Source organism: Sphingobacterium multivorum, from assembly GCF_039511225.1.
Taxonomy (GTDB): Bacteria; Bacteroidota; Bacteroidia; order Sphingobacteriales; family Sphingobacteriaceae; genus Sphingobacterium.
In genome coordinates this window covers 2,708,119-3,169,491 of record NZ_CP154261.1, presented here as the reverse complement: position 1 = coordinate 3,169,491, position 461,373 = coordinate 2,708,119, and the positions used below count along the sequence as shown (strand labels likewise).

The window sequence follows — 461,373 nt, the reverse complement described above, 5'->3', positions numbered from 1 at the left end:
TCTTATTTAAAGTTTCGTTGATACATATGGGGTATAACAATTGAAGTGCCATTCGGGTTTTAAGCCACACTTCGGAAAAAATGGCAATAATTTTTATTGAATCATGACAAATTTTCAGTTATTAAAAATAATGCGCTTGATTTTTAAATAATTGGCTAAGTGGGGTAGAAAATTCTTGAAATCGACTTGCATTTTTGGTTTAAGCTTTCGATATTTGCAGCATCTTAAAACGGTCAGACGTTATAAGATTGAAAAGAAGTAACGCCTCTTTAGCTCAGCTGGTAGAGCAACTGACTTGTAATCAGTAGGTCATTGGTTCGATTCCGATAAGAGGCTCTTTTAAGCAACATGCATTAAACTTCTTTAAAAAGCCTCTTTAGCTCAGCTGGTAGAGCAACTGACTTGTAATCAGTAGGTCATTGGTTCGATTCCGATAAGAGGCTCTTTGAGCGACACTCATTAAAATTCATTTGAAAGCCTCTTTAGCTCAGCTGGTAGAGCAACTGACTTGTAATCAGTAGGTCATTGGTTCGATTCCGATAAGAGGCTCATAAAAAAAGATCCCCAAGAAATCTTGGGGATCTTTTTTTGTTTAGTCCAAACTAAGTTTTGCTGCTTTAGCAATTTTTTTTGGTATATCTGTGTTATCCATTTTCTGACTGAATTGTTCGGAGCCAACTCCGATGGCGTATACCGGTGCATAAGCGGCCGAATGGTTGTTAGAGGCCCAGCTTATTGATCCCATCCGATTTAAGATTGAAATACTCAATGCAGCTATTTTGTCGTCGCTTGCGTAAAGGCTTTTTGCGGTTTCATTTTGATGATCGACAAAGCTTTTTTGATAGGCAGCTTCTAAAGCACTACTATCAGTTTCATGGATTGTAATTTTGGAAAATAAACCAGTTTGAGCAGCAATGAGATTCTTGAGATCGTCCCATGTTGCATTTGGATTATTCTTACGAAGGTTGCTAATTGCGTTCGAAAGTTCTGCATGCGAGGTTTTTTGGTGGGACAAGAATTTTGTTTTCAGCGAAGAACTTCCATTACCGACACCTAATCCTCCTGTTTCATGGTCCGCTGTAACGACTATAAGTGTTTCATTTGGGAATTTTTTATAAAAATCATAGGCGAGTTGTACGGAGGCATTGAAATCCAATACTTCCTGGATCGTCGTAGCCCCATCATTTGCATGGCATGCCCAATCAATTTTTCCACCTTCAATCATTAAAAAGAAACCATTTGTATTGTTTTTATGCAGTGAAGTGATAGCTGCAGATGTGATATCTGCCAATTTTAAATCATTCGGCTTTTGGTCTATGGCATATTTAAGGGCATCTATGGGACTGCCATCTGAATTCATCAATATGATCTTATCTGATTTATTGGGTAGTTGTGTATAAGCATCTTTTCCTTTAAGCACGTTATAGCCGGCTTTTTCTAATATGGGGAAAAGCGATGGCGCCTTTTTATGATCAAATGTTGTTTCGGGTTTGAGGAAATTGGACCCGCCAAAAAAATCAAAATTGGAAGTGACAATTTCTTTACCGATTTCATAATACATGTCGCGGTCTGCTTGGTGCGCATAAAATGAAGCCGGGGTAGCGTGGTCTATGCTGACGCTAGTAATAATACCGACTTTCTTTCCTTTTTGCTTTGCGGCATAAGCTATGCTCTTATAGGGGACTGTTCCCGTACTGTCCATACCGATAACGCCATTTTTGGTTTTTTTTCCAACGGCTAATGCGGTACCACCAGCGCCTGAGTCCGTTACGCCGTTGGAGAGTGAATGTGTGGAGGCAAATCCAACATGAGGAAATTGGGTAAACACAAGTGGGATTGGGTTATCTTTATGCTGTACTTCAGCTTGATGGATTTCGGTGAGATTAACCTGGTTGAGGCCCATGCCATCGCCAATTAAGTAAAAGATGTATTTTGCTTCTTGACCAAAAGAGGGGAAAATATGTGCAAAAACGAGGAGGAATAGAAATAAAACGTGTTTTTTCATTTGAATGGTTGTTATTTTAAAAAAACACAAATTACAGCCTTAGGATTAGTTTATTGTTAATTCAATATTATGAATTACTATTTAGGCGATTCAACTGGTTTCTGTTGCTAATTTTTGGATATCTTTAACGTTTACGGTGTGGATACCTATTGTGTAGTGATTGATCGCCTGTAAAATTGCGGAAGCAACTTGTGCTACAGACAGTGGCTTATAGGATTTGAATAATCCTATCGTATTAAGGATACGAAGGGCAGTAATGGCTGTCTTTTCACCGAAGCGATCTGTGTTTGGTCGAATTAATCCTCCCGGCTGGAAAATGATAAGCCGATTGAAATTTAGTGCTTTAACATCCTGTTCAAGGGTTCCTTTCATGCGGTTATAAAAAATTTTTGATGCAGGATCCGCAAGAACTGCCGATAATAAGAGAAAGGTAGGAAAACCATTTTTTTTGGCCAATGCCGCAAATTGCAAATTAAGATCATGATCTATTTTCCATTGTGCATCTTTACCGCCTGCATCCTTTAATGTGGTGCCAAGGCAGGAAATAGCGATGTCGCCTTGGATCTCGCGCTCAAAATCCGTTAGATTTTCAAAATCTACGATAACCTGTTTCAATTTAATGTGCTCCTCAAACGACACACGTCTTAAAAGAACAACGATTTCCGTAACTTCCTTAGATTTCAACATCAATTGAATGAGCGCCCTTCCTGTAGCACCAGAACCGCCAATTAAAACTACCTTCATTATTTCCTTACTTATTTTCTTTACTAATTATCTTGAATGAATTGCTTCACGGAGAGTTATCGCCCAGATGATTGAGTATGCAATTAATCTTTATAATTAGGCTTGCCAGGAGTAAAGCGAACAATAGATTGATCCAATCGGAGGGTGTCTGCTACAGTGATTAGATCTTCTTCGACAATAAAATTTTGATCAATAGCGGTTTTTATTGTTGTAAAGTCCTCTTGATCGGCATCTTGGAAATAGAGTAGGGATTGAATTGTAGATACTGCCACCAGTTCGAGTAATTCGTCTTCACCTTCGTATCCAACGTAGAAAAAATCTGCCATAATATTGAAATTTGATGTTATACGAATATACTTTTTTATTTTTAAAATTTGTCAAATAGCGTGAGAACTTCTTGAAGAGTGATAGACACTATGTCAAAAAGTTGTTGAAATTTGACTTTCTTTTATCCAGTTGTGGGCAGCCAGTGTAAAATACATTATATTTGATATAGTCATTTTAAAGATAATTAACAATAAGTTTTAATAACGATGGATAAAGAGCAGATACAAAATTGGTTAGATAATGGGTATGATATACTTCATCATGGACGACCAGTGAAGGTTGAAGGTGATTTGTGGGATTACATCGATGGATTGGGAAGTTATGAAAATGTGTATGTTTTACGAGAATTAATCTATTGGACGGAAGAAGAGTTGGCAAATATTGGTAAATAGCGTTGAGATCCTGAAAATCCGTGTTCAGGATCCCTTCGGTTGTTTCTTGTGCTAGAAAATAATATTACGTTTGAAAGCACAGCCTAATTCGATAAGGGAGTCTGTCTTCGCAATGCCTGGAATGCTATCGATTTTTTCATAAAGTAGTTGTCGCATATGTTCGTGATTTTTAGCAATAATTTTCACATATAATGTGTAGTTGCCCGTAATATAGTAGCATTCTGTAACTTCTGGTATTTTTTTGAGCTCTTCAATAATTCTGCTCGAATCATGATCTTTTTCTAAACTTAGCCCTGTAAAAGCACCCCAATCATAGCCTAGCTTCTTTTCATTCAATACGGGCTTTATACCTGTCAGTATCCCTTGTTCCGTCAAACGGTTGATTCGTTGATGGATCATGGTATTGGATACGCCCATGGCTGTTGCTATTGCAGAGTAGGCCATCCGTCCATCTTCGTCTAAATATTTTAAAATCTGTAGATCAAAGTCATCGATATTATTCATTGTAGAAAGTGGTTTAAAAGTTAATTTTAATATTTATATGCTAATTTAGTGTTAAATTTTATTTTTCAGTCAATAAAAAAGTAAATATTGTATATTTGTTCTTATTAGAAAAAACTGAATTATGAGTACAGTAGTTAAACAAGGTAAGGGCGAGATGTTCATTGCCAAAGAAGAAAAATATGGAGCGCACAATTATCATCCTCTTCCGGTCGTCTTGGAACGAGCTGAAGGAGTTATGGTGTGGGATGTTGATGGAAAGTCTTATTTTGATTTCTTATCTGCATATTCAGCTGTCAATCAAGGACACTGCCATCCACGTATTGTACACGCTTTAAAAGAGCAAGCCGAGAAATTAACATTAACATCCAGGGCATTTTATAATAATAAACTGGGTGATTTTGAAGAAATGCTTTGTCATCTTTTTGGATTTGATAAGGCTTTGGTCATGAATTCGGGCGTTGAAGCTGTGGAAACAGCAATGAAGCTTTGTCGTAAATGGGCCTATCAGGTGAAAGGTGTAGCAGCCAATCAAGCGAAAATTGTCTTTGCCAAGGACAATTTCCATGGTAGGACAATCTCTGTGATATCGGCATCCAATGATCGTACTGCAACACACGAATTTGGGCCCTTTTTAGATGGCATAGTACTCGTTCCCTATAATGATGTTGATGCACTAGAACAGTTATTCAAAGCAGATGAAAATATCGCCGGTTTTATCGTTGAGCCAATTCAGGGCGAAGCGGGTATTGTCGTTCCTGATGAGGATTATCTGATGCGCGTGAGACAATTATGTACAAAATACAATGTATTGTTTATTGCAGACGAAATTCAAACTGGTATTGCTCGGACGGGAAGCATGTTGGCATCCTATGCTATTGATGATGCACAGAGTCAAAGCAAACCAGATGTTCTGATTTTAGGGAAAGCTTTATCGGGAGGTGTATTGCCGGTATCGGCAGTGTTGGCAAATGATTCCATTATGTTGTGTATTAAACCGGGCGAACATGGTTCGACTTATGGTGGTAATCCCTTAGCCTGTGCAGTAGCTATGGAAGCGCTAAATGTTGTGCGGGATGAAAATTTGACGCAACGGGCGCTTGAGATGGGGGCCTTGTTTTTGGATGGATTGCGTCAGATTGCTGCTAAGTGTACGTTAATTACAGAAGTGCGAGGAAAGGGGCTCTTGACTGCCATTGTAATTGATGCAGATGAAGAAAGTGATTTGGCCTGGAATATCTGTCTCAAATTTAAAGAAAATGGACTTTTAGCGAAGCCTACACATGGTAACAAAATTCGATTGGCTCCGCCGCTGGTTATTACAAAAGAGCAAGTCGAGACTTGCTTAGGGATCATTGAGCGATCGTTGACTAATTTGAAATAGTGTATGGAGAAAATGATTGAATTGATCAAAAACAGATCGGATATAGGAGCAGGGACTAGGGGGTCAGATCTGGGTATCGACGCCATCGAGATAGCTGCAATTAATAAAGGAAGTCAATATTTCATTAACTATCCATTTGTTGATGTGCCGACTCGAAATAGCTCCATTTATCAGAATGATAATCATCCTTTTGCGAAACATATTCAGCAGGTTTATGAACAATGCAAACAAGTAGCTTCCACCGTTGAAGATAGCTTATCTTCCGGCAATTTTCCATTGGTGTTTTCAGGGGATCATTCCTCCGCAATGGGGACGATAAGTGGTATAAAGTCCGCTTATCCTGATAAACAACTCGGTGTGATCTGGGTAGATGCGCATGCCGATATTCATTCTCCGCACACAACACCTTCTGGTAATATGCATGGAATGCCTTTAGCGGCGATGTTGAATGAGGATAATATCCCGTGTAAAACCAATGAAATAGACGAATCGACACAAGAATTTTGGAATAAACTAAAACGAATAGCTGGCCCAGTAGGTAAAATACTATCCAATCATTTGATTTATTTTGGTGTAAGGGATACGGAAGAACCGGAAGATCTGGTCATTGAACGACTTGGCATTAAAAACTATCGTGTGGAAGATACGAGACAGCGCGGAATAACCGATTGTGTGGCTGAAGCATTGAAAATCCTAGAAGCATGTGATATGATTTATATCTCTTTTGATGTGGATAGCATGGATAGTGAATTGATCTCGGATGGCACCGGAACACCAGTACCGAAGGGGTTTTTGCCAAGGGAGATTGTGTCGATTTTAGAAGAGATCATCCGATCGGGTAAGGTGATTTGTTTTGAAATTGTTGAAGTTAATCCACTATTGGACAATAAGGGTAACAAAATGGCAGAGGTGGCATTTGATATATTAGAACGGATCACTCCGCTCATTGAATTGAAATCCGCTAACTAACCGGCTTTCAAATTGCCTGTTTTGAAGCCCTTTTATTGCTCGATATTGGCAATGAAAGGGCTTTTTTAATTGCTCATCGTTTTTCTTGTTGGATAAAATAAGTCAGTCTTCCTGATGTTAAAACTTGCGTTGCTTTAGGTGATTTAATATTGTGTTAACATGCTTCATGTACATTTGCAATTCGATTATTTACATGAAATATGAGGATTTCTGAGAGAATTATTTTGTTTCTACTTTTTTTTATACAACTTTTTTCGTGGCATCCAGTTACTGCGCAGGTTAAATCCTTTAAAGATATCAGGGCGTTAAGTCAAAATCATCCGGATTCGGCAATTATGTTGGTCAAAAAACGCTATGCAAAAGCTGTTAGTGATAAGGACCTCGTGTTACAGGGCAATTGTTTGCAGGCAATTGGATGGTTATGTGTTAATCAGGGGCATTATGGACAGGCGCAGGACTACTATTTTCAAGCCGATCGAATCTATACGCAATTAAATTCAAAACAGCTCCTAGCAACTAATTGGAGCGATATTGGAGAGCTCAATATTTTCAACAAACAACATGATGTAGCGAAAGTTTATTTTAACAAGGCGCTACATTCTTTCCGAACAGAGGGGGATAAAAATGGAGAGGCAGGTACATTAGGGAATATAGGTCATTTATTTGAAAAGGAAGCGAACTACGACTCCGCCTTTGTCTACCAGAATCTTGCTTTGTCCATTTATAGCAGTATTGGGAATAAAAATGGAGAAGCTAAGATCCATGAAAATTTAGGCAGTATTTATGAAGACCTTGCAAAGTATGATAGTGCATTTTTTCATTTCGAAAAAGCGAGCGCCCTCTACACAGAAACAAAAGACAATTATGGAAAAATTGTGGTCATAAATAATATGGGCGATATTTTTAGGAAGACCAATAAATATCCAGAAAGTATCAAACTCACGCAATTGGCTTATCAGATGGCGGAAAATTTGGGTGATGTGTATCAAATGGCTGCTACGACAAAAGATTTGAGTAGGACCTACGCCTTGCGTGAGCAGATGGATAGCGCCTATTTTTATGCAGAAAAGAGCCGTAAGTTGGTGCTTGAACTTTATAGTGTGGATGGTGCTCGCCATACTGCTTTTTTTCAGGCACTCTACGATATGAATCAACAAGCCGAAGAGATCGAGAAATTACAAGTAACCAAAAGAATCAACTTAATCATGCTCTGGGGAACAATCGTGGTTTTAATTTTGTTAATTGTATTATCCTATGTATTGCATAGTCGCCAGAAAATTAAGATCAAAAACCAGATCTCCGATTCCCGAAAACAGGAGGCCGAACGCGAGTTGACCGAAATTGCACTTAAAAACCAGTTGCTTGAAGATAAGCAGCTCAAACAGGAACTGTCGCTCAAGCAAAAGGAATTGACATCCCATACCTTAAATTTAATCCGTAACAATCAATTTTTGGAAGAACTTCGTGATGAATTAAAAGGAATGGTTAAGGACGAACGCCGGGATCAAAAACGACAGATGCAGAAGTTGGTGTTGCAGATCAATGAAAATATCACACAGGGTATTCATTGGAAAGAGTTTATGGGAACTTTCGAAAAGGTACATCACAGCTTTTTTGAAAAACTTATTCAACGATTTCCAGATTTGACGGCCGCGGATATGCGGTTAATCGCATTGCTTAAAATAAATTTGAATAATATCGATATTGCCGTCTTATTGGGCATATCACAAGATAGCCTTCGTGTTGCCAGACATCGATTGCGAAAAAAATTAAGACTGGAACAAGGAGAGGACCTCGCGGGCTATCTTGTTGGGATTTCATAATTTTTTAACACAGGAGTAATAGAATGTTAATGGCGCTTAAATTTCGTTTAAACTGCTGTTTATTAGTCGTTTAGTAGTGCTTGTTTCCTCGCTGTATAGCCCACTTTCTACCTTGTTTCCTTGTTGTAACGCTCGATATTTTGTGTGATTAAAATTGGCTGCCATCTTTGCGACAACAATCAAAGATTCATAATAATCTAAGCAAAATGAAAAACTTTTTAACAGTATTACTTGCCTCCAGTATTTCGGTCAGCGCTGCTTATGCGACCAAAATCAAAGGTAAGGTATTGGATGGTCAGACTGGTGAAGCTATTGCTGGTGCAACAGTTTTCTTGGAACAAAGTGGGCTATCGACCAAAACACAATTGGATGGTTCGTTTGAATTCAAAGGATTATCTGCAGGTGTGGATAAGGTCCATATCAAGCATATGGCTTATGCCGAATTAATTAAAGAAATCGAGATTCAAAAAGAAAATACCCCTCATTTTATTTTTCAGCTGACATCGACCGAACAAACATTAATGGAAGTAACTATAAAAGGACGTCGAAACGGTGGGGATGACGATCCTAGCGCGCGGCGTTTAGAAAAGAATGCGTCACAAATTATGAATGTTGTTTCGGCGCGCGCAATAGAGATTTCTCCCGATATCACCGTCGCAAATGTTATACAGCGTGTTTCGGGTGTATCCATAGAAAGAAATTCGAATGGCGAGGGGCAATACGCAATTCTGAGAGGGATGGATAAACGTTACAACACGACTTTGGTGAATGGCGTAAAAGTTCCGAGTCCAGATAATAAATACCGTTATGTGCCTTTGGATTTATTTCCTTCAGATATGTTGGAACGCTTAGAAGTCTACAAGTCGCTAACACCAAATATGGAAGCCGATGCGGTGGGTGGGGTTGTCAATATGGTTATGAAATCGGCGCCGACAAAGCTATTGCTTCAAGCAAATTTGGCAACAGGTTATAGCCAACGTTATTTTAATCGGGATTTTGGAAGCTTTTCAACAAGCGGAACCTCGGCAAAATCTCCCTATGAACAGCATGGGAAGAATTACAATGCAACCGCTGCTGATTTTAATAAGGGTGCATTAGATTATACTTATAAAAAGCCCCTTCCAGACCTTGTCGGCAATTTGACAATAGGCAATCGGTATTTGGATGATAAATTGGGCGTTATTTTGGGTGCGAGTTATCAAAATTTACATCGTGGCAGTCGTTCTATTTTCTACAAATCGGCTGTCGTTGGCGTAAATCCCAATGCGGTAATTACTGAGCAGAGTGATCGTCAATATGATGAACAGCAACAACGCTTAGGTTTGCATAACAAGATCGACTATCGATTTAATCTGAATCATCGGATTAGCTTCTATCAAATGTATGTGAATTTAAATAACATGCAATTGCGTGATGCTGTGAATACGATATATAATGGCCAGTATGATCCCAGTATTGGTAAAGCCGAACTGACCTATGTGACAAGAAGTCGAAAAACACAGCAACAGATCTACAATTGTACCCTACAGGGGGATCATCATTTTTTAAATAATCGGCTGAATGTCCGTTGGTCAGGTGTGCTTTCTTCAGCGCGCAATCAATTGCCACAAAATACGATGATCAGTTTGGATGGCGTAGAAGAAAATTTTGAACGTAAAAGAACTTCTCTCGTCAATAAATCTCCTGTAACCTATCGTTGGGAGCGTAATACGGATAATGATCATGCAGGCTATTGGGATGTAGGTTATAAAGTTCCAATGGAAAACAGTAAGCTGGAGCTATCGACCGGAGGTCTGTATCGTGATAAACAGCGTAGTAGTTTTTACAATAACTACAACTTATCACCAGCTTCTGCAGAAGAGGCAAAGTATAAATACGATGTGGATTTTCAGCGCTATACCGATCTCAATCTGACTGTCACCAATCCTACTGGAGCTGTCGCAAATCCACTAACTTACGACGCTGGTGAGAAGACCACAGCATTGTACGGCATGTTCAATTATGAGAATGACAAATGGCAGATGATCGGTGGAATCCGGATGGAACATAGCAATCAGAATTATAAATTATTGTTTCCTGCAGGAGAAAAAAGACCGGAGGGGTCACAAATTTATACAGAATGGCTGCCAAGTTTGACCATGAAATATCATTTGGACGAAAAACAACAGCTTCATGCGGCCTATTATCGCGCGTTAAACCGACCTGGATTTTATGAAATTGTACCCTCAAGTGTGGTTAATGAAGAGTTTTTAGAAAAAGGAAACCCAGATTTAAAACATGCCATAGCAGATAATTTCGATTTAAGGTATGAGTTATTCCCTGAAGCTTCCTCACAATTTCTTGTCGGTATGTTTTATAAGAAAATCAAAAACCCAATTGAATATACCTTTCAACCGGATGAGGTTCGTAAGCAAGATGTATACTACACTCCAGGTAATTTTGGTAATGCCAACAACTTTGGTGTCGAGGTTGATTACATCAAGTATATCCAGAAATTTGGTGTTAAGGCCAATTATACCTATACACATTCACGTATAACGACCGCTAAGATGTCGCGTCGAATCAATGAAACCACACAGGACCCAGAAGCGATAATCGTGGATCAAACTAGACCATTATATGGGCAAGCTGCACATGTGGCCAATCTATCATTGTTTTACAAAGATGCTAATAATGGCTGGGAAGGACAGTTGGCTGGATCTTATACCGGCTCACGGATCAATACAGTATCGCAATTTTTGAACGATGATTTATGGCAAAAGGGATTTGTTCAGTTAGATGCTTCTATTGAGAAAAAATTTAAAGCAGGTTGGGCCGTTTTTGCCAAAGCCAACAACATCTTGAATACACCCATGGAATTGTATGTGAAAGGAACAAATCCCGAAAATGAGAAGATCGCTGAAAAGCTTATTGAAGGCGGAAATACATTGATTAGAAAGGATTTGTATGGACAGAACTATATCCTTGGTTTACGTTATTCGTTTAGTAAATAATAGACCCGCGTAAAACACAACATGTTTTAATCTGAACATGTACGGTGTGAAATAACAACAGTTTGTTTCGGTGAAGCTTTCCCTTTTTTGGAACGATCAAGTTTTGAACAAGTATGATTCGCTTCATCATTAAAATTAAATATATACAGATGAAAAATAAATGTATTTTATCGTTTCTAGCATTTTTTATCGTGGTGTTAAGCGCCTGTGAAAAAGCAAATATTGATGTTGATACTTCTGATGCCGATGGAAGTGCTATCGGCGAGGTCTCCGGTGTGTGGAGTAAGGGGAGTGTGCAGCATATTAAGGGGGATATTATTATTCCCGAAGGTAAGACACTAACGATTGAGGAAGGTGTAACTGTATTGATGGATTCTGTCAATAAGCCTGAAATTGTTGTTTTGGGTAATTTATATGCGTTAGGTACAGCTGAAAATCCTGTCAAGTTTACGGTTGAAGATGGGTATAAGACGAAGATGAATGAATTTGGCAAATTATGGGGAGGAATTTTAGCCGCTCCAAGCTGTCAGGAACTTGTTTTGGACAATACCATCATAGAGTATGGGGGTGCAATTACATCAGACGCGTCGACTTCTGTAAAGATGGGCTTGTATAAAAAAGTGTCTGGTGAAGCTTTACCAGCGCTATGGTTTTCTAATCCAAATGGAAAACTAGTGGTTCAAAATAGTACGGTAAGTCATTTTCACGAAGACTGCACGTATATTGAAGGAGGAAAAATCATTTTTGCTAACAACCGTTTCTTTTCCAATGGGGTGACAGGTGGAGAAGCGATGAATTTCAAATCCGGATGTCTTGCAGATGTTGCTTATAACCTAGTGTATAGTGTAAATACCAATGCATTAAAACTGTCCAATTCAGGAGACCGTACACCCCAGGCTTATATTATTGTTTACAATAATACCATGCTCAACACTGGATGGCGCAGACCGACAGCCAAAGGAGGTTCGATTTGGTTAGAAGCATCTGTCAGAGCCGAGATTTACAATAATCTTTTTGCTAATACGCGGTTTGGAGTCAAGCGCGATCCGAAAAAGCCAGAAGATAACCGTTCTGTGTCAAGTAATAACTGGTACTATGGTTACAGCCAATTGAATGTAGATCAGTTTCAGGTCGGCAAAAATGATATTGTAGGCGGTAGTAATGATATTAGAGGTAAAGTGGCAGGAGATAATAATCCTAAATTTATAGCCTATCCTTTGGAAACCTCAGTCGACAACTATCTGTTTGACTCCACCTGGGATTTTCATCTCCAAGGGAATTCACCTGCATTAAAGGCTGGTACCCTTGCTTTTAAACCTCATTTTACGAGTGGCCTGGTGATGTCAAACGGTCTAATCTATAGTTCTCCCCAGCCAGCTGCATATGTTGGGGCATTCGGTTCCAAATTCTAATTTACTTCATATAATGACAAATTTAAAAACAATACTAACACTAACTTTGGGAGCATCAACCCTGCTTCAAATGGCATGCGAAAATGCGCAAACAAATAATATAGAATCAGTTAAGCCCGTTATTGTGACTGATGCTGTACGTTATGATTCGGATGATCCCGCAATTTGGATCAATAAGAGCGATCCGAGCAAGAGTTTGATTATAGCAACGGATAAAGATGCCGATGGAGCTTTATTCGTGTACGATTTACAGGGTAAAACGGTCAAAGAAAAAGTGGTTTCCAATTTAAAACGACCAAACAATGTTGATGTAGCCTACGGTTTGGTATTGGGGGGGAAACCTGTCGATATCGCCGTCACAACAGAGCGTATGACCCATAAATTGCGTGTCTTTTCATTACCCGATATGAAACCGATCGATCAAGGGGGACTGGATATGTTTGTTAGCGAAACTGAACCGGAATTTAGGGATCTGATGGGGATTGCCCTATATACTTCCCCAAAAGGAGAGATCTATGCTATTGTTGGACGGAAAAATGGACCAAAAGAAGGCTATTTGGGTCAATATTTATTGGAGGATAATGGTTCTGGTACGGTAAAAGCTACATTAGTTCGCAAATTTGGTTCATTTAGTGGAAAAAAAGAGATCGAGGCGATAGCGGTGGACAATGAGCTTGGGTATATTTACTATTCGGACGAACAAGTTGGCGTAAAACAATACTATGCCGATCCAGCAAAGGGAAACCAACAGTTGGCATTATTTGCTACAACAGGTTTTAAAGAAGATCATGAAGGTATTTCGATTTATAAATTGACCGATAGTACCGGATATATCTTGGTGTCGGACCAGGGTGCAAATCGTTTTCAGGTCTTTAGTCGGGAAGGAACCCAAAGCAATCCTTTCGAACACAAATATCTGAAGACTGTACCGGTTATGGCAACACAAAGTGATGGTTCAGAAACGACCTCCTTTAATTTAAATGAAACCTTTAAACATGGCTTGTTTGTTACTATGAGTGACGATAAAACATTCCATTACTATCGATGGGAAGATATTGCCGGAGCGGATTTGAAAAAGAAATAGGTTATAGAATAAGTGCTAGAGCAACAGTTGTTATTTGATTACAGCTGTTGCTTTTTTTGGCTATTGGTAATATTTGTTTAAAATACCTCGCGTTATGCTTTATGCACTGAGCGGAATTTTAAACCAAAAGGTTGATCCTTGACCAATCTGGCTGTTGACACCAATTTCTCCTTGATGTTTTTGAATAATTTCTTTGCAAATAAACAGCCCAATGCCAAATCCCGACGCGTAACAATCTGCATCGTCATTTACACGATAGAATTTGTTGAATATTTGTTTCTGGTCCTTGTGATTGATGCCTTTTCCTTGGTCTTTGATCTCGACTTCAAAATAACCTGATTGTATTGCCACATGCAGGGTAATTGTTGAATTACTGGGTGAATATTTAATGGCATTGTCCATGAAGTTGATTAGCACTTGTTCGATTTTATCACGATCGGCAATAATCTCCAAATTCGAATCTATTGCTCCTGTATAATGGATGAAGTGCTTTACCGATTTTAAAGAATAGATATTTTGAATATAATCGATTAAAGAGCAAACGTTAAATGTCTTTTTGCGAAGCACTAGCTTACCCTCATTTAATTGAGTAACATTTAAAAAGCCGTCAATTAAACCGCGCATACGCGTTGCTTGCTCATTCGATTGGTAGAGATATTGCATGCGCTTTTCGGTGCTCAGTGTACCTTCTTTGGCCTGAAGTAATTGGATATAGGCAATTAGTGAGGTCAACGGTGTTTTAAGTTCGTGACTTGCGATACTAATAAAGTCTAGTTTTTTCCTTTCTTCTTCCTTGTCATTGGTGCTGTCTATTATAGCGCCGTAGATCATATGTCTTGTTGTATCCGATTCCAATTGACTTCCACCTATTGACCTTAACCATTTTATCTTACCTGTTTTTTTATCTTTTATTTCACATTGACAATCGAAAGGAGATTGTTTATGTGTTACTTCTAGAAAAACATCATGGATGATAGTTCTGTACTGAGGCAGGATTTGGTCAAAAAAGTCAGCTTCTTTGATGTTGTCTTGCTGATCGAAGCCAAATAATTCACGGCAGCGATCATTGAGTTCCATTGTTTTGGTTTCCATGTCAATAGAAAATATACCGATACCGGCGGCTTCTACGATCATTCTAAACTGTTGATCTCTTTTGGCGATAAGTTGATGAATTGCTTCAAGCTTTTCGTGTTCTTGATGCTGGGTGGTAATATCTATAGCGGTACCTGCAAACCATTCGGGTTGTTGGTCTTGGTCAAAGTATACTCTTCCTTTACAGTGCAACCACCGTAACTGAAGATCTTGTGCTCCAATGGTTCTAAACTGTACGTCATAAACACCTTTGTTTTGATAAGTCAGTGATTTTTTGACTTCTTGATCGATTCTATTCCTATCTTCTGGATGAATATATTTAAGGACTTCATTGTATGGAACATACTCACCTTTCGCAAACCCAAAGAGTTCCCGAGTCCGTTCATCCCAATTCACCAAGTAATTTTTACAATTTAAGTTCCATGTTCCCATCTCGGCCGACTGTAAAGCAAAATGATAATGTTCTTCACTCTCAATGATTTTCTTGAGTGCCCCCTTAAGTTTTTCATTGAGATCTTCAGTATGTTTAGATGACAAGGTGTAATTATTCGTTGGGCTCTTATAGTGTTTTCCTGCTATAAGATATTTTTGAGTTAATAAATCTTGTAGCAATTTTCGTTCAATGGTATTTTTTTCCTGCGTTTGTGGGTACTTGTCTTCATTTTCAGGTATCAGTCTAATTTGATTAAATATGCCATAAATTTCACCTTTTTCATTGATGAGCGGATGATATTCAAAAGTGTGCGTATAACCTAGTGAAGACTGATTTTCCGTTTTGAGTTTAATCCTTATCTTTTCAATGACTGCAGTTTTTCCGTTTATCCAGACATTTTTCAGGAGGGGGATATAGGGTGTTAAATCTTCTCGTTGAAGACAATTTTCAAGACACTGCCCAATAATACGCTGATCACAACCCCAAAGTTTTAACATGTTAGTGCTTGCATAAGAAATATGGAGTTCTGCACTATCATAAATTGCGCAGGCATCCAATGAAGAGGTGAGAACGGCTAAAATATCTTTATCTGAACATATCATAACATAGCAAAAATTAAGTATTGATTAAAGCGATATCGCTATAGCTTGATTTAATAGCATACAAATATTGTTCCTTTCTCATGAGTTTTCGCTCTATCCATAAATGACCGGAGTTGTCGTACGGGATGAAATCCACTATTTTATTTGCCAGTTGATCCTGTGGGCTGTTTCATGTGAACTCATCATGTCGACAGTAGACTGTATAGAAAGTTGTATCTTTATTTTGTTTATGCAGTCTGTTTCTTTTTTATTTCAAATAGCGAATATTATAAATTATCGTTGCAGTATAAGTTTGGAATAAAATAGAATTGAAAGTTTTTATTTAAATGCCATAGAAGATGAATACGGTTAAGATACTATTGGTTGAAGATCACATGGTCGTACGGAATGGTATTAAACTACTTTTAGAATCCCAGGGAGAATTTACGGTGATAGGCGAGGCATCTGATGGTGCAGAAGCGCTGTCTATATTGGCGAATGGTTTAGCTCCTGATATTATTTTAACTGATATAAACATGGAGCATATGGACGGGATGGAGCTTTTAAAAATCATCAGTCAAAAATATCCATTGGTCAAAGTTGTGATATTGTCTATGCTAAATCAAATTCATTATGTTGTTGAAGGTTTTGAACATGGTCTTTCAGGCTACCTGTTGAAAAATATAGGTTACAATGAATTACTTTTTGGATTAAAGCATGTCGCTGAAGGCGGACGCTATATGAGCGAAGAAATTAGTATAGCCCTGCTTGAACTAGTTTCTTCCGGTCAAGTTTATAGGGATGCGGGCTCAAATATCATCCTCGATCTGGAAATAAACGATCGCGAGCTAGAAGTATTGGAGTTAATCGCTGACGGTTATACAAATTTAGAAATTGCAGATAAAATCTTTTTGAGTAAGCGTACTGTTGAAGGATATCGGCAGAGCTTGATAGATAAAACAAGGGTAAAAAATACCGCGGAATTAGTAAAATATGCTTTTCAACATGGCTTATTAAAAAAATCATGATAACCATTTCTGTATTTGGTGAGCATGACGTAGCGGGCTATTATTGGAAGTACTACGCCTCCCATTACTTTAATTTGGTATTCTTTTCCTGAAAACGGTTGAAGATAAATACACCAGCTCCAATAAGAATAAAGGGTATACTAAGCAGCTGTCCCATATTGATGAATAAGGAGTCTTCAAAATGCTCTTGATTGATTTTCAAAAACTCATCTAAAAATCTGAACGAAAATAGCAAAACCAACAGCAAGGCGAAATAGTTTCCATTGTTACGTCGAAGATTGTTTTCCTTCCACAAACGATATAACAATACGAATAATAGGAGACAAAATAAGGCTTCATAAAACTGTGCCGGATGCCGGGGGATAGTATCGATATGGGTAAACACAAAGGCCCAAGGTAAGCTACTTGCTGTGCCAATCATTTCAGAGTTCATTAAGTTGCCCAGTCGAATGCAAACACCAGCTAAAGGGACGACCAAAGCAATCCGATCTGCAACCCAGAGAAAAGGAAGTTGCTGTTTTTTTGCAAATAAATAGATAGCGATTAGTATGCCTATACCGCCACCGTGGCTTGCCAGCCCACCTTCCCATATGGCTAATATTTTTAAGGGATTATTGAGGTAATAACCGGGATCGTAAAATAATACATGCCCTAGTCTAGCGCCAATGATAGTACCAAAAATAATATAAATGGTTAGTTGATCTAAAAACTCGGGTGGCCGACCTTCTTTCTTAAATAATGATCCTAATATCTTATAACATAATACAATACCCAATAACCAAAATAGTCCGTACCAGCGAATAGGGTGTTCAATAAGTGGAATAACAAAGATATCACTATCTATAGTCCAGTTTATGTAAGTAAAGATTAGATTATTTACCATATTACGTTTTAGCGTGATGCTTTATGATATAAGTATGTGGTATGGCTATTTCGTTACACGTTTTGATAAAAAACGAAATTCTCTTTATCGATGCAAATATTGAGTCATATATTGCGATTATTAAATAGGAAGTTTTTATTGTTGACCAATTTGTATGTTTGTGGGGAGTAAAAGAAAATTAACTCTATCTGCGATCAATAATTGCACTCGGTATTTTTACTGAGGAAGTATATTAAGATAAGTATCAGTGGGGTTAAATACTTTTGAAAGTATATATTGGTTTTTTTGATAATATTCCGATATTCGACAATAGATAACATGATATGGATAGTAGTGCCTTGCCTATTTTTTATAGCTGTTGATATCTTGTGAAAGCTTATTATAGTTAATGGAGGAGGTAATGGAAAAATATAAAACCTTCATGTAAATTTAAACAGATAGTTATATTCTGATGATACGAAATTTGACAAGATTTACTTTTTGTTTTTTATCTCTCGTGCTAATGGCACAGTTACTCTCTTGTCATCAAAGTGGCCGTCAGACGTCTAGAAATAATGCGCATACTGAAGATAAGGCACTTGATTTAACCTATCAGGACACATTATTAAAATTTCTCGCTCTACAGGATTTTAGGGATCAATCTATTATAGCAAAGAAGACAACGGAGTTTGCACAGGATAGATATTTTAATATTTCTGGCTATAATTGGATTTTTTTGGCGTATAACTACTTGTTGGATGATAAAATTGATTCAATAGAAATTGCGCTGAAAAACCTTGATGGGAAAAAATTGTCTCCGGATTTGCTTGTTCTGAAGGATTACTTTAAAATAAGAGCTAATTTTAGTTTTAATGATGTGACTAATATTGGCATCATGGAACAAATTATCGATGCGAAAGAATATGCATTAGCAAATAAAAGTAGGTTTAGTTTTCTTTTTTTTAATCTATTGGCCAATGCAAATTATCGCCGCGCTGATTATAACCAGGCACTCAAAGATAACGAGTCGTGGTATCATTATCATCCCAACAGATCCGACCCACATGTTGCACAGGCCCATCAGGAGATTAAATTTATACAGTATATTGAATTGCATGATTTTGAGAAATTAAAATTAACATTAGATAGCTGCAGATATTATGCAAATAAAACGGCTGATTCTGCTATTATTATGCGCATGTATAATTTACAGGCGCAGTATTTTTTTAGCATAGGTAATAGTCGAAAAGCAGTAGAGGCATCCCAAAAGTATTTTAATTATTTATCTTCAAGCAAGGCGCTCAATGCCTATGCGTATGCGAATTTGGCAAAAAATTTTTTGAATAATCATCAAGTGGACTCGGCCATCTATTATTTTAATGCGGGATTACAGTTTATCAAAACGCATAAAGGCAAGCAAAATAAATTGTTTTATTATCAAAATCTACAATTAGCACATGCGCTAAAAGGAGATTATGAACGGGCCTATTTTACGTTGGATTCGGCTTTTCAGGATTATAAAAATAGTAAAAAAAATATCGAAAATGAGCGAATAAACGAGATCAATACACGATATGAAACTGAAAAAAAAGATCAGGCTATTCAGCTTTTAAAAACAACAAATGCCTTCAACCATCAGATTATGGTCCAACAGCGTTGGATTTTTGTTATTTTATTTGCGCTGATCTTTAGTATTGCATTCTTCATTTATTATCGGAATAAACAAAAGCTGTTGAAAAATATTAATCAGCGTATAGTTGCCGAAAACAGACAATTAATTTTAGAGCAAAAGACACGACAAAACCAGCTTAATCCCCATTTTATTTATAATGCTATAGCTAATTTGCAAGGTCTGATCAGTAGTGAACAAAAAGCAAAAGCAAATCAATATCTCATCCTGTTGTCCCGTCAAATTCGTGATATACTCGAATTAAATAGGGAGGAGTATATTTCTTTGGATCAAGAAATTAAATCATTAAAGAATTATATACTTTTACAGCAGATGCGCTATCAAGATGTATTTGATTTTGAAATTGAGAGCGGTAATTTGGATGTCGACGATGTCATGATTCCCCCCATGTTGATTCAGCCGTTTGTTGAAAACGCTATTGAACATGCTTTCAAAAATTTAAATTATCGCGGACAGTTACAAATTCTTTTTAATCAGCAAGCAGATCAATTGCATATTGTTATCAGTGATAATGGTTGGGGAATGCGCACAGATAAAAAGGATAATGCGCACAAGACATCTCTTTCACAGGTGATTACCAAAGAGCGTCTTGAACTCTTATTTACTGATCCAAAGCAAAAAGCAAAGATTGAAATAAAACCCAATTATAAAGAGGATAAAAGTGGATATCGTGTAGAAATTTATATCCCACTTGTTTTATATTTTAATTAAATACGTGAAATTATGAAAGTTTATATTCTTGAAGACGAGCATAACATCTATCTGTATATTAAGTCTCTGTTAGATGCGATACCCTATGTTCAGATAGTAGGTTATAGTCCCTCTATTGCCCAGGCAGAACGTGAATTGCTTGAATCTAATCCAGATCTTATTTTAGCCGATATTCAATTGAAAGACGGATCCAGTTTATCCTTCCTTTCAGAACTGAAATTGGACATTAATACCATCTTTATAACAGCATTTAACCAGTATGCCATAGAAGCCCTAAATATAGGTGCCATTGCGTATTTATTAAAGCCATTAGTCCCAGAACAATTTATGGAAGCTATTGAAAAATGTTATAAAAAAAATACGGAATTTAAGTTCAATAGCATGCAATTAAGCATGGCCGAAAGTTATCTGAAATCTCCAAGTAGACCTCGTAAGATAGCGCTTCGTACATTTGAATATACCCAGATCGTGAATATTGATGATATTCTTTATTGTCATGGAGATAAAGGGTATACTACATTTTATATCAAAGACAATAAACCGATGATGGTTTCAAAAGTCCTTAAACATTTTGAAACGATGCTTCCTGAATCTGAATTTATTCGTTGTCATCAATCTTATTTAATCAATGCCAATTATATTAAAAAATATTTCAAGGATGGCCAAATAGAAATGTCTGATGGTAAAATGATTCCTGTTGCGACCAGAAAAAAAGATGTCATCCAACAGTTCTTGAATGATATATAAGAATTGAAATAGTAAAGATTCCGTTTTAGCACTGTGTTTATTTGCTAAAAAATATAGCTTTCGTCTTTAATACTAAAATATTTAGTATTACATTTGTGTGTACTATTAAATAGGAGGGGCTATGATGTTAGATGATAAACAAGCTTTGATTAGCAAACTTAAAAAAGACTTACTGTCGTGGCAGGGAGTAGTTCAAAGTTTGAATGATGAATGCGCTATAGATTTGGGGCCTTTGGAAAAAGCTTTTCCAAATGGAATCTTTCCCAAGGGTGTTATACATGAATTTGTTAGCTTCAGCCGCATGGATAGTGCTGCTTCCTGTGGATTTATTGGTGCTTTGCTTGGAAAACTGATGCAAAATGATGGGATTTGTATTTGGATAGGCTCTATTCAAACGGTATTTCCTGCTGCTATCAAATCATTTGGAGTTGATCCGGCCTCAATTGTTTTTGTCTCCATGAAACGGGAAAGAGATGTTTTATGGGCAATGGAAGAAGCGTTGAAATGCCATGGCATAACAGCCGTATTGGCTGAAATACATCAGCTGGATTTTATTCAGTCAAGGCGCCTTCAACTTGCCGTAGAAAAAAGCCGGGTGACAGGATTTATACTTCAACATAACCCCAAGACCTTGTTGGCGACGAGTTGTGCTGCACGTTGGAAGGTTACTTCTTTACCTAGTCAATCGGATGATGGATTACCTGGTATTGGTTACCCCTGTTGGGAAGTAGAGCTGCTTAAGGTAAGAAATGGTAATCCAGCCAAAGGACAAATTATCTGGTCTCCACAAGGATTTAGAACATTCCTCAAAAAAGATGTGCAGATCACAGATTGGACCTATAATTATCAAAATTTAGGCTAGCCATGAAAAAAAGATTTGCGTCCCTTTGGTTTCGTTACTTAAAAACAGATTGGCTTACTGTCTGTAAGCCACATTTGCAGGATGTTCCTGTTGTTTTGTCTGTCGCTGTGCAAGGAAAATTAATCGTTAGTGCGTGTAACGCATTTGCAGAGCAAGCGGGGATACACGCAGGTATGGCTATAGCAGATGCACGGGCATTTATTCCATCACTTAAAATCATCAAAGAGCAAGCTGGATTGGCTGAAAAATTACTCCATTCCATAGCAGATTGGTGCATAAGGTATACACCATGGGTTTCATTGGATGAGCCCGATGGAATTATGCTCGATATAAGTGGTTGTGCACATCTTTGGGGTGGAGAGGCAACTTACTTAACAAGTATTGTTTCTCAATTTAAACAACATGGTTATACTGTGCGCATGGGCATTGCTGATACCATTGGGGCCGCATGGGCTATCACACATTTTGGTTCTGAAAATACGATTATAAATGAACAGGCGCAGTCAGAGGCACTTTTTCCCTTGCACCCTGCAGCACTACGATTGGAAGAGGTTCAATTGAAAAGGTTGCAATCGCTTGGACTACAGTCAATAGGAAGTTTTGCAAAAATGCCGCGTTCAGTCTTGCGTAGAAGATTTGGTGACAGCCTATTACTTCGACTGGATCAGGCCATGGGGCTGGAAGATGAATTTGTTCTTCCTATAAAAGCTAATTTACCATATGAAGAGCGATTACCTTGTCTCGAACCCATCTGTACAGCACATGGTATTGAACTGGCGCTGGAAGAGTTATTAAACAAGTTGTGTAAACGTTTGTCGGGAGAGGGGAAAGGATTACGTGCAGCTGAATTGAATTGCCACCGCGTGGATGGGAAATTAGAGACAATCAGCATTGAGACTAATCGTGCTACTGCCCAGGTCAAACATATCCTTCAATTATTTGCCATAAAGATTCCACAGATTGAACCGGCATTGGGGATTGAATTATTTACTTTGGAGGTTTCTAAAGTTGAAATCGCAGATCCTATTCAGGAAAATCTTTGGAACAATAGAATTGACCTCAAAAACCCGACAGTTACCGAACTGTTAGATCGCTTGAAAAGTAGGGACGCCAATTGTGAGATTTCACGCTATGTTCCGTCTGCACATTACTGGCCCGAGCGATCCATGAAAATAGCGACTACACTAGATGAGGTTGCAACTGTTGACTGGCAAATGGCAAGACCACGTCCGACACGATTATTGAAGGTTCCGGAACGTATTATTGTTACAGCTCCCATACCCGATTATCCCCCCATCTTGTTCCGTTATAAGGGAGACACCTATACGATCAGAAAAGCAGATGGCCCCGAACGTATTGAGCGCGAATGGTGGATTGATCCAGGCGAACATCGGGATTACTATGCGGTAGAAGATCTGCAAGGCCGGCGTTTTTGGCTGTATCGTTCGGGGCATTATGACGGGCATACGGATCAATGGTTTATACACGGTTTTTTTGCTTAAGCATGGGCTATTGTGAATTACAGATAACAAGTAATTTTAGTTTTCTCGAAGGTGCTTCACACCCTGAGGAACTGATCGAAAGGGCTGCTCAATTGAGGTATCATGCTGTTGCAGTAACCGACCGTAATAGCCTTGCTGGGATCGTTCGTGCGCATATCGAGGCTAAAAAAGTAGGTATACGACTTATTCCTGCCTGTCGTTTAGATTTACAGGATGGCCCAAGTTTATTGGCCTACCCAACAGATAAAGAGGCTTATGGTCGACTCTCAACATTGTTAACCGTTGGAAATTTAAGGACCGAAAAAGGAAAATGCGAGTTATATAAAAACGATGTATTTCAATACGCTGAAGGGATTATATTCATTATTTGTCCACCTGAAAAATTGGTCGTGGGGTTTGAGCTTGAACATTCATTTATTGAGTTTGTTCAGGAATGTCAACAGCATCTCCAGGGCTATCTTAATCTAGGAATAAAAAAACTCTATCGTGGGGATGATGCTAAATTATTGTTTCGGATAAATCAGCTGGGCGAACAATTGGATCTCCCGAGGGTGGTACTTGGTGATGTATATTATCATGTCCCTGAAAGGCGTGAATTGCAGGATATTTTAACCTGCATTCGTGAAAAATGTACGATACATACGGCTGGATTTCATTTACATCCTAATGCGGAGCGTTATCTCAAATCAATACCTGAAGTTGAACGCTTGTTTAGGCTGTATCCTGAGGCCGTAGCACAGAGTGTAAAAATAGCCAATGCTTGTCGTTTTGCCCTAGATGATTTGAAGTACATCTATCCAGATGAATTATCATCCCATGGTCGAACGACGCAGGAGGAATTAACTTATTTAACCTGGGAAGGGGCAAAAAAACGATTTGACGGAGCTATTCCAGCAACAGTTCGTGAAACGATTCAAATGGAACTTGATTTTATCGAACGCAAAAATTATGCTTCTTATTTTTTAACTGTATACGATTATGTCCGGTTTGCAAAGGAAAAAGGAATTTTATGCCAGGGACGTGGATCGGCAGCAAATTCTACGGTCTGTTACTGTTTGGGCATTACTTCTGTTGACCCATCAAAATACAGGCTTTTATTTGCACGATTTATGTCCGATGCACGCGATGAACCGCCGGACATAGACGTCGACTTTGAACATGAGCGTCGAGAAGAAGTGATCCAGTATATTTATGAGAAATATGGTCGAAATCGTGCTGCTATCGTAGCAACTGTCACACAGGTACGCTCCAAAGGCGCAATACGTGATGTTGGCAAGGCGATGGGGCTTTCCATGGATGCTGTAGGGCGTTTAGCAGGGGTAGTGAGTAGCCATTGGGACGATGATATCAATTTGGAACGTTTGGTTGAACAGGGCTTTAATCCCGAAGATCAACATTTGCGAAAAATTCTCGAATTGACGCACCAATATATTGGCTTTCCACGTCAATTGGGGCAGCATACGGGCGGCTTTGTTATTACGCAAGGTAATTTGCATGAGCTTTGTCCCTTAATAAATGCCCGCATGGATAATCGGACAAATCTCGAATGGAATAAAGATGATCTTGAGGCACTGGGTTTTCTAAAGGTTGATGTACTTGCTTTGGGGATGTTGACCTGTATACGCAAAGCTTTTGACCTCGCTAAAAAGCATTATGGAAAAGAGCTTACCCTGGCTGATATTGGGGCAAAAGACGATCCAAAGGTTTACGATATGATCTGTCATGCGGATACCTTAGGTGTATTCCAGATCGAAAGCCGGGCCCAGATGTCGATGTTGCCGCGATTAAAACCGCGCGAATTTTATGATCTGGTTATTGAGGTGGCTATCGTACGGCCTGGACCAATACAAGGCGATATGGTGCATCCTTATTTGCGTCGGCGAAATAAAGAGGAAGCTGTCGATTATCCAAGCACAGAGATCCAAACCATTCTTGAAAAAACCTTGGGCGTCCCCCTTTTTCAGGAGCAGGCCATGGAAATTGCCATTGTTGCTGCGGGATTTACACCTGCAGAGGCCGACGAATTGCGCCGAAGCATGGCTACATTCAAAGCCAAAGGGCAGGTGTCGACTTTTCACAAAAAGATGGTCGATGGTATGGTAAAGAAAAACTATACGGAAGAATTTGCAAATCGAGTTTTTAAGCAATTGGAAGGTTTTGGCAGTTACGGTTTTCCAGAGAGTCACGCAGCGTCTTTTGCATTACTGGTGTATGTGTCCTCATGGCTTAAGTATTACTATCCGGATATTTTTGCGGCATCCTTACTCAATAGTCAGCCCATGGGTTTTTATCAGCCCGCTCAAATTGTTATTGATGCACAGAAACACGGGGTAAAAGTACGTCCTATTGATATCAATCATTCCTTGTGGGACAATACCTTAGAAGGAGAAATTGGAAAACCACATGACCTTCGATTAGGCTTACGTCAGATCAAAGGATTTTCAATGGAAGAGGCTGCTGTGCTGACACAAGGTCGGCAGTCTGCTTATGCATCCATTACTGGTATGATGGATGTTGGACTATCTCTTACTGCGTTGGAGAAGTTAGCTGATGCAGATGCCTTTACATCATTAGGTATTGACCGTCGGCAAGCACTTTGGGAAATTACAGCATTGGCGGATCGTCCGATTGCATTATTTGAAGGTCAACCCTCTGAAAGTATAGTAGAAGGACAGATCGAACTGCCATTGCTCACGAAAAGCCAACATGTAGTGGCCGACTATGCAAGAACCTCGCTATCCATTAAAGCACATCCCGTGAGTTTCTTGCGCGGTAAGCTTGATCTACTCCATGTCGTGCCCACAGCAAAATTAGGTCTGATCAAAAATAATATACTCGTGAAAATATGCGGATTGATTACGGTTAGACAACGACCAGGAACCTCTAAAGGTGTTTTATTTATCACCATTGAAGATGATACCGGTTTTGCAAATATTGTCGTTTGGAGTACTGTATTTGAAAAATATCGAAAAGAAATTCTTCGCGCAAAACTCCTGATGGTCGCGGGTAAAATTCAAGTTGAAGGAGAGGTTATTCATGTAATAGCAGAACGATGCTTTGATATGTCAGGTTTGTTAAAAGATCTGACAACCGATGGCGACAATGCTGCAGGTATTTTTCATAAGGGAAGAAATTTTCATTGATCTTTCATTTATTAATCTGATTTTTGATCTAAAATGATTCAGTGCTAATCGATAGCGAAGCAATCCATAGAAATTAAACGGTATGACTAAAAATATTCTCGTAAATACAATCGAAATTGATAAAGCAACTATTCGTGAATTAATTAAACAGGGCGATGTCAATGCCGCAATTGATCTGGTTGCCACAGCGGCAAATGTAAAGTATAAAGCTGCCCGGGATATAGTGCAAATGTTTCAAGAAGATCATATTGATCTTTTTGATGGTAAAGACTTATTTTTAGGCGATTATGACCGGATTGAACATCGTGACGATGCTGACAGAGCAGATCACAAAAGATCTACATTTTTGGAAGTGGAAACAAATGAGCATAGCCGGACCAGTATTTGGAAGGCACTTTTTATTTTTTCTGTCCTTGCACTATTTGCTTTTGTTATCTTAAATTACGTTGTTGGTTTTAATCAAATAGGACATCATATTTCAGAACTTACGCAGTTATTCGATAAAAATGAAAGCTCAGCTGCTGCAGATGCTGACACATCCAAACAAAATATCGCCTTAAGTGTTGGAGCCACCCAGGTGGACGATGTTGAAGACCTCCATCCCGTTGATACAAATCTCTTACCAATGGATGTGAGGCAGGCCGAAATAGCACGAATATATCAGGCTCAGTTCGACCGATTGAACCCCGCAAAACATTCGCCAACGGATGAAGATGCACAGCTTGCTTTAATTCACCTTACCAAAGGACGGTTGACGGACCTTATTATTCAACAAAAATTAAGTGTAAAAATAGGGAAGTGTTATAAAAACCTGGCCATGAAAGATAAGGGAACTTGCGTGAGTTGCATGATACTACTTTATAATAGAGCGCAGAAAAAATGGCAAGAAGCACCCGATGGGGAAAATTTCCTGCGTAATGCTTATGACTTTTACTTGTCCCCTGATTCAGATTTGTGGGAAGCTGGTCCCTTGAGTATGCGCATACCCTATGATTATGCTTTAGTACACAAATATAAGGCAGCAAATTAGCGGCCTTAACCCTTATATAAAATAGGATAAATCAGCTAAACCCTATACAAATTACCTGCTATTTTACCTTTTGTGAAGGTAAATAAGCTATAAAACCTAGGACAAATAAGAGCAATATGACCGATAGTGCGATCGAGTAGCCATAAGCTGATGAAATATGCTGCCAAATGAAAAATTTATTTTCTTTTTGATGTAGAAATACACCGACGATAAATGTTATTCCCAGGCATATTGATAATTGTTGTATCGTAAGATAGATGGCAGATCCGACGGAAATTAATTTTTCATTGAGGTCTTTTAAGGCAAGAGTCATTAATGCAGGTAGTACACTACCGCAACCAATGCCGTAAAAAAAGAACAGGGTATGTACTTGGTAGCTATTTAAAAGCATCGTATTAAAAATGAAAAGATGTGCAATCAATCCCAAAATCATGATGCCTAATCCATAAAGCACCACAATTTTTCCATGACGCTGTATCAACTTGCTGACCATAATGCTTGCCAATACATAACCTATACCTTGATAAACAAAGGCAATTCCGGTCATTGTTGCTGTATAATTCTTTTGATTTTGAAGGTAATTGGAATTTATGATAAAATAAGCGTCCTGTACCATATAGTAGGCTAATGCGGCCAGCAGACCCAAATTGAAAACCCGATTATTGAATAAGGCGAAATTGAGTACGCTAGGATAGCCCATCTTTTCTAATTTACGCTGTTTTTTTAGAAATAGCAGGACAAAAACAAGCGTTGTTCCCAGGACCAGCAGTGACCATATTGGCCATTTCAAGTCAGGCCCCATGATTAATGGAAAAATTATTCCCATTAAAAGCGTAAATAATGTTACCATTGGTTTAAAAGAAACAGCGGATTTAACGTAGACTTGATCGTTAGCTGTATAACGATAGACAGCAAAGCAGGCGACCACCCCAATGGGAACATTAATTAAAAAGATAAGACGCCAGCTTTCATTTATCCAGGTCTGGTCGGGAAGTATTCCTCCCAATAATTGACCGATGACAGAAGCGATGCCTGCTATACTCCCATAAATACCCAATGCCATTGATCTCTTCTCGGGATTTTCAAAACGTAAGGTGATCAATGCGATACCCTGTGGAACCATCAATCCAGAACTAATCCCTTGGATCAATCTTCCGGCCAATAAAATGTAAAGATTATCGGCTAAGCCACATAAAAGAGAGGCTACTGTAAAACCAGCCATGCCAATTAAATATAATTTCTTCTTTCCATAATGATTTCCGGCATTCCCTGCATTGATTAGAAGACTTGTGTAACCAATGATATATAGTATTATGATCCATTGCGTATCACTATTGCGTAGATGTAGCGCATGTTGAACCGTGGGAAGAGAAACATTAATGATAAAAAGATCGATGACGAAAAGAAATATACCCGTTGAAAGGAGGAAAATATGAAGTAGATCCTTAATTTGAAAGCGCATATAGAAAGTTTTTAATAATTTTACGATTAAAAATAGTTTGGATATTTTTTGCAATCAAGTAGTTATAAATGATGTACTTGGTATGTTTTTATGAACTAATGGTCAGTATGAGGAGATTATGAAGGAAAAAAAAAGTGAAAATTTTGGAGCCTGTTGTGATGTCAACGGAATTTTTAAGATAATTGGCGGAAAATGGAAAGTTTTGCTCATTAAGGCTGTTGCCAAACAATGCCCCAAAAGATTTGGAGAACTACGGCGGGAAATGGAAGATCTGGCGCAAACGACCTTGACCGTTCAACTCCGTGAGCTCGAACGTGATGGTATTTTATGTAGACAGATTTATGCTGAATCTCCACCACGTGTGGAGTATAAACTTAGCGAATTAGGTAAAACTTTACTGCCGGTCATTGAAAGACTTGATGAGTGGTGGTCTGATTACAAACGCGAAAGGGGATAGGCATTTAGTTTATATTCCCTTTCGCTACTCATTTTTGCTGACGCCTAATGAGACAATTGTACCGATGATACAACAGTTTGCATCCATTCTGTTTCTTTAAAAGGTGCATTTAGCCACAACATTGCTAATAGCGGTACCTCAAAATAAATTTGATGGGAAGTCTTGTTAAAGCATGACCTCGGCGTCAGTGATTCCTTTGGTTGATAGGTCTGAGATGCTCCTTAGTGTTCTTTGCGAAATTTCGGTTAATGCTTCTGTGGTGAAAAAAGCTTGGTGTGCCGTCACTAAGACATTCGGATAACTCATCAATAATTGTATTGTTTCATCTTCAATAATTGTTGTCGATAAGTCTTTAAAAAACAACTTTTCCTCCTGTTCATAGACATCAATACCCAGTAAACCAATTTTTCGTTCTTTGAGTGCTTTAATGACATCTTGGGTGTTGATCAGATTGCCTCTGCTTGTATTAATAATAGTAACGCCATCTTTCATTTTCCCCAATGACTCGCTATTGATGAGGTAGTGGTTCTCGGAGGTTAGGGGACAATGAAGTGAAATGATATCTGATTCTTTGAAGAGCTCATCCAATGATTTGTAATTGACACCCTGTGTTGTAAGCTGCTGATCGGGATATAAGTCATAGGCAATTATTTCTGCCCCAAATCCCAATGCAATTTTGATAAAGGCCTTTCCAATTTTCCCCGTTCCAATAACGCCAATTTTTTTCTGATGAAGATTAAATCCTAAAAGGCCATTCAGTGCAAAATTTTGCTCCCTTACGCGGTTATAGGCTTTATGGGTTTTACGATTCAATGTCAATAACATTGCCATTGTATGCTCTGCAACTGCTTCTGGGGAATAAGCCGGGACCCGACATACCTGAATGCCAAACTCCTTTGCCGCCTCCAGGTCAACATTGTTAAAACCAGCACAGCGTAATGCAATCAGTTCGACACCTTTTTGAGCAAGTACTTCAATCACTTGTCGGTTTAGTTTATCATTGACAAATGCGCAGACCACTTTCTCATCTTCAATAGCATTGACAATATGTGGACCTAAATGCGTTTCAAAAAAATTAAACTGAAATCCGTAAGCGCTGTTTTCCTGTTCAAAGAATAATTTGTCGTAGGGTTTAGTCGAAAAGAAGGCAATTTTCATAAAATTGTTTGTTACGTAATAGAATACCATAAATATACAGTATAAATAGCTTATTTGGAACTTCCGTTGTAGGATGTTTCCCAATAGTTATCACATCATTTAACAAAAAATAAGCTAAATTAGACGCATTACATCGATCGTTATACAAATTTTAAGACTATTAAATTGTCCCGATATGCAGTGGTCAAATCAACTCACAAAATCAATAGGTATTGAATATCCGATTATCCAAGCTCCAATGTTTGGTGTTACGACACCAGAAATGGTCATTGCAGCCTCGCGTGCTGGAGCGCTCGGTTCGTTATCTTTGGGTGATCTGCCGCCAGAACGTTGCAGCGAACTTATTCGTTTGACTGCCGAAAATCTAAAGCGGCCTTTCGCGGTCAATATTTTTGTCAATAATATTCCCAAGGTTTCAGTCGATTTAAGGAAACAGTATAGTGAAACAAAAACTTTCGTGGAGCAATTAGCCGCGCAGCACGACTTGAAAGTAACCTTACCCGAGCTTGATAGTATCCATTTGACCGATTACAGGGAACAGATTGACGTAATCATCACCCATCGGTGTAAAGTTGTGAGTTTTACGTTTGGAAATTTGGATACAGAAAGTATAAAACGATTGAAAGACAATGATGTTACTCTTATTGGTACATGCACCTCGGTGGCAGAAGCAATCGCTTTGGAAGAATCTGGCATTGACATCATCTGTGTACAGGGACTAGAAGCAGGAGGACATCGCGGAAGTTTTGACGAGACTCCAATACCGGCGATTGGCGGACTTTCACTTCTACCGCAGGTAAAAGAGCATGTCTATGTTCCCCTTATTTATGCCGGTGGTTTATACAATGCTAGTACGTTGCATGCTGCAAAGCTCTTAGGTGCCAGTGGCTTCCAGGTGGGTAGTTTATTACTCAAATCTAAGGAGAGCGCGCTCCTGGACTTTGAAAAAGCGCGTCTTTCAAGCGTTAAGGAATCAGAGATCGTATTAACGAGGAGCTTTTCAGGGCGCTACGCCAGAGGTATAAAAAATAAATTCATTGAAGCTTTAGACGCCGCTCAAAAGATTTTGCCCTATCCTTATCAAAATAAACTCACAGGCGAATTAAGAAGAGTAGCAAGGATAAATAGAAATGCTGATTTTGTCAACATTTGGACCGGACAATCGATGCATTCTTACAGTGAACTTTCTACTGCAGATATTATACGTTCCTTGATCAAAGAAGTTGAAATTTTACATACTAGTTTAGTTGTTTAACAATAAACACGAAATAAGCTATGTCAATACATTGTCATTTTAAGGGATAACAATCTTTAAAACCTGCGTTTAAATTATTTAAATAGACCTGTAGTTGTTAATCTACAAGACATTTTCTTTTTTTTTCGAAACTTTGTCTCACTGTGAAAAACTAAAAATCTACCGCTATGGAGAACGAAAAAAAGAGAATTCTTGTTATCGAAGATAATGAAATTCTATTGAGCACAATGCAGTTTGTTCTTGTAAGAGAGGGGTATGACCTCTTACTGGCAAAGTCCGGTAAAGAAGCCCTTTCGCTGGTTTCGGATGAAACCATTGATTTGGTCATAACAGACCTGGCATTACCCTTTGCTAATGGCTACGAAATAATCGATCGCATTCGGAAAAGCAGTACGAATAATCAGGTGCCCGTTATTATTATTTCAGGCTATCGAGATGACAACAGCATTGTTGAAGGTTTCGAAGTAGGAGCCAACGATTATATCAAAAAACCTATTTCGCCGTCTGAACTGATATCCCGTGTACGATTAAGAATAGGTCATGCTTAGTAAAATAGAACATACGATTCATAGCATCCGATCCTTTTTTGAGGGTGAGGGTTGGCCTATTTTGGTTACGATAGCGCTTGTGTTGAGCTTTCTATTTTGGGTAAGCTGTCTTGTCGGTATTGCTATCTTTTATTATCGCGACTATCGGTACCGCCTATATCATGCTAAAATATATCCTGTATTGCGAGATTTTATCTATGAACACATTTTGATTGATAATAGGAATAGCCATTATCCGGTGGATAAACTAGCGTTGGATCTTCATAAGCCGATCATTCAGAAAGTGGTCCGTCAAATATTGCATGAATATATTTTTACTATCGGTGGAGAGAAAGGAAAAAATATGCGGAGTTTATTTAATGAATTGGGCTTCGATAGAGAAGCGCAATACGAAATAAGACACGAGAGCCACCATGTGGCAGCCACAGTAAGATCTTTGGCCGATTTAGCATTGATGAAGGTCGAGATCCAGGATGCGGTTTTGACGCAGCTGATGAGTAGCCCACGCATTGAAATTCGGGTAGCGGCCTTTAAATATCTTTTGCAGGTGCGGGGTGAAATATCCTTCGATCAGGTTTTTTCTGGTATTGCAGGAATTACTGACCTGGATGCACTTGATATCTATCAAACAATTGTCTCAACCGACTATGTGGGATCTTACGTGTTCTCTCAATGGCTGGACGGCGCTCAATCTTTTTCAATCAATAGCCTTATGATGGACCTCATGGTCTATTACCAGCAATTAGATGAAGAAAAATTATGGCAGCTCATCGTTTCAGCTCAGGATGCTAAAACGCTACACAAAGCGATCAACTCATTGGGCAAACTCCTGGCGAGAGATAGCGAAAGTCGGTTAGTGGATTTTTACACCATCGAGCAGCCCTTAAATGTCAAGATAGAGATTGTAAAAGCATTGGGGCGTCTTGGTCAAGGAAAATCGATCGAACTTTTAGAGAACATCTTCAACGATAAAAGTACAGTATTGGCACTACGAAAACACGCTTATCGTTCCCTGCTCGCGCAAAAGCCTTACAGTGCATCAAGTTTACGTAAAATTGAAACTGCTGAAAATTTGGACGATTATAAGCTTATACGTTATGTTAGTCACCCTATGGTTCACTATATATAGATTGCTAGGTATTGTTTCCATAACACAAAAGTATTGCATATGAAACATTTTATATTTTCAATAGAATTTGTTTTCGGATTTTATTGTCTCTTGCTGTTGATTGTATACGTCATGTTGTTTCGGATGTCATCCATATCGATCCGGAAGAATCTTCGGAAGAGAAATTCCCGACGTGTGCAGACATTAATGGAGTCTGAAATTGCTCCCGGGGTAAGTATTGTCGCACCAGCATATAATGAATCGGTTACAATCGTGAACAATGTACGTTCGCTGATGACACTGTTTTACTCCAGATACGAGGTCGTTATTGTGAATGATGGCAGTAAAGATGATACATTGGAGAAGCTCATTAAAGAGTTTGATCTGGTCCAGGTAGACTTTTTGGTTGACTATTTGGTGCCATGTAAGGAGATTAAAGCAATCTACAAATCCAGGGACATCTCTCATAAACGACTAACGATCGTTGATAAAATAAACGGGGGCAGTAAGGCCGATGCGGTAAATGCTGGAATTAATGTAGCTTCCTTTCCTTATATTTTAAATACCGATGTGGATTGTGTGCTCGCCAATGACACCCTGGTTCAATTAATCGAAGCTGTACTGGATTCGAAGGAACGTGTAATCGCTGTGGGCGCAACACTACGGATGTCAAACTCCAGTTATGTGGATTCCGGTATGTTGGTGGAAGCTGCATTACCCAAACCCATATTGGCCCGTTTTCAGGAAATGGAATACATTCGATCATACCTGTTGGGTAAAATGGGCTGGAATTACCTTAACTGTATTCCCAATGTTTCTGGGGGATTGGGATTGTTTGATAAAGAGATTCTCATTGCTGCGGGCGGATATGATTCTAATTCCTTGGGCGAGGATATGGAGATGGTAACCAGAATGTGTATGACCATGTGTGACAATAACCAAAAATACGAGGTCAAGTATATTCCGCAGACGCTCTGTTGGACTGAGGGGCCTGACAGCCTCAAGATGTTAACGCGTCAACGTGTACGCTGGGCGCGGGGTTTGATGCAAATTATGCGCACACATCGTAAGGCCTTTTTTAATCCAAAGTACAAAAGGTTTGGACTCATCGTTTTTCCATACAATGCCATTTTCGAATTTTTTGCCCCTATTATGGAGATTTTAGGTATTTTCTTTTATATCTACCTCATCCTAACACATGGCATTAATTGGCCAATGGCTATTCTTTTATTGATCTTCGTCTATATGTTTTCGGTCTTTCTGACAAGTTTTTCCATTTTACTGGACAATTATGTCTATAAATATTACAAACGGCGAAAAGATATTATAAGGTTATGCCTCACCGCATTTATAGAACCATTTGTATATCATCCCATTATCGTTTATAGCTCGATTAAGGGCTATGTCCAAGAACTTTTTGGGAAAAAGCATGCCTGGGGGGAAATGACGCGAAAAGGCACCTTAACTCCTTTGCCCTCTGATCACATTAAAAAGTAGAAAAATGAAAAAATTAATCCTATCTGCGCTAATTTTTTGTTTGCTATTTTTGTCGCAAGTTGTACATGCGCAGGTTAACTGGCAAAATAAAACATACGACGTTGACAGCTTGGTTCCAAAAGCCGCTGGCTACCTGCGAGCAGGAAGAGTGGGGGAATCCATTGCATTGAGCCAAACCGTATTATCAAAATATCCTAAATACACGGATTTTAGGTATATCTTGGGATTGAGCTATCAGAAGATGGGGCGAGCCGACTGGGCGATTCCCTATTTTGAAGCAGTGGTTTCGAGCGAGCCCAGCTACAGAGATGCGTATCTTTCATTAGCTGCACTATATGAGTCTTCTAATCAGCCTGAAAAAGCAACGATTACCTGGCAATCCGCACGTAAACGGTTTCCGATGGACGCTGAAATCATCAGGTTGTATAGCGAATTTGAACATCGGAAGTTAACACGTGACCGTGATGCGTGCATCGATATCTGGTATAAAAGGGGACGGAATTTCGTCGAAAAGGGAGATGTATTTCAAGCATTGGCTTATTCGGACAGTATACAACACGCTGATCCTGCAGACAATCGTTTCTTATACCTGCGATCAAGTGCTTTTATGACGAATAGAGAATATGGGAAAGCGAAGACTGATTTCGAAACTTTATGGAGCAGAGGTGACAGTTCGATTTTTGTTACCGAACAATTAGCAAACATTGCCGCACTAAACAAAGACTATTCAACGGCATTGGGTTATATGAATCAGCTGGTAACGAAGATGCCAGAAAATTTACAATATCAGCATTTGACCAAAGTTTACCGCGAGAATATGCCTTATAAGTTTTATATTGGAGCAAATCATATGCAAAGTTCGCAAGATCGGCCAAATGGACATTTCTTTATTTCAGGTCTGGAATATGGCCAAAGATTAGGGGAGAAAAATACGCTTATCGGACAGTTTAATTACGGGAATAGACGTGGTGAGAAAGGTTATCAGGTCGGTTTGGATGCTTGGCTTAACTACAGTAAAAATATATATGCCTATCATCAGATAGCTTGGGCTGATGGTAGTGTTTTTCCAACATGGCGCGCATCTTATAGCCTATATCGGGAAGCGGGATTGTGGCTCTTCGATTTCGGAGGAAGGTATGTTCGTGCAAATGACAATACAAATAATTACGGGCTTGTCGCTTCTGCAGGCCGATATTTTGGGCCAACTTTTGTCTATTTAAGGGGATTTTTGTTACGTGATGAACAGCGATGGAACCAAGCCTACTCCCTCGCGATCCGACATTATTATAACAGTGAAAAACGGGATTCCTATGTCACACTAATCGGTAATGTAGGGACTTCGCCAGATGATCCATCGCGTTATCAATTCCTAAACAACCGTTTCAATTTTTTATCCCGATCAATTAATGCAGGCTGGCAACATCGCATAGATGCTTGGGGTTTTACGCTCATGGGCGGATGGAGCTATTACAAAGTTGCTGAAAATAGATTTATGAACCAGTATGATCTAAATCTATCATTAAGGAGATATTTTTAATATGATGTGGAAGTTTATGTTAGGTCTATTGTCTTTGGTAACGATAGTTCAGGGTAAGGAAAGATTGGTATTGGTGGAGAACGGGAAAACGGATTATGTCATTCAGGCGGATGCAAATGATCCTGTTGTGCAAAAAGCTGCTACGGTGATAAGCACTTTTACAAAAGAAAGCACAGGTGTAGATTTTGCAATACAATCTAAAGTTGATGGTACACATGCCATTATTTTGGAAAGAAGCCCAATAACGAATGCTTCTCCTGAAGACAGTTATTCGATTGAAGCTGTCGGAAAAAATATTTACATCAAGGGAAGTGGTAAAGGCGTATTATTTGCGGCGTACCGTTATGTCAGGGATGTTATTGGTGGGCGAAAGTGGTATACAGGTAAAGAAAATACCGATGTTCCAAAGTGTACTGCGTTATATGTGGATGCCGATTTAAAAATCTTTTCAAAGCCTAATTTTCAGTTTAGAGAAGTTTATTTCCCTGTGGAATTGGATCAGGAGTACATGGACTGGTATGGCCTACATAATTTGGAAGATAGATGGGGTGACTGGGGCCATACCTTCAGTAAAATATTGCCACCATCGATTTACTTTAAAGATCATCCGGAATATTACGCGCTGTATGATGGGAAGCGTCAACCGATTCAGCTCTGTCTTTCCAATGAAGAAGTTTTTAATCATACAGTCGCTTACTTTAAGAAAAGGATGCTTGAAAATCCAACGGCTATCTATTGGTCCATAGCAGCCAATGACGACATTGGAAGCTGTACTTGCGATCTTTGCCAAGCCATTGATAAGCGCGAAGGAGGAGCACAGGGCTCCTTGATTCACTTTGTGAATAGGGTGGCGGGAAAATTTCCAGACAAGAAATTTACGACACTGGCGTATCTCGAATCGGCTAATGCTCCAGCGCATCTTCGCGTCGCAGATAATGTTTCGGTTATATTAAGTAATATCGATGCTTTTCGGAAAAATGATATCAGTAGTGAATATTCTGCAGCAACTTTCCGTAGACAATTGGGCGCTTGGAAATCGAAAGCGAAGCATGTGTTTGTATGGGATTATTTGACTCAGTTTACCAATTATCTTGCCCCATTCCCCATTCAAGGAACGATGCAGAAAAGCATGCAGTATTTGAAAGGACAAGGGGTAGAAGGGGTATTCTTACAAGGTGGCGGAGCGACCTATAGTGATATGGCGGAGTTAAATGCTTATATTTTGGCTAACCTTGCCTGGGATACAGATGGTCGTTCAGAAGAGCAATTGACAGATGAATTTATTGAGGGATATTATGGTAAGGCAGCGCCATTTATTAAAAAATATCTCGATCTGCGAAGAAATCACTTGCCTGGAGCTTCCTCCGCTTTGTCGATTTATGGAAATCCAATTGATAATAGAAAGGATTTTTTGAGTCCCGAAGTTATGGATCAATACAGTACATTGTTAGAAAAAGCTGAAATTGCAAGTGAAGGAAATCCTTTATTAGAATCGCGTATTAGACGTGTCGGTTTAGGCTTGGATTACACCTACTTGCAACAAGCACGGTTCTATGGTCCTCATCAGCATGGTATCTTTGAGCAAGACGGCGAACATTGGGTTGTGAGGCCTAATGTAAGCCGTAAAGTGACTCAATTTATTAAAGACGCCAAAAGGCTAGGGGTAATAGAACTTGCCGAAGGGGGGGCGTCACCTGATGCTTATGCAAAAGAATGGAGCGAAATATTCAATGCTGGAGTCAGAACGAACAAAGCTTCACAAGCAAGTATAAAACTGAAAAATCCATTCGATCCTTCCTTCCCTGCCAATGGTCTGGAAACCCTCTCCGATAGTGTCCCAGGATACATGGATTATAGCTACAACTGGTTGCTATGGAATGGGGAGCCGATGGATATTACGTTTGATTTTGAACAGGAAAAACACATCGATACGATAGAGCTTAATTTTCTAAAGGATGCCCGACATTGGATATTTTCACCAAAGGAAGTCCGCATTTCGGTATCCCAAAATGGAGAAGATTTTCAAGATGTGCTGCTGAGGAAACTTGAATCCCAGGAGGAAGATTTTACAGTGGAGAAGGTTCGCTATCGAGCTTTGATAAACGACCGTGTTAAGGTCATCCGAGTCTATGCTGAACCCTTAGCAAAATTACCTGAATGGAGGTATCATCCGAAACGGAACGCGCTTATAGCCTGTGATGAAATATGGATAAACTGATGTTGAAGATGTATCTATAGAAGTGATTTTAATGGTGTGTGGATATTGTTCTACAATAAATTTTTTAGTGCTTTAATTTAATACGGAAAATGATTAAATTAGAGTTAACTAAGTTATAAACAGATTCATATGGAAATTAAAACATCTTCAAAATTTGTTGCCGAACTAATTGGAACATTTGGTTTGGTACTTTTTGGTTGTGGAGCTGCCGCTATTGCAGGGGCCAATACCACAGCTGGACTTTCTGGCCTTGGGCTGTTGGGTATTGCAGTCGCCTTCGGCCTTTCGGTCGTGGTTTTTGCTTATGCGATCGGAGGAATCTCAGGTTGTCATATCAATCCTGCCGTTACGGTTGGTGTATTATTGGCGGGTAAAATGTCTGCCAAGGATGCAATTGTGTATATCATTGCTCAATTTATTGGCGCACTTTTGGGAGCATTTGTTCTTCAGCAGATTTTGAGTGGACAGCTGGCCGGCTTTACTGCAGGTGAATGGGCCTATGGCTCCAACGGATGGGGAAAGGGTTATCAAAACGAGTATGGTACTGCTTCTGCCTTTCTGATTGAAGCAGTGTTAACGTTTCTTTTTCTATTTGTGATATTAGCGACAACCTCTAAAGTAGGTAACAGTACAATGGCTGGACTTGCAATCGGTTTTACACTGCTATTAATCCACCTCGTTGCTATCCCTGTAACGGGTACATCCGTTAACCCAGCACGTTCATTTGGTCCTGCCATTTTAGCGGGGGGGCAAGCTTTGTCTCAGCTATGGTTATTTATCGTTGCGCCGCTCGTGGGTGCTGCAGTTGCAGCAGTTGTTTGGAAAGCGTTGGAACCTAAAGACTAATTTTTTTCATTTTATCGGATGCGTCCAATGGGTACAACATACCTATTGGACGCTTTCATTTAGGAGTGATTGATAAGCCTAGAGGCAGGATCACTAAGATTTCAATATGGCCTCCATAAAACTTGCAACCTGTTCCTCGTCGGTGGCCCAGGAGGTAATCAGGCGAATAGCAGCATAATCATTATCTATTTCCTTCCAAATATAAAACTGGTATTTCTGACTCAATGTCTCTATGACAGATTTGGGTAAAATCGGGAAAATTTGATTAGTGGTTGAGTCTGTCAAAAATGAATGGCCTTTTTCTTTGATCACCTGAGCGATCCGCATAGCGTAGGAATTTGCTTTTTGCGCTAGTTCAAAATATAAATCATCTTTAAAGAGCTCGAGAAACTGAATGGATAAAACCCGGCCCTTGGCAAGCAAAGCGCCCTTCTGCTTGATTGCATAGTCAAAATCCAGTGCCAATTCGGGTTTATTAAACACTACGGCTTCACCTAAAAGCGCACCGTTTTTCGTCCCACCAATATAGAATACGTCAGCATAATTTCCAATGTCTTTCAGTGTTAGATCATTGTTTTCAGCCATCAAAGCATGCCCCAACCGAGCTCCATCCAGATAAAGTAAAAGATGATGTTCTTGACAACATACATAAAGTGCTTCCAATTCTGTCAGCGTATAGATCGTGCCAATTTCAGTCGAATTGGAAATATACACTATTCTTGGCTTTACGACATGTGGCGCCAGTGCATGTTCCTTTAACGTTTTTGTAATATCATTCGGCGTTAGTTTTCCATCAAGTGTTTCGACAGTAATGACTTTGTGTCCAGTTGCTTCGATAGCGCCAGTTTCATTGGCCGATATGTGCCCAGTTTTTGCGCTAATTACGGCTTCATGGATACGTAAGAGAAAGGATAGCACAAGTAGATTTGTCTGTGTTCCGCCAGATAAAAAGTAAACAACAGCTTGCTCGTTCGCTATCTTTTTCTTCAAAATGCTTTTTGCTGCTTTAGCATATTCATCTTCGCCATAGCCGGCTTGTTGTATCAGATTTGTTTCGATAAGTTTATCTAAAATGCGGGGGTGCGCCCCTTCGGAATAATCGTTTTTAAAATTATACATAATGCTGTTTTTTACTTCAGATGCTCTTTACTAAGTACGTCAAACGCATTACCAGGATGATAAATGAATCTTGACCGAGTCAAATGTATAAATACAATATCGTTTTTTAACAATCTGAGCAGGAAAAAAATGGGATAAAAGCTATGAATATAACATTCTGAGCGTATAAGAAAAGAATATGTTGTTTTGCACTGTAAATGTTTTTTCAAAACTTATGATTAAATTTGGGAGAGGAGGTAGAAATAAATATTTATCCTTATCAAATTATGAAAAGAGTCGTATTTGTTGCGAGTATTTCGCTGGCATTTGGAATGGGGTACGCCTTTAATACCATGAGCCATTTGAACCGACCTGTCGAGTTAAAAAGAGTAACTGGTATAGGCGGAATTTTCTTCAAGTGCAAAGATCCTAAAAAATTAAGAGCCTGGTATGCCGATCATCTGGGACTGGCAACAAATTCTTACGGCGCTGTGTTTGAGTGGTATCAGGGTGCTGATAGTACGAAAAAAGGATTTACGCAATGGAGCCCTTTTAAAGAGAGTACAAGCTATTTTGGCCCCTCGGAAAAAGACTTTATGATCAATTATCGGGTTGCCGATATTGAACTCCTAATCGATCAATTGAAGAAGGAGGGAGTTACGGTACTTGACAAGATCGAGTCCTTTGACTATGGCAAATTTGTTCATATCATGGATATTGAAGGAAATAAAATAGAGCTTTGGCAGCCGAATGATCTTGCTTATGAAAAGATGGGCATCGATATGGGGGCCAAAACGACAAAGTAGGTCTATTCAGTTCACAACGCAGGGTCTGTTTTTAGCAAATGATCTTTAAGATAATCAAGAAATGCAGCTCCAAGCGCTCCCAAGCAATAAGCCCCTAAATCTGACCAGAGAAATCCTTGTCCAAATACGAGACGCAAAAGTGAATTGCTCCTTATCCATAAAAGTAATGGTAATTGGACAAGTTGTAAAAATTCAATGGTAAAACAGAATAGAATGGTAATGATACAGTAGGAGAACAGTGATTTTTTAATAAATATTAAGCGTGATAACCAATACACCATCATAGCATAAAGCACATCGCCACATATAGGCGGTATGACAGATATTTTACGTGAGATTAAACCCAAGACTACAGTTGTCACCATTAGGACCAAATACTGAATTTTTGCCGCGCTTTTCATTTCGTATACCGATACCAAATTTATTGTCTGGAATAGGAAATTGTTTCAACAGGATTTCCAAAAATCTTTTTGTTTCCTTTTGTCTTCACAAATCTATCCTGTTGTGCTATTGTACTAGCGATAGAGAAAATGACATTTGCGTCGTTTTGGGGGTGTATTGTAGCGAGTAGCTGTCTGTTTTGATCGAACAGCTGAAGCTGGTTGACCAAAGCATGGTTTATTTCCATGATGTGGATCTCTTTCAGTGGAATAATCCTATCCTCTTTTTTCGGCTGCCTGATGGATAAGTTCGTGTTGTCAACTTGTACTTCAATCTTGGGATTGATCAATTGCAAGATGACGACGAGTGGACCAATGATAACAACCGCAACCAATATCCCCAAGCCCTTCGCCGAACCAAAATTATTTGCCGCATCGGCCATCCCATTTATACCACCGAAGATCATATAACATAGTATAAATACAACAACTAAATAAATTAATCCAAAGATTAAGCCCTTTTTAACCTGATGTGATTTAAATTGAAAAGTCTTCATACGATACGCTTTGATTTTTTACATCTATATTAATTAAAGATATTTATATTTATGCAATCAGAGAGATATTATGTTAAACATTTTTTCATTTTGTTCGAGCAGGTAGTGGAAAACAGCATTGAAATTAAGAGAACCAACTTCCAACGGAAATCAGATTATTTTCAACTGCTGATGTATATGCTATGCTCAATGCTGGGTGTTGTCAGTATATTTTGGGATTGGAAAGCAAGTATCCCAGCTTTAATGTGTACAATTTTTGTGTTAATCATACGACGTAAGGTTGACATTTTGTCTAATATGAGCTGGTTTATTTTTGGATTTATTGCTGTTGCATTGCTTTTGTCCTGGATTTTTCATCTGTCTTTTGGTCTGTTTGTGCTTCAGTGTGCATTATTTGCAACCGTTAAACTTGCCATATCAAAATTTAGAGAGATTGGTCAAGATCACACTGATATTATCTTCTCTTTAAATGCCATTGAGTTCTCTTGTCTATGTCCCGAAAACAGCGATTATAAGGGCTATGCAATAAATCCCTTGGGCTATAAAAAGCGATTTCAAATGGCAGATATTCGCTCTATACAACGCGATCGCAAAAATCTACTTATCGTATTAAAAGAACAGATCGTCCGCCCCCGCGAACTTCGACAGGAAGAGATAGAGCTCATTCTTACGTATTTTAGAAAAAATAAGGCCGATCTTATTCATGCGGTAACCACCGAAAGGATCCTCCAGGAAGAGGATCGTGTCTATTGGATCAAGCTGATTGTTTTTGCTTTGCCCTGTCTGTTGGCGGTATGCGCAATCTATATTTTTGCTGATAACGGGCGAAATTCATTAATCAGCGTATGTATCATTATTGGGGCAATACTTCTAGCGGTAATTTTATTAAAGATTACGAATTTGGTTTATCATCATGGTGAGAAAAAGTAATTTTTTTATTTTAAGAAGTCTGCATACCAATGCCCAGAGGATTTGATAATACGTTGTTGATTTTTGAAATCAACATACACCAGTCCAAATCTTGGCCGATATCCTTCAGCCCATTCGAAGTTGTCAAGAAAAGTCCATACAAAATAGCCCTTGACATTTACACCTTCCTGTTTCGCACGATAAACTTGTTGCAATGCTTCCTGTAAATAGGAAACTCTTTTAGGATCATGTACTATACTATTCTCGGCTTTATCGGGAAACGCGGCGCCGTTTTCGGTAACAATTAAAGGCGGCATGTTTTGGTAGGTACTGAATTTTTTGAGCATATGATAGATGGACGCTGGGTAAACCTCCCAATTCATTTCAGTTAAATCAACTTTACGCTCTTTTGCGGATACTATTTTTGCTTGGAGATAAGGAACGAACATGGCGTATCGTATAACCTCCCGCGTATAATTCTGTATCCCAATGAAATCCATATCAAATTTCAGGTCTCTTTCATCATTCAATTTAATATACTTTTCAATTCTATTCAGTATTTTAATCTCCTGAGTAGGATAGCCCATTCCTAAGAGAGGTTCTATAAACAGACGATTGAGTAATACATCTGCTTTTTTTGCTGCTTTAATGTCCTTGTCTCTCGATGTGAATGGTTCGACATGAGAACATGAAAATGTAGTTCCAACCTGACTGTCGGGCTGGATCGATTTGATGATTCGACCTCCCTGTGCTTGTGCCAATGCCGCATGATGCGCGGCGGCCAAAAAATTACCCAGACCTTTTCGTTCCGGTGCATGCACGCCAAAGAAATAACCTGCGGCAGTGAATACGGTAGGCTCATTGAGAACCATCCAGTTTTTAACACGATCACCGTAGGTATGCACACATTTGGAAACAAATTCGCCAAACCAATCTTTTACATCACGGTTCACCCAGCCACCTTTTTTTTCTAATGCATGGGGAAGATCCCAATGGTATAAGGTAACCCAAGGGGTGATCCCTAGTTCGAGCGATAGGTCGATCAATCGATCATAAAAATCCAAACCTGATTGATTTACTTCACCGATTCCACCCGGGAAAATACGGCTCCATGATAAGGAGAATCTATAATTAGGAATATGCATTCCTTTCATTAGATGGAGATCCTGGACGTAGCGATTGTAAAAATCGCAAGCCTCATTACCATGTTGATTTTGAAATATACGGTTCCTTTTTTGTACAAAGATATCCCAAATAGAAGGACCTTTGCCATGTAAATCATGCGCACCCTCGATCTGATAGGCAGCTGTAGACACTCCCCAAATAAAATCTTTGCCAAAAGCATCTTTGGTTAAAAGCATTTATAAAATAAAATTATCGGACCTCAATGCCGTTTAAAAACAATTAGGTCTTGTGGAATCTCAAGGGTGAATAGAATGAACTGAATCGACCTAGAAAGATCCTAAATATAATTCGCTGGAAAAAATAGTTTATCGTTTTCATAATAGATACATTACTCCGTTGATTACATTGAACTATTGTATGATAAAGTAACGAAACGCAAATGAACTGTATATAAACTATATGTTAAATATACGAAAAAACACCGGGATGAATCATGGTATTATGCTTAGCCGTATGCTAATTCTAAGCAAGTTTTATTTGTAAGTACGATCTTACCGGAATGTCTAGGTGGCGTAGATTCTTAATCCCAATTTTTGAGCTATCTAATTTCAAATTCCGTATATATTGTCCTTTTAAATTCTAAAACTTCGGGGGCTACTTTAAATCCTTCGCCGCCGTAACCCTTGTTGAATGTTTCCAACGCCATCCCTGTTCTAAACTGCGTCGATTGGTTGGATGCGCTTCCATCGTTCGACAAAAAAAGCAGTTTGCCAATTTCGACATCAGCCCGAGATGCAAGTTTTTTTGCAGATTTTAATGCATCATCATAAGCAATAAGATCCGCTTCTCTTAAAATACTGTCTGCTTTGGAATGATCGAATGAGATGGAGCCTATTCCGCTTATTTTGGTCTCTAACAACTTGCCTGTTAATTCTGTAAATTTCGATAAATCATGTAAAACAAAATCGATTGTTTGTTGTGCTTGATACCCAATAAATTTATTGGTATTTCCGATGTATTGATAATCCTTATTTGCTGATACGCTGCTTGTTTTAATGTCTTCCTTTTTATTGCCGTATTTTTGGAGCAATGCAATGACCGTATCGACAGTTGCTTGAGTCTCTCTAACCGCGTCTACCATCCTCGGTTTTGTGAATGCCGTATTGATTGTCAACGTGACTTGATCGGGCATTATCCTAATCTTTCCTTCACCACTGACACGAATTCTATTTTCACCTTCTTTTGCTGCCCGATCACAGGACAATACGACCATAATGCCACTCAAGCATATAAAAAATAAAGTGATTAACTGTTTTTTCATACTTTTTGATGTTCAATCTATTAAATCAATAAGTTGTTCCCTAAATATCTAAATATAATGAATAACTAGGATATCCGCTAGGGTAAAATGCAGTTGAAGCATAGGAAGGTCTAAGTAATGGGAAATAAGATAAAAAAGCAGGCTAATTACCTGCTTTTTTATCTTGAAAAGCGACCATTTTTTAATCGATACTTTTTGAATAAATCTTTAGCTGTTTTTGCAGTGCTTTCCTGGCCATATGTATACGTGTTTTGACCGTACCCTCTGGGATTTGCAGATGCTCTGCAATTTCATAATATTTAAATCCTTCCAAAAACATTGCAAAGGCGTTATAGTAATCTTTTGATAAACTATTGAGTGCGTGTTGTATATCAGAGGCTATAAAATTATTTTCACCGCGATTGGTTGTTATTTCATTATGATAACCTATACTTACATATTCATTGCGGTAATTCTCCAATCTTTTATTTCGAGTATATTGGTTAATATATGTATTTTTCATGATGATATAGAGCCAGGACATCAACTTTGGATGTTTCAGGAATTTTTCAATAGATCCCAATGACCTTACCATGGTCTCCTGAACCAGATCCTCTCGTTCATCCGGATCGTTTGTAAATTGCGCTGCCAAATATTTTAATGTAGGTCTTTTTTCCTTAAACAGTTGATCGATTGTTAAATTTTCCATATTATCAAGTTTTAAGTGTCTATCTTGCCTATATCACTACAATTAAGGTGCTAGAAAATAATTAAGAGGAAATGCGTTGACGCTGAATGGATCAAGCTAATTTATTACTTGTTTTATTTTAACAATCAGTTAGTCAATGTTTTATGTAGAATAACTATTCAGCTATCAGGCTGATGCTAAGCGTTATTCTGCATTAATAACAAGTGTTTTCCTGTTTCATTTCCCCCTTTTTTCTTTTTGTCGCACGTATTTATACGTAGTGTTTTAATTGGTACATTTTTAATGGCTAAATAGATGTGAATATTTAAAACTGTTGATACCTTTAAATGGTTATTAGTTATGACATGTAATGAAAAACAATATGGGGGACGAAAACAAAAAACTATATTTTGATCTATCAGAAGAGCCTGTGGGACGGTTGGAGAACCTCAAAGAGCCTTCGGAATTAAAGCAGGTATGGGATGGTAGTCAAGAAGATTTTTATAAATCGATTATTAGGAATCAACAAGATGATATTGGAAAAATAGGACGGTATTTCCGCGATGAATTGGCTCAGGAACTTTACGGAATGCGTATATCTCTTCAGAATTTTACAAATCGCTATGGTGATTTTGAAGAATTACGTTGCTTACGTGATTCATTAAGCACGTTGGTTATGGAGATTCGTAATAAAGCTGTATTGCTCTACAATCCGATACTGAATGATCTTGGCATTTTTCATGCAGTTGATGAGGCTGTGGCGAGTTATAGAAAACGATCGGGTTTTACAATTGACACCTTGCTAGATCCGCATTTAAGAGAATTGCATCATGAGGCACAAGTTCAGCTGTTTAAGTTACTTACTGCTATATTCCAGTATTTAAATGATGAGATTCCTTCACAGGCTATTTCAGTTTCGGTACAGGTGATTGAATTTGAGATTTTAGTTAAAGTGTCACCTTTTTTTAGCCAGGGGAGATCGCTGTCAACAATAAAACATGAACATAGTCCAATGCGTTTGATGAAGATTGCTGAACTCTATAATGCACGGATTATGAATCATACGCCGGATACAGGTATTTTACTTAAATTAACTATTTAAAAAAAGAATAATGATAAAAATCCTATTGGTTGAAGACCACATGGTTGTACGTAACGGAATAAAATTACTATTAGAATCGCAAGATGGATTTGAAGTTGTTGGAGAGGCGTCGAATGGAAAGGAGGCTCTTCAGTTCTTAAATTCTAATCCTGTTCCTGATATCGTCTTAACAGACATCAGCATGGAGGAAATGGACGGTATTGAACTATTACATGAATTAAAAAAACAGTATCCGTCCATTAAAGTAGTAATACTGTCCATGTTGAATCAGATCAATTACGTTGTTGAAGCATTTGAATCTGGTCTTGCCGGATATTTGGTTAAAAACGTTGGCTATAACGAATTGCTTTTTGGATTAAATCATATCGCAAATGGGGGACGATACATGAGCGAGGAAATCGCAATGATACTATTGGACCAAGTTCGCTCTGGACAAAGCTATGCACAGGTATCAGGTGAGCTACAGACAGATTTTGATATCTCCGATAGAGAGCTTGAAGTACTCAAATTAATTGCAGAAGGATACACGAATATTGAAATTGCCGATAAGATATTTTTAAGCAAGCGTACAGTTGAAGGACACCGTCAAAACTTAATCGATAAAGCGGGCGTAAAAAATACAGCTCATTTGGTCAAATTTGCATTTGAAAGAGGTATTTTGAATTAAAAATTTCCTGATGGCCCCATCAGGAAATTTGAAATCTACACCACTATATTTTATGCAGTTAGTTTGTTGCACGCAATTGCGCAAAGTTCACATAATTTAGCACAGTGCTGGCAATGTTCATGGGGATGCATAAAGCACTCCTCTGCACAGAGTGTACATAATTCAGCGCAAGTCTTGATAAGTCGTCGGCTATAGTAACTTTCCATAGCAAGAAGTTCGGCCACTGCTTTACAAACGACTGCGCATTCCATATCCAATGCAATACATTTTGCCATGGCTTGAAGGTCACTTTCTTTTGTGCAAGCATTCGCACAGGTATGGCAAGCAGTAACACATTGCCAACAGGCTTCTATACACGATTGTTCGATTGAATTTATCATAAGTTTGTCGTTTTGTCTCGCTGATTGCGCCTTACATAACTGACTTGGCAGCTTTGATGCTATCTTCTAAATAGCCCATTATACCGTCATGATCAGCTTGGGTAATTTTGCCATTCCTTAAATTTTCCAAAACATCTTTTTTAATTCGAGCGATGGCTTGTTCTTTCTCCATCGCTTCTACTGCTGTCTTTGCATTGATTCGATCGACAATGATTTTGCCGAGTTTGTTGTATATCCTTTCAGCTTCCTTATTGGACAACGCTGGAGCTGGAATCCCAGCAACAGCCTCGTTAGCAGCAGCTATATTTGCATAAATGACTGCTTCGGTATTCTTTGCTGCCGCAGCTTCAGCTCTCGCTATAGCCTGTTCACTGGCTGCCGCTGCTTTATTTTCGGCCTCCTCCATATGACGGGAAGCTTTTTCCTGAGGAGTTTGATGATTACACGATATCAACAGCAGACTGGTTATTAAGGAAAAGAAAAAGATGTTATTACATATCATGACCTACGCTCTTAATTAAGTATTTGATTATTTTAAATAGAACGGGTCTCAGAAGTAAATGGTTTGTCAATTAAATGAAACAGTTGCATTTAACTAAACTTGGTTAGAGAAATGGTTTTATGATACAAAATGATGTTCAATTGATACAATATTACCGGCAATTGAGCGATTAATTATTGAATTTTAGATATCTGTATACCAAATAGCTATTCAATTCAATGAACAAAATATACCTCTTAATTAGTGCCCTTTTTCTGTCTTTTGTTCAGACGACAATCGCACAGCATACCACAGCAGTATCGATAGGAAATGCGAATATTCCAATAGACGGGATTTTTCAGGCTGATCCAACCGTATTCTTTTACGGGGGATATTATTATCTGTATGGTACGAATGGAGATTCTGAACAACAGCAGGGGTTTAAAGTGTATCAATCTACAGATTTGAAACATTGGAAGGTCCCGGCAGGCACAACTTCAGGTTTTGCCCTTTTAAAAGGAGATGCTTTTGGATCGACGGGATTTTGGGCGCCACAGGTATGGTTTGAAAAGGGTAAATTTTATATGGCTTATACAGCAGATGAGCATATAGCAATTGCAGTTAGTGATAGCCCTGTAGGTCCTTTTAAGCAAACTTCCAAAGCACCACTTGAAGTCGGGCAAAAGCAGATAGATCCATTTGTATTCAGCGATCGCAATGGGAGGAAATACCTGTTTCATGTCAGATTAACGCAAGGAAATAGAATTTTTGTCGCCGAATTAAAGTCCGATTATTCGGGAATAAAAGGAGAGACGCTAAAAGAATGTGTCCATGCGGAATTACCCTGGGAAAATACAGCAAATGCAGAGTGGACGGTTACCGAAGGTCCTACTGTTATCCAGCAAGGCCAGTATTATTATATGTTTTATTCGGCAAATGATTTTCGAAATAAAGACTATGCTGTCGGCGTGGCAATCGCGGATAATGTCTATGGGCCTTGGAAAAAACTGGAAGGTCAGCCGGCATTAAGCCGAAAAAATAGCGGTTTTGCCGGAACTGGACATGGCGACGTTTTCAAAAAAGGAAAGCAATGGTATTATGTCTGTCACACACACTTTTCAGATGAAAAAGTGGCACCTCGGAGAACCGCTATCATACCGTTTAATTTTGCATCAACTGGTGACGGTATTCCGGTTCCTCGGTTTGATACCGCAAAGTTTCGCTTCCTGGCTACAGATCAGGGATTGACCCGGAATGGAAAATCCTATCAAACGGATGTAGCCTTTGGCGATCCCTTTATTGTATTTGATCCGCCTACCGATCGATATTATTTATATGGCACAGGTGGAACTGAAAACGGCTTTATTGCTTATAGTTCCAAAGATCTGAAAACATGGACGAAGGAAAGGAAAGTATATGATGCCAACCAGCCTAATGGCTGGGGAGAAAAAGATTTTTGGGCGCCTGAAGTTTACCGGGTCAATAACAAATACTATATGTATTATAGCGCCCATTGGAAAGATAATCCAAAACAAGATATTGAAAACTATCGCATCGGGGTAGCTGTGGCGGATAGTCCCTTAGGGCCATTCAAAGACCTTACTGGAAAACCTATTTTTGATCCGGGATATCCAATTATTGATGCGAACGTTTTTAGAGATACCGACAATAGGAATTATCTGTTTTATTCGCGTTGTTGCTACGAGCATCCGGTGGAGTCGGAGGTTGCGGATTGGGCGAAGCAGAAGTATGGCTATAGCAGGATCGAAGAGAGCTGGGTGTATGGTGTTGAATTGGACAGCAGTATGACTAAAACGATCGGGGACCCAGTCCTTTTAATGCGACCTCCAGTTTCGATGAATGACGCTCAGGCTGAATGGGAGAGTAGGTCAGTCACTTCGGGTGAGATAAATAGACGATGGACAGAAGGTTCTTTTCTAATGAAAAAAAACGGACAATATTATATGATGTATTCCGCCAACTATTTTGCTGGAGCCAATTATGCGGTAGGCTATGGAACGGCAACTGCCCCATTGGGAAGCTATGAAAAGTCACCTGCTAACCCAATCATTGAAAAAAATATCCATAGCGGGGGAGTAATTTCGGGTACCGGACACAATAGCCTATTTAGCGATAGAGAAGGAAAGCTCCGCTGTGTGTATCACGGACGTACTATAAAAACGGGTGATAAACGCATGGTGCTTATCAGCGACGTTTTCTTTAATGAAAATGGCCAATTGCATATCGTTACAGATTGACCCACGGGTCAATCTGTCTTTTTGGGTATTGCCGGATTTTCGACATTTTCATCCCAAGCAGCGGACGAGGCCGCTCTAGCACTTGTTCCGTCGCTTGTTTGTGTCTTTTTATGGGCATAATTGACATTTTCTTCTTCTTCAGGATCGGTTTCATCCACGTCCGGTTCAGGACGCTCAATTGGATCAGTATCATTGGGATCCGGAATAGTATGTTGCCCGAATAATCCTTTACGATACCATATGTTACTAAAGTAATAGGCAATAATCAAACCTCGTTTTACTACTGCATGTTGCAATATCTCTTCCATGTTTTCGATTTCGTTTAAGTGGTACAACCGTCTTTATTCGCGTTGTATTCTCTCGAATAATGAACAATATCAGCAAGGAAATAGTTTGCGAGATTTCAGGATGCTGCATCAGGTTAATTGAGCAACATTTGTTCGGGAAATGGCTTAACAATTGGAAAGTAAAGATGAACTGTTGTACCCAAACCGACTTCCGATTCAATTTTTATATTTCCTCCCAACCGCTCCATAATGCGCTTTACGAGTGAAAGACCAATGCCCGTACCGGGTATGGAGCCCACGTTATCCGCCCTTGTAAACATTTCGTATATGTGCGGTAGGTGTTCACTGGGTATGCCAATTCCATTATCCTTGATTTGATAATGGGTATAATCATCTTCATGCGAACTATCTATGGATACCACAGGACTGTCCGACTGGGCTGAATATTTTATAGCGTTGATAATTAAATTGGAAAAAATTTGATAAGCGGCACTTTTCTCGCCCCAAATAGGCAATAATGTACCAAAAGTGGGCCGACAATTATTGACGTTATATAGAATACTGTTTTCTTGGAATATACGCTGAATGGTGTAGGCCATTGGAAGTGGCTCTTTGTCTAAAATGCTGGATCGGTGTTGACTTAATTGTACCATATTGTTGATAATATCCTCAATGTTGGTGACACTTCGGCTGAAATTCTGATACCATTTATTGATTTTTTTAAAATCGATATTGTCGGGGTGTTGCTGAAGAAATTGTATACCCATTTTTAAGATGGACAGCGGGTTTTTCAAATCGTGGGAAAGCGTATGGGTAAACATTTCCAATTCATTGTTTAAGCTGAGAAGTTCGTCATTGAGGAGCTGGCGTTCTTTCAATTTCGCAAAGATGGATTCTTTGATGATTTGATTTAAGCGAAGCACAAAGTTAATTTCAGCATCATTCCATGGCTTGGCAACATCATAACGCGTATCTTCCCAGATTTTGAGCTGCTTTTTACCATCCTGTTCTTCTTTTAACTCCATTTGCATGACCTGACTGCTATTTTCTCTTCTAAACCAAACGATGTAATAATCGTTCTCCAAGCCTACCTTTAAATACATTAGCCCCGCAAAACCAAGCTTATCTTTAAAGTTTTCTTGATGATTTAGACGAAAGTTGTAGTCTTTAAAGAGGGCTTTGTCGGTATGTTTCTGCAGGAATTGAATGAGTTCATAAAACTGTGCTTTAGGAGGAGACTGCCCATAGTTAAAAACGTCGCCCTGATTGAAAATTGCCAAACCATCTGCATCCACAAGCTGAGTTAGGATGTCCATATGTTGTATCAAGGCACAATTTACCATCTTATTTTCAGAGAGACTTTTCTTTAATTCTTCTTCTGCGAGCTTTAGAAGCTCTGTTCTTTCCAAGAGATTCTGTTTGACATGACTTTCATATTTGCTGGTTGCCGCCTGGATGGCAAACGTGCATAGTTTTCGTTGTTGTAGGTCGACCACACGCTTTTCGTCATGCTGCGCAACCACAAGTCCCCAAAAATCATCATCAATGCAGATTCGAAAAAAAAGGGCACTTTGAACATTTATTTCTTTCAAAAAAAGTTGATGGAGTTCAGGCAGAGGAGATAATAGGCTCGAAAGGGGATCGATGGACTCATCTTTATAATAGAATTCTTGTCCCTGATCGTCCATGTTGGGAGCGTATCGATACGAATAACCGCGATAATAAGACAAGACTTCCTCGGGCATAAAATCTTTGGAGAATTCCTTGCCTTTGAAAAAAGACCGTCCATTGGCCGTATGCTCTGCAATCACCGAACTGTACCCTGTTTCTTGAATCTGCAAAACGAAAACCCGATCATAATTCAATATCTTGTTAATAGCCGAACAAACGCGATTCCAATTATTTGGCTGAATGGTATCCAACAAAAAATTGAGTTCGTTTATTTTTTTAGCGGCAATATATTTTTTATGCTGTTGTTCCCATTCAATGTAAAGATATTCATCATGTCTACGTAGTTTAACATAAACCCGGTCGTTTTTAATTTTAATGGGTAAAATATGGCGCGACTGTCCGTTTTCAAGAAGTTCCATCACAGCATTCCTCACTTTCAACAGGGCTTCGCCGAAGGTATGGCCAAAGCTATGAAAAAAATGGGTTCCTAATAGAGCTTCACTGGTATAATGTTCATTTACAACAGACTCCGTCACTCCGACGATCGTAAAGTGCCGATCTAAAATGACCAGGCTGCCAAAAGATTGAAGCTTAATAACGGTTTGATTACTCGATTGGATTGTATGATTCATAGTACCCCAAAACTCCTAATGTACACATAAATATACGAAAAAAAATTACGACAACATAGATCGAATCTTTAATATTAGAACGTTGGAAAGTAGATAAAATTGCCTTATTGGCTTCTTTTTACTTTGGAATTAAAAATGACACCAATTTCTCACATGCAACATACTATAAACGGGCATTAAATTCTTTGGCAACAGCATTCGCCATTCCTTTGATTAATGATTTCCACTGCGGATAGGAGGCTCCTATTTTCGCCGCCAAACCGACGAGATAGTTCCGAACATTATCGCTAAAATTTTCATTGTCAACGTTTATGATCTCGTTTCTGCCAGCATATTGAAACAATATACTGTTTCTACGCTGTTCGATCAGGAAAGTTGACGATGAAATTCCTTCGAAAAAATGAGCTGTATTTTTATCGCCGGGATGGCTTGGATCGGGACAAGGCTTTAAGGTTAGGGCAAAAACTTTATAATCATCGGTTTTGTCCAGCGTGAGGTTAACGACATGTACCCAGTCATAACCACCGCTACTTGGAAGTCCCGGTCCGGGGATATCCAGTCTGATATAATCATGTAATTCGAGTAAGCGATCTATCGGTGTACCATAACCGCCTGTCAATTGGAATGTGGTAGCGGGTAATTGGGCTAACGTGTACCAATGGTTGACCTTTCTCAGGTTCTCTACGCCCAATTCAAATGCTAAGTTAGCGATATCTTCACTTGCAAATTCAAGTGATTCAAAACAATCAAGTCTTTTCCCTTCTTTCTGTTCCGGTATGATATTTTTCATCGTTTTTCTATTTATGCTTAAAATACTGGATTTCTTATTCCTGCTTTTTAGCTTCCTTGAAGGTAGCTAAGCCCCTAGGTTTTTATGTCGGTGCGTCTTAACCCAAGCTCGCTTTTAGTTTGGCAAGGAGATCGTCTGCTTTTGTATGCTCAACTTTCATTTTTCGGATGGTTGGGCGTTTTCCCTTGTCTTTTTGCTTGATAATTTTTAGGAGCTCGTCCATGTATTCATTTTTATATTTACTAATATCAAAGGACTTACTGTGCTGCTCAATCAGCTGTGTCGCCATGTCCATTTCCACCTTTTGAATTTTTATTGTAGTGGGCAATTTAAGGTCGTCCAAGCCCCTAATCTCCTGCTGATAGCGAATTTTATTCAATACCAATGCATTACGATAGGGTTTTATAAGGGCTAGATGTTCGACATTTCGCATCACAAATGCTCCTAAACCCGCCATTTTTGTTTTTTCTAAAGCTTTGACAAGCAGCTGATAAGCTTTCTCACCGCCCTTCTGTGGCTCTAGGTAATAAGGTGTTTCAAAATAAATACTGTCAACATCCATCAGTTTTACAAATGCATGCAGATTGATAAGTTTTGATTTCTCCGGACTTGCATCTTCAAAATCGGCGTCTTCCAAAACTACATAGTGGTCTTTCATAAAGTATCCTTTAACAATATTGTCCCACTTTACCTCTTTACCAGTCTGTTCATTTACCCGTTTGAATTTAATATTGGATAAATCTTTACGATCAAGCATGTCCAAATCGAGACTTGCATTTTCAGTTGCACTATATAATTTTATGGGAATATTAACTAAGCCAAAACCAATAGCCCCTGTCCAAATTGCACGCATATGTTGTCCATTTATTGCTAATACGATAACCTTCGCTATGGAGGAATGGTTTGAAATTTAATAAAATAGCTGGCAAACTATTCCTAAAGGAATCGGTTATATACTGTAAAGCTGCTATTATTATCATGGATTTAAAGTCAAATGAGCCATTTTGGTTGGTGAAGAATGGTCTCTTAAATACCTATCCTTCCTTACAAAAAGATATAAGCTGTGATGTACTTATTGTAGGAGGGGGGATCACCGGAGCCTTGATTGCGCATCAATGTATGGCTGATGGAAAGAAATGTGTTCTTATAGATAAGCGGGAAATTGTGAATGGGAGTTCGGCGGCAACAACTTCCATGTTACAATATGAGATTGATATTCCCTTATATAGATTAAAGGAATTAATCGGCATTCAGGGGGCAATTGCGAGCTACCGAGCCTGTGGAGAAGCTATTGATAAATTAGGTAGACTTGCCAAGAAAATCCGATCGAAAGCTGGTTTTAGAAGCAAACAGTCACTCTACTATGCGGCAAAGAAAAAGGATATAGCTTGGCTAAAGGTGGAGTTCGAAGCAAGGCAAGAAGCTGGCTTCGACATCAAGTGGCTAACGGAGCGGGATATCAGGGAACGTTATGCAATGAGCGGTGCTTATGGGGGTATACTTTCGGATCTAGGGGCAAGCATTGACGCCTTTTGTTTCACACACGAACTATTGGCATATAATGTTAACCGAGGGTTATCGATTTTTGACAAAACAGCGTTGGAAAAAGTGTTTTATAAGTCTGGTTATAATTCAGCGATTACTTCAACAGGGGCTAAAATCAAAGCGGAAAAGATTATCTATTGTACAGGATACGAAACAACAAATCTCATTTCCGAAAAATTTGTTGACCTGCTAAGCACATTTGCTATTGTATCGGAAGCTGATAAAGAACATAATCAGCTATATCGCGACCTTCTCATCTGGAATACGGCCACGCCCTATTTGTATATGCGAACAACAGACGACGATAGGTTCCTGATTGGAGGAGAAGATGAGACCTTTAGAGATCCCATCAAGCGAGATGAGCTCATTGCAAAGAAGTCACATAAGTTAGCGCAGTCATTTAATAAAATTTTTGTCGATAAAACCTTCCGCACTGATTTTACTTGGGCAGGCACATTTGGGACGACCAAAGATGGATTACCTTATATCGGAGAACATAGAAAGTTTAAAAATTCATATTTTGTATGTGGCTTCGGCGGAAATGGTATAACCTTTTCTGTTGCAGCAATGGATATGGTTGCGAGCTGGCTTCATAAGCTAAACCATCCATTGGAAGAATGGTTTAGATTTGGCCGGTAATTTCCTGCTTAGCCATGCTTACGTAAAAATCGGAATACTCTCTCTTCAAGCTTCGCTAGTGGTAATTTATCTTTTATAAAGGGGAACTTTGCTTCCATAAATACCTGTTGTATGGCCGGATGGATATAATAAGTCTGCGAAACAGACTTCGTATTACCAAGTTGCTCTGCAACCTTCTTGATGACGCTATTTAATTGTCTTTTCCGTGCACTGAGTGATTCCGCCTGTTTTGTTTGCGCAAGCTGATAAAAGGCTTCACGACTGGCTCCCCAAATGCGAATACTCTTGCAGCTGATCTCACCCGTACAATTCTTCCGCAGATACTGATTAAAAGCGGAGCCACAGAAAGTGCTTTCGCAACTTGCACTATCCATTTGGAATATCCTTTTGCCTTTCATTTTTAGTAATTCTTCCAAAAGTTTAGCTTGTTGTTTGTTGGTCCAGGATTTCTGCTGGAAAACCCCCTTTTTACCTTTATAGGCTAGCGATATCCGATTGCCTTCAATGCTGACGTGTCTTTTTTCCAAAGTACTCAGCCCATACGATTTATTTGTCAGTGTATAACGCTTATTGCCAATACGAATCAATGTACTGTCCATTATTTTAAAAGCAACTGCACAAAGTTTATCCATGTCCCAAAATTCGTGTTTGAGGTGTTTGGAACTGATGTTTCTCAACTCTTGTAAGTATTTACCCATATAGAGGATATTACTAAACTTTGCAGCTTGCCGTTGGCCGACAAATTTGGAATGATAGATATATTGTTTGCGTCCTTTTTGGTCGAAGCCAAAAGCCTGTAAATCGCTTTTTGAGGTTTTAGCGATCCAAACATCTGTCCAATTTGGTGGAATAACGAGTTTTGCGATCCGCTCTAAAACCTTTTTATCGGACACTTCCTTTTCCGAAGCGTCGAAATATTTAAAAGACTTACCTACTTTTCTTCTTGTATACCCCGTTCTTGCTTTCATAGTGCATTTTCCCTTGTAAAATATGTTGATAATAGGTTAAGACGTTGTGGCCTTGTCTCGTAACGTTTTAATATATTCGTGAGCTTCGAGCTGTATACCAAGTTGTTTTTCGATGAGCAGGAGCAGATCATGGCTGATTTCCCAGCCTTCATGGTCAACAACATCCTTATAGGTATGTGTAAAGGCATCTTCACCTTGCTCACAGCTGCATAGTAAACTCCTTTCATCATTTCCTGAAATGGCGGATTTTATCTCCATCCAAATTCTGAATAGCTTGCCACTGATCATCGTTCCTCCGATTGAGTCTTCCTCCCGCGGAGCTAGGTAGAGTTTTAATTCTTCAATAAATACCTCGGATTGGTTCATAAACTCAACAAAGGTGTTATTTAAATGTTCAAGATGGAGGCGTGTGGCTATTTCTACAGCTTTTTGATAGCCTGCAATCCGATCGTTGTTGATCTGTATAAGGTCGCTGATTAATGTACGATCATTTACCGTATTGTTTTCCATTTAATGTCGGCTTTGTGAATTTCTATTTTTCACTTAAGAACGCCTCAAGTAGCCCTGCAGTTTTGTGAAAGAACAGGATAGGTATAATTTCATCCATGAAGGCGATTTTATACAGCGTACCATCAGTAGATTGTTGCACGAAAGATAGAGCGAAACGCAAAAAAAACGACCGCTTTAGATTGCTAAAGCAGCCGTTTGACGGTAATTGCTATCTTTATTTTTTATTCAAATAAGAAGTTTTTTTAGCTTTTTCCGTATCGACCTTAATCTGTTTCTTGTCTACTGATTCCGAAACTTCTGGTTGAACAATGGTTTTGCTATTTCCTTTTCCTATCGGACCGCCGCAGATAATTAGCGCAATGACCATAGCTTGCTGATTCTTTATTTTAACTCCTGATTTCATATGTTTACCATTTAACGAATTGTTGTGATGTCGGTTAGCTGCTTCTAGATAGATAACCCTAGAACCACCTTTTTGTTTTTTATTTGAGCCTGTAAATTTTAAGTTGCTTTTGAAGTTTCTTTCTTGTCATGTGGATCCTGGTTTTTATAGTGCCTTCGGGCATATCAAAATAAGAGGCTATCTCATGATATTTATATCCTTCGAGAAATAATTGAAACACTTGATAATTTTCTTCCGACAAACTGCACATCGCTTTTTCAATATCATCCGCGATGAATTTGTTGTCACTTTTATTTGTTTCTATTGTATTGGTACTTTCCAGACCGATGTAGGTTTCGTGGATATCATTCGTACGCTTCGCTTTGCGGTATTGATTGATGTATACATTTTTCATAATAACGTAAAGCCAAGACATTAACTTGGGGTGACGGATAAAATCATCGATCGATTTTAATGCGCGGATAAGTGTTTCTTGAATCAAATCCTCTTTTTCATCAGGATCATTGGTGAATTTTCCCGCGAAATGTTTCAAAAGACTTCTTTTTTCTTCGACTAACAAATTTAAATTGGAATTGTTCATAATACCTTTTGTTAAATTGATTGATGTGTATTCGATAAACAGAGGTACAATTAAAGTGCTAGTTTTGCGATTTAGAGGTCATCCAAACCTTGTTTAAACAGGTATATGGGAAAAATACGTAACGCTGCGTATCGTTGATTTTGTAGTAGAAACACTACAAAAAAGCAGGATTAAACGTGTCGCAATAAAATTTACTGCCATGAATAGTTTTTTTTAATTGGGTATTTGTTCCTAAAAAAAATGTCTTTATTACGGGTATTACCTGTTTTAATGATTTATGCCAGTGTCCATTTTTTCAAGCAAGTTTTAAATTTCTTGTTTTTATCAGCTTTTATTGAACTAATAAGCTTTGAATGTGGTTCTTATCGAAAAAGATTAACGCAAAATAAAATAGACTATGAAAAAGAGCAAAAGATTCACCTTAACTTTAGGAACATTATTATGTTGCGCTGCACTATCCTTTTCGTGCCAAAACTCGACCAAAAATCAAACTGAAGGAAGCGGTCAGTCAGATAACATTGCACCTACTGATGCCGACGAAACCCGCTATAATTTAAGCGAACAGCAAAAAATGACCATGCAGAAAGATACGAGTTTAGCAGACACACTTAGGAAAGACAGTATCAATAATAGTAAATCAAAACCGTAACCATTTCGTCGACCTATCAATATATCTGATAAAAAAACTCCCTTAATTAAGGGAGTTTTTTTGCTCTTTCTTTTGATCCGGATCAGCATCATAAATATTTTCTTCCGAATGGTCCGGTTGCTCTTTATGTTGATCCTCTTCCGTATTAATCTTTTCTTTATTACTACGATCGCGTTGTTCTTCTTCACTTGGATCTGGCCCCTCTGCATTTTCAGGATAGTACAGATCAGGGGTTACATCTTCTTGTGAAGGGACTTGAGGCTGCTGACGTACAGAAGTGCCATCGTCGGTACTTGGATCGTTGTCTAAAGGGTCTATTTCGTTCATGTACATGGAGTTTCTCCAATATGAATGTGAAATAGAATCACCAAATTGAATTGCTGTATTCATCATCTTTTTAATAGAGAACAGTAATTAAAACTGAATGGTTGTTTTTTTTTATTAAAGGTGACACCTATATTTTAATGATAAATTTAAAACTTTTCATTTATCGACCTTGTTATTAAATTATAGTAATTTAGAACATACATATATATGAAAAAATCGACACTTCTTTTATTAATAACAGCAGGTATTGGGTATCAGGCCCATGCGCAGAAAATTGAGACCACGCCACAGATGTCATCGGAGGTAGGCATCGAACCTATAAAGCAAGGAAACTGGATGGTCGGTGGATCGATCGGTAATCTAGGCTACAGCTTTGAAGCAAAATCGTTTAACATTGCACTTCAACCGAGAGCGGGCTATTTTGTTTCGGATGGTTTGGCCATCGGAGCGCAAGCCAACTTAGGCTTGGCCACGGTAAAGGATGCTGATAATGAATGGACATATGGGGTCGCACCTTTTGTACGCTATTACTTCCCAAATGCAGGTTCAACTACAGGGAGATTCTTTGGGCAGGGAGACATCGGGATTTCGGGTAGCTCGAAAGGGAAGGATGTTGCGCTGGCCGTAGGAGCGAATGTGGGTTATGCACACTTTATTACCAGGACAGTGGCTTTGGAAGCCACCTTCGGTTATAACTACAGTAAAGCCAATATCAATACGGGTAGTGGAGCGAGTGGATTGGGGGTAGGTTTGGGTTTTCAGATCTATCTGCCTGGCAAAAGATAGATTAATCTCGTACAGACTTAATAAAAGCATGTTTTCAAACCATAATGGTGGAAACATGCTTTTTTTATATAACGTGTTTATACTTGATACTGTGTATAAAAGACGCATTTTTGCTGGAAATCAGCAAATGATGCAAACATTTAGACAATTAGCGATGTTCCCTTTTTAAGAAAGGAGCAAATTACGATGACTGGAACAAAAAATATTGGGTTGGTACTAAAAGATAAAATGGGGAAGTGGTCTTCTTATGATATACCATTGCTTAAGGAATGTCATCTAAATAATAAACTGGTCAAAAGCAACGAGCAGGAAGGTATTTTTGTGGTGGGAAGCTTGGCAACAGGATTATATATTTTCTCATTGTATAAAAATCGCTTTATAGATTTAATGGGTAAACAAATTGGGGTGGAAGAAATCTGTGAGCATTTTGATCGCTACAAACAGACCTTAATATAAGCGCCTGTAAATATAAGCACCGATAGCGCTTTCGAATGCTCAAACCGAAGGTGTTAACCTTACTTTTTAACACCTTCATGTTTGTTTTATGTTAATGAAAAATTGGTTTATCCAATTTTATCGCTAGGCGGTAAACAGCATTCATCAATCCAACGTGACTATAGGCTTGCGGGAAATTTCCCCATTGGCTGCCGTTATCTTCCGTCACATCTTCGCTGAACAGACCTAAGTGATTGCTATAGGTCAGCAAACGTTCGAGGATCTCTTTCGCTTCTTCCACACGCCCTACGCAGGCTAAGGCTTCTACATACCAAAATGCACAGACCAAGAACGTGGATTTGGGGCGGCCAAAATCATCCTGATGCTTATACCGATAAAAAAGTCCATTTTCGCCTTTTAATTCTTTTTCCAGCATCTCGAGGTGATCACGTGCACGGTCCGACTTTGGGTCAAGATAATCCATAACAATAAGCTGTAAGGTGCTTGCATCTAAATTTCGGCTGTCTAATGCGTTTTGATAAACTTTTCGTTCTTCATCATAACAGGCTTCAATGTAAGCTTCTGCCTTTTTTAGGAGAACATTCGCGCGATCCTCCATATCCTGATAACCATTTTGGCGTGCAATTAATAGGGCAGCTTTGCATCCAACCCATTGGAAAAGATTCGAATAGCAGTGATGGTTGGCAAAGTTCCGGAACTCCCAAATGCCAGCATCTTTTTCCTCGATTGTGGCTTCTATTTTTTCCAGAATAAAATTCACCCAACCTAAGACATTTTTGTTTTCATGGATTTTAAAACGCTGATCAGTGAATAGAGGCAACAATGCAATCATGGCCTGACCATAGACGTCATTTTGGATATGTTCAAACGCCTGGTTCCCGATCCGCACTGGACCACTCTCCTGATATCCTTTTAGATAGGGTAAAATATGTTCCGTAAGTTCGGAATTGCCGAGAATACCGTACAATGGTTGAAGCCTTCCCGGATTACGATGTGTGATGCCGGCAATATAATTTGCAAAGCTTTCCATTTCTTCAAATTGACCGATATGCGTCAGTGCCGTTAATACATAGTAGCTATCCCGTACCCAGCAATAGCGGTAATCCCAATTTCTGCCAGAACCAGGGTACTCAGGCAAGCTTGTTGTTGAAGCTGCAATAATTGCTCCCGTGTCCTCATATTGATGGAGCTTTAGCACCAAAGCGGATCGAATAACTTCTGTTTGATAGATGTTGGGAATACTACATCTTTTAATCCATCGCTGCCAATAGCTAATTGTCTTATGGAGGAAATCTTCGCAGGTACTTGCAATAGCCGATTCGAAAGCAGCATCATAGGTCAATACGAGGTATTTATTCTCACTGATGATGGTCCAGCTCTCCTCTTGAAAGAAATGAGAAATGGGCAGATCCGTAGTAAGGCGAATTCGTTCCCCGATCTGGTCGTTACTATACAGGATATGATTGCTTCCGCGGGTTGGTTTAAGTGCCAATCGGCCATAGTCGCCAGTAGGCTGACACCTAACGTTTACACTGGGGGCCCCATATAAAGGTTCGATCTTCCGGACCAACATCAAAGGTTTAAAATATCGTCCGAATTGTTCAAATCGAGGGGCAAAATCCGTAACACGATAGGCATAGGACGCTGTGTGGATTTCCGTGCAGAGCACGTTGGAGTTTTTGATGTAATATTGCTTGGTTTCGACAATAGGTTCCTCTGAGCTGATCTCGAAGCGCCCGCCTTGCTGTTTGTCGAGCATACTGCCAAATACAAAGCTATCTTCGAAAGAGGGCCAGCACAGCCAAGATATATTGGTATCCATACCGACATGCGCTATATAGGAACAATTGCCAATGATTCCAGATTGATAGGTATGTCTTTTTTCCATTGTATTTTCGTTCATTATTTTATGATAAGTTGATTCAAAAATTGAAGAACATCTTCTTGTTCATCCAGATAATATTTTGCCGCAGATTTATTGCCACCAACTTTGATACTTATCGTCGATTGAGGAAGATAGCGGAATAGGTCTTCATCGGTAATGTCGTCGCCAATGGCCAACATAAAATCTGCTTTTATATGACCTGCGATTTCCAATGCTGCTTTACCTTTGTTAACTTCCGTATTTTTAACCTCAATGACGGCATTTCCGTCAAGTAACTGTAAGCCATAATCATTCAGCATCGGGTTTAAAATCTCTTTTAATTCAGTGGCTTTAAGTTCGCCCAAGCCTAATTCTACTTTTCTATAATGCCAGGCCAACGAATAAGGCTTGACCTCAATAAATGCGCCGGGGGTCTGGTCGGCTAATTTTTCCATCAATTTTTTTACTTCGGGCATCCAGTGAAGTGCCAGTCCTTTTTTATATGACCAGTTGAAATTTGGGAAATTTGACCAAATGCCATGTTCGGCAACCAAATAGTAAGACCGACCGTCAAACCAAGACGATAAGCTTTCTTGCGAGCGCCCGCTTATGATGACCAAGGTATTAAGTGGGTCTGAAATGATATTATCTAAGAGGTTGTACAATAAGGTCGTCGGAGTTGCTTTTTGGGCGTGGTTCTGGAATTTGACCAAAGTGCCGTCATAATCCAGGAAAAAGAGCCTGTTGCTGCTTTTACTGTATCGTTCCGAAATACTACTGAACACTTTATCTGAAATCCGCCTTGCCCATTCATCACGCTGGATGGCTTTGGTTTCAGCCAGGCGATTGGTAAATAGTTGCACCCAATGCTGTACATTAAACTTCTGTATAATCTGAATATTGGCATCGGTACGTTCCTGAATTTCTTCGGGCGGCATTTTAAGCGCTTGGTAAATACTGTCGGCAGTTTCCGTTCGATTATAGGGGTTAATAATCAAGGCGTCAACAAGTTCTTTGGAAGCGCCCGCAAACTCACTTAAAATCAACACACCTTTTGATAACGTTTTACTGGCGATGTATTCTTTACTGACAAGATTCATCCCATCGCGCGTCGATGTAATCATACAGATATCAGATGCAACATATAATCCAACCAGCTCTTCGAATGGAAGTGATTTGTAAAAATATAATACTGGCGTCCAGCTTAAATTTCCATAAATGGAATTGATTTCACTCACCTTTCGGTTAATCTCGTCTTTCAGCTTCTTATATTGCGACACTTTATCCCTGGAGGGCACGATAAGCATATATAAGACAACTTTTGTATGCCATTCGGGGTATTTTTCAAGGAAGGTGAGAAAAGCACGTAATCGCTCTAATATCCCTTTGCTATAATCGAGCCTGTCGACCGATATAATAATCTTCTGGTCGGGAAAGTGGCTTCGAAATTGGCTTGCAATGGATTGAATTTTTGGTTGATGGCTGACTTGGACGAATTTATCAAAATCAATGCCCATCGGAAAGGATTCCACAAAGATATGGCGATCTTTATATTTCAGCTGATTATAACCAGATGATACATGCAGTATTTTTTTGCAGGCGTTTAGAAAGTTCTGGCTATCAGCGAACGTATGAAATCCGATGAGATCCGCACCCAATAAACCTTCGACCAATTCTTTACGTTGCGGAATGTTCATAAAGAGCTCTTCAGAAGGAAAGGGGATATGGTGAAAATATCCGATGTTGAGTGTTTGGTTTGCTGCACGCAGCAGTTGCGGGAGCAGCATAAGCTGATAATCCTGCACCCAGATAAAATCCGAAAGTTGATCGATGGAAAGAGCGGCTTCACAAAATTTTTTATTCACTGTGACATACGTAGACCAATATTCGCGATCAAAATGAATGTAGCTAGGCTGATAGTGACAGATAGGCCAAAGGACCTCATTGGAATAACCTTCGTAGAAATTGCGGATTTCATCTTTTGATAAGAAAACAGGAAGTAAGCTCATCGGTTCGAGAAGCTCAACAATCTTTTCTTTTTCCTCTGCATCTTTCGGAACGATTCCCGGCCAGCCAACCCAGAGTATTTCGTCGCTATCAAAAGCGGAGTTTAACCCAGTTGCAAGTCCACCCGCACTCGGCTTGATGATTAATTTTTCTTTTTTTCGTTCTATTTGTATCGGCAGTCTATTTGAAATTATTATTTTCTTTTTTTTCTTCATAAGAATATTAGATCGATTTATTTGCAGTGTGGAAGAGTTATATTGACTATAACGATGGGCTTGTCATCCACTATCTGAACAACCTCGGCGAAGAATAGTTTCGATAAATTCAAATTAGAAGGACGGTAGGGGCAGCTGTTGAAGAAAGAAAAAGGTAGTTTATTGGAACAGAACTGGGGAATATGGGCAGCGGTACATCCCAAATAGCAACAAAAAAGACCTCTATTTCTACAGGTCTTTTTGTGATCTCATTCGCTTACGATATAGGGACAGCAGCAGCTTTTTCGCGATTCAATTTTTTCATAAATTGATCGAGGATGTCTCCCAATCTCCCCGAAATTTCCCCTAAAATGCTTTCCCAATCTTTAACGGTACCATCACAATTGTCTGAAACAATTTTAATGCTATGAAAGGTGAGATTTTTTTGAAAACAGAAATTCGCTAGGGCATAAGATTCCATATCAAATGCCAGAGGATTAAAATGTTTGATATCCTGATAAAAAGCCGTATTTACATTGATAAAACGATCCGATGTCAAAAGTGCATCTTCGTAACGAAATTCATCGCGTGAAATGGATTCCAAGATCCCTTGTCCTTTAAAAAACAAGGTGTTTTCCAGAAAAAATCCATCTGTATACGCGTCTCCTTGCGCATAGTATGCCGGATAAAGGACATGTCCTATCGGATGTCTTGTACAGCCCACAGTGCCCACATTGAGAAGAACAGGATTGATCCCTAAAGCTTTGATGTCTTCATAAAGCGTAGCAACGGCTAGGAGAGCATTTACTTTACCTACACCAATTTCGTAGACAAAAGTCGATTTACTTGTCGGATTAAAAGACAGCTCATTTTTATTTGCTACCAATATAATCGTTTCAATATCTTTATTCAGGATCATTTAGTTTTCTTCAATATATGGATACTCAAAAGCCAACTCTCCGGCAGTTATTAGATTTAAGAAATTAACACAAGCCTGTTTTGAGGTAGGAAAATCCATGAAAGTATAGTTTCCGCAACTAATCGGATTTTGGAAAGGCACCTCGTATCCTTCTGTAAGAATAGTTTCTAATACTTCTTTCATCAATTCCGCCAAGTTCTGAGGAGTTCTCGCTGTTCCAGCCAATACAACATAAAATCCCGTGCAACAGCCCATTGGTCCAACATAAATAACCTCATCACCTAAGATGGTTCTAATTTCTGTTGCAAAACAATGCTCTAAGGTATGCATGACTTCAGGTGATAGCATACGCTCAGGAGAATTCGGTCTGATCATGCGAATGTCGTAAGTTGTGTAACTTTCAACATTGCTGTTATTGGTGGTAGAAGCTTTAGCGTAGATCCCTTGTTTTAATTTGGTATGATCTACCGTAAAACTATTTACTTTTGCTTTTTCTTTTGTGTACATCTTGTTCTGTTCAAAGCTGTAACGCTTGCGACGCTACAGGGGTTAAAAGTTGAATATCAAAAATTTCTACAAAGATACTAGATTATTATAGAAAAAGGACGATAAAACTACTATTTTAACACTTCATAATGTTCGACTGTTGGAAACGGATCGTAGTAATGATGTAAAAGTTTTTCCCATTCCTTAAATAATGCCGATTCTCTGAAACCGATGGTATGGTCTTCCAAAGTTTCCCATTCGACCAATAGAATGTACTGGTTGTCTTTCTCAATACATTTACGTAGTGAATGCGTTATATAGCCTTTACTCGCACTAATATACTGGCAAGCTGTTTTATAATCTCTTTCAAAATTGGATTGTTGTCCTTCAATAATTTGCAATACAGCTACTTCTAAAATCATAATTTGTTTTTTATCAAGTTTTGTAAATACTTCAAACTTAGAAAATTTGTTTCTGATATGCAATACAGGAACAAGCTTATCCGAACAATTTATTTATCATTCTTTTAACGAGGACTTAGGCCGTATTATATCCGTTTTTAACCTGCGAAGTGATGATCTGGGTGACCAATGGAATACCCGGGTTGCGATTTTGTGCATTCCAAACTAGAGAGAGCGTTGTTCGTTGCGGTAAACCGTTCAATTCAAGGAAGGTGACATCAACATGGTATCCGTTCTTTAAAGACGAAGGAACAATGGCAACACCCAATCCCTGAGCAACCATATTGAAAATGGTCAAAGCATTCACAGTGCGCAAAGTAACTTTGGGGATAAACTTATGATCACTAAAGATACTCATGACGAGATCATAATAAGAGTGGCTATAGTTTTTGGAAAATAAGATAAATGATTCATCTTTTAAGGCGTCAAGACTTGCTTTCGGCGAATTCAATAGGGGATGATCGTTAGGTAAAACGAGACTAAAATGCTCGGTATGTATAGGCAGGCTACATAAGCCAGGTGGCGTTTCCGAAAGACGAACAAAGCCTAAGTCCAATTCTTTTTTCTCCAGCAGATCCAGCTGGGTTTCATTCGCTAGTTCGTGAAGTGCTAACTCAATATCTGGCTGCTGCTGTTTTAAATTGAGCAGTAGTTCCGGCAGGATGGTCTGAACAGCCGACCCAATAAACCCCAGCTTTAAGGTACTTATTTTACCATTGGCAAAGCTTTGAAGTTGAGTTTCAATCTGATCCAAGTGCCTAAAGAGTTCTTTCACCTCCTCAAAGAGATAGATCCCAGCTTCCGTCATTTGAACATTTCGCTTATTACGCTCAAAAAGTGCTACGCCATAGGATTCCTCCAGCTGCTTAATTTGTCTGCTCAAGCCCGGCTGCGCAATAAACAATTTTTCGGCAGCCCTTCTAAAATGCAGCTCTTCTGCCAATACTTTAAAATACAGTAAGTGTCTTAGTTCTATTTGATAATTCATGGTTATCAATTGATGATAAAAATGGTATTTCTAATTATCAAATATAGCAAGTACATTTGAGTAAAGCAGATAGGAAGATGGAAAAATTTTTATACGGCAGTGGGCAGCTAACATGCTCCATAGCCTTAGCCATAGTAAAAGGAACGGTTACGGGGGAAATATCACCCGAAGTCAAGAATAAGATCGAGCAGAGCGCCAGTTATGTCCGTAAAATAGTCGAGCGTGGTGAGATTGTCTATGGGATTAATACCGGTTTTGGTCCCTTGTGTACCACACTTATTGACGCAAATCAAACGCAACTGTTACAGGAAAATATTCTGAAAAGTCATGCCGTCGGTATGGGCGAACCTATCGCCAATGATTTGGCCAAATTGATGCTTATTCTTAAAGTTCACGCGCTTTCTCAAGGATTTTCGGGTGTTCAGTATGCGACAATTGAACGGATTATTTGGCATATCGAAAACCATATCATTCCTGTGGTACCTAAGCAAGGCTCTGTCGGCGCATCGGGTGATTTGGCGCCATTGTCACATTTATTTTTACCCTTGATTGGCTTAGGAAAAGTCAACGTAGAAGGGGAAATTATGGAAACAGCTACCGTTTTGGAAAAATATGGTATGGCTCCGGTACACTTGGGCGCAAAAGAAGGTCTGGCTTTGATCAATGGAACTCAATTTATGGCAGCCCATGCTGTGATGGCTGTTGCTGAGTTAAATCGTGTACTTCAGAATGCTGATATTATTGCGACCTTAATGATTGAAGGTTTAAATGGCTCAATAAAACCATTTTTTACTGAATTACATCAATTACGCCCGCATGCCGGAAACCGTTATGTTGCTGCAAGCATTTTTAACATGCTTCATGGCTCAGCCATTTTGGAAAGCCACAAAGACTGTTCCCGCGTACAAGATCCTTATTCTTTGCGCTGTATCCCTCAAGTCCACGGAGCATCACGCAATGCTTGGCTTCATTTGAAGGAGACCATAGAAATCGAAATAAATGCAGTGACCGATAATCCTGTGATCATTAATGACGAACTAACCATTAGTGGCGGTAGCTTTCACGGACAGTCAATCGCTTTGCCTTTGGATTATGCCACACTTGCTGCATCGGAAATCGGCAATATTTCGGATCGAAGGGTTTACTTGTCTTTAGAAGGTCAAACCAACGGTGTCCCAAAATTGTTAATGAAATCAACCGGTCTCAATTCAGGATTTATGATCTTACAATATAGCACAGCCGCGATTGCAAGTGAGAATAAAGGGCTTTGTTTTCCTGCAAGTGCAGATAGTATTCCTACCTCTTTAGGCCAAGAGGACCATGTCAGTATGGGATCTATTTCCGGCCGAAAATTACTACAGGTCATTGACAATGTTGATAAAATATTAAGCATTGAACTGTTATGTGCGGCACAGGCAAAGGATTATCATCAGCCATTAAAATCGACTGCAGCATTGGAAGCTATTCATGCGAGAATTCGTCAGTCCATTCCGCATATCGAATCCGATCAACCGATGGAAGAGCTGTTGACTGAAGCATTAAAGCTCGTAAAATCGGGCGAACTGATCACATTGCATCGTCAATATGCGACGGGCGAAATTGCTGCGGATTTGAAACAAAGATTTGAAGAGTTTTAGACGAAGAAGGATGGAAAAAGAGCTAAAATTAGTTGGACCTTTTAGGCAGATATTAACCATGTCAAATATGCCCGTTAATGGGGCGCTCCATGATAAACAATTAGTTATTATTAAAGATGGAGGTATTTTAATAGCAGGTAACGATATCATGGAAGTGGCGGACTTTGAGGGATTACAACTGCAATGGGGAAAGCAAGTGGCACTTGTACATGTAGAGGAAGATCAGGTCGCCTTGCCAGGCTTTATTGATTGCCATACGCATATTGCTTTTGCCGGTAATCGAGCGAATGATTTCGCCCTTCGAAATGCAGGCTCAAGCTACCTGGAGATTGCGGCAGCTGGGGGAGGGATTTGGAGCACGGTATCACACACAAGGGATTGTGATGCAGCAGAATTGATTGATCTCACGATCCAGCGTGCAAATTTTCTGTTAAGGCAAGGAATCACAACAATTGAAGTTAAAAGCGGTTACGGTCTTAATGTTGAAGAAGAGCTGAAGATATTACGTGTCATTCAGGAGTCGGATCGTCGTACGGCATCAGACCTTGTTCCAACTTGTTTGGCGGCACATATGCTCCCGCGAGACTTCAGCGGATCGGCAAAGGATTATCTTCATCGAATTACAACAGATCTTTTTCCGCTATTGAAATCAGAAGGGCTGTCAAACCGGGTTGACGCATTTATAGAAAAAACAGCGTTTCAAGGGGAAGACATTGTGGCATATTTACAAAAAGCAAAAGCGATGGGTTTTGACCTGACTATTCATGCCGATCAGTTCACAACTTCGGGAAGTCAGATTGCAGTTGAACTCGGTGCTCAATCTGCGGATCATCTTGAGGCATCAACAGCAATTGAAATTGACCTTATTGCCCATTCAGATACTGTTGCGGTGGCGCTACCTGCGGCTTCCATCGGACTTGGATGTGGTTTTACGCCAGCTAGAAAGCTGTTGGATGCAGGTGCATGTTTGGCCATAGGAAGTGATTGGAATCCGGGTTCTGCACCCATGGGACAATTATTGACGAGTGCGAGTATTTTGGCAACAGCAGAGAAGTTGACGAACGCTGAGTTGCTTGCTGCATTAACCTACCGTGCCGCCAAAGCTTTAAACCTGTCGGATCGCGGCGTGTTAGGCAAGGGCATGAAAGCAGATTTTACTATATTTAAAACAGCTAATTATCAGGATATTTCTTACTACCAAGGAAGCTTGCAACCTACAGCAGTATGGAAAAATGGTCAGGAAGTATTCTCACTATAACAACATGGAAGATACATTTAAGAACGAGGTGGCGGAAGGTATTCCGACCGTATTGCCCCCAAAAGTAGAGCGAGATCATACCATAAGCCATGCCCCCCGACGAAAGGATATTCTCACCAGGTCGGAAGAGAAGCTGGCTTTACGGAATGCATTACGCTATTTCCCCAAACAATGGCATACCGTTTTAGCACCTGAATTTTTAGAGGAGCTCCGTAGTTACGGCCGAATCTACATGTACCGCTTTAGGCCCCAATATGCGATGCACGCTCGACCGATAGCTGACTATCCAGCAGGGAGTAAGCAAGCGGCAGCGATTATGCTGATGATTCAAAATAACCTTGATCCGGCTGTAGCCCAACATCCCCATGAACTGATTACGTATGGTGGGAATGGAGCTGTTTTCCAAAATTGGGCTCAATATCGCCTCACCATGCAGTATCTTTCGCAGATGTCAGATGAACAAACTTTACATCTCTACAGTGGTCATCCCATGGGTCTTTTCCCGTCGTCACAACATGCACCACGTGTCGTTGTAACGAATGGAATGATGATTCCAAACTATTCGAAACCGGATGACTGGGAGCGTTTTAATGCTTTAGGCGTTACGCAATATGGACAGATGACTGCAGGTTCCTATATGTATATTGGTCCGCAGGGTATTGTGCATGGTACTACAATTACGGTCATGAATGCTTTCCGAAAACATTTAACAGCAAATGATACAATTCAAGGTAAAGTATTTTTAACTTCTGGCTTGGGGGGAATGAGTGGCGCACAACCTAAAGCAGGTAATATTGCCGGATGTATCACCGTATGCGCTGAAATAAATCCCGCTGCAGCAAAAAAACGGCATGAACAAGGTTGGGTAGACCGATTGATCGAAAACATCGATGAGCTCGTTGAACAGGTACAGTCGGCGATGGATCAAAAAGAAACGATATCTTTCGCCTATATCGGTAATATTGTCGAAGTGTGGGAGGCTTTTGATCGCGAAAATATCCACGTCACTGTAGGATCTGATCAGACATCTTTACATAATCCTTGGTCTGGAGGCTATTATCCGATGGGGCTGACCTTTGCAGAATCGAATGCTTTATTGGCGAGTGATCCTGATCGATTTAAGCAATGCGTACAAGAAAGCTTGATACGGCATGTCGATGCCATCAATAAGCATGTATCCAAGGGAACCTATTTCTTTGATTACGGTAATGCATTTCTATTGGAAAGCAGTCGCGCTGGTGCAGCGGTATGGAATGACGATAAGGATCAATTCCGCTACCCATCTTATGTACAAGATATTCTTGGCCCAATGTGTTTCGACTATGGTTTTGGACCTTTTCGGTGGGTTTGTACGTCTGGAAAAGCTTCGGATCTTCAAAAATCAGACGAAATAGCCATGACAGTTTTGGAAAATCTCCGAACAGAAGCCCCAATGGAAATTCAGCAGCAGATGCAAGATAATATACAATGGATTAAAGAAGCTGGAAAAAATAGACTTGTGGTAGGCTCTCAGGCGCGTATTCTTTATGCAGACTCCAATGGACGTATTGCGATAGCAAAGGCTTTTAATGAAGCTGTAAAGAGTGGCCTGTTTGAAGCACCCATTGTATTGGGAAGAGACCACCATGATGTTAGCGGTACCGATTCACCTTATCGGGAGACCAGTAATATTTATGATGGAAGTCAATATACCGCCGATATGGCAATTCATAATGTCATCGGAGACAGTTTCCGGGGGGCCACCTGGGTCTCTATCCACAATGGCGGTGGAGTCGGTTGGGGTGAGGTTATCAACGGAGGCTTTGGTCTACTACTCGATGGTTCAGGAGAAGCAGCTGTTAAATTGGAAAAGATGTTGTATTTTGATGTCAATAATGGGATTGCTAGGCGCGCTTGGGCTAGAAATAAGGAGGCCAACCAAGCATTAGATCGTGCATTGGAAAGAAATACGACATTGCAAGTCACGCGTGCTCAACTTGTAGATGATGATATTATTGAACAATTATTTGATCAGAGCGAATGAACTTTTTGTTACATAATCCCGAAATATACAGTAAAGGTGACCAAGCGGTATGGAAGGGACGTACCGATGGCCAGGATCGTGAATGGATGCGTTGGCATCAATTAATGGATTGTGTTGATCTTCTCGAGCAGCCCGATTTAAGACAGTCCGTCGCTTTTCTGGGATTCTGTAGCGATGAGGGTGTTGGACGCAATCAAGGTCGTGTAGGAGCCAAGGACGGCCCCACAGCACTTCGGAATATTTTAACAAACCTTCCTGTACATTTTTCAGATAAACTACAACTTAAAGATTGTGGTGATATATTGATAAAAGACAGTGATTTAGAGTTGTCGCAGCAGGGTTTAGGTTGTGCCTTAAATTGTATTCTTGAACAAGAAGGATTTCCAGTCATCTTGGGTGGCGGCCATGAAATAACCTATGGCCATTATTTGGGTGTTAAAGAATTTCTTAAGAGCCGTAATCAAAGTCTAGGCATTATTAATTTGGATGCCCATTTAGACATCCGCCCATTGCAGGACGGCAAAGGGAACTCGGGAACGGGTTTCTATCAAATCGAGCAGGACCAGTCCAATGCAGGTTTGCCATTTCATTACTTGGCAATTGGTATTCAAGAAATTAGTAATACCAAAGGATTGCTCGACTATGCCAAAGCGAAGAAAGTCCAGATTATAGCGCGAGAGAGTCTGGTCGTTGAGAAACTTGATCTCATTCGCGACAAAATTGTACGTTTTGCCAAATCAGTAGATTATGTGTATTTGACGGTTGATCTTGATGCTTTCGCTGCAGCTTATGCGCCGGGAGTAAGTGCATTGGCATTTAACGGTATAGTCCCCGATCATTTGTTCTTTACGATCTACGATATTCTACTGGATCTGCCCAACTTAAAATCTGTCGATTTTGCTGAATGTAACCCCCATTTTGATATCGATTCTAGAACGGCGAAATTAACAGCTGATCTGATCTTTAAGTTGATAAACAAACTTGCCATTAAATTTGATCAGCAACTGTCCAGCAAGTAAACATGAAAAAAAGATGGTTAGATTGCTGTCGCAATCTAACCATCTTTTTGCATATTGGTCGAGGCCTTAAAAAAGCACATCGGCTAATGTCGGATCCTTATCAAAAACTGATTTTGCAAAAGGACATAAAGGCATAATTTTTAAATTTTCTTGACGTGCATAAGTCACTGCTGCCATCAATAGCTGTTTGCCTAGCCCTTTTCCTGCATATTCAGAACTTACTTCTGTATGGTCTATAATGAATTTTGTGGGGCCAGCCCAGGTATAAGTCATTTGGGCAACCGACTTTTCCTGATCGATAACCTCGAAGCTACCATGTTTATCGTCATTTTTATGTATTACTTCCATGAGCATGATTTAATGAATGAAAAGTACAAAATAAACAAAATCCTGCAATATATAACATGAACAGTAGTTTAGAAAAACAGCTATTTTATCAGTTAGATGGCATAATTGGCCTTTGTGTTTTGTAAAATTGCAGTGATTCTTTTAGATAGCTAATATTTTTAGTATGTTTGCTTTGCGTTATGAGTGTAAATCAAAGCAAAAGACAAGAATTTGCCATTGTGGACATAGAGACTACAGGTGGCCATGCAAAATCGAGCCGGATCACCGAAGTTGCCATTGTTATTCATGATGGTAACCAGGTTTTAGAACGTTGGGAGACCTTGGTTAATCCAGGGAAAGAAATTCCGAATTCAATTTTTGCGCTTACGGGCATAGACAATGACATGGTGAAGGATGCTCCATTATTTGATCAAGTTGCCGAACACATTTATGGAATGCTCAAAGACCGTATTTTTGTTGCGCATAATGTAAACTTTGATTATTCATTCATTCGGTTTCAGCTTCAGGAATCGGGCTTCGAGTGGTCAGCAATAAAATTATGTACAGTACGCTATGCCCGAAAAATCAAGCCCGGATTATTGTCCTATAGTTTGGGACGTCTATGTGATTACTTGGATATCCCGATTGAAAATAGGCACCGTGCGGGTGGCGATGCCGATGCGACAGCCATTCTCTTTGCTTATTTGAAAGTGCTAGATACCGAACAGGTATTTCAGGATATGATTAAACATAAAGCGCTAGATCAACGTTTTCCACCGCATTTAAATCCCTTGGAATATGAACAATTGCCCAATGAGCCCGGGGTCTATTATTTTCACGACAAAGCTGGAAAAGTAATTTATGTCGGTAAGGCCGTAAATATAAAAAAAAGAGTATTGTCCCATTTTACAGGAAATAGTATTCAAGCACAAAGGCAACATTTCTTAAAAGAAATTCATCATATAAGTTATGAGTGCTGCGGAACTGAGCTAATGTCATTGTTATTGGAATGTGCGGAAATTAAAAAGTTCTGGCCAAAATATAATAGGGCACTTAAACGGTATGAGCCTAAATTCGGTTTATTTTCTTATGAGGACCAAAATGGCTATCTCCATCTGGCTATAGGGAAGACGACAAGGGGACAAGCATGTATTCAGCTGTTTCAGCGTGAATATGACGCTATTCAGTTGCTGCAAAGCTTTATTCAGCATGACGCTATTAATCCGCAATTTTGTCAGTTTGGGCACGCCAGTTTGTCTACGAAATCCATCAAGAAGACCGAATTGCCCGATCGAGACCTACACAATACCCGGGTGGAACGTTGTATTGAGGATTGGCTCAAACAGCAACCATCCTTTATATTGATCGATAAAGGACGTAATTCCGATGAAAAAAGTTGCATTGTTATTGAAAATGGTGTTTTTTATGGAATGGGATATATAGATCAATACGGCCAGTACAACGGGTTTGAAGATATAAAAGGACAAGTTAAAAGATATCAGAGTAATCACTACATGATGGAATTGGTCAAAATGGCAGCAGAAAGACATCCCGCTAAAGTACATTTCTTAACAAAATCAAAGATTTTACCTGACGTTGCGGCAGAGCCTACTTTCTCTTACGAGAAAATGGCCCCGAATAGTCTTTTTAATTTCTATTAACAGCATATTTTCAATTTATATTTTGGGAATTTTTTCCGTTTAGTCATTTCAATCTCAGTAATCTGTTAAAGAAATGTGAAATCGCAAATCGCGCGCGATTTTGGTCCAATAGTTGAAATATTCTTTGTGTAGAATATTAAAAAAGACTTTTCATAATTTAGGTTAATAATTGGTTAGTTAAAAACCTGGGGCTCCCAACCTCAGGTTTTCTTTTTTTTATATTTCCGAACAAGAATTTTAGGTGAAGTACTACTTTTATTTTGATTATTCAAAATAAATCAGTGTTTTTTTTATTTGAAGTGTATGTTTCAATTTATTGGTTTTCAATTGATTAATATTTGTCCCCCTTTTGTCCCCCTAAGTTTTTTCTCTCTATAGTTAGTTTAAGTTACTTTAGTGTCAGCGTACTGTAATAGCGGAATTAGTAAAACAAAGATGGGGCGTTTTCTAAAAGTAGCTGCGGTATATCTTATCCATATCTTTATATATAAAAAGGGCCTTTGGCCCTTTTTTTTATTCCTAATTCAGATTCACTTATTTTAACCCAAAGATACCTTGACCTAGATTTTGATATAGATCTTTTTCTTTCGTAAATAATAGGCGATCAACCAATTCAAAGCGACAAATAGCAATGCAAATAACGCGGAGGATAATTGTTGATTTTGCCAACCATCAAACAGGAAATGATAGCTAAAGTTCCAAAGGTTTTGATGTTTATCCCCAATGAGAATAAATGAACAAATCGTAGGGAGTAGCCCGCTAAGACAATAGATAAATAGTGTATTCCTGCCGAAGTCGTCAAAGACAGTATAAAATATCCCTCTGATGTTTTGAAATTCGATGAGATAGATTAATATACCAAGAAAAGAGATGGCAATACCCGTTGTGAATACGCAGTAACTGCTGGTCCAGATTTTCTTATTAATAGGAAAAGCAAATGACCATAGATAGCCCACTAAAATAAAGACCAGGCCTACGACAAATAGGTTCATCAGCTCACTTTTGCCGGTCAGTTTTTGAATAATGTATTTTCCTGTGATATACCCGAATATCGTTTGACTGATGGCCGGAAATACGCTCCAGACATCCTCTGGATCAAATGCTGTTCCTTCGCCGTGATAGAGGTGGGAAGCACCAAAGATTCGGATATCTAGTGTCGTTCCAAACCAACCATCCAGACTATAAGGATCTGCTGGATTACCGTAATAGCAAATTAGCCAATAGAGGAGTAGAAGGAAGATACTAATAACTGCAGCACCTTTATCCCTAAAATAGTATAGTATCATTGCCGTGCTAAAATAGCAGATTGCAATACGCTGCAGCACCCCAAAATACCTGTACTTGGCAAAGGGAATCCACTCGAGCTGGTGAAGACTATTCCATTCCGCAAAGGGGAAAATATTTAAAAACAGACCAAGTAGAAAAAGGATGATTGTTCTCTTGAGAATTTTATTCCAATATCGTGTGGGTGCTAACTGGTCGCTGTTTTTTAAGGAAAATGCCATAGCGTTTCCGACAGCAAATAGGAAAAATGGAAATATAAGATCTGTAAACGTACATCCATGCCAAATGGAATGTTCAAGTGGAGGAAATACATGATGATAGTTGCCAGGATTATTGACGAGAATCATAGCCGCGAGTGTAAACCCACGGAAAATATCCAGTGATTTAAAACGAGTCATAATAAAGTGTATTGGTAAAAAAGGCTGTTCAAGGATACTTCTTTGAACAGCCTATGTTTGGTCTAATTAATAGCCTGGATTTTGAGTTAGGCTAGGGTTTGCCTGCAGTTCCAATAATGGTATTGGAAGGAGCAGGCTATTTTGGTTAAAATTATACTTAATCAACGTGGCATTGCTCTGTTTGCCGTCATCGCATGTAAATTTGATTTCATTTAATTTATTCATCACATCTACTGTGACACCATAACGGTTTAAATCATCCCACCGTTGCCCTTCGAAAGCTAGTTCTAATCGGCGCTCGTTGAGAATGATGGCCTTTAGGGCACTGGAGCTGATACCGGATAAATTGGCGAGCCCTGCGCGATGACGGACGACATTAAGGGTATTTATTGCCCCTGAAGTATTTCCCAGTGCGTTTTGAGCTTCTGCTTTGAGCAGAATGATGTCCGCAAGTCGTAAAAGGTAAAAATGATCGCCACTTTGGAAGCTATTGGCATGTTTTTGCTTTACGTTAAATGGGATTTCTGTCGCAGCATCTCCGCAGGGATTCCAAAATTCATCCGCCCAAGGAACTGAATAGAACCAAATGTTGGCGTTCTTTCGTTCGGTGTCGCCAGCATTGTCATAAGCTTCGACAAGATCTTTCGATGGTGTTCCATATCGGCGCCATTCGTTTTCGTTGATTTTGCCATTTTCATCAAGATCCGGGAAAAAGAACGCGCCACCCCAGCAGCTTAGATTGGGACTGCCGGCGATGTAGGGAATCTCAATGATAGATTCACTATTATAGTTGTGTTTGCCGTCAAAAAGATCCGCATAGTTTTGAAGGAGCTGGTAACCACCTTTTCCAGCGATCACTGCATCGGCGTATTGCAATACCTTATTGTAATCTCGATCAGGGCGTTGTGCCCATATCTTGGTCAGTAAGGCATTTGCAGCCCCTTTTGTTGCTCTGACCTTGTCAATGGAAGGTTGCCCAAATCCATCGGGTAGGTTGTTTGCAGCAACTTGCAGATCCGAATCGATAAAATCATAAACCTCGGCTACAGTTGATCGCTTGATGCGTAATACTTCTGCATCTGTACTGTTGGAGTGTTTTTCCAAGGGCACACCACCATAAAGTTTGACCAATTGATAATAATGGAAGGCCCTTAAAAATGAAGCTTCTCCAAGAATTTGTTTGCGTCTTTCGTCCGAAAAAGTAGGATCTGTGACTTTATCAACGTTGTCAATAACGATATTGCATTTTGAGATTGCTCCATACAGTTCTTCCCAATCCCTGCGTACCATTTCATTGGTATTGGTAATGGTATTATAGTCAATTTGCGCAAAATCTATTTCCCCACCACCGGCAGCATGGGCATTATCAGAGCGAATATCTGTTTGCAGAATCATTTCCCATTGATAATAATTGGCATTGCTTCCTGGACGGGTGCCATTGCCTATGAAAGAATTATAGGCTCCGTTTAATGCTTTCTCAATATTGTCTCCGGTGAGATAGGCATTTTCGCTCGTTACCGTGGAAGTAGGTTGAAGATCTAAAAACTTTTTGCAGGAATTTAGAGTAAGCGATGTCAATAAGGCTATGGCTAATGACGTATATCTAGTTGATTTCATTTTTTGTAAGCTAAAAGGTTAAAAAGTTAGGTTTAAACCAACAATAAAGGTGCGTGCCTGCGGCGAAGTACCAAAATCGATACCCGGCGCCATATTGGCACTCACGGTTTCCTGGTTAGTTCCACCATACATACTTACCTCGGGATCCAAACCCGAGTATTTGGTGAATGTTAACAGATTCTCGCCCGTCACGTAAAAACGGACCTTATTGAGCTTCCATCTTTCAAGCACTTGTTTAGGTAGCGTATAGGCCAAGGTCATCGATTTTACCCTGAGGTAGGAACCTTTCTCTACAAAACGGGAGGAAATTTGTGAATTGTAGTTGTCATCTGTATTGTTTAGATCTGGACGTGGCATAGTACTATTTTTGTTATCAACAGTCCATCTGTTTAACACGGCAACACTTTGGTTTCTCGGTTCCCACATACCTTCTGTATAAATGCGCGTCGCATTAAGGATATCATTTCCCTGTACACCTTGTAAGAAAAAGGAAAAGTTGAAGTTCTTATAGCTGAAATCGTTGGTCATGCCATAAGAGAATTTTGGTGTAGCATGACCAATGATAGCCATATCACTCGTTTGGAGACCTGCTTCCGGATCGGCCATCTGATAGATCATATCTCCGGTCTCTGGATTGACGCCTTTTGCGCCATAGCCCCAGAAGGACCCCAATGCAACGCCTTCTTTTGCAATCGTACTATTACCCCGACCATCGATATTTCCGTCATAATAAGTTCCGCCATCAATATTCAGGACTTTATTGCGATTGAGTCCGAATGTCACTGTTGTATTCCATTTGAAATCGTGAACGAAATTTCGGCTACTCAATTCGAATTCAAAACCTCTATTTTGTAGGTCGCCGAGGTTTTTCAGCGCAGTTCTATAGCCCGAACTGTACGGAACTCTTGAGTTGAGAAGTAGGCCTACAGTCCTTTTTGCATAATAATCTGCACCAAATATCAATCTCGAATTAAAGAAACTGGCATCCACACCAATATCGGTCTGGTTTGTTGTTTCCCATTTTAAATTGGGATTGTCCAGGGTAGCAGGCGTATAACCGGGTACAACTTGGTCGCCGATGTTATATGATCCTGTCACGTCGACTAAACCGAGATAGGAAAAGGCCGGAATTTGGCTATTCCCAACTTTACCCCAGCTCGCACGGATTTTCAAATCGTTTACAGTGCTTTTTAGCGAACTGAAGAAATCCTCATTGGATAAACGCCAGCCAGCAGAGAAAGAAGGGAAGTAACCCCAACGGTTATTTGGCCCAAACACAGATGATGCGTCAGCCCGCAGATTTGCTGTAAATAGGTACTTGTCGTTATAATCATAACCAATTTTTGCGATGCCAGATACAGTGGATACAGCGGCGTCTACTGCCGTAGGCATCGCTGTGATCATCGAACCACCATTGACCGTGTGGATTGCTGGATTAGCAAAATTTTGCGTAGCAATATTTGAGGTTGTTGTTTGTGTTTTCGTTGTAATATAGCCTAATAAGCCTGTAAAGTGGTGTTTATCACTAAAGGTTTTGTCATAGTTTAATGTATTTTCGGACATCCAATACTGATTGTCCTGCTGCTGGAGCGTCGCCATTCCTTTATATTTTCTACCCTCTGTCGTGCGGAACGGATCCACAAAACTGCGGTACTGGTTGTTAAATTTCTCATACCCAAACAGCGATTTGAATTTTAATCCAGGTAGGATATTGGCTTCCACAAAGGCATTTCCTGTAAATCTGTTGTTGATATAGCTGTGCTCGTTACCTGTTGCCAATGCAACGGGGTTGTCAAGATCTGTATAGAATGGATCCACTGTGAAAGCACCTTTATCGCCATATATGCCGATTACTGGAGAGCCTAGATAAGCGTTCATGATGACTCCATTTCGGGAGTTCTCGGTAATGTCCACGTCGTACCAACGGTTGTAAGATAAGCTGGTCCCCACCTTAAAGATTTTATTGATCTGATGATCCAAATTAACCTTGAAATTGACTTTATTAACTGTATTGGTAATTACCGTACCATTATCTTTTTGATAAGATCCCGAGATGTAAAACCCTGTCTTTTCATCTCCACCGCGTACTGAAGCCTGGTATTTTTGGCTGTAACCGGTGCGGAATAGCTGATCTGGCCAGTTTGTATCAGCGGTATATTTCGACCAATCCAAGGCTTCTCCCATCTCAGTCATTAATTCTCTATATTGTGCCGCATTTAGAACACTAGGCTTTTTTCTGATGGCTGAAAATCCTTGATAGGTTTCGAAATTTACCTGTGTCTTACCGTTTGTTCCTCTTTTGGTTGTAATCAATACAACGCCATTTGCGCCAGAAGATCCATAGACAGCGGCTGAAGCAGCATCCTTTAATACAGAAATGCTTTGAATATCGGATGGATTGAGCTCCGATATGTTTTCAGTAGGAACACCATCTACAATGTATAATGGATTACTACCTGCAGTAATTGTTGAAGTTCCGCGAACGCGAATAGAGAAGCCAGCTTGAGGTTGTCCGGAAGATTTTACAATTTCCACCCCCGCCATTTTGCCCTCCATAGCACTCGCTAATTGGGTCACAGGGCGATCTTCAATATCTTTTGTACTCATGGTTGCAATGGCTCCCGTGATGTCTTTTTTCTTCTGTGTTCCAAAACCGACTACAACGATCTGTTCCAGTTGGTTGTTGGCAGTTTTTAGCTGTATATTGAGGTAACTATTGGAACCTACCGTACTACTGATAGTCTCATAACCTATTGAACTAAAGCTGAGCTGATGTGTAGGAGTCGCTTCAATTGAAAACTCACCTTTGCTGTCTGTTTCCGTCTGTTTACCTGTTGTTGTATTGCGGATGGTGACCCCTGTTAATGCTTTACCGTCGCCATCGGTAACGCGCCCTTTGACAAGCTGTTGTATATTGATCGTGTTTCTTAAAGGTATGTCATTTATTTTCTTTTTTAGGACAATGGTGTTGTTGACAATTTTGTATGAATACGACAGCTCTTTCAGGTTGTCATCCAGAATTTCAACAATAGAACCATCTTTATGGTTTATGCGGATTTTTTGGTTATCATTGATCTGTGAGTTATCGTACAGAAACACATAAGAACTCTGACGCTCGATTTCTTTAGCAAACTTTGCCAAAGTGTATTCCTTGTCTTGTAACTTGATTTTAGATTGGTTTACATTCGCCATCGCCAAATTATTTGCATGGGAAACGCATTGGATAGCAAGTAAAGCAGCAAATAGTTTTGCCTTTTTACCAGCCCCTTGGATGGTTTTAAGTTTATACATAATTAGTTGGGTAAGTTTGTTTTATATTAGATAATTTAGAGTTCAACTTCAATTTTATTGTTTTCCAATCGGCATTTTATATCCAGAAAGTTGAGGGTCTCAACCAGTTGCTGGGCAGTTGAATTGCGTTTTATCTTACCTGTCAGTTCACGCTTTTCATTTGTTCCTTTATACACGATATCCACATTATACCAGCGTTTTATGGCGGCAAGCGCATCTTTAATGGGTGTCGATTCGAAATAGAAAAAACCATTTTTCCAGGCCATTGCTTCTTCGATATTGGCTTCTGCTACGATAAGATTCCCGCCAGTGGTAAATGCTGCTTGACCAGGTTTCAGCATTTTTGACTTACCGAATTGCGAGACTTGTACAGAACCGGCTATAAGTGTGGTTTTATTGTTTTCATTTGGATAAGAGCGTACATTAAAATGAGTTCCGAATACACGAATGGTCTGTTCATTGGATCGCACATAGAAGGGGCGCTTGCTATCGTGGCTGACCTCAAAATAGCCCTCCCCAGATAATTTTACTTCCCGGCTATTCGACGCAAAAGATTCAGGAAACGTCAGCACGGATCCAGCATTTAGCCACACCTTACTGCCATCGGCCAAAATGATCGTATACTCTGTTCCAATCGGGGTTTCAATGGTATTGGTACGGCTTGTAGCAGTATTCCTGCTGGCTGTAAATTGATATTGCACGGTTCCGGAAGCAGTGGTAACGACTTTCACCTGTTCATCCTGATGGAGAACGCGCTGTTGCTGGGCAGAAAGGTCAATTTTAGTTCCATCGGCTAAAGTTAATACGGCTGCCTTAATGCCCGGGTGAACCTGTTGTTGCATCTTCACGGCTACCTGCTGGCTATCTCCAGATGTTCTTTTAACAAGGTAAAGGGGTAATATAAACAACAGTGCCAAAGCAGCAGCTATTCCACCCAACTTCACCCGTTGCGGAATTCGCCTGATTTTTGACGCTTGGATTTCCTGCTTAATATTGGAAAATAACAGCTCTTTGAGTTGTTGTTCATCGGTTGCCAGCCCCTCAGGAATAGGGAGAGGTTCGCCATTACTTGTTTCATACCACTCTTGCAATTCGGCTTCCTCTTCAGGGGTACATGTGCCTTGAAGCCATTTGTAAGCCAATTGCTTTATCCGGAATTGATTATGATCAACCATATTTAGGGTTATTTATATATAGAGTCCCTAGATTGGGTTGATACCCTGACAAGAAGAGAAAAAAAAATCACAAAGTAATCAGAAAGCGCTGAATACCAGCGCGTATTTTTTTTAAGGCACGGCCTAATTGGGTTTCGACCGTTTTCACAGAGATGTTCATGTGCTCAGCGATCTGTTTATAAGTAAGTCCTTCTTCGCGGGATAATTTGAAAACAAGCTGGCATTTTTCGGGCAGTTCCGAAACAAGCTGATCCAGCCGAACTCGAAGTTCTTCAAACTGAAGCCAATTTTCCGTCGAGTTATCAAAATCTACCCATTCCGTGTCATACTTAAAAGCTTCCTGCTTGTATTGTTGCGCCAGATATTTAAAGACTTTGTATTTAACGGCCACAGCGAGGTAGGAGGCCAGATTGCTTTCAATTTGGAGTTGATGGCGTCTCAGCCAAAGCGAAGTAAAGATGTTTTGTACGATTTCCTGCGCGTCTTCCAGCGAATTTGTTTTGCGCGCAGCCTGGTAATAAAGCTTTTTCCAATAGCGATCATACAAAGCTTCGAAAGCTAAGCTATCGTCTTGTTGAACCAATACAATCAACTCTTCATCTGAATGGCCTCCAAAATCTTTCATGCAAGACAATAATTTGTTTTTCTACGGTTAACGACGTGTAATGCGAATCGCGCTATAAATGTAGGGACTAAATTAGCAATAATGCAACTTTAATCTGTAAAAGCTGGTTTTGAACAGCTAAATACCTATTTTACAAAGACCAAGGGGAGGGCAAATAGGCAAAAAAAAAGAGTATCTGTTGATTCAGGTACTCTTTTTTTTACAGGTACTTCTTAGAAGTTTGGTTTCAACAAGTATTTGTCGTAGAATCGGAAAATATGATCCGCAGCCTCTTCGGCAGTATCGACAATACGGTATAGTTTCAAATCTTCTTCGCTGATATATTTGTTAGGAATCATTGTATTCTGAACCCAGTCCATCAACCCTTTCCAATATTCAGAGCCAACCAATACGATCGGAAAACGTGCAATTTTGCCGGTTTGAATCAATGTGATTGCTTCAAAAAGCTCATCCATGGTTCCAAAGCCTCCTGGCATAACAATATAACCCTGAGAATACTTCATGAACATCACTTTTCTGACGAAAAAGTACTTGAATTCAAGTAGTTTGTCGCGATCAATATATTTGTTGTGAAACTGCTCAAATGGTAATTCAATATTTAGACCAACAGACTTTCCTCCGGATTCATAAGCACCTTTATTGGCTGCTTCCATAATTCCAGGTCCACCGCCCGAGATAATACCATAACCGCGTTCTGTCAATAAACTGGCAATATCGACCGCCATTTGATAATATTTGTGTTCACGTGGCGTACGTGCCGATCCAAATATCGATACACAGGGACCAATTTTTGCCAATTTCTCAAATCCGTCCACAAACTCTGACATCACTTTAAAAATCTGCCATGAGTCCTTAACTTTAATTTCCTGCCATGTTTTGTTTTCAAATGCGCGGATAATTTTATCTTCTTTTGTAATGTCCATATATAACGTTATACATTTAATTCTAAATTCCAATTTTTCAAAAAGGAATACAATATAGCTATTTTTTTAATAGTAGCTACTTTTTCTGATTATTCTTACATTTGCATTATGAATTTTTCTTCTAAACTTCTTGAGAATGCCGTCGCTGAATTTGGAAAACTACCAGGCGTAGGACAAAAGACAGCATTACGACTGGTTTTGCATCTGCTGAAGCAATCCGATGCGGATGTAGCCCGTTTTACAGCCGCTATTGATCGCTTGAAAGAAGATATTCAGTATTGCCAGGAATGTTTCAATATTTCGGATCACAGTATATGTGAGATATGTGCCTCCTTTAAACGTGATAAAAGCTTGATTTGTGTTGTGGAAGATACACGTGATGTGATGGCCATTGAAAATACAAATTCCTATCAAGGTGTATATCATGTATTGGGTGGGTTAATTTCGCCAATGGACGGTATTGGTCCTGCGGATCTAAAAATTGAGGGATTACTCAATCGAATTCAAAGAGGTGAGGTGGAAGAAGTTATTCTGGCACTTTCAGCAACAATGGAAGGGGATACCACCATTTTTTATTTATATCGCAAATTGCGTGAGTTTGATGTTAAAATTACAACCATTGCCCGCGGTATAGCCTTTGGTGGTGAATTGGAATATGTGGATGAACTGACCTTAGGACGGTCCATTGCGACACGGGTGCCTTACGAGCGCAATGTTGGTTAATTGTATTTCAGATAGATTTGTTTCACACCCTCGTGTATCTTTCTTCCTTTGTCAATCTGTTGTTGTCGCCATAGGCTGTCGGTAATCATATGATTTGCTTTTTTATTTTTTAAGATATTCACATAAGCGATTTTACCGAGTACCGTTTTCCTTAAACCAAGTAATGAACACGAATAGTCTCCCAATAGATAATGATTGTAGTAGAGATGAATTTCACGCATAAGCTTTCGTCCCCATTTGTTTGTAGGGTAGGCTGCTTTAATGGGCTCTTCCATGAGCGCTTTTGCTAAGGCTAAACTATCCTGATCTCCTGATTGTTGGGTCATCGTCCAATAATACAACGCTTCAATAGCTTGCTCCTCGGTGTCGGGTAGCAATTCCGTGGGAATGCCCAGCAATGTCCCGATAAATTTCCAAACATGGAATAAACCATCAACCTCGCTTTTCAATATATTGAATTTCATGCGTTTTAGCCCTGTTAGATAAACAAGAGAGAATCCGAGGTTGGTCGCAAGCATATCCCAAGTGTTTAAAGGGATGCCCCATTTTTCTGTTTGCCACTGACCGTGCTTTAGAATATTTAACCGAGCATACGAATGGATACATCGGGTAAGTAGGATGGCCTCAATGCCGATATTACCCTTTTTCAGTGCATTGTTACCTGTGACGTCAACCCAAAAGGTGACCGTTTCGGTGAGCCTTTTGACAGCACCTTTTTTTAACGCACCTGTAAAAATTAGGGGTTTATTGATGGCACTGGATTCATAGCCCCCCATGAGGACATAGTCCCGTAATACGACAAGTCCTGATAAGCCCGAACGTTGGCTGAGGCCAATGCCTTGCTCTATTTTATCCCAATCTAACCAAGAGGGACTAAGATCCAATGTCTGTAGAAAATTCTGCAATAGGGGTTCGTACGCGGCATCAATAGGCTTTCCTGCAAGTGCATTTTTGAGCAGTTGTTGACCTTGAGGGAAACCAATTTTTAGGTGGAGCTGTTCGACAAGCTGGTCGCAGCTATTGTCAAATTGATCGAGTAAAGGTATACATTGATCGGCAGCCGCGATCGAAGGTTTAGTCGGCAATTTGCGAAGCAATTCCACGCCAAGACCTCTCGACCAATAGAAAGAAAATGAAGTTGTATTAACTTGATAACGCTCGGGTATTCGCCTCTCTTTTATTGAGTTGTCCAAGATATATAACCTCCTGTTAATGTGATTGTATTGTTTGATTTATTGAATTTAAAGTCTATATAATCCGTTTGACAAGATAAAAGATCACTGCAGCAAAATTGACGGTCAATTTTAAAATGAAGTCTAAAAGAGCCGCCTGTCTGATCTGCAAAAAAAGTTAGCCTGCTGACGCTAAAGTCACTTAAATGCGGGCCGCCATCTTTATCTTCCAATTGATCGATAACGTAATCATTGATTTCTTTCTGATGTTTGTCGACGAATGGTAGGAGCTCTTGATCGGTGAACGGTATGATTAAACTGTCTTTTTCTATCGCTATTCTGATGCTAATTTCTGCCATTTTATTATAGTGTGCTAATAAAGATCTCTCCAGTTTGGGATATATAGATTGAAAATTGCTTCTGTTTCCTTTCGGGTCTTATCCGCAAATTTACAGAAAGCCTTTAGAATAATTAGATTGATGTGTTCTTTTTTAAAATCAATGAGTCGATTTGAAAATTGAAATCCACCTTCAACGATTCTAAAATCACTTTTGGGTAGTTTGCGGATGGTTACTGTTGCTACATCATATATATCCAATTGCTCCTCCCAGTAAGCAATTTGCTTGACGACTTCATGGTAGAGTAATTCCTGGCACCATTTGTACAGTAAGTTCAAGGTATTTGTGTTCTTCTTTTGATATACACATATACTCGTTGCTGTCAATTCAACAGTTGGTAGCATTGCGGACGTATAAATCTTGACCAAATAAGGTTTTCCAAATAGGTGGTAGGGATCTTCCAGATAGGAATAGGATGAATCTTCCGATTTACTTTCTGGACGATTTAGCTTTTCTGGAGGATTTAGCTTAATGTACTCTTTGAGGAAAGCAACATCGCAATGCGCTGGAGCGTATACACGATAGGGTGATGAACTACCTAGAATCTGGATGTAATCTTTATTCCAAAGTACTATTTCGTAAAATATACTCCCTATTTCAATTTGCATGTTTCGATCTTAAGTTGGAAATGAGGCATAGGCATTCGACCTAAATCAGACCCTATAAACTATTTCAAAGTAACGTTTTTTTGATATTAATCAATAATGATAATCGTAACAATTTCTGTCAATAATTGCGGGCAAGCTTAAGGGCTTCGTTAGAAAAAATGATAGCCTATTAGTAATCAACTTCGGACTGTAAGCAGTATGTCTGTACGATGAAGCCACGGTAATTGCACATAAAAAAGGTGGACTCAACGTGGACTTACTGTGGACTCACTGTGTTTACAGTACGAAGCTGGTCATAAGTTGGAAGTAATTTTTAGTATTGTTACCAGCTCTCACTAGCTTTTGTTTTTTGTTTTAATATTTAGATACTATCTTTGGAATACTGTTTATGTATCAACCCAACGACCATTTTCCAATACTAGATCTGCAAAAATTCCAGGAAGGGATTATTGCGGATTGTGACCTGCTTTTTCACGAACTTATTGGTCCTCGGGAAATTAATGAACCGCATAAACATGATTTTTTTATTCTCTTATTATTTGAAGAGTCTGTAGGTACGCATACCATAGACTTCGATCACTTTACGCTTGGATGTAATCAATTACATCTCGTTTTTCCAGGTCAGGTACATCAGTGGAAGATGGACGACTCGACCCATGCATTGCAGCTCATGATCAGCAGACGTTGGTTCGAAAGCTTATTACCTGCATTGCGATTTCCTATTTCTTATTATCTAAAGCATTTGGTCATTGATCTTTCAGCGATCCACTTTCAGTCGCTATTGGCAGAATTTAAAGCAATTGCAGCTGATCTAGCGGACGACCATATCCTATGGGAATTGATTTACGCGCGGGTTAAAGTAATTGCCCTTCTGATTAGCAAGATCGTTCAGGATAATTATCATGATTATGAACAACATCAGGATAATCCGATTGTGGCAAAATTTGTTCAGCTTATCGATGAATGGTATAAAAGTGAAAAATCCGTTGCTTTTTATGCCGAGAAGCTAAATATATCCGCAAACTATCTGAATGTGTTAAGTAATCGGGTGTTACACAAGTCAGCTTCATTTTTGATTCAGGAACGCGTGTTATTGGAAGCAAAGCGCTTGCTTAAAATTTCGGATAAAACGATCAAAGCTATTGTCTTTGATCTAGGATTTTACGATAATGCAAGCTTCAGCAAGTTTTTTAAATGCCATACAAATATGACACCAAGTCAGTTTAAAGCGCAGCCATAATTTATACACAAGCTGTGATAATTCGTACAAGGATCATTGTCCCAAATCACTTAGCTTTGGTGAAAATGATTTAAGCATGAATGAAATCAATCAAAATCAAGATACTTATTTGTTGAGGAACGTATTACTAGAAACAGGCTTTCTTTATGAGAAGGAAGAAATTGTTGCTACGAAAACGGCATTATTTGATATTCAAATCGAGGCAAATAAAATAAAAAATATAGAGCCAGCGCAATCGGGTATTGACGGAAAAGGCTTTGACATGAAAGGTAAATTGGCCTTACCGCCATTCCGTGACATGCACATTCATTTAGATAAAACTTTATACGGCCTGCCCTGGAAGGCGGTATTTCCAAAAAACAGGACTGTAAAAGATATGATTGCCAAGGAACAGATCATCATTCCTGAATTATTGAAAACCTCTGTCGAACGTGCCGAAAAATTGATTGCGCTATTGCAGGGCTACGGAACTAATTTTGCGCGTACACATTTTAATGTAGACCCAACATCGGGGACGAAGTCATTGGAACATCTGTTACAGGCACTGGAACATTTAAAGTATTCCTTTGCTGCAGAACTGGTCGCATTCCCCCAACATGGTCTATTCTATACAGAATCCGCTAAGCTAATGGAGGAAGTTGCAAAATGGGAACAGGTGGATTTTATCGGTGGTTTGGATCCCTTTAGTATTGACGGCAGTATCGAGAAACCGATGGACTTGACGGTTCGACTTGCATTGGACAATAACAAGGGAATCGATATCCACTTGCATGAAGGTGGAGAATCAGGTGTTAAGACTATGGAATATTTGATTGATAAAGCATTGGAAAACCCTGCATTACAGGGACGCACATTTATCAGTCATGCTTTCGCCTTAGGCTACCTGCCGAAAAAAGACTTAGAACACATGGCCGAACGACTGGCAGAAGCGAAAGTCGGTATATGCAGTTCGGTTCCTTTCCGCAATATGTTGATGCCATTTCGGGAACTGAAAAAGGCGGGAGTGGAAGTTTTTGTGGGGAACGACAATGTTCAGGATCATTGGGGTACTTTTGGTAGTGGTAATATGCTTCAGAAAGCCAATCTAGCCGCGCAATTATATGGTTATGAAACTGAATTCGAGCTATCTCGTTGCCTTCGTTATGCGACCAATGGCAAAATCCCGCTTGATGACCACGGGAATTCGGTATGGCCGAAAGTAGGAGATGATGCTAGCCTTCTTTTTGTCGACGCGAGTTGTTCAGCAGAAGCAGTTTCTCGGATCTCGACCGTCCATGGGCTTATTCATCAGGGAAATCTCGTCAAATGGAACAATAGTTCACAAGCTTGATTAAAATAGTACATAATAAGAACATTTGACATGCCAATTTATCGTCTGGGGAATTGGCATGCTCATTTGTTAGGAGGGATTACGGTTAATGTAGGAAAGTCGTCTTGCAGTAGTCTATTTTATAAGAACCTTGCTCATGGACCAATTGAACCTCGTTTTTGGTTTGGATATTATCGCCGTAATCAATAAATACGATAAACTTGCTCTCCGTTATTTTGTCGATTTTAACATCCTTGATATCCAATGCGTCGTCATTACCTCTTCCAAATAACCAGGTTTCAGCTGTATATAAGGGATAGATTTTTTCCCATTTAGCTTTGTAAGCTGCTTCAGCTTTGGGCAGTTCTTCATCTGTGAGGTTAGATGGCCCGTAAATTTCATTGGCATCTTTTAAGAACGCCTGAAAGCGTTTGGTACATAAGGCATCTTCTTTGTCCAGATAGTAACAATATTTGCCGGATGCAGAACTTTTACATTTAAAAATCTCTTTTAACCAATCTTCCGCTTGCTGATGCTGAGCAATTGTCGTGTTTTGCTTCGCTGTGCCTGTGCCGTCGTTGATTAAAACCTGCTTTGCAGGATGTTCCACTGTAGTGCTTTTATGGTTTTTCGTTGGATTCATACAGCTCGCTAGCATGTAAAACAGCAGTATTGTTGCATACAAACTTTTCATCTTTTGATATCGTCTTTTATTTGGGTGTAAAATTAGAATATAAATCCCATAACACGATCACGGATTACCGCTATATTTCTACAGCATATTTGCCAAAAAATCCTATTTCCCATTCTTGTTGAAATAAAGCAAAGCTCCGTGCGCCGATCGTGTGGTGTATAAACGCAATACATCTGCGTAGTTAAGAGTCCCTTGTTTATTTCTGATGCTAAACATTTATTTTTAATTGCTGTATAACAGCATTTTATATTTTCTCTAATTTTTTTTTTACTTCTTTTTTTTCTTACGCAAATTCCCTGCGCATTAACCCAACGATATTTGTAATGTCAACATTGACAAACGTTCTTTGATGAAATTATAGCGAATAGCTTTAAGATATATACTTTGTGATGAAGTATTAAAGAAGCCTTTCTTCTTCAGTGGCATCCTGGTCACCTGTTTCAGTATAGCAGGTTAGTATTGTTCTCTATGAGAATCAATATACTGATAAAACGAGAAGTTGAAAGGAAGTGCTCGTGTTAGAGGTTCGAGTCCTCTCCCGTAAAAAGGTAGCTCAAGGGTAGAGCAGAGCAGATAGTTGTGGGTCGTAGGTTCGATTCCTACTCCTGAGCAATCAGGATAGTTCAGTCTGGGTAGAACAACAGCTCAATCGTGTGGGTTCGAATCCCACTTCCATTTTCGGATGGAATAGCATAAGGGTATTGCACCGAACTGTCCATTCGGACATTCAAAGTTAAGACCTTCTTTAAAAAGGTCATTTGGTAGAAGCTTGCTATCTTTTTATCCTGCTTATGCGCTGTTTTCATGCGACTATGCAATTGATTGATGGCCTGAGATTCCTAAGATGTGGTATTTGAATTTATACTAAAAAGTCGTGACCAATAAGATGGGGTATTTGTTCACCGACTTTTGATTTTAAAAGCGGGTACTTGGGCTTTTGAATCCCGCTTGAGGTCAAGGGATAAAAAATAGCAGGTTTTATAATAGCAATAATGAAAATTTAAAAGAATATACAAATGAAAAGAGTACAGATAACTACAGCAGAAATCGGATTGGTTATTAAAAACAATATGGTGGTCCGTGTTTTAAAATCCGGTAACTATTGGTTGGGATTTGGTGAAAAACTGGAGAAATATACAACTACTCATTCATTTCCTTCCGATCGTAATATCGATGTGCTTTTGCAGTTGGCAGGTTTTAGTGAATTGGTTGACATCGTTGAGGTGGGCGATACGGAGATTTGTCTTGTTTTTTTGAATAATAATTTCGAAAAGACGTTAGCCTCCGGCAGACATGTTTTTTGGAAGGAATTGCGTGAACGCAGATTTCAACTGGAAGACATTGCGGATATTGAGGTTCCGGCATCTTTAAATCGTCAGTTGTTGGAGAAACAGAGTTTGAGCTATTATGTACGTCAGTATAAAATTGAACCAAATGAGAAAGCCCTGCTTTTTGTAGACGGTGTGTTTGTGGATATCTTGAAGTCGGGAACGTATTATTGGTGGAAGAATGCAAAAACCATAGCGATTTCAAAAGCTGATATGCGGGTTTTGACCTTGGAGGTGGTAGGACAGGAGATCTTGTCTAAAGATAAGGCACAGATCAGAATCAATTTCACGCTGCAATATCAGATTGTGGATATTGTCAAAGCACTATTGAATAATAAAGACTATGAGAAGCAATTGTATTCGTTGATGCAGTTGACCCTACGGTCCTATATCGGGCAGATGACGTTAGACGAGCTGATGGAGCGGAAGACTGAAATACAAGGCTATATCTTAGAAAATACATTACAACAGGTTGCGAGCTTGGGACTAACAATGTTGACCTGCGGTGTTAAAGATGTTATTTTACCAGGGGATGTGCGGGACATCATGAATCAGGTGTTGATTGCAGAGAAGAGGGCGCAGGCAAATAGCATCATGCGTCGCGAAGAGACCGCTTCGACACGGAGTTTGTTGAATACGGCGAAGCTGATGGAAGAAAACAGTATGTTGTTTAAGTTGAAGGAAATGGAATATGTCGAAAAGATCGCAGAAAAGATCAATACGATTTCGGTTTCCGGAAATGGACAGATTGTTGACCAACTCAAACAATTGTTTGTGAAATAAAAGATTATTAAATTGAAAGAGGTGCAGGTAGCAACGTAAAGAGCTGTTGTTACCTGCTTTGGAGAAGTTGTAAAGCTACTCTATAGCATTAGAAAGTAAGAAAATGGAAAATAAGAGAATAAACGGCAATGACTTAATTGCTTTGGGATATAAAGAAAATCATAGCTTGGGCGTAGCGCTGAAGATCAACAGTAAAAGACACGGTTTTACGCGGGCAGAAATGCTTGAAAAGTTTAAAGCTGTTTTGGAAAATCCGACCAGCTATTCTGATGATGCTGTTTTCGGAATTTTAGCGAGTGCTCTGCTTGGGCAAGAGGCAATTGACAAGTCATTAATTGTCTTGAACGAAAACCCGGCGGATTATACCATTTACGGTTCGTCTGAAATTGAAACAGGGGCGAAAGCACAGATGAATATCGCCATGAAATTACCAGTTTCGGTTGCCGGAGCATTGATGCCAGACGCCCATCAAGGATACGGATTGCCAATCGGAGGAGTTCTGGCGACAAATAATGCCGTGATCCCTTATGGTGTTGGTGTCGATATTGGCTGTCGTATGGCTTTGTCCATCTTTGATCTACCGGGGTCATTTGTGGAGCACAATATAATGACGCTGAAAGATATTATTCTACGCAACAGTAAATTTGGGGCTGGTAATGGATACCTGAAACATGAACGCGTAGATCATGCTGTACTGGAAAACAAATTATTCAATGAAAACAGCTTGCTTTCCTCCTTGAAGGATAAAGCCTGGACCCAATTGGGCTCTTCCGGTGGGGGGAATCATTTTGTGGAATTTGGTATAGTCGAATTTGAGGAAAGAGATGAGGTTTTAAACATTGATAGCGGCAGTTATTTGGGTTTGTTGACACATTCGGGTTCAAGAGGAATGGGCGCTACCCTAGCAGCACATTATACCAAGCTGGCCAAATCCGTATGTAAGTTACCTTATCAAGCGGAAAATCTGGCTTATCTGGACCTGGATAGCCATGAGGGACAGGAGTATTGGCTGGCCATGAATCTCGCTGGCGATTATGCGTCAGCCTGCCACGAAGTGATCCATGACAAGATCACGTTGGCTTTAGGAGCTGAATTGTTGGCGAAAGTTGAAAATCACCACAATTTTGCATGGAAGGAAACTTGGAATGGTCAAGATGTTATTGTACACCGAAAGGGTGCGACGCCCGCTGCAAAAGGGGTAATGGGGATTATTCCAGGCTCCATGGCGACACCAGGTTTTTTGGTTCGCGGAAAAGGGGAGTCGAATGCTATACAATCGGCATCTCATGGGGCAGGTCGACTGATGAGCCGTACACAAGCGATTAAAACCTTATCTTCCCATGACCTTCATGCGATGCTTAAAGATCAAGGTGTTATGCTGCTTGGAGCAGGGATGGATGAAGCGCCGATGGCCTATAAAGACATCCACACTGTCATGGCTTCACAAAAAGATCTTGTTGATGTCGTGGCCAAATTTTCGCCCAAGATTGTCCGTATGGCCGATGATGGGAGCAGAGAAGACTAATGGCAAGAAAAAGCGGCTCAGATTGATGTTTGAGCCGCTTTCGTGTTTAATTTCTTTTGATTACCTGGCCGTCGCCACTTCCTTATAGGTGTATACGTTATAAGGATATAGTTTTTTAGCTAGCGCTTTCGCAATAAAACTGCTGATGAGTAGGGGGGCTAGTAATAAATATCCGGAAGGAACAAGGCTTGCAATAATAAAGATCGCCGTGAAAGGTGCATGTATAGCCGCAGAAAGCATTGCTGCAGCACCAAAAAGAGCAAAATTAATAACCACCAATTGTGTGCCTAGATAATGGTTGCAAAGCTGTGCAAACAAAACGCCTAACAATGCACCTGTAACAATACTGGGAGCAAAAACGCCGCCGTCACCACCAGCACCTAGCGTCAGAGAAGCCACAAAAGGTTTTAAGAGAACAAGCAGGATCAACGGAAGAAAGTAAAGTAAATTGACAGAATCATGCAGACTGCTTTTTAGAATCTCTCCAAGACCATGATAGCTGTCGCCATAGAGTACCGGTAAGAAAAAGATAAACGTTCCAACGGTGATTGCACCCAAGTTGACACGGATAAAATTACTTTTTATGCCTGCAAAATAGGACTTCGCATAAATTACCGTTTTAGTAAAATATAATGCTAAAATCCCGCCAATCAATCCCAAAATAGCGACAAAAGGGATCGCCTGCCATCGCCATGCTTTTACCTCAAATGTAAACAAAGGACTTGCGTCAAGACAATAAACAAATACGGAAGCCACGGCCATTGAAGTTAGTCCGCTAATGAGCAAGGTCTTGTTATATCTGCGTGCAATTACCTCAAAAGCAAAAAGAAAACCACCCAATGCACTTCCAAACAACAGGGTGACTCCAGCGATTACGCCAGCGCAGATCAACTCGGTTTTGTAAGCCCAAGCTGGATGTAATCGCTTATACGCTTGGTTACCCACCGTGGCTGATGCAACAACTGTAGAGACTTCAACACCGGTTGACCCACCAAAAACTACCGTTAGAAAACCATTGATATAATGTGAAGGAATCTTAAAAAAAGGTAAATGGTCTTTTCTTGTTTCCAGTGTCGTATAGATTTCTTTGATCCCTTTGTTTTTTCTGTTTTGAAAAACGTATTTCCGTAAGAAGTAAATCGCTGTAATACCTATGCTGGGTAAAATAATAAAAAGTTTGGCATCCCAGGAAGATACACTCTCAAACAATTCTTCCTGTACATAAGCTGTGCTGTGTTTGAGGCTGTATGCCAATACACAACAAACGATACTGACGAGCGCTGAACTTCCAATTAATTTTAGATAGCTATATCGAACAACTTTTTTTCTGTATGTCGTATTGCCTTGCATCATGTTTTTCTTTAAATCGGCACAAAGGTAAGGGTTATTTAGTTTAAAATAAACGATAAACACCTTAACACATACGTTTTGTTACGATAAAGACCCTAATGAATCCCTATGTATATATCCACCTTTGCATCGTGTGGATTTTGGGCTTTTTCGCCATATATTTCGAGGTCTGCGGCATACGTTCTTGGTAAATCCGAACGCCATATCCTTTGCCAAGTTTCATAAACGATGCCATCTTCCAAATTTCCTTCTGCTGTAAAATGTCGGTAATGGTTTTCAGCGATATGAATACCGTCCAAGTCTTCGGGTAGTTCTTCAAGATTGCTGACTTTACAGCCTAATAAAGTCGTATAAGGCAATGTGTGATCTTTTTCATATTCGGTATAGATACAGTAGAGTTCGCTGGATATCTTGTTGGGAATACGGCTCAACACATCTTCTTTAAAAAAGCGGGCCCAAAGTTCTGGAATGTCTTTCGCCGCCTGCCCATTTTGGTTGCTTGTACGGATGGCAAGACCTATTATACTGAATGAAGGGATTATTTTATTATTCATTTCGCTTAGTTTTCCCCAAAGTTAGATCGGCCAATGACAACCCTATGTCATGACTAAAGAGCTAATGTTGTTTTTTCCAGATTTTATCTACTTGGGACAGATATTCTGCCAAGGCAGCTGAACCATACCAGGGGTAAAACGAAGCTTCTAAGAGGCCGTTTTTTATCGCTGGATCGTTCTCTAAAATATGCTTTGCCGCATCAGTTGAAGCCATGTTATTTAAGATAAAAAGGCCCCGAAAGTTGTCGTCATTTTTTCCAAATGGGCCAGCAACAATCAATTGCCCATTTTTTACGAGACGATTGATATTTTCCATGTGACCTTTGAAACATTCATTAATGAATTGTTTGTCTGTTGTTTTATTCTCGCCAGTTTTGAGGAGGACAAAGATGTAGGATTTCATTCCATAATCATCAGCCCCCAATTTTTTTGCGAGCTCTTGATCGTAATTTGGGTTTCCTTCAGTCGTGGTCGGTGCAATTCTGCTCGCATAAAAAGACCTGGCTCTTCCCGATTTTCCTTCCACTACAATGTGAAGTCGGTTTGTGGCGACTGGTGTGTACCGAATGTAATTGGGGAAATCATGGGCCTCATTGATAAACGAATAGGTACTATCCTGATAACTTAGTTCAAAATTGACTTCTTTTCCATGGTTTTGTCCGATGACCAGTGCTGTGTATACAACTTTATCCTTTATTTTGGTCAATTTTAGGTATTCACTGACGATCTTTTGCCCATTTTTCAACGTATAGGAAAGTCCCTTTAATTCGTGTTCATTTATACGATCCCATTGTTCGTATTGCTCTTTATTGTCCACCTTCCATGTCCCTTCCAAGAACGATGGAAAAGATACTTGTGAAAAAAGCGGTTGGGCAGCTCCCCAGAAAAAGAGCAGGGTGGCTATTACAATTGTTTTCATATAGGTTTTAAATTTTGAAGGTTAGGGACTTTTAAAGAAAAAGTATGCAGCGAAATCCACGTGCGGCATAATAGGAGATTGCGCCATTATGATAGGTAAAGACTTGGTTGTAACGTCGGTCACAGAATAAGGCACCTCCAAGCTTGCGGATGGCATCTGGTGTTTGTATCCAGCTGGAAGTTTTTAAATCAAATTCACCTAATTGTTGAAGTTGGCGATATTGTTCTTCATTCAGTAGCTCAGTTCCCATTTTCTTAGCTTCTTCCACAGCATTCCCAATAGGCTTGTTTTCTTTCCTTTCATCCATGGCTCTTTGGTCAAAACAGAGGCTTCTTCTTCCTTTGGGACTTTCTTCAGCACAATCCACAAAAGCATACTGTTCTTTGTTTGCATCAATCAGAATAAGGTCGGGTTCGCCAGCGCTCTTTTCCATTTGGAACAAGCTCCATAATTTCTTGGGATTTTCAAGTAATTTATGCGCGACATCATCCCAACTGATCTGTGGATGTCTTTTAGGAAATTTCTGAAACCTTTGTTTTAGTGTTTCAAGTAGCATTGACTGTTCCTGCAGTGTAAGTGAATTTTTCATAACGGTTGTCCTTGTGGTATTAAAATTACGTATTTAAATCAAATGTAATGTAGCTTAATATTACAAATGGATTAAATTCTTTAGTTCAAAATTGAATTAAATTTATATTTTTACGTTCAATTTTTATATAAATATGGCTTCAGGAATATTTGCAATACTAGATGATATTGCAGCGTTGATGGATGATGTAGCAGTGGCGAGCAAAATCGCAACAAAAAAAACTGCTGGAATCTTAGGTGACGATTTAGCGGTAAATGCAGAGAAAGCGACTGGTTTTTTGGCTTCACGTGAGCTCCCAGTTTTATGGGCAATTACAAAGGGTTCGCTGCTCAATAAGTTGATCATTGTACCTATTGCTTTATTACTGAACGTCTTTTTTCCAATTGCCATCAAATATATTTTAATTTTGGGTGGTTTCTACCTTGCTTTTGAAGGTGTTGAAAAGATTATTGAATACCTGTTTCACCGCAAACATGCTACAGAAGAAACGAAAGTAGAGACTGTCGTTGCTGAAAACTCAGTTGCTGTTGAAAAAGCGAAGGTAAAATCGGCTATCACGACAGACTTTATTCTTTCCGTGGAGATCGTCATTATCGCTTTAGGGACAGTTCTTGGAAAAAGCTTGTCCTTACAAATTATTACGGTTTCGGTTGTTGCTTTTTTAGCCACAGTTGGAGTCTATGGTATTGTGGCACTTATCGTTCGGATGGACGATGCAGGTTATAAATTGATTAAAACCTCCCGTGAAAAAGGCCCTGTAGCGAGTTTAGGTCGTTTTTTAGTCCGCGCACTGCCTTTTGTTATCAAGTTATTGGCTGTGGTTGGTACATTTGCTTTAATTTTGGTTTCAGGCGGAATATTTGCGCATTATATTGATTTCTTACATCACGCGCTACCCGCTCTGCCAAGCATGCTAAAAGAGCTGTTATTTGGCTTAGGTGGAGGCATAATTGTGGTGATTTTATTTACGATCGGCAAAATGCTGTTTAAAAAGAAAAAATAACCTTATACTGATCATTGATGATCAGCAACCAAAAAAGGCAACAGATCTATCTGTTGCCTTTTTTGGTTTTTGATGTTTAAATTATATCTGTTGCCTCTGCCGCAGCATCTATTTCCACACGTTCGCCTTTTGTATTAATCAAAATTACATCGTCCGAATCCGCTAATGAAACAGAAGCCACGCCATCACTGAACGAGGTAGCTCCACTGTATATAAATGGTATTGCAACTTTTCCCTGACCATCTAAATACCCATACTTTCCACCTTTGCTTGCAAGGAAAAGATTGGGTTCTTCGGTAATTGAAATCAAATCGTAGTCGGGCGCAACGATTTGATTGGTCTTAATATCAGTAAGATTATACTTGTCGTTTTCGATGCTGACGAAATGCGTTGCATTGTTTTCAGAAATAAAGCTATACGTTGCCGGGACAATTATTTTACCCGCTTGATTCAATATGCCATATTTATCTTTCACTTGAAATACAGCATAGCCCCCGTTAATGAATGATATCATATCATAATTTGCTGGGATCAAAATTTTACCAGACTTATCCATGACCCCATATTTTTCGTTTAGTCCAAAAACCAGTTGGCCAAGATGGTCATCGTAACCTAAATAATCGTATCGGAAGGGGAGGATTGGTTTACCGGTGAGATTAATGGCACCATATTTTTCATCTTTATATTGAACTATACTCAGGTCGCCAACAAATGGAGCAATGTAAAGGTATTGTGCTGGCACAATTGTTTTTTCATCGCCGTCTTTTACCCCCAAAAGGTTAGTTGCAGCATCTTCAAATAAATAGAGATTTTCAGCAATCTGGTTGCTATCTTCCGCATCCTCTTCGTCATCATAAATTGATGCTACTTGTTCATAATCCTCAGGTACAATAAAATCCTTTTCGTCCAGTTGGCTATCGGTGATGTTCTGTGCAATCATATTCATGCCAAGCGGTGTTGTTAGCTGCAGCACAGCCCCAGGTATTTTTTTGAACAGATCAAAGCCCTCCCAATAGGCGACTGGCAGTTTATCGCTATACCAAATCGATAGGGTACTGTTTTCCGCGTTATCTTCCGAAATAGGAATTTCTACCTGCGCTAGTTTGCAGGGATAACCAGCGATCATTTTCGTCTGGTTTGGGACGAGTTTGATCGCATGTGAGCTAAGCTCATTTTCTTTCACGACATATTTTGCCAGTCCTGGGTATAATATAACCGATTGCTCTTCATTTTTTTTAACGAGAAATATAGACTCTTCGTCTTCTCCGGAAGCCGATACAACTTTTATTTTATCATTGTTAACATAAGCTTCGTAGACAGAAACTGGAGCTGCTTGCGCTTCTTCGCTGGGATCGACGGAATAGGTAATGGCATAGTTGATCTTGAATGCTTTATTGATTTGTGCAAACGACATGCTGCTGGCCGCCAAGATAGCTGCGAACGATAGGGATATTTTTTTCATCTTCTTAAACTTTGAAAGACAAATATCCTGATTCAATGTAAGGTGTTTTATCCCTGAAATCCGTTATTTAACGATAAATCGAAATCGAGCTGATCTCATGCAACGATCTTCGGCCCTTATCAAACCCCATCTAAGATTTAATCGATGGCCAACTGATATTTAAGCAATAGTCCAGGCAGCTGTTCCCGACCAAATTTACTTTTTTTCATGCGATTGGCCTCGGGATCGAGCTGGATGTTGATGGAGGACCGAAAATCACAGCCTTCGAGATTGCTTTGTATAAAACGGGCATTTAACAAATTTGCTTTTCTAAACACCGCCTGTTGCAGATTGGCTCGTTCAAAATCCACATGTTGCAACGAACAGTGATCAAACTGAAATTTCTTTATATTTCGTTCAAAAAAAGAGGCGTAATCCAATACCGAGTTGCTGAAATTAACATGAAAGGAAAATGAACTACATTCATTAAAGTGTATACCTAGCATTTTGCAGTCATTAAAGACAACATGATCTAGTTGTGTGCCCTTCAGACTGACATTGGAAAGATTACACGATTTAAATTCACAATTTGTGAAAATGAGGTCTAACAGTTCCGCGCTCTGAAAATCACATTGCTCAAAGGTGCATTTGTAAAATTCCTGAACTTGTTTCAGTTCAGGGGTCCATGTTTGTTTCGAGATTGTTTGTTCGATAAGTTCTTCCATTCTGTATGCTGTTGGCATTGATCTTAGCGAAAATAAACAATTCTCCCGAATGATTTTACTTTAAAATGAAGTCAATGCGCTACATCCGCTTGTATGCAAAATACCTGATTTCAGGGATAAAAAGGGTAATTTTTTACAACTATATTTGGCATAGCCATAAAACATAATTCTGGGGGCAAGACTGAAGTATTGTAGAACTCTGGTAGGTTTTAATATAGTTGTTAAAGGGCACCCTATAGAGTGCCCTTTACTTTTTTAGCTATTTCGATTCTTCAATTTGCCGAATATTAGTTGTTTTTTAAATATTGCCGTAGCACATATTGCAGAATACCATCATTCTTAAAATACTCGATTTCAATGGCAGAATCGAGTCTTGCTTTCACTTGAAATGTGGTTGTTTTTCCATTGTCATGCACCGCCTTTACCGAGAGGAGTTTATGGGGTGTTAAATCGTTCGCAAGTCCCGTGATGCTATAGACTTCTGTTCCATCTAGTCCTAATTTCTCTGCATTTTCGTCATTGATAAACACAAGTGGTGCTACCCCCATACCGACAAGATTACTTCGGTGAATACGCTCAAAACTTTCAGCAATAACCGCCCGTACGCCGAGCAGGAATGTTCCCTTTGCAGCCCAATCTCTTGAGGAGCCCGAACCATACTCTTTTCCTGCCAGCACAATGAGTGCAGTGTTGTTTTTTCGATATTCCATTGCGGTTTCATACACCGTCTTCACCTCATTGCTTGGGAAATAGCGGCTAAATCCACCTTCACGATCAGTAATTTTGTTTTTAATACGCACATTGGCAAATGTTCCACGCATCATAACTTCGTGGTTCCCACGTCTAGATCCATACGAATTAAAATCTTCTTTACTTACCTGATGTGCGCTGAGGTATTGCCCAGCCGCAGTTTCTTCTTTGAATGACCCTGCAGGTGAGATATGATCCGTTGTAACCGAATCACCAAGATAAAGTAATACCCTTGCATTTTGGATGTCTTGTATCGGATTTGGTACAGCCTGTAAATTTTCAAAAAAGGGCGATTCTTTAATGTAGGTAGACGTGTTGTCCCACTGGTAATTTTGATCCAGATTCACTTCAAGTTCTTGCCAGTCTGTTGAACCATCGAAGATGACATCATAAACTTCTTGAAAATCCGATTGTTTGACGCAGGCATTGACGGTTTCCATAATATCCTCGCGGCTCGGCCAAATATCTTTCAGATATACGGGCTCACCATTTGGGTCGTAGTCGAGCGGCTCCTCCAAGAGATTAATATCAACTCTTCCGACTAACGCATAGGCAACAACAAGCATCGGCGACATTAAAAAGTTCATTTTTACCTGAGGATGCACACGCGCCTCAAAATTTCGGTTACCAGACAATACCGATGCGACAATGAGTTCACCTTTTTCCACTGCCTCTGCTATTTGTGGTGGAAGAGGACCCGAGTTTCCAATACAGGAGGTACAACCGTAACCCACCGTGTGAAAACGCAGGGCATCGAGATCAGCACTAAGTCCTGATCTTTCAAGGTATTGTGTAACGACTTTTGAACCAGGGGCTAAGGAGGTCTTTACCCAGGATTTGGTCCGCAGTCCACGCTCGATAGCGTTACGGGCCAATAAACCTGCGCCGATCATCACAGTAGGGTTAGAAGTATTGGTACAGCTTGTTATGGCGGCAATGGCAATACTGCCATCACTGACAATATATTCTTTATGATTGTGCTTGATGCGCACAGCATGAATAGACTCTTGGATAACTTCATGCGGTGAATCATGTTCAACAGGTACCTTACCAAAGGTAAACTCCGTACCAGACCCGCCGTCGGCAAGCCAAGCAGATTCCGATCGCTGTAGAACAGGGATATACTGTCGATGGTGTTCGCTATCCAAGAGATGTGAAAATGTAGTTTTTAGATCTTTCACAAGAATTTTATCCTGAGGTCGCTTAGGGCCGGATACAGTTGGCTCCAGACTTGATAAATTGAATTCAACAACCGACGAATATTGAATTTCTTCCTTGCCTGTCCGCCAGAGTAAATTGCTTTTACAATAATCTTCAACAATTTTAATCTGTTCGGCACTTCGATTGGTGCTATGCATGTATTCAAGGGTTCGGTCATCGATCGGAAAATAGGTAACCGTACAGCCGAATTCTGGTGACATATTGGATATTGTCGCACGATCTGTCACCGAAAGGCTGTCTAATCCATCGCCAAATACTTCAACAAATTTGCCCACAACACCTTTATCACGAAGTATTTTTGTGATGGAAAGAACCATGTCCGTCGCGGTGCATGTCGCTGGTATTTTGCCAGTAAGTTTAAGGCCGATAACCTCGGGGCAGGTGAAAAAGATGGGTTGTCCAAGCATGGCTGCCTCGGCCTCAATACCACCAACTCCCCAACCTAATACACCAATACCATTGACCATTGGTGTATGCGAATCAGTCCCTACTAATGTGTCAGGAAAAAGCCAATTGTCACGTTCAATGACTCCTTTGGCAAGATATTCCAAGTTGACCTGATGGCAGATACCCATACCTGGGGGAACAACGGTAAAATTTTTTAATCCTTTCTGTGCCCATTTAAGGAGTTCATAACGCTCACGGTTGCGTTCATATTCCAACTCGACATTCTTGTCATACGAGTACTGTGTACCAAAGTAGTCGACCTGAACGGAATGATCAATGACCAGATCCACCGGGATAGCAGGATTTATTTTTTGTCCATCCTTGCCATGACGGATAAATTCGGCACGTAGTGATGCCATATCGACTACAGCAGGTACTCCGGTGAAATCCTGCATTAAAATTCTGGCCGGTTTGAAGGGGATATCTTTGTCAACAGGTTGTGGAGTCCAATGAATCAGGGTATTGACATGCTCGTCCGTGATACTGAATCCATCATGGTTACGCAATACATTTTCCAGTAGTATCCGGATGCTGAACGGTAGGTGCATAACATTACCTTCAGGGAGATCTTTAATAGAACTATACTGGTAAACTTTTCCGTTAATTTCAATTTCTTGTATTGATTTCTCTTTGCTCATATTCATTTACTTATTTTCATACTATATAATATACATATCCCTAAATTTGTTTGTAATATCTTTTACACTTATCTTTTCGCTTTTGTATTCTAACACCGAATTTAAACCTCCATTGCCGCTGAAAAATCCGTTAATAAAAACGCGTGAAAAAATTCGATTAATTTTCTGTTGTAAAAGCAATCAAATTAGGATACAAACGTTATGGTAATGTTTAGGCTTAGTTAAAGTGTTATATGACAAAAAAAGTAAATTATAGTCTCCTTTTATTGGTTAGTTTGTTGTTTTGCAATCCATTTTTGGTTAAAGCAAGCAAGCATTGTGTGGTCGAGGAGGAGAATAAGAGCAGAACCGAAGGATACAATCTTAGTTTTAGGGACAGTAAAAACAATATATTGAGCTTAAACCAGCTCAAAGGAAAAGTTGTGGTTATTAATTTATGGGCGACATGGTGTCCACCATGTCTTGCTGAGATGCCTTCCTTGGATCAACTCTATAAGGACTTTAAGGGCAACGATGCTATTGTTATTTTGGCTGTCGATATCGATGGAAATCTTAGCGCTTCGCGGAAGTTTATGGCGAAAAGAAAATATAGTCTACCGGTCTATCAATTAAATTCGGCTTTACCCAAAGAATTGAGTACCACAAGCATACCAACAACGATTATTTTGGATAAGGCTGGTAAGCTGGTCATTAAACACGTAGGTGGAATGAACTTTGGGTCACAGAAATTCAGAAAATCCCTATTGGATTTAAGCAAGGAATAGCTTTTGGTCTTGGAGACTATAACAATATAATGGAAGATAATTTATGTTTCATTTAGCATTTATGGCATTTTCTTGCTAATTTTGCATGCTAATTGTATAAGGAGAAATTATCTATGCCGGTCAAACTTCCTAATAACCTTCCTGCCATTGAGCTGTTGAAAAAGGAGAATATATTTGTCATGAGTGATTTAAGAGCAAATGAGCAGGATATCAGACCGCTTCGTGTTTTGGTACTGAACTTAATGCCGCTTAAAATTACGACAGAGACAGATTTTATTCGTTTGCTGTCAAATAATCCTTTGCAGGTGGAAATGGAATTTTTGCGACTTGAAACGCATGTTTCAAAGAATACCCCCGAAGAGCATTTGGAAATGTTTTACAAGAGCTTGACCGAGGTTAAGGAGAATTTCTACGACGGAATGATTATTACGGGGGCTCCAGTTGAAATGGTTGCTTTTGAGGAAGTGACCTACTGGGATGAAATTCAGACCATCTTTGACTGGGCGAGGACCCATGTAACATCAAGTTTGTATATCTGTTGGGCGTCTCAAGCGGCATTGTATCATTTCTATGGTGTAGAGAAGAAGCCATTAACGGAAAAACTTTTTGGTGTATTTAAGCACACTGCGTTAAACAAAAGACATCCTTTATTCCGTGGATTTGACGATGAATTCTTTATACCGCACAGCCGCCATACAACAATTGAGAAGGATGATCTCCGGGTAAAAGAGGGTTTAGAAATTCTTTCAGAATCGCCAGAAGCCGGTATTGCTATTGTTTCTTCACGCGGGGGACGCGAGTTTTATTTGACGGGACATTCGGAATATGCTCCTTTTACACTGGATGAAGAATATAAAAGAGACTTAGAAAAAGGGCAGGAGATTGCTATGCCGGCAAATTATTATGTTGATGACAACCCCGAAAATCGCCCTCTGGTGCGCTGGACAAGTCATGCGAATCTTCTTTTCAATAATTGGTTGAATTACTTTGTGTATCAAGAAACTCCTTTTGATCTAAAAGACGTGGTTTATTTAGGCGAAATCAAACAAGGATAATTTAATTCCTTCAAACAAAAACAGCTAAAAGAGTATTCTATTCATATGAAGTGATTAAATATGAAAAAGACTGCTTTAATAGTTTGTCCTGTTTTTTCAGTTTTTTTATTGAAAGCACAGGTTACCCTGGAAGAGAATCAAAAGCTCAAAGAAGCGAATGGGACGTTATGGTATGCTAATCCGTGGATTTGGATTGCCGGTGTCGCACTGTTTCTACTGATTTTTATCCTTGTACTACGCAAATCAACACGCAATAAAACCAACACTTGATTATTCCCATTAGTTTTAGTTGCGATTAGAATCCCAATTGTTGCATTAACAATAGAAGAACTTTGCTTAAGTTTGTGTATAGCGACAGACAAACTAAATTTTTATATGAAGAAAAATCTACTTTTAGCAGCTTTGTTAACCTGCGGCTCATTGGCGGGCCAAGCGCAAAACAACGCAATCAATGTGAATTACATGGACAAGAGTGTTCGTCCTCAAGATGACTTTTATAATTTTGTGAATGGACAATGGATGAAAACAGTCAAAATACCCTCTGATAAAGCACGTTGGGGTTCTTTCGACGAATTGCGTGAAAATACCGATATTGCTACATTGAAGGTCTTGCAAGAATCGCTAACTGGACAATTCCAAAAGGGTACAGACAATCAGAAGATAGGTGATTTGTATAAATCATTTGTGGATATGAAAACACGTAATAAACTTGGTTTAGAGCCTGTTAAACCTTATCTTGCTAAAATTGCAACGATCAAGAATTTTGATGATTTATACAACTATCTTGTTGAGGTAGCACCGATTGGTGGAAATCCTTTTTTTAGTGGCTATGTATATGCGCATCTTAAAAATTCCGATGTTAATACAGTATACCTCGGCGGAGGAAGTCTGGGGCTTGGACGTTCTTATTATCAAGTAAAAGATAAGAAGAACGAAGAAACATTAACGGATTATTCAAATTATATCTCTGCACTTTATGCTAAATCAGGCCAAATTACGAAGGATTTAAAAGGTCCAAAAATTGTCGCCTTTGAAAAGCAGCTGGCGGCAAACCTTAAAACCGTTGAGCAATCACGCGATGCAAATGGGCGATATAATCCGATCGCTGTAGCCGATCTAAAAAAGATTGTGAAAAACGTCGATATTGCAAAGTACCTAAAGGATGTCGGTTTTAAGGCTGATACTGTTATTGTACCGGAAATAAAGTATTACGAAAATTTGGATCGGGTTTTCAACCCTGAAAATCTACCGGTTATCAAAGAGCTATTGACATTCCATATTTTAAATAATGCTGCGTCATATACTACACAGGAGTTAAATGATCTGTATTTTGATTTCTGGGGTCGTAAGTTAAAAGGACAAAAGGAGCAGCGTGCTTTGGATAAGCGCGGTGTGGAATTTGTCAATTCGATCGCAGGTGAGTTATTAGGGAAATTGTATGTGAAAGAAAACTTCCCTCCAAAGGCCAAAGCTGAAGCGGAAGAGCTTGTAAGCTATCTCGTTAAATCTTTCGGGCAGCATATCAAGGGATTGACTTGGATGTCGGATGAAACGAAAGTAAAGGCATTGGACAAACTGGCTAAGTTTAAAGTTAAAATTGGTTACCCGGATAAATGGAAAGATTTTAGCAAACTTGATGTTGGGACATCGTTGTATGAAAATGTATTGGCTTCGAGTAAATGGGCATTTTACCAGAATTTAGCGAAACAAGATAAGCCAGTGGACAAATCTGAATGGGGGATGACTCCACAGACTGTGAATGCTTATTATAGTCCACTGTTTAATGAGATTGTCTTTCCGGCAGCGATTCTTCAGCCGCCATTCTACGATTATAAAGCTGATGCTGCAGTTAATTTCGGCGGTATTGGTGCGGTAATTGGTCACGAACTTTCACACGGATTTGACGACCAGGGTGCTAAATACGATGGGAATGGAAACCTGAACAACTGGTGGAGCGACAGCGATAAGGCGAAATTTGAAGCAGCGGCTGATGCTTTGGTACGTCAGTTTGAATCCTACGAACCTGTACCAGGTGTTTTTGTGAACGGTCGCTTTACATTAGGGGAGAATATTGGGGATTTAGGTGGCTCATCAGTGGCTTTTGATGCATTGCAACTCTATCTGAACGATAAGGGAAATCCTGGATTAATAGATGGTTTTACACAGGACCAACGCTTTTTCCTTTCCTGGGCAACGATTTGGAGAACGAAAACTACCGATGAGTTTGTGGTCAATCAAGTAAAAACTGATCCACATTCTCCAGCACAGTACCGTGCTTTTGCCCCGATCATTAACCTAGATGCTTTCCATAAAGCTTGGGATACAAAGAACGGCGACAAAATGTTTGTTCCGGTCGATAAACGTATCAAAATTTGGTAGGTTTCAGCCATGTTTAATGAAAAACGGGTGTATCTCATATGAGCATACACCCGTTTTTCATTTATCAAGTGTAGGCTACTTCATCCATCTCAGAACCAAGTAGAACCCGATCGCCGTAGCAGATAAGGTTAATGCGGTTGCCCACCATAAGGTTGTAAAACCGAAGGAATCGACAATGCTAGTCCCTAAAAGCGGCGAAAATATATTTGCAGCTGAAAATGCCAACGAATTGAACCCCATGTATGCTCCTTGTGTTTTAGGTGTCGAACGGTTAACAGAAACCGTTGCCATAAAAGGTAGTGTCAGCATCTCGCCAAGGCCGAAGATAAAGAATGTGAAATATAACCACCCGAGTCCACCTGAAAAATTTAACATGGCATAAGAGCTGGCACATAAAAATGTTCCAAAGACGAGCGTGCTTATAAGCGAGAATCTTTTTTCAGCTATATGGACAATAAACATCTCCAGTAATACGATAACGAATCCACTCCAGCCGAGTAGAAATCCGATTTGGTGGTCATTCAAATGGTGAACTTCTCGGTAGAAAATAGGTAGCGTTGTGATCAACTGAAAGAAACAGAATGAGAAAATGCAACAAAAGATATTGAATAAGACAAAAGGTAGGTCGGTATAGGGATTTCGTGTCTTTTGAGGTAATTCGTTTTCAGCAGTAATCTCTTTTTTAGATTTAATATCGCTTCTTTTTTCTCGTTTATGAAAAAAGACAAAGAAAATCACTGCAGCGCAAAGGACGGCAAAAGAATTTCCATAAAAGATCCAATTGAATGAGATGGTGGCCAAAAATCCAGCCACCGCCGGGCCGATTGAAAACCCCAGATTTATGGCAAGACGATTCAATGAAAAGGCGCGCGTGATATTTTCGGGTTTAGCATAACTTGCCACTGACACGGAGTTTGCAGGTCTGAAGGCATCAAAGATTAAGCTTAACGTAAAAATCATAATGGATAAGGACTGCACCTCTTTGAAATGTGGGATCAGTAAGAATAAAGGGGCCGCCAATACCAGACTTCCGAACTGAACCTTGAAGCTGCCAATCCGGTCAGTCAACCAGCCACCGATATAGGAACCACAAACGGAGCCGAATCCATAACTCATCAATACCACACCGACCTGTTTAATGTCAAAATGTAGAACCTGGGTCATGTAGAGGCCAAGAAAGGGAATCACCATACTTCCCATTCTATTAATGAGCATCACTATGGCAAGTAGCCATGCGGCTTGAGACAGTCCCTTAAAGGAGTCGAGGTAAATCGATAAAATTCTTTTCATTGAATGACGAATCAGCGTGTATAGACCGTATAAGTTTTTACTTCATACGTCTTCTTATAGTATTGGTAAAAAAAATGCCAAATTGATTAGTCAACTTGGCATTTGTTAAAATTAGTTGATATTATGCCAACATGGACTCCGGAATTGTCGGATTGACCTGATAGGTACTCGCGACCATTTGTTTCTTGTCAGACCCTGGTTCCATAATAAAGTCAATACGTCCTAGATTAATTCCAGCAAAACCGACTTGATTCACAACGGTCTTTGTTCCTTTTAAATTTGTAACCAGTGTTGGTTCATTTAAGAAGGTGTGCGTATGTCCACCGATAATGAGATCGATATCTGAGGTTTTGGCGGCAAGGATCAGATCCGACACCTTGTCGTTTTCATATTGATAGCCCAAATGCGATAAACAGATAACCAAATCACATTTGTGTTTTTCTTTCAATGTGCGGACCACCTTGTTGGAAACTTCAATAGGATCCAAATATTTCATTCCCCTGAAGTTATTGGGGTCAACCAATCCCTCAATATCTACCCCTAGTCCAAACACGCCTATTTTTATTCCACCTTTATGGAATATGGTATAATCTTGGGTTCTGCCCTCCAACACGGTTCCTTTGAAGTCGTAATTTGCCGTTAAGAACGGAAATTTAGCGTGATCCAGGTACTTTACAAGACCGTCAAGACCATTGTCAAATTCATGATTTCCAAATGTCCCGGCATCATAACCTAACTTTGTCATGAGGTCAAGCTCAAGTTTTCCTCCAAAAAGATTAAAATAGGGGGTGCCTTGGAACATATCGCCTGCATCGAGTAATAGAAGATGTTCTTCTTCTTTGCGGATTTTATTGATCAGTGTACTTCGGCGTGCAACACCAGCCAATCCCTGATATTTGCCGCCGTCCATTGGAAACGGTTCAATACGGCTATGAACATCGTTGGTATGTAAAATTGTAAGTTTTACCTTTTTGCTCTTCGCGTCGACTTGAAAAGGAAGTGATCCCAAAGCAACTGCAGCAGAAAATCCACCAACTTGCTTGATAAAAGATCTTCGGTTAATTGATTTTAATTCTTCCATCTAATTCTGCATTTACTTTTTTACCTTCTTTCGTTAATTCGCTCACATATTCAATCAAACCTTCACGCATACGTTGCGGATAATTAGCCCGCGATACAGGTTGTGTCAGTAAGGTGAGGTTATCACCACCATTGGCAAGATAATCATAGGTCACTAGTTTATATAACTTATTATCTTCAATAGCTTGACCTTTGATCTTTATGTCCTGAGCTTTGTTGCCTGTAATTGTCAACGTCATTCCGGCTATAGGTTGTCCATGTGTTGTAGCAATATAGTCAGCAAGCTGACGAATCTGACTACCTTTGAGCTCGAGTATAGTCAATGTATTCTCAAAGGGCATAACCTCAAAAATATGTCCTACAGTAATATCGCCTGCTTTAAGATCATTTCGGATCCCACCCTTTGTTGCGAACGCCAAATCCGCAGGGTTATGAGCATTGTGTTCACTCATCCACAACAAGGCTTCACAAAAAAAATTGCCCATTAATGTTTCCGCTGTTTTCTCTTTTGTCAATGCCTTGTCCGCATGTCCAATCACACGATTCATCTCCGCCTCCATTTTGTGTTTGAAGGGTTCGTAGATTGACACGACTGCAGGATCAGCTTGCATATCGCTATTGATATGATATTGTTGGAAATCTTTTTGCGTTGGATGGAGTTGTTTTGTACAACCTGTAACCATCAAAAGCGAAGCGACACCAAGGCTACCAATAAAGGCAATTTGCTTCGAAATATTCATTCTTTTTAATTTAACCAAATACTACGCAAAGTTAGCCAATTATATATGAACAAATCTTATCCAATGTTAGCTAATTTTTAAAAACAACAAAAGCTTAATATTGTTACACATTAAGCTTTGTCCATATAATTAGAAAAATAACAACCTAATGAACTAATTCCGTCTCAGGAACATGTTTGTTGTCCGTTTGGGGATCCGCTGCTATCAAACGCTCTAAACTATTCTCCTGCTGAAGGATCTTTTTCCTTTTGTTGCGCGAGGACAGCTTGGTACGATATGCTTTCCAGTTCATTAATAGGACAGAGAATAGAATAACCGCTAATCCGACAATTTGCAATGAGGTCACCACATGCGAAGTGAAAAAATGACTTAAAATAAGTGCAATAATTGGGTTTACATACGCATATGTACTTACTTCCATTGCTGGACGTACCTGCAATAACCAAATATACGAGCTAAAAGCAAGGATGGAACCAAATGTGATTAGATACCCCAAATTGAACCAGTCAACAGGTGCTACACTGCTCAGTGTAAATGATGCATATTCACCGGTAAAAAGCGCCGTGATATTAAAGAGAACGCCTGCGGTAACCATTTGCCAAGCAGTTTTCACCATAACATGCAGGTCCTCTTTTTCTTCTTTTTCGGATTTTTTAAAATACTTGGAAATCAATGAACCTACAGTCCAAGCGATAGAACCCAATACTAAGATAGACAGGGCAATCACCTTAAGGGTACCGTCTGTGTTATCATTGGTTGCCATGATCTGTTCGGCAAACAGCATCACAACACCACAGAAACCTAATGCTACACCAGCAACCGTGCTAATGCTGCTAAAGTTTTCTTTCCATTTGGGTCTGTCCAATAAAATAAACCAGATTGCCGCGGCTGCAGCAATAATAGCAGCAACACCACCAGATACATACTGCTCCGCCCAGATAACCCCGGCCATATCCACAAAGAGCAATAAAAAACCTACGATTGCGGCCTCTTGAATAGAACGCTTGTTAAATAATTTATATCCCTTTATAGCACAATATGTCATTAGAATTGCACTGGCTGCAACAAATCGAAACGAACCCAAAATAAATGGCGGGAAACTATGCAATGCTTTTTCTATAAAGAAAAAGGTCGAGCCCCATACCACATAAATAATGAAATAAGCAACTACAACCATTAATGGGCTAGCAGCCTTTTTTTGTCCTTGCAACATGATTAAACCTCCTTTCTATTACTCGGGTATAACAACCTGCTGATCTTCCTTGACCGTCTGAAGTACAATTGTTGTACGCGTTGAAATAATACCTTCCACTTTACTTAAGGTATTTCGCATGAGATCCACTAAACCTGTAGAATCCGCAGTTCTTACTTTAATAAGATAACCGTCATCACCTGCAATGTCGTGTACCTCTTGAACTTCAGGGATTTCCGCAAGTGCCAACCCTACACCCTGTTCGCCAATAATATCATTGGCTTTGATAAAAATAAACGATAAAAGTTTCTGATCGACCGCGGCAGGATTGATCTTGGCACTATACTTTAAAATCACATCTTTTTGTTCAAGCTTCTTTACGCGCTCGAGGATTGCCGATGGTGCCATGCCTAATTCTCTTGCGATGTCAGCATTGTTGATCCGTCCATTATCCTGCATTAAGCGCAAGATTTTATAGTCGACCTGGTCTAAATTATATTCTACTTTTGTCATTTCGACTGCAAAGATAGGTAAAAAAGTATAAAATTCAAAATTGCATATAAAATTCTGAATATAATTCTGAGTAAATAGAAATTCGCGTGAATTTTATTCTTATTTATCAGAAAGAAATCTTGACCAGTTGGGCTATGGTACTGAAGGTAAGTGTATTGCCTTTAGAGAGGTTAGGCGTATAACTCAACAATTGTACCTTTTTCTTAATTTCAGAATAATATTACTCGTTGACAGGATGACGCCCAATCCAATCAGACAACCTAAGCACACACAGCCAAAGCGATCCAAAGCGGCGAAGTAGGAGCGACTTTGCTGTTCATGAAGGTAGACGATAATTAACGCAACCATAGAAGTCCGTGCCACAGCCATAATATTGAGTAGCTTGCATGTAATCAATGACGCAACAATACCGATAATCATGGCATAGAGTTGCGAAATGGGAACGAAATATAGACTGAGACCAATTGCTGATCCTATAAAGTTGGATTTAGCCCGGTCGATGGCTATTTTTTTCGACTCATTCTCTTGCGGTGAAATGACCAATATAATGGAAATTAGTGTCCAGGAAACCGAATATTGGGGGAAGGATACGAAAAGGGGATAACCTATAAGGAAGCCAATCAATACCCGGATGGTGTATATAATAAAATCAGAATGCAGCGTATAGCGAAGGAATAGATTACGCATATAAGGATATGAATCGTTAATTTAAATGATGTAGCGCCACAAAAATACATGCATTGTTTGAAGGAACGAAATAAAATTGGCTTTTATGGTAATTTGTTTGATTTTGCGTTTTTATGCGTTTTTTGTTTTTGATTTGGGTGTTTCTTGCAATCTTCTCTTTTTCCGATGCATAAATTTGACTAAATTTGTTTCATACATAAATGTAGATTAAGTGAAAGATCAGAATCAATTAGCCTTATTAGCGTCTCAACTCAAAGGGGAGCTCTATTATACCCATGAAACGAAGGACCAAACGATGTTGCTTGCCTATTCGACAGATGCGTCTGTTTATCAAGAAAAACCCTTGGCCGTAGCCATACCCGTCGATCATGATGATATCAAAAAATTAATTGATTTTGCGCGGCACAACGGTGTCACAATCATACCACGCACCGCCGGCACTTCTTTAGCTGGTCAGGTAGTAGGCAATGGCATTATCATGGATATTTCTCGTCATTTTAACCATATACTTGAACTTAATGTCGACGAGCAGTGGGTTCGGGTACAACCTGGTGTGATCCGTGACGACTTGAATAATTATCTTAAACCGTTCGGACTGATGTTTGGCCCTGAAACTTCGACTGCAAGCCGTGCGATGGTAGGTGGAATGATTGGCAATAACTCTTCGGGTCTGCATTCGATTGTTTGGGGCGATACACGACACAATTTGATTTCGGCCAATGTACTTTTGGACGACTGTTCTGAAGTGACCTTTGAAGCAGTTGATGAAGCAGCCTATTTTAAGAAATTATTATTAGCTGGTCGTGAGGGGGATATCTACCGTAATATGAATGCATTATTGACAGACCCCGAGCATTTAAGCGCCATTGAAGCGGGCTATCCAAAACGATCTATCACGCGCAGAAATACCGGTTATGCTTTGGATATCCTTGCCGATCGCTCGACACCTTTCAATATGTGTAATTTGTTGGCAGGGTCCGAAGGAACGCTGGCTATTGTTACAGAAGCGAAACTCAAACTGATGCCCTTACCACCGCAGGAACTAGGCTTACTTTGTGTTCATTTTGCGGATATGGTGGAGTGTATGTATGGTAATGTAGTAGCCTTAGGGCACAAGCCGGAAGCATCCGAATTGGTAGATAAATACATCATGGATTTTACGGTTGGGCATCCAACTTATAAGTATAACCGTTTTTTTATAGAAGGCGATCCACAAGCGCTGTTGATCGTTGAGTTTAGGGGGCATACAGCTGCCGAAACAGAGGCAAAAGCGATGGCATTGAAAGCAGATCTAATTGCTCGTGGCTTAGGATATGCCTATCCATATATTACCGGTATTGAACAGACGAATTTAGTTTGGGATGTGCGCAAGGCAGGACTGGGGCTAATTCGCAATTTGCCAGGTGACAGTCAACCTGTAAATTTGATTGAAGATTGCGCGGTGTCGCCTGAAGATCTACCTGATTATGTGCGTGATATTCAAAATCTTTTGGTGGAAGAAGGGGTGCATGCATCCTATTATGCGCATGCGGGAGCCGGGGAACTGCATATTGAACCGTTCGTGAATTTGAAAACAGCAGCAGGGAAGCGTACATTTCGTTCAATCCTCGAAAAAACCAGCGATCTTGTGTTAAAATATAACGGTTCACTGAGTGGTGAGCACGGTGATGGTCGTCTGCGTGGCGAATTTATCGGCAAAGTGCTTGGTGAAAAAGTTTACAAATTGCTTGAAGATGTAAAATACATCTTTGATCCACAGGGCGTTTTTAATGCAAATAAAATTGTCAATACGCCGCCAATGGATGCTCATTTACGTTATGACAACGATAGCAACCGAACAGAAATAAAGACCTATTTCGATTTTTCTAAAGATGAGTCTATTCTTCGGTTGGCAGAAAAGTGTTCTGGTTCGGGAGATTGCCGAAAGACTGAAATTACTGGTGGAACAATGTGCCCTTCATTCATGGCTACGCGCGATGAAAAAGATACGACACGGGCGCGGGCAAATATGTTGCGTCAGTTTTTAACGAATTCCACAAAGAAAAATCGTTTCGATCATGAGGAGATCAAGGAAGTTATGGACCTTTGCTTAAGCTGCAAAGGCTGTAAAACGGAATGTCCTTCGAGTGTGGATGTAGCCAAAATGAAAGCAGAATTTTTACAGCACTATTATGATGAGCATGGCGCAGGGTTTCGAACAAAATTAATCGCTAATTTCACCCAGTCTCAGAAACTCGGATCTTGGGTTGCACCAATCTATAATTTTGTGGTCAAAAATGATTTCTTGTCAGGGATAGTCAAAAAAACGGTAGGATTTGCGCCAAAACGTTCCTTACCTACAGTCAATGGAACGACTTTAACCCAATGGGTAAAGAAACAAGCAATGGCAAGTGATAGTAAGCGTCGGGTTTACCTTTTTTCGGATGAGTTTACCGAATATAATGATGCCGAGATAGGCATTACCGCATATAAGTTACTGACTGCCTTGGGGTATGAAGTAGTCATTCCAAAACATGTGCAAAGCGGGCGGACTTATCTTTCTAAAGGCTTTGTGAAAAAAGCAAAGGAGATTGCGAATCAAAATATCCATTTCTTAAAGGGACTAATTACGGATGATACGCCACTTTTAGGCGTCGAACCCTCAGGGATAATTACATTTCGCGATGAGTATTTAAGTTTAGTCGATGATGATTTACGTGTTGACGCGCAAAAAATAGCCAAAAACGCGCTGATGATTGACGAATTTCTGTTGAATGAAATGAAAGCGGGGCGTATTCATTCCGAACAGTTTACCTCGGAAACGAAAAAGATAAAGCTTCATGGCCACTGTTATCAAAAGGCTTTTCATCTCGTTACTGTTACGGAACAGGTCCTATCATTTCCGACGAACTTTAGCGTAGAAACAATTCCTTCGGGTTGTTGTGGTATGGCAGGGTCATTTGGTTATGAGGCTGAGCATTATGATATTTCGATGAAAGTAGCCGAATTGGTTTTATTGCCAACCATACGCGAAACAGAATCTGGTACTTTAATTGCCGCAGCGGGTACCTCCTGTAGGCATCAGATTAAAGATGGTGTGGGCCGAAAATCCTATCATCCCGTGGAAATTTTGTACGATGCTTTATTGAAATAAAATAAAAACATTGCTAATAGTTGTTTGTTATCAGTAATAATGGTAATATTATAAGAGCAATATTCATTAATAACTGATAACAAACAATTCAATATGTACAAGATTCAATCTATAGCATTTCTTGCGACCGCTACGGTGCTGATGGCTAGTTGCGGAAATTCCAATCAAAAGAAAACTGATGGAAGTGATACAACAACGATGAACAAAATTGAAGGTGTAAAAATCGAACAATTTACGAATGGTTCACCGGGCGCAGAAAAGAAGAACTTTTTTCTACGTATTACAGATGAAATTAAAACGGATTCAAGCCGTATTTATATCACAAAATCTCTTTACAAACAGGATACTGTAGGAGCGAAGTTCGAGGTTGTAGATTTTATACCCGCGGGTATAATAGATGGCCAACCGAGTGATGAAGTCGGCTTTACCAAAGGTAAGATTAGAATCTCGTCGTCGGGTCAACAGTCTGACAATTTAATTAAAGCATTAGGTGATTTATTTCAAATAACTACTACAGACTCTTTTACAAAAGATGTAATTCTTCCGAATGTGTTTTCATCCAATAAGGTGAATGCTGATTTGTCCAAAAAAACAGCGTACAGCTTTAAACTATTTTTGGACAATAAAAAAGCTGCTCCAGCGGAGCTCTTCTTTAATGTAGACACCTATAAGCATTCGGTTGAATTTTCGGAGAAAGATCCTTCGTTCCGGGCTGGATTATTGTCAGCGTTGACCGGTAAATAGTGAAGCTGTGACTTGTGCCGCTACTTCGATGCGCCCTAAGTTATATGCTCAGATGTAGTGTATAGATTGATCATAAAATAAAAACGGCTAGAAGCTATCTAGCCGTTTTTATTTTATCTAAAAAAGAGATAGATTTGTGCTAATATATTTAGTTTAAAATGAAACAATCCGGAACCGCAGATCTCCCATTACACTATGGAAAAGTACCAGCGTGGCTTTACGAACGTATGGCTTTGCTAGGTCGCTCCATTGTTGAAGTAATATTAATGGATTATGGTAAAGACGAGGTTTTGAGAAGACTGGCGGATCCCCGCTGGTTTCAAAGCTTTGGTGCTGTTCTCGGCATGGATTGGCATTCTTCAGGGATCACAACGGCTGTTATGGGGGCATTAAAACGCGCTATTAATCCAGATGCAAAGTCGTTGGGACTTTATATCTGTGGGGGTAAAGGCAAGCTCTCCATGCAGACCCCACAGGAACTACTTCGGCTTTCGAACGAAATGGGACTAGATGGCAACGACTTGATTCGCAGCAGTAAGCTTGTTGCTAAAGTGGATAACACCGCTATTCAGGATGGTTACCAATTATATCTCCACAATTTTATCGTGACGGATAATGGCAATTGGTCGGTCGTGCAGCAAGGTATGCATGAAAAGGATGGAACTGCCCGTCGTTACCATTGGCATTCTGAAAAGGTAAAATCGTTTGTTGAAGAACCACATGCGGGTATCAGTGGTCCTTCACAAGGTATAATCCTCAACTTGACAGCTGCAGAAGCGGCGGCCAATAGAACAGGTATTATGACGATAGTAACGGAGGATTCAACTCAAGTGATGCAAGACTTCGCTAAACTTATTATGCCATCCCATCACGATGTCCGTGCTTCGGATGTTGACTTGAAGAGGCTAGGAGCAATGTTGTACGTGGCCCGAGAAAGTCAACCAAGCCATTTTGAAGACTTATTGCTTTTAAAAGGAGTTGGGCCCCGTACGTTACAGTCATTGGCTTTAGTCAGTGAGGTAATCCACGGTGCGCCTTCACGGTTCAATGACCCGGCTCGATTTTCCTTTGCTCATGGCGGGAAAGATGGGCATCCTTTTCCTGTTCCTTTAACCATTTACGATGAAAGTATTCAAATTTTGCAAAAAGGCATTGAAAAATCTAAACTGGGTTACGGTGAAAAATTAAAATCGATTAACAAGTTGCACCAGATTGTCTTGGATAGCGAAAAAGATTTTCAGCCACAATTTGATATTCAACAAATTATAGCAGAAGAACGGCGAGATTCTTGGAAATATGGTGGAAGAACAGTCTTCGGAGACGCACAACCCTTGAGAACAAATGGTCGTGGTTTGCAATTGTCACTTTTCTAGCGGAAATCTACGAATTGTAATTGTTTTGTTAAAATGTGTTAAAGATCGTTAAAATTAGTTGTACGCTAGTATATTTGCTCCGCAATGAAAGCGGTTGTTACCATATTCTTATTCCTATGCTTCTTATTTATCAGAAGCAGTAATAGCCATGCCGTGCTCATTGAATCCGACCGACCAACTGTTAGTTTTATGTATCAGCATAATCATGCTGATGTACAGCAGTATATTGACGCATCAGTTGATCACATCGATCCGCTATTTTACGGTAATATTCACAGTGATAATCCAGTTATCGAGGAATTTGATGCCGAAAATTTTCAACTGACCAAGGATTTGCAGGTGACATCCCAATTTGTTGCGCTGCTACTTTTTGCTATTGTCCTTTTTGTTTTCGTTTTTCGATTTGCAAAGAAGATACCTTTTTGCAATTTCATAGCCTATCTTTTCCCTCAAAGATACGTTCTTCAACAAAACTGGAGAATTTAAAATATACCCTTCGAAATTTCATATGCTTTGGTGGATATCCTAAGGGATGCTCTGCTTAGTCGTAATCGATTTGTACAATCTATGAACAAGTCGGAACGACCATAAACCAAAGTAGAGGTCATTTCACCAACCAAGACAACAAACAATCAAACTTATTTTTTTAATTAGACGCTTACAAATGAAAAGAGTATTTATGCTCGCTATTTTGGCTATTACCTTATGCCAAATCGGGTGTACTTCCAAAAAGGAAGAAAAGGAAGAAAAAGAGAAATTTACAGCGACCTCTCCGGTGCAAATGGACACAACTATCCGTAAGGACTTTGTTTCCCAGATTAGGTCTTTCCGAAATATTGAGCTTCGGGCTCAGGAGAAGGGCTATCTCGAGCAGATTTTCGTAGATGAAGGACAATTTGTCCATAAAGGGCAATTACTTTTTCGGATTATGCCGAAGATGTATGAGGCCGAATACCGTAAATCTTCGGCAGAAGTTAATGTAGCAGAAATTGAAGTTCAAAATACAAAAACGCTTGCCGATAAAAATGTCGTATCGCCCAATGAACTCGCGATGGCTAAAGCAAAACTTGAGCAAGCCAAAGCTGAGGCTGCGATTGCAAAATTACATCTCTCCTTTACAGAAATCAGGGCACCTTTTGACGGAACCATTGATCGGATTCCATTGAAATTGGGAAGTTTGGTGGATGAAGGTGAATTATTGACAAGTCTGTCCGACAACAGTGAGATGCTGGTTTATTTCAATGTCTCCGAACCTGAATATTTAAGTTATCAAACTAACGTGAGTAAACGTGGAGATACTCATGTCGGCTTGTTGCTTGCCAATAATGAGTTGTTCGCTCAAAATGGTCTTGTGGAGACCATAGAAAGTGAGTTCAACAGTGAGACGGGAAATATTGCTTTTAGAGCGAAATTTCCCAATCCAAACCGTCTATTAAAACATGGCGAGAGCGGCAAGGTGGTGATGAACTTTCCGCTGAAACAGGTTTTAATTATTCCACAGAAAGCGACATACGAAATGCAGGACCGTAAATATGTGTATGTAATCGATAAGGAGGGCAAATTAAAAGCCCGTCATATCACCATTGGTAACTCCCTACCAGATCTGTATGTGGTAACGAGCGGACTTCAAAAAGATGATAAATTTTTGTTGGATGGTATTCAGAAAGCAAAAGAGGATGATAAAATCAGCTACAGCTTTGTGCAACCTAAAGACGCCATCTCAAATTTGAAGTTAAAAACAGAATAGATCCCTTACAGTTAAATTACTATGTTTAGTCGTTTTATAAATAGACCAGTACTTTCGATCGTGATATCACTGATCATTGTGTTTTTGGGTGTGCTTTCGATGGTACAGCTTCCTGTAACACAATTTCCGTCAATATCGCCACCGAAGGTGAACATCACTGCCGAGTATCCTGGAGCCAATGGTGAGTTGATGATTAAATCAGTTATCATTCCGCTGGAACGGGCGATCAATGGGGTTCCGGGAATGAAATACATGGCTTCCGATGCCGGTAATGACGGGGAAGCAAGTATTCAGGTCGTATTCAACCTAGGAACGGATCCGAATCAGGCTTCTTTAAATGTACAGAACCGCGTAGCCTCTGTGGTTAACAAGCTTCCGCCAATTGTGGTCCGTGAAGGGGTGAAGATTACACGTGAAGAATCCAATATGTTAATGTACATCAATCTCTACAGTAAAGACAAGGAGCTTGATGGAAATTTTATGTATAACTATGCGGACATGAATATTGTCTCCGAATTACGTCGGGTGGACGGTGTCGGGGTGGCAAATATTCTTGGAACACGCGAATTAGCGATGCGTATTTGGTTGAAACCTGATCGAATGACAGCCTACAAGATTTCTGCAGAAGAGGTGATGAAAGCCTTATCCGAGCAAAGTTTGGAAGCTTCACCAGGTAAAGCCGGGGAGTCGTCTGGTATGACCTCCCAGTCTTTTGAATATGTATTGAAATACCCGGGGCGTTTTACAACTACGGAAGGTTATGGCAATATCGTTTTACGTGCGGGTGAAAATGGTGAAATGTTACGTTTAAAAGATGTTGCGGAAATCAAATTCGGTTCGGCGATGTACGATATCTACTCTACACTGAATGGAAAACCATCTGCAGCGATTGTCTTAAAACAATCTTATGGAAGTAATGCTTCTCAGGTAATTCAAGACGTTAAAAGCAAAATGAAGGAATTGAAAGCTTCCTTTCCGAAAGGGCTGGATTACGAAATTAGCTATGACGTATCAAAATTCTTGGATGCATCCATGGAAAAAGTAGTCCATACTTTATTGGAAGCATTTGTGCTTGTTGCTATTGTGGTTTTTCTATTCTTAGGAGATTGGCGTTCGACATTGATTCCGACCATTGCAGTACCGGTTTCCTTGGTGGGATCGTTTTTGTTCATGCAGTTTTTTGGCATTACCATCAACTTGATCACATTGTTTGCACTGGTGCTTGCCATAGGTGTGGTTGTGGACGATGCGATTGTGGTTATTGAGGCTGTCCATGCTAAAATGGAAGAGCTTCATATTTCGGCCTATAAGGCGACCAAAAAAGCGATGCACGAAATCAGTGGTGCTATTGTTGCGATCACATTCCTTATGGCGGCGGTTTTTATTCCGGTTGCCTTTATGTCTGGCCCCGTAGGGATATTCTATAGACAGTTTTCCATTACCATGGCTACTTCCATCATCTTATCGGGTGTTGTGGCATTAACACTCACTCCGGCTTTATGTGCGATTATGCTGAAGAATAACCATGGAAAGGCAAGAAAGAAATCCATTATCGATAAATTCCTGGATTCTTTCAATAGATTGTTTGATAAGATGTCCAACAAATATGTTTACTTGTTGAAGGGCATAGTGGATAAGCGCATTTTTACATTTTTAGTATTAATTGGTTTTTGTATTGGCGCATATTTTTTGAATAATGCTGTTCCTGCAGGTTTTATCCCCAATGAAGATCAGGGGATGATTTATGCTATTATTCAAACGCCGCCAGGATCGACATTGGAACGGACCAATCTAGCGGCCCAGACATTGCAAAAAGAAGCTGAAGACATTGATGGTGTACAATCGGTATCTTCATTGGCTGGTTATGAAATCCTGACTGAAGGAACCGGGGCAAATACAGGTACTTGTTTGATCAACTTGAAAAGCTGGGAAGAACGTAAAGAATCCTCGCAGGAGATCATAGAGCAACTGGAGGCCGCTGCCAAAAATATCCCAGGAGCGTCTATCGAGTTTTTCCAACCACCGGCCGTACCGGGCTATGGTGCTGCGGGTGGATTTGAGCTTCGTCTTCTGGACAAAGCAGGTTCTGGCGACTACAAGAAAATGGAAACGGTAAGTAAGGATTTTGTGCGTGAATTGAACAAAAGGCCTGAATTATCGTCTGTATTTACCTTCTATAGTGCAAGTTTTCCGCAGTATATGTTGCATATCGACAATGATCTGGCGCAACAGAAGGGTGTTACCATTGATAATGCACTGAATACGCTTTCGACTTTGGTGGGCAGTAATTACGAAACGAATTTCATTAAGTATGACCGCCAATATAAAGTTATGGTTCAGGCTTTGCCGCAATACAGGGCTTTGCCGGAAGATATCTTGAAGCTATATGTAAAGAATGATAAAGACGAAATGGTACCATTTTCAGCATTTATGCATATGGAAAAGGTTTACGGTCTTTCTGAGATCACCCGGCACAATATGTATATGGCATCTGAAATTTCGGGCTCTGCCGCACCAGGTTATAGTAGTGGTGAAGCAATTCAGGTGATTAATGAAGTCGCTGCCAAGACCTTACCACGAGGCTATGGCATTGATTGGGCTGGTATTTCCAAAGATCAGGTAGGTCGTGGAAATCAGGCAATTTATATTTTCTTAATTTGTCTTGGTTTCGTTTACTTGATACTTTCCGCTCAATATGAGAGCTTTATTATGCCTTTTGCGGTGTTGCTTTCTTTACCAATCGGAATCTTTGGGGCATTTCTACTATTGAAGTTATTGGGATTGGAAAACAATATTTACGCGCAGGTCGCTTTGGTCATGCTTATCGGTCTACTTGGTAAAAATGCCGTGTTGATTGTTGAATTTGCTGCTCAACGGCATTCGCAGGGATTGAGTATTATTGAGGCTGCCTTGGACGGTGCTAAAGTTAGGTTTAGACCTATTTTGATGACATCTTTTGCTTTTATCGCCGGGTTGATTCCCTTAGTTATGGCTTCTGGCCCGGGTGCAATTGGAAACCGTACGATCGGTACAGCGGCAGCGGGAGGTATGTTGTTTGGGACGGTTTTTGGTATTGTGGTGATACCGGGCTTATACTTTATCTTCGGGACTATTGCCTCCAAACGCAAGCTTATTAAACACGAAGATGAAAATCCATTAACTGAAGAACTTGATAATAATGACTAATCGCAGAAAAATACAATGGGTCATTGCATTTTCGCTTTCAGCAGCAGTGACGGGATGTAAGGTTCCGAAAGCGACACAAATACAGGAGAATAAATTCGTTCCGAAGCAGTATACAGATGTAGCTCAATCAGATACAACGAATTCAGCGTCGGTTAAGTGGCGTGAATTTTTTACGGATCCAAATTTAGTTGTATTGATCGATACAGCGTTGAAAAACAATCAGGAGCTGAATGTTACTTTGCAGGAGTTGGCGATCGCAAAGAATGATATTCTTTTACGAAAAGGGGCATTGAAACCCACTGTTGGTTTACGTGCCGGAGGTGGTGTTGAAAAAGTTGGACGATACACCAGTCAGGGGGCCGGTGATGCCAGTACAGAAATAGCCCCTGGAAAGGAAATGCCGGATCCACTAGGAGATTTGACCATTGGTGCATATGCCAGTTGGGAAATCGACGTTTGGAAAAAACTGAAGGACTCCGAACAAGCAGCACTGAACCGTTATCTTGCTACGGTAGAAGGGAAAAATTTTGTCTTAAGTAGCCTTATTGCCGAAGTTGCCCGTTCGTATTATGAATTATTGGCATTGGACAATCAGTTGGCTATTATCAAACAAAATATCGAGCTCCAGGACAATGCGCTTGCGGTAATCCGATTGCAGAAACAGGCTGCTCGTGTAACAGAACTGGCGGTTCAAAAGTTTGAAGCGGAAGTGTTGAAGACAAAAGGTATGGAATTTGAGACGCGGCAACAGATCAAAGAAACTGAAAACCGTATTAATTTTCTATTGGGACGTTTCCCACAAGAGATCAAACGTGACAAAAGCAATTTTGTCGATCTGATTCCGGCGAAAGTTCAGACAGGTATACCGAGCCAACTACTAAGCAATAGACCTGATATTCGTGAGGCCGAGTATGAGCTCGCTGCCGCGAAGTTGGACGTACAGATCGCGCGGAAAGAGTTTTATCCTTCTTTGGAGATTTCGGCTGCTCTGGGTTTACAGGCATTCAAGCCTTCTTATCTATTTAAGATGCCTGAATCAGTTTTGTATAATCTAATAGGGGAGCTTGCAGCACCTTTGATCAACAAAAATGGGCTTAAAGCGGAATTTAATACAGCCAACGCGAAACAAATACAGGCGGTATATAATTACGAGAAGACCATTCTGAATGCTTACTTAGAAGTCTCTACACAACTTTCTAATATTGAAAACCTCGGGCGCAGCTACGATTTCAAAACAAAAGAAGTTGAGGTCCTGAATAATTCCGTGTCTGTGTCAAATGATCTCTTTAAATCAGCGAGGGCAGACTATATGGAGGTTTTAATGACACAACGCGATGTACTGGATTCAAAACTTGAATTGATAGAAACAAAGAAGCAGCAGCTTAACGCTGTTGTCAATATCTATAAAGATTTGGGAGGAGGCTGGAAATAAGTTGTTTGTTTGAATGGACCCCGCTAGGCGGGGTTCTTTTTTTATAAGCCTATGCAAACTTCTTTCTTGTGAAAATAGAATAAATGCTTATTTTTAGTCCTTATTTAATCTATTGTATTTGTTTTATGGAATCACAAGAGTATATTCTTATCAATGATGACGCTGAAAGGGGCGTTTTTTATAAAAAAACCTATCTTCATGTTGCGCTTTCGATTTTAGCATTTATCGTTTTGGAAAGTTTGCTGATCAAATTGATCCCTTATGATTTTATCGTTTGGATGGTTAGCGGAAAATTTATTTGGTTGTTCTTATTGGGATGTTTTTGGTTGGGGTCCACCCTTTCATCAAGATGGACACTTTCGCAAAGCCGTCAAACCCAATATTTAGGCCTAGCATTCTATATTGTACTGGAGGCAATCATCTTCCTGCCGATGATTTTTATGGCGGTATTTATGACCGAAGGAATTAGTGTCATTTATCAGGCAAGTATAATGACTTTGGCCTTGTTTACCGGCCTTACTGTCGTTGCATTTGTATCCAATAAAGATTTTTCATTTCTCAGAAATATCCTGGTGATTGGAGGCTTCTTATCTTTGGGAGCAATTGTTGCTGGAGCTATTTTTGGTTTTGAACTTGGATTATGGTTTTCGGTTGCCATGATTGCACTTGCTTCCGGAAGCATACTCTATCAAACTCAAAATCTGAAGTATAGTTACGGCAACGAACAATATGTAGGGGCAGCCTTGCAGCTGTTTTCATCAATCATGTTGCTGTTCTGGTACATTCTACGAATTTTAATGCGCAGAAGATAAATTTTGTTCCTTTTAAAAATGAGAAAAAGTGGTTAAAGTAAAGTTTATTTTAACCACTTTTTTTTGCATTGTATAGTCGCTATTCTAGTCTATTTTTTAAGTTTTTCAGACCCTGATCGAAGTCTTTATTCATATTCATAAATAAGTTCATAAAGTTCCATGGATAGGGCGATTTTCCTGAAATTCCCCAGGTCACCAAAGTTTGATTAGGCGAGATTTCTTTTAAGATGAAATAACCCTTAGCTGGTTCACCCATGCCGAAATCTAGGGCCGTTTCAATTGTTTCGCCCTCGACGATTTTTGTAATGGTCTGTGAACCTTTACCAACTTTCTTACCATCCCAGCTGGATTTATAGCCGACTTGACCATCCACACCCTGTTCAGTTTTTTTCATTTGCGGGTCTGAAAGCTGCCATACACCAAAGTTATCTTGGTTCTTAAGCATTTTCACGTAGTTGAACACTTCCTGCTTTGGCTTATTGATTGTTATCTCACTCTGGGCCGAGAAGTCTTTACTGACGAAGATTGCAGTAATTAAGGGAATAGCGATGATGATCGCCAAAACAATTAGGATTTTTTTTAGGATTTTCATAATCATGCATTCATATTGGTTTTCCTAATAAAGATAAAGGATAATCGGGATTTTTATTGGAAAAAACAGGAATATATTTAGCAAAGAAAAAAAGCCTCTTCCAATATTGAAAGAGGCTTTTTTGTAATCAAAGCGTAGTACTACTTTAATAGTTCTAAATGGGTGCTGATGCCAATTCTATTCCACGCATTTATGGTAATGATCGCCATAATAATCTGTGCAATCTCCTTTTCTTCAAATATTTCTTTTGCTTTTTGAAAAGTGCTTTCTGTCAAACCCTTTTGATGTATCAATGTGATCTCCTCTGTCATCTCCAACAAAATCTGTTCTTCCTTAGTGAATAGATCCGTTTCTCGCCAGGCATTTAATAAAAATATCCGTTGTGGCGTTTCACCATACTTCAGCGCATCCTTCGTGTGCATATCTAAGCAAAAGGCACAGCCATTGATTTGAGAAGCACGTATTTTTATGAGTTCCTTTTGAATTGGATTTAAAAAAATATCATTGAGATAGGTTTCCAATCCCATCATTGCCTTATAGGCCGTTGCATCTACTTTTGCAATATTCAATCGTGTGTTCATTGTTTTAAGTTTTGATAAGACAAAGTTGCGTCAAACATGCAACACAAAAGTTAAACTGGTTTAAGAACGGAGATTTTACCTATGAAAATAATCCTACATGCGATTGACCATCAAAGCAATCAGACTAGGCTGATACAATTAGGTAGTAGTTATCGGGGTCACGCAGGATAAATTGATCCTTCAGCGAGTTCTCGTTGTAATGTATATCTTTCTCTATGACTGCATTTAACAAAGTAGCGTTTTCGAAGATTTGCTGTACATTGTCTACTCTAAAGAATAATATAAATCCATTCCCCGCATGTTTTTGATCTCGCATAGTAGGGTGGTCGTGCTCACCCCATTTGTGTAAACAGAGAATGACAGTTCCGTTATCCGTGAGAATTTCAAATGTTTCGCCGCCATGTTGACTGGTACAGCCCAAAAGCTTTTGGTAGAATAGCGAGCTTTCGGAGACGCTCTTTACAGCAATTATTGGTTCTGTTCGTGTCATATGATTTTGAAAGGTTGAAAATCTAATTAAAGAGGCCCAGCGATTTCTCTTTTACCAAGTCCAATATCATGCGATATGCTGCAACAGAGTTGCCATGTTGATCCAATGCTGGACTGTAGGCCCCTATACCCATTTTATTCGGTACACTTACTGTGATTCCGCCACCAACGCCCGATTTACTTGGAAGTCCGACAGTTCTGGCATATTCGCCACTAAATTCGTACATCCCTGCAATGAGCATTTGTGATTGAACTAGCTGAGATAGATCTGGGTTATAGTATTGCTTATTTCCATCATAGCGCACGCAATGATGGGCAAAAAAGAAACCTATTTTAGCCAGATCCTCCGCAGTTATCTCAATGGAGCACTGCTTAAAATAATTATTGAGTTTGTCTTCACCTTCACCATCAATGAGTCCATTGTTGCGCATCAGGTAGAACATGCCTCTGTTTCGATTTCCAGTCTCCCGTTCCGAATGGTATACAGATCTACTGTAATCGATTTTTTCATTATTCGTTATAAAGCGAATCATATCCCTTATTTTAACAAAAGGTTCCTCACCTGTTCCTTTAATAAGCGATGTCGTTAAAATGGCGCCGGCGTTCATCATCGGATTGAGCGGTTTACCCGATGTTTCCAAATTCGCAAAATGATTGAAGGGTTTATCTGTTCCATAGTATCCCATTTTATTAAAAACAACTTCCTCGCCATTTTCCAATACAGCAAGCATCAAGGAAACAATTTTTGAAATACTCTGAATTGTAAATCTTTGTTGTACATCTCCGATACTAACGATTGTTCCATCACTATTTACCACCGAAAGTGCGACAGATGCTGCATTGGCTTTACTTAATTCCGGGATGTAATCAGCCACTTTACCTTCTTTGAATGATTGCCTATTTTTATCCAATATTTTATCCAATAGCGCTTTATCAATGATCGCGCTCTTAGTACTGTGCTGGTTTTGAATGTTGTTTTGAGCAAACGATACAGTAATTGATCCGGAACATATCAAACCTATAATACAGGCTACCAACCTGACATTTTTTCTCATTTTTTCAGTATTTGTTTGTTCCAAAGATAGGGAACAGTGTATTAAAAGAAAAGAGGTGCCAAATAAGTAACATTTTAGCACCTCCATCTAGTAGGTCATCCTTTAGGATGCATTTGGAGCTGGATCAACATTCCAACCGGAAAGTATACCGCCATAGAAAAAGAAGGTGACGTAAAAATTCTTTTTGCTCACCTGATCAGTAACCAGGTATTTTTGAGTTACATCGTATGCATCTATTTTTTTATATTTTGATAATGCTATCGGGCTGGCAGCAGGATTTTCTGAGCGTACCAAATCTTGTATCTTTTGGTTGATTAATTTCATAATACCTTCTTTTTTGAAAGGATTATTTTCGATTTTCACATGTGCCGAATGGGTTAAAGTTCCATTATTTTGCGCTTTTTTAGCTTTCGCAGCAGCTGTATAGTTTTTAAATTTTTCCCTTATCTGTGGATCTTTTAAGCTATGGATGGTAAAGATAGAAATTCCCTGCGCACCATTATTTAGCGCCTCATCCATATCGGCAAATATTTCTTCATTATTTTTAGCCATCAATCCACAATATAGTGTCGTATTTGCTCCTTTATCGCGCACATTTTCTAATGTACAATCTCTAATAAAGCTTGGATCTTCTGTATAAAAATTGCTGTATACCATCGGAAAAACAACATCCAAATTCCACTTACCCCAATCTTGGCGCACCATACGAGAAGCCATTTTGGGAGTCGGAAATGGGGATGCAGCCATTGTTTTACCATGGGAGTGAACGATGTCTGCAATCATATTGGCGATATCGGTTATCTGATCGCAACGAAATTGGCGCCATTTTAGATCTTTCGATGGATCTTTTTGTGCTCTCGGATCATAACCATACTGTTTCTTGAACTTCGCTATTGCAATTGGATGGTAACCGTAATCCCAAGCTGGGTATTCACGATCTTGAACAATATTGTATTTAGGCCAAAGGGTTGTAGGGAGGACAACATCCACGTAGCGATTATAGTCAATAGAAATCCCCTCCAATCCCTCGACTTCACAATAGGATTCGATTTTTTTACGGATATACTCTTTTACTCCGGGCACAACAGGTGACAAGAATTTATAATAACCAACGTATGCAGTGGTATCTGCCAGACTTTTACCATTTCGATTGACGCTGAACCAATCCGGATGTTCTTGGAGTATTTTATCCCTGTCATGTTCCAAGTTCATCGTCCAAAGCCACGCGATAACTTGGATGCCATATTTTTTTGCAATGGGAATTGCTACTCGATACTCGTCTGGACTGGCGGCATTTAACATTACGCCATCGATTCCTAAATAATTCATCTCACGGCAAATTGAATCAAAGTTTGTTTTGGCGTTGTAATCTAGCCAAGTCCAAAACATGGCGGGTTTTTCTTTGTCAGCAGCGTGGCTTGTGGTTATTGAAAAACCCTGAATGATCAGGAGAAGCAGGCAAATAAAACATGTCTTGATTAATTTTTCTTTCATAATATTTATCGATTCTAAAAATTGCATACCATAATTTACGCGCGAAGTTTTCAGTGAGTTCAATGGCTCCTTAAAAGATCAATCTGCGAATTTGAAAATTAGATTAGTTTAATGTTCGTCCGTGAAATTACACAAAAACATGGAATTTACACGACACCATTTTAGAATCGGACTGGTTTTCTTACAGTTATTAAATTATATTAAAATAACAAAACATTTTCTAATGTTATCTGTTGTTACTACAATACCAAATCGAAGAAGTAACATTATTAACAACGAAAAGTAGGCCGGGCTACTCGCTAAGGCCAAATTGTTTTGATATGAAGAAACATTACATTCCACTCCTTATTGCGTGCTCACTATTGAATAACCTGGCCAAGGGGCAAGAAGTAGGGGCCGAACAACAAAGCAAAGTAGATTCTGTAAAACTAACCAAGGATGATACGATTTATCCCAAGCTTCAGGTAAAAGGTTTATTTCAGGCCAGATACCTTGTGAGTGGCACAAAAGACGTAGACGTTAATGGACTGCATCACAGTGATGGTTCTGGTACGGACAACAATTTTATGGTGAAGTATATGCGTGTTCAGATGCGTGCCCAAATTAGCAAACGCACAGAGGTGGCAGTTTTGGCAAATCTCGCGGATTTTAAAAGCGATCCGAAAACAAAAGTTCTTGAAAATGCTTATTTGAAATATACATTTAGTCCCAAATTGGCGATCACAGTAGGCCAATTCCGTCCCTGGTTTGGTATTGAAGAGACCTATCCGATTGATATTATCAAATCATTGGATTGGTCTAATCAATATCTTGAGTTTGGCAAACTCGGCTGGGCAAGCTTTCAGATCGGCGTGGCAGCGACAGGTGAGACCACGCTTGGGGAAATGCCTTTTAGCTACTCGTTATCCGTGGTAAATGGAAATGGAAAAAATCAGGTAGTCGATAACGACAATGGCAAACAATATGCTACGCGTCTTGTCTTTGGTCTCTCAAAGAAGTATAGTGTTAACTTAGGACTCAACGGGGGTATTGGTGAAGTCATGAAAAAACAGGTGCATGCATTGGGTGTTGATCTAACCGGAAACGTGAACTTTGGCAAGCGCTGGAATCTCGATATGCAGCTGGAAGCAAAACAGGCGATCAATCATAACCTGTATTATTCGTTGGACGAGAGTGCTCGTACCGCCAAATTGAGCGACTACCTTGTACGGGGTATTTATTTTCTTCCAAATTTAAGATACGAAGTAAATTATTTCAATTTGAGCGCTTTCGAGCTATCTTGCCGATATGAATACATTGATCCAAATTATAAACTAAATGCAAATGGACGTCAAACATACACACCGATGTTTGGTCTAGAATTTTTAAAAAATTATGGTGCAAGGATTCAGCTTGGTCTCCAGTTAGACCGGTATAAAAAGCAGACCGAAAATACCAGTGAATTCAATAAGAATTTATTTATTATTCAAGTACAAAGTCGATTCTAATTTATTAAACCTCGCTTATTATGAAAGAAATCAGTATTAAAAATATTGCCATCACTTTTCTTGTGGCACTCATTTTATGGTTTATCCCAATACCGAAAGGAGTCAGCCCAGAAGCTTGGCATCTCTTTGCTATCTTCGCAGCAACTATTCTTGGGATTATTTTAAAAGCAGCGCCGATGGGTACCATGTGTATGATGGCCATAGCATTTACCGCGCTGACACAAGTGTTGGCCCCCGGAGATGCTGGTAAATCCATTACCAAAGCTTTGACCGGTTTTGGCGACAAAGTTATCTGGCTGATTGGTATCTCTTTCTTTATTGCTCGCGGTTTCATAAAAACCGGTCTTGGCAATCGGATTGCATTTCTTTTCATTCGTGTTTTTGGAAAAAGTTCGCTCGGGTTAGCCTATGGATTGGGACTGGCAGACGTCTGTTTAGCTCCAGCAATCCCGAGCAATACGGCTCGAGGCGGTGGAATTATATATCCAATTATGAAATCCATGGCTATTAGTTTTGATTCCGTCCCCGATAAACCAGATACACATCGGAAATTGGGATCCTATCTTACTTTAAATAGCTATTATATGAATCTTATCGCATCTTCGATGTTTTTGACTGGGACGGCCAGTAATCCAATGTGTCAAAAATTTGCTGCGAACCTGGGAATCGACATTACTTGGATGTCCTGGGCCATTGCGGGATTCATACCTGGTATTGTCGCCTTTTTTGTGGTACCGCTTGTTCTTTACAAATTATATCCGCCTGAATTAAAAAAAACAGGCGATGCGCCGAAGATGGCGGCACAGAAACTAAAAGAGATGGGGCCTATTTCGAGGAATGAGTGGTTAATGCTTTTGGCATTCTTTATCTTATTGGCATTATGGATCTTTGGTGGATCCTTTTCAATTGATGCTACAACGACGGCTTTTATAGGTTTAACGCTACTGTTACTAACCTCTGTGTTGACCTGGGAGGATGTTAAAGCAGAAAAAGGAGCATGGGATACGATTGTTTGGTTTGCTGTGTTGGTCATGATGGCCAGTTCATTAAACGAATTGGGATTCATCGGCTGGTTTAGTGATTTGATTAAAGTACAGATTGGTGATTTGAGCTGGCAAATAGCCTTTCCTGTCATTATTCTTGTTTACTTCTTTAGTCACTACATTTTCGCTAGTGCAACTGCCCATGTAGCAGCGATGTATGCCGCTTTGTTGGGTGTCGGTGTTTCTTTAGGCATTCCACCAATGCTGCTTGCGATGATGCTTGGATTTCTAGGCTCCATCTATGGTGTATTAACACATTATGGCCATGGCCCTGCACCGGTATTTTTCGGAAGTGGCTATGTTGATTTAAAATCATGGTGGTTGCGTGGATTGGAAATCGGTATCGTATTATTGGTGATTTACATGGGTGTTGGTGGATTGTGGATGAAGGTTATAGGTTATTATTAAAAATTAGGATCTTATTATGTTATCTACTTTGTCAAAAAAGATGCTCATGTGCCTGACTGGATTGTTTTTAGCGTTCTTTTTGCTGATTCACTTCCTAGGGAACTTACAGCTATTCTTGCCGCAGGAACAAGCACATTTACAATTTAATGCCTACTCACATTTTCTAGCGGGCAATATCTTGATCAAGATTATCTCTTATGTACTTTATACCAGCATTATCCTTCATGCCTTAGATGGCCTTGTTATTACATTAAAAAATAAAAAGGAGGGAGCTGTTTATAAATCGGATCATCGCGGAAGAGCAAGCAAATGGTACTCGCGTAATATGGGAATTTTAGGTACTATAATTCTCATCTTTTTAGTTATCCATTTTCAGAATTTTTGGTATGTATACAAATTTGGTGCAACCCCGCTTGATGAGCGGGGGAACAAGGACTTATATGTTTTGGTCATCGCTGTCTTCCAACAATGGTGGTACGTCCTTATCTATGTATTATCTATGATAGCCTTGTGTTATCATCTTATTCACGGGATTCATAGCGCAATTCGAACCTTAGGATTATTTCATCCAAAATTTGTCAAATGGTTTAAGATCCTTGGCATTGGCTATTCGGTTATCATTAGTTTGGGCTTTGCCATGATGCCTATTTATATATTCTTTACAGTAAACTAAAGCGGATAAATCATGATATTAAATTCAAAAATACCAGAAGGGCCATTGGATGAAAAATGGACACGCTATAAGAAGACTGCCAAATTAGTTAATCCCGCCAATCGCAAAAAATTGGATGTTATCGTGATTGGTACAGGGTTGGCGGGTAGTTCTATTGCAGCCTCCCTTGGCGAGATGGGGTATCAGGTGAAATCATTTTGTTTTCAGGACAGTCCGCGACGGGCGCATTCCGTTGCAGCGCAGGGCGGGGTAAATGCGGCAAAGAACTATAAAAATGATGGAGATAGCGTTTACAGAATGTTTGTTGACACCTTAAAAGGAGGGGATTTCCGTGCACGTGAAGCAAATGTATACCGCATGGCAGAATGCTCACTTAATTTGATCGATCAAGCTGTAGCCCAAGGAGTTCCTTTTGGACGAGAATACGGTGGCTATTTAAATAATCGCTCTTTTGGCGGCGTACAGGTAAGTCGGACGTTCTATGCAAGAGGCCAAACCGGGCAGCAGCTTCTTTTGGGCGCCTACCAGGCACTTATGCGCCAGGTAGGGAAGGGAACCGTGCAACTTTTTACACGACATGAGATGCTTGATGTTGTTGTTATCGATGGAAAGGCACGTGGTGTTATCGTACGTAATCTAGATACGGGCGATATTGAACGCCATGCGGCCCATACAGTTGTATTAGCAACAGGAGGTTATGGTAAAATATATTACCTATCGACCTTGGCCATGGGATGTAACGGTTCGGCAATCTGGCGCGCACATAAAAAGGGCGCATTAATGGCTTCTCCGAGCTGGATTCAGATTCACCCGACGTCCTTACCACAATCGGGCAGTTATCAGTCTAAATTAACCTTAATGTCGGAGTCTTTGCGCAATGACGGAAGAATATGGGTCCCCATGAAGGAAGGTGAGACGCGAGAACCCAACGCTATTCCGGAGGAAGAACGGGATTACTTTTTAGAACGACGGTATCCCGCATTTGGAAATCTTGCCCCACGGGATATTTCCTCTCGGGCGGCAAAGGAACGGATCGATGCCGGCTTTGGGATTGGTCCACTCAAAAATGCTGTTTATCTTGATTTTGCGAAGGCTATCAGCGAACAGGGGAAACAGAAAATACAGGAAAAATATGGTAATCTATTTGACATGTATGAAAAGATTACGGGATATGATGCTTATAGCGTACCGATGATGATCTCACCGTCTGCACACTTTTCCATGGGCGGTTTATGGGTCGATTATGAGTTGATGACGAGTCTGCCAGGTTTATTTGCGCTTGGCGAAGCTAATTTTGCGGACCATGGTGCAAACAGACTTGGGGCAAATTCACTGCTTCAGGCATCTGTCGATGGCTATTTTATCGGTCCCTATACGATTGCCAATTATTTGGCAAACGATATTCATACGGGGAAAATTTCCACAGATCATATTGCGTTTGAACGTGCTGAAGAGGATGTTAGAAAACAAATCGACGTATTTTTGAAAATCAAAGGCAGTAAAACTGTGGATTATTTCCATAAAACACTGGGCAAAATACTCTATGACTATTGTGGGCTGGCGCGTAATGAAAAAGGGCTTCGCTATGCTATTGAAGAAATTAGAAAGCTAAAACAAGAATTTTTCAAGGACGTTATTGTCAGCGGCGAGGCCGATACTTTAAATAGCGAACTGGAGAAAGCCGGACGCGTAGCAGACTATTTTGAGATTGGAGAACTGATGTGTTATGATGCATTGACGCGAAATGAATCCTGTGGAGCGCATTTTCGGGAAGAATATCAAACTGCAGACGGAGAGGCGCTACGTAACGATGCCGAATACCAATTTATTTCCGCTTGGTTATGGAAGGGAGAAAATGAAGAACCTGAGTTGGTCAAAGAACCGTTGACCTTTGAAGAAATACAACCAACTGTTAGGAGCTATAAATAAAATGAATGATTATGGATTTATATCTTAAAATATGGCGACAAAAGGATCGCAATGCTACAGGCAAATTAGTGACGTACACATTAACTGACCTCAATCCGCATATGTCTTTTTTGGAAATGTTGGATACTTTAAATGAACAGTTGATAACAGGAGGAGAAGAGCCCGTCGAGTTCGATCACGACTGTCGTGAGGGAATTTGCGGACAGTGCGGAATGATGATTAACGGCATTGCACATGGGCCCCTTAAGCATACGACGACTTGCCAGTTACATTTACGTTCATTTAAAGACAAGGATACCATTACCATAGAACCTTTTCGTTCAGCCGCATTTCATATAAAAAAAGATCTAAAAGTGGATCGTTCCGCATTCGATCGAATTATTTCTTCCGGTGGATTTGTCTCTATCAATACAGGACAGGCTCCAGATGCAACAGCCATTCCTATTTCTCATGAATTAGCTGAATCGGCCTTTGACTCGGCAGCCTGTATAGGTTGTGGTGCTTGTGTGGCGACGTGCAAAAATGGCAGCGCGGCCCTTTTTACCTCAGCAAAGATCACCCATATGGCACTATTACCACAAGGAAAGGAAGAGCGTAGTCAACGGGTAATAAATATGATCAAACAAATGGATAAGGAGTCCTTCGGTCATTGTTCAAATACAGAAGCGTGCGAGGTAGAGTGTCCACAAGGCATATCAGTACTGAATATCGCACGGATGAATTTTGAGTATAACAAGGCACTATTTTTTAAAAAGAAATAAAGACCAACGGTCGAAAAAAGTGGCACGATAGTTTCTTATATCGGATTTATAATAAAGACTGAAGCCATAAAAAGAGCTATACCGGATTGTTGAAGATGACTCACCTTATCCCTGAAAGTAGGGATTTGTAAGATTTTATGGTTAATAAATAGGTTTTTGTAGTAATTTTGAAAAAAGAAATTCATTAAGTTATAGCGATTGATATGAAGTGTAGTAGGTTGTTTGTGGTACTTTTCATTTGTAGTATAGTGTTTAGTGTAACCGCATGTAAGGATTTTTCAAACAAAGTCTTGGGAAAAGGCGAACTGAAGGACACACTTACGGAGAAATTGGTTGTTAAGGAAAAAATACCACATTTGTTGAATAGGTGGGATTCGCTTCAGAAAAATCAGATACACTTTACAGTAGATAGTCTACACCCTGTTCCGATCAAACAACAAAAACGTGAGCTAAAGGACTCCCTGCGGAAAGCATTTGATAAGCAACCAAAACATATTTATTTGACTTTTGATGATGGCCCATTAATTGGTAGTGCTTTTATTGATTCTATTGCGAAAGAAAAAAACATTAAAGTGAGTGTATTCTTGATTGGTAAACATGCGAATATGAGCAAAGGAAGAAAACGCGATCTTGCCCGTTATGAATCCAATCCACTTATAGCCTGTTATAATCACAGCTATACGCACGCAAACAATCAATATTCAAGATTTTATAGTAACCCCCAAAATGCTTTTGCTGATTTTGAAAAGAATGAAAAAGATCTCCATTTAAAACATAAAATTGTTCGGCTTCCAGGAAGGAATATTTGGATATATGATAATGTTCGTAAGATTGACCTTAAGAATGGATCCAGCACAGCCGATCTATTGCACAAGAACGGATATACAATTTATGGCTGGGACGTTGAGTGGCGGCTTAATAGCGTTACTGGTACGCCCATACAGAGCCAAGAGTCTACCTTGTCTCATATCCGAAATTATATGAACAACAAAAGCTCAATGGTACCTAATAATGTTGTTTTCTTAATGCATGATGATATGTTTCAAACGCGAAAAGGGCAGCAGGAGTTATCCACTTTAATTGATGCATTAAAAAAAGAAGGCTACCAGTTTGAATTGATGCAAGATTATCCAATTAAGTATTAGATAGGTTCGTCAGCTGTCATCTCATCAAAACCCATTTCTTTTGCAATCTGATGAGCACCAAGAATTAACTTACCGCCAATTCCCTGTCCTTGAAACTGAGGTAGCACAGCGACAGGAGCCAAGGCAAGAGAATCGGATGTTTTTTGATTCTCTTTATCGATAATCTTCACCTTTGTCAGGAGTATATAGCCTGCTATTTCTCCTTCAACTTCTGCTACCATTGACAGTTGTGGTATAAATTCTACTCTCCTTCTTAGTTTTTCTACTAAAATGTGCTCTTGATGATCGCTATACTGTTCGTTTTCAAAAGCGAGTCGGATCAGTTCGAATACAATCGTTGTGTCACTTGACTTTTCTGGCCTAATATTTATAGTCATAGTTTTGTTTGTAGATACAACTATTTCTTTGCTATTAATAAAGCCGTTTTTAGCTCCGTTATTTGTAGATACATAGTTGTTTAGAAAAAATCAATTATAGATCTAATTATATAGGATAAATATGCGTATTAATATTTGAAAAATTGATAATATAGTTTCTAAATGATAAAAAGTACTTTTCTTCAGGACTCTCTATTTGAAGTGTTTTACTAGTTCTTTGATCTTGCGTTGAGTAGCAAAAGCGCTGGAAACAATTTTGAGAAAATGAATTTACAATTGATTTGTTCGCGCCCAATCAGCTGGTTGTCAATCGTTTAATAATAGGAGTGTTAAATAGTGTAAAAATAACACTTGCAATGTATATTTATTTTCGTATTTTCATATTAAATAAACAATTATAAATCGCCTCCAGTAGACACCTAAACCGACACGTCTTAGAGGTAAAAAAAAATAACTAATTAAACACAAAATTTAAACAATTAAACAGTTTTTATGATTAACTGCCATTATTTCTCAAATCAATGGAAGAGAGCGTTTTGGACTGGATCATTGTGCTCATTAGTGGCCTTGAGTCCCCAAATCGTCGATGCTACAACCCTCGCAAGCTATGGAATTCTCTTTCAACAGGAGCAAAGTGTTTCTGGAACGGTGCATGATGAATCTGGAATGCCAATTCCTGGAGTAACAGTTTCCGTCAATGGAACAAAGCTAGTAACTAAAACCGACGTTCAAGGTAGATACAAGTTAGACAAGGTCCCCGCAAGTGCGATTATTAATTTCCGGATGGTCGGCAAACAATCTATGGATGAAGCTGTAAAAGGAAGACAGACCATCGATATCACACTTCTTAATTCGGAATCGAATCTCGAAGAAGTCGTTGTTGTTGGTTACGGAAAGCAACGCAAAGAGACTGTCACTGGTGCCGTAGCCACTGTGAAGGGAAGCGATCTAGCACAATCACCGGCATTGAACGTTTCCAATGCATTAACAGGACGCGTCCCGGGCGTTACAGCGACCAACGGAAGCGCCGAGCCTGGCTACGATGGTTCCAATATCAAAATCCGAGGAACGAATACACTGGGTAATAGCAGTCCCTTAGTCGTTATTGATGGAGTTCCTGCGCGTGAAGGAGGAATTGATCGTATTAATCCCCGAGATATAGAAAATATCTCGGTTCTAAAAGATGCTTCTGCTGCTATTTATGGAGCCAGGGCAGCCAATGGGGTTATTCTCGTTACGACAAGAAGAGGAAAAACAGGAAAACCGCAGTTTTCTTATACGTTCAACCAAGGATATTCCCAACCTACCGTTATTCCTAAATTGACAGATGCCTCCCAGTTTGCGGCAATTAGAAATGAACTCGAAATTTATAACCTCCCTGTTGAAGAATGGTCTGCTGCTTATACAGCGATCAACGAGAAAGGCAGTTACAATAAACAAGGTGGAGGAGTTTTGGATGCTCCGTTTAAACCAGAAGATATCCAAAAGTTCAAAGACGGATCAGATCCTTGGGGGCATCCCAATACTGACTGGTATAAAGCTACGCTAAAAAACTGGTCACCTCAACAGCGCCACAACCTCCAAATCAATGGCGGTACTGAGGATGTCAAGTATCTGATGTCTTTGGGGTATCAAAATCAGGATGCCTACTATAAAAATTCGGCTACAGGTTATAAACAGTATGACTTAAGGATCAATCTGGACGCCAATATAAGTCAGTATATCAAAACACAATTTGGTGTTTTAGGAAGACAGGAAAACCGAAATTTCCCCACCAAGAGTGCTGGCACGGTCTTTAGAATGCTGATGCGGGGAAATCCAACACAACCAGCAATATGGCCGAATGGAATGCCTGGACCAGATATCGAAAATGGCGAAAACCCCGTGGTAATTACGACCAATGCGACAGGTTACGATCACGATAAACGCTACTATTTTCAAACAAATGGTCAGGTTGAGATTACAAATCCCTGGATAGATGGTCTTAAATTAACACTTAATGCCTCTGTTGACAAATATGTAAAAAATCAAAAAACATGGGTTACACCCTGGACTTTGTATTCTTGGCAGGGCGCTTATGAGGCCGATGGCAGCACACCACAACTGGTTCCTGGAAGACGTGGGCCTGCCGATCCAAATTTAAACCAAAGCAATGAAGATCAACTGAATATCTTACTTGGTGGAATCTTAAGCTTTGAGCGGAAATTTGGTGACCATCAGGTAAATGCTATAGCCGGTATCAACAGAGAAACAATTGATAATGATAAATTCAGCGCGTATCGTCGCTATTTTCTTTCAAATGCGATCGACTATCTTTTTGCCGGTGGAGAACAGGAAAAAAATAACGATGGATCTGCATGGAAAAGAGCGCGGCTAAATTACTTTGGGCGATTTGGCTATAATTATAAAAGCAAGTATATCGCAGAATTCCTTTGGCGTTATGACGGATCGTATATGTTCCCTGAAAGTGAACGGTTCGGTTTCTTTCCAGGTGCCATGGCGGGATGGGTCGTGTCGGAAGAGAATTTCTGGAAGGAAAATGTCCCTGTGATTAATTATTTCAAGATCCGTGCGTCATATGGCCAGATGGGTAATGACAACATCTACTATGATGATAAGTTACAAGAATATCAATATTTTTCAACCTATTCCTTTGGTACTTATATCGTCAATGATAAGCTAGCCAAAACCCTTTTTGAAAGCCGTGTTCCTAACGAGATGATTACTTGGGAGGTTGCCAATAACTATAATTTAGGGTTTGATTTTCAATTTTTACAAGGAAAGCTGAATTTCGAGTTTGATATTTTTAAAAATCGCCGTAATTCCATTCTGTGGAGAAAAAATGCATCAATACCACAAAGTACAGGGATGACATTACCGGCAGAAAATATTGGTAAAGTGGATAACAAGGGTTGGGAATTTAACTTAGGTTATCGTGGCAAGGTGGGAGATTTGGGGTACACGGTAGGTGTGAATGGTGGTTATGCTAAAAACAAAATTATCTTCTGGGATGAAGCCCCAGGCGCCCCTGCATGGCAGCAAAGTACAGGTAAACCTATCAAAACGGATATCTATTATGTCTATGACGGCGTATTCCGTGACATGGAAGATATTGCCAACAATAAATTGGACTATAGTGCCATTACGAAAACTTTACGCCCTGGAGATATGAAATATAAAGATTTCAATGGTGACGGAAAGATTACCCCGGATGACAAAGTAAGGCGAGACAAGAATAGTGACCCAACATTTCAGGGAGGTTTCAATTTTAGTCTGACCTATAAGGATTTTGACTTATCGGTACTATTTCAAGGAGCTACAGGAGGAGAGATACGTGTAGGAACGGATGAATCTGGATCTATCGGAAATTTTGTGGAAGAATTCTATGATAAACGCTGGAGCATCAGTAACCCAAGTAGCGTTTATCCACGTTTGACAGACCGTGGCAATCAATATTATTCTTATAACAATACCTATTGGATGCGGAGCACCGATTATTTGCGGCTTAAAAATGTGGAAATAGGATATAATCTGGCCTCAAGCATTTGTAGTAAAATTGGCATTGGTTCTTTACGTCTATATGCAAATGGCATGAATTTAATAACGTGGAGTAAGATCAAAATGTATGATCCAGAAGCCGTTAATGCATTAGGGCAATATTATCCGCAGGCAAGATTGATTAATTTTGGCGCATTATTATCGTTCTAACCAACTGTCATATTAAGAACTTAACGAAGAAGAAAAATGAAAAAAATTAAGAATATATCACTTATACTACTTGTACTTTCTGCATCATTACAAGCTTGCAATGATGATTTTGTGAGCACGAAGCCACTCAGTGAAGTTCCACAGGAGATCGTTTGGTCGGATGCTGGTTTGTCTGAGGCTTTCGTGACAGAAATCTATAACGGTTTTGGAGTAGGAGGCTTTTATGAGCAAGAAATGGCATCCATGACCGACGAAGCCTTATTTACACACCCTAATCGGGGCATAAATACCGTGACCGAATCTCGATCAAATCCAGCTGATCAAGGCTATATTATGGATACTTACGAATACGGTCGCATGTATACGCGCATCCGGGCAACTAACATTGCCATCTCCAATTTGAGTGCACCCAAGTTTGACAAAGCAAAAGCCGATAAGCTGTTAGGCGAAGCCTATTTCCTGCGTGGGTATTATTATCAACAGCTCTTACGCTTTTATGGTGGCATCCCCATCGATAATAAGATATATACATTGAACGATAAAGACTATATGGTTCCGAGGAATAGCTATGAGGAGTGTGTCAATGCCATCGTGAAAGATCTAGACAGCGCAGCTCTTTTGTTAAAGGGCAGTTCATCAACAAAGGGACGTGCAAATGAAACTGCAGTATTGGCCTTAAAATCAAGGGTATTACTCTATGCTGCCAGCGATCTCCACGATGCGGGTAAAGCCAAAGCAAAATCAACATTATTGGCAGGGTATAAAAATCCAGAATATCTAATGTACACGAGTGGCAATCAGGTGGAGCGTTGGACAAAAGCAAAAGCCGCAGCAAAAGCCGTACTGGATCATACAGAATTCGCCTATAAGTTAGACCTAACTCAACCCGCCTCGCCTATTGAGGGTACTGCCAACTATATGGCCGTATCGTTAGGAGGGGGGAGCAAGACAGTTGATTTTACAGCAGGAAAAGATATTATTCTGGGAGATTCTTTATTGACGAAAAGGATGAACGTGGTGGCTGGGTAGGGCGAGACAACGGTCCAAATGGCTATCATAACTGGGCCGGAAATACACCGATACAACTCTTGGTAGACGACTACGAGACTATTGATGGCCAAAAATTCAGCTGGTCAAATCCTACTATGGCAGCCAGCCCTTATCAAAATCGTGACCCACGTTTAAAGGCAACAATTTTATACGACGGTGCGGATTGGAAACCTAGGACAGCCGATGTCGCTGAAAGAGATAAGGCGAATCAAATCCAAACAGGTCAATACGAAATAATGAATGCCAAAGGACAAAAGGTTATCCAATTTGGCCTTGACACAAGAAAAAGCCCGATTGAAGATTGGAATGGTTCACGGACAGGATATTATATTCGTAAATTTACAGATCCGGACCCTACAATGCAGGATCAAAACACAAGACAGCGCATTCCCTGGCCAATGTTTCGCTATACAGAGGCGATATTGAACTATGTAGAAGCATGTCTTGAATTAGGAGAAGAGAATGAAGCTAAAACATGGTTAAACAAAATCCGCTTTAGAGCTGGAATGCCTGCAATTCCAACCGCCGAAACCGGAGCGGCTCTAAAAGCACGTTATAGAAACGAGCGCCGTATTGAATTAGCCTACGAGGAGCATCGCTTCTTTGACGCGCGACGCTGGATGATAGCCGCGGAAACTATAGGTCGTAAAGCAAATATTATAAACATCACGGGAACCCTTAAGGCGGGTAAAAATGTAACTCTTTATCAATATAATCCCGATAACTACACCTATACCTATACGGTATCCAATATTGATCCAGGTATCGAAAATAGGAACTGGGATGACAAAATGTACTACACGTCTTTGCATCGCGATGAGGTTAATCGAAATACAAAATTGATCCAAAATCCAGGTTACTAGTATTTAAAGAAGCTGTCCAAATGTGCAGTGCCCCCAGAAAATGTCTAACTTTTTGGGGACACTGCATTTTTTTGGACAGCTTTTTTTACGGCTAATTTTTAATACGTTTTGAATAGGTCCAATTTTAGTAACTATGCTGTATTGATAAGCGACAGGAATAAGTTTCAGTATATGCTGCTAGTGGCGGCAATATGCCTTAGATACCTATTGTGTTCGTACCTGCTTCGGACAAGCTTCGGAGCTCACCGGATAAGGATTAGCTATTGGCCAGTTCCTGACCAGTATTTTCCTGTTCGGAGACTGGTCAATGACTGTTCAGCATCTGTACGGAATCTATTGATGATCCGAAGAAAGTACGAAGTAGGTACGAAGCAAAGGGCTTCCCATTCGCTTATTGTTGCCATTTTTCACCGGATTTCACCATAGCTCTTTGGACAGGTTGAAGCTTTATCTGCTATTCAAAAATAGTTTCCACAAAACAAGTGACAAACTTTTCGGACACACTGATTATATAATTACTTTTTCTGCTGACTTATATTAGGTAATAGCCCTGTAACTACTCCGATTAATGGAAGATAAGCACAGATATTAAATACATATTCGATTGAGGTTTGATCTGCAAGCCAGCCCAGAACTGCTGAACCAATTCCCCCCATACCAAAAGCAAAGCCAAAAAATAAACCAGCAATCATTCCGACCTTTCCTGGGATGAGTTCTGTCGCATAGACCAAGATAGCAGAGAATGCAGACGATATAATAAGACCTATTAAAATAGCGAGGATAATGGTTAGCCCTAGACCGACATGTGGCAATAGTAATGTGAACGGAGCCGCTCCGAGAATCGATACCCAGATAATTAGTTTACGCCCATAGCGATCTCCCAATGGCCCCCCTAATATAGTTCCCGCAGCTACAGAAGCAAGAAATATAAATAAGTATATCTGAGATTCCTGAACCGAAACATGGAATTTATTGATCAAATAGAAGGTGAAATAACTGGTCATTGAAGCCATGTAAAAATATTTGGAAAAAATGAGTACCAATAAAATTACAAGTGCAAATACTACTTTTGATTTTGGCAGGTCGGCTTTTGAAGCACCAACAGTAGTTGTTTGTGTCTTCGGCTTGAGATGTATTTGATACCAATTACCGACATAAGTAAGAATCATAACGGCTACAATGGCCAATACGCCAAATACACCAATGTATTGTTGGCCCAAAGGGATCACAATAAGTGCTACAAGAAGGGGACCTATCGCACCACCAGCATTACCACCGACTTGGAAGATAGACTGGGCGAGCCCCTTTTTGCCTCCGGAAGCTAAATGAGCAACTCGAGAAGCTTCAGGATGAAATATAGACGAACCCATGCCAATAAGACTTACAGAAAGGAGAATGTAGATAAAGTTTGACGCAAAAGAAATGCATATCAATCCTGCTAAAGAGAAAAGCATACCGACAGCGAGTGATCGTGGTGTAGGGTTTTTATCTGTATACAAACCAACGAAGGGTTGCAAAATAGAAGCTGTAAGCTGAAAAACCAACGTTATAATACCAATTTGGGTAAAACTAAGTGCATAATTTGATTTTAACATGGGATATACTGCTGGGATGACCGACTGAATCAAGTCATTGAGCAAGTGTGAAAGACTAATCGCAAATAAAATCGGATAGACGGTTTCGGAGCTTTTCCAAGATCCACTCGGGTTTAATGATTGTGTTTTCATAAAAGAAATATTCATCAGGTCATCTGATGTTTTAATTGATAAAAATAGAGTATATTGAGATTGATAATTTGCATATGCTATAGGAAAATTACAGCTGTTGGATAATTCGGTTAGCAATATCAACAGCTTTTTTCACTTCTTTATCTTTGATTGCCAACATCAGTTCCTCGTGTTGCTGTTGTGAAGTTAAGAAGGGTACTGTATCCTTATAAATAGTCATGAAGAACTTATTGACATGTTCAGATAAAGTTGTATATAAAGCGGTCAAAATACTATTTCCACATGATTCAGCAATTGCACTGTGAAAGGCAATATCGGCATCCACGCACGCCATCAAATTTCCCATTTCGGCATATTTTGCTCTATTTTTGAGCGCTTGAGCCATATCCTTGAGGCCTTTCGAAGTACGATTTAAGGCTGCTTTTTCAATAATTCGCAATTCCAATACGTGTCTAACTTCAAAAATATCGTTAAAATTGGCTTTTTCAATTTTTGAGTCAAGAGCATGATGACCCGTGCTACTTTTAACAAAAGTACCTAGACCTTGTTGTACATTGAGATAGCCTGATTGACTTAAATATTTGACCGCCTCACGAATGCTGGATCTGCCCACAGCAAATTGTTTCATCAATTCTGGTTCCGTAGGAAGTTTAGATTCTACCGGAAATTCACCTAATTTGATTTTTTCTTCTATTGCCGCGGCAACTTCCTCTGCCAAGGATCTTCGTACGATAGCTTCAGTCTTCATATAGTCATATCATCTGATGATTGCAAAGGTAGTAGAATTTTTTGAATTCTTATTTATTTTCAAAAATTTGATCAAACCAACCGAATATTGTTACGACTACATCAGATATTTATTACAGTGTTTACTGTGTTAAATTTATTGGCAGTTTTAGGTTAATTAACAGTGAGGCTGGTCCTCCAATGTATTTATCTAAAACTTAGTAACATGAAAAAATTAATGATGAGCGCCGTAGCCTTGGCTTTAATGTCATCTGCTACTTTTGCGAAAACGGGGCCAAAAGCGGCCGACAACAGCCTTGTTGAAAAATCAACGATTTACAAATCACAAACTGGAAAAGCTAATTTGAATATCGTGAGCGAAGCCAAAGAGATCAAGCTCGGAAAGTCTCGTACGCTATGTAGATTGACGATGAGTATCTATAATACAAGCGGTCAGTTGATCGAAACTCAGGTTCTCACGTACACCAGCTATGGAGCCAATGATATGTATTATAGCAGCTGTGGAGCATGGTTTAGTGCTACCATTCAGAATTATCAAAACTATTATGGTAATCCGAATCATTAAGTATCAATTAATCAAACAATGTAACGGGGCTAGTATGCCCCGTTTTCATTTTTCCACAATTCAACCAAAAGGAAACTTCTATTGGCGATCCTAATACGACAATGAAGATGCTACTGTATGCGAACATGCTATGGGGCTGACAGCTGATGATGTTAGAAAAGCGAGATACCGCTTAGTAAAAATAAATTGATCGTATTCGGACAATAAATGTCCGAATACGATCAATTTATTTTGGAATACTATTGCATAATATTGTTTTACAGTGATTTATGGTTTTGGCAATAAAATTGGCATCTACTGTCAATGAAGAATTACAAAGAAGCGAGCAAGAGATAGGAGAGACGCTTCGTATCACCATTTAAACGATCATAAATAAAATGAAAGCTTTACCAATTACTGGAATTTTTGCGATACTAGTGTCAACCGCATGTGCTCAAACGACCCCTCAAAAAATAAAGGAGATTTCTCATGTCGAATCGAGTCTCATACCGCCTGTTCGTTTTGAGGGTGAGCCGGCCTGGAATATTAAATCGCGCATGGAATTTTATCAGGTTCCAGGTGTAAGCATCGCCGTGATAAAAAACGCTGAAATATTATGGAGCAAAACGTATGGTTTTGCCGATCTCGATTCGAAAACACCAGTTAGGTCAAACACCTTATTTCAGGTGGCGTCCATGAGCAAGCCCGTAAGTGCATACGCTGCATTGAAGGAAGTGGAGCTTGGCAAGTTGGCATCCAATGCCGATGTGAATTTATACCTGAAATCCTGGAAAATACCCGAAAATAATTGGACCAGAGCGAAAACTGTTACACTCAAAAATATCCTTAGCCACACTGCGGGACTTACTGTAAGTGGTTTCCCGGGCTATCGGACAACAGACCCAATTCCTACAGCGGTAGAAGTACTGAGTGGTCTAAAGCCTGCTAATACACCTATGGTGTATGTTGATAAACTTCCTGGCTTAAATTTTCGGTATTCAGGCGGTGGCTATACCGTACTTCAACAGATGCTCGTTGATATTGAAGGGACAGATTATAGTAGCATAATGGAAGAAAAGGTACTCTCACCTTTGGGTATGAAAAATAGCACTTTTGCCCAGCCTCTTCCTGAGTTGAAAAAACAATTTGCGGCGACGGCTTATACTGTAGATGGTAAAAAAGTCGAAGGAAGATATCATGTCTACCCAGAGCAGGCGGCTGCTGGATTGTGGTCAACAGCAGAAGATTACGCTAGATTCGTGATCGATATTCAACGGACCTTAAATGGCAAAAGTAGTACTGTTATTTCCAAGAAGATGGCCGAAGAATTCACAAGCCCCTATATTGAACCTATTATAGGATTAGGTGTCTTTCTGGAAGATTACGACGGTTCATCTTATTTTTGCCATGGTGGATGGAACGAAGGCTTTAGCTCCTATTTTGTTGGAAATAAAACAAGCGGTGATGGCGTAGTTATTCTTACAAATACAAACAAACCTGAATTTATCAACGAACTTGTCCGAGCGGTTGCATTAACCTATCAATGGCCCAATTATCTGGCCCCAATAAATAAAATTTTGCCGCTCAGTTCTCAAGAATTGAATGTCAATAGTGGACGTTATCGATCTGGCAAATACGGTGTTATAAGGGTCTATAGTGAGAGTGGCAAGCTTATGTCAGTCCAAAATCTAGACAAGCCTGTAGAGTTGGTTAAAGTGTCGGCAAATACTTTTGTTATGCGAGATCGAAACGTGAACGTAGTATTTTCAAAGGATACCAAAAGCGGTCAATATGAGCTTGTACAGGTTTTGCGTGATAAAAAGATTTATTCCAAAAATCCGAAAGTCAATGCAAATGACCGGACTCCACTAGAGCTTATTTTAGAAGGAAATTTCGAAGATGGATTAAAAGCTTTTCAAAAAGCAAAAGAACAGGATAGTGACGATGAGTTGCTTTCAGAAGGTTTCCTGAACGGTGCAGGTTATGAATTGCTCAATCAGCATAAAATAAACCAAGCTATTGACATATTTAAGGTGAATACGGTGCTATATCCTAAAAGTGAAAATGTTTATGATAGTTTAGCGGAAGCCTACCTGAAATCTGGACAAATAGATAGTGCCAAGAAGAACTATCAAAAAGTTCGCGAAATTAATCCTAAAAACGAAAGGGTAAGTAAGATTTTAGAAACGTTATAACACAAATATAATGAGCCATATTTTTGTTAATTTGCGACCATGTCAAATCAAGCTAATAATTATCGATTGTTTTCCAAAGAAATTCTCTCACTTTGGAAGAGCCAGGATGTATCATATGTTAAAGTAGAAGAATTATCCATTGTTGAAGGAATCACTTTTTTTGAACTTATACCAGATTCCGAACTTTTGGATGAAGGTGGGGTAGAAACACTCTATGCCATAGATTCTGAAGATGTAGCGGATATGTTGGTGTTTAGCAAGTCTATTCGTTTTGTTGTTCACGACATTTATTTGGATGAAGACTAATATATTAGTTATTTATGATCGACAATTCAATCTGCATTGTCGATCATAAATGTACGGCAGTAGGCTGAGCTAGGGATAAATTAGCTTCTCATATTCAACCTTTCTTCCTGAAGATCTAACAAACGAAGGTGTTTGCGGATGATCTCTTCGTCCAATAAAAGTTCTTCGCGGTTTTTATTGATAAGCCAAATACGCTGTGTTTCAAGGATATCGATATAGATTTTACGGTATTCGGCATAATTAATGATAATCTCGGAGCTCCGCAATTGATTTTCATACTTCTGTAGTTGATCCTTTAAGGTCGGAAAACTTTCAACTTTGTCCGCGTAATCATTACGAATCTTGTCAACGGCGACTTGAGCCAATCTATTCTGAATTTCATAATCGATCTCCTTTTCACTTCTTACAAAATCTCTATCTACTAATTTGATTTTCCTCAAGATAAAAGGGAGGGTCAACCCTTGAACAAGTAAGGTTAACAGAATCACAACAAATGTGATGAAAAGAATGAGATTCCTTTGAGGAAAAGGAGTTCCGTCGGCCAAAGTTAATGGGATAGATAGCGCTGCTGCCAAAGAAACGACGCCACGCATTCCAGTCCAGCCGATAATCATTGGCGTTTGCCAACCGGGCGATTGAGCGTCTGCAACCGTTATAAAATTTCTCATGATCAAGGTCGTAATTACTGCAGCATACCCTGCAAAAATTCGTACAAGAATAAGGACTATTGTAACAGCGATGCCATAGCCAATAGCAGTGGAGATATTGGTATCACCCAATCCAGATACAATTTCCGGTAAATCTAATCCGATAAGCATAAAGACAATGCCATTCAGCAGAAAGCAAAAGCTTTCCCATACGGTTACTGTCCGAATCCGGGATGCACTGCTCAAAAAATCGTGACTACGATACGAGAGAAATAAGCCGCCACTGACAACCGCAAGAACCCCAGAAGCATGAAGTTGTTCTGCGATCAAATACATCGAGAAAGGTGCAATAAAAGTTAACAATATGTCTGTATTGGAATCGGTTGGTAAAAGTTTGTGCATTTTCAGAAAAACAAAGGCAATTGTAAGTCCGATTCCCACTCCGCCAATACACATCCAAATAAAGCTCCCGGCCGCTTGGTACCATACATACTGCCCAGTAGCAGCAGCAATCATTGCAAAGCGAAAAATTATTAGTGAGGAAGCATCATTCAACAAACTTTCACCTTCCAATATGGACGCCAGCCTTTTGGGTACCTTCACGAATTTTAAAATTGCACCGGCACTAACCGCATCAGGGGGGGAAACTATTCCACCCAATAGAAAACCGAGAGCTAAGGAGAATCCCGGGATAAAATAGTTGGCAAAAACGGCAACGGACAATGCTGTAAAAAAGACCACAACAAAGGCAAAGCTGAAGATAATCCGGCGCCATCGCCAGAGTTCTTTCCAGGAAGTTGACCAAGCTGCCTCGTAAAGGAGCGGCGGTAAAAAAATAATGAATATCAATTCGGGTTCTATCTTAATAGGGGGAACTCCCGGGATAAAACTTATTACAAGTCCCGCTAATACGAGTAAAACAGGGTATGCAACCTGAATTTTTCTCGCCAGCATGATCAACATCGTAATTAGTAGGACTAAAAAAAGGTAAAACTCAAAATTCTCTAACATATGTAAATTTTAGGTATATAAATATAGATCAAATTTCTAGAAATATTTAAACTAGCTTGGCGGTATTCATGGTGGTAGATCTTCCTAAATTAGTTAAAGTTTGTCTTTCTCATAACCCACGATCTAAAATATGCGATGGCATTATTATAAAGAAAGGTTCGTCTTTGAGGAGTTTTACTTAAAATATAGTTTCAATAACAGTATAGGACAATACTCTAGAAATAACAACCCGAAGTTGTTCGAATACAACGATAAGTAGCATAATTACAACTAGAGGTATTTCCCTTTTCGCGATAATTACAGATTAGCCTCAATATATTTGTAAAGTTGAACATCATCAATAAACAATAATTATGGATAACAAAACATTAGGTAATAATATTGCCAAAGTGCGGAAAGAGCGAAATATGTCGCAAGCACAGCTTGCTGAACTTTTATTCGTCAGCCCCCAGGCAGTTGGAAAATGGGAGCGGGGAGAGTCTTTACCAGACTTTATAACACTACATAGACTTGCGGAAATATTCGCAGTCGATCTAAACTACTTCGCCGAAAATTCGAAAATAGGAGATAGCGTAGCAAGTCAAAAGGTGGTCATTGGCACTTTAGATGGCACGAAAGGAAATTCTCTGGAAGAGGCAAAATTTTCTGATACGGGACAAAAGCCGCTACTGACAGATTTTAGCGGTAACACGCTAGCCGAAACTGATTTTTCTGGCGTAAATGCGCCAAAGAGAAAATTTCTCGGAAGTGAGCTGCGTGGTACAGACTTCAGTACAGCAGATTTCACGGCAAGCATTTTTAAAGGAAGTGATATCCGCGATGCTAATTTTGATTCGTCGAACCTTACGGACTGCACATTTTCTGCTAGTAATATGACGAACGCAAATTTCAACAAGACCGTTCTCGCACGTACAGAATTTTATGCGTCGGAGTTGAACAATGCTAGATTTAATAGTATAAAGCTGACAGATGTCAAATTTACGGCGTCGGATCTCAGAAAAACCATTTTTGAACACTGTGAGTTCAATGGTGTTTGCTTTAAGTCCTGTGATATGAAAGGCATAAGCTTTGATGGGCAAGTATTTGTCGACGTAAAATTCGATAATGCAGACCTAGCAAACAGTTCATTTAGAGGGGTTATTCTTAGAAATGTTTCCTTTCGGCCCACGTTTGCGCTTACCAATAAATATTATAAGAGTATTAAAACAATCGATTTTGACGGAGCCTCAATGGACAAATTAACCTACGCAGCTCTTAAGGGAGTAGGCGTATCGCTTGAGAATATTGTGCTCTTATAAACAACACGATACAAATAGAAGGCATGGTTCTGCAAGTATGAACCATTGCCTAAGTCTAGGTGCCATACCAATGAAATCCATCAATTCCGGGAAATTAAATTAGGAGAGTCGTCAGCGCAGCATAGTAAAGCCAAAATATGCTAAACTAATTATCAAAGAAAGATTGGGAGACGGGTTGTATTCACGATTTCTTTCATGACAAAATAACTTTCCATATGTCTTATTCCCTTGATTGTTGCCAGTTTATTAAAATTGAATTCATGATAGTGATCAACATCCCTAACCATCACCTTTATTTGATAGTCAAATGCACCCGTTACGTGGAAACACTCGACTACTTCTGGAAATTTTTGTATCTCCTCCATAAATAACAAAGCACTTTCATTGGAATGTTTTTCCATACTGATGGATACAAGCACCATTAGATTAAGATCAAGTTTTCTTCTGTCCAGCAGAAAGACTTTCTGTTTGAGAACGGAGGTTGCTATTAACTTCTTAATACGTTCGTATACGGGAGTCATGGATAAATTAACACGGTCAGCTATTTCCTTGTTACTTATGTTCGCATCCTGTTGCAAAAGGTCCAGAAGCATGAGGTCTTTCTCATCCAATTTCATTATCGTAGTAAATTAAATCTAAAAAAACTATATCTATGACTGTAGTTAGATCGTAAACACTAGTAAATAAAATACAACCATATTATTTTACTAAAATAGCCATAATTACAGATATATAATACTATCATTTAAACTATATGTAGTAAATTTAAATTAATTAATTACTATCAATTTACCAACCTAAATAAAATTATGAGTGAGCCTCAATTAAAAAAAGTCCTTGGTCCGGTTATGTTATGGGGATTGGGTGTAGGCTATGTTATCTCGGGAATGTATTTTGGATGGAATCTCGGTTTGGCAGAAGGCGGCACATTGGGATTGGCCATTGCTACAGTGTTCGTTATTATCATGTACCTTACATTTACCTTCAGCTATACAGAGATGGCGTGTGCGATCCCTAAGGCTGGCGGAGCCTTTGAATATGCCAATCGAGGATTGGGCAAGCATTTGGGATTTGTCGCCGGTATTGCACAAAATATCGAGTTTGTTTTTGCTCCGCCTGCCATTGCTGCTGCTATAGGTGCTTATCTACATTTATTGCATCCTTCGGTTGACTATCTTATTTTTGCCATTGGGGCCTATGTGATTTTCACTTCAATGAATATACTGGGCGTAAAGCTCGCTGCATCATTTGAATTGGTCGTAACTGTTCTTGCGGTTATCGAATTACTGATATTTGCCGGTGTTACATTTCCGGCTTTCGAATTTTCCAACCTTGAGCACAACGCATTGCCCAATGGCTTCTCGGGTATTTTTGCAGCTATTCCGTTTGCCATCTGGTTTTTTCTCGCTATTGAAGGTGTAGCGAATGTTGCTGAGGAAACGATCAATCCACAGAAAAATGTATTAATCGGCTTTGGATCGGCCATCGTAACTTTAGTTGTGCTTTGTATCATTACATTTTTGTCGGCGGTGGGTGTCGGCGGCTGGGAGGCTGTTGTTTATCCTGTCGGAAGCACTGAACCCTCCGATTCACCATTGCCACTTGCCATTGCACATGTCATTGACAATAGCCATATTCTCTATAAACTACTTATAGGCGTTGGTCTTTTGGGTCTTATAGCCTCATTTCATGGTATCATTCTCGCTGGTGGCAGAGCTACCTTCGAATTTGGGAGAGTGGGGTATGCACCGTCGATTCTTGGAAAAGTGCATCAACGATTTAAGACTCCGGCCAATGCACTCTTAATCAATATGGCTATTGGCATCATAGCATTATTGACCGGGAAGACCGCTGGCATTATTACCATCGCATGTTTTGGGGCAATCTGTCTTTATATAATATCCATGTGGTCATTTTTTGCCTTGCGAAAAAAGGAACCCGATTTGGAACGCCCATTCAAAGTTCCTTTGTATCCGCTGTTTCCAGCGATTGCGTTGATTATCGCTGTCGTGTGTCTCATTGCAATGATATATTATAACCCGTTGACAGCTCTATTATTCTTTGGGCTTGTCATCTTATCATACCTCTATTTCCTAATCTTCCTTGACAAGGACAAAACCATCAAATTATGATAACTAAAAATGAAATTATTGCCAAATTAACAGCAAGCACAAGTACGCACGTTAAAGTTGCCGTCGCTGATATAGACGGGGTGCTCCGTGGGAAATTTATGCATCGGGATAAGTTTATCTCTGCACTGGACAATGAATTTGGGTTTTGCTCGGTGGTGTTTGGATGGGATGTTAACGATCAGGTTTATGACAATGTGGAAATTACAGGCTGGCATACAGGATACGGCGATTTCCCGGCGCGTATTGATGGAAATACATTTCGACAGATTCCCTGGCAAGAAGATATTCCCTTTTTTCTAGCTGATTTTGAATCTCCGCTTTCTCGCGACCAAAATGTGTGCCCAAGATCACTGCTTAAAAACATAATTGCACAGGCGGAGACTGCCGGATTTAAACCAATTTTTTCACAGGAATTTGAATGGTTTAATTTCGTGAAAGCCGATAATGCCGCTCCCCAAAATAGTTTTAGAGATATGACACCGATAACATCTGGTATGTTTGGCTATTCCATCTTACGGATGTCTGACAACTACGGATTTTTTCAGGATCTTTTGGCTATGCTCGAAAGATTCGGTGTACCTCTTGAGGGGCTACATACCGAGACCGGGCCAGGTGTTCTGGAAGCTGCGATCCAATGTAGTGATGCTCTTGAAGCTGCGGATAGGGCTACGCTCTTTAAATCTGCGGTTAAGGACATCGGAAAAAAACATAATATCACGGCGAGTTTTATGGCGAAACAGACCAAGGACTTACCAGGCTGCAGTGGCCATGTACATCAAAGTCTTTGGGATCTCAACAAACAGAACAACCTCTTTTATGATAAAGATGATGAACTCGGAATGAGCCAGTTGATGAAGCATTTTCTTGCTGGGCAATTGTATTGTTTACCTGATATTCTACCGTTATTGGCGCCCACTGTTAACAGTTATAAAAGGCTGACTGAAGGAGCATGGGCACCGACAACCCTGACTTGGGGCATAGATAATCGTACCACAGCACTCCGCGTCATCGAAGGTGGCCCCAAAGCCACACGCATTGAACATCGTGTTGTCGGCTCAGATGTGAACCCTTATTTGGCAGTAGCAGCATGTTTGGCTAGCGGGTTGTATGGCATCAAGTATAAATTGCCATTGGATAATCGACATACTAGCGGTAATGGTTATAAAGATCTGCAACACGGCGTGTTACCAAGAAACCTCCACGATGCGACCGCTCGAATGGCGCAATCGCAAATAGCCTCCGAGCTATTTGGCCAAAAGTTTGTCGATCATTTTTGTAAATCACGGTTATGGGAATGGCGACAATTTTCTGAGCAGGTCACAGATTGGGAAACAAAAAGATATTTTGAAATTATTTAACTGAACAATGGATACAGCAAAAATTTACGGTTTTAATTTTCCGACACCGATCCGTTTTGGTGCTGGAGTGATCGACGAGCTACCAGACTATTTATTGACCAATGGACTTAATCGCCCTTTACTGGTAACGGATCCGACTATCGCCCAACTGCCATTTTTTAAGGGAGTTCAACAAAAGCTGACGAACAAAGGGATCGACGTTATTGTCTTTCATGATTTGCATAAAAATCCAGTAAAATCTGATGTCCTCTTGGGAGGAGATGTCTTTAGAGGGCAAAATAGAGATTCAATTATTGGCGTTGGCGGTGGAGCAGCACTCGACGTAGCACGGGCAATTGCCTTGCGCGCAAATCATCATCGTGATTTATTTGATTACGACGATCTGATCGGTGGCGATATCTATGTGACCAACGAGATACCACCATTGATTACTGTACCTACGACCGCCGGGACTGGGAGTGAGGTGGGGCGTAGTGCTATTATTTCAGAAGATGAAACCAAGAAAAAACGAATTCTGTTTAGTCCCAGATTGATGGCAAAAATTGTATTTGCCGATCCTTTGCTTACAATGGATCTGCCACCGTTTATTACGGCAGCAACGGGAATGGACGCACTTACCCACAATATGGAAGCCTATTTGGCCAAAGGGTATCATCCGATGTGTGATGGTATAGCGCTTGAAGGAATGGCCATGGTGGCGACGTCTATTGAGTGTGCTACGAAAGAATCAGACTTGCCATCCCGCTCTAAAATGCTTTTGGCATCATTGATGGGAGCTGTTGCTTTTCAGAAGGGATTAGGAGTCGTTCATAGTTTAGCGCATCCGCTGTCCTCGCTCCTTGATACCCATCATGGACTGGCCAACGCGGTAAATCTTCCCTATGGCATGCAGTTTAATTATGTCGGTTTTGAAGATCGTTTCGATAAAATGGCCATGGCTTTAGGGCTCGGCAGTCATGCTGGAGACAGGGTTGTAGACTATCTGTTTGACCTCAATGTACGTTTGGGACTGCCTACACAATTATCTGCGATAGGCGTGCAAAAGGAACATCTGCAACCGTTATCAGAACTGGCGTTTGCAGATTTCTGTCACCCATCAAACCCCAAGCCCGTTAGCAAAGCAGATTTTCTTGCAATTTATGAAACCGCTTACGAAGGAAAATAATATGTTAAAAATCGGTATTAGTGCGTGTTTTTTTTATCCAGACCCCGAGAGGACGGTCTTTGGACACAAATCACTGAGCTATATAGAAAATGATATGGTTCGATGGATAACTAAAAAAGGCGTTCTTCCTATATTATTGCCGGATCTTGAAGAATCATTATTAGCGGACATCTTACACCAGATGGATGGCATAGTTCTTCAAGGTGGAAGCGATATAGCACCCCAGCATTATGGAGAAGAGCCTATCGGACCCTGGAAAGGAGACCCTTATCGGGATCAATATGAGCTAAAGATATTGGATTATGCCATCAGAAATCATAAGCCAGTCTTAGGTATCTGTCGGGGATTTCAGTTAATGAACGTCTATTTTGGAGGCACAATGTATCAGGATATCGGTAGTCAGCTTCCTCAGTCGGCTGTACATCGTTCAGCAAGTCTATACGACACCATCAATCATCCCGTACATATAGAACCAGGAACACTTTTCGACAGACTATATGGCCATGTTGCCAATCCATTGGTCAACACTGTACATCATCAGGCTATTAAAGATCTTGGCCATGATCTCGAAGTCTTTGCGCGCTCGGAAGACGGATTTATCGAAGCATTTGGTTATACCAAAGAAGCGGCCGGGAAAGTGATGGGTGTACAATGGCATCCCGAATTTTCCCAAACACAGAAGGGAATACTTTTAGATGAAAATTTAATTCTTAATGTTTTTATCGAACATGCAAGACAACATAGAAATTAGAAATCCTGCAACCGGTGCTGTAGTAGCAACGTTGCCTTCAACCACAACAGTTGAATTGGAAAATACACTCTCCTTACTAAAACAGGGACAGCAAAAATGGGCCAACGTTCCTTTGAAGGATCGTTTGGCGTGCATCATACAATTTGGGGAGCTGATCTTGGCGAATAAACAGGAACTTGCGGAGATCCTTACCAAGGAGACGGGCAAACCCATCACACAATCGCTTAATGAAATTAACGGAGCACAAAACCGTATTGAGCATCTTCGAAAAAATGCTGAAAGATGGCTTTCAGAAGAAATTATTGTAAATGAGGGAGCTACACTAGAACATATTCGCTATGAACCACTTGGTGTAATTGCCAATATTTCTGCATGGAATTTCCCTTATAATGTGGGCTTTAATATTTTTCTGTACGCCTTGGTTGCGGGCAATGCCGTGCTCTATAAACCTTCTGAATTTGCTACGCTGACCGGATTGCAGTTTGCAAAATACCTTTATGAAGCCGGTATACCTGATGATGTATTTCACTGTGTTGTTGGAGATGGGAGGATTGGCGAGCATATCTTATCATTGCCATTGGATGGCTATTTCTTTACTGGATCCTATAAAACTGGAGTACATATTGCTAGGGCCGTAGCGCATAAATTAGTTCCAGTCCAGCTTGAGCTAGGCGGAAAGGATCCACTATACGTAACAGAAGATGTGAAAGACATAAAACAGGCGGCGGTGTCGGCAGCCGAAGGCGCTTTCTACAACAATGGGCAGAGCTGTTGTGCGGTTGAACGTATCTATGTTTCAGAACAGATATACGATGAGTTTGTCGAGGCATTTATTGAGGAGGTAGCTTCCTATCAGGTTGGCGATCCATGCGCTGGAGACACATTTATCGGTCCTTTAACGAGGGCTGCTCAGCTGGACGTCCTTGAAGATCAAGTGAAAGATGCCCTTGCAAAGGGAGCAACACTACGGTTGGGCGGACACGCATTAGAAGGTGAGGGATATTATTATGCTCCCACAGTATTTGAGCACTGTAATCACAACATGCTACTTATGCGTGAAGAGACTTTTGGTCCGTTGATAGGTATACAAAAGGTCACTTCAGACGAAGAGGCAATTACGTTGATGCAGGATACGGCCTATGGCCTTACTGCAGCGGTGTTTTCGTCCGATCAGGATAGAGCAATGAATATCCTTAGCAAAATGGATACAGGAACGGTGTATTGGAACTGCTGTGATAGGGTAAGCCCTAATGTGCCTTGGTCCGGAAGACGAAATTCTGGCTTAGGTTCGACCTTATCGGCTCAAGGTATACGAGCATTTGTTCAGCCTAAAGCCTATCATTTAAGACCCGCATAATTTAATGTTTAATTCTATGGATATAGCCCATTATGCCGATCGTTCATTGGATAATGGGCTTTCCCTCAAAAATAAATTTCGGTACCCCATGAGAGTGAGTGCGTAAAGATTATGGGGTCCGCTTCATGGAAAAGTGATCGCCAAGGTGACTTATGCCGATGCAATAGATATGCAAGTCTTTACTGAGGAGAGATAGACTGAATGAATTCGCTAAAATGCTTGAAGACTCTCGCAACATTTTCTATTTTTGTTACAAACAGAAAAGAAATGAGCACTGAAGTGACAGGTTTGAAGCGTGTAGCCACACTATGTATATTAAGAAATAAAGATAAGTTTCTATTGCTAAAGCGCCTTAAAGAACCCAATAAAGATATGTATGTTCCCGTTGGTGGGAAATTAGACCCATTTGAAAACCCGGATGATGCGGTAGTTCGTGAAGTCATGGAAGAAACAGGGATCCATATCACGTCAAAACAATTTTGTGGCATGTTAACCGAAACATCACCGATCAATTACAATTGGATCAGCTATGTATATGTATCCGATATCGAATATGTAGAGGCCCCCTATTGTAATGAGGGTGACCTCGAATGGATCGCTGCAGACGAACTGGAATCTATTCCGACCCCTTTAACCGATCTTTATATTTATGATTATGTGGCTAAGGGAAAACTGTTTGCTTTTAATGCCGTATATGATTCAGACCTAAACTTGACCGGGTTATGGGAACAATATAATGGCATCAAGATCAAGTAAACTACTTAAATTGAATTAAAATTAGAATGATTATCAATAAAACTGCCATTAAAGTCATCGCATTCGATGCAGATGATACATTATGGGTAAACGAACCATATTTTCAAAAAGCAGAACATGATTTTTGTGCACTGTTAGAAAATTATCTTCCACAGCATGCAGTATCAAAAGAATTATTTGAAACAGAAATGAATAACCTGTCCCTCTATGGGTATGGTGTGAAAGGCTTTATTCTTTGTATGATAGAGACTGCCAGCCGTATTTCGGCAGGACAGTTATCGCTGAAGACAATAAACAAAATCATAGCGATTGGACAGGATTTATTAAAGATGCCGATTGAATTATTGGAAGGTGTTGAAGATACGTTGGTAAGGCTGAGTGCACATTATAAGCTAATCGTAGCCACAAAAGGCGATCTTTTGGATCAGGAAAGAAAGCTGAAAAATTCGGGTCTCCAACAGTACTTCCATCATGTGGAAATTATGAGTAACAAGAAAAATGACGATTACTCAAAATTATTAAGAAAAATTGAATGCCCCGCTGAAAATTTTATCATGATCGGAAATTCAATCAACTCCGATGTTCTGCCTGTTCTGGAATTGGGGGGACAGGCAATACATGTCCCTTACCATGTGACTTGGACACATGAGCAAGCTTGTGATGAGGTTAAACCAAGCAATTTCCTGCAGGTAGAAAGTCTAGATCAACTGCTACCGATTCTGCTTTAATCCAAAATGCGCGTCTAGATGCGCATTTCTTCTACCGGCTGTTACCCAGCAAAGAGCTGCGAAACAATTAACTGTTTTCTGTTGTTATTCATCAGTACAGTTAACCTCTCACATGGCAATTATTACAAAATATCTATTTTTCCTTTTACCCTTTTTTATTTTAAGCTGTAAGAGCAGTCAGCAAAAAGGGGATACGTTGTATTATGGTGGAAATATTATTACGATGGAAGATGATTTTCCCCAGGTAGATGCGTTAGTAGTAAAAGGCGGGAAAATTCTTTTCGTCGGTAGCCGGAAAGAAGCGGCCCCCTATGTAGGGGAAAACACGAAACAGATCGATTTAAAGGGAAAAACTTTACTGCCTGGCTTTATCGATGCCCATGGCCATATCACTTCAAGAGCAGGAATGGAACAGGCAATAGATTTATCGCCAAGTCCATATGGTACCGTTAATTCAATACCAGATCTTCAAAAGACTATATTATCAGTTATTAAGCGAACAAAATTAGGCACGTCTGTTCCTGTATTAGGAAATGGTTACGATGATGCTATCATGCGTGAGCATCGCCATCCGACTCGTCAGGAATTGGATGCGATCAGTACGACAAATCCGATTATTGTCATTCATGCTTCTGGTCATGCAAGTGTTGCCAATAGTGCGATGTTGAAGTTATTAGGTATTGCCGAAAATGTAAAAGACCCGGAGGGGGGACATTACGGCCGAAGCCCTGATAATCGACTAAACGGTAAGCTGGAAGAAAATGCCTCTTTTGCCGCACTGGTGAAGTTGACGAATATGATTCCCAGGCCTCAACAGGCCAAAAACGAACTACCCCAAACCCTAAAAGATTTTGTCAAAGCGCAAGACGAATGGCTTAGTTATGGCCAGACAACCATCTGTGACGGACGTTCGATGGGAGTGGGGATTGGCCTGTTGAAGGAAGCAGCTTCGAAAAATCTTTTAAAGGCAGATGTGGTTTATTTTCCGGATTTTGAAGCAAACAAAGCCGAATGGAAATCCTTTAAACCCAATTACATGAAATACGAAAAGCGTTTGAAATTTGGTGGATTTAAATTTTCGGATGATGGTTCGCCTCAGGGGAAGACAGCCTGGTTGACAGAACCATACCTGGTGCCACCAGAAGGTCAATCGGCAGATTACAAAGGCTTTCCAATCTTTTCGGACCAGACCCTCTACAATGATTTAAAGACAGTGTTTTCAAATCATATTACGGCACAACTACATGTTAATGGCGATGCGGCTATTGATCAGGCACTTCGTGTGATCGGCAAATTGAAAGCCGAAGGAATTTATAAGCCCGAGCTTAGGGCAACCTTGATACATGTGCAGAACAGCCGCCCCGATCATATCGCCAAGATAAGAGATATCGGTGTTATTCCTTCTTACTTTTCATCCCATGTTTACTTATGGGGAGATTGGCACTATCAAAGTGTTTTTGGTCCCAAACGTGCGGCGTTTATTAGTCCAGCTCAGTCGGCAAAAAAAGCGGGAATACTGTTTACCATCCATCATGATAGCCCAGTAACACCTCCAGATCTATTGACCGGGGTGTATGCTGCAGTCAATCGGACCACACGTTCGGGAATGTTGTTGGGGCCAGATGAACGTATTGATGTCAGGGACGCGCTCAAAGCAATTACCATCAACGCTGCCTATCAGTATCAGGAAGAAAAAGATAAAGGGTCTCTTAAAAAAGGAAAACTAGCTGATTTGGTTATTTTGGATCAAAATCCATTAACAATTGATCCCCAAAAATTACGGGACATCAAAGTAATTGAAACAATCAAAGAAGGGAATACAGTCTTTAAGCGAAATTGATCAATCTGTCAATCCCATAATAAAACAGCGTTGTAAACACATTTTAATTCGCTATTGTTTGGAAAAACCTACTATCGTACTGTTAGTTGCCACTCTGCTGGACTAGTGACGATGAGTCGAAGTCATCGTTTTCAAGAGGATCAAATGTTGGGATAAAACAGGAGAGTTGTATAGTAATACAACAGCGTCAAGTCTTCATCCTTTAAAGAAATAGCGAATAATAAATCGCCACATGCAAATATTAAATGGTCTTAAACTTTTGCGGCTTGTGGCCTATTTTTACACGATGATCGATTCATGATGTCACTTTTGAACAAACAATAGATCTATTTCATCATGCAACGCAGGGAGGGTTATCTTAGATGGAATCCTGTTTTTACTAAAATCCAGAAATAATTATGAAATCGCTATTGATATTTCTTTTTTCGATAAACCTTGTTTACGGTCAATCTACACCAAATTTGACAGTAGGTTATGGAGATCGCTATGATAGCCTTCCCAAATTAGTAATCAAAGCAGCTACACCAGAAGACTATCATAAAGCATTTAGCTCCAACATTATCAATAAAACTCCTGCTGTTGAACGGAAAAGTTTTGTGATTCCTACAGGCAAAGGCAAGCTAAAGTTCAGGAAATATAGTTTTTCAGCCGGTTATGGCGATGGATTTAAGGGTTGGGCGTATAAAGGCTATCTTCCCAAACTGAAAATGCATATTCTCGTAAGCAATCATGTTGCTGAATCATTAGGTTTTAGCGATTTAGTTTTACTCGATAGCATCAATGGTAGTCAACATACAATTGCTTCAGTCGGCGACGGTGCAGTTGAAATACCAATTCCATCTCCAAACGGAGATTTTCTTGCTTATTATTATAATGAGGTCTATGCTGCGAATAGTTGCTTTATAGGGGTACTTGCTGTCCGCAAAGAAAAGGCTCCTTTCCGGATCAAACTTTCCGAATACAACAGTTTTGAAACGGACAATTGGGCGGTGGAAAACATCAGATGGATCGATAGCATGACGATTATCATAAAAGCTTATACGCTTAAAAAAGTTGCCAATGAAAACATGAAGCAGTTTGCGTACTACACTGCCCGGTTAAGCAAAGAAAATACAAACTAAGGTATAGAGATGAACATACAACAAAATATCATCATGCTAACTGTTGCTGCAATTTGCTCTTGTACCAATCCTAGCGTACCCCTACAAAAACGGGATGTTAAGCAATCAGAACATCCTACTGACGGAGAAGTAGTGATATCCAGGCAGCAGATAGATACGGTCCCCGCCTCACATACCACGAATGAGGTTAAGACTACAACATCCATAAAATTCAATGAATTTGTCGTTTCGATTCAAGGTATGGCCATTTTTGATCCAGAAAGGATGGATCGACTACAACGTGATACCGTAGAAATCGAAGCAGAAGTCGGGGAAAGCATCGAGGGAACTTATATTTCTATTTTAAGTGATCAGGTCCGTGACTTGAAGGTGGAACAACGCTATGAAACCAGCGTAACTATTATGAATGAAGGTCCCCATTGTGATCTTACCGAATGGAAACATTTTAACTCAGACTGGAAGCCTTTAAAACAAAATGGGAATGGCCTTTTTCTAAGTGAAGAATATACTGATCAGGATCATCGGACCTTTCCCAGCGTATCTATGGACGAGTTGAAACAAAAAGTAAAAGAGCAGTGTGGTGAAGAATGGTTTAAACTTTTGGCTAAAGTAAAATCGCCATCTGAATATCCATCAGCAGTCGGTATAAGCCGTTATTTCTTACGGATCGCATGTCGTCTTAAAGATAACGGTAAAAAAGTTACCAAATTAATCATTATCAAAACTCCAATGGGATGTTAACAGCTTAATTGCTGAATCACAACACCAGGATTTTCCAAGTTATAAATCTATACAAAGAGATTACGAAAAAAGTAATGCTTTCAAAAGATTCAGTATTTTAACACCGGTTTTATTATTTTTGCTATGGTTGGACCAATGAAATACCACTTCAAGAACACAACAATGAAATTAAGCCTATTGACTAAAGCAATTTTTACTATAGTATTCTTATTTTTAACAAAGAATAATATTTTCGCCCAAACCAAATACCAAAAGGATTTTTATGAGTTTTGGTCTGACATCAATAAACATTATGCTTATTTAGAAAGTCAAAATATCAACTGGAATAAAGTCAAAGAAATTTATTCTTCACAAGTAGAAAAAGTTACAAATGACAACGAGTTTATTCAGTTGCTTGAAAATACGTTGAATGAGCTGTACAATGGACATTCGTCGTTAAGCACAAATCTTAATACATCAAACAGGATAATTCCATCATGGTCCGACCTACGTGTCGAAAAAAATGGAAACAAATATTTAATAAAAGACTTAAGAAAAGGTTTTGGTGCAGATTTAGCGGGGTTAAAAATTGGTATGCAAGTAACTCTTTTCAACGGAAAAGCAATCGATGAACAGTTAAAAAGTTTCTTACCTCGATTTACAGATCATTACAGTCCAAAGATGTATCAGTATGCTTTAGATATGCTTTTTGCAGGAACTCACGATAAAAAGCGGGTGATTACTGTCGTTGAAAACGGCGAACGTAAAACATTTGAACCGGTAAGCTATGGCAATCGGAATGAATTGTTGTATTATAAAATTATAAATGGGAACACAGCGTATATCAAAATCAATAATTCACTGGGAAATAACAACTTGATCGCTGAATTTGATAAGACGCTTGACAGTTTGATTTCTAATAAAAACCTTATTTTGGATTTGACTGAGACCCCTAGCGGTGGAAATTCAACGGTTGCGAGGGCCATTATGGGGCGGTTTGTCAATAAAGTTCTACCTTATCAGATTCACGAATTTGATGAGAAGGATTATGACACAAAACGACATTGGGTAGAGTATGTAAGTCCACGTAAGAAAACCTACAAGGGTAATGTGTATATCCTCGTGGGACACTGGACAGGAAGTATGGGCGAAGGGATAGCTATAGGTTTTGACGCGCTTGATAGAGCTACAGTTATTGGCACACCTATGGCCGGGCTATTAGGCGCAATTTCAAATTTTCGTCTGACAGAAACAAAAATTGGATTCCAATTCCCAACGGAAAGATTGTATCATATCAACGGAATGCCAAGAGAGGATTTTATTCCCAAGATTTTGTGTGAAAATATCGAAGAAACATTAAAAAAAGCGAAGGAGATAGCTTTTTAGGTTAGATAGGAGATGATGACTCAGTTTGCCTGAAAACTCATGGAGCAATGTTAAGATCAATGTGAACAACTAAAGAGTATATGTTTAGTAAAATTAATAAAACCTTTATCCTTCTTGTGCTTGTACTTGTTTCCAACTACAGCAAAGCACAAACCGGATATAAGAATTTAAATATACCTGCATCAGTTGAAGGATCTACCTTTTTTAATACGGATAAAAGGAATTGTATAACGCCTCCATTTGGGTATTCAAATATTTCAAAACACCTACCTGTCGATTCCGTATTGTCGGCTATGCAAGATCACCGTGGTTTAGGAAATCGCTATGCATTAAAATTTGATCAATCAATCAAAAACAATCTCGTAACGATACCCGAAGCATATGATGTTTCTTTTCCATTTGAGCAAGATATCGGCAAAGAATATAATCAGATTAAACTTGCCTCCAATTTCCTCCGTTATGGGGATTATTCGCTTCATTTTCTGGCCATTTATAACGCTGTCCGCTATAGTGAACCATTCATAGAAAAAATATATTTAATTTCAGTAAAGAATGGGAAACCGGTTGATATAAGAAGAATTTATCTTCATCATGAGGGAGAAATGGGATTCACAGACTATACACTATTCTATATCGATAAAAATTTTATAATCTCATTGCGGGATTATGAATTTAATGAGAATCCCTTTAGGCAAAAACCTGTTTATCAATTTCAGCTCTTAAGCAACGGAACATTTGTCAGATACTATGATCAGAATGGATTATATAAAACAGATGAAGAACAGGGCTCAATTAAAAATCACCATAAAGAAGGAAAATGGATCGAATTTAAAACAAATCGGTTTGTGGACTTACAAGAATATCCATCATTTACAGATTCGTATACGTACGTGGAAGCAACGTATAAAGGAGGTCTTCCTGATGGCGAATGGAAATGTTATAAATTATTGCAGGAATATAATGAAGAAACGGGGGAACCAATAATTAACACAAGAAAAAGAGGACCGTTGATTTATACTGAACTATTCAAAAATGGATTATTGGAAAAACGAGAGTTCCATATTCTTAATAAGTAGCCCGTCCGTTATAAGTGATAAAATATGTAACTTGTAGAAAAGGTGAAAAAGGCTCCTAAGTTCCTTCTTATGAGAACTTAAAATATGAAAATAATACTACAGTTGCTATGCGATTTGTAGTTTGCCAACAATGGATCTAGCCCGAAAGAGGCGGAATAATACACGCAGAATATTAATTATGGAAATAATCATCAGACAAGCAAAAGAAAGCGAAATCAATGTGTTAATTGAGTTTGAACAAGGGATCGTTGAAGCGGAACGACCTTTTGATAACACATTAAAGCCAGGCGAAATTCATTATTATGATCTCCTCGAATTGATCAAGTCTAGGGAGGCTGAAGTCCTTGTCGCAGTTGTTGACGATCAACTTGTCGGATCAGGATATGCGAAATTATTGGATTCAAAACCTTATCAAAAATATGATAAGTATGCTTACCTTGGGTTTATGTACGTTAGGCCTGAATATCGAGGTCAGGGTATCAACAAGATGATTTTACACCGATTGATCGATTGGGCAAAAGAAAGAAATATCTCGGAAGTAAGACTTCAGGTTTATGAAGAAAATACCAGTGCAAAAAAGGCCTATGCAAAGGCAGGATTTAAGCCAAATCTTCTGGAAATGCGTATGGAAATCGATGACAGATAATAGTGAAAATCCAATGAGATAATATCTATAACAAGTAAAAAAGACTTCTTTTAAAACTTTAAAAGAAGTCTTTTTTTTATTGGCAAGGCATTACACACTCATTTTAAACCGATTTATTCGTTGTTATGCTCAATTTCGGCAATGATTTCTTTGGCAGATTTAATCACCTGATCATTCAGCTGAATAATCATATTTGCTTGAGATGCTGCATTGATAAGAATCCCTTTTACTTTTGGCGATGCGTTAATTGCTTTGTACATTAAATCAGGATTGATATTTGCATTGGGAACGGATACCAGCTCATCTGCGAGATTAAAAACCAATGAGTTATAGTAGGTTTGCCAATCGTCTTTTGATGGTACTACGGTTTGATAATATTCCAAAATTCCTGTTTTTAATTTTCGATCCTTAATGAGACCGATTTTTCCACTAGATCGAAATCCTTCATAATTTCCAGTATTTCTGATCTTAAAGATCGGATTAAGGTTCATCTTAATACGGTCATTTGGGTTGACTTTCACCAAGCTATCAATTTTTTGTTGGTTTAATTCCCCGTAAAATTTACATCCTTCCGCTGTGTTCGTTAGGTAGGAATTTTGCTTTTCTAAGTCGTGGACATCTTTTTCGAGATCGACTTTTAGGTCCTCCAAAAATTCTTTTACTTCTTGTTGTTCATGCCTATGCTCACTCCAACCGTGAAGCCATATCGAAAGTGATACTGCAAAAACGATAATGAAGATCTCAATGGATATTTCTTTCAATTTTTCGGTGAGACTATGCTTTGGCTCCTTTGCGGTTTTATAAATTTTCTTCGTGTGCTTAATGATCTCGTCTTGCATTTTACAGCTTTAAGTTAATATAAAGGTGATTTGTTAAATATTGGTGCTAATACGCAAAGATGCAAAAGTTTGGTAAAACACACAAATTAATAACTTATCTATTACCTCTTTTATGGCAGAAAACACCTGTCAAATTGTTTTATCGGGTATATACCATGGATTATACTAAATAGTGACTGGTTTAGAACAGAAAAATTCCGTATATTTAGGTTCGTAAATTAACTGAAAATAGACTTTATATTATGAGAATTCGGGCAGGATTGCTAGTAGTGGCTCTTACGCTTCCTTTCCTCGTTTGTGGGCAAAATCGCTATCAAATTAATGGCACAATACCCCCAGTGCAGGATGGTGCTAAAGTATTTTTGATCTACGAAATAGAAGGTAAGTCTGTCGTGGATTCCACTTTTTCCAGAGGAGGAAATTTTTCATTTTCGGGAACCGTAGAGTATCCTGTTTCATCATCGTTATATCTCAATAAAAATCCATATGTAAATAGACCAGCTCGCAACGAGCAAATGGATTTTTTTCGTTTTTACCTTGAGCCTGTGACTATGGAAATGCGAGCAAGCGACTCCTTGAAGAACATTGTAATTAGCGGGTCTCAAATTAATCTCGACCAAGATGCTTTAAAAAAAATGCGAAGCGTTGTAGATGATAAATTTACAGCACTTAATAAAGAATTTTATGCACTTTCAGCTAATCAACAGAGCGATCCTAAAGTACGGGAAGCTTTTATTGATCGGGAAAAGGGATTAATGGATGACCTGTATAGCGTTCATTTAGCATTTGCTCGCCAACATCCATCGTCTTACCTTAGTTTAATCAGTTTATCCTTTGTTGCTGGACAGGAGAAATTTATAGAAGAGGTTAAAGGGATATACAGCGGTTTAGCGGAGGAGCTCAGAAGCTACCCTTTGGCCAAAGAGATACCCATGCAATTAGAATCGTCGATCAGGACGAAAGTTGGACAGATTGCCCCCGATCTTGAACTACAAACGCAAATGGGTACGAGTCTAAAACTAACTGAATTCCGAGGAAAGTATCTATTAGTAGACTTTTGGGCTAGTTGGTGTGGACCATGCCGTGAGGAAAATCCAAATCTTGTAGCGCTTTACAATAAATACAAAGATTCGGGATTCGAGATCTTAGGAGTATCCCTGGACAAGGCGGCTCAACGCGAACAATGGATGAAAGCAATTGCAGATGATAAGCTCAGTTGGCCACAAGTATCTGATTTAAAAGGTTGGGATAGCCAAGCAGCAAAACGTTATGGCATAAATTCCATACCAGCAAGCTTCTTATTGGATCCCACAGGAAAAATTATATACCGCGACCTCAGGGGAAAAGATTTAGAAGAAAAGTTAAAGGCGATCTTTTCCGATAAAGACGATCATAAATAGTGCGTTTAGTAGTGTGTCCGATAAGCCGTATTAAGACTGGAATATTCTTGTTAGGCCCAAAAACGTAAATGCAAAATGTACTAAGAAGAAAGCTGGTAATGAATAGGCTGATCAAATCACTGATTCATCTAATCTATAAATAAATTCCTCGATTTCGATTTGGCGTGCATTAGCAAAACCTCGGTCTGTACCAACCTTAACAAAACCACAATTTTCCAGTACTTTTTGAGAACCGATATTATCGAAAGCGACACGCCCATAAATCGGACGGCTTGTTTCAAATGAAAGAAGTTCTTTAAGCGCCTTTGTTGCAATTCCACGTCCCCAGAATTTCCGGTCAATCCAATAAGTGATCTCAGCATCACCATCAATAACAAACTTCGCAATACTTCCTACAATTGTCCCATCAACCAGAATCGTTTGATTGTTTATACTTGGCTCATTGAGAAATTTAGCATATTTCTCAAGGTAAGCTTCTTTGTCTGAAGAAGTACTTGAGGTAAATGCGGCGAGATAATTTGATTCTTCATCAAGCTGAAACTGATAATGTGTTTCTAAATCCGTGTATACTGTCGGCCTAAGTGTAAGTTGAAAGTTGAGGGTATCCATGCTTTTTTATGTTCGGTTTATTCTCAAATATAGTAATAAATACACTATTGTTTAAACTCGCCTCAGGTATATGTGGATATGAAACAAAAAACAAATTCTATCGTCTTAGAATTGGGGGTTTCTATCTTTCCAACCTATATTGTCATTGACCGAGATGGCAAGATCATTTTTAGCGATTCATCCGAGGGTCTTGCCCGCATAAAAGATATTGTACTAAAATAATGATAGTAATAATATCTATCGCTTAAAAGGATCAACCATTTGGAACTGCAGTAAGTATGAATATGAAAGTTTTCATCAAAGCCAACTCAAAGTCCAGCTGAGGAAAAGCCGAACAAAGGTAGAAGTTGGTCAGGTCAAGAGCCTTTAAATTTAGACTTCTCCTTTTATCGAAATTTAAGTCGGTATGATGTTCCTTCATTGAGCCCATACGGGGAGAGATGTAGCCTCCTCGATTCCTAAAACATTATCTTGGTATTTAAACACAGTTTCAGGTACTATGTGGTTTTCGCTTATATCGATCCCCTTAACGGAGGAAAAGAGATTTAGATGCCTTTTCACAAGCGGCATGGTATGAATGTATGAACGGGTTATTTTGTCAGGGTCGGAGTCGCAACTACTATTTTTCTTAGCCTTAGACCTCGCTTGGCATATGTACATATTATCGGTGTAAAAAAAGATCATTTCAATCTTATTTTCAGGATACAAGGCTTTAATGTCTTGTAGCATTTGAAGATGCGCCTTATTAACGATATTGACCTCAACAGCAAAATCTTCGTCATGACTCAGCAGCCCCAACAGCTGTTCCTCAAATCTCCGATATCCATCTTTTAAACCTAGTTCAGCATAGCTTTGAACAAAGAGATTTGGGTCAAGTATCTTAATCCCTTCTGGGATGAAATACTGACCACAAGTACTTTTCCCAATGTAAGAGGGACCGGTTATCACATATATTGTCGCCATGATCAAATACTTTGAATCGTGCCATCGCGATGCTCTTCAACCATTTGTCCATCCTTGTTATAAACCAATGGCTGTTCGCGAGAAAATAAATAGGAACGAATGCTCTTTTGCAATTCTTGCCTCCATTGTATCTTTTCATCCGCAGACATAGTGAGCGGATCTTTTTTCATCTTTCCAGTTTTGACAAGTTCTTCTTCTTGAATTATCCTTTTCATTTAAAACTTAATTAACATTAGCTTGTACGATTAATTAAATATAAACATATATTAATATATTATAAAAAAATATTAATATAAAAAACGCCAATAATTTGATGAATTGACTTTTGATTGGTAACAAGATCCATTAATAAAAATTGACTGGTTGTTTATTCTCTTGATCAAGAAAGCCTACGAAAGAATTATACAGTTGATTGTTAAAGTTATATACCTGTTTAAATATCTTAAGGGCTGAAGATGAAATTTAGGCAACTAACAAAATGTAGAGCGATAATGTAAAACTATCGAACTCATAAATCTAGCTGAGAATCTCGTATTCATAACGACTCTCCTGTCACCTGATTTGGCTCTTATTATACGTGGGATTGGGAAGAAGACAGTCCCATTAAACATGAACTTCTTTGCTTTGATCTAAGTGCTGTTTTTGGTGCCGGTATAATACTTAAAACAGAAAAACCGTTTTTAACAGTGTTAAAAACGGTTCGTTTTGCGGAAAGGGAGGGATTCGAACTAACCCTCTCAATTCACAATAAACCTATACTTAAGTACTATTGAAGATGGCTGCCATGATTCTGCCATAAATTATTCATTCAAATAATTGCCAGAAAGGAGCCTCATTTGTGTAACCTTTAAACAATATTAAAAGAGCTATTTAATTCTTATAAATTATTAACAAATATAGCTAATAATATTAGTAGATCAAAGGAGAAAATAGGAGAGGTTTACTTATCGCTGTTTTTTTCGTCATTATTAATTGGAGTTGTCCAAAATTCATTGTAAACCTTTAATTCTTCAATCATTTTCTGCTCAACGTTTTCAAGTTCAGCGGTCATTACGACTCCAATTTCCTTTAAAGCCTCAGTAATACTGTTAGTAAGCTTTGTTATCAAGCAGCCGGTATTTCTATGAAAGTCCCTTTTAAGAAAAGAAAAATTAGTCGTATAGGTACTATCTCTACCGATTAGAATAATATTCTCCTTTAGATTTGCAATGACAATCTCCCAATTAATTTCATCCCCAACTGAGAATCCCGATGAAGTGGGCGGGTTTCCAATAAGTTTTCTCTTGTGTGCTCTTTCAATAATTTCATCAGTTGTATTCAAAATCGCATTTTTCGCTCGGCAAGCACTGACCATATCCGAGAAAAAAGAATAAACGGGATCTTTTTCAGGAGAGTCGATGATGGTATCTATTGAAGAGATAACATCCTTTCGGCGTTTGTCGTAATCTCTCTGAGCTTTTTGGAGCTCTGCAAATTCAGGCAAGTTTTGCAGAAATGCACTTGAAATATATTTTAAGCGCGACTCTGATTCAAAACTTGCTCTTAAAGTTTTTAAAACGACCTCTCTGTTTCTTTCAAATTCCTGAATGATCTGGTCAGTTAATATTATTTTATCAAGATGCTTTGATAACTCACTTAAAAGTTGAATTGAATCTTTGTTGCTACGGTAAAAATCAAGATATATATTCGTGTCAATCAGTAATCTTATACCATTCGCTAGAGCAGGTTGATTCATCGGAACTACTATCATGCTCATAACGTAAAATCATCAATTAAAGCAGTACTGGCGTTTACTTTCACAGATTGTATCCCATTTTCTCTTGCCGATTCAGTCTCGTATAATTCACTAGTTCCGATAATTTGGCCATTAGAAGCTTTCAGATTAAAATAATATTTTCCATTACTTGAAGTTTTTCTATCGAATCGATCATCACTTTTCGAATTTGTCTTTACAGATTCGATACCGTTTAAGCAGTTACCTTTAGTTGTATAGCCTTCGCTAGACAAAATAATCTGACCATTCGAAGCTTTAAGATTAAACTGATATTCTCCATTGAATCTCTTATGAACTACAAATTTTCCCATCTTTTATATTTTGAACTTTTTTATCAAATTTAAAACATGTTGTGCTAATAACAGAACTGTTGCAGTACTTTTTATATAAAAAAAAGGTTTGATTGTATAAATGATTATCAACTTATAATAAAAGTATTAACCCCTATTATATTGCTAAGCAAGCAAGGAAGATTACCTATGATTGTTTGGCAGTGTATAACTTCTATTTTATTTTCGGGAAAATTAACTTAGTTTGAAGTACCAACTTCAAACATAACCACCAAGCATAGAGTCCATACTTATGTACAAGAGTAGTCTCTATCAGGCCATGTAGCAATTCGTTACGAAAATTGACGTTACTGTTATTGACAAGAAAACTATCCAGTTCTTCAATAATATCATCATTAGCCAAGGGGCGAACTTTAGCAATCAAGCCTCCTAATAAATTTTCTAAATGAAATCTCTTCTCATAAGTTGTTACAATGATATCGTTTGAGACAGCTAAGTGCCTAAGACTATTTTCTAACTGAGGAATAAGAAGATGGGCAGCTGTGACAAAATCGTTTTGAAAACCAGCCGTAATTCCTAAGCTATAAATATGCAATCTGTCTTCTGGAACAAATGGACTTTTTGATTCTATTAAAAGATTAGATACCATTGGATAATTCAAATCAATATATCTGTCCAAGTTTCCCTTTACAAAATAAATATAAGCCATTAGCCTCTCTCGCAGGTAGGTTCGAGCATTACTATAGTGGCTTTGGTTAATATCTTCGGATGCGACTTGTGCGCCTTTTTGTGATATTTTGATCTGTTCTGAGAAGAATCGGGATAATCCCATGGCAGATTCTCTATCGGACTTTGCCAATTCCTCAACTGCTGAGTTTGAAATCATCGGTAGTTCTAGCAAAGCTTGATATGCAAGACTTGATGTACTTAGATTCAATTCTAGCACATTTTCATGAATCGAGGCCATATCAATTTCTGGAATAAGACGAACGCCGGCTGCTTGGATTGTACGAAAATCCTCAAGTTGAAATTTGGCAACTTTTCGTTGAAGCCTATTGTGTAATTCCTGACATCCCTTTGCAGAAGCAATCAATCTAAAGCCCTTTAAGTATACTGCCGAAATTGTCGGATAGTAGGTATTGGGCTGCATTTCTGATACATAATGGTCTCCTTCCGCTTCATAATTTTCAGCCATTTTAATATTGCATAGATTTCTGTCTAATGTGCCAATAAGTTGTAATGATCTAATACAAAATCTTGCAGAACGAAAATCTTTAATTGTAATATAATGATGTATTTTTTGATCTATATATTCATTGAATTCTACCCGACATCTGTACTGTCCATAGATAGATAATAATTCAATTATGATGAGCTGTTGGTAATATGCTGAGGGACATTCAATGAACGTAAGCTTTGCCTTCGCAAATATCTCTTCATATTCATCATTAAAATAGCTCTTGGCATATTTTACCAGGGCAAGAGAGCGTATTATGTATTGTATTTTGGAAGTTGCTGCATAGACTTCAATATAGTTTTTATATGCTTTTTTAATGTAGGCTTTAATGTGCTTTTTATTTAGAGTCAACATTACATCAAACCATCTTGCTAACACCTCTTTATTCTTAATTTTTTGGATAGGTTTTGTGTCTTCAAATAACTTTATTTCATTTTCAGTAAAATATGTTTTTAAGTCTTTGGCTTCACAATTTTGGAGATCAATGTTAAGGATTTTAAGTGTTAATGCTATCATTTCTATGTCAGCAGGTTGATGATATTGCAGTTTCCATAGTAACTTTTTTAAGTCATATCCGTAAGAAGTATCATCTATTAACAGCTGAGAATTTGAGCAATTTTCCATGTACTAGTTTTTAAATATTTAAGGGTATCTCAGAGGACTAAACAGTAATTTATCAAGAAGAATGTTCAATATCTTTCTCAATTCTGTTTTATTAATGATTCAAGGTCTGTAGAATTATCAAAAACTTCTCTTTTAAGCCATTTTCCCAACAATTTTTCTCTCTTTTGTATTCCAGAATTGGTAAGAAAAGAGAATTTTGGCGTAATGTTGTTTTGCTTATACCTAAGGTAGGTTATAAAAAAGTCAAATAGAGTATGTTTAATCTCTTTTGAATTTAAACTAAAATCTGAACTATAGCATTTCAATTGTGTAAACACAAGATTCTTTCCAACCTCTTTGATATCATTGTCAACTTCTGTATAAATGGGACTGTCATCTCCATTTATAAAGTTAGTAATCCATTTCTTCAAGAAAGATAAGTATTGATAATAGAAACCTCTATTTGTTGAAATCGCTTCGCCATTTCTTTTAAAAATTTTGAGCGAGTTTAGGTCTATATCTGGCATTTTTAATCAGTAGTTTGAAGTTTAAAGTCAAATATATCATTAATTGAAATAATTTAGTCGAATGCCTCGATTTAAATTAATAATTGTAGATAAATAAAATAGAAAGTTACTTTCTGATGAAAATTGAAATGATAATTATTATTTTTACAAGATATACCATGTACAGATATGAAGCCATTAATATTAGACTATAAAATTGTTCGTTCCGAGCCAGATTTTGCTCCCAATTACAACTATGATTCTTTAGAATCTCTCAATATGCTGGAAGTTAATGGTACAAAGATTCCGTTAATCGATGCATCAACTGATCTTATTGTAACTTTAGCTACTGTCACAAAAGTTAAGTCAGAAAGTGATACTAATGCATTGTCTTTTGACTTAATTACGAGGACTAAGGTAAGTGGTGAAAAAGATGATTGTCATTTAGATTATGTGATGTATACTACTAAAACTCTTGTTAAAATGGAAAATGATGATACGCGTACTCCTTATAACCAATAAAACAGATGTAACAACGGACTTTATCGTAAAAAGGTTAAAAGAGGAAAGAACAGAATTTTATAGACTAAATACAGAAGAGTTAGGAGATAATGTTGAGGTAAAATTGGATTTTTTTAAAGATAATTTTAAAATATTTGATAAAAGAACTGGTATTCAAGTCGATCTGTTGGACATAAAAGGGGTATATTTTAGAAGACCAGAATTAAAGGCCGATAATTCAGAGCTTAGTAGGTCTGAAAATCAATTTATACGAAATGAAATTAGTTATACTCTTGAAGGTATCTATGAAATTCTTAATTCTGCATATTGGTTAAATAATGTTAAGCATATAAGAAATGCAGAAAACAAAATATTTCAGCTACGACTTGCTAAAAAGATAGGTTTTAGAGTCGCGCCCAGCCTGATCACTACCAATGCTGATTCAGCGATGAATTTTTATAGAATGAACGATGAGGACTGTATTATTAAACCGATTCGAACAGGACTAATTTCTGATGAAGGAAATGAAGAAGCGATTATTTTCACGAATAAAGTTAACCTCGATAAAAATAATGCTCAGCGTGTAGGAGGATGTCCAACATTTTTTCAAAAACATATAAAAAAGCGAGGGGATATAAGAGTGACTGTAGTGGGAGATAAGATTTTTGCGGCCTTTATCCACTCGCAAGATTCTGACGACTCAAAAGTTGATTGGAGGGTTAGTCAAAATGGTCTAAAACACAGTATTTATACCTTGCCAGTAGATGTTTCCGCTAATTGCGTTAATCTACTGAAAGAACTAAATTTAAATTTTGGTGCAATTGATTTAATTTTAGATGAAATGGGTAATTATGTATTTCTTGAAATTAACCCCAATGGTCAATGGGCATGGATTGAGAGATTGCTGGGTTTAGATATTTCAGGTGCTATAGTTAATTTGCTAAAAGATAAAATTGATGAACAATAAACTGCATAGGCTTAGAGAATTTATTTGGCCACTGCTTGAAGAGGATGTTAACAGCGACATTTCTGATCAGAATTTATCTGAAGAAAATGATGCAGCTGAAGAAAATCCTGTTTTAAAAATCGAGGATGAAAATCTAGATCTTGCATTGCAATTGCAAAGTAAGATATATCAAGAAGAGGATGATCGTCGAAAAGGTACTGAATCTAAAGCAACCCTATTTATGGGATCTTTAAGTGTAGCTAATACTATTGTAATAGGTGCAAATACATTAATTTGGGGTAAAGGCATCCCAATTGGAGTTATCAAAATTTCAGTATTTATTTCCATCGTTTTAGCAATTTACACCCTAAGAACGGTGTGGTTTTCAGTAAAAGTATTGGAAAGGGGAACCTACCATGTTTTAGGAAATGATGATATAAATATTTCAGGAGATAAAAACTCTTATAAAAGAGACATTATTTCATCATTTTTCAAAATCATAAAGGGTAATGAAGGTGTAATAAATATGAAAGTTTCGCATTTGGTTATGGCACAAGAGTATTACAAAAGGGCGATGTTTGTTATCTGTTTATATGCATTTATGGTTTTTTATTTTTGTTTTTTCCTTTAGTGTATATAAAAGTTCGATGTGTGATGCATCATTTCATTCAAGCCTTAAGTGGTGATATCTAAATTTACTCGAACCATCGTTTTCAAAATGGGATCAAGCATGTAATTTAGTCCTTTTCAGATTACTGCCATATTTCTGATGAAGAGATAAAAATTAGGCTAGTACTAAACATTTTTGTGAAAATATAATTTAAGTTGAGATTGCAACTATCGTAAATGGCTACCGTTTAAGGTAGCCATTTACAAGTTTATATTATATTTTTTCTTCTGTTTCTAGTGAAGGCGGAATTAATTTATACATTACCGGAGTAACAATCCTGGAAAGAATCGTTGAACTGATGAGCCCTCCAATGAGTACGATTGCTAAAGGTGCAATAAGTGGGTTTGGATTTAGCGCAATGGGTAGTAGTCCGCATATCGCCGTGATTGAAGTCAGCACAACGGGTAAGAATCTTGTTTCCCCAGCCATATTTACCGCTTCATCAATACTATGACCTTCTTGTCGGAGCTGATTGGTGAAATCCACCAATAACAGGGAGTTTTTTACTTGAATACCGGAAAGCCCTATAAAACCAATAATGGATACCAGTGACATCGGGTTGCCGGTAATCAGCAAGAAAATTACACCCCCAAGTATACCTAAAGGTATAATAGATAATACAATAATGATCCCTTTGAATGTTTTAAATTGCAGTAGGAGTACTCCCACAAAAAGAAATCCGCTTAATAATATCACCGACAGAAAGTTTCCTCCCAAGGCATCACCCTCTGACTCAGCCTCGCCTGACAATTTGTAATAATAACCCGGTGGCATTTTCAGCTTATTGAGCTGTGGAACAATGTCTTTTAGAATATCGTTGGCATATACGCCATCCTTAGTAAGTGAGGTAACTTTGGCAAAACGGGATTTGTTAAAATGGTTGATTGCAGTGGGAGAGGTCTCAAACCCAATTGTTGCAATCTGATCAACTTGAATAGGAGTTCCTTGGATATTGTTGACATAAAGTCCTTTTAGTGCATCAAGATTTGAAAATTTTTCCCGAGGTAAGGTAATAACAACATTACGCGAGTCACCTCTATCGTCAATATAATCTCCAACATTAAGCCCTGCTACTGCCATTCGGATCACCTTGTCTACATCGCTTGTCAGTACACCCAATGTGCGTGCTTTTTCTTTATTAATCGTTACTTTTATATCCGATTTGTACGCATTCAGTTCATTGTTAACAAAGAATGTTCCTGGATGTTTACGCAAGATCTCTTCAGCTTTGAAGGAGAGCGATCGCAAGGTGTCCTGATTCTCGCCAAAAATTCGGACGACAATATTTGCCTCAATAGGTGGTCCCTGTTCAAAATCTTTAACCTCAATTCTTGCATAGGGAAAATCAGTGAATTTTTTTCTAAGTTCACGGATTAATTCTTTTTTGATTTTTGGATTAGTTTCATCATCCAACTGTACAAATATTTGCGCAAAATCAGGTTTAATGTCCTGTTGGTGTACGTTGTAGTAAATCTGCGGATTACCTTTTCCTACGTTAGAGGTATAATAGACAATTTCTTTGTGATTTTTCAATTCCTTTTCCACAAGTTTAGTCACGCGGTCGCTTTCCGGAATATTTGTCTGTAATGGCAATTTGATATTAATGAGGAACATTGGTTTTTCTGATGTTGGAAACAATTTGAACCCTGCCATTGGAAAAAGAGCAAAAGCCAGAACACTTAGAAGTATAGAAATGCTAACCGTAAATTTAGGCCATTTTAATGCAAGTGGCATTATCCGGCGGTAAGAAAAACTTAAGAACTGTTGTAGCTTTTGAAGGAAAAAGTTACCTCCGCTGTGGGTATGAGGTTTTAATATTCGGCTTCCAAGAAACGGAACCAATGTCAAGGCAACTAACATAGATGCCAATACACTTGTTATTACAGCAACGGGAAGGCTTTGAAGGAACTCTCCTGCGACATCGGGTAAAAATGCAAGAGGAAGAAATGCAATGACCAATGTTGCTGTACAGCCAACCACTGCAATACCGATTTGCTTAGTTCCTTTTAAAATGGCATCCATTTTAGAATGTCCTCCCCTTAACCAACGTTCTATATTTTCTACAACTACGATACTGTCATCTACCAATAGCCCAAGAGCTACCACCAAACCTACTATGCTGAGCTGATTAAGTGAATAGCCCATCAGGTTCATCGCTATCAGTCCTAGAGCCAGAGACAGTGGTATTGAAATCATGACAATTAACGAGGCCCGAAATCCAAGAGGGAGTAGGGTGATGACCACTAACAGGATGGCCAGCGCAAAATCAAATCCCAAATGTCCCAAACGTTTGGAGACCATTTCCGATTGGTCAAAGTTTTTGACCATCTTGATGTTTGCAGGTAGGTCTTTGCTGAACCCGTCCAATACGGGCATATATTCCTCTTCAACTTTACTGATGTTAACATTGTCTTTCATCGCTGCATTGACCAGGATGCAACGCTGTCCGTTGATTCGGGTAATGTGATTAACCGTTCCATCCTTATAGCTAACCTGTGCAACATCTTTTAGGTAGATAATTTTGCCGTTTGCATTGTAAATTACCGTATTTGCAACATCATCTACATTCTTGAATTTTCCACTGGTTTTGACATTGAAAACCTTACTGTCCAGATTGACGCTTCCTCCGGGGATATCGGCAGCTTCGCTCTGCAAGCTTCCAATCACCAGATTAAGGGGTATTTTCAGTTGTGCAAGTTTGTCCAGTTGCATATCGATCCGAATTTCCTGTTCAGGAATACCGGAATATTTTACTTCTTTGAGATCAGTTATCTTTTCGAGTCTGGTTTTGAGTATATCTGCGTTGTCACGTAATACTTTAGCAGATGCGGTATTGGAAACCAACGCTACCTGAATAATTTTTACATCTGAAGAAGCGATCTTCTCCGTTTTGATAAGATAGATATCCTTTGGCAGCTCACTGGTTTTTAATGCATTGATCTCCGTGGAGATTTCCTGGTATTTATTATCTACATCAACTCCGTATTTGAATTTTGGCTGGATAACGGCCACTCCATCTTCAACAGAAGTGAGGATTTTCTCAATGTTCTCCAATCCATATATTTTATTTTCGATAGGCTTTACAACCTGCTCTTCCATATCCTTGGGACTAGTTCCGGGATAGATGACCGTGATCACATATTGGGGTGCATGCGTAGTTGGATCTTCAGATCGGGGCATGGTGAACAGGGTCAATAGCCCTACAACTGCAAAAAGAACGAATATGATCAGGGTAAACTGATAATTCTTTACTGCGAAATTTGTTATTTTCATTGGATGCAGGTTTACTTGATAATTTTAATGATAGACTTTTCGTTTAAGTAGGCACTGTTGGAAATAACAATGTTAGTGATTCCTTCAAGTTTGTCACTCAGGTAAACTTTATCATTCTCGAATTTGGTAATGTTTACAGGCAATTTTTTGACTTTATTGGCACCAATGGCTGTAAATACAAATGCATTTTTTCCGTCTGCCTCGACAACTGCATTATAAGGAATGACTAACGAAGTCTCAGTTTGATCAGTCGTAATTTCTGCCTTACCAAACATACCAACAGCAGGGACGATACCTTCTAGATTTAGTTTCAGTTCAACCTGAAAGGAACCGATTTGCTGGTCTGCCGATTGTAGTTTTCGCAGCACATTTGCCTGGAAAACACGATCGGGATAGCCATCAAGGCTAACTTTTGCGTTTTGGCCAATTTTTATGGTCGCCCATTCAAGATCTGTTACACCAACTTTTAAAATATAATTCGCATTCTTTCGTACCGAATTGGTTAACAGAACCGGCATGCCTCCGCCAACTACCTCACCTTCATTAGCAATTTTGCTGGCAACAAAACCATCAGATGTAGCGTAAATTCTAGCATAACGCTCATTGAAGGCAACAGCTTCCTTGGCTTTCTTCGCAACCTCGAGAGCAGTTCTTGTATTTTGTAACTGTTCCAGGGTAAAGACACTATCCCTGTAGAGGTTGACTGCCCGAGTATAATCCCGCTGTGCTTTTTCCACCCCTAACCCTGATTGCGCGACACCCGCTGCTATTTCGGTGGTGTTCAGTGTAGCCAACAATTGTCCCTTTCTGAAAAACTGACCTTCGTCCACCAAAATACTGCTGATCACTCCACCAATCTTAAAGGAATAATTGGCTTGGTCCTCAGTACTTACCGACCCGGTGGCTTTTACCGTGCTGGAAGTATTTAATGAGGAGATAGGGGAAACTTTAACTGGTATGATGTCCGGCTCTCCGAGCGGGTTGGTGTTTTTGGGCTGATCATTGCACGAGAACAGAAATAACGTGGCTATGAGTAATGTCAATTGAATCTTTTTCATTTTTTATTATTGAAGGTTAAAACTAGCTGTGGCCCGTTCAATGGCCGAATAGGATATCCATGTATCAAATAGCGCAATGTTGGCCTGAAGCTGGGAATCCACCCATTGATTCTGGGCATCCAGCAATTCAATGTAGATTACCATTCCTTCTTTGTACATCAATGCGATATCCTTATAATAGGTCTGGCTGGTATTTAATTGGCTCTGCGCAGCGTGATATTGTGCGATGGCGCTTTGCATATTGGCCTGACGGACCCTGAGTTCGGTAAGTAATTGCTGTTCGACATATCCGGTCTGGGACTCGATGGCATGCTGTTCTGCGACTGTCTGCTTGATGCGGTTGCTATTTCTGCCAAAGGAAAAGAGGTTCCATTCCAGAGAGACCCCAAATAAATAATAACGGCTTTGCTTATTGAATTTCCAGTCAAAAGCTTGCGAACCCATGTCCAAACTGGCCCCGATTTTTGGGATTAAATATGATTTTGCAAGACCCGTAAGATCTTCATTGATACCTTTTGCAATTTTGAGTTTGGAGAGTTCTTCACGACGATCAACATTATCCGCCAGCGAAAGATCCTCCTCGGGTAAAGTCGTTATGTCGTCAACGGCAATGCTATCTGATAATGGACGGTTCAGTAGGAAATTAAAATAAAACTGTGCCGATTCCTTCGTTTTTTTTGCTGTAGTAATAGAAGCATCAATTTTAGAAACTTCATTTTTACTTCTGACTACCGCGGTCCGGTTGATTTTGCCGTTCTCAAAAAGCTTTTTATTGACGCGTTCTCCTTCGAGTACCAGGCTCCGATAAGACTGATAGATTTTTTCAGCATTTGCTGCTTTTAAGTAATTATAATAAGCTGTTTTGATTTCCTTTACAAGTTCACGCTTGTAGAGTTGTACCTCTGTCTTTTGGAGATCGACTTGTTTTGATTTAATCTTTCTGTTATAGTTTAACTCTGCATTCAGAATAGGCTGGGTGACCCGAAATTTGGCGTCATAGAAATTATCGGGATTGAGCTGTTCACTACGGTTTTGAAGCTGGGGGAATGCACCGGTTCCTGTAAGCTGATTGAGGGTGGAATAGACATTATTCAGCATATCGCCCACTGGAATATCTATGGTACGACCGCCATCAGCTTTGGTGTAGGTGGTTAAAAAGCTCACGTTTGGCAAAAACATGCTCTTTGCTTCTCCAAGTGCATAAATGTTTTTCTCCAGCATAAAATTTTGTTGATGTATGCTCTGGTTGGATTCGATAGCCTGGTGGATATAATCTTCCAGCCGGCTTTGCGCTTTCGCGATCTGCGTTGTTAAAATGATGTATGGAAAATAACACCAAAATAGAATTTTTATATATTTACTAATCATTGTAATAAATTTAAACACTGTTCAATTTGTAGATAAAAAAAAGGACTATCCTTTTTCTAATAATGCAACAAAGCATTCATATCCGTTTTCCATAAGCTCATCGTCTGTTTTGTCTACAAAATTGGCCATACGATCCTTACAAAATAGGGCACATATGCCATGCATTGCAGAAATAATCATAAACGTAAAATAGTCCGTGTCCATATCTTTAAATCTTCCTTGTTTCTGGCAGTCAGCGATCACAGAATGTAGATGATTGATGGCTTCCTGCGCTATTTGAAACTTTCCTTCGGTAGGGGCTTCCATGGTTTCATTGACCATAAACATAAGATTATAATAATCTTTGTTCTCCTGTGCAAATTTAATGTATACACGTCCTGTCGCCTTCAGACGTTCAAATGGATCCGCCACACTGGTTAACACTTTTAGTTGGTTTACCAGTAGAGTGAATCCCTCGTTATGAAGTTCCTGAAAAATCTCGCTTTTATCTTTAAAATGAAAATAGATCGTGCCGGGACTATAATTAATCTCATTGGCAATATTCCGCATACTCGCCTTTTCATAGCCTTTTTCAAGAAAGACTTTTCGTGCTCCGTTCAGGATTCGCTGGTGCATTTCCTGTTTTTCTTCTTGTTTTCTTTCTGCTATACTCATGTTTGATCAATATGAATCGTTAAAAATTATTGTTCGGAATCCTGTTATGAATGGGGAATTCCGGGACTTATTTTACCCATAATATTAACTGCGGCTTTCCTGCTGAGTAACCTGAAACCAAAAAGCATCATTCTATTTTTAAATCCCTGAACAATTCTTGGTTTGCTTCGATTGTTTAGTGCATTTATCAGTTCCTCAGCCACTTGTTCTACCGAAGAGACAACGAATTTAGGAAATGCACTGGTTTCACTTCCAGCATTGTGGTGGAAATCCGAATCCGCAGCCCCTGGATTGAAGCCTGCTACAAATATACCCTTATTTTTAAATTCGAACCAGAGTGATTCCGAAAAGTTGGCTACAAAACTTTTTGTTGCGGCATATACAGCACCTCCGGGCAATGAAGAATGGGCAAGGAGTGAACCTATATTGATCAGTGCATCACCGGATCTTGCTTTCTTTAAATGGGCATACGAAAGTGTTACTACAGCTTCCATGTTCAGTGTCATCGTACTTAACTGGTCTTCCAGTGGTATTTCAATAAATTTTCCATACGTTCCGGTGCCAGCATTATTGATCAGGACATCGTACCGATTATCAGTTATATGATTACTGAGTTGTAATATATCCGCTGTTTTTGTCAGATCCAAAGAAAGTACCTGATGGCGGTCTTTACCTAAAGATTCTTGAAGAGAAATCAGTTTCTCTTTATTACGTGCTACCAGGGTCAGGTTATAACCCTGAGCGGCCAGTTTCTTGGCAACCTCAAGACCAATGCCGCCACTGGCTCCTGTAATTAATGCTTTTTTCATTTTATAAATTTTAAATTGAATTTCTGAGTGCAAATATATTGAACACTGTTCAATTGACAAAACTTTTTTTAAATGATTATAAAAATAAAAGAACTTTAAAATCAAAATGTAGTTTTAATATCCTAATTAATAGTAACATATATTATAAAAACTGTTTTTTTAATTTTATTGACAGCTTATTTGAAAATAGAAATTTTTGCGTACATTTGAACAGTGTTTATTTGTGTTTTGGAAATATGGTGGATATTCCATGTAGTAAGTAATCTTATAATACGTGTATGGAAACAAGCAGATCAGAAAATATAAAGGGTATTAAATTGAGGCGCAAAGACAGGCTGATAAAAAAACTGAATTCTTCATATAGTGGCTTCAATTGGACAATTGGAAACTATCAACATTCCGATCACCATATCGAGTGTGCCAAATGGATCAAAAAAATATCAAGAAGAGAATTAATTAAACAAGGGGGCTTGCATTAGCAACTTTGGTCTTACCTTTACCATTAACATCATTTTTAAATTTTAATGAAATGACAGACAATAAAAATTTTGACGTAATCATTATCGGTGGAAGTTATGCAGGGCTTTCCGCTGCAATGGCTTTGGGACGTTCGTTAAGAAATGTTTTAGTTATCGATAGTGGTTTACCCTGTAACCGTCAGACACCTCATTCTCATAACTTCATTACGCAAGATGGGGAAAAACCAAGTGTCATTGCAAAGAAAGCAAAAGAACAGGTCTTGAAATACGACACGGTAAAATTTGTAAATGAACTTGCCATTAGTGGAAAGAAAATAGAGAAAGGTTTTGAGGTTACAACCCAATCAGGAAAAGTTTTCTCAGCTGGAAAGTTGGTTTTTGCAACGGGATTAAAGGATGAAATGTTAAACATAAAAGGGTATTCTGAATGCTGGGGGATTACGGTACTTCATTGTCCTTATTGTCACGGATATGAAGTAAAGAATCAAAAAACCGGAATTTTGGCTAATGGATATGGTGCATTTCACCTGTCCCGACTTATTAATAACTGGACAAAAGATTTAACGATATTCACTAATGGAAAATCGGAACTGACACAGGAGCAAACCGATGAAATAAAAAGACATCATATTTCAATTGTGGAAAAGGAGATTGCCGCATTGAAACATAAAGACGGAGTGGTAGAAGAAATAGTTTTTTCAGACAATTCAACTTTTCAGTTAGAAGCTATCTATTCAAGGCCACCTTTTGAGCAACATTGTAAAATTCCCGAATTATTGGGCTGTGAATTGACAGAGCAGGGACTTATCAAAGTAGATGCATTTCAGAAAACAACAGTAGATAATGTATTCGCTTGTGGGGACAATACAAATCCTTTACGTTCTGTATCATATGCTGTATCAACAGGCAATAATACGGGTGTATTTTTAAATAATGTTCTAGTAGAAGAAGATTTTTCGAAATAACAATAAAAGATAGATCCAGGTTTTCAATAATTTATTGACAGATTATAGCTTAAATCAATTCGGTTTTGCTATAGGATTATCTCATTTTGACCACTTTTGTAAAGTTTCATTTGCCTCATGAATGGCAATTACCTTTTCCTGAGCTGCAATAATAGCTGTTAAGTGTGTAATAGTTTCATTTTTTTGTTCAATCAGTTTTGCTTGGTCGATCATGATTTCATCAAAGATGTCCTTGATCATACTGTGTTCAAAATAATATAGAAAGAGATTAGTCTGAAGTAGCTTTGAAAAATTAATGAGCGTCTCAAAGTCCAAAGACGAACTTTCATAGATATCTTCCAACATTGATTCATTAATCTTCAAAAACTCTAATATTTTATCCTTCTTAATTACTTTTTCAAGGATAAGAGTTTTAATAATTTTTCCAATATGTGGAAGCTCGGTTTTGGTTTCGAAATTTTTCATAACTGTGATCAATGATTTGCCTAAACTATTTATCTTTTGTATCGAAGTCTTTATTTAAAAGATTCTGCATAATGGATTGCTTAATTCTCTCGAAGCTTTCGGGACCTTTACCAAGACGCGATAAAATTGGCATCATGGCCAGAATGTTCAATATTTCAATCGATTTATTGTTCGGGCTTTGCTCGCTCAGAAAATGATTTTCTCTCATTCCCTCATCTAAAACAGAAGCAAGCCATGCAGATAGAAAGTCATAAAACTTTCTCACCTCGACTTTGACATTCGGATCAATATCATTCATGTCGGACGAAATAGAAACGATGGGGCACATTTTGCCTTTATTGGCTAAGTCTATATAAAAATCGATTAGGACGGAAAGCTTTTCTAGGGGTAACTTTTCAGAAATTGATTCAAATAATGCTGTCTGCGTATTTTGAGAATAGCGTATAATTTCAACGATAAGATCTGGTTTGGTCGGAAAATAGTAATGGATGGAAGAGGTTTTAATACCGATATCCTTTGCAATATCATGAAAACTAAAGGCATTAAAGCCATTATTTGATAACATATTGGCAGCAGTATCTATTATTCTTTCTTTTGTATTCATATCTATCTACTAGTAGGTAGATAAAAGTACAATTAATTTTAGAATTATTAGTTTTTTTCTATGATCATTAATCGGTAGCTGTTTATCAGCCCATCGATTGATTTCAACAATAATTGGGACTAAATCAATCCCTTTTGATGAAAGAAAGCAGACAAATCGTTTAAAATTTGTATAATTTTATTGCATCAAATTTGTTAGCTGTTTAAAGATCTTTAAGTTTAACAAACCATTTATTTTACCAGCTTATGAAAAAAAAGATAGTTTCAACAATTGGGAGCATAGGTTTTATTGTATTCCTGTTGATTTTTCCTCACTTTGTGCCTTTACCTTTTTATTCTTATGCTGCTGTTTGTTTGCTAGCAATCTATCTGATGCTGCGAAGGGAGGGCAAGACCTTTCGAGATATAGGGCTGATAAAAGAAAAATTAACCATTAAAGCATTTTTCTTAGGAGCTATTACTGCAATAGCATGGGTCGCCTTCATGCAGTTTGTTTATATTCCAAGTATTAAATACTTTTTTGAAGTTCCAGATTATACTGAATACAATTTTATCAAAAGTAGCTTGGTGAAGCTGGTAATGACAATAATCGCTGCTTTGCTAATTGGTGGGTTTTACGAAGAGATCGTATTTCGAGGCTACATTCAAAATGTGCTGGAGAAGAGAATTTTTAAAGGATACAGTCCTATGCTCAGCATATTTGTAGTAAGTATACTTTTTGGTCTTTACCATTTGCAACAAGACATCTTTGCTGTTATTGCCGCCGTGATGGGAGGATTATATTGGTCTATGTTATATAAAAAATCTGGCAATCTTTGGGTTGCAATAGCTTCCCATGCGTTATTTGATACGATTACGCTTATCCTTATTTATAAGGGGGTATTTGGAGTTTTTTCCTATTGATTCAGTGCTGTAAATATCAATTTATATAGAAAATTAATTACTATTCACAATGAAATGCCTTAATAAGGATACTGTGAGAAACCGTGATTTTTTTTGAATATAGATTCGAATTTGAATTATTAGTAAGACAATAATTTGCATTGGCTTTTGAAAATTGTATTATATTCGTTAGTGATTATATATCAAGTAGATATATTAATGTAATTTGAAGTGGAACTAACTAAAAATAAACCGATGTGGCAATATTATTGGATCCTTGGACTAGGGCTTGTTTTCCTTGTGTTGGGAATCTACAGCTTCCGTAATACAATGGTATTTCTAAAAAATGGAAATAAAGTTACTGCAACTGTTATTGACTTTCATAGGTACGAATCTGACGGCGAAGTTTTTGCCCCAATCTTCACTTTTCAGACAAAAGATAACCAGTTGATTACATACGAACTAGCCGAAGGAACTGATCCACCGGCTTGGGAAATAGGGGAGACAACAACAGTTATCTATGATCCCGCCGATCCGTCGAAAGTAAGTTTATATAGCTATTTCAGAGTGTTTATATGGACATTGGTACTTCTGTCAATAGCTCTTCCATTAATAGTAATTGGTGGAGGTTATTTTATTGCAGCGAGATATATTCTATAATTTTCCGACCAGATCACTAGTGTTCTTCCCGGAATGCTCATGTTTAAAATATGGTCAATGCTCCAAAATGGAAGCAATCAGGAATTTATAGTTGCTTATAAACGAAATGTGGTTAAGCAAAATGTACTTAAACAGTTAAACGAAATTATGAAAATGGGCGATCACCAGCTTATAGTTCTGATATTTTGCTCTTGGACCAGTATCATTAATGCTATTATACTGTTATCATAAAAAACTTGGTTATAATTTCAGATCTCGTGTTATTTCATACATTACTTTTCGATTTAAATTTTATTAAATTTACCCAGAATTTCACAAGTATATCAAGCACATGGAAGACATTAATCTTTGGCTAAACCAACCCAAAAAAGGGTAACACATAGCTATAGAATCTAATTCTATAAAGTTTTATTTTGAGCGCTGTCTTGCTTATTTAACAGGACATAGATTTCTTTGCTCTATCTTCAAATTTTAAATTCATTTCATAAAGAAAACAATAATGAATACACTTGTATTAATAATTCAAGGGTTACTTGCTCTATTTTTTATAATGCCAGGTTATGGCAAAATCAGTGGTAGTAAAGCGAGCCACGTAGCAGATGGACATCTAAAGGCAAACAGTTCAATCATACCCATCAGAATATTGGGAGTTTTGGAATTGCTTGGCTGTATAGGTATTATATTCCCTTGGATATTAGGAATTGTTCCGATCTTAACACCAATAACGGCTGTTTGTTTTTGTATTATTATGCTCGCAGGTATGATTAATCATACTAGTAAAAAAGAATTCAAAATGCTTCCGATATTAGTAGTGGTATTTATGCTGTCAGCGTTAGTAGCTTATTATAGATTCTTAGGCATATAGTTTAGTAATTTTATAATTGCTTCAGCATTAAGAAAAGTTCAATTTCAAACGCCTACATGTTCAAAAGTGCCTCTGTTCAGGTGGCACTTTTTATTGTTTATTGGAGTTTAAAACCTAATTATTGTTTAGTTCAAAACAGGTAAGTCTACCATTCCTTTCCCAATAGCCATTTTCATCAAGAATTTTTAAATAATGATTTATTGTGAATATTATTATATTGGCTCGGACCGAATATTTAAAATTGAATTATTAGTCTTTTATAACAATGAAATTTAGAGAAGCAAAAATTGAAGATATTAAACAGATCCAGATCGTTAGAAATTCTGTTAAAGAAAATACGCTTTCCAATCCAGCTTTAGTGAGTGATAAGGATTGCGAGGAATTTTTATTTGAGCGGGGAAAGGGCTGGGTTTGTGAGATAGGTGACCAAATTGTAGGTTTTGCAATCGCAGATTTAAAAGAAGATAATATCTGGGCACTTTTCTTAGCACCGACATTTGAAGGACAAGGAATAGGACGCAAGCTCCTTCAAATGATGCTTGACTGGTATTTTTCCACAGGAAAACAATTTGTATGGCTGGGCACAGCTCCTAATACGAGAGCAGAAGGGTTTTATCTAAAAGCAGGCTGGGAAAAAAATGGAATGCATGGCAGTAAGGAGGTGAAGTTTGAAATGACAAGAAATAAGTGGGAGAATATTAGGCAAGAGGCTTAGTCAATAGTAAATGTAGGCGGCGGAATTTGTAGTACTTAAATCAGGATCTTTTTTTGGAATAATAGTCCAAAATTTCCGTAAATTTAATAGTATAAAAACTACGCCATGAAAAAACCTATTTTGCACGCATTACGATGCTGTGCGCTCCTTATTTTTCTATTTAGTTTTACCTGTTATGCTCAAAAGTCCAAGTCTTCCGCTTCAAAACAGAATTCAGGGAAGAGTAACAAAACCCAACAACTGGCAGATATCTATGTGGCAGGCGCATGCTACAACCAAACTACAAAACGAGACATTGCAGTATACTGGAAAAACGGGCAGCCGGTAGCGCTTACAGATGGCCAAGTTGATGCCGAAGCAACCTCAATTGCTGTAGTAGGTGATGATATATATGTATTGGGAAGTGCTGGTGGACAGGCTTTATATTGGAAAAACGGACAGGAAACAAGATTTAGATATGATAAAGGCGATTTCAATAGCGCTTCTTCCATTGCGGTTATAAATGGCGATGTATATGTCGCCGGGTGTTATAGAGATTATGATGACAAGCAAATTATTTTCAATGATTTTGCGATGTACTGGAAAAATGGCCAGCCTATAAAACTTCCTGTGCCTTTGTCTTACAGTGAAGCAACCGGTCAAAGTTACATCCCTCATAGTTCAGCAAATTTTATAGTAGCCATAGATGATGATATATATATAATGGGGTATAGTGATTACAAGCCGATATACTGGAAGAACGGCCAACTAGTGGAGACAATCAATGATTTAAAGGAAGTATCTGCGATTACACAAGTGCAAGGTGATACTTATGCTGTCGGCGCAACAGGGACAAGGCAAGCAGCATATTGGAAAAATGGACATACCGAAAGCCTATCTACGACAAAAGGCTTGGCTACATGCATAACTGTATCTGGGAGTGATGTATATGTAGCCGGCGTTGATGATAGCAATGGAAGCGGAGGCAGGGATGATAGTGATGTGGCTAAATGTTGGAAAAACGGACAACTATTTGCAGAGCTCAAAGAAACAGATTCATTTATCTATTTCCCTACTTCCATAGCTGTATCGGGTAATGATGTATATATTATTGGACATGCCAGGTTCGGCTCTTCGAGTTGGGGAGAGAAATTTTTGAAAAATGGTCAACCGATGAAGTTAAGCACTATCGAAGGAAGTGCAGGGTCTAAAGCAAATTTCGTCATATCTATCGGGGGAAGTGAGGGTATGAAACCAAAACAGTCTGCAGTAAATAATAAAAGAAAAAGTAGTGTAGAATCTGAAGTTAATATACAGCCGGAAAAAACACTTACACCAAATACAGCAAAAATACTTACTGACCCAGAAGAGGCTGATCTATTCTTTGAAGAAAATAGAAAAAAACCAGGCGTTATAACTACAGTAAGCGGTTTACAATACGAAATACTAAAGCAAGGAACTGGTCCTAGATTATTGTTGACAGATAAAGTACGGATTGACAGCAAATCTGTAGAAATTACGGGTAAGGTAAGTAAAAAGAATCATTACTTTGGACCAAGTGAAATAGCAGTCAATGCATTTATTTCGGGACTCAAAGAAGGCATTCTCTTAATGAATGAAGGAAGCAAATATAGAATATATGTGCCACCTAAACTTCTTAGTTCCGTTGATTTGCGTCTCGGAAGGTTTTATATTTTTGAAACTGAAATACTTAAAATCATAAAATAATTGACGGTTTTTATTTAGGTAATGTGATCCCAGTTTCAGTTGAAATAATCTTAATCTTTTTTAGAGATTCCCATTCCGTTGAATATTTAATAAGATCATGTTCTTGGGCATAACAAATACCTGTCAAAGCCAGAAATGGCATGATTAATACTTACTGCGCTAATAATCAATATTTTTTTAGCGGTTTATGGCTAACATCTTTGAAAAGAGATGTTTCCATTAAAAATAAGAATTTTTGCTTTAGATTGTACAAAAGCTTCAATTTATATGAAGCTTTTTATTTCTGTTTATGGCGTACCCATTTGTATTTTGCAACAATTGTTAACGATGTAAATTTCAATACAAATGGGCTGGGCTTTGCGCTAGAATCTTTTTGTTTTTGAGTCGCAAAAAGGATTTCCGCTACTATCCCTTACGCAAAGGAAATAGTATTATCTATCGACAATTCTTAGAAATAATCAATTAATAACTCGCCACTGCCCACCATTTTTTGGAGGCGGATCACCATCATGTGTTGTCGTTCCGTCATCGATTCCATCATAAGTAGAAATTTTTTTAATCGTATCCTCTTCTTTGGAAGTGATTGATCTATATGAGGATAAATTTTCCTTTTTCACTTCTTGATATGTCTCGTCATTTTCTTGTCTGCACGAATGGATTATGTACAATGCAATTACAGATAAAATTATTGAGATAGTCTTTTTCATTTTTGATATTTTAAAGATTATCCCGGCCAGGTTTTTATAGAATTCTGATGGCGAAAGTAGCGGACATTTTGGCCCTACGAAACTGATTGTCGTATCTATTCATGAATTAGTACGTACCAGTTCATGAATGGATACTATAGTAAATGATTGAAAAACAAACAGTTGATTTTGATACCACTCAAATTGTCTAAAGGGATGGATTTTAGCCCTGTTTTCTATGGATTTTATTAAATTTATAGTTAAAACTTATCTACCTCATGGGAATTAATTACCGGTTCTGTATCTGTCTTCTGATCATCTTTTACAGTGGAATCGTTTCAGGTCAAAAGCAGCAGTATAGCGAGTATTATCTGATAAGGAAGAATTATGAGAACTTTCCTGAAAACGATTTTAGGGCACTTCCATTTATAAAGAAGTATATTGCAAAAGCTAAGAAAGAAAAGAACTATTTCAAACTCGTTCAGGGATATTGAGATGGGGTTTTATATTCTTCAAATCCCATTGAGAAGCTTAGTTACGCTGATAGCACAATAATAGCAGCGAAGATTACTAAAAAAGATTCTTTAATAAGTGGAGGTTTCGCTTATATTGACCACCTGATTTCGGAATAAAGTGACCACCTGTTCCGGCGGAAAATGACCATGGTATTTCGGACGAAACTGACCAGTTGTCACCGTTAGTTTTAGAGCTGTAGCTGTAACCATATTTTTGGGGAAGAATAACCCTAAGATTATGGCCAACACGACGATCAGCATGAACAAAATAAGACAGATACTGAGACTTCACGATCATGGGCGTAGCAAACAGGCGATTGCCATTCAGGCAGGCGTTTCGCGCAACACGGTAAAGAAGTACATTAAGTTCTTTCAGCAGAGCGGATTCACCTTTGAAGAAGTAAATTCGCTGGGTGACAAAGAGCTGGAAGACCTGTTCGGTAAGAGCAACGAGCGAAAACCCGACAGTCGCCTTCAGGCTCTCCAACGCTGCCTTCCCCATATTGACAAGGAGCTCAAACGTCCCGGAGTTACCCGAAAACTTCTGTGGGAAGCCTACATGAAAGAATTTCCCGAAGGGCTGCAGTATACCCAATTCTGCTTTTATTACAACCAATGGAAAGCTATTGTAAACCCCGTGATGCACCTTGACCACAAAGCTGGGGACAAGGTTTACATTGACTTTGCAGGAAAAAAGTTACAGATAATTGATCCTTCCAGTGGAGAGATTCAGGACGTAGAAGTATTCGTTGCCATTCTTGGCGCAAGTCAGCTTACCTATGTCGAAGCAGTCTTGGATCAGAGCAAAGAAAGCCTGATCTGCGCCTGTGAAAACGCCCTTCATTACTTTGGAGGAGTGCCCTCGGCTATAGTACCGGATATCCTGAAAGCGGCAGTTACCCGTAGCAACCGGTATGAACCCACATTGAACGAGACTTTTTCCGACTTTGCTGACCACTATCAGACCAGCGTACTGCCAGCCAGGGCAAACCGCCCACGGGACAAGGCACTTGTGGAAGGGGCCGTAAAGATCGTATACAATAGGATCTATGCCCCCTTGCGGAAGAATACCTATCATACATTACAGGAACTCAATACCGCAATTCGTTATCAATTGGAACTCCATAACAATTGCCAGCTCAAAGGACGGAGTTATAGCCGCCGGTCACAGTTTGAGGAGGTTGAGCGCCATTCTTTGGGTGGACTTCCCATATCACGTTACGAGTTCAAAAAACTCCACTATGCTACCGTGGCCAAAACCGGCCATATCTGTCTTGGTGAAGACCGCCATTATTATAGCGTGCCGTACCGGTTCATAGGGAAAAAGGTAAAGATGCTCTATTCGCGGACCAGGCTTGAGGTATTCTATCATTATGAACGTGTTGCCATACATATCAGGGATAAGGCTGCTTATGGATATACAACCGACAAGACACATCTTGTCTCTTCCCACCGCTTTGTGAGCGAATGGACGCCGGAACGCTTCCTGGAATGGGCTGAATCCATAGGTGAGGATGTGAAAATGTACATACAGGGAATATTGGAGCGCAAACAGCACCCTGAACAGGCCTACCGGTCCTGTGCGGGGATACTTGGCTTTTCAAAAAAAGTTGGCAACGAACGTTTGGCAAAAGCATGTGGGCGGGCACTGAGTTACGGTATCTATAGTTACAAGACCGTACAGAAGATCCTTGCCAACAGGATGGACTGCCAATGCCGGAGCACGGCAATATCAGAGGAGAGGAATATTATAAACAATAATCGGAATGAATACCAACACACTTGAAAAATTACGGAAACTAAAGTTCCATGGCATGTACCATGCCTTCAAAAACTGTCTGGAAAGCGGACGTTACGACCAGTATACAGCAGATGAGCTTCTGGCCCAGCTTGTCGATGCAGAGTGGGACGACCGACATAACAGACGTATAGCAAGACAGATCTTTTATGCCAAGTTCCGCTACAAGGCGGCTGTTGAGGATGTGAATTATGAAGCTTCGCGCAATATTGACCGAAATCTGATGAACAGGCTCGCCGACTGTACCTTTGTCCAGCGGAACGAAAACCTGCTGATCACAGGAAGCACGGGCATTGGCAAGAGCTATATCGCTACCGCGCTGGGATATCAGGCCTGTATCCAGGGATATCGGGTATTATATGCAAGTACCCCAAAACTCTTTGCCAAACTTAAAATGGCCAAAGTCGATGGAACTTATATCAAGGAGATCGCAAAACTTGAACGGCAGCAGCTGCTTATATTGGATGACTTTGCCATACAGCCTTTCGATGCGCAAAGCAGGGCTGCCTTAATGGAAATTATTGAGGACAGACATGGTAAAACCTCTCTGATCATCACCTCTCAGCTACCAGTTAGCGCCTGGTATGACGTGATAGGTGATAAAACCATCGCTGATGCGATATTAGACCGAATAGTCCACGATGCGCATAGAATGGAAATGAATGGAGAATCCATGCGAAAAAAACGGTCTGTTCAGCTTGAAAATAAAACCAGAATAGATACGTATTAATTATTACTTTTGATGACATTACTCCTACAGCACCAAAGCTAGCTTCGCCAGAAGATCAGGTGGTCAATTTGCCACGGAATCGCATGGTCAGTTTATCCGAAATCTACACATAACTCAATGATTTTAAAGATTAAATATCGAATTAATATGCTCCTTTGTCAAGATGTTAAAGGGGTTTACATGCTGTAATACAGTTAGTTATGTGGATTTTTGTGGCAGTTTTTTTTTGACATATCAAACTGCCACGAAATTGCCATAAAAATAATGAGTATTTTTAAAAATTATGGCAAATCTGCATAAAACACAAAAACCTGTAATTACTTAGAATTACAGGTTTTTTGAGCTTTTTAAGCGAATTTTGAAAGCTTAGCTTTCTTCTCAGCAGAAAGGAAGGGATTCGAACCTTATCGGTTTTTGGCCCATTTCATCGGCTTTTTAGCTTGTCTTAGAATCATATTGCCACGATTCTGCCACTACTTTTATTTACCAACGAAAACTGCTATTTTTTCGCTTTTGCGGAAAGGGAGGGATTCGAACCCTCGATACAGTCATCCCGTATACAGTCTTTCCAGGACTGCTCATTCGACCACTCTGACACCTTTCCGTGTTTCAGTGCACAAATGTAGTAATTTTTTAATTTATTGCAACCTTATTCGTATTATTTACCATCCAATTTATTATATTCTATTGAGTCTAAGCCTATTGTTTTTATTTTTTAATGAATAAAACTTATTCCTTATTTTTCGGAATGACAAATAATTATTTCGACATAAAAGGGGAGGTCCTTGACATAGCGCTAAAACGCACTCGGGAACGTATTACAATGATAGAATCTGCTTTGGAAACCGCACGGGACTCAAGCAATGATGACACGAAAAGTAGTGCTGGAGACAAATATGAGACTTCACGTGAAATGATTCAACAGGACATTAATCGCTACCAGAAACAACTTGCGGAAGCCAATAAAGATCTGCAGCAGCTTGTCAATATAGAATCGATAATAGATGATGCAACGGATGTCGCTAGGGTAGGATCGCTTGTGCAAACGAATGTAGCCTTATATTTAATTGCAACAAGTATTGGCGCCGTAAAAATAGGGGATAGCAATATCTTCGTCATTTCGCCTGCATCTCCAATTGGACAGTTACTTATCGGAAAAAAAATAGGCAATAGTTTTGTTTTTAACAACGTTAATCAAAAAGTTATTGCAATTTACTAGGTGATGAAAATACCAAAAAATTAAACAATATGCCGATGCATCTGTTCTTATTTAGTACAGAAACAAAGAATGACATGAAATTCAATAGTTTACTTTTAATCTTCTCGCTTGGTGCAGCACTATTTATTCACTCTTGTAGATCGCCCGAGTCGGACGAAAAACTAAGATCAAAAATCGAGGTAGCATTGGAAACTACTGCGGGCATCGGAGTCGATGTCGAAGAGGGTAATGTAACCTTGAATGGACAAATAGGTTCAGACTCTCTCAAGCAGGACATCGAAAACAAAACAAAGCTAGCCGGAGGAGAGGATATCAAATCCATTCACAACAATATTGTCGTAAATCTTCCTGAACCAGAAGATGCCCGTGAAAAATATCATGAAATTTTGGGTGGCGCGATAGATTCTACCTTAACACGAGACGTTAACCTTGTTCTGAAAGATTTTCCGACCATTACAGCACAGGTTAAAGAAGGGATTATAATTGCAACGGGTAATCTTGAAAAATCAAAAATAGATACACTCAAGAAACGATTGGAACATATCAAACCCAAAGGTATTGATATAAAAGGGGTCACAAGCCGATAGCCTAAAAAAAAGAAGCTACCCATCAATCGACAGGTAGCTTCCTTCATGTGTCCATATGTTTATTTAGAAACAAAGTTAAGCATTTTCTATTAAATCTCGTATAGCAACAGAAGCTATGGCGCCACCAAAGGCTGCTGGCAAATAGGACATCGTACCATAGGCAGACTTTTTAAAATTACTTCCATCGGTATACAGTAACGAATCCTTGTTTGGAAGTTCAGTTGAAAATGCCACTTTCACTCCGTCACGAATACCATGTTTACGCAACTTCTTACGGATATGCTGGGCCAACTTACAATTATAGGATTTACCGATATCGGCAATTTTTATTTTTGTCGGATCCACTTTGCCACCGGCACCCATTGAACTTACAAATGGTATTTTGGCTTCCAAAGCTCTCCGAATAAAAAATAGTTTCGGTGTAATACTATCAATAGCTTCGACACAATAATCTGGCGCCAAATCTAACAAAGCTGGTATCTTTTCTGGAATGATAAAATCTTGTATTACGGTTAAATCCAACTCAGGATTAATGGCCAACAATCTTTCCCGCATAATTTCAGCTTTTGCTTCACCGTGATTGGTTGCCAAGGCAGGCAATTGTCTATTACGGTTGGATGGATCTACAGTGTCTCCATCGATAATGGTCATTTTCCCAACTCCTGCTCGGCATATAAATTCCGCGGCAAATGATCCAACACCACCTAATCCCAAAACCATCACATGTGAATTTGCCAATTTTTCAACCGCTGATCGACCTATCAATGCTTCGGTACGTGACAGCCAACTTAAATCTTTCATCTATCTAAATTTGTTTTTTTATATTTTCATGAAACCTTATAGCTATCCGACAACGTGAATAAACAAACTATGATGGCCTCACTTATTAAATACTTTCTTATAATTTTGGTATAAAGCCCGCTTTAGCTCCTCCAACTCGATCGATCTGATCCGAGCTACGTATTGATAAAGCGTAGTAATTTCTACGGTCGTATCTGTATCCGTTTCTAGAAACAATTGACTGAGTGAAATATTTTCCAAAAGCTCGTCTTGACTTCCATTTAAACAATGTCCACCTATTGAAAGATAGTACCCCTGATCAATTAATTGCCGAGCTAGTGTCCAATTTTTCCGATAGCCATGAAAAACAACAGCTTCGTTAAAATTCACTTTTTTTAAACAACCGACAATCTCCTGAAAAGCTCGAACACAATGAATAATCAACGGTTTTCGATAAACTTGAGCCAGTTGAACCTGTCGATCAAAGACCTGCTGCTGCTGGATGAGGGGAATGGCAATATTTTTATCCAAACCGCATTCGCCTATCGCCAAAACTTGATCCTGCTTTAATCCTCCTTTCATTAAGGCTAAAGCAAGTTCAGAATTCCCGTCTATATACCATGGATGTAACCCTATGGAGCAATCTGTTTCAGTGATTTCTTCAGCATGATTCAATGCGATATTCTTCACCGAGAGAATCGCGCGCTCTTTGATCGGATAATTCCGATGAGTATGTAGATCGATATAAGGAACTTGTGGTACCAATGGGACAAAGGTCGAAAAAATACTTGAAGCAAAAAATATTCTCTACAAAATTAGTATAGTTTTATTCTTCCAATCTTGCATCTAGGGCTTCAAGGATGGCTGAAGCTTTCAAAAGGCATTCTTGATACTCCTGATCTGCAGCTGCCTGATTGGTGACCGCCCCTCCAGTATGAAAGGAAAGGTACCGTTTTTGTTTATTATACAGCAGTGAGCGGATGACAACATTAAAATCGAACTCATCATGTATAGTGTCAAAGTATCCGATAGACCCTGCATAGACACCTCTCTTTCGAGCTTCAAGCTGATCGCAAATTTGCATAGCTGCAATTTTGGGAGCACCTGTCATCGAACCTGCAGGAAAGGTATTTCTAAACACATCCACATTGGCGACTTCTGGGTCTTGCATGCAGGTAATCGTAGAAATCATTTGATGCACTTGTTCGAAGGATTGAATCTCAAAAAGGCGAGTAGCTTCAACCGTTCCAGGAAGAGCACTTCGTGTCAAGTCATTACGCACCAAGTCAACGATCATCACATTTTCAGCAATCTCCTTTTTTGACCTCAACATATCAGCTATAATCTGTCGGTCCTCTGTTGGATTTGCCCCCCTTTTCGCCGTACCTTTAATCGGCTGAGAAATCAGCTTTCCCTGCCTTTTCGCTAAAAATCGCTCCGGAGAAGCACACATGACAAAGTGATGTCCTACTCTGAAGAACGAACTAAATGGGGTAGGTGATAGGCTATTCAATTGATGATAAACTTCGAGCGGCGAGATGTCGGCGTTCTCGGCAAAAAATTCTTGACAAAGGTTAACTTCATAAATGTCTCCACGTTGAATATGCGCTTGCACATCTTCAAATGCTTTGACGTATTCACTTTTTGTCCAACGCGATTGTACTTGCACCGCAATTGGAGCTGCTAAAGGGATCTTCGTGTCGCAAATAGCTTGATATATGTCAACTGGATCTTCAGCCTCTATATGCACTTGATCTGCCGTCCATCGGAGCGTAATCGCTGGCACGAAGAAATAAGCTTCCGGAAATTCGAGCTGATCTTTACCTGTTGTCTGTAATTCCTCTATCTCATTCTTGAGGTCGTAGGATAGAAATCCAGGGATAAACTGCGATTGATGTAAATTCAAAAATGTATCGAGCTGATCAAATACATTTGCATTTGCACGGAAGGAGAATAATGCCTTGACAGCCAATACTTGCTCATATCTTCCCCATTGATCGGACATCCCATTACTATTAAAGAAAGAAATTTCATCAAATTGCCCCGACCAATGCAGGGCTTTTTGATGAAATTTATCTTTAGAATCGAGAAGATCAAAACTTTCGATCCGCATAGTTTATTTTGATAAAGCTAATGTTTGTTTACGATCAGGACCTACCGATAGGATTGTGATAGGTACTTCAAGAGCTTTCTCTAAATAAGAAATGTAATTTTTTAATGCTTCAGGTATCTCCTGTTCAGACGTTATACCAGTCAAATCTTGTTTCCACCCATCAATTTCTTCCAAGATAGGTTCGGCTTGATGTGTGATGATTTCATAAGGCATATAATCAATCACTTCACCATTATATTTATAATGTGTACATGCATAGATTTTGTCGAAGGTATCCAAAACGTCGGCCTTCATCATAATCAAGTCTGTTACGCCATTAAGCATAATAGCATATTTCAAGGCAGGGATATCAATCCAACCTGTACGGCGAGCACGACCAGTAGTTGCTCCAAATTCATGGCCTAATTGACGTAATTTTTCGCCAGTTTCATCATGAAGTTCAGTAGGGAAGGGACCACCACCTACACGAGTCGCATAAGCTTTAAAGATACCATATACCTTGCCGATTTTATTTGGTGCAATACCTAGACCTGTACAAGCTCCAGCTGTTGTGGTATTCGATGAAGTTACAAATGGATAAGAACCAAAATCAACATCCAAAAGTGTACCTTGAGCACCCTCAGCTAATACTCGTTTGCCTTCTTTCAGGTATTGATTCACCAAATGCTCTGAATCCACATGTGGGATAGATTTAATGAATTCAATTGCATCCAAAAATGCGTTCTCCTTTTCACTGAAATCAGGTATTTCTCCATAGTGCGAAAGAATACTTAGATGTTTTTCTTTCAACTTTTGGTAACGCTCTTGAAAATCTGGAAGTGTTGTATCACCTACGCGTAAACCATTTCTACCGGTTTTATCCATGTAAGTTGGACCGATACCTTTCAGTGTGGATCCAATTTTTCCTGCACCCATTTTTGATTCTGAGGCAGCATCCAATAATTGGTGTGTAGGCAGAATAAGGTGTGCTTTTCGCGCTAAAACCAAATTGCCTTTACCCACCGGATCAAAACCAGCTGTCTTCAGGTTGTCTAACTCTCTTTTTAAGATAATCGGATCGATAACGACACCATTACCAATAAGATTTAGTGTACCTTCATTGAAGATACCAGATGGAATTGTGTTGAGTACGAATTTCTTGTTATCGAATTCCAACGTGTGTCCGGCGTTAGGGCCGCCTTGGAAACGAGCGATTAAATCGTATTTTGGACAAAATACGTCTACGATTTTACCTTTACCCTCGTCACCCCATTGTAAGCCCAAAAGCACATCAACTTGCATAGCTTTTAAAGTATAGTAATTAAAATGTTATTAATAAAAATAGACTCTATTTAAAAATAAAATGTTCAGGAATTTTCCCCTGAACATTCCTGAACAAATGTACTATTATATTTAAGAAAATATAAGATTAATTTGAAATAGCTTCGTGAGCGACGGTCTCTTCTTTTTTGTTCTTAAGTTGACAGTCTTGACATACACCATACAAATTGAGTGAGTGGTGCTTAATATCAAATTTTAAAAGATCTCCCATGAGACTCTGAATTTGGTTGATACGTGGATCACAGAATTCAACAACCTTATTACATTCAATACAGATCACGTGATCGTGTTGTTTGAACCCATATGACTTCTCAAATTGTGCCATGTTCCTTCCAAACTGGTGTTTTGTAACCAAGTCACAAGAGACCAAAAGTTCTAGGGTATTATAAACTGTAGCACGACTGACACGATATTTCTTGTTCTTCATATGGATATACAAAGACTCGACATCAAAGTGATCAGTACGTGAATAAATCTCTTCCAAAATCGCATAGCGCTCTGGTGTTTTTCTTAGATTTTTATTTTCTAAGTAGGCTTCAAAGATTTTTTTTACAGTTGCAAAATTTTCAGCTTGATTCATAGTAAAAATATTCTTGTACAAATTTACCAATTAAGATTGATATTTCCTCTATTAAAAATAGTGGTTAATGGTAGCTGCTGCAATGCAGTTTTCAATCTAATCCTTGGGTATTAACTTTCCGATTCATATCGATTGACACCCGTTATCCCCCTGACTTGCTTTAAATTTTTCATCAGACTTTCCAATTGCGCAGTATCATTTACATACACCATGATATTACCATCAAAAATACCGTCGTTGCTGGAGATTGACAACGATCGAATATTAACAGCAAATTCTTGCGAGATAACAGTTGTAATCTTGTTCACTAATCCTACATCATCTATACCAACAATGTGTAAACCTGTCAAAAATGCAGAATCTTTTGTAGAAGCCCAGCGTGCTTTTAAAATTCTGTAGCCATAATTTGCCATCAGCTTGGAGGCATTTGGACAGCTCGTACGGTGAATTTTTATACCATCATTAACAGTTAAAAAGCCAAAGACATCATCACCTGGAATAGGATTACAACATGGTGCTAACGTATAGTCCACTTTCTGCATGTCATCGCCAATCAAGATCGTATCGAATTCCTTTTTATTGATTTTTTCGACTAGACCACCTATATGAGTATTAAATTGATTTCCAGACGAAGAACTGGTATTAATTTCAACTGCTTTTTCATGGGCGACATACTCTCTTAACTGCCTGATATCAACGATTCCCTTAGCAACATTGTAGAAGAGATCCTGCGAACTGGGATATTTTAAAAAGTTGGCAATTTTGTTAATATTATCCGTATTGTAAGTAACCTTTAGCGATTTCAACTTACGTTCCAAAATTTCTTTCCCATCTTCCGCTACTCTTCTCTTTTCTTCTTTTAAAGAAGATCTGATTTTAGATTTGGCTTTCGCAGTCACAACAAAATTCAACCAATCCTCTTTAGGCGACTGTTTGCTTGAAGTAATAATCTCCACCTGATCTCCATTTTGCAAAATATGGCTCAAAGGAACAAGTTTGTGATTTACTTTAGCGCCAATACAACTCGCCCCAATATCAGAGTGAATCTCAAAGGCAAAATCTAAAGCAGTGGCATTGTTGGGGAGTTGAATCAGTGTTCCTTTGGGGGTGAATATAAAAATCTCATCGGAGAAGAGATTCATCTTAAAATCATCCACAAAATCCATCGCATTCTGATCTGGACTGCTTAAGACGTCACGTACTTTTTTGATCCATTGATCCAAGCCAGAATCTGAATTTGATTCTTTGTACTTCCAATGCGCTGCAAACCCTTTTTCGGCAATCTCATTCATCCGTTTGGTGCGGATCTGAACTTCTACCCATTGCCCTTTAGGTCCCATTACAGTCGTATGTAATGATTCATAACCATTCCCTTTAGGTGAAGAAATCCAATCACGAAGGCGGTCGGGGTTAGGGCGATATAAGTCTGTGACAATAGAATAGACCTTCCAACATTCCGTCTTTTCCTTTTCATCCACAGCATCGATAACGATCCGTATTGCAAACAAGTCATAAACTTCTTCAAAAGGAATCGATTTTTTACGCATCTTATTCCAAATCGAATGAATTGATTTAGGCCGTCCAAATACGGATGCCTTAATACCTTGTTCTTCCAATATATCTTTGATAGGCCCAATAAAGTCGCCTATAAATCTTTCCCGTTCCGCTTTTTTCTCATTCAGTTTTCGGGCGATAAATTTATAGGTATCCGGGTCGGTATATTTCATGGACAGATCTTCCAGTTCGGATTTTATCGCATAAAGTCCAAGACGATGTGCCAATGGTGCATAAAGGTAGCTTGTCTCCGAAGCAATCTTCAGCTGCTTATCCCTGGCCATGAATTCCATGGTACGCATATTGTGCAATCGATCCGCTAGTTTTATGAGAATCACACGGACATCATCAGCAAGTGTGAGCAACATTTTCCGGAAGTTCTCCGCTTGCATCGAGCTGTTTGGATCGAAAATTCCTGAAATTTTGGTAAGCCCATCGATAATTCGGCGAACTTTTTTACCAAACATTTCTTCAATTTCATCCAATGTAACATTGGTATCTTCAACTACATCATGGAGCAACGCGCATACAATAGATGTCGTCCCTAAGCCAATCTCTTCAGCGGCAATCTGGGCAACAGCAATTGGGTGATAGATGTATGGCTCCCCTGATTTACGTCGCATCTCTTTATGACTGTCCAACGCCAAATCAAATGCCTTGCGGATCTCTTGCTTGTCCCCGCGTTGTAAAGTTGGTTTACAGGCGCGTAACAATGCACGGTAACGTTTCCTTATCTCTTTGTTTTCTGCTTCAATATCAATCACATAATCTTTCATAAACGTTGCAGGTAAATGATGTTTTTTGAGTAAATTTGTGTAATTTAGTTAATGAATTCTTGAATACTATTTTCAAGCTAACTTATTTTGTAATAAATCTACCAAAATATTATAGCATTGACAAATTAAAAAGCGTTATATAATTGCCCAGATGAAGACAATATTATTTTGTTTACTTTTTCTAACAGGGACTTTGTCCAGCTGGGCGCAGTCTCAACCTCTCACGCTTCCTTTGTATGGAGAAGGGGCACAGGAAACCGTAAACAGTTATATGACAACAACCTTGGCAAATGGAGAAGTATTGCCTTGGTTTCCTATTCGAGAAGTTGTTGTAGTGGCCAAAAGGACTTGGTCGAGTGAAGAAGCGCGAAGAGAATATCTCCGCTTTAGAAGAAATGTCCTCAAGGTTCTTCCCTATGCGATCTATGCGCAAAAAAGATATGATCAGTTGGACAGAGATCTAGCACTGACTTCGGACAAGAAGGAACATAAAGCTTTGGTCGAAAAATGTGAAAGTGACGTAAAACAGATGTTTGACCGAGAAATCAAAAATATGACTATCTCACAAGGCAAAATACTCATTAAATTGATCGATCGTTATACGGGACATACCGGCTATGAAATGGTAAAGGAAATGAAGGGTGGGATTTCCGCTTTTTTTTATCAGGGAGTCGCGAAAATATTCGGTCACAACCTAAAGTCAACTTATGATCCAAAAGAAGACTTTGCCATTGAAAATATCATTAGAGAATTTGAGAAATCGAGACCCCAACCTGTCATGTGACCAATCAAACTAAAATCAGATGAAAACAGTATACGACTTTGACGCACTTCAGTTTAATGGTAAAAAAAAATCTCTCGCTGATTTTGAAGGTAAAGTTTTACTCATCGTCAATACTGCTAGTCAATGCCTCTTTACCAGACAATTTAAATCGCTCGAAAAACTCTACCAAAAATATAAAGACCAAGGTTTCGAAATCCTGGCATTTCCAGCAAATAATTTTCGTAACCAGGAACCTCTAACAGGCGGTACACTGGAAACATTCTGCCGAATCAATCAACAAGTGAGTTTCCCTATTTTTAAACGTAGCCATGTTATCGGCGAATACACAACACCATTATACCGTTTTCTTTCAAACAAAGAACAAAATGGCTATATCAACAGTAAACCTTCCTGGAATTTCCACAAATACTTGGTAAACAAAAAAGGAGAGGTGATTGATTTTTATTATCCGATTACTTCGCCATTATCAAGTAAAATTTGCCGCAATATCGAGCGTCTTTTACAAGAATAAACCATAAACTACTTACCTTTGCCGCGGCTCTCACAACGTCAATCTAATCGTATATCGACTCTGGACCAATAGTATATTGAAGCTGTCTATAGCATCTCAGTAAAATTGTTCGTTGATTAAATGGAATGATTTGTCATTGAAGAGCCAAATAAAAAGAGAGATATCATATGTTAAAATTAGATCTACTTATCATTGCTGTACATCCTGATGACGCTGAATTAGGCGCAGGTGGAGTAATGGCAAAATATGTTGCTGAAGGAAAAAAGGTTGGAATTGTTGATTTGACTCAAGGCGAGCTTGGCACGCGCGGCACAGCGGAAACCAGGGCTCAGGAAGCAAAAGATGCTGCCGAAATCCTAGGACTGGCCGCTAGGGAGAACCTGGACTTAAGAGATGGTTTTTTTGAAAATGCCGAAAAAGAGAAAATGGCAGTGATAAGAGCTGTCCGCAAATATCAACCCGAAATTGTTATCACAAATGCCATCACAGACCGCCACCCGGATCATGGAAGAGCGGGACAGATGGTCAGTGACGCTTGCTTTCTTGCTGGCTTGAGAAGAGTGGAAACTTTTGATCATGACAATATTCCTCAGGAGGTCCACCGCCCCCGATTGGTCCTGCAATTTGTACAGGATTATTATATAAAACCAGATATTGTTATTGATATAACAGATTATTACCATATTAAAGAAAAATCCGTTTTAGCCTATAAAACTCAATTTTACACAGGAGAAAATGTAAATCCTGACGAACCGCAAACCTACATTTCTAATCCGGATTTCATGGAATCAACTGCTGCCAGAGCCCGAGAATTTGGACGATATATCCAAGTGAAATATGCCGAAGGATTTACTTCCAAGAAGATACTTGGCGTTGATGATTTATTCCACCTGAAGTAGGAAATAGAGTCTATTTGATACCATGATAAAATAAATGCGGGATTATTCATATTTTAAACATGAATGCTCCCGCATAATTTCTTAAACGAAGTTTACCAACTGATTTTATGGAAACAATATCGGTCGTATGCTGATTTTACTAATGTTTATCCCGACAAAGCAATGGTCTTCACTACTATAGGGAACATATCCCGCAGAAGAAATTAAACCTTTGGCTTATTCTTTTTATCAGCCAATCCTTATTTCTTTCTCATAAACTTCATCCAGCGTAGATACTTCTTAACCTTCTAGGAAATAAATCCCTTTACGTACTGTTTTGTGATTTCATTCTGCGGATTCAATAAAACCTGTTCCGTCGGTCCAAACTCAAGAATTTCTCCGCCATAGACAAACAGAATATAGTCAGACACCCGTCTTGCCTGCCGTAAGATATGCGTTACCAATACGATAGTATAATCTTTCTTCAATTCGATTAGTAATTCCTCAATTTTAGCAGTTGAAAGCGGATCTAACGCAGATGTCGATTCATCCCCAAGTATAATCTCAGGTTCTACAGCCAAACCTCTTGCAAGACAAAGCCTTTGTTGCTGACCGATGGACAATCCGCTAGCCGAATGTCCGAGACGGTCCTTGACTTCGTCCCATAACGCCACATTTCGCAATTGCGTTTCCACAATTCTGTCCAACTCCTTTTTGCTTCGAGTACCATGTATGCGAGGACCGTAAGCCACATTATCATAGATCGACATTGGTAAAGGATAAGGTTTTTGGGATAAAAGTCCCATTTTCTTACGGATATGTGTTACTTCAGCATTTCTACCATAAATATCCTCACCATTAACAAGTACAGATCCCGTTATTTCAACCCCCTTGGTATCATCTACTAATCTATTGAGTGTCTTTAAAAGCGTTGTCTTTCCGCAACCTGAAGGACCAATAATCGAAGTTACACTATTGTTAGGAAGGGCGAGATTAATATTTTTAAGTATATGTCGGCCGTCAATATAGACATTAAGATCCTTGATTTCAATGTGGGGATTGCTCAAAGGACTTATTATCGACGATTTTTTTGTTTCGATTGAAGGATATGAGTGCATACTACAATAATTAAAATAATGATTGTTAAAACTAAAGCTGAAGCATAAGCGCGCCCCTGAACTTCGGGAATAGGACTACTTAGCTGAAAAAAAATGGACAATGGCAACGTTGCCGCTGGTTCATCAATATATTTTGGAAGATTGTCACTAAAACCTGTTGTCAATAAAACGCCCGCAACATCACCAATAGCACGCCCAAAAGCCAGCAAAATCGCGGTAAGAAGCCCTGTTCGGATGCTTCTTAGCATGACCTTAGCCAATTCCCAGCGTGTGGTTCCAAGGGAAAGAGTGACATTCTTTAAATCGTCAGGAATTGTTTTTATCAGCTCATCAACCGTACGAACCACAATTGGAATGGTTAGCAGTGTCACTGTAATAATTCCCCCCAATAACGACGCTCGAATACCTAAATAAACCATAATACCAAAACCAACCGCCCCATAAACAATAGAAGGAACACCATACAAGACATCAAACAACAATTTAGAAAGCTGTGTCACTTTTGATTTCGCCCCCAAATAAACGTTAAGGTACAACGAAATCGGAATACCTATAATTGCGGACAAGGCTGTCGCTACACCTGCTAGATAGAGGGAGCCCAAGATCGCATTCAAAATCCCACCTTCCTTTCCAATATAAAATCCACCTTTTGGCAACTGGCTAACCATCTCCCAACTGAGATAAGGAAGCCCTTTATACAAGATAGTTCCTACGATAAAAAACAAGGAAGCAGTCACGGTTATCCCAGAGAGATGCATAAAACCTTTCGCTACTTTTTCACTCAATAGCCGTCTTTTCGTATTATCCATGCTGAGCTCCTTCCAGTCGTCTCAATATAAGACGAGATATTAAATTAAAAACAAATATGATCACAAACAGCAACAACGCAGAGAACATTAACGCAGATTCATAAAGTGGAATTGACATCATTTCCCCGAAATTATTGGCTATTAATGCTGGAATTGGGTATCCGGCATCAAATACCGAAGTAGGGACTTTTGCAACGTTGCCACAGACCATCAACACCGCTATTGTTTCACCAAATGCCCTCGATGTTGACAAAACAATTGCAGCAACAATGCCCGGTCTAGCCTTCTTCAGAATAACATGCTTAATGGTGTCCCATTTTGTTGCACCTAATGAAAGCGAAGCCGCTTTTAGCTCATAAGGTATCGTTTGAAGCACCTCTACCATAATGGAAATCATAATGGGAAAGATCATTACTGCCAATACAATTCCACCGGCAAGCACTGAATATCCCGATGTAACAACCCCAAAGATGGGAGCGATATACAGCTGAATTAAAGGTACAATAAACAATACCCCCCAAACACCATAGAGAACCGGTGGTATCGCTGCTAAAATATTGACCAACGGAAACATCATATTTTTTAAGGCATCCGAAGCATATTCAGTCAAATAAACCGCAGTCAGTATACAAAGCGGAATCGCAATAACAAGAGAAATCAAGGTAACAGCAAGCGTACCTGCAATAAAAGGCAAAAAGCCAAACGATCCTTTCATTGGTGACCAAACCTTGTCGGTTAACAGTTGAAAGATATTACTGTATTCAAATAACGGAATCGATTTTATAGTTAAGCCAACCGCAATAATCACCACAACCGAAAGTGAAATCAGCAGCAGGAGCAAGGTGGATCGCTTGACCAGAGTATCTTTAACGAGACGGGTATTTAGCATGCTATAACTTATTAAGTTCTTCTTTTATCAATGTTTCATCTAGTGGGACATAGCCATTCTCAAGGAGTTGCGATTGGGCCTGTTTTTGAAGCACAAAAGAAATAAATTCCTTCAAGAGAAGGGATTCGGTCTTATTGCGCGTTACAAAGGTTAGCTCTCTTGAGGGTGGAGCTGGGTATTTTCCTGTAGCGACGGCCTCTGTCAAATTAGATAGAGTACCATAAAACTGCTCATCATCCTCAATGTGCCCATTTTTATTGAGATCCAAAGGAACAACCGCAATACGATCAAACACGTTATTGGTTTTCAGACTATAGACGTAGTTAATGTTATTGAATCCAATCCCGTGAGTATCATCTTTAATGGCCTGAGCAATCCCAGGGTCACCAAAAATGCCAATACCTTGCAGATCCTCCTGCTTATGACCAAAAAATTTAGCCCATGTTTCAGCCGCTCCTGCAGCATCCGAACGTACATACACGTTGATAGGATCCGCCGTAAACTGAGGATCAATTTCTTTCCAGGTCTTAAACTTTCTATTTACAAAAATATTCAGCAATTCTTCGCGGCTCAGACCACGCTTCAAAATAGCGGAATAATTAGGGTTACCAGGATTAATCGTACAGATAACAGCGTCTTTAGCAACAATAACTGGAACAGCCCCTTTTTTTATTTCCTGCTCGTGTAGGTCTCTCGATACCATTCCGATATCAACCATACCTGTCAGAACATCGGCGATTCCTTTTCCAGCACCTCCAGCTGAAATATTGAAGCGAACATTTGGATGTATTTTTTTAAAATCTTCGCTCCAAACTACAGCTAAAGGATAAAGGGCAAAGGCACCGGACAAAGAAATATTACCTTCAAAACCATGTTCCTTACTATAACCATTTTTGACTTTTGGCGCACAGGAAGTCATTTTAAATACGATTACATAGCTTAAAATCAAGATTATAAAAAACTTTCTCATCATTACACCTAAAAGTCTACAGGTTTTATATATTAAATTTTATAGGGCAAATATATATTAATTTGGTAGATATTATAGAATATTAAAAAAATATTTTTACATTTGACATCGAGAAAAGAATACTAAATCAATAGATTTTATTTGTTATATGCAAAGCTTCCGCACAGAATTAGAAAATCCTATCGTGGAGAAGGAAATTATAGAACTTGAAAAAAAGATTCGATTGTTCCACGAGGGCAAAATTGCCGACGAGAAATTTAGATCGTTGCGTTTGGCTAGGGGGGTATATGGACAAAGACAACCTGGAGTTCAAATGGTTCGTATAAAACTTCCATTTGGAAAGGTTACGTTTAAGCAATTGAACAAAATTGCAGCAATATCAGACGAATACGCAAGCCGTAATCTGCACCTGACCACACGTCAAGATATACAGATTCATTACGTTAGTCTTGACCGTACACCAGAACTTTGGTCCAAATTGGCTGAAGACGATATTACATTACGCGAAGCTTGTGGAAATACAGTCCGTAATGTCACCGCTTCCCCAAGCTCGGGAATCGATCCAAAGGAACCTTTTGATGTTTCGCCATATGCTCAGGCGACCTTTGAATATTTTTTGCGCAATCCAGTATGTGCGGAAATGGGACGAAAATTCAAAATGTCATTTTCTGCCAGTGATGAAGACACTGCGTTTTCCTATATTCATGACCTTGGTTTTATTCCAAAACTAAAAATTGTTGATGGTGTGGAAATTCGTGGTTTTAAAGTGTTATTGGGTGGGGGATTGGGATCTCAGCCTTTCTTAGCATCAGTGACAAGCGAGTTTTTACCAGAAGATGAATTGATCCCTTATATCGAAGCGACACTTCGTGTCTTTGATCGTTATGGTGAAAGAAATAACCGAAATAAAGCTCGATTCAAATACCTTATTCAGAAACTAGGGTTAGAGGAAGTGCTAAGTTTAATTGAAGCCGAGAAAATCGCCACGAAGGTGAAAAGCTATCCGATCGACCGAACCAAAATCGAACAGCCAATACCACCGGACGACAATCAGCTATCAACGATTAATCTAGATAGTGATCTAAACTATCAAGTTTGGAAGGGCACCAATACATTCGAACAAAAACAAAAAGGATATTACGGTGTCTATGTGCGGGTATCCACCGGTGATATAGGTACAGATAAAGCACGCGCGTTGGTTGCAGGTCTGAAGGATTTGGTCGCGGACGATATCCGTATCACACAAAACCAAAGCCTACTGCTAAAATACGCAACAGAAAAGTCACTGCCACATATTTATCAACTACTTAAATCGTTGGATCTAGCGCAGGTAGGTTTTGATAGTACTGCAGATGTAACAACTTGCCCTGGTACGGATACCTGTAATCTAGGCATCTCAAACAGTACTGAAATGGCGCGGGTTATCGAATCTTATATCGCCGAATTTCATCAGGATTTTGTCTTTAATCGGGATTTAAAAATAAAAATTTCGGGTTGTATGAATTCTTGTGGCCAACATGGTCTGGCACATATCGGCTTTCATGGTAGTTCGGTTAAAGCGGAGGGCAAAGTGGTCCCTGCAGCCCAAGTTATGCTTGGCGGCGGGACAATTGGTAATGGTGAAGGACGTGTTGCCGAGCGTATTATTAAAGTGCCGACAAAAAGAGTCTTGCATGTTGTAGAATGGGTGCTGAATGATTATAAAAAAAATGCTGAAGCAAATGAAAACTTCCATGCTTACTACGACAGACAAAGTAAAAATTACTTTTATAATCTTTTAAAGCCTCTATCGGATTTGACCAATCTTGCTGAGGACGAATTTGTCGACTGGGGACATGAAGGAACTTTCCAAACGGCAATCGGAGTTGGCGAGTGTGCAGGTGTCGTGATTGACTTGGTTGCTACGTTGATCTATGAGGCGGAAGAAAAGTTACAATGGGCAAATGAAACATTTCAGGAATCCAAATTCTCGGATGCGATTTATCACGCTTATAATGCCTTTGTACAAGCAGCAAAAGCCCTACTATTGGATAAAGGGATTAGCGCCAGCACACAAAATATCGTAATCAACGAATTCCAAACACATTTCGTGGAAACAGGTGAATATAATTTTGACCAAACGTTTCCAGAATTAGTTCTACAGATTAGTAAAAATGAACCAACGGAGCATTTTGCAATCAACTACCTTCAGGAAGCAACGAAGTTTATCAATGAAGTCTATCAACGGAAAAATTTAAAACCAGTATTGGTATAGGAGGGAATAGGTATGTCAATAAAAGCAAAAGTAACATTGGTAGGAGCAGGCCCCGGTGATCCGGATCTGATCAGCCTAAAGGGCATCAAAGCAATAGAAAAAGCAGATGTCATTTTATACGACGCCTTGGTGAATGATGAACTACTGGATTATGCACAGGCTGAATGCATCAAGATATATGTTGGAAAACGAGCCGAACAAATCTCTACTTCACAGGATGAAATCAATCGCCTTTTGGTGGATTATGCCTTAAACTATGGACATGTTGTACGTCTAAAAGGTGGTGATCCATTTGTTTTTGGCCGTGGTGGCGAAGAAATTGACTACGTACAGCAATATGGTATTGAAACTACCGTTGTGCCAGGTATTTCCTCCGCAATTGGACTTACCGGACTACAACAACTTCCATTAACTTACCGGGGAATCAGTGAGAGCTTTTGGGTCATCACAGGCTCCAAATCGGACGGTTCACTTTCAACAGATCTTTATCTGGCAGCAGAATCCAAGGCCACTGTCGTTGTCTTGATGGGCTACGGAAAATTGGCAGAGATCGTGGAAATCTACCGCCAAAGAAATCTTCATAATTTACCAATAGCCTTGATTCAAAATGGTTCATTGCCTAATGAAAAAGTTGTACTAGGCACTATCGATAATATTCTTGATGAATCAACAGAGAAAAGGGTCGGTGTCCCAGCGATTATTGTAATCGGCGAGGTCGTTGCCAAGCATCGTTCATTCCAACACATTAAAGAAAAAGCTTTAGCTTTATAGATATGAACCAGCTATTTCCAATATTCGTCAAATTGAATCAAATTGACACCTTACTTGTTGGGGGCGGGAAAGTTGCATTGGAAAAATTTCAAGCTTTAATTTCCAATGATGAGGGATTAAAACTGACTATTGTGACTCGGGAAATCATCCCGGAATTTAAGGAGCTATTACAAAATTACACACAAATTCAGCTCCACATTCGTCCGTTTAGACCAGACGACCTTACGGACAAACAACTTGTCATTGTAGCAACCAATAACATGGAGCTCAACGAACAGCTGCGTAATTTAACCAGGCAAAATAACATACTGTTTAATGCCGCGGACAAACCCGAATTATGCGACTTCTACCTGGGGTCCATCGTAAAGAAAGGCGACTTGAAAATAGCTATTTCTACCAATGGCAAATCACCGACGATTGCCAAAAGGGTGAAGGAACTACTGAATGACTTGTTACCGGAGGAAATTGACGAAACACTTTCACTCATGAGTGCTTATCGAGAGCAGCTTCGAGGAGATTTTGAATACAAAGTAAAGCAGTTGAACGAGCATACAAAAAATATATTACGTTATGAACGTTAAGGAAATTAAAGAAATTATTGGCGAAAAAAAAGGAGTGGAGCTCTTACAAACAATAGCCTCACTATTTCCTAATGAGGTAGTTTTTTCAACCTCTTTCGGTATTGAGGATCAAGTAATCACTGAATGGATCGGTAAGAATAATATTAATATCGAAATATTTACACTGGATACTGGAAGACTGTTCAAAGAAACCTATTCCCTGTGGAGCCGCACCTTAGAGCGTTATCAGTTGCGTATTAAAACATATACTGCGGATGCAACATTGTTGGAAGATTTTATCAGCAGAAAAGGTCCAAACTCCTTTTATGAGTCGGTTGAGAATCGGAAGGAATGTTGTAGGATAAGGAAAATTGAACCTTTACAACGCGCGATTAAAGGGAAAAAAATTTGGGTAACGGGCATCCGATCAGATCAATCCATCAATCGCCACGACATGGACTTTATCGAATACGATGAAACAAACCAAATCATCAAAATCCATCCTTTATTTGACTGGACTTTTGAGGAAGTTAAAAATTATTGTAAAGAGCAATATATTCCGTACAATGTGCTACACGACAAGGGTTTCCCAAGTATCGGTTGTCAACCTTGTACAAGAGCAATACAAGAAGGAGAGGACTTCCGCGCTGGTAGATGGTGGTGGGAAGATCAAAGTAAAAAAGAATGTGGTTTGCACGCCGTTAAATCATAAAATAGCGAGGTAGAAACCCAAATTCATTAAAATCAAATTTTATTATTTCAGAGAATGGACTATTTAGATCATTTAGAAGCGGAAGCAATATATATTTTAAGGGAGGTAGCCGGACAATTTGAAAAACCAGCGCTATTATTCTCTGGTGGTAAGGACTCCATTACACTTGTTCACTTGGCAAAAAAAGCATTTAGGCCTGGTAAATTTCCTTTTCCATTAGTTCATATTGACACTGGTCACAATTTTCCTGAGACAATCACTTTCAGGGATTCATTGATTGAAGACATAGGAGAAAAACTTATCGTTGGTTATGTTCAAGACAGCATTGATCAAGGAAAAGTCGTTGAGCAAAAAGGAAAAAATGCAAGTCGGAACGCCTTGCAAACAGTTACCTTACTCGATACAATCGCTAAACATGGTTTTGATGCCTGTATCGGTGGCGCACGTCGGGACGAAGAAAAAGCGCGTGCTAAGGAAAGAATCTTCTCCGTGCGTGATGAATTTGGACAATGGGATCCGAAACGCCAAAGACCTGAGCTGTGGAGCATCTTTAATGGCAAAATAAACAAAGGCGAAAATGTACGGGTGTTTCCTATTTCAAACTGGACTGAGCTCGATGTTTGGAACTATATTAAACGTGAACAGATTGCATTGCCATCGATTTATTTCAGCCATGAGCGGGATGTTATTACCCGCAATGGGCAACTGATGGCTGCTGCCTCATTCTTAAATATCGATGCTGATGATATCATAGAACGCAAATCTGTACGTTTCAGAACTGTAGGCGACATGACTTGTACAGCAGCCGTAGATTCAACAGCAACGGAGCTAGATGATATTATCGCCGAAATCAAGGCTTCAACAGTAAGTGAACGTGGCGCTAGAATGGACGATAAGGTATCGGAAGCAGCCATGGAAGAGCGTAAAAAACAAGGATACTTTTAATTCAAATCACATACCTGATATTGACAACAATGAATATATTGAAATTTATAACGGCCGGTTCTGTAGATGATGGTAAAAGTACCTTGATTGGCCGATTACTATATGATACAAACTCCATTTTGGACGACCAATTGGAAGCTATACAGCGTGCCAACCGGAAAAATGACGATGGGACTGTAGACTTGGCCATATTGACTGATGGACTTAAAGCTGAACGTGAACAAGGCATAACAATTGATGTAGCCTATAAATATTTCCAGACTGAACACCGAAAATATATTATAGCCGATGCTCCAGGACATATCCAATACACCAGAAACATGGTAACTGGAGCTTCCAATTCAGATCTCATAATCATTCTGGTTGATGCACGCAAAGGCGTAATAGAGCAAACAAAACGTCATTCTTTCATAGCCAAATTATTGGCCATGAAACAAGTTTTGGTCTGCATAAACAAGATGGATATGGTCGATTATAGCGCTTCTGTTTTCGAACAGATCAAGGCTGATTATATAACTTTAGCTAACAATCTCGGACTTAAGGATATTGATTTCATACCTGTTTCAGCCTTAAAAGGAGACAATATTGTACATAAGTCCGAAAGAATGAGCTGGTATGCAGGCGAATCTTTATTGGATTACCTGGAAAATGTAGAAATTCACGAACAGGAAGCAGCCAGTTGGAGGTTTCCCGTCCAATGGGTTGTAAGACCACAAACCGATGATTTACACGACTATAGAGGTTATGCAGGTCGAGTACTAGGAGAGGGGCTCACGGTTGGTGACCAGGTTATTGTTTATCCAGCAGAAACATATAGCACAATTCAAGCGATTGAATTAAACGGGCAACAACTTCAACGGGCTGAAAACGGACAATCTGTCATTGTACACCTCAGTGACGATGTCGACATTAGTCGCGGCGATACCATTGCAAGTGTAGAACAGCCGCCAAAGTTTGAGCGCAATATTCAAGCAAACTTATGTTGGTTCGACAATAAACCTTTGGATACTGCGCAAGTTTATCTTGTCCAAAGCCACGGTAAATTAACCAAGGTTAAGATTTTAGATGTGTTATACAAATTTGATATCAATACACAGGAAAAAATATATAATGATCCAATCAAACTAAATGATATTGGTCGAATAGCCATTAAGTCCGCTGAGAATCTAGTATTTGATCTGCAGCAGGAAAATCCGGCAAATTCTCAAGCGATTGTTATTGATCCACGGACAAATCTAACCGTTGGTGCTTTAATGATTCAGGCAGTCGATTAATATTTTTTTTAAACGTAAATATTCAACCTAAATATTTTTCAAGGAACTCAAGCAATATCTGGGTTCCTTTTTTTATGAAGTTTAGCTTATAATACCAAAGAACCAGGTTGATATAGATCAACTGTAAAATAGGGTACGTCCGGCAATTCATTATTTAACATAATATAAATTATAAATGCTATATAAGAGAAAGATAGGGGTTTGGTATATTTATCAAATAATCAGAAAAAACTATCAGCTATTAAATATTCATCAATGATCATCAGTATTTACAGTTATTTTGTCAAAAACGAAAATGATTCTATTTTTTTAATAATAACTCGAATAAAATACTGTCATGTGTTCATTTTTCCTTCATTTCTCTCTTAATTAATCGGTTTTGAATAATTATAATAAAATATGAAATTTCATCAAAACACATTAATAATTGTAAATAATTAACAAATATTGGTTTTTCGTTAAAAATTATATAAATTAGTGCCAGCCAAAGGGAAATTTTACTAATTAAAACATGTCAAAAAACTTTAACGAGTTCATTTCAATCGTTGAGAAACGTAATCCAAATGAACCAGAATTCTTACAAGCTGTAAAGGAAGTTACTGAGGATTTATTTCCTTATATCACTGAAAATCATCCCGATTTTTTCGACCAAAAAATTCTTGAGAGACTTACTGAACCTGAGCGTATTATATCTTTTCGCGTAACATGGTTGGATGATAACCACCAAGTACAGGTAAATCGTGGCTATCGTGTTCAAATGAACAGTTCAATCGGCCCATATAAAGGTGGTCTCCGCTTCGCTCCATCTGTTAACCAAAGTATTTTAAAATTCCTCGCTTTTGAGCAAGTATTTAAAAATAGCTTAACAGGACTACCAATTGGTGGTGGTAAAGGGGGGGCTGATTTTGACCCTAAAGGTAAATCAGACAATGAAATTATGCGTTTTTGTCAAAGCTTTATGACCGAACTTTATCGTCATATTGGCGCGGATACAGACGTTCCTGCGGGCGACATTGGCGTTGGCGGACGCGAAATAGGCTTCTTATTTGGTCAATTTAAACGACTTCAAAACAATTTTACAGGTGTTCTAACAGGTAAAGGTGAATTATGGGGTGGATCATATATTCGTCCTGAAGCGACCGGTTATGGGCTCCTATATTTTGTTGACTGTATCTTCAAATATCAGGGAAAATCTTTACAAGGTAAAGTAGCTACAGTATCTGGTGCTGGCAACGTAGCCTTTTACGCTGTTGAAAAAGCCGTTCAACTTGGAGCCAAAGTAATTACGGTATCAAATAGCCTGGGTACACTTTATGACCCCGATGGTTTTGACGCTGAAAAAATGGCATTTGGGGCTACTTTGGGAAGAAACCTCGATCAGTACCCAGCGCGCTATCCGAACGCCCAATTCTTACCTGGTCAAAAGCCATGGCAGTTTAAGTGTGATATCGCATTGCCGTGTGCAACACAAAATGAATTAGAAGAATCGGATGCTAAAGCGCTTGTTGCAAATGGTTGTACGTGCGTAGCTGAAGGCGCCAATATGCCTTCTACTGCTGAAGCTATTAAAGTTTTTCTAGACGCAAAAATTAGTTTTGCGCCTGGTAAAGCTGCGAATGCTGGTGGTGTTGCTGTCAGCGGTTTGGAAATGTCTCAAAACTCAATCCGTACACAATGGTGTACAGAAGAAGTTGACAATCGCTTAAAAACCATTATGGAAAGCATTCACGAAACTTGTTTGAAATATGGTCAAGACAGTGGATTTGTTAATTATTTGAAAGGTGCCAATATTGGTGGTTTTATAAAAGTCGCTAACGCGATGAAAGCACAAGGTATCGTATAACACGCCTTTTTCTAATCATATCATAATCCTGAGCGCTCAAATGCATTGCATTTGGGCGTTTTTTTATACTTTTATGCTAATTTTAAAAAACACGAAATTTACATGAGATTAATAGCTGAACTCCCCCATCCCGATTGCAAGATTTCAATCTTTGGTATGAATCAAAAATTCATTATTAAATTTGAACAAGGAAACTTAGAACAATCCTATAAAATCGCAGAAATGGATATAATTGGCGGTGTAAATGGTGTCTTTGATTTACTTGACGAAGAATTTCTGAAAAGTGTGATCGACCAATTCGCATTGATGCGCCAATCTTTTAATAGTGCTTACAGTAGATACGAATAAGAAAGCCATGCTGAACTATATATATTTTGTGGCATTTTGGGCCTGTCAAATTATTTCATCTATCCTGTTTAAACTTGGCGGGATACATCCAAAATATAAATGGACTACTTTAATTATTGGAAACATTATTCTTTTATCAGCAAGTTGGTTTCTTGTGCAGTTATTTAAGAATGTCTCTCAACCTATCGTAATTGCCCTATGTTCAGGCGGTACATTCTTGACAGTCCAATTGGCGATGGCGCTATATTTTAAAAGTTCATTGAGCTGGCAGCAGGTACTGGGTATGTTTGTCATTATTTCAGGCATGGTTTTGATAACTTTCGGGGGTAAAGAAACGACCTAAGCTACCATGTGGTTAGTTATAGATGTGTTTATTTGTTATAGTAAAACTCATCTATAACTAATGAGCCTGCCAATTGTTGGTTAAAACGATCTAAATCAGTCATTTTACCAGAAATATCATACATAACTTCCAACTTTCCATTGATCTTTTCAATAACACGCCTGGTAGCTTTAATCTTAAAATCCAATGCCAATTGTTCAAACTCATGTAAGTGATAAAACTCATTGGAACTAAATTTTACATGTAGAGAACGAACTAGGTAATAACGAGCCAGAAGAATTTCGATCCGCTGAAAAAGCGCGAGTATCACCACCATAAAAACAGCAAAGGAAATCGCATAAACCAGTTGCCCCAATCCGGCAAACATGCCAATACCAGCTGTCGCCCAAATAACGGCCGCTGTTGTGAGACCACTAACCGATAGTTTGCCCTTAAAGATCACACCAGCACCAATAAAGCCTATACCAGTCACAATATTTGCAGCAACGCGATCAGTACTATTGCCAATAAACAAACAGGAAATAATCGTAAACATTGCCGAACCGAAACAAATAAGCACTACCGTCCGAAATCCAGCAGATTTATTCCTATACTCACGTTCAAAACCAATTAAACTGCCACACAGAATTGAAGTGAGAGCGTTTAACAAAGGCTCACTAGTCAAAAAGTTAATGATATTCTCCATGCCGAACTTTACAGAAAGATTAAACACGGAGCTTCGAACATGTCAGCTCCATGCAATTTAGACTATAGATAAGCGTAAGTTATACCATCGCCCCCACGATCTTGGTGTTCATCCTCAAAACGACTTACATGGCTATATTTACGAAGGTAGTCGCGAATAAATTTGCGCAAAATACCATCGCCTTTACCATGAATAATTTTTAAGGACGGGTAACCTATCATGACGGCCCGATCCAGAACACGTTCTAATTCATGCAGTGCGTCTTCTGTGCGCATGCCTCTTAAATCAAGTTCTGGCTTGAAATCAGCTACACTACTGGAAGATAATGATTTTGATAGACTTTTTGCAGACTTCTTCCCTTCCCGTCCCTCGAGTTTAATCACATTCTTTCGCTTTTGAACAGTACGCAGTTCACCCATGGCAAGAATAAGGTTGTTCTTTGCAATTTCGACAATCTGCGCTTCAGCTCCATTATCAATAATTTGCACCCAATCCCCAATATTTAATACAGTGGATTCCGGTGTTTTCTCGTTGACGATTTGTTTTACTGGTTTTTGCTCTTTGGGAAGAACAGCTTGAAGTGCCTTATCCAAATTGCTGCGCAACTCACGAGTTTTCTCCTTATCTGCTTTTGCAGATTTGATCTGCGCTACCGTATTTTCGATTAGCTTGTTCGAACTTTTAATAATTTGCTGCGCTTCCTCTTTCGCCTTCTTCAAAATTACACGTTTATTTTCTTCTAAATAACTTTGTAATTCCAAATAATCCGATTTAATTGACTCCAGTTCCTTTTCACGCTTATTAATAGCAACTTTTGTATCAAACACCTCCTTCTTTTCTCGCTCAAGATCGATCAATAATGTATCTACCTTCTTCTGCTGAACACCAATTTTACTTTTAGCAGACTCCAAAATATCCTTACCTAATCCTATTTTCTGTGCGATTTCAAAAGCATAAGAGCTTCCTGGCTTACCAATTTGTAGGATATACATCGGTTTCATTTCGCGATTATCAAATAACATTGAAGCATTTTCCAGACCTGTCGTATTGCTGGCAAAAACTTTGAGATTTGAATAGTGGGTGGTCACAACTCCCCTGATTTGTTTTTTGTTAAGGGATTCCAATACAGCCTCAGCAATAGGTCCACCAAACAAAGGGTCGGTACCGGTTCCAAACTCATCGATCAGTACCAAAGTACGTCCATTTGCAAACTCTGTAAAATATTTCATTTTGGATAGATGCGCACTGTAGGTACTTAAGTCACTTTCAATGGATTGATCATCCCCTATATCTGCAAATATCTGCTTAAAAACACCGACTTTACTTGTTGGTTCCGCTGGTATTAATAAGCCCGATTGCACCATGATTTGCAAAAGACCAACCGTTTTCATACACACAGATTTCCCACCAGCATTCGGCCCCGATACAACAATAATACGCTGAATATGATCGATTTGAATGTTCAATGGAACAACAATATGATGCTGATTCAGCAATAGAAGCGGGTGTCGACCATTGACCAAATTAATCTCAGCCTCCTTCGATAACTCGGGCATCTCCGCCTCAATATCCAAGGCAAAAAGTGCTTTCGCTCGCACAAAATCTACTTTGGTTAATAGGCTGTGATAGGAAAGCAAGAGCGGAATATGTGGCCGGACCTTGTCCGTTAGTTCGACTAAAATACGGATGACCTCACGCCTACGTTCAAACTCTAGATCCCTAATTTTATTATTTAACTGAAATACTTCTTCAGGCTCTATATAAGCCGTTTGTCCCGTAGCGGACTCATCATGAATCAAACCTTTGAGCTTTCTTTTATTTTCCGCAAGAATAGGAATACAGAGCCTTCCATCCCGTATGGTCAAATTCCCATCCGCTGTCCAGCCACTGTCCTGTGCGCTCTTAAAGATACTATTGATACGTTTAAGCGCCTCCTGTTCTGCCCGTTGAATCTGTTGGGTTATTTCCAATAGTAATCGGGAAGCATTATTTTTAAGCTTTCCACGCTCGTCAATGACCATTTCGATATCGCGAATAATCCCCTTCTCAATCGGTAAATGCTCAAACAAGACCTCTAGATTAGGATAGAGTCCTTCCCGTTCATTAAAATAGCGGATAATAGCGTAAACAGTCTTGAGGGATAACAATACCCGAAAGAATTCATCTTCAAATAAGAACGCGCCCTCCACCCGAGCTTTCTCAATAATGGATTTAAGCGGAAAGAAATTTTCAACTGGAAATGCGCCATCATTCATCAGAAGATCCTTAAACTCGCTGGTCTGTCTTAGAAATCGGTCGATTTGGTCAAACCGGGTTTGAGGTTGAATTTTTTCAACTAATTCACGCCCAGACTCGCTTAGGCATTTTTGTTTTATTTTATCTTTTATCTCGGAAAACCCGAGTTTAGCAATTGCATTTATTGGATATACCATAGAAATTATATTCTTTGATGGTTAAAGTTCCGTCGGTGGCTTGATGTGCCGCGGCGGCGTAAGAATTGGTCTTTTTTCCAATTCATTTGTTGGTAATTGTGGCTCCACATGGTTTTGTGTCACAACAGTATCCTTGACTGAAGTACCAGGTGTTTTCAGTTGGGAAGTCGTGTCTTTCTGTAAAGAAGGCGATTCAATTGGTAAATTTGAATTACCGACCGACAATTGATTCATGAGATAACTGTTCATGCTCATACCGGTCTTCGTTTGAAAGTCGGTATTAAACAAGGAAGAAGCTTCTCTAAAGTTGAATTTCGCCTTATTTGGCAGATAATGGACAAGTGCTGCAATTCGTTCCTGATACGCCTGCTGTGCACGCATAACGCGATTGGTGCTATCTTGAATACGCATATTCTGGATTGAATCGCGCGTTCGAATTGAATCTTGTTTTTTCCGTTCTATATCGGCGTAAATCTTATTTTCCTTCGTTAAATTATCCTCCACTTTTTTATATATCGCAGACATCACTTCAGCATCCTTACCATAATAGTCTAAGTTCTTTCGAAAGGAAACCGAATCCAATCCATATTTATCAAAGGTCACTTGATACAAAGGCAACATCACTTTACGTGCGCTATCAATGGGTAAAATATTAAGATAGGAGTCTGTCAGTTGAATTTCGGTCAATGCATCCACAAACTTACCTTGGGAGATAATATCTTTCTCCCCAGTTCCGATACAAGAACCAAATAAAAAAATCACTGCAAGTAGATTCAGTATTAATCGTAGCATTTTGTAGTTTTGTACAAATTTACAAAAAGCACCGACATTTGGCACTTTTTACATCATCAAAACTATATCGGAAATGAGTATTGCTAGTAATTTAGAAGCGTTAAGATTGGAAACCGAGGCTGTTGGCGTACAACTTGTAGCAGTTTCAAAAACAAAATCCAATTCGGACATTATGGAAGCCTACGAGGCGGGACAGCGTATATTTGGTGAAAATCATGTTCAAGAATTAGTCGAAAAAGCCGCTCTTTTACCTAATGATATTCAGTGGCATATGATTGGTCACCTTCAAACAAATAAGGTCAAATATATTGCACCATTCGTGAGCTTAATTGCGTCAGTTGATTCTTTAAAATTATTAAAGGAAATTAACAAACATGCGCAGAAAGCGAACCGCACAATCGACTGTTTGCTGCAAGTATATATTGCAGAAGAAGAAACAAAATTCGGTTTCGACCATGCTGAACTAATCGAACTTCTTCGCGACGACGAGTTTCTTGAATTAAAAAATATTCGGATCTGTGGCTTAATGGGCATAGCATCCAATACAGATAATGAAAAGGTAATTAAAGCCGAATTTTATGAGTTAAAAATGTTATTCGATGGAATTAAGGTAAGTTTCTACCGGAAGGAAGAGTATTTCAATATCCTATCCATGGGAATGTCTTCAGACTATAAGCTAGCGATTGAAGAAGGTTCGACAATGGTACGGATTGGAAGCACAATATTTGGCAAAAGAGTAATCAAACACTTCAAAAACAATGATTAAAACAACGATACGAGAGGCAATTGAAAGTGATTGCACCCAAATGCTTGAGCTAATTAAAGAATTAGCTATTTTTGAAAAAGCACCGGACGAGGTCACCGTGTCGCTTGAAGAATTTAAAGATGCAGGATTTGGAAAGAATCCCGTTTGGGGTGCATTTGTTGCCGAAGTGGATGGCGAAATTGTCGGAATTTCATTATATTATGTCCGATATTCAACCTGGAAAGGTAGAAGACTCTATTTGGAAGATTTGATTGTTACCGAAAGAATGCGAGGTTTAGGGATAGGCAAGCTGCTTTTTGATAAAACTTTAGCTTACGGCAAACAGTGTGGATTTCATGGCATGGTGTGGCAGGTCCTCGATTGGAATGAGCCAGCTATAAAGTTTTATGAAAAATATAAAGCAAACTTCGATGCCGAATGGATTAATGTGTCAATCACGTATTAAATAACGAGAATCATCAATTCAATGCGATTTTACTTTTTTTTAATAGTATTATTTATTAGCTGCGTTCTGTCCGCTTGCAGTGACCACAAAAAGGCCGCTATAGCGAAACAGCCCACAGACACACTTTCCTATAGTCAAAAAATCATCGATGAGCATAGCAATTATTTTCTAAAAGAAGATGATCGCTTGGACACAACTTATTTTCGCGCAAAATACCCGATTTTCCAAGAAAATAAAATCAATACCCTCATATCAAGTATCGTTCATCTTGAAGGCGACACAAGCATGGCAGATGCAGCACATCGTTTTATAAATTCATACAACGAATATGTGGAAGACAATAATGGCAAATCTACATCAACCTGGAATCGGGATCTACAGATTGATGTGATCGTCAATACGCCTGTTTTCTTGGGTATAAGAACCAAACAAGAGGAATATACTGGTGGAGCGCATGGGGACCATTTCACGCTGTACTCCAATTTTGATCGTCAATCTAACAGTGCAATTACAATCAATGATATCATTCAGGAAGAGAACAAAAATAAATTCGTTCAAATCGCCGAGCAATACTTCCGTAAGCAAGAAGGATTAAGTGCTGATGATTCCCTAAATGGAAAGTACTTTTTTGAAGACGGTAAATTTTCTTTGGCCGATAACTTCACTTTTGAAAAAAACGACATCCTGTTTTACTACAACGTATACGAAATCAAATCTTATGCTGAAGGAAATACTGAATTACGTATTCCTTATACAACATTTAAACATCTGATTTCAGAAAAAGGATTACACTATATTAATAGTATCAACTAGCAATCAACTAAACTAATAAATAAATGCAGGTTTTTAAATTTGGGGGTGCATCAGTAAAAGATGCTGAAAGTGTCAGAAATTCGGCGCGGATTATTTCTAAATACAAAGGCGACGCCTTGTTAGTCGTCATATCCGCCATGGGAAAGACAACGAACCTTCTAGAGAAATTGACCAAAGAATATTTTAACAACACGGGGAACCAATTTCAGACACTCGAAGAGGCGAAAGCATTTCACTTTCAAATCCTTCAAGAATTATTCCCTGAAGCTAAACATCCTATATTTGATGAGATTTCCAACTGCTTTGTGGAGATCGAGTGGATTTTAGAGGAAGAACCTCAAGATTCATATGATTATCTTTTCGATCAAATTGTTTCGATGGGTGAACTTATCTCCACCAAGATTGTTGCAGCTTACGTTGCATTCATTGGTGAAAAGGTAAAATGGCTAGATGCACGAGATTATATATTTACGGACAACACCTATCGCGAAGCTGTCGTAGACTGGAACAAAACGGAAGAAAAAATCCGTGCCGAACTGCCAGCCATCCTAGACGAGTATATTGTAATTACGCAGGGATTTTTAGGTTCTACCTCTGAAAATTTCACAACTACTTTGGGCCGTGAAGGTTCCGATTACTCTGCGGCAATTTTTGCTTCTTGTCTAAATGCCGAAAATGTAACTATATGGAAGGACGTTCCAGGTGTACTTAATGCGGATCCGAAGTGGTTTGAGAAAACCGAGTTGATTCCTGAGCTATCTTATACCGATGCTATCGAGCTTACCTATTATGGGGCTACGGTTATTCACCCGAAAACAATCAAGCCGCTTCAGAATAAAAAGATCGCATTAAATGTGCGATCCTTTGTAGACCCTGACTCACCTGGAACAATGATAAAGAGTACAAACCAAACTTTACCTGTGCCCTCCTTCATCTTTAAGGTGAACCAGATTTTTATTTCCATCTCCCCGAGGGATTTCTCATTTATCGTTGAAGACAATCTGAGAGACATCTTCAACCTATTTCATGAGCATCGTATTAAAATTAATATGATGCATAATACGGCGATCAACTTTACGGTCTCCGTCGATGATACTGGAAAAAATCTAGTCGACTTAATTAACGAACTGGAGCAAAAATTCAAAGTCAGGTATGAATCTGGGCTAGAACTCATTACAATCCGTTATTATAATCAAGAAACCATTGATCGCGTTTTGGTTGATAAAGAAGTTATTAGCGAACTAAAGGATACCTATACTTGCCAACTTCTCGTTAAGAAAATATAAATGAACACATTAATCCTTCAAGAGGAGGCTCAACAGTTTTTAGAACGAAACAAACTGGAGTCTCCGACTAAAATCGCTTTAAAAAAATCTCCTTTTGAAGGAATATCATCTTCCGAGCTCGCAGCACAACTCGATGGTAGACAACGGGCGAGCGGCAAAATTCCACTATGGGCCGAAACAGCAGGGATTTACTTCCCCACCAAACTCAATCTCGAACAATGTTCTTCCGAGAAAACCGGATTATTTAAAAGTTCACTCATCGAAAACAACAGCCATTTAATTGATGCTACCAGTGGCTTCGGTGTTGATAGCTTTTACTTCTCTAAGCGGGCAAAGCAAGTAACATCCTGCGAACTCAATCCCGAACTCGCTGCAATCACCCAACATAATGCAAAGATATTGAAAGCAGAAAATCTTCAGATCATTGCGGCAAATGGAGTTGAATATATACTAAACGATCCAAAGAGAAGATTTGATTATATCTATTTGGATCCTTCAAGAAGAGTTCAAAACAAAAAAGTGTTTCTACTTGATGAATGTGAACCTAATTTGGTTGCCTTGCAGGATGAGTTTTTCAAACATGCCAACAAGATAATAAGTAAGCTAGCCCCACTATTAGATATTTCTGCAGCGATACACATGCTGCAACATGTTAAGGACGTCTATGTCGTCTCTTTGCAAAACGACTGCAAAGAACTTATCTTTGTTCAGGAGAAAGGATACGAAGCTGAACCTTGCATCCACGCAGTCAGGTTATATCAAGAACAACAGCAGATTATATCTTTCACTTACGAAAATGAACGTGCAATTTCAAATGACTACAGTAGGCCGCTATCCTATTTATACGAACCAGATGTAGCTCTTTCCAAAGCCGGAGCATTTAAGACTATTGCCGAAGTATTCAAGGTAAAAAAACTCCATAAAAACACCCATCTCTACACCTCCGATCAAAAGATCGAAAATTTTCCCGGTAAAACATTCATCATCAAACAGGTGGAATCATTTACAGATTTTAAGAAAAATAAAAGAGCATTGAATTCCGATATCATCGCCAAAAATTTTCCCTTGAAGACCGAAGAGATCAAAAAGAAATTTAAAATCAAAAACGCTGGTGACTCGTTCACATTTTTTACGACAACCGTGAATGATCAACTTAGTGTCATACATACCCAACGGATTTTAGATTAGACATTTTCATTACAATTGTCGAATAACTTCTCCGTAATTTTAATGCATGGATAAAATAGCGTTATCAGCATTGGACTTGGCTCCGATCAAAAAAGGAGAGAATACAGCAAGCGCATTGGCTCGCACCGTAAAAATAGCCCAACATGTAGAAAAATTAGATTTTGAAAGAATATGGGTTGCCGAACATCATAATATGGAATATATTGCCAGTTCAGCAACCTCACTCCTCATACAACATATTGCATCAAATACCAGTTCTATTCGCGTGGGTTCTGGTGGGATTATGTTACCAAATCACGCTCCTTTAGTTATTGCAGAGCAATTTGGAACATTAGAAACCTTGTTCCCCGGGCGTATCGACCTTGGCTTAGGACGAGCACCGGGCACTGATCAATTGACCGCAATGGCTTTACGCAGAAACAACTTGAATACAGCCTTTCAGTTTCCACAAGAGGTAAAAGACTTACAGCGCTACTTCAGTGGAGACAACTACGACGCAAAAGTACGTGCATTTCCAGGAGAAGGATTGGACATCCCACTCTATATACTCGGGTCAAGTACCGATAGTGCCTATTTAGCTGCTAGCTTAGGTCTTCCCTATGCTTTTGCAACGCATTTTGCTCCGGCACAGTTTGCCTCAGCAAGCATGATCTATCATCGAAATTTTGTTCCTTCCAATGCATTGGAGAAACCATATTTCATTTCCTGTGTCAATGTTATCGCCGCCGATAGTACGGAAGAAGCCAATTTCTTAGCAACAAGCTTCTATAATCTATTCGCTGGTATTGTGACAAATACCAGAAGACCACTTTCAGAACCTACTCAAGAAGTTATCTACAAAGGCATTCCCGCGATAGAGCAAGCTGTGCAAAGTATGGCTTCCTGTGCATTTATTGGGGATGGCCCTAAAATCCTTCCGGAAATAGAAAAATTCGTTAACGATCACAAAGTGGACGAGATCATGACGACTTCCTATATCTTTGATGATGAAAAGTGTCTCCATTCATTATCATTGTTGAAAGAAATACTTGCTTAAGAATCCAAACTACTTTATATACGGTGAATTTTATATATTTAAGCAAAATTCACCGTATATGAATATTTTTTTTTCCTTCAGCCTGATATTGGGTTTGCTCTCCCTGCAGGCATGTTCAAACCAGACAACAAAACAACAGCAAGATCGACCTGATAAAAAAATAGTATCAGACAGTTTAGCGGTATCGACTGTGGATGACACAACATCTTCTATTTACCAAAAAGCAGACCCTGCTAAAGGTCAGATTTTCCTTGTTCGTAGTTACCGTATCTGGGAAAAGGAAGATCCAACGGTTATCTTAAATAAAGAATGGTATGATCTTTACGAAGAAAGTGGACAATATTACTTGGCAAAGGCGGATTATGTGATTAAAGATGGTTTTGACGAGTGTGCTCAGGTACCGTCTAAGAGTGTCGAATCACGCAGAAATTCATTGTTATTCTTGAAGTTAAGCGGACTTAAGCCTGGTCTTATTGAACATGTCAAAATAAATCAGGCCGAAATCTGGCCAAAAGAATCTGTACAGTATACTTTTAAAAACCAAAAAGTTAACCTCAAAGCAGTGGGTGATATTAGATCGACTGAAGTGCAAACCGACGAAAACGGTCACGAGAAAGTATTTCATGAGGTTGCCAATTATAAACTCAACTATTGCCCAACTAACGGAGATAAAGAAAAGACAATTTTTCAGGTAGATCAATATGACCATGTATTTATGAGGACATTATTTGTTGGAGATATTGACCGGGATGGCGCGCTGGATTTTATTTTTTCCAATCCAAGGAATTATGAGGAAGAGGCGCTATTACTGCTGCTTTCCAATCATGGCAATCCATTGATTTTTGATGCAGAAGAACAGTTTGATTGTTAATACAACGTGAAATGGAAAAAATAAACTATTACCTACATCGAATGCAATCCATTCATAGGGCAATGATTTCGGTCTGTATTTTTTTATTGATCTACTTCATCTCTCCCATTAAAACCATCCCCCTGCTCAATTTGATGTTGTGCTGGTTTGGTTTTTGTCTTTCCTACGTTTCTATATCTTGGTATACATTCTACATCACACCTATTTCTACCATTGCGCACAAAGCACAGCAAGAAGATGGTAGCCGTCTCTTTGTGTCCCTTTTGATCATTTTGGTAACCATTGGCTGTTTTATTTCCGTATTAATGATTATTATATCAAGTAAGGATAAACAGCTCAATGATGCCTATATTATTATTATTTGTATGCTGGCCATGTTGGCTTCATGGATATTGGTTCACACCATATACACCTTTCATTATGCGCGATTATACTACGAACATCACGCAAATGGAGCTGGACTGGAGTTTCCAGGAGATGACCATCCAGATTATTTAGATTTTGCTTATTTTTCATTTGTGATGGGCTGTACCTTTCAAGTATCTGATGTGGAAATATCGTCAAAAAAAATAAGAAGAGTAGCATTATTTCATGGCCTCCTCTCCTTTGCCTTAAATACGTTTGTCGTTGCATTGACCATTAACATCATTTCTGGCTTAATCAATTGAGATTTTGGGCAAAAAAGCTTATTTTAGCACAAAAAATTACACACATGAAGTTGTTTAAGTCTTTGATCTTGTCCGTTTTATTCGTTATCTTATTTATCGCGTGTAAAAAAAATGAAAATACTGGCGGGGCTGCGGACGCTTCGGGCAGCTTTATCGGTCGTGTTAAATACCAAGGGAATTCCATTGAAGTGGACCGGGATAATCGCCTGATACGCGTGCTGCGCGATGGTACCGATACCTATAAAATTGAGTTTTTCACAGGCATCCCAAATATCACAGGCGTTCGATTTGATAAAACCAATGATAGTACTTGGACCTCCACCGATACAACAGAATTAAAAATAGTAACTATTACCGGAAAATTATTAACGATTAACTACCAGTCCAATAGTCAGAGCTGGAATGTTACGGATGCAGTACGTAAATAATAATCAATCTAAATTGTCATATTAACTTCATTTTCTGTTTGAAAATTATCGCTTTCTCCCTATATTTAGCTAAGCTATAAAGGAAAAGAGAAATGAAAACAATAAATAAACTTGGTGCAATTGTATCTGTCTTTACTATCGCCCTTGCTTTGAGTGCATTTGGCTTCCAACAGGAAAAGCCGAAAGAAGAACCAAAACCGACCAATCTCAAAGTTCTTCCCAAAAATATCTCCCACGACGAATTGATTTCCACTATGAAGGAATTTAATGTCGCCTTGGGCGTAAAATGTGGTTTCTGTCATGCACCGTCGAAGGAAGACCCCAAAAAAATGGATTTTGCGAGTGATGATAACCACAAAAAAGAAATTGGACGAGCGATGATTAAGATGACCCAAAAGATAAACAAAAAGTATTTTAATCGTAGCTGGGATAGCTCACCCGCCAAAGCTATTTCCTGTAAAACCTGTCATGGTGGAAAAGAAGAACCAGAAATGGTCTTAGCAAAAAACTAATCAAACCACATATTCATGTAACACCATAATACACCGTATTGTGGTGTTTTTTATTTCTACTACATTTTAATTTTAATGGAAAAAGCCGAAAACCAAAAGAATGAGTCCATTAATTCTGGAAGTGAAATTGGAAATGAATACGTAACCTCTTAAGAGTGCCTTAATCTAACTATAAAAGCCCCCAGTAAATAAAAAAAGCTTCTCTATTGAGAAGCTTTAGTACCCGGAGCCGAAATACTATTGATCTTGATATATAGACAGTTACAGCGTTTGTCTACGAATTGTCTACAAATTTTTAGACAATTACCAATTTTCAGTTTCTGATTTTGTTTTTAAAGGAATTGATTCGATGTCTTCACTAAGGTGCGACAAAAATATCTTGCTCCGATCTAACACTCGATCAATAGCATCTGCGCCAGACTCCATTGCTTTCCTAGAATTACCTTTATATTTCAAAGCAGCGGTACGATTCTCATCGTTTGCTAATTTCAAAGATTCTGGAGTAAAAGAGACTAACGGTGTTTTTAGAATAAGATCTTTTACAAGATATCGAAACTTAGAGTCTTTAATTTGAAAATCAATTGTAAAGTTCAAAGTGTAATCAACAGGTATTGATCCATATTTTGTTTCAGAAACTTCATAAATACCATTATTCCCTTTTATTATAATTCTATCAAGTTCGTCAAGCTGGATTACATTTTTTGCACTTTTAAAATAATCGGCTACCCACACCTTAAGGGCCGATCTAATCTCACCCTGAGATTTGCCATCCCATTCTACAACTTTCCATTCTTGAGCAAATAACCGACAACCAATCAGCATAAAGGTTAATAATAATATTCTTTTCATAATAAAAAATTTAAGGTTTCGCCACTTTTTCAAGTAGTGTCATATATTTCTTAGTTAATATATCCTTTTCATCGAGAATTTCGAAGTACATCGATTTCCAATCTTTATCTACTGAATTGGTTTTAATTTCGAGTCTGCCCAAATCTTTCTTAAATGGCTCTCCCTCTCCTATCATAAACCAATTAGCATCAACTTCAGGAAAATTTTGAAGAATGCTTGTCAGCATATTTAACGATGGTGAAGGATACTTATTTGAAGACAGATCTGGATGGAATAAACGATTAACCAATTGTCTAGTTAATCCTATTCTATCAGCGAATGAGGACACATTTCCTTGTGTATAATGATTTATTAAAAAATTAATCCGCTCACTTATAGGGTGTTGCATTTGAAAAATAAAAATATGTAATATATTATTTGACAATTGTCATAATATATGATACATTTGTTGTGTAATAAAATTTATAATACATAGCGAGAACTAGAATTGGACCTCTCATTCTCGCTATTATTTACTCACTCTCTTTGTCATACATTTTTTGTACCACTTAAAAAGTATGACAAAGGTATAATAAAATTTATCAATGTCAAATAAAACAACACAATCCCAAATCAAATTAGAGCCAGAAGAAGTGCTCTTTCTGTACAAGAACTGTAATGCAGGTATCAAATCAGTAGTATTTGAACGTCTAAAAAAACTGGGCCACAATTACTCTAAAGTATTGATAACAAAGGAGGTTTCAACGCTTAAACGAGAATACAACCCTGTAGTCATTACAGAGATTCGCGCAGTCCTAAAGGAAAATTTGGATCTAGAATTCAACCCAAAAAATAATTAATTTTTTTTGCGATGTTGTCTCATATCTACTACGAAAAGGATCAGATCCTGGTCGTACAGTATCCAGCCCACTTAAGGATGCCATCGAAAAGATTGACAAATGTTCCCGCATTATCAGTCCAAACTGTTCTGCAGATCCAAACTCTGAAATACATGCAGGACAAATTGACAAAGTTTGTCAACCAAAGGGAGAAAGCTTTCGCGATTAGGAAATGCTATGGTCAAAAAGAGATGTTCGCCATACAGATCATCCGATCAATGCTGAAGGCTAATCACGAATGTCGATTGCCAAAGTTTGTGAAAGCGGTTACGGACAAGCAAAACACGTTTTTTTTCCTTCAGCCGTCAAAACAATCGACCTGTTACGAATACTTTATAGGAACTATTTATCCAATTATTCTCTGGTGTGCGGAAGCATCAAGCCAGTATTATCAAACGCCATTTCATAGGAAACCCGTGTCAAGGTAAGGCAGGCTAAAGCACCTCGTTCTTTTCGCCTCTATTCCTCCCATTTAGCCGGGAGGGTTCTGAACTATTGACTAAAAAAAATTAAAACAATGGAAAAACCAATCGTATATATCGCAGGCCCTGTAAGTGGTCAACCTGATCTGAATAAACAAGCATTTTATGCTGCACAAGAAGAACTCAACGCCATAGGCTTTGACGCACGCAATCCTCATGACTTCTGTATCGGCATTAAATCTTCGGATCCGTCCGATCCAAAGTTCTACAAAAAAGGATTTCAAGTATTAACGGAGTGCACCGATATCCTCTTGCTGGATGGCTGGGCTTATTCTAATGGCGCCCAAGTAGAACGGGACGCGGCAGTCCTTTTTAAGCTCGGAATTTTCGAGTCAATTGATGATCTGAAGTTGAAATATACAAACGAACTGTAGACATGGCCACACTACTTATCATCGCATCATTGGCGCTAAACATCGCTTTAATTACCATTATTAGGATAATCCGTAAAGGTCATCAGAGAAAACAAGGTTATTTAACCTGTAAGGATTATAAGAGAAATATCCAAGGTCGATTAATGGTTCCTTACAATGAGATCAGCAAGAAATCTCTTACCCTTATATCTCATGCTGAGTTGTCTAAAGGCATTGGCTTTATGCCTAAAATAATTACTGATCAGGTAGTAGGTTGTGTCGCCGAAGCTATTAAGGAAGAATTAGAATCAAAACCTCAATTTATTAATATACAAGTTGCTAGAGATAGCAATTTCAAAAGAGTTGTTATTGATTTTGATTTTGACCTGATCTTAAAAGGCTGCACAAGTATCCAGACGGATATCGATAAACCCCGAATCATTAACACTCACTATTAATAACCTCTCATTATGAATAATCTATCAACAATAATCGAGATGCAAGAACAGCAGATCGAAGCGCAACAGGCGCAGATATCATATATGAGCACGATCATTATGATCATGTTCATCGCGGGTTGCGGACTTATACTCGTAATCCTATGCCTAATACTATTCCGTAAGGATCAATTAAAAGAGGAAGAGTCATGAAAAAATCGATATATCATGATGAAGAATCGATTATGAAGGCCACAAACGGAGGTTTAGATATTATCCGTCATTATGTACCTGAAATTGATGAATGCGTCAAGCGAAAAAAAAAGTTTAGCGTCGGCAGTTTAACTCCCATATCAACCATCAAGAAAAGAGAAAACGGATTTTATCAGATTTCAGTATTCGACAATGAAAACTACTGGATGACGGCAATTAATCTAGTTCAATTCATAGAGAACGAGCCCTTTTACAATGCTATAGATATCATCATCACACGCCATAACATCAAATTATAATGAAGAACTACAAAATCACCAAAGACGATCTCTTCCAAAAAACCGAAGGAGGACTCGATATTATCCGGTATTATGTTCCGGAGATCGACGAATGCTTGCGGACTAAGAAGAAATTCAAATTGCACGAAGAAGAAACACCTTCCTCGTCGATCAAGAAAATGAGCGATGGCAATTATGTCGTTGCAGATTTTGGTGACGGTGGTAGATGGATGAACGGTATTGCTCTTGTCCAGGACAAAGAGAAGGTTGAGTACGGTGAAGCGATCAGAATTATAGCTGAGCGACATGGTATCGGTTCTTCAGAGGAAATCAAGTCGATGTATGAAGCTCAGGTCAGTACCAAGGATGCAGATCCTGATCAAGCTGATGGAACTTGGATATTTAATCCGATCGAGGAAATTTCCGAGAATCACCTCCGCATTATTTTTAGCGATAAAACGATTGCATATATCGAACATCAGTACCGGGATGTAACTGACAAAGGAGAGCGCAAAGAAAAGGTTTTGTCACACCTGAGAAAGATCATGCTTGAACAGCATTGGCACGGACTGGAAAGCTATACGATAATAAAAAAACGTAAGGCGATCACTTTTACAGCTTCTGAGTTCTATCCTATTTTCAGGATTGAGGAACAACCATCAGAGGGCAAAACTTTCTCGAAGTTGTATCAGCCAAAGTCGAAAGACAAAAGCAAAAGGTTCTTCTATCACGGTGATTTCGACGCACAATTTCTGCACGGATTAAAGCAGGTAAAAAGAGCTTATCAGGAATATATCGACGAGCACGGAGAAGATGAGGACGAGAACAAGGAAAAAGGAAAAGTCGTCAAACTGCCCGAGATATTTTTCTGTACCGGTGGTTCTGATGCATTGAACTTGAAAGCTCTTGGTTATCACGTCGTGTATCCGTCATCGGAGCATTTTAAACTTTCAAAAGATCAACTCTTCAATCTATTCCTGATGGCTGACTCGGTGATGACCTGCCCAGATCTTGATGCTACAGGGCAAATGCAGAATCATAGACTTTGCCTCACTCCTACTTCCGACCTATTCCTGGATATCCGTACAGTTGAACTTCCGGAATACCTGAAGAAACACCGTGATCAATATGGCCGACCGTGCAAAGATGTTCGCGATTACCTAAAATACTATCGCGCAACTGACTTCCGTAACCTAGTTAAGATCGCACGTATGTACCGCTTCTGGGATTATCATCTGGCACTTGACAGAAATGGCAAGGAGAAAATCCGATATGGCCGTAAGCTTTATGAATACAAAATATCGATGGAACGGGTGCTGAACTTCCTGATTAAAGTTGGATTTGGAAGGCTTAAGAACCAAATGGAGGCTATGGAATTCGTACAGGTCGAGGGCAACCAGGTGCGCAAGGTTAACATAATAGACATCAAAAGCTACCTGCTTAATTTTTTGCGATCGCGTTTCATGCCTGAGGATCTGATCAACATCATCCACCGTCCACAGATCATATCGTCATCGTCTTTTGATTCGTTGCCATTGCTGGAGCCAGACTTCAAGGACTACGATCACCTATCGCAATATATGTTCTTCCAAAATATCAGTTGGAAGATCAGCGCAAATGGTATCGAGGAATTTGCCAACGACAAGGTCGACAAGATGGTATGGGAACACCGGATACTTCCACGTAAAGTCAAGTTGCTGCCTCCTATGTTCAACATCAGCCTTACAGAAGAGGGAAAATATGACTTGCAGGTATTCGACGATAGGGATATGTTTTTCCGCTTCCTGATGCAAGGATCACGTGTGCACTGGCGCAAAGAGCTGGAGACAAATCTTGAAGGTTTGAGTGAGAAAGAAAAGGAAAAATACAGGCAGCAAAATAAGTTCACCGTTTTTGGCCCAAACCTTACTCCTGAAGAGCGTCAGGATCAGGTTCACCACTTGTGCAATAAGATGTACCTATTCGGCTATATGATGCACCGCTTTAAGAACGATTCGCGAGCTTGGGTTCCATATCCAATGGATGACACGCCGAACCATGAAAACGATGACTCAAATGGTAGATCTGGGAAATCATTATTTGTAAAAGCACTTGGTACAGTAAAAAACCTATTGATATTGGACGGTAAAGACGAAAATCTATTTAAGGATAATCACGTGTTCGAGGAAGTGACAATCGATACAGATATGATTTTAGTCGATGATGCAACGAAAGATTTTCCAATTAAACGTACGTTCTCGCTGACTACCGGTGACCTTAAAATGAACCCTAAAGGAACCAAGCGTGTAACCATACCTTTTGATCTTGCGCCAAAACTAAGTATTACGACAAATTTTGCGCTCGATGATGACAGCGCATCAGCGAAGGCACGGGTATTTTTTGCGGGCTTTTCCAACTACTATCATTTTGATGCTGAAAAAAAGACCTTCAACGAAACCCGCCAGCCTATAGATGATTTTGGCAAGCAGATGTTCAAGGATGATTACACCGAAGAAGAATGGAACCTGTCAATGAACTTTATGGCCCAATGCTGCCAACTATATCTGTCATGGCCACACGAACCTATAAAAGCCCCAATGGCGAATATCATTGACAGGACGATGGTCAACCTACTTGGATTAAATTTCCTTGGTTGGGCTGAAGTATTCTTTGCGGAAGAGTCAGGACGTATGGATTGTTTTATGCCACTTCAATATGCGCTTGAAGATTACATCTCAGAGTCCGGAGTGAAAACTTTGAAGGCACATGGTTTTGGTCAAAAGATGAAACAGTTTGCCCAGTTGAAGGGATACGAGTTTAATCCTAAATCAGAGCAAAATAAGGATGGCCGCTTAACCAAAAATTTCAATGAGTTCAGGTATGATTCCCGAGAAAGACGATGGATCAATACAGGAAGAAAGAAAACTCAGACTATGATCTACCTGAGATCAGATATGTCAACAATCAATAACAGGATATATGATCCGTCCGCTGAAGGGGTTGAAGCTCCACAGCCTGACGATAAGAAATCATTACCATTTTAACACCCCGAAAAAATGAAAAGTACAAACGAAAGAAATGCGCTGCAACAATTTGCAGAAAAGATACAAGGTTCATTTGAGCCACGGAATTACGAAGGAGGACTGGAGTTCCGGGCTATTGGAGGACTTGATCCATTACGACAGGAAGCTGAAAAACTGATCAGGGAAAATAACTGGCCACTTCAAATATTCAAAGTCGATATCCGGGTCAGATCAATTTCCGTCAGACAACTCGATGAGCCATGACTCTGAGCAAAAAATCGATCCGGTGGCCGCTTGGTTGCCGGTTCATCGACTACAAAAACAGAAAGTTCACGATTCGCAAAATAGTCTTCGGAAATGCTATTGAGGGAAAGTGTAATGAGATACACATCGATGAGGGGCTGATCCTATTTACCTCAGGATATGAACCTCAGACTGAAGTAGGGTTTGTCCAGGATGGATCCGAGGAAATGAAGACGATATCGGTCGATGAACTTGAAGAACTGTACCGAACAAGGAATATTGATTACCTGCCTTATGGCACTTAAAAATTTTAACATGAACAATTTAGAAAACAACTTCCCTGAAAGACTGAGAGACGGACGCTTTACCGATATCATGATTGATCTGGAAACATTGGACACCAAAGATTCCACAGCCATCCTTACGATTGCCGCACAGGCTTTCAATATTGAGACCGGCGAAGTATGTCCAATCAACTACTATGCCCGGCTGAATTACGAAAGGCAGATCCAGGAAGGCCGGACGATATCTGTTGACACAGCACTTTGGTGGGGACATCAATCTGAAGAAGCAATAGACGAAGCGTTTGGGGGGCACATGACATTGTGGGAAGCCTTGGTAAACCTTCGGAAGTATTTCGACAAACACTGCTACACAGATCGGCAAGTCTGGGCTAAGGCTCCAATATTTGATCTCGCAACGCTCAAGCATGCTTATGCAAAAAATGACCAGGAAGTATACTGGGACTACTCCAACGAACGAGATGTCCGGACATACCTATGGGCCGTGGAGAATTTTACTCAGCATCTCAATTGGGAAGCAACGCATGTATCGAGGGAAGATGTGTCCAATCAGATTAACGCTGTCTGTCAGGTATATCAAATCATCAATTCGAAATAACCATGACATGGCTAACTGATAGAGAGAAAAAGAAAGTTTACCAGGATTGGCTGGCGGAAGGACTTACTCTTTATCAGTTGGGCCAACGGTATAATATTTCGCAGGCAACAGCTAGTAATATCATTTCAAAATTTCTAAACCATAAAGATGAACAAGAAAATAAACAGGAATCTTCCACCATATCAATTAAATGGCAAGGGAAACCCGATAGATCTGGATGATCCAGAAGATTGCGAGCTGGTGATCAAGCGGAATAAGTTCCTCCAGGAATCTATTGACAGCGGAGTTCAATTGTATGATGTAGAAGTCAAGGCATCGATAAATATTGAATTTCCCTGCTTCAAATGCGGATCTCCTATCGAGATATCAAACAGGCCCTATCTGGACAATGGATACTACGTCATTGAACTCGAGGAGCTCTTTGTCAAAGTAAAGTGCAGCTGCTGCGGATCAAAATTCCGCATCGACGACGACAACAATATTTTTCTCATTCAACAAAAATCAACAAACAAAAAATGAAAGCAACAATTCAATTCAACGGAAAGTCAGCTGTTATCGAACTAACATCTGATCAATTGGCACAAGCTAAAAAGCAAACGTCTCATTTCACCAACATCAAAACATTGCAAGATGCACTGGATTACGTTGGAGAAACTATCGATCATTTCAATCACCGTACCCAGTTCGATGACGATGGGCAAAAGGCAGGGAAAGAACTTGAGGTTATCGTATTGGCTGTTCGTCAAGGCAATACTTTAGGCCGTAATCTGGGCGACAAATGGTACTTCCCTTATTTCAATTCGAAACGTTCGGCCTCCGGGTTCTCGTTTGGCGACTACCTCTGCGATTACTCGTATTCGGGCGTCGGCTCCCGCCTCTGTGTTGAGAGTGCTGAGAAAGCAGAATATCTGGGTAAACAGTTTACTGATATCTATGACAGATATATTAACGCAGATGATCTGGCCATTGAAAATCAAATACCGTCGAGCATTGAACCGAAAATATTCAACTCTTGTAAAGACATCAAAACGATTGAAGATGCTTGCGCTGCTTTAGGCATTGAGCCTATTAGTTTCCTTGATGGAATAAAGAATCTTACTCCAGACACAAATGCTTATGAGCAATTGAAAGTTGTCGTGCGGGCTCTTAATGGCGGTGAGCACATGGATTATAAGGATGAAGATGAAAACAAATACTTCCCTTATTTCAATGCGGTCGGGTCGGCCTCCGGGTTCTCGTTTAACGTCTACTGCTTCTTCGTTCGCTCGAGTTCGTTCGTCGGCTCCCGCCTCGCTTACAAATCAAGGGAGATAGCAGAATATGCCGGTAAACAGTTTATCGGCCTGTACGATCAACACATCAATGGTTAAATCTTAAAATATAAAAATAGCATGAAACATTTAGCAACATTCGAGGCAGCAGCCAAAACAATCGGACTGGATCCGGCACAACTTCCAATCGTATCACACTTACCTGAGCAAATGCAAAAGGCTCCTGTAGCACTTTTCAAATTATCAGTGATTAGCGCAGCAGCATGGCAAAAAGAAGGTGTTCAAATCAACTGGAACGACTGGTCACAAAAGAAATATTTCGCATGGTGGGACATGCGCTCAAAGGATGAATCAGTCGGTTCGGCCTCCGGGTTCTCGTTTAACGACTACGGCTACGATCGCTCGTATTCGGACGTCGGCTCCCGCCTCGTATTTCCAACAAGAAAAGCCCTGGAATACGTAGCTGAAACGCACTATGATCTCTACAGAGATATTTACGTGATCGACTAAAAAACAAGGTGGCCCATCTTTGCTGCTGAGTCGGTTCGGCCTCCAGGTTCTCGTTTAACGACTACAACTACGATAACTCGAATTCGAACGTCAGCTCCCGAAACTGTAAGGAAAGATATTGAGATGGGCACCCTGCCATCATGGCAAAAAATAAAGGTTTAAACGGTCATTGGTAACCGATATCGGTGAAGATGACCAACTAAAACAGAGGCATGAAAAGAATAAATAATTTATACGAGCAGATTTATAGCATTTTTAACCTGGAATTGGCAGACCAATTGGCCGGCAAAGGTAAAACGAAAACTTACGGTGTAATTACGCATCGGGCAGATCAGCAAATGAACCTCCTGAAGCTTCAACGAATGCTGATGGACAAAACATATCGTACATCAAAGTACCAGGTGTTTAAAGTCTATGAGCCAAAGGAAAGAGAGGTGTATAGACTCCCCTATTTTCCGGATAGAATTGCCCATCATGCTATCATGAATGTATTGGAGCCAATATTCGTTCGGTCATTCACGACAGACTCATATAGCTGCATCAAAGGCATGGGGCTACACAAAGCTTCTAGAAGGTTGAAAAAGGCATTAAAAGATACTTCTTACAGCAAATACTGCCTGAAACTTGATGTCACTAAGTTTTATCCAAGCGTTGATCACGATATCCTTAAGTCGCTGCTTAGGCGAAAATTTAAAGACGAGGATCTTTTGTGGCTGCTGGATGAGATCATAGACAGCGCTGAAGGTTTGCCCATAGGAAACTATTTGAGCCAGTATCTGGCGAATTTTTATCTGACTGGACTAGATCACTGGCTGAAGGAAGTCAAAGGCGTACGCCATTACTTTAGATACGCTGACGACATTGTGATATTGGCCCCAGATAAACCGACTCTGCATCAATTGCGCGCGGATATCGCCGAGTATCTGGAGACCAATTTGAAGCTGCACGTCAAAGGCAACTATCAAGTTTTCCCGGTCAGTTCACGCGGGATCGATTTTCTAGGTTATGTTCATTTTCCAGAATACATCCTGATCCGAAAAAATATAAAGAAGAATTTCGTTAAAGCAGTCAAATCGGGTAAACCCCGATCAAGCATCGCAAGTTACCTGGGCTGGACAAAGCATGCCAATTGCCGGAATCTAGAACGAAAAATTTTAAATGAAAAAATTCAGCGACTTCAATATAACCGTGAATGTGGAAAGCTTCATCGGGGAGAAAATAAAAGTTACCAAGATTTTAAACAGGCCAATAATCGTACATGCGTTCAAACTTGATCCGTCAATTTACTATGAAGGCGAGCGTATCGCAGTACAGATCGAAGTGGACGGCCAAAAAAGGGTTATATTCTCCGGATCAAAGAGACTAAAAGAACAGATACTACAAGTTCCAAAGAGCGGATTCCCTTTTCACACAACGATAATTGAAGAAAATGACATGCACTTATTTAGTTAAAATCAAAAAAAAATGAACCAAATAGAAATTGAAAATAAGATCCAGGAACTACGGATCAGAAAAAGTAGCCTTGAATCGAACATAACCGACATCGATAAAAAAATACAACACCTTCGGCAATTGGAGCGAGAACTAGAGGATCCACACGCCCTAATCCCAAAGCAGTATAATACTATTGACGAATGGTTGGACGGTCATCCATTTCCCAATGCAGTAAATGCGATGAGGTGTAAAAATAAAGCTGAAGCTTATAGGGTACAGTTAACTTGCAACACTTATCAGGAGAGCTACCATATTGTGAAACTATAATGGGAAATTGGAGAACTATTGTTGCTCATAATACGGAATCCCTTATAAAAAAGACTATTTAAACCTGTAACTAGCAACACTTAAAAAAGAATAAAATGACAAGAAAAGAATTAGAATCAGCTTGCCGGTTCATGATGGCATTTGAATCGGACTTGAGCATCGAAGATATTAACAGAACATTTGGCGTTCAACTGGAAGAGTCTTCTAGCCATGAGCAGGCGTTATCCGCTTATCTAGAAAACGCTTCCATAAAATTAGATGAATACCCAAATAATAAGCTTAAAATTGCAAAAGAAACTATTACAGATATGAAACAGTATAAACACTTTGGTAAAAATTCGGCTGTAATAATTGTAATAGCCAAAGATCTTGATACGGCAAAGGTTATAATCAAAGATAAGCTAGAATATGAAGTCGAAAATTTCTATGGAGATACAGAGGATCATTTCAATTTTGAAGCATATCCCATATACGAATCCCCAATCGTCGAAGGTTTAGTCTTCCATCAACGAGATAATTCTTGGGATTAATGATATTGGATCAATAGAAAGAGAGGTTGAAAATGATAATATCAGAAATTCATGAAGAGGCAAGCCTGGATTAAATCCAGGCTTTTCTTTTTTACGTATTTCCAACATATGTAAAAACTAATATTATTAGCAATTTTACTTCATGGAAATATTGAATATAGAATACAGATCAAAAACCTTAGAAATATATTACGAGATTGACTGTCCGGAAGTCAAAACTATTAGTCTAGACTATTTTGTTTACGGAAAGTCTGGCCAAAAATATACATTCCGCCAATACTATGGGCGTTGGGAGCATATAGGCAGTAATCTCCCCAGATCATTGGCCGATGCCATTATTGACGCCCTGATATACAAGCATGAAAAAAACTTACTGGCACTTTGTTACTATAATGGGACACGCCAAATAATATCCATACATAATTTGGAGCATACAGGTCAAGATTACGCATACAGTTTGATGGTCAATAATATTGATTTAGGCGAAATGAAATGGTCTAGATCATACGGATGGGAACATGATCTGCGCGTAAAGTTGACAGCTCAATGGTTTGGAATTACAGAAATCGATATCATTACAGACATGATCGAAAGAGGCGAAATACCGTGGGTTAAGAGGATTCCCAAAACAATTATCGCTAAAAACAGTTAAAATTTTTCTGACCTTGCGGCTAATACTAATATTTTTAGTATAATTACGGTAACTAAAGAATTATGCTATGGAAGAAACTAACATTTTAAAAGATGAGCTGAACTATTTGCCGAAGGAATCGATAATTCAATTGCTTAATCATTCCCACGATAAACATATGGCCATACGTGATAAGGTCGAGGAAATATTCCTTTCCATGACTCATGGGCGCATCGAGAGATCCACCCTTTCGACTGCCGAGATGCTGACCATCATTAGCACACTTCTCGGGCGCCTTTAACCTCCACTCTCCGCCTTTCATTGGTTGAATTTCCAGCGCTCGCGTAGCAGCGCAAAATAGCAGCTGGCCCCAAAGGCCGGCTGCACCTTTTTATATCCCGCTGCCGTCCCGGCCTTTTCCCTTTAACCCTTTAATTCTTTTAACCTTAAAATTTTTGTAATTCTGTAAACAAATAAAAAACAATAAGATAAAGGAATGATTTACAGAATATTAAGTGATTACAAAAAAATGTAACATAAAATAAGAAGATTACAAAAAAATGTAATAGTTACAACCCTATTTTAAAGATTACAAAATCAAAAAAAAATTGTAACCTAAAAATCAGACAAATATTACAACATAAACAACTGAATATCAATGTGAAATTACAGGTTTACAGAATTACAGAAAAATTGCTTATTTTTTAGGTACACGTTGCAAACAGTGTCGAAGCAAATTGGTTTTTTTAGTTCCAAAATTTATTACACGAATTTCCGATTTGAGAGGAAAAACATGTGTGCCATGATCTTAAAAAAACGGAATAATCTGTTTAAATAAAACAGGTTAATTACACTAAATATCAACACATTAAATTCCGATTAAAGCGGAGAAATAAGTATCTTTGATTGTACCAATTTCGAAGTATTTATGAATGTTTTTTGCCATATAAAAAAAGATATCCTGCGTGACTATCTGCACTACCTTTTTGCCTATGAAAATGATGCGTTCAGCATCTTTCGAGATACCAAGGTCGGGAAGTTTATATGCTCAATGGTGAAGTATTCAGACTTCCCTGTTGAGCAAAAATTTGATCCCGATAAATCCGTCAGTTTTAAGCTGCCAAAAACATCGGCCATGCCCGGGTTATTCCAACGGTTCTGCTATATCTCTATAGACGATCAGCAAAAGATCGAAGATTACATCACAGCTACGTTTGAAAACGATTGGATCCAGTTTTATTACAACGGAATGGCCTTAAAGATGAAGCAAAAGGATGTAATCCAAACTTACATTCTATCCAGAAAGCTGACCTCAAAAATCGGAGATCCCGAGCAACTGAAAAAAAGACAATACCGATCAGAGGAAAAGCAGATCAAGCAGCTTTATGAAAGACTGGCCAAACGTGTCCGCATCCAAAATGCAGCTATCAAAAAAGTAATTAACGAATATCAAGATGCCCTATGAAATTGATCGAATCGATTCAGTACGCTCCAGCAGATCAGATCGTACGCTGGATACCCGCTGGCCACAGCATTACAGTACAGCCGTTGAACGGATGGACAGAGCTGCCTATGCATGTAGCTTCCGGAGAATATACACACTCCAGTAAGCTAGATAAATCTGGAAGATTGCATACCATAACGATCAGTGCCAGATTAAAAGACAATGTCGAAGCTCCTGAGCTTGTCATTGTCAAGGTTAATTTTTGCGATGGAACCAATGTAATTGTCGGATCTCCCGATGTTCCAGTTGATATCAGCGACAATAACACACTATTTATTAACACAATAAGTATATCGCACAATTCCATAACCCCACCGCTGAATGAAAAAAAGACAGTATAAAAAGGGCTATTCAAGAAATATGGTGGCCTATTACCATCTATCGAACTTTGTGTTAATTAGTGAACGGTATGGGCTTTACGGTCATAGGGTGCTTTATAAACATAAACACACAGGCGAAATAATACCAAATCATATAATTCAATCTCTCAAACAAATAGAGCAGCAAAAATTCTGGAATTTTATCAAAAAAATCTTCCCTACGGAGTAAAAAATGCCCCTCAAAACGTCCTTTCCTAGCCTAGCCTGCTTCAACACCTTTGCATCAAATCATAAGAATTATGCAAAGGAAACTAGCGGGCAATTGGCAATTCCATTTATTATCCACCATCCTCAAAGGTCATTTCATGATATCGCCGAAAGAGGCACAAGGTTTCTTGTCCCAGGCTAAAGGTATCATTGCCAGCAATGGTGTTTTCTCCAATCAGATCCAGGAGCTCAAACAAATAGACATCCGTGCTTTCTCCGCCGGATCAGATGAAGAAGTAAGTGCGGAAGTTGATACCGAGCAAAAGCGTGTTGTAGTGCTTCCTATAAAAGGTGTAATGCTGAAATATGGAACCATGTGTACATACGGCATGGATGAGATCGCTCATTACATCAGACATTTTGCAGCCAAAGAAAATGTATCTGGTATCGTCTTGGATATCGATACTGGAGGAGGTGCCTGTAACGCTGTGCCCCCGTTATTAGATGCGATAAAGTATACGCAATCGCTCGGCAAGCCTATTGTATCTTCTATTGATTCAGCCTACTCTGCCGGATATTGGACAGCTGCTGCAACTGATCGTATTTTCCTCGACAATGACACAGTATCTGGTACAGGATCTATCGGTGTAATGATATCTTATCTGGATCCAATTCCATATTACGAAAAAGAGGGCGCAAAATACCATGAGGTATACGCAGATCAGTCTGCAGACAAGAACAAACCATTCCAGGAATTTTTAAAGGGAGAATATGATCTTATCCGCAAGGAGATGCTCAATCCCCTGGCTGATAAATTCCATGCAGCAGTAAAAGCTGGCCGGCCTAACCTTAAGTATGAAACACAGGGTGTGCTTACCGGCGCAACCTTCGATTCCGAGAAATCTATTGACCTGGGGCTGGCTGATCAGCTAGGTGGTCTCAAAGCAGCGATTGATTACGTCAATGTCCAATACTGGACCAATCACAAATAATTTTTTCATCCTAAATCACTTAACTATGAATTTTAAAAAAATCAAAGCTATTTTCTTAAAGGCGATTGGGGTAACAACTTTGGCAGATAACAAATTATCTGATGAACAAGAAGCTACCTTAAAAACAGTATTCGGAGAAAGTGCGCTTGCAGCTTTCAAAGAGGGCTTGTCTGCCGAAGATCCGGAGACCAAATCACAATCTATCCATGCTGCCATGAAAGAGTTTTTTACTGCTGAAGCTAATCAGGCTACTGCTGACATTTCGGCCCAGTTACAGGCTCTTAAAGCTGAAAACGATCGTCTTAAATCAGAAAACAATAACAATCGACAAACTATCGCGACATTATTGGATACTCCGGAAGATCTACCGAATGCTGAAAACTTGGATGATTTAGGTCAACAAGCATCTAAACCATTGAAGGTAAACACAACAGCGTCACATTATTCACGTGCTATCGCATATACGCGTACAGGTGTGGCTCCAACCGGTAAAGGTTCTATTGAGGTGGCGGATTTACGCAGAGAGTTCGGCACCTACCTTTCGCAGGGTGTAAACAACCTTGATATCATTAAACAGATCTTCAACGGTTTTACCTCTCAAAAGTATTTCAAATCCGTTCCTGCTACTACTGAATACCGTGCTGTACAATCGATGATCAATTCAGTAGTTCAACAGTTCAAACCGAAATGGACGCCAAAAGGCAATGCTAAATTCACGCCTTTAAGAATTCCAAATTTCCGTCACAAGATCAACGTTCCAATCTACCCGTCAGATGTGGTAGATAGCTACATGTTCCATCTGTATGATGAATCGTTGACACCTAGTCAGATGCCAATTTCTAAATACATCATCAATCAGTTGATTTTGCCCAGAATCTTGGATGATATCGAACTTCGAATGATCTTCAAAGGTAAATATGTAGAATCAACAGATGACGAGGCAACCCCTGCCGAAGATTCAATGGATGGGATCGAAACTCTCCTGATCAAGGAGAAAGCCAAAGCTGGTACACGTATTAATTTCTTTGCAAAAACAATAAACTGGGTAACAGCTACCGATGCTGAGGTGGTAAAATTTGTAGAAGAATTCGCGGACTTCGTTGATGATAAGCTTAAGATCAGAATGATCATGGCTTCAAAATTTGTTAAAAAGCGTTATCAACGAGCGTATGAAAAAGTTTACGGCGGAGGCACAAAGCAAGTTGGTGGAATGAATCCAAATGCGGAAGTCGATTACGTAGAAATGGAAATTGTTCACCTTGACGGTATGGGAAATTCTCCAATCCTGATCGCTACAGTTCCGGACAATATGGTGAAGCTCCGCCACATTAATGAAGCTCCAAACATTATCAACAAAGTAGTTGAAGGTCACTACAACCTTGATATTGTTGGGGAATTCTGGTTATCGGCAGGATTTGCAATTGCAGAAGCTGTGTTTGCATACGTACCTGATGGATATGATCCACAAGCAGGATTAAAACCAGATGCAGAGTTTCCTGACGGTACCTTACCGGTAACTGGTTCTGAGGGATCAGGATCCGCTGGCGGTGGCGTATAACAATCAACCAAAATCACAATAGGGGCTTCGGCCCCTTTTACCCATTCACAATCAACTAACGAAAATATTATGGCAATTAAAGTTTCACTGCGAAAAAAATCAGCAGCTCCAAAAGCCAAAGAAGGTGTTATCCAGCTTGTTCATTATGATGACATCGCCACATTTCCTGCTCGTACAGAAGATGATATCGTGGTCACCGGAAATATTACCTTGAAGCCAAACGCAAAAGCCATTGCGATTGAAGTAACAGCTCAGTCCATCGATATCGCTAATGATCCTGACGGGGATCCAGATGCTGAGGGTGTAGTTCAAAAATTGGTTTTTGAACATCCTGGTGTTCAGGTAGACTCGGAATTATTTTTCCAAAAATACCTCGGCAAACCTTTTATCGCACTTTCGAACGACTGCTCCGGAGAAGGTACCCGAGTTATCGGCTGGAAGTGTAATCCTATTTACTTGTCTCCTGCCGGTCAGGATAATAATGATGCTGCTAAGACTACGGTTACAATGGCACAACAGGTACGATCAAGGCTTCGTGCTGGATTCTATAGAGGTACGGCTATTCCAAACGAAGATTGGAATGATGTCTCAGGATCTACCGGATCTGGCGGTGCTGGAGTATAAAACAAATTAGTAAACCAAGTGCCGGTAACCTACCGGCACTCAATATAATAAGCCAATGAACTTATCAGAAAAAGAAAGCAAAATTTTAGCCCTGGTCATCGCGGGGGTATCCGTTGCCAGCGCCATTGCTGAGCAATCAGAACTATCTGTAGGATCAGTAAATGCGGTATTAAATTCACTGATCAATAAAGAACTTATCCTACGTAACGAAGATAAATCGGTATCGCTTACAGCAAAAGGTATCGAATATAAAGCTAGTATCAATGAAAGCAATCAAGCTTCCAAAGAGCCTAAAGTAGAAGAAAACAGCTCGGTTGATGCTATCCAAACCGAGCGGCAGCAACCTATCGCAGTCGTAATTCCCTATCTTAAATCAGAAGCAGCTGGAGAAGAGCTCCGTTACACACTGCGCTCCTGGGCAGATCACTTCCTTGCTGATCATCGCATCATTATTGTCGGTGATAAAGAAGATTGGTTTTCTCCGGATATCACCCACATCCCATTGGATCCAGTGTTGATTTTGGAAGACTGCAACTGTGCAGCCCCGGCTGAAATCAGAAACCCACAAGCTGATGTAACAAATAAGATCCTGACGCTTATCGCCTCGGGAGAAGTAACTGGAGATTTCATTTTGACAAATGATGACATCTATCTGGCTGGCCCTACAGCGTTGATCGATATCCAGGTGCTCAAAGCATTTGGAGACCTCGAAGATCACGCCAAAGGGACATCGCTGTTTTGTCAAAACTCCCTCCGTACCAAACAGGCATTGGCAAAAGAAGGGTTATCCACATATCATTACGGCACACATACGCCAATGTTTGTGAACGCAGAGATCCTTGCGGAAGTGATTGAGAAATTCAATGCCACTGAAAAAGGGTATCTGCTTACATCGTTGTATTTCAATTACCGGTTCCCTGACGCGCGGCCAATCCAGATTACCGGGAACATTCAAGATGGTTTACTCGCATCGGTATACCGTGATAATGTTGAACCCCTAATGATGTTTGATCTATTCTACAAGCGGAAATTTATCAACTGCAATACCAGAGGTTGGCTCTCAGTCAAAAATGTTATTGCAAAAGTATTCCCCCAACCTTCGAAATATGAGCAATAAAAAGATATTGGTTACCGGCATTCTAGCGCTTGCCCTAACCTGCGGAATTAAAACAGACGGCGATTATCTTGAATTCAATAAGAATACGCCAGACGTTCAGATCACCACAAACTTTCGTTTGCATGAGTTCCTGACAAAAAATCAAAAGAACTCATTTACCCGGATCAACGCTAACATCATTGCGGAGGTTCAGGATCTGCGGGATATATTCGGTTCTGCCATCGGTATTTCCAGCAGCTACCGATCTGCTGAATATAATCGGTCTGTCAACGGAGCGACTTCAAGTCAGCACATTTTAGGCAATGCCCTGGACACTTATCCGATAAATGGCAATATCGCTGCTTGGAAGAAAGTCGTCAAAGACAATAAGAAGTCCGGCGGTACCGGTTATTACAGAACATTTGTTCACATCGACACAGGTCGTACTAGATTCTGGAACGGATAATGCTTTCATCTTTAGTTTATAATTGGTTATTAGGCGGAGCTGACCCAACGGTCGGCCTTCGCTTATTTATGGACTACACGGATCCGAATAAGTCCATCGCTAACATTGTATCAAAGAATCCTGAAAAGCACGTACAGCTCCTAAAAACAGCTTTATTTAAAAAAGCAGATATACCGCTTGACTTTCAGGTAAACAAGTCTCATATTGAATCCAAAGCGGCTGTCATAAAAAAGAGTCAGGAGTCCAATAGAAAGGAACAATATAAACTGCGCACACAATGGCCATTCCTGGCTGATCCGGATTGCCCACTTGAATTAAAGCTGCTTATTTCAGATAAGATCACCATCTATTCCAATTGTGTAAAAGCATACGAATCATTATCGGACGTTCAAGAAAATCAGCTATGTGACCAATTGCGGATCCTGGTCACAAACTTTGTAGACAATCATAAAATATACAGGGAGCTGCAACATTACAAGACAACCAAAACAACATTGGGCGATCATCCGATATTCGCCCAGATCAAGCGAATAAAGGATCTTCGGAATTTAAACACAATGGATCTCTTCAAAAAGAAGAAAAATATTGAAAATAACCTTTGGCGAAACAAATCCAAACTAAAAAAAGAAAACCGACCAGATCTAGTCAGGCAACGGAACGAAAAAATAAAAGAGCTCCAGATGCAATTGGCAGAAGTGAACAGATTATTAGAATAAAAACAGTATAATTGATAAAAATTATTTTAAATGGAAAATGGAAAATTATTACTATTCGCAAACGGAGAATCTTATTATTTATCTCATTCTTTAGATTTAAAATTTGAATATTTAAGGAAGGTGTATAGGAAACTCAATGATGATAGTGAACTCTACGACTTTTTTAATTTTATGACTTTAGCTTCATCCATACTAGAGCTAAGTCTAAATTATATAACATTATATAAATGTGTGGAAATTTATGGGGTTGATAAGTATAAGTCAATGGTTGACATATATTCTAAACTATCATTCGCAGATAAAATAAAACTATTTCCTTCGATTTATTCTTTCGGAAAGTATCATACAAATTTAGAAAGCAGGTCAATAAAAGAAATTCTTCAATTTATAACAAAAAGAAATAAGTTAATGCACCCAAAACCTGAATTTTTAGAAGTAAAAAATAATATACCACAAGATCGTGCAGCTGACTTTGAAAATTTAATTAAAGTACTTAATGAAAAAGTTATAGATACTTTACATTTCCAATTCGAAATACCAGAATCGAGTTTTCTAAAGTTGGATTATCTAAGTTGTAAAAAGTTGGCTGAAGCTCTAGGTGACTATAAAAATAATTATTTCTACATTCTTATATCCAAAGAAATTAGCCAGACCGACATGATCGTATAAAAAATATTTCCGTCCTTTCCCTGCCGCTATGTTAGTGGCATTTTTGTTTTATGGAGGAAAACAGACCCATAAAACACGCTAATCTCAACCTATCGGATGAAGAGTGGGACAAGTTGGAAACCCTCTCCGCTCTGGGGTATTCCAATGATAAGATCGCCTTATATTTCGGTATCAACAAAACCGTCTTCAGACAGATAGCTGAAGACGGCAACACCTTTCTAGCAGAACGCCTGGAAGCCGGTAAGCTCAAACAGGATATGGACGAAAGGCTTGCCTTGTACAATGTTGCTTTATCTGGAGACGTACCAGCGCAAAAGCAGATCCATGAGATCAAGCGCAGCCGTGCATTCAAAATCTCCAAGATGGATATCTTCGGAACCTTTGAACATCGCCATATCCTTGAAAAATTAAACGATTATATCCAGGCAGGCAAAGCTATCGCTGATATCAGCGTCGAAGAGCAGCTCTATATCGATGCGTTGATCTTTATCCGTGACATGGACAGCATTTACGGCCGTCGGGCTACTGTCGATTTCTTTGTCAAAAACTTTGGATTGAAGCATCAGCGTGCCTCCCAGATGTATGATGAAGCTGTAAACCTATTCTATGGTGATCGTAACATCAACAAAAAAGCCCTACGCCACAAGTTTGCCGAACGCTTGGAGATGGCAGCAAACGTTGTGGCTCAAAATGCAGAATCCTCACGGGATTATGAGGTGTACGGAAACCTGACCAAACAGGCTGCAACACTTCTGGAACTGGACAAGCCAGATGTCAACAAACTTCCGAAAGAAATCTATCAGCCTTCTGTAAAACTATTCACGCTCAGTACCGAATTGGCTGGACTTCCACTGATCAATAGAAATGAACTAGCCGCAGAAATTGACGCGCTTGATCAACCTGAATCTGTCAAATCTAACTTACGTCAGGATGCTATGCTGGAGCAAATTAAGCTGCTTGACAAGTTTGATATCATCGAAGAAGAATTCAAAAAATAATAAACCTATCCCATGGCTTGGAGACCCAAAATAAAAAAGACTGCTGATATCGCTATAGCTTACATGAACTGGCTTGCCCAGATGGCGCTGATGATCCTGCCAAAATTTCTATACATGGTATTGGGACGTGGATCTGCTAAAACAACAGAGATTCTTGTGGAGCGTCTGATCGCCATAGCCGAAGATATGCCGGGGGCTCCGATTGTGTGGGTTTCGGATACCTATTCCAATTTACAGAAAAACGTTCTGCCGTCGGTATTGGAGGGCCTCGAACGCAAAGGCTATAGAGAAGGTATCCACTACGTTATTGGGAAACAGCCCCCCGAATTTTCTGAAGCGGAGAAAGAAGATCTGCCACCGGAATTAAAGGAACATTTTTGGAAACCATACAACCGCCTTGTCACCTATAAGCATACCATGATCTGGTATACCGGATTGAACGTGACGTTTGGATCACTGGATCGTCCAGCTAGTCTGGCGGGTAGATCTTACGTGCACGTGATCGGTGATGAGGTAAAGTATTTCCCAGAGCACAAGATCGCAAACCTGATGAAAGCCTTGAGGGGATATATAATAAAGTATGGTAAATCACCTTTCTATCTTGGCCATACATTCACCACCGATATGCCCAACACGGCCAATATTGGGGAATATGACTGGATCTTAAAACAGGTCAACAAGATGCGCAAGTGGGGAATTTTGCGTGTACTCAAAGCAGCATTCGTCCTTAATGAAGCTATCCAAGAGAGGATCTATTATCAGCAAAAAAATGATCTGGAAGAGACAGCCAAAAAGCTTCGTACAGAAGAGCGATGGAGAGAACGTTGGCGGATGGCCCGAATGCATAAGGATGGCAGCACCTTATTTTTCATAGCCTCTTCCTTGGTCAATGTGGATATCCTTACTCCAAATTGGTTTGCTGATGCAGTAGCCAGTGATCTGGGTGATGTGGATACAGCTATTTTATCGCTTAAGCCTTCCCTGGAATCCGGTGACCGTTTCTACGCGAACATTGCCGATATTCATTTTTACAAAGATGGCCTTGATCCAAAGTGGCATGATCGGTTTGGAATAGCTGATGTTGCCGATTGTAGGGAATTAAAGTGTCTGAATCGAAAAAGAGCGATCGAGGGTGGTTTGGACTTCGGAAATATGATGTCATTGACAATCGGCCAGCCAAAGCCAAACAATGAATATCGGGTTTTAAAATTCATGCATGTACTATCGCCAAAGCATATCGTTCATCTGGCTGCTGAATTCCGGGAATATTTCGATACACAGGAAGAGAAAGTGCTAAACCTGTATTATGACCGTGCTGGTAATAATCAAAAAGATGCTGGAGTCGATCAGGCCACGGCTTTTAAAAATGCGGTTGAATGGGTGACCAATGAAAAGACCAAGACAAGAACCCGTACAAAGTGGAAAGTAAACCTGCTTTCCAGGAATCAGGGCATCATCCCGCAACAGGAAGAATATATTTTCATGCAAACTATTTTTGGTGGATTTAACAAAAAACTGCCAAAGATATTTATTGATATGTACCAGTGCAAACCATTAAAAGCATCCCTAGAACTGGCACGTACAAAAATAAAACCTACCAAAACTGGCGGTAAGATGATTACCAAAAATAAAACATCGGAGTCACTGCCGATACATCGTCTTCCAATGGAGTCTACCAATCCGTCAGATAGTTTTAAATACCTCGTGATGCGCCGGGAGTGGCGTGCCCTGGTTAAGTCAAAAGCGACCAATATCGAAGATACTTCATCGGTATAGATCGTCTGATATGTCCTTTATCACCTTACCTAGAAAGAGCACCTTTGAATAAAATAAAAGGTGCTTTATATGACTATTTACGAAGCGATAGCGGAAATGCGGAGACTGTCCAAATTGAACAGATCCTTTTCTTTTAGCTTTTATAGCTATTCGCTTACCCGTAACCATACATCAGGAATCGTGACAGTTTACAATGCTAGACTGAGAAAGCGGGGCCGTGTGGAAGATAACCGGTACGCAGAGCTTCAGGAAGAATACATCAACCTGGACACAATGGAACCACGTCACTTTTGGCACTGCTGCCTGCAATCATTCAACGGACAATCACTCACATTTACAACTTCAGAAGATGGACAATAAACCTCAAATAAAATCAATATCAAAAGATGCTGTTGCTATCCATCTTGCGGATGGAGACGTATACACCATATCATCTAGTTATAAAACAGACGATAACTTTTCCACAAGGCTATCGTCATTTACCAATAGCTGGGAATCCGATCCCGCTATCGTGATGGGCAAAGAGATCGTACCCTATGGTCACAACAATGATCTTCCGACGATCATCAAACGGATCATGGACAAGTCAAATATCGGCCCGGGTATATTGAAGCGGAAAATTGGACTCCAATATGGCGATGGCCCAAAGCTGTATACCGAAAAAATCAATGACGATAATCAGGAAGTCCGGATACCGATCCGCGATGCAGAGATTGAAGCCTGGCTGGAGTCATGGGATTTTGACCGTTATCACGATATGATCTTGACCGAATTCACTTATGGTGAGGGCTTCTTTTCGCGTTGGTACCGTAACCGTACAAACAAGCTTTCTGACGATCAGCTGGAAGATATTGAAGCAATGGGAATCAAGACAAAAAATAAGATCCTCAAACTTGAATGTGTCCCTGCTTCCTGGGCTCGCTTAGGTTGGCCAAAACATCCGGAAAAAAGGCTAGAGAATGTCGATACAATTTATGTGGGTGATTTCGAAAATAACTGCATGCGATCAGGTATTGCTACCTATCCAGTGCTTGATAAGAAAAAGCCTTTTAAAAATCGTGTTTCAATGACCTATCATAACTTGTACAGTTATGCACGGGCATTTTATTCCATTCCCTCCTATTACGGAACGCTGCCCTGGCTAGAGACAGCTTCCGATATCCCCGATGTAATCAATTATCTGACTGAAAATGGAATTACAGCAGCCTACCATATCCACAGCCCGCAGGCTTACTGGGACGATAAGCGCCAAAAGTTTGAAGATCGATATCCAGAGGAAACCGATGCTCAGATAAGTAAGCGTGTTGAAGATCTCAAAGCGGAACTTTTTCAACGTATAGCGAATACTCTTGCGGGGAAAGCAAACACGGGCAAATTTATCCAAACAGTAGATTTCTACGATGCCGATAATAACCTATGTAAATGGACTGTTGAGCCTATCGAACAATCCATCAAAGATTTTATCGAAGCTCAGGTCAAGATCTCTGAAAAAGCCGATTCAGCAGCAACCTCCGGAATGGGATTGCACCCTACCCTTGCGAATCTGGTCACGACAAATGGTCTGAGCGGCGGCAGCCAGCAGCTATACGCTATGAAATTCCATGTACTGACCGATGTGAATAAGCCCGAAAAGGTAATTTTTCAGGCGTTAAATGATGCTATTGCGATCAATTGGCCGGATAAAAAACATATCAAAATGGGTTTTGCGCGCAAAATCATCATGAAGGAAGATGAGGTATCCCCCAAGAACCGAGTAACAAACAACGTATAACCTAGATACATACATTATGTTGATATCAACTACTGAAGAACTAAAAGAATTGACCGGATCTTGGTATGCTTCCAACGAATTTGATCCGATCATGCAGGATATCGAAGATGAAACCGACGATCTGGCATTGATTGTGGGTGATGATATCATTGACAAGGCAAGGGAGATTCAGGATAAGACCGATCCGAGTGAAAATGAACAGAAACTTTTGAAACTGGTCAAAAGGCCGATCGCCATCATGGCCGTGTTGCGCTTCTACCAGTCAAATCTTGTATCTCATGATCAGTCCACCCGAAAGATCAAGATCGATAAGGAAAACGAATCTGTTCCTTGGGAATGGATGCTGGATAAGGACGATGAAGCGCACCTCAATAAGGCACAGCGGGCGATAGACAGATTGATCTCGTTTCTGGACAAATCAGATTTCACCGAATGGAAAGAAAGCGATGCTAAAAAAGAAGCAAAATCATTGTTTGTCAATTCAACAAAGGTTTTTGGAGAATATTATCCGATAGATAATTCGGCACGATTCTATTACATGGCCATACCATTGTTGCGTGAAGTGCAAACATTGCATCTAAAGGAGGTGTTGGGATCTGATTACAAAATTTTGCTTGATGCTTTTCAGGAAAATGAAGTATTATCGGAATATGAGGCGACGCTATTGGATTATGCACGCCGTGCTCAGGCTCTGGCAACAGTTGCCCTGGCTGTACGCCGGCTCAACGCCAAGGTACTACCGGAAGGAATTGTCAAAAGCTTAAAATCATCGTCTCAGACAGTCAACGCTTCACGTGCAGCAATCACAAAAGAGATCGATTATTTCAGCAAGCGCATGGAAGCCGATGCATTTACCTCGATCGATAAGATCAAGCGATATCGATTCCGCAACAGTCCGGAGTATCTCAATTATCAGATGTTGCCAAATCATGACCCAAAAGATAAATTTCTAAGTACGTAGCTAATGAATACGATCGAGATCCCAGACAAAAATATTGTGATGGAGATTCCTTCCAGCTGGGATGAATGTTCGCGTGAGCAGACTTATTTTCTCTTGGAAAAGGCTTTTAAGGTGATATCGGGCAAGCTGTCCATTGGCATGTTCCGTATAATCGCTTTTCAGCATTTCACCGGTTTAAAATTTGGCATGTCTTACCGGATCAAACAGCGATTAGGACTCAATCAGAAAGTCAATTCGGAAATTGCCCGCCTTTCAAAAATCTATTGTGACTGGATATTTGAGGAAGATGAGGACCAATATCATTTGACATTTGATTCAGTTATCAATTATTTTCCACAGCTAAACGGCTACTATGGGCCTGCAGATCTGCTGGCTGATCTGACCTTTGGAGAATTTCAGCAGGCACTGGTATTGATGAATGAGTATACCGAAAGCCAAGACAGTGAATACCCTACTGATCACTCGCTGTACGAATTTATAAAACTGCTCTACCGGCCAAAAGTCAAAGGGCTGCGTGTGTCATTAACAGGATATCGGGATAATAAAACATTTAAATACGTTCCGGACTGGAAGCTTAAAGTTACACTGATGTGGTTCACAAACTGCATACAGGCAATCAAAGAAGAAGATCTCCACATAAGTGGTGTTGAAGTCAATTTCAGTCCATTATTCCCCGCTGAAGAAAAACCGAAATCAAAAAGGAAAGGGCTCAACCTTGGGTGGAATGGAATTTTACTAGATGTGGCCGAGTCCGGTGTTTTTGGAAAAGCAGCTGAAGTCAATGAAACACCGCTCTACGAAATTTTATTCTATCTCCTCAAAAAACAGGATGATCATAAACAACAGATGGACGCAATAAATAAAAACAGATGATAAACGTAAATCAATTTAGACAGCTCTGCGTGGATATCGTTCCGGCTATTGGAATAAACGGCTATGTGATGGCCAGTACATACGAGCAGGGTACAAAAAAGCTAAAAGATAAGGCAGGATTAATCTTGGTCGGTGTATATCCCGCTTATCATTTTGATGGAAATGTGGATGCCAGCAGAACAATAAATGAAATGCTGCTATACATCGTGACCAGACAGATCGAAGGCGGCAGCGATGAGCAGGAAATAAAGCAATATGCCGATACGCTTGAAGCAATGATAAAGCTAAAAGATTACCTTTTCGGTACAAAAGAAAACAGCTATTGCCAAAGATTTCCGCATATTGATGCTGAATCATTACAGATCGATCCTGAATACAATATATTTGGTGGTTATATTGGTTATTCAATTAAATTTACTTGCTAACTTTACATCATGGGAATCCTTAAAAAATTGAAGAAAAAACCTGCGAGCATTACCATCGGTAGCGCGGCAAATCTGTTTTTATTGATCGATAAAATGAAACAGAACGGAATATTGAAAACAACTGATACTGGTGTTTTTTATACTTTCCCTGAGGTGCTACAGACGGGACACAATCCAAAGGCACTGCTGCGAAACCTATATATCTATGGCCGTAATACAGGTTTGCTCAAAATGGGCGATATCCTGACCGTTAGGGATATGGATGATCCTCATCCAGCTCTGGCAACAGTACTGGCAGATGAAGTTTCGATACTTTAAATACAAAAGCATTCAAATGAATGCTTTTTTGCTATATTAGGCATTCAAAAATTTAGCCATATGATTGATTTGTTATTCCTTGATACTTACCATGTATCAAGCGCCGAAGATTTGAGAGATTGGTATATAGTTTCCAAAGATTTTGTATTGCCTACTTTAGCAATATTTTTTTCTATTAAAGCTGTTTACTGGGGTATTAAAAGGCAAAACGATATCCAATTTAAAAATAAAGAGAAAGAACAAGTTGAAGAGAGAGAAATTTTGAAAGATATTATTTTGGAGAATAATCCTTTACTGATTGACGCTATCGACAATTCTATAAATGCTTTGCATAAGAATGTTAACGCTCTTGATCTCGCAAATGTTTCGAACTTCACCATAACGACAATTAGTAATGTGCACTTCAAGATAGTACGAGGCTTTGGTTATTTGAGGATATTTGAAACAATTAACAGGCATGACGATGACCAGTCGAAAGCATTTTCAAAATACTGGGTGGCAGTAGACTCTTTTGAGAAAAATTATGACAGACTTACATCATATCTTGAGATGGCGCATGAAAAATTTTACAAACACAACAGTAACTTAAATGATTTGACCCATTTAATTGCTATAGAGACATCAGATAATATTCACACTATACTACCTCCTTTTACAACAACACAGTTTCCAGAAGAATCATTAGAAACGGATCCAGCTTTGAGGTTTGCTATACGTTCACATGAAATTACCAATGAATTTAATATATCGCATGCCCCCCAGCTTGTTAAATTAAAATGGTTTTTACAGCAATTGTTTGATTTGAAAAACGACAAAAGTATATCAAAAATTCTAAAATCAGATTATGTTCAAAAATTAGAGCGAGGACTTGCAATATTAAATAGCATGGAAAGCATACTTAAGTCAGCAAAGGCATCTGTTGAACATTACATTTCAATATTCGAGAAAAACAAAACTGCTATCGAAAACTTTCATAACATACTTGGTACAAAAATGAAATACTCCCTACCTGCAAAGAAGACCTTGTGGGAAAAAATAAGGAATTGGCTTATGTATTAGTTTATAATACCGAATTCTAATTAAAAACTACCGAGATATCAGGGCTAGAATATCTAAAAACACCCCAAGAACCTGTTAATCAATCGATTTTACCTACCCGGCGAAAACATCTTTTTTGCTCACTCACGTTCGACAGCAGCCCGCCCTGAGGGTGGAATGCACTTGCACTGGAAGAAAAAAAGGGTGATATATGACAACACCCCTTATAAAACGGCCTTTAAATAGCATTAAAGGCCGTTTTTGATTCAACATCATTTCCTTTCAGTCATTAAAATCGATGCAAAAGGCAGCTACATACCATACTACCAACTTGTAACCCTCACCCCCTGTCCTTTCCCTGCCCTCGGCTGGTATCTACCTTCGGATATCAACACGAACAGCATGTCACTTGAATCTACATTTATCCGAAACGTACTGAAGGAAGAGGGCCAGCGTTTGAAGCGTAACGCAGGCAAGGCGATATCCAGGGAGGTTAAGTTTCATACCAAACGCTTACTCGATGACCGAACTATCGAAGTACTGGACACACCTGCCAGCGGTGGTACGCTTGTCTATACTGTACCTGCCTATAATCGCCTACTGGATATCAAACAGGAGCGCAAGAAGAAGTCAGGAATAGGTACGTCCCTTCGATCCCTTCGTATTTATAATCGCTTTGTTTACGGTGCATACTACTCTATTGCCTTTAGGGTAGCCAATGACTTTACCGATGAGGTGAAAGCACAGATCAGGCAGATCGGAGGTGCTAATGGCTAAGAAGCTTTCAACAGAAGATCTGGTATTGAATATTATCGTAAACGGTAATAAGGCACAGAGTGAGATCGGTAAGCTAGCTAGATCCCTACGTGATACCAAAGCAGATCTAAAGGGTGCCACCGACGAAATGAAGCAACTGGAAAAGCAGGGTAAAACCAATAGCTCCAGGTACCAGACCTTACGTGCTGAGGTGGAGAAATACAACGCTGCCATCGCTGAGGCAAAACGTAAACTCAATGAACTGAATCAGTCATTAAAGCTGGAGGATCAGAATGAGAAACAGCTGGAGCAAACCCTTAAAAGGTTGATATCACTCCGTAAACAATCGATACCCGATTCAGAAGACTATCAGTCCTATCTAGCGCAGATCGAATTGGTACGCAATAGGCTGAATGAATTACGTCAGGGAGCCGAAGGTGCTGGTCAGGGTATCATGAATGCCGGCGATAAACTGACCCGATATATCGGTGCCCTTGTTGCCGGTGGCGCTTCCCTCGTTTCGGTATGGACAGGCATTAAAGCTGTTTCAGAAGAATACCTCAAGTTTGATGATATCCTTGCTGATGTCATGAAAACAACCAACTTGACAAGGGGCGGTGTTGAGCAATTGAATGGTGAGCTTGAAAAGATCCAGACCCGAACCAGTCAGGATGACCTGCTCGGGATTAGCCGTATAGCCGGTAAATTGGGCTATACAGATATCAGCGAGATTACGGAGTTCGTCGAAGCGAATAACAAGATCATCGTATCCCTTAATGAAGATTTGGGTGGAAACGTAGAAGAGACGATCAATAAAATAGGTAAGCTGGTCGATATCTTTAAGCTAAAAGACCTATATACGACTGAAGATGCATTCTTAAAAGTCGGATCCGCTATCAATGCACTTGGTATGGCCAGTACTGCCAACGAGGGCTATATGGTCGAGTTCTCCCGTCGTATGGCCGGTGTTGCTCCTTTGGCAGGTGTCACCATTGAGCAGATCCTCGGACTCGGTGCAACGCTCGATCAGCTCGGACAAACAGAAGAGGTGTCCTCAACAGCACTTTCGAAGCTATTCATCAAGATGGCCAGCGATGCCAAGACGTATAGCAAATACGCTGGGATGAGCATCACGGATTTCAAAAAGCTGCTGGAAGAAGACTTCATGGGTGCTTTCGTCAAAGTGATGAAAGGCGTTAAAACTAACTCTAACGGCATTAACGAACTTGCCAGCACCTTAGGTGATCTGGGTGAAGATTCCGGACGTGTGGTAGGTGTGTTGGGAACATTGGCCAACAATGCCGGCATATTAGAAAAACAGATTGAAATGTCCAATCAAGCTTTCTCGGACGGTACTTCGATCACTGATGAATATAACATCAAAAACCAAACAGCAGCTGCACGTTTGGAAATGGCCCAAAAAGAAGCGTTGAAATATCGACGCGAATTAGGAGAAAAGCTTTGGCCCATATTGATTGAGGGAAATAGCATTCAAACGACTTTCCTCAGGATCCTTTCCTCTACTGTCGGATTTTTGATTGAGAACTATAAAGCGATCGGTATCCTTACTGTTGCTATCGCAGGATGGACGATTGCGGCCAACTGGAATGCAATTGCCCAATATGCACAGGCCAAAGCGACAACTGTTGCCACTGTTGCCACACGTTTGTGGAACGCAGCACTATCGGCCAATCCCATCGGATTAGTGGTGACTGCTATTGCGACACTGACGGCAGCGCTATACCTAAAAGGCCAGCGCATCAGTGCTGCTACCCTCTTTCAGGAAAAATATAATGATGCACTTAAACAGGGTGAAAATGCTGTAGAAGCAGAACGGGGAGCACTTGAACGAAATTTGGCCGTCGCTACCGACAAAAATCGATCGGACAAAGAAAGGATAACTGCCGTCAATCAGCTGCGGAAATTGATGCCAGATCATCTAAAATCCTACGATGATGAAGCAATCAAAGCTGGCAAAGCAACAAAAGCTGTTAAAGATTACGTGCAGGAGTTGATTAAACGCGCTACTCTAACCGCCATGCAGTCGAAGCTTGAATCACTCGCTGCTGAAAAACGGGATCTACTCGATGCAAAACAACGCGGTTTTAATAAGGCATCCTTGAAGGAAAGATGGGAAGCCTTAAATGGTGATACGTTTTTCTCTGGTGACTGGGAAAAAGCTTATAAGGATGACGTAGACAAGCGTATCAAAGCTGTCGAAGTACAGGAGCTCCGATTCGGTCAGGAGACTTTAAAAATACAGACAGATCTTGAAAAAAACCTTTCGGTGATCCCTGGATCAGAGGATGATGGAAATAAAGTCACCAAAGGAGATAAAGAAGCGGAGAAGGCTGCTAAAAAAGCGGCTAGAGAAGCTGCAAAAGCAGCAAAGGCAGCAGAACGGGAAAGGAAAGCGCAAGAACGACAGGATAATAAAATCGAAAAAGAGCAAGATTATTGGAATTCATTAGATGAAGTACAGAACGAGGGTATGGATAAGCAGCTTGCCGATCTGGAAAAAAAATACAAGGAATACCTGCGTACCACAAAAGACAACCTGGAAGGCCGTCAAAAGGTAGCTGAAACTTATGCAGCTCTTCGATTGAAGCGTGAACATGAAATTGACCAGGAATCGGCAAAGGCGGATCTGGATAGGCAAAAGCAAGCAGCTGAACAAAAGGCTCAGCAGACAGTTACTGATCTTGATAGGGAATATTTGTTGAAAATTCAGGAAATAAGTGATTCTACAACTACTGAAGAAGAAAAAAACAATAAATTAAAAGCATTAGAAGAAGAAAATAGAGTAGCAAAGGAAAATGCACAGCAGCAAGACTTAACAGCTAGATACATCATGTTGGAGGCAGCTATCGCTGTTGGAGATCTCGAAATTGAAGAAGCTAAACGTGTTGCGGAGGAAAAAGCGAAAATACAGTCACAAATGGTAAACTTATCAATTGCTCAAGCCCAACGAGAGCGTGATAAGAGATTACAGATTGAGAAACAATTAAGAGATGCTACCTATGATATTAAAGTTGAGACGGCGAAAGCATACGAAGCTGGATTTCAGATTGTAGGACAGTTTTTCGAAGAAAACACAGCTGCTGCAAAAATATTTTTGGTTTTAGAAAAAGCAGCAGCGGCAGCGTCTTTAATTATTAATCTTCAAAAAGAGATATCGTCTTACCATCTGGCTGCTGCTGCAATGACTGCGATAAATCCATATTTAGGAGCTGCATACAAAGCGCTGGCGCTTAAACAAATAATTGCGGCAAAAATACGTACTGGTGTTTCCTTGGCAACCATAGCAGCTACAACAATAAAAGGTATAACAGCATCTAGCTCGAATTCCTCATCCAGCAGTAGTTCTTCCAGCCCAACTTCATCAAGCAATAATCAAAGAGTATCGGGCCGTGAAGATGGAGGGTATTTTGATGTCACAAGGGAACAGGATAAAAAAGAGTTCCGGGCAAAGAGCAGTCCTAAACAGCGCGGCTACATTGGCAAACCGACCGTACTTGTTGGCGAGTCCGGTCGCGAATGGGTTGCCAATGATAAGCTTGTTACCAATCCAACGACAGGCCCTTTAATAGCCTGGCTAGACAGTGTGCAGCGCAATGGAGCCATCAATCCGTCAATGCTATCGAACGTGATCAGATCGACAATGATGCCTGGCCGTGCCTCCGGTGGATCGTTCTCCAATAACGATAACAGCCCCTCGATGCCTTTCTACGATCCCCGCATGATCGAGGTCCTCGACATGCTTTCAACACGGGTCAATGAGCTTGGCGATAAGATGCAGAATATCCGGGCAGATGTATCCCTGCTTGGTAAAAATGGTTTTATCGAACAGATGCGACAGCTGGAGTCGGATCAGGACGCTGGCAGCCTCTAATGTCCTTTAATAGAGCATAGCACGGATTTACCTTCGTGCTATGCTTGAAATCAAGGTTAACAATATCACTATTGATCTTCCGGAAGATATTTCGGTCGCTATCACCGTCGAAAATCCGATGTTTACAACGGAAAAATTGCCGTTGCCTTTTTCTCTCTCGTTTGACCTCCCCCCGACCCCAAAAAACTTAAAGGTATTCAAACATATCAATCGACTGGGAGCACATAAAGGCGATAGCCTATTCCAGCCCTATTCTTCGAAAATCTACTTCCAGTCGATATTGATACAGGACGGGGTAATGAATGCTACCAATGCCGAAAAATCGATCAAAGTACAGTTCACCGGTGTTGACTTCAATGAGAACCTAAAAAAGGCACTCTTTGTAAAAGAACTTGGAACAGCGAATTTCGCGGGAGATTCTACGGCAGGATATAACAATACAAGTTCGTACTACTATAGCTATCGTCAATGGGCAACGGCGCATGCTTACAATACGTCAAACGACTATATATTCGCCCCGATCGCTGTCAAAACAAATGAAGATGAATTTGGATATTATTCGGCGAAAGTACGTGGCTTTGCCGATCCACGTGATGGTGTGATGTATTATTCCAATGTGGTCAATCAGCCGTACTTTATGATAAGAGATATTTACCTAAACTGCTTCAATGGGACAAACCAGAGCTTTTATTATCCGGGCGGGACAGTAGGTTATCACTCCTTAATGTACCCTCAATTCAGGTTGGGGTACATCATTAACCGGCTGATCGGCTCAGCGTTGACGACATCGCCTTTTGATTCCGGAATATTGCGAGATGTGCTGCTGCCAACTTTTTATCTTCCAAATGTTGGCAATTGGTCGATGTATGGCCCTTGGGTATCTTCTGATTATGGAGCTGTTCCAGCCTACCTAAAATTGCAGGATGTGATGCCAGATCTCGATGCGAATAAATTCCTTCAGATGATTTTCAATGTATTCTGCATGACCTTGCTTGCGGAAAAAGGTAAATTCCAGATCGTCCATAACAAAGATATCCTCACCCGGACGATTCGCCATAATTGGTCGGACAAATTGATGTATCAGGCCGATATATCGTCGGACTCAGGCAAATACTATGATTATGGTTTCAATGACCAGAAATCGTTTACGGATAATGTCTCATACCGAACAGTAGATACACTGGAGGAAATGCATGAAGATCATTTCGAACTTATCAACCACGAAGATGTATACGAAAAGCTATTCTATATCACCAGTACCCAGCAATACATCATGAAAAAAGGATATTGGAGAAGAGTGCTGACCAATAACGTCGAATCCTGGGAATTAATTGCTGCTTATGAATTCAAAGGTTTTGAACCGATCAAGAAGCCGGACGTTGGCGATCGGGATAAGTACAATGCACGCACCGATATCACCCAGCTATACCTCATCCCTTCGATCTATTTCCCAGATACGGACTTGCATCCGGATGAAAAGAAATACTGGATCGTTCCGAAATGGGATCCTGATCAGGGTGATGGCAATACCATTCTGTCACGAAATGTCAGATCCTCTGCCCTATCGCTTTTACTTTATGCTGGCACCAAACAGGTTGATGGAAAAAATTATCCGTTTTTATCGCCCTATGAAAACGCGAACCTCAGTCTCAACTGGGAAGGGACAAAAGGTCTATTAAACAAGTTCCACAAAGAGTTCAAGGAATGGAACGAAAAGGCCAAAGTCCGGGTTAATGGTACATTCCTGCTTTCACCACTAGAACTTAACAGATTATCGATCATTGATAAGGTACACTTTCAGGGCCGTAATTTCTATATCGAAAAATTGCAGTACACCATACGACGGGATCGCATTGATCCGGTGGTCGCTGACCTGATCGAGGTATGATCCGTTGTCCTTTACTATTAAGCCATATAAGAGCACTTTTGAACATGATTAAGATATTCCAAACCATTTTAGCCGGACTGCGAAAAGATGTAAAGCTCACGCTTATGGCTCTTACATTGGCCGTCCTGATATCTTGGGGAATATCGGGCGAAGTACGGGTCAAGAATAGCCGTGATAATTGCGATGAAGACCGGAAAAATGACCTCAAGGAAAAAGAAGAATTACAGGCTGAGATACGGGCTGTAAATAAAAAGTTCCAGGATGCATTTTTCGAACGTGAACAAATGCAGCGCAAGGCATCAGAGAACGATTCGGCAATCAGGGAAACAGCACAACGAGACATTAATAAAGTATTACCATGAAAAAGACAACAATCATCCTAATAGTAGCTTTGGTCGCATGCCTTGTTGCTATTTTTATTTTATCCAGGAATTGGATCCGTTCCGAAAAGGAATATAAGAATTTAAACAGTGCCTACCAGCAAGCTCTGTTATCCGGTAATGTCGCACCACTTCATATCCGGGATACAATCTACGATACTGTTGCCGGCACAGTGACCTATCTATTCAATCCCATACAGACCGAGAAGCCGGTAACCAATTACGTATCGAAAGGATTGGCGGATACTTTGGCACGCGCCCTAGGTGTGGCCACTGAAAAGATTGACCGGTTACAGTCGGAACTTGTGAGCATAAAAGGCAAAGGCAAAGGCGAACGCTATACGGATACCCTCACTAAAATGAAGTGGCTGGCGATGAAAGATCCCGTATTTGACATAAAGGTTAATCTTGAGAATGATTCGATATATACAGGTGCTAACATTGCTCTTGATCGAGCATATGCCCCCTATAAAAAGAACATCTTTAGCCGTTACGAATATCGCAGTGTCATTCGAGCCAGGGATCCCCGCGTCACCATTTCGAATCTATACGATGTGAATAAGGTTCCCAAATCTCCTCGCTGGGGCATCAGTTTTATTGGTGGCCCTGTAGTAACCCCAAAAGGTTTATCGTACGGTGTGGGCGTTGGATTAACCTATGACTTAATTTCATTTTAATATGATCACGATCAAGTCCAAACCAGATCCCTTAAATTATTCGATCAGCCTGCCCCCGATCAAAGTTACTTCCGATAAACCCGAAGTCACTGTCAAGCTATTGGATGGCACCACGGAAGTTATCGAGGAAACATACAATCCATTCGATGCTGTAACGGAATTGGTACTGAAATTCGCTTTGCTTATCGATGATCTACTTACGATCGATAAACCGGGGCCTGATCTGGTAACAGTCCATGAGCAGGGATATCGGTCTTATACCGTCCAGATCACCGACACTGAGGGCACGGAAGAAATCACGTTTAAAGTGATCAAAGGTTTTTGGGTGCGCCAGCCTGTCGATATCGAATTCAAGATTGCGAACTTCTGGCTGAATATCGCGAGCCTTCCGCAATCGGTTAAAACACATCAACCGGTCTACCTTACTGCCCTCCCCGCCTCCGCTATCACAGTCAAAGTTGATTGCGTTTACGACGATGGCAGCACAGCAACCTATACACACGGATCCCTTGTAGATTCGAAGCTTCAGACGATCGATGTCGCAGCTTACCTGATGCAACAAAAATCAACAAAGAAGCTTGTTCAGTATACAGTTTATGGACTGAAGGGAACAGTTTTACAATTAGCAAAACAGGTTTTCATAGTCGAGCATTACAATCACCTGATACACGACTTTTTCGTCTGGCGGAACCGGCTTGGAGGATTCGATTCCCTGGTCATGTCCGGAGAAGAAAAGTCGACTTTTAAAAATGAAACCTCAGTAGCATTGATGGACGAATACAATATCGAATATGCCGGTACCAGGACACGAACAGTAAAGAAGAATTCAGGCTATATCCAAAGCCGTCAGCACCGAATGATTTTGATCGATTTCGCCTTCTCAAAACAGCGGTACCATTATTTGGATGGCGCAATGCGAGCAATTACGGTAAAGGATCCAGCTGTCGATATCACAAAGAACTCGGTCAACGAGGTTGACTTTGAATTCACCTATTCGGATACGCTACTGGCCTATCCATACCTAGATCAAGCACCGAACTATTTACAACTATAATTTTACGATAATGAGCAACAATATTTTAGAACCTTCTATTAATGGACTTCCACCAATAACTGACTGGCAAAAGGTATTTTTGGTACTTCAGCAGGCCAACGAGGCATTTTTGAGGGGTGCTACTTTAAAAGAACTCGGAAAGCAAATCATTGGCGATGTGGAAATTCAAGGATCAGACTTTTATGACTTGCCAATCGCCAATTCTTCAACACCAGTTGCACTTCCTATTCCTACCGTTCCTAATAAATTCGGTTTTTTGGCAAATGGTAAATATAGCCAGCCCTCTGGAGGTACTTTGGAATATGCCGCTACACAATGGGGGCTAACTTTATTTGATGGGACTAAGTGGGTAAAGAAGTTTACTCTTGAATTACCTGAACCTGAAGGCACAGATGAAGTCGTTGAAGGAGGAACAGAGGTCGTAAATCAAAACGGGGTATATCTAGCCGCTGTTAAGCCATTAAGTCAAATTGTGAGCGAAACTCCTAATGGTGTTATTGTGGTAAACGATACATATACTGCACCATTGTATTTTTCTAATACCAACGTTTTTTCTGGATTTCAGTTCATATATGGAAAATATAAAAATTTCAATCAGGCAATAATTAAGATTGGGCAAATAACTGGAACTTCAAACCCAATAACTGAAGCCAACTTGAGAATTTGTGAGGATAGTTACCTTGGAACTGAATTAGCAAGGGTAACTAAAGCTTTAACAATTCCAGAAGGAACTATTCAGGACGTAGTTTTCGATTTTACAGAAATTGTAAATTCAGCTAATAAGAATTTAAGTTTTGAATTTTGGACCAACGGAAAGACTGGATTATTTAGGGGTAGTTTGGCAGCTATAGAATACCGATATAAAACAACTGCCCAGTCGTATACTGATTTTAAAACCCAGTCAAATCCCTCTCAAGGGGGAGCGCTAACGGCAGCACCTTTTTATTTGGTACTTAAGAAGATAACCTCGTCATATAATTTAAAGCCGTCTCTAGTTTCTCAAAAGGTTGATAAATTAGACGATAAGCCGGTTGCGTCTAAAGCTGTCGCAAATAGTTTTGAAGAGCTATCTCCTGTGATTGGCAATGTATATACGCTGATTGCTGAGACTGTAATTGGAGCAGCTAATGTTTTAATTAATACTTCGACATTTGCTGGTTTTGGTCAACTGTTTGGGAAACTAAAAAATTTCAACAGAGTAGTAACTTTAATTCAAGCTTACGATAGTATTAATATGCCTACATATATTGAACTTGTTATTCGTAAGTCTGGTTATCAAGGAGAAATATTATTCCAGATAAAGAAAAATGTGACGGCGGTTTTAAGCACTTCTGTTGAAATATTCTTTGATCTACCCCAGGTATTTACCAACACTGATGATTCAAATATATTTATGTCTTTTTTGGGCGACGGTTATTTTGCATTAATCGGAAAAAGCGGCCTGCCATTACCAAACGGAGAGAGGGTCAGGTACTCATCTGTCAAAGGTTTGACAAGCGTAAATAATCCTATAACATCTGATTCGACTCTATATTTTAAGCTTCAAAATGGAACTATTTCAAAAGGTTTGACAGCAGGAGAAATTGAAAGAGTTAAAGCGGAAATAGATGGTTTTGGTACTCCTAGTTTACTTATTCCTTCTGTATCCTATGTATATCCTGGAGCACCTCTAGATATTTTCGATGATAATGTTTGTGTGCCCGAATATGGGGATAACTTGGAAAATTATCGATTGGATTGGAATGGCTTTGTTGGTAAACAATATAAACGTGGATTTAGGCTCTACCCAGCAACTGAGTCTCTAAATTCAACCATTTCTGTGAAATTAAAGAAAGGAAGGAAAGATCTAACTACAAAATATCACAAACTACTTTCTGCTGCATTTAATGCAGGCCAAAATACCCAGACAGACCTTATTTTATTTAGCGATTCAACAGGAGCTGGAGATGGGCTTATTACTATCCCTTTACAGCAGATTTTTAGCGGATCTGAGCCTATGAGGATAAATTGTAAAGGTACACAGGGTGCCGAAGGCAGTAAGCACGAGTCTTATCCGGGATGGAGAGTGGAGTATACCTACGGACCTGGACCTACATGGCAAAGGATAACTGTTAATGGTGTAAGTACCAGTCCTACTAAAGGGGCAAGATATACTCAGGCGGGAAGTGTGTATAACGTAGAGGAATTTAATATTACAGCGGGATCTGGGCACGTTACATTAAGTATAGTTAGTGGCACTGCCCCCTCCGCTAACGGGTCATTAACAAAAGTTTCAGGTATAGGAGACGCAGTCATAAACTATTCTTCAAAAATTTCAGTTGACGGGAATAAGGCATATGACCCAGTGTTAGGAAAGTTTAGCTTCTCTTATTTCCTATCAAACACAGGTATAACTTTTTCAAATTCTGGATGGATAGTATTTGGATATGGCATCAATGATGTTTTTAGTATAACAGATCCATCGGAGGCAAAAGCTAAAGTAACGACTATGATTTCCCAACTAAACGAAATAATATCCAGTATACATTCTTATTCATCCACAATTCGAATTGGTGTATTAATTACTTTCCCCCCAGCTGGCCAAGACGGTTTCGGTGAAAATTATTCTTTAGATCAGACTGCTGAAATGTATAAGAAAACTGGTTTGGTTGCTTGGCAAAAGCAGCTTATTGAAACATTTGATAATGATGAAAGTAGAAATAATAAAATTTATCTTATCCCAACTCATTTCTACCTGGATACTGTCAATAATTACCCAACTTGGTTAAGACCAGTGAATGGTACGAATCCAAACACAATAGTTATGCAAAACAATGGAGTTCACCCTGACGCTTCAGGTAATAAACAAATAGCTTACTCTATTGCTGGCGCGATTAAATACTTGACATAACATGTGGTCAGAGCAACAAATAGAGTTTTAAAGACTGAGATTTAAGTAATCTCAGTCTTTAACATTTGTAACACTTTTAATTATTTCATTCAAACAAATAATTTTATAGCTGATAGAATAAATAAATATTTTTAAAAATAGTATATTAGAAAATGACAATTTCAAAAGACCAAATTAGCCAATTGAGATCTTTAGGATTTAAGTTTAGAAATAGGAAAAGATATTCATATCTGACTTCTTACAATCAATTTTTATCTATAAATATTGTTAATAATGGATTTCAATTAGAAATTGATGGCAGTAGAATTTACACCAGAGAATTGTCTTTTAAAGATTTAATTAACGTCATTAATATCCTGTTTCCTAATGAAAAACAACGGCAAAGATTATGAGAATTTAATAGCAACATTATATAAACACCTTGCTCCCAATGCGATTTTAACTCCTAATGATTCTATTATTGGAAGAAATAGTGAGGTTAAAAGACAGATTGATTTATCAATCAGATACAACTATGCAAACGTCGAGCATCTTATAATTATTGAGGTAAAAGATTACAATAAGCCCGTTAATGTCAAAACGATAGAGGGCTTTGCCAGTGTTATTAAAGATGTTGGAGCGAATAAAGGTATATTAATTAGTGCAAGAGGTTTTTCCAAAGCCGCACAGAACTTTGGAAAAAATCTTGGAATCGAATGTCTGACCGTCCATAGTGCTGAAAATAAAAATTGGGAAAAAGAGATTCAAATTTTGGTAGTTAGAGAAGAAGATTTATTTGATTTTAGTTATAAATTAGGTTTTAATGCTAAATTAAAAGGCTCTAGCGTAAAGATGCCATTAATACCAATTTTTAGTTTCGATCAAGGAAAAACAGTTAAAAGAATAGGAGAACTAATCCAGGAATTTTTGATATCGAAAAGAGCAAAGAAAGAGGTCTATTCAGGTAAACAAATTGTTTTAAATATTCCTGGAGATATTTGGTTTTACCACTTTGGAAACTGGATCAAATTAGCAAATCTTGAAATAATAACTGCCCATGTAGGTAGTGCAAAATTCTATAGATTCTATACCCCTGAAAAATATACCTATACCGTAGATCATATCAAAAAGCAAATGTCATTACATGGCTCTAAATTTCAGGATCTAGAATATGATATAGATGAAACTCAGTGGCAAAGATTTTCAAAAACAGAAGATCTTCCGATTGTTATTGAAAATCAGACTCATATATGGCAATTTCTAAAATTTACTGACGGTATGTTCCATGTAAGATTTGGTGTTGATAATTTGGATTCGAGAAATGAAATCTCCGTTGATCTGGGGTTGAATAAATACAATGAACAAATCATGGAAGAATATTTGAAAAAAGACGGCGGATTACAAATTTAAAGAAATCAAGAAATATTTCTTAAAACAAAGATATCCTTAAACTCATCATTAACCTTCAGCGCGAAATCGAAGTTGTCATCATCATCCAAATGGGCATATGTCATCGTTGTTTCGATTTTAGTATGCCCTAAAATTTTATTTAGTGCTAGTATGTTCCCTCCAAATTTCATAAACAAATGACCAAAAGTGTGACGTGCGGTATGGCTGGTCACCTTTTTATTGATACCACATTCCTTCATAAATACTTTTAATGTCCGGTTATACTCCTGCTCTGTCGGCAAGTCGAAGAACTTACCTCTATTATTCGAAATAAATCTTTTGGCGATCGGTATCAAAGGGATGGTAATAGTCTTAGGTTTATTCTCCGAGTTTTTAACCATTAAGAACTGAAGGAAATTATCCGATACCATCCATTGATAAGTAGATTCGTATAGATCCGAAATCCGGAATGCTGTAAAGCAGCAAAAAAGGAACGCAGAAAGTACCTGGTAGTCTTGAGCGCCCAGAACATCTTCATCCAATTTGTTGATCAATTTGATCACCTCTTCTTTACGGAGATATACAGCTTCCTTTTTGTGGTATGAATTCTTTATTTCTTTAGGGCCAAACTCCGGAACATAAATTCCATGATGTTCGCTTGCGATTGCTAAATATGCTTTAACATCTTTGATCCGTGTCCAAATCGTATTGTCCTGGATAGCCTTCTTAACAATCCGGCCGTTTTCTCTGACCTCCGACTTTAGATAATTTCGATAATCCGCAAACCATTTCTTGTCGATCTCCGGAAATACAGTTAGTGGTCTAAAATCTATGATCGAATTGATTGTACTAAGGTGATTCATATAAGTGCGCTTGACAATCTCTTTTGAAGCGTAGCGCTCTCTCCTGGATAGTTGCATAAATGCGACCAACGATCGGGAAGCATCAAAATATAAAAGTTCACGCTCCACCATTTCATTTGACAAGATCCTGTTCTGGAGACGGAACCTTTTCGCAATCTCATTTATCTTCGATATATGATCACGGATGATCAAATTATAATCATTTACATCAGGATCATTTTTGAAACGCTGGCGAAGCTCATTCTTTCCAAAATCGATTTTGTCCGATGGCCACTCCAAGTTTAGATTAAACTGTTTGCGATCGGCCTTGGGCCCAATCCCTGAAATATAAGATTCAACATACAGAGCCGACATACCATTTTGCTGGATGCGTGTTTTCCACGTAAATAGTTTTAAAGAAATTTTGAACATTACTACGGGTGATGATAAAGATTAATACAAGCCTCAATCTTGTCTACATCATGTCTACAAAATTTCGGCATTAAAACTAAACCACCCGTGTCAAGGAGTTGATTCTATGTTCCCAAAAGGGCATTTTACTTAAAAAGGGCCTTATCATGTGTAATGTTAAGACCCTTTAAGTACCCGGAGCCGGAGTCGAACCGGCACGGTTTCCCACTGGTGTTTGAGACCAGCGCGTCTACCAATTCCGCCATCCGGGCATATCCGTTTGGGATGATGCAAAAGTAAGTAAAGTTTTTATTATTCCAAATCACTATACTGATCATTTTTAAAACTCACTGAAAATGAATGAGAAAATTTAAAAAAAACTTTTCATTGCTCTATCAATGGATTGAAAACGGCCTTTTTTACGTAATTTTAATCAGGAAACAATCAAATGATCATGGAAAAAGTAAAACTCGGAAACAGTGAAATTGAATTCAAACCGCTGGTCTTCGGTGGAAATGTATTTGGCTGGACCGTCGATGAGAAACAGTCTTTCGCCCTGTTAGATGCTTTTATCGATATGGGATTCAGTCTTATTGATACATCCAACAACTATTCGCATTGGGTGCTGGGACACAGTGGGTCAGAATCAGAAACAATCATTGGCAAATGGATCAGCAAAAGAGATATTCGCGATAAAATTCAGATTGCAACAAAAGTCGGCGGACGTCGAATAGACAATAGTAAACCTAATCTTAAAAAAGAGTATATTATTAAATCTGTGGAAGATTCACTCCTGCGATTGAATGTAGACACAATCGATCTTTATCAATCTCATCACGATGATCTGACAACTGGAATCGATGAAACACTGGAGGCTTATCATCACCTGATACAGAATGGAAAAATAAAATGGATCGGTGCTTCCAACCTAAGTCCAGAACGGATTTCAGAATCCCTTCGTATAGCCGAAGACCACAATTTACCGTATTATATCGCTATTCAGCCCGAATATAACCTTTACGACCGGATGAAATACGAAGAGCAGTATGAACAATTTGCCCTCGATAATCATCTTGGCGTCATCAGCTATTATTCACTTGCGAGTGGTTTCCTGTCGGGTAAATACCGCTCTATTGATGACATCAAAGGTGTCAAGCGTTATGACGCACTAAAAGACAAGTTTAACACCCGCGGCCTGCGCATTTTAGATGTGTTGGCTGAGATAGCACATACACAACAAGCTAGCATGTCAGCTATTGCATTAGCCTGGAATTTACACAGGCCTTCAGTTACAGCGCCTATAGTGAGTGCAACTAGTATCCAGCAGCTCGAAGAACTTAGCAGAGCTGTAGAAATAAAGCTGACACCTGAAGAGTATTACCTCCTAAACAAAGCAAGCGATTACTAGACCAAAAAGCACAAAAAAATAATTTAATTTATTGAAAATAAGAATGTTAAAAATACACCAATCACATTGCCAAATAATATTTGGCTATATCGTATAGAAGAAAGTGAACTGTTCTAAAATTAAGAAAATAAATAATTTAGATAACGATTATAAACACCTGTTTTTCAATAACAAAAAATGGCTAACAAAATAATATTCTGTTGGCCATTTTTTGTTAATATCGCTTTTCCCCACCCGAGGTAACTTATCTTATTTTTTCATTCAGCATGGATAAAATGGAAACAGGCACCATTGCACTGATATCTCCCCCATTAAACCACACGTCTCTTACAATGGAAGAAGAAATATGAGCTTTTCCAGATCTACTCATTAAAAAATAGCTTTCAACATCATTATTGAGCAGCAGATTATTTTGAGCAACAGCGTTTTCAAATTCAAAATCATTGGTATTTCGGAGCCCACGCAATATAAAACGCGCTTTAACCTGCTTACAGAAATCTACTGTAAGGCCTTTATATTTATGCACCTCAACACTATTAACATCCTTAAAAACACGGCTAATTGAATCTACCCGCTCATCGTGGTCTAACATTCCTTTTTTATTGGCGTTATAGCCAACTGCAATAATAATTTTATCAAATAGCGGCATTGCTCTTTCAACAAGATCTTGATGAGCTAACGTAAAGGGATCAAAAGAGCCCGGAAAAACAGCAATTTTCATATCAAATAGTCTTAGCGTAAAAGGAAAATGATGAATACCCGTATTTTCTAGTTTCTATAAAATTTGGATGATCTTCCATCTGTCTTGTTGACGGATGCTCAACAACGAGGAGCCCTTGATCATGCAGCAATTCTTGTTCGAAAATTAATTTTGGTAATTGTGGCAATTTAGGAATATCATAAGGCGGATCTGCAAAAATAAAATCATACGTATTTTTACAACTGGCAATGAATTTAAATACATCGGCTTTCCTCGCTTTAATTTGCTCCAGTTTCATCTTTCTGGCGGTATCATTGATATATTGTACACATTTGAAATGAAGATCTATTGCATCTATGGATTCGACGTCCCGCGATGCGAGCTCGAAACTAATATTGCCTGTTCCAGCAAAAAGATCCAGACACTTTAAGTGATCAAACTCCAGTCGGTTCTGTAAAATATTAAACAACGCTTCCTTGGCGATATCCGTGGTTGGTCTCACAGGTAAATTAGTGGGTGGATTCAGCCTTAAACCACCTAAACGCCCTCCTATTATTCGCATAGTATAGAATCAAACAATACATTATACGGTGCCAAATTTGACTCGATTTCGCTATCCGCCAATACGACTTTTGTCTTCAAATCCAATATCTCGATTTCTCCCGCATAAGCAGAGATACGTTTATAATAAGATTCATTGGGAATCTCCCCGGAAAGAAGCACCTTATTGATGGAGCTCCCTAGATTAAATTGTGTTAAAATATTAAGCACGTAGTAGCTGATATCATCTAAATTATGGATTTCAAAACTATTGTAAAGCTGGAACACTCCGTTTTTAAACAGATAAAAATCAACTGTATTTTCAGCTACGAAATGAAGCCCGAGCACACTGCCTCTAATGGATACACGCTCCTGCGCACGGTCAAGCACAACCGCAAATTCGGGAAGTATAACTGCATCGGGAAACAACCTTTTCCATCTATTCAACAAAAGACCATCAAACTGATATACAGCAACTAAATTAAGATTATCTAAAGAATAGCTAAATGTATTTTCAAGATCAGTAGTCCCTAAAAAGGGTAAGTAATTGCTGATATTTTCGTGTAAAAAAAATTCTTTTGGAATAAACGTAAAAGTTTGATGTGGTATCACAACCCGAACAAATCGAAACGGAAGGCTCATAATCCGCGTAGCATCCAAAATCGGTTCCTCTGACGGATACTCGATCAAAATCGGTGCGATCGACTTTTTATCGACCACCGCCAAGACATCCTTCTGAAAGCCAGCCTTGACCAAAAGATTGTACTCCGGTAAATAATGAATATTAAATTGTTTTGAAATATAATTCATTCGCTGAATTGTAAAAATTAAAACTTCTTAGAGCAAAAATAGCTTTTTCTAGAGGATAAGACAAACCTTTTAAATAACTTTGAGGGTGTTCATCAAAAATCTGTTAATACAGCAATTCCCATGGCAAGCCACCGAACAGCAGTTGGAGGCTTTCGAATTACTGCAAGAATTCCTACTCGCTTTTGACAAGCAATCCTGTTTTGTACTTAGAGGATACGCCGGTACGGGAAAGACAACGTTAATTTCGGCGCTGGTTAAAGTGCTGCCGGCTTTGCGAAAAAAAGCTGTTCTACTGGCGCCAACGGGCAGGGCGGCAAAAGTGATCACCTATTATTCTGGTCGCAAAGCACTGACAATACACAAGAAAATATACCGAAAGAAATCTGCCGTATCATATCAGCTGGATTTTACCTTGGCGGAGAACCTGCACGAAGACACTTTATTTATCATCGATGAAGCTTCAATGATATCCAACGCGCCTGTGAATGCATTTTCGGCAAGCCTATTGGACGATTTGATCCGTTATGTACAATCGGGGAAGAACTGTACCTTATTATTTGTTGGAGATACGGCTCAACTACCTCCTGTAGGACTCTTGGATAGTCCTGCCTTAAATCCGAGCTATCTCGAAAGTGAATTTCATCTTTGCGTTTATCCTTTTGAGCTGACCACGGTTGTCCGTCAGTCCAAAGACTCTGGCATACTGTATAATGCAACTAAAATACGTGAGGAGATAACCTCGGCAGAGGAAGGTCAAGATGATTTTCCCTTCCCAAAATTCATAACAAAAGGATTTAAAGACCTTTACAGAATGACAGGTGAACGGTTAATAGAGGGAATAAACTATGCATATGATAAATATGGACTCGAAAATACAATGATTATCTGCCGTTCAAATCGATCGGCAAATTTATACAATCAGAATATAAGGAACCGGATTTTGTTCCGGGACGAGGAACTGACGGGCGGAGATTATATTATGGTTGTAAAGAACAACTACTTCTGGCTACAGGAAAACAACATGGGCGATGGATTTATTGCAAACGGCGATATGGCCAAAGTACGAAAAGTAAGTAACATCCACGATCAGCATGGATTTCGATTTGCAGATGTGACACTTGAATTTGTAGACATCGACGAAATAGAACCCATCACTTGCCGCGTTATCTTAGACAGCCTTTATACAGACAGCCCCAATCTGCCTTACGAAACCCAAAAAACACTATACGAAGAGATTGCTTTGGACTATGCCGATATCATGGACAAGAAGGACAGGCTCGAAGCAATCAAAAAAGATCCCTATTATAATGCGCTTCAGATTAAATTTGCATTTGCAATTACCTGCCATAAAGCACAGGGCGGCCAATGGCCAATCGTCTTTGTCGACCAAGGCTATATAAACGATGATATGTTGGATCTTGAATTTTTAAGATGGTTGTACACCGGGGTTACCCGGGCAACAAAGGAACTTTTCCTGGTTAATTTCAATGAAAACTTCTATCCATCATAGGATTATTACACGAATCATTCGCAAAAGAAGCTAATAATAGATATTTTTACGTTCAGAACCATTATTATACAATTATCTATATTATTAATGCATAAGTACTACTTTATCTTAGCGGCGAGCTTATTGCCCTATGTGAGCACTGCACAACAGGCAAAGGAAGCGCCTATCAAGTCCAATTATCAGTTGGCTGCAAAATTCTCCCCTGAAAAATTAAAGAAAATGATTTTTTCGACGAGCATCAAACCAAATTGGATCAATTTTTCCGATCGCTTTTGGTATGATTACGCAAGTCCGCAGGGAAGAAACTGGTACATTGTAAACCCTGCGCTGAAAAAGAAAGATCTTCTTTTCAACAATGACAACCTCGCCGCTCAAATTACTAAAATCGTTAAAAATCCTGTCGATGCCCAACATTTGGAATTACAGGGCCTTCGATTTACCAAAGATGAGAAAAAATTGAGGTTCCAAGTGCAGAGTACCAAAGATACGGTGAAATCCAAAGATGAAATACAAAAGCTCAAGAATAAGTCCGATACCACCAAAAAGAAACTATTTTATCTGGAATATGACTTAGCAGCACAGTCTGTGGTAGAAATCAGCGACTCGACAAAGGTAAAACCGCCATTGGGTTGGGCCACATTCTCCCCTGACACCAATACAGTCTATTTTGCAAAAGATTACAACTTGTATTGGATGGACAAATCCAACTATCTTAAAGCGGTAAAGAATGAAAAAGACAGTACCATTGTTGAACACCAGATAACAAAAGATGGTGTACAATATTATGCTTGGGGCGGTGATGAATATAGCACAACTACGGGTGAGGAAAAAGATAAAGACAACGATACTAAACGCAAGCGGGTATGGATCAGCTGGTCTCCAGATGGACGTTATTTTACCTTAACCAGAAAGGACAACCGTCCCCTAAAGCCCTTATGGGTAATCAATAATGTTGGCTCATCCCGGCCGACACTTGAAACTTATAAATACCAAATGCCTGGCGAAGTCGATTCAACAGAAACTGAACTATATATCTTCGACGCAGCAGCAAGAACTCCACGCCGCATCAATATAGCTGCGTTTAAAAATCAGACCGTATCTACCTGGACAAAAACCCCGGATAAAAATTCTTATAAAGAGGATTATTTTATCAACTACTGGCTGGGCAATAACGAAGAGTTTTACATTTCGCGCTCTAGCCGTGACCTGAAACGAATTGATCTCCTAAAGGTCAATATAAATGGTACGGTAAACAATATTATCCAGGAGCGTTCCAATGTATATTTGGATGTTCAGAAACCATTCTTGATCGAAAACAAAAAGCAATTAGTTCATTGGTCGGAAAGAGATGGCTGGGGCCACTACTACCTCTACGACACAAATGGAAAATTGATTAATCAAATTACAAAAGGCGCTTTTCATACGGAGGAAATTACCGGTTTAGACCCTGCTTCCGGAACATTATACTTTACAGCATCGGGACGTGAGAAAAACGAAGACCCCTATTATCTACACCAGTACAGTATAAATACAAATGGCACCGGAATTAAATTATTAAATCCAGGAAACTTTGACCACCAAGTGGAAATGAGCGAATCTTCCCGATATTTTGTCAATAATTCCTCCAGAGTAAACACGACTCCTGAATCCGTCTTATATAATAGCAATGGACAGAAAATAATGACACTGGAAAAAGCTGACCTATCCTTGCTATTTGCTGCAGGTTACAAATTTCCAGAACCTTTTAAAGTGAAAGCTGGGGATGGCACCACGGATCTCTATGGGGTCATGTACAAACCATTTGACTTTGACAGTACTAGAACTTATCCCATTGTGGAATATGTATACCCTGGGCCTCAAACCGAAGCTGTCAATAAATCCTTTGGAAGAAGCATGGACAGAATTGACAGGCTAGCGCAGTTTGGTTTTATCGTCATCACAGTTGGTAACCGTGGCGGACACCCTTCACGTTCGCAATGGTATCATACCTATGGATACGGCAATCTGCGTGACTATGGTTTGGAAGATAAAAAAGTAGCGGCAGAACAGCTCGCAGATCGTTATAAATACATCGACATTAACCGCGTTGGCATAACTGGTCACTCCGGCGGTGGTTTTATGTCTACAGCAGCGATGCTTGTTTACCCTGACTTCTTTAAAGTTGCGGTGTCTGGCGCCGGAAACCATGAAAATCAGATTTACAACCGCTGGTGGAGTGAGCGTCATCATGGGGTGACAGAAAAAGTATCTGCTAAAGGTGATACAACATTCTCCTACCAAATCAATAAAAATACAGAGCTTGCAAAAAACCTAAAAGGCAGGCTGCTTATCGCTACCGGAGATATTGACAACAATGTACACCCGGCAAATTCCATTCGAATGGTGGACGCATTGATAAAGGCAAACAAAAGATTTGATTTCTTGCTATTACCAGGACAAAGACATGGTTTTGGCGATATGACGGAGTATTTCTTCTGGAAAATGGGCGATTACTTCAGCCAATATCTGTTGGGTGATTCCAAGATGAACGAAGTTGACATGACTGAAATGAATCGAGAAAAACCACAAAAATAACGGTTGCGTGACCTACGATGAAAAATTAGCATTTTTATCCATTACCTTGAGATCTTTCGAGGTAACGGATTTTTCTTTGGATATCCTTCAAGGGATAACCCTGGCCGAGCTGTTGAACATCTCCTTAGAGAAGGATAAAAAGGTTGCCTTTCGCGCCGCCTGGGTATTTGAAACCATCGTTTTAAAGAATACAGCATTACTAAGATCTGTTCTCCCGCAATTCTTGAACAATTTAAAAAAACAAAAAAACTGGAGTTGTCTTAGAAGCTATACCAAAATTCTATTATTTTTAACGTCTAAAAAAAATAAAGAATATACACTTCAAAATGAGATAGAAGAAGAAATTATCGAGCACTCCTTCCAATGGATGATCGAACCGTCATGTCCCGTCGCCGTATTGGTCAACTGTCTGGACATCTTAAATAACCTACGAAAAAAGTACCCTTGGATACATGAGGAGTTACAGGCTCAGATAAGCTATTTTCAACGAACAAAACCGAGTCCAGCCTTAATGAGCCGGACCAATAAAATTATTCAGCAGAAAAGTTAAAGTATCGTTTCCATTCGCGATTAAAACAATGTATTTCCTTTCGAGTGATTGACACGGCCCAAATGCTTATACGCAGCCTCGGTACATTCGCGACCCCGCGAGGTCCGCATAATGTATCCTTCTTGAATCAGAAAGGGTTCGTAGACTTCCTCAATCGTACCTTCATCCTCCCCAACTGCTGTGGCTACAGTTTTTAAACCGACAGGTCCACCTTTAAATTTGTCTATAATGGTCGTTAAGATTTTGTTGTCCATCTCGTCTAAACCATTTTCATCCACATTAAGCGCGTGCAAAGCATATTTCGCTATTTCTTTATCGATGCTTCCGTTACCCTTTATCTGTGCAAAATCCCGTGTACGGCGCAGTAAAGCATTGGCTATCCGGGGTGTACCTCTGCTCCTTCGTGCAATCTCATAGGCACCTTCATCAGAAATCGGTGTGTTTAAGATATGTGCCGAGCGTAACACGATAGTTGTCAGGAGTTTTGCATCATAATATTGTAGGCGTGAATTAATTCCAAAGCGCGCACGCAAAGGAGCAGTCAAAAGCCCCGAGCGTGTTGTTGCCCCTATCAAGGTAAACGGATTCAGGGAGATCTGCACAGACCGTGCATTCGGCCCTGTTTCCAGCATAATGTCGATTTTAAAATCTTCCATTGCCGAATAGAGATATTCTTCTACTAAAGGGCTTAGACGGTGGATCTCATCGATAAACAAGACATCCCCTTCTTCGAGATTTGTCAATAATCCTGCAAGATCACCCGGTTTATCCAATACAGGTCCCGAAGTAATTTTAATGCCAACCCCCATCTCATTAGCAATGATATGGGATAAGGTAGTCTTTCCTAAGCCTGGGGGGCCATGTAGCAAAACGTGATCCAGCGCCTCGCCTCTCAGCCTGGCTGCCTTCACAAAAATATTGAGGTTTTCTAATATTTTAGCCTGACCTGTGAAATCTTCAAAAGCCTGAGGTCGCAAAGCCCGTTCAATATCACGATCTGTGTTGCTCAGACGTTCTGGATTTGGATCTAAATTCTCGTTCATTGTGGGCTATTTTTAATTTCTCTTGTAGCGCTTTCCGATACTTCCTAATTTCAATTGGATAACGCCAAAAAATGCTTCCTTAAAGATACTTGTGCTCATCTTTGATGTGCCTTCGGTTCGGTCTGTGAATATAATGGGTACTTCAACCACATTAAAGCCATATTTTACGGCTGTGAATTTCATTTCAATCTGAAAAGCATAGCCTACAAACTTAATCTTTTCGAGAGGGATCGTCCGGAGGACCTCCCTAGTGAAACAGACAAATCCCGCGGTAGCATCCTGGATATTTATTCCGGTTATAAAACGAACATATACCGAAGCAAAATAGGACATCAACACACGGCTCATCGGCCAATTGACAACATTCACTCCTTTAATATAACGCGAACCTATGCTCATATCAGCACCATCCAAACAAGCCTGCCGTAAGCGGAGCAGATCCTCTGGATTGTGGCTGAAGTCCGCATCCATTTCGAAAATATACTGGTAATGTTCGCGGGATAGCGCCCATTTAAATCCATGGATATACGCTGTTCCCAAACCCAGCTTTCCGGTTCGCTCTTCGATAAACAAACGGCCAGTAAATTCATTAACCTGTAAATTCTTGATGATTGTAGCCGTCCCATCGGGCGAACCGTCGTCTACAATTAAAATATCAAATGCGTGTGATAAGGAAAAAACTTTGCGAATGATTTTTTCAATATTTTCCTTTTCATTGTATGTTGGAATGATAACTAAACTATCCGTCACTTTTATATATTTAAGACCAGTAAAGGTAATCATTTACGTTAAATTCTAGTACAGGAATTCGATGAAATCTACAAGATAATCAACAATACTCGCGCGAAAAGACAGTAAACCCTTCAAGCTCAAACCAACGCACCGGCATCATAAATACACAGCATCAATAGAATGCATGCCATAAAAAAGAGAAGCCCGTTACTTTGGGAGTAACGAGCTTTCATTAACCAATTATAAACTTAAATTATGAGACTGCAAATATGATGAAAATTGCTTTCATTTACAAATTTATTTGCGTTTTTATGCAACATTTTCAATACAATCCCTATTTTATTTTGCTAAATCGTTTATAAAACATGCACACTACCGCAATCTAACGGTCCACCTCCCCCAAAACGATATCAATCGATCCAAGGATCGCAATTAGATCAGCAATCAGCACCCCTTTTCCAAGTTCTGAAATCACCGAAAGGTTATTAAAGCTTGGGCCCCTTGACTTGACCCGCAACGGGATATCTGATTTATCTTTTGTGACAAAATAAAACCCTAATTCTCCTTTCGGATTTTCAGCACGGACATAGTAGTCCTGAGCTTTCAGATTCACTTTCTTCGGAACCAAAGCGCGCGGATCAAATTCGGCCGTACGTTTAAAGTCTTTCTTTAATCGTTCAAGACATTGCTCAACAATGCGAACCGATTCCTTGACCTCGTCTACCCTAACTTTATAACGATCCCAGCAATCACCGATTTTCCCCATTTCACCTTTTCCCACAGGTATCTCAAAATCAATTTCCGGGTAAACAGAATAACCATCTATGCGCCTCAAATCCCATTTTATTCCCGATGCACGCAGCATAGGTCCCGATACGCCATAATTTATGGCAACATCAGCAGGAAGGACACCTATTGTAGCTGTACGGGAAATAAATATTTGGTTCTGTGTCAATATCTCATCCAGTTCGACCAATTTAGGTTTGAAATACGTGATAAATTCTGTACAGCGCTCTTCAAAGCCAACGGGCAAATCATAAAATAAGCCGCCTACCCAGATATAGTTGTACAGCATCCTGGAACCTGAGGCCCATTCCAACATATTCATGATATGTTCACGATCCCGAAAACACCACAAAAATGGCGTTGTGGCACCGATATCAATACCATATGTTCCAATAGCAATCAGGTGGGATGCTATTCGGTTGAGTTCACAGACCAAAACCCGAATGTACTCTATTCTTTTAGGTATTTTGCTGTCAAGGCCAAGCATACGTTCAACCCCCATAACGAAAGCATGGCTATTGTTCATCGAAGCCAAATAGTCCAAGCGATCAGTAAAAGGAATTGTTTTTGCATAATTCAACGATTCAGCATGCTTATCGAAACAACGATGCAGATAACCCAAATGTGGAACAACCTCTTTCACGATCTCTCCGTCTGTAATCAGTTGTAACCGAAGCACACCATGTGTCGAAGGGTGCTGAGGTCCCATATTCAACACCATTTCCTGACTTGAGATCTCTGTAAGGTGTTTTTCATAGCGCAGTAATGCCTCTTTATATTTTGGATTCGCCATTTCTATCAATTAATATGAATGCCATGATATTTCTCCGCTTCCTCATAATCCTTCCGTAAAGGATAGCCCTCCCAATCGTCAGGCAGCAAAATCCTTCTAAGGTCCGGATGTCCCTCAAAATAAATCCCCATCAGGTCAAATGCTTCGCGCTCATGCCAGTCTGCCGTGCGCCACACCGAAGTAAGCGAAGGAATCTCCGGTAGTTCATCCAGCGAACGATGACCAGACAACTCAACTTTTAAGACCAAACTGTGTTGATACGGTAAGGAATTTAAATGGTAGACAATGGTAAAATGCGTTTGATAATCCACTGCAGTAAGGTTGCTTAAAAAATCAAAATATAAGCCTTCTGTATCCCGGAGGAATAAACAAACGGCTACAATATCTGCTTTATCCATAAATAGTGCAGGCTGCAGCCCATTGCGATCTTCTTTAAGAATAAGTTGAGTTCCAAATTTGGAAACAAGCATCGATTTAATTTCGTCAAATGTCATATTTATGGAGCTATACGCGTAATCTTCCAGGAATCTGACACTTTTTTATAGACTATGCGATCATGTAACCGGCTTGCACGTCCTTGCCAGAACTCGAAATAAACCGGTTTCAATAGATAACCACCCCAATGCCATGGTCTAGGTACAGAATCGTTCCCATCATACTGATGCTCGAGTTCTTTCACCCTGCCTTCCAGAAAACTGCGGTTGGGGATTTCGTGGCTCTGCGGGGATGCTAGTGCACCAATACGGCTTGCTTTTGGCCGCGATTGGAAATATTCATCCGAATCGGCCTCACTCACAAAATCAATAACACCTTCAATTCGGACCTGCCTTTGTAATTCGGGCCAAAAAAACAACAAGGCCACATGCGGATTAGCTTTCATATCCTCACCTTTACGGCTTTCATAGTTTGTAAAAAAGACCAGTCCGTCGGCTACAATGTCCTTCAATAAAACGACTCTCGAGGACGGCAATTGCTGCGAGGACACCGTTGAAAGCACCATGGCATTTGGCTCAATTACCTCGCTACGAATCGCCTCGTCAAACCATTTTTTAAACTGCTGGACCGGATCACGATCCACGTCCGATTCAGATAGGCTACCTAATACGTAATCCTGTCTGATTGCTGCAATATCTTTATGTTGAATGGACATAGAAACCTGTTTTTATATCCTACAAACTTACTAAAATCATTGCTTTTTCTCTATAAAGTTAGTAGAAATTGACAAAATCCTAATTTTGGCACAAATCTCGCATAGATTAAATAAAAAAGATTAAATTCAATAAATAATTAAAACTCGCGCTATATGTTTACCGAACTAGACCCACAAAAAGGAAGTCTGTTGATTTCCGAACCATTTATGCTAGACCCTAGATTCCTCAGATCCGTGATATTGTTATGCGAATACAATACAGAAGGTTCCCTCGGATTTGTCTTAAATAATCAAACCAATGTTCGTATAGGCCAATTATTGGAAGCTATACCGCATTGCAATTTCCCCATCTACGTCGGTGGTCCCGTGGCTCAGGAAAGCCTTTTTTTTGTACATAGCCGTTTTGATTTGCTGCTGAGTGGCGAAGAAGTAGCCCCTGGAATCTATTTTGGCGGCGATGAAGATAGACTTATTGAAGCCATACAAACGGACAGCATAAAACAAGATGAATTAAAATTCTTTATCGGATATTCTGGATGGTCCGCCGGTCAGTTAGACGGCGAAATAAAAGAAAATAGCTGGGCTGTACAAAACAAATACCACCATCAGCTCATTTTTGAAGGCAACGGTGAATTGCTATGGAAGGATGCGATTATTGGACTTGGCCCCAAATATGCACATGTCGCCAATTTTCCGCATAGCCCAGGTCTAAACTAGTATAAAGACCACCTCGCGCTGACAGAGTACGTTGGGATTCTATAAATCCAGCAAACGCCTCCATGACAAAATAGACCGTTTCCTGCCATCATGTCCTGTAGGGACGATTTGGAACACAGATTGTATGTTTTAAACAAATCTTAAAATTAAAAATAGCGACATACAAATTATGAATCCAGAAAAAGGTAGTATTTCAATTCACACGGAGAATATATTTCCCGTAATCAAAAAGTTCTTATACTCTGATAATGAAATTTTCTTGCGTGAACTGGTATCTAATGCCGTTGATGCTTCTCAAAAAATCAAACGTCTGGCTTCTTTGGGTCAATACCAAGGGGAAACAGGAGAATTGATTGTAGACGTAAAATTTGATGAAGCTGCCAAGACCATCACTATTTCCGACAATGGTATTGGTATGACAGCAGATGAAATAAAAAAATACATCAACCAGATCGCTTTCTCAGGCGCAACAGAGTTCATGGAAAAATTCAAAGAGGCAAATGATGCAAATGAAATCATTGGCCGCTTTGGTTTAGGCTTCTATTCCGCATTTATGGTGGCCGATACAGTAGAAATCCAATCCTTATCTTATCAGGATGGAGCAGAACCCGCTCATTGGACTTGCGATGGTAGTACATCTTACGAAATTTCTACAGGTACAAGAACCACCCGTGGAACAGATGTCATCTTACATATTAACGAAGAATCAACTGAATTTTTAAGCCAGGCACGCTTACAGGACATTTTAGATAAGTATGCTAAATTTCTTCCTGTTTCAATTCGTTTTGGTACCAAAACGAATTCTGAACCGGATGGCGAAGACGAAGAAGGAAAACCAAAATACAAATCTGTAGCGGTAGATAATATCATCAACAATACCAATCCGGCTTGGACAAAATCACCGTCTGAATTAAAAGACGAAGATTATCTAGCCTTCTACCGCGAACTCTATCCCTACTCAATGGATGAGCCGTTGTTTTGGATTCATCTCAATGTAGATTACCCATTCAACCTAACAGGTATCCTTTACTTCCCTAAAGTTAAAAATGAACTGGAGATCCAACGCAATAAAATCAAACTCTATTCTAGACAAGTGTTCATCACCGACGAGGTAAAAGATATTGTTCCTGAATTCTTGATGTTACTTCATGGGGTCATCGATTCACCGGATATTCCATTAAACGTATCCCGTTCATTTTTACAGGCAGACAGTAACGTTAAAAAAATCAACAGTTATATCACCAAAAAGGTGGCCGACAAATTGAACGAAATATTTAAGACCGACCGTAAGGGGTTTGAAGAGAAATGGACGGATATCGGTTTATTCATCAAATACGGTATGCTAAGCGATGAGAAATTTGCTGAAAAAGCAAATGACTTCTGTTTAGTAAAAAACACAGGGAACCAAAGCTTCACCATTAAAGAGTATTACGAAAAGGTCAAAGATATCCAGGTAGATAAAGATGGTAACATTGTCTACTTATATACACATGATGCCGCTCAACAAGATGGCTTTATCCAAACAGCATTAAACAAAGGTTATGATGTTTTGATGCTTGATGGGCCACTGGATACGCACTTTGCTGCTTATTTGGAGCAAAAGGGCGGTGAAAAGGTTCAATTGAAACGTGTGGATGCTGACGTTATCGATAAATTGATCCAAAAAGACGAAAAGGTCGAACTTGCCCTTTCGGAAGAAGAATCCAAAAAAGCGCTTGAGGTTTTCGAAAAAGCAATTTCACGGCAAGATATGAAAGTTGAAGTTGACGCGTTAAATGAAGGTGACCTGCCTGTATCGGTAACAATTGATGAATTTATGCGCCGAATGAAAGATATGGCCAAGACAGGTGGAGGTATGAATTTCTATGGTTCATTGCCCGACAATTATAAGGTAACTGTCAATGGCAACCATCCGCTGATCAAAAGAATTTTATCAGCATCGGACGAAGAGGGTTCAAAACTAGCAAAACAGGCTTTTGATTTAGCGCTCCTATCCAGAGGTTTATTGTCTGGAGCCGATCTAACATCTTTTGTGAAGAGAAGTGTAGAAATGATCTAACAACATTTCTTCTACTAAAAAAGGTGGTTTCTTTGATAGGAACCGCCTTTTTTAGTAGAAATTGGAAGCAAATGGTAGCTTTGGGAGTAGCGAAATGCATATCCGCACCGATATGGACGCGTTTCGATGTTTTTTATTAAAATTTAATAAACTAATCTTCACCTAGTTGGCTTTAAACGCTGTTTTTTTTCAGTCAAATATTTGGAGGGAATAGGGTTTAATCGTACTTTTGTATCATCAAAATCACGGTAGGTATAGCTCAGTTGGTTAGAGCACTAGATTGTGGTTCTAGGGGTCGTCGGTTCGAGCCCGATTACTTACCCAAAAAGGCAGATCAAATGATCTGCCTTTTTTAATTTTGTGAATTCAATTAATACAGCCTCCGATCAACCGCTCCATAACCCCTTAACAATAGCGCATTCAGACTCACTATAGCCTTTACGCTATGAAAACAACTTCACACCGATTAGGGCAAGGGGTCCATGACGGAAGGATTTTCGGGATCATAAATGGCCACAGCAACCTTAGAGTCCGCACAACCATAATATAAAAACCATTTTTGTTTAAAAAAGACCAACCCTTCAATAAAAACCGTTCCATCAATGTATTGCCCACTTTTCTCGAAGGCTTCCATGGGACGCAAAAACGGAGTATCCATTCGAGCCAGTACCCTTGTTGGATCTTGTGGATCAAATAACACCTGCCCCGCCGAATAGGTATTTTTATTAAAACGCTTATCTCCTTTCTCAGCATGATTCTTACCATTGTATAGCAATACAATTCCATTATCAGTCAAAACTGCTGGGGGACCACACTCGGTCAAGGAGCTATCAAAATAACCGTCCCTTGGGGAAATAAAGGCTGTCAGTATACCTTTACCAGCTGTTACGGGTTCCCAGTCAATCAAATTATCGGATGTGGCACCATAAACACCATGTTCTCCCCAGTACAACCAATATTTACCATTGATTTTAGCTATCACCTGCTTGTTACCGTTCATTACTGTCACAATTGAAGCTGATTTATGCGGTTCATCAATGAGAGTGGGCCTGTTTTTCGATTTTTTAAAAATGGGACCATACTTAACCCAGTGTCTCAGATCAGTGGATATTGCTACACCAAGCCGCGGCACCTTTCGGTTCCATTGGGTATAAAATAGCACGAAACGCCCATCCTCAGTCTGTGCTATCCGAGGATCTTCTGTCCCGCCAGGCCACTCGTTATCCTGCTGTTCATCAGGCCCCGGATAGAATACCGGTGTTTTGAGCCGTTCAAAATGAATACCATCCGCACTAGCCGCTAACCCCAGACGGGAGGTCCGGTGGCCAATAGCCTTCCCCGTCCGGTCTTCCGCACGATATATGACAAAGACACTATCTCCCTTCACCACTGCCGCAGGATTAAAAGTGTCGTTGTCCTCCCATCGGATCTCCTTCTTTAGCATTGGATCATAAAACAGCGAACTTGTATCAGGCTCAATAATTGGATTTACTCCTTTGGGGCGCTCAAAGCCCCCCAATACCCATTGTCCTTTCTTAAGCTGTACGCCATGCTGTATCTTACAACCACTCAAAAAGACGAACAGCATAGAACCTGCAATTTTTACGATAATATTCATATTTTAATTGATTTCTATGGTTTTAAACGCAACATTAACCAACAGCCTGTAAAAGTGAAAATTATAAATTGGTTACAACTGAAGAACGAACGAAACTATCACCGATCATTCACAAATATAATGCTAATAAAAAATAAGTGCGGCAAACAAGTTCATTAAAAATGGGATTGAATTCGATCTTCCAGCACCAAAAAGTTAATTTTACAGTAAATAGCAGACTAAACTGCAATAAATTGCAGATTTTTACCAAACAAAGCTCCCATCATTGCAACATTTAGCATAAATACATATATTTATAGCATGATCTCAAAAGAAGAACGTCACGATTTTATATTAATTAAAATCCAAAAGGAAAGAAAATTAGCGATGGCGGACTTGGCCACCGAGCTTGGTGTTTCCGAACATACCGTGCGACGTGATCTTAAAGAGTTAGCTGATGCCGGCTTACTTCGGGCTATTCGTGGCGGTGCTACACTACGGTCAAACATTCCATTCGATATATACGACCGAAATAACCTTGATGTTATGGAGAAACAATTCATAGCAGAAAAATCAATCACACTATTGAAAGATCATCAGGTCATCTTTTTCGATGGAGGCACAACAACACAGGCAATTGCTGGAAATATTCCAGATAGCCTAAACCTCACTGTTGTCACACATAGTCTCCCGATAGCCAATATACTTGCAAACCTCCCAAACATCAGCTTGATTTTCGCGGGTGGTGCTTTCTGCAAATCATCTCTTACGATGCAGGGACAGCAAACTATTTCCGCCTATGGAGAAATATACGCAGATATCAGCTTTATAGGGGTATGCGGCCTGGATCTCTACCGCGGACTTACGGCAAGGACGCTCGAGGAAACAGCTATCAAAAGGGTACTTTGTAAAAATTCAATGAACATTGTTGCTGCAACAACAAGCAATAAGCTCGATACCCTCGCACCTTTCCTAACATGTCCCGCGTCTGATATCAGTTATTTAATTACAGAAAAAGATCCTCTTGATCGCATTTTACAGCCTTATGCCACACAAGGTATTACCATTTTATAAGTTTACCATTTATGAATAATCTCAAACAGGAAGCTGCCAAAGCTGCTCTTCAACTTTTAAAACCCGATCAGCTCATTGGACTAGGTGTGGGATCAACAATAGCTTATTTCATCGAATTAATCGCCGGCAGTATCAGCTTTAAATCCAGCTTAAAATTTACTTCGCCTTCTTTTGAAACCAGAATACTACTCCAAGAGAATGATCTTACTTGTATGGATAACAGTACTCTAGCAATGTTGGACTATTATTTTGACAGCTGCGATCAGGTGGACATGCATTTAAATGCATTTAAAAGTGGCGGCGGCGTGCACACAGGTGAAAAGATTATGGCGAATATGGCACAGCAGTTTATTCTATTGGTCGATGGCTCAAAGATGGTCGATAAACTGACCACAAAACATCCACTATGTGTTGAAATTATACCCGAAGCCTGGTTATCGGTACTGAAAGAACTAAAGTCAAGCTATTCTACAGCAATAGCCGACGTAGTATTACGAAAATCCGAACAAAAATCAGGTCCTCTCCTGTCTGAGAGAGGTAATTTCCTGGCAGATATTTATTTTTATACACTACCCGATATTTTTGATTTAAATAAACAAATCAAACTCATTACAGGTGTCGTAGAACATTCACTTTTTTATCGACTGTGTTCGCAGTGTCTTCTAGCAACAGAAGACGGCATAACGCATTTATCTGCAAACCACCTTGGAGAGTCAAACCCGGATAAGAACGTCACGCAATAGCATTAAAGTTTATATTGAAGGCTAACAACTAACAAGACAACGCTAAAGTAATTTAAATCAACATGAAACACACTCAAATTAACACAGGAATACTGAGTTTTGGCATGTCAGGACGTGTTTTTCACGCACCATTTATACATACCAATCCACATTTCAATCTCAGTGCTGTTGTAGAACGGTCGAAAAAAGCAGCACATGAATTTTATCCGGCAATAAAAAGCTATAATAGCATTGCTGAATTACTAGTGGACGAAAGCATCGAATTGGTCATTGTGAATACACCAAACTATACCCATTTCCAATATGCGAAAGAGGCCCTAGAAGCAGGAAAACATGTATTGATAGAAAAACCTGCCGTAGATGACTCTACACAATTCGATACGCTTCTTGCCATCAGCAAAAAACAAGGAAAACACTTATTTTTCTATCAAAACAGACGGTATGACGGTCACTTTTTAGACATTAAAAAAGTGATCGACAGTGGAGAATTAGGAAAGCTGATTGAAGTACATTTCAGATTTGATCGCTATAAAATGGAATTGGGACAAAAATACTTTAAGGAAGATACGCAGTATATTTCCAATGGTATTACTTATGACCTAGGCCCGCACCTTATCGATCAAGCAATCTCACTTTTTGGAAAACCGGTTAAATTTACCAAGACAACATCCATTAACAGGCCGGATTCTAAAGTCGCAGATTATTTTCACTACCATCTCTATTATCCAGCTGGACTGAACGTATATTTAACGGGTAGTCTACTTGTTGCCTCTCCGCAGCCCGCCTTTGTCTTACATGGTACAAAAGGGAGTTTTATCAAGAATATGACGGATGTGCAAGAACAGCAATTGCTAGATGGTATGCTACCTGACAATCCATCTTATGGCCTTGAGCCAGCCGGCCTCGAGGGGAAACTTGTTACGATAGACGCTTCAAATCAAAAACATGAGTCTTTAGTAACACCACATAAAGGAGATTACAATCAGCTGTTTGAAGCCATTTATGAAAGCTTAAGAAATAATATCGATTACCCTATTAAAGCGGATCAGATTAAATGGCAGATCGAATTGCTTGAAGCTGAAAACACCTAAGCTTCTAAACAATCAATGGTGGCACGGTTTAAGAAAACTAACATGTGTCGCCATTTCAATTTGCTTCCCAAAGACATTCGTTCGGTTCAATATGGATCATCACATGACCGAGATCAGGAATATGCGTAACCAAATGGTCTTTGAGTTTATGCGCCAGCTCATGTCCTTCCCTCACCGTAATTTCACTATCAACAATAGCGTGCAGATCGACGTGATATTTAGCTCCCGATTTGCGAACAAAACATTTTTCTGTGGCTTTTATCCCATCTACTTTTAATGCTTCTTCCCGGATATTATCAATGACCTCATCGTATACATTTTCATCCATGATCTCGCCAAGTGCCGGTCTGAAAATATGATAACAGTTATACAGAATAAATCCAGCAGCAAATAATGCCGCGTAGTCATCCGCATTTTCATATCCCTTTCCGAGCAACAATGCAATAGATATCCCAATGAAGGCTGCAACTGATGTTATCGCATCGCTTCGATGATGCCAAGCGTCTGCACGAAGTGAAGAACTATTTGTTTCTTTACTTTTCTTCATAACGATCCTATAAGAAATTTCTTTCCATACAATGATCCCGCCCAGAACAAATAAGGTCCAAGGTTTTGGCAGGTCATGTGGCGTTCCTATATTCTCAATACTTTCATAAGCGATTATGGTTGCAGAAACAATGAGAAAACCAACGACAATAAATGTAATGAGGGGTTCTACCCGACCATGACCATAAGGATGATTGTCGTCGGCAGGCCGTTGCGCATATTTCAAACCCAGAAGCACTAGAAATGAAGAGAAAATGTCCGCTGTTGACTCAATTGCATCCGCAATCAGGGCATAGGAGTTTCCAAAGAAACCGGCTAACCATTTTAATAATGCCAGTAATGCATTACCTACAATACTAAAATAAGTCGTTCTGACTGCAGTCTGCTCTTGAAGTTCGGACATAGCTATAAATTAACTTGACACCGCGAAAATACTGTTTTTTCTCTTCAAATTCTATTCTCCAGCTATAGAAAATAGCGATTACAATAATCGATCGTTAACTGCCGCTCGCGATATCCTGCAATGCTTTTTTTATCTCAGGAGTTCCATAGTCACGGCTTCCTTCCAGACGCTCTACGATCTTTCCAGCCTTATCCAAGATGACCGTCGTCGGGATGGACTGCCCTAAGAATTCTGCAGGAATTTCACCCGCTGCAATATAAAGGGGCAGATCATACTTATTTTCCGCCATGAATGCTGAAGACTTCTCCATGTCACCATCAACGTCCACCATGAGGAAAACGATATCCTTATTATCTTTAAGCGATTGCCTAAGCTGGTCAATAGAAGGTAGTTCATGAATACAGGGAGGACACCAGGTCGCCCAGAAATTAATAAATACGACCTTACCTTTTAAAGCACTTAATTGAAGAACCTTGCCCTCTTTATCCTTAAAAGATAACTCCTGCGTTGTGGGTGCAGTAACTTCAGTAGCTTCCTCTACCTTTTCGACCTTGGTCTCACTTTTATTTCCAGCGTTTCCACAGCTAAAAAATAAACTGGTCGATAAAGCCGCAAGACCAAAAAAAATAACTCCTCCATTAAACCTAATATTCATCGTCTTTTGTTTCATTAAATTATTCTATTAAAAATAAATCCCTGTTCACTAATCGTTCTCTTAAAGTAAGGGGTAAAAGATTAAATCCGAATTCGGAGATCTCGTCAATCCAATCCTCCTAGGAGAAATTTCTCAAAACATTAGCTAATTTAACCTTAATTATTCAAGACCACAAGTATTGCACACAACTCCACAACATAAACCTTTGATCAATAGCAAAATAAGCAACAATAAAATTAAAAAAATAACAAGAACTTTTCCGACATTTAAGAGCGTGAACATATCGTTGATCAAAAGACAATTAATTGAATACATCATGAATCTCCCAGCAAATCATTTCAAAAAATGCTTATCAATATGTTTCCTGTTATTTATCACCATCCAGCTTAATTTCGGACAATCCACCTCAACTAAATTCAACATGCTATATCAGCTAATAGCATCAAAAGATTTCTTCACCGCCCGCGACCTGTTTAAGGCAAATAAAACTTTCTTAAACGCCAACGAGCAAGTTTTTATTTTGGCAATACTCGATAACGCCTTTAATAAACCCATCGCTTCAAACAAAAAAATAGCACTATTGAGCGCAGCAACAGAAGAATTACCCGACACACTGCGACTAAAGATACGACGCGTTCAGGAAGATAATTTCGTTAAACTGAAAGATTACGTTGGGGCAAAACAGACAACGCAAAAAATACTACTCGAATTTGATCCCTTGCTATCACCAGATACAAGAGCGGACCTCCGAAATAATCTAAAAATCTGGTCTGCACTTGATCATGTAAAGCCACAGCTTGTAGAAATCAACGACGATACCCGTCTTAAAATGACGAAAGATAAAGCCGGGTTGAAGAATCTTAAAGTAAAGGTCAACGGCGATACAGCAAGTTTCATATTTGACACCGGAGCAAATCTATCGACAGTTTCGGAGTCTGTGGCCAAACGACTTCATATGGATATTATCCGTGCAGATATTGATGTAGACGCCATTACAGGTATTGCTATCAAAGCCAATTTAGCAGTCTGTAAACAATTAAAACTTGGTAGCATCAACATATCGAATGCTGTATTCCTGGTTTTCCCAGATAGTGCACTTTATATCCCACAAATCGCCTATCAGATCAATGGCATAATAGGCTTCCCCGTTATTGAAGCACTGCAAGAAGTACAGCTTACACAGGATGATTTTTTTATTGTACCAAAAAAACCTACGGTTGCATGGAAAGCTTCAAATCTTGCAATAGATGGGTTATCACCGCTTATTGCTATTGATGGAAAGCACTATACCTTTGATACAGGAGCTGAAAAAACAATCCTTTATGCGCCGTTTTACGAAACCTACAAACAACATATAGAAAAACAGGGTATACCGACCAAAGTCGCCATGGGGGGCGCAGGTGGTAACGTTGAATATGATGGCTTTATCATTCACCATACCTTCCATATTAGCGATAAACCGATCGCGCTTAAAAAGATAAACCTATTAAAATCGAAGATCAAGAATGAAACCGTATTTGGAAATATAGGACAAGATATTATCCGCCAGTTTTCTAAAATGACACTTAATTTTCAAAATATGTTTATCCATTTTAATTAACAGAAAGCTAAAACTAAAATGGATAAAAAGGAAACCTCAAATTTAAAACGAATAACACTGAGCTCAGTTTCGTCTCATCAATATACATCATAAAAACACCCTAAAAGTTTTATCCAACATTTAGGGTGTGATGCTTCTATAAATTTATGGAACAATTATGCGGAGTAGGCCGTGGCATTAAAGCCCTTTTTTTTGATAATTTCAATGATTTCTTCCTCCGAAACACCTTCAGATTTTACAGTCAAAATTTTGTCTGCATTTGTGGTGTCAACATTCCATTCACAGATACCGTCCACGCTATCCAGATCAGCACTTACTTTGGATACACATCCTCCACAAGTAAGGTTTGTTTTAAATTGAAGTTCTTTGCTTTCCATGTTATTTCATTTTAATATTATTAATCTATTTAATTATCTATACAAATATCCCTTTAATTCAACGGGTTGTACTTACATTTTTTCTATTTTTTTTTACAATATTTACCGTTTAAAATGCTGTCTATAGCTCAAATAGTTCACTATTTTTTCCAGCGAAGTCGCAAGCTATTACTGACAACACTTACACTGCTCAATGCCATTGCAGCTCCAGCTATCATCGGGTTTAAAAGGAAACCATTGAATGGATACAGAATACCTGCGGCGAGGGGAATCCCAATTAAATTATAAATAAACGCCCAGAACAAATTTTGTTTAATTGTCGCGACCGTTTGTTTGGAAAGTCGAATAGCCTGCGGTATCTTCGTCAAATCAGAAGAAATAATTGTCATTTTCGCCACATCCATGGCAATATCACTTCCTTTACCCATTGCAATACTGACATCGGCCGTTGCTAAGGCTGTACTGTCATTAATACCGTCCCCAACCATAGCGACCACATGCCCCCTTTGCTGTAATTCTTTAACAAAATCAGCTTTGTGTTCTGGCAACACCTCAGCCTTGTAATGCTGAAGACCTGTTTCCGCGGCAATGGCCCTGGCTGTAGCCTCGTTGTCGCCTGTCAGCATATATAGCTCAATTCCTAGTGCTTGCATTTCCTTGATGGCACGTACAGAAGTTTCCTTAATTCGGTCCGCAATGGCTATTACCGCTAACGCAGTATGACTGTTGGCAAACCAGATCACTGTTTTGGATTGATGTTCCCATTGAGTGGCATGTTCCATCAAATCCGTCGGAATTGTAATCCCATTCTCATCCAACAACCTGCGATTACCTACAGAGTACGTTTCGATTCCATCACTGCCTTTAACACCTTTCCCCGTAATACTTTCGATAAAGGATATTGGAGTAGCTTTTACATCTTTAAAATACCCGACTACAGCTTCTGCCAATGGATGCTCTGACTGTTTCTCCAGGCTCAACAAGATACCTTTCAAATTATCCTCATTTCCTTTCCAATACACGTCTGTGACAACAGGTTTACCTTCTGTAATGGTTCCGGTTTTATCCAAAACAACTGCATTTACCCTTTTGGCCAGCTCCAGACTTTCTGCATCTTTAATTAAAATACCCTGCTCAGCTCCCTTACCCACTCCAACCATGATTGCTGTGGGAGTTGCTAAACCTAGTGCGCAAGGACAAGCAATAACTAAAACCGTTACCGCTGCCAATAAACCCTGTACCAGATGGTTATCTCCGCCTAAAATAAACCACAGCAGAAAAGTTAAAATAGCAATCCCAATGACAAGGGGAACAAATACAGCAGCAATTCGATCGACCAGTTTTTGTACAGGAGCCTTACTCCCCTGTGCATCCTGTACCATTTTAATGATCTGTGCAAGCATTGTTTCGCGTCCAACTTTTGTAGCTTTGAACTGAAAACTGCCCTTCTGGTTGATCGTCCCTGCAAATACCTGCTCATTTCCCATTTTTAAAACCGGGACCGGCTCTCCGCTTAACATACTTTCGTCAACATAGGAATTTCCGCTGATAACGACCCCATCAACGGCGATCTTCTCCCCTGGTTTCACCAGAATAATATCGCCGGTATTAACGGCTTCTATAGCGACCTGACGCTCTGTTCCATCCAATTGAATGACCATCACCGTCTTAGGCTGCAGCCCCATTAGCTTTTTAATGGCGGATGAGGTGTTACCTTTGGCCTTCTCTTCCAGTAGTTTACCCAATAAAATAAAAGCAATGACGACTGAGGCGGCCTCAAAATACACATGTGCATGCAAGCCGCGCTGATGCCAAAATTCAGCAAAAAGCATATTAAACACACTAAAGATGTAGGCTATTCCCGTGCTTAACGCAACAAGCGTATCCATATTGGCCGAACGATGTTTGGCCTGTTTCCACGCGTTGACAAAAAAGTCCTTACCCAGCCAAAGAACTACTGGCGTGGAAAACAGCCACATAATAGGATTTGCGTACGGCATATCCATAAAGAACATACCTATCACGACTACCGGAAGCGATAGTATTACTGCCCATCGTGTTTTGATTTTAAGCTTACGGAATTTCTCGACGTGAATAGCCTCCAACGTTTCCTGCTGAGTAGATTCATCTTCGATTAATAAATCATAGCCACCAGCCTGAACCGCTTTCTGGATTTTTAAATGATCCGTAATATTAGGCAAATACTCAACCGTAAGGTTTCCTGTTGCAAAATTTACAGACGCATTGACAACCCCTTGTTCATATTTCGCCATACTTTCGGCGCTACTGGCACAGGAGGCACAAGTCATCCCAAGAACGGGGAATGTTTTGGTCAATGTGGAAACACCATAACCAAGATCTTTGATCGTCTTTACACTACTAACGACGGCCTCACTATCCTTCGGTACGATAGCAGCTCTATGATTATTCAGTTCCACCCGATAGCTCGCCAAGCCCTTGACATGCGCTAGTCCTTTTTCGATAATCGATGCACAATGTTCGCTGTCAACATCTTCTAAAGGTAGATAAACTGTATCGTTATAAATATCTGTCGCCATAACTGATTGTTTTATTTTACACAACAAATTTGGCCACAAATAAGATCGAAATCATTACACAATTAAGGAATTGATTTGTAATATTTATTCGATAAAAATACGAAAGGTCAAGCGCAACGGAAAAAGTATATGGAGAACGTTTCTTTAGCGTTCAATTTCTTCGACAAAACCGTAGATAATATAATCACCACGTTCTTCGAGTTTAATGGTTTTTATTCCATTCCAGCTGGATGCACTGGTCTCTCCAGCGATAAAATTTTGAATTCTGTCAAATGCGACACCAATCTTTGTTTTCTCATCCGCATAGATCTGATATTTCGCAGCGGTCTGCCAGCTTATTTTTTTTCGAAATAACCGTAAACCTTCTCTTTTCAAAAAACCGTACATTTCCTTAGATAAATTCATAATCTCATTTGTTTTACGCGCACACACAACTCACTTATTGATTCGGCAGATGCTTTTTTGGCTTAGAGACTTACCTCAAGCCATCTCATTCTTTACCTATTTAGCAGCATAACTTTAATGGCTAAAGAAATGGTTTTTCAATGCTAAAATAGATAGGTCTAAAATAATGATGCGGATAGAATCCTACAACAAAGCAGCCGCTATTTCATCGTACTCAAAGACTGTTTCGTCGAATTTTAGAACAGCCCACGATAGCACTTGTTTCAATATCCATGATGATCTGCAGCCTATTGGACAAAGCACGACAAACAGAAATAGGAACAAGCGGCATTTTTTCGTCGAATAGATTCCTTAGTTCGTCTGATTCATTTTCAATTCTGTCGATATTTTTCGTTGTTCTTTTCCGTAGAAAGCACATTTGTCTACGATTTAAACGTATCAACTATGGAAAACACTGAAAATTTTTTAGCGGAAGATTTTGCACTGGATGTACAAACGGTCTGCGTGGTCGAACCGATCTCATTCTTTGATTTTGATGATGTGGAATTTATAACAACGAAGACAGTTTCGTCTTCACAAATAATATAAAAGAGGATAAAGCTGTGAAGGCGTTCTGGTAGGCGCCTTTACAGCAATCGTCTTTAAAACCGCTCCCCCTAATAAAAGAACCTAGTATATGACTTCACCTAAGCTTAAATGTATTCTCATTGAGGATGAACCCCTGGCGACAAAAAAAATAGTTGAATACATTCATATGTTCCCAGATCTTCAATTGATAAGAATGGTTGAAGACATTGAAAATCCAGCATTATTTAGTCATGACTTAAAATCTGCAGACATCTTATTCCTCGATCTGATTGTTAGCGGCGGCAATATTAATACACTTGCCGAATTGATCGCCGATATTCCTATCCTGATCATTACCTCCGCTGTGTCACGCTGGCAATATCCGGAATTTATCAAAAACAGGAAGCATTTTGCACTACAAAAACCAATTTCACCCCAAATGTTTCAGTCCTGTATAAAACAAGTCATGCAATACTAGTCCAACTAATTCATGTCATTATTCCACTTATCCGATTATTTTCTTCTGCGCACACCGCTACTTCCAGCTGCATTTGCCGTTGATCTTTTAGCGATGAAAGAGAGGCATGAAATAGAAGAGAAACTTCGTCGTCTGTTTCAAGACGAGCAATTAAAAGGAGCCTTATTTCTGGCAAGCCCTGCCTTCTCGGTGGAAGTTCAAAAATGGCTTGAATACAAAAAAGAGAGCAACTCAAAAATGATCGCTTCACTACTCAAATATGCGATTAGGATGAGCACAAGAAGTACGCCCTTCGGTTTATTCGCTGGGGTATCATTTGGCAACATTAGCGCATCCGATAAAAAGGTATCGATAATCAGGTCAAATGCAAATCAAGCTGTTTTAAAACTGGATACCACCATTTTGACAAAAATTATTGAACAGATATCAAAAGACAAAAGAATTTACAGTCAACTCTATTATCGTCTCAACCCCACCTTATACTTAGATGGTAAATATTACAAATATTATCAAAAAGTAACAAATGGAAAGAAAGGACAGCATGTCCTGAAACGCATAAGGCTAACCCCTGTTTTGGATCGGGTCATCCAATACTTCGAAAGCAATAAAAAAATCGCTCACTATCAATCATTAATCGATCTGCTACAAGATCTTGGAACATCAACAACGCATGCTAGCCTATTCGTAAATAATCTTACCAGCATAGGAATCACCTCTTCTGAATTACAGCCCAATGTAATTGGTCGGGGTTATATGGATAGCCTAATAGCGACCTTAGAAAGAATAGATAAGGAGAGGAATTATTTAAATCCTTTATTAAAAATAAAGGCATGGCTTCATAGTTCTCAATCTGTCATTACAATCCGAGACGCCATCGTTAGATTATTGCAGCCTCTGGCTCCCGACCTCGATATGACCAGTTTGTTGCAAGGAGACCTGCTCATGGGTATGGAAGAAAATAATTTATCAGATACTGCATTAAATCACATAAGAGACCAATTTCAGGATTTACTACCGCTTTGTAGCCCATTTAAGTTAACAGATTTCGACCGGTTTAGAGCGGCGTTCTCTGTTAAATATGAAGATAGAATGATCCCACTAACGACAGCCTTAGACCCAGATATTGGGATTGGTTATGGCCGCCAAGAAGGTGTCTACAATATAACGGATGAAATACTCGGGGAAGTTAAAAACATCACTCCAACAGGCGAAAAAAAATATGGTGACCACCATTATCAAGATCTGGCCATTGAAAAATTTGTAGAAAGTGTAAAAAATCAATTCACCGAAATTCGGCTGACCAACAACGATCTAGATCATATCGCTAAACAACGTAAACAAACTGTCAATACTATCCCTTCTTCATTCTATGTCATCGGCAATCTCCTTAGAACTTCATGTCAGGAAAATTTATGCTTCAATATGGGTACAATCGGAGGTTCGTCATCAGGTAACTTAATTTCCAGATTCGGACATTTGGATGAAAAATTGCATAACAAGTTGAAAGAATCTGCCGACAGAGAACAACAGCAGTTTCCTAACGCAATACTCGCCGAGATTTGTCATTATCCAGATAACAATGCTGGAAATATAATTTATAGACCTGCACTAAGAAGGGCATCAATTAGTATAAGCCCAACAATCGACGAAGAACAAGAGCAAATTGATGTGAATGACTTATACCTGTTCCTCAAAGACCAGCGTCTAATCTTGTGGTCCAAGAAATTCAATAAAATGGTTATACCCCGTCTAACCACAGCCCACAATTTTGAACAGGGAATGAATATATACAAGTTTCTTGCAGATTTTCAGTTCCAAAATAATAGGTTGGATCTTTCCTGGAATTGGGGGATTATGAAAGAGCAGCCGAGGCTCCCAAGAATAAGCTACAAAAATATTATCTTGTCTAGAGCCCAGTGGCGAATTCAAAAAATAGCGAAATATCCCGTTGAACCTCAAGCTTTCATAAAAAACATACGAACGGAGTTAGATATCCCCGCGATGGTTATCATCAGCAATGGGGACAATGAATTATTGATAAATTTAGACAATCCTTTTTGCATAGACATATTATTGGATCATATATGCAAAAGAGACACCATATTAACCGAATATATCCTGAATGACTATTCATCAGTAAGCAGAGATAAAGACGGACATATTTTTGCCAACGAAATCATTATTCCAATAGAAGCACGAAATGAGACTTGCATTCATGAGTCAGCCCCTCAAGAAAGTAACCTAAAAAGATGCTTCCCTTTGGGCAGTGAATGGCTTTACGCTAAAATCTACTGCGGCTTACATGTTGCAGACACCTTGTTAAAGGAAATTTTCCCGATAATTATAGCGGCCATTAATCAACAAGATGTCCTAAAAAAATGGTTTTTTATACGCTACAACGATCCGGCTCCCCACATTAGATTTAGAGTTGAGCTCACAGATCCAAGTCGGTATTCTTCCATTATATCTACATTGAATGCCCTATTGGAACAGTTCATTCAAGCTGGTCAGATTTCAACGATATCCTTCGATACTTATACGCGGGAAATTGAACGGTATACACCTTTTTGTATGGAGCTTAGTGAGGAGTTATTCTTTCGACAAAGCGAAACGATACTGGAGGTTATTCAACAAAGTACTTCAACCAACGATCGATGGCGCTTAGCTTTCGAAAATATGGAGTCGCTATTTGAAACTGCAGAATTTACATTAATCGAAAAAAGAGATTTTTGCCTACAGATGAATACCATCTATCAGCAAGAATTTGATAATAATAAAAAGCTTTGGATTCATCTCAACAATAAGTTCAAAGAAAAAAAAGACTGGTTCAACAAACCTTTTGACAATCTGGGAGGCTCCGGAAAAAGACTCAATGCACTTCAATGTAAGATATTTTCCACCTTACGGAGACATACCGACCAACATAGATTCCAGTCGGTCCGAGCATCGCTCCTGTCAAGCTACATTCATATGTTTATTAATCGATTGTTCATTTCCGATCAACGCTTACATGAACTTGCTATTTATCACTTTATGGCCGGCTATTATAAGATGCAAATTGGGAAACAGAAAGAACATAGGAATCCGGTAAATTATAGCAGTCCCATCTTCGCGAAAAGCTGATTGCGATATTGTAAACCAATACCGAGTTCTGTCCCGTTTTTCAGAATGACTTTACTTGCCTCAACACCCTTTATCTGTTTGATATTGACAATATAAGACCGATGCATACGCGCAAACATGTCCCAAGGCAATTCTGCTTCCATATCTTTCATGGTGGACAGCAAAGTCTGCATACCTTCTAACGTATAAATTTGAATGTAATCCCCCCAGGCTTTTAGATAGAAAATATCTGTAGGATCGATAAAAATAGTTTTGTTCCGATCCTTTATCTTAATTGCTTTTCTTTCACCCTGTGGCCCACTTCTAGAAAACAAAATTGCCTTCTGAACCTTTTCAATTGCCTTAATCAGCCGCTCTTCTGTCAGGAGTGGCTTTAAAATATAGTCGATTACATCCAGCTCAAATCCATCGACCGCATACTCATAATGCCCTGTTATGAAAACAACAAATGGTGGATGAGCAAGTCCTTTGAGAAAGGTAATGCCATCCATTTCAGGCATGTCTATATCCGACAAAATGAGATCTACCTCCTGCTGCCTTAAAACGTTAATTGCTTGCAATGGGTTTTCGAATACACCCAATATTTCAATCAGGCCTAACTTGGACACTAATTTCTCCAGGCGACCTCTCGCAATAGGCTCATCTTCAATAAGGATAGTTTTAATTCTGTTCATAAGTACTTCGTAACCCGCTGCTTTGGTGCTAGGGTTCTGTTTCCGAATGTAAAGTTACAACAAGATTAACACTAAATACACCCTCTTGCGACTTTATTTCCAAATCGTGATGATGAGGATAATGAAGCTCCAGTCGTTTTTTTACATTTTCTATCCCCAATCCACCAATATAATTTTCTGGTTTTGAAAGTTCCCTATATGCATTAGCCACGTGCATATAGACCTTCTCATCCTTAACCTTAATGTCTATGGATATCCATCCTGCCGAAGAACTTAGCCGGGGTCCGTGTTTGAATGCATTTTCTACAAACGGAAAAAAGATCAAAGGAACCACCATGCAGTTTTCGTCTTCTGTTTCCAAATTTAGATTGATCTGAACCGTCTCACTATAGCGCAGTTTCTCCAATTCAACATAATCCTTTAGCAATTGAAATTCACGACTTATATCTATCCTGGGCTGATTACTTTCATGCAGTAAATACACCATCATGCTACTTAAACGCATCATACTTTCGCCTCCCCTTTCATCATGATCGGATACGAGTACATAGATGCTATAAAGTGTGTTAAGTAAAAAATGTGGATTAATCTGGTATTTTAGGAAAGCAAGTTCCAACTGTACATTGTTCAATTCCAGTGCTGAATTTTTCAATTCGAGTTTCATTTTTGAATTTCTGACAGACATAAATGCCTGTACAATTTTTACGGTCAAAGGCAGCGCCACCAAAAAAATAAAATCCAATAAATAATCGCTAATGGAAGAAGGACGAAAAGCACCAAAGATTCCTTGACTTAGTATTATTTCAAGATAACTTGACAGGCGAACATCTGGTGTTAAATAGTTCAGCGTTAATAGGGCAGCAAAGTAACTTAAAAACGACCACCAGGCATAAATAAACAACAACCATACTATACACAATACAAACTTCCCTGGAATAAACCAACGCGGAATGATGACATATCCCGTAACATAAAAAATTGTCAGCAAAGAAAATACGTCTTTTAAAAATAAAATCCAGGAATTATCCATGTCTATCCGCTGATAGGTAACGAATTGCATTCCCAAAATCACAAACCAAAAACACAAATGAAGAATAATACGTTTCCCCGTATTGTAATTTTGGAAAAACCTGTTCATAGATAGCATACTTTTCAATAATATCAGCCTAATATAATGATATCATTTAGTCTGTGGTAGTCTGGCCTGTCAAGTGATAGCGCAAAAAGACATTTCTGCGACAAAAAACAACAAACTATCACCCTAACAATTTGAATATATTCCAATTAAGACCTGAGCGAATCCAAAAAATAGAATTACGCACAAAATAATTAAATTGTAACAAATATATCGCTTTAAATTTTCAACCATAAATTGTCCATAAAATGAACGATTGATGGGGTTTGCAAAAAATTTATTGCGATCTTCCGTATATTTAATTTTACAGAACCCACATAAACAACAATTAGATGTCAACTACTTTTATGCAGCTTTGGTTATATAATAACTGGGCCAATACAGCACTCCTGGATAAACTGAAAAGTGAAGGCGAAAATGTACCTCATTCTTGCATACGGCTCTTTAGCCATATTGTCAATGCTCAGATTATTTGGTTAAGTCGATTAACTGGTGAAAAACCACCTGTTGGTGTTTGGGATGAGCACAGTATCATCGATTGCCAAAGGTATCACGATTTAGCTTCTGAAGGATTTGGGCAGCAAATTCGGCGCATAAATGATACGGAGGATGAAATTGTCAATTATACAAACACACAGCATCAGGCTTTTCATAACAAGGCCAACGACATTCTGTTACACGTCTTTAATCATGGCACCTATCACAGGGCGCAAATAGCAAGCGAAATGCGAAAAAATGGCATTGAACCTGTCAACACAGATTATATCACTTTTGTTCGCACATAACAGTACTGTCATCAGACGCCGCCGTGGTCTGATGACAAACGAAGTAGTTGCAATTGGCGGACTAGACGTTCTATAACATCGGATAATACCTTAAATTTGAAACAAAATGAGTTACAAACATATCTTTAAAGCGTCCTTAACTTGGAACCATCCTGAACAGCCTAGTGCTGTAGGTTCAAAAATTTATACAAAAAGCCATCACATCGCGATCGAAGGGAAAGCTGACCTGCACGTTTCCGCAGCAAAAGCATTCAAGGGGGACCCCGCATTGTACAATCCGGAAGATTTGCTGCTTAGCAGCCTGATTTCTTGCCACATGATGTCCTATTTATACGTCTGCTCGAAAAATAGCATTGAGATATTATCTTATACGGACAATGCTATCGCTACACTCGAAACGAATGCAGATGGAAGTGGTCGCTTTACAGAAGTTATATTACATCCCGAGGTTGTCATCACAGATGAGTACCAGATAGCACTTGCTTTATCCTTACATGCCCAAGCAAATAAATTGTGTTTTATTGCGAATTCATGTAATTTCCCGGTGCTGCACCATCCCAAATGTCGAGCGATCTAATCGGGCCTGGGCGTTCTATCGAAAGAAAAAAACCTCTTGTTTTCGGTTTGTTAACACTACCGAAAATATAACACTTACCACAAATTAGTAATTAAATAACAGACAAGTTTTTAAGGATTTCATTACTTTTGAATCATGATGGAAAATTCCAAGAAAAAAGCAGCAATCGGATTCATATTTATTACACTACTAATCGATATTACGGGTTGGGGAATCATTATTCCTGTCGTCCCTAAACTTATTGAGGAATTGATTCATAGCGATGTCAGTGAAGCGGCAAAATATGGCGGCTGGCTCGGCTTTGCCTACGCTTTCACGCAATTCATCTGTTCTCCCGTCGTCGGCAATCTCAGCGATAAATATGGCAGAAGGCCAATTATATTGATCTCACTTTTTGGCTTTGCGGTAGACTACATCTTTCTTGCCCTCGCGCCAACTATAGGTTGGTTATTCTTAGGACGCGTTATCGCTGGATTGACAGGCGCTAGTTTCACAACGGCAAGTGCTTATATCGCTGATATATCCACCGATGAAGATCGGGCAAAGAACTTTGGTTTGATAGGCGCTGCATTTGGTCTAGGCTTTATTATCGGCCCGGTTATCGGTGGTCTACTCGGTCACTATGGCGCCAGGATTCCCTTTTATGCGGCCGCAGGACTGTGTATGCTAAACTTCCTGTATGGCTATTTTATCTTACCTGAGAGCTTAGATAAAGAAAAACGTAGAGCTTTTGAATGGAAACGCGCAAATCCAATTGGATCCTTTAAGTTTCTTGGAAAACACCCGGAAATATCCGGATTAATCGTTGCCTTAATTTTAATATATATCGCAGGTCATGCGGTTCAAAGTAACTGGAACTTCTTCACCATGTATAAATTCGACTGGACCGAAAGAATGGTGGGTATCTCATTGGGTGTTATTGGATTATTGATTGGATTGGTTCAGGGTGTTTTAATTCGCTGGACAACACCCAAACTTGGTGAACAAAAAAGCATTTTCTATGGATTGACCTTGTATGCCATTGGACTACTGTTATTCTCATTTGCAAGCGAAGGATGGATGATGTTCGTATTCCTTATCCCATATTGCTTAGGCGGTATTTGTGGACCGGCTCTTCAATCGGTTATTACAAAAAATGTTCCTTCAAACGAACAGGGTGAACTTCAAGGTGCATTAACAAGCTTGATGAGTGCAACATCGATTATTGGTCCACCGATGATGACAAACCTATTTTATTATTTCACCCATGACCAAGCACCATTTAAATTTTCGGGCGCGCCGTTTTTCTTAGCATTTATCCTGATGACGATTAGTGTGATCATTGTCTATAATGCTTCTCGCAAAAAGAGAAATCAGCAAATAAATCTTTAAACCTGATTAATCAGTACATAATAGTTTCGCCTATCTTCATTTAAAACTCAACAGGCCTATGCAGTTCTTAGATGTATAGGCCTGTTGAGTTTTACACTATTGATGTTAATCAAACTTCAATTCTTCAATTCATGGATCGAATTCTTCATTTCTGCCAACAATTCTCTCTTTAAATTTGCGGCCAAGGAAATACAATTCGAGATGATACATACAGCAAACATAGCAGATCAAAACATAGAACTTCACGTAAACTCAAAACCGGATAGACCTGTACTCACGAAGCCTCTTTTATGGCTTATTACTTTGACAACGGGAATAGTCGTCGGCAACAACTACTATAATCAACCGCTTTTGGGACTAATGGCAAAAGACTTTCAGGTCGATGAAGCTGCAATCAGTATGATTGCTATGCTCACACAGATCGGTTTTGCAACTGGGCTACTGTTTATCGTCCCTTTGGGAGATATGATAAAAAGAAAGAAATTAATATTAACCATATTTCTGCTCATCTTAGTCTCCTTATTGGCTATGGTCTTAGCTCCCACCCTCGAGTTGCTCTATATCGCAAGCTTTATGGTTGGATTCAGCTCTGTTGTTCCTCAAATGCTGGTCCCCCTCACAGCCGAACTTGCTGCTCCGGAAAAACGCAATTCATCAATCGGAATGGTCATGAGTGGCTTACTATTGGGTATTCTGCTTTCCCGTGTCGCAGCAGGATTTATTGGCGATATCTGGGGATGGCAAGCAATCTATTATATAGCTATAGCATTAATGGTTTTATTTATGTTATTATTAGCTTTCGCACTACCTGATGTAAAACCGACATTTCAAGGTACTTATCTACAATTAATGCACTCATTGGTCCATCTGACAAAAACTCAACGGGTATTACGGCTATCTGCACTCAGAGGGGCTTTAGGCTTTGCTGGATTCAGTGCTTTTTGGATTACATTAGTATTTCATTTACAGGAAGCGCCTTTCCACGCAGGCACTGCCGTAGCGGGATCCTTCGGATTAATTGGGGCTGTTGGCGCGCTGGCAGCATCAGTGGTCGGCCGGATTGCAACCCTTGTTTCTACCTATACCATTATTCTTGGTTCCATATTTATTCTGCTATTGAGCTGGATTGTATTCTATATTGGTGGACATAGCTATATCGGATTAATAAGCGGTGTAATCTTAATCGACCTAGGTTTACAATCCATGCATATCAGTAACCAATCTGCTTTTTTTGCCTTAAATCTAGGGGCAACCAACCGACTAAATACAGTCTATATGTTTAGTTACTTTGCAGGCGGATCATTGGGTAGTTACTTGGCCTCCCTGGCTTGGAAATACTTTCAATGGAATGGCGTGGTATTGACCGGCTTTTGTTGTACACTACTGGTCCTCATCGTGCATGTTGGCTTTGATAGACGACCAAAAAACTTTTCTTAGTCGTTGGGCACGACAATCCCAAGAAATGCAAGTTAACGGACAATCTTTTCTATTTTGATTTCCATACATGGCCTACATATTAAGGATATAAGCCATGTATGGAAATTTATTTCATTTATTCAAGTACGCCAAACTTGCCAGCTTGAAAATCTTCAAAGGCTTGGTAAATCTCCGCCTGTGTATTCATTACAAATGGGCCATAACTCACGATAGGTTCATCAATGGGTTCACCACTTAACACAAGTAAAACTGCATTCTTATTTGCCCTTATCGAAATCTCTTCACCATCATGACCAAATAAGACAAAGCTATGCTCCTTAGCAAGTTCACCGTTGACTACAACCTCGCCATTCACAACCAACATCGCCGTATTATGATTTTGTGAAACCAAAAAGTTCGTTTCATGTTGCTCTTCCAATTTGATGTCAAATAGATTGACGGGTGTATAGGTGCTCGCTGGTCCAACCATATCCTGAAATTTCCCCGCGATGACATTGACTACCCCTGCCGCATCGGGCAACACGACTTTCCCCATCTGATCGGCAGTAATTGCCTGATAGTGCGCCGCTGTTGATTTATCTTTCGCTGGTAAATTAACCCAGAGCTGAACCATTTCAAATAATCCGCCTTTCTTTGAAAATTCCTCTTCATGGTACTCTTTATGCAATATGCCAGCGCCGGCAGTCATCCATTGTACATCACCCGGACGAATAACACCGCTATTCCCCGAACTGTCATGATGGGCTACACTACCTTTGTAGGCGATAGTCACGGTTTCAAATCCTTTATGCGGATGTACATCCACGCCTCTAATATGATCCGAAGGTCCAAAATCAAATGCTGCATTGAAATCCAGTAAAAGAAATGGACTCATCCTCTTTTGGGAAATCCCATTCCCTGGTATCATATTAAATACACGAAATCCATCTCCTACCATGCCAGGTTGAGCTGGACGTTGGAAAATTCTTTCAATTGATTTTTTCATGTTATGATCTCCTTTTTTATCGTTCTTGATGAATTAAGTTGAAGCCTAAATGATCACTTCATTTTAAATTGCTATCTCAAAGGTACGACAAGAAGAAGCCTGCTTCCAACAACCTAGATTAAGGCATAAACTTAACCTAGATTAAGTTTATAAGAAAGATACCGCTAAAACTAGGAATTCCCACATTTTCTGGATGCCATAGAAATGTGTAACTTAATAAAAATCATAGACCAAGTATCTTTATGCACGCAAACAATACCGTCACATTAACAAAATTCTACCGTCTCCTTTGGTTACGTCCGATACTATTACTCTTGCTATTCATTTTTTTATACCCCGTGGTATATGCTCAATCCAACAGTAAATCTAAAGTGAAACCAAACTGGAATGAGATCCTTGAAGAACAACTGTTTCCAGGTAAAAAGCTCCAGGATTCCACGTTCCACTTTCAGGGCAAATTTGAAGAACAATTTATCACAACAGCAGATCATGTTAAACTCCATGGGATCTTGTTTAAGGCAGACAAGAGCAAAGGACTAATTTTCTATTTGCATGGAAGTAATGGAGCGGTAGACACTTGGGGTAAAATTGCGAATATCTATACTGATAACGGCTATGATCTTTTTATGTTAGACTACCGAGGTTACGGAAAAAGTGAAGGTAAAGTAACCAATGAAGAACTACTTTATAGTGATCTGCAAATGGCCTATGATAACCTGACACAACATTATCCGGAAGATCATATTGTCATAATTGGTCAATCGATGGGTACAGCACTGGCTTCAACTATTGCTTCCCATAACGCCCCAAAAATGCTTATTCTTCAAGCACCTTACTATAGTTTTGAAGATTGGACGCAACATATCGCTCCTGAGCTCGATACAAGCGGGCTCCCCTTTCATTTCGACAATGCTTCGGCATTACAAAAAGTAAAATGTAGAACGATCATCTTCCACGGAGACCAGGATAAAGCCGTCTATTTTGACTCTTCCATTAAACTGAGTAGATTCTTTAAAAAACAGGATAAATTGATTCGGTTGGCAAAGGAGGGACATAATGATTTTTCTAAAAATAAAGACTATCTGCATGCAATTGCCGATCTATTGCGATAGTGTTATTTTATCCCTAAAATACATCATGCCCCTGCAGCAATTTTATACATTAAATTCAGGATAAGGAAAACCCTTTCCTTTTTCACAGAAAAATTTTAAACTCCTGAAAAATAGCGCCCAATCAAAACTACAGGAAGCAAATTCCGCACTATAATTTGCCCAGCCATCGTGGTGGAACAGCAGCATACATCCCTTTTGCTGAGGTTCAAGTTCAAAGGTCAGTGTCGTTCCAATCCATTCCTCAAATGCCTTGATACAGCGCCACTCGACCCTGGAATAAGGTTTCAGCGCAATAACTTCCATATTTTTAAAGTAGCTGGGACCAAACCCAAACCGCAATACAGCGCCAATCTCTGGCTTTGCAACAGTATCTGGCGTCCACCAGCCGGCTAACCCTTCCGCTGTTGTAAGCGCCTTGTAAACAGTCTCTACTGGCGTTTCTATCAACAGTCTATGGTAGATGCTTTTAGTCCCAGGATCATGTGCTACCCGATTCTCTTCAGTAACCCCAGCCGTTACTTCTTCTTTCGGAGTAGGTTGTCCCTGCCCCGTTAGAATCAACTGTCTTAGGCTGTCAGCTATATAATACGTCCAGGCATCATGACATACCTTGTAACATTCCATATCGGAATTAAGCCCCTGGTGGGTAAAATGTAATGTAGTTGTACCTGCGTCTTCTACAATATCGAATATAATGGAACTATTCGTCCATTCTCGTTCATCCTGGGTAAATTTAAAATAGTTTTCGAGCACCCGCCAGACTACTTTACGATCCGTTTCCATCGTTTCTATATTTATTCGACAACGATGTACATCCTGATAATGATATATAAACTCGTCATGCAAAGCGGTAGTTGGCCCGTCAATATTTTGAGACCACCATCCGCGGACATTATTGATTGCTTCAAATACGCGTTGAGCTCCTGCTTCAACGGTAATGCTTATTTTAAAATCGTCCTTTTTCATATTTCATCGTATTTTATAATGTTAACTCATACTTCTGATCTTCCTATACTTCCATCGAATCAAATATGTAAATCTGGACATCATGAGTTTGAGGCGCCAAGTTTCTTCAGTCAACTTATATATTGCGATCATTTGTACCATCTTGTTGTATTAACTTTAATGTATAGATCAAATATAACGGACTTTAAAACACAAAAAGGGGTGTAAAATAGACATTCTCAGCGGTTGATTTAGACAAATCGTTTAGGTATATTTGAATAGTATCAAATAGGCATGTTATTGTTTATTCGATCTTATGAACTTTGAACATGAAACATCTAACGATCTTAGTTCCAGACAGTCAGACAGGCCCTAATACGCTATCGTGCATTATTGGAACATACCATGTATTCACCGAAGCGAACCGCTATTACGATCAACTGAACAGGGAGCCTATATTTATTATAGAATTAGCAGGAGTTTCCAAACAGAGTAACTTTGTCAATGGATTAATAATGGCCATGCCGCAGAAAGATATCACTGCAATTCAAAAAACAGACCTCATTATTGTACCCGCTGTCATTTCCAATTTTACTGCATTAGAAGCTGGGAATAGCGTTCTTTCAGAATGGATATTACACCATCATGCCAAAGGAGCAAATGTTGCAAGCATGTGTACCGGTGCATATCTGCTCGCATCCACGGGACTTTTAGATAACAAAAGCTGCTCTATCCATTGGAAATCAGCAGCAAACTTCCATAAGCTCTTCCCCAAAGTCAACTTAAAAACTGAACAAATTATTACCGATGAGCAGGGAATCTATACCAATGGTGGCGGTTATTCCTTCCTCAACCTCCTCCTTTACCTGGTTGAAAAGTTTTACGACAGACAGACAGCGATTTATTGCTCCAAAATATTTCAAATTGATATTGCCAGACAAACGCAATCCGATTTTATGATCTTTAATGGTCAAAAGTCACATGGCGATGAAATGGTCATGCGTGCACAGGACTATCTCGAGAATAACTTCTCAGAAAAAATCTCCATGGAGAAGTTATCTGAAAAATTCACCGTCGGACGCCGGAATTTCGACCGTAGATTTATTAAAGCGACAGGTAATACACCTGTGGAATATCTTCAACGGATAAAAGTGGAATCGGCAAAAAAGGAATTGGAAAGCTCGCGGAAAACGGTAAATGAGGTAATGTACGCTATTGGGTATACTGACGTAAAGGCTTTTCGTGAAATATTCCGTCGGTTTACGGGACTATCCCCCCTTGAATATAAAAACAAGTACAATAAAACCGCAATAAAATAGAGGCTACATGAATTTTGATCCTATTCAGTTTTCCGATCTTCCCATAATTACAACGCTAAGTCCGGAAGGATGGGGCAATATCACGATCAAAATACAACACTATATAGAAAGCCCTTTTTGTTTTCCCATAAAACTCCTGGTCGATCAGAAAATTGTCGCCATAGGTACGACCATTATCCATAGTAACGTAGCCTGGTTGGGACATATTATCGTTTCTGCCGATGAAAGAGGAAAAGGCTATGGGAAACACATCACCCAAGAACTTATTCGTATAGCAAATAGCAAAAAATGCAAGAGCATCCAACTCATTGCAACGGATATGGGCGCACCAGTTTACACAAAACTCGGCTTTAAGGAATCTTCTTCCTATCTTTTCTTTGATAATATACAGATCACTCAGCTTGAAGAACCAGACCACAGCATACAGCACTATCAATCCCATTATAGCGAGCAACTTTTGGCACTCGACCAGAAAACTGCTGCCGAAAATAGGCGGTTCGAAATAGAACCACATTTCACGGCTGGCTTTGTCTATGTGGAGAACAAAACTGTCCGCGGCTATTATCTTCCCACTTTGGGAGAAGGTCTTATTGTCGCCAATAAACAATCCGCCGGAATGGCTTTGTTAAAACTCTATTTAAGGCAAAATTCCAAAATTGTACTACCTCAAGAGAATACAACCACAGTTTCCTTCCTATTGAACCAAGGAAACCCTATAAAACGCCGGGCCAAGCGCATGTACCTGGGTGAAAATATCGATGTTCAATTTAAGTCTATCTTCAATAGAATTGGTGGAAATATTGGTTAACATCAATTCTATTCGCTATTTTTTTAGGACCGACAACAAATTTCAAGACGACATGAAGGACTATGAAAGTTGACCAACGGCATCCTCAAGAACTTCTTTGTTATCCATAGTCGGCTGCCTTTTGCTTCGTCGAATGTAACATAAAGAAATTACTATTCCTAAAGCGGCCATTACCGCACCAACTAAAGCCGGAGAAGTGTAACCATAGCCTTGATTAATAGGCACACCACCTAAAAAAGCACCCAATGCATTCGCAATATTAAAACATGCAGGCCCCAGAGAAGCAACCAACATTTCAGCATCACTCTTTACCGAATTAAGCAATAATAGGGTTAACGAAGGTACAAGCGCAAAAGTAGTGACTCCGGTTAAAAAAGTCATTACCAAGGATATCCCAACGTTGTCGGACAGGCCATAAATAATCAACATACACAAAATCTGAACCACCAATACGGCTACGACCACCTTTGTTGGCGAAAAAGCATCCGTCAACTTCCCGCCGATCAAATTCCCTACAAACATACCCAATCCAGCCAACACCATAATATACGGCAGGTATTTATCGGCAATCCCAGACACTTCAGTCATCAGCGGAGCAATATAACTTATCCAGGCAAACAACGCCCCTGGGGCCACTGAAAATAATAAAACCATAAACCAGACATTCACATTGCGAAAAATGCCAAAGTCCTTCCAGGGATTATTTTTAGGTGCTGCTTTCATTTTAGGCATCCACAACTTTAAGGCTAACATGGTCAAAATACCGACGACAACAATCAATAAGAAAGTATAACGCCATGAAAAATGATGCCCAATATAGGTACCCAATGGAACCCCAAATAAATTGGCAACGGTCAATCCCGAATACATCGTCGCTACCGCCTGCGCTTCTTTCCCAGGATCGGCCAATCGACTGGCAATGACAGACCCTACACCGAAGAAAGCACCATGCGGCAATCCTGAAATAAAACGCGACACCAGCAAAAGACCGTAGTCTGGAGCAATCACAGATAATCCATTAAACAGGGTAAATAATCCCATGAGCGTAATCAGGGTTTTAAGGGGCGAGAACCGATTCATAGCAACTACCAATAGTGGAGCACCAATAACAACACCCAAAGCATAAGCGGTAATGAGATAACCAGCTTCCGGAATTGAAACTTGCAGACTTTGGGCAACGTCCGGTAACATCCCCATCATACTAAATTCGGTAATACCTATTCCTAATCCCCCTAGTGCAAGTGCTAATAAACTCTTCTTCATATATAAGTAAAATTATCAATACTGCAAATTTCTATCAGAATAATAAAATAAACAAATCATTTAAATAGTAAAAGGTATCATTAAACTAATAGCACCATCTTTGTCTCAATGAAAACAGCTATATTAGCTTGTGGTAAAAACGATCGTCGCAACACATACAAACCTTAACCATGAAACTGCATCATTATATTCTTACGTTCACCTTGTACGCATGTGTACCTTTTTGGGCATTGGCACAAAAAGAGCAGACAAAAAAGCATCCAAATATTGTATATATCATGAGTGATGACCATGGTTATCAAGCGATCAGCGCTTATGGTTACGGATTAAATGAAACACCCAATATTGACAGATTAGCACAGGAAGGGGCCATTTTCACACGGGCAACTGTGACAAATTCATTATGTGCTCCAAGTCGGGCTGTGCTTTTAACGGGAAAGCACAGTTATATAAATGGGAAAATTGATAATGAGGCAAAATTCGATTGGAATCAGGACAACTTTGCTAAGATTCTTCAAAAAAATGGTTACCAAACAGCATTAATCGGTAAAATCCACATGGATGGCTTGCCACAGGGTTTCAACCACTCCGCGGTCCTTATCGACCAGGGCGAATATTATAATCCAAACTTCATTATCAATGGTGTGAAACAACAAATACCAGGCTATGTATCGGATCTCACCACCGATATGGCCTTAGATTGGATCGCTAAAAGAGATACTAGTAAACCATTCTGTGTGCTTTATCATCAAAAAGCGCCACACCGAGAATGGCTACCTGCTTTACGACATCTCCGACAGTATACGTCAAAAACCTATATAGAACCGAGCAATTTATTCGACACCTACGAAGGAAGAGGAACCGCCGCAAAAACCGCGGAAATGAATATCCTTAAACACATGAACTGGGCTGGTGACAACAAAATACCGCCTACGCTAATGGATGAATTGGGACTAAAAGAATATCTATCTTGGGATAAAGCTGCCTTTAATGGAAACTTAGGAAGAATGACCGCAGCACAACGTGCAACATGGGATTCAATATACAACCCAATTATGGCAGATTTTAAGATAAAATATCCCAGCATGTCCAAAGAAGACCTGATGCGCTGGCGATATCAACGCTATATGCAGGATTACCTTGGTACCGTTGCAGCGGTAGACGATGGCGTTGGACGTCTATTGGAATTTCTCAAAGACAACGGACTCGACGAAAATACCATTGTCATTTATACTTCGGACCAAGGGTTCTATCTAGGAGAACATGGCTGGTTTGACAAACGCTTTATGTATGAGGAATCGCTTCGAACTCCCTTATTGATCCGCTATCCAGCAGAGATTAAAGCTGGCCAATCCTCAAAAGCACTTGTCCAGAATCTCGATTTTGCCCCCACAATCCTAGATTATGCAGGACTTGCAATCCCGAAAGATATGCAGGGAAAATCTTTTCGTGGCCTACTCAATGGAAAAGAAAAGCAATGGCGCGATGCCGTATATTACACCTATTATGAGTATCCTTCCATTCACATGGTAAAACGACATTATGGAATTCGTACCGAAAGGTACAAACTGATCCATTTCTATTATGACAAAGATGAGTGGGAATTATACGATCTAGAAAAAGATCCACAGGAAATGCAGAATGTATACCAAGTACAAGGATACCACAACGTACGTGAAGAAATGCATCATAAACTGGACGAAGCGCGAGCCTACTATAAAGATTCCGATGAGAACGACAAAAAGTTTTTACCAAAGGTGAAACACTGATTTACTGGTGTATCAAGCCAGTAAATCAGTGTTGATAAAAATTTAAACAGGGTTGAGTTTGAAATAGCGTCTCAAAATACGTCTGATATCCCTGTTGTCAGCCTTGGAGATAATGGCTTCCCGTTTTTTCTTTTCACTATATACACGCTTATTACAGTAACCAAATCCTTTATACCGACCATCCGACAAGTAAACAAGGCCCTTTTCATTGGGATTACGCCCTAAAAACTCCAAAAATATTTCGCCCATCGGCAGCTCCGACGAGCCTACAAATTCCTGTACTCTTCGATTATAGTCTTCTGGAACCTCCTGCGCAATACAGGCCCCCTTACAGGTCTTCAACATATACTGAAAACAATGTTTCGTATACGTCTGTAATTTGTTTATTTTTTGACATAGCTGATAAGCTTCCACAATATGGAATAATTGCTCCCGCCCCTCCTGATAACTTGAAAAAGTCATTAACTCTTCACGTTCGGGATCAAGCACCTCAACCTGAAGCACTTGATAACCTGACGAATTTATGGTCAGATAAAGACCAAATCCATAGTAAGTTCGACGCTGCGCCCGATTGTAATAGGGTTGGTATTTTTTGATCAGGTCAGATTCATGCAATAACGCTAGTAGTTCATGCCCCGTCAGTTCAAATCCAACTCTGCTAGCTGCCTCTTGGATTTTACGTTCCTTAAAATCTGTGCTTCTAAAATGCTGTAATAACCTATTTCTAATATCGATACTCTTGCCGACATAAATTAGCGCATCATGCTTATCATAAATATAATATACGCCGATTGCAGAGGGTACTCCTTCAAGCAATCCGGTAATTTGCTCTTTCGTCATCACTTTAACACCAGGTAAGTTCTTACAAAGGTAATTTAAAAAACAGGCTATTCACTTCGCGGATCAGATTTTAAAGGCATCTTGGCACATCGTATTACTTCAAGTGAGGGGCAGCCATAGTCAACTACAATTTTTCCTTCGATCAAATAAATACCGTTTCCCCGCAGTGGATATTCGATAAGTGTCTGCGGGAAATGGACAGTATCAAAAAAATGTCCTTCTGCATCCAAGAAGGTTCCAAATTTCATTTGCCCTCCATTGCGCATCTTGACTATTTTTTCACAGACGAAATCGCCTACCATCCGAATTGTTTTACCTTCATGCGCCCTCATGTCTTCTGCAAAAAGATCGCCTCTGTAACTGCTTTTTGCCAAATCAAACAATGTTCCCGTAACACAGAAACCAATCAACTCCAGTTCGTCATAATAGTCTTCCAAGCGGTTTTCTTCAAACAAAGGAAGCAACGGTTTTTTAGTCTCAATTTCAAAGAGAACATTTCCGCCACGGCGAGGTTTATATTTACTCATCATCAAATGGCCTTCCCACAATAATTGCTTTTTTCCTATAGCCGTAAAACGCAAGGCGCCCACACGGATTAAAATGATCAATTGCTCCAGGCCAATTTCCGTCCGGCCAATAAAATTTTCCAAACTGAGATAGGGTCCATTCAATTCCCGTTCATTCACTATCCGTAAAGCCAATTTTTCCTCCAGACGCTGAAGGCAATCAAAGCCCAGATAGATATCTTTTCCAAAAATACGTGCATTTAAATGAGACTGGTTGACACATGGTAAACAAATCGTAGCGCCCGCAACCCGCGCTTCATTTACGTAAACCTTACGATTATAAAAACCACCGTAATTATTGAGTACCGCAACCATAAACTCCAATGGAAAATAGGTTTTTAAGTATAAACTCTGGTAACTCTCAACAGCATAGGAAGCTGAATGTGCCTTATTAAATGAATAGCCGGCAAAGCTCTCCATCTGTCTCCAGATTTCTAAACTTCCCTGCTGCTCGTACCCCCGTGTCTTGCAATTGGCAAAAAAACGTCCTTTAATGGCCGCAAGATGCTCTTTATCACGATACTTGCCCGACATCATTCGCCGCAGCACATCCGCATCTGCCATATCCAGACCACCATAGGCATTCGCAATTTTCATTACGTCTTCCTGATAAACCATCACACCATAAGTTTCAGCCAGCTGTTCTTTGAATACTGGATGCGGATAATTCGCAACAGCTGGGTCGTGGTGACGCCGAATATACTCGTTCATCATTCCTGAACTCGCCACACCGGGACGAATAATGGACGATGCTGCCACTAATGTGTTATAGGTATTACAGGACAGTTTGGTCAATAGTTGCCGCATCGCCGGACTTTCAATATAAAAACACCCAATAGTATGGGCCGACTGCAGTTGTGCTGCTATTAGCGGATCATCAAAGAAACGCTTGGGGTTGTCGGTATCAATCAGCTCGCCCAGATTCTCCCGTACGATCGCCTTACAGTCTTTTATATGCCCTATTCCCCGTTGTGATAGGATATCAAATTTTTCAAAACCAATATCTTCGGCAACATACATGTCAAATTGCATCGTGGGCAGTCCTTTAGGCGGGTAGTCCATCGCTCCATAACATACCAAAGGAGCTTCTGAAATGAGTAGCCCACTTGCGTGAATTGAACGTTGATTAGGGAAATCCGCCATCCGGTTATATACATTCAAAATGGTATTCGTTACCTCATTTTTGTTCAGCATATGTTCGGGTTCCTTGATTAACCGATCTATTTCTCCCTTAGGAAGCCCATATACCTTTCCAAGCTCACGCAAAATACTTCGCGACCGAAACGTACTCATAGCGCCCATCAACGCAACATGTCCACGTTTATATTTATTAAAAATATAACGATACATAGCGTCACGTTCATTCCAGCTAAAGTCAATATCAAAATCGGGGGCACTCTTCCGTTTTGGATTTAGAAAACGCTCAAATGGCAGATGCAGCGCGATGGGATCGACATCGGTAATTCCCAAACAATAAGCAACGGCGGAGTTTGCTCCGGAGCCACGCCCCACGTAATGAAAATCGCTATGCCGAGCATAGTTACAGATATCATTCGTGATCAGAAAATAACTTGAAAACTTAAGTTGTTCTATAATTTCCAATTCCCGTTGGACTCGTTCCATTGCAATGGTATCATTTTTTCCATAACGTCTTTCCAGCCCCGCTAATGCCTCACTAAAAAGCAATTGCTTATCCCCATAATGACTGTCTGTAAATGTGGTTTTATTTTTAACGGTCTCAAAGTCGAAGTAGAAAGAGCACTGGGCAAGCAGCTGCTCTGTATTATTCACAAGCTCCGGCAGATCCGAAAACATTTCCGTTAAGGTCAGTCTTGACAACAGCATTTCATCCGGATGGGCCACCTGATCCCTCTCCAATTGTGATATTAACAGATTATTATCAATGGCCCGCAATTGCCTATGCAGCACATAATCATCTCGTTTGAAACTAACCGTTGCTAAAATGACACAATGCGCTAAATATTTTCGATCATACAACCGTACTTTGGTCCGTTCTGAAGGCCTTATGCCAATATATTCATAGTCGCGCAAGCCATCGTGGTTGATCCCCGAAAAAGGATAAACAACAAATACCTGTTCAAAATCAGGAGCGCGTTGCGGTACAGATCGTTGTTCCCTACTGAGTTTGGTACGATAGGCATTAATCTCTTGAAAACCACGTTCGCTCTTCGCTATAGCGACAAAACAAAGCTTATCACCGTCTCGAAACTCCATTCCTGCAAGTAAATTCAGCCCCTTTTTCCGACCCAACCGAATAAAATCCAATGATCCGGAAGTATTGTTAATATCGGTTAGTACGGCGGTATCGTAACCACCGGACTGCATGCCTTCAATAAGATCTTCCAGACTCAATGTGCCATAACGCAAACTATAAAAACTATGAAGATTTAAAAGCATCCCTCCCTCCTTTCTCCCCAGGCATGGGCACGCAGATTCCCTTCATCAAAAACGCTGTACCGTAACGATTTTTAATACGATCCATAGCCTGCATCAAATTTACTTCTTCGGCATTATCCGCAAATAGATCAGTTTGGTAAGCCCCATAGATCAAACCGGAGAACTTAATCCCCACCAGCCGAATTAACATGCGGCGACTATACAACTTTTTAAATAGCGATAGCACAACTTCAATCAATCTCCGATCGGAATTGGTATACCCGATCTGCAATTGTTGGGTATGGGTATCAAAATTACTATAGCGTATCTTTAAGGTGACACAGCTGGTAAGCCGCTGTTCTTTACGCAATTCAAATGCGAGATTATCGACCATACCGATGAGTGTGCGCCGCAATACATCCATATCAATTGTATCCTGTTGATAGGTTGTTTCTTTGGACATGGACTTCTGCTCACGAAAAGGGACCACAAGCGTATCATCCAAACCATTGGCCTTTCGCCAGATATTGACACCATTTTCCCCTAAGACCTGTTGTAAGGTGAAAATCTCCATTTGTTGCAACGTTCCAATTTTCGAAATCCCCATATTACGCAACAGGGTATACGATTTATCACCTACCATCGGTATTTTCCGAATAGAAAGTGGTGCCAAAAATTGCTTCTCTGTACCCCCATTTACTTGTAGCTCACCACATGGTTTCGCCTGTCCGGTCGCTATTTTCGACACCGTCTTATTAACAGAAAGGCCGAAACTGATCGGAAGCCCCGTTTCCCGAATAATGCGCTGCCGCAATTCCTGTGTCCATTTCCAACATCCAAAGAAACGGTCCATTCCGGAAACATCAAGATAATGTTCATCGATGCTTGCTTTCTCAACAACTGGTGTCTCAAGAGAAATAATTTCGGTCACCATATTGGAGTAATAACTGTAGAGATCATGATCGCCTTTAACGACAACTGCATCCGGACACATTCTTAGTGCCAAGCGCATCGGCATCGCGGCATGCACCCCTGATTTTCTGGCTTCATAGGAACACGAAGCCACCACGCCCCGGTCACTGCTACCACCGATAAGTACCGGTACACCATTAAGTTTACTGTTTATCAGCCGCTCAACAGATACAAAAAATGTATCAAGATCACAATGTACGATGCTCCTTTCCATATCATTCATGTATTGACGTCTTATTATCGCTTCGAAGCAATGATAATCACGCTCAAATATACTAACATATTTAGTAATAATAAATGATAGCTAATAAAAATAGGCATACACCCACCCTTCATTTCATCCAATGAAAAGGGCGGGTGCAACTTGATGCTAAATGTCAAAATTTCATTTTCTGAATTCTTATGGCATTCAATATCGCAATTAACGATACGCCAACATCGGCAAAGACTGCCTCCCACATGGTTGCCAAACCTCCAGCGCCAAGAATCAACACGACCCCTTTGACTATGAAGGCAAGGCCTATATTCTGATAAACAACTTTTTTCGTCTCTTTTCCAATGCGAATGGCCATTGGAATTTTCGAAGGTTTGTCATCTTGTATCACGACATCTGCTGTCTCGATCGTCGCATCACTGCCCAGTCCCCCCATCGCTATTCCAACATCACTCAGTGCGACAACCGGAGCATCATTAACGCCATCCCCCACAAAAGCAACAGATTCGTTTAGTCCCTTTATTTCCCTGACCTTATTCACTTTATCTTCCGGCAGTAGATCGCCATAGGCCTGATCTATTCCAAGTTCCTTGGCAACATAGACGACTACAGTCGTCTTGTCCCCGCTCAGCATTGTGGCTTTTACACCGAGTTTATGTAGCAGTTGAATCGTAAGCGCAGCATCCGCTTTAATACTGTCGGCTATGGTTATGAACCCGACAAATTTACCGTCCAAAGCGATCGCGATGGTCGTATATACGATACTATTGGGATCGATATCATAGACTACATTAAATTTGTCCAGCAATTTAAAGTTGCCCACCAGCAACACTTTGCCATCAGCAATAGCTTTTAGTCCATGTCCGGGGATTTCTTCTATGTTATTGAGATCGACAGACTCATCGATCGGACCGACATATTCTCTAATCGCTGTTGCAACTGGATGGCTACTGTGGCTCTCTATTTTATTGACGAGCTTTAAAATCCTTGCTTCGTCGTAACCGGCCTGTAGCTTAATTTCCTGCACTTTAAAAACGCCGGCAGTCATTGTTCCGGTTTTATCCATCACGACATGGCGGATAGCTGCCATTGCATCCAAAAAATTACTTCCTTTAAAAAGTATACCGTTCCTACTAGCAGCACCAATTCCACCAAAATATCCCAAAGGAATTGAAATAACAAGTGCACAGGGACAGGAGATCACTAAAAACACGAGAGCCCTATACAACCATTCGCTAAATACATATTGATCCACAAACAAGTAAGGCAGGAGACAAATTCCAATCGCCAAAAACACGACAATTGGGGTATATATCTTAGCAAATTTGCGAATAAACAGCTCTGTAGGTGCTTTTTGAGCCGTTGCGTTCTGTACGAGTTCGAGGATTTTGCTCAACTTGCTGTCCTGATATGCTGTTGTCACTTGAACTAGGCTCACGGTGTTCATATTAATCATTCCAGCCAGTACAACATCACCCTTCATCTTTGTATCTGGCTTGCTCTCGCCAGTCAGCGCAGCTGTATTAAATGCACCTTGCTCAGACAACAATTCACCATCAAGCCCAAGCTTTTCACCGGGTTTCAGCTGAACTATTGCTCCTATACCTGCATCGGCAGCTTTGATCACTTTGCTCTTTCCATTCTCCAAAATGGTCACCTCATCCGGACGCTGATCCAGTAGAGCCTTAATATTGCTTTTAGCCCGACTTACCGCCAAGGTCTGAAACACCTCTCCTACGGCGTAAAACAACATTACCGCTACAGCCTCGGGGTATTCTTTGATCCCAAAAGCGCCTATGGTAGCAATACTCATTAACAAAAACTCCGAAAAGATTTCCCCTTTGGCTATACTCTTTAAAGCATCCCTGATAACAGGAAACCCAACCGGTAGATAAGCTAATATGTACCAGCCTGTACGGACCCAATCCTTAAACCAGGATTGTGCAATCCAATTATCCATGGCTATAGCAGCAATGAGTAAGATAAAAGAAATTAGCGCGGGTAGAAATAACTGCATCTGACTGGCCCCTGCCGTCGAGTGATCGTGACCGTCCTCATCATGGCTATGGTCATGACCATGGCTGGAAGCCGGAGCTTTCCCAATAAGATCCTCAGCTCCAGCCTGATTATATATTTTTTCTGTCTGTGTACAACAAAGCTGTCTGCCTTGTGCATCATAACGATGTTTATGTTCCATCACTTGCTTTGATTATGTTAACAAATACGGTCAATTAATGTTCGTGCCCACCAGTATTGCTCATTTTGGCATTGATAAAAAAAGCACCCTTCACAACAATTTTTGTTCCAGCAGGCACTTCTGTAACCGGGGTAATCGCCGTATATCCCAAAGCAGATACGCCTTTTTGAATCTCAATTTTTTCAAAATTGATGTTTTTAGCCTGTTCTTCTCCATGCTGCCCGGCTTCTTGCTCATTTTTATGTGCATGTTTTGCTTCACCTTCATCGTGCGCATGCCCGTGATCGTCATGCCCCTCCTCATGCTCTTCCGGTTTCTTGTTGGTCTCCACAAAAATATAATACTTGCCGTCAGCCTCCACGATTGCGTCATTCGGAACAGCAGGAGTCCGCACATTTTTGACACCGATCATACCCGTAATGTTCATCCCATCAATCAACCCCACTTTGCTGCCTACAACCGTACTGTGTACAGCGATGGTCTTGCTGTCATTTTCAAATGAAGATCCAATTGTAAAAACTTTGGCGGTATACGTCTTATCCGGATTATTGGTCAGCTGAAAGTTGATGAGCTGTCCAACTTTAACCAAAGGTAGATCCTTTTCAAATACCTGCAGATCCAAATGCAACAGACTATTGTCAACAATCTCGATCACTGGAGAAGAGACATCCACATAACTCCCTATTTTCGCAAAAACATTACTAACTGTTCCGTTGATAGGGCTTGTTACGGCCAGTGAAGTTCGCATATTGGACAGATTCACGCTATTGGGGTTAATACCCATCAATTGGATCTGTTGTTGCAAAGAAGCCTTTCGGGCCCTTAAACTGTTGAAGTCTGCTGTTGCGGCCTGCAGATTTTTCCGTGCGCCTGCATTGCCTTCATTGAGTTCCTGTTGCCTTACCATTTCTTGTTCGGCCAAGGTAATCTTACTTGCCAGGGATACATATTCCTCCTGCAATTGTACAAACTGCGGGTTGGTAATCGTGGCGATCACCTGTCCCTTACGCACATTGTCTCCCAACTGTACGTTCAATGTCTTTACGACACCACCATAAAGCGCCGTCGCATTCGCTTTATTGTTATTGGGCACACTCAAAAGTCCATTGGCCTTAATGGTAGCTGTGAGTTCCTTCGCTTCAATCCCTCCAAAAACGATGCCCACAGCCTTTATTTGTGCAGCACTCAGTGCCGCCACCGTAACCGGCCCTTCCTCATGCTCTGCTTCGGCTTTGGGTACTTCCTTTCCCTCCGGTTGACCTTTACGCTCCGACTCATTAGAACCGCAACCGTAAAAAACAGTAACGGCTACACATACGATAAATATCTTTATGAAAACTTTCATTGTTGCCTTATTTGTTATTGAAGTAATTATATTGAATTGCTGATTGATTATACTGATTGAGAACTTCTAAATAATTCTGGCGAATGCCAATGGCCTGACTTAAAAATTGGCTTAATTCAGCAAAATTGATCTCCCCCGTTCTATAACCCAAACTAGCTGCTTTAATAATTGCATCAGCTTGTTTTAACCCCGAAGACTCATAAAATTGCAGCAATGCACTATTCTTGTCAATTTCAGCAAGTGCATTCCCTTTATTTGTCTGGAATACCTGCGTATCATATTCCAACTTACGCTGTTGAACTTCCATTTCAGCGTTGGCAGCCTTCACTTTACTTTTATAGGCGCCTAAGCTAAAGACCGGAAAAGATGCGGAAACCGAGAATCCCGATAATGGATCTTTGGCTCCCCAAACACGTTGGGAGAAAAATCGACCCGAGAACTCAGGCTTATTGGTATTTTTCTGAACACTGACGTTCGATGAAGCGATATTTACATTTTGCTGCTGTAAAACCAGTAAAGGATGTGCCGTTTCATCTGATGGACTGGCGTCCACGACAATCTTCTCCAAGGGCTGATCCAAAGGGAGCATCCACTCATTACGATCTAACAACATCATCAATTGCTGTTGCTGAATAATGATATCCTTTTTGTTTTGAACAAGTTGTGCCTGCAGCTCCTTCAGCTTTGCTTCAGCCGCGATCTTATCCAGCGCAGCTACGTCACCCGTTCTAAAGCGAAGTTCAGTTGCTTTGAACATGGCGGTATAGATACTATCCAACTCCATATACAGTTTTTGTCGATCCTGAAGATACCAGAGCTGAAAATAGGCTGTCCTCACGTCTTTGGTAATCGCAGTTTTCAATACATCTGTATTTAGGTTCGCATATTTTAGTTGTTCTTTAAAATACGCCTTACGCGCAGTGTAAAGTCCAGGCCAGGCAATACTTTGCGTTATACCAATTTTCAATAAGCCGGCCTTATCCGTAGGACGGTAATCTTCATTTTCTGCAAAAATCCCGGTCTTGGGGATTTCAGTCGCCGTCTTAACATTGAAACCAGCGCCCACGATTTCAGCCTGGTTGATCTGAACCTGACGGTTGTTCTTCAATGCAGTTTCCACGGCTTTTGTCACAGCAATACGTTCTTGGCCAAACACCTCAGAACCCAAGGCCATAAATGAGAAGACAAGTACTGTAACAAAGGTCTTAGCACCTCTACTTCGTTTCATATTCAATTTAGAATTAAAAATTATATACAATAAGGGTAGCACAAACAAGGTCAGGAAAGTTGCCGTTACCAATCCGCCAATAACAACCGTTGCCAAAGGTTTCTGAACTTCAGCGCCGGCACTTGTACTTATTGCCATCGGTAAAAAGCCCAGTGAAGCCACGGTCGCAGTCATAAGTACAGGACGTAAACGGGTCAACGTACCCTCTTTAACACGTTGAAAAATATCATCGACACCCTCTTTTTTCAACTGATTGAATGTCCCAATTAAAACGATACCATTGAGTACGGCTACGCCAAACAAGGCAATAAAACCGATACCGGCACTAATACTGAAAGGCATGCCGCGCAACATCAACGCAAATACACCCCCGATAGCACTCATTGGTATTGCAGTAAAAATGAGCGTCGCCTGCTTAAAGGAATGAAACGTGAAATACAACAGCATAAAAATAAGCAATAAGGAAACTGGCACAGCAATCAACAAGCGTGAGCTCGCCTTCTGTAAATTCTCAAACTGCCCCCCATAGGTGAAATAATACCCTGCAGGAAGTTTTACATTTGCAGCCAATTGTTGTTGGATATCTTTTACGACGGTTTGAACATCACGCCCGGCCACATTAAATCCAATCACAATTCTTCTTTTACCCGCTTCGCGGCTGATCTGGGCCGGCCCCAATTTATAATCAATGGCAGCGACCTGAGAAAGCGGAATCTGCGTACCCGTATCTGTAGGAATCATCAGATTACGCACATCATCAATGCTGTTTCGATGCGTTGTATCTAACCGGACGACCAAATCAAAGCGACGTTCATTTTCATAGATCTGTCCCGTGCTTCGACCGGCAAAAGCAGTACTCACCACGTCATTGACGTCCTGAATTGTCAAGCCATAATTTGCAATACGGGTGCGGTCATAAACGATATTGATTTGTGGGAGACCGGATACGCGCTCCACTTGTGGCGAAGTCGCCCCTTGAACCGATTGAATCTGCGCGGCAACCACATTGGCGTAAGCGGCCAGCGAATCGATGTTTTCACCGAAGATCTTTACAGCAACATCCTGACGGATACCCGTCATCAGTTCATTAAAACGCATTTGAATAGGTTGGTTTTTTTCGAAGAAGACACCCGGAATTACTTCTAGCTTCTCCAGAATAGCGCTCCCCAGTTCTTCATAAGAACGGCCCGACTTCCACTCTTTTTGAGGCTTCAATACCACCATAATATCTGTCGCTTCCGGTGGCATAGGGTCTGTTGGTACCTCAGCAGCTCCTGTTTTACCGACAACCATCTTCACTTCATCGAACTCTTTGATAATCCGGGATGCCTGCATCGAGGTTTCGATACTTTGTGAAAGTGAGCTCCCTTGGGGAAGTATGCAATGGAATGCATAATCACCTTCCTGCAATTGTGGAATAAATTCGCCTCCCATATTCTTAAAAAAGAGGGCCGACAAAGCAAAAATGGCAACGGTTAAACTCACGATCAGGTATTTAAGCCGAATGGCTTTCTGTAATAAAGGCTCATAAATACGTTGCAGTCCCGCAATCATCCGGTCGCTCAACGTTTTCTTGTCGCTGTGTTTTTTCGGCAGGAACAAAGCACACATCATGGGGATATAGGTTAACGAGAGAATCAATGCCCCGAAAATAGCAAACCCAACTGTTTGCGCCATTGGACGAAACATTTTCCCTTCAACACCCACCAATGTTAAAATTGGAATATAGACAATAAGAATAATAATCTCACCAAAGGCTGCACTGGTACGAATCTTTGAAGCAGACTCAAATACCTCATGGTCCATTTCGGCCTGGGTCAATTTCTCGGTAGACTTTCGTAAGCCTAAATGGTGTAGTGTAGCTTCCACCACAATGACGGCTCCGTCCACAATCAAACCGAAATCTATCGCGCCCAAACTCATTAAATTGGCGCTTACGCCGAAGACGTTCATCAGTCCAAGTGCAAACAGCAGCGCCAGTGGAATTGCCGAAGCAACGATAAGACCTGCCCGCAAGTTCCCAAGAAATAAGACCAGGACAAAAATGACGATCAGGGCACCTTCAATCAGATTTTTTTCAACGGTACTTATCGCACGCCCAACGAGGTCTGTCCGGTCCAAATAGGGCTCTATAACCACATCATCAGGTAGCGACTTTTGAATAGTCGGTAGTTTTTCTTTCACGCGGTTGACCACCTCATTGCTGTTTTCACCCTTCAGCATCATGACGACGCCTCCCACAGCATCGACCTCACCATTGTATGTCAAGGCACCATAGCGCACAGCATGACCAAAACGTACATCCGCAACATCTTTTACGTAAATCGGTATTGCCCCTGATTTTCGGATGGCAATATTTCTGACATCTTCCAAGGAGGTCGCCAGCCCAATTCCCCGGATAAAGTAGGCATTCGGTTTTTTATCAATATAGGCACCACCTGTATTTTGATTGTTTTTCTCCAGGGCAGTAAATAGCTCTGGAATAGTGATATTCATTGCCTTAAGTCTATTCGGATCAACAGCTACTTCATATTGTTTGAGCTCACCACCGAAGCTATTGACCTCGGCAATCCCAGGTGTTCCATAGAGCTGACGGGCAACAATCCAATCTTGCATGGTGCGCAAATCTTTTGCGTTGTATTTCTTTTCGCTTCCCTTTTTGGGATGGATAATATATTGATATACTTCTCCCAGTCCAGTACTCACTGGAGCCAGCTCAGGTTTACCAATACCTTGTGGAATCTGATCCACCGCTTCTTTTAAACGCTCACCAATCAGCTGACGGGCAAAATAGATATCTACATCATCGTCAAAAACAACGGTAATGACAGAAAGTCCAAAGCGCGAAATACTCCTGATCTCCTCAATTTTGGGTACAGTTGCAATACTTTGTTCAATTGGAAAAGTAACCAATTGTTCCACTTCCTGCCCGGCAAGCGTTGGACAAGAGGTAAAGATCTGGACTTGATTATTGGTAATATCGGGAACGGCATCGATTGGCAGTTTCGTTGCACTCCATGCCCCCCAAATGATAAGCAACAAGGTCATTAAACCGATAATGATCTTGTTCTTAATGCTAAATTTTATAATATGATCTAACACAATTATACGTGGTTAATGCTTAAATAATAGCTCGTTAGAATAGCTCATCTTTTGTCGTAATACCATACAATAAGCGTATTCCGAGCACAAAGCTGAATAAAGAACAGCATAGCATGCTCTATCAGATTTGTTTCTAGAATTTTTACGAAAAATTAAGCATTAACCTTTGGCGGCTGCCAGATGCTCCCAAAATAACTGGAAACAATCGCTGTATTGAGGACAGGATTGCGATTATCAAAATAAATTGAAACCGGGACACCATCTATTTGCGGAAATTGATACACATAAGCCGTTATATTTCCACTACAACAATTGCAATAGCAGAAAATCGAACAAGCATCGGACGCGTCATCATTATGGTTATGAGTTTGATTTAATTGTCTTTCCATAGCAGTCTGCTCGCAGCGATTGTTAGAATCACTGCAGGGAACAAAAGAAAGTCCCATAATATATGCTATCAATATGAAAACAATTAACCTCATGAATACACAAATTTAAAAAAATAAATTAAAATCTCCGCTTATCCGACAAATCTATTCTTCAGCAGGAACTCCTATACTTCCTAAAAAGCAAAGCAGTTTTACGCACAACGGATCACTTTTTTCAACCTTCAACTCATAAAAACCGCACAATCCAACATAGCACATTTAGTAAATCTAAACATTAACTATTATTATAATATTATTCAAATAAAACGAATTGTAATTAACAGAAAAACAGCACAAAACATGTTTAAACAGCTTTAAAGCAGCAAACAACTGCATTGTAGATATTTCTCTACAAGAAAAATAAGATAATACAAATAGGTCATATTAAGTAAAATGCTATTTATATAATTGCATCGATAAAAAATAATAGCAACAAAAAAAGCAATCGTATACCGCATTTTAACCAGAAACAGGCATATACCTGCAAAGATGGTACGACAAATAAATTAACAACGAAATCAACAAATCAATAACAAAACAAAATGTCAATTAACATGAATCTAATCCCCCATCGCCGACTGACTAACCTGTTCATGCTGGGGTGCAGTGCTTTCGCACTTAGTCTCTACTCCTGTAACAAAAGTGGAGAAAACACCGCATTAACAGGAGAAACTATCGTTAAAATCAATCTTTCAGGTGTAGAAGCTTACACTGAAGCGGACAACAATGCTGTTCAAAAGCAAGCATCTGCAAACGCTTCGCGCACATCAATCGATGCATCTGATGTACAGGAAATGACTGTACCGCTTGAAAACGGTGGATCTGTCGACGTGATCCTAACAAACAATTCAGCGGTTACAAAAAGCCTCGTCGCTTCGTCCAACCCCAAACTAGCGGCTGTTCAGACACAGGAGAAGCCATTGGACAAAAACGTTAAATATAAAGTTGTTGTCTATGACAACCAAGGCGCTTACGTAACGGAAAAGATTTATAGCTATGGTGAGGAAGCTACTGCTGCAGGTATCATTCTTGACGCTGGAAAATCTTACACGTTCATTGCCTATTCGATCAATAGTACCACAGCATTACCGGGTGTCAACAATCAAAACACACTGTCCACAGCCAGCCTAGACAATATAAGTGGTGATTTGATGTATTACACTGGCACATTAACGTTAAAAAGTGGTGTAAATAACTTAAATGTTGTATTAAAACACCGGTTTAGTCAAATCACCACAACATTGACCATGGATCCAAGTATGACCGGAGCTATTACTCAAATCGGGACTGCCGTATTAAAACCTAGTCATGGTAGTGCAAATTTGAAATTCTCAGACCAAACACTAACCTACAATGGCTTGAACAACGCAGGCGTGACCACGCAATTCCCGGCTTTAGGAAATGGCCTACGTACTGTGATCAGTAACCCCTCTTTATTGATCCACCCGGCAACCAGCAATGGAACACTGATGCTCGGTAGTCTAACACTGGATGATGAGACTAAAACAAACATCACCATTCCAAATGTTAAGATCAATCCTGGACAGAAATACGATCTGAAACTTAACTTCAGAACCTGCACACAAAATGTAACCAGCAATGGCTTGGACTGGAGTTATCCGGCAACAACATCGGGAGGTAAAACGGGTATTATGAAAGATGGAAAATTCTATGCCAATGGAACGACAATCGATAGAAATTTCACTGCTCCAGCGGCAGACTATGGCTTTGTTTTCGACATTACCGAACTGGACAATGCATTCAACATGGAAGTAAATGGTGTCAAATTGGCGAAACAGGAAATTCAATTTGAAGTGGGTGCCTCTTCTGCTCAAAACATCCAGTTTGTTGATGGAAGCAAATACGCAGGTAACAATATTGAAACTGGTAAAAGAATCGATCAGGTCTACAACATGAAAGGTACAAGTGCAGCCCCATTGATCAAGCTTGTCATCAGCAGAACTGGCCAGGTTACCATGTTTGGTAGCAAAACATCCGGCGGTCCTCTATATGAACTTAAACTCGTTAATGGCAACAGCTTCAACACATTCCCGTGGAGCGCAACACAAAGCAACACCGTAAAAGTGACCCAACTTGTTGATGGACGTACAATTATCAAAGGTGTAGGCGCTGGAAAGAAGAAAATCCCTTGTCAGTAGTCACCAATAGTCAATAAATAGATCAATAAATAGATCAATAATCTTAAAAGTTAAATACACGCTGAGCATAACAATAGAGATTCAGCAAGGATAAAAAAGATATTATGGAAAAGAAATTAGCATACATCGCCCCTCAAATTAGCGTAGCCACGATCGAACTTGAACAAGGTATCGCCGCTGGTTCGGCATACGCCAGACCAGAAGATGCCAACAGCGGTAAAGTGAGCGAACAATGGGAAGTAGGTTCAACAGACAATAGAAATATCGACTGGTAGACCAGTAACAATAGCGCACAAAAAAAAGGGGCTATCCAAATATGGACTGCCCCTTTTTACGCTATTTTATAATACACGATCGTGTCAGCACTATGTATACTCAAATCGTTATCGTCCCCAAGTGCAGACTGTCTGTATTACCTCCACCGTAACTCTCGATAAAAAAGATATACACCTCATACTTCACTTCCCTCCCATGTTTTGGTACTTCAACATGTTGTTTACCAAACATTAAGCTGTTTTTCACATCGTTCATCACAAGTGAATATCCGTTCCCGTTATCCGCTGCATTATACAGGACTAGGAACGAATCGTAAGTTCCTGTGTTGAACTTTGCTTCCAGATAGGCATCATATTCCCAGGTAACCTGAAGCACTTGGTTTTCTTGATCGAAATCCAGCGTGTAGGAAGTGATGGGATTGGGAATTCCTTTGGCAATCATAAATTTCTGCCAATCAACCACAAAACCGTCTCCTTCCCGGATTAGTGCGTCGTTCAAATTATAGGACATCGCGACATCGTAAGCCCGTTTAGGATAGCTGTACGCTTTATAACCCATATTGATGATCGGTTTTAATTGGCTAATATGCGACCTCATCATTTTGAAGCGTTTTCTACTGAGCAGTTGCTCAGGAGTGGGCTCCCGTCTCCTAACGCGGGGGAGAGATCGTACATAATTTCCCGTTTTAGTCGATACAAACACAACAGAACCTGCTTTACCGGAAACAGTTCCATTAACACCATTTTTAACGATTGCCATAATTACCTGATTATGTTATAGATATTAAAGATAAGCATTATCAAGGAAAAATACTCATGCCAAATTAGATGAAACGACAATTTTTAATCAATATTTGGACAGTAATTAGTCATTGTTTATTCAGTCTTCACTGAGCAAGCACTGAACGAGCACTGAACAAGCACTGAACAAGCACTGTTCAAATAGCGAATTTGGTCACCGACTGATTTCCGTTTGCTGTATATAGAACTTAAAGGAGAAAAAGCGAAATCATGCCAATGATCTAATCCGAGAATTTCATATTACGTGAAAGCTAACGGCCTTTTATGTCAAACTATAAAATAAAAAGCATGTCTCCTACATTTGCTTCATACAAACATAAGAGACATGCTCTCTTTCTATGGAAGGCTTGATTCCCCCTCAACGCTGGATCGAAAACTCGACCTGCTACAACGGTTACAGGACAGCCTGTAGTCGTTGCGGCAAATCTTCAATCTTTGAAAGACTCAATTGCTTCATAACCTGATACAAATGTGTCTTGAACATATTGATTGTATGTTCCCCACCTTCATTGCCCAATGCGCCAACGCCATACATAAATGGTCTTCCCATAAAATTGAAATCCGATCCAACCGCATGGGCGCGGGCTAGGTCAACTCCCGATCGAATACCACCATCTAACATGATTTTTATCTTATTTTTATATTCTGGGTTGCTCGCCAAATGGATCAATGAATTGATCGAAGATTCACTTGCGTCGAGCTGTCGTCCACCATGATTTGAGACAATGACTCCATCCACGCCCAATGCGATAGAAGCCTGCATATCTTCGTCGGTGGCAATCCCTTTAAGCACCAATGGCCCTTTCCAAAGATCCCGAATAGCTTTAATTTTCTCAACATCTACCTTACCGGTAAATGTTCTATTCATAAACTGTCCCAGCTGAGCTAAATCAAGACCTTTTTCCATATAAGGCTTCAATGTTGCAAAAGAAGGAATTCCATGTCTTAATGTTTCTATCCCCCAAGTCGGGCAGGCAAAAGTTTGCAAGATATTGGCGATACTCATTTTAGGCGGCATAGACAATCCGCTTTTTATTTCGCGATAACGAAGTCCAAAAGCAGGAACATCGACCAAAACTACCAATACGGGACATTCAACAGCCTGTAGACGTTGAATAATATCATCGCGCAACCTGTTTTCTGTCGGATGATAGAGCTGGAACCACGCTTTCCCACCAGATACCTCGGCAATACGTTCAATACTACTTGTTGATACAGTACTCAAAATATAAGGAACATCATTTTTTGCAGCCGCTTTCGCAAGAATCTCTGGCGCATTCGGCCACATCAATCCCTGAAGTCCAATAGGCGAAACCCCAAAAGGCGCACTGTAACGGCGACCGAATAGTTCGACCGAAAGGTCTATTTCTTCACTCGCAAGCAGATATTGAGGCTTCAACAGAATATTATCAAAATCGTTTTCATTTCTGGCAAGGTTCAATTCTTCATTGGCTCCTCCGGTCAAATAATCAAATGCAAATTTGGGAATCCTTTTCTTCGCTTTAATCTTTAGATCTTCAACAGAAGGATAACGGGTATTATATATAAATTTCTGGCTCATGATTGATGTATTATTTATAAGCAGTCTACAACTGCGCGCCAAACTTAGATAAATTGCTTTTCAAATGCAAGCTAATTATAGTTAATATAAAAAAATCTATCACACATTTCTGCGGTAGCCCAACTCAGCACCTCCACTTACAGGTAGATTTACCCCTGTAATAAAGCGCGCTTGGTTTGACAGCAGAAACACACAGGCATCAGCAATGACATCACCTTCAGGACAGTATCCAAGCAAATGAATATCCTTCAAAAAGTCAAAAACCTGTGTCGGATGGGGTTGCTCCAGTGTCCATTTGTTGAGCATCGGTGTCATAACAGCTGCAGGCATAACCGAATTGACACGTATGCCGACAGACGCATAGTCTATGGCCATCGATTTTGTCAACGCATTGATAGCCCCTTTTGTGGCAGCATATGCCGCATGGTTCTCCTGGCCTATTTCCCCTACCAAGCTACTCGTATTTAGAATACAACCGACAGATTCCTTTAAATGGGGGTAGCCATACCGTGTAGTCAAAAGAACACTTTTCATGTTGGTATCCAGTAACCTTATCCATTCATCGTCCGTCGTTTCATGCAAAGGTTTTGATGGACTTGCCAAGCCAGCATTGTTATGGATTGCATCAAGCCGCCCAAAAACAGCAACGGTTTTTTGGATAGCTAATTCAACTTCCCTGGCCTGCGTGACATCCGCACAGATGCCCATATGTGGTGCCCCGATCAGTTCAGCTGTTTCATCCACGGATGTTTGATCGAGACCAATAAAGGCAACCTTTGCCCCCGCTTTGACATAGGCTTTTACACATTCCAAACCGATACCAGCGCTTCCTCCGGTAACCAATATAATTTTATCTTCTAAGCTTTTCACGTTTTATTATTCTTGTATTTAGCATCAAGTTCCAAAGCATCGGAACAAATTAAAAAATCAGTTGAAAATTACATATAATATCACCACAATAGCGAGTAGCAATGTCGACAAAATGCGGTAACTCCCGATACCCGACCAGGCTTTACCCCGAAGTGGGTCCATGGGATTCTTCCAGTACAAATTCCGACTTTGCGCAGTGTGCTGCACGGGATACTTATACGATAATAATACCTGAAGTACCATACAGATCAAAAACAGATAAAAAGCCATCATCATAAATGGAGTCTGACCTATCCACGAGTCAGGCAGCAGCTTGTTCAGTAAAAATACGGCAACCCCCAAAACAGAACCTATCCACAAGGTAAGTTTTGCAGCTATTGCCGATGCCCCTTTCCAAAACACACCTAAAAGAAATACGCAGGTTATTGGTGGCGCAATATGTGCTATCACATCATTTATGCCGTAGAAAATACTCTCATAGCGATCCAATAGTGGTAAAAGAGCCAAGGAAAATCCCATGGCAATAACTGCAGCAATTTTCCCAATACGAATCAACTGACCATCGGAAGCGGCAGGTTTACGCTGTCTAAAGATATCGTAACTCACCATGGTCGATATCGAATTTAGCGCACCCGATATCTGACTCATCAGACCCGACAGGAGCGCTGCGACCAAAACACCGATCAATCCGGAAGGCAAAAGTTGAGTAATCATAAGTGTATAGATACCTTTTGAATTGACCTGCCCTTGATGGTCCACGCCCAGACTGCTTAAATCCAATTGACCTGTTCTAAACAAGGTATATGCAAATAGGCCTGGAAGCACAAAAATAAAAACAGGCAAGATTTTTAGAAAACCACAAAAAAGAGCGCCCACACGTCCATGGTTTTCATCTTTCGCCCCTAAAACACGCTGAACAATGGTCTGATCGGCACACCAGTACCAAATACCCAAAATCGGATAGCCAAACAAAACGGCATACCAAGGCATTCCACTTCCATCGTTACTCCCACGAAGCATGGAAAGACGATCAAGGGCATTGTCCTGTTCCAGTACAGCTTTCATTGGCGTCCAACCGCCCATCTTGTCAAAAGCCGCAAAACTGATAATGAAAGCCCCCGCAAGCAACACAATTGTCTGTATAGATTCCGTCACCACAACAGCACGCAATCCGCCCAAAATCGTATATATTCCAGTTATCACACAGATTACTGTAATACTTAAATACATATTAAATCCAAAAAGTGTGCGCAGCACAATCCCTCCGGCCAACATCGAAAAAGCGATATGAATAACAATTGCCGATAGTATAGAGATAAACGTAAGCCAATCTCTGCTGGCACGATCATAGCGTCGTTCCAGAAAGTCGGGCAAGGTGGCAACACCCGACTTGAGGTAAAATGGCACAAAAAAAAGCGCCAGTAAGATTAAAGTAAAGGCCGCCATCCATTCAAAGTTACCATTAAGCAAACCGGTATCGAATCCGCTCTGTGCCAAACTGACCAGATGGACTGTTGAAATATTGGTTGCAAAAAGCGCTAGTCCAATGGCTGGCCAACGAAGTGTCTTTCCAGCCAAAAAATACCCCTCTGCACTTGTTTCCTTGACTTTCTTAAATCGCGCCGATCCTGCCAATACGCCGACAACTAAAATCAACAGTATATAAAAGATGGTGATACCTAAATCTAAATTTCCTAACATAATGTCAACTTATAACAAATCACAACTGCTTCCCACATCCATTGGGGTACGATAAACGCCATTCTCTATAGCCACTGGATGTACAAAATGAGACTTTAGATGCGGAATATGCTCCAAAAACAAAGCCTCATGCCCCAAGCTTATGTGGTTAAATAAAACCAGGTGCTGATGGAGCTGCCCCATATCCCCAACATGTGGTACAACAGGGATATTATATTTTCGACAAAGTAGACTCACGGATATAAACTCGCTTACGCCGCCAACGCGAACAGCATCGACCTGTACAAATCCCGTCGCACCCATTTGAAGATAATTTTTAAACAAAATGCGGTTCGGCACATGCTCACCCATGGCAACTTTTATCGGCGCAATGTGTTCGGCCAAGCGTTTATGACCAACAATGTCGTCCGGGTGTGTCGGCTCCTCTACCCAAAACGGGTTCATCTCTTTAAGCTCTTGACAGATGGATAGCGCCTGCGGCAGCGTCCATTGCTGATTCGCGTCGAGCATTACTTTAGCTTCATCGCCAGCGACCTCACGCACGATATGGGCACGACGAATATCCCGCAAGGGATCTTCACTGCCCACTTTGAGCTTCATTGCGGAGAAGCCGTTTTCTAAAGCACGTTTACAATTCTCCCGTACCTTTTCATCAGAATAGTTAAACCAGCCTACTGACGTATCATAACCCACATAGCCCTTTTCAATAATCCCCATTCTTTTATGACCTGTAGCCATATTTGACTCCAGTAAGCTGATGGCCTCCGCCTTTGTCAACTCATCTTCCAAATAGGAAAGATCCAGCGTATTGACAATCTCTTCGGCGCTGAGGTCCGTTAACAGTTTCCAAAGCGGAACTCCTCTTGTTTTAGCCCAAAGATCAAAACAGGCATTTGTTACCGAAGCTAAGGCCAAATGAACAACCCCTTTATGGGGACCCAACCAACGATATTGCTGTTCATTGCTCAACCTATTAAACAATTGACCAAAATCTGCCATAAGATCCTCAATTGGAATCCCTTTCAGTCGTTCGGCATAAAAAGCTGCGGCACGACAGACCAGCTCGTTCCCTGCACCCAGTGTAAAAGCCAGACCTGTCCCAACGCGCCCTTTATCATCGGCCAATCGGGTCACTGCATAGGAATAGATCGGATCTTTGTGTATCGCATCACTGCCTGCACCTGTAGCCAAAGGAAATCTTCGATCCTGAATATCAAACGTCTTTATCATAAAATCGTAACGTGCTTATTTTTAGTAGTTAGGTTAATTTATTTTGAATTATAACTTTAATCTCTCTTTTAATTTGCGTAAAATGTCAACATCCGAATCCTTTATGCGTCCCATTCGATTGGGACCAACGTTTAAGATCAAGATATTGTCTTGCGCAGTTGCCGTCTGATAAATCCCCGCAAGCTCTTCCAAAGACTTATACTTCTTGTCTGTGGTATTATAGAACCAGCGTTCTCCAAGTACCACTGTTGTCTCAAAAGGCATATAATAGGTATTCCCCTGTGCCATAAAAAGCTTAGGGTCAGGATCGACCGGAAGATAAGGGTCGCCTAGCCTAAAGTCACTTGGAAAATAACGTATTGGGTAATAATTCTGCTGGTCTTTCGGCAAAACAATGTGTTTGTCCGTATTCTCAGGCGATCCGATGCTCCAGTTTATACCAATTTGACATCCAGGAACCTTTTTCTTGATTAAATTATAGATCTCCTGCGTGGGCCATCGATAATTCTCTTTTTCCCAGCCTCCATCCAGCCAAAGCTCAACGATATCCGTATACTTTTTTGTCATATCCACCAGCTCACTGAGCTGGTTCAACATATATTGATTATAGGCTGCATCTGCAGACCTGTCTTTAACATTGGGGTTCTGCTTTCGGTCCCATAAAGAATAATACAAGCCAAGGCGCATTCCCTGTTTGGCGCATTCTTTAGCCAGCTCCAGTACAACATTTGTTGCGTTCGAAGAGTTCGCTACATCATAATCCGTATACTTGCTATCCCATAAACAAAAACCCTCATGGTGTTTCGTTACCAAAATCATGTACTTCATCCCGGCTTCCTTTGCTGTCGAAACCCATTGTTTAACCTCAATTGCTGATGGAGCATATGTGCTGGCGGGTTTAGATCCGTCTGTCCACTCCTGATCATGAAATGTATTCATGCCAAAATGAACGAACATGCCATATTTTCGGTCAATCTGCGCCCGCTGATATGCATTGGGCCGTACCGATGGAACAGGTACAATAGCCTTTGTTTGAGCACCGACATGTATACCTAAAACAGCGAGTGCCAAACTAAATATTATTTTTTTTCTCATGGTTACATTCTTTTGGTTATTACAGCGTTTATTAATTTTCTTTCTTTAGTCCGTATGGAATACTTCCGCCATACCAGACCAAATCTCCCCTTTCTCCTGTGCATCGGACAAGGGTTGCTGACAAGGATCCGTTTCCTTCCACCAGCGCTGTGTCTCTGGATCGGACGCCATCTTTTGCATATCAACCTTGAAATTTTGTCCTGTATATTCAAAATAGCTGAAAAGAAAAAATTGACCATCTATCTCCTTCAAAAAAATAGAATAATTGCGGATATGACATGCCTTGATCTTTCGAAGTACTGCGGGCCAAACTTTGGCATGAAGCTTCTTATAATACGCTACTTTCTCGGCTTTCAATCCTGTTATGGATGCATAGCGAGTCACGGAGCGACTGCTCTCTGTAGACCGGAAGGCTGTTGTACAGAGTACGACCAAGACGATCACAAGGATGTAAGGATACAATTTAGGGTACATAAGTTCTGCGTTATTGTGTCGTTATACATTATTGTATAGCGATACTAAATTACACGCTTAGGAGTACTGTGGCTACTGCTAGATTGCTTGTTTCTCCCACTATATTAACAATTTTACACATGTTTACTTATTTTTAAGGCAAAATAGGCTATATTGCTTGTTCTTAATTTAAAAATAACCAAACGCATGAAACCTGTTTTCGCCAAAATTTTGGAAGGTGCAGCTATCACCACTTTTGCAACCAAAGATGTGCAGCGCCCTCTCTTCTCAACTGAATTTCACTTTCATAGCGCCTGCCAGATGACCTATATTGTGGAAAGTGAGGGAAAGCGGATTATTGGCGACAATGTGAGTAACTTTGTTTCCGATGAACTTACTTTTGTAGGACCTGATCTGCCACATGTCTGGCACAATAACACTATAAATTGCGCAGGCTCTACCATTGCGGAGACAAGAACTTCCCGTTCTTTAGCCTTGTATATAGAACCTAAATTAATGATCCAACTTTTAGGGTATTTCTTTCAAACACACAAAGTCGAAGCCTTCTTTTCGGCCTCTAAACGTGGTCTTCTCTTCCGTGGCGCAACAAAGGAACAATTGAAGGTAAAGCTGAAAAAGATCGTCCAGCTCGATTATGGCTTTGAGAAAACTATTTTGTTATTAGAGATTATGGAGCTAATGCTGTCCACTGATGAATTTGATTACCTCTCCAGCGCTGGATACACCCACAACTATAGCCCTGTCGATAATAGTAAAATTGACAGCATCTTTAAATTCGTATTCAACAACTATAGAGGAGAAATTCAGTTAGAACAGGTTGCGCAGCTCGCTAATATGTCAAAACATTCCTTTTGCCGTTACTTCAAATCCCGTACGCAGAAAACCTTCGTCCAATTTGTCAATGAGGTTCGCATTAGTGAATCCTGTAGATTGATTGTCGAAAACAAGCATCAAATCACGCACATTGCTTATGCCTGTGGCTTCAACAGCCTTTCAAACTTCAATAAAATTTTCAAGTCAATTAAAGGGATCACACCAAGCCAATATAAGTCCCAGATATGTTAGGAAAGCGTCTAAACAAGGTTGCATTAATCAAAATTGACACGACCAAGATCTACACTAGCAGGACCATTCAAAAGCTTTCCATTCATTCCGAACCGCGAACCATGACAAGGACAGTCCCAGGACATTTCGGATGGGTTCCAGCTTACCGTACACCCCATATGTGGACAGACTGAGTTTACAGCATGCAACTCCCCTCCCATATCTCGACAAATAGCCAGTTTTCCGTCCTTATAGTGAACAATTTTACCTTCCGCTGGCTGTAAGTCTTCTATTTGCTTAAGCGTTTCAGCCGAAAATTTGTCCATGATAAAATGTTTTGCAGCATTGACACCTTCCGATAATACCTGCTGTGCGCTCGCAACAGGTTTGATGCGGCTTGGTGACAGCAGTTCAGCCAGCGGATTCTCCTTTCCTTCCAATAAGTCAGGGATCACAAGTGACGCCATTGATCCAAATGTCATTCCATTACCGCCATAACCGGTGGCTATATACACATTATTTTCATTTGGCATACTGCCGATAAAGGGTAAGCCATCGGCTGAATCATAATATTGCGACGACCAACTTGCAGTAATTTCATCATAGTCGAAATGCTGATCAACCCAAAGTTTTAGGTCGACAAAATGTTTCTCTGTTTGTTGGTCGTCGCCAGTTTTATGATCAAAACCACCCACGATGAGGTAATGTTCTCCTTTATCAGACCGATGATACCTAAAATAATGGTAGGGATCATACAGATCCGCAGCTTGTCCCAATGCTTCAGGTTCTCCATGAAGCTTTAACGTCAGGACGTAACTTCGATAAGGTGCCAGTAAAAAATTGAATCTGTTTTTGCCTGGTGGCACATGGGTAGCCCAAATGATATTCTTTGCTGTATAAACCTCTTTTCCACTCAGCTTCAATTTGACCCTTCCATCTTCATTGCTATAGGCTTCAATTCCTCGACCCGTCAGTATTTCGCCGCCCTCACGACGATAGGCTTCGATCATGCCCGAAATATATCTCATGGGATGAAATTGTCCTTGTCCCTCAATGCATATTGCTTTTTCGAAAGGTATATCAAAAGGTATGGTTTCGACATAATGGGTAGGCAATCCCAATTGCTGATGGGCCGCGTAAATTTGCTCAAGCTGCTCGTTCTGTCCAGATTCTGCGCTAAAGAGAAAAAAGTCACATGTCGAATACGCACACTGTATGGAATATTTGGAAATGTTATCTTTTATATAATCTAAGACCTCAAGCGTCGCATTCAGAAGCAGTTGAGCGGGATCCTTTCCAAAATTTTCAATAATCTCATTGTAAGAAGCGTCATAAAAGTTATTGATATGGGCGGTGGTTCCTCCGGTTGTGCCAAACCCTGGATTCTCCTTGTCCAACAGTAGGCATTTTATGCCTCTATTCTGAAGTTCCTTGGCCAATGTTACACCAGTTATACCTGCCCCCACAATAATGGTATGGAAATCTAAAATGGCAGGGGCAGTCGAAAAATTTTCAATGTCAACATCTTGCCAAAAGCTCTTGTTCGTTCCGTCACGCTTCATAATCATTATATTAAATTCAAAGAATCAGTCTCTGCTTTATTGCAAATACAACACATCCAAGATAAGAACCATGCTATTTCACTTTCGTTTTAGCGGTTAAATACGTAAAAAAAAGAAGAAGTACGTCTTCCTTTGCGCACCCAAACCAATGTATAAAATAGGCTGTTCCTTCATGAAATAACGAAGTGCTTCATTGCACATTTAACACGATATACATTATGAAGATAAATGCGAAGGATTACGTCAACTCTATTTTACCGAGTTGGGTAAAAAATAAGAAAATAATTATTACTGGCGGCACCACCGGGATCGGCCGGGCGACCGCCCTACTTTTAGCCGCGATGGGTAACGATATTTTAATTTGCGGCCATCATCAAAACCAATTGGACGATACGCTCCGTGATTTTAATCAATTGGATTGCGCAGGTAAGTTGGAAGGGATTGTAGTAGACCTAGCGACGGAAGATGGCATACACACGCTCTTCAGGACATTTGACGAACAATATGATCGTTTGGATATTCTCATCAATAATGCGGCTATAGCCTTTCAATCGGTTAAGGACGGAAGTTATTCGGATCAAGCGTACCTCCTTCACACCAATGTATTGGCTTATTTGGCCTGTACTCAAGCCGCACTATTACGGATGGAACCACGCGGCTCAGGCCATATTCTTAATGTCGGATCAATGAGTGCGGATGTACGCGAAGCGCAGAGTTCTGTCTATGTCTGCTCGAAAGGAGGTATTCAAGCATTTACAGAATCGTTACGGAAGGAAGCGAATCCCAAGGGTATCCAGGTGTCGCTTGTTGAACCCGGATCAGTTGGAACAAATATGCAACCTTTTTCACCGGAAGAGCAGCAGGAAAAAATTGATCATTTAGAAATGCTGTATGCCGAAGATATCGCGCGTACCATAGCTTATATCCTATCTCAACCACTACGTACTTCCATCGTGCATACACAGGTTAAACCTTTGAGACAAATCATATAAGTCATCTGCGATTTTATCAACAAGAAAACAAATCCACTTAGCTGAACGTCCTTATAAAAATTTGTGTCATGAGAAAAAAGAAAAACTTGTTTGAACGATTCTCAAACTGGGCAACGCATGCCACCGGTAGTTCAGCCGCATTTATTATCGCAACTTCGACGGTGATTATCTGGGCCATCAGCGGCCCCATATTCAATTATTCTGAAACCTGGCAACTGGTCATCAATACAGGTACGACCATTGTTACTTTTCTAATGGTATTTCTCATTCAAAAATCCCAAAATAAGGATTCCAAGGCAATCCACCTGAAACTCAATGAACTGATAGCGTCCCATGAAGGCACCAGCAACCGAATGGTCAATCTGGAAGACTTAAGTGAAGAGGAATTGGATCAGCTCGCTAAGTTTTATGCGCACGTGGCGAAGCTCGCTCTGGAAGAAAGGGATCTCACTTGCACACACTCCATAGATGCCGCAAAGGAAAACCATGATTATAAAGTAAAGGTTCAAAAAGAAAAACACAACCGTTCAGCAGATAAAAAACCGAACACGACGGACTAGTATTCAGCTTACAGCATGATGAAAAAAATCCCCTTGAAGGGGATTTTTTTCATCATGCTGTAAGCGCTAATTTTTAGGGCTGTCCACCGCCGCCCGCGGCCCCATAAATTTGTCCGTTCGCATAACTTGCGTCTGCCGCAGCCAATTGCACATAGATTGAAGCAAGTTCGGCGGGTTGCCCCGGACGTCCCATGGGGGTATCACCTCCGAAATTCACCAGCTTTTCCTGCGTAGCACCACCACTCACTTGTAGTGCAGTCCAAATGGGACCGGGTGCCACGCCATTGACCCGTATGCCCTTTGGACCGAGCTGCTTGGCCAATGACCGAATATAGTTGGTGGTCGCAGCTTTTGTCTGTGCGTAGTCGTACAAATCTTCCGAGGGGTCTGCGGCCTGTACCGATGTTGTACCGATAATTACAGATCCAGGTTTAAGATGAGGCAAGGCTGCCTTAATAAGCCAGAAGGGCGCATAAATATTGGTTTTCATCGTGGCATCAAATTCCGCAGTGCTGATATCCAATATCGATGGTTTTGTCTGCTGCCGTGCCGCGTTACTGACCAAAATATCCAGGCCGCCGAGTTGAAGTACGGCGTCCTCAATCAGCCGAATACAAAACTCCTCTTTACGGAGATCTCCCGGAATAGCGACTGCCTTCCGGCCCGCTGCTTTTATCAAAGCGATGACTTCCTTCGCATCTTTCTCCTCCTCGGGCAAATAATTAATGGCAACGTCGGCCCCCTCGCGGGCGTAGGCGATGGCTGCTGCACGCCCCATTCCCGAATCGCCCCCGGTGATCAATGCTTTGCGCCCTTGGAGCCGTCCTGAACCTTTATAGCTATCCTCGCCATGATCCGGCCGAGGGTCCATTTCACTGCAGAGTCCAGGCCAAGGTTGAGACTGGCTCTTGAACGGCGGTTTTGGGTATTCTTTAACCGGATTGACCGGTCTGTCTTGGGTTTGGCCCGCTGAGCGATCGGGACTTCCAATGATACTCAATGCCAAGATTCCAGAACCTATTTTACCGATAGCAGCTCTTCTTCCCATATTATCTGAATACTTCATAGCTTTTTTCGTTTTTGGAAAAGGCCCAATGAAATTGAGCCTTTTATATTTATTCTACATATATGTTTTACAAAAAATGCACGTTAATCATGTCCTTCAGTTTTCACAATCTTGTTATAGATGCCAAATAGAAGGAACGGTGCAGCCCATTGGCCTACAAATAGGGCGTTTTTATCGTTCGACATGCATTTTAATGCGGCAGATACACCCATCGCCAGCAATGCAGCGCCTAAAAATACGGTGGATGGTAGTTTAGAAGTTTGATCTTCTATCTTTTTGGTGATTTCACCTTCGTTTCCTGTATTTAATGCCATAACTTAAATTTTTGATTTTTAATAGTTTTCACGCTAGTCTATACTATTGCACACTTATTCGGCTTTTGAATTGAGGTTTGTATCGGCCAGCGCGCTAAGGTCTTCATCACATTTCTTTTCTTCACCCAGTGTTTCAAGTAGTAATTTTAAGGCGTCCTTATGTGTTAACACTTTCGCAAAAGCTGCCAATGTGCCATACGTGGCAATTTCGTAATGCTCCACCTTTTGGGCGGCAGCAATAATTGCTGCATCTCGGACAGATCCAGCTTCTGTTTCTTTCATAAGGCTTTCCGCCTCTTCAAGCAGCCCCGCCATAGCTTCGCATTTTTCGGCTTTTGCTTTCACTCCGATAAGCTCAAAACATTGCTCTAGGCGATCCACATGTGTTTCCGTTTCTGCCAGATGTTTAGAAATAGCAGATTTTAATTGTTCTGAACTTGCATTTTTCTCCATCTTAGGAAGTGCTTTCGTCAGCGCTTTTTCTGCCCAATAAATATCCTTTAATCCATCCTCAAATAATTCGGCTAGATCCTTCGCTGCCCCCGCTTCGGCAGGTACTTTTTTTCCATCCGAATTAGCATTTGAAGTTGCTGTGTTACCTGATTTTGTGCTTGTTTTACTTTTTTCTGCTGTTGCTGTTGATGTTGCCATAATACTAAGTTTTTATGCTCAAACGAGCGGTTCGTCAAATAAACAGATCTCAAACTTTTTTCGTTCGCCAGAACTTTGTAAATCCTGCAAATCACGCATATACCACATTTTATAAGTAAAAACACGTTTTTCCAACATGTGAATGATAGCGAACAACAACGCTATAATTAACGTACAAATCATACGACAATGCGTACTAACACAGTTAACGATCTGGCAACAACAGTGGTTCATCAACAAACGATTATGAATTAAACGCAGTATGAATAAAAAATGTACAGTTCAGGATGTCCATCCAGGTATGGCCATCCTCGCTTTAGCGATTGTAGCACAATCAGGCCCCCAAAATCTACCGAACGATATTCCGGAAGAGCATGAAGAAGAATTACCGGAAAATACGCCGGATCAGAATCCGGAAATTGATCAGGAAGATTTGGAAACGGATGAAGAATTAGACTTCGGAGTTGATGCAGAAGAACCTGAAATACCCCGCCAGGATGATTTCGGTTTCGATGAGGAAATTGGTTCAGCGGATGAAGATGAATTTCCAGAAGAAGAAGATAATGAAAACGAAGGTGCCAACGATGCAGAAGGACTGCCCACGCAACCGGTGACAACACCTTCTGATTTAGATGAAACAACCCTATAACGTGGACAAAAAAAGAAGAACCCCGCTCTTTTTCCAGTGTCGGGGTTCATTGAGCCCTATCCTATCTCAATAACTTTTTCTGAAAACCAAAACGGACAAGTCCCGCCGTATTCTTCGAACCGGTTTTCTCAATTAATTGCTGCCGATGGCCCTCCACGGTCCTTTTGCTCAAAAAAATTTGATCAGCTATTTCCGCATTTGTATGTCCTTCCGCAATCAATTCCAATACAGACAGTTCGCGTTCAGAGATGTCGTATCGTGCCATTATTGCTGTACGATCAATATCCAACTGCGCATACTTTGATAAGTTTCGGATCAAATCAATACTTAATGCTGCACTGATATACTGTTGCCCACGTTTTACCTGCTGAATTCCGAATAAAATCTCTTCTACATTGGAATCTTTCGATAAATAGCCATCAGCGCCAAGATTTAAAACCTCCTGAACAATCTGGATATTGTCTTCCATAGATAAAACAATGATTTTTATGGCTGGATAATGTTTTTTTACTTCTTGTATAAACTGAATGCCATCCATCACCTCCATATGGATATCAGTCAGGATGATGTCCGGTTTGGCTCCCTTAAGAAATTCCAGGGCTTTTTGACCATTCTCCATCCCCGCAATTACAGTTATATCTTCTTGAGCCTCTAATATTAATTGGAAACCGGATCGTACCAACGTATGGTCATCTACCAAAAGCAACTGTGTCATAGCTATCTGTTTTTCTTTCTTTTTAGTTTAGCGATTGATTTTTGAACGAAACAGCTTTCAAGCCAAAAATGTTTTAAAAAATAGATTTTGGCAAAATGAAGCCCGCCAAGAAGAGTTCGAATTTCAAAAGAGTGCGCGCTATTCTTTTATGAACGAATTAGTACGATATGTTTGCGTAAGCACCACAATTTTCGCTTTAAATACGCAAAATAGGCTCTTTTCAAACGCTACCTTCCTCGCCACTGTTCACTTCAAAACACAACGAAAGAAAAGCATATGTTTACATCCATCATTATCGGCATCGTCTTTATTTTCTTAGCATCCTATATCGTCATCAATTATAGAAGAAAAGGAAGTAATACACGAAACAGAAAAAATCGTTAACATTTAAATAAAAGTATTATGAAAATCATTTTAAAAACCCTCGGGATATTACTAGCCACCCTCGCCTGTATAGTTGTCGTTCAGGCGCAAGACAGTAATCCCGCTCAGCCACAGTCTGGAGATCTGGACTTTGCCAGCAAAGCTACGGCCAGCAACAATTTCGAACTGCAGGCGGCAAGCATTGCTCTTGCTAAATCACAAAACCCAACGATCAAACAATATGCACAGATGATCACTGATGACCATACCGCTGCAGGAAATGAACTATCGACCATTGTAAAAAATAAAAATTGGCAGCTGCGTACGAGTGACGATCAAAATTATAAAGCCATGATCGACCAACTCAATAAGGCCGACACAGCCAATTTTGACCGCGTTTACACAGATCTGATGGTTAAGAGCCATCAAGATGCAATTTCACTTTTCAAAGATGCAAGCACAGGCACAGCAATTACAGATGCTGACCTGAAGAAATTTGCCACCGATAAAATTCCGGCATTCGAAAAGCACCTTGATCAGCTTAAAAATTGGCAACCTTCAGATCCTTCGATAAGTGATATGCCCATTACACCAAATGCGCCATCTCCAGCGATCAAGAATAAGGTACCAAAACCGACATTAAAATAACAACGTATTTTTTCCAATCATTCACTCCGGAGGACAAAGCCATTACGGCTCTGTCCTTCGCTATTTCATACATCACATGGAACAGACATTCGACTACATACACGAACTTCTTAATAGGCAAATGGCGCTGCGTGCCAAAATTGAAGAAAGCCCCATTGCAGGCGAAATAAAAATGAGCTATGGTCGCGATTTTTATCAGGAAGAGGTGCGCTCCATGGGGTTAGCGATGATTCGCGACGGCTGGGATATGGAGGGCGAACAACTGATCCTCGATTTTGTGCATGAACACTACCCGATGCGGGTTAAAGATGAACTTATCTGGATTAATAAAATGATGCATTACCTAGCTGCTGTTACCGACACCTTTATCGATAATCTACACGCCGAGGGTTACCGTTTTTTACAGGGAAATGTGGACATGCCCAATGAACACGCGATATTCTACCCTGTCCATGAACTAGATGCATTCGGAAAATTATCCCAAGAACTCGGAATGAATACCCTCGTAGATCTGAAAATACCAAATCAATTAGAACAATTGCAAGGCTGGATCTATTACCGTTCGGAGAGTACATAATTTTGTTTAGGCCGAAGTCACTTTTGAATCATGAAGTGCGGCTTCGGCTTTAACTTGCTCAAGAAACTTACTCCTAAAACGTTCGATGTGCTGCACGTTTTGTATACCCACCTGAATTGATACGATATAGGCATCGGCTGTAATATCCTTTGTTAAAATTTTCATGGGCAGGCTTCTGTCGATCTCCTTAAAGCTAGTAATGGTATCTTCCAACCACTTTTTCCAATCTTCGATGCTGCGTCCCGTAACGATGGTCAACTGAAGATTCAGACGGATATCCGATTCTTCAAACGTCCAGTTGACCAGGCGACCGGAAAGGAGATCCCCATTTGGTATAATAACTTGGGCCCCTTGGTCTGTTAATAAGGTGCTCGATCGGATACCCACCTGCATGACCTGCCCTTTTTTATCTGCAAGTTCCACATAATCTCCCACTTTAAACGGACGTTCAAATACCAAAATCACACCTGAAACAAAATTGTTGATAATATTCTGCAGGCCTAAACCTATCCCCACACTTAATGCGCCAACAATGACGGTCAGCTTGTCAACTCCCAACCCCAGAATACGTATTCCTATGAGGAAGCCAACAATAAAAATGACAACACGAACGAGTGGTAATAAGGCTGTTCGATGCTGATTTTTTTTCGCGTCGGGCTGATCAAGAAGGTCTTTTAAATTTTTTTGTATCCAATTTGCTGTCCATATGACTGCAAATGCTAAAAGCACATCGCCATACGTATAATTAACACCACCAATGGTGTGGGTATTATTTAACAAGCGATCCCCAAGTCGACGAATTTCACTTGTGATATGCAAGGTGTTGGCCCAGATAATAATGACCAATATACTAGCAAATAGGCCAATAATACGATGGAGTGCGGCAAGCATCTTCTGCTTATCAAAGCGATTTATAAAACGGTCTTCTTTCGAATTTTCATAAGAATTGAGTAAATCATGAGAAAGCATGTCGCGGAATGCATGTAGGGAGAGTGCTTGCAATAACCCTACAGCTGCTGCGATGCTGCATGTACGGGCCAGATTTAGAAAACCAAACAGATTAAATATAATGGCTGCCATACTGATAATTAGCAGTAACCATCGTGAAAAGGGGCGCAGATAATCAAAAGGTATTTTTCCGTCGACCTTCCGCCCGAGGTGCCAAAGCAGGCAAATACCCGATAAATTGATCAACATGACAATAATTCGCGACATCCAACCTGTATCCAGCACTAGATTGCTGGCAAGTACCAATAGATAATAAAAAAATACATACTGCATCATCTTCAGATGCTGATTGGATAACTCCGGGCGAATCAAAAGATATAGAAAGCCGAAAATAAGCAGATAGCTCAATTCGAGCACGATCACGGGGATTCTAAGGGAAGTCAGTGGCAGGAGAATAAGGAAAAAGACCGCAAACTTGAGGACAGGAATCCACCACGGTTGATTGCGATGTAAGGGCAATGTCTCTTCGGCCCCTATGGCACGTCTGCGCATCTGATAAAGCCAATAAAAATAAATAAGGCTCAGTAGGATAAGGAGGAAACGACCATCCCACGCACTATCGTAGTAACGCTGCGATAGTCCATCCTGCTCCAGGTTCTTTTGTATTATACTTTTCCAGTGATACCAAAAGGTTCCTTCTTGCGCTGCCTGAGTCACATTCTGCTGCTGCTCGGCCTTGTCGCCAAGGTCTTGCATGTCCAACAGGAGCGATTCAATATCACGTTCTAGTGTTGCGGCACTATCTTGCACCGCCCGCCATGAGTTGGCCGTGGAGTCTTGGGGTACCGTTTGCTTGCGCAACACCGTAACTTTTCCCTGTAGATCATGCACAGCGGGTTTAACCAGGCTGATATACTGCTGTACTTGACTGGGCACGAGCCGACCATCATCCGGCCGCTGCCAGGCGACTCCTCGCTTTACGCTGTCCAATCCAGTATAATAACGATCAACCTGCTCACGCCATTGTTCCAAAAAGTTTCTCGCCGAGGCCAGTGGATTACTCGGCAACGAATCAAGAATACTGACCGAATCCTTCGATCGCTCAACGGAATCGACCTCTTGAGCGTGCATCGTAGAACAAAATAGGCTAAGCTGGATGACCAAGCTTAGCCTTAGCATGGCGCAAATTATTGAGCCCGTTATCTTTTGCATACCCCTAATTACGTTTTAAATATCCTCATTTATGTTTAATCGGGTTTAGCCGGAGAAGGTTGCCGCTGCAAAGAATCGGTGCTGTCCCGGCCAAGCGAGTCATTTATACCAACACCAACCTGCCCATCATCGGGTGTATTGGAGGAATCATAGCTGCCGTTTGCCTGATTGCCTTTATTGCTGCTATTGCCGCATCCCCATAGTCCAAGGATTGCCAATATCAATAAACTAATCTTTTTCATATGTTTTGAGTTTAAGTATGAAATTATTCGAAAAGTGAACAGTGCAAAAAAAACAATGGTTCTCTTTAGTTCGCATTTAAGTAAAAATATCTCCCTATCGTAGAAGTACGCAACAGGTCAAACGTCTACAAACAGGTGTTCATGTTACTCAACGCTGCCTGTTCAATCCTCAGCTTTAGTTCGATCCAAATTGTCCAATGGTACAGCTTCCTGTGCGGTCCCAGCCTTATTTTTAGTCGTATCTTTTCCACGGCTACGGTGAATATTGTCTAATGGTAGACCATTCTGGTTGACTGTTGTATCTACTTTCTGTTCCTTTTCGCTACTTTTGGTTCTATTATCGCAAGATGTTGCTGCCACAGCTGCGAATGCGATGGCCAAATACAAATATTTAATCATAGTTTTTACCTTTTATTATTATTCGTTACCCCTTCCCCGTTTCGCTATGTGGAGCATCAACGGGCTTTGATTCAGGTGATCCTTTTTGACGTAGGAAAATGGTGAATACAACAATGGCCAAAACAGACAAAAATTCACTTTGCCAGTTCTGGAAAGTTTCAAACCAAAATTGAGGCATAATGAGGTACGTCCATGCGTCATCTACCGGTAAACCTTCAAGCCGCTGTTCGGTGTTGTGCTGTCTCCAGCTTCCATAAAAGTGCATAACCCAACTCCCCAAAAAAAGTAGCGCAAAGCAAATGAATAGCGATGAACTATATAATTTCAACAGCCAGCCACCTTTTCTAACAGGATAAGGGGTATTTGGGCCGGGCTGCGGTTCGCGGTCTACCTCTTCTGTTTCCCCTATTTTTTTTGATTCAGCAGAGCCCCATTGGCGTAATCCTACCGTCAGAATCACATACATCGCCATCTGAAGAAATTCACTCTCGAAATTTTCAAAAGTTGCCGATGTAAAATGTCCTGTGCGCAAATAATCAATGATGTCCAGTGGTGCACGATTGGCCTCCAGCAACTCTTCATTATGTACTTTCCAACCCGTAAAACATTGCATGCTTAGGGAAAAGACAAACAGCGCTGCAAACACCAGGCTTAGGCCATTACGATAAAAAAAAAAATAATTTTTCTTGTTTTCCATAGCAGGATTTATTTTATTATTAAGTACACATAAATTCAATAACGACTTAACTATTAAGTATTTATAACTTTTCCTTGAGTATAAAACTTATTCGCCCATTCGGCTCCATCAAAGCCATATCCACTTCATCGAGGTGCTTACTATTTGTCTCTAACCGCAAGCTCGTCAGTAGATCAGTACGGCTTACCCCCAACCGGTCCATCTGATCCCATTGGATTTTACCGTTCTTGTATAAAACAGCGGGCTTACCTTTCACCATATTACCCAAATAGGGAAGCCTGGCCGATACCTGGGCTAGGATTTTATTGACAATAATCATCACGAAGCCGGCAAACACGGTTGACAGAAATGGCGAAGCGCCAACTATTCCCCGCGCTAATACCGCACCTAGCATAATAATGATGACGAAATCCACTCCGGACTTTCGTCCAAGAATTCGAATTCCGCCCAATCGAACCAAAAAAAGTGCAATGATAAACATCATAAACGCACGCGCCCCCATTTGTATCATCGTCAGGTCTTCACCAGAGCCAAAAAAACTGTCCATATTTTTATACCGTTTAGATCGTTGTTATGCGCCCACCTTCATCATGAAGCAATGTGCTCTTTATTTACTTCAAAATAGCCTACTTTATCTCAGAACATCGGTAGGAGCTTTCCCTGTTCCCTCATTTTTCAAATTGAGTACTTTTACCTATTCAACAGGCGGATAATACGTTTTCATCGACAGTCAACAAACTACTGCATTTAATTGACTGTCTTTAAGAAAAGCAAACGATATGATTCATTTAGATAATCCACCTGAAGATTGTCTCGCCTTCTTTCAGGATACATTGCGGCTGCTCCAGGATAGCGGAGCTCAATTTATGGTGGGCGGTGGTCTAGCCATGTTTCACTACACGGGGATCATACGGCCTATCAAGGATATGGATATCTTTTGCAAAAGCAGCGAATACCCAAAAATTCTTAAACACCTTGCCGCTAATGGTTATGAGACCGAATTGACAGATGTGCGATGGCTCGCCAAGATTTACAAAGACCCCTACTTCATTGATATTATTTTCGATAGTGTTAATCACAATTGCACTGTTGAGCAGGATTGGTTTGACAGAGCACCTGAAGGTACTCTTTTTGATGTTGATGTGCGTTATATACCAGCAGAAGAGCTAGTATGGTGTAAGCTATACGTACAAAACAGAGAGCGGCATGACAGCGCCGATATTAACCATATTTGGCTAAAATATGGAAAAAGCTTGGACTGGAACCATTTATTAATGCGAATGGATCAACATTGGCACCTCTTGCTGGCTCAAATGATCATCTTTCAGTTTACTTATCCGCATGACTATCGCGATATTCTCCCAAAAGACTTATTTGATGAGCTCATTAAACGCGCAGCGGATCAATATGAATTGCCTCCTTGCCTGGAGAAAGTTTGTCTGGGACCTTTAATAGATCAAACGCAATATGAAATTGATATTAAAGAATGGGATTATAAGTCATACACAATAAAAACTGTTTAATATGAACAAGAAGACAACCATAGCCGCATTGGGCGATATACATATGAATGCAAACCAGCACGGAAAATGGAAAACCAAATTTGAGGAGATTTCGGAAAAGGCTAAAGTCCTTTTACTTTGCGGTGATCTAACGGATACGGGGGATGAAGAAGAAGCAGAATTACTTGTTGCTGAGCTCCAATCCATTAAGGTTCCAGTCATCGCCGTATTGGGAAATCACGACTATGAGAAAGGACGGCAAAAGCAGATTCGCCAAATTTTGACAGACAGTAAAATTACGGTCTTGGATGGTGAAGCTATCGTGATCGAAAATATTGGTTTTGCTGGCGTAAAGGGCTTTGGCGGTGGTTTTGACCGTTATATGTTATCAATGTTTGGTGAAGATGCCATGAAAAGTTTTGTGCAGGAAGCTGTAAACGAATCGTTGCTTTTAGATCGAGCTTTGGCGCGCCTCGAACAAGAACATGCAGACATAAAAAAAGTCGCCTTACTGCATTACGCGCCCATTGCTGAAACTGTTTTAGGTGAACCCGAACAGATTTATCCTTTTTTAGGGTCAACGCATTTAATGGAACCTTTGCAACGACGTAAAGTAAGTGCTGCCTTCCACGGACATGCGCATGCCGGAAAATTCAAGGCCCTGTCCCCCACCGGAATACCAATTTACAATGTGGCAGTGCCCGTTTTAATGGCCCAGCATGGAAGTGAGGCCGGCTTTGCACTCATTGACATTTAGCATTATTTTTTCTCATCCGAAATTGCTTTATCTGATGCGATGACTTTTCGTTTAACAATCTGCTTGAGTTGGGTATGAAGCGTGATAATATTCCCCACAAGTAGGCTTTCTTTCAATCCGGCACGAAAACGTTTTTTCATAATACGTTTGACAAGCTGTGGACTTACTTCGCCATTTTCCTGTACCTTTCCCAGCCAACGGAGCGATATAAATGCCAGAAGTGCGGCAATAAGGAATAGAAAATTCCATTCATGCAGATAGATCAGTTTGGCGATAGTCTGGAGGTTGGGACTTTTCCAGGAGATGCTGATCTGAAGCTCGCGAGTTGCAAAATAATCAACTAACAATCCTCCTATAATAGGCCCCAAGGCTGTAAAAAACGAAGCGACCATATTTTTTACGGTTATATAGACAATTGCATCTGTCTTGGGAGCGAGTTTCAGGCCAATGTTTGTGAGGGCGAGATTAATGCCTCCGGTGGAGATTCCCGTCATGATATGCAGAAATAGGAGTAAAAGTAAATTGGGCAATGCACGCGAATAGATTCCGACAAATATCCATAATAAAATGCAACAAATGTAAATGGGTGCTGTCAGGTAGATAATACTTTTGTTACTATAACGATCCGAAAGGTTTCCCCATAAGCGTAGGCCCAGGACACTGGCTATCTGACTGACAACAGTAAGCAGGATGACTATTTTCATCGAAAGCCCCAATGTTTTTAACATAAAGACCGTAAAAAAGGGTATCGCTAAATTAATCGCCAACAACCAAGCCGCATTGAAGATCAATAAATTTTTAAAATTTTTATTTTTAAGCGGCTGTAGCAACAAACTTCCCAAATGTCCCCCAGACATCTGTTGTTTGGGCTCTTTGGCCTGTACCAAAAAAAAGGCACCAACTGCTCCTATAGCCCCTGCGATTAAAAAGTATATGCCGTACAGCTTTGGTAGTTGCATAACGGCATGATTGGTATAATAGTCAACTAACGCTGCGACAATGATGCTAACTGTAATATTCGTCAATTGCATGATGCCCGTGCGCTTGGAAAAATAAGTACCCAAACGTTCCTCAGGAACGAGGTCTTTAATCCAGGAATTCCAGCCTGCGCCACCTATCGCGCTGAGAAGGTAATGGATGAACATAAAACTGAGCAAGGTCGTAAAAGAGAAATCGACTTCCCGCCACATTAAAAGCCCAACCACGACCAAAGGCATTTTTGCAAGAAATACAGCGAATACGGTTATTACTTTCCGATTCGGGTAAATCTGCATGACAAGAATGGTCAACAGCTGGGCAAGATTACATAAGGTTGGAAAGGCCGCCAACAGTCCCAGCTGAAAGTTACTTGCTCCCATCAACAAACCTGCTCCGACCAAAATAACACCGCTGCTCAAACAGACAACAACTTCTGAACATACACCGTCTATGATGACCATTCGGAGGCTTTTGTCAATATCTTGTGTTTCGAGATGATGTACCGGTCTGAGATCCATAGCCTTTTCTCATGTAACAGCTGCTCCAGGATGTTAGTTCCCTTAAAATGAATTAATGAGCTTAATACGTTAGGCGAAGTACTTCCAACATACGATTGGGTATTAGTCCATCCAACCAAGTCGTTACCGCAGCCGTTCATTAAGCAAAGGTTAAAAGCGCGTTTCCTTCTGCGAAATTGAATCGCTAAAAACGGCGTTTTTCCATTGTTGAAATTAAAAATTGTTTATGACACACAAACCACGCGTATTAACATGGCATATCCATGGATCGTACTTGTACTATTTATCCCAAGGTGACTATATCTTATATATTCCATATACGCCCGAAAGAGGACCTCGCTATGGCGGACGGGGAACAACCTTCCCTTTTGGCGACAATGTGATTGAAGTTCCTGCCGGCGAAGTGCGTAATCTTGACCTAGATCTTATCCTTTTTCAATGCGATGAAAATTACTTGGAAGATCAATATCTGATCCTGTCTGAAGCGCAGCAACAGTTACCTCGTATCTATATTGAGCACGACCCGCCATGGCAGCATCCCTGTGATGAAGTTCATCCAGTCGCCAATCCAGCCGTTACACTGGTGCATGTGACACACTTCAACCAGTTAATGTGGAAGGCAAATATTCCGGATGTACGTGTCATCACCCATGGTGTTGATACACACGATGTCGCTTACAATGGTCGATTGGAAAAAGGGATTGTCGTTATCAACAACCTTCCCTCCCGTGGACGCATGCTAGGTAGCGATATTTTCAAGTATGTACAAAAGCAGGTACCATTAGATCTCATCGGAATGGGTAACGAACCCTATGGGCTTCGTGAAGTGCTCCATCCGCGCCTACCCGAATTTATTAAAGACTACCGTTTCTTTTTCAATCCAATACGGTACACAAGTTTGGGCTTAGCAATCTGTGAAGCTATGATGGTGGGTCTTCCCATTGTTGGATTGGCTACCACAGAGCTTTCTACCATTATTGAAAATGAAAAAACAGGCTATATCGGCTTAGAGGTCGAAGAGCTTATCGCTAAAATGAAAATGCTGCTGAATAATCCCCAACATGCACAGCAGCTCAGTGTAAACGCACAGCAGAAAGCAAAAGAGCTTTTCGACATAGTTCGATTTGGACAACAATGGGAGAATTTAATTAATGAAAAAATTCATCAATATATACTATCATGAAAAAAAGAATAGCTTTTATTAGTGATCATGCCTCACCCTTAGCGACCCTCGGAGGCAAAGACAGCGGCGGCCAAAATGTTTATGTTGCCGAGGTTGCCATGCAGCTCGCCTTGATGGGCAATCAAATAGACATTTATACGCGATGTGAACATCCCAGCCAAGAAGAGGTTGTCCTTTGGAAACCAAATATAAGGGTCATTCATATTGCCGCAGGCCCCAAAGGCATACTCCCAAAGGAAGAGCTTTATGGACACATCCAGGAATTTACCGCCCATACAATCGATTTTATGACCGCTAACCAGCTGCGCTACCAGTTGGTACATGCGCATTTTTGGCTGTCAGGTATGGTGGCCATGGAAATCAAGAAACAATTGCATATCCCCTTTGTTATTACTTTTCATGCCCTAGGTGCGGTGCGCCGCTTACACCAAGGAGGCTCAGACAAATTCCCGAAAATACGTGAAAAAATTGAGAAAGATATCATTTGGGCAGCCGAACGCGTCATTGCCGAATGCCCAAACGATCTGAAGGACTTGATTCAACATTATCAGGCGCCACAGGATAAAATAGAAATTATTCCCTGTGGTTTTAACCCAACCGATTTCCATCCAATAGATCGCACCGAAGCAAAAGAAAAGCTTGGGCTTGATTCCGCATACACCTACATTTTGCAACTTGGTCGCATGGTGAAACGAAAGGGAATAGACAATGTGATCGAAGCCTTTTCCCATGCGCACCATGCGCTGCCCGAATTGCGGCTATTGGTCGTTGGTGGAAATCTGGCGACCGCGGAAGACCGCGCAGAATTTGATCGTCTGCATCATCTGTGTATCGAGTTAAAAGTCGAAGATAAGGTCATTTTCACGGGACAACAGAGCCGTGATCTACTCAGGTACTATTACGCTGCAAGTGAGCTTTTTATCACCACGCCATGGTACGAACCATTCGGGATTACTCCGCTGGAATCCATGGCCTGTGGTACGCCCGTAATTGGTGCCGATGTGGGTGGTATATCGTTTACGGTAAGGCATGAAGAAACCGGCCTTTTGGTAGCGGCACAACAGCCACAACAATTGTCTGCTGCGATTGTTGACCTGATAAATAACGACCGTAAACGATTGAAATTTTCTGTTAATTCCCTACGCCATGTTAAATCCTTTACGTGGAAAGTGGTCAGCGAAAGCATTGCGCAGCTTTATGCACAATGTTTGCCTCAGGATACCGAAAAAGAAACAATTACGCAGATCAGGCAGAGCTTTTTGGGTTCCTCAAAGACTTTCGAAAAAGCGGCAGAATCTTTGGCGCTTGGCATAGCCAGGCTGTCGTCCAAAATGGTCTCTGTATTGCATGAAGGTAAAAAAATCATGATCTGCGGCAATGGTGGTAGTGCCGCGGAGAGCCAGCATTTCGCTGCCGAGCTCGTGGGTCGATTTGAAATACCACAGCGTCCCGGCTATCCAGTGATCTCGCTTAACGCTGATGTGGCGGTTCTCACCGCATGGGCAAACGACTTTGGCTACGAAAGCGTATTTGCAAGACAGGTACAGGCACTTGGGCAACCAGGAGATATGCTGATCTGTTTAAGTACAAGTGGCAACTCGCCCAATATCCTAAACGCATTGAAAGAAGCCAGTAAAGCTGGGGTGATTTGTGCAAATTTGCTGGGAAAAGATGGTGGCGAGGCCACGCAATTCGGAGATCATAATCTCATAGTTCCTTCCGATCACACGGCCCGTATTCAGGAAGTACAGCTACATATTATTCACCAGCTCTGCGCACTGGTGGAACAGCGGATGGCAAATCTGAGTAGGAAAAATGAACACTTCGTTATACATAATAAATTGATCGCATCATGATGGAGAGCGCTGTATTTCTGGATAAGGATGGAACGCTGATTAAGGATGTTCCCTACAACGTTGATCCCGCACGCATCGTTTGTTATTCCGACATTTTTGAGCCTTTAAGAGGGTTACAAAAAAGGGGCTATAAGCTCATTGTTATCAGCAATCAGTCGGGTATAGCCCGACGTTATTTTACAGCTGAAGATTTGGATGTCGCTTTTTCAGCATTGCACGAGCTACTCCGCTACGAGCACATCCAATTAGACGGTATCTACTATTGTCCACATGGCGATGTCATGGACAAACCGCAATGCTCCTGCCGTAAGCCTTTACCCGGCATGCTCTACCGGGCTGCCAAGGAGCTGAACATAGATTTAAAAAAATCCTGGATGATCGGCGATATCCTAAGTGATGTCGGCGCCGGCCGTGCGGCAGGCTGCAGGACCATATTGGTCGACCGAAGCCAGAAAGAAAGGAAACAGGAGCGAATTTCTGATCCTAAATATACACCAGATTTTATAGTAGACGATTTTTACGGATTGGCTCAACTTATCAAATCAGAAAAAGTAGATTATGAAAGATATAGCATTAAATAAACTTGTCGAAAATGGTTTCAACAATCCAAGGGTCCTTGTTTTGGGAGATTGCATGCTGGATATTTATCTGGATGGGGAATGCAAGCGGCTTGCTCCCGATATCGCCGTACCCGTGCTCGATGTCCAATCTGTAGAACATTGCCTTGGCGGAGCCGGGAATGTGATCACGAACCTCAGCAATATGGGGGCTGTCGTGTCTGTCGTTAGTCTGTTGGGTGACGATACCAGTGGACAGACAATAGCACGCAATTTGCAGCGACAGGGAATTGACACGGGGGGCCTGCTCTATAATGAAAGTTGTCAGACACTAACAAAAACGCGATTACGTAGAGATGGACACTGTCTGCTGCGTTATGATATTGGTCAGAAGTATCACTTTAGTGCAGCGCTGGCCAACCAGTATCTGACAGCGGTTAAAAAAGCCCTTCAACATGTCGATATTGTTTTTATTGCAGATTATGGAAAAGGTAACATTACGAATGAGCTCATCCTGCTGCTTGCCGAAGAACAACAGATTGAGCCAAAAATTATTGCTATAGATAGCAAAGATTACGACAAGTATGCATGCCTAAATCCCGACTTAATTAAGCCCAATTATGAAGAAGCAAGAAAAATCCTGAGCCAGGAAGAAGAGGATGACCGTTTAATGCAAGCCTTGAAATGGCCAGAAAGTCTAGCTGCCTTATCGCAGGCGAACTGGGTGGCATTAACGCTCGATAAGGATGGTGTCATCCTGTCTAAAAAAGGTGGTTCAGCAAAGCACTACCGGGTTCCTGTTTTAAAAGAAGGTAATTTCTCCGGCGCTGGCGACACCTTTCTGACTGTGCTTTGCTTGGCTTACTATAATAAACTTGATGCGGATATTGCGATAGCACTGAGTGTAAAGGCAGCACAGATCGGTATACAAAAAAATGGTACTGCACATTGTAGCTGCACGGAATTAGCCCAGCGCCTTATGAACAAAGATGATAAATTAATTACCGATCTGAATCATCTTGAAGTACTATGCGATAGACTTCGGAAGGAAAACAAACTCGTATTCACCAATGGTTGTTTCGATATTTTTCATGCCGGTCATGCCCATTACCTAGGAGCAGCTAAAGCACAGGGCGATATTCTGATTGTTGGCATCAATACAGACGAGAGCATCAGACGTTTAAAAGGGGCAACAAGACCTGTCAATTCCCTTGACGATCGAATCGAAGTATTGCGGGCGCTTGGAGCTGTAGATTATATTGTACCGTTTGGTGATGAATTATCGGACAACCCTATCCCGATCATCGAAAAGGTTAAACCGCATATCTTTGTAAAAGGTGAAGCATACCAAAACAAAGAACTGGCCGAACAAGGGCTACTGCAAATACTAGGGACACAACTTGTGTTTATTCCGCATGTCCATCAGCAGTCGACCACTAAAATCATTCAGCGGGTTCAAAAAAAGGACAATCAACTGTTAAAGAAAATCAGCTAAGATGGGTACATGGAAAGATTGTAAAAATATGCTGATCATTCGCTTAGACAATATGGGCGATCTGATCATGAGTAATGCAGCGCTTCAGGAAATTAAATCAGCGAATGGAAATTGTAAAATCACATTACTTGCGTCAGAAATGGCTGTTCCCATTATCCCCTACCTTGGTACCGTTGATGACTATATACAATATGATGCCCCTTGGATGAAATTGAGCGCGCATGACACGGTTGCTTCGACTGAAGAATTGATTAAAACCATTAAAAAGCGGCAATTTGATAGTTGTATTATCTTCAACGTATACAGCCAAAATCCAATGGCTTCGATCATGTTGGCATATCTAGCGGAAATTCCCCTACGAGCGGCTTATATGCGCGAGAATCCCTATACGTTGCTTACCCATTGGATACCAGACAAAGAACCCCTGTTTGAGGTACAGCACCAGATAGCACGTGATCTCGAACTGGTGAGACTGCTTGGCATCAGCCGGTCAGTCAATCGATTACCGAGCCTAATTGTACCCCGAGGTCAATTATCGAATTTAATTCCTTTACGTTGGGGGAAACAGATCATTGTCAATTGTGATGTTTCGGAGCAAAAAAGACGAATTCCCCGTACTGTCGCACAACAATTGACGCGGCAGCTGCTTGATTCGGCATTTCAGGTCATACTTGTTGGCAAGGAATACAACGAATACCTGAGATCATGTTTTTCAGAAATCGTAGGGAAAAATCTGATCAACCTTATTGGAAAGACGACAATTGATGATCTCCTACTCCTCGTAGCACATGCAGATGCTGTACTCACGGTCAACACGGGCGTTGCTCATATTGCCTGCGCGCTACAAAAACCAACGTTGGTTCTTTACGCTCAGACGAACCCACAGCATATCCCATGGTCGCAGGATGCTGACTTTATCCTTTACCCTGTCGATCCTGCTTTGCGCTCCAAAAATACGATTAACAGCTTTGTCGATAAGCAGAATGGATCGTCTGGAATGACACCGTTAAGTGTTGAAAATATCATGGATAAATTGAATTCATTACTTAAGCATTCCTCCCAAAAACAGACAGCACTGGAAGGACGCGCCTGATTTCGCGTACAATATCCTCCATGGCGATAGGTTTGGTCAGGTCAAAAGTGGTATGCAGTGCCGTGTTGAGTGGTCCCCAACGCTCGGGCTCACCATCTAGACTTATGACCACACTTTTTGCTTCTAAGGCAGCGGCAATATGGGAAATTCCTGTGCAGTTGCATACAAGTAAAGTCGATTCCTTCAAAAGACAGCCAAGTGTACCCAAATCAAGTCTGGAACAGAGGTTAAGCACAGGTTGTTCAAGTATGCGCTGCAGTTCATTGACCAAAGATTCTTCAGCACTTACCCCAGTCAGGACAATCTGATATCCCATTTGCTGCATTAAGGTTGCAAGAAATCCGAAGTTTTCAACAGGCCAGCGGCGTCTGGCGTCCCGACTGCCCACATGGATAATGACGAAAGGATATTTTATTTCAGCTTTTATTTTCCTATAGGCCTCCCAATCCTGGGGAAATAAGGGGAAATACATGGTACGATTTGGAATTTTTAAACCTAGAAATTCCATAAGAGCTAAGTGCCTGTTCACCTCGTGAAGCTTCCCTGGATAAGTCATCCAGTCGGGGTTGTCAATTGAAGCTGTTGGTTGAAATCCTACCAGTCGCTTTGCCGCAAAATTCTGTAAAAAATCATTCACCACAGTTCCATCTCCCTGCATCTGAATCAGAAGGTCAAATTTTTCCGCTTGCATCTGCTTGACGAATCGTTCAAGATTGTCGGGATTATATGCAATTTCGGGAAGCTGCGGATGCCCGGGAAAATCCACATATTCGTCGATGCAATCAAAGCGTTCCATCAATACACGCATATGAGGCAAACCAATAAAGTACAGTCTGGCATCGGGATAATGCGACTTCAATGCCCTTATGGCGGGAATAGAGCACAGTAGATCGCCCAGCTGAAGGGCTCGAAAAATAGCTATCTTAAACATACCATCGATTTTAAGGATAGACAACCCCCAAGGAAATACGGTTTGATTTATTCCTTTTTATCAATCAAAGCGTTTTTCCTATGCTAAATCATATTATTTCAAACCTTCATCATATTATTTCAAACCTTCGCGGATTTAGATCCGTTCTCTTGAAGCATAGAAAGAACATAAACAAAATTTAGTTATATGGAGAATTTAAAAAATAAGCGGATAGCGATATTAGTAACAGATGGATTTGAAGAAATTGAATTGACTAGCCCAAGAGAAGCCCTGGAAAATGCAGGCGCCAAAACAGACATTATATCACCGGCTAAAGGAAAAGTACGTGCAAAAAATGGGGATGAATGGTCAACTGACTATCCTGTCGATGTTGCTCTGCAGGAGGCAGAAGAGAATCGATATGACGGCTTGCTGCTACCAGGCGGGGTCATCAATCCTGATAAATTAAGGACGAATAAAACGGCTATTGCATTGATCAATGCTTTCTGGGAACGGGATAAACCGATCGCAGCCATTTGCCATGGACCCCAATTACTGATTAATGCAGATCTGGTTCGTGACAAAAAAATAACCTCCGTCGAAGCCATTCAAATGGACCTGATTAATGCAGGCGCATTATGGGAAGACAGCGAAGTGGTGATTGACGACAAACTTATTACAAGTCGCACGCCCGACGATCTACCCGCTTTTAATAAAGCCATCATCAAAGCGTTTGCGACAGAAAAAAAGAACAAAGCGTAGTAGTACAGTTTCAATAACGTATTAAATCGGCCAACCTTTAGATCTTGTAACATGTTCAGCATATAAATAACACATAAAACAGCATATTATGAATACAACAAAAAGTTCAAGCCATACGACTGCCAAAGGGCAATCGCAAAGCAGCAACGCTAACAAAGAAAAAAAATCAGCGACAACAGCAGGAAAAAGTGCTTCAGCGTCTAAAGGATCGCAAAACGGAAGTTCTGATAAAACCAAAGCTGAACTCTTGGAAATGGCAAAGAAAATGGAGATCACTGGGCGTCACGATATGACGAAAGATGAACTTGCTAAAGCCATTGAGAAGCAGGGCAAAAAATAGAAATGTCATTCACGGACAGGTGCTGATTAGTCCTGAAAATAGATACAGATTTTCAGTGATTAGAAACTAAGCTTAAAAGAAAGACCCGCAATTTTAAATGCGGGTCTTTCTTATTTCTTCCTTTCTTTTGGCCTATCTGTAGGATCATTGGGCATCTCGTTCAACTGATCCACCTGCGGGTCTACTCCGGCCTCGGCATCGCCCTGATCCTTATCGCCTACATCTCGCAGTGTCTCTCCGTTTACACCTAACTTGACCTTTTTCTTTTTTTCCATTTCGGTTCCGACGACGCGGTTTTCATTTTTTGTTGCCATATTCCTCTATTTTTTGTTTTTATTGTTTAAATCAATGTAAGAGCATGTGATGAAAACCGAAGCTGACAAGACCAGCTGTATTTTTTGTATTCGTTTTCTCGATCAGTTTCTGTCGGTGCCCTTCTACCGTACGTTTGCTCAAAAAAATACGCGCTGCAATTTCGCCGTTGGTGTATCCCTGAGCGATGAGTTCCAAGACATGCAATTCGCGTTCTGAAATATCATATTTTAACAGAACACGGTTTAGGTCTGGAGCTCTGTCCGCAAAGTTTTTATAATCTTTAAGGCAGGAAACACTTAAGGAACCACTGATATATTTTTCTCCTTTGGCAACCTGCCGTATACCAAAAAGTACCTCATCACAACTACTATCTTTCACTAAATAGCCATCTGCTCCAGCACGCAATACATCTGCGGCAATGTGTTTGTCATTTTCCATCGTCAAGGCAAGGATTTTTATATCGGGGTATTTCTGTTTAACGAAATCAATGAGGGCTATTCCGCCCATTTCACCCATATTAATATCAGTAAGGATCATATCTGGTCGCTGATTGATTTTTAATACATCTAAGGCTGCTTCAGCACTTTCAACATCAGCCAAAACAGTAATGTCATCTTGCGTTTCTAAAATCAGCCGAAAACCACTTCTTACCAAATGATGGTCGTCGACAAGGACTATCTGAATCATAGCTATCTGTTTAATGAACTTATGTACTTCTAGGAACAGCACCCAATTGTAAAAAGTTTCTTACAATTGAATTTATCTAAAAAATAAAGAAAATAAGATTGATTTTCTTTTTCTATCATAATAGCAAATTTAGAAACCGAAACGCTTTTGACTTGAGCTTTGTTCTCCTACTAAGTGCATGCAGGTGACATGCCATCATTAAACGATAGATAATATGAAAAACTCAACAAAATTAATTGCCGTCAGTCTATTATGCTTAGCAGCCTATGGATGTAACGGCGCTAAAACTGATGATCAAAAATCACAGGAACTGATGCGTGATTCCGTTCCCAACGATACCACGACGATACAATATCGCGACACCACATCTGCCGAATCCCGTGGAGAAATCCCGCCGACACCACAGCCGGATACAACGACAAAAAAATAAAACGAATGTAACTTGGCTATTGTTCTTGGCTTGATAATAGCATAATTATGAAGTCCTCCCGTCGTGAGATGGCTGGAGATTAGATTTATTGTAGAGAGCTAGACAATGTAAACATTGTCTAGCTTTTTTATTTGGGCACTATTCGAAGGTCAGATTGATTTTCGAAAATCCCAATCCCTGTAAGAGCGGTTTAAAAACGGTGGTTGCATTGGCCTTGGTCTGCTGCAGGATATCCGATTTCTTTACATCATCAGCAACAGCTTTTTCTGCAGCTTTATAAGCTTCATCCACGAGCTCTGCTTCGCGCAAGAAAGCCATTTTCGTATCATAGACTTTGGACGCCTCGTGGTCGATCTTGATATAACAAATTTCAGGAGCCGGCAATTTGATGGAGACCGAATCCCCCAAAACCGTGATATCTTCCGGACTAAGTTTCGTCAGATTCACACAGCCTACAGCATCTGCTTTCACGATGAGTAATACACTTGCATCCGGTAAAAAAGTGTTCACGTTTTTGTGCTCCACAACATCACTGTAGCGGTATTTAACCAATTCCAGTTTTCCCATGGCTTCAATGCGGTCCACCAACAGCTGATGTTTGCTTTCCACTGTCGGTCCGCTGTTATATTTATGATACACAAACCAAGCGCCCACTGCCAAAATGGCTACGATAATTAAAAATTTTAAAAATTTTCCCATAAACTATACTATACAAATTAAAGACCAAGCTGCTCATTTAGGTATTTAACCTGAAAATATTACCTCAATATTATTCTCTAGGTTCACTGAACGGGCATACTTGAAAATTATACCTTTTGATAGACAATTGTTTAGTTAAAAAGTTTAAAAAACATTTGGAACATATGAGCTATAATACTACTTTTGTGACATCAAAATCACGGTAGGTATAGCTCAGTTGGTTAGAGCACTAGATTGTGGTTCTAGGGGTCGTCGGTTCGAGCCCGATTACTTACCCAAAAGGCAGATCATTTGATCTGCCTTTTTTGTTTCTAGTCCCGTCTGTTTGCTCCCGTCTGTTAGCGCCACATAAATCCGCCAATACGGAAAAAGCGGAGCAACTTGTTGATCACGGTTAAAGCAGGTTTCTTAATCTTCCATTTTAATCCATCGAATCCTGTGGGGGCCGCATTGAAATCTTTCACTGTCGCCGCCCCTGTTTTCATATGTATCGGCGCTTCATCCCTTCGATGTTTCTCCACCACCAGGATGCTATCATAGTAGTGTAGAGACTCTACCGAACGCGTAAATCCGTTGACCTTCAATCCGCGTTGCTCGGAATGGTAAGCATTGATGTAATCAATAAAATTTTTACTATACTCAATAAAAGTGCCGTTCCTTTTATGGCCACCACCATAAAATACCTGGTAAGATGTATGTAAATCTTCACAAAGGTATACACCACTGTCTTTCACATGATCAAAAAGCTCCTCAAATGTCACAATCTGTTGTTTCATCGTATGGCCCCCATCATCAATCAATATATCGATAGGCGGAATAGATTCCTTTACCTGACGCAGAAACTTCCGGTCGGACTGCGAACCAATAAAGATCTCGACATTTTCTTCTTCGAGTTCCTTACAGTGCGGATTAATGTCTATACCGTATATTTTTGCACGATCACCGAAATAGTTCTTCCACATCTGCAGACTTCCACCCTGAAAAACCCCAACTTCCAACACCACGATCTCTTTGCCTTTGAAACGACTAAAATGTCTGTCGTATATATCGAAATAATGCATCCATTTATTGATTAGCTTCGCATTATTATTTCGGAAATAAGTTTCTAACTCGTTCATGTCCTTCGGTCTATTTTAAGGGGTTCTGGTTTTTTATGTGTTGAATTTATTGAAATATAACGAAAAAAGCAACGATATATTTTTCTTCCAGTCGAATTTTAAAATTCAATTTTAAAACATTCAAATTATTTTCCTACATTTATATAACTAGTTATATAATTACTTATAATACGATGGAACTATTTGAAAAAACAGGAAAAATAGCCTTAGGTAGCAGATTGCGCTACATGGCTTCCAACATCACAGAAGAAGCCGCCCGGATACACGAGCTTTATCAGATTGAATTTGCACCCAAATGGTTTCCCGTATTCTTTATTTTATCTGAAGGTGATACCAAGACAATTACTGATATAGCAACAGAGATTGGCCACTCCCAGCCATCGGTCACTAAAATCGTTAAAGAAATGATCGAGGCGGGCCTACTAGAAGATAACCTTCGCTCTATGGATAAACGGAGAAATATGGTTGGATTGAGTGATAAAGGAAAAATGCTATGGGAAAGAATGAAAATTCAATGTATCGATATCGATCGTGCCATTGATGGGATTATCCTGGAAGCTACGCACAATCTATGGGAAGCGTTAGCGGAATGGGAATTTCTCCTAGAACAAAAATCCTTATTGAAACGGGTGCAAGAGCAAAAGAAGATGCGTGAAAGTAAGGATATCAACATTGTGCCGTACAATCCAGCCTACCGCTTGGCATTTAAGTCCTTGAATGAGGAATGGATTTCCACCTATTTTGAATTGGAAGAGGCGGACCATAAAGCACTTGACAACCCTGAGGAGTATATTTTGGCAAAAGGCGGCAAAATTATGGTTGCTCTTTATAATGACAAGCCCGTAGGTGTATGTTCACTTATCAAAATGAATCATCCCGATTTTGACTATGAATTGGCAAAAATGGTGGTTTCCCCAACCGTGCAGGGCAAAAATATAGGCTATCTTTTGGGAAAAGCAATTATTGAAGAAGCAAAGACGCTAGGGGCTTCAAAACTGTTTCTCGAAAGTAACACCATTTTAAAACCTGCGATCAATCTCTATCACAAGTTGGGTTTTCAAAAGATTAATGGCTTTCCAAGTACTTATCAACGATGTAATATCCAGATGGAACTGGATTTAAAAAATAGCCTTGCGCAGTAGAAACATACACTGGAATGAGTCAACTCAGATAAACGAATGAATGCTTCCTTTTTTGGGGAAGCATTTTTGTTTAACTAATTTTTCAAATAAAAGGTGATACTTTTCGCTAAATTGGTACATGTCTATAAATGATATTGCTATGCAACAATTGATCAATTCAAATCGAACAATAGACCGGAAGGTGCTCTTTATGAACTTGTATAAAAGTACATTTCCTATCGTGGCTAAGTATGTCAGTCGCATGGGCGGTAATTTAGATGAAGCCAAAGATGTATTTCAGGACGCTTTACTGGTGTATTATGAAAAGATACATTTAACAGAAACACCACTAAACAACGCTATTGGTTATTTGGTCGGAACAGCCAAAAACCTATGGCTTAAACGGTATGGTCAATCCAGCCCAAACCTCCCCCTAGAGCAGGTGGATATTGCTTTGACAACCGAAGAGTCTCCTTCTAGCGCAAGGCTGTTTCGCTTTTTGGAGATTGCCGGGCGCAAATGTTTAGAACTTTTGAAAAGCTTCTATTATGATCAAATGTCCCTGCAAGAAATTGCAGATGAATATGGCTATTCGGGCGTAAGGAGCGCCACTGTACAGAAATTCAAATGCCTGGAGAAAGTTAGAGAATCCGTTAAAGAAAAATCACTGGTTTATGATGACTTCATGGAATGAAACCCAGCAGATAGAAGCATATATCTTTGGAATGGCTGAACCAGAAGATGCGTTGCTTTTTGAAGCGCGATTGGTATTGGACGAAGAATTGGCAGACAAGGTTATTGCGCAACAAAAAGCTTATGAAGCTATTCAGCAATTTGGGCGCAAACAATTGAAAATGGAAATTGAAGCGATAACGCAGGCATTATTTACACATCCTGAACATGTCTCTTTTCGAAAAAAAATATTAAAGTTATTTCGCAAATCCTAAATTCTTAACATCATGACGATTGACAAAAATGAGTTCCGCAAATTTGCGGTAGGGCACTGTTATGTCCAAAAAGATCTGGTGGATCATTATATTTCCGGTATCGAGCAGTCACGCATGCCGCTGGCCATGACTCCATATATCACCGAAGAACGCGAACTGCGCGTATCACAGATGGACGTATTTTCCAGATTGATGATTGACCGTATTATCTTTATGGGTGCTGCCGTGGAATCCAACATCGCCAATATCGTACAAGCCCAGCTGTTATTTCTTCAATCTGTTGATCCCAAAAAAGATATACAACTGTATATCAACTCTCCAGGCGGCGAAGTTTATGCCGGATTAGGTATTTATGATACGATGCAATTGATCAGTCCTGATGTTGCAACAATCTGCACCGGTATGGCACTCTCTTTTGGCGCGATATTACTCTGTGGCGGCGCCGCCGGCAAGCGTAGCGCCCTGCAGCACGCACGGGTGATGTTGCATCAACCGCTGGGCGGTGTTCAAGGGCAGGCATCGGACATTGAAATTACAGCCAATCAAGTGTTGAAAATAAAGAAGGAGCTGTACGATATTATTGCCAAACATAGTGGACAAAGCTATCAACGTGTACATGATGTTAGCGACCGGGATCACTGGATGGTTGCTGCAGAAGCAAAAGAATTTGGAATTATTGACGACGTACTGACCTAGCGATGATCAGTAATTTTTTTGCATTTTCAACCGGGCTATTGACAGACTATTGTCAATAGCCCGGTTAATTTTGTCATCAATAAATTTAGCTCATAATGAAATTAACATCCATTCGACTGATTGCAAATAACATCCAGCAATCCGTCACATTCTATGAAGAAATCCTGGGGCTCACCGCACAATGGTTTACACCAGACTTCGCCGAACTTTCCACCAGTTCCATTACCATAGCTATTGGAAGTACCCGTACGATGCAAATGTTTAGCGACAGCCCCGCTATCTTTGGTAACACGGCCCCTATTATTATTGAATTTTTAGTGGAAAATGTAGATCATGAATATATTCGGATCAAAAATAGTGATTCAAAAATCGTTCAGGAGCCGACAACAATGCCTTGGGGCAATCGCTCATTGCTTTTTTGTGATCCTGATGGTAACCTGCTTAACTTTTTCACGCCACTGAGCCCCGAGGCCATCAAGAAATTTGGTTTAGACGCTACTAACTAGTCTGCTCATCGCACAAGATACTAACATCGAAAATAGTATCTTGTCTTCATTAATTGACATTTAACAGCTATTCAGCTCATGGCCCTCATTAAAGATATATATACACGGGAATTCTATCAGTTTATTGCTGATCAGTTCCACCGCGTTGATAACAATTTTAACAGAGAACAGTTTATCAAACGTGTTTTTGCAGGCAGTTTTCATGAAATGGAGTGGAAACAGCGAACAAAACATAGCACAGCGGTCTTACACGAATTTATGCCGACCTCCTTTCCTGAAGCAGCGGCCTTACTAAGACAAGTTGTGGAACATCTTCTAAAAACGAAGCATCCGGGAGGACTTGAATATGTTATTTTTCCAGACTATATCGAAACTTACGGCATCGAAGATTTTGAAACAGCTGTACAGTCATTTGAAATCGTCACGAGATTTATCAGTTGCGAATTTGCCGTTCGTCCATTTATTATCAACTATGGATCTCGAATGATTGCGGAAATGGAAAGATGGTCCAAAAGTCCACATGCTCAGGTACGACGCCTTGCAAGCGAAGGATCTCGACCCCGACTCCCGTGGGCGATGGCAATTCCATCGTTGAAAAATGATCCTACTCCTATCCTGTCCATCCTACAAAACCTCCATAATGATTCATCCGAGAGCGTCAGAAGAAGTGTAGCCAACAATCTCAACGATATCGCTAAGGATCATCCCCATCTTGTCTTGGATATTGCCCAGCAATGGAAAGGTATCAGTAAAAATACAGATGCTATCATCAAACATGGCTGCCGTACCTTACTCAAACAAGGTCATCCAGCAATTCTAAGCTTTTATGGACTGGATAGTAGCGATTTCGATGTTACCAATCTCAGTATTCATACACCGGCTGTTAAAATAGGTGAACATCTTATTTTTTCCTTTGAAATTGAGAATGGAAGCAGCACCGCTAAATCACTACGTCTGGAGTATGGGTTATATTATCAAAAATCAAATGGCCAGCTATCTCGAAAGGTTTTTAAAATTAGTGAACGAATTTATCAGGGAGCTGAGATAAACCGTATCGAGCGAAAGCAATCTTTTAAATTGATTACCACCCGGAAATTCTATGCAGGGAAGCATAAAATCTCCATTATTGTCAATGGGCGAGAAATGGTCCAACAGGAATTTGAGCTATTGCACATTTAATGGGACATAAGAAACAAACGAAGGGCTTTCGTGTTCTACTAGAAACAATAGAATATGCGCTGGATGACTTTTTCCAAGGTATATGTGGTAGGTGGTTTATATTAATATGAAGTCTGTTATGAAGAAAATTCTCTTAATCTTTTTTGTCTTACTTATTCTATTTATCATTGGGCTTTTCATTAGAACGCTGACTTATCCGTTTACGCGAGTCAAAAAATCGGAGGTGGTGCCAATGCCGCCAGCGGTCAATGACAGCATTGTTGCCCGATTTGCCGGCGGTATCAAAATAGCCACCATCTCTATCGGCGACTCGATATTATTTAATCATGCTCCTTTTGAAGAACTTAATAATTATATCAGGTACAACTTTCCACTGATCTATCGCTCGCTGGAAACCTATACAATCAATGGTCATGCGCTGGTCTTTCGACTCAAGGGAAGCGACAAGAGCTTGCTTCCGCTACTCTTTCTTTCCCATACGGATGTCGTCCCTCCTGGTTCAGCTGCTATAAAAAACAACGATTCATCACTATTTCAGCCTAGCGACCAGGCGATACCACCTGTAAGCGAAATCGCCGAAGAGTGGGACTATGCACCTTTTTCGGGGGCAGTAGCCAACGGCCGCATTTATGGACGTGGAAGCTTAGACATGAAAGGCATGCTTTTCTCCTTACTTGAAGCGACAGAACAGCTGGTTCGAGAACAGGTACAGCCCAAGCGGGATATCTACCTCGCTTTTGGTTTTGATGAAGAAGTTGGGGGCGTACGTGGCGCAGCCAAAATAGCAGACTACTTCAAAGAAAAGGGCCTTAAATTCGAAGCCGTTTATGACGAGGGTGGACTCATTCTGGAAAAGGGCTCGGTCGAGGGAATCAGCTCGGATGTAGCGTTGATCGGTTGCGCGGAGAAGGGATTTTTATCCCTGAAAATAAAGGTTAAAGGTCTTGGTGGGCACTCCTCGATGCCCCCAACAACGAGTGCAATTGGTCAAGCGGCAGTCATCATGCAGCGCTTAGAAAATCACCAGATGAAAGCACAGATCAACCCCATTATCCAAAACTTCTTTCAACAGGTTGGTGACAGCATGCCTTTTGCCTCCCGATTTGCGATCGCTAACCGCTGGCTTCTTGAACCTTTATTTCTGGCTCAACTAACGAAAAACCATTCGACTAATGCTCTCGTGCGAACAACTACGGCACTGACAATGATGAAAGGCAGCGATGCCCCCAATGTCCTTTCACCTGAAGTTGAATTTGTTGTCAATTTTAGACTGCTACCCGAAAACACCCTAAAGGAAGTTCGGGATCATGTCGAGCAGGCTACAAGCGGGTTTGATGTTGAGATCGAACAGGTCGACAATGCCCGAGAAGCATCCAAAGTCTCAACAACAGACGCTAAAGCCTACAAAATGATGGAAATTGCTATCCGCAGACTATACCCCGATCTTATTATTACGCCCTACCTGACGGTGGGCGGAACCGACGCCATCAAATATCAGCATCTCAGTGATCATATCTATCGTTTTATGCCCATTAAAATTAATCACGCCGAACAGCAGAGTATGCATAGTACCAATGAATACATCAGCATTGAAAACTACCTGAAGATGATAGACTATTTTTATTACATGATGCGTCACTACGACGATGAAAAGATTTAACCATGGACAATCTTCGCAATTACATTCACACATTGGTTTATTTTTCAACAAACACAGATAAGAGATATGAAAACAGACAATAACGCACTCTTGGAATTCGAAAAATTTATGGCTATCCGATTGAAGTCCTCAACAGATTTTGTGGAGGGCCATTTTGACTCTCTTAAAGACATTTCTGTCTCGAATGAGCCGGCAACAATTTTTCCGCCCAATGGAATATACATCTCTGGGGTATCCGAGGTCAATGATTTTAATCAAAAAGGAGCTTCCAATTTCCTTCCGGGTGCAGAGAACAAATTTGAAGTGATCCATCAAGATGCATGTGATTCGCTAGCTTACTGGACGGGTATACAACGTTCGACAGTCAACGTAAAAGGGCGAGATATAGCAGTGATTTTCAATCTCAGAATCACCGAAATCTTCAGAAAAGAGCAAGGCAGTTGGAAGCTTATGCATCGACATGCCGATAAACTGGCCGAATAATCGAGATGGCTTAGCAAATCGTCAGATAAAACGGCTGTGTGCAGCAAACCACTGGAGACTATTTAAGCTATTGCGCATTGCAGCATTTACCTAATGATAGTTCATTAAATAAACAATGGCGACTATCTAACGTATCCCTTTTGTTACAAAAGCAATTCACACAAACGATTGCATTGAATAATTTTCGTTTAATTTAATTGTATTTATAAAATTAGAGTCAACAATTAAATTTAACTTATGAGATATCCCAAATTTACACTACTGCTTTGTGCAGTATTGGCAAGCTTTCTGTCTTGCAAAAAAAGCGAGGTGCAAACTAATTTAGAAGAGAAATTATCGCTCCGTGCTGCATCCCCTGGAGCAAGCGGATACGAAGTTCCCTTAGGTGGTAATGCCTTTGTTACTTCAGCACCTTCCGGTGCAGTTGAAGTCATCAATAGCAATGGCCTGGCAAACTGGACCAATGCCAATAGTGTGATCAGTACCTATGCCAAGGTCCCCCAAGCAGGCGCTTTACGTGTTAAAATAAGGGCTAAAGTGTTACCTTCAGGCGATAGCAGTACGGTGAAGTTAACGATCAACGGTGTAAGCAAACAAATCAAACTTAAGGGTGGAACCCTTAAGGATTACACTGTTGGTACCTATTCGCTAAATGCGGCGGGTTATATAAAAATGGATCTTCAAGGTGTATCCAAGTCAGGTGGTTACTTTGCGGATGTATCCCACTTGATTTTAGATAGTTCGGCAACGAATGGCACAGTAATTTATAGTGACAATAATGTAGATAATACCTACTATTGGTCGCGACGGGGTCCATCCTGCCATTTGAGTTATACCATTCCAACAAATCAGCAAGTTTCCTATTATTATAGCGAGGTGAAAGTCCCCGCTGGAGAAGATAAAATAGGATCTTACTTTATGGCAAATGGCTTCGGCCAAGGATATTTCGGAATGCAGGTCAATTCAGCGACAGAGCGCAGAATATTATTTTCTGTTTGGAGTCCATATAGCACCGATAACCCATCACAAATACCTGCAGAGGACCGCATTACATTAAATAGAAAAGGTGCAAATACCACGACAGGAGAGTTCGGTGGCGAAGGTTCTGGCGGACAAAGCTACCTCAAGTTTAATTGGACTGCCGCTACTACCTATAAATTTTTATTGAAGGGAGAACCTGATAATAATGGAAGTACTGATTTTACGGCATGGTTTAATGATCCTTCGACCAATACTTGGATACTCATTGCAAGTTGGAAACGTCCCAAAACAAATACTTATTTAACAGGATTTCATAGCTTCCTCGAAAATTTCAACGCCGACAACGGCTTCCTGGGACGTTCTGCCGAATATAGTAATCAATGGGTTCGTACAGTCAGCGGAACTTGGCTGAAAGTCGTGGAAAGTACCTTTACGGTTGATGCAACCTATTCCAATAACCAGCGGATAGACGCCATTGGCGGAATAACCGGGAATAGCTTCTTCCTAAAAAATGGTGGTTTTTTCAATACTGTCGTAAATCCCGGAACGAAATTTACACAAGCAGGTACTGGCACAGCACCTTCAATAAATCTAACAACACTGCCGTAATACGCATGTTTACAGTAAATTATTAGTAGTTTATATTCCATTTAAAGGGGCAATACGTTCAAATGAAGTATTGCCCCTTTAAAAACTTTACCTTGTGATATTTAAACAACAATTCGTACCTTTCACTAACACTTTAATAAAATTAGCTAATCCCCCGCCTTGGGCAGGTTGTAAACCCAATGCTTTTCCGAATACCGACGATAGATTCCAGCATCAAGAACGATTAACTTGTTTATGAATATACTATCCAAACCCTTATTTATCCTATTGAGCACCTTGTTGCTAATCAATAGCCTTTCATCAAAAGGACAGTATCTTTCACCCATTAAGACTGACCATAAACTTAAAAACCAACTCGATACAATCGTAAACTGTTCCGTTGTTGATTATCTTTCCAACAACAATACATTTAGTGTGTCTATTGGAATTTATACAAAAGGGCACAAAACAACCTACACCTACAGTAAAGAAAAGCTACCAAACGCCGATAACTATTACAACATTGGATCGGTAGCGAAAACGTTTGTCGGCGCTCTACTTGCGCAAGCGGTCCTTGATAAGAAAATCAACCTCGATGATGATATCCGTAAATACTTGCCGGGAGACTATTCCAATTTACAATACAGCGGCCATGGAATCCGCGTTAAGCATCTAGCAAATCATACTTCTGCCCTTCCAAAGACTTTCAGATCGCTTCCTACCAAAGTTGTCGATAGTTTAAGGGGGCTCACTATTCCGGAACAAGTAGACTATCTTGGAAAGTACAGTCGTGACAACCTATTTGACGATCTGAGGAAAGTCAAGCCCGACACCGTCCCAGGTACAAAGTTCAGTTACAATAGCACGGCTGTGATGGTACTTATTGCGCTATTGGAAAGTAGCTATAAAGATTCCTATGAACATCTTATCAGCGCATATCTGAAGGGACACCTTGGTATGCACTATACAACGCCCTATTTAGATGAGTCACAAATAAACGACGTTGTACAGGGCCATGATAATAAAGGTCAGCCTGTTCCATTTGCGAATTTGAGAGGGTTTTACTTTGGCCCCACAATGAATTCAACGATCAATGATATGTTGATCTACATCGAAGCCAACCTCAAACTAAACGATAGAGCCCTTGGTCTAACACATCAACTGACTTATGGAAAAGACGATGGATTTGGTATGGGGCTCGGTTGGATGATCAATCATGATGAACGTGGGGTTCGCTATTTCTATCACGATGGAAATACTAAAATAGGCTACAATACCTTATGTGTGCTGTATCCCACAGATGATTATGGTATCGTTATTATGGTCAACGACACCGTTGATCAACGCAAGGTCAGTGAACTTGAAAATGACATTAGACATCAGTTATTACTGTATAATCGACGACAGGTTCAGCCTTCAAGTTCCTACAGAAAAGAGGGACTAAAATAAAGTTATCATTAAAAAAATATGTCTTTATTTTTAATTCAATAAAAAATAAAATTAAAATAAGAGAAGTAATAATAAATTCTCCCAAAATATTATTAATTTTCGGAAACTAACCAATGTGGAAATCGGTGAATGTTTATTTTTTTAACTAAAGAAAGGAGGCAAACAAAACAACGACAATGAGAACCGCTTGAAAAACCAAGCACAATTAAATTAATGATTCATTCACAAATCTTAAAAACTAAGTTATGTTAAAATTAACCAGTCGCTGGAACAGGCTTTATACTGTTTTGGCCGTAGTTTCCACATTTTCTATTTTTAGTTGCCAAAAAACTTCATTAACTCTTGAGAGTTCAGAAGCACAACTGAACAAAAAAGCTGCTGTATCCGCGCAAGCAGGAGCGACAATTGCAACATTAAATTGGGATCAAACCTATCAAAAGATTGATGGATTTGGTGCATTCGGAGGCCGGATTGTTCCATTCTTTGAATCCGCAAAAAGAGATAGTATTCTGGATTATTTATGGGGAGGCAGTGGATTGAAACTGAATATCCTTCGTGGTAAGGTACTTCATACCTATCCATTTAATCAACAGACCAAAGTCGTTACCATTAAACCAGCAGGAGTTTCGATTGATGTAGACCCCAATAGTGCGACTTATCAGAATTTGACAGCTGATGAAAAAGAACAGCTTGGACAGGTCTGGATTATCAAGAAAGCTAAAGAGCGCCACGCGGTTCCCTTCGTTATGGCAAGTACCTGGACTCCACCATTATACATGAAGACGAATACGAGCAGTATTTCTGCGAAATGGTTTAATGGACTTAATTTTAATACTTCTTCCACAGCTTTTGCGCGCTATCTGACTGGATTTGTAAAATCGTTTCAAAATGAAGGAATTACAATCAATGCCATCTCCCCTTCAAATGAGCCTGAAAATGTCTTTTCGGATTGGGATGCGTCTTATTGGGATGCTTCGCATCTTGGACAGTTTATTACCAACAACCTCCGCCCAGAATTAAATAGCGCTGGTCTCCAATCCACCAAGATCATATCTTCGGAAAACGCGGCCTGGGGAACAGCCGATAATTTTCTTTCCGGTATGGACAGAAGCAATGTTGATATCCTTGCGGGACATGGCTATGTCGAGATAAGTGGTATCATTACCGGTCAACGTGGGTTTAATCAGAGTCCCTCCATGTGGAATTTTAGTATTGGTGGTAAACCAATGTGGGTAACAGAAGCGTCCGATGATGGCGGCAATTATGACAGTGGCATTGAAGGCGGCTTGAAACTGGCCGTTAATATGCACAAACTACTGGCGGATTGTAACGCCAATGCCTATGTATTTTGGCTAGGGATGCTGGCATTTCAAAATAATGAGGCGCTTATTTGCACAAAAAGTAATGGTTCTTTGGAGTTTCCAAAAACGTATGATGTGATGGGACATTATTCCAGGTTTGTCAAAGCAGGTTATATGCGCATCAATGTAGCGGTTCAAAATGGAAATGGCTTATTGATTTCGGCTTACAAAGATCCTCAATCGGGTAAGTTTGCCTTAGTTGTCACCAACACAGGTACTGCAGCTGTTCCATTGGATATCAACCTCACAGGTTTTGCAAGCGGTGCGTTGAACAATTACCAAACAACGGCAAGCAGTTCTGGCCATTGGGGTAACGTCGGAGCTGTAACACCAAACAGCTCAGGTGTCTATTCCTTAACAATACCTGCTAAAAGTATAAGCACTTTAGAAGGCAACAAACTTTAATTTGTTCATCATACTGAGGGAGCTGTCCTCCCTCAGTGTATTGTTCAAAACATATATTCTAGTTCTAAATTTTGTGACATTGCCTGTTTCCCTTTATCTTGAAAACTTAACTTTCCATAGCATCTGAAGATATGCCTTCGAAAGCACAAAAATTTGAACGACTTCTAAAAATAAAAATTTAAAGAACAAAATCCAGCTGGCTTTCGTTCTTTAAAAAATCAATTCTAAATCATTAGGAGATATAATGTTTAAAAAACAAATTGAAGAACGCACCTGTTCTTTCCGAACTAAAATATATTCCAATATCTTTGCTACCTATATTTTGGAAAAACTACTATGAAATTGCGCTACCTTACGATGCTTACTCTTGGGATGTGTACTATCTCTGGATTAAAAGCACAAGAAAAATCAAATCTTATCAAACTAAATCTTTGGCCCCTATCTGTCGGGAATATTGCATTGGAGTATGAAAGATCGCTCAATGAGCACCTATCGATCAATGGAACGATAAGTTATCGTCCAAAAACCAACTTACCCTTTAAATCCCTATGGGAATCTGTTTTTGATGATGATAATAATATTTTGGGTGAAGCTAAATTAGGCGCTTTTTCCATTACCCCCGAAGTACGTTTCTACCTCGGGAATAAAGAAGTGTCAAAAGGATTCTATATCGCGCCCTTTGTCAAATACGCCAATTACAGTGTACACACAAAGATTACCGTCGATGAATCAAATTATCACCGTGAAGTACCTCTATCAGGCAGTTTAGATGCTTTTACCGGTGGGGTAGCTGTCGGTAACCAATGGAAACTTGGACAAAACATCTATTTAGACTGGCGCATTGTCGGTCCCGGTTATGGCTTCAACAATGGAAAGTTCGAAGGGAAAACTCCATTAAATGCAGACGAACAACGCGAAGTAAGGAGACAACTGGATGAATTTGATAGTAATCTCATGAAAATCAAAAAAGAAGTAAATGCGGATGGCGTAACACTAAGCACTAGCGGACCGTTTGCCGGTATTCGCACCGCATTATCCATAGGCTACCGGTTTTAATTACAAGATCCTAGGTTCCTCGTATTATCTTTTCCAATAAGCGCACAATATTGGTGCGCTTTTATCTATAGCAATCGCTAAGGATCCTTTATGCTGTTTCATTCCAGTTTCGGAAAGAACTAGATCAACTTTTTAGTAAATACTCAAGGATTTCTATCTTTGCACCACAGATAACCAGAATATTTAACTAATTAATAACGATTATTTCGTCGCGAGGTTGGTATCAGACTGGTTTAAACCTAATTTGATTATGTACGCCAATTTTCAAAGTCAGCTAAAGTCTACAACTAAAACCGCCATTATCTTGGTGAGCACTATTAAGGAATAACATCCCTATCGCTAGTTTTTTAAATTAGATTATGCTCACGGGCATACTTAAGCATTTGTCCTATGGTTTGACATTCTGCTTTTGCCATCATCTTCCTGCGATGTGCAACAACTGTATGTGGGGTCAAAAAGGTGTAAAAAGCAAATAAAAGACCGTTTATTATCCTATAAAAAAGCAATGGAGCGAGACCTGAGCTATTGCCCTCATCTTGCTCCATTGTTTTCTTTAAATCATGATTTTATGCAGTTATTCTATCCCGGATTCTGGTAGTTTCAACAATCAAATCAACTTAGTCTTCTATCCGCTATTTAGAACGGTCACTGGGAGGTGTTTTCCAGAATTTTAATAAAATGTCCCTAATTTTATTTTTAATATCATTTTCTCCAAATACTCTTGCTACCTTTGTTCTTCAAATTAAATTAACATGCCAAAAGAGACAAGAACAGGGCTTTATCAGGGAATCATCGAAAAAGATGACAACGGGAATTACTTTTGTGGTCCCTTCCTACTGGATTATCAGACCGTAGAAACTTACTATAAATTGGGCGATCGCGTTAGTATCAAAACCATTATCAAAAATACAAGCCGCAAGAGTATGGAAGCTTATCCGCAAAAATCAGTTAAATTTTCCTATGCGTCAGAGGATCATGGAAATGATTAAAACCCATTTAGATTGAACAATATAAATAACAAGGCCAGTTCTACAGAATTGGCCTTGTTATTTTCAACATTGTTTTTGACGTGAGGCGAAAAATAAAGCCTCTGATTTTTGGTAAATCGAGAGGCTTCAACATAATCAAATGGATCGATTACTTTATAAAATAGGTATATTTTTTTCAGCATAAAGAATGTACATTCGATAACTTATCTAAACGATGCATCTAAAATTCATTTTCCATAAAAGCTATTCTAAATTCACATTCTTTTTGAGCGATTCAACCCGTCGTCGCTACCATTTAGCGTAAGTATCATTACTGATTTATGCTTCAAATATAAAAAACTAGTTTAATAGCTTCCGAGCGGAGATAATTGCTTGTGTCTAATTTTCGTTGAAATAGCGATTCAGTACGATGAAATTAAAGAGCGAAGTAGGGCGATATATCTCGATAATAAAATTATATTTGCAAAAAACAATTAACCTAGCAATGAATAATAAATGTCTTAATTGCAATTGTGCGATAGAAACCAATTTTTGCGGCTATTATGGACAAAAAGCTGCAACGCACAGAACACGATATTAATGCCGTAATCAATACCATTGGATTACGCAATCTAAGTTATATTGGAACTAACATATAAGTATACACGAATCACTAGCCAATAAGGTCTTATGCTACAAAAACGATCAAGTTTTTTTCTACAATTTGGTATTCTATTAAATTTAATTACATGTAATTTTTGTTTTGCACAAAAACACAAATACGATGATAGACGAATAGATAGTGCAACATTTGTTGAAACTAGAACAATATTAAGCCAGTTAAGCACGGATCAATATGAGAAAAGGATATTCACCAATGAGTTCGTTACAATACCTTACCGGCTTCTCTTACCAAAAAATTTCAATTCAAAAAGAAAATATCCTGTTGTCATTACATTTCATAATTCATCTAGAATGGGTAGCGACAATGAAAACCAATTAGAGCATTTGGCAAGAACCTGGATTAGAGAAGATATTTATACAACGTTCAACTGTTTCGTTGTTGCCCCACAGTTTGAAAAGCGTTCATCAATCTACGAATTGAATAAGAATGGTATACTTGAAGCAAGACCTTCAAGAGATGCGCGGCAAATTTTAGAATTGATAGAAAATATTGAAGACGAGTTTAAAAATATCGATAAAAATCGAATTTATCTCGTCGGTTATTCTATGGGAGCGTCAACAGCACAAAACCTCATGAGCCTGGCCCCAGAAAAATTCGCAGCAATGATTTCTATCGCCGCTGTACCAGATCTATCTAATATCAACGCACTTGTCCATAAAAACATTTGGCTTATCCATGGTGAAAAAGATATAGAGAACCCTTATATCGGAAGCGAAGTTTTGTACAAAAAGCTGCACGGAAATCGTAAACTCAATTTCACAACTTTTAAAAATTTACAGCATAATAATATTGTCATTCCGTTCCTACTAACAGACGAACTCCAAAAATGGTTATTCACTAAGCATAATTAACTTAATTGGACTAGTACCGAGTCTTCAGGGCAATAGGTTGTAATTCCTCATTCGGTATCTGAGGAACATATACGGTCTGTCCCCCCCTTTCGTCGATCAACAAGGCCAATAAACTACTGATGTCGTCGATCGTGTCCAATCCTATAGGGCTTTCTACTATCGCTATATCCCGATCCGAAAGAATCTTTACGGCCTGATGGAAGCTTTCTTGAACCACTAAGATATCCCCGCGGCCATCCTGGCAGGCGCGATAGATTTCTTGAAGATCAGTGATCACTAAGCCCTTGCCCACGGCTGCTTCCAATTCTTTAAAGTAGTCCTCATTTTTTCGTACAAGCTCCTGTTTCATAAAATTCCAGGCACGGCTCTCCAACTGATGTGTTTCAATGTTGTTATAATCAATAGGCAGGTATCCATAATAGACCGAGGGGCGATCTGCAACCTGTAAGAGCTTACTATAGTTATCTTCTGTACAGAAAACGAGCGTGACAATCCTCTCTTCACCAATAAATCGTAAAAGGGCTTTATCAACCCGATTAAGATATTCCCTGAGAAGATCATCAAGATGTTTCGCATCACTACTCTTATCCGGAAATGTGTTATGGAATTGATTTTCGGGAATCGGGAACTCTTCGCTACTGATATCCTCAACAATGCGACCGTTGATGGCTCGAAAAAGGTGGACACCGCTTTGCGAAAGGAGCATCACAAGATAACTGGTTTGACGGCCAATCTCCTTCACCAACGGGCGTACTGCAAATGTATTGCTGATATGGACTCCTTCTTGGTTTGTCTCCCAAGAGGACTTGAAAACTTCACCGATGGTATCAGAAACGAAAATATGTAGACTTTCAAGATTATAATTGATATCGAGCTCCTGCTCTATTTTTTCCAATTTTTCAATCAGACCAACAACATCTTTCTGATCATGTTTATCCAACAACCTATCGATCGCTTCTCTTTTAAAGTTTTTGATTTTTATGCGATCACTAAGATTATCAGGATGTGTTCGATGGGTATTAACAGAAATGGTTACACATAATTCATCCTGAACCCGAATAAGCGTTTGCAGAAGTTGTTTTTCGAACATTACCATAAAGAAATACGTTAAGAAGTAAATACAGTTATATGTAACAACAATTGCAGGAAGCTTCTTGTTTGGATAAAATTGAAGTGAAACAGTTTCCGAGAACTAATCTTCAAAAAACAATACATCCCCTTGACAGTTATGCTAGGCAAAAAAGCATCTACATGAAAAATAATTTTATCGCGGAGCGACAGGTTGGGTCGGTCTCCAACACTCCTGTAGATACGATAAAAAGCTATTGAGGATGTTGATTTTGATATTCTGATTGACTTTACCACAGCGTTTATCACAAAGTAAAATGTCCTCTTTCGAGGAATAAAAGCTAGACAATTGAAGCCTAGCTTTTATTTATAGTCGTCGAAACAGTTAATTTAAGCGGTAAACTTTGAGCTGTTTTTGCAGCTTTTTACGTACCATGTGAATTCTGGTCTTTATAGTGCCTTCTGGCATATTAAAATAGGAAGCGATTTCATGGTATTTATAACCATCTAAAAATAGACGGAAAATTTCATAATTTTCGGGCGTAAGACTGGTCATCGCTTTTTCGATGTCTTCGGCCATAAACTTATTGATCCCTTTATTGAGTTCAGACGTGTTGGTACTTTCTAAGGCAATATAATTATCCTGAATTTCCGTTACGCGCTTGGCTTTTCTATACTTATTAATATACGTATGCTTCATAATCACATATAGCCAGCTCATTAACTTCGGATGCTGCACAAAGTTGTCTATGGACTTCAATGCCCTTATCCAGGTTTCTTGGATCAAATCTTCCTTTTCATCCGGATCAGCTGTAAATTTAGCAGCAAAATGATTAAGCAAACTTCTTTTTTCGTTGATGAGTACATTTAAATTGTAGTTGTTCATAACTTATCCTCTTTCTTTTTTCAACTGATTGTTTAAAATGGTTTTACATGAACAGAGGTAACAAGAAGGATGCTAGGTTTGAAGCTCCCTTTGCGCTCAAAAATAAATAGCAGCATTGAGGGTAGAAATACGTTTTCCTATTTTATAAAGCTAATTAAGCAAAGTTTAATAGCTTTTTGACATTTATTTTAAATAATGATCAAAAAATAAGCAACTAATAAAAAAAGATAATAAGGTATTTATTTACTGCTGAAATGTTAGAAATACGTTTATTCTGCGTTTTAGCAATTTATACTCAGATGAACATTGTATACAGTTGTTGAAAAAACTGAACACATAATTGATCGAAATACAATATCAAAGCAAACTATCACTCTTCGAATGCTGTTCTAATAAAAAAATCAAATTATGGGAAATCTATTGTACATCATCGCCGTTATATTGGTCATCATTTGGGCGATAAGTTTTTTTGGAGGTTATGCTACGGGAAATATCATCCACGTGTTATTGGTCATTGCCATTATTGTCGTTTTGTTACGTGTCATTCGTGGCGCTGCTTAAACCAAACTCAAACGATGAACAAAGCCGAACGTAAAATACGTTCGGCTTTGTTTGTTTTAAAGATTTACAGACTCGCTATTCAATCCATGGCAGAAAGAATAGTCTGATGCTGTCGCTAACTTTATGTTCTTCATCAGTAGCTGAGGTAAGAAAATTACCTTGACATTTTAATTAAGCTTTTCAAAACGTTGAATGAGCGCAAACGTTTCAGTCCTCAGCTTTGTTCAAATTAAAAAGGAACGCCAGGAAGCATTTTTGCCGATCCCATTTTACGCTTTTTACGATATAAACTGAACCACTATGACACAAAACTCAGAAATCATGATTCATGCCGCCCGATTGGGCAATCTCGAAGTCTTACGTGAATTGATCGATCAAAACACCGATGTAAATACACGGGATGGCAAAGGCTATACGCCATTGATCATTGCATGTTATAACAATAAGCTGGCTGCGGCCCAATTGCTATTGGAAGCTGGTGCCGATGTAAATGCACAGGATAATGGTGGAAACACAGCCCTCATGGGTGTAGCTTTTAAAGGTTATCATGATATTGCCAAATTGTTAATCGGTTATGGCGCGAATTTAAACCTACAACATGGTAACGGTGGGACAGCTCTGATGTTTGCAGCCATGTTTGGCAGAAATGAAGTACTTAAGCTTTTACTTGATAATGGTGCAAATACCAGGCTACTCGATACACGTGGCTTGTCGGTGTTAGATCTTGCAGCGCAGCAGGGGAATGATACCGCCCTCACACTGCTACAGCATTAGTATTTATTTAAATAGGATGGCACCATAAATATGCCCCAAATAGTACAAAACTTTTTGGGGCATATTTATTTCTACGTTGGATATCATTTATAAACTAGGCAGGCACTCTGCGCGATTTTTCCCGCTCCCAAAACCGGTGTTGGGCAATTGCTTTAATGAATTTATCCACTAAGGACTTTGGATCCTCATCAACAATAATTCCATCATCAAGTACAGTCTCTGCTGAAAGTTCTTGGTATACCTTGCTAAAAAAATAGGTCGCTTCCAAAACCGGACTTGCCTCGACATCCGCGGCAATTGCTTTACAGTGTTTAAATGCTTCATTTAAAAAATGAACAGCATCGGCATTGGACTGCAGTGTAGCCACGCTATCCTTTCCTCCGGGTATATATATGGCGTCATACAGCACGGATGCTCCCGTTAAAAAGCTTTCTTCAACAGGGATCTTCTTTTTGTCCGTGCCCGTAACCTGCCCGAGTTTAGGTGCGATAACATCGACAATTCCGCCTTCAGCACGGATCGCATCTGCCACGGCCTGAAATGATTTCGTATCTACTCCATCAGCAGCAAGCACGGCGATCTTTCGACTCTTGATCGTATCTTTTATCGTATTTTGCATACTTAAAGCCGCCGATTTTTTTAATTGCTCCTTGACTTGAATAGGCTCATAATCGGAAGGATCAGCATCTGCTGGGAGGCTTTTATTAATCGGCTTTTCAAGTTCTTCTTGCACCTGCAATCCCAGGGCAAACGCAACTTCAGCTGCCAGCCCCTGATCGACCAGCGACAGTATACCAATCATGCGTTGCCTTACCGAAACGGCCTTCACTTTACCCAGCTCAAAACTGAACGCATCGACAAGATGATTTTTTTCCGGCTCAGACTGGCTATTATAAAACAGCCTTGCTTGACTAAAATGGTCGCGGAAGCTATCGCTCCTAGCTCGCACTTTTCTGGCATCAATACGCTCTTGATAGCTTTTAAAACCACCATCTGCCTCGCCAACCTGCGCAGGATCATTATTCCCCAATGAATTTGGTCCATAGCTCGTTTTACCTCGATCAATCCTTTGTCGCATAAATCCGTCACGCTGGTTGTTGTGCGAAGGACAGATGGGCCTATTAATCGGAATTTCATGAAAATTAGGTCCGCCTAAACGAATAAGTTGGGTATCTGTGTAAGAGAACAATCGGCCTTGCAACAACGGATCGTTTGTAAAATCAATTCCTGGCACAATATTGCCAATATGAAAGGCAACCTGTTCCGTTTCGGCAAAGAAATTATCTGGATTGCGATTTAAGGTCATTTTTCCAATAGGCTGAACAGGCACCAACTCTTCAGGAACAATTTTCGTTGGATCTAGTAGGTCGAAATCATACTTAAATTCGTCTGATTCGGGAATGACCTGTACGCCAAGTTCCCATTCCGGAAAGGCACCGCTTTCAATGGCGTCCCAGAGATCCCTTCGATGAAAATCTGGGTCTTTACCGGATATATTTTGGGCTTCATCCCATGCGACTGAATGCACACCAAGCAGTGGTTTCCAATGAAACTTAACAAAGTGCGATTCACCATTGGCATTGATCAACCGAAAAGTATGAACACCAAACCCCTCCATCATGCGGTAACTACGCGGTATTGCTCGATCACTCATCAGCCACATAATCATGTGCGTCGACTCGGGCATTAAAGAAATGAAGTCCCAAAATGTATCATGGGCAGAAGCCGCTTGTGGAATTTCATTGTCGGGTTCGGGCTTGACAGCGTGAACAAGATCGGGGAACTTCATTGCATCCTGAATAAAGAATACAGGCATATTATTACCCACCAGATCGAAATTACCTTCTTGTGTATAAAATTTGACGGCAAAACCACGAACGTCGCGGGCAAGATCCGTCGACCCCCTCGAACCAGCAACCGTAGAGAAACGTACAAACACTGGGGTTTCAGTTTCGATATCATTAAGAAAACCAGCTTTTGTCCATTCAGCTAAAGGCTTGTATAGTTTGAATACGCCATGCGCGCCCGAACCTCTTGCGTGTACAACACGTTCGGGAATGCGCTCGTGGTCAAAATGTGTGATCTTCTCTCGGAGAATAAAATCTTCCAAAAGCGTAGCGCCCCGGTCTCCAGCGCGCAGCGAGTTTTGGTCGTCATTGATCTTAACTCCCTGATCAGTGGTCATTTGCTGTCCTGTGGCGTCCGCCGTATGTGGTCTTAGGGCGTTGACCTTTTTATTTTCCACTGGATCAACTTGTTCAGTCTTCAATTCTTTTTTTTTCATTATAATCGATTTTTGGGTTTAAACATCGTTTGTTGTATAAACTTTGAAGAAAATTCAGCTATAACTTTTGCATATCCATCTGGACGGGCAATATTCACCATTTCATATAGGAACTTTTCCAATCGACTAATCGTTTGTTTTAATTCTAAAAGTGTTCTTAAATTTTCTCTCCAAGAAGATCGGATGGCCCATTAATAAGGGAAAGTATAGACTGGATGAACCTTGTTTAAAGTAGGTAGGGCGGATAGCAACTCTACCGCTGTTAAAGGTTGCTGCTACGTTCAAACAAAAAAAGGAGCTTTAGGGCTCCTTTTTTTGTTTATCGAATTTTTATATGTCTATCAGCCTTTAAATGTTATACAAAAAGTTGTGCCTATATTAAGCTCGCTATCGACGGTGACTTTTGCCTCGAGACGATCTACGATGCGTTTTACAATAGAGAGCCCAATTCCCGAACCTTCAAATCCCTGCGAGTTCGGCAAGCGTTTAAAAATATCGAATATATTACTATCATCCTTAATATCCATTCCGATACCATTGTCTTTAATATAGTAGTTAACGAAATGTCCCTGCTTTTCACTATATACCTCGACTCTCGGGCGATCTTTTTTACTGCTATATTTTATGGCATTGCTGATCAGATTTAAGAACAACTGGTATAACAGTGTTCTTTCCCCTAAAATCGGCAAAGTTTCTCCCAAAACAAACTCAAGATGGGCGCTTTCAAACTGCTGCTTACAGCTTTCGAGAATGTTAAGAATTTTATTCCGTGGATCGATCAATTCGGTTTTAAAGGCAACATGATTCGATTGCGTTAGCTGATACACCTTGTCCATCATTTCAGTGATCAGCGCGGTAGCATCCATAATATTTAGTGCCATTTTGCGTAACATATCCTTCGGAAGATCATCTTTCATCAACATCATCTGGGCAGCAAGCTTTATCGATGAAAGTGGATTTTTAAGATCATGGGTTAATGTATAGCCAAATGTATCCAAGGCATTGTTGGACCTGACAAGTTCTTTATTGAGCTGAGCAATCTCTCCGCCGCGCTGGGCAATAGCTTGTTGGGTTATTTGTGCGACTTTCTCCATAAAAGAAAGCTCGGCACTTTTCCACTGGATAGACTTGCCTTTCATCTTTTCACGCCAAGCTTCAAAAGATGTCCGTGGAGATGGAAATTCAACTTTCTTTTCAGGATCGTAATGATATATTTTTTCGGGTTTTCCAGCCCATACATCTTCGTAAACATGTTCTCTGCGGAATAAATAGATGTGCCATTTATTGCTGGGAAGGATATTTATCCGCAAAATGCCAGGCAATATAACCGCTTGCGGGGGTTCACTGTCACCATAGACAAAGTTTGATGTAAAAAATAAATCATTTTGCCCCTCTTCTTCTATAAAGCGATCGATCTCACGCAACTGCAATTCAGTGGGTATATCGCCCCAACTTTTAGAACCCCGGTCGTGCTTGATCACTAGTCCATCTGCGCCCGCAATTTCTAGAATTTGTGGTGCAAAGCGTTCAAGCACAATTCCAATATCGCTATTAACTAATAACTCAGACTTCAGATCACGTTCCATAACACCCATAATGGTTTGTGCTACCAGGTTTTCTTTTTGATGTTCTGAAAGATAGTAGTTTATAGCGTATTGCGTTAAAAAAGCGCATAAATGACGTTGGGCGAGATCAACATTCAAAGGCTCGCTATTCTGGCACGCCACCAAGCCCCAAAGTTTTCCTTCGATAACGATAGAAAAACTGGCACTGGCCCGTGCTCCTGCGTTTTTAAGATATTGTAAATGTACTGGAGATAATGCTCTGAGGCTACAGCGTGTCAAGTCTACCTCAGCAGCCTCCAAACCCTGTATACCAATAGTCGGACCATCAACATCAGCTACGTGGCGCGCAAGAAACTTCACATAGAGTTCGCGTGCTTGTGCCGGAATATCAAATTCCGGATACCGGTAGCCCATCAATGGGGTCATTCCATCTGCGATGGACTCTGCAATGACCTGTCCGCTATTGTCCTCCTCGAAACGGTATACCATAACTCGGTCAAAACCAATGATCTGACGGATCAGTACAGTCAATGATTGCCAAGCATTGCCATGACGTTCTTCAAGGTACTTCGCATAATAAAATAATCGCGTCGCTTTTAAATGATTTTCATTACAGATTTCTATTTCAAGGTATGTCCGCTCGTCGTACTGGTAAATACTCAGGTAATAGTCTACATTTTTAATGCGGATACGCTCCACAAAACGTGTAAAGATCTCTCCTCTAATTTGCGTTTCAATCTCTTTAAGATTCAACTCCTTTTCGGACGATAGCAATGGTAATAGCTGAGCAATAGAGCGTCCGAGGATTTCCTTCATGGGAATATCAAGGACGATAGTTAAGTTTTCACTTGCGGCAATACATCCGCTCTCATCAAAAATACAAAGGAAACCGAAAGACTGGATCTTACCGCATAGGTGGATTTTCTCTTCGTGACACTCCAGTTGACGCATAGTTTGCTAGTTTTTAATCATTTAATTCGCTAATAATAGGAAATTCTCGAAAGAGATAATTTGCCATACATCATAAATCTAGCACCCCTCTTCAAACATGTCATATCTTAGGCTAAGATAAAAAAAAATTGCGACGAATAACAGATCAAACGTTTGTTTAAAATTTATTCTGAATAGCTGATCGTTCAAACCACTGGTATTCAAAACCATAAGCAATTGTTCCTTTTAAAAATAAAAAAGCTAGGTTGGAAAGGACCTAGCTTTTAAAACTTTCTTCACGACTGGACAAGCCGTATTTAAATAAGGAACAATACTTTTAACGAAGTTGTTTGAATAATTTGTTTTTATCTTTTAATAGCTTTCATTCCTGAAGATCAACTCACTTAAATCTTTCCAAAACGATCTATTTCGAAGTGTAAGCATACCCTGACCATGGTAATAAGGAACAGTCCTGCACTGCAACAGCGTCAGTCTCTGCCAAAAGGTCGGCGTCCAGTACACTGGTATCAAATGACAAGGTCCATTGCACAGCTGCTGGTAGATTGACATGTTGTAAATGAGCTGAAAAGTTCATCAGGATAATCATTTGCCTCTCCTTTTGTTCCACATAGATACTAAGTACCTTCTTATCACAGAGGCACTCAGTCCTGATATCACTTCGTTGCATATTTTTTAACAACGGATTGCTTTTCCGAAATGCGATCAACGATTTATAATAGGACAACTGTTGCTGATATGGTTGCCTGTTCAATTCGTCCCAATCCAACACAGCTTGCCTAAATATTGTTTCATCCTGTGGATCGGGAACCTCGTGATCTGTGAGAAAATCTTCAAACTCCCGCTTGCGGCCCTGCCGCACCAGCTCTACCAGCTCTGGATCACTGTGACTGATAAAATACGGAAAAGGTCGCGCTGTCCCCCATTCTTCGCCCATAAATACTAGAGGAAGATAGGGTGACATGAATACAGCAAAAGTCATAAGACGTGTTATTTCTCTGGCGTAAAGCGAGGCCGCACGATCACCCAGCATCCTATTGCCGACCTGATCATGATTCTGACTGAAAACAATGAAGCGATCGCCTGGAATACCCGCCGTATCTGTTCCAAAAAATTTCTCGCGATGAAAAGAATAGTTCCCATCAAAAACATAGGCCTTCTCGTAGGCTTTTGCGAGATCTTCAACGCCATTAAACTCCCGATAATAACCTTTCTTCGGCTCACCTACGGCTACGCGTAAGGCATGGTGAAACTCATCTAGCCACTGCGCATCCATCGCAAAGCCATTTTTTGCCAAGGGGTCTAAAAATCTTCTGTCGTTAAGATCGCACTCAACAAAGAGATATCGATTTTTCCCTGTTTTAGCGATCACATTATCCGTTTCCGCACGGATTTCCTGAAGGATGTGAATTGGACTAAAATCCTTGATCGCATGTACTGCATCCATGCGCAGCGCATCAATGTGAAAGTCTTCAAACCACATCCGTACATTGTTGATTACCAAATCCCGCTGTCCGTGACAGAAACGGTCGTCATAATTGAGTGCATCGCCCCAGGGCGTTCGATATTTCTCAGTGAAATAAGGACCATACTGCGCAAAATAATTTCCTTCGGGGCCTACATGATTATAGACCACATCGAGAATTACAGCTATACCAGCCTCATGACAGGCATTAACTAGCCGTTGTAATTCGGAAGCGCCACCATAAGAATGCTGTACCGCGAATGGAAATACGCCATCATAACCCCAATTTCTTTCTCCGGGAAATTGAGCGACCGGCATGATTTCGATAGCAGTTATTCCCAAATTTTTCAGATAAGAAATCTTTTTGATAACTCCATCAAAGTCATGGGACGACGAGAATGTACCTACATGAAGCTCATAGATGATAAAATCTGATTGTTGCGGCGGCTGATAGTCTTGATCGGTCCATGAAAAAGCGAGGTCTACAGCTTGAGACGGTCCATGAACACCTTCCGGTTGTGAACGAGAAAGCGGATCAGGGTATTCGTTGTCGTCTACCCGTATTTCATACAAATCGCCCGCACGGATTAAATCACTTTCGGCATACCAATAACCGTAGGCTTGCTGCTCTAGCGGTATTTCGACACCCATATTATAAAGCATGCAATAGACATTCTTTGCATTTGGCGCCCATACGCGAATTTCCCATAGCTTGCCATTGTATTGAACCCCTAATTGTCTGATTCCTGTTTTGCTCATAATCCAGTGGTCGCTCTATTGTGATTGAAATAAAAGAATCGAGCGCGAGGGAACTAAAACCGTATCCCCAGCTGGAAACTCCTCAAAATCACCTATCCTATCGCTATTCGTATCTATGATCTTATTCCAGGAAGCCCCATAGATTTCACTAGGGAGTTTATAGGCGACATCTTCCCAATGGGCATTAAATAAAAGGTAAAAATTGGCATCCACTATTTTATTACCATCGGTGTCTACTGATCGAATTCCCTGACCATTGAGAAATACAGCAAGGGAACGGGCATAATCCTCCTGCCAATGATGATCGTCCATCTCAGATGCATCTGGGAGAAACCATACGATATCCTCGACACCCGTACCACGAATAGGTATACCTTGAAACCATTTGCGGCGGCAGAATACAGGGTGTTCACGGCGAAAATGAATTAATTTTTTAGTAAAATCCAATAAAGTTCCATCCACGCTGGTCCAGTCCAGCCAAGAGATCTCATTGTCCTGGCAATACGCATTATTGTTGCCTTGCTGTGTTCTGCCCAGTTCATCGCCAGCAACGAGCATAGGCACACCTTGCGACAGGAACAAGGTCACCAGCATATTTCGTTTTTGTTTTTGTCTTAGCCTATTTACTGTAGCATCATCTGTCGGTCCTTCGGCCCCGCAGTTCCAGGAGCGATTGTGACTTTCACCATCTTGATTATCCTCGCCATTGGCTTCGTTGTGCTTATCGTTATACGATACGAGGTCATGAAGTGTAAATCCATCGTGGGCCGTAATAAAATTAACGCTGGCCGAAGGTGTTCGATTATCCCCCCTATACAAATCGGAGGATCCTGTAAGGCGATTGGCAAATTCAGCAATCATGCTGTCTGCCCCGATCCAATAATCGCGGATACAATCACGGTATTTTCCATTCCATTCGGCCCAGCCGGCAGGAAATTCGCCAACTTGGTAGCCCCCTTCTCCGATATCCCAAGGTTCCGCAATGAGTTTAACCTGTGAAATTATGGGATCTTGATGAATAACGTCAAAGAATGAACTTAATTTATCGACCTCGTGTAACTCCCGTGCCAATGCTGATGCCAAATCAAAGCGGAACCCGTCAACATGCATTTCCTCAACCCAATAGCGCAGACTGTCCATAATCAGACGTAATACATTGGGTTGACGTGTATTTAAGGTATTGCCAGTTCCGGTAAAATCCATATAATACCGTGGATCTTCCGCCAAGCGATAATAAGAAGCATTATCAATCCCTCTAAAAGACAGTGTTGGCCCCATTTCGTTACCTTCGCCGGTATGGTTGTAGACAACATCGAGGATCACTTCGATACCGGCATCATGTAAGGCCTTGACCATTTTTTTAAATTCCATAACCTGCTCACCATGTGTACCTGAAGCGGAATAGCACACATCGGGAGCAAAAAAACCGATGCTATTGTATCCCCAATAGTTAGTGAGTCCTTTGTCCTTTAAATGACGGTCAGTCAAAAAATGATGGATCGGCAACAATTCGACGGCAGTAATACCCAGTTCTTTCAGGTAATTTATAGCAACAGGATGTGCCAAAGCAGCATAGGTTCCTCTTATTTCTTCGGGAATGTCAGGATGTGTCGCTGTAAAACCTTTTACGTGGGTTTCATAAATCACACTCTGATGCATCGGTACCCGCAGCGGACTGTCGTTCCCCCAATCAAATTTGTTATCAATAACAACAGCTTTGGGGACAAAAGGAGCGCTGTCCGTTGTATCGAAGCTCATATCGTCCTCCCCTATAGTGTACGCGAATAAAGCATCATCCCATTGTACAGTACCTGATATTGCTTTTGCATACGGATCAATCAACAATTTATGGGGGTTAAAACGGTGTCCCTGCGATGGATCGTGCGGACCATATACCCGATAGCCGTAGCGTTGTCCAGGCTTAATTCCCGAGAGATAGATATGCCACACTTGGTGCGTCTTCTCGGTTATTTTAAATTTTGCGACTTCCTCCTCATCGGAACTAGTATAGAGGCAAAGTTCAACAGCTTCAGCATGTTCGGAGAAAAGGGCAAAGTTAACCCCTTCCCCATCGTAAGTAGCTCCTAATGGATAAGGGCTTCCGGTATAAATTTTTGTTTCCATCTGTATGTTTAACGGTTGTATAATTTCGTGTAGTAAGCTAATTTCTCCTGGTGGTTTGCTGCAAATGCCCCTTTTTGCATACGCCATACCCAATTGCCAGCTGTGCTAGCGGGACGGTTCATGCGGCAAGATCCATCAAGATTCAGGATATCTTGCATCGCGATAATGACGCTGTCTGCAACGGATGCGTAGAGTGAACGTATTAGGACATCATTTAGATTTGTATTTTCAACGATTTGCCCATAGTAATTATTGATCCTTTCTTTGCCCGCTCCATCGAGATCTTGATTAAACCAAGACAGCGAAGTATTATTGTCGTGGGTGCCCGTATAGGCGACAGTATTGCGGTTATATTGATGCGGGATATGAGGTGAATGGGGCATATCGTTGCCAAAAGCAAATTGTAATACAGCCATTCCCGGAAAATTATATTCGTTACGTAGCTGATATACCTTAGCGTCTATGTCACCAAGATCTTCGGCGATAAAAGGCATATGATCCAACGTAGTTTTCACATGATCAAAAAAATCCGACCCTGGCCCTACAACCCAGCTTCCATTTTTTGCGGAAGTTTCTTCGTGGGGCACTTCCCAATAGGAAGAAAATGCTCGGAAATGGTCAAGCCGTAATGTATCGAACAGCGTACAGTTGTGTGACAAACGTTCCACCCACCATTGATAACCATCTTTTTGAAGTGAGCTCCAATTATAGGTTGGCATCCCCCATAATTGGCCGTCGGCGTTGAAGTAATCGGGTGGTACCCCCGCAACATGATTTATAGTACCGTCTGCTTTTAAAGAAAAGTACTGCGGATTGACCCATACATCGGCAGAATCATAGGCAACATAAAATGGGATATCGCCTATAAACCTAATCCCATAATCACGCGCAAAGTTTCTTAACGCACTCCATTGCCTAAAAAACAGGAACTGAAACCATTTTTCCTGTTGCAATTCATCTGCAAATCGAGTGGCGAAATCTTCCAGCGCTGCGCTATCGCGAAGCTTATAAAGCGCTGGCCATTGATACCATGGACGATCGTCATGTCTATTTTTCAAAACTTTGAAGAGTGCATAATCATCAAGCCAGGAAGATTCGCGGTCTACAAACTCGGAGAATTCATGCGTAGGCTGCGCTGGAAGACGATGGAATGCCTTTTCAAGGAGCCGATATTTTGAGCTGTTTATTTCCGCGAAATCTATTGTTTGCAAGCCCTTCTTTTTCAAGGTCTTCAATTCATCCTTATTCAGCAAGCCAAATTTTAATAATTCCTTTAAATCGATGAGTAAGGGATTTCCAGCCCTGCTGCTTAAGGTGCTATAAGGCGAATAACATTGTGCTAAGTCTGTAGGCCCCAATGGAAGGATCTGCCACCAGCTTTGGCCACCACGTTGGAGCTGTTTAACAAAACGGCGAGCTTCATTCCCGAGATCTCCGATCCCATAAGATGACGGCAATGAGCTTATATGCAACAATACACCGGAACTCCTTTTCTGAGTGGAATCTTTATATTTCAAGATCGCCATGGGAAGATCCTTAAAAATAGCATTGATGGAAACTTCTGTGCCTTCGCCACTGCTATCCATCAAAATATGCTGCCAAGTCACTGAACGATGAGTTAAGAGCTGAACTTTTGTATCGGACCAATCAAATGAACAGGGCACAAATTTTGAGATTTTACCAATAGCGGCAAGATGTAGCGGTAAAATCACCACTAACCACTCATCCCCTGACCTACGTGCGAAAGCCAATATATGTTTCCGATATCGACCAGTCACCTTCAGTGGAATATAGCTGCTATCCGGTGCAAGTGTATGATCGTCCTTTCTCAGTTTCACCAATTCCTTTACCAACCAAAGCTTTATTCTTCCATCGTGTCTATTTCGCCATAAAAATGGAATTCGCTCTTCTTTGGCTGTCTCTTCGATAGTGTCGAGGAGACTTTTACTTAATTCATAAGCTATAGGTCGTCGGTTATCGGGATCAACAAAGCTATAGTTCCAAAGTTCTGATCCCTGATAGATATCGGGTATACCAGGACAAGTAAACTTTAAAATTTGCTGAATAAGTGAATTCAATATCCCATAATCAGCGACTGCCTCAATAAATTGATAAAAGCTCGTAAAAAAAGGACGGTCTTTGTCCAGCAAAAAAGAAGCGAAGTCCCGAACTGAAGCTTCATAAACTAAATTTGGATTCTCCCAGCTTGAGCGTTCTTTACCTTCGCGAAGGTATTTAACCAAGTAGTCCAAAAAACGTTCTTCAAATGATGCTGTATTTGCCTTCGCATCCTGTTTCTCCATTGGATAAGAGGAGACCAAAGACTGGTAGATGAAATATTCATCATTTGGGTGCGGAATGTCCTTTCGATATTCATTCCAGACCACACCCTGCCAAATGCGCAGTTGTTTTACCCACTTTTGCGCCATAGCAGTCAGGACCAAAAGACGGCTCCGTGAATCCTCCCCCCGCTTGGTGTCGTGTGTTGAACTGGCGTTGATTGACAGCGGCCAATCTTTTTGCCTATCCTGCATAAATCGGTGAAATTGCTTGATACTAAGCCCTAAATTCTGCGGATGGTCACCCACTTCATTATGTCCAATAAACCGGTTGTAGGTGTACATCAAGGTATCTTCCACCCCTTTTGCCATTACCGGCCCTGTCAATTGCATGCAGCGGAGAAAGAAATCCACCAAAGCAGTTTGGTTCGGCGATTGATAAGCTACCTGCGCTTGCTGAAACAGATTTCGGAATTGATCGACCAGCTCTTGGTCGAGCTCGGGGTTCTTCATCAACTTGTCAAAAAGTGAAGACACAAGTTCGAAGTTCGTTATTGACAATGGAAAGCAGTCGTCATAAAGCCGATAGACCGGAAAAAGTGCAATAAAGGACTTTAAAATATCCTTTAGCGCATCCCGCTTCTCTTGGTCAACAACACCTAGAAGCGATGCTAACGATTTGGCAAGATTGTCGACCTCTCCCTGCATCTGATCTGTAAGAATCTTACATTTTTTTGCATATTGATCTTTTTTAATTGATAAGTTTTCGCCAGTAACTTTGCGATAATAGTTATTCAATATTTTCTTTCCTGACTGGCAGGAACATACATTATTACAAACTGATAAAAAATCATAGCCCGTTGTTCCCTGTATGGGCCATTCGAGCGGGAGCTTCTCTCCTTTCTCCAGTATCTTTTCAGCGACGATATACGTTTTCGGACTGATATATTTTCTCAAATTGTAGAGGTAGGCTGTGGGATTATAAAGTCCATCGATATGGTCAATGCGGAGTCCATCAATCAGCCCCTCGTCAACGAGTGTTTTGATTAGCTCATGAGACTGCTTGAATACTTCTTCGTCCTGCACATTTAAACAAATTAGTTCGTTGACCGTAAAAAAACGTCTATAATTTATTCGTTGATGTGTATGCCACCAAGGACAAAGCTCATAATTCTGACTAGTTACCAATGCAAGAATACGATCCGGGTCAGCATTAAAGCGTTGTAGCATAGACGTAAGTATATCATCCGAAAGATCTTTAAAGAGGTGGACACGCAATTGCTTCCACTCTTCGTTATCTCCATTGGCTTGAGCGGTATTTATCTGAACCAAAAGGCCGCTAAAATCGGCTTGTGTGTCCCGTAAATAATCGCCCAATATAAAGCCATAGGATTCTGGTGAAATTGGATAAACATTTCCTTGATAAGAAAGTCGAAGACTATCATCGGAAGAAACGACTGTAATTTCATTGTCTGATATTGCTTCATCCAAAGTCTTTGCTAATATAGGCACCATTAATTTTCCCTGCTCAAATAAATTCGAACTATAGCAGGTATCAAAAAAACGGCTAAATGTTGATGACTGTCCAAATTCCAGCAAATCCATGAGCCATTCGTTCGCTGGATGAAATGCCATGTGGTTAGGAACGATATCCTGAATCCACTTGATATTGGATTCTCTTAATTGTTTCTTAATAGCCCTGAGCTCTTCGAGTGTACCTAATTCTGGATTTATCTGATGCGTATTAACACCGTCATAGCCATGGACACTCCCCGGCGTTGATTGTAAAATAGGTGCAGCATAAATAGTATCTATACCTAGATCAAGCAGGTAAGGAATTATGGCCTTAAAATCAGCAAAGTTAAACGCTTTATGAAATTGAATTCTGTAGGTTGTATTTGGCTTATTAATGGATACATTTCTATTCGTCTGCATAGCGCTGGATTTCATTTTAGTTCAGAACGCCAGCCAGCCATTTTAGTTCAATCGTTTTTCAAAAAAGGGAAGTTGAAATGAGATGGAAGGGTGTTGAAAATAATAAGGCAAAAAAATAATTTAAAATTAAAACGAATCTTTCTGAGCTGCGTTCTACCTGTACTTCTTCAATAATTGCAGTTTAAATTATTATAATATGAAAAAAATAGGAATTACGTTTTCCGCTTTTGATCTGCTTCATGCAGGTCACATTAAGATGCTCGAAGATGCCAAAGAACAGTGCGACTTTCTGATTTGCGGTCTGCAGACAGATCCAACGCTGGATCGTCCAGAAAAAAACAAGCCGACACAATCGGTATTTGAACGCTACATGCAATTAAAGGCATGTAAACATGTGGATATGATTATCCCTTACGCTACTGAGCAGGACCTAGAAGATGTTTTACGTTCATACAAAATACATGTTCGCATTTTGGGTGATGAATATATGGATAAGGCATTTACAGGCAGACAGTATTGCGAAGAAAAAGGGATACGACTTTATTTCAATAGACGGGAAAACAGGTTCTCGAGTTCGTCTTTGCGAAGAATAATTGCATCGAAGGAAAACACTAGTAAGGGCGCCGTAGTCAGTATAAACGATGGGGCTAATTACGCGTTAAAGCGCATAAACGCATAAACTAATAGTAAAAATATGATTATAGGTATTATTTTCGGCGTATTTGACATGTTGCATGTAGGCCATATTGTTGCGCTACAGGAAGCGAAGAGTCAGTGTGATTATCTCATTGTGGGACTTAAAACTGATTCAAATGTACAGGAAGCTGATGGCCATGACACGGCTCAGACCATGGTCGAAAGATTCATCAAATTGGAAGGCTGTCAGTTTGTTGATGAAATCATCCCTTTTGAATCGGATCACGACATTACAGATATGCTTCAGTCACTACCTGTCCACAAATTCTTTATAGGGGAAGACTATAAGATGGTTGATTTTTCAGGCAGAGATTATTGTATTTCAGAGGGAATTGAAATTTGTTATACCAAGAACAAAAACCGATTTTCAAGTCAGTCGCTTCGAAAAATTGTGAGTGAAAAAGAAATTGAGAAGGCGGAAAGGAGCTTTGGTGCAAGTTTAAAATGCCATTCCGCAAATATTATTTCAACTACACCCCAATAAAGGAGCAATGAATTATAGACACTGCAGGCTTGTAAACAACAACAATATCGTTCGTTATGGAAAAAATCAATATCGGTATTATTACGAGTTTGAGAAAGCAGTTGTTCGCCTATCGCATCCTTTTTTCTGAACATGTACAAAGTCCCGCAAGGGTTGTACTAGAAGCAGCATCTCTTGAATCTATTAGCAGCAATTCTCTCATTCATGAAAAGCCTGAATTGCTGCTGCTCGATTATCGTTTGGTATTTAAAGATACCGCCCTTTTCTTTTCGCTTCTAAATAATCGCTATCCAAACCTGATCGTTATTGTTCTTGTGGATCAAACTCAGCTAAAAGAAGCGAAGCGATGTCAACGGTTTGTTGATGCCTATGTAGCCCCAAACATAGAGATTCTCCAGCTTTTTACACAGATTAGGAATCTAACAGTACGCTCTCCCTTCATGAACGCACATTAGTATAACAAGTGATGGCTTCGTTTTTTAATGAAATACCTGAGATAAGCGTATAAATAACGTGTACTGTGAGGCATTACCGAGAAAATTCCAATCGCAAAAATTTAATACGGTTTTAAATCCTTAGCTGATTATGTTGGCGCGACTCACACAGTGATTCTAACATACTGATAATGAACAGTCATGACCAATATTAAGTATAAATTACATCTTCCGTAATATTTACCTAAAGATCGTCTCAGCGTTCCAACACGCAGCATTTTGACTAAAATCTGCACTGTTGTTGTTCTATGATTGCCGTAACATTTAGAAAATAACAACATGCAGCACATCGAGATAAACTCATTTTTTAAAGAAAAAAGAAGCCTACTCAAAAATTTCGCTTCGCAATTTACTTCAGATCCGGAGATTAAAAATGATCTTATACAGGACACCATGGTTAATGCATTAAAATCCATCGAAAAGCTTATCCATAACCCTAAGGTGGGCTCATGGTTGTATGTGATTATGCGCAACATTTATATTAACCATTACAGAAAAACAAAACGTACCGAGAACTATCACCATGAGTATGCAGCTTTAGCCAGTACGGATTCTGTTTCAACAAATTTAAGCAGCAGCAAATTTATCCAGGATGATATACAAAAAGCATTGCGTCAGCTTTCCGAAGATAATTATGAAATTTTCAACATGTTTCTAGAAGGTTATAAATATTATGAAATCGCTGAATATATGCAGATGCCTGAAGGTACTATTAAAACACGCATTCATTTTATTCGAAAGACCATGCAAAAGCAGTTAGCAATATATCATTAATATAGCGGTATATTAAACTATAAAAAAATAAAAATTAAAACTATTTACAAATAAATCTTGTTATTTAAATATTATCACTAAATAAATAAATATTATGATTTCAAACAAAACATTACTTGCTTCACTAGCTACCGCAGCGATTTTAGTTTCGTGTAATAATCAAACACCGCAGGAAAAGGCGGCTGAGAAGATGGAGCATGCGGAGGAAAAAGCAGCCGACGCCAATGAAGAGGCAATGAAAACTTCCGAAGATGCTGCGACGAAAGATGCAGAAGCTGTTGTTTATTCCGATAAAGCGGCGGCTAATGCAGCCATTGCCTCAGTGACAGCCCCCGTCCTTTCTAATGATAAAGCCAAGGAGCTTTATACAAAATTAGGTAAGACTTGGGTGGCCCGCATCAATGCAGAGTCTGCAGATCAAGCGTTGGATAAAGAGAAATCACTGTTGGATATTAAAAATGAGATCGAAAAAAGTCTTGCTGATGGAAAAATATCTGCTTCGGATAAAGATAACATCATGAAATACCAATCGGATTGTTTAGCCGCTATTAAAGCTGCGCTCTAGAACATACGAGCATAATAATCAATAAATCATAGGATATTTTGCGATTCACTTTCAAATCGTAAGATATCCTATTATTTTTGTTGTTATCCTTGCGACTCCATTCGATTAAAGAAAAATGAAAATTATGAAAACCTATTCGACCAATTATTTTAACACATTGATTGAAGCTGCTGCAGATACCAAAGTAGTTAAAGGTACTATTCCACCATCAAAAAGCAATAAAACCGTTGCTGAACGACAATATGAATTAATCGCCTCTGCACCTTATCAGTATACATCTGACGATATTATTTTCCAGGTGTATGCGGAAAGAAAAGGGCTCAGTCCAGACGAGTATCCCGAAGCGAGAGCAGTTTTTTTCTCTAGAGGCCAAGCTTGCCTGCGAGCCTCTCCACTTACGAAGATATATGGCTATGGGATTCATAGTAATAGTGAAGGCAAGATCGCTCTATATGGAATGGAAACAGCAATTTATCAGAAGTTTGTAGCGGATGATAATACAGCGAAAGTTAAAGCAATGAGGTCTACTAGGTAGCACTTGCACAATAAAATGGTGTTGAAAAAAATTAACATTTCTCATGAGCAATCACTTGCTCCAAAAAAGAAATCTGCCGTTCGTTTATTTTCTTCCTAGCTTCCGCAAATGTAAACCAACCTCCGCGATCTATTTCTGGATAAGTTTGCATTTTTCCGGATTTCGGCGGCCATTCCATTTCAAAGGTATTGCTTATCAGATCAGCAGGATCTATATCTCCTTCAATTGCCCAACACTTAACTATTTTTCCTCCTTTCTGTTGAATAGCATGGAGCGCAATAAAATTTCCGCTGGGAAGATAGCCTGTCTCTTCAATAAATTCTCTTTTGGCCGCTTCAAGTTCATCTTCATACAAATCGATTTCTCCCTTAGGGATTGTCCAAGAGCCTTCATCTTTTTTCGTAAAATAGGGACCACCAGGATGTACTAAGAAAAAATAAATTTCTAGCGCCTCAAATTTATACAATAACAATCCAGCACTGGTATTTATCTTTTTAGCCATTGTTGCTGCTATTCCGTAATCTAATCCATGTAGGGGCATGATCGCTGCTTTTCTCCCAGCCGCGGACATCGCGATCAATACCACCTTCAATTAAACGATCCTGAATTGAAGGACTTAATAGGATATGATCTATACGCAAACCGGCATTTCGACTATAAGCCTGACGAAAGTAATCCCAGAACGTATACACCTGCTGATCCGGAAAAAGCCGACGAATCGCATCCTGCCAGCCCGCTTCAAGAAGTTGACTGAAAGCCTCTTTAACCTCCTTTCTGAACAATGCATCATTGACATATTTCTCAGGTTTATAGGTATCCATTTCGGTTGGAATAATGTTAAAATCGCCGATGAGTATCGCTGGAATATCTATGCTAAGCAACGTTTTGGCCCGCTTAGCTAAGCGCTCAATCCACGTCAATTTATACTCAAATTTGGGCCCGGGAAATGGGTTCCCATTGGGCAGATAAAGACAGCAAATCGCGACTTGCTGGATCATAACCTCCAAATAACGGCTTTGAACATCTTCGGTATCACCTGGAAGCGCTCTAGAGACTTCTTCGATCTCATATTTGGAAAGAACCGCAACCCCATTCCAGCTTTTTTGACCGTGCCAAACGGCATGATACCCGATGGCATTAATTTCTTTCAGTGGAAAACGTTCCTGCGGAGATTTCAACTCCTGGAGGCATACAACATCAGGCGATTCTTCGGCCAACCAGCGAAGCAAGACCGGTAGACGCGCATTGATACCATTAATATTATAGGTGGCTATTTTCATGAACTCATTTTTAACTTAAATAAACAACCAAAGGAACCTCTTTATTGTTTGAAACTGCTAAGAAAAATTTAAGCGAGGAAAATTGAACATCTTTAGCAAAACAGCACTTATTTATGAAATTCGTATGGGATTAAATGACTATTTAAGTGATACGACGATAAATTCATTTCTCCAACGCTATAAATACGTATTTAACCTGTATTTTTCGGAAGTTCCTTAGCTACCCTACGCTATTTCTATTCAAAAACTACGGTTAAAGCTTCATAAACATCCTTTAGGTATAAATTTTGTTTCAATTACATCAAAAGAATTTACACTCAAATAGCGTACGGATATGGAAAATATTGAAAAGAAAGCAAAAAAAATAGGTTTGGAAAAAGGCTACTATTTATTGCTAATGGCCATTTTGGATCTTCCAGTTGAAGAAGTACAAAATACAGTAAAGGAGGGTTAAATCATATGAAAAAAATAGCAATCATCAGTACTTGTCCGCCTCAAGAATGTGGGTTAGCAACTTTTACGAAAGATCTTAAACAAGGTATGGAATTCGATCCTACTGTACAAATTGACATCATCGCTTTATCTAAACAGGGATTAGAGGATTTTAATGAATCTGTACGCTTTGTCATCTTTCGGGATCGACTTGATAGTTATCATCAAGCAGCTCGTATCATCAATGAGGAATATGATTATTGTATTGTGCAACATGAATTTGGAATATTTGGTGGTGCCGACGGTATTTTCATCACACAAATCGCCAACAATCTTACTATACCATTATTAACCGTATTTCATACTATTCTGCAAACCCCTTCATTGCAGCAGAAAGAAATTATGGAATTACTTCTGGAAAAATCTCAGGTGGTTGTCAGCCTATCGCCAAAGGGAGTAGAATTGTTAAAGGAGCAATTTGATTCGGCTCTTACGGATAAAATTAAAGTTATACCGCATGGCGTGCCGCAGTTTGACTATAATCAGGGGTTAGCCAAGTACAGGTTGAATTTACAGCAAAACTTTGTGATGATGACTTTTGGTTTAATCGGAAGAAGTAAAGGGCTTGAATATGCCATAAAATCCCTGTCGGGTATCGATCTTCCTGGATTCAAATACTTGATTGTTGGAAAAACACACCCCAATGTGCTTGCCCATGAAGGTGAATCTTACCGATTCGAACTTCAAAATTTAGTTAATCAACTAGGTTTACAGGATAAAGTTGTTTTTATTGATAAATTCTTAACGGATGAAGAACTTAAAGAGTATCTGACAGCATGCGATATATACTTATCCCCATACCCTCACGAACAACAAATAAGCAGTGGAACCTTATCTTTTGCAGTAGGCGCGGGAGCTGCAGTTATCTCCACTCCTTACTGGCATGCCAAAGATCTATTGAAAGATGATCGTGGCATTCTCACCCCGTTTAACGACATAGAATCCATGCGTGGCAACATCAAATTATTGTATACCTCCCATCGACTACTCGCTTGGCATCGATTCAAAGCACGCAGCTACGGAGAACAAACTGTATGGAAAAACGTAGCAAAAATGTATATCGAACTTCTAAATGGAGTAACAACACCGGTAAGATCTTTAATTGATTATGAAAAATACCTCTCTTTTGATTTGAAAAGAGAAGCTTAAAGTTAAAGGGCTGTCCGAGGAGTCTAACTTTTCAGGGCAGTGATTAACATGGACAGCCCTTCCTTTTTACTATTTTATGTACATCCCATCCAATTCAACAGCCTTTCGGATAATCAATTCTCAAACGGATTGGCTTGACTTTTTACTCTCCCTATTTAGTCGTAATAGCCTATTTAAAGTTTCGAATGCCTTTATGGTATAAATGGCCTGCGCTTCTTCCATTTTGAGGCTCGATTGAAGTTCGATTTTTTCGGTAGATATAATCTTGTCCTTTTCAGCAATTGAAATATAAGCGAACAATTTACCAGCTGATTCGGGCACGGCTGTTGCATATCCCGTTGTGGCAATAGCCCATGTTGTACCAAACAGGTTGCTTACTGCAAGTGCCATTTCTTCGGTAATTTTCGGAGATACGCAGTCGCATCTTTCGGCTTCCTTTGCATCCACCTTTAGTATTTTTATCTTAGCATTAATCGTATAGGTGGTCACTCCCCCAGCGAAAACTTCCATTGCTCCCTCCATCTGTGAACAGGCTAACTGCAACAATCCCGCTGTCACACTTTCAGCAACGGCAATACCATCTTTAGCATCTTTGAGATTTTGAGCGACTTCGCGCAGTAACAATTCTGGAAACTCTATTTTCATTATATATTAATATAAGGTCATTTACATATGAAGGCATTGCCTACGCTATCTTTATGCCACATGGTATATTTTAATCTCAGGATTATTGCTTATTAGTGGCTTTAGTGCAACGAGGATGATATTATTGTATAATTCTGTTGACAAAAAGGCCTCAGCATCTTCATAAGTATCAAAGCCATATAAGAGCTGTATATCCTCATCGCTGAAGAGCAACTCTTGTGTTTTCGCTCCTTTTATTTGTTCTCGAAATAAATCTTTGAACTTATTATATGTACTTGTCAATTCCCCCCTATTGGAAGAATTCATTTTTAACACAATTTGCAAATATGCTGTCGTCATTTGTTCCTTATTTTTATTGTCCATAATGGTTTAAATTTCCCTGACCCGGTATGAATGGATTGGAATTGCCCAATCCAAATCTCTCTAAAAACCAAACAGCTTCTAGCTAAAGATCGTTTGTAATAAATTAATATTCTTTCGTTATCTAAGCGAACTTTAATTAAGCATAAACATTTTAGATGATATGCATGTTAAGTAAAAGGACGATCTTTGCACACTAACATTGAGATAAAATCTATCAGCACATGATATATTCAAAAATAGCGCTGTCAACTGTTCTTTTCGTATTAATGGTGCTCATTTGTACAGGCCAGAGTTTTGATCGCCAACTGAGGAATCAAAAGGAAAAGACGCAAAAGGAATTTTTGAAGTTTATTACTGAAATTGGAAGTAAAATAACGGATTCGACCTTAACGACCGAACAGCAAAATGCATTATTTAACCCGATCGTTGCATATGCTCATAAAGAACATACTGGCTTAACACGATTGCGCAAAAAATATTTTGAAAGAATACAGGCTCCACCAACAGCACTTAATGCATTTATTTTTGATAGCAAGCCTCCTGAGGAACTGTCAAAAATGTTGGAAACCCCACAATTCACGACAGTAACCTTGCTACAGTGTTATCGACCTATCGAAATAGCGCGACTTCTCAGCGGAATTATACAACCTATGATTTACCAACAATCGAACATAGGAACAAACGAATCTACAATAGCTTATGCCTTTGGAAATCAAGTCTTCGCTAAACAATTAAAGGAGGATGTTTGGCAAATTTGGCTAGTAAATAGGCTTTATATGCTTAAGTTAAACCTTAATCTACAAACGATGGTTATCCAAAATTCGGAATATACGCTACCCAATAAAGTGGAATATTTACGACTTGGGATCCCGTTCGTGATTCAGAAACCAGCCAATGAATTAGAGAAACTCTATCAGGCAATGGATGAAATACGCTGGAACAGCTATTCATCAACTTGGATACAACAACTCAGCCCTCAAGAATGGCTAGATACTATTGATAAGCGATTAGGTACATTTTACCTAAAAAATCAGCCCCGCTTCATAAAAGTTCAAAATGAAATACTCAAGGCTCTGGAAAAAGCAAGCGATTTGGATACGAACTGGCAAGAATTGCACTTATCTTCTGATGAAAATATACAATTGACAAAAACCTTAAAAAACCATATTTTGCAACCCGATGAAGTTGCACAGCAACTATTTTCATTTTCAAACGGCATTATCCCCTTTAATCAAGATGTTGAAGAAATTGGAAAAAATGCGATGTCAGGGTTTTTACACTATATCGTTGGACATGAAAAAGACCAAGTGTGGAAAATTAGATCTTTAGGTTATTCCATTGCATTCGAATATAAGTGGGACCTAAAGCAAGGCCGGTTCTCTGAAATAAAAATCTTTCAGAGACCATCCTAGTGTAAATTTCCATTGTGGCTATACTAAACTTTTTTGAATTAGGTATCGATAAAAAATCAGTGCTGAAAACAAAGCCGTCTTTATGTTATCATTTTATGCTTGGCGCCCCATTTTTCCAACTGACACCAAATAGGGATAAGTTCTGCCGCAATTTCAGTCAATTGATATTCCACTCGAGGGGGCACTTCCGCGTAAGCAATCCTTTTAACCAGTCCTTGTTTTTCCAGCTCTTTGAGCTGCAAAGTGAGCATGCGATCTGTAATCCCTGTAATCAATTGTTTAATCTCACCAAATCGCAGCTTGCCATGCTGTAATTTAGCAAGTATCAACAGCTTCCATCGGCCACCGATCTTACATACAGCGTACGCTAAATCACATTCAATAATATACTGTTCATTAATCCTATTGGTCGAATTTTCTTTTCGTTTTCCCATAATTTAAAATCTCTTTAATAGCATACAATCCACTGCAAATAGGGACAAATTTAAGACTTCTATTGTACATCTGTGGCACCACAATCGTCAATAATATGACACAAAGCGAAAGGAGGTTATAGCTCCAAAGCTAATAGTCATCAGCTTTGCAAATAATTTAAAACTGAAATTATGATTATGGAGAAAAACAGCTATTTTAGATTTGGTAATCCAATTATTCATTCCAAATATGCCAGATTCAAATTTTAGACTTCGAATATGATCCAACAATTCTATGCCTATCTAAAAATTTTAATGCTATTCATTTTTTTAGATCTTCTAATATTTTTAAGAATACAGACATTATCAACTTGGAAATCCAATCGAAAGCTACTAAACATAGTCTGGTGGTCTATCAGTATACTTTCCTATCTATCCATATTTCTTAATTTATTTTTTAGATGGACTAGTTTTGAATCTGCCTGTTTAGTATTTTTTCCAGTTTCGTTGCTATTGGGTAAGATTATCTGTCTTTTTTTTATTGGTATTGATGCGGTTGTGCATATTTTCAACGTAATAAACAAACGAATAAAAGAAACTAAATCGTTGCCGAAACAAATTGGAAATTTACCCTCCATAAAAAGATCAGATTTTATAGTCAAAAGTGGTCTCCTGTTAGCCAGTGTCCCCATCGTTGCACTTACACGTGGATTTGTCTTCGATTTGTATAAGTACCAGGTCAACCACCTCGATTTAATTTTACCTAATTTACCGAAATCATTTGAAGGAATTACTATAGCCCAAATTTCCGATATACATGCAGGTAGTCTATTTAATTCAACTGCTGTAAAAAGAGGGATTGACCTTTTGTTAGAACAGAACCCTGACATCATCTTTTTTACAGGGGACCTAATCAATGATTTTGCTGCTGAAATGGAAGATTATTTATCCATATTTGATAAAGTGAAGGCTCCATTAGGTACATTCTCTATACTTGGGAATCATGATTATGGAGATTATCATTTTAACCGATATCATTTCTTTGATCAGAAGCATTTGACTAAAGAACAAAACCTTTCAAATCTCAAATCCATTCATCAACGATTGGGCTGGCAATTACTTCTCAATGAATCGAAAGAACTCGTACTGAATAACGAAAAGATTACGATTATAGGCGTCGAAAATTGGGGCGCAAATAATCCACAAAATTATGGGAATATCGACCTGGCCATGTCTAAAGTAGATAAATCCTCGCCTATCAATTTGATGCTTTCACACGATCCCTCCCATTGGCGAGCAGAGATCCTACCCAAATATCCCACAATCGACGTCACTTTCAGCGGGCACACGCATGGGGGACAATTCGGCTATAACAACCCGAATTATCAGTGGAGTCCAGTCAAATATGCTTACCGCGAATGGGCAGGCCTTTACCGTGAAAAGCATCAGGCACTGTACGTAAATGTTGGCTTCGGTTATCTAGATTATCCAAGCCGAGTTGGGATACTACCGGAGATCACCATATTTCACCTGAAGAGTAAAGGTTAAATACTGTCCCTGATGAATTTTTCGCCCAGTACATATTTTCGGGTAACTCTTCAAATTCATTACAGATTTCACCACTATTTCAAATCGAATTTCCTATCAGATGGCCTGAAATACCAAGAAGTAGCAATTAGAATAATGTATAATAGTGCCGGAGCCATTAAAGCGAAGGAATCTCCCGATGCAATATGCGAATACAAGGCACCAGTAGCCGTAAAGAAAATACCCGCATATGCCCATTCTTTCCAAAGTGGTCTTTTGGGCCAAAGCAAGGCAACCACAGCTAATAGTTTCCAGATTCCTAGTAAAGGAAGTATATAACTCGGATATCCTAAATGGTCTATATTTTGTATCCCACCTGCTCCTTCCGTTTGAATTTTAAAAATCTGTATGATAGCAGTTGACAATAACCCTACAGCCAACCATATAGTTGCTATCCAATAAATTATCCGATTTCTTTTCATAATGCGTTGATTTACTTATTATCCTGTTAATTACTTTACATTCCTAGCCACCTCTCCTATCTTCGACACCCGGTATTATCCTTGCCACCCAAAATAAAGCAGCTCTTTTACTGACCGTTTTTTTATTGCGTAGCTATTTGACTACAAATATAAATGTAGTTATGTAACTACGCAATATTTTATTTCATTTTTTTACCTGAGGCATTAACTTCAATGGCTATACCCCTAATGCAGTGATTAAACCTGCTATTTTATTTTTCATATCTTTGAATTAAGATCAATCCGACGTCACATAGTAACAACAAAATAACCGTAGTTACTATTCATCGCTGCGGTGGGCCGGAAATTCTGGAAGGATGCCGTAACATTGGGGCTAAACAAGGAGGCTGCAAGGTAGGTGAAGCCGTCATCACAACTGCAGGCAAGCTAGCCGCTAAATATGTAATTCATACAGTTGGACCAGTGTGGAATGGTGTCATTACACCGTTTCTGATGGCCGATACAACACTTAAGCAGATCAAAATAGTATGTTTGACGATGATACCTTTCTACTGATCAATCAAATAGTAATATAAACCTAGCATAAAACTAAGACTACTCCGCTTCAAATTCCCATCTATATTCATAGGAAGGAACAGGCTTATCAATGTGTGGAAATTGCAGTTTTTTGAGTTCCCTAATATGCTCAAAATCTTTATTTAAGAGCAAATATATACCCGCATTCTGACTGATTTTTCTCAATATTTCTGGAGTGATCTCTCTTTCTCGACTGTTGGCAGATATGATCATTTTTACAAATTGCTTGCCCGATGAAGTTATATACGGATTCAGCTTATAGGGCCCCGGAATACCATCATTTTCGTGAGATTGTCCTGCCAATACATCATTGATATAGATCGCATAGTCTACATTTTTTATTTCATGGTAGAGAAAGTATGATTTTACGACCGAGGCTATTCCGCTATGAGCAACCTCAGCAACCTCATCATTTTCCCTATCTCCACCGCCATTGTTACACGACATAAACAACACAACACAGTACATAGCAATGACGATAATTTTTTTCATTTCGTATTTTCTCCTTATTTTTAAAACTGTCGCAATATTCCTTTGATAGCGATTCTAAGCCAATACGACCAACAAGTTAACAACCCAATTTAAGGCCTTAAAACAAGAAATTGCGGATGGCTATACAGCTTATTAAGATACAAATTAGTCGGAATAAAATGGGCTATACAGGTTTCTTTTTTTAAAGGAGAAGTAAGAAAAGTGTAACCATATATCAACCTCTTGGCCGTATTTAAAAGAAAGAGAAACGTCCATCTTTTTAAAATTTCTTTATAAGTCACTAGAATTCACGATATTTGGAAAAATAAACACCCTACCAGTATCTGTTTAAAACATTGGTTATCCAATAGCTGGATAACCTTTTTTTGTAAGAAGCTATCCTGAAGTTGCCCCACTCTCAATATAGCATGTCGAACAGTATGCAAACACAGCTTCACGATTGTTCGGCTGTCATCTATCTCGGTAAACTTTCGGGACGGCGCATACGATAAGAAGTCCCTGTGATGGCATGCAAAAAGGCCTCAATATCTTTTATTTCATCTTTTGTCAGATTTAGGGGTTGCATCAATGGATCAGTTACAGGATAAAGTGGATCTTTTGCTTTCTGTTCAGCAGTAGCGGAATTCATCTGCATACCACTATTGTAGATATTCAATAGACCGGTCATATTCCAAAACAATCCGTTGTGCATCCACGGATCGGTATTCATCACGTCACGTAGGGATGGTGTACGGAAACGTCCTACATCAGCAGGATCCTTTGTAATCTCGTATCGTCCCAGGTCCTGATATTTCCGTTTGTAATAGGTGAGACCAATATTGTGATACAGATCATCGGTAAAAAATTGACCATTATGACAATTCATACAGCGCGCTTTGGTGCGAAATAAATGAAGACCGCGAACTTCCTGATCAGACAACACTTTATAATTGCCATCTAAAAACTCGTCAAAACGGCTTCTTCTACTTGTTAATGTCCGTTGAAAAGCACTTAAGGCTTTCAGTACCTCCAGCATCGAATAATCGGCTTCCCCAAAAGCATCCGCAAACAATTTGTTGTATCCGGGGATGGCCTTTAGCTTGGGAATCAGTTTTGTCAATTCCATATCCATTTCATGATGAGCTTCAATAGGACCCAACGCTTGTTCCTCCAATGAACCAGCACGACCGTCCCAAAACAATTCCTTGCGTGCATACACATTGAGCAAAGATGGCGTATTACGCGTGCCTTCAAGATGATCATTACCAACTGGTACGGTAAGCTTGTCAGCCCAGGAAGTCTGGGGGTTGTGGCAGCTACTACAGGATATTTGATTGCTTCCCGATAGAATGGGGTCAAAAAAAAGATATTTCCCCAACTTCACATCAGGCTTTTCCATTAAAGAAAAATAACCGGTATCGATCTTGGGTAGAGACTTAAATTCATTCCAATGAGCCCCGACATCAATTGTTGGTTTTGGCCATTCGCTCACCGGCCGTCGATAATAAAGCTGTATCTCATCATCAAAGGCTTGCTGTTGATCTTTCATAGAAAGCAAACCCACAAAACCAACAATAGTGGCCAATACACAAAACTGCTTTTTCATTCTCTCTTAATTATGCTTATAAACAAGTACGATAACTATTTTAAAATATATAAGAAACCCCCAATTTACCCAGAAACCAATTTTTACCCGGTACACTTGACAACGTATAGTCTATCGGTACCAAATTACCCCTACACTGATAATCCATCTGGAGCTGTATGCTCCAATTGTTCTTTGCATGATGCGTGCCCCATACCCAGGACATATTCCAGCTATTACTTGGAGCGGTGTCGTAAAGATAATCTTGATACAGTATCTGCTTCCCAAAATCCCCTGTATTCAACTCAGATACGTAGAGATTATGGCTTGGTGACCATTGTTTAGTATAGCCGATTGTTCCTATTATATCGGCCGACTGGCCGAGCCGGAATGTTCGATTCAGTCCCAGTCCCAGTTTAACTTGATCAAATTCCATTTGGTTACCGCTAACACCATCTTTTTTCTCGGTCTTATACATACCAGCATGGCCTTCAAACAAATACTGATGTACGCCTAATTGAGTTTTAAACGAAATTTCGTGCCGACGATAGGTGTAGTTATTTGCTAGATAACTATAATTAAAATCCTGTCCATTTTCAATTTGTCCCTGCAGCGCTACTCTTAGCAATCGCTTACGATGCATCTGCCGGCTCCATAAAAAATCGATTGATCCGATATCTTTTTTATAATCATTTAAGGACAAATAGGTCTGTTTTGAGTTATCATTTCGTCTGAATGATTGTTCTTCATTTAGATAGCGACTATTAAAATAGATCTTATTCCTATCATTGGGTTTCAGCAAGATATGCGCGCCGACGCCTTTACGGTGAATGATATCGTTGTAATTGATCTCTTTTAGTCGCTCACTCGCACTTCCAAAACCGTTCATCATCCAATTGACATACAATGGGTCTTCTGTATTGGTTGTATACTTGTCATTTTTATAGCCCACGTTGACCCGTTCAGAACCATATCCCCAAATACCAGCAATATGGTAAGAAAATGTTGGCAGATTGTGACCAACACTCAATTCAAACTGCAGGTTCATGTCCTTGATATCGCCTCTTGGATCATTATTGGAGTAGTGAGAGCCTAATCGATAATCGATGCCAAGGGAAATTGGGAGCTTGGCATCGAAGAATGCTCTTTGGATTCCCGCATCGAGCTTATAGGTCTCTCGACTGTATTTATTTTTTCGCAACGAACCAAAATACAATGGCGCATCGACATTCCATCGTGACTGATGGCGCAAAGCAGTACTGTCTTCTGCGGAGCGATCATATGAAAATCTCCCCCAAAAGCTAGTTTTGCGCCAATCGGTCTTCCCTTCCGTATACAATTGGGATTGAATGAGACCATCAGTTCCTTGCGCCGCCTTAAAGTCTCCTTGCCCCCTGCTGTGCCGAATACCAAATAGAGAAGATCTATTTTTGACTTCCTCAGGAATCCATACCCTATTTCGTATGGCCATATCATGCATTATCACAAATGATGGCTGATACCAATAGGTCAAAGCTGCTGTTGAATCTAAAGAATTAGACGTACTCTGCCCGAAGACAGCGTGGTAGGCTAAGAAAGCCCCCCAAAATAACATGATGTATCTCACACTTTTCATTCAGGTATTTTTTATAAAATACCAGCTTTCCAACGAAAAAGCTGGTATTGGGAATAACCGTTTTTCATTAATCACCAAATCCAAATGGATTTGCTTTTATCGCGATAAAATCTTCTGTGGAATTATTTGTATCTTTTAATTTACGAACTCCATTGTTCGTTTTTTCGGTTTTGCGAATTACAGATTGCGATGAATAGCCACCTAATGGTGCGAAAGTAAAACCTGCATCCTGTGACGCCGTCAATTTTTTAGGAATTCTCGCGTCCTTGGTGTTTGGCTGTACTTCTACGGCATCCATAATCCAACCGACAGGTAACTGTCTGTATTTTTTTGCGGTGGAAGTCGGAACACTGATGGACGGTTCCGCATAGCTCTTCAAATTCTCCACGTCTGAACGATTCGCGTGCTTAAAAATAACATAAGCATCCCGCCCTAAATTATCCAATATCCAGTCATTCCCCGCATAATCCAATATCTCCACATTGGGAACAGCCGGATTGTCAATATCTGTTGCAAAAGGAGTTTTACCAGGGATATCTCCAAAATAAACCTCAAAATTAGCTTTGCTCAGGTCTACTGTAAGATCCGGATTCTTGATGGCTACTTCTTTTCCATTATTACCAACAAACGGTGCTTTATGGTTTAGCGCATTTTGCGCAATTACAATGCTTTTGCCGGGTTCCACTGGATAGGTCTTTCCATTGCCAGGAATCATAAATAAATCTCTTAAGTAAACATAGTCTGTATTTTCTGATTCGTAGCCGCCCATTCCTGAAGATTTACTCCAATCCAATTGGCCATTGGATTGATAGTAATCGGATTGACTGGTCGGAGATTGCCTTCCCCATAACCGGCCAAAGTAAAGACTATCGGCATATAAAACACGCTCTGTATTATTGTAAACTTCAAAAAACTGATCCCTGAATACCGCTCCTTCTTTATTATCAGAACCTGCATAGTAAATCTGCTTGATGACAAAGTCGCCCAATAGACCTGCAACCAATTCCATATCCAAAGTCGTAGAACTGGTTAAACTGATTTTTTTCAGCGAAGCATTGAATGTCACGTCCTCAATACTTGATTCTCCTGTCAAACTGTTGTATTGTGCTTTGGGTATCGTAATAGAAGCATCAATATCATATTCACCCGGTATAATAGAAGTCAGGTTGACCACACCTTGGGACGAAGAATATGTAGCACTGGTTTTTGTTGCCAGATTGGTTATCTTAACAATAACCTTGCTTAAGTCCAACTTGGTATTAAAATTTTCAGAAGCATATTTTAAATTCAGCTTAATATCCAGCGGTTGTACACCGGGTGTATTATCTTTTTTACAGGAGATAAAAGGTAAAAAGAGAAAAGGAATTAAGTAACGAGTTTTCATTGTGTTTAGTTTTTATGTTAAAATTTATAAGTCAGTTGGGCGCCATAGTTGGGAGATGAATTGGGGGCTTGCACTGAAGAGGCTCCTTCCCTATAAAAGCGCGGTTGGTAATCCAGAAAATTATAGACGTTAAATGACAGGTAAATATTCTTGCCTATTTCCTTGGCCATATTGAGACCAAAGTTCCAGTAGACATAGTTGTTTTCAATATTTGCCAAGTCAGCTTCATTTTTCCTTGCTGTGTATAATTCGAGATGCTTCGCATTGTTTATATCAAATTGATCAATGGTATGATATGTATAATCACGTGTATAATATCCTACAGGAATAATATCTCGGTAATTAGATTTATTGTAGTTTAATAATTCACAGTCGGCACTCAGTTCAATAATCAAACGCAAAGCCGGAAAATGAGTTGAACTTCGTAACTGCGCTCGACTTAAATAGTTCTTGGTAGATTTGGACGGAAAAAATCCAAGGATAACGTCATCTAACGCTGTCTTTTCGGCATTAAAATTCAAACGGCTCAGCGCACTGGAACTAGAATTGGCTAGGGTAAATGCGGCAGTAGCGGAGAAAGTCGTCATAATCTGTTGAATTCTGGGTGTAGAATACATGAGTTCCGCACCAATATTGGACGATTTATTACTATTGGCAAAGTACAGATTGGACATTAAATAGCTTCTCGTCCCCGTCTGTTCAACTATTGGTTTGCCCCCGGGCACCGCAGTAACCGTATAAGTAGGCAAGTCAATGAGTTGATCAGCCGTAACCGTGTTGATTCCGCGCGTATTTTTCTTATAGAAAAGATTCGTACGTAGCTGATGCCCATTCTTATGCCATGAAAACGATGATTCCAGCGTTTGCCCTACACTACTTTTGAGATTGCTATTATCTTTTTCATAACGCCGCAAGTAAATCAATGCCATACTTTCGTCAACCTTACCATTATAAGAGTTGAGCAATATAATTTCATCAAAAGTAGGCCCGGGATATAGTTGTGCTAATCCAGGAGATTTGAAGGACAAGCCGTATGCTAGCCCAATCTGAGTTGATTTAGAAAGTGAATAATTGATGTTCGTTCTTGGAGAAATAGAAGAGTGACCATTCATAAGATCCCAGCGAACGCCCGCCCGCATGCTAAGATCCCTTCCCCATACTTTTGTCCGCATAGCATCCTCCGCATACAAGCCCAGATTTTGCAAAGCGTTTGTTAATGAAAAATCATAATACCTATCCGATCTCGCTCCAAGATCCTTTTTGGGAATAGAAGGATCTGCAATTCTCCCCTTTCCACGGTTGATGTCATAACTATAGTTACTTCCAAAGTTTATTTTGTGGATAATATCGCCGGTAATTGCGATGGCATTTCCTTCCAATCGGGCATTTAAATTCAATGGTCTATTATCCACATGATCTAGCGCAGTATACTGACCCGGTGCATATTGTCCCTCTACAATTCCAGTTTGCACAGAATCGGTATACAGCACGACTGCACCATTATAGTAATACTCCCGATAGGTTTTCTGCAGTGTTGAACTTATTCCTGCATTGAGACTAATGCTTTTAAGGAATTTATGGTCCAATTTGTAACTGGTTCGGCTAGCAGCATTCCAACCCCAGCCGCCAAAAGAAATGGCATTCGAGAGTGGATCATCTGGATCTTTTCGGACCTGATCAATAACTTTATTGTAAGAGCCTGAGAAGGTTTGTTTCAGACGCTTATCTGGGCCAAAATAGTTTGTCCATATCAAAGTTCCATTTACGCGGTCGTATTGTTTCAGCTTATCTCTATTGTCTGCGTAAGACTGCACATAACCTAAATCCACATTAATTGTCCCAAGCTTTTTTCCGAGCTGCATTCCCTTAGACAGACCATATGAAGTTGCATTGCTCCGCACTTGAAGCCTAAAAAAAGCCGGAGTCTTGCCTGCCTGCCTTTCGATAATAACGGCACCATTTGATAAATCGCCATAGCGTGCCGGTGCTACGCCAGAAATAACTTCCAAATGTTCGATATTTTCTATCGGAATCTGACGCAGATCCAGACCGGTAAAAACATTTTCTCCAGAATAGAATTTTCCCGTTGTCGGTCGACCAGTTAAACCATAATCTGAAGGTCTAATTGCATTCGTTGAGGAAGACATACCAAATATTCCAGCATTCCGCCCTTGCATATTTCCATTGTTACCCAAAACCATGTCATCCATTATAATAGCGACACCAAAGGAGTTATTCAGTTCATTCGCGTCTCGCGATCGTCCCGTAGTCTCACTAAAAGCACCTCTCAGCGTCAGATTTTGCATCTCCTGCACAGAAGGGGCTGTATTCTTTCGGTTTGGCAATCGGTTCAGCAGATCGTTTAAACTTAGCGCCGGATAACGTTCAATCATTTCGCGATCAAATACGAGTGATGAGTTGCTCAACTCCCCTCTCTTCGCCTGTACCCCAACTTCTTCAAGAGCAAGACTCATATCTTGCAACAAAAAATTTTCAATCTTTTGCATCGAATCTAACAGGACTGTCCTTTCAACCTTTTTCTTACCAATGTAGGAAACCGATAGCGTAACAAGTTTGCCATACTGCTCTTTAGGGATGGTTAAACGATATTCACCACGGCCATCGCTCATACTGGAGAGTCCTAGTTGATCCAAAATAACAGTACTTCCCAATAGGACTTTCTTATTACTATCAGTGATCTTTCCCCGGATGTATATCGACTGTGCATGCGCAACTGCAATTGTGTAAAGTAAAATAAAACTAGTCCAATAGAGCTTTTTCATAAGTGAGAATAAAAGCGCACAAAAAGGCACATCTATTTAAAATGATTCTAAACAGATGCAAATGTAACGTATTTTAACACAGTATTTCAAATTATTTTTAATAATTCTAAATAAACTACTGCATAAAAAATTAAATATGAACTAGAAAGACGCAAAAAACAGAATACTGACACGGATAATTTTTACTTCGAAATTGTGCGTAATGCTTTTCGAATGATGTAGTGTGTTTCCTTGGTATTACTTTCTTCTTCCCAACGATGACAAAGTGCTCTAACAAAACCAGGTTGGCTTTTGCTTGCGTCATTCAGCCAATTTGCGACGCTATCCCGAACATATTTTGAAGGATCGGATTTTAGGGGTTCTAAAATAGGCAAGGCTAGACTTGGTTCCTGCTTCAACCGATCGATGTGCTTACACCATACGCCCCTCGGTCGGGTCGACTCCGAAGCAAAACGCCTCACATTTTCATCCTTCTCCATCGCCCATAGGCTCAGATAGGTAATGCTCCTGTCCAAATCAAAAGCTATCCTATTACGGATGGCCATCCAGCTGATTTCTCGTACACCAAAATGTGTATCTGCAGCAAAAGGACGTATTGATGAAAGCAGTTCCTCAATTTCAAGCTGTTTATCATTTCCAATCGCGTAGGTCGCCCAGCAACGCACGAGATCTGCAGGATGATTGGATAATATTGTCAGGAAGGTATTATCACGATTTTGTGTGATCATGTCGAACAGCGCACGTCCGATCGTTTCATTGATGGAATTTACCGTCGGTTTCTGTAACTGCTCCAACAGCAACAAGATTGGCTTTATGTAGTGAATGCGCGCATTCTGCTGAAGAATGTGCGCAAGTAAAAGCCGTTGGTCAACAGCTAGCCACTCTACAAGATTTGCAGTTTCAATTTCACCGCGGTTCAGACTGGCTAGGCAGTCTATTGAAATATCAGCTGTCCGCCTTGCCCCTTTACGTTGTACTTTGCTCATAGCTGTATGATTAACGCATCAATATTAGTCTTAGCTCGAGATTACAGTAAGGACACCAGTTGCCGCGGAAAAAGGCCACGCTAACCTTTCCATTCTCCAGAAGTTTTCCGAGCTCAATTTCGCTATGCAGCGAATTCATCAAACTAAAATTCGGGACCTTGTCCCCGATCTGCAGGCTCTTTTCGGTTAGATCGCCAGACTGAAGATCCTGAATGGATCTGCCAAATATTTCCTTTATTTCAAGACGAAGATTAGCTAAATTCGCATTTAATTTAGCAATTTTGTGTTCTAAATTTTTCATGATGCTGTACGTTATTTCTGCAAAGTTTTAAAAGTAAATGCACAATCACAATACCGCATATTATTATCCCTATGGGGCAAAAAAGTCAATTTTATGAGTATAACAGAGAAAGCAATAAAACAAAAAATATGTCCATTGGAATTTGCCGTCAATGCAATTAGTGGGAAATGGAAAATTCCGATTGTCTGGCGTATCAATGAAGGGGAAAAACGCCCAAGTGAAATGCTTCGTGGTATTGCAACAGTTGATAGACGGGTGCTAAACCAACAATTGGCCGAAATGGTCAATGATGGTATTTTAAGTAAACAATCTTTCCATGAGCTTCCTCCCAGAGTAGAGTATTCATTGACACCCTTAGGGAAAAGTTTAGTGGAAGTACTCTGGAAATTAAATGCCTGGGGAGAACTTTTATTGGAAAATTCCAATAAAAATTAGCACAAAGGGGCAGATTCGATTCACACACCGATGCGCTATTTGTACGAAATGCGTTCACCCCTGCTATGACATCTATTTACGAAAACTGCAAAACACAAAATGCTGTTTCGTGTCGAAGGGTGTTATATGGTCAATAGTCATACATTCAATTTTCCTAAAACATGTCTGGAATAAATCGCTTATTGATTGTGCTGAATACTGTTTAATAGTAATGCCACTACATTTCTTTGGCCCCTGTTCAGAAAAAGTTCCAACAACTAAAATACCTCCCACCGCAATTGATTGATCTGCGATTTTGATGTAACGATCAATCTCCTGGCGAACAGTCAAAAAATGAAAGGTGGCCCGATCATGCCAAAAATCATAAGTTGCGTCGGGAACGAAATCCAAGATATCCGAAACAATCCATTTGACTTTAGTCGCCTCATCCCCTAATCGCTTCTTCGCTCGTTCAACTGCCGCGTTGGATATGTCCAATACAGTAATATCTTCAAATCCTGCTTTCAGCAAGAAATCAACCAGGAAACTGTCACCACCACCTATATCGATGATTTTCGCCTTTTTTGGAAGGTTAGCTTGCTCTATAAAATGTAGCGATGCTTCTGGATTGGGCTGATACCAGCTCACTGATTCCAGCGGCTTGTTTTCGTATATGTCTTCCCAATGCTTCTTTCGATTAAAATTTTCCATCTGTCTATTGTCCTGGTAAAATTTGATGATTGATATCTAATGCCCTAAGGTTTAAGGCAAAATTTTTAGCTCCTTAAAGACTTTCCGCGTATCTCTTTGCGGCAGCGCGAGAAATCAGGACGATTGAACTTGCGGTCCTGAATAAGCCGCGTTGCATAGAAATAAATCTTTTCTTTTTGCTCAACATAACCTATCCACCATTCGGTGTTGATCTGATTGGCCATAGTCCAGCCCGTTTTAGACCAAACTGTACCCAGCAGTCCTGTCTATTCGAAAATATCCATATTTTCATCATAAATAGGGCTTTTCATATCCAGAAATTTCAACACACTGTGAAATACGTGATTTTGGGTCAACGTTTTATTTGGTTTCAACTGTTTTGAATGATCAGACACCCAAACAATAAAGGGAATCTCGTATTGCTCTTTTGGTGCAATGCTCATCGGCAATCCGTGCATATACAGGTTATTTTCACCCAGCGATTCGCCATGGTCCGAGACGAACAACATGGCACTCTTATATTCCTTCAATTGTTTTAGATCCTCAATCAGATTATGTAAAATATAATCTGTATAAACCACGGTGTTATCATAAGCATTGATCAACTCTTCTTTAGAACAGTTCCCGAGTTCAACACTATTGCATACAGGTTTAAACAGTTCGAATTGAGCGGGATATTTTTTGCTATATGTTGGCCCATGGCTTGTACTTGTGTGGAGCACAACAAAAATTTTATCTTTTTTACTGGAGGATATTCGCTCCTTTAGACCTGTTAAAAGTACCTCATCGTAAGCACATCCTTCACCCTTACAATTTGTGGCAAGTTGATCATTTGTTTCATATTCTTTAATATGTACAGGTGGCTCCCCCCAATTACTTGTTCGCCAGATCACATCGACATCATTTCTATAGAGATAGTTCGGCAGGATTTCGTACAAATCATCTGTATTTTTATGTTCCAATATACATTTTACCCCTGCCGTCGTATAGGTAGAGCAAGAAGTTGCGTCAAAATGATAAAGGTTGGGTGTTTTGGAAAGTAGCGGATTTGTATTCTTTTGATAGCCATATAAGGAAAAGTTATCCCTTCGAGCAGATTCACCAATAACAAGGACAACCACTGTCTTTTTGTGGTCAGTTATCGTCGCATCTGGCAATAAAATCTCTTTTTTATTTTTTTGATGTTCGTGAATGTAAAAACGCGAAATATTGACGGTATAAGACCACGGCATGGCAAGTGCGCCCAAAGTCTTCGAATTCTTGTCGATCCATAACCAATTAGTCGCATTGGCGAATATTAAAATAACGATAAATAATAGCGAAAGTGACGAAGTGATAAAGAACTTCTTTGGTTTATCCTTTATTATTTTTGCTTTAATAATGAAGATACTGGGAATAATACCGAGAAAAACGAGATAAACGATCAATTTCAGGGAAAAGAAACCGCTGGACTCGGAATAACGGGTATTCAAGATATTGCCGATCATGGTTTCATCCAAAATAACGCTATAGGTATTTACAAAATAAACGGCTACTGAATTGATCAGAAAGAACAACACAAGTATCGATTTCCCGAAGCGACGCGAGGCTGAAAAAAATAGATAAAGTACAAAAGCATTCATCACCAGCATCAAAATCATTAGACTGCCGATCAGAACAATGCCCCCAAAACTCTTATAATCAACATTTTTAAAAACAAAAGTATAAAATGGAAAATGGAAGAATATAAAATTCAACACACTCATGAAAAGGACAAAATGAACTAGTTTTAAGCTATTTTTTAGCATAAACGGTAATGATTTTATAAAGTGTACTAATTAAGCAGATAAATGTAAAATAAAATATTAGCAAATTATCATTAATTATTCTATTGACCAATACTATACTGAAAACGAGGAATAATAAAATGAAAATTGGATAATACCGTTGGTCGTTGACCCAATTCCATAATTTAAATTCCCTGCTAAAAAAAATTCCGAGCAGCCCCGAAACATATCCTATAATACAGCCACTAACTACATCTAATGGATAATGTGCCCCCAACGCGACGCGAGATAAAGCAAGCATTAACCCAATACATGTTAAACCAAAAAACCACATTATTTTATAACTCAATCGTTGCGGCATAAAAGCATACATGATAACGGTCAGCGTTGTAAATATCGTAATGGAATGGCCCGAAGGCAAGCTATTGTTACCAAGAAGCATCTTACCAGTAATTAAAAAACTCGTTTGATTAAACACCGCTGCAGGTCGTGGTACAGCAAATGCCACTTTTAAAACAATGGAAAAAAAAGCTGAAATTAGCGATGCTGATATCAATGCTTCCCATAATTTAGGCGCATATAATACAAAAACACTCAATAGTGACAGGCTAATTAAACAATCTCCAAACTGTGTAAAATTAGACTCAAGATTTGGATATTGTCCGAGGTAAGCATTTATTGTGAAAAAGCTATTCTTCTGAATGACCGTATAGCCATATACATTCAATGCATGATTAAAATAGAGAAATAGCATGAGCAGAACTAATAGAAGTATAGGTAGAAAGAACAAAGGTTTTCTAAGCCTAGCATAATTATGGGTTATCGTCGAATTCATATTCATCGTCTACTCGTCTTTTAATCGAGTAAAGAACGGTTCGAATTCTGTAGAAATTTAGAATTTTAAGCTTGAACATATTTTGTTTAATCTATTGGATCCCTTTGCCGTTAGGTCAGGAACGTCCTATATATTGATAAATGCCAAATCGGTCCATACGCATGGCATATTTTGACGGGTGCGTTTTTTCAATTTGCCGGTATCCGTCGCTTGATATTGTTATTACGGATGTTGCCATGGACTGCGATACCCTCTCTGCAATAATTGAGTTGCTTCAGGGTCATTAATACATATTTTTTGCGTAGGATCATAAACCAGGGGCCGATTCAACTGCATCGACAAATTGGCTAATATGCAACTCGCGGTGGAGATATAGCCTTCTTCAATATCGGCTACAGGTAGGTGATTATTTTCAATTGCTGATAAAAGATCAAGCATATGTCGTCGCGTTGCCGGAGCTGTATGCAGTTCTATTCGATGCTCTTCCAGATCTTTAGGAAACGTCTCTTTTTCTAAGATAACATCCTTTCGGATAGTCTCACCTTCTCCGATGGGAATGAACTCATATTTCATCACACTTCCCTTTAAAGTACCTTTGTCACCGTATATAACAAATGCCCAAGGATATTCAGGGTCTGTTGCTGCTCCCCATGTCCTATGCTGCCAGACACAGTTAAGATCTTCGTATTCAAATAGAGCGGTCTGCGTATCTGCAATCGTCGATTTGCCTTCTTTTTGGACATAAATACCGCCTTTGGCACTCACGCTTTTGGGCCATTTAAGTTGCAAAAGCCAACGTACCGTATCAAACATATGCATCCCCATATCGCCGGTTATCCCATTTCCATAAGCCATAAAGGTTCGCCACCAGCTGCCATGCGGTAAACCATCGTAAGCTCGTAAAGGTGCCGGTCCTGTCCATAACTCATAATCTAAGAACTCTGGAACTTGTTGTGTAGGCGGGTTACCATTTTTCCGCATATGATAGTAGCAGCACATCTCCACATGCGAAACCTTACCAAGCAGGCCGCTATCGACCACCCGCTTCTTAGCGTCGATGAGATGCGCCGTACTCCGCCGTTGGGTCCCTACCTGCACTTTCCGGTTATATTTTCTAGCCGCGCGCCATATGGCATCGCCCTCAAGTACATCCACACTGATGGGTTTCTGCAAATAAAGGTGAGCCCCCGAACGCATCGCGTCTATAGCCTGTCTTGCATGCCAGTGATCCGGTGTGCCAATAAGGATAAGATCGAATTTATGGTTAGCGAGCATCTCCCTATAATCTCTATAAAGCTTTGGAACCTTTTTTGAAACCTGGCGCTCAGCAGTTAATCGCCCCGCCTCCTGCAAATGGTTGTCGTCAACATCACATATGGCGATAACATCAACATCCCGAACCTGCATTAAACGGAACAAATCACTCTTCCCATACCAACCCGCACCGATCAATCCGACCCGAAAATTTTTAATCGCATCTTTAAACGACAGACCTTTAACTTGCAACGCGGATAAAGTTAAGACTGCTCCCGCTCCTTGAATAAATTTTCTCCGATTTAGATTGAACATAGACACAATTTGCTGGTTTATTACCTAATATAAGAAAAATAAGCAATAAACAATAAAATATTGCATCAACAAGCGCAGCTATAGAGCGGATAATCTGGGAAATTACGGAAAGAAAGGCTCGGAAGATATAGATATTTAACGACTATTAGCAGTCGGGGAATGGATTAAATCCGTTTGATGGACTGAGTCCCGGCTTTGATTAAAGGTTCCGGGACTGTGCCAATTTTCTTATAGACTAAAACTATTCAAAAAACTCTCTAATTCTTCAATTGCTACATTATTTGCTGAAGAGACAGTTGCAAATCGATTTGATTCGAGATATTGAATGCTAGTCAAACCATCGTTTTCAAACATGCTCCAGTCAAAAGACGCCAGCCAACCTTTATAAGGCTTAACCTGCATTTTGGTTCCTAGGTCTTCAATTGATTTTAGGTCGATATAGTTCATCAAATTTAACTTTACCTGATCCGAACCTGGACCGGCTCCGTCGGTAACCATCAAATAAATATTTTGCTCTCCCTTCACATAGTTTGCCGTTGCGTAAGATCCTGTCTCCGCATCCTCGAAAGCCGTCACCTCTGTGAGCTTAAATCCGTTGATTTCCGGTTTGAACTTTGCCTTAAAATCAGCCGAACTGATAGGCTTCACCTTTCTCAGCGCTGTTGCTAATTGTTCAACCTTCAATGAGTCTGAATTTACCTGCACATATTCAATGTGTTGAACAGCTAATTGCTCTCCGGCAAATACAGCCTTTGAATTGGCCATGCTCGCTAGGGCCGCACATACCATACTAATTCCTAAATAAGGATACTTCATATTATTATTTCTCTAATCTTTCTCCCCTATAAACAAAAAGCACACCACTCTTTCAGATAACCTTCACTATTTCTTCAAAAATAGTGTAAATTCACGTTTACCAAACAGTTAGGAAATGAAAGGAGAAACCATATACCTAAAAGTAATATTATTTTACGTGGCTTCGCTGGTGTTGTTTGCTTTCGCTGCCGCTGTGACCAAACAGACAGCGTTGCCTGATTTACTTTCACTCTGCCTCGCGACATTCCTCAGCTTGGCTTTAGTTTACCTGTTTAAAGCTTGGGATAAAATTAGTTTTTCTCAAATTGGGTTAGGGTTTAACAAAAAGAGTGTGCTCAATTTTAGCGCTGGCTTATGCTTAGGTTTTGTTATGGTCGGCCTTATGGTTATAATACTAACAAATTTTGCCGAAGTATCTTTTAAAAAACAGGTATTTATCGACCCAAAAATACTGACAATACATATTCTTCTATACTTTTTCGTCGCCTGTCGGGAAGAGTTGGTCTTTAGAACCTATTTCTTATGGCGATTGAAAGATAAACTCGGCACTGTTGTGGCCTTCTCAATTATGGTACTTGTTTTTATTTTAGAACATTTATTTACCGGTTTTACACTAAAGGCGGCAGTACTGGGTTCAGGACTTGGAGCCGTACTCTTTGGTCTTGCAGTACTAAGAACCCGCAATATTGCACTATCTATCGGACTACACTTCGGCTGGAACCTGACCCATTGGGCGTTTGGATTTAAAAACAATACAGGTTTATGGGTAGAGAGTGTTGCAAAGGGTAGCGAACATCAGTCTGAAAACATCGCGTTTATTGCCTATACGATTGTAATGCTTTTGGGTATTCTCATCATCTATAGACTATCAAAAAAAACATCGTTTCAAAGGAACAATAGGAACCAGATCCATTAATTCCACAATCGATGCACAAGACATCGGCAAAAGCTTTTTCAAACATATCATTTCCTTATTCATATCGACGCCTTGTAGACACGAAGCTACAACAACCAGACTTACTGCAAGTTCTAAAAATAAAGGCACGGCTTTTGTAAACTACTAAGTAAAAAAAAGTATTATGAGAAGAACGCCTTACACCACATCTGTTATTATATTACTCGTCTTATGTGTGATTATACTAATGACCACATGTTCAAAAATTGCCTAATTTATATCCAGTTTGGGCAAAATTGCAAAACCAGTGATAACGACGAGTTCATCGCTGAAAACAGCATCTAAAAAATAGATTCTTAGGCCCTCCTCATGGCTTTCATCAAGTAGCTAAATTTCGCTTTATTGATCAGGAAAGAACGCGATCCAGACAGATTGTACAAAATTTCGTTATTCCCGGACGTATAATTACAAAAAAGCCCTAGAGCGGGGAACTCTAGGGTCTTAGCCATATATTAACCTATTTTATGAAAAGTATTTGTATCAATAACGTCTTAGTTTCCTATTTATTTTGTAAAACATAGAAATTTCTTAAATTTTCTTTTTTCGTACAAAGATTCAATTCCTATCACTTGCCTTGTACCTATTCCTATAGGTGTCTTTTACCAGTTCATATCAATTACCTTATAGCGGTTGTGCTAAACCAATCAATAATCCCTCTACTCCCCTTAGATAACAGAGACGATACGCATTTTCATATTGTACAACCTCCCCGACCAGCACAGCTCCATGATTGTCAGTTAGCCGCCGCAGTACATCATCTATATCTTCAACGGTAAACATTGCCCGCAAATAACCCAAGGCATTGACCGGAGCGTTTCTATGATCTGCAATTATCGCTGGATCAAGAAATCTTGAAAGCTCCAATCGGCTATGCCCATCTGGTGTCACCATCATGGCGATCTCCACATGCTGAGCACCGAGACCTGTTATTCGACCTGCCCATTCCCCTTTAATCTGTGCCCTTCCCTCCAAATGTAAACCAAGTTCTGAAAAAAACGAAATCGCGTTGTCCAACGACTCCACCACGATACCCATATTATCCATTCGAAGTAACTTACTCTTTTCCATAATACATCATTTATAAGGACTTATAATTCCTATTAAAGATACAAAGGAAAATTTTAAGGCGACCACTTTACCCAGTCTTTAGAATTTATAGGACAGGCCAGCTTTTACCATAAAAGGTGTTCCAGGGGTGAAATGCAATTCAGAAACGGGCTGTTGTTCATTTCTTAATCGAGTCTCGGTCTCAAACTGTGCTTCATTCCATTTGGTGTCAAATACGTTTTGGACCTGCAACAAAAAATTCCATTTTCCCACGCCATAGTTCAGCAGGAGATCGTTGACCAAATAACCTTTAGCACGTACCGAATTATCTTCTATCGCTGGTTTTGTATTCATATAACGATAGCGCAAGTTGGCCGAAATGCCGAGCGGTAGCTTCACAGATACTCCCCCTGTACTTGTTAAAGAAGGTACCAGCGGGATATAGTTTCCGCCTTTTGGTTGGTCAATTGCCCGCGCGTAAGCATAGTTGATGTCGCCATCAAAATATAACCATGGAGTAGCTTGATAGCGTAGACTCAAATCAGCCCCCAGACGTTTCGTTTTGCCTGAAGGCTCTACAACAGCTTCATCCCCGACGTACACAAATTCTTGCTGCAGGTATAACCCCCATAAAGCAGGCTGGATAAAGAGGTTATCAGTTGGCTTCCAGATCAAGCCAAGATCTGCACCAAAGGAAATGGGCATAATATCTTTTCCCTGTTGTTCCATCACCACCCTGATATCGTTGGAATGAAATCCCATACCCGTTTTCAAATAGATTTGGGCGCTATGATTGAACGTATATCCAAAGTTCAGCTTTGGGCTGATTCTTGTTGCAGAAGCCTCTTGCCCTGCAGGATCACTTTTCAGCTTATCATGCAAGTTGAAAATCAAGTGATCGACACGTAATGCAGGATTAATCGTCCATTTTCCAATACGCCAATCCAGATTGCTATAGGCATGAAGATTCATTTCTACACCCGAAATATGCGAAAGCCGATCCAATAATTCGTCGCGCTGATAGACATGGTTCAGTTGAAGATCTTTGATATCATCCACTCGGAGCCCAAACCCCGATGTCCAAGAAAGCTGACTATGATCAAAATGAAATTGGCGATTGTATTTGTTTTCGATACCGTACAAGTATCGATTATCAACCTGCTCTATTTCATCGCCATGAATGGGGTCTTTCAGAAAGAAAGTAAAATCCGAAAACAACTGAAAGTTATAGCGCGAGAAGTAAACATTGCTTTCCCAGCTTTCCTGATCACTGATCAGCGCACGGTATTGCATCGCCAAATTCATGCGGGATGTATTCCCGCCTTCTGTAGAATCAATCGAACCCCAACGGCTAATCAGTCCCTGACGAACAGCCCGCTCCGGAATCTGACCCGATGCATTCCAACCCGAACTGAATATGGACCCCTGGAGATTGATATAATGTTTCTCATCGATCCACTGATTATATTTCGCAAATAGATTGACACGACTAAAATTTTGCTTGATGTCAAAAGGACCATTCGAATAATTGAACTCTCCTGCGGCATAGGCATATTTATTCTGCTCATGGTTATTCAGCAGATTAAGCATGGCCACGGTACGCCAGGAATCAAAAGAACCGCCTTCAACCTTAAAAAGATTATGATCCAAATGATCCAAGGTGGTAAAATTAACATAACCCGATGTGTTCAAATCGCCTTTGTCTGCATAATAAGCACCCTTGCCAAAATCAATGTCTTTTACCGTTTCAGGAATAATAAAATGGAGATCTGCGTATCCTTGACCGTGCGCATGAGAGACCATATTAACGGGAATGCCATCTGCAGTAATGGCAATATCTGTACCGTGATCATTATCAAATCCACGCAAAAATATTTGCTCAGCCTTTCCACCACCGGCATGCTGTGCTATAAAGAGCCCAGGAACTTTTCGTAACAGATCTTGCGCCGAATTAACGGGAATCTTACTTAAATCAACTTTGCTCAATGTTTTACTGCTATTGAATGCATCCACCTGAATTTGACTCAACTGCACTTCATTTTTTTGCATCTCGATTTCAATCGGAGACTTCGTTTCTTTTAGGATGTATACCTGATCGAGATAGCCAATCCGGCTCAACAATAAAGTATCCGGAAATGTTCCCGGCTGTACGGAAAAAGTACCATTCGATGCTGTATGACTATGTTTTATTCCACGTTGGTAACGTATATTGACTTCTTCTAATCTCTGTTTACTATCCTTATCTTTCACAGTTCCCTGAATTACATGTTGCTGGGCATAACTGTGTGTAGTAGCCATTAGGCTTATAAAAAAGGTGATTTGATGTTTGTTCATATCCTATTTAAAAAATTACCATCCCAGAAATAACATACCCGCACCGCAAATTGACAGGACAGCACCACTAATAGCGTGTACATAGCGATCAAGTTTTTCGGTGTTGAGCAAATTATAACCATAAATTCCCAACAAGACCATCCCGACCATGGTTGCCACTGTTGTGATGGTAAAAGTGCTGATCAGTGTAATCACCTCTGGCATTGAGCGGTGAGCACCTGAAAAAAATAAAAGTGGAATCAATGGTTCCGATGGTCCCATGACGAAAATTGCAAATAATACCAAAGGCGTTACCTTCGTTTTTTGATGATGGTGATGATGCCCTGATGTGCTTTTCCCATGCGTGTGTTCATGCACATACACCTCATCACCCATCACATCAAAATGCTTATGAGAATGCTTCTTTGACATTTTCCAGATCCCGTAAATCAAATATCCAAGTCCAAAAATAAATAGTGCCCAACTCGAAACATTGCCGCGCACGTCTTGTAACCAGCTAATCTTATTGAGCTGCCATCCAAGATAAACGCCAATAATCCCCAGTATGACCGAACTGAAAACATGCCCAAGCCCACATATTATGGTCCATAATATGGTTTTCCCCAACGACCATTTTTTCGATTTGGACAATACAATAAATGGCAGATAATGGTCTGGCCCCGATGCAGTATGAAAAAAACTGATCGTAATAGCTGTAATAGCTAATGCGTAAAGTGTTGTGTTCATATAAATGATTTAATAGCAAAGCAGCTGATTAAGCCGCTTTCTTCAAGCAATGATTTATTAAATCGGTTTTATAGCCGTCTGTCGACCCAACCGATGATATTCACGAAAAGGAAAAGGGATTTAACCGAAAATTTTAAAGGAATGGTATAGGATACACCTGTCTGGCAGCCTGTTCGATAGATATTTATTTTGGAGTTCATAAAAACTATGCCATGACTTCTTATCCGCAAATAGCAAGAAAATTGGTAGAATCAGTCCCAAGGTACAGAGCCGAACGGCATATGCTAAATGTTGATCATAACGCCATTCGAACGAGCATTCTTCGATCGATCCGACATAAAAATCGAAATGGGATTGTGAAGAAGTTATTGCCGTTTTTGACGTGTTTTTATAGGCAGTATGTGAAAAGACATCCTTGTTTATTTTACCTGTAAAAAACATACAGAAAAAAACAATGGGCAAAACCATTAAAAGTTGTCTTAAATACCTATACATAGCATGTAACATCCCTATGGGATTGATAGATCAAATGTATTATAAGTTTGATCGTGTAGAGTAGCACAAATCTTGAATTTTATAGCCTTTTTCTAACCTACTAAAAAATGTATATCTAAAAAAAACAGCGCGAAAACTTTACTTATACCAATAAAAACGCAATAAAACGGTAGAAAAACAAAATATCCCAGCATAAACCAACAGAGTTAAATTAGCACAAATCACGATTTACAACCGATCAAGTCGTTCCTATATTTTCGGCTATCGACCGGCTTGCCATACCGCTTATAATTGCAGTCTATCACATTATTTTCCCTCTTGCATCTCCAACACCACTTGCTTCGGAATAAACATAGGATCATCAGAAAATTAAGCCACAAAATAATCTTAATTTTCTAATGATCATGCTAAAGCTGACGCAGGATTTAAAGTATAATTTTAAAGGTTTTGTCTGTGGCCAACAGCACAATACTAAGGACACACATCAGCAAGGAGTTGTAGAAATGATGATACTCTTGATGCGCCATATGTGCCGTAAACGCCGCAACCGCAAATGGAAACAACAGCAGTACTGCAGCATTCTTAAATTGTGGGTTATACAAACCTATTAAGAGCAATACTACCCCCATTAGTTCCCCTATTCCGATAATGATCGTCCAAGTCTTATTAAAACCCAAGGACTGCATGCTTTGCATCATGGCGCTCTTTTGAAAAACTTTGAATAATGATGCATATCCAAATACATAAAGGTAGTACGCATAGCTCAACCAATGAGCGACTGATTTAATCGTTTCCATGTTATACTTTTTGTTTTCCTACAAATTTCTTTATTAATTTGCAGGAATAACAGTACATACTAGATTGTATGATACCAACAAAAAAGTTTGTATGAACCCACGAAAAGAGAATTCAACCAATCACATTAATGAGCTATACTGGAAAGACCGTTGTGGTATTGCATTTACCTTAGCCGCCATAGGCGGTAGATGGAAAATCAATATCCTTTCCTATTTGCTAAATGAAGGTAAACTCCGCTATAGTGAGTTGCGGAAAAGACTCGTGGGAATATCTGAACGTATGCTGATTGCTAAACTAAAGGAGCTGGAGCATGACAAGCTGATTAATAGACTTGTATATCAGCAAGTTCCACCAAAGGTTGAATACGAATTAACAGCGCTCGGACGGTCGCTCGAGGAAATATTAACCCTCATGGATAAATGGGGAGAAGATAATCTCCCCGAATCAATGCTTTGATAGTGCATAGAGTGCAAATGTACCTAACCAATGCGACCCCATGTAGTCGTCCTTGGTTGTGATATTGGGCAAAGAATACTTTAAATGTTTATTTGCCAACCTATGCAAGTAACTTAACTCAGGCAGCGCTTTGGCGATACCGTTTAAACAGTTTGCGCGACTAAAGTTAAGTCCATCCAGATGGACCAAATGTCCGTCTGTTCGATCTTTCACGATACCCGGTTCTAAATTGAACTCGGGATTAAACAGATCTGGCATAAAATCCTTTAACCATTTACGGTAATCCTCCTGTTGCAACACCAAACTCATACAGAGGGCTTCTTCAAGACAAGGAGAAAGAAAGTCGCTTCCACTTGGCTCAAAAGAAATGTTGCAGCTCTTATCCTGACTGTATAAACGAGAAGCATTCGTCATTAATGATTTTTCAAACGTCACATTTCCCGTGCTTCTTGCATAGTCCAGGGACAGCGAAAGGCCGAAGGCCGAATTATCATGATAGCCTGTCCTGATCGGATAGACCAATTTGGGCAAATATTCCTGATACGATTTCACCACATGTTTCACCAACGGTTCAAGATTCGATGCCCAGCGTTTTGCATCGGCATCTTCCCAAGTTAATAATTCCTTCTGCAGTTGCAACAACCAGGCCCAGCCATACGTACGCTCAAAGTTCTTATTGTTCTTATCTTGAAAGAAATCTAATTCAACAGCCACATTTTCGGCTGTGATATTTCGGTTCAATTGGCGCCGAATTTCACCCGAACTGTCCAGATTCGGAAATTCCTTCAAAATATGCACAATTGACCAATACCCATGTACAGAAGAATGCCAGTCAAAACAACCGTAAAAAATTGGATGCAATGTACGCGGTGCTTTTAGATCACCATCACTACCGAGTACCTGTCCCAACTTATTGGGATATTCCACTTCGATGCAATGCAGTGGCAAACTGAGCAGATGCTTGGCCTGAACGCTATCCAAGGTTAAAGGCTGGTCATTTGAACTCGTATTTACTCTGATCGCTGAATTATTTTGACATGCAACAAAAGCAACGGACATGCAAAGAAGCCCTATTATTTTCTTCATAAAACCTTATTTTATAAACGACTATATAACATTTAATTAAGTAATTGTTCTACCAGTTCAGGAACAGCTATGGTCGCCGATTCTTCAAAACACTGTATATTACGTAAAGCGTTGTCATGAGGAATCTTTTTGTCAATTAAAAACGATTTACAGTGACTAGGCGCAAATTCTTTAAGTCCCGCAGCGGGATAAACCTGTAGGGAGGTTCCCACAATAATCAAAATATCGGCCTTCGAAACCAGGCTTATCGCTTCCTCAATGGCCGGCACAGCCTCTCCAAACCAGACTATATTTGGCCTCAGCTGACTACCCTTCTCACAAAGATCGCCCATCTTGATCTCATCACCAACAATGGGATATACCAAACGGTCATCGACAGATGACTTCGACTGGTCCAAGCGTCCGTGCAAATGAACGATATGGGAGGATCCTGCCTGTTCATGCAGTAGATCAACATTCTGCGTCACAATACTCACCCGGTATGCTGATTCCAATTTTACCAGCGCATGATGAGCCGCATTTGCCTGTGCGACCAAAGCGGCTTTCCGTCTCAGATTATAAAACTCCTGCACCAAGGCTGGATTTTTATGCCAACCTTCAATGGAAGCAACTTCCATGACGTCATGTCCTTCCCACAATCCATTGGCATCCCTAAAGGTAGGTATACCGCTTTCAGCCGAAATACCGGCCCCCGTCAATACAACGATATTTTTCTTTTCCATCTTAAATCTATTTGTTGCACCATTGTATAGTTAAGATTGACTTTTGATATGACCTTCATCATGTCTGTAGACCTGATCTAGATCATTCATTTATCAACAAAGATGCATAATTATCCGGCAGCTCGAGTCGGATCGAGTCTTTACTCAAGGCAGCCTTACGGTTCATATCATCAAAAGAACGTTGGTAATACACAAAAGCGCTATTTGGTATATGCAGTTCACTGGCTTTCTGCACGTTGAACACATAGCGATTATTTTTTAATTTGACATGCTGATAAATCCGATAAGTAACAACTTGAATCTGTACCTTATCAAATTTCGGAATGACCTTTAAATCTGCCGGTTCATGAAAGTATTTATCATTGAAATACATAAATTCATTTGACTCTGCTAATGTTGCTAGAGCTAACCTTCCATTGACCACTTCATTCACTAACGAATCTGCCCGCAATCGCTCGGATTTACTTCCGTCACCGGAACAACAAACACAAAGAAGAGCAAAAATTGGGATCAAAACAGCTTTGATTGGATTCATAGGCCTAAGTTATAATAAAAAATGCTTTTGCGCCACAATTCAGGAGAAAATGCACCGAATACCGAAAGAAAATGGATCAGAATTAATAAATCAGCATAGTTTATATCTCGCAAAAAAGCCCAGGATATTTTGTTATCCCAGGCTTTTTTTCAACGCTAATTGCTATCCGACCTCTTAAAGGTTATTTTCGATAGCGCCCACTTTCTCGCGATATAGTTGTATTGGCGCATCCAACAAAACAGCAATAACTGTCATATTTTTATCCAAGCGCTCTGCTGGTGCCTGAATGTAGATAATACCCGGGATGCTACTCCAATAGAGCTTATTGAAAACCTCATGATTTATCATGGACCCCTCACCGACCACGCGGATCCTGGCGACTCCATTTTTAACACCTTTTAGTGCAATAGGACCCGTAGGTTTTCCCTCGACAAACAGATACAATGTCTGGCGATCTTTAGAGAGCGCGCTTAGTCCTTCATAATGTCCTTCAGGTAAGCCTTTTCCAGTCTCATAAAGTGCTTCGGCATGATCCTTAATCCACTTTAATACCGTTGGATTAGTCGCATTACTACTAGGCAATTTGGTCTCTAAGCCATCCACGGTCAATCCGGAATTATCAAAGATATTTTTTCCGGCATGCAGTGTTGAAGCGATCTGACCTAAAGCACGACCTGTCAACTTATTATCCAGTACAGATTTCAACGTAACTTCAGTATCTTGCGGTGCAGTCCAACGAAGCGCCTCCGCAAAGTTCAGTGCAATCACAGTGACGTCCTGATCAAAGTTTACTTTCGTTAAATCGACTTGAACGGTTCCATTTTCCGACTTAACGTTCACTTTCGCGGATGCGTCGCCGACAACTGAGACTCCTTTAATGGCCGTATGATTAACCAAACCTCTGAGCTGCAATTCGGGTTTCTGTTCATACACGTACAGATAAAGTGTCTTTCCGTCCTTTGATAAAGCAGATTTCCCGCCGTAGTTCACAAATGGAATACCGGCTCTTGTACCGTAGATCGCAGCCGCATGCTTATGTGTCCATCGCCCCAGCTGTTTCAAAATATTTAATTGTTCCTCAGGGATTGTTCCATCTGCCTTTGGACCGATATCCAACAATAGGTTTCCACCCATGGAAATACAATCTACCAACGTTCGAATGATCATATTGGGAGATTTGTACTTTTTATCGAAGGGTTGATAACCCCAAGAATCATTCATGGTATAACAGAGTTCCCAAAATTTAGCATCAGGACGGGTTACTGGAATCCCTTGCTCAGGTGTATCGTAATCTCCATGATGATTCAATCGCGAGTTTATAATAATATTCGGATTATATTTCCGCAAAAGATTCAAGGTCTCTTTAGCTTTCCACTCCTCGGCACTATGCTCCCAATCCCCGTCAAACCAAAGTAATTCCGGCTTATACTGTTCGGATAGCTCAGTCAATTGCCTCTGGTAATATTTTACATAATTATCCCAACGAGAAGGCTCACTTTTCAATTCATAACGCTTTCGATTGCGCGTAAAAACATCGTAATAAGGATGGCTCCAGTCGGGCAAAGAATAATACAGTCCAGTATGCAAGCCTTCTTCTTGTATGGCTTTCACAAATGGTGTGATTACATCCTGTTTGGCAGCTGCGTCTTGTAATGTCGTGATCGCTTTATCAGCCTTCGTATTCCACATCGAGATCCCGTCATGGTGTTTGGTTGTAATCACCGTGTATTTCGCACCAGCTTCTTTGATCAATTTGGCCCATTCCTTCGGTCTATAATCCTTTGCTGTAAAACCATTCAGTTGCTTGATATAATTGTCATGATTGATGTAATTATTGAAGAATGACCAAGATTCTGATATTCCATCGACAGAATAAATCCCCCAGTGAATAAAAATACCCAGTTTGGCATCTTCAAACCAATCCATTTTTTGCGGTGATACATTGTTCTGCGCTGAAACGTTTAAGCACGCGGACGCCAAAAGAACAAAAAGAGAAATCTTTCGAAACTTCATAAGCTATTTTATCGATTACATAACGAGTTTAAGCCGGCAAAATACACATAAATCAGCACAATCCAACTATGTAAGGGATAAATTACGTTGGAGAGCAATTGAAATCTAACATTGTATTTTCTCTCGCTCAAACTAAAAACACGCAGGGAATAGTCGTATTACTTAAACGGATCTCATAGGGACTTTATAGGGACCTCATTCGGATAAAGCCGTGTAAAATCCCTATTAAATCAGTTGTGGGTACCTATTAAATTTGATGCCTCTAGCGGTGTGCCATGTCGTTCAATTTATTGAAGGTGCAACGGTACAAATTCTTCTACCTCGAGCATCAAAATATGCACTAGTCTGGATCATTTTTATCCGTTTGTATGTGCTTACAAAAACTTCATGTATATTTGGCCGGTATGATCGAATTATATACAGATGGGGCTTCAAGTGGAAATCCGGGCCCTGGAGGTTACGGAACCATCTTAAGAACTATTTATACAGGCGATAATGAAGCCTTTAAAGGTAAACTGATCGAAAAAGAGTTTTCGGGCGGTTACCGCAAAACGACTAACAACAGGATGGAATTGATGGCTGTGATCGTCGGCCTCGAGGCACTGAAAAATCTACAGCAACATGTTACCGTGTATTCTGACTCCAAATACGTCATTGACGCCATTGATAAGAAATGGGTATATGGTTGGATACAAAAAGGTTTTGCGGGAAAAAAGAATAAAGATCTTTGGTTGCGGTTAATGAGCGTCTATAAGCTCCATACCGTACGCCTTGTATGGGTAAAAGGCCATGCTGGGCATCCCTTAAATGAGCGCTGTGATCGTTTGGCTGTCGCGGCATCCAAAGATAAGGCAAATTGGAAAATCGACAGTGTTTTTGAAATGGAAGAAGGCAAATAAAAACGGGGCATTGTACAATGCCCCGTTTTTATTATTTCCATGCGATTATTCGCCGCTTTCTTTAGCTGCTAAGTATCTTTCAGCTTCCAAAGCTGCCATACAACCTGTACCTGCAGCAGTGATTGCCTGACGGAAGATGTTATCCTGAACATCACCACAAGCAAAAACACCCGGGATATTTGTTGCAGTACTATCTGGTTTTGTAATTAAATAACCTGTTTCATCCATATCCAATACACCTGTGAAAAGCTCCGTATTAGGCTTATGCCCAATAGCAACGAAGAAACCTGTTACTTCGAGATCTTTTTCAGACTGGTCTTTATTGTTAACAACGCGGATTCCGGTCACTACCTGACCATCTCCTAGGACCTCTTTTGCCTCAGAATTGTAGTGAACTTCGATATTTGGTGTATTCATAACACGATGTACCATTGCTTTAGAAGCACGAAACTCGTCACGGCGAACCAACATATGTACTTTTGAGCATAATTTTGCAAGATATGTTGCTTCTTCTGCCGCTGTATCCCCAGCACCTACAATAGCAACCTCTTGGTTTTTAAAGAAGAACCCATCACATACAGCACATGCTGAAACACCAAAACCATTGTATTTTTGTTCAGATTCCAAGCCTAACCATTTTGCTGTGGCTCCTGTCGCAATAATCACTGTATCTGCGGTAACTTGTACTGTTCCATCGATCTCAACACGGTGTACCTCACCTGTAAAATCCACTTTAGTCACATATCCAAAACGCACTGAAGTTCCGAAGCGTTCAGCTTGCTCGCGCAAATCTTCCATCATCACTGGTCCAGTGATACCTTTTGGATAACCAGGGAAATTGTCCACCTCAGTTGTTTGAGTCAACTGTCCCCCTGGCACAATACCGGTATAAACGACTGGTTTCATATCCGCACGGGCTGCATAAATCGCGGCAGTATAACCTGCTGGTCCCGAACCAATAATCAAACACTGTACATGTTCCACTTCTTGTTTGAATTCCATAATCCTTTTTCTAAGCTATTAATTAACGTTATTTTTTAAATTTATCTTGCAATCCTTTCAGCATATCCAAAGAAATGTTCTGCGGCGCTTCTTCTTTTTGCTGATTGAATTCCTTTTTCGCAAGTTTTTTATCTTCTACAGAATGGGTGGCTGCAGCTGCTTTTGCCTTTTGCTCACTCTTTTCCTTTTTATACCGATTCCAGATATTCTCCAAGACCTTCTTGGTATACAATGGAAAATCACCGTTCTGCATCCAAGCGTAGTAACTGGGCTCTTGCTCAAATACTTCTATAACAGGTCTTCCTTTATGTTTACCAAAATTGATCGTTTCCAATCCCTCGGCATTATAGACGAGACGTCCGGCAAAATCTACAGGCTTACTTAGGTTGGTAAACGTATGTAGCGCCTCAACATCGTTTACGACAGGATAGGACACTGTCCCATGTTTATCTTCGAATGCTGCGCCTTCATATTTTGTCAGCTGTGCTTTCAAGACCTCATATGTGGCACGAACATCCGCTTCCGCTGTATGCGCATTTTCAAGATTTTCATTGCAATAAAACTTGTATGCAGCTTTCAGCGTACGTTGTTCCATCTGATGGAAGATATTTTGAACATCAACAAATGCTCTACCCTCCAATGAAAAATCAACACCTGCCCGTAAAAACTCTTCCATAAGCATTGGGACATCGAATTTATTGGAATTATATCCCGCGAGATCTCCATCGGCAATAAACGCCGCAAGTTCCACTGCGATTGCTCTAAAATTAGGAGCATCCTTCACATCTTCATCATAAATGCCGTGAAAAAAAGAGGATTCCGCAGGAATAGGCACTTCTGGATTGATCTTCTTTGTATAGACTGTTTCTTCACCACTGGGCATCACTTTCAGAAATGATACTTCCACAATACGATCGGTCGCCACATTAACACCTGTAGTTTCCAAATCGAAAAACACCAATGGTCTTTTTAATTTTAATTCCATGCTGGATAATACACTTTTTTATCAAAAACCAAAAATACAAAGTAGTATTCGATTTTTGTAGTCTAAGAAATTTAATTTACAACCGCTTGATGAACTGGTTCTACTTGACTGATTTTCCCAACAACAACCTTCACCATGGCATCGTAGTCCAAGTATTTATTGGCAAGATGCTGCACCTTCTCGGGCGACATATTTCTGATCTGTTCCATATAATAGGAATAATAGTTCAATGTCATCCCATTTAACAAAACACTTTTGAACTTGTCGGCATGCGAAAAGATACTTTCCAACGAACCCAACATAGAACCTTCCATATAGGTCTTCACAAGATTGACCTCATCCTCGGAGGCCAATGTTGTTTTCAACAAATTGATCTCCTTTTCTATTTCAGTCAACGTGGCCTGTGTTACATCTACCCCAACTTCAGTTACAATGGTCATAAAACCAGTATGTTTCAAGGTAGCAACGGCCGAACCAATGCTATAGGTATACCCTTTTTCTTCTCGGATATTGCGCATTAGACGGGAACCGAAAAAACCACCTAATAATGTGTTGACAAATTGTAATGCCGGATAATCGGGATGTTCCCTTCCAATCGTCTGACAGCCCAACCGAATGGCAGACTGCAAGGCATTATCTTTTTCCTCATAAGCCAGGTTATTTGAACCTTGCACCAAAGCAGGAATTTCCGAAGGAGAGACAGCAGCTGCTCCTTGCCACTCGACACCGAAGATTTGCTCCAACTCCTGCAAAAGCTCTTCAGAAACATTACCCGAAACAATTAAAGTACAATTCGCAGGAATAATTTCCCTACGGTACAATTCGATCAGCTGCGCACGCGTAATTGCATCGTAATCTGCTAGTTTTGGTGTACGCCCATAACGATTATTCTCACCAAAGATCAAATTGTAAAATTTGCGTCTCGCCAGATAATCATTTTTCTGAATAGAGACTTGAAACTTTTGTTTGTTATTGCGCAAATAGGTATTCAATTCCTGTTGTGGAATCGATGCTTCCGTTAGAATATCTTTTACAAGCGGCAAGAGTACTTGACTATGTCTATTCAATGTGTAAAGCGACAGAGACGTTACGTCAAAAGAATATTCAGGAACAAGAAATGCTCCGTAGAAATCCACTTTATCTGCAATCTCTGCACTCGACATGGTCTTTGTCCCCTCCTTAAGCAATGCACTTAGGGTACTATTTAACAACGGATTTTCAGCCGATCCGTCAAGATAGGTATTCTCAAAAATCCATTCTATCCGTACCAGCTCCTGCTCGGGCGACTGGAATACATAGACAGGCAATCCGTTTGCAAACTGCTTCTTGATCGGTTCTTTCAAACTTATATTTCCAATTTCACGGAACTCGGGTGCTTTTGTCCTATCCAACATGTACAGCCTCCTCTTGTTTTGATTTATACATTAATATAGAAGCATTCTCCGGTCTAAAAATGAGCTGAGCTTGCTGTTGAACTTCCTCAGCACTCACCGACAAATATTTTGAGACCTCTGTGTTGATGCCGTCTGCATCACCCAGCAACTCATGGAAAGCCAAATTCATGGCTTTATCCAAAATAGATAGTTCTGCAAAAACATTTGTCGATTCGATCTTATTCTTCACTTTTTCCAATTCAGCTGCAGGCACCAACTCGGATTTTATGACCTCCAATTCTGCCCACACCGCGCGTTCAGCTTCCTCTAGCGAGATGCCTTCCGACGGTTTTCCTTCAATAACAAAGAGGTTATTGTCGATACTTCCCATCACATAAGCATTTATTTCACTAAATAACTGCCCCTCTTTTACCAATCGACGATATAAACGTGAAGAAGAGCCCCTCGATAAAATGTCCGACAGAAGATCCATTGCAAAATACCCCTCTTCCAATCGAGCAGGGCCATGAAATGCCATATAAAGCGCATCCAAAGGCACATCTGCCCAAGTCGTTTCCCGTCTAATCTTATCTTGCGCGGGTTCTTTAGGCAATTGGCGATTGTATTTTTCGCCCGCCTCAATATCGCCAAACCATTTTTCAGTCAAAGCTTTTACTTCCTCAAAATGAACATCCCCAGAAACAACCATAATTGCACTCTGCGGATTATAATGTAATTTGAAAAATGCTTTAACATCTTCCATTGTAGCCTCTTCAATATGGCTCAGTTCTTTTCCGATGGTTGCCCAACGATAAGGGTGCACCTGATAGGCCAATGGACGTAATTTTAGCCAAGCGTCACCATAAGGCTGATTCAAATAACGCTGTTTGAATTCTTCACTCACGACATTCCGCTGCACTTCGAGGCTTTGTTCGGAAAAAGCCAAACTTAACATCCGGTCCGACTCCAACCACAATGCCGTTTCTAGATTTGAAGAGGGTAAAGTGATGTAATAATTTGTAATATCGTTGCTGGTGAATGCATTATTCTCGCCACCCACTTTTTGTAATTCGGTATCGAAATTAGGAATATTGATACTTCCACCAAACATCAGGTGTTCAAATAAGTGCGCAAATCCGGTCTGTTCCGGAGATTCATCCCTTGCCCCCACATCGTACAAGATATTGACGCAGGCCATGGCTGTATTATGATCCTCGTGTACCAATACACGTAGGCCGTTTTCCAACGTAAATTTTCGATAAGAAACCATCTATTTTTTCTTCGATGTTTTTAAATCCAGTTAATACCTTTTCGCAATAAAGATAAGGTTTTGGCTTCTTCGGAGCCTTCTTCAGGACGATAATCATATGCCCAATTGGCTTGGGCTGGTAGACTCATCAATATCGACTCAATCCGACCATTCGTTTCAAGTCCAAATTTAGTCCCCGAGTCCCATACGAGGTTAAATTCGACATAGCGTCCGCGACGGATCAATTGCCAATTTTTTTGTTGATCAGTAAAGTTTTTATGTCGATTTTTCTCCACCAAAGCAGTGTATGTTGGTGCAAACGTGCGTCCAAGGTCACAGGAAAAAGCAAAAATATCTTCCATGCTCACCCCTGTTTTTTCAGTATTCAACTTATCGTAAAATACACCTCCTATGCCGCGTGTTTCCTGGCGATGTCTGATATAAAAATAATCATCCGCCCAATTTTTAAATTTTTCATAATAGGATGAATCATGTCTATCACAGACATCTTTCAGCTGCTGATGAAAATAACGGGCATCCTCTTCATCGATATAATGCGGCGTTAAATCAATACCGCCGCCAAACCAACGAATCTGATCGTTCAGTTCAAAATAGCGGATATTCATGTGTATAATAGGTACGAAGGGATTGTTTGGATGGATTACAATGGAAACTCCTGTCGCAAAAAAATCATCTTCTTCCACCGCAAATGACTTTTTGATCGCTTCAGGTAATTTGCCATACACAGACGAAAAGTTAACGCCTCCTTTTTCAAAAATCTGACCATTTTGAATGATCCTGGTGCGACCGCCACCACCGCCTTCACGCTCCCACAATTCTTCTTCAAAGCGTGCCGATCCGTCTAATTTCTCCAGCGCCTGACATATTTCGTCCTGAATTTCTTTATAAGCTAAAGCAATCGCTTCTTTTGTTATCATCTACTCTATTGCTACTTTATTATGTTAATTTTTCGCTCAATGCTTGAATAATTTTAGATGCAGGGAGGTGTTCATACAAAATTTGATGCACGGCATCGCATATAGGCAATTCCACTGCATATTTTTTCGCATACTCTTGAATACATGCCGATGCGTAATACCCTTCAGCCACCATATTCATTTCCAATTGCGCAGATTGTACACTATAGCCCTTTCCGATCATATTACCAAAGGTTCTATTTCGGCTAAATTGGGAATAGGCTGTTACCAAAAGATCCCCTAAATAAGCCGAAGTATTCACATCCCTTGACGTATCACCATCTACTTTACCTACAAACCGGCGCATTTCGCGAATTGCATTGGAGACCAGCACAGCCTGAAAATTATCACCGTAACCTAAGCCGTGACAGATACCTCCAGCTAACGCATAGATGTTTTTCAATACTGCACCAAATTCTATTCCGAGTACATCTTCCGACAGAATCGTCTTGATAACCCTTGACGACAGAAAGGAAGCAACCAATGCTGCACTATCCAGGTTCTTACAGCCGAAAGTTAAATAAGACAATTTGCCTAAGGCAACTTCCTCCGCATGGCAGGGACCACCAACCACACAGATCTGTTCAATATCGACCTCATACCGTTGCTCCAAAAACTCACCGATAATCAAATTATCTTTGGGAATAATCCCCTTGATGGCGGAAACAACAATTTTATTTCTAAAATCTTCCTTCGTCACATTGGCCAGTGCATCCTTCAAATAGGCCGCAGGCGTATTTAAAATGACAATATCTGAATTAGTAATTACGTTTTTAGCATCGGTATCAATCGTCGTAATACTAAGATCAACCGAAACACTGCTCAGGTAAGTCGGGTTATGTTTGAATTTTTGAATATATTCTGCATCCTCTTCCTTTCTTACCCACCAAAAAATATGCTTGTCTTGGTCATTTTCACATAGCATCTTGATCATAGCAGTAGCCCAACTTCCGCTACCAATTATACCAATCTTTTTCCCCTGCATGTCTTTAATTTGTTTTCGACAGCAAATATACTTATTTACTAACGAGATATACGATTCACGCAGTGAGATATGATACTTTCGTTACTTTTTAAGCAAATAAACGCTCCCAGAAGCCTAATTCCAAGCCAACATAATAATCGTTGTTTTCGAATTTTATGGGGTAAACGCGAATAAAATCATGCTGTTCGGGATTACCTCTCCCCGACACCAGATCGAATTCATGGCGATGAAAAGGACAGATTACTTTTCCACGTTCACACCAGCCATTTTTCAATGGTGCCCCAGCATGTGGACATTTAGGCGAGAAAGCATAGAGTTGGTCTTCGTACCAGGTAATACAAATAATTTTTCTACCGAATTTATGTTCGCTGATGCCCTGATTTTTAAGAAAATCGGCATGTTCAATTTTGTGCCAATGAACCATTCGACAAGATAGCTAAAAATTACAGTGAATTTTCTATCTTTGTGCAATTTCAAAAATTTGCACTATATATGGCTTTACAATGCGGTATCGTAGGTTTACCAAACGTCGGTAAATCAACATTATTTAACTGTTTGTCGAACGCGAAAGCGCAAGCGGCTAACTTTCCATTTTGTACAATTGAACCAAATGTTGGGGTAATTACCGTACCGGATGCCCGTCTCAATAAATTAGCTGAATTAGTCAACCCGCAACGAATTGTTCCAAACACCATCGAGATTGTCGACATCGCCGGTCTTGTGAAAGGAGCTTCAAAAGGTGAAGGCTTAGGCAATCAATTCTTAGGAAATATTCGTACAACAAATGCTATTATTCACGTTTTAAGATGTTTTGACGATGGGAACGTGATCCACGTCGATGGTTCGGTAGACCCCATCAGAGATAAAGAAATCATTGACACCGAATTGCAGCTTAAAGATTTGGACACTGTTGTAAAACGTATCCAGAAGGTAGAAAAAATGGCTAAAACAGGCGGCGATAAAGATGCAAAAAGAACGTTTGACATCCTATCAATCGTCAAAGATCATCTTGAAGCTGGAAAATCTGCACGTACAGCAGCGATTGAAGCGGAAGATTTTGAGTTCATCCAGGATTTAGCCTTGTTGACAGCCAAACCAGTACTTTATGTATGTAATGTAGACGAAGGTTCTGTTAATACAGGTAACGCTTACGTAGAACGTGTTAAGGAAGCTGTAAAGGATGAAAAAGCCGAGGTATTGATTATCTCAGCACAGATCGAATCTGAAATTGCCCAACTGGAAAGCTACGATGAGCGCAAAATGTTTTTGGATGACCTTGGCCTTGAAGAATCTGGCGTACACAAGCTGATCCGCGCGGCATATTCGCTTTTAAATTTGGCGACTTATTTTACCGCTGGTGTACAAGAAGTTCGCGCTTGGACGATTGAGAATGGATTTACAGCACCTCAGGCTGCAGGTGTAATTCACACAGATTTCGAAAAAGGATTTATCCGCGCTGAAGTAATTAAGTATGACGATTTCGTCACGTTTGGCTCCGAAAATGCAGTAAAAGAAGCTGGAAAATTATCAGTGGAAGGAAAAACATATATTGTCCAAGATGGCGATATCATGCACTTCCGTTTTAACGTATAACCATCCCGCCTGTTCAAACAGGTAAGCATAAAAAAGAGGCGAACACTTTTGAAGTATTCGCCTCTTTTTTATGCTTTATCATCTCCTTTTTTATTGTCAAAACTATGCCCCACCTAGCGGACGGGCTATTATCAAATTCGCCTTGTAAGCACAGTGAGTCCACCATGAGTCCACGTTGAGTCCACCTTTTTATTGTATAGTCACCGTGCTCTCACCGTGGTCGAACCTCACTCACAGGGCGAAGTAAATACCGCATTGTTGTCAGGCAGACCTGTAGAAGCCTCTACTAAAAACACTTTTACATTAAGCTAGGGATACAAGGCTTGCTATTTAACAAAATAGCGATGCTCAATCACCTCTACTTTTTTGATATCCTTATCTTCCAATACTTTCTTAACATCACAATGGCCGGTTACGCCACGATAGATCAAGGCTCCACCAAGGGTTAGTCCAGACAATCCAGTAAGTGGTGACTTAAACAGTTTTTTAACACCCAAGCCCAATATGAATCCGCCGGCAATCACCGACAGAACACGCTCAGAGGTGCCAATATTTTCTTCGATACAATCGTCTTCGATCTTTGTTTTTATCTTATCAAATGCAAAGTTTAGTAGGTTACTCATAATTATCTCTATTTTATTTATCGTACATGTTATAAACAAATGGTGTCCTAAAAAAGTTTAGGAATAGAATAATAGTTTTTTATGTTGTTTCTCCGACGACATCTCTTATATTCGTATTTAACAAATTAGAATTACATGCAAATCAAAAAATATTCTGGTGAATTGGTACCCTTTAATGGTGAATCGCTACGCCATTCGCTTTCTCGTTCCGGTGCCAATGCTGACCAGGTCAATCAGGTCTACGATAAGGTACTCAACGAAATATATGATGGGATTTCAACAAGAGAACTCTATCAGCTGGCCTTTGATACGTTAAAAACAGTACGAAATTCTTACGCCGCTCGCTACAGCCTTAAGAAAGCCCTGCGTGAACTTGGCCCCGAAGGTTTCTACTTCGAAAAATACATTGCCCACCTTCTGCGATCCATCGGATATGAAAGCACCACCGGACAGACCGTACAGGGACATGCCGTTTCCCATGAATTGGATGTTGTAGCCTATAAGGACGGTAAACTGATCACCGCCGAATGCAAATTTCGAAACGATATTGACGCAAAAATATCCGTAACGACGCCCATGTATTATCTTTCAAGATTCAAAGATATCAGCAATATCAATTATCAGTTTTTTGGAAAACAGCTGCAGTTTCAAGAAGGCTGGCTGATTACCAACGCATACTTCACCTCCGATTCGATTGATTTTGCCAAATACTATCATATCAACTTGCTTTCTTGGGATTATCCAAAAGAAAATAGCATCAAAAAGAGAGTAGACAAAGCTGTTTTCTATCCGGTCACTTGTCTCACAACTCTTTCCGACCTTGAGGAACAGCAACTGCTCAAAAATCAACTTATTTTGGTAAAAGATATCGTGAGTAATCCCGAAAAATTGGATCTCCTAAACTTAACAAAAGAACGGAAAGAAAAGGTCTTAAACGAGGCTCGCGAACTCATCAACTATCAGGTGGAAGAAGAGTATTAATTATAAAAAAAGGTGTTATGTATACCTGTTTGGACAGCTATACATAACACCTTTTTCAGTAGTCGATATTACTTCTAAAGCTTGGTCGGATGATAGATCTTGCCATATTTCGCAAGTTCGCTTAAATCCGTCTTTTCCCAAAATATACCATAAATGGCTGCTCCGGACCCCGACATAGATGCGTAAATTGCTCCTTTTTGGTATAAAGTTTCTTTGATTTCTTTCAACAAGGGGTAACTTTCGAAAATACCATCCTCAAAATCATTTCGAATATGAAATTTCCACTCTTGGATAGGTAAACGAATCGCTTCTTCCAAACTAACTTCGGGTACCTTAGGTTGCACAGCAGCAAAAGCTTCAGCCGTAGAAATATGAATATTAGGCATAATTACCACAAGATGGTAGCCATCCAGATTTAGATCTAAGTCTTTAAAATCTGTCCCAATACCTGTTGCAAAAACAGGATTATTTGCGATAAAAAAAGGACAATCGGCACCTAGCTTTTCGGCGTATCCCGCCAGCTGCTCTTCAGTAAGATTCAATTGAAAGAGCGTATTGAGTCCTTTCAAAACAAAAGACGCGTCCGCAGAACCGCCGCCTAATCCTGCTCCAATCGGAATTTGTTTGATCAAATCAATGGAAACGGGTGGAATTCCATAATCTTTTTTCAACAATTCAAAAGCTCTTATACAAAGGTTATCATGGAGATTCCCTGGGATACGTTCCCCTTGAGTGTTTAGTGTTGTCTCCGCAGCAGTCGTTTCCAATAATTCGATAATATCGTAAATCGGAAGTGGATAGAAAACGCTATTCAGTTCATGATAACCATCCGTACGCTTGGCAATGACTTGCAGCCCAATATTTAGTTTAGCGTTTGCAAAAAGTATCATGTGAATTGCTCTAAATCGTATATTTCAAAATTAATAACTTACCAATGAAAAGATATTATCACTGAACCTAGATAACCGCCCTTTCGCTTTAAGGAAATCCAAAGAGATAATAAAACTGTAGGCGACAATTTCCCCACCAAGTCGTTCAATAAGTTTACTGGCGGCAACGACGGTACCCCCTGTCGCTAAAAGGTCGTCGTGAACCAATATACGGCTTCCTTTTTCAAAAGCATCTTCATGGATTTCAATGGTTGCCTGGCCGTATTCCAGTGCATAGGATTCAGATACGGTTTTAAAAGGCAATTTACCTTGTTTTCGGATTGGAATAAAAGGCAAGCCCAGCCTATTGGCAAGTAAAAATCCAAATAGAAAACCCCGACTCTCAATTCCAGCAATAGCATCTATCTCTATGCCTTGCAATTGATCAATAATCGCATCAACCATTTCGCTACACAATGCCGCATCTTTCAACAAAGGGGTAATATCTTTAAAGACAATACCAGGTTTAGGAAAATCCACAATATCCCGGATTTCCAGTTTCAATTTATCTTGAATCATTCTCAAATATTAAATAAGGCGCAATCTTCGCAATCGCAAGATCTGAAAGTGTTCCTATTTTTGTCAAGTCCTCAATATTGACATAACTTCCATGCTGATCCCTATAATTGACGATTAGTTTCGCATCTTTAGGGCTAAGATACGGATGTTTGGCCAATGAATTTGCATCAAGCTTATTAATATTGATTTTTTTGATTCCATCTAAATTGGCTACAACAATATAGTCTTTAATCTGGTCATAGGTCTCGGCTGTAACTCCATAAACCTCCTTTAATTGTTCTATGCGGTAGAACCCACCAAGAACCTCTTTATATTTCAAAATGCGTTTGGATAGAACCGAACCTATCCCTTTAAGACTGATTAATGCTGTCGTATCACAGGTATTAATATCGATAAGCTCGGCTTTATTTCTTTCAAACTTATCGTAAAGCAAAGGCGCTTTATTTTGTTGTTTTGTTCGCGCTGAATCAGGCATTGTTTTGATTTGAATGTAGGGCTCTAATCTGTTGTAAAGTCGGCCATTGATCGAGTAAATTTTCTTCAGATCGGTTTTTACTCTAAACCTTCCACCTTTTTTTTCATAGTTTTTCACGACCGTAATTTGTTTATCAGAAAGCCCCAACTTATGCCAATCAGCGTGTGGTAAATTGTTTGGATCAAAATAGAATAGTTTGGTCTCTTCCAAAACCGAATGTTCAGATATTGCCCCCGCGCTTTTGTCTTTAGTCGAATAGGTTGCCTCGACCTCCTGTTTGTTTACCGAACCAGAGACCTCAAGAGAGTCATGAAAGGATTGTTCAAATAATTTGGCCTGATTGGGAATTGGATCGCGCGTATTGCTTTTAATCAAAGCATAGATCGTCACAAACAGCACAATGATTACCAAAATAATGAAAAACCCATTTTGTTCTGTTTTATTAAATTTAAAATAAGCCAATAGCCTCTTCATAAGCCGCTAATAGTTGGAATATCTAAATTTAATAAATTATAAGGAAAATAAAAAGGGAATTATTAAAAACAATTCCCTTTTTATTAATTATTATCTACAAAGAGATTTATAATTTCGACTTATCCACTTTTTCAACTTGGCTACCATCCTTTAAAGTTTTTGAAATAGCATCAAATGGCCGTGAGACCACTTCATCTCCTTTTTTCAGCCCTGAGGTAACGATGATATTTTTATCATCCTGAATACCGGTCTTTACCAACACTTGCTTAACAGTTTTATCTTTTAGGACAAATACATACTCATCTACTTTCTTATTTGTATTGGTAGAATCTTTATCATCAGAACGCACAGTTACCGATTGAATCGGAACAACCAGTCCTTTATCATGTTTTGTAAATATCTGAACGGTTGCTGAAAGTCCCGGCTTAAATGGCGATGCCACATTCTCTTTCATCAAGTCCTGATACGATTCTGCACTGATTCGAACTTTTACATTAAAATTTGTAACCTGATCTGTCGATGATGTCGTCGTCGTTGTTGTTGCTATATTTTTAGACGAGCTAGCAATTTCCGTCACAACACCTTTAAACTTCCTATCCTTAAAAGCATCGACTTCGATCTCAGCTTGATTCCCTACCCTTACATTGTTGATATCATTTTCATTTACATCGACATTAACCTCCATCGAGCTCATGTTGGCTATACGCATAATTTCTGTACCCGCCATCTGAGCCGTTCCAACAACACGCTCTCCTTTTTCGATAGACAAGAGCGAGATGATACCATCTGAGGGTGCGTAGATTGTCGTCCGATTCAAATTATCCTGTGCTTCTTTTACTGACGCTTGTGATTGGTCAATGCCATATTTTGTCGAACGTACCGTTTCCCTTTGTGCTTGGATAGAAGCCTGTGCAGCAAAATATTCGGCAGAACTTTTATCCATTTCTGAAGCAGAAATAACACGTTTTTCGAAAAGCTCCTGATTCCGTTTATAGGTAGCTGCAACATTTTTGAAGTTTTCTTCTTGTTGTTTTAATTGCTGTTGTGCAGCTGCGAGATTGGCCCGCTGTGAATTCATTGCCGCAACCGAACGATCATAACCCGACTGCAAAATATCTGGTTTGATGCGACAGAGTACCTGTCCTTTTTTAACAAAATCACCTTCTTTAATGTTAAGCTCAACAACCTCTCCAGATACCTCCGAACTCAACTTAACCTCCACCTCAGGCTGAATCTTCCCACTTGCAGAAACTAATTCATCGACATCAGTCTCCTTTACGACATCCACAGCGACTTTAGTAATCTCTCCCTTTCCAAACCAGCCAGCTTTAAAACCTATGAAGCCAAGGACCACCAAGAGCACTACGATGATCAGTATAATTTTTCCAATGCTACGTTTTTTCTTTGCCATTTCTTTTGTTAGTTCAAATAGATTAATTGTTATCGAATTGAATTGGATTTCCAAGGTAATAATCGATGATCTTCGATCTGAATATTACGTTATATTTTGCTTGAATAAGGTCAAATTCGGCCTTATTTCGTTCTGTTTGAGCTGTAAACAATTCCAGTGAATTCGCCATACCAATATCATAACGCTCCTTTGTTGCCTTAAATGCTGTTTCAGCACTTTCAAATGCTACAGTAGCCGAGCTATAGCGTTGTTTGGCCGCATTCACATCCAATACAGCCTGATTAACGGCCTTGTTTAAGTTATTTTTTGCCAACTGCTCGGATGCTTCCGCCTGTTTCAAACCAATCTTTGCCTTCGCCACATTCACTTTATTCTGATTTCTCGAAAAAATTGGAATGGCCAGTGATAAACCGGTAAAAAAGGACTTATTATCGGAGATTTGTTGGCCAAACGGCACTCTAAAAAGAGTTGTAGGATCTAAGGGATCGGTTTGTCTTGTCGTTGCGGAGGAGTAATTCGTTCCATAGCTCACATTCAGATTAAGCGTGGGATAATAGCCTCCCTTCGCGATATCGATTTGTTTCAATGCCACCTCTTTATCCAATGCAGATTTGTGAATATCGGGCTGTAAGGTGAGCGCTTTTTCGTAAACATCCACGGCATTCTTATCCACTGCATGAACCAATATGGCTTCCAGACTCGGGCGTTCCAAAGAAATAACGGTTTCAGGAGGCATTTCCATCAACTGCTTCAAGGTTAACAAAGACATTTCGTATGAATTTTTTAGATTAACTTTATTCAGCTCATTTGTGGCAACCTGATTTTTTGATTTGGCAAGATCGGCAATTGTTTTATTACCAACTGCAAATTGGATGGAGTCTAAAGAAAATTGTTGCTTTGATAAAGCAATCTGATCTTCACTGGCAACCATCATCTCATGATTGGTAATTGCTTCCAAATAATTCACCAACACATTGAGCACGAGATCATTCTTGATCTTATCTACCTGAGTCGCTGTGGACTCCAGTTGCAATTTATTCGCTTTGATCTGATTGACCTGCTGAAAACCCTGAAATAAGTTGACACTAGATCCCACGGAGCCACTGGTTCCTTTTGTCCAAGTGTTATTAACGATTCGTCCAGAAGTTAAATCGAAACCAAAACCATAACGGAAACTTTGATCCACAGTAGCACTGAGGTTTGGCAACAAATTACTTTTTGCCTGAAACAGGTCCTGCTCAGCAAGATCTTTGTTCAGGGCCGCTTGCTTTATCTGTACGTTCCGTTCCAATGTCATACGAATGGCCTCGGCCACCCCCACAACCTGTTGGGCTTGAACCAAAACATTAGTTCCAAGAAATAACCCAGTAAATACTACTGCAGAATAATAAAATCTTTTCATGTCCATATGTAGAACCATACATTTTTTTTTAGATTTGAACTTCATTTATCGGTTATGTATTTTGTCAAATCTCCATTTTTCCTTAGATGGCTATATCCCAAATCAATATGGAACATGCCACGTCATGAAAAAAAAGTCTATCTTACTTTTGACGATGGTCCAATTCCTGAAATTACACCTTTTATACTCGATATCCTAAAAAAATATCAGGTGAAGGCAACATTTTTTTGTGTTGGTGAAAATATTAAAAAAAATCCACATTTGTTTCAACGAATTTTAGCGGAAGGACATCAGGTGGGCAACCATACTTACAATCACCTTAAAGGCTGGGAGACAAATGATGAGCAGTATTTGGCAAATGTTGCAAAATGCCAGGAACTGACCCAAACCGACCTTTTTCGCCCGCCTTATGCCCGAGCAACAAAATCCCAACTCCGTCAACTCTATAAAAAATACCGTGTGATCATGTGGGATATTATGTCGGGTGATTTTGATCCGAATTTAAGTCCACAGAAATGCCTCGAAAACGTTTTGCCTAACATTAAAAATGGCTCTGTTATTATTTTTCATGATAATATCAAAGCCATTCCCCGTGTCGAATATGTTCTCCCTAAAACAATAGAGTTTCTATTAAAAAATCACTATCAGCTTTCGAGAATAGATTAAGGTTTACTTCTAGCAAACGTCACCTCAGATTCATAATATTTACCTACACTGACACTGAAATACCCCAATGCATTGTTACTTAAATTTGAAATCGGATTAGATGGCGAAGCCGAACCTGGGTTAATCATTTGAAAACTATTCCAATAATTGTAGGCCCCCACATCGATACATTGACGAAGAATACGCACGCGGTCACCAACTTTCAAATCTCTATCGCGGTCGACAATATCATGCTGCACCTCTAAGCCATTGTTATACTTATCGTTAAAGACATCAATAAAACGTAATTTACCTCCATTCACCGACATCTTATACTTATAATAATTACCTTTTTCCGGGGGGTCAACAAATACGAGAGTTGGATAGTAAATGGTATCAGTAAAAATAATGCGCTGCGAAAGTCCTATAGAATCCACATCCACATAGCTGGGAACCTTTGATACCCCTTGAATCTCCCTCCCATCAGCGGTCTTTACCTGTAACTGATAAGTGGCCTTCTCCTGTAAGCGTAATGTCTTATTGGTATACAGCCCGTCAGCCCCCGCTTGAAACGTATAAGTGCGATTATTTTGCATATTCTTAACGATCACCTCTGCATCTGTTATCGGAGAAAACAGCGAGTCTTTAATACTTACAACCTGCTGTATACTAATCTCATGCTGTTGATCCGAAACCATCAAATCTGCGGTGATAACCAATTGACCTGTATTTTCGGGCAGTTCCAAATCTATTTTGTCTTCGCAGCTCCCTAAAGTAAATAATGCAACAGCTATAACTCCTAATATCTTCTTCATTCTTTGCTAAAATTTAAAATTCCACGTAATCGATGGTATCGCCCCAAATAATGCTATCCGATAAATCTCGGTGACATTGGATTGTCCTTCTTTTTCTCTAAAGTCTATCAAATACGCATTTTTTCGGTTATAGGCATTATAGAGACCAAACGACAAGCTCGAGTAGCTATTCTTGGTGCGTTTAATATCATAAGTTGCTGCCAAATCCAGGCGGTGATAAGCAGGCATCCGCTGCCCATTTCTTTTATCGTAATAGAAGATCGTACGATCGTCAACAAAATATTTCCCCGCGGGCATCGTTACAGCATCTCCTGTATAGTAGACAAAATTGGCGCTCAAATTCCACTTCGGATTTAACTGATACTGCGCTACGATGGCTATATTATGGGTTTTGTCCTGCCGTGCACTAAACCACGCACCATCATTGATTTGTTCAAATTGCCGCTCACTTTTGGACAAAGTATAACTCAACCAGCCGCTAAATCGCCCAAGTCTCTTTTTTAGAAACCATTCAATTCCGTATGCCCTACCTTTCCCAAACAGCAATTCCCCTTCCAGTAATTCATTTGCCTGTAGATCGGCACCATTCCTATAATCAATCTGGTTCTTTAAGTCCCGATAATAACCTTCGACTGAAAATTCGTACCTATTAGATGCAAAATTTCGAAAGTAGCCCAGCGAATACTGATTGGATAACTGCGGCTTAATTGTATTATTGCTCAATACATATTGATCGGTAGGAAGACTGCTGGTCGTATTACTCAGTTGATGCAAATACTGAACATTGGTATTAAACGAAGCCTTTACCGTTGTCAAATCATTGATCGCGTAGTTTAAGGAAACGCGAGGCTCCAGATAGACGTACTTTTTACCCAACTTGCCATTTCCTACATAGGTAGAATCCACGGCCTCGCCAGCAGGATCGAAAGTATAAAATGTTCCCGGTCCCAATGCTGCGTAAGCGGATGCTCTCAGTCCAAAGTTTAATTTTAAACGGTCGGTAACAGACCAGTCATCGGTTAGATATGCAGCAACATCAGCACCCTTACGATGTTGAATTTGCAATGAATTCACCTTCGAATCTTCCCCCGCTTCGATACTTGCCGGTCGGATTTCCTGCAGGGCTGCCTGCAATCCAAATTTTAGATTGTGACGGTCCGAAAGATTGTACTGAAAATCTTGTTTAAAATTGTAATTAAAGATATCTGAGCGGATCTTAAAGTTATTATCATCCTCAATCTTAACCTGATAATTGAATTTACTAAAAATTAACGTTGTATTGCTAAACAACCTATTGCTCCAGACATGGTTCCAACGCATGGTTCCAGTCGCATTTCCCCAATTGAAATCAAACAGATCATGATAAGCCATTGCATCCTTACCGAAATATCCAGACAAGTAAAGTGTATTCTTATCATTGATACGATAATTTAACTTTGCATTGAGGTCATAAAAAAAGAGCGCACTCTTCTTAATATTCTCATCACTTGAAAGCTTTAAGAAAAGATCGGCATAGGTACGTCTGCCGGAGATCATAAATGAGCTCTTGCCTTTTTGAATAGGTCCTTCCAATTTAAGACGCGAGGCGATAAGTCCCAAGCCACCTTCTACGTTGAAATGCTGATTGTTTCCATCTAAGGTGGTTATTTCCATAACCGACGAAATTTTACCCCCATATTGAGCCGGAACCCCACCCTTGTAGAAATTCACGTCTTTGATCGCATCGGAATTAAAGGTCGAGAAAAAACCGAACAGATGGGAACTGTTATAGACAGGAGCCTCATCCAGCAAAATCAGGTTTTGGTCGCCACCACCACCACGCACATAAAAATTGCTGCTTCCTTCCCCACCACTGGTTACTCCTGGAAATAGCTGTATGGTCTTGAGAATATCCTTTTCTCCAAATAGTACAGGGACTTTTTCGATTTCTTTGGGGCTAAACTGCGTAAGCCCAGGCGTTAGATCCTTTATTGATTTGCGCCTATTTCCGGTCACCGTCACCTCGGCGAGCTGATTTTCCTCAGGTACCAACTGAATAATATAAGTGGAGTCCTTATCCAAATGGACAGAAAATCCTTTTGTTCGATAGCCTACCGACGATACTTCTATCCCTTTGCTGCCATCACGGACAGACAAGCTAAAAAAACCATATTTATTTGACGCAGTGGATTTTTTCTCCGCATCGTTTCGTATCACGGCACCAATAATATTCTCACCGCTGATACTGTCCCTAACAAACCCCGAAATAGATTTAGACTGTTGACTATACGCTTGCTGCGCGCAGAACAAAATGGAAGAAAGACAAAAAACAACCTTTATAGGTTTAAACATAATCAAGTGAAGTCAAAATTTTGCTGAAAATAATAAAAAAGCCTTACAATTTGTAAGGCTTAATAATAAGTTTATAATTTGTTAGTTAAGGTCTCTGTTTAACAAAAATAGCATTTTATTCATTTATGCCAAATATTTATCCATTTTTCTTTTCACTTTTCTTCGTTTGATCAAAATATCCCTTAAAAAAAGCCATTTGATAAACAATTGACCGAGACCAGTACTCCCAATTGTGCCCACCTTCACTTGTAACAAAGGTATGATTTAT

Annotated in this window: 429 protein-coding genes, 8 tRNA genes and 1 pseudogene (1 of these 438 only partly in view); 237 read left to right on the top strand and 201 right to left on the bottom strand. The window is 39.9% G+C overall.

Translation table 11 applies throughout. The features are described 5' to 3' along the window. Positions 1–263 precede the first annotated feature (263 nt). The 3 genes from AAH582_RS13210 to AAH582_RS13200 all read left to right on the top strand — a co-directional run bounded on the left by AAH582_RS13210 (position 264) and on the right by AAH582_RS13200 (position 549). Positions 264–336 (top strand) — tRNA-Thr (locus AAH582_RS13210). Positions 337–370: 34 nt separating this feature from the next. Further along, positions 371–443, top strand: a tRNA-Thr gene (locus AAH582_RS13205). Between the two features lie 33 nt (positions 444–476). Further along, a tRNA-Thr gene (locus tag AAH582_RS13200) sits at positions 477–549 on the top strand. Between the two features lie 43 nt (positions 550–592). Here AAH582_RS13200 and AAH582_RS13195 read toward each other — a convergent pair. The 3 genes from AAH582_RS13195 to AAH582_RS13185 form a co-directional block, all read right to left on the bottom strand. After that, complete coding sequence (locus AAH582_RS13195; protein WP_343317932.1) at positions 593–2,005, bottom strand: alkaline phosphatase; 1,413 nt, start codon at positions 2,003–2,005, stop codon at positions 593–595. Positions 2,006–2,095: 90 nt separating this feature from the next. Beyond that, positions 2,096–2,749 (bottom strand): NAD(P)H-binding protein, encoded by a 654-nt coding sequence (locus tag AAH582_RS13190; RefSeq protein WP_083295848.1) that lies wholly within the window; start codon positions 2,747–2,749, stop codon positions 2,096–2,098. Positions 2,750–2,832: 83 nt separating this feature from the next. Continuing rightward, the gene (locus AAH582_RS13185; protein WP_046673541.1) at positions 2,833–3,075 is read right to left on the bottom strand and encodes a hypothetical protein; all 243 of its coding nucleotides are present in this window, start codon (positions 3,073–3,075) and stop codon (positions 2,833–2,835) included. A 207-nt stretch (positions 3,076–3,282) separates the two neighbouring features. Between AAH582_RS13185 and AAH582_RS13180 the strand changes: the two genes are divergently transcribed. Beyond that, entirely contained in the window at positions 3,283–3,468 is a 186-nt protein-coding gene (locus AAH582_RS13180; protein ID WP_046673540.1) for a hypothetical protein, read from the top strand. Positions 3,469–3,519: 51 nt separating this feature from the next. Here AAH582_RS13180 and AAH582_RS13175 read toward each other — a convergent pair whose 3' ends face one another. Further along, positions 3,520–3,972 carry an Lrp/AsnC family transcriptional regulator gene (locus tag AAH582_RS13175; protein WP_046673539.1) on the bottom strand — a complete coding sequence of 151 codons (453 nt, stop codon included), beginning with the start codon at positions 3,970–3,972 and terminating at the stop codon, positions 3,520–3,522. Between the two features lie 121 nt (positions 3,973–4,093). Between AAH582_RS13175 and rocD the strand changes: the two genes are divergently transcribed. The 6 genes from rocD (at position 4,094) to AAH582_RS13145 (ending at position 13,634) form a co-directional block, all read left to right on the top strand. Then, positions 4,094–5,353, top strand: coding sequence for an ornithine--oxo-acid transaminase (gene rocD, locus AAH582_RS13170; RefSeq protein ID WP_343317925.1), 1,260 nt, complete (start codon positions 4,094–4,096; stop codon positions 5,351–5,353). Between the two features lie 3 nt (positions 5,354–5,356). Beyond that, positions 5,357–6,322, top strand: coding sequence for an arginase (locus tag AAH582_RS13165; protein ID WP_343317923.1), 966 nt, complete (start codon positions 5,357–5,359; stop codon positions 6,320–6,322). 335 nt (positions 6,323–6,657) lie between these two features. After that, complete coding sequence (locus tag AAH582_RS13160) at positions 6,658–8,145, top strand: tetratricopeptide repeat protein (protein ID WP_343317921.1); 1,488 nt, start codon at positions 6,658–6,660, stop codon at positions 8,143–8,145. A gap of 206 nt (positions 8,146–8,351) precedes the next feature. Next, complete coding sequence (locus AAH582_RS13155; protein WP_343317919.1) at positions 8,352–11,138, top strand: TonB-dependent receptor; 2,787 nt, start codon at positions 8,352–8,354, stop codon at positions 11,136–11,138. A gap of 149 nt (positions 11,139–11,287) precedes the next feature. After that, on the top strand, positions 11,288–12,550 hold the full coding sequence (locus AAH582_RS13150; RefSeq protein WP_343317917.1) for a right-handed parallel beta-helix repeat-containing protein: 1,263 nt from the start codon (positions 11,288–11,290) through the stop codon (positions 12,548–12,550). Positions 12,551–12,563: 13 nt separating this feature from the next. Then, on the top strand, positions 12,564–13,634 hold the full coding sequence (locus AAH582_RS13145) for a phytase (RefSeq protein ID WP_084823135.1): 1,071 nt from the start codon (positions 12,564–12,566) through the stop codon (positions 13,632–13,634). A 99-nt stretch (positions 13,635–13,733) separates the two neighbouring features. On the opposite strand, the gene AAH582_RS13140 is transcribed toward AAH582_RS13145, so the two are convergent. After that, positions 13,734–15,761 carry a sensor histidine kinase gene (locus tag AAH582_RS13140; protein ID WP_343317913.1) on the bottom strand — a complete coding sequence of 676 codons (2,028 nt, stop codon included), beginning with the start codon at positions 15,759–15,761 and terminating at the stop codon, positions 13,734–13,736. 338 nt (positions 15,762–16,099) lie between these two features. On the opposite strand from AAH582_RS13140, the gene AAH582_RS13135 reads away from it, so the two are divergent. After that, complete coding sequence (locus AAH582_RS13135) at positions 16,100–16,768, top strand: response regulator transcription factor (protein ID WP_343317911.1); 669 nt, start codon at positions 16,100–16,102, stop codon at positions 16,766–16,768. Between the two features lie 64 nt (positions 16,769–16,832). Here AAH582_RS13135 and lgt read toward each other — a convergent pair whose 3' ends face one another. Then, positions 16,833–17,651: a prolipoprotein diacylglyceryl transferase gene (gene lgt / locus AAH582_RS13130; RefSeq protein WP_343317909.1), complete on the bottom strand. Its 819-nt coding sequence runs from the start codon at positions 17,649–17,651 to the stop codon at positions 16,833–16,835. A gap of 502 nt (positions 17,652–18,153) precedes the next feature. On the opposite strand from lgt, the gene AAH582_RS13125 reads away from it, so the two are divergent. The 6 genes from AAH582_RS13125 (at position 18,154) to AAH582_RS13100 (ending at position 27,315) form a co-directional block, all read left to right on the top strand. Then, positions 18,154–20,031 carry a sensor histidine kinase gene (locus AAH582_RS13125; RefSeq protein ID WP_343317907.1) on the top strand — a complete coding sequence of 626 codons (1,878 nt, stop codon included), beginning with the start codon at positions 18,154–18,156 and terminating at the stop codon, positions 20,029–20,031. Positions 20,032–20,043: 12 nt separating this feature from the next. Next, positions 20,044–20,778, top strand: coding sequence for a LytR/AlgR family response regulator transcription factor (locus AAH582_RS13120; RefSeq protein ID WP_046673530.1), 735 nt, complete (start codon positions 20,044–20,046; stop codon positions 20,776–20,778). Between the two features lie 121 nt (positions 20,779–20,899). Next, positions 20,900–21,640, top strand: coding sequence for an ImuA family protein (locus tag AAH582_RS13115; RefSeq protein ID WP_046673529.1), 741 nt, complete (start codon positions 20,900–20,902; stop codon positions 21,638–21,640). A gap of 2 nt (positions 21,641–21,642) precedes the next feature. Beyond that, positions 21,643–23,142: a Y-family DNA polymerase gene (locus AAH582_RS13110; protein ID WP_343317906.1), complete on the top strand. Its 1,500-nt coding sequence runs from the start codon at positions 21,643–21,645 to the stop codon at positions 23,140–23,142. A gap of 2 nt (positions 23,143–23,144) precedes the next feature. Further along, a complete protein-coding gene (locus tag AAH582_RS13105; protein ID WP_343317903.1) occupies positions 23,145–26,285 on the top strand; it encodes an error-prone DNA polymerase in 3,141 nt (1,046 codons plus the stop codon). 82 nt (positions 26,286–26,367) lie between these two features. Continuing rightward, positions 26,368–27,315: a hypothetical protein gene (locus AAH582_RS13100; RefSeq protein ID WP_343317902.1), complete on the top strand. Its 948-nt coding sequence runs from the start codon at positions 26,368–26,370 to the stop codon at positions 27,313–27,315. A gap of 58 nt (positions 27,316–27,373) precedes the next feature. On the opposite strand, the gene AAH582_RS13095 is transcribed toward AAH582_RS13100, so the two are convergent. Beyond that, entirely contained in the window at positions 27,374–28,777 is a 1,404-nt protein-coding gene (locus AAH582_RS13095; protein WP_343317901.1) for an MFS transporter, read from the bottom strand. A gap of 118 nt (positions 28,778–28,895) precedes the next feature. Here AAH582_RS13095 and AAH582_RS13090 point away from each other — a divergent pair, with 118 nt between their 5' ends. Beyond that, positions 28,896–29,234: a winged helix-turn-helix transcriptional regulator gene (locus tag AAH582_RS13090; protein ID WP_046673525.1), complete on the top strand. Its 339-nt coding sequence runs from the start codon at positions 28,896–28,898 to the stop codon at positions 29,232–29,234. Positions 29,235–29,399: 165 nt separating this feature from the next. On the opposite strand, the gene AAH582_RS13085 is transcribed toward AAH582_RS13090, so the two are convergent. Next, complete coding sequence (locus AAH582_RS13085) at positions 29,400–30,392, bottom strand: 2-hydroxyacid dehydrogenase (protein ID WP_046673609.1); 993 nt, start codon at positions 30,390–30,392, stop codon at positions 29,400–29,402. Between the two features lie 175 nt (positions 30,393–30,567). Between AAH582_RS13085 and AAH582_RS13080 the strand changes: the two genes are divergently transcribed. The 7 genes from AAH582_RS13080 to AAH582_RS13050 all read left to right on the top strand — a co-directional run bounded on the left by AAH582_RS13080 (position 30,568) and on the right by AAH582_RS13050 (position 39,401). After that, positions 30,568–31,647: an NAD(P)H-dependent flavin oxidoreductase gene (locus AAH582_RS13080; protein ID WP_343317899.1), complete on the top strand. Its 1,080-nt coding sequence runs from the start codon at positions 30,568–30,570 to the stop codon at positions 31,645–31,647. 167 nt (positions 31,648–31,814) lie between these two features. After that, positions 31,815–32,195, top strand: a complete 381-nt coding sequence (locus AAH582_RS13075; protein ID WP_046673523.1) for a response regulator — start codon at positions 31,815–31,817, stop codon at positions 32,193–32,195. Beyond that, entirely contained in the window at positions 32,188–33,324 is a 1,137-nt protein-coding gene (locus AAH582_RS13070) for a HEAT repeat domain-containing protein (RefSeq protein ID WP_343317896.1), read from the top strand. The genes AAH582_RS13075 and AAH582_RS13070 overlap by 8 nt, the downstream gene beginning before the upstream one ends. A 39-nt stretch (positions 33,325–33,363) precedes the next feature. After that, positions 33,364–34,800, top strand: coding sequence for a glycosyltransferase family 2 protein (locus AAH582_RS13065; protein WP_046673521.1), 1,437 nt, complete (start codon positions 33,364–33,366; stop codon positions 34,798–34,800). Between the two features lie 4 nt (positions 34,801–34,804). Continuing rightward, the gene (locus AAH582_RS13060) at positions 34,805–36,337 is read left to right on the top strand and encodes a YaiO family outer membrane beta-barrel protein (RefSeq protein WP_343317894.1); all 1,533 of its coding nucleotides are present in this window, start codon (positions 34,805–34,807) and stop codon (positions 36,335–36,337) included. Between the two features lies 1 nt (position 36,338). Continuing rightward, a complete protein-coding gene (locus tag AAH582_RS13055; protein ID WP_343317892.1) occupies positions 36,339–38,555 on the top strand; it encodes a DUF4838 domain-containing protein in 2,217 nt (738 codons plus the stop codon). Between the two features lie 129 nt (positions 38,556–38,684). Next, positions 38,685–39,401: an MIP family channel protein gene (locus AAH582_RS13050; protein ID WP_046673518.1), complete on the top strand. Its 717-nt coding sequence runs from the start codon at positions 38,685–38,687 to the stop codon at positions 39,399–39,401. 93 nt (positions 39,402–39,494) lie between these two features. Here AAH582_RS13050 and AAH582_RS13045 read toward each other — a convergent pair whose 3' ends face one another. After that, complete coding sequence (locus tag AAH582_RS13045; RefSeq protein ID WP_046673517.1) at positions 39,495–40,520, bottom strand: threonine aldolase family protein; 1,026 nt, start codon at positions 40,518–40,520, stop codon at positions 39,495–39,497. A 266-nt stretch (positions 40,521–40,786) separates the two neighbouring features. On the opposite strand from AAH582_RS13045, the gene AAH582_RS13040 reads away from it, so the two are divergent. After that, positions 40,787–41,305, top strand: a complete 519-nt coding sequence (locus AAH582_RS13040; RefSeq protein ID WP_197084010.1) for a VOC family protein — start codon at positions 40,787–40,789, stop codon at positions 41,303–41,305. Positions 41,306–41,316: 11 nt separating this feature from the next. Here the strand turns inward: AAH582_RS13040 and AAH582_RS24860 are convergent, their stop codons facing one another. Beyond that, positions 41,317–41,670, bottom strand: a complete 354-nt coding sequence (locus tag AAH582_RS24860) for a DUF2809 domain-containing protein (protein WP_430459046.1) — start codon at positions 41,668–41,670, stop codon at positions 41,317–41,319. Between the two features lie 56 nt (positions 41,671–41,726). Further along, positions 41,727–42,242, bottom strand: a complete 516-nt coding sequence (locus AAH582_RS13035; RefSeq protein ID WP_046673516.1) for a hypothetical protein — start codon at positions 42,240–42,242, stop codon at positions 41,727–41,729. Between the two features lie 51 nt (positions 42,243–42,293). Here AAH582_RS13035 and AAH582_RS13030 point away from each other — a divergent pair, with 51 nt between their 5' ends. Then, on the top strand, positions 42,294–43,172 hold the full coding sequence (locus AAH582_RS13030; RefSeq protein WP_343317886.1) for a hypothetical protein: 879 nt from the start codon (positions 42,294–42,296) through the stop codon (positions 43,170–43,172). A 5-nt stretch (positions 43,173–43,177) separates the two neighbouring features. Here AAH582_RS13030 and AAH582_RS13025 read toward each other — a convergent pair whose 3' ends face one another. From AAH582_RS13025 to AAH582_RS13015, 3 genes are all read right to left on the bottom strand, one after another. Then, positions 43,178–44,512, bottom strand: coding sequence for a GH1 family beta-glucosidase (locus AAH582_RS13025; RefSeq protein WP_343317885.1), 1,335 nt, complete (start codon positions 44,510–44,512; stop codon positions 43,178–43,180). A gap of 362 nt (positions 44,513–44,874) precedes the next feature. After that, a complete protein-coding gene (locus AAH582_RS13020; RefSeq protein ID WP_112374075.1) occupies positions 44,875–45,597 on the bottom strand; it encodes an SIMPL domain-containing protein in 723 nt (240 codons plus the stop codon). A gap of 181 nt (positions 45,598–45,778) precedes the next feature. Beyond that, entirely contained in the window at positions 45,779–46,285 is a 507-nt protein-coding gene (locus tag AAH582_RS13015; RefSeq protein ID WP_046673512.1) for an RNA polymerase sigma factor, read from the bottom strand. Between the two features lie 349 nt (positions 46,286–46,634). Between AAH582_RS13015 and AAH582_RS13010 the strand changes: the two genes are divergently transcribed. Together AAH582_RS13010 and AAH582_RS13005 are read left to right on the top strand one after the other, a co-directional pair. After that, positions 46,635–47,366, top strand: coding sequence for a hypothetical protein (locus AAH582_RS13010; RefSeq protein WP_336828819.1), 732 nt, complete (start codon positions 46,635–46,637; stop codon positions 47,364–47,366). A gap of 10 nt (positions 47,367–47,376) precedes the next feature. Then, complete coding sequence (locus AAH582_RS13005; protein ID WP_046673510.1) at positions 47,377–48,033, top strand: response regulator transcription factor; 657 nt, start codon at positions 47,377–47,379, stop codon at positions 48,031–48,033. A gap of 58 nt (positions 48,034–48,091) precedes the next feature. Here AAH582_RS13005 and AAH582_RS13000 read toward each other — a convergent pair whose 3' ends face one another. Together AAH582_RS13000 and AAH582_RS12995 are read right to left on the bottom strand one after the other, a co-directional pair. Next, a complete protein-coding gene (locus AAH582_RS13000) occupies positions 48,092–48,340 on the bottom strand; it encodes a hypothetical protein (RefSeq protein WP_156167613.1) in 249 nt (82 codons plus the stop codon). Between the two features lie 104 nt (positions 48,341–48,444). Then, complete coding sequence (locus AAH582_RS12995; protein WP_139144937.1) at positions 48,445–48,819, bottom strand: hypothetical protein; 375 nt, start codon at positions 48,817–48,819, stop codon at positions 48,445–48,447. A 314-nt stretch (positions 48,820–49,133) separates the two neighbouring features. On the opposite strand from AAH582_RS12995, the gene AAH582_RS12990 reads away from it, so the two are divergent. Then, positions 49,134–51,152, top strand: a complete 2,019-nt coding sequence (locus tag AAH582_RS12990; RefSeq protein ID WP_343317879.1) for a glycoside hydrolase family 43 protein — start codon at positions 49,134–49,136, stop codon at positions 51,150–51,152. An 8-nt stretch (positions 51,153–51,160) separates the two neighbouring features. Here the strand turns inward: AAH582_RS12990 and AAH582_RS12985 are convergent, their stop codons facing one another. The 4 genes from AAH582_RS12985 to AAH582_RS12970 form a co-directional block, all read right to left on the bottom strand. Continuing rightward, complete coding sequence (locus tag AAH582_RS12985) at positions 51,161–51,460, bottom strand: hypothetical protein (RefSeq protein ID WP_046673508.1); 300 nt, start codon at positions 51,458–51,460, stop codon at positions 51,161–51,163. 113 nt (positions 51,461–51,573) lie between these two features. Next, a complete protein-coding gene (locus tag AAH582_RS12980) occupies positions 51,574–53,742 on the bottom strand; it encodes a GAF domain-containing sensor histidine kinase (protein ID WP_343317877.1) in 2,169 nt (722 codons plus the stop codon). A 163-nt stretch (positions 53,743–53,905) separates the two neighbouring features. Continuing rightward, the gene (locus AAH582_RS12975; RefSeq protein WP_312743823.1) at positions 53,906–54,532 is read right to left on the bottom strand and encodes a hypothetical protein; all 627 of its coding nucleotides are present in this window, start codon (positions 54,530–54,532) and stop codon (positions 53,906–53,908) included. A 97-nt stretch (positions 54,533–54,629) separates the two neighbouring features. After that, positions 54,630–55,385, bottom strand: coding sequence for a Ku protein (locus tag AAH582_RS12970; protein ID WP_070563924.1), 756 nt, complete (start codon positions 55,383–55,385; stop codon positions 54,630–54,632). A gap of 125 nt (positions 55,386–55,510) precedes the next feature. Here AAH582_RS12970 and AAH582_RS12965 point away from each other — a divergent pair, with 125 nt between their 5' ends. Then, positions 55,511–56,716 (top strand): NAD(P)/FAD-dependent oxidoreductase, encoded by a 1,206-nt coding sequence (locus tag AAH582_RS12965; RefSeq protein ID WP_343317873.1) that lies wholly within the window; start codon positions 55,511–55,513, stop codon positions 56,714–56,716. Positions 56,717–56,724: 8 nt separating this feature from the next. On the opposite strand, the gene AAH582_RS12960 is transcribed toward AAH582_RS12965, so the two are convergent. The 4 genes from AAH582_RS12960 to AAH582_RS12945 form a co-directional block, all read right to left on the bottom strand. Continuing rightward, the gene (locus AAH582_RS12960; protein WP_343317872.1) at positions 56,725–57,684 is read right to left on the bottom strand and encodes a DNA topoisomerase IB; all 960 of its coding nucleotides are present in this window, start codon (positions 57,682–57,684) and stop codon (positions 56,725–56,727) included. A 36-nt stretch (positions 57,685–57,720) separates the two neighbouring features. Beyond that, a complete protein-coding gene (locus AAH582_RS12955) occupies positions 57,721–58,194 on the bottom strand; it encodes a PA2169 family four-helix-bundle protein (protein ID WP_343317870.1) in 474 nt (157 codons plus the stop codon). Between the two features lie 214 nt (positions 58,195–58,408). Further along, on the bottom strand, positions 58,409–58,597 hold the full coding sequence (locus tag AAH582_RS12950) for a hypothetical protein (protein WP_286770701.1): 189 nt from the start codon (positions 58,595–58,597) through the stop codon (positions 58,409–58,411). 79 nt (positions 58,598–58,676) lie between these two features. Continuing rightward, positions 58,677–59,177, bottom strand: a complete 501-nt coding sequence (locus AAH582_RS12945) for an RNA polymerase sigma factor (RefSeq protein ID WP_070563934.1) — start codon at positions 59,175–59,177, stop codon at positions 58,677–58,679. A gap of 397 nt (positions 59,178–59,574) precedes the next feature. On the opposite strand from AAH582_RS12945, the gene AAH582_RS12940 reads away from it, so the two are divergent. After that, positions 59,575–59,826, top strand: coding sequence for a hypothetical protein (locus tag AAH582_RS12940; RefSeq protein WP_046673499.1), 252 nt, complete (start codon positions 59,575–59,577; stop codon positions 59,824–59,826). A gap of 42 nt (positions 59,827–59,868) precedes the next feature. On the opposite strand, the gene AAH582_RS12935 is transcribed toward AAH582_RS12940, so the two are convergent. Continuing rightward, a complete protein-coding gene (locus tag AAH582_RS12935) occupies positions 59,869–60,219 on the bottom strand; it encodes a hypothetical protein (RefSeq protein WP_112374082.1) in 351 nt (116 codons plus the stop codon). A gap of 141 nt (positions 60,220–60,360) precedes the next feature. Between AAH582_RS12935 and AAH582_RS12930 the strand changes: the two genes are divergently transcribed. Continuing rightward, the gene (locus AAH582_RS12930; RefSeq protein WP_046673497.1) at positions 60,361–60,939 is read left to right on the top strand and encodes a hypothetical protein; all 579 of its coding nucleotides are present in this window, start codon (positions 60,361–60,363) and stop codon (positions 60,937–60,939) included. Positions 60,940–61,125: 186 nt separating this feature from the next. Beyond that, the gene (locus tag AAH582_RS12925) at positions 61,126–61,395 is read left to right on the top strand and encodes a hypothetical protein (protein ID WP_046673496.1); all 270 of its coding nucleotides are present in this window, start codon (positions 61,126–61,128) and stop codon (positions 61,393–61,395) included. A 91-nt stretch (positions 61,396–61,486) separates the two neighbouring features. On the opposite strand, the gene AAH582_RS12920 is transcribed toward AAH582_RS12925, so the two are convergent. The 6 genes from AAH582_RS12920 to AAH582_RS12895 form a co-directional block, all read right to left on the bottom strand. After that, positions 61,487–63,283, bottom strand: coding sequence for a glycoside hydrolase family 15 protein (locus AAH582_RS12920; RefSeq protein ID WP_343317861.1), 1,797 nt, complete (start codon positions 63,281–63,283; stop codon positions 61,487–61,489). 14 nt (positions 63,284–63,297) lie between these two features. Next, positions 63,298–65,481, bottom strand: a complete 2,184-nt coding sequence (locus AAH582_RS12915) for a bifunctional alpha,alpha-trehalose-phosphate synthase (UDP-forming)/trehalose-phosphatase (RefSeq protein WP_343317859.1) — start codon at positions 65,479–65,481, stop codon at positions 63,298–63,300. Positions 65,482–65,737: 256 nt separating this feature from the next. Beyond that, positions 65,738–66,379, bottom strand: coding sequence for a hypothetical protein (locus AAH582_RS12910; RefSeq protein WP_343317857.1), 642 nt, complete (start codon positions 66,377–66,379; stop codon positions 65,738–65,740). Next, complete coding sequence (locus tag AAH582_RS12905) at positions 66,380–66,886, bottom strand: S-ribosylhomocysteine lyase (RefSeq protein WP_343317856.1); 507 nt, start codon at positions 66,884–66,886, stop codon at positions 66,380–66,382. Between the two features lie 110 nt (positions 66,887–66,996). Then, entirely contained in the window at positions 66,997–67,287 is a 291-nt protein-coding gene (locus AAH582_RS12900; RefSeq protein WP_046673491.1) for an antibiotic biosynthesis monooxygenase family protein, read from the bottom strand. Positions 67,288–67,402: 115 nt separating this feature from the next. Then, on the bottom strand, positions 67,403–68,314 hold the full coding sequence (locus tag AAH582_RS12895; RefSeq protein WP_343317853.1) for a LysR family transcriptional regulator: 912 nt from the start codon (positions 68,312–68,314) through the stop codon (positions 67,403–67,405). 77 nt (positions 68,315–68,391) lie between these two features. Between AAH582_RS12895 and hutH the strand changes: the two genes are divergently transcribed. The 4 genes from hutH to hutG are packed head-to-tail and all read left to right on the top strand — an operon-like array spanning position 68,392 to position 74,251. Beyond that, complete coding sequence (hutH, locus tag AAH582_RS12890) at positions 68,392–69,951, top strand: histidine ammonia-lyase (protein ID WP_343317851.1); 1,560 nt, start codon at positions 68,392–68,394, stop codon at positions 69,949–69,951. A gap of 58 nt (positions 69,952–70,009) precedes the next feature. Then, positions 70,010–71,209, top strand: a complete 1,200-nt coding sequence (gene hutI, locus AAH582_RS12885) for an imidazolonepropionase (RefSeq protein WP_343317849.1) — start codon at positions 70,010–70,012, stop codon at positions 71,207–71,209. A 4-nt stretch (positions 71,210–71,213) separates the two neighbouring features. Beyond that, on the top strand, positions 71,214–73,232 hold the full coding sequence (locus AAH582_RS12880) for a urocanate hydratase (RefSeq protein WP_343317848.1): 2,019 nt from the start codon (positions 71,214–71,216) through the stop codon (positions 73,230–73,232). Beyond that, positions 73,229–74,251 carry a formimidoylglutamase gene (gene hutG, locus AAH582_RS12875; protein ID WP_343317846.1) on the top strand — a complete coding sequence of 341 codons (1,023 nt, stop codon included), beginning with the start codon at positions 73,229–73,231 and terminating at the stop codon, positions 74,249–74,251. Before AAH582_RS12880 ends, hutG begins: the two co-directional genes overlap by 4 nt. A 66-nt stretch (positions 74,252–74,317) precedes the next feature. On the opposite strand, the gene AAH582_RS12870 is transcribed toward hutG, so the two are convergent. Further along, positions 74,318–74,599, bottom strand: coding sequence for a GNAT family N-acetyltransferase (locus AAH582_RS12870; protein ID WP_343317844.1), 282 nt, complete (start codon positions 74,597–74,599; stop codon positions 74,318–74,320). A gap of 179 nt (positions 74,600–74,778) precedes the next feature. Here AAH582_RS12870 and AAH582_RS12865 point away from each other — a divergent pair, with 179 nt between their 5' ends. Next, on the top strand, positions 74,779–76,239 hold the full coding sequence (locus AAH582_RS12865) for an exonuclease domain-containing protein (RefSeq protein WP_343317842.1): 1,461 nt from the start codon (positions 74,779–74,781) through the stop codon (positions 76,237–76,239). 560 nt (positions 76,240–76,799) lie between these two features. Here AAH582_RS12865 and AAH582_RS12860 read toward each other — a convergent pair. From AAH582_RS12860 to AAH582_RS12835, 6 genes are all read right to left on the bottom strand, one after another. Continuing rightward, positions 76,800–77,921, bottom strand: a complete 1,122-nt coding sequence (locus AAH582_RS12860; protein ID WP_343317840.1) for an acyltransferase family protein — start codon at positions 77,919–77,921, stop codon at positions 76,800–76,802. Positions 77,922–77,987: 66 nt separating this feature from the next. Beyond that, entirely contained in the window at positions 77,988–79,538 is a 1,551-nt protein-coding gene (locus tag AAH582_RS12855) for a RagB/SusD family nutrient uptake outer membrane protein (protein WP_343317838.1), read from the bottom strand. An 18-nt stretch (positions 79,539–79,556) separates the two neighbouring features. After that, on the bottom strand, positions 79,557–82,829 hold the full coding sequence (locus AAH582_RS12850; RefSeq protein WP_343317836.1) for a TonB-dependent receptor: 3,273 nt from the start codon (positions 82,827–82,829) through the stop codon (positions 79,557–79,559). Between the two features lie 35 nt (positions 82,830–82,864). Further along, a complete protein-coding gene (locus tag AAH582_RS12845) occupies positions 82,865–84,004 on the bottom strand; it encodes a FecR family protein (protein WP_336828791.1) in 1,140 nt (379 codons plus the stop codon). Positions 84,005–84,071: 67 nt separating this feature from the next. Further along, on the bottom strand, positions 84,072–84,629 hold the full coding sequence (locus AAH582_RS12840; protein WP_046673483.1) for an RNA polymerase sigma-70 factor: 558 nt from the start codon (positions 84,627–84,629) through the stop codon (positions 84,072–84,074). A gap of 212 nt (positions 84,630–84,841) precedes the next feature. Next, on the bottom strand, positions 84,842–85,546 hold the full coding sequence (locus tag AAH582_RS12835) for a TIGR00730 family Rossman fold protein (RefSeq protein WP_046673602.1): 705 nt from the start codon (positions 85,544–85,546) through the stop codon (positions 84,842–84,844). 114 nt (positions 85,547–85,660) lie between these two features. On the opposite strand from AAH582_RS12835, the gene recR reads away from it, so the two are divergent. Then, on the top strand, positions 85,661–86,275 hold the full coding sequence (gene recR, locus AAH582_RS12830) for a recombination mediator RecR (protein WP_046673482.1): 615 nt from the start codon (positions 85,661–85,663) through the stop codon (positions 86,273–86,275). On the opposite strand, the gene AAH582_RS12825 is transcribed toward recR, so the two are convergent. From AAH582_RS12825 to AAH582_RS12815, 3 genes are read right to left on the bottom strand one after another with little or no spacing between them, the layout of a single operon-like run. Continuing rightward, positions 86,272–87,468 (bottom strand): oxygenase MpaB family protein, encoded by a 1,197-nt coding sequence (locus AAH582_RS12825; protein ID WP_343317832.1) that lies wholly within the window; start codon positions 87,466–87,468, stop codon positions 86,272–86,274. The two genes, recR and AAH582_RS12825, sit on opposite strands and share 4 nt — an antisense overlap. Beyond that, positions 87,453–87,806: a hypothetical protein gene (locus tag AAH582_RS12820; RefSeq protein WP_046673481.1), complete on the bottom strand. Its 354-nt coding sequence runs from the start codon at positions 87,804–87,806 to the stop codon at positions 87,453–87,455. The genes AAH582_RS12825 and AAH582_RS12820 overlap by 16 nt, the downstream gene beginning before the upstream one ends. Before the next feature lie 14 nt (positions 87,807–87,820). Further along, positions 87,821–88,453, bottom strand: a complete 633-nt coding sequence (locus AAH582_RS12815) for a hypothetical protein (protein WP_343317830.1) — start codon at positions 88,451–88,453, stop codon at positions 87,821–87,823. Positions 88,454–88,841: 388 nt separating this feature from the next. Here AAH582_RS12815 and AAH582_RS12810 point away from each other — a divergent pair, with 388 nt between their 5' ends. Together AAH582_RS12810 and AAH582_RS12805 are read left to right on the top strand one after the other, a co-directional pair. Then, a complete protein-coding gene (locus AAH582_RS12810) occupies positions 88,842–89,693 on the top strand; it encodes an AraC family transcriptional regulator (protein ID WP_046673479.1) in 852 nt (283 codons plus the stop codon). Positions 89,694–89,769: 76 nt separating this feature from the next. Beyond that, a complete protein-coding gene (locus AAH582_RS12805) occupies positions 89,770–91,023 on the top strand; it encodes an amidohydrolase (RefSeq protein ID WP_343317828.1) in 1,254 nt (417 codons plus the stop codon). 85 nt (positions 91,024–91,108) lie between these two features. Here AAH582_RS12805 and AAH582_RS12800 read toward each other — a convergent pair whose 3' ends face one another. Next, positions 91,109–91,696 carry a hypothetical protein gene (locus AAH582_RS12800; RefSeq protein WP_343317826.1) on the bottom strand — a complete coding sequence of 196 codons (588 nt, stop codon included), beginning with the start codon at positions 91,694–91,696 and terminating at the stop codon, positions 91,109–91,111. Between the two features lie 547 nt (positions 91,697–92,243). Between AAH582_RS12800 and AAH582_RS12795 the strand changes: the two genes are divergently transcribed. The 3 genes from AAH582_RS12795 to AAH582_RS12785 all read left to right on the top strand — a co-directional run bounded on the left by AAH582_RS12795 (position 92,244) and on the right by AAH582_RS12785 (position 95,332). After that, a tRNA-OTHER gene (locus AAH582_RS12795) sits at positions 92,244–92,305 on the top strand. A gap of 407 nt (positions 92,306–92,712) precedes the next feature. After that, a complete protein-coding gene (locus tag AAH582_RS12790) occupies positions 92,713–93,807 on the top strand; it encodes a slipin family protein (RefSeq protein WP_343317824.1) in 1,095 nt (364 codons plus the stop codon). 103 nt (positions 93,808–93,910) lie between these two features. Then, positions 93,911–95,332 (top strand): RtcB family protein, encoded by a 1,422-nt coding sequence (locus AAH582_RS12785; RefSeq protein ID WP_046673475.1) that lies wholly within the window; start codon positions 93,911–93,913, stop codon positions 95,330–95,332. A gap of 60 nt (positions 95,333–95,392) precedes the next feature. Here AAH582_RS12785 and AAH582_RS12780 read toward each other — a convergent pair whose 3' ends face one another. The 4 genes from AAH582_RS12780 to AAH582_RS12765 form a co-directional block, all read right to left on the bottom strand. Then, on the bottom strand, positions 95,393–96,685 hold the full coding sequence (locus AAH582_RS12780) for a chloride channel protein (RefSeq protein WP_343317822.1): 1,293 nt from the start codon (positions 96,683–96,685) through the stop codon (positions 95,393–95,395). 92 nt (positions 96,686–96,777) lie between these two features. Then, complete coding sequence (locus tag AAH582_RS12775) at positions 96,778–97,236, bottom strand: GyrI-like domain-containing protein (protein ID WP_046673474.1); 459 nt, start codon at positions 97,234–97,236, stop codon at positions 96,778–96,780. A 61-nt stretch (positions 97,237–97,297) separates the two neighbouring features. Beyond that, positions 97,298–98,155: a DUF6265 family protein gene (locus tag AAH582_RS12770; RefSeq protein WP_343317819.1), complete on the bottom strand. Its 858-nt coding sequence runs from the start codon at positions 98,153–98,155 to the stop codon at positions 97,298–97,300. 31 nt (positions 98,156–98,186) lie between these two features. Then, on the bottom strand, positions 98,187–98,744 hold the full coding sequence (locus AAH582_RS12765; protein WP_070564004.1) for a DUF4256 domain-containing protein: 558 nt from the start codon (positions 98,742–98,744) through the stop codon (positions 98,187–98,189). A 133-nt stretch (positions 98,745–98,877) separates the two neighbouring features. Between AAH582_RS12765 and AAH582_RS12760 the strand changes: the two genes are divergently transcribed. Next, positions 98,878–99,747, top strand: coding sequence for a DUF808 domain-containing protein (locus AAH582_RS12760; RefSeq protein WP_112374105.1), 870 nt, complete (start codon positions 98,878–98,880; stop codon positions 99,745–99,747). 76 nt (positions 99,748–99,823) lie between these two features. Here the strand turns inward: AAH582_RS12760 and AAH582_RS12755 are convergent, their stop codons facing one another. From AAH582_RS12755 to acnA, 3 genes are all read right to left on the bottom strand, one after another. Continuing rightward, positions 99,824–101,209, bottom strand: a complete 1,386-nt coding sequence (locus tag AAH582_RS12755) for a WG repeat-containing protein (RefSeq protein ID WP_343317817.1) — start codon at positions 101,207–101,209, stop codon at positions 99,824–99,826. A 137-nt stretch (positions 101,210–101,346) separates the two neighbouring features. Continuing rightward, the gene (locus AAH582_RS12750; RefSeq protein WP_343317815.1) at positions 101,347–101,913 is read right to left on the bottom strand and encodes a pentapeptide repeat-containing protein; all 567 of its coding nucleotides are present in this window, start codon (positions 101,911–101,913) and stop codon (positions 101,347–101,349) included. Between the two features lie 287 nt (positions 101,914–102,200). Beyond that, a complete protein-coding gene (gene acnA / locus AAH582_RS12745) occupies positions 102,201–104,969 on the bottom strand; it encodes an aconitate hydratase AcnA (RefSeq protein ID WP_343317813.1) in 2,769 nt (922 codons plus the stop codon). A gap of 233 nt (positions 104,970–105,202) precedes the next feature. On the opposite strand from acnA, the gene AAH582_RS12740 reads away from it, so the two are divergent. The 4 genes from AAH582_RS12740 to AAH582_RS12725 all read left to right on the top strand — a co-directional run bounded on the left by AAH582_RS12740 (position 105,203) and on the right by AAH582_RS12725 (position 109,167). Next, positions 105,203–105,733, top strand: a complete 531-nt coding sequence (locus AAH582_RS12740) for a TlpA family protein disulfide reductase (protein WP_070564020.1) — start codon at positions 105,203–105,205, stop codon at positions 105,731–105,733. Between the two features lie 113 nt (positions 105,734–105,846). Then, the gene (gene metA / locus AAH582_RS12735; protein WP_343317810.1) at positions 105,847–106,788 is read left to right on the top strand and encodes a homoserine O-acetyltransferase MetA; all 942 of its coding nucleotides are present in this window, start codon (positions 105,847–105,849) and stop codon (positions 106,786–106,788) included. Between the two features lie 60 nt (positions 106,789–106,848). Continuing rightward, positions 106,849–107,058, top strand: coding sequence for a hypothetical protein (locus AAH582_RS12730; protein WP_343317809.1), 210 nt, complete (start codon positions 106,849–106,851; stop codon positions 107,056–107,058). A 105-nt stretch (positions 107,059–107,163) separates the two neighbouring features. Further along, positions 107,164–109,167, top strand: coding sequence for a M13 family metallopeptidase (locus tag AAH582_RS12725; protein ID WP_343317807.1), 2,004 nt, complete (start codon positions 107,164–107,166; stop codon positions 109,165–109,167). Between the two features lie 75 nt (positions 109,168–109,242). On the opposite strand, the gene AAH582_RS12720 is transcribed toward AAH582_RS12725, so the two are convergent. The 6 genes from AAH582_RS12720 to AAH582_RS12695 form a co-directional block, all read right to left on the bottom strand. Continuing rightward, entirely contained in the window at positions 109,243–110,457 is a 1,215-nt protein-coding gene (locus tag AAH582_RS12720; protein WP_112374110.1) for an MFS transporter, read from the bottom strand. Between the two features lie 121 nt (positions 110,458–110,578). Further along, positions 110,579–111,538 carry a bifunctional metallophosphatase/5'-nucleotidase gene (locus AAH582_RS12715; RefSeq protein WP_046673333.1) on the bottom strand — a complete coding sequence of 320 codons (960 nt, stop codon included), beginning with the start codon at positions 111,536–111,538 and terminating at the stop codon, positions 110,579–110,581. Next, complete coding sequence (locus AAH582_RS12710) at positions 111,516–112,277, bottom strand: 5'-nucleotidase (RefSeq protein WP_343317803.1); 762 nt, start codon at positions 112,275–112,277, stop codon at positions 111,516–111,518. Before AAH582_RS12710 ends, AAH582_RS12715 begins: the two co-directional genes overlap by 23 nt. A gap of 145 nt (positions 112,278–112,422) precedes the next feature. After that, positions 112,423–113,490, bottom strand: coding sequence for an EamA family transporter (locus tag AAH582_RS12705; RefSeq protein WP_343317802.1), 1,068 nt, complete (start codon positions 113,488–113,490; stop codon positions 112,423–112,425). Between the two features lie 18 nt (positions 113,491–113,508). Next, a complete protein-coding gene (locus tag AAH582_RS12700; RefSeq protein WP_046673335.1) occupies positions 113,509–113,982 on the bottom strand; it encodes an Lrp/AsnC family transcriptional regulator in 474 nt (157 codons plus the stop codon). 183 nt (positions 113,983–114,165) lie between these two features. Next, a complete protein-coding gene (locus AAH582_RS12695; protein ID WP_046673336.1) occupies positions 114,166–114,669 on the bottom strand; it encodes an FUSC family protein in 504 nt (167 codons plus the stop codon). 211 nt (positions 114,670–114,880) lie between these two features. Between AAH582_RS12695 and AAH582_RS12690 the strand changes: the two genes are divergently transcribed. The 8 genes from AAH582_RS12690 to AAH582_RS12655 all read left to right on the top strand — a co-directional run bounded on the left by AAH582_RS12690 (position 114,881) and on the right by AAH582_RS12655 (position 127,096). After that, positions 114,881–117,802, top strand: a complete 2,922-nt coding sequence (locus tag AAH582_RS12690) for an FAD-binding and (Fe-S)-binding domain-containing protein (RefSeq protein ID WP_343317793.1) — start codon at positions 114,881–114,883, stop codon at positions 117,800–117,802. A 93-nt stretch (positions 117,803–117,895) separates the two neighbouring features. Further along, positions 117,896–118,546, top strand: coding sequence for a hypothetical protein (locus tag AAH582_RS12685; RefSeq protein WP_343317791.1), 651 nt, complete (start codon positions 117,896–117,898; stop codon positions 118,544–118,546). A 158-nt stretch (positions 118,547–118,704) separates the two neighbouring features. Next, positions 118,705–119,919: a DUF763 domain-containing protein gene (locus tag AAH582_RS12680; RefSeq protein ID WP_343317789.1), complete on the top strand. Its 1,215-nt coding sequence runs from the start codon at positions 118,705–118,707 to the stop codon at positions 119,917–119,919. A 189-nt stretch (positions 119,920–120,108) separates the two neighbouring features. Next, on the top strand, positions 120,109–120,405 hold the full coding sequence (locus AAH582_RS12675) for a hypothetical protein (protein ID WP_070564037.1): 297 nt from the start codon (positions 120,109–120,111) through the stop codon (positions 120,403–120,405). Positions 120,406–120,583: 178 nt separating this feature from the next. Further along, on the top strand, positions 120,584–121,666 hold the full coding sequence (locus AAH582_RS12670) for an efflux RND transporter periplasmic adaptor subunit (protein ID WP_343317787.1): 1,083 nt from the start codon (positions 120,584–120,586) through the stop codon (positions 121,664–121,666). 21 nt (positions 121,667–121,687) lie between these two features. Then, positions 121,688–124,852: an efflux RND transporter permease subunit gene (locus AAH582_RS12665; protein WP_343317785.1), complete on the top strand. Its 3,165-nt coding sequence runs from the start codon at positions 121,688–121,690 to the stop codon at positions 124,850–124,852. After that, a complete protein-coding gene (locus AAH582_RS12660; protein ID WP_046673343.1) occupies positions 124,845–126,284 on the top strand; it encodes a TolC family protein in 1,440 nt (479 codons plus the stop codon). Before AAH582_RS12665 ends, AAH582_RS12660 begins: the two co-directional genes overlap by 8 nt. A 125-nt stretch (positions 126,285–126,409) precedes the next feature. Next, complete coding sequence (locus AAH582_RS12655) at positions 126,410–127,096, top strand: Bax inhibitor-1/YccA family protein (RefSeq protein ID WP_343317782.1); 687 nt, start codon at positions 126,410–126,412, stop codon at positions 127,094–127,096. Positions 127,097–127,175: 79 nt separating this feature from the next. Here the strand turns inward: AAH582_RS12655 and AAH582_RS12650 are convergent, their stop codons facing one another. From AAH582_RS12650 to AAH582_RS12630, 5 genes are all read right to left on the bottom strand, one after another. Continuing rightward, positions 127,176–127,688: an SRPBCC family protein gene (locus AAH582_RS12650; RefSeq protein ID WP_046673443.1), complete on the bottom strand. Its 513-nt coding sequence runs from the start codon at positions 127,686–127,688 to the stop codon at positions 127,176–127,178. A gap of 140 nt (positions 127,689–127,828) precedes the next feature. After that, on the bottom strand, positions 127,829–128,269 hold the full coding sequence (locus AAH582_RS12645) for a carboxymuconolactone decarboxylase family protein (protein WP_046673345.1): 441 nt from the start codon (positions 128,267–128,269) through the stop codon (positions 127,829–127,831). 124 nt (positions 128,270–128,393) lie between these two features. Further along, positions 128,394–128,759 (bottom strand): glyoxalase, encoded by a 366-nt coding sequence (locus AAH582_RS12640; RefSeq protein ID WP_343317779.1) that lies wholly within the window; start codon positions 128,757–128,759, stop codon positions 128,394–128,396. A 22-nt stretch (positions 128,760–128,781) separates the two neighbouring features. Then, complete coding sequence (glsA, locus tag AAH582_RS12635; protein WP_046673347.1) at positions 128,782–129,813, bottom strand: glutaminase A; 1,032 nt, start codon at positions 129,811–129,813, stop codon at positions 128,782–128,784. A 102-nt stretch (positions 129,814–129,915) separates the two neighbouring features. Then, positions 129,916–131,307: a hypothetical protein gene (locus tag AAH582_RS12630; protein WP_343317777.1), complete on the bottom strand. Its 1,392-nt coding sequence runs from the start codon at positions 131,305–131,307 to the stop codon at positions 129,916–129,918. Between the two features lie 320 nt (positions 131,308–131,627). Here AAH582_RS12630 and AAH582_RS12625 point away from each other — a divergent pair, with 320 nt between their 5' ends. The 6 genes from AAH582_RS12625 (at position 131,628) to AAH582_RS12600 (ending at position 138,753) form a co-directional block, all read left to right on the top strand. Further along, positions 131,628–132,794: a porin gene (locus AAH582_RS12625; protein WP_343317775.1), complete on the top strand. Its 1,167-nt coding sequence runs from the start codon at positions 131,628–131,630 to the stop codon at positions 132,792–132,794. Between the two features lie 20 nt (positions 132,795–132,814). Continuing rightward, positions 132,815–134,245, top strand: coding sequence for an anion permease (locus AAH582_RS12620; RefSeq protein WP_343317773.1), 1,431 nt, complete (start codon positions 132,815–132,817; stop codon positions 134,243–134,245). 16 nt (positions 134,246–134,261) lie between these two features. Beyond that, the gene (locus AAH582_RS12615; RefSeq protein ID WP_343317771.1) at positions 134,262–134,918 is read left to right on the top strand and encodes a succinate dehydrogenase cytochrome b subunit; all 657 of its coding nucleotides are present in this window, start codon (positions 134,262–134,264) and stop codon (positions 134,916–134,918) included. Between the two features lie 12 nt (positions 134,919–134,930). Beyond that, positions 134,931–136,847, top strand: coding sequence for a fumarate reductase/succinate dehydrogenase flavoprotein subunit (locus AAH582_RS12610; protein WP_343317768.1), 1,917 nt, complete (start codon positions 134,931–134,933; stop codon positions 136,845–136,847). A gap of 11 nt (positions 136,848–136,858) precedes the next feature. Next, on the top strand, positions 136,859–137,608 hold the full coding sequence (locus AAH582_RS12605; RefSeq protein ID WP_343317766.1) for a succinate dehydrogenase/fumarate reductase iron-sulfur subunit: 750 nt from the start codon (positions 136,859–136,861) through the stop codon (positions 137,606–137,608). 203 nt (positions 137,609–137,811) lie between these two features. Then, on the top strand, positions 137,812–138,753 hold the full coding sequence (locus AAH582_RS12600) for a polysaccharide deacetylase family protein (RefSeq protein ID WP_289011337.1): 942 nt from the start codon (positions 137,812–137,814) through the stop codon (positions 138,751–138,753). Here AAH582_RS12600 and AAH582_RS12595 read toward each other — a convergent pair. Continuing rightward, on the bottom strand, positions 138,750–139,130 hold the full coding sequence (locus tag AAH582_RS12595) for a GNAT family N-acetyltransferase (protein ID WP_343317762.1): 381 nt from the start codon (positions 139,128–139,130) through the stop codon (positions 138,750–138,752). The two genes, AAH582_RS12600 and AAH582_RS12595, sit on opposite strands and share 4 nt — an antisense overlap. A 492-nt stretch (positions 139,131–139,622) precedes the next feature. Here AAH582_RS12595 and AAH582_RS12590 point away from each other — a divergent pair, with 492 nt between their 5' ends. From AAH582_RS12590 to AAH582_RS12580, 3 genes are read left to right on the top strand one after another with little or no spacing between them, the layout of a single operon-like run. Continuing rightward, entirely contained in the window at positions 139,623–142,838 is a 3,216-nt protein-coding gene (locus tag AAH582_RS12590; RefSeq protein WP_159332945.1) for a SusC/RagA family TonB-linked outer membrane protein, read from the top strand. A 36-nt stretch (positions 142,839–142,874) separates the two neighbouring features. Beyond that, positions 142,875–143,867: a RagB/SusD family nutrient uptake outer membrane protein gene (locus tag AAH582_RS12585; RefSeq protein WP_343317759.1), complete on the top strand. Its 993-nt coding sequence runs from the start codon at positions 142,875–142,877 to the stop codon at positions 143,865–143,867. Then, a complete protein-coding gene (locus AAH582_RS12580) occupies positions 143,834–144,751 on the top strand; it encodes a RagB/SusD family nutrient uptake outer membrane protein (RefSeq protein WP_343322360.1) in 918 nt (305 codons plus the stop codon). The genes AAH582_RS12585 and AAH582_RS12580 overlap by 34 nt, the downstream gene beginning before the upstream one ends. Before the next feature lie 260 nt (positions 144,752–145,011). Here AAH582_RS12580 and AAH582_RS12575 read toward each other — a convergent pair whose 3' ends face one another. The 3 genes from AAH582_RS12575 to AAH582_RS12565 all read right to left on the bottom strand — a co-directional run bounded on the left by AAH582_RS12575 (position 145,012) and on the right by AAH582_RS12565 (position 147,226). Then, entirely contained in the window at positions 145,012–145,155 is a 144-nt protein-coding gene (locus AAH582_RS12575; RefSeq protein WP_343317757.1) for a hypothetical protein, read from the bottom strand. A 111-nt stretch (positions 145,156–145,266) separates the two neighbouring features. Then, positions 145,267–146,478 (bottom strand): MFS transporter, encoded by a 1,212-nt coding sequence (locus AAH582_RS12570; protein WP_343317755.1) that lies wholly within the window; start codon positions 146,476–146,478, stop codon positions 145,267–145,269. Between the two features lie 88 nt (positions 146,479–146,566). Then, complete coding sequence (locus tag AAH582_RS12565; RefSeq protein WP_112374116.1) at positions 146,567–147,226, bottom strand: FadR/GntR family transcriptional regulator; 660 nt, start codon at positions 147,224–147,226, stop codon at positions 146,567–146,569. A 204-nt stretch (positions 147,227–147,430) separates the two neighbouring features. On the opposite strand from AAH582_RS12565, the gene AAH582_RS12560 reads away from it, so the two are divergent. The 3 genes from AAH582_RS12560 to AAH582_RS12550 all read left to right on the top strand — a co-directional run bounded on the left by AAH582_RS12560 (position 147,431) and on the right by AAH582_RS12550 (position 150,270). Continuing rightward, positions 147,431–147,790 (top strand): hypothetical protein, encoded by a 360-nt coding sequence (locus tag AAH582_RS12560; RefSeq protein ID WP_046673355.1) that lies wholly within the window; start codon positions 147,431–147,433, stop codon positions 147,788–147,790. 377 nt (positions 147,791–148,167) lie between these two features. After that, positions 148,168–149,964, top strand: a complete 1,797-nt coding sequence (locus tag AAH582_RS12555) for a serine hydrolase (RefSeq protein ID WP_343317749.1) — start codon at positions 148,168–148,170, stop codon at positions 149,962–149,964. Between the two features lie 39 nt (positions 149,965–150,003). Continuing rightward, the gene (locus AAH582_RS12550; RefSeq protein ID WP_046673356.1) at positions 150,004–150,270 is read left to right on the top strand and encodes a hypothetical protein; all 267 of its coding nucleotides are present in this window, start codon (positions 150,004–150,006) and stop codon (positions 150,268–150,270) included. Between the two features lie 80 nt (positions 150,271–150,350). Here AAH582_RS12550 and AAH582_RS12545 read toward each other — a convergent pair whose 3' ends face one another. Continuing rightward, positions 150,351–151,928 carry a Na+/H+ antiporter gene (locus AAH582_RS12545; protein WP_343317747.1) on the bottom strand — a complete coding sequence of 526 codons (1,578 nt, stop codon included), beginning with the start codon at positions 151,926–151,928 and terminating at the stop codon, positions 150,351–150,353. Positions 151,929–152,281: 353 nt separating this feature from the next. Here AAH582_RS12545 and AAH582_RS12540 point away from each other — a divergent pair, with 353 nt between their 5' ends. Next, complete coding sequence (locus AAH582_RS12540; RefSeq protein ID WP_343317745.1) at positions 152,282–153,226, top strand: pentapeptide repeat-containing protein; 945 nt, start codon at positions 152,282–152,284, stop codon at positions 153,224–153,226. Positions 153,227–153,378: 152 nt separating this feature from the next. On the opposite strand, the gene AAH582_RS12535 is transcribed toward AAH582_RS12540, so the two are convergent. Then, the gene (locus AAH582_RS12535; protein ID WP_046673359.1) at positions 153,379–153,843 is read right to left on the bottom strand and encodes an Lrp/AsnC family transcriptional regulator; all 465 of its coding nucleotides are present in this window, start codon (positions 153,841–153,843) and stop codon (positions 153,379–153,381) included. A gap of 192 nt (positions 153,844–154,035) precedes the next feature. Between AAH582_RS12535 and eat the strand changes: the two genes are divergently transcribed. The 13 genes from eat to AAH582_RS12470 all read left to right on the top strand — a co-directional run bounded on the left by eat (position 154,036) and on the right by AAH582_RS12470 (position 168,262). Further along, entirely contained in the window at positions 154,036–155,358 is a 1,323-nt protein-coding gene (eat, locus tag AAH582_RS12530; RefSeq protein WP_343317742.1) for an ethanolamine permease, read from the top strand. After that, positions 155,355–156,716: a glutamine synthetase family protein gene (locus AAH582_RS12525; protein WP_156167603.1), complete on the top strand. Its 1,362-nt coding sequence runs from the start codon at positions 155,355–155,357 to the stop codon at positions 156,714–156,716. The genes eat and AAH582_RS12525 overlap by 4 nt, the downstream gene beginning before the upstream one ends. A 7-nt stretch (positions 156,717–156,723) precedes the next feature. Further along, complete coding sequence (locus AAH582_RS12520; RefSeq protein ID WP_070564090.1) at positions 156,724–157,881, top strand: iron-containing alcohol dehydrogenase; 1,158 nt, start codon at positions 156,724–156,726, stop codon at positions 157,879–157,881. Further along, on the top strand, positions 157,856–158,632 hold the full coding sequence (locus AAH582_RS12515) for a gamma-glutamyl-gamma-aminobutyrate hydrolase family protein (protein WP_343317734.1): 777 nt from the start codon (positions 157,856–157,858) through the stop codon (positions 158,630–158,632). The genes AAH582_RS12520 and AAH582_RS12515 overlap by 26 nt, the downstream gene beginning before the upstream one ends. Continuing rightward, entirely contained in the window at positions 158,610–159,989 is a 1,380-nt protein-coding gene (locus tag AAH582_RS12510; RefSeq protein WP_343317732.1) for an aldehyde dehydrogenase family protein, read from the top strand. Before AAH582_RS12515 ends, AAH582_RS12510 begins: the two co-directional genes overlap by 23 nt. Before the next feature lie 267 nt (positions 159,990–160,256). Then, entirely contained in the window at positions 160,257–160,745 is a 489-nt protein-coding gene (locus AAH582_RS12505; protein WP_286751901.1) for an NUDIX hydrolase, read from the top strand. 26 nt (positions 160,746–160,771) lie between these two features. After that, a complete protein-coding gene (locus tag AAH582_RS12500) occupies positions 160,772–161,473 on the top strand; it encodes an HAD family hydrolase (protein ID WP_343317729.1) in 702 nt (233 codons plus the stop codon). A gap of 112 nt (positions 161,474–161,585) precedes the next feature. Beyond that, positions 161,586–163,313 (top strand): amidohydrolase, encoded by a 1,728-nt coding sequence (locus AAH582_RS12495; protein ID WP_343317727.1) that lies wholly within the window; start codon positions 161,586–161,588, stop codon positions 163,311–163,313. 398 nt (positions 163,314–163,711) lie between these two features. After that, positions 163,712–164,434 carry a hypothetical protein gene (locus AAH582_RS12490; protein ID WP_286751899.1) on the top strand — a complete coding sequence of 241 codons (723 nt, stop codon included), beginning with the start codon at positions 163,712–163,714 and terminating at the stop codon, positions 164,432–164,434. A 9-nt stretch (positions 164,435–164,443) separates the two neighbouring features. Then, a complete protein-coding gene (locus AAH582_RS12485) occupies positions 164,444–165,175 on the top strand; it encodes a hypothetical protein (protein WP_343317726.1) in 732 nt (243 codons plus the stop codon). 162 nt (positions 165,176–165,337) lie between these two features. Continuing rightward, positions 165,338–166,540, top strand: coding sequence for a S41 family peptidase (locus AAH582_RS12480; RefSeq protein WP_343317724.1), 1,203 nt, complete (start codon positions 165,338–165,340; stop codon positions 166,538–166,540). An 80-nt stretch (positions 166,541–166,620) separates the two neighbouring features. Beyond that, the gene (locus AAH582_RS12475; RefSeq protein ID WP_343317723.1) at positions 166,621–167,616 is read left to right on the top strand and encodes a hypothetical protein; all 996 of its coding nucleotides are present in this window, start codon (positions 166,621–166,623) and stop codon (positions 167,614–167,616) included. A gap of 178 nt (positions 167,617–167,794) precedes the next feature. After that, the gene (locus AAH582_RS12470) at positions 167,795–168,262 is read left to right on the top strand and encodes a GNAT family N-acetyltransferase (protein ID WP_343317721.1); all 468 of its coding nucleotides are present in this window, start codon (positions 167,795–167,797) and stop codon (positions 168,260–168,262) included. A 113-nt stretch (positions 168,263–168,375) separates the two neighbouring features. Here AAH582_RS12470 and AAH582_RS12465 read toward each other — a convergent pair whose 3' ends face one another. Further along, on the bottom strand, positions 168,376–169,101 hold the full coding sequence (locus AAH582_RS12465) for a DUF6090 family protein (protein WP_286751894.1): 726 nt from the start codon (positions 169,099–169,101) through the stop codon (positions 168,376–168,378). A 242-nt stretch (positions 169,102–169,343) separates the two neighbouring features. On the opposite strand from AAH582_RS12465, the gene AAH582_RS12460 reads away from it, so the two are divergent. Beyond that, positions 169,344–170,501, top strand: a complete 1,158-nt coding sequence (locus AAH582_RS12460) for a TlpA disulfide reductase family protein (protein WP_343317717.1) — start codon at positions 169,344–169,346, stop codon at positions 170,499–170,501. 111 nt (positions 170,502–170,612) lie between these two features. Here AAH582_RS12460 and AAH582_RS12455 read toward each other — a convergent pair whose 3' ends face one another. The 7 genes from AAH582_RS12455 to AAH582_RS12425 all read right to left on the bottom strand — a co-directional run bounded on the left by AAH582_RS12455 (position 170,613) and on the right by AAH582_RS12425 (position 176,504). Further along, positions 170,613–171,110 (bottom strand): GNAT family N-acetyltransferase, encoded by a 498-nt coding sequence (locus AAH582_RS12455; RefSeq protein ID WP_343317715.1) that lies wholly within the window; start codon positions 171,108–171,110, stop codon positions 170,613–170,615. A gap of 417 nt (positions 171,111–171,527) precedes the next feature. Next, complete coding sequence (locus AAH582_RS12450; protein WP_343317713.1) at positions 171,528–172,073, bottom strand: hypothetical protein; 546 nt, start codon at positions 172,071–172,073, stop codon at positions 171,528–171,530. 2 nt (positions 172,074–172,075) lie between these two features. Then, positions 172,076–172,288 (bottom strand): hypothetical protein, encoded by a 213-nt coding sequence (locus AAH582_RS12445; protein WP_046673369.1) that lies wholly within the window; start codon positions 172,286–172,288, stop codon positions 172,076–172,078. Between the two features lie 725 nt (positions 172,289–173,013). Further along, complete coding sequence (locus tag AAH582_RS12440) at positions 173,014–173,829, bottom strand: PIN domain-containing protein (RefSeq protein WP_343317710.1); 816 nt, start codon at positions 173,827–173,829, stop codon at positions 173,014–173,016. Further along, a complete protein-coding gene (locus AAH582_RS12435; RefSeq protein WP_343317708.1) occupies positions 173,826–174,158 on the bottom strand; it encodes a YegP family protein in 333 nt (110 codons plus the stop codon). Before AAH582_RS12435 ends, AAH582_RS12440 begins: the two co-directional genes overlap by 4 nt. Before the next feature lie 193 nt (positions 174,159–174,351). After that, positions 174,352–175,998 carry a hypothetical protein gene (locus tag AAH582_RS12430; RefSeq protein WP_343317706.1) on the bottom strand — a complete coding sequence of 549 codons (1,647 nt, stop codon included), beginning with the start codon at positions 175,996–175,998 and terminating at the stop codon, positions 174,352–174,354. A gap of 77 nt (positions 175,999–176,075) precedes the next feature. Then, a complete protein-coding gene (locus AAH582_RS12425) occupies positions 176,076–176,504 on the bottom strand; it encodes a hypothetical protein (protein WP_343317705.1) in 429 nt (142 codons plus the stop codon). A gap of 168 nt (positions 176,505–176,672) precedes the next feature. On the opposite strand from AAH582_RS12425, the gene AAH582_RS12420 reads away from it, so the two are divergent. Genes AAH582_RS12420 through AAH582_RS12410 form a run of 3 tightly spaced genes read left to right on the top strand, consistent with a single transcriptional unit; the run spans position 176,673 to position 178,561 of the window. Continuing rightward, positions 176,673–177,005, top strand: coding sequence for a hypothetical protein (locus AAH582_RS12420; RefSeq protein WP_343317704.1), 333 nt, complete (start codon positions 176,673–176,675; stop codon positions 177,003–177,005). Beyond that, positions 176,974–177,951 carry an MvdC/MvdD family ATP grasp protein gene (locus tag AAH582_RS12415; RefSeq protein WP_343317702.1) on the top strand — a complete coding sequence of 326 codons (978 nt, stop codon included), beginning with the start codon at positions 176,974–176,976 and terminating at the stop codon, positions 177,949–177,951. Before AAH582_RS12420 ends, AAH582_RS12415 begins: the two co-directional genes overlap by 32 nt. Then, positions 177,941–178,561 (top strand): hypothetical protein, encoded by a 621-nt coding sequence (locus AAH582_RS12410; protein WP_343317700.1) that lies wholly within the window; start codon positions 177,941–177,943, stop codon positions 178,559–178,561. Before AAH582_RS12415 ends, AAH582_RS12410 begins: the two co-directional genes overlap by 11 nt. A gap of 252 nt (positions 178,562–178,813) precedes the next feature. Here AAH582_RS12410 and AAH582_RS12405 read toward each other — a convergent pair whose 3' ends face one another. From AAH582_RS12405 to AAH582_RS12385, 5 genes are read right to left on the bottom strand one after another with little or no spacing between them, the layout of a single operon-like run. Beyond that, positions 178,814–181,873: an efflux RND transporter permease subunit gene (locus tag AAH582_RS12405; RefSeq protein ID WP_343317698.1), complete on the bottom strand. Its 3,060-nt coding sequence runs from the start codon at positions 181,871–181,873 to the stop codon at positions 178,814–178,816. An 11-nt stretch (positions 181,874–181,884) separates the two neighbouring features. Next, a complete protein-coding gene (locus tag AAH582_RS12400; RefSeq protein ID WP_343317696.1) occupies positions 181,885–182,931 on the bottom strand; it encodes an efflux RND transporter periplasmic adaptor subunit in 1,047 nt (348 codons plus the stop codon). A 6-nt stretch (positions 182,932–182,937) separates the two neighbouring features. Beyond that, the gene (locus AAH582_RS12395) at positions 182,938–184,299 is read right to left on the bottom strand and encodes a TolC family protein (protein WP_343317694.1); all 1,362 of its coding nucleotides are present in this window, start codon (positions 184,297–184,299) and stop codon (positions 182,938–182,940) included. Between the two features lie 45 nt (positions 184,300–184,344). Then, the gene (locus AAH582_RS12390) at positions 184,345–184,953 is read right to left on the bottom strand and encodes a TetR/AcrR family transcriptional regulator (RefSeq protein WP_343317693.1); all 609 of its coding nucleotides are present in this window, start codon (positions 184,951–184,953) and stop codon (positions 184,345–184,347) included. 44 nt (positions 184,954–184,997) lie between these two features. After that, on the bottom strand, positions 184,998–185,762 hold the full coding sequence (locus AAH582_RS12385) for an SDR family NAD(P)-dependent oxidoreductase (RefSeq protein WP_343317691.1): 765 nt from the start codon (positions 185,760–185,762) through the stop codon (positions 184,998–185,000). Positions 185,763–186,291: 529 nt separating this feature from the next. Here AAH582_RS12385 and AAH582_RS12380 point away from each other — a divergent pair. Further along, positions 186,292–187,206: an NAD(P)/FAD-dependent oxidoreductase gene (locus tag AAH582_RS12380; protein WP_343317689.1), complete on the top strand. Its 915-nt coding sequence runs from the start codon at positions 186,292–186,294 to the stop codon at positions 187,204–187,206. A gap of 81 nt (positions 187,207–187,287) precedes the next feature. Here AAH582_RS12380 and AAH582_RS12375 read toward each other — a convergent pair whose 3' ends face one another. After that, on the bottom strand, positions 187,288–187,671 hold the full coding sequence (locus tag AAH582_RS12375) for a hypothetical protein (protein WP_343317687.1): 384 nt from the start codon (positions 187,669–187,671) through the stop codon (positions 187,288–187,290). 25 nt (positions 187,672–187,696) lie between these two features. After that, a complete protein-coding gene (locus AAH582_RS12370; protein WP_343317685.1) occupies positions 187,697–188,275 on the bottom strand; it encodes a TetR/AcrR family transcriptional regulator in 579 nt (192 codons plus the stop codon). A 245-nt stretch (positions 188,276–188,520) separates the two neighbouring features. Here AAH582_RS12370 and AAH582_RS12365 point away from each other — a divergent pair, with 245 nt between their 5' ends. The 5 genes from AAH582_RS12365 (at position 188,521) to AAH582_RS12345 (ending at position 193,103) form a co-directional block, all read left to right on the top strand. Next, positions 188,521–189,177: a CPBP family intramembrane glutamic endopeptidase gene (locus tag AAH582_RS12365; protein WP_343317683.1), complete on the top strand. Its 657-nt coding sequence runs from the start codon at positions 188,521–188,523 to the stop codon at positions 189,175–189,177. Between the two features lie 234 nt (positions 189,178–189,411). Next, the gene (locus AAH582_RS12360) at positions 189,412–189,816 is read left to right on the top strand and encodes a DUF3592 domain-containing protein (RefSeq protein WP_343317681.1); all 405 of its coding nucleotides are present in this window, start codon (positions 189,412–189,414) and stop codon (positions 189,814–189,816) included. Positions 189,817–190,315: 499 nt separating this feature from the next. Next, positions 190,316–190,681 carry a DoxX family protein gene (locus tag AAH582_RS12355; RefSeq protein WP_343317680.1) on the top strand — a complete coding sequence of 122 codons (366 nt, stop codon included), beginning with the start codon at positions 190,316–190,318 and terminating at the stop codon, positions 190,679–190,681. Positions 190,682–190,946: 265 nt separating this feature from the next. Beyond that, the gene (locus AAH582_RS12350; RefSeq protein WP_343317678.1) at positions 190,947–191,396 is read left to right on the top strand and encodes a GNAT family N-acetyltransferase; all 450 of its coding nucleotides are present in this window, start codon (positions 190,947–190,949) and stop codon (positions 191,394–191,396) included. Between the two features lie 105 nt (positions 191,397–191,501). After that, the gene (locus tag AAH582_RS12345) at positions 191,502–193,103 is read left to right on the top strand and encodes an FKBP-type peptidyl-prolyl cis-trans isomerase N-terminal domain-containing protein (RefSeq protein WP_343322344.1); all 1,602 of its coding nucleotides are present in this window, start codon (positions 191,502–191,504) and stop codon (positions 193,101–193,103) included. A 458-nt stretch (positions 193,104–193,561) separates the two neighbouring features. Here AAH582_RS12345 and AAH582_RS12340 read toward each other — a convergent pair whose 3' ends face one another. Further along, positions 193,562–193,810: a hypothetical protein gene (locus tag AAH582_RS12340; RefSeq protein WP_343322343.1), complete on the bottom strand. Its 249-nt coding sequence runs from the start codon at positions 193,808–193,810 to the stop codon at positions 193,562–193,564. Positions 193,811–194,067: 257 nt separating this feature from the next. Between AAH582_RS12340 and AAH582_RS12335 the strand changes: the two genes are divergently transcribed. Beyond that, positions 194,068–194,283: a hypothetical protein gene (locus tag AAH582_RS12335; RefSeq protein WP_343322342.1), complete on the top strand. Its 216-nt coding sequence runs from the start codon at positions 194,068–194,070 to the stop codon at positions 194,281–194,283. 90 nt (positions 194,284–194,373) lie between these two features. Here the strand turns inward: AAH582_RS12335 and AAH582_RS12330 are convergent, their stop codons facing one another. Further along, positions 194,374–194,514, bottom strand: coding sequence for a hypothetical protein (locus AAH582_RS12330; RefSeq protein ID WP_343322341.1), 141 nt, complete (start codon positions 194,512–194,514; stop codon positions 194,374–194,376). Between the two features lie 28 nt (positions 194,515–194,542). Between AAH582_RS12330 and istA the strand changes: the two genes are divergently transcribed. Both istA and istB read left to right on the top strand, forming a co-directional pair. Then, complete coding sequence (gene istA / locus AAH582_RS12325) at positions 194,543–196,090, top strand: IS21 family transposase (protein ID WP_343322340.1); 1,548 nt, start codon at positions 194,543–194,545, stop codon at positions 196,088–196,090. Then, the gene (gene istB / locus AAH582_RS12320) at positions 196,071–196,832 is read left to right on the top strand and encodes an IS21-like element helper ATPase IstB (protein WP_343322339.1); all 762 of its coding nucleotides are present in this window, start codon (positions 196,071–196,073) and stop codon (positions 196,830–196,832) included. Before istA ends, istB begins: the two co-directional genes overlap by 20 nt. A gap of 516 nt (positions 196,833–197,348) precedes the next feature. On the opposite strand, the gene AAH582_RS12315 is transcribed toward istB, so the two are convergent. Next, positions 197,349–197,436: transfer RNA gene (locus tag AAH582_RS12315), tRNA-Ser, on the bottom strand. A 219-nt stretch (positions 197,437–197,655) separates the two neighbouring features. Here AAH582_RS12315 and AAH582_RS12310 point away from each other — a divergent pair. Next, positions 197,656–198,051, top strand: coding sequence for a hypothetical protein (locus AAH582_RS12310; protein WP_343322338.1), 396 nt, complete (start codon positions 197,656–197,658; stop codon positions 198,049–198,051). Positions 198,052–198,125: 74 nt separating this feature from the next. Continuing rightward, positions 198,126–198,638: a BON domain-containing protein gene (locus AAH582_RS12305; RefSeq protein ID WP_343322337.1), complete on the top strand. Its 513-nt coding sequence runs from the start codon at positions 198,126–198,128 to the stop codon at positions 198,636–198,638. Between the two features lie 75 nt (positions 198,639–198,713). On the opposite strand, the gene AAH582_RS12300 is transcribed toward AAH582_RS12305, so the two are convergent. The 6 genes from AAH582_RS12300 to AAH582_RS12275 all read right to left on the bottom strand — a co-directional run bounded on the left by AAH582_RS12300 (position 198,714) and on the right by AAH582_RS12275 (position 205,761). Next, positions 198,714–199,439 (bottom strand): tRNA threonylcarbamoyladenosine dehydratase, encoded by a 726-nt coding sequence (locus tag AAH582_RS12300; protein WP_046673371.1) that lies wholly within the window; start codon positions 199,437–199,439, stop codon positions 198,714–198,716. 78 nt (positions 199,440–199,517) lie between these two features. Continuing rightward, positions 199,518–200,183, bottom strand: a complete 666-nt coding sequence (locus AAH582_RS12295) for a TatD family hydrolase (RefSeq protein WP_046673372.1) — start codon at positions 200,181–200,183, stop codon at positions 199,518–199,520. A 61-nt stretch (positions 200,184–200,244) separates the two neighbouring features. Next, on the bottom strand, positions 200,245–201,531 hold the full coding sequence (locus AAH582_RS12290; protein WP_343322336.1) for an anthranilate synthase component I family protein: 1,287 nt from the start codon (positions 201,529–201,531) through the stop codon (positions 200,245–200,247). Positions 201,532–201,534: 3 nt separating this feature from the next. After that, positions 201,535–202,812, bottom strand: coding sequence for an adenylosuccinate synthase (locus AAH582_RS12285; RefSeq protein WP_046673374.1), 1,278 nt, complete (start codon positions 202,810–202,812; stop codon positions 201,535–201,537). A gap of 127 nt (positions 202,813–202,939) precedes the next feature. Further along, positions 202,940–203,431 carry a Fur family transcriptional regulator gene (locus AAH582_RS12280; protein WP_046673375.1) on the bottom strand — a complete coding sequence of 164 codons (492 nt, stop codon included), beginning with the start codon at positions 203,429–203,431 and terminating at the stop codon, positions 202,940–202,942. Positions 203,432–203,541: 110 nt separating this feature from the next. Continuing rightward, positions 203,542–205,761 (bottom strand): RelA/SpoT family protein, encoded by a 2,220-nt coding sequence (locus tag AAH582_RS12275; protein WP_046673376.1) that lies wholly within the window; start codon positions 205,759–205,761, stop codon positions 203,542–203,544. A 151-nt stretch (positions 205,762–205,912) separates the two neighbouring features. Here AAH582_RS12275 and AAH582_RS12270 point away from each other — a divergent pair, with 151 nt between their 5' ends. From AAH582_RS12270 to bshB1, 3 genes are all read left to right on the top strand, one after another. Continuing rightward, positions 205,913–206,545, top strand: coding sequence for a DUF4294 domain-containing protein (locus tag AAH582_RS12270; protein ID WP_046673377.1), 633 nt, complete (start codon positions 205,913–205,915; stop codon positions 206,543–206,545). A 19-nt stretch (positions 206,546–206,564) separates the two neighbouring features. Next, positions 206,565–207,056 carry a glutathione peroxidase gene (locus tag AAH582_RS12265; RefSeq protein ID WP_343322335.1) on the top strand — a complete coding sequence of 164 codons (492 nt, stop codon included), beginning with the start codon at positions 206,565–206,567 and terminating at the stop codon, positions 207,054–207,056. 167 nt (positions 207,057–207,223) lie between these two features. Further along, positions 207,224–207,955, top strand: a complete 732-nt coding sequence (bshB1, locus tag AAH582_RS12260) for a bacillithiol biosynthesis deacetylase BshB1 (RefSeq protein WP_343322334.1) — start codon at positions 207,224–207,226, stop codon at positions 207,953–207,955. Positions 207,956–208,242: 287 nt separating this feature from the next. Here bshB1 and AAH582_RS12255 read toward each other — a convergent pair whose 3' ends face one another. Genes AAH582_RS12255 through AAH582_RS12240 form a run of 4 tightly spaced genes read right to left on the bottom strand, consistent with a single transcriptional unit; the run spans position 208,243 to position 211,723 of the window. Continuing rightward, the gene (locus AAH582_RS12255) at positions 208,243–209,052 is read right to left on the bottom strand and encodes a phosphate ABC transporter ATP-binding protein (protein WP_046673379.1); all 810 of its coding nucleotides are present in this window, start codon (positions 209,050–209,052) and stop codon (positions 208,243–208,245) included. After that, positions 209,010–209,837 (bottom strand): PstA family ABC transporter permease, encoded by an 828-nt coding sequence (locus AAH582_RS12250; protein WP_343322333.1) that lies wholly within the window; start codon positions 209,835–209,837, stop codon positions 209,010–209,012. The genes AAH582_RS12255 and AAH582_RS12250 overlap by 43 nt, the downstream gene beginning before the upstream one ends. A gap of 16 nt (positions 209,838–209,853) precedes the next feature. Further along, positions 209,854–210,750 (bottom strand): phosphate ABC transporter permease subunit PstC, encoded by an 897-nt coding sequence (gene pstC, locus AAH582_RS12245; protein WP_046673381.1) that lies wholly within the window; start codon positions 210,748–210,750, stop codon positions 209,854–209,856. Between the two features lies 1 nt (position 210,751). Next, positions 210,752–211,723 (bottom strand): PstS family phosphate ABC transporter substrate-binding protein, encoded by a 972-nt coding sequence (locus tag AAH582_RS12240; RefSeq protein ID WP_343322332.1) that lies wholly within the window; start codon positions 211,721–211,723, stop codon positions 210,752–210,754. A gap of 145 nt (positions 211,724–211,868) precedes the next feature. On the opposite strand from AAH582_RS12240, the gene AAH582_RS12235 reads away from it, so the two are divergent. From AAH582_RS12235 to AAH582_RS12195, 9 genes are all read left to right on the top strand, one after another. After that, on the top strand, positions 211,869–213,974 hold the full coding sequence (locus AAH582_RS12235) for a HEPN domain-containing protein (RefSeq protein ID WP_046673383.1): 2,106 nt from the start codon (positions 211,869–211,871) through the stop codon (positions 213,972–213,974). Between the two features lie 12 nt (positions 213,975–213,986). Then, the gene (gene cobA / locus AAH582_RS12230) at positions 213,987–214,745 is read left to right on the top strand and encodes a uroporphyrinogen-III C-methyltransferase (protein WP_343322331.1); all 759 of its coding nucleotides are present in this window, start codon (positions 213,987–213,989) and stop codon (positions 214,743–214,745) included. Positions 214,746–214,747: 2 nt separating this feature from the next. Then, positions 214,748–215,326, top strand: coding sequence for a precorrin-2 dehydrogenase/sirohydrochlorin ferrochelatase family protein (locus tag AAH582_RS12225; protein ID WP_343322330.1), 579 nt, complete (start codon positions 214,748–214,750; stop codon positions 215,324–215,326). Continuing rightward, complete coding sequence (locus tag AAH582_RS12220) at positions 215,316–216,017, top strand: phosphoadenylyl-sulfate reductase (RefSeq protein WP_343322329.1); 702 nt, start codon at positions 215,316–215,318, stop codon at positions 216,015–216,017. The genes AAH582_RS12225 and AAH582_RS12220 overlap by 11 nt, the downstream gene beginning before the upstream one ends. 54 nt (positions 216,018–216,071) lie before the next feature. Further along, on the top strand, positions 216,072–216,962 hold the full coding sequence (gene cysD / locus AAH582_RS12215) for a sulfate adenylyltransferase subunit CysD (RefSeq protein ID WP_070564167.1): 891 nt from the start codon (positions 216,072–216,074) through the stop codon (positions 216,960–216,962). Positions 216,963–216,991: 29 nt separating this feature from the next. Further along, positions 216,992–218,236 (top strand): sulfate adenylyltransferase subunit 1, encoded by a 1,245-nt coding sequence (locus tag AAH582_RS12210; protein ID WP_343322328.1) that lies wholly within the window; start codon positions 216,992–216,994, stop codon positions 218,234–218,236. Positions 218,237–218,747: 511 nt separating this feature from the next. Beyond that, positions 218,748–220,079 carry an NADP-specific glutamate dehydrogenase gene (gdhA, locus tag AAH582_RS12205; protein WP_046673389.1) on the top strand — a complete coding sequence of 444 codons (1,332 nt, stop codon included), beginning with the start codon at positions 218,748–218,750 and terminating at the stop codon, positions 220,077–220,079. A 102-nt stretch (positions 220,080–220,181) separates the two neighbouring features. Continuing rightward, positions 220,182–220,427, top strand: coding sequence for a hypothetical protein (locus tag AAH582_RS12200; RefSeq protein WP_046673390.1), 246 nt, complete (start codon positions 220,182–220,184; stop codon positions 220,425–220,427). Between the two features lie 7 nt (positions 220,428–220,434). Continuing rightward, on the top strand, positions 220,435–220,770 hold the full coding sequence (locus tag AAH582_RS12195; protein ID WP_231585243.1) for a hypothetical protein: 336 nt from the start codon (positions 220,435–220,437) through the stop codon (positions 220,768–220,770). Between the two features lie 28 nt (positions 220,771–220,798). On the opposite strand, the gene AAH582_RS12190 is transcribed toward AAH582_RS12195, so the two are convergent. The 3 genes from AAH582_RS12190 to AAH582_RS12180 form a co-directional block, all read right to left on the bottom strand. Beyond that, entirely contained in the window at positions 220,799–221,455 is a 657-nt protein-coding gene (locus AAH582_RS12190; RefSeq protein WP_343322327.1) for an MgtC/SapB family protein, read from the bottom strand. 62 nt (positions 221,456–221,517) lie between these two features. Continuing rightward, on the bottom strand, positions 221,518–223,887 hold the full coding sequence (locus AAH582_RS12185) for an endonuclease MutS2 (protein WP_343322326.1): 2,370 nt from the start codon (positions 223,885–223,887) through the stop codon (positions 221,518–221,520). A 21-nt stretch (positions 223,888–223,908) separates the two neighbouring features. Continuing rightward, complete coding sequence (locus AAH582_RS12180) at positions 223,909–224,679, bottom strand: DUF4296 domain-containing protein (protein ID WP_343322325.1); 771 nt, start codon at positions 224,677–224,679, stop codon at positions 223,909–223,911. A gap of 73 nt (positions 224,680–224,752) precedes the next feature. On the opposite strand from AAH582_RS12180, the gene AAH582_RS12175 reads away from it, so the two are divergent. The 10 genes from AAH582_RS12175 to AAH582_RS12130 all read left to right on the top strand — a co-directional run bounded on the left by AAH582_RS12175 (position 224,753) and on the right by AAH582_RS12130 (position 232,692). Further along, positions 224,753–225,445, top strand: coding sequence for a YggS family pyridoxal phosphate-dependent enzyme (locus AAH582_RS12175; protein WP_046673394.1), 693 nt, complete (start codon positions 224,753–224,755; stop codon positions 225,443–225,445). Beyond that, the gene (locus AAH582_RS12170) at positions 225,438–225,890 is read left to right on the top strand and encodes a GNAT family N-acetyltransferase (protein WP_046673395.1); all 453 of its coding nucleotides are present in this window, start codon (positions 225,438–225,440) and stop codon (positions 225,888–225,890) included. The genes AAH582_RS12175 and AAH582_RS12170 overlap by 8 nt, the downstream gene beginning before the upstream one ends. 21 nt (positions 225,891–225,911) lie before the next feature. Continuing rightward, on the top strand, positions 225,912–226,703 hold the full coding sequence (locus AAH582_RS12165) for a DUF3298 and DUF4163 domain-containing protein (RefSeq protein ID WP_343322324.1): 792 nt from the start codon (positions 225,912–225,914) through the stop codon (positions 226,701–226,703). Between the two features lie 23 nt (positions 226,704–226,726). Next, the gene (locus AAH582_RS12160) at positions 226,727–227,989 is read left to right on the top strand and encodes an aspartate kinase (RefSeq protein ID WP_343322323.1); all 1,263 of its coding nucleotides are present in this window, start codon (positions 226,727–226,729) and stop codon (positions 227,987–227,989) included. Continuing rightward, entirely contained in the window at positions 227,990–229,177 is a 1,188-nt protein-coding gene (locus AAH582_RS12155) for a THUMP-like domain-containing protein (RefSeq protein WP_343322322.1), read from the top strand. A gap of 46 nt (positions 229,178–229,223) precedes the next feature. Next, the gene (locus AAH582_RS12150; protein ID WP_343322321.1) at positions 229,224–230,213 is read left to right on the top strand and encodes an LLM class flavin-dependent oxidoreductase; all 990 of its coding nucleotides are present in this window, start codon (positions 229,224–229,226) and stop codon (positions 230,211–230,213) included. Between the two features lie 58 nt (positions 230,214–230,271). Continuing rightward, positions 230,272–231,084, top strand: coding sequence for a hypothetical protein (locus AAH582_RS12145; protein ID WP_343322320.1), 813 nt, complete (start codon positions 230,272–230,274; stop codon positions 231,082–231,084). An 11-nt stretch (positions 231,085–231,095) separates the two neighbouring features. Further along, positions 231,096–231,752 carry a DUF1345 domain-containing protein gene (locus AAH582_RS12140; protein WP_343322319.1) on the top strand — a complete coding sequence of 219 codons (657 nt, stop codon included), beginning with the start codon at positions 231,096–231,098 and terminating at the stop codon, positions 231,750–231,752. Positions 231,753–231,796: 44 nt separating this feature from the next. Continuing rightward, entirely contained in the window at positions 231,797–232,180 is a 384-nt protein-coding gene (locus tag AAH582_RS12135) for a hypothetical protein (RefSeq protein WP_343322318.1), read from the top strand. A 92-nt stretch (positions 232,181–232,272) separates the two neighbouring features. Beyond that, entirely contained in the window at positions 232,273–232,692 is a 420-nt protein-coding gene (locus tag AAH582_RS12130) for a c-type cytochrome (RefSeq protein WP_053003604.1), read from the top strand. A 303-nt stretch (positions 232,693–232,995) separates the two neighbouring features. On the opposite strand, the gene AAH582_RS12125 is transcribed toward AAH582_RS12130, so the two are convergent. Together AAH582_RS12125 and AAH582_RS12120 are read right to left on the bottom strand one after the other, a co-directional pair. Further along, a complete protein-coding gene (locus AAH582_RS12125; RefSeq protein WP_343322317.1) occupies positions 232,996–233,541 on the bottom strand; it encodes a DUF4468 domain-containing protein in 546 nt (181 codons plus the stop codon). A gap of 10 nt (positions 233,542–233,551) precedes the next feature. Further along, the gene (locus tag AAH582_RS12120) at positions 233,552–233,965 is read right to left on the bottom strand and encodes a hypothetical protein (protein ID WP_343322316.1); all 414 of its coding nucleotides are present in this window, start codon (positions 233,963–233,965) and stop codon (positions 233,552–233,554) included. A 160-nt stretch (positions 233,966–234,125) separates the two neighbouring features. Between AAH582_RS12120 and AAH582_RS12115 the strand changes: the two genes are divergently transcribed. The 16 genes from AAH582_RS12115 (at position 234,126) to AAH582_RS12040 (ending at position 245,051) form a co-directional block, all read left to right on the top strand. After that, the gene (locus AAH582_RS12115) at positions 234,126–234,380 is read left to right on the top strand and encodes a hypothetical protein (protein WP_343322315.1); all 255 of its coding nucleotides are present in this window, start codon (positions 234,126–234,128) and stop codon (positions 234,378–234,380) included. Positions 234,381–234,936: 556 nt separating this feature from the next. After that, on the top strand, positions 234,937–235,275 hold the full coding sequence (locus AAH582_RS12110; RefSeq protein ID WP_343322314.1) for a DUF4406 domain-containing protein: 339 nt from the start codon (positions 234,937–234,939) through the stop codon (positions 235,273–235,275). Between the two features lie 2 nt (positions 235,276–235,277). Further along, the gene (locus tag AAH582_RS12105) at positions 235,278–235,712 is read left to right on the top strand and encodes a hypothetical protein (protein WP_343322313.1); all 435 of its coding nucleotides are present in this window, start codon (positions 235,278–235,280) and stop codon (positions 235,710–235,712) included. A 12-nt stretch (positions 235,713–235,724) separates the two neighbouring features. Further along, the gene (locus tag AAH582_RS12100) at positions 235,725–235,904 is read left to right on the top strand and encodes a hypothetical protein (RefSeq protein WP_343322312.1); all 180 of its coding nucleotides are present in this window, start codon (positions 235,725–235,727) and stop codon (positions 235,902–235,904) included. Further along, positions 235,901–236,203 carry a hypothetical protein gene (locus tag AAH582_RS12095; RefSeq protein ID WP_343322311.1) on the top strand — a complete coding sequence of 101 codons (303 nt, stop codon included), beginning with the start codon at positions 235,901–235,903 and terminating at the stop codon, positions 236,201–236,203. Before AAH582_RS12100 ends, AAH582_RS12095 begins: the two co-directional genes overlap by 4 nt. Further along, entirely contained in the window at positions 236,203–239,205 is a 3,003-nt protein-coding gene (locus AAH582_RS12090) for a hypothetical protein (protein WP_343322310.1), read from the top strand. Before AAH582_RS12095 ends, AAH582_RS12090 begins: the two co-directional genes overlap by 1 nt. A 12-nt stretch (positions 239,206–239,217) precedes the next feature. Then, positions 239,218–239,448: a hypothetical protein gene (locus AAH582_RS12085; protein ID WP_343322309.1), complete on the top strand. Its 231-nt coding sequence runs from the start codon at positions 239,218–239,220 to the stop codon at positions 239,446–239,448. After that, on the top strand, positions 239,445–239,732 hold the full coding sequence (locus AAH582_RS12080) for a hypothetical protein (protein WP_343322308.1): 288 nt from the start codon (positions 239,445–239,447) through the stop codon (positions 239,730–239,732). The genes AAH582_RS12085 and AAH582_RS12080 overlap by 4 nt, the downstream gene beginning before the upstream one ends. Before the next feature lie 10 nt (positions 239,733–239,742). After that, entirely contained in the window at positions 239,743–240,327 is a 585-nt protein-coding gene (locus AAH582_RS12075) for a 3'-5' exonuclease (RefSeq protein WP_343322307.1), read from the top strand. 147 nt (positions 240,328–240,474) lie between these two features. Beyond that, positions 240,475–240,846 (top strand): hypothetical protein, encoded by a 372-nt coding sequence (locus AAH582_RS12070; RefSeq protein ID WP_343322306.1) that lies wholly within the window; start codon positions 240,475–240,477, stop codon positions 240,844–240,846. Beyond that, positions 240,843–241,697: a hypothetical protein gene (locus AAH582_RS12065; RefSeq protein WP_343322305.1), complete on the top strand. Its 855-nt coding sequence runs from the start codon at positions 240,843–240,845 to the stop codon at positions 241,695–241,697. The genes AAH582_RS12070 and AAH582_RS12065 overlap by 4 nt, the downstream gene beginning before the upstream one ends. Positions 241,698–241,718: 21 nt before the next feature. Further along, positions 241,719–242,108 (top strand): hypothetical protein, encoded by a 390-nt coding sequence (locus AAH582_RS12060; RefSeq protein ID WP_343322304.1) that lies wholly within the window; start codon positions 241,719–241,721, stop codon positions 242,106–242,108. A 212-nt stretch (positions 242,109–242,320) separates the two neighbouring features. Then, complete coding sequence (locus AAH582_RS12055) at positions 242,321–243,382, top strand: RNA-directed DNA polymerase (RefSeq protein WP_343322303.1); 1,062 nt, start codon at positions 242,321–242,323, stop codon at positions 243,380–243,382. A gap of 190 nt (positions 243,383–243,572) precedes the next feature. Further along, a complete protein-coding gene (locus tag AAH582_RS12050) occupies positions 243,573–243,869 on the top strand; it encodes a hypothetical protein (protein WP_343322302.1) in 297 nt (98 codons plus the stop codon). Positions 243,870–243,964: 95 nt separating this feature from the next. Beyond that, positions 243,965–244,399: a hypothetical protein gene (locus AAH582_RS12045; RefSeq protein WP_343322301.1), complete on the top strand. Its 435-nt coding sequence runs from the start codon at positions 243,965–243,967 to the stop codon at positions 244,397–244,399. 142 nt (positions 244,400–244,541) lie between these two features. After that, complete coding sequence (locus AAH582_RS12040; protein WP_343322300.1) at positions 244,542–245,051, top strand: hypothetical protein; 510 nt, start codon at positions 244,542–244,544, stop codon at positions 245,049–245,051. Between the two features lie 85 nt (positions 245,052–245,136). Here the strand turns inward: AAH582_RS12040 and AAH582_RS12035 are convergent, their stop codons facing one another. Continuing rightward, complete coding sequence (locus tag AAH582_RS12035) at positions 245,137–245,352, bottom strand: hypothetical protein (protein ID WP_343322299.1); 216 nt, start codon at positions 245,350–245,352, stop codon at positions 245,137–245,139. Positions 245,353–245,958: 606 nt separating this feature from the next. On the opposite strand from AAH582_RS12035, the gene AAH582_RS12030 reads away from it, so the two are divergent. The 26 genes from AAH582_RS12030 (at position 245,959) to AAH582_RS11905 (ending at position 274,268) form a co-directional block, all read left to right on the top strand. Further along, positions 245,959–246,495, top strand: a complete 537-nt coding sequence (locus tag AAH582_RS12030) for a hypothetical protein (protein WP_343322298.1) — start codon at positions 245,959–245,961, stop codon at positions 246,493–246,495. Further along, a complete protein-coding gene (locus tag AAH582_RS12025; RefSeq protein ID WP_343322297.1) occupies positions 246,492–246,875 on the top strand; it encodes a hypothetical protein in 384 nt (127 codons plus the stop codon). Before AAH582_RS12030 ends, AAH582_RS12025 begins: the two co-directional genes overlap by 4 nt. 278 nt (positions 246,876–247,153) lie before the next feature. Further along, on the top strand, positions 247,154–248,053 hold the full coding sequence (locus AAH582_RS12020) for a S49 family peptidase (protein ID WP_343322296.1): 900 nt from the start codon (positions 247,154–247,156) through the stop codon (positions 248,051–248,053). A gap of 25 nt (positions 248,054–248,078) precedes the next feature. Beyond that, positions 248,079–249,611 carry a hypothetical protein gene (locus AAH582_RS12015; protein WP_343322295.1) on the top strand — a complete coding sequence of 511 codons (1,533 nt, stop codon included), beginning with the start codon at positions 248,079–248,081 and terminating at the stop codon, positions 249,609–249,611. 69 nt (positions 249,612–249,680) lie between these two features. Further along, complete coding sequence (locus AAH582_RS12010) at positions 249,681–250,235, top strand: hypothetical protein (protein ID WP_343322294.1); 555 nt, start codon at positions 249,681–249,683, stop codon at positions 250,233–250,235. A 55-nt stretch (positions 250,236–250,290) separates the two neighbouring features. Further along, complete coding sequence (locus AAH582_RS12005) at positions 250,291–251,352, top strand: helix-turn-helix domain-containing protein (protein WP_343322293.1); 1,062 nt, start codon at positions 250,291–250,293, stop codon at positions 251,350–251,352. After that, complete coding sequence (locus AAH582_RS12000) at positions 251,342–251,797, top strand: YcbK family protein (protein WP_343322292.1); 456 nt, start codon at positions 251,342–251,344, stop codon at positions 251,795–251,797. The genes AAH582_RS12005 and AAH582_RS12000 overlap by 11 nt, the downstream gene beginning before the upstream one ends. Further along, positions 251,797–252,513, top strand: coding sequence for a hypothetical protein (locus AAH582_RS11995; protein ID WP_343322291.1), 717 nt, complete (start codon positions 251,797–251,799; stop codon positions 252,511–252,513). The genes AAH582_RS12000 and AAH582_RS11995 overlap by 1 nt, the downstream gene beginning before the upstream one ends. A gap of 30 nt (positions 252,514–252,543) precedes the next feature. After that, positions 252,544–253,182 (top strand): hypothetical protein, encoded by a 639-nt coding sequence (locus tag AAH582_RS11990; protein ID WP_343322290.1) that lies wholly within the window; start codon positions 252,544–252,546, stop codon positions 253,180–253,182. A gap of 50 nt (positions 253,183–253,232) precedes the next feature. Further along, a complete protein-coding gene (locus AAH582_RS11985) occupies positions 253,233–254,180 on the top strand; it encodes a hypothetical protein (RefSeq protein WP_343322289.1) in 948 nt (315 codons plus the stop codon). 12 nt (positions 254,181–254,192) lie between these two features. After that, positions 254,193–255,956 carry a hypothetical protein gene (locus tag AAH582_RS11980; protein WP_343322288.1) on the top strand — a complete coding sequence of 588 codons (1,764 nt, stop codon included), beginning with the start codon at positions 254,193–254,195 and terminating at the stop codon, positions 255,954–255,956. 69 nt (positions 255,957–256,025) lie between these two features. After that, positions 256,026–256,316, top strand: coding sequence for a hypothetical protein (locus AAH582_RS11975; protein ID WP_343322287.1), 291 nt, complete (start codon positions 256,026–256,028; stop codon positions 256,314–256,316). After that, the gene (locus AAH582_RS11970) at positions 256,306–257,727 is read left to right on the top strand and encodes a hypothetical protein (RefSeq protein WP_343322286.1); all 1,422 of its coding nucleotides are present in this window, start codon (positions 256,306–256,308) and stop codon (positions 257,725–257,727) included. The genes AAH582_RS11975 and AAH582_RS11970 overlap by 11 nt, the downstream gene beginning before the upstream one ends. 16 nt (positions 257,728–257,743) lie before the next feature. Further along, a complete protein-coding gene (locus tag AAH582_RS11965) occupies positions 257,744–258,688 on the top strand; it encodes a DUF6712 family protein (RefSeq protein ID WP_343322285.1) in 945 nt (314 codons plus the stop codon). Positions 258,689–258,691: 3 nt separating this feature from the next. After that, positions 258,692–259,561 (top strand): hypothetical protein, encoded by an 870-nt coding sequence (locus AAH582_RS11960; RefSeq protein ID WP_343322284.1) that lies wholly within the window; start codon positions 258,692–258,694, stop codon positions 259,559–259,561. Beyond that, entirely contained in the window at positions 259,558–259,986 is a 429-nt protein-coding gene (locus tag AAH582_RS11955) for a hypothetical protein (protein WP_343322283.1), read from the top strand. The genes AAH582_RS11960 and AAH582_RS11955 overlap by 4 nt, the downstream gene beginning before the upstream one ends. 9 nt (positions 259,987–259,995) lie before the next feature. After that, the gene (locus AAH582_RS11950) at positions 259,996–260,304 is read left to right on the top strand and encodes a hypothetical protein (protein ID WP_343322282.1); all 309 of its coding nucleotides are present in this window, start codon (positions 259,996–259,998) and stop codon (positions 260,302–260,304) included. Positions 260,305–260,364: 60 nt separating this feature from the next. After that, positions 260,365–261,363, top strand: a complete 999-nt coding sequence (locus AAH582_RS11945) for a hypothetical protein (RefSeq protein ID WP_343322281.1) — start codon at positions 260,365–260,367, stop codon at positions 261,361–261,363. A gap of 381 nt (positions 261,364–261,744) precedes the next feature. Next, positions 261,745–262,119: a hypothetical protein gene (locus tag AAH582_RS11940; protein WP_343322280.1), complete on the top strand. Its 375-nt coding sequence runs from the start codon at positions 261,745–261,747 to the stop codon at positions 262,117–262,119. Further along, the gene (locus AAH582_RS11935; protein ID WP_343322279.1) at positions 262,112–265,990 is read left to right on the top strand and encodes a phage tail tape measure protein; all 3,879 of its coding nucleotides are present in this window, start codon (positions 262,112–262,114) and stop codon (positions 265,988–265,990) included. The genes AAH582_RS11940 and AAH582_RS11935 overlap by 8 nt, the downstream gene beginning before the upstream one ends. Positions 265,991–266,030: 40 nt before the next feature. Beyond that, positions 266,031–267,878, top strand: coding sequence for a hypothetical protein (locus tag AAH582_RS11930; RefSeq protein WP_343322278.1), 1,848 nt, complete (start codon positions 266,031–266,033; stop codon positions 267,876–267,878). A 44-nt stretch (positions 267,879–267,922) separates the two neighbouring features. Further along, complete coding sequence (locus AAH582_RS11925; protein WP_343322277.1) at positions 267,923–268,240, top strand: hypothetical protein; 318 nt, start codon at positions 267,923–267,925, stop codon at positions 268,238–268,240. Further along, positions 268,237–268,935: a hypothetical protein gene (locus AAH582_RS11920; protein WP_343322276.1), complete on the top strand. Its 699-nt coding sequence runs from the start codon at positions 268,237–268,239 to the stop codon at positions 268,933–268,935. Before AAH582_RS11925 ends, AAH582_RS11920 begins: the two co-directional genes overlap by 4 nt. 1 nt (position 268,936) lies before the next feature. Continuing rightward, a complete protein-coding gene (locus AAH582_RS11915) occupies positions 268,937–269,989 on the top strand; it encodes a hypothetical protein (protein ID WP_343322275.1) in 1,053 nt (350 codons plus the stop codon). A gap of 10 nt (positions 269,990–269,999) precedes the next feature. Continuing rightward, positions 270,000–272,879, top strand: a complete 2,880-nt coding sequence (locus AAH582_RS11910) for a hypothetical protein (RefSeq protein ID WP_343322274.1) — start codon at positions 270,000–270,002, stop codon at positions 272,877–272,879. 366 nt (positions 272,880–273,245) lie between these two features. Next, positions 273,246–274,268: a restriction endonuclease gene (locus AAH582_RS11905; protein WP_343322273.1), complete on the top strand. Its 1,023-nt coding sequence runs from the start codon at positions 273,246–273,248 to the stop codon at positions 274,266–274,268. A gap of 5 nt (positions 274,269–274,273) precedes the next feature. On the opposite strand, the gene AAH582_RS11900 is transcribed toward AAH582_RS11905, so the two are convergent. Both AAH582_RS11900 and AAH582_RS11895 read right to left on the bottom strand, forming a co-directional pair. Beyond that, positions 274,274–275,521 (bottom strand): site-specific integrase, encoded by a 1,248-nt coding sequence (locus AAH582_RS11900; protein WP_343322272.1) that lies wholly within the window; start codon positions 275,519–275,521, stop codon positions 274,274–274,276. A gap of 171 nt (positions 275,522–275,692) precedes the next feature. Further along, a tRNA-Leu gene (locus tag AAH582_RS11895) sits at positions 275,693–275,772 on the bottom strand. 182 nt (positions 275,773–275,954) lie between these two features. On the opposite strand from AAH582_RS11895, the gene AAH582_RS11890 reads away from it, so the two are divergent. Further along, a complete protein-coding gene (locus tag AAH582_RS11890; protein WP_343322271.1) occupies positions 275,955–276,908 on the top strand; it encodes an aldo/keto reductase in 954 nt (317 codons plus the stop codon). 244 nt (positions 276,909–277,152) lie between these two features. Here the strand turns inward: AAH582_RS11890 and coaD are convergent, their stop codons facing one another. The 3 genes from coaD to AAH582_RS11875 are packed head-to-tail and all read right to left on the bottom strand — an operon-like array spanning position 277,153 to position 278,958. After that, positions 277,153–277,629, bottom strand: a complete 477-nt coding sequence (gene coaD / locus AAH582_RS11885) for a pantetheine-phosphate adenylyltransferase (RefSeq protein ID WP_343322270.1) — start codon at positions 277,627–277,629, stop codon at positions 277,153–277,155. A gap of 1 nt (position 277,630) precedes the next feature. Then, complete coding sequence (gene rsmD / locus AAH582_RS11880; RefSeq protein WP_046673404.1) at positions 277,631–278,170, bottom strand: 16S rRNA (guanine(966)-N(2))-methyltransferase RsmD; 540 nt, start codon at positions 278,168–278,170, stop codon at positions 277,631–277,633. After that, positions 278,161–278,958 carry a DUF3822 family protein gene (locus tag AAH582_RS11875; protein ID WP_343322269.1) on the bottom strand — a complete coding sequence of 266 codons (798 nt, stop codon included), beginning with the start codon at positions 278,956–278,958 and terminating at the stop codon, positions 278,161–278,163. The genes rsmD and AAH582_RS11875 overlap by 10 nt, the downstream gene beginning before the upstream one ends. Before the next feature lie 85 nt (positions 278,959–279,043). Between AAH582_RS11875 and AAH582_RS11870 the strand changes: the two genes are divergently transcribed. The 3 genes from AAH582_RS11870 to AAH582_RS11860 all read left to right on the top strand — a co-directional run bounded on the left by AAH582_RS11870 (position 279,044) and on the right by AAH582_RS11860 (position 283,592). Then, positions 279,044–280,468: an ATP-dependent DNA helicase gene (locus tag AAH582_RS11870; protein ID WP_343322268.1), complete on the top strand. Its 1,425-nt coding sequence runs from the start codon at positions 279,044–279,046 to the stop codon at positions 280,466–280,468. An 87-nt stretch (positions 280,469–280,555) separates the two neighbouring features. Beyond that, entirely contained in the window at positions 280,556–283,042 is a 2,487-nt protein-coding gene (locus AAH582_RS11865; RefSeq protein ID WP_343322267.1) for a S9 family peptidase, read from the top strand. Positions 283,043–283,049: 7 nt separating this feature from the next. Next, positions 283,050–283,592 carry a hypothetical protein gene (locus tag AAH582_RS11860; protein WP_343322266.1) on the top strand — a complete coding sequence of 181 codons (543 nt, stop codon included), beginning with the start codon at positions 283,050–283,052 and terminating at the stop codon, positions 283,590–283,592. A 20-nt stretch (positions 283,593–283,612) separates the two neighbouring features. Here the strand turns inward: AAH582_RS11860 and ruvB are convergent, their stop codons facing one another. From ruvB to pdxH, 5 genes are all read right to left on the bottom strand, one after another. Next, positions 283,613–284,635 (bottom strand): Holliday junction branch migration DNA helicase RuvB, encoded by a 1,023-nt coding sequence (ruvB, locus tag AAH582_RS11855; RefSeq protein WP_046673408.1) that lies wholly within the window; start codon positions 284,633–284,635, stop codon positions 283,613–283,615. A gap of 12 nt (positions 284,636–284,647) precedes the next feature. After that, positions 284,648–285,385 (bottom strand): polyprenol monophosphomannose synthase, encoded by a 738-nt coding sequence (locus AAH582_RS11850; protein ID WP_046673463.1) that lies wholly within the window; start codon positions 285,383–285,385, stop codon positions 284,648–284,650. A gap of 364 nt (positions 285,386–285,749) precedes the next feature. Continuing rightward, complete coding sequence (locus AAH582_RS11845) at positions 285,750–286,946, bottom strand: NADH-quinone oxidoreductase subunit D (RefSeq protein ID WP_430459041.1); 1,197 nt, start codon at positions 286,944–286,946, stop codon at positions 285,750–285,752. 5 nt (positions 286,947–286,951) lie between these two features. Next, on the bottom strand, positions 286,952–287,440 hold the full coding sequence (locus AAH582_RS11840; RefSeq protein ID WP_343322265.1) for an NADH-quinone oxidoreductase subunit C: 489 nt from the start codon (positions 287,438–287,440) through the stop codon (positions 286,952–286,954). A gap of 2 nt (positions 287,441–287,442) precedes the next feature. Further along, positions 287,443–288,096: a pyridoxamine 5'-phosphate oxidase gene (pdxH, locus tag AAH582_RS11835; RefSeq protein ID WP_343322264.1), complete on the bottom strand. Its 654-nt coding sequence runs from the start codon at positions 288,094–288,096 to the stop codon at positions 287,443–287,445. A 153-nt stretch (positions 288,097–288,249) separates the two neighbouring features. Here pdxH and AAH582_RS11830 point away from each other — a divergent pair, with 153 nt between their 5' ends. From AAH582_RS11830 to AAH582_RS11820, 3 genes are all read left to right on the top strand, one after another. Then, on the top strand, positions 288,250–288,813 hold the full coding sequence (locus AAH582_RS11830) for a YqgE/AlgH family protein (RefSeq protein WP_046673412.1): 564 nt from the start codon (positions 288,250–288,252) through the stop codon (positions 288,811–288,813). Between the two features lie 169 nt (positions 288,814–288,982). Then, positions 288,983–290,872: a molecular chaperone HtpG gene (htpG, locus tag AAH582_RS11825; protein WP_046673413.1), complete on the top strand. Its 1,890-nt coding sequence runs from the start codon at positions 288,983–288,985 to the stop codon at positions 290,870–290,872. Between the two features lie 248 nt (positions 290,873–291,120). Then, positions 291,121–291,194: transfer RNA gene (locus AAH582_RS11820), tRNA-His, on the top strand. A 144-nt stretch (positions 291,195–291,338) separates the two neighbouring features. On the opposite strand, the gene AAH582_RS11815 is transcribed toward AAH582_RS11820, so the two are convergent. Then, positions 291,339–292,490 carry a glycoside hydrolase family 130 protein gene (locus tag AAH582_RS11815; protein WP_343322263.1) on the bottom strand — a complete coding sequence of 384 codons (1,152 nt, stop codon included), beginning with the start codon at positions 292,488–292,490 and terminating at the stop codon, positions 291,339–291,341. A gap of 300 nt (positions 292,491–292,790) precedes the next feature. On the opposite strand from AAH582_RS11815, the gene AAH582_RS11810 reads away from it, so the two are divergent. The 3 genes from AAH582_RS11810 (at position 292,791) to AAH582_RS11800 (ending at position 295,377) form a co-directional block, all read left to right on the top strand. Next, positions 292,791–293,543: a DeoR/GlpR family DNA-binding transcription regulator gene (locus tag AAH582_RS11810; protein WP_053003606.1), complete on the top strand. Its 753-nt coding sequence runs from the start codon at positions 292,791–292,793 to the stop codon at positions 293,541–293,543. An 11-nt stretch (positions 293,544–293,554) separates the two neighbouring features. Next, entirely contained in the window at positions 293,555–294,286 is a 732-nt protein-coding gene (gene rpiA, locus AAH582_RS11805) for a ribose 5-phosphate isomerase A (RefSeq protein WP_343322262.1), read from the top strand. Positions 294,287–294,348: 62 nt separating this feature from the next. Next, positions 294,349–295,377, top strand: coding sequence for a Gfo/Idh/MocA family protein (locus tag AAH582_RS11800; RefSeq protein ID WP_343322261.1), 1,029 nt, complete (start codon positions 294,349–294,351; stop codon positions 295,375–295,377). A 55-nt stretch (positions 295,378–295,432) separates the two neighbouring features. On the opposite strand, the gene AAH582_RS11795 is transcribed toward AAH582_RS11800, so the two are convergent. Continuing rightward, the gene (locus AAH582_RS11795) at positions 295,433–296,326 is read right to left on the bottom strand and encodes a cation diffusion facilitator family transporter (protein ID WP_046673416.1); all 894 of its coding nucleotides are present in this window, start codon (positions 296,324–296,326) and stop codon (positions 295,433–295,435) included. A 94-nt stretch (positions 296,327–296,420) separates the two neighbouring features. Continuing rightward, positions 296,421–296,981 carry a TlpA family protein disulfide reductase gene (locus tag AAH582_RS11790; RefSeq protein WP_156167606.1) on the bottom strand — a complete coding sequence of 187 codons (561 nt, stop codon included), beginning with the start codon at positions 296,979–296,981 and terminating at the stop codon, positions 296,421–296,423. Between the two features lie 421 nt (positions 296,982–297,402). Here AAH582_RS11790 and AAH582_RS11785 point away from each other — a divergent pair, with 421 nt between their 5' ends. Further along, the gene (locus AAH582_RS11785) at positions 297,403–298,581 is read left to right on the top strand and encodes a retropepsin-like aspartic protease (RefSeq protein WP_343322260.1); all 1,179 of its coding nucleotides are present in this window, start codon (positions 297,403–297,405) and stop codon (positions 298,579–298,581) included. A gap of 155 nt (positions 298,582–298,736) precedes the next feature. Here the strand turns inward: AAH582_RS11785 and AAH582_RS11780 are convergent, their stop codons facing one another. From AAH582_RS11780 to AAH582_RS11770, 3 genes are all read right to left on the bottom strand, one after another. Further along, positions 298,737–298,958, bottom strand: coding sequence for a heavy-metal-associated domain-containing protein (locus tag AAH582_RS11780; protein WP_046673419.1), 222 nt, complete (start codon positions 298,956–298,958; stop codon positions 298,737–298,739). 140 nt (positions 298,959–299,098) lie between these two features. Further along, a complete protein-coding gene (locus AAH582_RS11775) occupies positions 299,099–301,516 on the bottom strand; it encodes a heavy metal translocating P-type ATPase (RefSeq protein ID WP_343322259.1) in 2,418 nt (805 codons plus the stop codon). Positions 301,517–301,660: 144 nt separating this feature from the next. After that, complete coding sequence (locus AAH582_RS11770) at positions 301,661–301,921, bottom strand: hypothetical protein (protein ID WP_156167607.1); 261 nt, start codon at positions 301,919–301,921, stop codon at positions 301,661–301,663. A 444-nt stretch (positions 301,922–302,365) separates the two neighbouring features. Between AAH582_RS11770 and AAH582_RS11765 the strand changes: the two genes are divergently transcribed. The 3 genes from AAH582_RS11765 to AAH582_RS11755 all read left to right on the top strand — a co-directional run bounded on the left by AAH582_RS11765 (position 302,366) and on the right by AAH582_RS11755 (position 306,089). Next, a complete protein-coding gene (locus tag AAH582_RS11765; protein ID WP_156167608.1) occupies positions 302,366–302,509 on the top strand; it encodes a hypothetical protein in 144 nt (47 codons plus the stop codon). An 88-nt stretch (positions 302,510–302,597) separates the two neighbouring features. Next, a complete protein-coding gene (locus tag AAH582_RS11760) occupies positions 302,598–302,966 on the top strand; it encodes a hypothetical protein (protein WP_343322258.1) in 369 nt (122 codons plus the stop codon). Positions 302,967–302,978: 12 nt separating this feature from the next. Beyond that, a complete protein-coding gene (locus AAH582_RS11755) occupies positions 302,979–306,089 on the top strand; it encodes a lantibiotic dehydratase (protein ID WP_343322257.1) in 3,111 nt (1,036 codons plus the stop codon). Here AAH582_RS11755 and AAH582_RS11750 read toward each other — a convergent pair. Beyond that, positions 306,059–306,763 carry a LytR/AlgR family response regulator transcription factor gene (locus AAH582_RS11750; protein ID WP_046673424.1) on the bottom strand — a complete coding sequence of 235 codons (705 nt, stop codon included), beginning with the start codon at positions 306,761–306,763 and terminating at the stop codon, positions 306,059–306,061. The two genes, AAH582_RS11755 and AAH582_RS11750, sit on opposite strands and share 31 nt — an antisense overlap. 28 nt (positions 306,764–306,791) lie before the next feature. Then, positions 306,792–307,901 carry a sensor histidine kinase gene (locus tag AAH582_RS11745; protein ID WP_197084007.1) on the bottom strand — a complete coding sequence of 370 codons (1,110 nt, stop codon included), beginning with the start codon at positions 307,899–307,901 and terminating at the stop codon, positions 306,792–306,794. A 329-nt stretch (positions 307,902–308,230) separates the two neighbouring features. Here AAH582_RS11745 and AAH582_RS11740 point away from each other — a divergent pair, with 329 nt between their 5' ends. From AAH582_RS11740 to AAH582_RS11725, 4 genes are all read left to right on the top strand, one after another. Next, positions 308,231–308,683 carry a DinB family protein gene (locus AAH582_RS11740; protein ID WP_046673426.1) on the top strand — a complete coding sequence of 151 codons (453 nt, stop codon included), beginning with the start codon at positions 308,231–308,233 and terminating at the stop codon, positions 308,681–308,683. A gap of 106 nt (positions 308,684–308,789) precedes the next feature. Beyond that, on the top strand, positions 308,790–309,260 hold the full coding sequence (locus AAH582_RS11735) for an OsmC family protein (protein ID WP_343322256.1): 471 nt from the start codon (positions 308,790–308,792) through the stop codon (positions 309,258–309,260). A 135-nt stretch (positions 309,261–309,395) separates the two neighbouring features. After that, positions 309,396–310,631 (top strand): TCR/Tet family MFS transporter, encoded by a 1,236-nt coding sequence (locus tag AAH582_RS11730; protein ID WP_343322255.1) that lies wholly within the window; start codon positions 309,396–309,398, stop codon positions 310,629–310,631. A gap of 201 nt (positions 310,632–310,832) precedes the next feature. Further along, on the top strand, positions 310,833–312,068 hold the full coding sequence (locus tag AAH582_RS11725; RefSeq protein WP_343322254.1) for an MFS transporter: 1,236 nt from the start codon (positions 310,833–310,835) through the stop codon (positions 312,066–312,068). Between the two features lie 115 nt (positions 312,069–312,183). Here AAH582_RS11725 and AAH582_RS11720 read toward each other — a convergent pair whose 3' ends face one another. Then, positions 312,184–313,053, bottom strand: coding sequence for a pirin family protein (locus tag AAH582_RS11720; RefSeq protein ID WP_046671581.1), 870 nt, complete (start codon positions 313,051–313,053; stop codon positions 312,184–312,186). A 242-nt stretch (positions 313,054–313,295) separates the two neighbouring features. On the opposite strand from AAH582_RS11720, the gene AAH582_RS11715 reads away from it, so the two are divergent. Then, the gene (locus AAH582_RS11715) at positions 313,296–314,165 is read left to right on the top strand and encodes an alpha/beta hydrolase (RefSeq protein ID WP_053003607.1); all 870 of its coding nucleotides are present in this window, start codon (positions 313,296–313,298) and stop codon (positions 314,163–314,165) included. Positions 314,166–314,207: 42 nt separating this feature from the next. On the opposite strand, the gene AAH582_RS11710 is transcribed toward AAH582_RS11715, so the two are convergent. Further along, positions 314,208–315,131 carry an SRPBCC family protein gene (locus tag AAH582_RS11710; protein ID WP_343322253.1) on the bottom strand — a complete coding sequence of 308 codons (924 nt, stop codon included), beginning with the start codon at positions 315,129–315,131 and terminating at the stop codon, positions 314,208–314,210. Between the two features lie 308 nt (positions 315,132–315,439). Between AAH582_RS11710 and AAH582_RS11705 the strand changes: the two genes are divergently transcribed. Both AAH582_RS11705 and AAH582_RS11700 read left to right on the top strand, forming a co-directional pair. Next, positions 315,440–316,429, top strand: coding sequence for a GlxA family transcriptional regulator (locus AAH582_RS11705; RefSeq protein WP_343322252.1), 990 nt, complete (start codon positions 315,440–315,442; stop codon positions 316,427–316,429). 7 nt (positions 316,430–316,436) lie between these two features. After that, positions 316,437–317,237 (top strand): GNAT family N-acetyltransferase, encoded by an 801-nt coding sequence (locus AAH582_RS11700; RefSeq protein WP_343322251.1) that lies wholly within the window; start codon positions 316,437–316,439, stop codon positions 317,235–317,237. 60 nt (positions 317,238–317,297) lie between these two features. On the opposite strand, the gene AAH582_RS11695 is transcribed toward AAH582_RS11700, so the two are convergent. Next, positions 317,298–318,500, bottom strand: coding sequence for an MFS transporter (locus AAH582_RS11695; RefSeq protein WP_343322250.1), 1,203 nt, complete (start codon positions 318,498–318,500; stop codon positions 317,298–317,300). Positions 318,501–318,670: 170 nt separating this feature from the next. Between AAH582_RS11695 and AAH582_RS11690 the strand changes: the two genes are divergently transcribed. Beyond that, the gene (locus AAH582_RS11690; protein ID WP_343322249.1) at positions 318,671–320,269 is read left to right on the top strand and encodes a sulfatase family protein; all 1,599 of its coding nucleotides are present in this window, start codon (positions 318,671–318,673) and stop codon (positions 320,267–320,269) included. A gap of 42 nt (positions 320,270–320,311) precedes the next feature. Here AAH582_RS11690 and AAH582_RS11685 read toward each other — a convergent pair whose 3' ends face one another. From AAH582_RS11685 to AAH582_RS24855, 7 genes are all read right to left on the bottom strand, one after another. Then, positions 320,312–321,109, bottom strand: coding sequence for a GIY-YIG nuclease family protein (locus tag AAH582_RS11685; protein WP_343322248.1), 798 nt, complete (start codon positions 321,107–321,109; stop codon positions 320,312–320,314). 47 nt (positions 321,110–321,156) lie between these two features. After that, entirely contained in the window at positions 321,157–324,093 is a 2,937-nt protein-coding gene (gene dnaE, locus AAH582_RS11680; protein WP_343322247.1) for a DNA polymerase III subunit alpha, read from the bottom strand. Further along, the gene (dinB, locus tag AAH582_RS11675) at positions 324,074–325,258 is read right to left on the bottom strand and encodes a DNA polymerase IV (protein WP_046673468.1); all 1,185 of its coding nucleotides are present in this window, start codon (positions 325,256–325,258) and stop codon (positions 324,074–324,076) included. Before dinB ends, dnaE begins: the two co-directional genes overlap by 20 nt. 163 nt (positions 325,259–325,421) lie before the next feature. Next, positions 325,422–327,455, bottom strand: a complete 2,034-nt coding sequence (locus AAH582_RS11670; protein WP_343322246.1) for a heavy metal translocating P-type ATPase — start codon at positions 327,453–327,455, stop codon at positions 325,422–325,424. A gap of 34 nt (positions 327,456–327,489) precedes the next feature. Further along, entirely contained in the window at positions 327,490–328,800 is a 1,311-nt protein-coding gene (locus tag AAH582_RS11665; protein ID WP_046673437.1) for an efflux RND transporter periplasmic adaptor subunit, read from the bottom strand. Positions 328,801–328,807: 7 nt separating this feature from the next. Then, the gene (locus AAH582_RS11660) at positions 328,808–333,130 is read right to left on the bottom strand and encodes a CusA/CzcA family heavy metal efflux RND transporter (protein ID WP_343322245.1); all 4,323 of its coding nucleotides are present in this window, start codon (positions 333,128–333,130) and stop codon (positions 328,808–328,810) included. Between the two features lie 152 nt (positions 333,131–333,282). After that, positions 333,283–333,612: a DUF6660 family protein gene (locus tag AAH582_RS24855; RefSeq protein ID WP_430459040.1), complete on the bottom strand. Its 330-nt coding sequence runs from the start codon at positions 333,610–333,612 to the stop codon at positions 333,283–333,285. A 500-nt stretch (positions 333,613–334,112) separates the two neighbouring features. On the opposite strand from AAH582_RS24855, the gene AAH582_RS11655 reads away from it, so the two are divergent. After that, on the top strand, positions 334,113–335,717 hold the full coding sequence (locus AAH582_RS11655; RefSeq protein WP_343322244.1) for a hypothetical protein: 1,605 nt from the start codon (positions 334,113–334,115) through the stop codon (positions 335,715–335,717). Positions 335,718–335,821: 104 nt separating this feature from the next. Beyond that, positions 335,822–335,992 carry a hypothetical protein gene (locus tag AAH582_RS11650; RefSeq protein ID WP_175441970.1) on the top strand — a complete coding sequence of 57 codons (171 nt, stop codon included), beginning with the start codon at positions 335,822–335,824 and terminating at the stop codon, positions 335,990–335,992. Positions 335,993–336,092: 100 nt separating this feature from the next. On the opposite strand, the gene AAH582_RS11645 is transcribed toward AAH582_RS11650, so the two are convergent. From AAH582_RS11645 to AAH582_RS11615, 7 genes are all read right to left on the bottom strand, one after another. Next, positions 336,093–336,752, bottom strand: a complete 660-nt coding sequence (locus AAH582_RS11645; RefSeq protein ID WP_343322243.1) for a DUF6266 family protein — start codon at positions 336,750–336,752, stop codon at positions 336,093–336,095. 435 nt (positions 336,753–337,187) lie between these two features. Beyond that, on the bottom strand, positions 337,188–338,354 hold the full coding sequence (locus AAH582_RS11640) for an alpha-hydroxy acid oxidase (protein ID WP_343322242.1): 1,167 nt from the start codon (positions 338,352–338,354) through the stop codon (positions 337,188–337,190). A gap of 99 nt (positions 338,355–338,453) precedes the next feature. Beyond that, complete coding sequence (locus AAH582_RS11635) at positions 338,454–339,224, bottom strand: SDR family NAD(P)-dependent oxidoreductase (RefSeq protein ID WP_343322241.1); 771 nt, start codon at positions 339,222–339,224, stop codon at positions 338,454–338,456. 57 nt (positions 339,225–339,281) lie between these two features. Further along, complete coding sequence (locus AAH582_RS11630; protein WP_343322240.1) at positions 339,282–340,925, bottom strand: sodium:solute symporter; 1,644 nt, start codon at positions 340,923–340,925, stop codon at positions 339,282–339,284. A gap of 9 nt (positions 340,926–340,934) precedes the next feature. After that, on the bottom strand, positions 340,935–342,155 hold the full coding sequence (locus AAH582_RS11625; RefSeq protein ID WP_046676332.1) for an enolase C-terminal domain-like protein: 1,221 nt from the start codon (positions 342,153–342,155) through the stop codon (positions 340,935–340,937). A 48-nt stretch (positions 342,156–342,203) separates the two neighbouring features. Then, a complete protein-coding gene (locus tag AAH582_RS11620) occupies positions 342,204–343,250 on the bottom strand; it encodes an alpha-L-fucosidase (protein ID WP_343322239.1) in 1,047 nt (348 codons plus the stop codon). A 45-nt stretch (positions 343,251–343,295) separates the two neighbouring features. After that, positions 343,296–343,724, bottom strand: a complete 429-nt coding sequence (locus tag AAH582_RS11615) for an L-rhamnose mutarotase (RefSeq protein WP_343322238.1) — start codon at positions 343,722–343,724, stop codon at positions 343,296–343,298. 186 nt (positions 343,725–343,910) lie between these two features. On the opposite strand from AAH582_RS11615, the gene AAH582_RS11610 reads away from it, so the two are divergent. After that, positions 343,911–344,789 (top strand): AraC family transcriptional regulator, encoded by an 879-nt coding sequence (locus AAH582_RS11610; protein WP_046676330.1) that lies wholly within the window; start codon positions 343,911–343,913, stop codon positions 344,787–344,789. Positions 344,790–344,812: 23 nt separating this feature from the next. Here the strand turns inward: AAH582_RS11610 and AAH582_RS11605 are convergent, their stop codons facing one another. Beyond that, positions 344,813–346,330, bottom strand: coding sequence for an FAD-dependent oxidoreductase (locus AAH582_RS11605; RefSeq protein WP_343322237.1), 1,518 nt, complete (start codon positions 346,328–346,330; stop codon positions 344,813–344,815). Between the two features lie 218 nt (positions 346,331–346,548). On the opposite strand from AAH582_RS11605, the gene AAH582_RS11600 reads away from it, so the two are divergent. Continuing rightward, positions 346,549–347,322: an SDR family oxidoreductase gene (locus tag AAH582_RS11600; protein ID WP_343322236.1), complete on the top strand. Its 774-nt coding sequence runs from the start codon at positions 346,549–346,551 to the stop codon at positions 347,320–347,322. Between the two features lie 68 nt (positions 347,323–347,390). Then, positions 347,391–347,882 carry a low affinity iron permease family protein gene (locus AAH582_RS11595; protein WP_343322235.1) on the top strand — a complete coding sequence of 164 codons (492 nt, stop codon included), beginning with the start codon at positions 347,391–347,393 and terminating at the stop codon, positions 347,880–347,882. Positions 347,883–347,955: 73 nt separating this feature from the next. Here AAH582_RS11595 and AAH582_RS11590 read toward each other — a convergent pair whose 3' ends face one another. The 3 genes from AAH582_RS11590 to AAH582_RS11580 form a co-directional block, all read right to left on the bottom strand. After that, on the bottom strand, positions 347,956–348,948 hold the full coding sequence (locus AAH582_RS11590; protein ID WP_343322234.1) for an SDR family oxidoreductase: 993 nt from the start codon (positions 348,946–348,948) through the stop codon (positions 347,956–347,958). An 83-nt stretch (positions 348,949–349,031) separates the two neighbouring features. Then, complete coding sequence (locus tag AAH582_RS11585; RefSeq protein WP_343322233.1) at positions 349,032–349,262, bottom strand: hypothetical protein; 231 nt, start codon at positions 349,260–349,262, stop codon at positions 349,032–349,034. 54 nt (positions 349,263–349,316) lie between these two features. After that, positions 349,317–349,913, bottom strand: coding sequence for a ferritin-like domain-containing protein (locus tag AAH582_RS11580; protein WP_343322232.1), 597 nt, complete (start codon positions 349,911–349,913; stop codon positions 349,317–349,319). 262 nt (positions 349,914–350,175) lie between these two features. Here AAH582_RS11580 and AAH582_RS11575 point away from each other — a divergent pair, with 262 nt between their 5' ends. Continuing rightward, positions 350,176–350,562 (top strand): hypothetical protein, encoded by a 387-nt coding sequence (locus AAH582_RS11575; RefSeq protein ID WP_343322231.1) that lies wholly within the window; start codon positions 350,176–350,178, stop codon positions 350,560–350,562. 61 nt (positions 350,563–350,623) lie between these two features. On the opposite strand, the gene AAH582_RS11570 is transcribed toward AAH582_RS11575, so the two are convergent. Further along, positions 350,624–351,277 carry a response regulator transcription factor gene (locus AAH582_RS11570; RefSeq protein ID WP_046676323.1) on the bottom strand — a complete coding sequence of 218 codons (654 nt, stop codon included), beginning with the start codon at positions 351,275–351,277 and terminating at the stop codon, positions 350,624–350,626. 402 nt (positions 351,278–351,679) lie between these two features. On the opposite strand from AAH582_RS11570, the gene AAH582_RS11565 reads away from it, so the two are divergent. Both AAH582_RS11565 and AAH582_RS11560 read left to right on the top strand, forming a co-directional pair. Beyond that, positions 351,680–352,288 carry a DUF4142 domain-containing protein gene (locus AAH582_RS11565; protein WP_343322230.1) on the top strand — a complete coding sequence of 203 codons (609 nt, stop codon included), beginning with the start codon at positions 351,680–351,682 and terminating at the stop codon, positions 352,286–352,288. A gap of 76 nt (positions 352,289–352,364) precedes the next feature. After that, on the top strand, positions 352,365–352,865 hold the full coding sequence (locus AAH582_RS11560) for a hypothetical protein (protein WP_343322229.1): 501 nt from the start codon (positions 352,365–352,367) through the stop codon (positions 352,863–352,865). A gap of 6 nt (positions 352,866–352,871) precedes the next feature. Here AAH582_RS11560 and AAH582_RS11555 read toward each other — a convergent pair whose 3' ends face one another. The 5 genes from AAH582_RS11555 to AAH582_RS11535 form a co-directional block, all read right to left on the bottom strand. Beyond that, entirely contained in the window at positions 352,872–354,992 is a 2,121-nt protein-coding gene (locus tag AAH582_RS11555; RefSeq protein WP_343322228.1) for a mechanosensitive ion channel family protein, read from the bottom strand. Between the two features lie 68 nt (positions 354,993–355,060). Next, positions 355,061–355,267, bottom strand: a complete 207-nt coding sequence (locus AAH582_RS11550) for a hypothetical protein (protein ID WP_046676320.1) — start codon at positions 355,265–355,267, stop codon at positions 355,061–355,063. A gap of 162 nt (positions 355,268–355,429) precedes the next feature. Next, positions 355,430–355,666 (bottom strand): hypothetical protein, encoded by a 237-nt coding sequence (locus tag AAH582_RS11545; RefSeq protein WP_070564390.1) that lies wholly within the window; start codon positions 355,664–355,666, stop codon positions 355,430–355,432. Between the two features lie 25 nt (positions 355,667–355,691). Further along, positions 355,692–356,363, bottom strand: a complete 672-nt coding sequence (locus tag AAH582_RS11540; protein WP_343322227.1) for a DUF6766 family protein — start codon at positions 356,361–356,363, stop codon at positions 355,692–355,694. Positions 356,364–356,424: 61 nt separating this feature from the next. Beyond that, positions 356,425–356,910, bottom strand: coding sequence for a DUF421 domain-containing protein (locus AAH582_RS11535; protein ID WP_343322226.1), 486 nt, complete (start codon positions 356,908–356,910; stop codon positions 356,425–356,427). 232 nt (positions 356,911–357,142) lie between these two features. Here AAH582_RS11535 and AAH582_RS11530 point away from each other — a divergent pair, with 232 nt between their 5' ends. Then, positions 357,143–357,886 carry a nucleotidyltransferase domain-containing protein gene (locus tag AAH582_RS11530; protein WP_343322225.1) on the top strand — a complete coding sequence of 248 codons (744 nt, stop codon included), beginning with the start codon at positions 357,143–357,145 and terminating at the stop codon, positions 357,884–357,886. Position 357,887: 1 nt separating this feature from the next. Beyond that, positions 357,888–358,622, top strand: coding sequence for a metallophosphoesterase family protein (locus AAH582_RS11525; protein ID WP_046676315.1), 735 nt, complete (start codon positions 357,888–357,890; stop codon positions 358,620–358,622). A 2-nt stretch (positions 358,623–358,624) separates the two neighbouring features. Here the strand turns inward: AAH582_RS11525 and AAH582_RS11520 are convergent, their stop codons facing one another. Next, a complete protein-coding gene (locus tag AAH582_RS11520; RefSeq protein ID WP_343322224.1) occupies positions 358,625–360,118 on the bottom strand; it encodes an MFS transporter in 1,494 nt (497 codons plus the stop codon). A gap of 226 nt (positions 360,119–360,344) precedes the next feature. Here AAH582_RS11520 and AAH582_RS11515 point away from each other — a divergent pair, with 226 nt between their 5' ends. The 5 genes from AAH582_RS11515 to AAH582_RS11495 are packed head-to-tail and all read left to right on the top strand — an operon-like array spanning position 360,345 to position 366,302. Further along, positions 360,345–361,301 carry a glycosyltransferase gene (locus tag AAH582_RS11515; protein ID WP_343322223.1) on the top strand — a complete coding sequence of 319 codons (957 nt, stop codon included), beginning with the start codon at positions 360,345–360,347 and terminating at the stop codon, positions 361,299–361,301. Then, complete coding sequence (locus AAH582_RS11510; RefSeq protein ID WP_343322222.1) at positions 361,298–363,157, top strand: glycosyltransferase; 1,860 nt, start codon at positions 361,298–361,300, stop codon at positions 363,155–363,157. The genes AAH582_RS11515 and AAH582_RS11510 overlap by 4 nt, the downstream gene beginning before the upstream one ends. After that, positions 363,154–363,738: a D-glycero-alpha-D-manno-heptose-1,7-bisphosphate 7-phosphatase gene (locus AAH582_RS11505; RefSeq protein ID WP_343322221.1), complete on the top strand. Its 585-nt coding sequence runs from the start codon at positions 363,154–363,156 to the stop codon at positions 363,736–363,738. Before AAH582_RS11510 ends, AAH582_RS11505 begins: the two co-directional genes overlap by 4 nt. Further along, positions 363,716–365,209, top strand: a complete 1,494-nt coding sequence (locus tag AAH582_RS11500) for a PfkB family carbohydrate kinase (protein ID WP_343322220.1) — start codon at positions 363,716–363,718, stop codon at positions 365,207–365,209. The genes AAH582_RS11505 and AAH582_RS11500 overlap by 23 nt, the downstream gene beginning before the upstream one ends. 1 nt (position 365,210) lies before the next feature. Further along, positions 365,211–366,302 carry a glycosyltransferase family 9 protein gene (locus tag AAH582_RS11495; protein ID WP_343322219.1) on the top strand — a complete coding sequence of 364 codons (1,092 nt, stop codon included), beginning with the start codon at positions 365,211–365,213 and terminating at the stop codon, positions 366,300–366,302. Here the strand turns inward: AAH582_RS11495 and AAH582_RS11490 are convergent. Continuing rightward, a complete protein-coding gene (locus AAH582_RS11490; protein WP_343322218.1) occupies positions 366,256–367,233 on the bottom strand; it encodes a glycosyltransferase family 9 protein in 978 nt (325 codons plus the stop codon). The two genes, AAH582_RS11495 and AAH582_RS11490, sit on opposite strands and share 47 nt — an antisense overlap. A gap of 186 nt (positions 367,234–367,419) precedes the next feature. Between AAH582_RS11490 and AAH582_RS11485 the strand changes: the two genes are divergently transcribed. Together AAH582_RS11485 and AAH582_RS11480 are read left to right on the top strand one after the other, a co-directional pair. Continuing rightward, a complete protein-coding gene (locus tag AAH582_RS11485; protein ID WP_343322217.1) occupies positions 367,420–367,974 on the top strand; it encodes a type 1 glutamine amidotransferase domain-containing protein in 555 nt (184 codons plus the stop codon). A gap of 88 nt (positions 367,975–368,062) precedes the next feature. Then, positions 368,063–368,314, top strand: a complete 252-nt coding sequence (locus tag AAH582_RS11480; protein WP_343322216.1) for a Rho termination factor N-terminal domain-containing protein — start codon at positions 368,063–368,065, stop codon at positions 368,312–368,314. Between the two features lie 110 nt (positions 368,315–368,424). Here the strand turns inward: AAH582_RS11480 and AAH582_RS11475 are convergent, their stop codons facing one another. Further along, positions 368,425–368,628, bottom strand: a complete 204-nt coding sequence (locus AAH582_RS11475) for a hypothetical protein (RefSeq protein WP_070564431.1) — start codon at positions 368,626–368,628, stop codon at positions 368,425–368,427. Between the two features lie 31 nt (positions 368,629–368,659). Then, entirely contained in the window at positions 368,660–369,316 is a 657-nt protein-coding gene (locus AAH582_RS11470; RefSeq protein ID WP_343322215.1) for a response regulator transcription factor, read from the bottom strand. A gap of 214 nt (positions 369,317–369,530) precedes the next feature. On the opposite strand from AAH582_RS11470, the gene AAH582_RS11465 reads away from it, so the two are divergent. Continuing rightward, positions 369,531–369,746: a hypothetical protein gene (locus tag AAH582_RS11465; protein ID WP_046676306.1), complete on the top strand. Its 216-nt coding sequence runs from the start codon at positions 369,531–369,533 to the stop codon at positions 369,744–369,746. 138 nt (positions 369,747–369,884) lie between these two features. On the opposite strand, the gene AAH582_RS11460 is transcribed toward AAH582_RS11465, so the two are convergent. Next, positions 369,885–370,445: a DUF4230 domain-containing protein gene (locus AAH582_RS11460; RefSeq protein ID WP_046676305.1), complete on the bottom strand. Its 561-nt coding sequence runs from the start codon at positions 370,443–370,445 to the stop codon at positions 369,885–369,887. A gap of 202 nt (positions 370,446–370,647) precedes the next feature. On the opposite strand from AAH582_RS11460, the gene AAH582_RS11455 reads away from it, so the two are divergent. Continuing rightward, positions 370,648–370,721, top strand: a tRNA-His gene (locus AAH582_RS11455). Between the two features lie 62 nt (positions 370,722–370,783). Here AAH582_RS11455 and AAH582_RS11450 read toward each other — a convergent pair. Next, a complete protein-coding gene (locus AAH582_RS11450; protein WP_084823323.1) occupies positions 370,784–371,563 on the bottom strand; it encodes a class I SAM-dependent methyltransferase in 780 nt (259 codons plus the stop codon). A gap of 173 nt (positions 371,564–371,736) precedes the next feature. Here AAH582_RS11450 and AAH582_RS11445 point away from each other — a divergent pair, with 173 nt between their 5' ends. The 14 genes from AAH582_RS11445 (at position 371,737) to AAH582_RS11380 (ending at position 386,499) form a co-directional block, all read left to right on the top strand. Further along, positions 371,737–372,705 carry a bifunctional helix-turn-helix transcriptional regulator/GNAT family N-acetyltransferase gene (locus tag AAH582_RS11445; protein WP_343322214.1) on the top strand — a complete coding sequence of 323 codons (969 nt, stop codon included), beginning with the start codon at positions 371,737–371,739 and terminating at the stop codon, positions 372,703–372,705. 139 nt (positions 372,706–372,844) lie between these two features. After that, entirely contained in the window at positions 372,845–373,378 is a 534-nt protein-coding gene (locus AAH582_RS11440; RefSeq protein ID WP_343322213.1) for an RNA polymerase sigma factor, read from the top strand. Continuing rightward, on the top strand, positions 373,359–373,631 hold the full coding sequence (locus tag AAH582_RS11435; protein WP_343322212.1) for a hypothetical protein: 273 nt from the start codon (positions 373,359–373,361) through the stop codon (positions 373,629–373,631). The genes AAH582_RS11440 and AAH582_RS11435 overlap by 20 nt, the downstream gene beginning before the upstream one ends. Positions 373,632–373,643: 12 nt before the next feature. After that, positions 373,644–374,327, top strand: a complete 684-nt coding sequence (locus AAH582_RS11430; protein ID WP_201639237.1) for an ATP-dependent Clp protease proteolytic subunit — start codon at positions 373,644–373,646, stop codon at positions 374,325–374,327. 95 nt (positions 374,328–374,422) lie between these two features. Further along, entirely contained in the window at positions 374,423–374,833 is a 411-nt protein-coding gene (locus AAH582_RS11425; RefSeq protein ID WP_046676301.1) for a VOC family protein, read from the top strand. Positions 374,834–374,911: 78 nt separating this feature from the next. Next, positions 374,912–376,012, top strand: coding sequence for a DNA alkylation repair protein (locus AAH582_RS11420; RefSeq protein WP_343322211.1), 1,101 nt, complete (start codon positions 374,912–374,914; stop codon positions 376,010–376,012). Positions 376,013–376,130: 118 nt separating this feature from the next. Then, positions 376,131–377,672 (top strand): M20/M25/M40 family metallo-hydrolase, encoded by a 1,542-nt coding sequence (locus AAH582_RS11415; protein ID WP_343322210.1) that lies wholly within the window; start codon positions 376,131–376,133, stop codon positions 377,670–377,672. Between the two features lie 66 nt (positions 377,673–377,738). Then, entirely contained in the window at positions 377,739–378,155 is a 417-nt protein-coding gene (locus AAH582_RS11410; protein WP_343322209.1) for a hypothetical protein, read from the top strand. A 237-nt stretch (positions 378,156–378,392) separates the two neighbouring features. Beyond that, positions 378,393–379,745 (top strand): DUF3472 domain-containing protein, encoded by a 1,353-nt coding sequence (locus AAH582_RS11405; protein WP_343322208.1) that lies wholly within the window; start codon positions 378,393–378,395, stop codon positions 379,743–379,745. A 234-nt stretch (positions 379,746–379,979) separates the two neighbouring features. Continuing rightward, the gene (locus AAH582_RS11400) at positions 379,980–381,173 is read left to right on the top strand and encodes a serine hydrolase domain-containing protein (RefSeq protein ID WP_343322207.1); all 1,194 of its coding nucleotides are present in this window, start codon (positions 379,980–379,982) and stop codon (positions 381,171–381,173) included. Positions 381,174–381,418: 245 nt separating this feature from the next. Further along, entirely contained in the window at positions 381,419–382,939 is a 1,521-nt protein-coding gene (locus AAH582_RS11395) for a glycoside hydrolase (protein WP_053004006.1), read from the top strand. Between the two features lie 336 nt (positions 382,940–383,275). Continuing rightward, complete coding sequence (locus AAH582_RS11390) at positions 383,276–383,995, top strand: DUF3575 domain-containing protein (RefSeq protein WP_343322206.1); 720 nt, start codon at positions 383,276–383,278, stop codon at positions 383,993–383,995. Positions 383,996–384,747: 752 nt separating this feature from the next. Further along, positions 384,748–384,984, top strand: a complete 237-nt coding sequence (locus AAH582_RS11385) for a hypothetical protein (protein ID WP_046676296.1) — start codon at positions 384,748–384,750, stop codon at positions 384,982–384,984. Between the two features lie 669 nt (positions 384,985–385,653). Continuing rightward, positions 385,654–386,499, top strand: coding sequence for an alpha/beta hydrolase-fold protein (locus AAH582_RS11380; protein ID WP_343322205.1), 846 nt, complete (start codon positions 385,654–385,656; stop codon positions 386,497–386,499). Positions 386,500–386,509: 10 nt separating this feature from the next. Here the strand turns inward: AAH582_RS11380 and AAH582_RS11375 are convergent, their stop codons facing one another. Both AAH582_RS11375 and AAH582_RS11370 read right to left on the bottom strand, forming a co-directional pair. Then, a complete protein-coding gene (locus AAH582_RS11375) occupies positions 386,510–387,595 on the bottom strand; it encodes a hypothetical protein (RefSeq protein ID WP_343322204.1) in 1,086 nt (361 codons plus the stop codon). Positions 387,596–387,952: 357 nt separating this feature from the next. Beyond that, entirely contained in the window at positions 387,953–388,453 is a 501-nt protein-coding gene (locus AAH582_RS11370; RefSeq protein ID WP_046676293.1) for an RNA polymerase sigma factor, read from the bottom strand. 408 nt (positions 388,454–388,861) lie between these two features. Between AAH582_RS11370 and AAH582_RS11365 the strand changes: the two genes are divergently transcribed. Together AAH582_RS11365 and AAH582_RS11360 are read left to right on the top strand one after the other, a co-directional pair. Beyond that, positions 388,862–389,014, top strand: a complete 153-nt coding sequence (locus AAH582_RS11365) for a lmo0937 family membrane protein (RefSeq protein WP_115048587.1) — start codon at positions 388,862–388,864, stop codon at positions 389,012–389,014. A 300-nt stretch (positions 389,015–389,314) separates the two neighbouring features. Further along, positions 389,315–389,788: an ankyrin repeat domain-containing protein gene (locus AAH582_RS11360; protein WP_046676292.1), complete on the top strand. Its 474-nt coding sequence runs from the start codon at positions 389,315–389,317 to the stop codon at positions 389,786–389,788. A gap of 94 nt (positions 389,789–389,882) precedes the next feature. Here the strand turns inward: AAH582_RS11360 and AAH582_RS11355 are convergent, their stop codons facing one another. The 5 genes from AAH582_RS11355 to treY form a co-directional block, all read right to left on the bottom strand. Further along, the gene (locus tag AAH582_RS11355; RefSeq protein WP_046676291.1) at positions 389,883–392,072 is read right to left on the bottom strand and encodes a catalase; all 2,190 of its coding nucleotides are present in this window, start codon (positions 392,070–392,072) and stop codon (positions 389,883–389,885) included. 341 nt (positions 392,073–392,413) lie between these two features. Then, positions 392,414–394,588, bottom strand: coding sequence for an ATP-binding protein (locus AAH582_RS11350; RefSeq protein WP_343322203.1), 2,175 nt, complete (start codon positions 394,586–394,588; stop codon positions 392,414–392,416). A gap of 403 nt (positions 394,589–394,991) precedes the next feature. Then, on the bottom strand, positions 394,992–396,809 hold the full coding sequence (gene treZ / locus AAH582_RS11345; RefSeq protein ID WP_343322202.1) for a malto-oligosyltrehalose trehalohydrolase: 1,818 nt from the start codon (positions 396,807–396,809) through the stop codon (positions 394,992–394,994). A gap of 15 nt (positions 396,810–396,824) precedes the next feature. Next, entirely contained in the window at positions 396,825–398,933 is a 2,109-nt protein-coding gene (gene glgX, locus AAH582_RS11340) for a glycogen debranching protein GlgX (protein WP_343322201.1), read from the bottom strand. Between the two features lie 8 nt (positions 398,934–398,941). Further along, the gene (gene treY, locus AAH582_RS11335) at positions 398,942–403,147 is read right to left on the bottom strand and encodes a malto-oligosyltrehalose synthase (protein WP_343322200.1); all 4,206 of its coding nucleotides are present in this window, start codon (positions 403,145–403,147) and stop codon (positions 398,942–398,944) included. Positions 403,148–403,343: 196 nt separating this feature from the next. Here treY and AAH582_RS11330 point away from each other — a divergent pair, with 196 nt between their 5' ends. The 6 genes from AAH582_RS11330 to AAH582_RS11305 all read left to right on the top strand — a co-directional run bounded on the left by AAH582_RS11330 (position 403,344) and on the right by AAH582_RS11305 (position 406,695). After that, the gene (locus AAH582_RS11330) at positions 403,344–403,826 is read left to right on the top strand and encodes an adenylyltransferase/cytidyltransferase family protein (RefSeq protein ID WP_046676287.1); all 483 of its coding nucleotides are present in this window, start codon (positions 403,344–403,346) and stop codon (positions 403,824–403,826) included. A gap of 15 nt (positions 403,827–403,841) precedes the next feature. After that, positions 403,842–404,327, top strand: a complete 486-nt coding sequence (locus AAH582_RS11325; RefSeq protein WP_070560786.1) for an adenylyltransferase/cytidyltransferase family protein — start codon at positions 403,842–403,844, stop codon at positions 404,325–404,327. 56 nt (positions 404,328–404,383) lie between these two features. Next, the gene (locus AAH582_RS11320; protein ID WP_343322199.1) at positions 404,384–404,782 is read left to right on the top strand and encodes a hypothetical protein; all 399 of its coding nucleotides are present in this window, start codon (positions 404,384–404,386) and stop codon (positions 404,780–404,782) included. Positions 404,783–405,100: 318 nt separating this feature from the next. Beyond that, the gene (locus tag AAH582_RS11315; RefSeq protein WP_343322198.1) at positions 405,101–405,595 is read left to right on the top strand and encodes an RNA polymerase sigma factor; all 495 of its coding nucleotides are present in this window, start codon (positions 405,101–405,103) and stop codon (positions 405,593–405,595) included. A gap of 94 nt (positions 405,596–405,689) precedes the next feature. Continuing rightward, positions 405,690–406,160 (top strand): hypothetical protein, encoded by a 471-nt coding sequence (locus AAH582_RS11310; protein ID WP_343322197.1) that lies wholly within the window; start codon positions 405,690–405,692, stop codon positions 406,158–406,160. 115 nt (positions 406,161–406,275) lie between these two features. Further along, entirely contained in the window at positions 406,276–406,695 is a 420-nt protein-coding gene (locus tag AAH582_RS11305) for a DUF6157 family protein (protein WP_343322196.1), read from the top strand. A 31-nt stretch (positions 406,696–406,726) separates the two neighbouring features. On the opposite strand, the gene AAH582_RS11300 is transcribed toward AAH582_RS11305, so the two are convergent. Together AAH582_RS11300 and xth are read right to left on the bottom strand one after the other, a co-directional pair. Continuing rightward, entirely contained in the window at positions 406,727–407,197 is a 471-nt protein-coding gene (locus AAH582_RS11300; protein WP_343322195.1) for an NUDIX domain-containing protein, read from the bottom strand. After that, complete coding sequence (gene xth / locus AAH582_RS11295; RefSeq protein WP_343322194.1) at positions 407,190–407,975, bottom strand: exodeoxyribonuclease III; 786 nt, start codon at positions 407,973–407,975, stop codon at positions 407,190–407,192. Before xth ends, AAH582_RS11300 begins: the two co-directional genes overlap by 8 nt. 459 nt (positions 407,976–408,434) lie before the next feature. On the opposite strand from xth, the gene AAH582_RS11290 reads away from it, so the two are divergent. Continuing rightward, a complete protein-coding gene (locus AAH582_RS11290; RefSeq protein WP_046676280.1) occupies positions 408,435–409,616 on the top strand; it encodes a glycosyltransferase in 1,182 nt (393 codons plus the stop codon). A gap of 120 nt (positions 409,617–409,736) precedes the next feature. Here the strand turns inward: AAH582_RS11290 and AAH582_RS11285 are convergent, their stop codons facing one another. Both AAH582_RS11285 and AAH582_RS11280 read right to left on the bottom strand, forming a co-directional pair. After that, the gene (locus AAH582_RS11285) at positions 409,737–410,261 is read right to left on the bottom strand and encodes a CinA family protein (RefSeq protein ID WP_053003999.1); all 525 of its coding nucleotides are present in this window, start codon (positions 410,259–410,261) and stop codon (positions 409,737–409,739) included. A gap of 51 nt (positions 410,262–410,312) precedes the next feature. Continuing rightward, on the bottom strand, positions 410,313–410,624 hold the full coding sequence (locus AAH582_RS11280; protein WP_053003998.1) for a hypothetical protein: 312 nt from the start codon (positions 410,622–410,624) through the stop codon (positions 410,313–410,315). A gap of 221 nt (positions 410,625–410,845) precedes the next feature. On the opposite strand from AAH582_RS11280, the gene AAH582_RS11275 reads away from it, so the two are divergent. Continuing rightward, the gene (locus AAH582_RS11275; RefSeq protein ID WP_343322193.1) at positions 410,846–412,036 is read left to right on the top strand and encodes a hypothetical protein; all 1,191 of its coding nucleotides are present in this window, start codon (positions 410,846–410,848) and stop codon (positions 412,034–412,036) included. Between the two features lie 80 nt (positions 412,037–412,116). Here AAH582_RS11275 and AAH582_RS11270 read toward each other — a convergent pair whose 3' ends face one another. After that, positions 412,117–412,470 (bottom strand): winged helix-turn-helix transcriptional regulator, encoded by a 354-nt coding sequence (locus AAH582_RS11270; RefSeq protein WP_046676278.1) that lies wholly within the window; start codon positions 412,468–412,470, stop codon positions 412,117–412,119. 585 nt (positions 412,471–413,055) lie between these two features. Here AAH582_RS11270 and AAH582_RS11265 point away from each other — a divergent pair. Next, on the top strand, positions 413,056–413,997 hold the full coding sequence (locus tag AAH582_RS11265) for a metallophosphoesterase (protein WP_343322192.1): 942 nt from the start codon (positions 413,056–413,058) through the stop codon (positions 413,995–413,997). Positions 413,998–414,071: 74 nt separating this feature from the next. On the opposite strand, the gene AAH582_RS11260 is transcribed toward AAH582_RS11265, so the two are convergent. After that, positions 414,072–414,458, bottom strand: coding sequence for a DoxX family protein (locus AAH582_RS11260; protein ID WP_343322191.1), 387 nt, complete (start codon positions 414,456–414,458; stop codon positions 414,072–414,074). A 270-nt stretch (positions 414,459–414,728) separates the two neighbouring features. On the opposite strand from AAH582_RS11260, the gene AAH582_RS11255 reads away from it, so the two are divergent. Beyond that, positions 414,729–415,013 carry a macro domain-containing protein gene (locus tag AAH582_RS11255; protein WP_343322358.1) on the top strand — a complete coding sequence of 95 codons (285 nt, stop codon included), beginning with the start codon at positions 414,729–414,731 and terminating at the stop codon, positions 415,011–415,013. A 39-nt stretch (positions 415,014–415,052) separates the two neighbouring features. Here the strand turns inward: AAH582_RS11255 and AAH582_RS11250 are convergent, their stop codons facing one another. The 7 genes from AAH582_RS11250 to AAH582_RS11220 all read right to left on the bottom strand — a co-directional run bounded on the left by AAH582_RS11250 (position 415,053) and on the right by AAH582_RS11220 (position 424,159). After that, positions 415,053–415,526 (bottom strand): hypothetical protein, encoded by a 474-nt coding sequence (locus AAH582_RS11250; protein ID WP_343322190.1) that lies wholly within the window; start codon positions 415,524–415,526, stop codon positions 415,053–415,055. 454 nt (positions 415,527–415,980) lie between these two features. Next, entirely contained in the window at positions 415,981–417,111 is a 1,131-nt protein-coding gene (locus AAH582_RS11245; protein ID WP_343322189.1) for a cytochrome-c peroxidase, read from the bottom strand. A gap of 40 nt (positions 417,112–417,151) precedes the next feature. Then, positions 417,152–418,705, bottom strand: coding sequence for a DUF6850 family outer membrane beta-barrel protein (locus AAH582_RS11240; protein ID WP_343322188.1), 1,554 nt, complete (start codon positions 418,703–418,705; stop codon positions 417,152–417,154). A 67-nt stretch (positions 418,706–418,772) separates the two neighbouring features. Next, positions 418,773–420,089 carry a DUF4876 domain-containing protein gene (locus AAH582_RS11235; protein WP_343322187.1) on the bottom strand — a complete coding sequence of 439 codons (1,317 nt, stop codon included), beginning with the start codon at positions 420,087–420,089 and terminating at the stop codon, positions 418,773–418,775. Between the two features lie 17 nt (positions 420,090–420,106). Next, positions 420,107–422,872, bottom strand: coding sequence for a TonB-dependent receptor (locus AAH582_RS11230; RefSeq protein ID WP_343322186.1), 2,766 nt, complete (start codon positions 422,870–422,872; stop codon positions 420,107–420,109). Positions 422,873–423,054: 182 nt separating this feature from the next. Next, positions 423,055–423,858, bottom strand: a complete 804-nt coding sequence (locus tag AAH582_RS11225) for a DNA alkylation repair protein (RefSeq protein ID WP_343322185.1) — start codon at positions 423,856–423,858, stop codon at positions 423,055–423,057. Positions 423,859–423,868: 10 nt separating this feature from the next. Further along, on the bottom strand, positions 423,869–424,159 hold the full coding sequence (locus tag AAH582_RS11220; protein ID WP_046676475.1) for a redoxin family protein: 291 nt from the start codon (positions 424,157–424,159) through the stop codon (positions 423,869–423,871). A gap of 93 nt (positions 424,160–424,252) precedes the next feature. On the opposite strand from AAH582_RS11220, the gene AAH582_RS11215 reads away from it, so the two are divergent. Next, positions 424,253–424,594: a winged helix-turn-helix transcriptional regulator gene (locus tag AAH582_RS11215; RefSeq protein WP_070560815.1), complete on the top strand. Its 342-nt coding sequence runs from the start codon at positions 424,253–424,255 to the stop codon at positions 424,592–424,594. Positions 424,595–424,666: 72 nt separating this feature from the next. Here the strand turns inward: AAH582_RS11215 and AAH582_RS11210 are convergent, their stop codons facing one another. The 6 genes and pseudogenes from AAH582_RS11210 to AAH582_RS11185 form a co-directional block, all read right to left on the bottom strand. Further along, entirely contained in the window at positions 424,667–425,284 is a 618-nt protein-coding gene (locus tag AAH582_RS11210) for a class I SAM-dependent methyltransferase (protein WP_046676270.1), read from the bottom strand. A gap of 51 nt (positions 425,285–425,335) precedes the next feature. After that, positions 425,336–425,526: pseudogene (locus AAH582_RS11205) on the bottom strand (penicillin-binding transpeptidase domain-containing protein); the annotation flags it as partial. 24 nt (positions 425,527–425,550) lie between these two features. Further along, positions 425,551–427,071: a phosphoethanolamine--lipid A transferase EptA gene (eptA, locus tag AAH582_RS11200; protein ID WP_046676269.1), complete on the bottom strand. Its 1,521-nt coding sequence runs from the start codon at positions 427,069–427,071 to the stop codon at positions 425,551–425,553. After that, positions 427,058–427,648: a phosphatase PAP2 family protein gene (locus AAH582_RS11195; RefSeq protein ID WP_313372527.1), complete on the bottom strand. Its 591-nt coding sequence runs from the start codon at positions 427,646–427,648 to the stop codon at positions 427,058–427,060. The genes eptA and AAH582_RS11195 overlap by 14 nt, the downstream gene beginning before the upstream one ends. Before the next feature lie 459 nt (positions 427,649–428,107). Next, positions 428,108–429,454: a Gfo/Idh/MocA family protein gene (locus AAH582_RS11190; RefSeq protein ID WP_231585348.1), complete on the bottom strand. Its 1,347-nt coding sequence runs from the start codon at positions 429,452–429,454 to the stop codon at positions 428,108–428,110. Positions 429,455–429,682: 228 nt separating this feature from the next. Continuing rightward, entirely contained in the window at positions 429,683–430,270 is a 588-nt protein-coding gene (locus AAH582_RS11185) for a hypothetical protein (RefSeq protein WP_343322184.1), read from the bottom strand. A gap of 115 nt (positions 430,271–430,385) precedes the next feature. Here AAH582_RS11185 and AAH582_RS11180 point away from each other — a divergent pair, with 115 nt between their 5' ends. Further along, positions 430,386–431,186, top strand: coding sequence for a CPBP family intramembrane glutamic endopeptidase (locus AAH582_RS11180; RefSeq protein WP_343322183.1), 801 nt, complete (start codon positions 430,386–430,388; stop codon positions 431,184–431,186). 660 nt (positions 431,187–431,846) lie between these two features. On the opposite strand, the gene AAH582_RS11175 is transcribed toward AAH582_RS11180, so the two are convergent. The 4 genes from AAH582_RS11175 to AAH582_RS11160 all read right to left on the bottom strand — a co-directional run bounded on the left by AAH582_RS11175 (position 431,847) and on the right by AAH582_RS11160 (position 436,624). After that, entirely contained in the window at positions 431,847–432,293 is a 447-nt protein-coding gene (locus AAH582_RS11175) for a VOC family protein (RefSeq protein WP_343322182.1), read from the bottom strand. 78 nt (positions 432,294–432,371) lie between these two features. Then, a complete protein-coding gene (locus tag AAH582_RS11170; protein ID WP_343322181.1) occupies positions 432,372–434,606 on the bottom strand; it encodes a TonB-dependent receptor in 2,235 nt (744 codons plus the stop codon). A 15-nt stretch (positions 434,607–434,621) separates the two neighbouring features. Continuing rightward, on the bottom strand, positions 434,622–435,332 hold the full coding sequence (locus AAH582_RS11165; protein ID WP_046676263.1) for a membrane protein: 711 nt from the start codon (positions 435,330–435,332) through the stop codon (positions 434,622–434,624). A gap of 920 nt (positions 435,333–436,252) precedes the next feature. Next, positions 436,253–436,624 (bottom strand): DoxX family protein, encoded by a 372-nt coding sequence (locus AAH582_RS11160; protein ID WP_046676261.1) that lies wholly within the window; start codon positions 436,622–436,624, stop codon positions 436,253–436,255. Positions 436,625–436,715: 91 nt separating this feature from the next. Here AAH582_RS11160 and AAH582_RS11155 point away from each other — a divergent pair, with 91 nt between their 5' ends. Further along, on the top strand, positions 436,716–437,081 hold the full coding sequence (locus tag AAH582_RS11155) for a winged helix-turn-helix transcriptional regulator (RefSeq protein ID WP_046676260.1): 366 nt from the start codon (positions 436,716–436,718) through the stop codon (positions 437,079–437,081). Here the strand turns inward: AAH582_RS11155 and AAH582_RS11150 are convergent. From AAH582_RS11150 to AAH582_RS11135, 4 genes are all read right to left on the bottom strand, one after another. Then, positions 437,070–438,167: a DUF2891 domain-containing protein gene (locus tag AAH582_RS11150; protein WP_343322180.1), complete on the bottom strand. Its 1,098-nt coding sequence runs from the start codon at positions 438,165–438,167 to the stop codon at positions 437,070–437,072. The two genes, AAH582_RS11155 and AAH582_RS11150, sit on opposite strands and share 12 nt — an antisense overlap. A gap of 32 nt (positions 438,168–438,199) precedes the next feature. After that, positions 438,200–438,889: an SIR2 family NAD-dependent protein deacylase gene (locus tag AAH582_RS11145; RefSeq protein ID WP_286710517.1), complete on the bottom strand. Its 690-nt coding sequence runs from the start codon at positions 438,887–438,889 to the stop codon at positions 438,200–438,202. Positions 438,890–438,971: 82 nt separating this feature from the next. Continuing rightward, positions 438,972–439,424, bottom strand: coding sequence for a hypothetical protein (locus AAH582_RS11140; protein WP_343322179.1), 453 nt, complete (start codon positions 439,422–439,424; stop codon positions 438,972–438,974). 174 nt (positions 439,425–439,598) lie between these two features. After that, positions 439,599–441,437 (bottom strand): alpha-L-fucosidase, encoded by a 1,839-nt coding sequence (locus AAH582_RS11135; RefSeq protein ID WP_343322178.1) that lies wholly within the window; start codon positions 441,435–441,437, stop codon positions 439,599–439,601. 404 nt (positions 441,438–441,841) lie between these two features. Between AAH582_RS11135 and rnhA the strand changes: the two genes are divergently transcribed. Further along, positions 441,842–442,336, top strand: a complete 495-nt coding sequence (gene rnhA / locus AAH582_RS11130) for a ribonuclease HI (protein ID WP_046676473.1) — start codon at positions 441,842–441,844, stop codon at positions 442,334–442,336. A gap of 45 nt (positions 442,337–442,381) precedes the next feature. On the opposite strand, the gene trxB is transcribed toward rnhA, so the two are convergent. The 7 genes from trxB to AAH582_RS11095 all read right to left on the bottom strand — a co-directional run bounded on the left by trxB (position 442,382) and on the right by AAH582_RS11095 (position 449,331). Further along, the gene (gene trxB, locus AAH582_RS11125) at positions 442,382–443,338 is read right to left on the bottom strand and encodes a thioredoxin-disulfide reductase (protein WP_046676255.1); all 957 of its coding nucleotides are present in this window, start codon (positions 443,336–443,338) and stop codon (positions 442,382–442,384) included. A gap of 28 nt (positions 443,339–443,366) precedes the next feature. After that, complete coding sequence (locus AAH582_RS11120; protein ID WP_046676254.1) at positions 443,367–444,323, bottom strand: 3'-5' exonuclease; 957 nt, start codon at positions 444,321–444,323, stop codon at positions 443,367–443,369. Positions 444,324–444,394: 71 nt separating this feature from the next. Next, a complete protein-coding gene (locus tag AAH582_RS11115; protein ID WP_343322177.1) occupies positions 444,395–445,717 on the bottom strand; it encodes a M16 family metallopeptidase in 1,323 nt (440 codons plus the stop codon). After that, on the bottom strand, positions 445,707–446,966 hold the full coding sequence (locus AAH582_RS11110; protein ID WP_343322176.1) for a M16 family metallopeptidase: 1,260 nt from the start codon (positions 446,964–446,966) through the stop codon (positions 445,707–445,709). Before AAH582_RS11110 ends, AAH582_RS11115 begins: the two co-directional genes overlap by 11 nt. A gap of 20 nt (positions 446,967–446,986) precedes the next feature. Next, positions 446,987–447,883, bottom strand: a complete 897-nt coding sequence (gene hemF / locus AAH582_RS11105; protein WP_343322175.1) for an oxygen-dependent coproporphyrinogen oxidase — start codon at positions 447,881–447,883, stop codon at positions 446,987–446,989. A 19-nt stretch (positions 447,884–447,902) separates the two neighbouring features. Then, positions 447,903–448,907, bottom strand: a complete 1,005-nt coding sequence (locus AAH582_RS11100; RefSeq protein WP_070560849.1) for an NAD(P)H-dependent glycerol-3-phosphate dehydrogenase — start codon at positions 448,905–448,907, stop codon at positions 447,903–447,905. Positions 448,908–448,995: 88 nt separating this feature from the next. Further along, positions 448,996–449,331, bottom strand: a complete 336-nt coding sequence (locus AAH582_RS11095) for a Rieske (2Fe-2S) protein (RefSeq protein ID WP_343322174.1) — start codon at positions 449,329–449,331, stop codon at positions 448,996–448,998. A gap of 68 nt (positions 449,332–449,399) precedes the next feature. On the opposite strand from AAH582_RS11095, the gene ychF reads away from it, so the two are divergent. Next, complete coding sequence (gene ychF, locus AAH582_RS11090; RefSeq protein ID WP_046676249.1) at positions 449,400–450,500, top strand: redox-regulated ATPase YchF; 1,101 nt, start codon at positions 449,400–449,402, stop codon at positions 450,498–450,500. A gap of 326 nt (positions 450,501–450,826) precedes the next feature. Here ychF and AAH582_RS11085 read toward each other — a convergent pair whose 3' ends face one another. Further along, on the bottom strand, positions 450,827–451,123 hold the full coding sequence (locus tag AAH582_RS11085) for a YgaP family membrane protein (RefSeq protein ID WP_046676248.1): 297 nt from the start codon (positions 451,121–451,123) through the stop codon (positions 450,827–450,829). A gap of 135 nt (positions 451,124–451,258) precedes the next feature. On the opposite strand from AAH582_RS11085, the gene AAH582_RS11080 reads away from it, so the two are divergent. Further along, positions 451,259–452,104: an ATP cone domain-containing protein gene (locus AAH582_RS11080; RefSeq protein WP_046676247.1), complete on the top strand. Its 846-nt coding sequence runs from the start codon at positions 451,259–451,261 to the stop codon at positions 452,102–452,104. A 74-nt stretch (positions 452,105–452,178) separates the two neighbouring features. On the opposite strand, the gene ispE is transcribed toward AAH582_RS11080, so the two are convergent. From ispE to AAH582_RS11055, 5 genes are all read right to left on the bottom strand, one after another. Continuing rightward, entirely contained in the window at positions 452,179–452,994 is an 816-nt protein-coding gene (ispE, locus tag AAH582_RS11075) for a 4-(cytidine 5'-diphospho)-2-C-methyl-D-erythritol kinase (protein ID WP_343322173.1), read from the bottom strand. Between the two features lie 30 nt (positions 452,995–453,024). After that, positions 453,025–453,552, bottom strand: coding sequence for an adenine phosphoribosyltransferase (locus AAH582_RS11070; protein ID WP_046676245.1), 528 nt, complete (start codon positions 453,550–453,552; stop codon positions 453,025–453,027). Beyond that, positions 453,539–454,501, bottom strand: a complete 963-nt coding sequence (locus AAH582_RS11065; RefSeq protein WP_343322172.1) for a helix-hairpin-helix domain-containing protein — start codon at positions 454,499–454,501, stop codon at positions 453,539–453,541. The genes AAH582_RS11070 and AAH582_RS11065 overlap by 14 nt, the downstream gene beginning before the upstream one ends. A gap of 106 nt (positions 454,502–454,607) precedes the next feature. Beyond that, the gene (locus AAH582_RS11060; RefSeq protein WP_046676244.1) at positions 454,608–455,912 is read right to left on the bottom strand and encodes an efflux RND transporter periplasmic adaptor subunit; all 1,305 of its coding nucleotides are present in this window, start codon (positions 455,910–455,912) and stop codon (positions 454,608–454,610) included. A 22-nt stretch (positions 455,913–455,934) separates the two neighbouring features. Beyond that, a complete protein-coding gene (locus tag AAH582_RS11055; RefSeq protein ID WP_343322171.1) occupies positions 455,935–457,314 on the bottom strand; it encodes a TolC family protein in 1,380 nt (459 codons plus the stop codon). Between the two features lie 114 nt (positions 457,315–457,428). Between AAH582_RS11055 and AAH582_RS11050 the strand changes: the two genes are divergently transcribed. Further along, positions 457,429–457,980 carry a polysaccharide deacetylase family protein gene (locus AAH582_RS11050; RefSeq protein WP_430459039.1) on the top strand — a complete coding sequence of 184 codons (552 nt, stop codon included), beginning with the start codon at positions 457,429–457,431 and terminating at the stop codon, positions 457,978–457,980. Here the strand turns inward: AAH582_RS11050 and AAH582_RS11045 are convergent. From AAH582_RS11045 to AAH582_RS11035, 3 genes are all read right to left on the bottom strand, one after another. Further along, entirely contained in the window at positions 457,977–458,774 is a 798-nt protein-coding gene (locus AAH582_RS11045; RefSeq protein WP_343322169.1) for a DUF4249 family protein, read from the bottom strand. The two genes, AAH582_RS11050 and AAH582_RS11045, sit on opposite strands and share 4 nt — an antisense overlap. A gap of 6 nt (positions 458,775–458,780) precedes the next feature. Next, the gene (locus tag AAH582_RS11040) at positions 458,781–461,105 is read right to left on the bottom strand and encodes a TonB-dependent receptor (RefSeq protein WP_343322168.1); all 2,325 of its coding nucleotides are present in this window, start codon (positions 461,103–461,105) and stop codon (positions 458,781–458,783) included. Between the two features lie 136 nt (positions 461,106–461,241). Then, a protein-coding gene (locus tag AAH582_RS11035) for an alpha/beta hydrolase (RefSeq protein WP_343322167.1) crosses the window boundary here: on the bottom strand, positions 461,242–461,373 show its 3' portion. Its footprint extends 795 nt past the window's final position; only the last 132 of its 927 coding nucleotides appear in the window; the start codon falls outside the window, past its right edge — the gene reads right to left on this strand; the stop codon is at positions 461,242–461,244.

Bases quoted from the DNA above. Each gene is read 5' to 3' on its own strand.
- AAH582_RS13195 (WP_343317932.1), bottom strand. From the start codon at position 2,005: ATGAAAAAACACGTTTTATTTCTATTCCTCCTCGTTTTTGCACATATT.
- AAH582_RS13190 (WP_083295848.1), bottom strand. From the start codon at position 2,749: ATGAAGGTAGTTTTAATTGGCGGTTCTGGTGCTACAGGAAGGGCGCTC.
- AAH582_RS13185 (WP_046673541.1), bottom strand. From the start codon at position 3,075: ATGGCAGATTTTTTCTACGTTGGATACGAAGGTGAAGACGAATTACTC.
- AAH582_RS13180 (WP_046673540.1), top strand. From the start codon at position 3,283: ATGGATAAAGAGCAGATACAAAATTGGTTAGATAATGGGTATGATATA.
- AAH582_RS13175 (WP_046673539.1), bottom strand. From the start codon at position 3,972: ATGAATAATATCGATGACTTTGATCTACAGATTTTAAAATATTTAGAC.
- rocD (WP_343317925.1), top strand. From the start codon at position 4,094: ATGAGTACAGTAGTTAAACAAGGTAAGGGCGAGATGTTCATTGCCAAA.
- AAH582_RS13165 (WP_343317923.1), top strand. From the start codon at position 5,357: ATGGAGAAAATGATTGAATTGATCAAAAACAGATCGGATATAGGAGCA.
- AAH582_RS13160 (WP_343317921.1), top strand. From the start codon at position 6,658: ATGTTGGTCAAAAAACGCTATGCAAAAGCTGTTAGTGATAAGGACCTC.
- AAH582_RS13155 (WP_343317919.1), top strand. From the start codon at position 8,352: ATGAAAAACTTTTTAACAGTATTACTTGCCTCCAGTATTTCGGTCAGC.
- AAH582_RS13150 (WP_343317917.1), top strand. From the start codon at position 11,288: ATGAAAAATAAATGTATTTTATCGTTTCTAGCATTTTTTATCGTGGTG.
- AAH582_RS13145 (WP_084823135.1), top strand. From the start codon at position 12,564: ATGACAAATTTAAAAACAATACTAACACTAACTTTGGGAGCATCAACC.
- AAH582_RS13140 (WP_343317913.1), bottom strand. From the start codon at position 15,761: ATGATATGTTCAGATAAAGATATTTTAGCCGTTCTCACCTCTTCATTG.
- AAH582_RS13135 (WP_343317911.1), top strand. From the start codon at position 16,100: ATGAATACGGTTAAGATACTATTGGTTGAAGATCACATGGTCGTACGG.
- lgt (WP_343317909.1), bottom strand. From the start codon at position 17,651: ATGGTAAATAATCTAATCTTTACTTACATAAACTGGACTATAGATAGT.
- AAH582_RS13125 (WP_343317907.1), top strand. From the start codon at position 18,154: ATGGCACAGTTACTCTCTTGTCATCAAAGTGGCCGTCAGACGTCTAGA.
- AAH582_RS13120 (WP_046673530.1), top strand. From the start codon at position 20,044: ATGAAAGTTTATATTCTTGAAGACGAGCATAACATCTATCTGTATATT.
- AAH582_RS13115 (WP_046673529.1), top strand. From the start codon at position 20,900: ATGATGTTAGATGATAAACAAGCTTTGATTAGCAAACTTAAAAAAGAC.
- AAH582_RS13110 (WP_343317906.1), top strand. From the start codon at position 21,643: ATGAAAAAAAGATTTGCGTCCCTTTGGTTTCGTTACTTAAAAACAGAT.
- AAH582_RS13105 (WP_343317903.1), top strand. From the start codon at position 23,145: ATGGGCTATTGTGAATTACAGATAACAAGTAATTTTAGTTTTCTCGAA.
- AAH582_RS13100 (WP_343317902.1), top strand. From the start codon at position 26,368: ATGACTAAAAATATTCTCGTAAATACAATCGAAATTGATAAAGCAACT.
- AAH582_RS13095 (WP_343317901.1), bottom strand. From the start codon at position 28,777: ATGCGCTTTCAAATTAAGGATCTACTTCATATTTTCCTCCTTTCAACG.
- AAH582_RS13090 (WP_046673525.1), top strand. From the start codon at position 28,896: ATGAAGGAAAAAAAAAGTGAAAATTTTGGAGCCTGTTGTGATGTCAAC.
- AAH582_RS13085 (WP_046673609.1), bottom strand. From the start codon at position 30,392: ATGAAAATTGCCTTCTTTTCGACTAAACCCTACGACAAATTATTCTTT.
- AAH582_RS13080 (WP_343317899.1), top strand. From the start codon at position 30,568: ATGCAGTGGTCAAATCAACTCACAAAATCAATAGGTATTGAATATCCG.
- AAH582_RS13075 (WP_046673523.1), top strand. From the start codon at position 31,815: ATGGAGAACGAAAAAAAGAGAATTCTTGTTATCGAAGATAATGAAATT.
- AAH582_RS13070 (WP_343317896.1), top strand. From the start codon at position 32,188: ATGCTTAGTAAAATAGAACATACGATTCATAGCATCCGATCCTTTTTT.
- AAH582_RS13065 (WP_046673521.1), top strand. From the start codon at position 33,364: ATGAAACATTTTATATTTTCAATAGAATTTGTTTTCGGATTTTATTGT.
- AAH582_RS13060 (WP_343317894.1), top strand. From the start codon at position 34,805: ATGAAAAAATTAATCCTATCTGCGCTAATTTTTTGTTTGCTATTTTTG.
- AAH582_RS13055 (WP_343317892.1), top strand. From the start codon at position 36,339: ATGATGTGGAAGTTTATGTTAGGTCTATTGTCTTTGGTAACGATAGTT.
- AAH582_RS13050 (WP_046673518.1), top strand. From the start codon at position 38,685: ATGGAAATTAAAACATCTTCAAAATTTGTTGCCGAACTAATTGGAACA.
- AAH582_RS13045 (WP_046673517.1), bottom strand. From the start codon at position 40,520: ATGTATAATTTTAAAAACGATTATTCCGAAGGGGCGCACCCCCGCATT.
- AAH582_RS13040 (WP_197084010.1), top strand. From the start codon at position 40,787: ATGAAAAGAGTCGTATTTGTTGCGAGTATTTCGCTGGCATTTGGAATG.
- AAH582_RS24860 (WP_430459046.1), bottom strand. From the start codon at position 41,670: ATGGTGACAACTGTAGTCTTGGGTTTAATCTCACGTAAAATATCTGTC.
- AAH582_RS13035 (WP_046673516.1), bottom strand. From the start codon at position 42,242: ATGAAGACTTTTCAATTTAAATCACATCAGGTTAAAAAGGGCTTAATC.
- AAH582_RS13030 (WP_343317886.1), top strand. From the start codon at position 42,294: ATGCAATCAGAGAGATATTATGTTAAACATTTTTTCATTTTGTTCGAG.
- AAH582_RS13025 (WP_343317885.1), bottom strand. From the start codon at position 44,512: ATGCTTTTAACCAAAGATGCTTTTGGCAAAGATTTTATTTGGGGAGTG.
- AAH582_RS13020 (WP_112374075.1), bottom strand. From the start codon at position 45,597: ATGAAAAAACAGTTAATCACTTTATTTTTTATATGCTTGAGTGGCATT.
- AAH582_RS13015 (WP_046673512.1), bottom strand. From the start codon at position 46,285: ATGGAAAATTTAACAATCGATCAACTGTTTAAGGAAAAAAGACCTACA.
- AAH582_RS13010 (WP_336828819.1), top strand. From the start codon at position 46,635: ATGAAAAACAATATGGGGGACGAAAACAAAAAACTATATTTTGATCTA.
- AAH582_RS13005 (WP_046673510.1), top strand. From the start codon at position 47,377: ATGATAAAAATCCTATTGGTTGAAGACCACATGGTTGTACGTAACGGA.
- AAH582_RS13000 (WP_156167613.1), bottom strand. From the start codon at position 48,340: ATGCTTGCACAAAAGAAAGTGACCTTCAAGCCATGGCAAAATGTATTG.
- AAH582_RS12995 (WP_139144937.1), bottom strand. From the start codon at position 48,819: ATGGAGGAGGCCGAAAATAAAGCAGCGGCAGCCAGTGAACAGGCTATA.
- AAH582_RS12990 (WP_343317879.1), top strand. From the start codon at position 49,134: ATGAACAAAATATACCTCTTAATTAGTGCCCTTTTTCTGTCTTTTGTT.
- AAH582_RS12985 (WP_046673508.1), bottom strand. From the start codon at position 51,460: ATGGAAGAGATATTGCAACATGCAGTAGTAAAACGAGGTTTGATTATT.
- AAH582_RS12980 (WP_343317877.1), bottom strand. From the start codon at position 53,742: ATGAATCATACAATCCAATCGAGTAATCAAACCGTTATTAAGCTTCAA.
- AAH582_RS12975 (WP_312743823.1), bottom strand. From the start codon at position 54,532: ATGAAAAATATCATACCGGAACAGAAAGAAGGGAAAAGACTTGATTGT.
- AAH582_RS12970 (WP_070563924.1), bottom strand. From the start codon at position 55,385: ATGCGTGCAATTTGGACAGGGGCTATTGGTTTTGGCTTAGTTAATATT.
- AAH582_RS12965 (WP_343317873.1), top strand. From the start codon at position 55,511: ATGGATTTAAAGTCAAATGAGCCATTTTGGTTGGTGAAGAATGGTCTC.
- AAH582_RS12960 (WP_343317872.1), bottom strand. From the start codon at position 57,684: ATGAAAGCAAGAACGGGGTATACAAGAAGAAAAGTAGGTAAGTCTTTT.
- AAH582_RS12955 (WP_343317870.1), bottom strand. From the start codon at position 58,194: ATGGAAAACAATACGGTAAATGATCGTACATTAATCAGCGACCTTATA.
- AAH582_RS12950 (WP_286770701.1), bottom strand. From the start codon at position 58,597: ATGAAATCAGGAGTTAAAATAAAGAATCAGCAAGCTATGGTCATTGCG.
- AAH582_RS12945 (WP_070563934.1), bottom strand. From the start codon at position 59,177: ATGAACAATTCCAATTTAAATTTGTTAGTCGAAGAAAAAAGAAGTCTT.
- AAH582_RS12940 (WP_046673499.1), top strand. From the start codon at position 59,575: ATGAAAAAGAGCAAAAGATTCACCTTAACTTTAGGAACATTATTATGT.
- AAH582_RS12935 (WP_112374082.1), bottom strand. From the start codon at position 60,219: ATGATGAATACAGCAATTCAATTTGGTGATTCTATTTCACATTCATAT.
- AAH582_RS12930 (WP_046673497.1), top strand. From the start codon at position 60,361: ATGAAAAAATCGACACTTCTTTTATTAATAACAGCAGGTATTGGGTAT.
- AAH582_RS12925 (WP_046673496.1), top strand. From the start codon at position 61,126: ATGACTGGAACAAAAAATATTGGGTTGGTACTAAAAGATAAAATGGGG.
- AAH582_RS12920 (WP_343317861.1), bottom strand. From the start codon at position 63,283: ATGGAAAAAAGACATACCTATCAATCTGGAATCATTGGCAATTGTTCC.
- AAH582_RS12915 (WP_343317859.1), bottom strand. From the start codon at position 65,481: ATGAAGAAAAAAAAGAAAATAATAATTTCAAATAGACTGCCGATACAA.
- AAH582_RS12910 (WP_343317857.1), bottom strand. From the start codon at position 66,379: ATGATCCTGAATAAAGATATTGAAACGATTATATTGGTAGCAAATAAA.
- AAH582_RS12905 (WP_343317856.1), bottom strand. From the start codon at position 66,886: ATGTACACAAAAGAAAAAGCAAAAGTAAATAGTTTTACGGTAGATCAT.
- AAH582_RS12900 (WP_046673491.1), bottom strand. From the start codon at position 67,287: ATGATTTTAGAAGTAGCTGTATTGCAAATTATTGAAGGACAACAATCC.
- AAH582_RS12895 (WP_343317853.1), bottom strand. From the start codon at position 68,314: ATGAATTATCAAATAGAACTAAGACACTTACTGTATTTTAAAGTATTG.
- hutH (WP_343317851.1), top strand. From the start codon at position 68,392: ATGGAAAAATTTTTATACGGCAGTGGGCAGCTAACATGCTCCATAGCC.
- hutI (WP_343317849.1), top strand. From the start codon at position 70,010: ATGTCAAATATGCCCGTTAATGGGGCGCTCCATGATAAACAATTAGTT.
- AAH582_RS12880 (WP_343317848.1), top strand. From the start codon at position 71,214: ATGGAAGATACATTTAAGAACGAGGTGGCGGAAGGTATTCCGACCGTA.
- hutG (WP_343317846.1), top strand. From the start codon at position 73,229: ATGAACTTTTTGTTACATAATCCCGAAATATACAGTAAAGGTGACCAA.
- AAH582_RS12870 (WP_343317844.1), bottom strand. From the start codon at position 74,599: ATGGAAGTAATACATAAAAATGACGATAAACATGGTAGCTTCGAGGTT.
- AAH582_RS12865 (WP_343317842.1), top strand. From the start codon at position 74,779: ATGAGTGTAAATCAAAGCAAAAGACAAGAATTTGCCATTGTGGACATA.
- AAH582_RS12860 (WP_343317840.1), bottom strand. From the start codon at position 77,921: ATGACTCGTTTTAAATCACTGGATATTTTCCGTGGGTTTACACTCGCG.
- AAH582_RS12855 (WP_343317838.1), bottom strand. From the start codon at position 79,538: ATGAAATCAACTAGATATACGTCATTAGCCATAGCCTTATTGACATCG.
- AAH582_RS12850 (WP_343317836.1), bottom strand. From the start codon at position 82,829: ATGTATAAACTTAAAACCATCCAAGGGGCTGGTAAAAAGGCAAAACTA.
- AAH582_RS12845 (WP_336828791.1), bottom strand. From the start codon at position 84,004: ATGGTTGATCATAATCAATTCCGGATAAAGCAATTGGCTTACAAATGG.
- AAH582_RS12840 (WP_046673483.1), bottom strand. From the start codon at position 84,629: ATGAAAGATTTTGGAGGCCATTCAGATGAAGAGTTGATTGTATTGGTT.
- recR (WP_046673482.1), top strand. From the start codon at position 85,661: ATGAATTTTTCTTCTAAACTTCTTGAGAATGCCGTCGCTGAATTTGGA.
- AAH582_RS12820 (WP_046673481.1), bottom strand. From the start codon at position 87,806: ATGGCAGAAATTAGCATCAGAATAGCGATAGAAAAAGACAGTTTAATC.
- AAH582_RS12815 (WP_343317830.1), bottom strand. From the start codon at position 88,453: ATGCAAATTGAAATAGGGAGTATATTTTACGAAATAGTACTTTGGAAT.
- AAH582_RS12810 (WP_046673479.1), top strand. From the start codon at position 88,842: ATGTATCAACCCAACGACCATTTTCCAATACTAGATCTGCAAAAATTC.
- AAH582_RS12805 (WP_343317828.1), top strand. From the start codon at position 89,770: ATGAATGAAATCAATCAAAATCAAGATACTTATTTGTTGAGGAACGTA.
- AAH582_RS12800 (WP_343317826.1), bottom strand. From the start codon at position 91,696: ATGAAAAGTTTGTATGCAACAATACTGCTGTTTTACATGCTAGCGAGC.
- AAH582_RS12790 (WP_343317824.1), top strand. From the start codon at position 92,713: ATGAAAAGAGTACAGATAACTACAGCAGAAATCGGATTGGTTATTAAA.
- AAH582_RS12785 (WP_046673475.1), top strand. From the start codon at position 93,911: ATGGAAAATAAGAGAATAAACGGCAATGACTTAATTGCTTTGGGATAT.
- AAH582_RS12780 (WP_343317822.1), bottom strand. From the start codon at position 96,685: ATGATGCAAGGCAATACGACATACAGAAAAAAAGTTGTTCGATATAGC.
- AAH582_RS12775 (WP_046673474.1), bottom strand. From the start codon at position 97,236: ATGAATAATAAAATAATCCCTTCATTCAGTATAATAGGTCTTGCCATC.
- AAH582_RS12770 (WP_343317819.1), bottom strand. From the start codon at position 98,155: ATGAAAACAATTGTAATAGCCACCCTGCTCTTTTTCTGGGGAGCTGCC.
- AAH582_RS12765 (WP_070564004.1), bottom strand. From the start codon at position 98,744: ATGAAAAATTCACTTACACTGCAGGAACAGTCAATGCTACTTGAAACA.
- AAH582_RS12760 (WP_112374105.1), top strand. From the start codon at position 98,878: ATGGCTTCAGGAATATTTGCAATACTAGATGATATTGCAGCGTTGATG.
- AAH582_RS12755 (WP_343317817.1), bottom strand. From the start codon at position 101,209: ATGAAAAAAATATCCCTATCGTTCGCAGCTATCTTGGCGGCCAGCAGC.
- AAH582_RS12750 (WP_343317815.1), bottom strand. From the start codon at position 101,913: ATGGAAGAACTTATCGAACAAACAATCTCGAAACAAACATGGACCCCT.
- acnA (WP_343317813.1), bottom strand. From the start codon at position 104,969: ATGAGCAAAGAGAAATCAATACAAGAAATTGAAATTAACGGAAAAGTT.
- AAH582_RS12740 (WP_070564020.1), top strand. From the start codon at position 105,203: ATGACAAAAAAAGTAAATTATAGTCTCCTTTTATTGGTTAGTTTGTTG.
- metA (WP_343317810.1), top strand. From the start codon at position 105,847: ATGCCGGTCAAACTTCCTAATAACCTTCCTGCCATTGAGCTGTTGAAA.
- AAH582_RS12730 (WP_343317809.1), top strand. From the start codon at position 106,849: ATGAAAAAGACTGCTTTAATAGTTTGTCCTGTTTTTTCAGTTTTTTTA.
- AAH582_RS12725 (WP_343317807.1), top strand. From the start codon at position 107,164: ATGAAGAAAAATCTACTTTTAGCAGCTTTGTTAACCTGCGGCTCATTG.
- AAH582_RS12720 (WP_112374110.1), bottom strand. From the start codon at position 110,457: ATGAAAAGAATTTTATCGATTTACCTCGACTCCTTTAAGGGACTGTCT.
- AAH582_RS12715 (WP_046673333.1), bottom strand. From the start codon at position 111,538: ATGGAAGAATTAAAATCAATTAACCGAAGATCTTTTATCAAGCAAGTT.
- AAH582_RS12710 (WP_343317803.1), bottom strand. From the start codon at position 112,277: ATGAATATTTCGAAGCAAATTGCCTTTATTGGTAGCCTTGGTGTCGCT.
- AAH582_RS12705 (WP_343317802.1), bottom strand. From the start codon at position 113,490: ATGTTGCAAGGACAAAAAAAGGCTGCTAGCCCATTAATGGTTGTAGTT.
- AAH582_RS12700 (WP_046673335.1), bottom strand. From the start codon at position 113,982: ATGACAAAAGTAGAATATAATTTAGACCAGGTCGACTATAAAATCTTG.
- AAH582_RS12695 (WP_046673336.1), bottom strand. From the start codon at position 114,669: ATGCGTAATCTATTCCTTCGCTATACGCTGCATTCTGATTTTATTATA.
- AAH582_RS12685 (WP_343317791.1), top strand. From the start codon at position 117,896: ATGTACAAGATTCAATCTATAGCATTTCTTGCGACCGCTACGGTGCTG.
- AAH582_RS12680 (WP_343317789.1), top strand. From the start codon at position 118,705: ATGAAACAATCCGGAACCGCAGATCTCCCATTACACTATGGAAAAGTA.
- AAH582_RS12675 (WP_070564037.1), top strand. From the start codon at position 120,109: ATGTATCAGCATAATCATGCTGATGTACAGCAGTATATTGACGCATCA.
- AAH582_RS12670 (WP_343317787.1), top strand. From the start codon at position 120,584: ATGAAAAGAGTATTTATGCTCGCTATTTTGGCTATTACCTTATGCCAA.
- AAH582_RS12665 (WP_343317785.1), top strand. From the start codon at position 121,688: ATGTTTAGTCGTTTTATAAATAGACCAGTACTTTCGATCGTGATATCA.
- AAH582_RS12660 (WP_046673343.1), top strand. From the start codon at position 124,845: ATGACTAATCGCAGAAAAATACAATGGGTCATTGCATTTTCGCTTTCA.
- AAH582_RS12655 (WP_343317782.1), top strand. From the start codon at position 126,410: ATGGAATCACAAGAGTATATTCTTATCAATGATGACGCTGAAAGGGGC.
- AAH582_RS12650 (WP_046673443.1), bottom strand. From the start codon at position 127,688: ATGAAAATCCTAAAAAAAATCCTAATTGTTTTGGCGATCATCATCGCT.
- AAH582_RS12645 (WP_046673345.1), bottom strand. From the start codon at position 128,269: ATGAACACACGATTGAATATTGCAAAAGTAGATGCAACGGCCTATAAG.
- AAH582_RS12640 (WP_343317779.1), bottom strand. From the start codon at position 128,759: ATGACACGAACAGAACCAATAATTGCTGTAAAGAGCGTCTCCGAAAGC.
- glsA (WP_046673347.1), bottom strand. From the start codon at position 129,813: ATGAGAAAAAATGTCAGGTTGGTAGCCTGTATTATAGGTTTGATATGT.
- AAH582_RS12630 (WP_343317777.1), bottom strand. From the start codon at position 131,307: ATGAAAGAAAAATTAATCAAGACATGTTTTATTTGCCTGCTTCTCCTG.
- AAH582_RS12625 (WP_343317775.1), top strand. From the start codon at position 131,628: ATGAAGAAACATTACATTCCACTCCTTATTGCGTGCTCACTATTGAAT.
- AAH582_RS12620 (WP_343317773.1), top strand. From the start codon at position 132,815: ATGAAAGAAATCAGTATTAAAAATATTGCCATCACTTTTCTTGTGGCA.
- AAH582_RS12615 (WP_343317771.1), top strand. From the start codon at position 134,262: ATGTTATCTACTTTGTCAAAAAAGATGCTCATGTGCCTGACTGGATTG.
- AAH582_RS12610 (WP_343317768.1), top strand. From the start codon at position 134,931: ATGATATTAAATTCAAAAATACCAGAAGGGCCATTGGATGAAAAATGG.
- AAH582_RS12605 (WP_343317766.1), top strand. From the start codon at position 136,859: ATGGATTTATATCTTAAAATATGGCGACAAAAGGATCGCAATGCTACA.
- AAH582_RS12600 (WP_289011337.1), top strand. From the start codon at position 137,812: ATGAAGTGTAGTAGGTTGTTTGTGGTACTTTTCATTTGTAGTATAGTG.
- AAH582_RS12595 (WP_343317762.1), bottom strand. From the start codon at position 139,130: ATGACTATAAATATTAGGCCAGAAAAGTCAAGTGACACAACGATTGTA.
- AAH582_RS12590 (WP_159332945.1), top strand. From the start codon at position 139,623: ATGATTAACTGCCATTATTTCTCAAATCAATGGAAGAGAGCGTTTTGG.
- AAH582_RS12585 (WP_343317759.1), top strand. From the start codon at position 142,875: ATGAAAAAAATTAAGAATATATCACTTATACTACTTGTACTTTCTGCA.
- AAH582_RS12575 (WP_343317757.1), bottom strand. From the start codon at position 145,155: ATGGCAACAATAAGCGAATGGGAAGCCCTTTGCTTCGTACCTACTTCG.
- AAH582_RS12570 (WP_343317755.1), bottom strand. From the start codon at position 146,478: ATGAAAACACAATCATTAAACCCGAGTGGATCTTGGAAAAGCTCCGAA.
- AAH582_RS12565 (WP_112374116.1), bottom strand. From the start codon at position 147,226: ATGAAGACTGAAGCTATCGTACGAAGATCCTTGGCAGAGGAAGTTGCC.
- AAH582_RS12560 (WP_046673355.1), top strand. From the start codon at position 147,431: ATGAAAAAATTAATGATGAGCGCCGTAGCCTTGGCTTTAATGTCATCT.
- AAH582_RS12555 (WP_343317749.1), top strand. From the start codon at position 148,168: ATGAAAGCTTTACCAATTACTGGAATTTTTGCGATACTAGTGTCAACC.
- AAH582_RS12550 (WP_046673356.1), top strand. From the start codon at position 150,004: ATGTCAAATCAAGCTAATAATTATCGATTGTTTTCCAAAGAAATTCTC.
- AAH582_RS12545 (WP_343317747.1), bottom strand. From the start codon at position 151,928: ATGTTAGAGAATTTTGAGTTTTACCTTTTTTTAGTCCTACTAATTACG.
- AAH582_RS12540 (WP_343317745.1), top strand. From the start codon at position 152,282: ATGGATAACAAAACATTAGGTAATAATATTGCCAAAGTGCGGAAAGAG.
- AAH582_RS12535 (WP_046673359.1), bottom strand. From the start codon at position 153,843: ATGAAATTGGATGAGAAAGACCTCATGCTTCTGGACCTTTTGCAACAG.
- eat (WP_343317742.1), top strand. From the start codon at position 154,036: ATGAGTGAGCCTCAATTAAAAAAAGTCCTTGGTCCGGTTATGTTATGG.
- AAH582_RS12525 (WP_156167603.1), top strand. From the start codon at position 155,355: ATGATAACTAAAAATGAAATTATTGCCAAATTAACAGCAAGCACAAGT.
- AAH582_RS12520 (WP_070564090.1), top strand. From the start codon at position 156,724: ATGGATACAGCAAAAATTTACGGTTTTAATTTTCCGACACCGATCCGT.
- AAH582_RS12515 (WP_343317734.1), top strand. From the start codon at position 157,856: ATGAAACCGCTTACGAAGGAAAATAATATGTTAAAAATCGGTATTAGT.
- AAH582_RS12510 (WP_343317732.1), top strand. From the start codon at position 158,610: ATGCAAGACAACATAGAAATTAGAAATCCTGCAACCGGTGCTGTAGTA.
- AAH582_RS12505 (WP_286751901.1), top strand. From the start codon at position 160,257: ATGAGCACTGAAGTGACAGGTTTGAAGCGTGTAGCCACACTATGTATA.
- AAH582_RS12500 (WP_343317729.1), top strand. From the start codon at position 160,772: ATGATTATCAATAAAACTGCCATTAAAGTCATCGCATTCGATGCAGAT.
- AAH582_RS12495 (WP_343317727.1), top strand. From the start codon at position 161,586: ATGGCAATTATTACAAAATATCTATTTTTCCTTTTACCCTTTTTTATT.
- AAH582_RS12490 (WP_286751899.1), top strand. From the start codon at position 163,712: ATGAAATCGCTATTGATATTTCTTTTTTCGATAAACCTTGTTTACGGT.
- AAH582_RS12485 (WP_343317726.1), top strand. From the start codon at position 164,444: ATGAACATACAACAAAATATCATCATGCTAACTGTTGCTGCAATTTGC.
- AAH582_RS12480 (WP_343317724.1), top strand. From the start codon at position 165,338: ATGAAATTAAGCCTATTGACTAAAGCAATTTTTACTATAGTATTCTTA.
- AAH582_RS12475 (WP_343317723.1), top strand. From the start codon at position 166,621: ATGTTTAGTAAAATTAATAAAACCTTTATCCTTCTTGTGCTTGTACTT.
- AAH582_RS12470 (WP_343317721.1), top strand. From the start codon at position 167,795: ATGGAAATAATCATCAGACAAGCAAAAGAAAGCGAAATCAATGTGTTA.
- AAH582_RS12465 (WP_286751894.1), bottom strand. From the start codon at position 169,101: ATGCAAGACGAGATCATTAAGCACACGAAGAAAATTTATAAAACCGCA.
- AAH582_RS12460 (WP_343317717.1), top strand. From the start codon at position 169,344: ATGAGAATTCGGGCAGGATTGCTAGTAGTGGCTCTTACGCTTCCTTTC.
- AAH582_RS12455 (WP_343317715.1), bottom strand. From the start codon at position 171,110: ATGGATACCCTCAACTTTCAACTTACACTTAGGCCGACAGTATACACG.
- AAH582_RS12450 (WP_343317713.1), bottom strand. From the start codon at position 172,073: ATGGCGACAATATATGTGATAACCGGTCCCTCTTACATTGGGAAAAGT.
- AAH582_RS12445 (WP_046673369.1), bottom strand. From the start codon at position 172,288: ATGAAAAGGATAATTCAAGAAGAAGAACTTGTCAAAACTGGAAAGATG.
- AAH582_RS12440 (WP_343317710.1), bottom strand. From the start codon at position 173,829: ATGAGCATGATAGTAGTTCCGATGAATCAACCTGCTCTAGCGAATGGT.
- AAH582_RS12435 (WP_343317708.1), bottom strand. From the start codon at position 174,158: ATGGGAAAATTTGTAGTTCATAAGAGATTCAATGGAGAATATCAGTTT.
- AAH582_RS12430 (WP_343317706.1), bottom strand. From the start codon at position 175,998: ATGGAAAATTGCTCAAATTCTCAGCTGTTAATAGATGATACTTCTTAC.
- AAH582_RS12425 (WP_343317705.1), bottom strand. From the start codon at position 176,504: ATGCCAGATATAGACCTAAACTCGCTCAAAATTTTTAAAAGAAATGGC.
- AAH582_RS12420 (WP_343317704.1), top strand. From the start codon at position 176,673: ATGAAGCCATTAATATTAGACTATAAAATTGTTCGTTCCGAGCCAGAT.
- AAH582_RS12415 (WP_343317702.1), top strand. From the start codon at position 176,974: ATGATGATACGCGTACTCCTTATAACCAATAAAACAGATGTAACAACG.
- AAH582_RS12410 (WP_343317700.1), top strand. From the start codon at position 177,941: ATGAACAATAAACTGCATAGGCTTAGAGAATTTATTTGGCCACTGCTT.
- AAH582_RS12405 (WP_343317698.1), bottom strand. From the start codon at position 181,873: ATGAAAATAACAAATTTCGCAGTAAAGAATTATCAGTTTACCCTGATC.
- AAH582_RS12400 (WP_343317696.1), bottom strand. From the start codon at position 182,931: ATGAAAAAGATTCAATTGACATTACTCATAGCCACGTTATTTCTGTTC.
- AAH582_RS12395 (WP_343317694.1), bottom strand. From the start codon at position 184,299: ATGATTAGTAAATATATAAAAATTCTATTTTGGTGTTATTTTCCATAC.
- AAH582_RS12390 (WP_343317693.1), bottom strand. From the start codon at position 184,953: ATGAGTATAGCAGAAAGAAAACAAGAAGAAAAACAGGAAATGCACCAG.
- AAH582_RS12385 (WP_343317691.1), bottom strand. From the start codon at position 185,762: ATGAAAAAAGCATTAATTACAGGAGCCAGTGGCGGCATTGGTCTTGAG.
- AAH582_RS12380 (WP_343317689.1), top strand. From the start codon at position 186,292: ATGACAGACAATAAAAATTTTGACGTAATCATTATCGGTGGAAGTTAT.
- AAH582_RS12375 (WP_343317687.1), bottom strand. From the start codon at position 187,671: ATGAAAAATTTCGAAACCAAAACCGAGCTTCCACATATTGGAAAAATT.
- AAH582_RS12370 (WP_343317685.1), bottom strand. From the start codon at position 188,275: ATGAATACAAAAGAAAGAATAATAGATACTGCTGCCAATATGTTATCA.
- AAH582_RS12365 (WP_343317683.1), top strand. From the start codon at position 188,521: ATGAAAAAAAAGATAGTTTCAACAATTGGGAGCATAGGTTTTATTGTA.
- AAH582_RS12360 (WP_343317681.1), top strand. From the start codon at position 189,412: ATGTGGCAATATTATTGGATCCTTGGACTAGGGCTTGTTTTCCTTGTG.
- AAH582_RS12355 (WP_343317680.1), top strand. From the start codon at position 190,316: ATGAATACACTTGTATTAATAATTCAAGGGTTACTTGCTCTATTTTTT.
- AAH582_RS12350 (WP_343317678.1), top strand. From the start codon at position 190,947: ATGAAATTTAGAGAAGCAAAAATTGAAGATATTAAACAGATCCAGATC.
- AAH582_RS12345 (WP_343322344.1), top strand. From the start codon at position 191,502: ATGAAAAAACCTATTTTGCACGCATTACGATGCTGTGCGCTCCTTATT.
- AAH582_RS12340 (WP_343322343.1), bottom strand. From the start codon at position 193,810: ATGAAAAAGACTATCTCAATAATTTTATCTGTAATTGCATTGTACATA.
- AAH582_RS12335 (WP_343322342.1), top strand. From the start codon at position 194,068: ATGGGAATTAATTACCGGTTCTGTATCTGTCTTCTGATCATCTTTTAC.
- AAH582_RS12330 (WP_343322341.1), bottom strand. From the start codon at position 194,514: ATGGTTACAGCTACAGCTCTAAAACTAACGGTGACAACTGGTCAGTTT.
- istA (WP_343322340.1), top strand. From the start codon at position 194,543: ATGGCCAACACGACGATCAGCATGAACAAAATAAGACAGATACTGAGA.
- istB (WP_343322339.1), top strand. From the start codon at position 196,071: ATGAATACCAACACACTTGAAAAATTACGGAAACTAAAGTTCCATGGC.
- AAH582_RS12310 (WP_343322338.1), top strand. From the start codon at position 197,656: ATGATAGAATCTGCTTTGGAAACCGCACGGGACTCAAGCAATGATGAC.
- AAH582_RS12305 (WP_343322337.1), top strand. From the start codon at position 198,126: ATGAAATTCAATAGTTTACTTTTAATCTTCTCGCTTGGTGCAGCACTA.
- AAH582_RS12300 (WP_046673371.1), bottom strand. From the start codon at position 199,439: ATGAAAGATTTAAGTTGGCTGTCACGTACCGAAGCATTGATAGGTCGA.
- AAH582_RS12290 (WP_343322336.1), bottom strand. From the start codon at position 201,531: ATGCGGATCGAAAGTTTTGATCTTCTCGATTCTAAAGATAAATTTCAT.
- AAH582_RS12285 (WP_046673374.1), bottom strand. From the start codon at position 202,812: ATGCAAGTTGATGTGCTTTTGGGCTTACAATGGGGTGACGAGGGTAAA.
- AAH582_RS12280 (WP_046673375.1), bottom strand. From the start codon at position 203,431: ATGAATCAAGCTGAAAATTTTGCAACTGTAAAAAAAATCTTTGAAGCC.
- AAH582_RS12275 (WP_046673376.1), bottom strand. From the start codon at position 205,761: ATGAAAGATTATGTGATTGATATTGAAGCAGAAAACAAAGAGATAAGG.
- AAH582_RS12270 (WP_046673377.1), top strand. From the start codon at position 205,913: ATGAAGACAATATTATTTTGTTTACTTTTTCTAACAGGGACTTTGTCC.
- AAH582_RS12265 (WP_343322335.1), top strand. From the start codon at position 206,565: ATGAAAACAGTATACGACTTTGACGCACTTCAGTTTAATGGTAAAAAA.
- bshB1 (WP_343322334.1), top strand. From the start codon at position 207,224: ATGTTAAAATTAGATCTACTTATCATTGCTGTACATCCTGATGACGCT.
- AAH582_RS12255 (WP_046673379.1), bottom strand. From the start codon at position 209,052: ATGCACTCATATCCTTCAATCGAAACAAAAAAATCGTCGATAATAAGT.
- pstC (WP_046673381.1), bottom strand. From the start codon at position 210,750: ATGCTAAATACCCGTCTCGTTAAAGATACTCTGGTCAAGCGATCCACC.
- AAH582_RS12240 (WP_343322332.1), bottom strand. From the start codon at position 211,723: ATGATGAGAAAGTTTTTTATAATCTTGATTTTAAGCTATGTAATCGTA.
- AAH582_RS12235 (WP_046673383.1), top strand. From the start codon at position 211,869: ATGCAAAGCTTCCGCACAGAATTAGAAAATCCTATCGTGGAGAAGGAA.
- cobA (WP_343322331.1), top strand. From the start codon at position 213,987: ATGTCAATAAAAGCAAAAGTAACATTGGTAGGAGCAGGCCCCGGTGAT.
- AAH582_RS12225 (WP_343322330.1), top strand. From the start codon at position 214,748: ATGAACCAGCTATTTCCAATATTCGTCAAATTGAATCAAATTGACACC.
- AAH582_RS12220 (WP_343322329.1), top strand. From the start codon at position 215,316: ATGAACGTTAAGGAAATTAAAGAAATTATTGGCGAAAAAAAAGGAGTG.
- cysD (WP_070564167.1), top strand. From the start codon at position 216,072: ATGGACTATTTAGATCATTTAGAAGCGGAAGCAATATATATTTTAAGG.
- AAH582_RS12210 (WP_343322328.1), top strand. From the start codon at position 216,992: ATGAATATATTGAAATTTATAACGGCCGGTTCTGTAGATGATGGTAAA.
- gdhA (WP_046673389.1), top strand. From the start codon at position 218,748: ATGTCAAAAAACTTTAACGAGTTCATTTCAATCGTTGAGAAACGTAAT.
- AAH582_RS12200 (WP_046673390.1), top strand. From the start codon at position 220,182: ATGAGATTAATAGCTGAACTCCCCCATCCCGATTGCAAGATTTCAATC.
- AAH582_RS12195 (WP_231585243.1), top strand. From the start codon at position 220,435: ATGCTGAACTATATATATTTTGTGGCATTTTGGGCCTGTCAAATTATT.
- AAH582_RS12190 (WP_343322327.1), bottom strand. From the start codon at position 221,455: ATGGAGAATATCATTAACTTTTTGACTAGTGAGCCTTTGTTAAACGCT.
- AAH582_RS12185 (WP_343322326.1), bottom strand. From the start codon at position 223,887: ATGGTATATCCAATAAATGCAATTGCTAAACTCGGGTTTTCCGAGATA.
- AAH582_RS12180 (WP_343322325.1), bottom strand. From the start codon at position 224,679: ATGCTACGATTAATACTGAATCTACTTGCAGTGATTTTTTTATTTGGT.
- AAH582_RS12175 (WP_046673394.1), top strand. From the start codon at position 224,753: ATGAGTATTGCTAGTAATTTAGAAGCGTTAAGATTGGAAACCGAGGCT.
- AAH582_RS12170 (WP_046673395.1), top strand. From the start codon at position 225,438: ATGATTAAAACAACGATACGAGAGGCAATTGAAAGTGATTGCACCCAA.
- AAH582_RS12165 (WP_343322324.1), top strand. From the start codon at position 225,912: ATGCGATTTTACTTTTTTTTAATAGTATTATTTATTAGCTGCGTTCTG.
- AAH582_RS12160 (WP_343322323.1), top strand. From the start codon at position 226,727: ATGCAGGTTTTTAAATTTGGGGGTGCATCAGTAAAAGATGCTGAAAGT.
- AAH582_RS12155 (WP_343322322.1), top strand. From the start codon at position 227,990: ATGAACACATTAATCCTTCAAGAGGAGGCTCAACAGTTTTTAGAACGA.
- AAH582_RS12150 (WP_343322321.1), top strand. From the start codon at position 229,224: ATGGATAAAATAGCGTTATCAGCATTGGACTTGGCTCCGATCAAAAAA.
- AAH582_RS12145 (WP_343322320.1), top strand. From the start codon at position 230,272: ATGAATATTTTTTTTTCCTTCAGCCTGATATTGGGTTTGCTCTCCCTG.
- AAH582_RS12140 (WP_343322319.1), top strand. From the start codon at position 231,096: ATGGAAAAAATAAACTATTACCTACATCGAATGCAATCCATTCATAGG.
- AAH582_RS12135 (WP_343322318.1), top strand. From the start codon at position 231,797: ATGAAGTTGTTTAAGTCTTTGATCTTGTCCGTTTTATTCGTTATCTTA.
- AAH582_RS12130 (WP_053003604.1), top strand. From the start codon at position 232,273: ATGAAAACAATAAATAAACTTGGTGCAATTGTATCTGTCTTTACTATC.
- AAH582_RS12125 (WP_343322317.1), bottom strand. From the start codon at position 233,541: ATGAAAAGAATATTATTATTAACCTTTATGCTGATTGGTTGTCGGTTA.
- AAH582_RS12115 (WP_343322315.1), top strand. From the start codon at position 234,126: ATGTCAAATAAAACAACACAATCCCAAATCAAATTAGAGCCAGAAGAA.
- AAH582_RS12110 (WP_343322314.1), top strand. From the start codon at position 234,937: ATGGAAAAACCAATCGTATATATCGCAGGCCCTGTAAGTGGTCAACCT.
- AAH582_RS12105 (WP_343322313.1), top strand. From the start codon at position 235,278: ATGGCCACACTACTTATCATCGCATCATTGGCGCTAAACATCGCTTTA.
- AAH582_RS12100 (WP_343322312.1), top strand. From the start codon at position 235,725: ATGAATAATCTATCAACAATAATCGAGATGCAAGAACAGCAGATCGAA.
- AAH582_RS12095 (WP_343322311.1), top strand. From the start codon at position 235,901: ATGAAAAAATCGATATATCATGATGAAGAATCGATTATGAAGGCCACA.
- AAH582_RS12090 (WP_343322310.1), top strand. From the start codon at position 236,203: ATGAAGAACTACAAAATCACCAAAGACGATCTCTTCCAAAAAACCGAA.
- AAH582_RS12085 (WP_343322309.1), top strand. From the start codon at position 239,218: ATGAAAAGTACAAACGAAAGAAATGCGCTGCAACAATTTGCAGAAAAG.
- AAH582_RS12080 (WP_343322308.1), top strand. From the start codon at position 239,445: ATGACTCTGAGCAAAAAATCGATCCGGTGGCCGCTTGGTTGCCGGTTC.
- AAH582_RS12075 (WP_343322307.1), top strand. From the start codon at position 239,743: ATGAACAATTTAGAAAACAACTTCCCTGAAAGACTGAGAGACGGACGC.
- AAH582_RS12070 (WP_343322306.1), top strand. From the start codon at position 240,475: ATGAACAAGAAAATAAACAGGAATCTTCCACCATATCAATTAAATGGC.
- AAH582_RS12065 (WP_343322305.1), top strand. From the start codon at position 240,843: ATGAAAGCAACAATTCAATTCAACGGAAAGTCAGCTGTTATCGAACTA.
- AAH582_RS12060 (WP_343322304.1), top strand. From the start codon at position 241,719: ATGAAACATTTAGCAACATTCGAGGCAGCAGCCAAAACAATCGGACTG.
- AAH582_RS12055 (WP_343322303.1), top strand. From the start codon at position 242,321: ATGAAAAGAATAAATAATTTATACGAGCAGATTTATAGCATTTTTAAC.
- AAH582_RS12050 (WP_343322302.1), top strand. From the start codon at position 243,573: ATGAACCAAATAGAAATTGAAAATAAGATCCAGGAACTACGGATCAGA.
- AAH582_RS12045 (WP_343322301.1), top strand. From the start codon at position 243,965: ATGACAAGAAAAGAATTAGAATCAGCTTGCCGGTTCATGATGGCATTT.
- AAH582_RS12040 (WP_343322300.1), top strand. From the start codon at position 244,542: ATGGAAATATTGAATATAGAATACAGATCAAAAACCTTAGAAATATAT.
- AAH582_RS12035 (WP_343322299.1), bottom strand. From the start codon at position 245,352: ATGAAAGGCGGAGAGTGGAGGTTAAAGGCGCCCGAGAAGTGTGCTAAT.
- AAH582_RS12030 (WP_343322298.1), top strand. From the start codon at position 245,959: ATGAATGTTTTTTGCCATATAAAAAAAGATATCCTGCGTGACTATCTG.
- AAH582_RS12025 (WP_343322297.1), top strand. From the start codon at position 246,492: ATGAAATTGATCGAATCGATTCAGTACGCTCCAGCAGATCAGATCGTA.
- AAH582_RS12020 (WP_343322296.1), top strand. From the start codon at position 247,154: ATGCAAAGGAAACTAGCGGGCAATTGGCAATTCCATTTATTATCCACC.
- AAH582_RS12015 (WP_343322295.1), top strand. From the start codon at position 248,079: ATGAATTTTAAAAAAATCAAAGCTATTTTCTTAAAGGCGATTGGGGTA.
- AAH582_RS12010 (WP_343322294.1), top strand. From the start codon at position 249,681: ATGGCAATTAAAGTTTCACTGCGAAAAAAATCAGCAGCTCCAAAAGCC.
- AAH582_RS12005 (WP_343322293.1), top strand. From the start codon at position 250,291: ATGAACTTATCAGAAAAAGAAAGCAAAATTTTAGCCCTGGTCATCGCG.
- AAH582_RS12000 (WP_343322292.1), top strand. From the start codon at position 251,342: ATGAGCAATAAAAAGATATTGGTTACCGGCATTCTAGCGCTTGCCCTA.
- AAH582_RS11995 (WP_343322291.1), top strand. From the start codon at position 251,797: ATGCTTTCATCTTTAGTTTATAATTGGTTATTAGGCGGAGCTGACCCA.
- AAH582_RS11990 (WP_343322290.1), top strand. From the start codon at position 252,544: ATGGAAAATGGAAAATTATTACTATTCGCAAACGGAGAATCTTATTAT.
- AAH582_RS11985 (WP_343322289.1), top strand. From the start codon at position 253,233: ATGGAGGAAAACAGACCCATAAAACACGCTAATCTCAACCTATCGGAT.
- AAH582_RS11980 (WP_343322288.1), top strand. From the start codon at position 254,193: ATGGCTTGGAGACCCAAAATAAAAAAGACTGCTGATATCGCTATAGCT.
- AAH582_RS11975 (WP_343322287.1), top strand. From the start codon at position 256,026: ATGACTATTTACGAAGCGATAGCGGAAATGCGGAGACTGTCCAAATTG.
- AAH582_RS11970 (WP_343322286.1), top strand. From the start codon at position 256,306: ATGGACAATAAACCTCAAATAAAATCAATATCAAAAGATGCTGTTGCT.
- AAH582_RS11965 (WP_343322285.1), top strand. From the start codon at position 257,744: ATGTTGATATCAACTACTGAAGAACTAAAAGAATTGACCGGATCTTGG.
- AAH582_RS11960 (WP_343322284.1), top strand. From the start codon at position 258,692: ATGAATACGATCGAGATCCCAGACAAAAATATTGTGATGGAGATTCCT.
- AAH582_RS11955 (WP_343322283.1), top strand. From the start codon at position 259,558: ATGATAAACGTAAATCAATTTAGACAGCTCTGCGTGGATATCGTTCCG.
- AAH582_RS11950 (WP_343322282.1), top strand. From the start codon at position 259,996: ATGGGAATCCTTAAAAAATTGAAGAAAAAACCTGCGAGCATTACCATC.
- AAH582_RS11945 (WP_343322281.1), top strand. From the start codon at position 260,365: ATGATTGATTTGTTATTCCTTGATACTTACCATGTATCAAGCGCCGAA.
- AAH582_RS11940 (WP_343322280.1), top strand. From the start codon at position 261,745: ATGTCACTTGAATCTACATTTATCCGAAACGTACTGAAGGAAGAGGGC.
- AAH582_RS11935 (WP_343322279.1), top strand. From the start codon at position 262,112: ATGGCTAAGAAGCTTTCAACAGAAGATCTGGTATTGAATATTATCGTA.
- AAH582_RS11930 (WP_343322278.1), top strand. From the start codon at position 266,031: ATGCTTGAAATCAAGGTTAACAATATCACTATTGATCTTCCGGAAGAT.
- AAH582_RS11925 (WP_343322277.1), top strand. From the start codon at position 267,923: ATGATTAAGATATTCCAAACCATTTTAGCCGGACTGCGAAAAGATGTA.
- AAH582_RS11920 (WP_343322276.1), top strand. From the start codon at position 268,237: ATGAAAAAGACAACAATCATCCTAATAGTAGCTTTGGTCGCATGCCTT.
- AAH582_RS11915 (WP_343322275.1), top strand. From the start codon at position 268,937: ATGATCACGATCAAGTCCAAACCAGATCCCTTAAATTATTCGATCAGC.
- AAH582_RS11910 (WP_343322274.1), top strand. From the start codon at position 270,000: ATGAGCAACAATATTTTAGAACCTTCTATTAATGGACTTCCACCAATA.
- AAH582_RS11905 (WP_343322273.1), top strand. From the start codon at position 273,246: ATGAAAAACAACGGCAAAGATTATGAGAATTTAATAGCAACATTATAT.
- AAH582_RS11900 (WP_343322272.1), bottom strand. From the start codon at position 275,521: ATGTTCAAAATTTCTTTAAAACTATTTACGTGGAAAACACGCATCCAG.
- AAH582_RS11890 (WP_343322271.1), top strand. From the start codon at position 275,955: ATGGAAAAAGTAAAACTCGGAAACAGTGAAATTGAATTCAAACCGCTG.
- coaD (WP_343322270.1), bottom strand. From the start codon at position 277,629: ATGAAAATTGCTGTTTTTCCGGGCTCTTTTGATCCCTTTACGTTAGCT.
- rsmD (WP_046673404.1), bottom strand. From the start codon at position 278,170: ATGCGAATAATAGGAGGGCGTTTAGGTGGTTTAAGGCTGAATCCACCC.
- AAH582_RS11875 (WP_343322269.1), bottom strand. From the start codon at position 278,958: ATGAATTATATTTCAAAACAATTTAATATTCATTATTTACCGGAGTAC.
- AAH582_RS11865 (WP_343322267.1), top strand. From the start codon at position 280,556: ATGCATAAGTACTACTTTATCTTAGCGGCGAGCTTATTGCCCTATGTG.
- ruvB (WP_046673408.1), bottom strand. From the start codon at position 284,635: ATGAACGAGAATTTAGATCCAAATCCAGAACGTCTGAGCAACACAGAT.
- AAH582_RS11845 (WP_430459041.1), bottom strand. From the start codon at position 286,946: ATGGCGAATCCAAAATATAAAGAGGCATTACTGCGCTATGAAAAACAC.
- AAH582_RS11840 (WP_343322265.1), bottom strand. From the start codon at position 287,440: ATGACATTTGACGAAATTAAATCGATGCTTGTTTCCAAATTTGGAACT.
- pdxH (WP_343322264.1), bottom strand. From the start codon at position 288,096: ATGTCCATTCAACATAAAGATATTGCAGCAATCAGACAGGATTACGTA.
- AAH582_RS11830 (WP_046673412.1), top strand. From the start codon at position 288,250: ATGTTTACCGAACTAGACCCACAAAAAGGAAGTCTGTTGATTTCCGAA.
- htpG (WP_046673413.1), top strand. From the start codon at position 288,983: ATGAATCCAGAAAAAGGTAGTATTTCAATTCACACGGAGAATATATTT.
- AAH582_RS11815 (WP_343322263.1), bottom strand. From the start codon at position 292,490: ATGAATATTATCGTAAAAATTGCAGGTTCTATGCTGTTCGTCTTTTTG.
- AAH582_RS11810 (WP_053003606.1), top strand. From the start codon at position 292,791: ATGATCTCAAAAGAAGAACGTCACGATTTTATATTAATTAAAATCCAA.
- rpiA (WP_343322262.1), top strand. From the start codon at position 293,555: ATGAATAATCTCAAACAGGAAGCTGCCAAAGCTGCTCTTCAACTTTTA.
- AAH582_RS11800 (WP_343322261.1), top strand. From the start codon at position 294,349: ATGAAACACACTCAAATTAACACAGGAATACTGAGTTTTGGCATGTCA.
- AAH582_RS11795 (WP_046673416.1), bottom strand. From the start codon at position 296,326: ATGTCCGAACTTCAAGAGCAGACTGCAGTCAGAACGACTTATTTTAGT.
- AAH582_RS11790 (WP_156167606.1), bottom strand. From the start codon at position 296,981: ATGAATATTAGGTTTAATGGAGGAGTTATTTTTTTTGGTCTTGCGGCT.
- AAH582_RS11785 (WP_343322260.1), top strand. From the start codon at position 297,403: ATGCTATATCAGCTAATAGCATCAAAAGATTTCTTCACCGCCCGCGAC.
- AAH582_RS11780 (WP_046673419.1), bottom strand. From the start codon at position 298,958: ATGGAAAGCAAAGAACTTCAATTTAAAACAAACCTTACTTGTGGAGGA.
- AAH582_RS11775 (WP_343322259.1), bottom strand. From the start codon at position 301,516: ATGGCGACAGATATTTATAACGATACAGTTTATCTACCTTTAGAAGAT.
- AAH582_RS11770 (WP_156167607.1), bottom strand. From the start codon at position 301,921: ATGAATTTATCTAAGGAAATGTACGGTTTTTTGAAAAGAGAAGGTTTA.
- AAH582_RS11765 (WP_156167608.1), top strand. From the start codon at position 302,366: ATGGAAAACACTGAAAATTTTTTAGCGGAAGATTTTGCACTGGATGTA.
- AAH582_RS11760 (WP_343322258.1), top strand. From the start codon at position 302,598: ATGACTTCACCTAAGCTTAAATGTATTCTCATTGAGGATGAACCCCTG.
- AAH582_RS11755 (WP_343322257.1), top strand. From the start codon at position 302,979: ATGTCATTATTCCACTTATCCGATTATTTTCTTCTGCGCACACCGCTA.
- AAH582_RS11750 (WP_046673424.1), bottom strand. From the start codon at position 306,763: ATGAACAGAATTAAAACTATCCTTATTGAAGATGAGCCTATTGCGAGA.
- AAH582_RS11745 (WP_197084007.1), bottom strand. From the start codon at position 307,901: ATGAACAGGTTTTTCCAAAATTACAATACGGGGAAACGTATTATTCTT.
- AAH582_RS11740 (WP_046673426.1), top strand. From the start codon at position 308,231: ATGTCAACTACTTTTATGCAGCTTTGGTTATATAATAACTGGGCCAAT.
- AAH582_RS11735 (WP_343322256.1), top strand. From the start codon at position 308,790: ATGAGTTACAAACATATCTTTAAAGCGTCCTTAACTTGGAACCATCCT.
- AAH582_RS11730 (WP_343322255.1), top strand. From the start codon at position 309,396: ATGATGGAAAATTCCAAGAAAAAAGCAGCAATCGGATTCATATTTATT.
- AAH582_RS11725 (WP_343322254.1), top strand. From the start codon at position 310,833: ATGATACATACAGCAAACATAGCAGATCAAAACATAGAACTTCACGTA.
- AAH582_RS11720 (WP_046671581.1), bottom strand. From the start codon at position 313,053: ATGAAAAAATCAATTGAAAGAATTTTCCAACGTCCAGCTCAACCTGGC.
- AAH582_RS11715 (WP_053003607.1), top strand. From the start codon at position 313,296: ATGCACGCAAACAATACCGTCACATTAACAAAATTCTACCGTCTCCTT.
- AAH582_RS11710 (WP_343322253.1), bottom strand. From the start codon at position 315,131: ATGAAAAAGGACGATTTTAAAATAAGCATTACCGTTGAAGCAGGAGCT.
- AAH582_RS11705 (WP_343322252.1), top strand. From the start codon at position 315,440: ATGAAACATCTAACGATCTTAGTTCCAGACAGTCAGACAGGCCCTAAT.
- AAH582_RS11700 (WP_343322251.1), top strand. From the start codon at position 316,437: ATGAATTTTGATCCTATTCAGTTTTCCGATCTTCCCATAATTACAACG.
- AAH582_RS11695 (WP_343322250.1), bottom strand. From the start codon at position 318,500: ATGAAGAAGAGTTTATTAGCACTTGCACTAGGGGGATTAGGAATAGGT.
- AAH582_RS11690 (WP_343322249.1), top strand. From the start codon at position 318,671: ATGAAACTGCATCATTATATTCTTACGTTCACCTTGTACGCATGTGTA.
- AAH582_RS11685 (WP_343322248.1), bottom strand. From the start codon at position 321,109: ATGACGAAAGAGCAAATTACCGGATTGCTTGAAGGAGTACCCTCTGCA.
- dnaE (WP_343322247.1), bottom strand. From the start codon at position 324,093: ATGCTTTTAAATCTTCATAGTTTTTATAGTTTGCGTTATGGCACATTG.
- dinB (WP_046673468.1), bottom strand. From the start codon at position 325,258: ATGGAAAGGAGCATCGTACATTGTGATCTTGATACATTTTTTGTATCT.
- AAH582_RS11670 (WP_343322246.1), bottom strand. From the start codon at position 327,455: ATGGAACATAAACATCGTTATGATGCACAAGGCAGACAGCTTTGTTGT.
- AAH582_RS11665 (WP_046673437.1), bottom strand. From the start codon at position 328,800: ATGAAAGTTTTCATAAAGATATTTATCGTATGTGTAGCCGTTACTGTT.
- AAH582_RS24855 (WP_430459040.1), bottom strand. From the start codon at position 333,612: ATGAGGTTAATTGTTTTCATATTGATAGCATATATTATGGGACTTTCT.
- AAH582_RS11655 (WP_343322244.1), top strand. From the start codon at position 334,113: ATGAATCTAATCCCCCATCGCCGACTGACTAACCTGTTCATGCTGGGG.
- AAH582_RS11650 (WP_175441970.1), top strand. From the start codon at position 335,822: ATGGAAAAGAAATTAGCATACATCGCCCCTCAAATTAGCGTAGCCACG.
- AAH582_RS11645 (WP_343322243.1), bottom strand. From the start codon at position 336,752: ATGGCAATCGTTAAAAATGGTGTTAATGGAACTGTTTCCGGTAAAGCA.
- AAH582_RS11640 (WP_343322242.1), bottom strand. From the start codon at position 338,354: ATGAGCCAGAAATTTATATATAATACCCGTTATCCTTCTGTTGAAGAT.
- AAH582_RS11630 (WP_343322240.1), bottom strand. From the start codon at position 340,925: ATGTTAGGAAATTTAGATTTAGGTATCACCATCTTTTATATACTGTTG.
- AAH582_RS11625 (WP_046676332.1), bottom strand. From the start codon at position 342,155: ATGATAAAGACGTTTGATATTCAGGATCGAAGATTTCCTTTGGCTACA.
- AAH582_RS11620 (WP_343322239.1), bottom strand. From the start codon at position 343,250: ATGAGAAAAAAAATAATATTTAGTTTGGCACTCGCTGTTTTAGGTATA.
- AAH582_RS11615 (WP_343322238.1), bottom strand. From the start codon at position 343,724: ATGTACCCTAAATTGTATCCTTACATCCTTGTGATCGTCTTGGTCGTA.
- AAH582_RS11610 (WP_046676330.1), top strand. From the start codon at position 343,911: ATGAAACCTGTTTTCGCCAAAATTTTGGAAGGTGCAGCTATCACCACT.
- AAH582_RS11605 (WP_343322237.1), bottom strand. From the start codon at position 346,330: ATGAAGCGTGACGGAACGAACAAGAGCTTTTGGCAAGATGTTGACATT.
- AAH582_RS11600 (WP_343322236.1), top strand. From the start codon at position 346,549: ATGAAGATAAATGCGAAGGATTACGTCAACTCTATTTTACCGAGTTGG.
- AAH582_RS11595 (WP_343322235.1), top strand. From the start codon at position 347,391: ATGAGAAAAAAGAAAAACTTGTTTGAACGATTCTCAAACTGGGCAACG.
- AAH582_RS11590 (WP_343322234.1), bottom strand. From the start codon at position 348,948: ATGAAGTATTCAGATAATATGGGAAGAAGAGCTGCTATCGGTAAAATA.
- AAH582_RS11585 (WP_343322233.1), bottom strand. From the start codon at position 349,262: ATGGCATTAAATACAGGAAACGAAGGTGAAATCACCAAAAAGATAGAA.
- AAH582_RS11580 (WP_343322232.1), bottom strand. From the start codon at position 349,913: ATGGCAACATCAACAGCAACAGCAGAAAAAAGTAAAACAAGCACAAAA.
- AAH582_RS11575 (WP_343322231.1), top strand. From the start codon at position 350,176: ATGAATAAAAAATGTACAGTTCAGGATGTCCATCCAGGTATGGCCATC.
- AAH582_RS11570 (WP_046676323.1), bottom strand. From the start codon at position 351,277: ATGACACAGTTGCTTTTGGTAGATGACCATACGTTGGTACGATCCGGT.
- AAH582_RS11565 (WP_343322230.1), top strand. From the start codon at position 351,680: ATGAAAATCATTTTAAAAACCCTCGGGATATTACTAGCCACCCTCGCC.
- AAH582_RS11560 (WP_343322229.1), top strand. From the start codon at position 352,365: ATGGAACAGACATTCGACTACATACACGAACTTCTTAATAGGCAAATG.
- AAH582_RS11555 (WP_343322228.1), bottom strand. From the start codon at position 354,992: ATGCTAAGGCTAAGCTTGGTCATCCAGCTTAGCCTATTTTGTTCTACG.
- AAH582_RS11550 (WP_046676320.1), bottom strand. From the start codon at position 355,267: ATGAAAAAGATTAGTTTATTGATATTGGCAATCCTTGGACTATGGGGA.
- AAH582_RS11545 (WP_070564390.1), bottom strand. From the start codon at position 355,666: ATGATTAAATATTTGTATTTGGCCATCGCATTCGCAGCTGTGGCAGCA.
- AAH582_RS11540 (WP_343322227.1), bottom strand. From the start codon at position 356,363: ATGGAAAACAAGAAAAATTATTTTTTTTTTTATCGTAATGGCCTAAGC.
- AAH582_RS11535 (WP_343322226.1), bottom strand. From the start codon at position 356,910: ATGGACAGTTTTTTTGGCTCTGGTGAAGACCTGACGATGATACAAATG.
- AAH582_RS11530 (WP_343322225.1), top strand. From the start codon at position 357,143: ATGATTCATTTAGATAATCCACCTGAAGATTGTCTCGCCTTCTTTCAG.
- AAH582_RS11525 (WP_046676315.1), top strand. From the start codon at position 357,888: ATGAACAAGAAGACAACCATAGCCGCATTGGGCGATATACATATGAAT.
- AAH582_RS11520 (WP_343322224.1), bottom strand. From the start codon at position 360,118: ATGGATCTCAGACCGGTACATCATCTCGAAACACAAGATATTGACAAA.
- AAH582_RS11515 (WP_343322223.1), top strand. From the start codon at position 360,345: ATGACACACAAACCACGCGTATTAACATGGCATATCCATGGATCGTAC.
- AAH582_RS11510 (WP_343322222.1), top strand. From the start codon at position 361,298: ATGAAAAAAAGAATAGCTTTTATTAGTGATCATGCCTCACCCTTAGCG.
- AAH582_RS11505 (WP_343322221.1), top strand. From the start codon at position 363,154: ATGATGGAGAGCGCTGTATTTCTGGATAAGGATGGAACGCTGATTAAG.
- AAH582_RS11500 (WP_343322220.1), top strand. From the start codon at position 363,716: ATGAAAGATATAGCATTAAATAAACTTGTCGAAAATGGTTTCAACAAT.
- AAH582_RS11495 (WP_343322219.1), top strand. From the start codon at position 365,211: ATGGGTACATGGAAAGATTGTAAAAATATGCTGATCATTCGCTTAGAC.
- AAH582_RS11490 (WP_343322218.1), bottom strand. From the start codon at position 367,233: ATGTTTAAGATAGCTATTTTTCGAGCCCTTCAGCTGGGCGATCTACTG.
- AAH582_RS11485 (WP_343322217.1), top strand. From the start codon at position 367,420: ATGGAGAATTTAAAAAATAAGCGGATAGCGATATTAGTAACAGATGGA.
- AAH582_RS11480 (WP_343322216.1), top strand. From the start codon at position 368,063: ATGAATACAACAAAAAGTTCAAGCCATACGACTGCCAAAGGGCAATCG.
- AAH582_RS11475 (WP_070564431.1), bottom strand. From the start codon at position 368,628: ATGGCAACAAAAAATGAAAACCGCGTCGTCGGAACCGAAATGGAAAAA.
- AAH582_RS11470 (WP_343322215.1), bottom strand. From the start codon at position 369,316: ATGATTCAGATAGTCCTTGTCGACGACCATCATTTGGTAAGAAGTGGT.
- AAH582_RS11465 (WP_046676306.1), top strand. From the start codon at position 369,531: ATGAAAAACTCAACAAAATTAATTGCCGTCAGTCTATTATGCTTAGCA.
- AAH582_RS11460 (WP_046676305.1), bottom strand. From the start codon at position 370,445: ATGGGAAAATTTTTAAAATTTTTAATTATCGTAGCCATTTTGGCAGTG.
- AAH582_RS11450 (WP_084823323.1), bottom strand. From the start codon at position 371,563: ATGAACGAGTTAGAAACTTATTTCCGAAATAATAATGCGAAGCTAATC.
- AAH582_RS11445 (WP_343322214.1), top strand. From the start codon at position 371,737: ATGGAACTATTTGAAAAAACAGGAAAAATAGCCTTAGGTAGCAGATTG.
- AAH582_RS11440 (WP_343322213.1), top strand. From the start codon at position 372,845: ATGCAACAATTGATCAATTCAAATCGAACAATAGACCGGAAGGTGCTC.
- AAH582_RS11435 (WP_343322212.1), top strand. From the start codon at position 373,359: ATGATGACTTCATGGAATGAAACCCAGCAGATAGAAGCATATATCTTT.
- AAH582_RS11430 (WP_201639237.1), top strand. From the start codon at position 373,644: ATGACGATTGACAAAAATGAGTTCCGCAAATTTGCGGTAGGGCACTGT.
- AAH582_RS11425 (WP_046676301.1), top strand. From the start codon at position 374,423: ATGAAATTAACATCCATTCGACTGATTGCAAATAACATCCAGCAATCC.
- AAH582_RS11420 (WP_343322211.1), top strand. From the start codon at position 374,912: ATGGCCCTCATTAAAGATATATATACACGGGAATTCTATCAGTTTATT.
- AAH582_RS11415 (WP_343322210.1), top strand. From the start codon at position 376,131: ATGAAGAAAATTCTCTTAATCTTTTTTGTCTTACTTATTCTATTTATC.
- AAH582_RS11410 (WP_343322209.1), top strand. From the start codon at position 377,739: ATGAAAACAGACAATAACGCACTCTTGGAATTCGAAAAATTTATGGCT.
- AAH582_RS11405 (WP_343322208.1), top strand. From the start codon at position 378,393: ATGAGATATCCCAAATTTACACTACTGCTTTGTGCAGTATTGGCAAGC.
- AAH582_RS11400 (WP_343322207.1), top strand. From the start codon at position 379,980: ATGAATATACTATCCAAACCCTTATTTATCCTATTGAGCACCTTGTTG.
- AAH582_RS11395 (WP_053004006.1), top strand. From the start codon at position 381,419: ATGTTAAAATTAACCAGTCGCTGGAACAGGCTTTATACTGTTTTGGCC.
- AAH582_RS11390 (WP_343322206.1), top strand. From the start codon at position 383,276: ATGAAATTGCGCTACCTTACGATGCTTACTCTTGGGATGTGTACTATC.
- AAH582_RS11385 (WP_046676296.1), top strand. From the start codon at position 384,748: ATGCCAAAAGAGACAAGAACAGGGCTTTATCAGGGAATCATCGAAAAA.
- AAH582_RS11380 (WP_343322205.1), top strand. From the start codon at position 385,654: ATGCTACAAAAACGATCAAGTTTTTTTCTACAATTTGGTATTCTATTA.
- AAH582_RS11375 (WP_343322204.1), bottom strand. From the start codon at position 387,595: ATGGTAATGTTCGAAAAACAACTTCTGCAAACGCTTATTCGGGTTCAG.
- AAH582_RS11370 (WP_046676293.1), bottom strand. From the start codon at position 388,453: ATGAACAACTACAATTTAAATGTACTCATCAACGAAAAAAGAAGTTTG.
- AAH582_RS11365 (WP_115048587.1), top strand. From the start codon at position 388,862: ATGGGAAATCTATTGTACATCATCGCCGTTATATTGGTCATCATTTGG.
- AAH582_RS11360 (WP_046676292.1), top strand. From the start codon at position 389,315: ATGACACAAAACTCAGAAATCATGATTCATGCCGCCCGATTGGGCAAT.
- AAH582_RS11355 (WP_046676291.1), bottom strand. From the start codon at position 392,072: ATGAAAAAAAAAGAATTGAAGACTGAACAAGTTGATCCAGTGGAAAAT.
- AAH582_RS11350 (WP_343322203.1), bottom strand. From the start codon at position 394,588: ATGCGTCAACTGGAGTGTCACGAAGAGAAAATCCACCTATGCGGTAAG.
- treZ (WP_343322202.1), bottom strand. From the start codon at position 396,809: ATGAGCAAAACAGGAATCAGACAATTAGGGGTTCAATACAATGGCAAG.
- glgX (WP_343322201.1), bottom strand. From the start codon at position 398,933: ATGGAAACAAAAATTTATACCGGAAGCCCTTATCCATTAGGAGCTACT.
- treY (WP_343322200.1), bottom strand. From the start codon at position 403,147: ATGCAGACGAATAGAAATGTATCCATTAATAAGCCAAATACAACCTAC.
- AAH582_RS11330 (WP_046676287.1), top strand. From the start codon at position 403,344: ATGAAAAAAATAGGAATTACGTTTTCCGCTTTTGATCTGCTTCATGCA.
- AAH582_RS11325 (WP_070560786.1), top strand. From the start codon at position 403,842: ATGATTATAGGTATTATTTTCGGCGTATTTGACATGTTGCATGTAGGC.
- AAH582_RS11320 (WP_343322199.1), top strand. From the start codon at position 404,384: ATGGAAAAAATCAATATCGGTATTATTACGAGTTTGAGAAAGCAGTTG.
- AAH582_RS11315 (WP_343322198.1), top strand. From the start codon at position 405,101: ATGCAGCACATCGAGATAAACTCATTTTTTAAAGAAAAAAGAAGCCTA.
- AAH582_RS11310 (WP_343322197.1), top strand. From the start codon at position 405,690: ATGATTTCAAACAAAACATTACTTGCTTCACTAGCTACCGCAGCGATT.
- AAH582_RS11305 (WP_343322196.1), top strand. From the start codon at position 406,276: ATGAAAATTATGAAAACCTATTCGACCAATTATTTTAACACATTGATT.
- AAH582_RS11300 (WP_343322195.1), bottom strand. From the start codon at position 407,197: ATGGCTAAAAAGATAAATACCAGTGCTGGATTGTTATTGTATAAATTT.
- xth (WP_343322194.1), bottom strand. From the start codon at position 407,975: ATGAAAATAGCCACCTATAATATTAATGGTATCAATGCGCGTCTACCG.
- AAH582_RS11290 (WP_046676280.1), top strand. From the start codon at position 408,435: ATGAAAAAAATAGCAATCATCAGTACTTGTCCGCCTCAAGAATGTGGG.
- AAH582_RS11285 (WP_053003999.1), bottom strand. From the start codon at position 410,261: ATGAAAATAGAGTTTCCAGAATTGTTACTGCGCGAAGTCGCTCAAAAT.
- AAH582_RS11280 (WP_053003998.1), bottom strand. From the start codon at position 410,624: ATGGACAATAAAAATAAGGAACAAATGACGACAGCATATTTGCAAATT.
- AAH582_RS11275 (WP_343322193.1), top strand. From the start codon at position 410,846: ATGATATATTCAAAAATAGCGCTGTCAACTGTTCTTTTCGTATTAATG.
- AAH582_RS11270 (WP_046676278.1), bottom strand. From the start codon at position 412,470: ATGGGAAAACGAAAAGAAAATTCGACCAATAGGATTAATGAACAGTAT.
- AAH582_RS11260 (WP_343322191.1), bottom strand. From the start codon at position 414,458: ATGAAAAGAAATCGGATAATTTATTGGATAGCAACTATATGGTTGGCT.
- AAH582_RS11250 (WP_343322190.1), bottom strand. From the start codon at position 415,526: ATGAAAAAAATTATCGTCATTGCTATGTACTGTGTTGTGTTGTTTATG.
- AAH582_RS11245 (WP_343322189.1), bottom strand. From the start codon at position 417,111: ATGAAAAAGCAGTTTTGTGTATTGGCCACTATTGTTGGTTTTGTGGGT.
- AAH582_RS11240 (WP_343322188.1), bottom strand. From the start codon at position 418,705: ATGAAAAGTGTGAGATACATCATGTTATTTTGGGGGGCTTTCTTAGCC.
- AAH582_RS11235 (WP_343322187.1), bottom strand. From the start codon at position 420,089: ATGAAAACTCGTTACTTAATTCCTTTTCTCTTTTTACCTTTTATCTCC.
- AAH582_RS11230 (WP_343322186.1), bottom strand. From the start codon at position 422,872: ATGAAAAAGCTCTATTGGACTAGTTTTATTTTACTTTACACAATTGCA.
- AAH582_RS11225 (WP_343322185.1), bottom strand. From the start codon at position 423,858: ATGAGCAAAGTACAACGTAAAGGGGCAAGGCGGACAGCTGATATTTCA.
- AAH582_RS11220 (WP_046676475.1), bottom strand. From the start codon at position 424,159: ATGAAAAATTTAGAACACAAAATTGCTAAATTAAATGCGAATTTAGCT.
- AAH582_RS11215 (WP_070560815.1), top strand. From the start codon at position 424,253: ATGAGTATAACAGAGAAAGCAATAAAACAAAAAATATGTCCATTGGAA.
- AAH582_RS11210 (WP_046676270.1), bottom strand. From the start codon at position 425,284: ATGGAAAATTTTAATCGAAAGAAGCATTGGGAAGACATATACGAAAAC.
- eptA (WP_046676269.1), bottom strand. From the start codon at position 427,071: ATGCTAAAAAATAGCTTAAAACTAGTTCATTTTGTCCTTTTCATGAGT.
- AAH582_RS11190 (WP_231585348.1), bottom strand. From the start codon at position 429,454: ATGTTCAATCTAAATCGGAGAAAATTTATTCAAGGAGCGGGAGCAGTC.
- AAH582_RS11185 (WP_343322184.1), bottom strand. From the start codon at position 430,270: ATGAAGTATCCTTATTTAGGAATTAGTATGGTATGTGCGGCCCTAGCG.
- AAH582_RS11180 (WP_343322183.1), top strand. From the start codon at position 430,386: ATGAAAGGAGAAACCATATACCTAAAAGTAATATTATTTTACGTGGCT.
- AAH582_RS11175 (WP_343322182.1), bottom strand. From the start codon at position 432,293: ATGGAAAAGAGTAAGTTACTTCGAATGGATAATATGGGTATCGTGGTG.
- AAH582_RS11170 (WP_343322181.1), bottom strand. From the start codon at position 434,606: ATGAACAAACATCAAATCACCTTTTTTATAAGCCTAATGGCTACTACA.
- AAH582_RS11165 (WP_046676263.1), bottom strand. From the start codon at position 435,332: ATGAACACAACACTTTACGCATTAGCTATTACAGCTATTACGATCAGT.
- AAH582_RS11160 (WP_046676261.1), bottom strand. From the start codon at position 436,624: ATGGAAACGATTAAATCAGTCGCTCATTGGTTGAGCTATGCGTACTAC.
- AAH582_RS11155 (WP_046676260.1), top strand. From the start codon at position 436,716: ATGAACCCACGAAAAGAGAATTCAACCAATCACATTAATGAGCTATAC.
- AAH582_RS11150 (WP_343322180.1), bottom strand. From the start codon at position 438,167: ATGAAGAAAATAATAGGGCTTCTTTGCATGTCCGTTGCTTTTGTTGCA.
- AAH582_RS11145 (WP_286710517.1), bottom strand. From the start codon at position 438,889: ATGGAAAAGAAAAATATCGTTGTATTGACGGGGGCCGGTATTTCGGCT.
- AAH582_RS11140 (WP_343322179.1), bottom strand. From the start codon at position 439,424: ATGAATCCAATCAAAGCTGTTTTGATCCCAATTTTTGCTCTTCTTTGT.
- AAH582_RS11135 (WP_343322178.1), bottom strand. From the start codon at position 441,437: ATGAAGTTTCGAAAGATTTCTCTTTTTGTTCTTTTGGCGTCCGCGTGC.
- rnhA (WP_046676473.1), top strand. From the start codon at position 441,842: ATGATCGAATTATATACAGATGGGGCTTCAAGTGGAAATCCGGGCCCT.
- trxB (WP_046676255.1), bottom strand. From the start codon at position 443,338: ATGGAATTCAAACAAGAAGTGGAACATGTACAGTGTTTGATTATTGGT.
- AAH582_RS11120 (WP_046676254.1), bottom strand. From the start codon at position 444,323: ATGGAATTAAAATTAAAAAGACCATTGGTGTTTTTCGATTTGGAAACT.
- AAH582_RS11115 (WP_343322177.1), bottom strand. From the start codon at position 445,717: ATGTTGGATAGGACAAAAGCACCCGAGTTCCGTGAAATTGGAAATATA.
- AAH582_RS11110 (WP_343322176.1), bottom strand. From the start codon at position 446,966: ATGGTTTCTTATCGAAAATTTACGTTGGAAAACGGCCTACGTGTATTG.
- hemF (WP_343322175.1), bottom strand. From the start codon at position 447,883: ATGATAACAAAAGAAGCGATTGCTTTAGCTTATAAAGAAATTCAGGAC.
- AAH582_RS11100 (WP_070560849.1), bottom strand. From the start codon at position 448,907: ATGCAGGGGAAAAAGATTGGTATAATTGGTAGCGGAAGTTGGGCTACT.
- AAH582_RS11095 (WP_343322174.1), bottom strand. From the start codon at position 449,331: ATGGTTCATTGGCACAAAATTGAACATGCCGATTTTCTTAAAAATCAG.
- ychF (WP_046676249.1), top strand. From the start codon at position 449,400: ATGGCTTTACAATGCGGTATCGTAGGTTTACCAAACGTCGGTAAATCA.
- AAH582_RS11085 (WP_046676248.1), bottom strand. From the start codon at position 451,123: ATGAGTAACCTACTAAACTTTGCATTTGATAAGATAAAAACAAAGATC.
- AAH582_RS11080 (WP_046676247.1), top strand. From the start codon at position 451,259: ATGCAAATCAAAAAATATTCTGGTGAATTGGTACCCTTTAATGGTGAA.
- ispE (WP_343322173.1), bottom strand. From the start codon at position 452,994: ATGATACTTTTTGCAAACGCTAAACTAAATATTGGGCTGCAAGTCATT.
- AAH582_RS11070 (WP_046676245.1), bottom strand. From the start codon at position 453,552: ATGATTCAAGATAAATTGAAACTGGAAATCCGGGATATTGTGGATTTT.
- AAH582_RS11065 (WP_343322172.1), bottom strand. From the start codon at position 454,501: ATGAAGAGGCTATTGGCTTATTTTAAATTTAATAAAACAGAACAAAAT.
- AAH582_RS11060 (WP_046676244.1), bottom strand. From the start codon at position 455,912: ATGGCAAAGAAAAAACGTAGCATTGGAAAAATTATACTGATCATCGTA.
- AAH582_RS11055 (WP_343322171.1), bottom strand. From the start codon at position 457,314: ATGAAAAGATTTTATTATTCTGCAGTAGTATTTACTGGGTTATTTCTT.
- AAH582_RS11050 (WP_430459039.1), top strand. From the start codon at position 457,429: ATGCCACGTCATGAAAAAAAAGTCTATCTTACTTTTGACGATGGTCCA.
- AAH582_RS11045 (WP_343322169.1), bottom strand. From the start codon at position 458,774: ATGAAGAAGATATTAGGAGTTATAGCTGTTGCATTATTTACTTTAGGG.
- AAH582_RS11040 (WP_343322168.1), bottom strand. From the start codon at position 461,105: ATGTTTAAACCTATAAAGGTTGTTTTTTGTCTTTCTTCCATTTTGTTC.